This window comes from Paenibacillus sp. FSL R5-0475, from assembly GCF_038004585.1.
Classification (GTDB): domain Bacteria; phylum Bacillota; class Bacilli; order Paenibacillales; family Paenibacillaceae; genus Paenibacillus_AQ.
In genome coordinates this window covers 1,095,760-1,557,132 of the sequence record NZ_JBBORK010000001.1, presented here as the reverse complement: position 1 = coordinate 1,557,132, position 461,373 = coordinate 1,095,760, and the positions used below count along the sequence as shown (strand labels likewise).

Annotated in this window: 457 protein-coding genes, 1 tRNA gene, 3 pseudogenes, 1 riboswitch and 1 other annotated feature (2 of these 463 cut by a window edge); of the genes and pseudogenes, 101 read left to right on the top strand and 360 right to left on the bottom strand. The window is 42.8% G+C overall.

Features of this window, described 5'->3' with window-relative positions:
* The 4 genes from MKX41_RS06905 to MKX41_RS06890 all read right to left on the bottom strand — a co-directional run.
* A protein-coding gene (locus MKX41_RS06905) for a MarR family winged helix-turn-helix transcriptional regulator (protein ID WP_340969248.1) crosses the window boundary here: on the bottom strand, window positions 1-33 show its beginning. 414 nt of this gene lie to the left of the window's left edge; only the first 33 of its 447 coding nucleotides appear in the window; its start codon is at window positions 31-33; its stop codon lies beyond the left edge, outside the window.
* 146 nt (window positions 34-179) lie between these two features.
* Window positions 180-1,373, bottom strand: a complete 1,194-nt coding sequence (locus MKX41_RS06900; RefSeq protein ID WP_340969246.1) for a metallophosphoesterase — start codon at window positions 1,371-1,373, stop codon at window positions 180-182.
* A 189-nt stretch (window positions 1,374-1,562) separates the two neighbouring features.
* Window positions 1,563-1,973, bottom strand: coding sequence for a bacteriohemerythrin (locus MKX41_RS06895; RefSeq protein ID WP_081382799.1), 411 nt, complete (start codon window positions 1,971-1,973; stop codon window positions 1,563-1,565).
* Between the two features lie 139 nt (window positions 1,974-2,112).
* The gene (locus tag MKX41_RS06890) at window positions 2,113-2,982 is read right to left on the bottom strand and encodes a cation diffusion facilitator family transporter (protein ID WP_042187882.1); all 870 of its coding nucleotides are present in this window, start codon (window positions 2,980-2,982) and stop codon (window positions 2,113-2,115) included.
* A gap of 306 nt (window positions 2,983-3,288) precedes the next feature.
* Between MKX41_RS06890 and MKX41_RS06885 the strand changes: the two genes are divergently transcribed.
* The gene (locus MKX41_RS06885) at window positions 3,289-4,647 is read left to right on the top strand and encodes an outer membrane protein assembly factor BamB family protein (RefSeq protein WP_340969244.1); all 1,359 of its coding nucleotides are present in this window, start codon (window positions 3,289-3,291) and stop codon (window positions 4,645-4,647) included.
* A 43-nt stretch (window positions 4,648-4,690) separates the two neighbouring features.
* Here MKX41_RS06885 and MKX41_RS06880 read toward each other — a convergent pair whose 3' ends face one another.
* Entirely contained in the window at window positions 4,691-5,194 is a 504-nt protein-coding gene (locus MKX41_RS06880) for a ferritin (protein ID WP_042127399.1), read from the bottom strand.
* Between the two features lie 96 nt (window positions 5,195-5,290).
* Window positions 5,291-5,500 carry a hypothetical protein gene (locus MKX41_RS06875; RefSeq protein ID WP_231573442.1) on the bottom strand — a complete coding sequence of 70 codons (210 nt, stop codon included), beginning with the start codon at window positions 5,498-5,500 and terminating at the stop codon, window positions 5,291-5,293.
* Window positions 5,501-5,549: 49 nt separating this feature from the next.
* On the opposite strand from MKX41_RS06875, the gene nagZ reads away from it, so the two are divergent.
* A complete protein-coding gene (gene nagZ, locus MKX41_RS06870; protein ID WP_340969243.1) occupies window positions 5,550-6,620 on the top strand; it encodes a beta-N-acetylhexosaminidase in 1,071 nt (356 codons plus the stop codon).
* An 18-nt stretch (window positions 6,621-6,638) separates the two neighbouring features.
* Here nagZ and MKX41_RS06865 read toward each other — a convergent pair whose 3' ends face one another.
* The 11 genes from MKX41_RS06865 to MKX41_RS06815 all read right to left on the bottom strand — a co-directional run bounded on the left by MKX41_RS06865 (window position 6,639) and on the right by MKX41_RS06815 (window position 20,869).
* On the bottom strand, window positions 6,639-7,727 hold the full coding sequence (locus tag MKX41_RS06865) for an efflux RND transporter periplasmic adaptor subunit (protein ID WP_042187874.1): 1,089 nt from the start codon (window positions 7,725-7,727) through the stop codon (window positions 6,639-6,641).
* A gap of 30 nt (window positions 7,728-7,757) precedes the next feature.
* Entirely contained in the window at window positions 7,758-9,137 is a 1,380-nt protein-coding gene (locus MKX41_RS06860) for an ABC transporter permease (RefSeq protein ID WP_340969242.1), read from the bottom strand.
* The gene (locus MKX41_RS06855; protein ID WP_042187870.1) at window positions 9,127-9,846 is read right to left on the bottom strand and encodes an ABC transporter ATP-binding protein; all 720 of its coding nucleotides are present in this window, start codon (window positions 9,844-9,846) and stop codon (window positions 9,127-9,129) included. Before MKX41_RS06855 ends, MKX41_RS06860 begins: the two co-directional genes overlap by 11 nt.
* A gap of 39 nt (window positions 9,847-9,885) precedes the next feature.
* Window positions 9,886-12,471, bottom strand: a complete 2,586-nt coding sequence (locus MKX41_RS06850; RefSeq protein WP_340969241.1) for a hypothetical protein — start codon at window positions 12,469-12,471, stop codon at window positions 9,886-9,888.
* A gap of 136 nt (window positions 12,472-12,607) precedes the next feature.
* Window positions 12,608-13,942 carry an OadG family protein gene (locus MKX41_RS06845; protein ID WP_340969240.1) on the bottom strand — a complete coding sequence of 445 codons (1,335 nt, stop codon included), beginning with the start codon at window positions 13,940-13,942 and terminating at the stop codon, window positions 12,608-12,610.
* Window positions 13,939-15,027 (bottom strand): DUF58 domain-containing protein, encoded by a 1,089-nt coding sequence (locus tag MKX41_RS06840; RefSeq protein WP_340969239.1) that lies wholly within the window; start codon window positions 15,025-15,027, stop codon window positions 13,939-13,941. Before MKX41_RS06840 ends, MKX41_RS06845 begins: the two co-directional genes overlap by 4 nt.
* 3 nt (window positions 15,028-15,030) lie before the next feature.
* A complete protein-coding gene (locus MKX41_RS06835) occupies window positions 15,031-16,008 on the bottom strand; it encodes an AAA family ATPase (RefSeq protein WP_340969238.1) in 978 nt (325 codons plus the stop codon).
* A 139-nt stretch (window positions 16,009-16,147) separates the two neighbouring features.
* Window positions 16,148-17,236 carry a GerAB/ArcD/ProY family transporter gene (locus MKX41_RS06830; RefSeq protein WP_340969237.1) on the bottom strand — a complete coding sequence of 363 codons (1,089 nt, stop codon included), beginning with the start codon at window positions 17,234-17,236 and terminating at the stop codon, window positions 16,148-16,150.
* 20 nt (window positions 17,237-17,256) lie between these two features.
* A complete protein-coding gene (locus MKX41_RS06825) occupies window positions 17,257-18,411 on the bottom strand; it encodes a Ger(x)C family spore germination protein (protein WP_340969236.1) in 1,155 nt (384 codons plus the stop codon).
* Entirely contained in the window at window positions 18,408-19,850 is a 1,443-nt protein-coding gene (locus tag MKX41_RS06820) for a spore germination protein (protein WP_340969234.1), read from the bottom strand. Before MKX41_RS06820 ends, MKX41_RS06825 begins: the two co-directional genes overlap by 4 nt.
* A 158-nt stretch (window positions 19,851-20,008) precedes the next feature.
* Window positions 20,009-20,869 carry a DUF421 domain-containing protein gene (locus MKX41_RS06815; RefSeq protein WP_042187856.1) on the bottom strand — a complete coding sequence of 287 codons (861 nt, stop codon included), beginning with the start codon at window positions 20,867-20,869 and terminating at the stop codon, window positions 20,009-20,011.
* A gap of 208 nt (window positions 20,870-21,077) precedes the next feature.
* Between MKX41_RS06815 and MKX41_RS06810 the strand changes: the two genes are divergently transcribed.
* Window positions 21,078-21,284, top strand: coding sequence for a DUF1657 domain-containing protein (locus tag MKX41_RS06810; protein WP_036678243.1), 207 nt, complete (start codon window positions 21,078-21,080; stop codon window positions 21,282-21,284).
* A gap of 85 nt (window positions 21,285-21,369) precedes the next feature.
* On the opposite strand, the gene MKX41_RS06805 is transcribed toward MKX41_RS06810, so the two are convergent.
* From MKX41_RS06805 to MKX41_RS06765, 9 genes are all read right to left on the bottom strand, one after another.
* Window positions 21,370-23,118: a sensor histidine kinase gene (locus tag MKX41_RS06805; protein ID WP_076286367.1), complete on the bottom strand. Its 1,749-nt coding sequence runs from the start codon at window positions 23,116-23,118 to the stop codon at window positions 21,370-21,372.
* Window positions 23,119-23,134: 16 nt separating this feature from the next.
* A complete protein-coding gene (locus MKX41_RS06800; protein ID WP_340969233.1) occupies window positions 23,135-24,721 on the bottom strand; it encodes a response regulator transcription factor in 1,587 nt (528 codons plus the stop codon).
* A gap of 168 nt (window positions 24,722-24,889) precedes the next feature.
* On the bottom strand, window positions 24,890-26,575 hold the full coding sequence (locus MKX41_RS06795; RefSeq protein ID WP_143759369.1) for an extracellular solute-binding protein: 1,686 nt from the start codon (window positions 26,573-26,575) through the stop codon (window positions 24,890-24,892).
* Between the two features lie 72 nt (window positions 26,576-26,647).
* Window positions 26,648-27,544 (bottom strand): carbohydrate ABC transporter permease, encoded by an 897-nt coding sequence (locus MKX41_RS06790; RefSeq protein ID WP_042127373.1) that lies wholly within the window; start codon window positions 27,542-27,544, stop codon window positions 26,648-26,650.
* A gap of 29 nt (window positions 27,545-27,573) precedes the next feature.
* On the bottom strand, window positions 27,574-28,542 hold the full coding sequence (locus tag MKX41_RS06785) for an ABC transporter permease (RefSeq protein ID WP_042127372.1): 969 nt from the start codon (window positions 28,540-28,542) through the stop codon (window positions 27,574-27,576).
* A gap of 263 nt (window positions 28,543-28,805) precedes the next feature.
* Entirely contained in the window at window positions 28,806-30,026 is a 1,221-nt protein-coding gene (locus tag MKX41_RS06780; protein ID WP_340969232.1) for an FAD-dependent oxidoreductase, read from the bottom strand.
* 82 nt (window positions 30,027-30,108) lie between these two features.
* Window positions 30,109-30,669: a YeeE/YedE thiosulfate transporter family protein gene (locus tag MKX41_RS06775; protein WP_256716256.1), complete on the bottom strand. Its 561-nt coding sequence runs from the start codon at window positions 30,667-30,669 to the stop codon at window positions 30,109-30,111.
* 22 nt (window positions 30,670-30,691) lie between these two features.
* A complete protein-coding gene (locus MKX41_RS06770; RefSeq protein ID WP_036678256.1) occupies window positions 30,692-30,919 on the bottom strand; it encodes a sulfurtransferase TusA family protein in 228 nt (75 codons plus the stop codon).
* A 65-nt stretch (window positions 30,920-30,984) separates the two neighbouring features.
* Window positions 30,985-31,674, bottom strand: a complete 690-nt coding sequence (locus tag MKX41_RS06765) for a YeeE/YedE thiosulfate transporter family protein (RefSeq protein WP_042187846.1) — start codon at window positions 31,672-31,674, stop codon at window positions 30,985-30,987.
* Window positions 31,675-31,848: 174 nt separating this feature from the next.
* Here MKX41_RS06765 and MKX41_RS06760 point away from each other — a divergent pair, with 174 nt between their 5' ends.
* A complete protein-coding gene (locus MKX41_RS06760) occupies window positions 31,849-32,733 on the top strand; it encodes a LysR family transcriptional regulator (protein ID WP_340969229.1) in 885 nt (294 codons plus the stop codon).
* Between the two features lie 2 nt (window positions 32,734-32,735).
* On the opposite strand, the gene MKX41_RS06755 is transcribed toward MKX41_RS06760, so the two are convergent.
* The 12 genes from MKX41_RS06755 to MKX41_RS06700 form a co-directional block, all read right to left on the bottom strand.
* Window positions 32,736-32,951, bottom strand: a complete 216-nt coding sequence (locus tag MKX41_RS06755) for a sulfurtransferase TusA family protein (protein ID WP_042187842.1) — start codon at window positions 32,949-32,951, stop codon at window positions 32,736-32,738.
* Window positions 32,952-32,984: 33 nt separating this feature from the next.
* Window positions 32,985-33,419 carry an NUDIX hydrolase gene (locus MKX41_RS06750; RefSeq protein WP_340969226.1) on the bottom strand — a complete coding sequence of 145 codons (435 nt, stop codon included), beginning with the start codon at window positions 33,417-33,419 and terminating at the stop codon, window positions 32,985-32,987.
* Window positions 33,410-34,303, bottom strand: coding sequence for a PhzF family phenazine biosynthesis isomerase (locus MKX41_RS06745; RefSeq protein ID WP_340969225.1), 894 nt, complete (start codon window positions 34,301-34,303; stop codon window positions 33,410-33,412). The genes MKX41_RS06750 and MKX41_RS06745 overlap by 10 nt, the downstream gene beginning before the upstream one ends.
* A gap of 43 nt (window positions 34,304-34,346) precedes the next feature.
* On the bottom strand, window positions 34,347-35,087 hold the full coding sequence (locus MKX41_RS06740; protein WP_340969224.1) for a DUF5071 domain-containing protein: 741 nt from the start codon (window positions 35,085-35,087) through the stop codon (window positions 34,347-34,349).
* A gap of 157 nt (window positions 35,088-35,244) precedes the next feature.
* Entirely contained in the window at window positions 35,245-35,682 is a 438-nt protein-coding gene (locus MKX41_RS06735; RefSeq protein WP_340969223.1) for an LPXTG cell wall anchor domain-containing protein, read from the bottom strand.
* An 11-nt stretch (window positions 35,683-35,693) separates the two neighbouring features.
* Window positions 35,694-36,410, bottom strand: coding sequence for a hypothetical protein (locus MKX41_RS06730; protein WP_076286373.1), 717 nt, complete (start codon window positions 36,408-36,410; stop codon window positions 35,694-35,696).
* A gap of 22 nt (window positions 36,411-36,432) precedes the next feature.
* Window positions 36,433-36,945, bottom strand: coding sequence for a TlpA family protein disulfide reductase (locus MKX41_RS06725; protein WP_340969221.1), 513 nt, complete (start codon window positions 36,943-36,945; stop codon window positions 36,433-36,435).
* 159 nt (window positions 36,946-37,104) lie between these two features.
* Window positions 37,105-37,632: a ClbS/DfsB family four-helix bundle protein gene (locus MKX41_RS06720; protein WP_076286440.1), complete on the bottom strand. Its 528-nt coding sequence runs from the start codon at window positions 37,630-37,632 to the stop codon at window positions 37,105-37,107.
* A gap of 69 nt (window positions 37,633-37,701) precedes the next feature.
* Entirely contained in the window at window positions 37,702-38,559 is an 858-nt protein-coding gene (locus tag MKX41_RS06715; RefSeq protein WP_340969219.1) for a S66 family peptidase, read from the bottom strand.
* A 20-nt stretch (window positions 38,560-38,579) separates the two neighbouring features.
* Window positions 38,580-39,215 (bottom strand): pyridoxamine 5'-phosphate oxidase family protein, encoded by a 636-nt coding sequence (locus MKX41_RS06710; RefSeq protein WP_076298917.1) that lies wholly within the window; start codon window positions 39,213-39,215, stop codon window positions 38,580-38,582.
* 11 nt (window positions 39,216-39,226) lie between these two features.
* Window positions 39,227-39,988: a class I SAM-dependent methyltransferase gene (locus MKX41_RS06705; RefSeq protein WP_340969216.1), complete on the bottom strand. Its 762-nt coding sequence runs from the start codon at window positions 39,986-39,988 to the stop codon at window positions 39,227-39,229.
* On the bottom strand, window positions 39,985-40,971 hold the full coding sequence (locus MKX41_RS06700; protein WP_340969214.1) for a phosphotransferase enzyme family protein: 987 nt from the start codon (window positions 40,969-40,971) through the stop codon (window positions 39,985-39,987). Before MKX41_RS06700 ends, MKX41_RS06705 begins: the two co-directional genes overlap by 4 nt.
* A 147-nt stretch (window positions 40,972-41,118) precedes the next feature.
* Here MKX41_RS06700 and MKX41_RS06695 point away from each other — a divergent pair, with 147 nt between their 5' ends.
* Together MKX41_RS06695 and MKX41_RS06690 are read left to right on the top strand one after the other, a co-directional pair.
* A complete protein-coding gene (locus MKX41_RS06695) occupies window positions 41,119-41,613 on the top strand; it encodes a hypothetical protein (protein ID WP_339270991.1) in 495 nt (164 codons plus the stop codon).
* A gap of 97 nt (window positions 41,614-41,710) precedes the next feature.
* Window positions 41,711-42,469, top strand: a complete 759-nt coding sequence (locus MKX41_RS06690; RefSeq protein WP_076286378.1) for a hypothetical protein — start codon at window positions 41,711-41,713, stop codon at window positions 42,467-42,469.
* A 70-nt stretch (window positions 42,470-42,539) separates the two neighbouring features.
* Here MKX41_RS06690 and MKX41_RS06685 read toward each other — a convergent pair whose 3' ends face one another.
* The 4 genes from MKX41_RS06685 to MKX41_RS06670 all read right to left on the bottom strand — a co-directional run bounded on the left by MKX41_RS06685 (window position 42,540) and on the right by MKX41_RS06670 (window position 45,764).
* Window positions 42,540-43,013 (bottom strand): GNAT family N-acetyltransferase, encoded by a 474-nt coding sequence (locus MKX41_RS06685; RefSeq protein WP_076286379.1) that lies wholly within the window; start codon window positions 43,011-43,013, stop codon window positions 42,540-42,542.
* A 24-nt stretch (window positions 43,014-43,037) separates the two neighbouring features.
* The gene (locus tag MKX41_RS06680) at window positions 43,038-43,733 is read right to left on the bottom strand and encodes an HAD family hydrolase (RefSeq protein ID WP_076286380.1); all 696 of its coding nucleotides are present in this window, start codon (window positions 43,731-43,733) and stop codon (window positions 43,038-43,040) included.
* 78 nt (window positions 43,734-43,811) lie between these two features.
* A complete protein-coding gene (locus MKX41_RS06675) occupies window positions 43,812-44,858 on the bottom strand; it encodes a Gfo/Idh/MocA family protein (RefSeq protein ID WP_076286381.1) in 1,047 nt (348 codons plus the stop codon).
* Window positions 44,859-44,876: 18 nt separating this feature from the next.
* Window positions 44,877-45,764 carry a sugar phosphate isomerase/epimerase family protein gene (locus tag MKX41_RS06670; RefSeq protein WP_076286382.1) on the bottom strand — a complete coding sequence of 296 codons (888 nt, stop codon included), beginning with the start codon at window positions 45,762-45,764 and terminating at the stop codon, window positions 44,877-44,879.
* Between the two features lie 123 nt (window positions 45,765-45,887).
* Between MKX41_RS06670 and MKX41_RS06665 the strand changes: the two genes are divergently transcribed.
* Window positions 45,888-46,772, top strand: a complete 885-nt coding sequence (locus MKX41_RS06665; RefSeq protein WP_042187825.1) for a helix-turn-helix domain-containing protein — start codon at window positions 45,888-45,890, stop codon at window positions 46,770-46,772.
* 64 nt (window positions 46,773-46,836) lie between these two features.
* Here MKX41_RS06665 and MKX41_RS06660 read toward each other — a convergent pair whose 3' ends face one another.
* The 6 genes from MKX41_RS06660 to MKX41_RS06635 form a co-directional block, all read right to left on the bottom strand.
* Entirely contained in the window at window positions 46,837-47,664 is an 828-nt protein-coding gene (locus MKX41_RS06660; RefSeq protein WP_340969212.1) for a hypothetical protein, read from the bottom strand.
* A gap of 75 nt (window positions 47,665-47,739) precedes the next feature.
* Window positions 47,740-48,843 carry a Gfo/Idh/MocA family protein gene (locus tag MKX41_RS06655; RefSeq protein WP_340969211.1) on the bottom strand — a complete coding sequence of 368 codons (1,104 nt, stop codon included), beginning with the start codon at window positions 48,841-48,843 and terminating at the stop codon, window positions 47,740-47,742.
* A gap of 20 nt (window positions 48,844-48,863) precedes the next feature.
* Window positions 48,864-49,586: a ThuA domain-containing protein gene (locus MKX41_RS06650; protein ID WP_340969210.1), complete on the bottom strand. Its 723-nt coding sequence runs from the start codon at window positions 49,584-49,586 to the stop codon at window positions 48,864-48,866.
* 49 nt (window positions 49,587-49,635) lie between these two features.
* Window positions 49,636-50,796, bottom strand: coding sequence for a Gfo/Idh/MocA family protein (locus MKX41_RS06645; RefSeq protein WP_076298912.1), 1,161 nt, complete (start codon window positions 50,794-50,796; stop codon window positions 49,636-49,638).
* Window position 50,797: 1 nt separating this feature from the next.
* On the bottom strand, window positions 50,798-51,898 hold the full coding sequence (locus MKX41_RS06640) for a LacI family DNA-binding transcriptional regulator (RefSeq protein ID WP_340969208.1): 1,101 nt from the start codon (window positions 51,896-51,898) through the stop codon (window positions 50,798-50,800).
* A gap of 110 nt (window positions 51,899-52,008) precedes the next feature.
* The gene (locus MKX41_RS06635; RefSeq protein ID WP_042187813.1) at window positions 52,009-52,884 is read right to left on the bottom strand and encodes a LysR family transcriptional regulator; all 876 of its coding nucleotides are present in this window, start codon (window positions 52,882-52,884) and stop codon (window positions 52,009-52,011) included.
* 129 nt (window positions 52,885-53,013) lie between these two features.
* Here MKX41_RS06635 and MKX41_RS06630 point away from each other — a divergent pair, with 129 nt between their 5' ends.
* On the top strand, window positions 53,014-53,907 hold the full coding sequence (locus tag MKX41_RS06630) for a DMT family transporter (protein ID WP_042187811.1): 894 nt from the start codon (window positions 53,014-53,016) through the stop codon (window positions 53,905-53,907).
* A gap of 84 nt (window positions 53,908-53,991) precedes the next feature.
* Here MKX41_RS06630 and MKX41_RS06625 read toward each other — a convergent pair whose 3' ends face one another.
* From MKX41_RS06625 to MKX41_RS06610, 4 genes are all read right to left on the bottom strand, one after another.
* Window positions 53,992-55,491: a DHA2 family efflux MFS transporter permease subunit gene (locus tag MKX41_RS06625; protein WP_042187809.1), complete on the bottom strand. Its 1,500-nt coding sequence runs from the start codon at window positions 55,489-55,491 to the stop codon at window positions 53,992-53,994.
* Window positions 55,492-55,735: 244 nt separating this feature from the next.
* Window positions 55,736-56,485, bottom strand: a complete 750-nt coding sequence (locus MKX41_RS06620; protein ID WP_340969204.1) for a stalk domain-containing protein — start codon at window positions 56,483-56,485, stop codon at window positions 55,736-55,738.
* 126 nt (window positions 56,486-56,611) lie between these two features.
* Window positions 56,612-57,376, bottom strand: coding sequence for a M15 family metallopeptidase (locus MKX41_RS06615; protein ID WP_340969201.1), 765 nt, complete (start codon window positions 57,374-57,376; stop codon window positions 56,612-56,614).
* A 45-nt stretch (window positions 57,377-57,421) separates the two neighbouring features.
* Window positions 57,422-58,327 carry a hypothetical protein gene (locus MKX41_RS06610; protein WP_340969199.1) on the bottom strand — a complete coding sequence of 302 codons (906 nt, stop codon included), beginning with the start codon at window positions 58,325-58,327 and terminating at the stop codon, window positions 57,422-57,424.
* Window positions 58,328-58,562: 235 nt separating this feature from the next.
* Between MKX41_RS06610 and MKX41_RS06605 the strand changes: the two genes are divergently transcribed.
* A complete protein-coding gene (locus tag MKX41_RS06605; RefSeq protein WP_340969197.1) occupies window positions 58,563-59,096 on the top strand; it encodes a PadR family transcriptional regulator in 534 nt (177 codons plus the stop codon).
* Window positions 59,097-59,154: 58 nt separating this feature from the next.
* On the top strand, window positions 59,155-59,973 hold the full coding sequence (locus MKX41_RS06600; protein WP_340969195.1) for an SDR family oxidoreductase: 819 nt from the start codon (window positions 59,155-59,157) through the stop codon (window positions 59,971-59,973).
* Between the two features lie 159 nt (window positions 59,974-60,132).
* Here the strand turns inward: MKX41_RS06600 and MKX41_RS06595 are convergent, their stop codons facing one another.
* Both MKX41_RS06595 and MKX41_RS06590 read right to left on the bottom strand, forming a co-directional pair.
* On the bottom strand, window positions 60,133-61,587 hold the full coding sequence (locus MKX41_RS06595; protein WP_042193817.1) for a DHA2 family efflux MFS transporter permease subunit: 1,455 nt from the start codon (window positions 61,585-61,587) through the stop codon (window positions 60,133-60,135).
* Window positions 61,588-61,636: 49 nt separating this feature from the next.
* Window positions 61,637-62,206, bottom strand: coding sequence for a TetR/AcrR family transcriptional regulator (locus MKX41_RS06590; RefSeq protein ID WP_042187803.1), 570 nt, complete (start codon window positions 62,204-62,206; stop codon window positions 61,637-61,639).
* Window positions 62,207-62,368: 162 nt separating this feature from the next.
* Between MKX41_RS06590 and MKX41_RS06585 the strand changes: the two genes are divergently transcribed.
* Complete coding sequence (locus MKX41_RS06585; RefSeq protein ID WP_076298904.1) at window positions 62,369-62,803, top strand: DUF4395 domain-containing protein; 435 nt, start codon at window positions 62,369-62,371, stop codon at window positions 62,801-62,803.
* A gap of 3 nt (window positions 62,804-62,806) precedes the next feature.
* On the opposite strand, the gene MKX41_RS06580 is transcribed toward MKX41_RS06585, so the two are convergent.
* From MKX41_RS06580 to MKX41_RS06490, 19 genes are all read right to left on the bottom strand, one after another.
* Entirely contained in the window at window positions 62,807-63,340 is a 534-nt protein-coding gene (locus tag MKX41_RS06580; RefSeq protein WP_042187799.1) for a hypothetical protein, read from the bottom strand.
* Between the two features lie 103 nt (window positions 63,341-63,443).
* The gene (locus tag MKX41_RS06575; RefSeq protein ID WP_340969192.1) at window positions 63,444-64,319 is read right to left on the bottom strand and encodes a serine/threonine protein kinase; all 876 of its coding nucleotides are present in this window, start codon (window positions 64,317-64,319) and stop codon (window positions 63,444-63,446) included.
* Window positions 64,320-64,341: 22 nt separating this feature from the next.
* Window positions 64,342-64,599, bottom strand: coding sequence for a GNAT family N-acetyltransferase (locus MKX41_RS06570; RefSeq protein WP_081951111.1), 258 nt, complete (start codon window positions 64,597-64,599; stop codon window positions 64,342-64,344).
* Between the two features lie 89 nt (window positions 64,600-64,688).
* The gene (locus MKX41_RS06565; protein ID WP_340969189.1) at window positions 64,689-64,958 is read right to left on the bottom strand and encodes a PQ-loop domain-containing transporter; all 270 of its coding nucleotides are present in this window, start codon (window positions 64,956-64,958) and stop codon (window positions 64,689-64,691) included.
* 87 nt (window positions 64,959-65,045) lie between these two features.
* Window positions 65,046-66,020 carry an ROK family protein gene (locus MKX41_RS06560; protein ID WP_340969187.1) on the bottom strand — a complete coding sequence of 325 codons (975 nt, stop codon included), beginning with the start codon at window positions 66,018-66,020 and terminating at the stop codon, window positions 65,046-65,048.
* A gap of 106 nt (window positions 66,021-66,126) precedes the next feature.
* Window positions 66,127-67,635, bottom strand: coding sequence for a MocR-like pyridoxine biosynthesis transcription factor PdxR (pdxR, locus tag MKX41_RS06555; protein WP_340969185.1), 1,509 nt, complete (start codon window positions 67,633-67,635; stop codon window positions 66,127-66,129).
* Between the two features lie 33 nt (window positions 67,636-67,668).
* Window positions 67,669-67,980: an AzlD domain-containing protein gene (locus MKX41_RS06550; RefSeq protein WP_340969184.1), complete on the bottom strand. Its 312-nt coding sequence runs from the start codon at window positions 67,978-67,980 to the stop codon at window positions 67,669-67,671.
* Entirely contained in the window at window positions 67,977-68,720 is a 744-nt protein-coding gene (locus MKX41_RS06545; RefSeq protein ID WP_149644341.1) for an AzlC family ABC transporter permease, read from the bottom strand. The genes MKX41_RS06550 and MKX41_RS06545 overlap by 4 nt, the downstream gene beginning before the upstream one ends.
* A gap of 147 nt (window positions 68,721-68,867) precedes the next feature.
* Window positions 68,868-69,971: a PRK06851 family protein gene (locus tag MKX41_RS06540; RefSeq protein WP_339803408.1), complete on the bottom strand. Its 1,104-nt coding sequence runs from the start codon at window positions 69,969-69,971 to the stop codon at window positions 68,868-68,870.
* Window positions 69,972-70,062: 91 nt separating this feature from the next.
* The gene (locus MKX41_RS06535) at window positions 70,063-70,518 is read right to left on the bottom strand and encodes an NUDIX hydrolase (protein ID WP_076298900.1); all 456 of its coding nucleotides are present in this window, start codon (window positions 70,516-70,518) and stop codon (window positions 70,063-70,065) included.
* Between the two features lie 150 nt (window positions 70,519-70,668).
* Window positions 70,669-71,289, bottom strand: coding sequence for a thermonuclease family protein (locus tag MKX41_RS06530; RefSeq protein ID WP_339270949.1), 621 nt, complete (start codon window positions 71,287-71,289; stop codon window positions 70,669-70,671).
* A gap of 171 nt (window positions 71,290-71,460) precedes the next feature.
* Window positions 71,461-72,639 (bottom strand): MFS transporter, encoded by a 1,179-nt coding sequence (locus tag MKX41_RS06525; protein WP_340969183.1) that lies wholly within the window; start codon window positions 72,637-72,639, stop codon window positions 71,461-71,463.
* An 83-nt stretch (window positions 72,640-72,722) separates the two neighbouring features.
* On the bottom strand, window positions 72,723-73,034 hold the full coding sequence (locus tag MKX41_RS06520; protein WP_060624147.1) for an ArsR/SmtB family transcription factor: 312 nt from the start codon (window positions 73,032-73,034) through the stop codon (window positions 72,723-72,725).
* A gap of 47 nt (window positions 73,035-73,081) precedes the next feature.
* On the bottom strand, window positions 73,082-74,035 hold the full coding sequence (gene mraY, locus MKX41_RS06515; RefSeq protein WP_340969181.1) for a phospho-N-acetylmuramoyl-pentapeptide-transferase: 954 nt from the start codon (window positions 74,033-74,035) through the stop codon (window positions 73,082-73,084).
* Between the two features lie 321 nt (window positions 74,036-74,356).
* Complete coding sequence (locus MKX41_RS06510; protein WP_340969180.1) at window positions 74,357-74,986, bottom strand: hypothetical protein; 630 nt, start codon at window positions 74,984-74,986, stop codon at window positions 74,357-74,359.
* Window positions 74,987-75,100: 114 nt separating this feature from the next.
* Window positions 75,101-75,844 carry an ABC transporter permease gene (locus tag MKX41_RS06505; protein ID WP_179085851.1) on the bottom strand — a complete coding sequence of 248 codons (744 nt, stop codon included), beginning with the start codon at window positions 75,842-75,844 and terminating at the stop codon, window positions 75,101-75,103.
* A gap of 48 nt (window positions 75,845-75,892) precedes the next feature.
* Window positions 75,893-76,642, bottom strand: coding sequence for an ABC transporter permease (locus MKX41_RS06500; RefSeq protein ID WP_042193809.1), 750 nt, complete (start codon window positions 76,640-76,642; stop codon window positions 75,893-75,895).
* A gap of 127 nt (window positions 76,643-76,769) precedes the next feature.
* Entirely contained in the window at window positions 76,770-77,825 is a 1,056-nt protein-coding gene (locus MKX41_RS06495; protein WP_042187774.1) for an ABC transporter ATP-binding protein, read from the bottom strand.
* 78 nt (window positions 77,826-77,903) lie between these two features.
* Entirely contained in the window at window positions 77,904-78,683 is a 780-nt protein-coding gene (locus MKX41_RS06490) for a GTP cyclohydrolase II (protein ID WP_076298895.1), read from the bottom strand.
* A 193-nt stretch (window positions 78,684-78,876) separates the two neighbouring features.
* Here MKX41_RS06490 and MKX41_RS06485 point away from each other — a divergent pair, with 193 nt between their 5' ends.
* On the top strand, window positions 78,877-79,203 hold the full coding sequence (locus MKX41_RS06485) for a winged helix-turn-helix transcriptional regulator (RefSeq protein ID WP_042127276.1): 327 nt from the start codon (window positions 78,877-78,879) through the stop codon (window positions 79,201-79,203).
* 91 nt (window positions 79,204-79,294) lie between these two features.
* On the opposite strand, the gene MKX41_RS06480 is transcribed toward MKX41_RS06485, so the two are convergent.
* From MKX41_RS06480 to MKX41_RS06395, 18 genes are all read right to left on the bottom strand, one after another.
* Window positions 79,295-80,179, bottom strand: coding sequence for an ABC transporter permease subunit (locus MKX41_RS06480; protein WP_076298894.1), 885 nt, complete (start codon window positions 80,177-80,179; stop codon window positions 79,295-79,297).
* Window positions 80,176-81,138 (bottom strand): ABC transporter ATP-binding protein, encoded by a 963-nt coding sequence (locus tag MKX41_RS06475; protein ID WP_340969179.1) that lies wholly within the window; start codon window positions 81,136-81,138, stop codon window positions 80,176-80,178. Before MKX41_RS06475 ends, MKX41_RS06480 begins: the two co-directional genes overlap by 4 nt.
* Complete coding sequence (locus tag MKX41_RS06470; RefSeq protein ID WP_340969178.1) at window positions 81,135-82,256, bottom strand: hypothetical protein; 1,122 nt, start codon at window positions 82,254-82,256, stop codon at window positions 81,135-81,137. Before MKX41_RS06470 ends, MKX41_RS06475 begins: the two co-directional genes overlap by 4 nt.
* Before the next feature lie 53 nt (window positions 82,257-82,309).
* Window positions 82,310-82,828 carry a sigma-70 family RNA polymerase sigma factor gene (locus MKX41_RS06465; protein ID WP_076286416.1) on the bottom strand — a complete coding sequence of 173 codons (519 nt, stop codon included), beginning with the start codon at window positions 82,826-82,828 and terminating at the stop codon, window positions 82,310-82,312.
* 173 nt (window positions 82,829-83,001) lie between these two features.
* Window positions 83,002-83,319 carry a hypothetical protein gene (locus MKX41_RS06460; protein ID WP_340969176.1) on the bottom strand — a complete coding sequence of 106 codons (318 nt, stop codon included), beginning with the start codon at window positions 83,317-83,319 and terminating at the stop codon, window positions 83,002-83,004.
* Window positions 83,320-83,465: 146 nt separating this feature from the next.
* Window positions 83,466-84,920 (bottom strand): N-acetylglucosamine-specific PTS transporter subunit IIBC, encoded by a 1,455-nt coding sequence (gene nagE / locus MKX41_RS06455; protein ID WP_340969175.1) that lies wholly within the window; start codon window positions 84,918-84,920, stop codon window positions 83,466-83,468.
* Window positions 84,921-84,968: 48 nt separating this feature from the next.
* Window positions 84,969-85,475: a PTS sugar transporter subunit IIA gene (locus MKX41_RS06450; RefSeq protein ID WP_042187759.1), complete on the bottom strand. Its 507-nt coding sequence runs from the start codon at window positions 85,473-85,475 to the stop codon at window positions 84,969-84,971.
* A 22-nt stretch (window positions 85,476-85,497) separates the two neighbouring features.
* Window positions 85,498-86,364 carry a PRD domain-containing protein gene (locus tag MKX41_RS06445; protein WP_371915749.1) on the bottom strand — a complete coding sequence of 289 codons (867 nt, stop codon included), beginning with the start codon at window positions 86,362-86,364 and terminating at the stop codon, window positions 85,498-85,500.
* Between the two features lie 220 nt (window positions 86,365-86,584).
* Window positions 86,585-86,971 (bottom strand): DivIVA domain-containing protein, encoded by a 387-nt coding sequence (locus tag MKX41_RS06440; protein ID WP_042187755.1) that lies wholly within the window; start codon window positions 86,969-86,971, stop codon window positions 86,585-86,587.
* A gap of 93 nt (window positions 86,972-87,064) precedes the next feature.
* Window positions 87,065-87,424, bottom strand: a complete 360-nt coding sequence (locus MKX41_RS06435) for a helix-turn-helix transcriptional regulator (protein WP_042187753.1) — start codon at window positions 87,422-87,424, stop codon at window positions 87,065-87,067.
* A gap of 307 nt (window positions 87,425-87,731) precedes the next feature.
* Entirely contained in the window at window positions 87,732-88,748 is a 1,017-nt protein-coding gene (locus tag MKX41_RS06430; RefSeq protein WP_042187750.1) for an extracellular solute-binding protein, read from the bottom strand.
* 109 nt (window positions 88,749-88,857) lie between these two features.
* The gene (locus MKX41_RS06425) at window positions 88,858-89,940 is read right to left on the bottom strand and encodes an ABC transporter ATP-binding protein (protein ID WP_340969171.1); all 1,083 of its coding nucleotides are present in this window, start codon (window positions 89,938-89,940) and stop codon (window positions 88,858-88,860) included.
* Window positions 89,941-89,963: 23 nt separating this feature from the next.
* On the bottom strand, window positions 89,964-91,619 hold the full coding sequence (locus MKX41_RS06420; RefSeq protein WP_076286420.1) for an ABC transporter permease: 1,656 nt from the start codon (window positions 91,617-91,619) through the stop codon (window positions 89,964-89,966).
* Window positions 91,620-91,710: 91 nt separating this feature from the next.
* On the bottom strand, window positions 91,711-92,748 hold the full coding sequence (locus MKX41_RS06415) for an ABC transporter substrate-binding protein (protein WP_339247730.1): 1,038 nt from the start codon (window positions 92,746-92,748) through the stop codon (window positions 91,711-91,713).
* Window positions 92,749-92,770: 22 nt separating this feature from the next.
* Window positions 92,771-93,559 carry a DUF3919 family protein gene (locus MKX41_RS06410; protein ID WP_339270926.1) on the bottom strand — a complete coding sequence of 263 codons (789 nt, stop codon included), beginning with the start codon at window positions 93,557-93,559 and terminating at the stop codon, window positions 92,771-92,773.
* Window positions 93,560-93,629: 70 nt separating this feature from the next.
* Window positions 93,630-95,036, bottom strand: coding sequence for a sensor histidine kinase (locus tag MKX41_RS06405; RefSeq protein ID WP_149644319.1), 1,407 nt, complete (start codon window positions 95,034-95,036; stop codon window positions 93,630-93,632).
* A 3-nt stretch (window positions 95,037-95,039) separates the two neighbouring features.
* Complete coding sequence (locus tag MKX41_RS06400) at window positions 95,040-95,705, bottom strand: response regulator transcription factor (protein WP_076286423.1); 666 nt, start codon at window positions 95,703-95,705, stop codon at window positions 95,040-95,042.
* Window positions 95,706-95,980: 275 nt separating this feature from the next.
* Window positions 95,981-96,556 carry a GNAT family N-acetyltransferase gene (locus MKX41_RS06395; RefSeq protein WP_340969168.1) on the bottom strand — a complete coding sequence of 192 codons (576 nt, stop codon included), beginning with the start codon at window positions 96,554-96,556 and terminating at the stop codon, window positions 95,981-95,983.
* A gap of 121 nt (window positions 96,557-96,677) precedes the next feature.
* Between MKX41_RS06395 and MKX41_RS06390 the strand changes: the two genes are divergently transcribed.
* Window positions 96,678-97,568: a GNAT family N-acetyltransferase gene (locus MKX41_RS06390; RefSeq protein WP_340969166.1), complete on the top strand. Its 891-nt coding sequence runs from the start codon at window positions 96,678-96,680 to the stop codon at window positions 97,566-97,568.
* A gap of 87 nt (window positions 97,569-97,655) precedes the next feature.
* On the opposite strand, the gene MKX41_RS06385 is transcribed toward MKX41_RS06390, so the two are convergent.
* From MKX41_RS06385 to hrpB, 7 genes are all read right to left on the bottom strand, one after another.
* Window positions 97,656-98,018 (bottom strand): YmaF family protein, encoded by a 363-nt coding sequence (locus MKX41_RS06385; protein ID WP_060624061.1) that lies wholly within the window; start codon window positions 98,016-98,018, stop codon window positions 97,656-97,658.
* A 102-nt stretch (window positions 98,019-98,120) separates the two neighbouring features.
* A complete protein-coding gene (locus MKX41_RS06380; RefSeq protein ID WP_340969164.1) occupies window positions 98,121-99,059 on the bottom strand; it encodes a GNAT family N-acetyltransferase in 939 nt (312 codons plus the stop codon).
* Window positions 99,060-99,246: 187 nt separating this feature from the next.
* Window positions 99,247-99,441 (bottom strand): hypothetical protein, encoded by a 195-nt coding sequence (locus MKX41_RS06375; protein ID WP_340969162.1) that lies wholly within the window; start codon window positions 99,439-99,441, stop codon window positions 99,247-99,249.
* A 24-nt stretch (window positions 99,442-99,465) separates the two neighbouring features.
* Window positions 99,466-99,594, bottom strand: coding sequence for a hypothetical protein (locus tag MKX41_RS06370; protein ID WP_256716254.1), 129 nt, complete (start codon window positions 99,592-99,594; stop codon window positions 99,466-99,468).
* Window positions 99,595-99,620: 26 nt separating this feature from the next.
* Complete coding sequence (locus MKX41_RS06365; protein ID WP_340969161.1) at window positions 99,621-100,487, bottom strand: NAD-dependent epimerase/dehydratase family protein; 867 nt, start codon at window positions 100,485-100,487, stop codon at window positions 99,621-99,623.
* Window positions 100,488-100,673: 186 nt separating this feature from the next.
* Complete coding sequence (locus MKX41_RS06360) at window positions 100,674-101,258, bottom strand: general stress protein (protein ID WP_042187728.1); 585 nt, start codon at window positions 101,256-101,258, stop codon at window positions 100,674-100,676.
* 96 nt (window positions 101,259-101,354) lie between these two features.
* Complete coding sequence (gene hrpB, locus MKX41_RS06355; protein WP_340969160.1) at window positions 101,355-103,847, bottom strand: ATP-dependent helicase HrpB; 2,493 nt, start codon at window positions 103,845-103,847, stop codon at window positions 101,355-101,357.
* 157 nt (window positions 103,848-104,004) lie between these two features.
* On the opposite strand from hrpB, the gene MKX41_RS06350 reads away from it, so the two are divergent.
* Entirely contained in the window at window positions 104,005-104,424 is a 420-nt protein-coding gene (locus MKX41_RS06350) for a GNAT family N-acetyltransferase (protein WP_340969159.1), read from the top strand.
* Between the two features lie 119 nt (window positions 104,425-104,543).
* Here MKX41_RS06350 and MKX41_RS06345 read toward each other — a convergent pair whose 3' ends face one another.
* Window positions 104,544-104,942, bottom strand: a complete 399-nt coding sequence (locus MKX41_RS06345) for a DnaJ family domain-containing protein (RefSeq protein ID WP_076298881.1) — start codon at window positions 104,940-104,942, stop codon at window positions 104,544-104,546.
* Window positions 104,943-106,099: 1,157 nt separating this feature from the next.
* Between MKX41_RS06345 and MKX41_RS06340 the strand changes: the two genes are divergently transcribed.
* Window positions 106,100-106,579 (top strand): SRPBCC family protein, encoded by a 480-nt coding sequence (locus tag MKX41_RS06340; protein WP_340969158.1) that lies wholly within the window; start codon window positions 106,100-106,102, stop codon window positions 106,577-106,579.
* On the opposite strand, the gene MKX41_RS06335 is transcribed toward MKX41_RS06340, so the two are convergent.
* The 4 genes from MKX41_RS06335 to MKX41_RS06320 form a co-directional block, all read right to left on the bottom strand.
* A complete protein-coding gene (locus MKX41_RS06335) occupies window positions 106,568-107,377 on the bottom strand; it encodes an SDR family oxidoreductase (RefSeq protein WP_340969157.1) in 810 nt (269 codons plus the stop codon). The two genes, MKX41_RS06340 and MKX41_RS06335, sit on opposite strands and share 12 nt — an antisense overlap.
* Before the next feature lie 138 nt (window positions 107,378-107,515).
* Window positions 107,516-108,382, bottom strand: a complete 867-nt coding sequence (locus MKX41_RS06330) for a transglutaminase family protein (RefSeq protein WP_042187715.1) — start codon at window positions 108,380-108,382, stop codon at window positions 107,516-107,518.
* Window positions 108,379-109,332, bottom strand: a complete 954-nt coding sequence (locus MKX41_RS06325) for an alpha-E domain-containing protein (RefSeq protein WP_076282772.1) — start codon at window positions 109,330-109,332, stop codon at window positions 108,379-108,381. The genes MKX41_RS06330 and MKX41_RS06325 overlap by 4 nt, the downstream gene beginning before the upstream one ends.
* 72 nt (window positions 109,333-109,404) lie before the next feature.
* Window positions 109,405-110,868, bottom strand: coding sequence for a circularly permuted type 2 ATP-grasp protein (locus tag MKX41_RS06320; RefSeq protein ID WP_340969156.1), 1,464 nt, complete (start codon window positions 110,866-110,868; stop codon window positions 109,405-109,407).
* 352 nt (window positions 110,869-111,220) lie between these two features.
* On the opposite strand from MKX41_RS06320, the gene MKX41_RS06315 reads away from it, so the two are divergent.
* On the top strand, window positions 111,221-112,108 hold the full coding sequence (locus MKX41_RS06315; RefSeq protein ID WP_340969154.1) for a DUF1835 domain-containing protein: 888 nt from the start codon (window positions 111,221-111,223) through the stop codon (window positions 112,106-112,108).
* 127 nt (window positions 112,109-112,235) lie between these two features.
* Here MKX41_RS06315 and ftsY read toward each other — a convergent pair whose 3' ends face one another.
* The 12 genes from ftsY to MKX41_RS06255 form a co-directional block, all read right to left on the bottom strand.
* Complete coding sequence (gene ftsY / locus MKX41_RS06310; protein WP_042187710.1) at window positions 112,236-113,234, bottom strand: signal recognition particle-docking protein FtsY; 999 nt, start codon at window positions 113,232-113,234, stop codon at window positions 112,236-112,238.
* 105 nt (window positions 113,235-113,339) lie between these two features.
* Window positions 113,340-116,909, bottom strand: coding sequence for a chromosome segregation protein SMC (smc, locus tag MKX41_RS06305; protein ID WP_340969153.1), 3,570 nt, complete (start codon window positions 116,907-116,909; stop codon window positions 113,340-113,342).
* 171 nt (window positions 116,910-117,080) lie between these two features.
* Complete coding sequence (gene rnc / locus MKX41_RS06300; RefSeq protein ID WP_042127220.1) at window positions 117,081-117,785, bottom strand: ribonuclease III; 705 nt, start codon at window positions 117,783-117,785, stop codon at window positions 117,081-117,083.
* Window positions 117,786-117,797: 12 nt separating this feature from the next.
* Window positions 117,798-119,036 (bottom strand): beta-ketoacyl-ACP synthase II, encoded by a 1,239-nt coding sequence (gene fabF, locus MKX41_RS06295; RefSeq protein ID WP_340969151.1) that lies wholly within the window; start codon window positions 119,034-119,036, stop codon window positions 117,798-117,800.
* A gap of 218 nt (window positions 119,037-119,254) precedes the next feature.
* Window positions 119,255-119,488: an acyl carrier protein gene (locus MKX41_RS06290; RefSeq protein WP_036686493.1), complete on the bottom strand. Its 234-nt coding sequence runs from the start codon at window positions 119,486-119,488 to the stop codon at window positions 119,255-119,257.
* A gap of 225 nt (window positions 119,489-119,713) precedes the next feature.
* Complete coding sequence (fabG, locus tag MKX41_RS06285; protein ID WP_042187706.1) at window positions 119,714-120,463, bottom strand: 3-oxoacyl-[acyl-carrier-protein] reductase; 750 nt, start codon at window positions 120,461-120,463, stop codon at window positions 119,714-119,716.
* A gap of 52 nt (window positions 120,464-120,515) precedes the next feature.
* Complete coding sequence (gene fabD / locus MKX41_RS06280; RefSeq protein ID WP_042187705.1) at window positions 120,516-121,439, bottom strand: ACP S-malonyltransferase; 924 nt, start codon at window positions 121,437-121,439, stop codon at window positions 120,516-120,518.
* A gap of 37 nt (window positions 121,440-121,476) precedes the next feature.
* A complete protein-coding gene (locus MKX41_RS06275; RefSeq protein ID WP_139328492.1) occupies window positions 121,477-122,466 on the bottom strand; it encodes a beta-ketoacyl-ACP synthase III in 990 nt (329 codons plus the stop codon).
* A gap of 8 nt (window positions 122,467-122,474) precedes the next feature.
* Window positions 122,475-123,464, bottom strand: coding sequence for a phosphate acyltransferase PlsX (plsX, locus tag MKX41_RS06270; RefSeq protein WP_042187701.1), 990 nt, complete (start codon window positions 123,462-123,464; stop codon window positions 122,475-122,477).
* On the bottom strand, window positions 123,448-124,044 hold the full coding sequence (gene fapR, locus MKX41_RS06265; protein WP_042127208.1) for a transcription factor FapR: 597 nt from the start codon (window positions 124,042-124,044) through the stop codon (window positions 123,448-123,450). Before fapR ends, plsX begins: the two co-directional genes overlap by 17 nt.
* 423 nt (window positions 124,045-124,467) lie before the next feature.
* Window positions 124,468-124,641, bottom strand: a complete 174-nt coding sequence (rpmF, locus tag MKX41_RS06260) for a 50S ribosomal protein L32 (RefSeq protein WP_019911234.1) — start codon at window positions 124,639-124,641, stop codon at window positions 124,468-124,470.
* Window positions 124,642-124,710: 69 nt separating this feature from the next.
* Window positions 124,711-125,223, bottom strand: coding sequence for a YceD family protein (locus MKX41_RS06255; RefSeq protein WP_042187699.1), 513 nt, complete (start codon window positions 125,221-125,223; stop codon window positions 124,711-124,713).
* A 310-nt stretch (window positions 125,224-125,533) separates the two neighbouring features.
* Here MKX41_RS06255 and MKX41_RS06250 point away from each other — a divergent pair, with 310 nt between their 5' ends.
* Window positions 125,534-126,772: a nucleotidyltransferase gene (locus MKX41_RS06250; RefSeq protein WP_340969146.1), complete on the top strand. Its 1,239-nt coding sequence runs from the start codon at window positions 125,534-125,536 to the stop codon at window positions 126,770-126,772.
* Here MKX41_RS06250 and MKX41_RS06245 read toward each other — a convergent pair.
* Complete coding sequence (locus tag MKX41_RS06245) at window positions 126,762-127,799, bottom strand: SepM family pheromone-processing serine protease (protein WP_076282779.1); 1,038 nt, start codon at window positions 127,797-127,799, stop codon at window positions 126,762-126,764. The genes MKX41_RS06250 and MKX41_RS06245 overlap by 11 nt on opposite strands.
* Before the next feature lie 152 nt (window positions 127,800-127,951).
* Between MKX41_RS06245 and MKX41_RS06240 the strand changes: the two genes are divergently transcribed.
* On the top strand, window positions 127,952-129,178 hold the full coding sequence (locus tag MKX41_RS06240; protein ID WP_340969143.1) for a nucleoside recognition domain-containing protein: 1,227 nt from the start codon (window positions 127,952-127,954) through the stop codon (window positions 129,176-129,178).
* On the opposite strand, the gene coaD is transcribed toward MKX41_RS06240, so the two are convergent.
* The 8 genes and pseudogenes from coaD to MKX41_RS06200 form a co-directional block, all read right to left on the bottom strand.
* Complete coding sequence (gene coaD, locus MKX41_RS06235) at window positions 129,150-129,668, bottom strand: pantetheine-phosphate adenylyltransferase (protein ID WP_076282781.1); 519 nt, start codon at window positions 129,666-129,668, stop codon at window positions 129,150-129,152. The genes MKX41_RS06240 and coaD overlap by 29 nt on opposite strands.
* Window positions 129,652-130,260: a 16S rRNA (guanine(966)-N(2))-methyltransferase RsmD gene (gene rsmD, locus MKX41_RS06230; protein WP_340969141.1), complete on the bottom strand. Its 609-nt coding sequence runs from the start codon at window positions 130,258-130,260 to the stop codon at window positions 129,652-129,654. Before rsmD ends, coaD begins: the two co-directional genes overlap by 17 nt.
* A 646-nt stretch (window positions 130,261-130,906) precedes the next feature.
* Window positions 130,907-131,347, bottom strand: a pseudogene (locus MKX41_RS06225) (DUF6773 family protein).
* 552 nt (window positions 131,348-131,899) lie between these two features.
* Complete coding sequence (locus MKX41_RS06220; RefSeq protein ID WP_081389784.1) at window positions 131,900-132,004, bottom strand: sporulation protein YjcZ; 105 nt, start codon at window positions 132,002-132,004, stop codon at window positions 131,900-131,902.
* 119 nt (window positions 132,005-132,123) lie between these two features.
* Window positions 132,124-132,546 carry a hypothetical protein gene (locus MKX41_RS06215; protein ID WP_042187685.1) on the bottom strand — a complete coding sequence of 141 codons (423 nt, stop codon included), beginning with the start codon at window positions 132,544-132,546 and terminating at the stop codon, window positions 132,124-132,126.
* 111 nt (window positions 132,547-132,657) lie between these two features.
* Window positions 132,658-132,942, bottom strand: a complete 285-nt coding sequence (locus MKX41_RS06210) for a holin (protein WP_339247685.1) — start codon at window positions 132,940-132,942, stop codon at window positions 132,658-132,660.
* Between the two features lie 20 nt (window positions 132,943-132,962).
* Entirely contained in the window at window positions 132,963-133,772 is an 810-nt protein-coding gene (locus tag MKX41_RS06205; protein WP_340969137.1) for a glycoside hydrolase family 73 protein, read from the bottom strand.
* Window positions 133,773-134,351: 579 nt separating this feature from the next.
* Window positions 134,352-134,960: a pentapeptide repeat-containing protein gene (locus MKX41_RS06200; RefSeq protein ID WP_076298872.1), complete on the bottom strand. Its 609-nt coding sequence runs from the start codon at window positions 134,958-134,960 to the stop codon at window positions 134,352-134,354.
* A 123-nt stretch (window positions 134,961-135,083) separates the two neighbouring features.
* Between MKX41_RS06200 and MKX41_RS06195 the strand changes: the two genes are divergently transcribed.
* Window positions 135,084-135,464, top strand: coding sequence for a PilZ domain-containing protein (locus MKX41_RS06195; RefSeq protein WP_042187677.1), 381 nt, complete (start codon window positions 135,084-135,086; stop codon window positions 135,462-135,464).
* Between the two features lie 114 nt (window positions 135,465-135,578).
* Here the strand turns inward: MKX41_RS06195 and MKX41_RS06190 are convergent, their stop codons facing one another.
* The 5 genes from MKX41_RS06190 to MKX41_RS06170 are packed head-to-tail and all read right to left on the bottom strand — an operon-like array spanning window position 135,579 to window position 139,088.
* On the bottom strand, window positions 135,579-136,307 hold the full coding sequence (locus MKX41_RS06190; RefSeq protein ID WP_042187675.1) for a hypothetical protein: 729 nt from the start codon (window positions 136,305-136,307) through the stop codon (window positions 135,579-135,581).
* The gene (locus MKX41_RS06185; RefSeq protein WP_197071286.1) at window positions 136,301-137,002 is read right to left on the bottom strand and encodes an ABC transporter ATP-binding protein; all 702 of its coding nucleotides are present in this window, start codon (window positions 137,000-137,002) and stop codon (window positions 136,301-136,303) included. The genes MKX41_RS06190 and MKX41_RS06185 overlap by 7 nt, the downstream gene beginning before the upstream one ends.
* Before the next feature lie 13 nt (window positions 137,003-137,015).
* On the bottom strand, window positions 137,016-137,390 hold the full coding sequence (locus tag MKX41_RS06180) for a GntR family transcriptional regulator (protein ID WP_042187671.1): 375 nt from the start codon (window positions 137,388-137,390) through the stop codon (window positions 137,016-137,018).
* 2 nt (window positions 137,391-137,392) lie between these two features.
* Window positions 137,393-138,139, bottom strand: coding sequence for an ABC transporter permease (locus MKX41_RS06175; protein WP_340969130.1), 747 nt, complete (start codon window positions 138,137-138,139; stop codon window positions 137,393-137,395).
* Window positions 138,132-139,088, bottom strand: coding sequence for an ABC transporter ATP-binding protein (locus MKX41_RS06170; RefSeq protein WP_340969128.1), 957 nt, complete (start codon window positions 139,086-139,088; stop codon window positions 138,132-138,134). The genes MKX41_RS06175 and MKX41_RS06170 overlap by 8 nt, the downstream gene beginning before the upstream one ends.
* 213 nt (window positions 139,089-139,301) lie before the next feature.
* Here MKX41_RS06170 and MKX41_RS06165 point away from each other — a divergent pair, with 213 nt between their 5' ends.
* The 3 genes from MKX41_RS06165 to MKX41_RS06155 all read left to right on the top strand — a co-directional run bounded on the left by MKX41_RS06165 (window position 139,302) and on the right by MKX41_RS06155 (window position 141,111).
* Complete coding sequence (locus MKX41_RS06165; protein WP_076282789.1) at window positions 139,302-139,673, top strand: hypothetical protein; 372 nt, start codon at window positions 139,302-139,304, stop codon at window positions 139,671-139,673.
* 130 nt (window positions 139,674-139,803) lie between these two features.
* Window positions 139,804-140,175, top strand: a complete 372-nt coding sequence (locus MKX41_RS06160; protein WP_076282790.1) for a hypothetical protein — start codon at window positions 139,804-139,806, stop codon at window positions 140,173-140,175.
* A 99-nt stretch (window positions 140,176-140,274) separates the two neighbouring features.
* Window positions 140,275-141,111, top strand: a complete 837-nt coding sequence (locus tag MKX41_RS06155) for a sulfurtransferase (protein ID WP_340969125.1) — start codon at window positions 140,275-140,277, stop codon at window positions 141,109-141,111.
* Between the two features lie 620 nt (window positions 141,112-141,731).
* On the opposite strand, the gene MKX41_RS06150 is transcribed toward MKX41_RS06155, so the two are convergent.
* Both MKX41_RS06150 and MKX41_RS06145 read right to left on the bottom strand, forming a co-directional pair.
* Window positions 141,732-141,872 (bottom strand): hypothetical protein, encoded by a 141-nt coding sequence (locus tag MKX41_RS06150; protein WP_340969123.1) that lies wholly within the window; start codon window positions 141,870-141,872, stop codon window positions 141,732-141,734.
* Window positions 141,873-141,948: 76 nt separating this feature from the next.
* A complete protein-coding gene (locus tag MKX41_RS06145; RefSeq protein ID WP_340969121.1) occupies window positions 141,949-142,632 on the bottom strand; it encodes a hypothetical protein in 684 nt (227 codons plus the stop codon).
* Between the two features lie 677 nt (window positions 142,633-143,309).
* On the opposite strand from MKX41_RS06145, the gene MKX41_RS06140 reads away from it, so the two are divergent.
* From MKX41_RS06140 to MKX41_RS06120, 5 genes are all read left to right on the top strand, one after another.
* Window positions 143,310-143,567 (top strand): hypothetical protein, encoded by a 258-nt coding sequence (locus tag MKX41_RS06140; RefSeq protein ID WP_042187657.1) that lies wholly within the window; start codon window positions 143,310-143,312, stop codon window positions 143,565-143,567.
* Window positions 143,568-144,070: 503 nt separating this feature from the next.
* Window positions 144,071-144,730, top strand: coding sequence for a response regulator transcription factor (locus tag MKX41_RS06135; RefSeq protein WP_149644295.1), 660 nt, complete (start codon window positions 144,071-144,073; stop codon window positions 144,728-144,730).
* A gap of 2 nt (window positions 144,731-144,732) precedes the next feature.
* Window positions 144,733-146,136, top strand: a complete 1,404-nt coding sequence (locus MKX41_RS06130; protein ID WP_340969117.1) for a sensor histidine kinase — start codon at window positions 144,733-144,735, stop codon at window positions 146,134-146,136.
* A 61-nt stretch (window positions 146,137-146,197) separates the two neighbouring features.
* Complete coding sequence (locus MKX41_RS06125; RefSeq protein WP_076282796.1) at window positions 146,198-147,280, top strand: hypothetical protein; 1,083 nt, start codon at window positions 146,198-146,200, stop codon at window positions 147,278-147,280.
* Between the two features lie 379 nt (window positions 147,281-147,659).
* Window positions 147,660-149,936 carry a preprotein translocase subunit SecA gene (locus tag MKX41_RS06120; protein WP_340969115.1) on the top strand — a complete coding sequence of 759 codons (2,277 nt, stop codon included), beginning with the start codon at window positions 147,660-147,662 and terminating at the stop codon, window positions 149,934-149,936.
* Between the two features lie 23 nt (window positions 149,937-149,959).
* Here MKX41_RS06120 and MKX41_RS06115 read toward each other — a convergent pair whose 3' ends face one another.
* The 8 genes from MKX41_RS06115 to MKX41_RS06080 all read right to left on the bottom strand — a co-directional run bounded on the left by MKX41_RS06115 (window position 149,960) and on the right by MKX41_RS06080 (window position 156,984).
* Window positions 149,960-150,145 (bottom strand): hypothetical protein, encoded by a 186-nt coding sequence (locus MKX41_RS06115; RefSeq protein WP_042187647.1) that lies wholly within the window; start codon window positions 150,143-150,145, stop codon window positions 149,960-149,962.
* A 115-nt stretch (window positions 150,146-150,260) separates the two neighbouring features.
* Window positions 150,261-151,514, bottom strand: a complete 1,254-nt coding sequence (locus MKX41_RS06110) for an MFS transporter (protein ID WP_340969113.1) — start codon at window positions 151,512-151,514, stop codon at window positions 150,261-150,263.
* Window positions 151,515-151,747: 233 nt separating this feature from the next.
* Entirely contained in the window at window positions 151,748-152,512 is a 765-nt protein-coding gene (locus MKX41_RS06105; RefSeq protein WP_042187644.1) for an ABC transporter permease, read from the bottom strand.
* The gene (locus tag MKX41_RS06100; RefSeq protein ID WP_042187642.1) at window positions 152,509-153,453 is read right to left on the bottom strand and encodes a daunorubicin resistance protein DrrA family ABC transporter ATP-binding protein; all 945 of its coding nucleotides are present in this window, start codon (window positions 153,451-153,453) and stop codon (window positions 152,509-152,511) included. The genes MKX41_RS06105 and MKX41_RS06100 overlap by 4 nt, the downstream gene beginning before the upstream one ends.
* 11 nt (window positions 153,454-153,464) lie before the next feature.
* Complete coding sequence (locus MKX41_RS06095) at window positions 153,465-153,818, bottom strand: DUF1048 domain-containing protein (protein ID WP_052404266.1); 354 nt, start codon at window positions 153,816-153,818, stop codon at window positions 153,465-153,467.
* The gene (locus MKX41_RS06090; protein WP_042187640.1) at window positions 153,811-154,140 is read right to left on the bottom strand and encodes a PadR family transcriptional regulator; all 330 of its coding nucleotides are present in this window, start codon (window positions 154,138-154,140) and stop codon (window positions 153,811-153,813) included. Before MKX41_RS06090 ends, MKX41_RS06095 begins: the two co-directional genes overlap by 8 nt.
* A 229-nt stretch (window positions 154,141-154,369) precedes the next feature.
* On the bottom strand, window positions 154,370-156,601 hold the full coding sequence (locus tag MKX41_RS06085) for a M56 family metallopeptidase (RefSeq protein WP_340969109.1): 2,232 nt from the start codon (window positions 156,599-156,601) through the stop codon (window positions 154,370-154,372).
* A gap of 5 nt (window positions 156,602-156,606) precedes the next feature.
* Window positions 156,607-156,984 carry a BlaI/MecI/CopY family transcriptional regulator gene (locus MKX41_RS06080; protein ID WP_042187637.1) on the bottom strand — a complete coding sequence of 126 codons (378 nt, stop codon included), beginning with the start codon at window positions 156,982-156,984 and terminating at the stop codon, window positions 156,607-156,609.
* A 298-nt stretch (window positions 156,985-157,282) separates the two neighbouring features.
* Here MKX41_RS06080 and MKX41_RS06075 point away from each other — a divergent pair, with 298 nt between their 5' ends.
* Window positions 157,283-158,773 carry a 4-hydroxyphenylacetate 3-hydroxylase family protein gene (locus MKX41_RS06075; RefSeq protein ID WP_042187635.1) on the top strand — a complete coding sequence of 497 codons (1,491 nt, stop codon included), beginning with the start codon at window positions 157,283-157,285 and terminating at the stop codon, window positions 158,771-158,773.
* Between the two features lie 169 nt (window positions 158,774-158,942).
* On the opposite strand, the gene MKX41_RS06070 is transcribed toward MKX41_RS06075, so the two are convergent.
* A complete protein-coding gene (locus MKX41_RS06070; RefSeq protein WP_445671306.1) occupies window positions 158,943-160,202 on the bottom strand; it encodes an MFS transporter in 1,260 nt (419 codons plus the stop codon).
* A 229-nt stretch (window positions 160,203-160,431) separates the two neighbouring features.
* On the opposite strand from MKX41_RS06070, the gene MKX41_RS06065 reads away from it, so the two are divergent.
* Both MKX41_RS06065 and MKX41_RS06060 read left to right on the top strand, forming a co-directional pair.
* Window positions 160,432-161,013 (top strand): TetR/AcrR family transcriptional regulator, encoded by a 582-nt coding sequence (locus MKX41_RS06065; protein WP_340969108.1) that lies wholly within the window; start codon window positions 160,432-160,434, stop codon window positions 161,011-161,013.
* A 119-nt stretch (window positions 161,014-161,132) separates the two neighbouring features.
* Window positions 161,133-161,510 (top strand): PilZ domain-containing protein, encoded by a 378-nt coding sequence (locus tag MKX41_RS06060; RefSeq protein WP_042187629.1) that lies wholly within the window; start codon window positions 161,133-161,135, stop codon window positions 161,508-161,510.
* Window positions 161,511-161,623: 113 nt separating this feature from the next.
* Here MKX41_RS06060 and mnhG read toward each other — a convergent pair whose 3' ends face one another.
* The 7 genes from mnhG to MKX41_RS06025 form a co-directional block, all read right to left on the bottom strand.
* Window positions 161,624-162,028, bottom strand: a complete 405-nt coding sequence (gene mnhG, locus MKX41_RS06055) for a monovalent cation/H(+) antiporter subunit G (RefSeq protein WP_076282804.1) — start codon at window positions 162,026-162,028, stop codon at window positions 161,624-161,626.
* Window positions 162,003-162,296, bottom strand: a complete 294-nt coding sequence (locus MKX41_RS06050) for a Na(+)/H(+) antiporter subunit F1 (RefSeq protein WP_042187626.1) — start codon at window positions 162,294-162,296, stop codon at window positions 162,003-162,005. The genes mnhG and MKX41_RS06050 overlap by 26 nt, the downstream gene beginning before the upstream one ends.
* Entirely contained in the window at window positions 162,296-162,769 is a 474-nt protein-coding gene (locus tag MKX41_RS06045) for a Na+/H+ antiporter subunit E (RefSeq protein WP_042187625.1), read from the bottom strand. The genes MKX41_RS06050 and MKX41_RS06045 overlap by 1 nt, the downstream gene beginning before the upstream one ends.
* Window positions 162,770-162,774: 5 nt before the next feature.
* Window positions 162,775-164,253 (bottom strand): Na+/H+ antiporter subunit D, encoded by a 1,479-nt coding sequence (locus MKX41_RS06040; protein WP_340969105.1) that lies wholly within the window; start codon window positions 164,251-164,253, stop codon window positions 162,775-162,777.
* Entirely contained in the window at window positions 164,250-164,588 is a 339-nt protein-coding gene (locus MKX41_RS06035; RefSeq protein WP_076282807.1) for a Na(+)/H(+) antiporter subunit C, read from the bottom strand. Before MKX41_RS06035 ends, MKX41_RS06040 begins: the two co-directional genes overlap by 4 nt.
* A complete protein-coding gene (locus tag MKX41_RS06030; RefSeq protein ID WP_340974826.1) occupies window positions 164,588-167,452 on the bottom strand; it encodes a Na+/H+ antiporter subunit A in 2,865 nt (954 codons plus the stop codon). The genes MKX41_RS06035 and MKX41_RS06030 overlap by 1 nt, the downstream gene beginning before the upstream one ends.
* Window positions 167,453-167,578: 126 nt before the next feature.
* A complete protein-coding gene (locus MKX41_RS06025; RefSeq protein ID WP_256716289.1) occupies window positions 167,579-168,217 on the bottom strand; it encodes a universal stress protein in 639 nt (212 codons plus the stop codon).
* A gap of 343 nt (window positions 168,218-168,560) precedes the next feature.
* Between MKX41_RS06025 and MKX41_RS06020 the strand changes: the two genes are divergently transcribed.
* Window positions 168,561-168,893: an ArsR/SmtB family transcription factor gene (locus tag MKX41_RS06020; protein WP_340969103.1), complete on the top strand. Its 333-nt coding sequence runs from the start codon at window positions 168,561-168,563 to the stop codon at window positions 168,891-168,893.
* A gap of 18 nt (window positions 168,894-168,911) precedes the next feature.
* Window positions 168,912-169,445 (top strand): SRPBCC domain-containing protein, encoded by a 534-nt coding sequence (locus MKX41_RS06015; protein WP_340969101.1) that lies wholly within the window; start codon window positions 168,912-168,914, stop codon window positions 169,443-169,445.
* Between the two features lie 67 nt (window positions 169,446-169,512).
* Here the strand turns inward: MKX41_RS06015 and MKX41_RS06010 are convergent, their stop codons facing one another.
* Genes MKX41_RS06010 through MKX41_RS05990 form a run of 5 tightly spaced genes read right to left on the bottom strand, consistent with a single transcriptional unit; the run spans window position 169,513 to window position 174,170 of the window.
* Window positions 169,513-170,256, bottom strand: coding sequence for an alpha/beta hydrolase (locus MKX41_RS06010; protein ID WP_339270826.1), 744 nt, complete (start codon window positions 170,254-170,256; stop codon window positions 169,513-169,515).
* 20 nt (window positions 170,257-170,276) lie between these two features.
* On the bottom strand, window positions 170,277-171,077 hold the full coding sequence (locus MKX41_RS06005; protein ID WP_340969100.1) for an alpha/beta hydrolase: 801 nt from the start codon (window positions 171,075-171,077) through the stop codon (window positions 170,277-170,279).
* A 19-nt stretch (window positions 171,078-171,096) separates the two neighbouring features.
* Entirely contained in the window at window positions 171,097-172,134 is a 1,038-nt protein-coding gene (locus tag MKX41_RS06000; RefSeq protein WP_340969099.1) for a FecCD family ABC transporter permease, read from the bottom strand.
* Complete coding sequence (locus MKX41_RS05995) at window positions 172,127-173,134, bottom strand: FecCD family ABC transporter permease (RefSeq protein WP_445671305.1); 1,008 nt, start codon at window positions 173,132-173,134, stop codon at window positions 172,127-172,129. Before MKX41_RS05995 ends, MKX41_RS06000 begins: the two co-directional genes overlap by 8 nt.
* 22 nt (window positions 173,135-173,156) lie before the next feature.
* A complete protein-coding gene (locus tag MKX41_RS05990) occupies window positions 173,157-174,170 on the bottom strand; it encodes an ABC transporter substrate-binding protein (protein WP_340969097.1) in 1,014 nt (337 codons plus the stop codon).
* 209 nt (window positions 174,171-174,379) lie between these two features.
* Between MKX41_RS05990 and MKX41_RS05985 the strand changes: the two genes are divergently transcribed.
* Window positions 174,380-174,514, top strand: a complete 135-nt coding sequence (locus MKX41_RS05985; RefSeq protein ID WP_340969096.1) for a hypothetical protein — start codon at window positions 174,380-174,382, stop codon at window positions 174,512-174,514.
* Window positions 174,515-175,294: 780 nt separating this feature from the next.
* On the opposite strand, the gene MKX41_RS05980 is transcribed toward MKX41_RS05985, so the two are convergent.
* From MKX41_RS05980 to MKX41_RS05965, 4 genes are all read right to left on the bottom strand, one after another.
* Window positions 175,295-177,364: a M56 family metallopeptidase gene (locus tag MKX41_RS05980; RefSeq protein WP_340969095.1), complete on the bottom strand. Its 2,070-nt coding sequence runs from the start codon at window positions 177,362-177,364 to the stop codon at window positions 175,295-175,297.
* 2 nt (window positions 177,365-177,366) lie between these two features.
* Window positions 177,367-177,729: a BlaI/MecI/CopY family transcriptional regulator gene (locus tag MKX41_RS05975; protein ID WP_340969092.1), complete on the bottom strand. Its 363-nt coding sequence runs from the start codon at window positions 177,727-177,729 to the stop codon at window positions 177,367-177,369.
* A gap of 140 nt (window positions 177,730-177,869) precedes the next feature.
* Window positions 177,870-178,265 (bottom strand): hypothetical protein, encoded by a 396-nt coding sequence (locus tag MKX41_RS05970; RefSeq protein ID WP_340969091.1) that lies wholly within the window; start codon window positions 178,263-178,265, stop codon window positions 177,870-177,872.
* 81 nt (window positions 178,266-178,346) lie between these two features.
* Entirely contained in the window at window positions 178,347-178,685 is a 339-nt protein-coding gene (locus MKX41_RS05965; protein ID WP_340969090.1) for a winged helix-turn-helix transcriptional regulator, read from the bottom strand.
* 155 nt (window positions 178,686-178,840) lie between these two features.
* Here MKX41_RS05965 and MKX41_RS05960 point away from each other — a divergent pair, with 155 nt between their 5' ends.
* Window positions 178,841-179,569, top strand: coding sequence for an SDR family oxidoreductase (locus MKX41_RS05960; RefSeq protein WP_340969089.1), 729 nt, complete (start codon window positions 178,841-178,843; stop codon window positions 179,567-179,569).
* Window positions 179,570-179,660: 91 nt separating this feature from the next.
* Here MKX41_RS05960 and MKX41_RS05955 read toward each other — a convergent pair whose 3' ends face one another.
* A complete protein-coding gene (locus MKX41_RS05955) occupies window positions 179,661-180,482 on the bottom strand; it encodes a DUF2785 domain-containing protein (RefSeq protein ID WP_340969088.1) in 822 nt (273 codons plus the stop codon).
* Between the two features lie 214 nt (window positions 180,483-180,696).
* Here MKX41_RS05955 and MKX41_RS05950 point away from each other — a divergent pair, with 214 nt between their 5' ends.
* Window positions 180,697-181,485 carry a tyrosine-protein phosphatase gene (locus MKX41_RS05950; protein ID WP_339247620.1) on the top strand — a complete coding sequence of 263 codons (789 nt, stop codon included), beginning with the start codon at window positions 180,697-180,699 and terminating at the stop codon, window positions 181,483-181,485.
* Window positions 181,486-181,571: 86 nt separating this feature from the next.
* Here the strand turns inward: MKX41_RS05950 and MKX41_RS05945 are convergent, their stop codons facing one another.
* The 6 genes from MKX41_RS05945 to MKX41_RS05920 all read right to left on the bottom strand — a co-directional run bounded on the left by MKX41_RS05945 (window position 181,572) and on the right by MKX41_RS05920 (window position 188,417).
* Window positions 181,572-182,294 (bottom strand): sensor domain-containing protein, encoded by a 723-nt coding sequence (locus tag MKX41_RS05945; protein WP_052404263.1) that lies wholly within the window; start codon window positions 182,292-182,294, stop codon window positions 181,572-181,574.
* A gap of 126 nt (window positions 182,295-182,420) precedes the next feature.
* Entirely contained in the window at window positions 182,421-183,560 is a 1,140-nt protein-coding gene (locus tag MKX41_RS05940) for a toxic anion resistance protein (protein ID WP_076282825.1), read from the bottom strand.
* A 24-nt stretch (window positions 183,561-183,584) separates the two neighbouring features.
* Window positions 183,585-185,273 carry a vWA domain-containing protein gene (locus MKX41_RS05935; protein WP_340969087.1) on the bottom strand — a complete coding sequence of 563 codons (1,689 nt, stop codon included), beginning with the start codon at window positions 185,271-185,273 and terminating at the stop codon, window positions 183,585-183,587.
* Between the two features lie 13 nt (window positions 185,274-185,286).
* The gene (locus MKX41_RS05930) at window positions 185,287-186,033 is read right to left on the bottom strand and encodes a hypothetical protein (protein WP_340969086.1); all 747 of its coding nucleotides are present in this window, start codon (window positions 186,031-186,033) and stop codon (window positions 185,287-185,289) included.
* A 224-nt stretch (window positions 186,034-186,257) separates the two neighbouring features.
* Entirely contained in the window at window positions 186,258-187,493 is a 1,236-nt protein-coding gene (locus MKX41_RS05925) for a molybdopterin-dependent oxidoreductase (protein WP_340969085.1), read from the bottom strand.
* Between the two features lie 45 nt (window positions 187,494-187,538).
* On the bottom strand, window positions 187,539-188,417 hold the full coding sequence (locus tag MKX41_RS05920; protein ID WP_339803163.1) for a LysR family transcriptional regulator: 879 nt from the start codon (window positions 188,415-188,417) through the stop codon (window positions 187,539-187,541).
* Between the two features lie 113 nt (window positions 188,418-188,530).
* Here MKX41_RS05920 and MKX41_RS05915 point away from each other — a divergent pair, with 113 nt between their 5' ends.
* Complete coding sequence (locus MKX41_RS05915; protein WP_340969084.1) at window positions 188,531-189,820, top strand: adenylosuccinate synthase; 1,290 nt, start codon at window positions 188,531-188,533, stop codon at window positions 189,818-189,820.
* Window positions 189,821-189,937: 117 nt separating this feature from the next.
* On the opposite strand, the gene MKX41_RS05910 is transcribed toward MKX41_RS05915, so the two are convergent.
* Window positions 189,938-190,126 (bottom strand): hypothetical protein, encoded by a 189-nt coding sequence (locus MKX41_RS05910; RefSeq protein WP_076121390.1) that lies wholly within the window; start codon window positions 190,124-190,126, stop codon window positions 189,938-189,940.
* Between the two features lie 190 nt (window positions 190,127-190,316).
* Window positions 190,317-191,504 (bottom strand): stalk domain-containing protein, encoded by a 1,188-nt coding sequence (locus tag MKX41_RS05905; protein WP_076282829.1) that lies wholly within the window; start codon window positions 191,502-191,504, stop codon window positions 190,317-190,319.
* A gap of 240 nt (window positions 191,505-191,744) precedes the next feature.
* On the opposite strand from MKX41_RS05905, the gene MKX41_RS05900 reads away from it, so the two are divergent.
* Window positions 191,745-192,275 carry a GNAT family N-acetyltransferase gene (locus MKX41_RS05900; RefSeq protein ID WP_340969083.1) on the top strand — a complete coding sequence of 177 codons (531 nt, stop codon included), beginning with the start codon at window positions 191,745-191,747 and terminating at the stop codon, window positions 192,273-192,275.
* A 329-nt stretch (window positions 192,276-192,604) separates the two neighbouring features.
* Here MKX41_RS05900 and MKX41_RS05895 read toward each other — a convergent pair whose 3' ends face one another.
* From MKX41_RS05895 to MKX41_RS05865, 7 genes are all read right to left on the bottom strand, one after another.
* On the bottom strand, window positions 192,605-194,011 hold the full coding sequence (locus MKX41_RS05895; protein ID WP_340969082.1) for a GNAT family N-acetyltransferase: 1,407 nt from the start codon (window positions 194,009-194,011) through the stop codon (window positions 192,605-192,607).
* A 197-nt stretch (window positions 194,012-194,208) separates the two neighbouring features.
* Window positions 194,209-195,204: an ROK family protein gene (locus MKX41_RS05890; RefSeq protein WP_339803146.1), complete on the bottom strand. Its 996-nt coding sequence runs from the start codon at window positions 195,202-195,204 to the stop codon at window positions 194,209-194,211.
* A 19-nt stretch (window positions 195,205-195,223) separates the two neighbouring features.
* On the bottom strand, window positions 195,224-195,907 hold the full coding sequence (locus MKX41_RS05885; protein WP_339247599.1) for an N-acetylmannosamine-6-phosphate 2-epimerase: 684 nt from the start codon (window positions 195,905-195,907) through the stop codon (window positions 195,224-195,226).
* 5 nt (window positions 195,908-195,912) lie between these two features.
* Window positions 195,913-196,830 carry a dihydrodipicolinate synthase family protein gene (locus tag MKX41_RS05880; RefSeq protein WP_340969081.1) on the bottom strand — a complete coding sequence of 306 codons (918 nt, stop codon included), beginning with the start codon at window positions 196,828-196,830 and terminating at the stop codon, window positions 195,913-195,915.
* Window positions 196,831-196,889: 59 nt separating this feature from the next.
* Window positions 196,890-197,777, bottom strand: coding sequence for a carbohydrate ABC transporter permease (locus tag MKX41_RS05875; RefSeq protein WP_081382857.1), 888 nt, complete (start codon window positions 197,775-197,777; stop codon window positions 196,890-196,892).
* Between the two features lie 12 nt (window positions 197,778-197,789).
* Complete coding sequence (locus MKX41_RS05870) at window positions 197,790-198,686, bottom strand: carbohydrate ABC transporter permease (RefSeq protein ID WP_427468745.1); 897 nt, start codon at window positions 198,684-198,686, stop codon at window positions 197,790-197,792.
* Between the two features lie 120 nt (window positions 198,687-198,806).
* On the bottom strand, window positions 198,807-200,198 hold the full coding sequence (locus MKX41_RS05865) for an ABC transporter substrate-binding protein (protein WP_076121384.1): 1,392 nt from the start codon (window positions 200,196-200,198) through the stop codon (window positions 198,807-198,809).
* Window positions 200,199-200,492: 294 nt separating this feature from the next.
* On the opposite strand from MKX41_RS05865, the gene MKX41_RS05860 reads away from it, so the two are divergent.
* Together MKX41_RS05860 and MKX41_RS05855 are read left to right on the top strand one after the other, a co-directional pair.
* Window positions 200,493-202,121 (top strand): response regulator, encoded by a 1,629-nt coding sequence (locus MKX41_RS05860; protein ID WP_340969080.1) that lies wholly within the window; start codon window positions 200,493-200,495, stop codon window positions 202,119-202,121.
* A gap of 6 nt (window positions 202,122-202,127) precedes the next feature.
* Window positions 202,128-203,933, top strand: coding sequence for a cache domain-containing sensor histidine kinase (locus tag MKX41_RS05855; RefSeq protein WP_340969078.1), 1,806 nt, complete (start codon window positions 202,128-202,130; stop codon window positions 203,931-203,933).
* A 2-nt stretch (window positions 203,934-203,935) separates the two neighbouring features.
* Here MKX41_RS05855 and MKX41_RS05850 read toward each other — a convergent pair whose 3' ends face one another.
* From MKX41_RS05850 to MKX41_RS05840, 3 genes are all read right to left on the bottom strand, one after another.
* Window positions 203,936-205,507 carry an ABC-F family ATP-binding cassette domain-containing protein gene (locus tag MKX41_RS05850; RefSeq protein WP_340969077.1) on the bottom strand — a complete coding sequence of 524 codons (1,572 nt, stop codon included), beginning with the start codon at window positions 205,505-205,507 and terminating at the stop codon, window positions 203,936-203,938.
* A 186-nt stretch (window positions 205,508-205,693) separates the two neighbouring features.
* Window positions 205,694-206,815, bottom strand: a complete 1,122-nt coding sequence (locus MKX41_RS05845; protein WP_340969076.1) for a DUF4179 domain-containing protein — start codon at window positions 206,813-206,815, stop codon at window positions 205,694-205,696.
* Window positions 206,808-207,344 carry a sigma-70 family RNA polymerase sigma factor gene (locus tag MKX41_RS05840; protein WP_042187570.1) on the bottom strand — a complete coding sequence of 179 codons (537 nt, stop codon included), beginning with the start codon at window positions 207,342-207,344 and terminating at the stop codon, window positions 206,808-206,810. Before MKX41_RS05840 ends, MKX41_RS05845 begins: the two co-directional genes overlap by 8 nt.
* Before the next feature lie 224 nt (window positions 207,345-207,568).
* Between MKX41_RS05840 and MKX41_RS05835 the strand changes: the two genes are divergently transcribed.
* Window positions 207,569-207,937: a winged helix-turn-helix transcriptional regulator gene (locus MKX41_RS05835; RefSeq protein WP_042187569.1), complete on the top strand. Its 369-nt coding sequence runs from the start codon at window positions 207,569-207,571 to the stop codon at window positions 207,935-207,937.
* A 56-nt stretch (window positions 207,938-207,993) separates the two neighbouring features.
* Here the strand turns inward: MKX41_RS05835 and MKX41_RS05830 are convergent, their stop codons facing one another.
* Complete coding sequence (locus tag MKX41_RS05830; RefSeq protein ID WP_339247582.1) at window positions 207,994-208,419, bottom strand: hypothetical protein; 426 nt, start codon at window positions 208,417-208,419, stop codon at window positions 207,994-207,996.
* A 201-nt stretch (window positions 208,420-208,620) separates the two neighbouring features.
* Window positions 208,621-208,904, top strand: a binding site (T-box leader).
* A gap of 102 nt (window positions 208,905-209,006) precedes the next feature.
* Here MKX41_RS05830 and trpS point away from each other — a divergent pair.
* Complete coding sequence (gene trpS / locus MKX41_RS05825; protein ID WP_340969075.1) at window positions 209,007-210,002, top strand: tryptophan--tRNA ligase; 996 nt, start codon at window positions 209,007-209,009, stop codon at window positions 210,000-210,002.
* A gap of 237 nt (window positions 210,003-210,239) precedes the next feature.
* On the opposite strand, the gene MKX41_RS05820 is transcribed toward trpS, so the two are convergent.
* Entirely contained in the window at window positions 210,240-211,472 is a 1,233-nt protein-coding gene (locus tag MKX41_RS05820; protein WP_340969074.1) for an aminopeptidase, read from the bottom strand.
* Window positions 211,473-211,638: 166 nt separating this feature from the next.
* A complete protein-coding gene (locus tag MKX41_RS05815; protein ID WP_076282841.1) occupies window positions 211,639-211,986 on the bottom strand; it encodes a hypothetical protein in 348 nt (115 codons plus the stop codon).
* A gap of 149 nt (window positions 211,987-212,135) precedes the next feature.
* Between MKX41_RS05815 and MKX41_RS05810 the strand changes: the two genes are divergently transcribed.
* A complete protein-coding gene (locus MKX41_RS05810; RefSeq protein WP_339247573.1) occupies window positions 212,136-213,272 on the top strand; it encodes a VanZ family protein in 1,137 nt (378 codons plus the stop codon).
* Between the two features lie 86 nt (window positions 213,273-213,358).
* Window positions 213,359-214,801: a serine hydrolase domain-containing protein gene (locus MKX41_RS05805; protein WP_340969073.1), complete on the top strand. Its 1,443-nt coding sequence runs from the start codon at window positions 213,359-213,361 to the stop codon at window positions 214,799-214,801.
* A gap of 66 nt (window positions 214,802-214,867) precedes the next feature.
* On the opposite strand, the gene MKX41_RS05800 is transcribed toward MKX41_RS05805, so the two are convergent.
* Window positions 214,868-215,632, bottom strand: a complete 765-nt coding sequence (locus MKX41_RS05800) for an exodeoxyribonuclease III (protein ID WP_340974825.1) — start codon at window positions 215,630-215,632, stop codon at window positions 214,868-214,870.
* Between the two features lie 158 nt (window positions 215,633-215,790).
* On the bottom strand, window positions 215,791-216,207 hold the full coding sequence (locus tag MKX41_RS05795; RefSeq protein WP_339247570.1) for a hypothetical protein: 417 nt from the start codon (window positions 216,205-216,207) through the stop codon (window positions 215,791-215,793).
* Window positions 216,208-216,393: 186 nt separating this feature from the next.
* On the opposite strand from MKX41_RS05795, the gene MKX41_RS05790 reads away from it, so the two are divergent.
* Window positions 216,394-217,563 (top strand): MFS transporter, encoded by a 1,170-nt coding sequence (locus MKX41_RS05790; protein ID WP_042187555.1) that lies wholly within the window; start codon window positions 216,394-216,396, stop codon window positions 217,561-217,563.
* Between the two features lie 106 nt (window positions 217,564-217,669).
* Here MKX41_RS05790 and MKX41_RS05785 read toward each other — a convergent pair whose 3' ends face one another.
* Window positions 217,670-218,518: a helix-turn-helix transcriptional regulator gene (locus tag MKX41_RS05785; protein WP_339247564.1), complete on the bottom strand. Its 849-nt coding sequence runs from the start codon at window positions 218,516-218,518 to the stop codon at window positions 217,670-217,672.
* Window positions 218,519-218,642: 124 nt separating this feature from the next.
* Between MKX41_RS05785 and fabF (MKX41_RS05780) the strand changes: the two genes are divergently transcribed.
* Window positions 218,643-219,881, top strand: a complete 1,239-nt coding sequence (gene fabF, locus MKX41_RS05780; protein WP_339247561.1) for a beta-ketoacyl-ACP synthase II — start codon at window positions 218,643-218,645, stop codon at window positions 219,879-219,881.
* An 87-nt stretch (window positions 219,882-219,968) separates the two neighbouring features.
* On the opposite strand, the gene MKX41_RS05775 is transcribed toward fabF (MKX41_RS05780), so the two are convergent.
* The 3 genes from MKX41_RS05775 to MKX41_RS05765 form a co-directional block, all read right to left on the bottom strand.
* Window positions 219,969-221,435 (bottom strand): glycoside hydrolase family 43 protein, encoded by a 1,467-nt coding sequence (locus tag MKX41_RS05775; protein ID WP_340969072.1) that lies wholly within the window; start codon window positions 221,433-221,435, stop codon window positions 219,969-219,971.
* A 187-nt stretch (window positions 221,436-221,622) separates the two neighbouring features.
* On the bottom strand, window positions 221,623-222,690 hold the full coding sequence (locus MKX41_RS05770) for an ABC transporter ATP-binding protein (protein ID WP_042187548.1): 1,068 nt from the start codon (window positions 222,688-222,690) through the stop codon (window positions 221,623-221,625).
* Window positions 222,691-223,197: 507 nt separating this feature from the next.
* Window positions 223,198-224,160 (bottom strand): phosphotransferase family protein, encoded by a 963-nt coding sequence (locus tag MKX41_RS05765; RefSeq protein WP_340969070.1) that lies wholly within the window; start codon window positions 224,158-224,160, stop codon window positions 223,198-223,200.
* 129 nt (window positions 224,161-224,289) lie between these two features.
* Between MKX41_RS05765 and fabV the strand changes: the two genes are divergently transcribed.
* On the top strand, window positions 224,290-225,480 hold the full coding sequence (gene fabV, locus MKX41_RS05760; RefSeq protein WP_042187546.1) for an enoyl-ACP reductase FabV: 1,191 nt from the start codon (window positions 224,290-224,292) through the stop codon (window positions 225,478-225,480).
* Between the two features lie 20 nt (window positions 225,481-225,500).
* Here fabV and MKX41_RS05755 read toward each other — a convergent pair whose 3' ends face one another.
* From MKX41_RS05755 to MKX41_RS05735, 5 genes are all read right to left on the bottom strand, one after another.
* Window positions 225,501-225,758 carry a DUF2164 domain-containing protein gene (locus MKX41_RS05755; protein ID WP_042187544.1) on the bottom strand — a complete coding sequence of 86 codons (258 nt, stop codon included), beginning with the start codon at window positions 225,756-225,758 and terminating at the stop codon, window positions 225,501-225,503.
* Between the two features lie 97 nt (window positions 225,759-225,855).
* Entirely contained in the window at window positions 225,856-226,824 is a 969-nt protein-coding gene (locus MKX41_RS05750; RefSeq protein WP_042187542.1) for a sugar phosphate isomerase/epimerase family protein, read from the bottom strand.
* 26 nt (window positions 226,825-226,850) lie between these two features.
* Window positions 226,851-227,927, bottom strand: a complete 1,077-nt coding sequence (locus MKX41_RS05745; protein ID WP_042187540.1) for a Gfo/Idh/MocA family protein — start codon at window positions 227,925-227,927, stop codon at window positions 226,851-226,853.
* Between the two features lie 22 nt (window positions 227,928-227,949).
* Window positions 227,950-229,047 carry a Gfo/Idh/MocA family protein gene (locus MKX41_RS05740; protein ID WP_042187538.1) on the bottom strand — a complete coding sequence of 366 codons (1,098 nt, stop codon included), beginning with the start codon at window positions 229,045-229,047 and terminating at the stop codon, window positions 227,950-227,952.
* Entirely contained in the window at window positions 229,040-229,813 is a 774-nt protein-coding gene (locus MKX41_RS05735; RefSeq protein WP_076282852.1) for a sugar phosphate isomerase/epimerase family protein, read from the bottom strand. The genes MKX41_RS05740 and MKX41_RS05735 overlap by 8 nt, the downstream gene beginning before the upstream one ends.
* A 320-nt stretch (window positions 229,814-230,133) precedes the next feature.
* Here MKX41_RS05735 and MKX41_RS05730 point away from each other — a divergent pair, with 320 nt between their 5' ends.
* Window positions 230,134-230,952 (top strand): AraC family transcriptional regulator, encoded by an 819-nt coding sequence (locus tag MKX41_RS05730; RefSeq protein ID WP_339247550.1) that lies wholly within the window; start codon window positions 230,134-230,136, stop codon window positions 230,950-230,952.
* Between the two features lie 110 nt (window positions 230,953-231,062).
* Here MKX41_RS05730 and MKX41_RS05725 read toward each other — a convergent pair whose 3' ends face one another.
* Window positions 231,063-231,794 carry a class I SAM-dependent methyltransferase gene (locus tag MKX41_RS05725; protein WP_042187532.1) on the bottom strand — a complete coding sequence of 244 codons (732 nt, stop codon included), beginning with the start codon at window positions 231,792-231,794 and terminating at the stop codon, window positions 231,063-231,065.
* A 61-nt stretch (window positions 231,795-231,855) separates the two neighbouring features.
* On the bottom strand, window positions 231,856-232,062 hold the full coding sequence (locus MKX41_RS05720) for a hypothetical protein (protein WP_340969069.1): 207 nt from the start codon (window positions 232,060-232,062) through the stop codon (window positions 231,856-231,858).
* A 145-nt stretch (window positions 232,063-232,207) separates the two neighbouring features.
* On the opposite strand from MKX41_RS05720, the gene MKX41_RS05715 reads away from it, so the two are divergent.
* Window positions 232,208-232,888, top strand: a complete 681-nt coding sequence (locus tag MKX41_RS05715) for a TIGR00266 family protein (RefSeq protein ID WP_042187527.1) — start codon at window positions 232,208-232,210, stop codon at window positions 232,886-232,888.
* 365 nt (window positions 232,889-233,253) lie between these two features.
* On the opposite strand, the gene MKX41_RS05710 is transcribed toward MKX41_RS05715, so the two are convergent.
* Window positions 233,254-233,727: a Fur family transcriptional regulator gene (locus MKX41_RS05710; protein WP_042187525.1), complete on the bottom strand. Its 474-nt coding sequence runs from the start codon at window positions 233,725-233,727 to the stop codon at window positions 233,254-233,256.
* 320 nt (window positions 233,728-234,047) lie between these two features.
* On the opposite strand from MKX41_RS05710, the gene MKX41_RS05705 reads away from it, so the two are divergent.
* A complete protein-coding gene (locus tag MKX41_RS05705) occupies window positions 234,048-234,710 on the top strand; it encodes an S-layer homology domain-containing protein (protein WP_042187523.1) in 663 nt (220 codons plus the stop codon).
* A gap of 93 nt (window positions 234,711-234,803) precedes the next feature.
* Here the strand turns inward: MKX41_RS05705 and MKX41_RS05700 are convergent, their stop codons facing one another.
* From MKX41_RS05700 to MKX41_RS05690, 3 genes are read right to left on the bottom strand one after another with little or no spacing between them, the layout of a single operon-like run.
* Window positions 234,804-235,556: an amino acid ABC transporter ATP-binding protein gene (locus MKX41_RS05700; protein WP_042187521.1), complete on the bottom strand. Its 753-nt coding sequence runs from the start codon at window positions 235,554-235,556 to the stop codon at window positions 234,804-234,806.
* 14 nt (window positions 235,557-235,570) lie between these two features.
* Window positions 235,571-236,239 carry an amino acid ABC transporter permease gene (locus MKX41_RS05695; protein WP_042187519.1) on the bottom strand — a complete coding sequence of 223 codons (669 nt, stop codon included), beginning with the start codon at window positions 236,237-236,239 and terminating at the stop codon, window positions 235,571-235,573.
* A gap of 51 nt (window positions 236,240-236,290) precedes the next feature.
* The gene (locus tag MKX41_RS05690; RefSeq protein WP_076282859.1) at window positions 236,291-237,127 is read right to left on the bottom strand and encodes an amino acid ABC transporter substrate-binding protein; all 837 of its coding nucleotides are present in this window, start codon (window positions 237,125-237,127) and stop codon (window positions 236,291-236,293) included.
* A 223-nt stretch (window positions 237,128-237,350) separates the two neighbouring features.
* Window positions 237,351-237,454: riboswitch (TPP riboswitch) on the top strand.
* 265 nt (window positions 237,455-237,719) lie between these two features.
* Between MKX41_RS05690 and MKX41_RS05685 the strand changes: the two genes are divergently transcribed.
* From MKX41_RS05685 to thiE, 6 genes are read left to right on the top strand one after another with little or no spacing between them, the layout of a single operon-like run.
* Complete coding sequence (locus tag MKX41_RS05685) at window positions 237,720-238,415, top strand: ABC transporter ATP-binding protein (protein WP_340969065.1); 696 nt, start codon at window positions 237,720-237,722, stop codon at window positions 238,413-238,415.
* Complete coding sequence (locus MKX41_RS05680) at window positions 238,396-239,169, top strand: ABC transporter permease (RefSeq protein WP_340969064.1); 774 nt, start codon at window positions 238,396-238,398, stop codon at window positions 239,167-239,169. The genes MKX41_RS05685 and MKX41_RS05680 overlap by 20 nt, the downstream gene beginning before the upstream one ends.
* Entirely contained in the window at window positions 239,166-240,200 is a 1,035-nt protein-coding gene (locus MKX41_RS05675; protein WP_340969062.1) for an ABC transporter substrate-binding protein, read from the top strand. Before MKX41_RS05680 ends, MKX41_RS05675 begins: the two co-directional genes overlap by 4 nt.
* A gap of 40 nt (window positions 240,201-240,240) precedes the next feature.
* The gene (gene thiM, locus MKX41_RS05670) at window positions 240,241-241,035 is read left to right on the top strand and encodes a hydroxyethylthiazole kinase (protein ID WP_149644231.1); all 795 of its coding nucleotides are present in this window, start codon (window positions 240,241-240,243) and stop codon (window positions 241,033-241,035) included.
* Between the two features lie 22 nt (window positions 241,036-241,057).
* Complete coding sequence (gene thiD / locus MKX41_RS05665) at window positions 241,058-241,885, top strand: bifunctional hydroxymethylpyrimidine kinase/phosphomethylpyrimidine kinase (RefSeq protein ID WP_340974824.1); 828 nt, start codon at window positions 241,058-241,060, stop codon at window positions 241,883-241,885.
* Window positions 241,875-242,531: a thiamine phosphate synthase gene (gene thiE / locus MKX41_RS05660; protein ID WP_143764012.1), complete on the top strand. Its 657-nt coding sequence runs from the start codon at window positions 241,875-241,877 to the stop codon at window positions 242,529-242,531. Before thiD ends, thiE begins: the two co-directional genes overlap by 11 nt.
* Here thiE and MKX41_RS05655 read toward each other — a convergent pair.
* The 15 genes from MKX41_RS05655 to MKX41_RS05585 all read right to left on the bottom strand — a co-directional run bounded on the left by MKX41_RS05655 (window position 242,512) and on the right by MKX41_RS05585 (window position 258,266).
* Entirely contained in the window at window positions 242,512-243,204 is a 693-nt protein-coding gene (locus MKX41_RS05655; protein ID WP_339803072.1) for a pseudouridine synthase, read from the bottom strand. The genes thiE and MKX41_RS05655 overlap by 20 nt on opposite strands.
* A 114-nt stretch (window positions 243,205-243,318) precedes the next feature.
* Window positions 243,319-243,501, bottom strand: coding sequence for a DUF3934 family protein (locus MKX41_RS05650; protein WP_042187505.1), 183 nt, complete (start codon window positions 243,499-243,501; stop codon window positions 243,319-243,321).
* A 115-nt stretch (window positions 243,502-243,616) separates the two neighbouring features.
* Entirely contained in the window at window positions 243,617-243,868 is a 252-nt protein-coding gene (locus tag MKX41_RS05645) for a hypothetical protein (RefSeq protein WP_340969057.1), read from the bottom strand.
* A gap of 263 nt (window positions 243,869-244,131) precedes the next feature.
* On the bottom strand, window positions 244,132-245,217 hold the full coding sequence (gene asd / locus MKX41_RS05640) for an aspartate-semialdehyde dehydrogenase (RefSeq protein WP_076282867.1): 1,086 nt from the start codon (window positions 245,215-245,217) through the stop codon (window positions 244,132-244,134).
* A 125-nt stretch (window positions 245,218-245,342) separates the two neighbouring features.
* Complete coding sequence (locus tag MKX41_RS05635) at window positions 245,343-245,945, bottom strand: response regulator transcription factor (protein ID WP_340969055.1); 603 nt, start codon at window positions 245,943-245,945, stop codon at window positions 245,343-245,345.
* Window positions 245,945-247,081 carry a sensor histidine kinase gene (locus MKX41_RS05630; protein ID WP_339248543.1) on the bottom strand — a complete coding sequence of 379 codons (1,137 nt, stop codon included), beginning with the start codon at window positions 247,079-247,081 and terminating at the stop codon, window positions 245,945-245,947. The genes MKX41_RS05635 and MKX41_RS05630 overlap by 1 nt, the downstream gene beginning before the upstream one ends.
* A 161-nt stretch (window positions 247,082-247,242) precedes the next feature.
* The gene (locus MKX41_RS05625; RefSeq protein WP_340969053.1) at window positions 247,243-248,307 is read right to left on the bottom strand and encodes a fatty acid desaturase; all 1,065 of its coding nucleotides are present in this window, start codon (window positions 248,305-248,307) and stop codon (window positions 247,243-247,245) included.
* 169 nt (window positions 248,308-248,476) lie between these two features.
* Entirely contained in the window at window positions 248,477-250,075 is a 1,599-nt protein-coding gene (locus tag MKX41_RS05620; protein ID WP_339270726.1) for a response regulator, read from the bottom strand.
* Between the two features lie 16 nt (window positions 250,076-250,091).
* Entirely contained in the window at window positions 250,092-251,438 is a 1,347-nt protein-coding gene (locus tag MKX41_RS05615; protein ID WP_076282869.1) for an ABC transporter substrate-binding protein, read from the bottom strand.
* Between the two features lie 33 nt (window positions 251,439-251,471).
* A complete protein-coding gene (locus MKX41_RS05610; RefSeq protein WP_042187488.1) occupies window positions 251,472-253,196 on the bottom strand; it encodes a sensor histidine kinase in 1,725 nt (574 codons plus the stop codon).
* A gap of 83 nt (window positions 253,197-253,279) precedes the next feature.
* A complete protein-coding gene (locus tag MKX41_RS05605; RefSeq protein ID WP_094868591.1) occupies window positions 253,280-254,143 on the bottom strand; it encodes a carbohydrate ABC transporter permease in 864 nt (287 codons plus the stop codon).
* Window positions 254,140-255,093 carry a carbohydrate ABC transporter permease gene (locus MKX41_RS05600; RefSeq protein ID WP_042187483.1) on the bottom strand — a complete coding sequence of 318 codons (954 nt, stop codon included), beginning with the start codon at window positions 255,091-255,093 and terminating at the stop codon, window positions 254,140-254,142. The genes MKX41_RS05605 and MKX41_RS05600 overlap by 4 nt, the downstream gene beginning before the upstream one ends.
* A 156-nt stretch (window positions 255,094-255,249) precedes the next feature.
* Window positions 255,250-256,605: an ABC transporter substrate-binding protein gene (locus MKX41_RS05595; protein WP_340969051.1), complete on the bottom strand. Its 1,356-nt coding sequence runs from the start codon at window positions 256,603-256,605 to the stop codon at window positions 255,250-255,252.
* Between the two features lie 136 nt (window positions 256,606-256,741).
* Complete coding sequence (locus MKX41_RS05590) at window positions 256,742-257,422, bottom strand: hypothetical protein (protein ID WP_340969050.1); 681 nt, start codon at window positions 257,420-257,422, stop codon at window positions 256,742-256,744.
* A 250-nt stretch (window positions 257,423-257,672) separates the two neighbouring features.
* Complete coding sequence (locus tag MKX41_RS05585; protein ID WP_340969049.1) at window positions 257,673-258,266, bottom strand: manganese efflux pump MntP; 594 nt, start codon at window positions 258,264-258,266, stop codon at window positions 257,673-257,675.
* A gap of 182 nt (window positions 258,267-258,448) precedes the next feature.
* Between MKX41_RS05585 and MKX41_RS05580 the strand changes: the two genes are divergently transcribed.
* Window positions 258,449-258,661: a hypothetical protein gene (locus MKX41_RS05580; RefSeq protein WP_042187476.1), complete on the top strand. Its 213-nt coding sequence runs from the start codon at window positions 258,449-258,451 to the stop codon at window positions 258,659-258,661.
* 72 nt (window positions 258,662-258,733) lie between these two features.
* Here MKX41_RS05580 and MKX41_RS05575 read toward each other — a convergent pair whose 3' ends face one another.
* The 3 genes from MKX41_RS05575 to MKX41_RS05565 form a co-directional block, all read right to left on the bottom strand.
* The gene (locus tag MKX41_RS05575; RefSeq protein ID WP_179085705.1) at window positions 258,734-258,898 is read right to left on the bottom strand and encodes a hypothetical protein; all 165 of its coding nucleotides are present in this window, start codon (window positions 258,896-258,898) and stop codon (window positions 258,734-258,736) included.
* Window positions 258,899-259,072: 174 nt separating this feature from the next.
* On the bottom strand, window positions 259,073-259,666 hold the full coding sequence (locus MKX41_RS05570) for an LOG family protein (RefSeq protein WP_076282875.1): 594 nt from the start codon (window positions 259,664-259,666) through the stop codon (window positions 259,073-259,075).
* Between the two features lie 88 nt (window positions 259,667-259,754).
* Window positions 259,755-261,311, bottom strand: a complete 1,557-nt coding sequence (locus tag MKX41_RS05565) for a stalk domain-containing protein (protein ID WP_340969046.1) — start codon at window positions 261,309-261,311, stop codon at window positions 259,755-259,757.
* Between the two features lie 192 nt (window positions 261,312-261,503).
* On the opposite strand from MKX41_RS05565, the gene MKX41_RS05560 reads away from it, so the two are divergent.
* A complete protein-coding gene (locus MKX41_RS05560) occupies window positions 261,504-262,175 on the top strand; it encodes a tetratricopeptide repeat protein (protein ID WP_149644218.1) in 672 nt (223 codons plus the stop codon).
* 97 nt (window positions 262,176-262,272) lie between these two features.
* Here the strand turns inward: MKX41_RS05560 and MKX41_RS05555 are convergent, their stop codons facing one another.
* The 8 genes from MKX41_RS05555 to MKX41_RS05520 form a co-directional block, all read right to left on the bottom strand.
* Complete coding sequence (locus MKX41_RS05555) at window positions 262,273-263,676, bottom strand: lytic polysaccharide monooxygenase (RefSeq protein ID WP_340969044.1); 1,404 nt, start codon at window positions 263,674-263,676, stop codon at window positions 262,273-262,275.
* A gap of 283 nt (window positions 263,677-263,959) precedes the next feature.
* Entirely contained in the window at window positions 263,960-267,121 is a 3,162-nt protein-coding gene (locus MKX41_RS05550; RefSeq protein WP_340969042.1) for an MMPL family transporter, read from the bottom strand.
* Window positions 267,118-267,573: a MarR family winged helix-turn-helix transcriptional regulator gene (locus MKX41_RS05545; protein ID WP_076282879.1), complete on the bottom strand. Its 456-nt coding sequence runs from the start codon at window positions 267,571-267,573 to the stop codon at window positions 267,118-267,120. Before MKX41_RS05545 ends, MKX41_RS05550 begins: the two co-directional genes overlap by 4 nt.
* 173 nt (window positions 267,574-267,746) lie before the next feature.
* Window positions 267,747-268,187, bottom strand: a complete 441-nt coding sequence (locus MKX41_RS05540; RefSeq protein WP_076299436.1) for a GNAT family N-acetyltransferase — start codon at window positions 268,185-268,187, stop codon at window positions 267,747-267,749.
* A 3-nt stretch (window positions 268,188-268,190) separates the two neighbouring features.
* Entirely contained in the window at window positions 268,191-268,607 is a 417-nt protein-coding gene (locus tag MKX41_RS05535; RefSeq protein WP_340969040.1) for a VanZ family protein, read from the bottom strand.
* A 59-nt stretch (window positions 268,608-268,666) separates the two neighbouring features.
* Window positions 268,667-269,347, bottom strand: a complete 681-nt coding sequence (gene rpiA / locus MKX41_RS05530; RefSeq protein WP_143764014.1) for a ribose-5-phosphate isomerase RpiA — start codon at window positions 269,345-269,347, stop codon at window positions 268,667-268,669.
* Between the two features lie 38 nt (window positions 269,348-269,385).
* Window positions 269,386-269,868: a GNAT family N-acetyltransferase gene (locus tag MKX41_RS05525; protein WP_076283366.1), complete on the bottom strand. Its 483-nt coding sequence runs from the start codon at window positions 269,866-269,868 to the stop codon at window positions 269,386-269,388.
* A 78-nt stretch (window positions 269,869-269,946) separates the two neighbouring features.
* On the bottom strand, window positions 269,947-270,399 hold the full coding sequence (locus tag MKX41_RS05520; protein ID WP_143759423.1) for a hypothetical protein: 453 nt from the start codon (window positions 270,397-270,399) through the stop codon (window positions 269,947-269,949).
* Between the two features lie 235 nt (window positions 270,400-270,634).
* Between MKX41_RS05520 and fsa the strand changes: the two genes are divergently transcribed.
* Window positions 270,635-271,282, top strand: a complete 648-nt coding sequence (gene fsa / locus MKX41_RS05515; RefSeq protein ID WP_042126959.1) for a fructose-6-phosphate aldolase — start codon at window positions 270,635-270,637, stop codon at window positions 271,280-271,282.
* A gap of 55 nt (window positions 271,283-271,337) precedes the next feature.
* On the opposite strand, the gene MKX41_RS05510 is transcribed toward fsa, so the two are convergent.
* The 3 genes from MKX41_RS05510 to MKX41_RS05500 form a co-directional block, all read right to left on the bottom strand.
* Entirely contained in the window at window positions 271,338-272,651 is a 1,314-nt protein-coding gene (locus tag MKX41_RS05510; protein WP_340969036.1) for an MFS transporter, read from the bottom strand.
* Window positions 272,652-272,785: 134 nt separating this feature from the next.
* Window positions 272,786-275,137, bottom strand: a complete 2,352-nt coding sequence (helD, locus tag MKX41_RS05505; protein WP_340969033.1) for an RNA polymerase recycling motor HelD — start codon at window positions 275,135-275,137, stop codon at window positions 272,786-272,788.
* A 161-nt stretch (window positions 275,138-275,298) separates the two neighbouring features.
* Entirely contained in the window at window positions 275,299-276,345 is a 1,047-nt protein-coding gene (locus MKX41_RS05500) for an FUSC family protein (RefSeq protein ID WP_042187452.1), read from the bottom strand.
* 188 nt (window positions 276,346-276,533) lie between these two features.
* On the opposite strand from MKX41_RS05500, the gene MKX41_RS05495 reads away from it, so the two are divergent.
* A complete protein-coding gene (locus MKX41_RS05495; protein ID WP_076282886.1) occupies window positions 276,534-277,067 on the top strand; it encodes a hypothetical protein in 534 nt (177 codons plus the stop codon).
* Between the two features lie 95 nt (window positions 277,068-277,162).
* Here the strand turns inward: MKX41_RS05495 and MKX41_RS05490 are convergent, their stop codons facing one another.
* Entirely contained in the window at window positions 277,163-277,804 is a 642-nt protein-coding gene (locus MKX41_RS05490; RefSeq protein WP_340969030.1) for a phosphatase PAP2 family protein, read from the bottom strand.
* A gap of 110 nt (window positions 277,805-277,914) precedes the next feature.
* Here MKX41_RS05490 and hfq point away from each other — a divergent pair, with 110 nt between their 5' ends.
* Window positions 277,915-278,136 carry an RNA chaperone Hfq gene (gene hfq / locus MKX41_RS05485; protein WP_042126951.1) on the top strand — a complete coding sequence of 74 codons (222 nt, stop codon included), beginning with the start codon at window positions 277,915-277,917 and terminating at the stop codon, window positions 278,134-278,136.
* A 124-nt stretch (window positions 278,137-278,260) separates the two neighbouring features.
* On the opposite strand, the gene MKX41_RS05480 is transcribed toward hfq, so the two are convergent.
* Window positions 278,261-279,367 (bottom strand): lactonase family protein, encoded by a 1,107-nt coding sequence (locus tag MKX41_RS05480; RefSeq protein ID WP_340969027.1) that lies wholly within the window; start codon window positions 279,365-279,367, stop codon window positions 278,261-278,263.
* Between the two features lie 181 nt (window positions 279,368-279,548).
* On the opposite strand from MKX41_RS05480, the gene MKX41_RS05475 reads away from it, so the two are divergent.
* Both MKX41_RS05475 and MKX41_RS05470 read left to right on the top strand, forming a co-directional pair.
* Window positions 279,549-279,884 (top strand): hypothetical protein, encoded by a 336-nt coding sequence (locus MKX41_RS05475; RefSeq protein WP_042126947.1) that lies wholly within the window; start codon window positions 279,549-279,551, stop codon window positions 279,882-279,884.
* Window positions 279,885-280,069: 185 nt separating this feature from the next.
* Window positions 280,070-281,239 (top strand): peptidylprolyl isomerase, encoded by a 1,170-nt coding sequence (locus tag MKX41_RS05470; protein WP_339803027.1) that lies wholly within the window; start codon window positions 280,070-280,072, stop codon window positions 281,237-281,239.
* Window positions 281,240-281,348: 109 nt separating this feature from the next.
* Here MKX41_RS05470 and MKX41_RS05465 read toward each other — a convergent pair.
* Window positions 281,349-281,510 (bottom strand): annotated as a pseudogene (locus tag MKX41_RS05465) (DUF2188 domain-containing protein); the annotation flags it as partial.
* A gap of 73 nt (window positions 281,511-281,583) precedes the next feature.
* Window positions 281,584-282,183: a nitroreductase family protein gene (locus MKX41_RS05460; RefSeq protein ID WP_042187439.1), complete on the bottom strand. Its 600-nt coding sequence runs from the start codon at window positions 282,181-282,183 to the stop codon at window positions 281,584-281,586.
* Window positions 282,184-282,391: 208 nt separating this feature from the next.
* Between MKX41_RS05460 and MKX41_RS05455 the strand changes: the two genes are divergently transcribed.
* Window positions 282,392-283,807: a metallophosphoesterase gene (locus MKX41_RS05455; RefSeq protein WP_340969023.1), complete on the top strand. Its 1,416-nt coding sequence runs from the start codon at window positions 282,392-282,394 to the stop codon at window positions 283,805-283,807.
* A gap of 102 nt (window positions 283,808-283,909) precedes the next feature.
* Here MKX41_RS05455 and MKX41_RS05450 read toward each other — a convergent pair whose 3' ends face one another.
* Both MKX41_RS05450 and MKX41_RS05445 read right to left on the bottom strand, forming a co-directional pair.
* Complete coding sequence (locus MKX41_RS05450; RefSeq protein WP_339247488.1) at window positions 283,910-285,430, bottom strand: copper amine oxidase N-terminal domain-containing protein; 1,521 nt, start codon at window positions 285,428-285,430, stop codon at window positions 283,910-283,912.
* A 93-nt stretch (window positions 285,431-285,523) separates the two neighbouring features.
* Complete coding sequence (locus MKX41_RS05445; protein WP_340969021.1) at window positions 285,524-286,192, bottom strand: TraX family protein; 669 nt, start codon at window positions 286,190-286,192, stop codon at window positions 285,524-285,526.
* A gap of 473 nt (window positions 286,193-286,665) precedes the next feature.
* Here MKX41_RS05445 and thrS point away from each other — a divergent pair, with 473 nt between their 5' ends.
* Window positions 286,666-288,579 (top strand): threonine--tRNA ligase, encoded by a 1,914-nt coding sequence (gene thrS / locus MKX41_RS05440; RefSeq protein WP_339270678.1) that lies wholly within the window; start codon window positions 286,666-286,668, stop codon window positions 288,577-288,579.
* Between the two features lie 99 nt (window positions 288,580-288,678).
* Here thrS and MKX41_RS05435 read toward each other — a convergent pair whose 3' ends face one another.
* The 12 genes from MKX41_RS05435 to MKX41_RS05380 all read right to left on the bottom strand — a co-directional run bounded on the left by MKX41_RS05435 (window position 288,679) and on the right by MKX41_RS05380 (window position 302,414).
* Window positions 288,679-289,668 carry an aldose 1-epimerase gene (locus MKX41_RS05435; protein ID WP_339270676.1) on the bottom strand — a complete coding sequence of 330 codons (990 nt, stop codon included), beginning with the start codon at window positions 289,666-289,668 and terminating at the stop codon, window positions 288,679-288,681.
* A gap of 85 nt (window positions 289,669-289,753) precedes the next feature.
* Window positions 289,754-290,470 carry an MgtC/SapB family protein gene (locus MKX41_RS05430; RefSeq protein WP_042126933.1) on the bottom strand — a complete coding sequence of 239 codons (717 nt, stop codon included), beginning with the start codon at window positions 290,468-290,470 and terminating at the stop codon, window positions 289,754-289,756.
* Between the two features lie 169 nt (window positions 290,471-290,639).
* Window positions 290,640-291,431 carry an SDR family oxidoreductase gene (locus tag MKX41_RS05425; RefSeq protein WP_042187431.1) on the bottom strand — a complete coding sequence of 264 codons (792 nt, stop codon included), beginning with the start codon at window positions 291,429-291,431 and terminating at the stop codon, window positions 290,640-290,642.
* A gap of 114 nt (window positions 291,432-291,545) precedes the next feature.
* The gene (locus MKX41_RS05420) at window positions 291,546-292,658 is read right to left on the bottom strand and encodes a rhamnogalacturonan acetylesterase (RefSeq protein ID WP_340969019.1); all 1,113 of its coding nucleotides are present in this window, start codon (window positions 292,656-292,658) and stop codon (window positions 291,546-291,548) included.
* Between the two features lie 30 nt (window positions 292,659-292,688).
* On the bottom strand, window positions 292,689-293,528 hold the full coding sequence (locus MKX41_RS05415) for a carbohydrate ABC transporter permease (protein ID WP_042126927.1): 840 nt from the start codon (window positions 293,526-293,528) through the stop codon (window positions 292,689-292,691).
* A gap of 3 nt (window positions 293,529-293,531) precedes the next feature.
* Complete coding sequence (locus tag MKX41_RS05410; RefSeq protein WP_340974822.1) at window positions 293,532-294,452, bottom strand: carbohydrate ABC transporter permease; 921 nt, start codon at window positions 294,450-294,452, stop codon at window positions 293,532-293,534.
* Window positions 294,453-294,594: 142 nt separating this feature from the next.
* Window positions 294,595-295,932 carry an extracellular solute-binding protein gene (locus MKX41_RS05405; RefSeq protein ID WP_149644202.1) on the bottom strand — a complete coding sequence of 446 codons (1,338 nt, stop codon included), beginning with the start codon at window positions 295,930-295,932 and terminating at the stop codon, window positions 294,595-294,597.
* A gap of 120 nt (window positions 295,933-296,052) precedes the next feature.
* A complete protein-coding gene (locus MKX41_RS05400; RefSeq protein ID WP_340969016.1) occupies window positions 296,053-297,621 on the bottom strand; it encodes a response regulator transcription factor in 1,569 nt (522 codons plus the stop codon).
* A complete protein-coding gene (locus MKX41_RS05395) occupies window positions 297,614-299,389 on the bottom strand; it encodes a sensor histidine kinase (protein ID WP_339803013.1) in 1,776 nt (591 codons plus the stop codon). The genes MKX41_RS05400 and MKX41_RS05395 overlap by 8 nt, the downstream gene beginning before the upstream one ends.
* Window positions 299,390-299,571: 182 nt before the next feature.
* Window positions 299,572-300,366: an ABC transporter ATP-binding protein gene (locus MKX41_RS05390; RefSeq protein WP_340969014.1), complete on the bottom strand. Its 795-nt coding sequence runs from the start codon at window positions 300,364-300,366 to the stop codon at window positions 299,572-299,574.
* The gene (locus MKX41_RS05385) at window positions 300,359-301,282 is read right to left on the bottom strand and encodes an ABC transporter permease (RefSeq protein WP_076282900.1); all 924 of its coding nucleotides are present in this window, start codon (window positions 301,280-301,282) and stop codon (window positions 300,359-300,361) included. The genes MKX41_RS05390 and MKX41_RS05385 overlap by 8 nt, the downstream gene beginning before the upstream one ends.
* 61 nt (window positions 301,283-301,343) lie before the next feature.
* Window positions 301,344-302,414 carry an ABC transporter substrate-binding protein gene (locus MKX41_RS05380; protein WP_042187416.1) on the bottom strand — a complete coding sequence of 357 codons (1,071 nt, stop codon included), beginning with the start codon at window positions 302,412-302,414 and terminating at the stop codon, window positions 301,344-301,346.
* Window positions 302,415-302,738: 324 nt separating this feature from the next.
* Here MKX41_RS05380 and MKX41_RS05375 point away from each other — a divergent pair, with 324 nt between their 5' ends.
* A complete protein-coding gene (locus MKX41_RS05375) occupies window positions 302,739-303,674 on the top strand; it encodes a C40 family peptidase (RefSeq protein ID WP_340969012.1) in 936 nt (311 codons plus the stop codon).
* A gap of 95 nt (window positions 303,675-303,769) precedes the next feature.
* Here MKX41_RS05375 and MKX41_RS05370 read toward each other — a convergent pair whose 3' ends face one another.
* Together MKX41_RS05370 and MKX41_RS05365 are read right to left on the bottom strand one after the other, a co-directional pair.
* Entirely contained in the window at window positions 303,770-306,496 is a 2,727-nt protein-coding gene (locus MKX41_RS05370; RefSeq protein ID WP_340969010.1) for a calcium-translocating P-type ATPase, SERCA-type, read from the bottom strand.
* Between the two features lie 97 nt (window positions 306,497-306,593).
* On the bottom strand, window positions 306,594-307,007 hold the full coding sequence (locus tag MKX41_RS05365) for a DUF2500 domain-containing protein (protein ID WP_340969009.1): 414 nt from the start codon (window positions 307,005-307,007) through the stop codon (window positions 306,594-306,596).
* A 184-nt stretch (window positions 307,008-307,191) separates the two neighbouring features.
* On the opposite strand from MKX41_RS05365, the gene MKX41_RS05360 reads away from it, so the two are divergent.
* On the top strand, window positions 307,192-307,587 hold the full coding sequence (locus tag MKX41_RS05360; protein ID WP_149644195.1) for a hypothetical protein: 396 nt from the start codon (window positions 307,192-307,194) through the stop codon (window positions 307,585-307,587).
* Window positions 307,588-307,873: 286 nt separating this feature from the next.
* Entirely contained in the window at window positions 307,874-308,734 is an 861-nt protein-coding gene (locus MKX41_RS05355; RefSeq protein WP_339247458.1) for a YitT family protein, read from the top strand.
* 575 nt (window positions 308,735-309,309) lie between these two features.
* Here MKX41_RS05355 and MKX41_RS05350 read toward each other — a convergent pair.
* The 4 genes from MKX41_RS05350 to MKX41_RS05335 all read right to left on the bottom strand — a co-directional run bounded on the left by MKX41_RS05350 (window position 309,310) and on the right by MKX41_RS05335 (window position 314,457).
* A complete protein-coding gene (locus MKX41_RS05350; protein ID WP_042187408.1) occupies window positions 309,310-309,597 on the bottom strand; it encodes a stage VI sporulation protein F in 288 nt (95 codons plus the stop codon).
* Between the two features lie 66 nt (window positions 309,598-309,663).
* Complete coding sequence (recG, locus tag MKX41_RS05345; RefSeq protein ID WP_076282907.1) at window positions 309,664-311,715, bottom strand: ATP-dependent DNA helicase RecG; 2,052 nt, start codon at window positions 311,713-311,715, stop codon at window positions 309,664-309,666.
* Between the two features lie 9 nt (window positions 311,716-311,724).
* Window positions 311,725-312,588 (bottom strand): DegV family protein, encoded by an 864-nt coding sequence (locus tag MKX41_RS05340; RefSeq protein WP_076282908.1) that lies wholly within the window; start codon window positions 312,586-312,588, stop codon window positions 311,725-311,727.
* A gap of 84 nt (window positions 312,589-312,672) precedes the next feature.
* Window positions 312,673-314,457 (bottom strand): DAK2 domain-containing protein, encoded by a 1,785-nt coding sequence (locus MKX41_RS05335; protein WP_340969006.1) that lies wholly within the window; start codon window positions 314,455-314,457, stop codon window positions 312,673-312,675.
* 191 nt (window positions 314,458-314,648) lie between these two features.
* On the opposite strand from MKX41_RS05335, the gene rpmB reads away from it, so the two are divergent.
* A complete protein-coding gene (gene rpmB, locus MKX41_RS05330) occupies window positions 314,649-314,837 on the top strand; it encodes a 50S ribosomal protein L28 (RefSeq protein WP_036686205.1) in 189 nt (62 codons plus the stop codon).
* A 108-nt stretch (window positions 314,838-314,945) separates the two neighbouring features.
* Here the strand turns inward: rpmB and spoVM are convergent, their stop codons facing one another.
* The 16 genes from spoVM to MKX41_RS05250 form a co-directional block, all read right to left on the bottom strand.
* Entirely contained in the window at window positions 314,946-315,026 is an 81-nt protein-coding gene (gene spoVM / locus MKX41_RS05325; RefSeq protein WP_020431362.1) for a stage V sporulation protein SpoVM, read from the bottom strand.
* A 176-nt stretch (window positions 315,027-315,202) separates the two neighbouring features.
* Window positions 315,203-315,868, bottom strand: a complete 666-nt coding sequence (gene rpe, locus MKX41_RS05320) for a ribulose-phosphate 3-epimerase (protein ID WP_076282910.1) — start codon at window positions 315,866-315,868, stop codon at window positions 315,203-315,205.
* A gap of 3 nt (window positions 315,869-315,871) precedes the next feature.
* Window positions 315,872-316,777, bottom strand: coding sequence for a ribosome small subunit-dependent GTPase A (gene rsgA, locus MKX41_RS05315; protein ID WP_042187397.1), 906 nt, complete (start codon window positions 316,775-316,777; stop codon window positions 315,872-315,874).
* A 100-nt stretch (window positions 316,778-316,877) separates the two neighbouring features.
* The gene (pknB, locus tag MKX41_RS05310) at window positions 316,878-319,145 is read right to left on the bottom strand and encodes a Stk1 family PASTA domain-containing Ser/Thr kinase (RefSeq protein WP_076282911.1); all 2,268 of its coding nucleotides are present in this window, start codon (window positions 319,143-319,145) and stop codon (window positions 316,878-316,880) included.
* On the bottom strand, window positions 319,145-319,918 hold the full coding sequence (locus MKX41_RS05305; protein ID WP_094868546.1) for a Stp1/IreP family PP2C-type Ser/Thr phosphatase: 774 nt from the start codon (window positions 319,916-319,918) through the stop codon (window positions 319,145-319,147). The genes pknB and MKX41_RS05305 overlap by 1 nt, the downstream gene beginning before the upstream one ends.
* A 6-nt stretch (window positions 319,919-319,924) precedes the next feature.
* The gene (gene rlmN / locus MKX41_RS05300; protein ID WP_042187390.1) at window positions 319,925-320,965 is read right to left on the bottom strand and encodes a 23S rRNA (adenine(2503)-C(2))-methyltransferase RlmN; all 1,041 of its coding nucleotides are present in this window, start codon (window positions 320,963-320,965) and stop codon (window positions 319,925-319,927) included.
* A gap of 151 nt (window positions 320,966-321,116) precedes the next feature.
* Window positions 321,117-322,511 (bottom strand): 16S rRNA (cytosine(967)-C(5))-methyltransferase RsmB, encoded by a 1,395-nt coding sequence (rsmB, locus tag MKX41_RS05295; RefSeq protein ID WP_340974821.1) that lies wholly within the window; start codon window positions 322,509-322,511, stop codon window positions 321,117-321,119.
* A gap of 77 nt (window positions 322,512-322,588) precedes the next feature.
* Complete coding sequence (gene fmt / locus MKX41_RS05290; protein ID WP_339802989.1) at window positions 322,589-323,524, bottom strand: methionyl-tRNA formyltransferase; 936 nt, start codon at window positions 323,522-323,524, stop codon at window positions 322,589-322,591.
* A 4-nt stretch (window positions 323,525-323,528) separates the two neighbouring features.
* Complete coding sequence (def, locus tag MKX41_RS05285; RefSeq protein ID WP_042126884.1) at window positions 323,529-324,014, bottom strand: peptide deformylase; 486 nt, start codon at window positions 324,012-324,014, stop codon at window positions 323,529-323,531.
* A gap of 84 nt (window positions 324,015-324,098) precedes the next feature.
* On the bottom strand, window positions 324,099-326,630 hold the full coding sequence (gene priA / locus MKX41_RS05280) for a primosomal protein N' (protein WP_339270642.1): 2,532 nt from the start codon (window positions 326,628-326,630) through the stop codon (window positions 324,099-324,101).
* Window positions 326,630-327,865: a bifunctional phosphopantothenoylcysteine decarboxylase/phosphopantothenate--cysteine ligase CoaBC gene (gene coaBC / locus MKX41_RS05275; RefSeq protein ID WP_339802983.1), complete on the bottom strand. Its 1,236-nt coding sequence runs from the start codon at window positions 327,863-327,865 to the stop codon at window positions 326,630-326,632. Before coaBC ends, priA begins: the two co-directional genes overlap by 1 nt.
* Before the next feature lie 229 nt (window positions 327,866-328,094).
* Window positions 328,095-328,295 carry a DNA-directed RNA polymerase subunit omega gene (gene rpoZ, locus MKX41_RS05270; RefSeq protein ID WP_036686188.1) on the bottom strand — a complete coding sequence of 67 codons (201 nt, stop codon included), beginning with the start codon at window positions 328,293-328,295 and terminating at the stop codon, window positions 328,095-328,097.
* A 52-nt stretch (window positions 328,296-328,347) separates the two neighbouring features.
* Window positions 328,348-328,917, bottom strand: coding sequence for a guanylate kinase (gmk, locus tag MKX41_RS05265; protein ID WP_076282916.1), 570 nt, complete (start codon window positions 328,915-328,917; stop codon window positions 328,348-328,350).
* 19 nt (window positions 328,918-328,936) lie between these two features.
* Window positions 328,937-329,197, bottom strand: coding sequence for an extracellular matrix/biofilm regulator RemA (remA, locus tag MKX41_RS05260; protein WP_006209218.1), 261 nt, complete (start codon window positions 329,195-329,197; stop codon window positions 328,937-328,939).
* A gap of 48 nt (window positions 329,198-329,245) precedes the next feature.
* Window positions 329,246-330,139 carry a YicC/YloC family endoribonuclease gene (locus MKX41_RS05255; RefSeq protein ID WP_042187381.1) on the bottom strand — a complete coding sequence of 298 codons (894 nt, stop codon included), beginning with the start codon at window positions 330,137-330,139 and terminating at the stop codon, window positions 329,246-329,248.
* 38 nt (window positions 330,140-330,177) lie between these two features.
* Complete coding sequence (locus tag MKX41_RS05250; protein ID WP_340968999.1) at window positions 330,178-332,049, bottom strand: bifunctional homocysteine S-methyltransferase/methylenetetrahydrofolate reductase; 1,872 nt, start codon at window positions 332,047-332,049, stop codon at window positions 330,178-330,180.
* Between the two features lie 172 nt (window positions 332,050-332,221).
* Between MKX41_RS05250 and MKX41_RS05245 the strand changes: the two genes are divergently transcribed.
* Window positions 332,222-332,479: a hypothetical protein gene (locus MKX41_RS05245; protein ID WP_339270635.1), complete on the top strand. Its 258-nt coding sequence runs from the start codon at window positions 332,222-332,224 to the stop codon at window positions 332,477-332,479.
* On the opposite strand, the gene MKX41_RS05240 is transcribed toward MKX41_RS05245, so the two are convergent.
* The 5 genes from MKX41_RS05240 to MKX41_RS05220 form a co-directional block, all read right to left on the bottom strand.
* Window positions 332,452-333,552, bottom strand: coding sequence for a GerAB/ArcD/ProY family transporter (locus tag MKX41_RS05240; RefSeq protein ID WP_340968998.1), 1,101 nt, complete (start codon window positions 333,550-333,552; stop codon window positions 332,452-332,454). The two genes, MKX41_RS05245 and MKX41_RS05240, sit on opposite strands and share 28 nt — an antisense overlap.
* A gap of 18 nt (window positions 333,553-333,570) precedes the next feature.
* Window positions 333,571-334,785 (bottom strand): Ger(x)C family spore germination protein, encoded by a 1,215-nt coding sequence (locus MKX41_RS05235; protein ID WP_340968996.1) that lies wholly within the window; start codon window positions 334,783-334,785, stop codon window positions 333,571-333,573.
* Entirely contained in the window at window positions 334,775-336,439 is a 1,665-nt protein-coding gene (locus MKX41_RS05230; RefSeq protein WP_445671304.1) for a spore germination protein, read from the bottom strand. The genes MKX41_RS05235 and MKX41_RS05230 overlap by 11 nt, the downstream gene beginning before the upstream one ends.
* Before the next feature lie 138 nt (window positions 336,440-336,577).
* A complete protein-coding gene (gene dapF, locus MKX41_RS05225) occupies window positions 336,578-337,414 on the bottom strand; it encodes a diaminopimelate epimerase (RefSeq protein ID WP_340968992.1) in 837 nt (278 codons plus the stop codon).
* Between the two features lie 91 nt (window positions 337,415-337,505).
* Complete coding sequence (locus tag MKX41_RS05220; RefSeq protein ID WP_042187372.1) at window positions 337,506-340,325, bottom strand: calcium-translocating P-type ATPase, SERCA-type; 2,820 nt, start codon at window positions 340,323-340,325, stop codon at window positions 337,506-337,508.
* 293 nt (window positions 340,326-340,618) lie between these two features.
* Here MKX41_RS05220 and MKX41_RS05215 point away from each other — a divergent pair, with 293 nt between their 5' ends.
* The gene (locus MKX41_RS05215) at window positions 340,619-342,508 is read left to right on the top strand and encodes an Rqc2 family fibronectin-binding protein (RefSeq protein ID WP_340968990.1); all 1,890 of its coding nucleotides are present in this window, start codon (window positions 340,619-340,621) and stop codon (window positions 342,506-342,508) included.
* A gap of 83 nt (window positions 342,509-342,591) precedes the next feature.
* Here MKX41_RS05215 and MKX41_RS05210 read toward each other — a convergent pair whose 3' ends face one another.
* From MKX41_RS05210 to MKX41_RS05170, 9 genes are all read right to left on the bottom strand, one after another.
* A complete protein-coding gene (locus tag MKX41_RS05210; protein ID WP_340968988.1) occupies window positions 342,592-343,506 on the bottom strand; it encodes a PHP domain-containing protein in 915 nt (304 codons plus the stop codon).
* Window positions 343,507-343,559: 53 nt separating this feature from the next.
* Window positions 343,560-344,459 carry a selenium metabolism-associated LysR family transcriptional regulator gene (locus MKX41_RS05205; protein WP_042187365.1) on the bottom strand — a complete coding sequence of 300 codons (900 nt, stop codon included), beginning with the start codon at window positions 344,457-344,459 and terminating at the stop codon, window positions 343,560-343,562.
* 133 nt (window positions 344,460-344,592) lie between these two features.
* Window positions 344,593-345,030 carry a hypothetical protein gene (locus MKX41_RS05200; RefSeq protein WP_042193736.1) on the bottom strand — a complete coding sequence of 146 codons (438 nt, stop codon included), beginning with the start codon at window positions 345,028-345,030 and terminating at the stop codon, window positions 344,593-344,595.
* A 164-nt stretch (window positions 345,031-345,194) separates the two neighbouring features.
* Window positions 345,195-345,458: a YlbG family protein gene (locus tag MKX41_RS05195; RefSeq protein WP_042126853.1), complete on the bottom strand. Its 264-nt coding sequence runs from the start codon at window positions 345,456-345,458 to the stop codon at window positions 345,195-345,197.
* Between the two features lie 40 nt (window positions 345,459-345,498).
* Complete coding sequence (locus MKX41_RS05190; RefSeq protein ID WP_076282926.1) at window positions 345,499-345,936, bottom strand: YlbF family regulator; 438 nt, start codon at window positions 345,934-345,936, stop codon at window positions 345,499-345,501.
* A gap of 15 nt (window positions 345,937-345,951) precedes the next feature.
* Entirely contained in the window at window positions 345,952-347,883 is a 1,932-nt protein-coding gene (locus tag MKX41_RS05185) for a helicase-associated domain-containing protein (RefSeq protein WP_340968984.1), read from the bottom strand.
* Entirely contained in the window at window positions 347,880-349,592 is a 1,713-nt protein-coding gene (locus tag MKX41_RS05180; RefSeq protein ID WP_340968983.1) for a DNA repair helicase XPB, read from the bottom strand. The genes MKX41_RS05185 and MKX41_RS05180 overlap by 4 nt, the downstream gene beginning before the upstream one ends.
* 217 nt (window positions 349,593-349,809) lie before the next feature.
* Entirely contained in the window at window positions 349,810-350,241 is a 432-nt protein-coding gene (locus MKX41_RS05175) for a CBS domain-containing protein (protein WP_042187355.1), read from the bottom strand.
* Window positions 350,242-350,303: 62 nt separating this feature from the next.
* The gene (locus MKX41_RS05170; RefSeq protein ID WP_042193734.1) at window positions 350,304-351,485 is read right to left on the bottom strand and encodes a M20 family metallopeptidase; all 1,182 of its coding nucleotides are present in this window, start codon (window positions 351,483-351,485) and stop codon (window positions 350,304-350,306) included.
* Window positions 351,486-351,724: 239 nt separating this feature from the next.
* Here MKX41_RS05170 and MKX41_RS05165 point away from each other — a divergent pair, with 239 nt between their 5' ends.
* Window positions 351,725-352,072, top strand: coding sequence for a YugN family protein (locus MKX41_RS05165; RefSeq protein WP_042187352.1), 348 nt, complete (start codon window positions 351,725-351,727; stop codon window positions 352,070-352,072).
* A complete protein-coding gene (gene ftsW / locus MKX41_RS05160) occupies window positions 352,069-353,313 on the top strand; it encodes a putative lipid II flippase FtsW (RefSeq protein ID WP_042187350.1) in 1,245 nt (414 codons plus the stop codon). The genes MKX41_RS05165 and ftsW overlap by 4 nt, the downstream gene beginning before the upstream one ends.
* Before the next feature lie 90 nt (window positions 353,314-353,403).
* Here ftsW and MKX41_RS05155 read toward each other — a convergent pair whose 3' ends face one another.
* A complete protein-coding gene (locus MKX41_RS05155; protein WP_042126837.1) occupies window positions 353,404-353,769 on the bottom strand; it encodes an Asp23/Gls24 family envelope stress response protein in 366 nt (121 codons plus the stop codon).
* Window positions 353,770-353,923: 154 nt separating this feature from the next.
* Here MKX41_RS05155 and cax point away from each other — a divergent pair, with 154 nt between their 5' ends.
* A complete protein-coding gene (cax, locus tag MKX41_RS05150) occupies window positions 353,924-354,994 on the top strand; it encodes a calcium/proton exchanger (RefSeq protein WP_042187348.1) in 1,071 nt (356 codons plus the stop codon).
* A 94-nt stretch (window positions 354,995-355,088) separates the two neighbouring features.
* Here the strand turns inward: cax and MKX41_RS05145 are convergent, their stop codons facing one another.
* The 5 genes from MKX41_RS05145 to MKX41_RS05125 form a co-directional block, all read right to left on the bottom strand.
* Window positions 355,089-355,385, bottom strand: coding sequence for a YlaN family protein (locus MKX41_RS05145; protein WP_042126833.1), 297 nt, complete (start codon window positions 355,383-355,385; stop codon window positions 355,089-355,091).
* 212 nt (window positions 355,386-355,597) lie between these two features.
* On the bottom strand, window positions 355,598-355,843 hold the full coding sequence (locus MKX41_RS05140) for an HPr family phosphocarrier protein (protein WP_042126831.1): 246 nt from the start codon (window positions 355,841-355,843) through the stop codon (window positions 355,598-355,600).
* A gap of 106 nt (window positions 355,844-355,949) precedes the next feature.
* Window positions 355,950-357,065, bottom strand: a complete 1,116-nt coding sequence (locus MKX41_RS05135; protein WP_076282932.1) for an aminopeptidase — start codon at window positions 357,063-357,065, stop codon at window positions 355,950-355,952.
* Between the two features lie 95 nt (window positions 357,066-357,160).
* Window positions 357,161-357,913, bottom strand: coding sequence for a hypothetical protein (locus tag MKX41_RS05130; RefSeq protein ID WP_339247406.1), 753 nt, complete (start codon window positions 357,911-357,913; stop codon window positions 357,161-357,163).
* Window positions 357,914-358,160: 247 nt separating this feature from the next.
* Window positions 358,161-360,155: a sensor domain-containing diguanylate cyclase gene (locus MKX41_RS05125; RefSeq protein WP_042187340.1), complete on the bottom strand. Its 1,995-nt coding sequence runs from the start codon at window positions 360,153-360,155 to the stop codon at window positions 358,161-358,163.
* Between the two features lie 399 nt (window positions 360,156-360,554).
* On the opposite strand from MKX41_RS05125, the gene rpsD reads away from it, so the two are divergent.
* Together rpsD and MKX41_RS05115 are read left to right on the top strand one after the other, a co-directional pair.
* Window positions 360,555-361,154 carry a 30S ribosomal protein S4 gene (gene rpsD / locus MKX41_RS05120; protein WP_042187338.1) on the top strand — a complete coding sequence of 200 codons (600 nt, stop codon included), beginning with the start codon at window positions 360,555-360,557 and terminating at the stop codon, window positions 361,152-361,154.
* A gap of 145 nt (window positions 361,155-361,299) precedes the next feature.
* Window positions 361,300-364,212: a transglycosylase domain-containing protein gene (locus MKX41_RS05115; RefSeq protein WP_340968973.1), complete on the top strand. Its 2,913-nt coding sequence runs from the start codon at window positions 361,300-361,302 to the stop codon at window positions 364,210-364,212.
* Window positions 364,213-364,295: 83 nt separating this feature from the next.
* On the opposite strand, the gene acsA is transcribed toward MKX41_RS05115, so the two are convergent.
* Window positions 364,296-366,020, bottom strand: a complete 1,725-nt coding sequence (acsA, locus tag MKX41_RS05110; protein ID WP_340968972.1) for an acetate--CoA ligase — start codon at window positions 366,018-366,020, stop codon at window positions 364,296-364,298.
* A gap of 160 nt (window positions 366,021-366,180) precedes the next feature.
* Between acsA and MKX41_RS05105 the strand changes: the two genes are divergently transcribed.
* On the top strand, window positions 366,181-366,813 hold the full coding sequence (locus tag MKX41_RS05105; RefSeq protein ID WP_339247397.1) for a GNAT family N-acetyltransferase: 633 nt from the start codon (window positions 366,181-366,183) through the stop codon (window positions 366,811-366,813).
* A gap of 7 nt (window positions 366,814-366,820) precedes the next feature.
* On the opposite strand, the gene MKX41_RS05100 is transcribed toward MKX41_RS05105, so the two are convergent.
* The 3 genes from MKX41_RS05100 to MKX41_RS05090 form a co-directional block, all read right to left on the bottom strand.
* Window positions 366,821-367,516, bottom strand: coding sequence for a 5'-methylthioadenosine/adenosylhomocysteine nucleosidase (locus MKX41_RS05100; protein ID WP_340968971.1), 696 nt, complete (start codon window positions 367,514-367,516; stop codon window positions 366,821-366,823).
* A gap of 89 nt (window positions 367,517-367,605) precedes the next feature.
* The gene (gene ccpA / locus MKX41_RS05095; RefSeq protein WP_042187330.1) at window positions 367,606-368,616 is read right to left on the bottom strand and encodes a catabolite control protein A; all 1,011 of its coding nucleotides are present in this window, start codon (window positions 368,614-368,616) and stop codon (window positions 367,606-367,608) included.
* Window positions 368,617-368,880: 264 nt separating this feature from the next.
* On the bottom strand, window positions 368,881-369,333 hold the full coding sequence (locus MKX41_RS05090) for a hypothetical protein (protein WP_340968969.1): 453 nt from the start codon (window positions 369,331-369,333) through the stop codon (window positions 368,881-368,883).
* A 206-nt stretch (window positions 369,334-369,539) separates the two neighbouring features.
* Between MKX41_RS05090 and MKX41_RS05085 the strand changes: the two genes are divergently transcribed.
* Window positions 369,540-370,064: a type 1 glutamine amidotransferase domain-containing protein gene (locus MKX41_RS05085; RefSeq protein WP_339270601.1), complete on the top strand. Its 525-nt coding sequence runs from the start codon at window positions 369,540-369,542 to the stop codon at window positions 370,062-370,064.
* A gap of 90 nt (window positions 370,065-370,154) precedes the next feature.
* Here MKX41_RS05085 and MKX41_RS05080 read toward each other — a convergent pair whose 3' ends face one another.
* From MKX41_RS05080 to aroA, 7 genes are all read right to left on the bottom strand, one after another.
* Entirely contained in the window at window positions 370,155-371,555 is a 1,401-nt protein-coding gene (locus tag MKX41_RS05080; protein WP_340968967.1) for a DUF4179 domain-containing protein, read from the bottom strand.
* Window positions 371,548-372,078 (bottom strand): sigma-70 family RNA polymerase sigma factor, encoded by a 531-nt coding sequence (locus MKX41_RS05075; protein WP_340968965.1) that lies wholly within the window; start codon window positions 372,076-372,078, stop codon window positions 371,548-371,550. The genes MKX41_RS05080 and MKX41_RS05075 overlap by 8 nt, the downstream gene beginning before the upstream one ends.
* 175 nt (window positions 372,079-372,253) lie before the next feature.
* Window positions 372,254-374,023 (bottom strand): phosphoenolpyruvate--protein phosphotransferase, encoded by a 1,770-nt coding sequence (ptsP, locus tag MKX41_RS05070; protein ID WP_042187321.1) that lies wholly within the window; start codon window positions 374,021-374,023, stop codon window positions 372,254-372,256.
* Window positions 374,020-375,906, bottom strand: a complete 1,887-nt coding sequence (locus tag MKX41_RS05065) for a glucose PTS transporter subunit IIA (protein WP_076282943.1) — start codon at window positions 375,904-375,906, stop codon at window positions 374,020-374,022. Before MKX41_RS05065 ends, ptsP begins: the two co-directional genes overlap by 4 nt.
* Window positions 375,907-376,425: 519 nt before the next feature.
* Entirely contained in the window at window positions 376,426-377,094 is a 669-nt protein-coding gene (locus MKX41_RS05060; protein ID WP_339247382.1) for a hypothetical protein, read from the bottom strand.
* Window positions 377,095-377,507: 413 nt separating this feature from the next.
* Window positions 377,508-377,942: a CoA-binding protein gene (locus tag MKX41_RS05055; RefSeq protein ID WP_076282945.1), complete on the bottom strand. Its 435-nt coding sequence runs from the start codon at window positions 377,940-377,942 to the stop codon at window positions 377,508-377,510.
* 75 nt (window positions 377,943-378,017) lie between these two features.
* Window positions 378,018-379,310, bottom strand: coding sequence for a 3-phosphoshikimate 1-carboxyvinyltransferase (gene aroA, locus MKX41_RS05050; RefSeq protein ID WP_340968963.1), 1,293 nt, complete (start codon window positions 379,308-379,310; stop codon window positions 378,018-378,020).
* Between the two features lie 109 nt (window positions 379,311-379,419).
* Between aroA and MKX41_RS05045 the strand changes: the two genes are divergently transcribed.
* Entirely contained in the window at window positions 379,420-379,725 is a 306-nt protein-coding gene (locus MKX41_RS05045) for a rhodanese-like domain-containing protein (protein WP_042187309.1), read from the top strand.
* 4 nt (window positions 379,726-379,729) lie between these two features.
* Here the strand turns inward: MKX41_RS05045 and MKX41_RS05040 are convergent, their stop codons facing one another.
* The 4 genes from MKX41_RS05040 to MKX41_RS05025 form a co-directional block, all read right to left on the bottom strand.
* Window positions 379,730-380,278, bottom strand: a complete 549-nt coding sequence (locus MKX41_RS05040) for a shikimate kinase (RefSeq protein ID WP_340968962.1) — start codon at window positions 380,276-380,278, stop codon at window positions 379,730-379,732.
* Window positions 380,279-380,548: 270 nt separating this feature from the next.
* Window positions 380,549-381,964, bottom strand: coding sequence for an NADP-dependent phosphogluconate dehydrogenase (gene gndA, locus MKX41_RS05035; RefSeq protein WP_340968961.1), 1,416 nt, complete (start codon window positions 381,962-381,964; stop codon window positions 380,549-380,551).
* Between the two features lie 266 nt (window positions 381,965-382,230).
* The gene (locus MKX41_RS05030; RefSeq protein ID WP_042187304.1) at window positions 382,231-382,827 is read right to left on the bottom strand and encodes a hypothetical protein; all 597 of its coding nucleotides are present in this window, start codon (window positions 382,825-382,827) and stop codon (window positions 382,231-382,233) included.
* A gap of 288 nt (window positions 382,828-383,115) precedes the next feature.
* Window positions 383,116-384,405 (bottom strand): MFS transporter, encoded by a 1,290-nt coding sequence (locus tag MKX41_RS05025; protein WP_076282948.1) that lies wholly within the window; start codon window positions 384,403-384,405, stop codon window positions 383,116-383,118.
* Between the two features lie 96 nt (window positions 384,406-384,501).
* Here MKX41_RS05025 and MKX41_RS05020 point away from each other — a divergent pair, with 96 nt between their 5' ends.
* Window positions 384,502-385,977 (top strand): aminotransferase class I/II-fold pyridoxal phosphate-dependent enzyme, encoded by a 1,476-nt coding sequence (locus MKX41_RS05020; protein ID WP_042126789.1) that lies wholly within the window; start codon window positions 384,502-384,504, stop codon window positions 385,975-385,977.
* 130 nt (window positions 385,978-386,107) lie between these two features.
* Here the strand turns inward: MKX41_RS05020 and MKX41_RS05015 are convergent, their stop codons facing one another.
* Both MKX41_RS05015 and MKX41_RS05010 read right to left on the bottom strand, forming a co-directional pair.
* Window positions 386,108-386,419: a DUF1292 domain-containing protein gene (locus MKX41_RS05015; RefSeq protein WP_042187300.1), complete on the bottom strand. Its 312-nt coding sequence runs from the start codon at window positions 386,417-386,419 to the stop codon at window positions 386,108-386,110.
* A gap of 80 nt (window positions 386,420-386,499) precedes the next feature.
* Window positions 386,500-387,054, bottom strand: coding sequence for a copper amine oxidase (locus tag MKX41_RS05010; RefSeq protein WP_042187298.1), 555 nt, complete (start codon window positions 387,052-387,054; stop codon window positions 386,500-386,502).
* Window positions 387,055-387,218: 164 nt separating this feature from the next.
* On the opposite strand from MKX41_RS05010, the gene MKX41_RS05005 reads away from it, so the two are divergent.
* Window positions 387,219-387,956, top strand: a complete 738-nt coding sequence (locus MKX41_RS05005; RefSeq protein WP_076299472.1) for an MBL fold metallo-hydrolase — start codon at window positions 387,219-387,221, stop codon at window positions 387,954-387,956.
* 64 nt (window positions 387,957-388,020) lie between these two features.
* On the opposite strand, the gene MKX41_RS05000 is transcribed toward MKX41_RS05005, so the two are convergent.
* From MKX41_RS05000 to MKX41_RS04985, 4 genes are all read right to left on the bottom strand, one after another.
* Complete coding sequence (locus MKX41_RS05000) at window positions 388,021-388,260, bottom strand: DUF3892 domain-containing protein (protein ID WP_042187294.1); 240 nt, start codon at window positions 388,258-388,260, stop codon at window positions 388,021-388,023.
* Between the two features lie 85 nt (window positions 388,261-388,345).
* On the bottom strand, window positions 388,346-388,789 hold the full coding sequence (locus MKX41_RS04995; protein WP_042187292.1) for a GNAT family N-acetyltransferase: 444 nt from the start codon (window positions 388,787-388,789) through the stop codon (window positions 388,346-388,348).
* Between the two features lie 107 nt (window positions 388,790-388,896).
* On the bottom strand, window positions 388,897-389,109 hold the full coding sequence (locus MKX41_RS04990; RefSeq protein WP_076282950.1) for a hypothetical protein: 213 nt from the start codon (window positions 389,107-389,109) through the stop codon (window positions 388,897-388,899).
* Window positions 389,110-389,213: 104 nt separating this feature from the next.
* Complete coding sequence (locus tag MKX41_RS04985) at window positions 389,214-390,290, bottom strand: site-2 protease family protein (RefSeq protein WP_076299473.1); 1,077 nt, start codon at window positions 390,288-390,290, stop codon at window positions 389,214-389,216.
* A 324-nt stretch (window positions 390,291-390,614) separates the two neighbouring features.
* On the opposite strand from MKX41_RS04985, the gene MKX41_RS04980 reads away from it, so the two are divergent.
* Together MKX41_RS04980 and MKX41_RS04975 are read left to right on the top strand one after the other, a co-directional pair.
* Window positions 390,615-390,917 carry a hypothetical protein gene (locus MKX41_RS04980; protein WP_042187286.1) on the top strand — a complete coding sequence of 101 codons (303 nt, stop codon included), beginning with the start codon at window positions 390,615-390,617 and terminating at the stop codon, window positions 390,915-390,917.
* A gap of 131 nt (window positions 390,918-391,048) precedes the next feature.
* Window positions 391,049-391,120 (top strand) — tRNA-Val (locus tag MKX41_RS04975).
* Between the two features lie 448 nt (window positions 391,121-391,568).
* Here the strand turns inward: MKX41_RS04975 and MKX41_RS04970 are convergent.
* A complete protein-coding gene (locus tag MKX41_RS04970) occupies window positions 391,569-391,721 on the bottom strand; it encodes a hypothetical protein (protein WP_340968957.1) in 153 nt (50 codons plus the stop codon).
* 362 nt (window positions 391,722-392,083) lie between these two features.
* On the opposite strand from MKX41_RS04970, the gene MKX41_RS04965 reads away from it, so the two are divergent.
* Window positions 392,084-392,224, top strand: a complete 141-nt coding sequence (locus MKX41_RS04965) for a hypothetical protein (protein ID WP_156113100.1) — start codon at window positions 392,084-392,086, stop codon at window positions 392,222-392,224.
* A gap of 93 nt (window positions 392,225-392,317) precedes the next feature.
* Here the strand turns inward: MKX41_RS04965 and MKX41_RS04960 are convergent, their stop codons facing one another.
* Window positions 392,318-392,557, bottom strand: coding sequence for a hypothetical protein (locus MKX41_RS04960; protein WP_076282962.1), 240 nt, complete (start codon window positions 392,555-392,557; stop codon window positions 392,318-392,320).
* Window positions 392,558-392,884: 327 nt separating this feature from the next.
* Here MKX41_RS04960 and MKX41_RS04955 point away from each other — a divergent pair, with 327 nt between their 5' ends.
* Entirely contained in the window at window positions 392,885-393,844 is a 960-nt protein-coding gene (locus tag MKX41_RS04955) for a hypothetical protein (protein ID WP_340968956.1), read from the top strand.
* A 67-nt stretch (window positions 393,845-393,911) separates the two neighbouring features.
* On the opposite strand, the gene MKX41_RS04950 is transcribed toward MKX41_RS04955, so the two are convergent.
* The 4 genes from MKX41_RS04950 to MKX41_RS04935 form a co-directional block, all read right to left on the bottom strand.
* Window positions 393,912-394,178: a hypothetical protein gene (locus MKX41_RS04950; RefSeq protein WP_340968955.1), complete on the bottom strand. Its 267-nt coding sequence runs from the start codon at window positions 394,176-394,178 to the stop codon at window positions 393,912-393,914.
* Between the two features lie 4 nt (window positions 394,179-394,182).
* Entirely contained in the window at window positions 394,183-394,593 is a 411-nt protein-coding gene (locus tag MKX41_RS04945) for a hypothetical protein (protein ID WP_339247343.1), read from the bottom strand.
* 73 nt (window positions 394,594-394,666) lie between these two features.
* Window positions 394,667-394,978: a hypothetical protein gene (locus MKX41_RS04940; RefSeq protein ID WP_340968954.1), complete on the bottom strand. Its 312-nt coding sequence runs from the start codon at window positions 394,976-394,978 to the stop codon at window positions 394,667-394,669.
* Window positions 394,965-395,429 carry an NUDIX domain-containing protein gene (locus MKX41_RS04935; RefSeq protein ID WP_340968953.1) on the bottom strand — a complete coding sequence of 155 codons (465 nt, stop codon included), beginning with the start codon at window positions 395,427-395,429 and terminating at the stop codon, window positions 394,965-394,967. The genes MKX41_RS04940 and MKX41_RS04935 overlap by 14 nt, the downstream gene beginning before the upstream one ends.
* A gap of 291 nt (window positions 395,430-395,720) precedes the next feature.
* Here MKX41_RS04935 and MKX41_RS04930 point away from each other — a divergent pair, with 291 nt between their 5' ends.
* Both MKX41_RS04930 and MKX41_RS04925 read left to right on the top strand, forming a co-directional pair.
* A complete protein-coding gene (locus MKX41_RS04930; RefSeq protein WP_076299475.1) occupies window positions 395,721-395,969 on the top strand; it encodes a hypothetical protein in 249 nt (82 codons plus the stop codon).
* A gap of 79 nt (window positions 395,970-396,048) precedes the next feature.
* Entirely contained in the window at window positions 396,049-396,726 is a 678-nt protein-coding gene (locus MKX41_RS04925; protein ID WP_340968951.1) for a DUF1796 family putative cysteine peptidase, read from the top strand.
* A gap of 37 nt (window positions 396,727-396,763) precedes the next feature.
* Here MKX41_RS04925 and MKX41_RS04920 read toward each other — a convergent pair whose 3' ends face one another.
* Entirely contained in the window at window positions 396,764-397,078 is a 315-nt protein-coding gene (locus MKX41_RS04920) for a hypothetical protein (RefSeq protein WP_340968949.1), read from the bottom strand.
* 267 nt (window positions 397,079-397,345) lie between these two features.
* Window positions 397,346-398,242 (bottom strand): SDR family oxidoreductase, encoded by an 897-nt coding sequence (locus tag MKX41_RS04915; RefSeq protein WP_340968947.1) that lies wholly within the window; start codon window positions 398,240-398,242, stop codon window positions 397,346-397,348.
* 552 nt (window positions 398,243-398,794) lie between these two features.
* Here MKX41_RS04915 and MKX41_RS04910 point away from each other — a divergent pair.
* Complete coding sequence (locus MKX41_RS04910) at window positions 398,795-398,986, top strand: DUF6199 family natural product biosynthesis protein (RefSeq protein ID WP_340968944.1); 192 nt, start codon at window positions 398,795-398,797, stop codon at window positions 398,984-398,986.
* Between the two features lies 1 nt (window position 398,987).
* Here the strand turns inward: MKX41_RS04910 and MKX41_RS04905 are convergent, their stop codons facing one another.
* Window positions 398,988-400,583 carry a helix-turn-helix domain-containing protein gene (locus MKX41_RS04905; protein WP_339247333.1) on the bottom strand — a complete coding sequence of 532 codons (1,596 nt, stop codon included), beginning with the start codon at window positions 400,581-400,583 and terminating at the stop codon, window positions 398,988-398,990.
* A 115-nt stretch (window positions 400,584-400,698) separates the two neighbouring features.
* The gene (locus MKX41_RS04900) at window positions 400,699-401,718 is read right to left on the bottom strand and encodes an ABC transporter substrate-binding protein (RefSeq protein ID WP_256989875.1); all 1,020 of its coding nucleotides are present in this window, start codon (window positions 401,716-401,718) and stop codon (window positions 400,699-400,701) included.
* A gap of 232 nt (window positions 401,719-401,950) precedes the next feature.
* On the opposite strand from MKX41_RS04900, the gene MKX41_RS04895 reads away from it, so the two are divergent.
* Both MKX41_RS04895 and MKX41_RS04890 read left to right on the top strand, forming a co-directional pair.
* Entirely contained in the window at window positions 401,951-403,006 is a 1,056-nt protein-coding gene (locus MKX41_RS04895; protein ID WP_340968941.1) for a LacI family DNA-binding transcriptional regulator, read from the top strand.
* A 183-nt stretch (window positions 403,007-403,189) separates the two neighbouring features.
* Window positions 403,190-405,625: a GH36-type glycosyl hydrolase domain-containing protein gene (locus tag MKX41_RS04890; RefSeq protein ID WP_340968939.1), complete on the top strand. Its 2,436-nt coding sequence runs from the start codon at window positions 403,190-403,192 to the stop codon at window positions 405,623-405,625.
* 87 nt (window positions 405,626-405,712) lie between these two features.
* Here MKX41_RS04890 and MKX41_RS04885 read toward each other — a convergent pair whose 3' ends face one another.
* Together MKX41_RS04885 and MKX41_RS04880 are read right to left on the bottom strand one after the other, a co-directional pair.
* On the bottom strand, window positions 405,713-406,021 hold the full coding sequence (locus MKX41_RS04885; RefSeq protein WP_042187261.1) for a hypothetical protein: 309 nt from the start codon (window positions 406,019-406,021) through the stop codon (window positions 405,713-405,715).
* A 121-nt stretch (window positions 406,022-406,142) separates the two neighbouring features.
* Window positions 406,143-408,107 (bottom strand): glycoside hydrolase family 127 protein, encoded by a 1,965-nt coding sequence (locus tag MKX41_RS04880; protein WP_340968936.1) that lies wholly within the window; start codon window positions 408,105-408,107, stop codon window positions 406,143-406,145.
* A gap of 133 nt (window positions 408,108-408,240) precedes the next feature.
* Between MKX41_RS04880 and MKX41_RS04875 the strand changes: the two genes are divergently transcribed.
* The 5 genes from MKX41_RS04875 to MKX41_RS04855 all read left to right on the top strand — a co-directional run bounded on the left by MKX41_RS04875 (window position 408,241) and on the right by MKX41_RS04855 (window position 412,649).
* Window positions 408,241-409,107 (top strand): helix-turn-helix transcriptional regulator, encoded by an 867-nt coding sequence (locus MKX41_RS04875; protein ID WP_340968935.1) that lies wholly within the window; start codon window positions 408,241-408,243, stop codon window positions 409,105-409,107.
* Window positions 409,108-409,354: 247 nt separating this feature from the next.
* Window positions 409,355-409,945 (top strand): YitT family protein, encoded by a 591-nt coding sequence (locus MKX41_RS04870; RefSeq protein ID WP_042193725.1) that lies wholly within the window; start codon window positions 409,355-409,357, stop codon window positions 409,943-409,945.
* A 96-nt stretch (window positions 409,946-410,041) separates the two neighbouring features.
* Window positions 410,042-411,304: a DNA polymerase IV gene (locus MKX41_RS04865; protein WP_076299479.1), complete on the top strand. Its 1,263-nt coding sequence runs from the start codon at window positions 410,042-410,044 to the stop codon at window positions 411,302-411,304.
* Between the two features lie 127 nt (window positions 411,305-411,431).
* Window positions 411,432-412,196, top strand: coding sequence for a threonine/serine exporter family protein (locus MKX41_RS04860; RefSeq protein ID WP_042187254.1), 765 nt, complete (start codon window positions 411,432-411,434; stop codon window positions 412,194-412,196).
* Between the two features lie 27 nt (window positions 412,197-412,223).
* Complete coding sequence (locus MKX41_RS04855) at window positions 412,224-412,649, top strand: threonine/serine exporter family protein (RefSeq protein WP_042126727.1); 426 nt, start codon at window positions 412,224-412,226, stop codon at window positions 412,647-412,649.
* Between the two features lie 88 nt (window positions 412,650-412,737).
* On the opposite strand, the gene MKX41_RS04850 is transcribed toward MKX41_RS04855, so the two are convergent.
* From MKX41_RS04850 to MKX41_RS04835, 4 genes are all read right to left on the bottom strand, one after another.
* Window positions 412,738-413,640, bottom strand: a complete 903-nt coding sequence (locus MKX41_RS04850) for a DegV family protein (protein ID WP_331281430.1) — start codon at window positions 413,638-413,640, stop codon at window positions 412,738-412,740.
* 330 nt (window positions 413,641-413,970) lie between these two features.
* Window positions 413,971-414,120, bottom strand: coding sequence for a DIP1984 family protein (locus MKX41_RS04845; RefSeq protein ID WP_340968934.1), 150 nt, complete (start codon window positions 414,118-414,120; stop codon window positions 413,971-413,973).
* Window positions 414,121-414,134: 14 nt separating this feature from the next.
* Window positions 414,135-414,338 (bottom strand): DIP1984 family protein, encoded by a 204-nt coding sequence (locus MKX41_RS04840; RefSeq protein ID WP_340974820.1) that lies wholly within the window; start codon window positions 414,336-414,338, stop codon window positions 414,135-414,137.
* A gap of 77 nt (window positions 414,339-414,415) precedes the next feature.
* Entirely contained in the window at window positions 414,416-416,434 is a 2,019-nt protein-coding gene (locus MKX41_RS04835) for a Na+/H+ antiporter (protein ID WP_340968933.1), read from the bottom strand.
* Between the two features lie 250 nt (window positions 416,435-416,684).
* Here MKX41_RS04835 and MKX41_RS04830 point away from each other — a divergent pair, with 250 nt between their 5' ends.
* Complete coding sequence (locus tag MKX41_RS04830; RefSeq protein ID WP_340968932.1) at window positions 416,685-417,440, top strand: MBL fold metallo-hydrolase; 756 nt, start codon at window positions 416,685-416,687, stop codon at window positions 417,438-417,440.
* 74 nt (window positions 417,441-417,514) lie between these two features.
* Here MKX41_RS04830 and MKX41_RS04825 read toward each other — a convergent pair whose 3' ends face one another.
* The 21 genes from MKX41_RS04825 to MKX41_RS04725 form a co-directional block, all read right to left on the bottom strand.
* The gene (locus MKX41_RS04825; RefSeq protein ID WP_340968931.1) at window positions 417,515-418,150 is read right to left on the bottom strand and encodes an NAD(P)-dependent oxidoreductase; all 636 of its coding nucleotides are present in this window, start codon (window positions 418,148-418,150) and stop codon (window positions 417,515-417,517) included.
* Between the two features lie 21 nt (window positions 418,151-418,171).
* The gene (locus tag MKX41_RS04820) at window positions 418,172-419,065 is read right to left on the bottom strand and encodes a beta-1,6-N-acetylglucosaminyltransferase (RefSeq protein WP_340968930.1); all 894 of its coding nucleotides are present in this window, start codon (window positions 419,063-419,065) and stop codon (window positions 418,172-418,174) included.
* 105 nt (window positions 419,066-419,170) lie between these two features.
* Window positions 419,171-420,046, bottom strand: coding sequence for a VOC family protein (locus MKX41_RS04815; protein ID WP_340968928.1), 876 nt, complete (start codon window positions 420,044-420,046; stop codon window positions 419,171-419,173).
* A 148-nt stretch (window positions 420,047-420,194) separates the two neighbouring features.
* Complete coding sequence (locus MKX41_RS04810; RefSeq protein ID WP_179086694.1) at window positions 420,195-420,527, bottom strand: low molecular weight protein tyrosine phosphatase family protein; 333 nt, start codon at window positions 420,525-420,527, stop codon at window positions 420,195-420,197.
* 30 nt (window positions 420,528-420,557) lie between these two features.
* Window positions 420,558-420,932 carry a hypothetical protein gene (locus MKX41_RS04805; RefSeq protein ID WP_076282983.1) on the bottom strand — a complete coding sequence of 125 codons (375 nt, stop codon included), beginning with the start codon at window positions 420,930-420,932 and terminating at the stop codon, window positions 420,558-420,560.
* On the bottom strand, window positions 420,929-421,675 hold the full coding sequence (locus tag MKX41_RS04800) for a Type 1 glutamine amidotransferase-like domain-containing protein (protein ID WP_340968926.1): 747 nt from the start codon (window positions 421,673-421,675) through the stop codon (window positions 420,929-420,931). Before MKX41_RS04800 ends, MKX41_RS04805 begins: the two co-directional genes overlap by 4 nt.
* A 17-nt stretch (window positions 421,676-421,692) precedes the next feature.
* Entirely contained in the window at window positions 421,693-422,277 is a 585-nt protein-coding gene (locus MKX41_RS04795; RefSeq protein ID WP_042187237.1) for a GNAT family N-acetyltransferase, read from the bottom strand.
* Between the two features lie 61 nt (window positions 422,278-422,338).
* Window positions 422,339-423,073, bottom strand: coding sequence for a metallophosphoesterase family protein (locus tag MKX41_RS04790; RefSeq protein WP_149644562.1), 735 nt, complete (start codon window positions 423,071-423,073; stop codon window positions 422,339-422,341).
* Between the two features lie 235 nt (window positions 423,074-423,308).
* Window positions 423,309-423,731, bottom strand: a complete 423-nt coding sequence (locus MKX41_RS04785) for an Rrf2 family transcriptional regulator (RefSeq protein WP_340968924.1) — start codon at window positions 423,729-423,731, stop codon at window positions 423,309-423,311.
* A gap of 122 nt (window positions 423,732-423,853) precedes the next feature.
* Window positions 423,854-424,729 carry a YitT family protein gene (locus MKX41_RS04780; protein WP_179085712.1) on the bottom strand — a complete coding sequence of 292 codons (876 nt, stop codon included), beginning with the start codon at window positions 424,727-424,729 and terminating at the stop codon, window positions 423,854-423,856.
* A 227-nt stretch (window positions 424,730-424,956) separates the two neighbouring features.
* Window positions 424,957-426,039, bottom strand: a complete 1,083-nt coding sequence (locus MKX41_RS04775) for a nucleotidyltransferase domain-containing protein (protein WP_340968923.1) — start codon at window positions 426,037-426,039, stop codon at window positions 424,957-424,959.
* Window positions 426,040-426,244: 205 nt separating this feature from the next.
* The gene (locus MKX41_RS04770) at window positions 426,245-427,549 is read right to left on the bottom strand and encodes an alkaline phosphatase family protein (RefSeq protein WP_340968921.1); all 1,305 of its coding nucleotides are present in this window, start codon (window positions 427,547-427,549) and stop codon (window positions 426,245-426,247) included.
* Entirely contained in the window at window positions 427,546-428,805 is a 1,260-nt protein-coding gene (locus MKX41_RS04765; RefSeq protein ID WP_339247299.1) for an MFS transporter, read from the bottom strand. Before MKX41_RS04765 ends, MKX41_RS04770 begins: the two co-directional genes overlap by 4 nt.
* A gap of 108 nt (window positions 428,806-428,913) precedes the next feature.
* Window positions 428,914-429,738, bottom strand: a complete 825-nt coding sequence (locus tag MKX41_RS04760; RefSeq protein ID WP_340968919.1) for a hypothetical protein — start codon at window positions 429,736-429,738, stop codon at window positions 428,914-428,916.
* Between the two features lie 24 nt (window positions 429,739-429,762).
* The gene (locus MKX41_RS04755) at window positions 429,763-430,344 is read right to left on the bottom strand and encodes a DJ-1/PfpI family protein (protein WP_340968917.1); all 582 of its coding nucleotides are present in this window, start codon (window positions 430,342-430,344) and stop codon (window positions 429,763-429,765) included.
* A gap of 16 nt (window positions 430,345-430,360) precedes the next feature.
* Entirely contained in the window at window positions 430,361-431,107 is a 747-nt protein-coding gene (map, locus tag MKX41_RS04750) for a type I methionyl aminopeptidase (protein WP_076299489.1), read from the bottom strand.
* Between the two features lie 32 nt (window positions 431,108-431,139).
* Window positions 431,140-432,060, bottom strand: a complete 921-nt coding sequence (locus MKX41_RS04745; protein WP_340968914.1) for a hypothetical protein — start codon at window positions 432,058-432,060, stop codon at window positions 431,140-431,142.
* Between the two features lie 365 nt (window positions 432,061-432,425).
* Complete coding sequence (locus MKX41_RS04740; protein ID WP_076282991.1) at window positions 432,426-433,058, bottom strand: SGNH/GDSL hydrolase family protein; 633 nt, start codon at window positions 433,056-433,058, stop codon at window positions 432,426-432,428.
* 160 nt (window positions 433,059-433,218) lie between these two features.
* Complete coding sequence (locus tag MKX41_RS04735) at window positions 433,219-434,397, bottom strand: NAD(P)/FAD-dependent oxidoreductase (RefSeq protein WP_042187216.1); 1,179 nt, start codon at window positions 434,395-434,397, stop codon at window positions 433,219-433,221.
* 39 nt (window positions 434,398-434,436) lie between these two features.
* Window positions 434,437-434,880, bottom strand: coding sequence for a DUF1641 domain-containing protein (locus MKX41_RS04730; protein ID WP_042187214.1), 444 nt, complete (start codon window positions 434,878-434,880; stop codon window positions 434,437-434,439).
* A 205-nt stretch (window positions 434,881-435,085) separates the two neighbouring features.
* Entirely contained in the window at window positions 435,086-435,928 is an 843-nt protein-coding gene (locus MKX41_RS04725; protein ID WP_445671340.1) for a DUF2785 domain-containing protein, read from the bottom strand.
* 262 nt (window positions 435,929-436,190) lie between these two features.
* Here MKX41_RS04725 and MKX41_RS04720 point away from each other — a divergent pair, with 262 nt between their 5' ends.
* Window positions 436,191-436,808 (top strand): nitroreductase family protein, encoded by a 618-nt coding sequence (locus tag MKX41_RS04720; RefSeq protein WP_339247283.1) that lies wholly within the window; start codon window positions 436,191-436,193, stop codon window positions 436,806-436,808.
* A gap of 107 nt (window positions 436,809-436,915) precedes the next feature.
* Here the strand turns inward: MKX41_RS04720 and MKX41_RS04715 are convergent, their stop codons facing one another.
* From MKX41_RS04715 to MKX41_RS04690, 6 genes are all read right to left on the bottom strand, one after another.
* Window positions 436,916-437,536 (bottom strand): hypothetical protein, encoded by a 621-nt coding sequence (locus MKX41_RS04715; protein ID WP_340968910.1) that lies wholly within the window; start codon window positions 437,534-437,536, stop codon window positions 436,916-436,918.
* A gap of 71 nt (window positions 437,537-437,607) precedes the next feature.
* On the bottom strand, window positions 437,608-438,756 hold the full coding sequence (dnaN, locus tag MKX41_RS04710) for a DNA polymerase III subunit beta (RefSeq protein WP_340968908.1): 1,149 nt from the start codon (window positions 438,754-438,756) through the stop codon (window positions 437,608-437,610).
* On the bottom strand, window positions 438,757-439,092 hold the full coding sequence (locus tag MKX41_RS04705; RefSeq protein WP_231573432.1) for a hypothetical protein: 336 nt from the start codon (window positions 439,090-439,092) through the stop codon (window positions 438,757-438,759).
* Window positions 439,093-439,272: 180 nt separating this feature from the next.
* Window positions 439,273-439,758 (bottom strand): DUF3888 domain-containing protein, encoded by a 486-nt coding sequence (locus MKX41_RS04700; RefSeq protein WP_339247274.1) that lies wholly within the window; start codon window positions 439,756-439,758, stop codon window positions 439,273-439,275.
* A gap of 60 nt (window positions 439,759-439,818) precedes the next feature.
* Complete coding sequence (locus MKX41_RS04695) at window positions 439,819-440,781, bottom strand: phosphotransferase enzyme family protein (protein WP_340968906.1); 963 nt, start codon at window positions 440,779-440,781, stop codon at window positions 439,819-439,821.
* Window positions 440,778-441,224: a GyrI-like domain-containing protein gene (locus tag MKX41_RS04690; RefSeq protein ID WP_340968903.1), complete on the bottom strand. Its 447-nt coding sequence runs from the start codon at window positions 441,222-441,224 to the stop codon at window positions 440,778-440,780. Before MKX41_RS04690 ends, MKX41_RS04695 begins: the two co-directional genes overlap by 4 nt.
* A gap of 173 nt (window positions 441,225-441,397) precedes the next feature.
* Here MKX41_RS04690 and MKX41_RS04685 point away from each other — a divergent pair, with 173 nt between their 5' ends.
* Window positions 441,398-442,612, top strand: a complete 1,215-nt coding sequence (locus MKX41_RS04685) for an MFS transporter (protein ID WP_042193708.1) — start codon at window positions 441,398-441,400, stop codon at window positions 442,610-442,612.
* 103 nt (window positions 442,613-442,715) lie between these two features.
* On the opposite strand, the gene MKX41_RS04680 is transcribed toward MKX41_RS04685, so the two are convergent.
* The 3 genes from MKX41_RS04680 to MKX41_RS04670 are packed head-to-tail and all read right to left on the bottom strand — an operon-like array spanning window position 442,716 to window position 444,705.
* On the bottom strand, window positions 442,716-443,420 hold the full coding sequence (locus MKX41_RS04680) for an SAM-dependent methyltransferase (RefSeq protein ID WP_340968901.1): 705 nt from the start codon (window positions 443,418-443,420) through the stop codon (window positions 442,716-442,718).
* A 42-nt stretch (window positions 443,421-443,462) separates the two neighbouring features.
* Window positions 443,463-443,762 (bottom strand): hypothetical protein, encoded by a 300-nt coding sequence (locus tag MKX41_RS04675; protein ID WP_042187201.1) that lies wholly within the window; start codon window positions 443,760-443,762, stop codon window positions 443,463-443,465.
* Between the two features lie 49 nt (window positions 443,763-443,811).
* Window positions 443,812-444,705 (bottom strand): LysR family transcriptional regulator, encoded by an 894-nt coding sequence (locus tag MKX41_RS04670; protein WP_042187199.1) that lies wholly within the window; start codon window positions 444,703-444,705, stop codon window positions 443,812-443,814.
* A gap of 131 nt (window positions 444,706-444,836) precedes the next feature.
* Between MKX41_RS04670 and MKX41_RS04665 the strand changes: the two genes are divergently transcribed.
* Window positions 444,837-445,577, top strand: a complete 741-nt coding sequence (locus MKX41_RS04665; protein ID WP_340968899.1) for an SDR family NAD(P)-dependent oxidoreductase — start codon at window positions 444,837-444,839, stop codon at window positions 445,575-445,577.
* 343 nt (window positions 445,578-445,920) lie between these two features.
* On the opposite strand, the gene MKX41_RS04660 is transcribed toward MKX41_RS04665, so the two are convergent.
* The 3 genes and pseudogenes from MKX41_RS04660 to MKX41_RS04645 all read right to left on the bottom strand — a co-directional run bounded on the left by MKX41_RS04660 (window position 445,921) and on the right by MKX41_RS04645 (window position 451,438).
* Window positions 445,921-446,643: a X2-like carbohydrate binding domain-containing protein gene (locus tag MKX41_RS04660; protein ID WP_340974817.1), complete on the bottom strand. Its 723-nt coding sequence runs from the start codon at window positions 446,641-446,643 to the stop codon at window positions 445,921-445,923.
* Between the two features lie 33 nt (window positions 446,644-446,676).
* Window positions 446,677-449,829: pseudogene (locus MKX41_RS04650) on the bottom strand (X2-like carbohydrate binding domain-containing protein); the annotation flags it as partial.
* A gap of 367 nt (window positions 449,830-450,196) precedes the next feature.
* A complete protein-coding gene (locus MKX41_RS04645) occupies window positions 450,197-451,438 on the bottom strand; it encodes a purple acid phosphatase family protein (protein ID WP_340968898.1) in 1,242 nt (413 codons plus the stop codon).
* 219 nt (window positions 451,439-451,657) lie between these two features.
* On the opposite strand from MKX41_RS04645, the gene MKX41_RS04640 reads away from it, so the two are divergent.
* Genes MKX41_RS04640 through MKX41_RS04630 form a run of 3 tightly spaced genes read left to right on the top strand, consistent with a single transcriptional unit; the run spans window position 451,658 to window position 455,039 of the window.
* Window positions 451,658-452,371, top strand: a complete 714-nt coding sequence (locus MKX41_RS04640) for a polyphosphate polymerase domain-containing protein (protein WP_076298420.1) — start codon at window positions 451,658-451,660, stop codon at window positions 452,369-452,371.
* A 23-nt stretch (window positions 452,372-452,394) separates the two neighbouring features.
* Window positions 452,395-453,102, top strand: a complete 708-nt coding sequence (locus MKX41_RS04635; RefSeq protein ID WP_340974816.1) for a DUF4956 domain-containing protein — start codon at window positions 452,395-452,397, stop codon at window positions 453,100-453,102.
* A gap of 29 nt (window positions 453,103-453,131) precedes the next feature.
* Complete coding sequence (locus MKX41_RS04630) at window positions 453,132-455,039, top strand: CotH kinase family protein (RefSeq protein WP_340968896.1); 1,908 nt, start codon at window positions 453,132-453,134, stop codon at window positions 455,037-455,039.
* Between the two features lie 215 nt (window positions 455,040-455,254).
* Here MKX41_RS04630 and MKX41_RS04625 read toward each other — a convergent pair whose 3' ends face one another.
* The 6 genes from MKX41_RS04625 to MKX41_RS04600 all read right to left on the bottom strand — a co-directional run.
* A complete protein-coding gene (locus MKX41_RS04625; RefSeq protein WP_052404250.1) occupies window positions 455,255-455,902 on the bottom strand; it encodes a DUF1775 domain-containing protein in 648 nt (215 codons plus the stop codon).
* 50 nt (window positions 455,903-455,952) lie between these two features.
* Window positions 455,953-456,618: a response regulator gene (locus MKX41_RS04620; RefSeq protein WP_042187189.1), complete on the bottom strand. Its 666-nt coding sequence runs from the start codon at window positions 456,616-456,618 to the stop codon at window positions 455,953-455,955.
* A complete protein-coding gene (locus MKX41_RS04615) occupies window positions 456,615-457,433 on the bottom strand; it encodes a sensor histidine kinase (protein ID WP_340968893.1) in 819 nt (272 codons plus the stop codon). The genes MKX41_RS04620 and MKX41_RS04615 overlap by 4 nt, the downstream gene beginning before the upstream one ends.
* Window positions 457,434-457,678: 245 nt before the next feature.
* The gene (locus tag MKX41_RS04610; protein WP_340968891.1) at window positions 457,679-458,638 is read right to left on the bottom strand and encodes a hypothetical protein; all 960 of its coding nucleotides are present in this window, start codon (window positions 458,636-458,638) and stop codon (window positions 457,679-457,681) included.
* Between the two features lie 20 nt (window positions 458,639-458,658).
* Window positions 458,659-459,579, bottom strand: a complete 921-nt coding sequence (gene cysK / locus MKX41_RS04605; protein ID WP_339270495.1) for a cysteine synthase A — start codon at window positions 459,577-459,579, stop codon at window positions 458,659-458,661.
* Window positions 459,580-459,733: 154 nt separating this feature from the next.
* Window positions 459,734-461,373, bottom strand: the end of a protein-coding gene (locus tag MKX41_RS04600) for a discoidin domain-containing protein (RefSeq protein ID WP_340968889.1). Its footprint extends 2,221 nt past the window's final position; 1,640 of the gene's 3,861 nt are visible here — the last part of the coding sequence; its start codon lies beyond the right edge, outside the window — the gene reads right to left on this strand; its stop codon occupies window positions 459,734-459,736.

Sequence of the window (461,373 nt, the reverse complement as noted above, 5' to 3'; positions counted from 1 at the left end):
CTGATTCAATACCAACGGTTGTAAATGATCCATCTTAGATTTTTCAACTCCAATTTAGTTAAGTGCTTAACTATTTTAAACCATACTACAAGCTCTACTAATTGTCAAAAAAAGAAGCTGCCTCAGCTCGCAGAAAAATTCTACGGATTCGGGCAGCCTCATATCATTAAAAATTTCTTTTAGATTAACACCGTCTTTGTAGACACGGCTTCTTCACTGTATTGTTTAGTCCCGTCTAACACCACTTCAAGCTTAATAATCTCCGAACGGCTGGCTAAACGGATTGGAGGTCCCCAGGTCCCATAACCAGAGGAAACAACGACATGCAATTTATCCTTGCGGAGGTAGCCCCAGTCCAATTCGAACAACCGCTTGGTGATCCAGTGATTAGGAGCAATCTGTCCACGGTGAGTATGACCTGAGAGTAGAATATCTACGCCTTCTTGGGCAGCGACATCAAATCCGGTAGGCTGATGATCCATCATGATCACAGGACGCGTCAGATCGAGGCCATTCAATAAGGCGTTTACGCTCAATCTACCACCGGCTTCCATCGTCTCGGCAGTCTTATCTTTTCGACCTACAATATACGTTCCCGCCACTTCTTCAACCTCATCCTGTAGGACTTTAATGCCTATGCTACCCATTAAATCGGTATATTCATTAATCGAACCACCGTAATATTCGTGATTGCCCAGTACCGCGTAGACCCCATGGCGTGCTTTTAGCTGCTTTAGCTGTTCACTCATACCATTGCGAATAAAAGGCTCAATACTATCGTCAAGTACATCCCCAGCCAGCAAAATCACATCAGGCTTCATGGCGTTCATTTGAGCAACCATTTTTTTGAGATGCCGATTGCCGACGATATTTCCTAGATGCAGATCGGATGCAACCGCGATGGTAAGTGGCGTACTAGTTCCGATGGATTTATCAATGGGAATAGGATGGGTACGAACTACTGTACTCCAAGCGTTGATCGAACCCCAGACTAGAAAAACAACCAGTAATATTAGCAATGTACCACCCGCTTCTGAGACGTAGTGCGTTCGATCGACACCCATCCAGCCCAGCAGCACATATAACAGATCAGCTAATGGCAACATGATAATAGCGAATTCCATGCAAGCTAGATAATACGACCCAATCACCTTAAAGAATCTGGCTAACGGCTTCACTATTGTAGGCCAAGGTATCATTCCAACGACATACGCAAAGGCAACAAGCAGGAATAATGTCCAGAACAGAACAGAGGAAGCACCTGAGAACCATTCATGGACAAGCAGCCAACCGTGATACCCAATGTAAAAATTAACAAGGCCCAGAATAAGCAGCATAGCAAACCCTGAAGCTAACATTCGTAATGTTCTCATCGTTCCACTCCCCTTTACCATACTAACTCTATACGTCTTATCTCAAATCATAACACAAACCGTTAACCCAGTATAAATTACGATGCTGTCTTCGGAAAATGGATCAAATAACGTACTACAATTCTTTATCACATTCCCCGTCAAAAAAAAAAGAAAATGCCCGTCGGCATCTTCGTTGGAGGTCTTCAATTATACTGCTCTATCACGCGTGGCCATACATTCGCCAATTAGCTTATCGCATTTATTAATGTGATTCAGAAGCCAATCGGTTAACGTACGGTTAAGCTTAATCGTCGAGAGAACGGAGACTCCCTTGGTTTTAATCGTTTCTTCTAATTCAAGAACGGCTTTTACAAAATTAGCGTGCGTCTTACGATGTTCCGCCAATTCAGGAAAATCGATCTCTTCCATCAATTGCTCTTCATTGCTAAAATGCTCGATGGTATATTCCTTCAAGAATTTGAGCGTTTCTTCGATCTTCTCTTTCCCCTGCTGCTTACTGCAAGCATCAAAAAATTCATTCAATTTCGCCAGCAACTGTCTGTGCTGACAGTCTATTTTCTCAACACCGATATCATAAGAATCCTTCCATTCAATCACGAAATCACCATTCCATTTCCTGAAATTAACATATCGATAAATACAACTAATTCTCCACCTTTCCGCACAAAAGATCTATTAACAACATCACAGGGAAAATCCCATATCCATCCAAGCAAAGTCACATTTATATCCTTTTCTACTTCATTACAGGTTCTATGTGGACAAGCACATTTGAAACTTGGTGCCGATCTTTCAATTGTTCTTCAATTTCTTCCGTAATATCATGGCTCTGCACCACACTAAGCTCGGAATCTACTAATACAGTTGTATCTACTAGTACGTTATTTCCGTGGATGCGAGCTTTAATATCTTTAATGGATTGCACACCGTCAATTTCAGCAACGGTTTCTTTCATGAGTTCAAGCTCTTCCGCATCAAAACCATCCGTTAAGTCATGTGTAGCTTTACTAAAGATATCCCATGCCGTCTTGCAGATAATTAGGCCGACAATAATCGCTGTAAGCGGATCAAGCCATGGAATTCCAAATCCAGAAGCCACAATTCCGACAAAAGCACCTATGCTAACTAAAGCATCTGATCGATTATCTAGTGCTACTGCTCGCATAGCGTTACTATTAATAGAGCGGGCCAGTCTAATGTTATACATATATACGCCCATCATTATCACAGCACAAAAAACTGCCGTCCAGGCTGCTATAAGATCTGGACTTTCCAGTTCGGGTTGAATAAATTTGTTCACGCCCTGGTACAGCACTTGAAGCCCTACAACGATCATAATAAATGAAGCAATTAAGGATGCCACGGTCTCTGCTCTGAAATGTCCGTAGCTATGATTGGAATCCGGCGGTCTCCTAGAGATCTTAAGACCGATTAGTATGGCGATAGAAGCGATAATATCAGTACTGTTGTTCAGGCCATCTGCAAGCAGCGCTTGAGATCCCGCGACCGTACCAATAAACAGTTTGATGGCGGACAGGAATATGTAGGCAACTATGCTTAGCCATGCTCCTTTTTCACCTTGTTTGATGTCGTTGTAATTTTCCAAAAAAAAGAACCCCCAAAGAATAGTATTGTTCTATACTACACTCCGAGATTCGGGTGGGTCTAGAGAAACAGTGTTGCTAAGAGGCGTAATAGTTCCCTCCGTCAAATAGAGTTGCTAGGTCATAACTGTTTTGCGGAGCGTAACATAGTTTGCCTTAGTTCAACTTTAAGTATTATATTTCTCGCTTAAACGCTTACCGTCCTTAAAAAAAGCCGTAGGCGTTTATGCTTTTCTACAGAAGTAGTAACTTTTTGCCATTTATAATGTCTAATTATAGTAATCACTATTTTTGAGGAGCGTGAAACGATGATTCAGTCTTTGCACAAGACAATGATTAAAGTTTTAGCTGTTACATGCATTGCATCCCCAATAGCTTACAACGGATCGTTATCCGACATTTCCGCGGAACAAGCAGTTATAAGTACAAGCAATCCCTATTACAATGAAGTCAAAGCACCTATTCTTGTACCTGTATGGTCATCACCGCTTGCCATCTTAAAAGAAGTTAGAATCACTGGGCAGAACGTTACAGCCCTTGCCGAGAATGGGAAAGTCTTTGCCTTGCAGCAGAATGAAAAACTAGTCGCATTGAATGCTACAACAGGTAAAAAAATGTGGGAATTCGGAAGTGCATTAGCCCCGTTGTTCACGTACAGTAATGGATTTATCTATGGTTTGACTAAGAGTGGCTCTCTGTATGCCGTTAATGAAGCAGGTAAAAAAGCGTGGTCAGCTTCATTATCACTACCTAAAGCCACCAGTATACAACGGTTAGGCTCCACCATTTATGTAACACAAGATAGTCAACTGGCCGCTGTCGATGCGGTCAGCGGGAAGATCAAATGGAAGGCTACGGAGGAGAGCAATAACTTTACAGGCTTATCGGAACTTATGGAAACGGATGGGGTTGTTATTCGAAGTTATCTCTCACAGGGAGCATTAACAACTGCCGCACTTGCTGCTTATGACAGTCTGACAGGAAAAAAACTATGGGACCATACCCGTCAATGGTGGCCACTAGCAGTAAAGGACGGCCTCCTCTACTCCATTACCAATACGTTAATGATGGATGATGACGCTGTGAATCGTAATGTTAAAGTTTCTGTATTCAACGTAAAAACGGGTGAACTTAAAGGAGAACGTTTATATAAATGGACAGATACCGAGAATAAAGATGGAGCATTCACATTTGGTGGTGTAAATGGGACCGCATTCTTGGATGGAAATGACTTCTATATTTTTCAGGGCAAAAAGCTTGTTAAATATGATTTTTGGAATTACTCAGCGGAAGGTAAGCCAGTTCAAACCTGGACTTCTATGGCAAAAGAGAAAGATTATCCTCTAAACCAAGTCCATCAGCAAAGAATGTTATATTCCAATTATGATACAGGTACGTTATCCGCACTCAAACTTGGAAATGGTCAGGCGGTAGTCCTCAATAATGGTGAGAATCCTGTAGTTCAGACGGATCTTTTTGGAAATGTGGTTTATAGCGGACAATCAGATGGCCTATTTCACGCTTATGACATGTTGACGTTGAAGCCTATTTTTACTGTGAAGACAGGATCTCGTAACTTTGCCCCTTCTCTTAAAACTGGAGGCATGCTGATCATCCGAACGGATAATAAGCTGCTGGCTATTAAACTGCCTTCATCAATTAAATAAAAAAAGCCTGATTTCTCAGGCTTCTGATCTTAAGTAACTTTACTTACTCAGCAGGAGCTGTAAAAGTACGTGCAGCAAATTCAGCATCCAGCATGTAGAAGGCGTTGCTATCTTTATCAATTCGTTTCAGTTTACTAATGATGTTGCTAAAGAGCGCTTCCTCTTCTACTTGCTCGTCAATAAACCATTTCAAGAAATAGATCGTTGCATGTTCACGCTCATCCAGCGCCAAGTCAGCTAAATGATAGAAGCGTTTCGTGTTTTGTTGCTCATGCGCGAATGCATGTTCAAAAGCATCCAGCATTGAAGAGTATTCGTTCTTTGGCTCTGGTAGAGCTTCAAGTGTCGCCCGATTATCGCGATCATTAAGGAACTTATAGATTTTCATGGCATGGAATCGTTCTTCTTCTGCTTGAATTAAGAAAAAGTTTGCGAATCCATCGAGACTTTCCCCGGAACAATAGGCTGCCATAGCTAGATAAACATGAGCGGAATAAAACTCGAAATTCATCTGTTCATTAAGTGCGTTTACTAATCCATCTTTCATTTGACCGTCACCTCATAATTCAATTTTAATATGTAAAGATTTAAGTTCATCTTATCACCGTGTATCTAAGTCAGCAAGGATTCATCCTTCTGACATCTAAATAAGTAACGAAGGGACGACTATTCTAATGACCAGATTTACACGCAACATCCTTAGACCTACATCCTCTGCTAGCTTTTTAATGGCTTCTGCTATGGTATCTATGCTTCTGTTAACTAGCTGCTCCAATAGCAGTAACAGCTCCCAAGCTGCCGCTACAAATCCGCCGACTGCCGAATCCACATCTTCACCTGTTACCAGTTCCACAGCAGCTCCCTCCTCAGAGAGTGATCCAATTGCTGTTCAGGTTTCCAGTATGAGCCTAGAAGAGAAAATTGGACAAATGCTCCTTGTTGGCATCGACGGAACCGTTCTGGATGATCAAGCAAAAAGGATGATTGCCGAAGACAAAGTCGGTGGAATCATCCTTTATAAGAACAATATTCAAGATCTGAAGAGTATGGTCAGCCTTGTTAATTCCATGAAAGAGAGCAACAGCGGCAACCCTTCCCCTTTATTTATGAGTATCGATCAGGAGGGCGGAAATGTCAGCCGGATGCCTAAGGAGTATGCTTCCTTCCCTTCTAATGGAAAGGTCGGTACCCGTAAGGATGCTAACGCTGCCGAAATGATGGGCAAGCTGCTCGCTAGAGAAGTATTGTCAGCAGGATTTAATATGAACTTCGCTCCCGTCCTTGATATCAATAGCAATCCAGATAATCCTGTAATTGGAGATCGTTCCTTCGGTAGCTCCGCTGAACTAGTCAGTACGCTAGGGATTGCCGAAATGAAAGGTATAGAGAGCGAAGGTGTTGTTCCTGTTGTCAAACATTTCCCTGGTCACGGAGATACTTCCGTCGACTCCCACCTTGAGCTGCCGATTGTGAATAAGAGCGCTGAAGAACTCGCTAAATTAGAATGGCTCCCTTTTCAAGCTGCAATAAAAGAAGGAACCGATGCCGTTATGGTCGCTCATATTTTGTTTCCGAAACTTGATCCTGATAAACCCGCATCTTTATCAAGCAAAATCATTGGTGAGCTACTTCGCGGTGACATGAAATATCAAGGACTCGTAATCACAGATGACCTGACTATGGGTGCTATCATGAAAAATTATGACCTTACCACAGCGGCAGTAGATACTATAAATGCAGGCAGTGATATCTTACTAATCGCTCACGGCTATGATAATGAGAAACGGGTATTAGAATCGCTTCTGGACCATGTAAAAAAAGGTAAGATACAGGAATCACGGATTGATGAGAGCGTCTATCGGATTTTAGCATTGAAAGCTAAATATAATCTATCCGACGAGCAAATTCCGGTTCCTGACCTTACCGAGCTAAATAAAGATATTAAATCTTGGCGACTCACGATTGAGAAATAGGCTTAGGTCTATTTCAATCTATTGAAGCACAACAACATCTCCAACCTTTAACCCTGAGACGGCCTCTGTTTTGTCAGCCGTCTCCATGCCCACTTTGATATCTCTTCGTTCATATTCCCCATTGCCTTTATCCACCATCACGTAGGAGAGATCTCCTTCATGCATTACTGCGATGCTGGATACAACGATGGCATTTTCCTTGCGAACCGTCTCGATTTCTCCGCTCAAGCTTAGTCCACCAATTAAGCGCTCGTTAGGTTGCAGTGAGATTACCACTTCAAATTGTGGAACCGAAGTAGCAGTAGTATTTTGACCCGAAGCAGTCTTAGCAAATTTAGATACTTTAGTCACTTCTCCAGACAGCTTTAAATCTTTTAAAGCTGTCATTTTAACATCGACCTTCATTCCCGTCTTAATACGGAAGACATCTTGTTCACCTACAAGAGCTATGAATTCAAGCTTGTTCATATCTACAATTTTGCCGATGTATTGATTATCTGTTACCGTTTGCGGAATTTCACTCGCACTGTCAAATAGAAAAACACCTGTTGCAGGAGCATGGTAGAGGGCTGTATTTAGCTTAGCCTTCTTTTCTTTTAATTCACGAGCCTGTATTTCAGCATTTACTTGGTTAAGCTCATCCCCTATTCTTGCTGATTCTTGGGCTGTAAGTGCTTTTATACGTTCGGCTTCTGTTGCACCAAGGGCTGCGTTCTCCTGGTCCTGCTGACTAACAAATTCATTTAATTCCGCTTCTAGCTGTGCCTTTCGAATGGTTGCCTCTTGTGTAGCAATTTCATTCTTTAAGGCTTCCTGATCGAGGGTAAACAGTAAATCCCCCTTCTTAACTTGCCCACCATTCTCAACCTTCCACTTGGTTACCTTTGAAGCATATGGTGCATATACAAGCGTTTCCTGCTCATAATGTGAATTCCCTTTGACCTGAACAGAATTGGTGATGGTTTCCTGTGTCACTTCAAAAGTTATCGCCTGTGGTGGTTCAACAGGTTCTAGCTGTGCCTCGGGTTTATACATCTTGTTGTATACAAAATAACCCGCTGCAATAATAATCAATACCAATACAATCCACTTGATTCTCCTCTTCATCACTTCTGCTTCCTTTCAACTTAAAAATAGCTAATCCCGTTTTATCGCCGTGAGCGCATTCGTTCTGGACGCGCTTATCGCAGGATAAATTCCCGATAGTACGCCTGTCATTACCGCAAATGCGATCCCTATTGGAAGGGTCATCAGAGGAATAGTGATTACTAAGGGCTCACCCATCCCCATTCCTCCTGTGGAACCAATCAGCTTATTTATGCCAAACACAATCAAGTATGAAAAGCCTATACCGAGCAACCCACCAAGCATCCCGAGCAATGCCGCCTCTGTAATGAACATATTTCGGATTTGCCCCATATTGGCGCCTAGCACCTTCATAATACCGATCTGGCGACGACGCTGATGGGTGGACATGGTCATCGCAACGATGATCGAGATCGAAGCAATAATTAGAATAAATATACCAATACCAAGCGCTGCTTTCTTGAACATACTGAATGTAGAAGCCATCGCCTCTTTTTGATACAAATTCGTACTAGTATTTAGTGTAAGTTTCTGGATAAGCTTCTCCACTTGTACGATGTTGTCCGTACTGTCAACTTTTACAATGGCTGAGTTGTAAACATCCTTTTGCCCAGCAGTTCCATTCATTAGTTTCAGTTGTTCCACCAGACGCTCACCAGTCTCTAGCGAAACATAAATCTTCTTGTCGTACATCGCCATATCAGGGTTCCCAGTACTATCCAATATCCCAACAATTTGAATGGGTGAGCTGATTAGAAACTGTCCAGTTTGAGAAGCAGGGTCATATGATTGTAATTGAACCTGTTGTTTGAACATATCCGACGGAAGCATGCTTAAACTGTTGTACTGTTCCATTATTTTATTATTGTAAGGATCAGTACTCAGTTGTTCAAAAAGACGTTGCCGAGTCTCGACATCAATCAATCCTACAGTTGCTCCATAGTTTAGTACTGCCATGCCAACCGAATCAGAAGGACCACCCTGCTTAAATTTATGGTCATATTTCGTTAGTAGTCGAAGATCCGTTCCGATTAACTGTACGTCCGTAATTTTATTATCGATAGTAGTCATTTGTATGTAGCCAAGCTCTTGAAAAGGTGCTGCTGCGGTAACATGCCGCAGGCCTTGAACAATTTTCAGCTTCTGGCCCGTTAGCCTGCCGGGGTCGAGCTTTGCATCAGAGGCAGAGGCTTCTTTTCCTTCTCCGCCCCCTTGTGAAGGGATGCCGCTGTTCGGAGTCACCGTAATTTCATCCATTTTGAAATTCCGGTTAATTTCCCGCTCCGTATAGCTTTGCGCGGAATCTCCTATACTTAAAGCAACAATAATAGCAGCACAGCCAATCGATATACCTGCCATACAAAGACCTGTGACAACTTTCCGTCGTTTGACTTGCTCCCAAGCCAAACGTGAAATATCACTAATCCTCAATGAGTTTACCCCCTTCGAGTTCTGTATCCGAAGAAGTTTGTTTCTCAGTAATCATATATCCGTCCTGAAGCGTGAAAATCCGTTGCATTTGTTCTGCTACTTTGAGCTCATGTGTTACAACGATGAAGGTGGTCTTCATCTTCTTGTTCAGGTTAAGCAGGATATTGATAATTTCCTCTTCTGTCTTCGAGTCCAGATTTCCGGTCGGTTCATCTGCGAAAATAACGGACGGTTCTGTGATCAAGGAACGTGCAATACTGACCCGCTGCTGCTGTCCGCCAGACAACTGTGAAGGGAACAGGTCGGCTTTATCCGGAATGCCGACCCCTTCCAGCAAGGCCAGAGCTTTTTGCTTACGTATTGATGGTGAAACGGATTGGAACACAAGCGGCAACTCAACATTTTCACGGACAGTCAAGCTAGTAATCAGTTCATAAGCTTGAAAGATAAACCCGATATGCTTCCTACGAAATTCAGATAGCTTGTTTTCGCTCATCTTCACAATATCTTGGTCAGCAATGTAAATGTGGCCTTCCGTAGGCTTCATCAGACCTGCCATCAGGTTGAGCATGGTTGACTTACCGGAACCCGAGCTCCCCAGTAATGCAACCATCTCCCCCTTTTTCACAGAAAAATCTATTTGATGAAGGACTGCCGTCGTTTCATTACCATTCTTAAAAGAATGCGTTACATTTTCCACTCGCAACATTGGAGCTGCTCCTTCTCGTACATTAATAGATATGAATTCCTACTTCTCAGTTACTGTTCTATCAATCTTTATGCTATATGCCTGGCTGGCCAGCTCGATCCGTTCTCCTTGGAACTCATCATACAGTGTGATTCTGTAGGCGCCACCTGACAAGTTTTTATACATATTATTGGTAAATGTTGCAGTATAGGAGTTGTAATTCCCTTCAAGAAGTTCAGTACCGATGTTCAAGCTTCGTTCCTGTGATAGACCATATGGATCTGTCATTTTGAGCACCAGCTTATGAGTGAAGGTTCCCATGTCATAGGTACTGTCACGAAGTAAGTTGTAATTCATTACGATATCTATAGTGGTACTACCTTGCATCGATCGCCCTTCCGAACTCAGAACAGACATCGTGTACGGATATAGCGCAACCTTCGTCAAGTTATTCTCCGGTGGAGTAGAAACTGGATTTAGACTCAATGAAGCAATGTTAATGAATCCTGTTGGTTCCTGACCAGGTTCAGACAGCTTATTCCCAGTAATTCCTGGACCTAGATACATACTTACGTCTGATGGAATAACGGATTTAGGCAATTTTGCCCAGTACGTTATTAATTGCTTACCACCAGGTGTAGCTGAAGTATCTGGCTGATTCACTGTAGCTTCGAATAGCTGGCCATCTCCTGTTTTAAAGTAACCCTGAAGGCGAGCCATTTTGCTTTGTCTTTTTTCCTCACTGCTAAGCAGTAGCTCTGTATATACGATATTAGAATTGAGACCTTCATAAATAATTGTTTTGTTCTCTTGGACACTAGCGTTCTTGCCTTTACCGGTGATTGCATAACTTCCCCCACGTTCAATAGTCGCTACAGCATTCATCGTACTGTTCGTGCTAAGCGACAGGAACGAGCTCTTCTCTTCTTTTACTGTTGTAAAGAGGTTCACTTTTAATTTATCGAACTCTTGTGTGTAAGGGATTTTGGAAAATACATAGATTTCCGCATTTTTTCCTGGTGCAATCGTCGAGGTTTCCTTGTCCATAAACAGTTCTGTAGAGGAAGACACATCATCATTGTCTACTTGCACAGATCCTTTTAATTCTGGAAGTGTTAATGCCACCGATTGCGAATTCTTAATATTTATTCTAGCAACAACGATGTCATCATCTTTCCAAGGAAAGCGCTGTAAAGACAGCAAGTTATAAGTGAAAGAACCATATTCATTGGATGCACTATACTCCACACCTTTTTGAATCTCAGGTCGTAATGTATAGGAAATTGTGTAGTAAGCAACAGGTACTGTCAGCTTGGCTGTATTGCCCGTACTTACATTATTCCCTTCAGATCCTGTTCCCTCGCCTGTACTGCTCGTATCTGGACTAGCTGGAGCTGAAACAGCCTCTATCATTTGCAATTGCAGCGAACTCTGCTCAACCTCAAGCGGAATTTGTGCGGTAAGTGGAATGATTTTTTCTTCCAAAGGTTTTATGGTTAAGCCGCTCAATCCCTTCGCATTGATCGGAAAGGTTGTCCCTGTTGAAGATTTGACGGCAAGCTCATACGTTGGCAACGTAACGGCCGTCTTCCCAACATTTTTCACTCGAAGCTGGAAGGTCCAAATCCCTTTATTATTCTCAGCGTATACGTTTGCGTTGTTTAACTGAGTTTCTATCGGATTATTATTAATGGTGATTTTCTTGGTCACACCTTTACCTACCACCAAATTAGGTGTTGTAGCTGCCGGTAGCTTGTACGAGGATTTAGCGATCTCAAGCTTCAGTGCTTCATCTTTTTGCGTAAATTGCAGCTTCATATTATCCGTCTTCATATAAGGAGGAATCTCGGCAAGATAATAGATAGTCTTCTTCTCCTGCGGCTGAATCTTGTAACTAATCTGAGAACGATCAAGTGCTAATTCATACGAACTGCCACCTGCAGAAAGTAAATAAGCCGCATAACCAGGATCACTGAGTACCTTACTGCCCTTATTGGTCAGGCTTATACCCACCTTGGCATAAACTTTCCCATTATATTTATAGAGCTCTAAGGACTCACTTTTGGCGATGACAGGAATGTCATTCATTGTGGTGCTAACATTTTTTCCATTTACAGCAGTTGGGGAATAATTAGCTGGCACAGTAAAACTTCCTGCATGCTTTAAGTAACCTTTGGTTTTGGAATCCCATACATACATGGGAATCTTAATCCCTTTTAACGAATTGGTCTTGCCTATGTTGACGTAATATGTAACCCGCAAGCTTTCTTTAGCACCAATCTTCTTCTTAGTCGCGTCAGCGCTCAGTGGGTTACCCGGAATAACAGAACCCCCTGGCGTCGTCACTCTCGAAAAATAATACATTAGGTTTGCGTTTTTACTGCTCCCATTTGAATAATTCAGGGTATAGGTTAAAATATTTCCACCAGGTTGTGACCAAATATTGACATCTTCTAATGTAGCTTTGATATTTGCTCCTAAAGAAACGGAACCCAGATTGCTGGGGGGTGTTACTGTCGCCGCAGCTACAGCTGGATTGGTACGAACAGCATTAGCGGATGCCGCTGAAGCGGTATGGCCAGTCAGTTGACTGATGACAAAGGTACTTAATAGTAAAACAACATATGTACTGCTATGCTTTCTCATTTACTTCCCTCCACGAGTATTTTGCTAGAATTATTATAGTGGTAAGTACAAAACCAATTGTATCCATGTTGTAACACTTTTGAAGCGTTTGTAACCTATTTGTTCCTATTTGCATGAATTTGAAGAATATTCTATTCTATAATTTCAATTCATCTTTCAATGCAGCCACATCTTTAGCAGAAGGATTTTCTTCTCCATATCTAACTTTTTCATATAATTCAATCAATGAATTCGACGTATTAACCGTATGTTCTTCGCCCTTATGTTTAACCTTGTTAAGAGCAGTCCATTTAATAATATCGTCTTCTGTTTCCTTCGGCGTAAGATAACTCTTAACTTCATAACCATGATCGTGCTTCAAATGAAGCCAACGCCGATATAACCAGCGAACACGCTCCGTTTCACTATTCATCTGCTCCCAGCGGTCTTTTCGATGTCTTGGCGTAAGGCGAGTACTCCAGAAATCCTTTAGACCTTGAAGCGTTTGTTCCCATGTAAATACACTTTTTTCCTCATCAAGATAAGTTGTATTGTCCTTTGGCGTATGTTCCCTGCGCAGCATGGATAGCAAGGCATCCATGGCTCTCTTTAATTTCCCACCGGCATTTCTATACAACCACCGAAGTCCATAATAAGCTGCAACGCCCAATAACACAGCTCCAGCAACATATAAAGCAACATCTAATATAGCAGCTAGTAGACCAGGCTCTTCATCTCCAACAAAAGGTAGTTCCGGACTCGCTTGAGGCTGTTCTACTGGCGGGGGTAGCGGCTCACTTGACCCAGAGAATAAATTACTAATCCATCCAAAGAACGAGCGTACCATATTCCATAGCAGTGTCCCTATAGCTTTTCCGACTCCTGCCGCTAATACGGCCGCAACAATTCCTATTCCAATGACATAAATACGGTTATTCCTTTGTAATCCTTTTGGCAAAGCTTTGCCCTCTTGAGAAAGCGAACTATACTGTAAATAGCTACTATTAGAAATAAATAGTGTGAGCAATAGACACAAACTACCGCACCAGGTCAGTAGTGTAACACTTCCCTCCAAATCGGGAATTCTACCAAATGCAATGGTCGCAAGAAAATAGATTACAATACCTATCCAATACTTCTTACTGGACTGATCTCGAGAGTCAGCAGTCATTCCGAGAAAAGCGCATATAAAACCTGCGACACCTAAAGGCAGACTCTCGATAGACAGACTTCCTGCTGACAAAGCCCCAACCACCGTCCCAAGGATTAGAGCAGCCAGCAGTTGCTTCCATCTAACACTACACTGTTTTCGTAACAGAATACCTACTAATGATATTAGTGGTATGGCAGTCAGCCACATAGGTTCAACTTGCTTGGGCAGTACATAAACCTGAAACAGAATCCATACAGGTAAAACTAATAATAGTTCTAAGATAGAGTATATCCAGAGTTTGACCGTATTCCATACGTAACCAGATAACGGAAGTTTCATGCGCTCTCTCCTCCCTGTTCCGGAATATCCAGCCATTCTATACCATTGCCCAACACCAATAGGAGGTCAGCAGCCTCTTGTAATTCTGCTCCTCTATGACAGCTAATGATCAGAAAATCTGTATCACTTATTCCGCTCTCGGCCTGCAGGGCTAGCAATCGACTCATAGGAAGCGTTCTGTCTAGCTCCAGCTTTGCTAACAGCTCTAGCAAGTCTTCCAGCTCAGCCATAGGTTTTGCTTCAACAGGATCTCTTTCGCCCCCGTTATCCAATCTGCCGTTACAGATAAATCCCGTCTCAATTCCATGGCGCATGGCGTATTCGGCGATAGTGGCTGCATATCTTATCCCTTGCTCGATACGTTCCACATCCGTTACCGCTCTCCACATGGAATCACTGTCCTCTATATTCAAACAAATGACGAGCCTAGAATCCGCAGTGTAGTCTTTCTTATGTACCTGCATAGTCCCTGTGCGCGCTGTAGCCTTCCAGTTTATAAGTCCCATAGAATCTCCTGAGCTATACTCGCGAATACCTGCAGTCAAGAAAGGATCTTCTACGATCCATCTTTTCACCGGAAGTTCACCTAGCCAGCTATGTATCGGTAGCGGAAGATCGTCTAGATTCAACAAATTAGGATAGACTAATAACTCTAATTGGAGAGGATACGTTTTATTTTTCCGGATCAATCCAAAGGGATCTCCAGTGGTCATGGTGACTGACTCCAAACGATATATCCCACGCCGTTCGCAAGTTACTTGATGACGCCGTTTAATATGACGGTAAGATTTAAGAAAGAACAAGCTGATATGATTCTGGTAGATTTCACCCGTGCTAATGCCGAGATTATCTTGACTTCCAAATTCCAAGCCTCTGGCAATACTAGATTCCAGTCGAAGCCATGGTAATGGCAGAAGTTTCGCGTTAACGATCTCCTCGATCATCTCAAGTTGATCCCCTTCATAAGCGACCTTCGTTGAAAAATACCGAGTATAACTAAGCGCTTTCAGACCATTCCGTTCATAGATAACGGCAAGAAGGAACAGGAGAGCTACTGTAATAAAAATGAACCAAGGCAAAGCCATAGCTCATTCCACCTTTCCGCCTCTTAAGGACGCAACGAGTTCAGTCGGCACCTCTACCTCACGAAGCACTTGTAACACAATTTCCGCGGCCTGTCCCTCTTTAGAACCCAATCCACGATGAAGAAGTAGACGATGAGCAAGCACCGGAACTGCTACGGCTTTAATATCATCTGGTGTAACGTAAGACCTACCTTGGATTAGAGCATATCCTTGAGATGATCTGAGCAATGCTCCACTCGCACGTGGACTCGCCCCTAGTTTTACTGCCGCAGATTTGCGAGTAGCTTCCGTAATCCGAACGATATAGGCTAGCAAATCATCACTTATACTCACGGAAGCGGCCAAACGCTGCGCAGCTTGTATATCTTGAGCGGCAGCCACAGCAAAAGTCTCTTCAAGTGGATTATTCTCACGGAAACGCTGCAAAATATGAATCCCTTCGTCAAATGAAGGATACCCCGTAGTAATCCGCATTAGAAATCTATCTAATTGTGCTTCGGGCAACGGAAAAGTGCCTTGGTTATCAATCGGATTCTGAGTAGCAATAACGAGAAAAGGTGCTTCTAGGCCATGAGTCACACCATCGATCGTGATTTGCCGCTCCTCCATACATTCCAGCAGACTGGATTGAGTTCTTGGTGTAGCACGGTTAATTTCATCAGCCAACAAAATATTCGCAAATACTGGACCTGGTCTAAACTGAAATTCACCTGACTTTTGATTATAAAAATTAATGCCGCTTAAATCAGAAGGCAGCAAGTCTGGTGTAAATTGAATACGTTTAAATGTACAATCTAAAGACTTTGCAAGGACTTTGGCTAACAAGGTTTTACCTGTACCCGGAACATCCTCCAGTAGAACATGACCATTGGCAAGTAATGCGGTTAATAGCAGGTCTACTCCATCTTCTTTACCTACAATGACTTTAGCTAGATTGGTTCTAATAGATTTGATGAGTTCAGTAACTTCTTGAAGATTCATGTAAATACACCATCCAATCTGAGGAAATTATTGTAATAAGTCCTTTAATCATAACAGAAAGTGTACCCAATATATAATTCACAAGAAAAGGCCCTGCCTATTAAAAAGGCAGAACCTAAATTTCCCCTCATGGTTACATTTACTTCGCAGTTTTATTCCTATATCGAAAGAAAGCCGTGATGGCATAATAGATCGGGATGCTTTCAACGATTAGCCAAATGACAACAATAGCATAACTATTATAGTGTTTATAATAACTGCCTATGTGTCGTGAATATAAAAAAGCTATCGTTATTGAAGCTATTGTTAAGAAGGGAATGTACATTTTTCTAGCTTTTGTATGAAACAAGCCGGATACACATCTCGAGGCTACATAGATAAGGAATGAGCTGTGTATGAACATAGAAGAAGACCATATTCCAATTAAGAGCGGATCCGAATTACCTAGCAGATTATCTTGTTTGGCGCTGCGCACCAATTCAAGGAAAGGATATTGCAGTTCCCGACCCAAATGCGGACCAAAACTCATCATCGTCAGCGACCAACCAATTAAGACAGTGACTAAGACAAATATCGCCGTAATTATTAATCTTTTCAGCATCTTCGCTTCAAGCTTCAGATCGGGCACAACAAACAAGAGGACAATCCATTCTCCAAACCATGACATGACTACAATAGAGTCCTTCAGAGCAATCCCGGGATCATGATAATGAAGGAAGGCTGGCAGCATATTGAAGTCCGCATTTGGGAGAAATAAATTAAATAAAATGATCATCGTGATGAAAAAAATAAGAAAAAGTCCATCCGCCATATACGCTATCGTTGTAAAGCCTAAACTTGCCGTGTACATAATCACTAGCCCAATTACACATTGAATAAACAGAGGTGGAGTTCCTCTCAAATAATTAGAACCAAAGAATAACACAAAGTTCTCAATATCAAAGGATGCATAATAAATACACCAACATAACAGCAAAATAAGCATGAACTTGTGTGGCCATTTACCTATGATATCTTTTCCAAAGCTAACCCACGCTTGATTAGGTCGCAGCATACCGACGTGAAAAGTAAACCACAATAATATTAACCCTAATAAAGATCCCACTATTAAACCAATCCAGCCTTGATAGGATGAACTAGCAATTAGATTCGGAATCAAAAAAATAGTGGTTTGGGAGCTGAAGAAAATAATAAAAAAACGGAACAGCTGCCATTTCGATGTTTGCATAACTTCTCCCTCTAAACGTCTTATTTTGCTGTTCCAAAATCCACAATGCTAAAATCTGTCTTCACTTTAATATCAGCCTCTTGAGCATAATAATTATCCCACCGCTCTCTAAGCTGCTTCCATTGCTTTGGATCGTTCCATTCCAGTAACAATCCGAGTTGCAGAACATCGGCACCTGCTTTTTGGGTATTACGAATAGCTTCGTTAAGATTATCAGAGACTTTCTCTTTAAGCTTCGCAATGATAATTTGGCCGAGTTCCTCTGCATCCCTATTCTTAGGATCCCTTAAATAAATTACACTAGCTTTCCCCTTTAAATTCACTGTGAACACAGGACCCTTATCCGTTTTATTTAACTTCTTTGATGATTTTGTGCTTACAAATACAACACTTGCGGCGCTTTTTCCCTCATCCCAATCGACGGAGTAAACTGCCAGCTTAAGACTGCCTGCCGCCCAAGCTAATGCCCTTCCCTCTTTAAGCTTAAGAACTCCTTTCATCTTATCTTTTTGAAACAGCATTGCCCCTTGGATTCCTGCCCAGAATTCCGGTTTTCCATCTTTCGATATTTCTTCTTTTTTACCAAATGAAAGATTGTTTATAGCAAATCCAACACCGGATGCCTCTGCATACAGGCAATCCTTAATCGTAGTAGAAAACAAATATCTCTCTGATCCAAAGTTCCTTAGTACATCCGAGGGTATTTGCTCGTAAATAGGTGTTAAAGTATTCATCTCCTTTGCACTTCCCGGACTAGCCATAACAAAAGCACCTAGAGGAAGACTTGGTTCTCTTTCAATCCATAATAGTAGTTCGCTGATTCCTTGTTCAGCAAAGGTCTTCCCTAAGACAATTACTTTTAATTGAGCAAGACTAAGCTGACGTGTTAAGTCTTTTTGAATTAACAGCATAGCATCTGCAATCGTTCCTGCAGTCTTAGAAACGGTAGAATAAGTATTACCGTCTCCTCCACCGCCAATTGAAGGTTGTCCAGCTGCGTTAAGACGATTGGGCAAGGGTGAATTAATCGTAATTTCAACAGTCCCTGGTTCTTTGCCTTTATCGATAAACATTCCGTATACAAATGTTAGTTCATCCAGCTCAACCTTCGACGACCAACAACCTGTTATATTTAGGAGCAAGATTATAATCACTCCTATCTTCAGGATTCTCATTTCTCTTTCTGTCTCCTTTTATTCCTATCTGTATAGAGGTTGCTGCGTTTCTTCATAAAGTTTGAGGGGAAGCGCGCTAATGTATCCTTCCAGTCCTGTAACACAAGTGGGGCAACGGGTTGCAAATATGGAGCACCTAACGGTCTTAAGTTTGCTAAATGTCCGTAAATCAAAAAAGCTGTAATATATACCCCGAGCAGCCCCATTGTTCCACCCATAACCAATAACGGGAAACGAAGTAGCCGGAAAGTAAGACCTAGCTCATAATGAGGAATGATATAGGTGGCAATTCCGGTAATAGAAACAACAATAACCATTGGAGCAGATACAATTCCTGCTTGGACCGCAGCCTGACCAATAACGATACCCCCAATTATTGAAACCGTCTGTCCTACAGGCTTTGGAATTCTAGTCCCAGCTTCTCTAAGCGCTTCAAAGGTAAGCTCCATAATTAAAGCCTCGGTAAGCGCTGAGAAAGGAATGTTCTCTCTCGCAGAAGCAATTGTAATTAACAGGTTTGGTGGAATGATTTGAGGATGAAAGGTTGTAATCGCTACATAAAGTGATGGAAGAATCATGGATATGATTGAGAACAGAAATCTAACAATACGAATCCAGCTTGCTGCATAAAAGCTTTGGTAATAATCCTCAGAGGATTGCAGCATGGTGAAAAAAGATGTCGGAGCGAGCATTGCAGTAGGTGTGCCATCTTGTAAGATTCCGATTCGGCCTTCCATTAAAGAAGCTGCCACCGAATCAGGACGTTCTGTATATTGAAATAACGGAAATGGCGTGAGGTTACCGTCCCTTAAATATTCTGATATATAACTAATCCCTAGTATTCCGTCAATATCTATTTCATTTAACTTCTGCTTTATCTCAGCAAGAACTTCTTTTTTGTAAAGTCCTTCAATGTAGACCACATACACATCAGTTTTTGTATATTTACCAATCGAATAATGAATGGTTTTTAGATCCGGATGTTTAATTTTATGTCGAATCAAAGAGAGATTCGTTTCAATATCTTCAATGAAAGCCTCTTGAGGACCAATCACTACAAGTTCGTTTTGTGATTCGGTCACTGATCTTTTTTGATATTGGGTAATTTCAAAATAATAAACATAAGGAAGATCCTCTATACAAAGCACTACTTTCCCAGCAACGATCATATCTACAATCTTGTGTAAGTCAAATGCCTTGAGATATTGGATAGGAAAAACAATTCCTTGATCTAACCGTTCTAAAAAATCCGGCCATTCCAGCTTTGTTTCTGCTTCTGTTTTTAGCGGCAAAGCAATACTTTCATGAAGTGTCTTAGAATCGATGATGGAAGGGATATAGATCAAAAGACAGGTATGCCCATGAACAGAAATGGACTGATACACCGCATCACTGCATCCCTCCAGTTGATCTTTAATGGTTTCTAGAATTCCTGACATAGGCTGTATACCTCCTTGGTTGTGACTTGCCAATCTGGCTTAGTTTGCCAATTGTTTACGAGGTTTATACTTCGTACTCCATTCAGCTGTATACGAAAAAAAGAACCGATGTGAAAAATCGGTTCTTTCTTGCTTTTGGGTATGAGCTTTGTAGCACATCAACTTTGGATTAAAGGCTTTAGTACTTTCAAAGATGCTTGCAATTGCTCTGAGCATTGTTCGTACATTTTTTTAGCTTTTTCATTTTCTGTCGACAAACTGAACATTTCCAGATCCGCTTCACATTTTTTTAGCAACGCATATAATTGTGGTTTATCTTGTGGCTGTGGAACTTTAAAGTTGTCGGCATACAAATCGACTGTCAGCTCTCCATAAGAATCAACTTGAGCGAGAAATACATTCTCGACGGTTAGCCCCATTTTCTCTAGCGCTCCATCAAGCCAGCTGCGAGTCAGATTTAAGGTATCTAACGGTTTATCTAATACTTTTCCATCCATAATGACGGCTTGTGACTCTTTCTGTGGGGCAACCTTCACACCCAGGTCTTTTGCCGATAGAGGGAGATACTCCTTCTTAAGCAGAACATTAATCGCTCCATCAGACTCCATAATCGCAAATTCCACTTCAGATATATTGAATACATCCTTTTTACGTAGCTCTTCCAATAATTCATCTGTTGTTAAACGTTCCTTTTTCATATGATCTTCAAGTATTTTCCCGTCTTTTATAAGAACGGTGGACTTAAAGTCAATGAAGTCTCTTGCTTTTTTACTCTTCATCTGAAGCCATTCAATTCCTAAAGAACAAGCGACCCATACAATCAGTGCAATGAGTCCTAAATGCCAATACTTATCCGTATCCAAAGAAATATAGGCGGCTAAGCTGCCGACGGTTATCCCCGTAATATACTCGAAGAACGAAAGCTGCGATACTTGTCTCTTCCCCAGTAATTTAGTTAAAAAGAAAAGCACAACCACAGCAAAGAGTGTTCGTACTACAACCTCCAACCACTCCGGCATCACAATTTTCCTCCTTTTTTAAATCAACACTTGTTTAGTAACACTCATTATTTGTCAAAAAAGGTCCATTCAATCCTGAATTAGACTACTTATTTATGGAAATCGGTTAACATGTAAAGCTTCTATTTTTTTCCTGCATAACTAAAGTAACGGTTGAGGACAATAGGAAACGTCATGCTAGAAACTTAAAACAGAGGAGAGAAACCTAATGACAGTAGCCTCACAAGTTAAAACATGTTTATCTTCTTTAAAAGGCGCTCAAGCGAGCTTGGAGCAATTTGCACTTGAAACACAAAACGAAAGTGCAAAAACTTTATTCACAAATGCAGCTGAGCAAACGCAACAAATCGTTACACAGGTTGAAAATCGGGTAACCGAATTAGAGTCAGAAGAACCTCAATACAAAGGTTTCTAACTTTCACTTGAATAATCAAAGGGGTCATTAAGCTAGTTATCGCTAGCTTAATGACCCCTTCTCTATATCATCACTGCAATTCCGCTTACTTTCTTTTTTTGGCAGGAATCAGGATCTGAACCGATGTTCCAATTCCCACACGACTAAAAATACTTACGCCATACTCAGGTCCATATTGCAGTTTAATCCGTTGATCCACATTACGGACGCCATAACCTGTATTTGTATGTCCCTTCGAATCGAAAATTTGATCAATACGCTCTTGTCTGATGCCAATACCATCGTCAATAATACGGAAGAGAATATTATCGCCTTCCTTACGTCCTACAATCCGTAAATGAATGTGATCGCCGCACCAAGCATGCTTCAGCACGTTCTCGATAAAGGGTTGTAGAATCAGTTTAATGGTCTCATAAGGCCAGATCTCAGTATCAAAATCAAACATAACCTCCAAGCGGTCACCATATTTAATTTTCTGGATTTCTAAATAGGCGTTTGCTTGCTCAATTTCAGTTGGAACCGGAATCATCGTACGGCCTTCATTAAGCGTTAAACGATAAAACTTCGCTAATTCCAGTACCATCTTCTGCAGCTTCTCATTTTGACCAAACTTTGCTAATTGAATTATAGATGACAAAGTATTGTACAGGAAATGTGGGTTGATTTGCGATTGTAGGATTTCAAGCTCCGCTTCCTTCTTCTGGAGCTGAGTCAAATATACCTCTTTAATCAACATATCAATATTTTCACCCATATCATTCAGCGCGGTTGCTATCTGAGAGAATTCATCCTTCCCTCGATATTTTATACGCTTGTGAAGATCACCTTCCCGATAAGCATTAAGCACATATACAAACTTATTAATCCGAATCGAAAAATAACGGGATATAAATATGCCAACAAAGCTAAAAACCACACAGCATATGAGACACATTAAAATAATAAACAAACGTACCTTCATTGCATCCTTTTCAAGGATTGCAATCGGAACAAGCGCGATTAATTGCCATGCTTGGTTAGCAACCATTATCGTTTCTTTAATCGTTAGGTAATCCTTATTTAGTTCGGCTTCATTAGTATAGTTCTCCGGTAGTTCACCCGATTGATACATCGTTCTTCCAAATTCGTTCTTTATAATTAAATTACTTCCTTTTCCTATCTTCGTATAATTGACACTGTCAAATAGATCTGGAATCCTTACATTAATCCGCAGGAATCCTATCTCTTTAGGCTTAAGAGGCTCGTATGTATCAATTAGTCTACGGAGCAACGAGATGCGATTATTCTCTACATCACTCTCGATCTGCCACCATTTCATAGTTTCAGCGTATTTTTCAGTTGGAAAATCATAATACCAGGACTTACCTTCAATCCGTTTCATGTGGTAGAGATGATAAAAGCTACTATTATCCAAATAGCCCTCAAGTGAATTCGAATAGATCTCAGGGATCGATTCATTTTTTAAGAATAGCGACATCCCTATCTTCACACCTGTAGATTGAATAGCTACGTCAAGCTTCGGCAGCACCTTCTTAGACATCCGATCGTAATTTTCCCAGCCTTCCTCATAACTCCGAAGATTCCGATAAAAATCAAAATCACTGTATAATTGCGTTGATATTCGAGTAACTTCGTCCATTTTATAATCAATATTGTCACGAATCTGCAATAACGTTCCTTTAATATTCGTATTGATATGTTCGCGTAATGAATCATTATACATGGAATGAGAGACGAACCCTATCAAGGATATAGGGATAATAATAAAAAACATATACGTCAGCATTAACTTATACCCAATCGGCACATACTTATGTCTTCTTCGTATTTTCATAGAACATCATCCCCCATCACTTGTCGCGCTTACGATACTCCATAGGTGTCATACCATAAGCCTCTTTGAACTGTCTGCTGAAATAAGGGAGATACCGGTAGCCTACCTTGCTAGCGATTTCATAGATTTTGCAGGTCGGATCTTTTAAAAGCTTGCCTGCTTGATCCATTCGAAGCTGTGTAAGTACTTCACTGAACGTTTTCCCTGTTTCTTCTTTGAATAGATAGCCCAAATAGTTAGGGGAGAAAGAGAACTGCTGCGCAATATCTTTAAGCGTAAAGTTATCGCTCATTCTGTCCTGCATCGTTTGGATGATTTCTCTAATCAATTTATGGTTCACTGAATCTGATTTACTACGCAGGTACTCGGAGATCTCAAACGTTTTGAGTACGAGCCACGAACGAATATCACTGATCGTATCGAATTGGTGTAAAACATCTAAACTATGTATTTCCATACCTAAAATTTCAAATAAATCCTCACTAACATCCTTTAACTGCTGATCCAGCTTCCAAATGATATACATTGCCAGATTATGAATAGTGAATTTGGATCTTAAACTACTTACAGAGCGGAATAACTTGTCGATCTCATCATAAATAAGTACTAACTCATACTCTTTCACCGCTTTAAACAACGTATCCATACGGGTATCTAACATACGAGCATCGATCATCCCTGGTTCACTGCTAACGGTCTCATACATTATAAGATTGCCTTTGCCAATAAACATTTTTCCGTCCACAGCTTCCATAGCTTGTCGATAGGAGATATGAATCTGTTCCATAGAAAATGTTGGTTTGCCTACACCTACAGTCATTGTGACTGGAAACTTCGCACGAATCGAGGCGTAAATATCCTCAGTGAACTTTTCCATTTCCTGTTCGTTAATCAATAATGCAATCCGATAGGACGATACCTTGTAGCAATGTGGCATTCCGTGCTTCTGACCTATTCTATTCACTTCATAAAGGAAGTCCTTAGCCATTTGATGTTTAGATAGATTATCCTGTTCTTGAAGCCAGTTGAAGTAGTCAAGCTCCAAGACGGCTACACGAACAGGCCAATTCAGCTTATCCAAACCGTATGACTTCACAAGCGACAACATTCCGGCCTGGCTACCCTCTTCCCCTTCCCATTCCCCTTCAAATAAGCGAATCAACAAATCATTTTTGGCCATTGGAATCATATGCTGATAGGCTTCTTCAACATCACGGCGTTTACGTTCATCGTCTAAATCCTGCCTTACTTTCTGAAGTGCAGCAATGAGTTCACTATCATCCATTGGCTTAAGGACGTAGCTATACGCCTTTAGTGACAGTGCTTGCTTAACATAGCTAAAATCTTGGTAACCGCTTACAAATATCACGCGTATATCCTTTTTTTTCTCTATAGCAATTCGAGCCAGCTCAAGGCCCGACATATTCGGCATATTCACATCGCTTACGATAATATCAATAACATGCTGATCTAAAATATCGCACGCGGTAAACGCGTTATTTGCTGCCTCTACAACTTCCATACCAAGCTCATTCCAAGGAATAAATTGTCTCATACCTTCTAGATCCAGCATCTCATCGTCTACTAATAATACGTTGTACATCAACAAGTCCCCCTTTGAAATGCATAAATCTATCCCTGTAAATTCTACCATTACTCTTTCCCAGTATACCATTCATAAATGTGTCTAACAGCCTATAAACAATGAGTCATCAGAATACAACGTAAAAACGAAGGCTTGCCTAGTAGCAAACCTTCGTATTACTAATTATTATTTTCCTAAAGCTTTCTTGTTTTCTGTCCATACTTTTGTAACATAATCAAGGAATTTCTCATAACCAACCTTCATGGAGTCATCATGTGCTTTGTCAAGAATGGCTAATGCTTCTGCATCAGTCTTCGCATACATTGATTTCGCTCTAGCAGTTAGCCAGATATCTCTAACGCTTTGTCTGATAATACCTTCTTCACTGTCTGGAGCCGGATCCCAGTTTAGGAACTCCGTAAAGTCGCCTTGTGAAGCCCACGTTACTTCCATCTGCCAACGGTTACTAAAGTCGATCTTATCAGCTGGAAGGGTTTGCAACATCATTTTCTTCGTATTATCCAAGAAAACCGTGTTTCCTACCCAAACCAAGTCACCAGCCTTACCACTGATTTCAGACAATGCTTCTGGCTCATTTAGATATTTATCTTTATTAAATTTAGGAGTAAGTCCATCTGCTTCAAATCCATCCCAGTAAGCGTCTGGTCCTGGAGGGCCCCAGTTCAGAACCATTGAACCTTCTGCACCTGTCATCCAATCAAGCATTGCGAATACAGCTTCTGGATTTTTAGCATTTTTAGTGATTGTAGCCACGTTCCAGCCTAACTGATTGTACGTTCCCGGAGTGATTTTACTTTGATCCAAGCCCGGTTTGTAGATTGGTTTAATAAACATATAACCATCTTCCGGATTTTTCTTCTTCATCTCTTCATCAGCAGTAGCCAGCAACTTCATCGGATCGAATGTCGCAATCACAGCGAACTTGCCATTCATCGCTTTCTCTCTAATTTGGTCTTCTGTTTGGGTATTCGCATCCTGTGTCATAAGCTTCTCACGCATTAATTTAGCACCAAAGACAACGGACTCACGGAACCCTTCATCTTTGTAAATGGAAGCCATTTTGTCGCCATCAGGTACAGCATATATTCTAGTATACGAAAGGTTATTCTCTTTAAAAGAGGAGAATAACTGGTCAATACCGTTACCATCTTTCGCTAAGCCAGTCTCAAACGGAATAACATCTGGGAACTTCGCTTTAACAGCATTTAAGTAAGCATACAAATCATCCGTAGTCTCTAGCTTAGGAGAACCGAGTTCTTTGTAAATTTTCTTATTGATCGCATAACCGGCATTACCGTTTGGCTGTGTTGTATAATAATTCGGCAGCTGATAGATTTTACCATCAGGAGAACGAAGCAATTCCAAATGTCCAGCTGTTAAGTACTTTTTAAAGTTTGGATATTTATCAATGTATTCATCCAAAGGAACTAGCATATCCGCTTGACGAAGACGCTCTACGTCAGCACCTTTCTCAGTCCATACAATATCCGGCAGCTCATTACCAACAATCATCGTTTGCAGCTTCTGAGCATTATTACCGCCAGAGCTAATTCCAGTGACATTGATTTTCAAATTATCTAAAATCCATTTAGAAGCAGCATCTTTGCCCCATTTCGGCATTTGATACCAGCCGTAGTTTCCGTAGAATGATACTTCAAGCGGTTCTTTCCCTAACTCATACAAATCAGCCGCTGGAGCTTCAGTTGCTGTGTTAACCGCTGTTCCTCCTTCTTTCACTGGTTCAGCAGTTGCAGCTGGAGCGCTTGAATTGTTGCCACTACAACCCGCCACCACAGTCGACAATAGCAAGGTAGACAACGTTCCGAGAAGCATCTTTCTCTTAGTCTTCAATGTATTTTCCCCTTTCAATTTGTAATCTATGTTCAAAGCAATACGCTCTAAACCCCATCTCATTCTATCATCCTACTCTTTCAATGATCCGACCAAGACACCTTTAACGAAGAATCTTTGTAGGAATGGGTATACACATACAATCGGAATGGTTGCAACCATGATCGTAGCCATCGTTAATGACTTCGACGTTATTTTCTTGGCTGAGTTAATATGAGCAATGGAACTTGCATCTACATTAGACAGCTGTTCTGAAGCAATATTAGAGAACAATATCTGTCTCAAGATGGTCTGAATCGGCATTAACTCCTCTTTCGTAATGTAAATACTCGCTACGAACCACTCATTCCAGTGATTGACTGCTGTGAACAATGATAATGTTGCGATTACTGGCCCTGACAAGGGAAGTACGATTCGGAGAAAAGTTCCCCAGTATCCGCAGCCATCAATCTTTGCTGACTCCTCTAAACCTTGCGGAAGACCTTGGAAGAAGGTCCGGAATATGATCATATTCCATACGCTGACAAGTGCAGGAATAATAAACACCCAAAATGAGTTGAAGAGGCCTAAACTTCTGATAAGCATGTATGACGGAATGAGTCCCCCGCCGAAATACATTGTAATGATACACATAATCATGTAGTATTTGCGACCCATTAGTTCGCGCTTCGACATCCCATAAGCAAATATCGAAGTGGCCAATATCGCTGTTACTGTACCAATTACCGTCCGCAATGTTGCAATGACGAATCCACCCATTAAACGAGAATCTTCAAATACGATCTTATAATTCTCAAGCGTGAACTCACGGACCCAGAAAGTAATTCCGCCTTTGGAAGTATCCATCCCCTCATTAAAAGAAATCACAAGTGAATTCCAAAATGGATAAAACGCGGAGAATGCCAGTAAGGTCAAGAATACATATATGAATCCAATAAACAATCGGTCTCCTATGTTAGTACGTTTCATAATTCAGTCCCCCTATATTGAGTAATTCATTACCACAAGCTGTTTCCCGCTCTTCTGGCAATGAAATTTGCAAAGGTAAGTAATGTCACACTGATAACGGCCTTGAACAATCCGATAGCAGTCGCATAGGAGTACCTGAAGTTATCTATACCGACACGTACAACATATACATCAACTGAATCTGATACCTCTCGTAGAGCCGGATTGGAAGCAAGGATCAAAATATCTTCAAATCCTGCATTCACCAGATTACCGATCGCCAGAATCATAAAGATAATCACAACTGGCATAATGGAAGGCAACGTAATCAAATATATCTGTTTAAAGCGACTCGCACCATCCATCGAAGCAGCTTCGTATAAGTGCGGATCAATACCAGCAATGGCAGCTAAGTAAACGATCGAGGCAAATCCAATTTCCTTCCATACATTGGTTGTAACTAAAATGCCCCAGAAATATTCGGTCATAGAAAGGAAGTTAATCGGTTCATCGATAAATCTCAATTTCTCAAGCAGCATATTTATACTGCCATTATCAACGGATAGCATCGAGGTAACCATCGAGCCGATAACCACCCAAGATAAGAAGTGAGGCAAGTATGTAACGGTCTGAATAACCCGTTTAAAGAACATCTTACGAACTTCGTTCAGCATTAACGCCAAAATAATCGGTGCGGGAAATCCAAAACAGAACTTCAGTAAGCTGATTATGATTGTATTTTTCATAACCACTTCAAATTCAGGAGCATTAAAGAAGTAAATAAAGTGCTTTAATCCAACCCAATCACTGCTAATAAAGCTATTACCTAACTTGTAATCTTGAAAAGCGATTAGAATACCGTACATGGGGATATAGGCAAAAATAAAAACTAAAACAAGTGCTGGCAATACCATAAGCTGCAGATCTATTTGCTTAAAAAAGCGTCTTATCCCGCTGGTCCGATGCTTGCCGAGATTCGGTCTTGATGTCTTGTCTGGTGCGACGCTTGCGTTCGCCATATGTAAGTCCTCCTAAACCTAGATTCTTATAAATAAAGCATCTTTCATGGCTTTCTCTCTTTTTGCAGCCTTGGTTCTCCTCTACTCTCCCTCCGTTGATTTGCTATCTTATGAATTAATCTTAATATCTAAGCGCTTTCAAAGGTATATGACAAAACAACTATTATTGATACTTTGACACTTTCTTGAAATAGCTCGTCCAATTTAATAAAAGCATAATTTAAAAAAGCCCTATGCAGAGATATCTGCATAGGGCTTTTTCATCAATTCGTTAGAGCATTCAATATGTTATCACTTATCTTGTCTGTAATTACTCTTTGTATCTTTCCATCATCTAGATAAACAATAGAAGGAACTGAATCTATTCCTAGCTTGGCAGCAAGTCCGGGTGACTTATATACATCTACCTTTGTGACCCTGATCTCAGTATGGGATTGTTCAAAAGCCTCAAAGAGTGGTAATAGCTCCCGGCAAGAAGGATCAGTTGCATTCCATAAATAAACAACGGATGGTTTTCCTTGATTTAGAATTTGATGCTCATAGGTCTCACATTCAGAGATATACTTCTCTGCACCATACCCTGCAATGGCACCATCACCGACAGCTGTAGCCACTTGCTTAAGGAACTTATCACATACATCGCCTGCTGCGAACACACCAGGTATATTTGTTTCCATTTTTTCATTGACTAGGATATATCCATTTCGATTCAACTCAACTACACCTGATAAAATTTCTGTGTTCGGGGTATATCCAATAAATAAGAAACATGAATCAACCTTTACGTTTTGCAGTTCATTAGATTTTAAATTTTTCAGGACGACGGAATTCAAACGTTCCTCACCTTCGAAAGAACTTACCACCGTATTCCACATGAATTCCATTTTAGGGTTTTCTAGTGCCTGCGTTTTGGCAATTTCATTACAATCCATTTTCCCATGATCATGCATAACAGAAACGATTACTTTATCTGCAAACTTGGTCAGAAACATTCCTTCTTCAATAGCTGCATCACCACTGCCAACAACCATAACCGTCTTTCCCGTATTTGCTGCAGCGTCACAGGTTGCACAGAAAGAAATTCCTTTATCATATAAGAACATATCTTCATTTGCTGCCCCGGTAATTCTTGGTTTTCCCCCACTGGCTATAATAATGACCTTGCACTCATAACGAACCCGAAAGGTCTCCACTACCTTAATATCTTCCGCTACCGAAACAGATTTTACATCTGTCATTTTAAAATCCACACCAAATTTCTTAGCTTGTTTATGAAATAATCCCATAAGATCTGTACCGGTCGTTCCTTCAGGAAAACCAGGATAATTTTCTATTTCATTAGTATAAGTGGCAAGACCACCTACAAGTGATTTTTCCAAGAGAAGAGTCTTTAATTTTGCACGTCCACAATAGATTCCCGCTGTTAAACCAGCAGCCCCGCCACCGATAATGACGACATCATACTGTTCTGTCTTCTTTTCCATTCCTTTTGTCCCTCCTGTGAGTCTGTGCCTTAATAAAATAGGCTGACTCTCGTCAGCGCTACAAGCTCAGCCTATTTCACTTTTACATAAAGAATTTGGCTAATAATTTACTGCCTATAAATGCGCCAACCAGCAGGAACAATCCAAATATCCATCCTGAAAGCGATAAAGAAGCTATAGCCGTAAACAATGCACCAATATTACATCCATTAGCCAGTCTAGCTCCGTACCCCATGAGTAATCCACCAAGTACCGCTGCTACAACCTGCTTTTTGGACTTAATTTTCTTCAACTTGAATTCGGAAGCAAACAAAGTCGCTGCTAAAGCACCTAATATTATCCCTAGATTTCGAATCGAACCACCATCATTCAAAAATCCGGAAGATAATGTTTTTTGTGCTTTTTCCGAACTAAAATATGCCCATTGATCTACATTTCCGCCTGCTAATCGATACAACCAAGCTCCCCAATCTGCAAAAGCGCTAGTTACTCCCCATCCTTTAGAGAAAACAGCCAGATGTGCTGTAGCGAACACAGCAAGAAGTACAGCTCCAGTTACATAAGTAAACGGTTCTTTGAGCAAGCGCTTGTAAAAGCGGTTAGACGATATCTTCAACCAGAATTCGTTCACCGTTTCATTCACCGTCCTTTCCTACTCAGCGATCCTATTTTACCTTCTCAATAACAACTTCCCACTCGCCATCATCAACCTCTTCGATTTCCACATTATGTCCCTGTTTTCTCGCCCATTCTGGAACGTTCTTCATTGCGCAGCTATGATCAATAGCTACTACTAGTACATCACCTACATTGAGTTCAGTCATTTTCTTTTCTGTTCTCATTAACGGAACCGGACAAGCTTCTCCCATGCAATCAAGTGTAAATTCAGCCATTTTAAAAACCACCTTTATATTTTTTTGGAATAACAATAGTGAAAATATTCACGTAATAATCTAAACTAATCTGCGCTTCCCATCTTTTTCTCTTGCCATTTAACAGCTGCAATGTATAACAGAAGAATAATCAGGAACTGAACAACCAGTGCTCCAAGCCAACCAAAGACGTCTGGTAAAAATACAGTTGGTGCATCCTTTATAACGTTAGCTCTCCACCACCCCATATCATGTGATCCCCAAAGTGAACCAATGACAAAAAACACAAGTGAAAGCATCTGCATCGTGAATCCTTCACCTACACGCATCAATGTACCCGAAGCGCATCCACCCGCGATAACCATGCCAATTCCGAATAATACAGCACCAATGATCAAAGCTAAGCTGATCTGACCCACATTGTCCATCCCAGGAATCGGTTTACCTTCCAGGAACGCTGGATACTTAATGGCTGTAAATCCGATCGTAGCGAGAGAAAATGCAATAAGAACCGCTCTTGTAACTGATGTGCTGCCTGTAATACAGGGATCTCTAAGTGATGCAGTAAAGCAGAAACGTGATCTTTGTAAAATAACGCCAAACGAAATACCGAAAAGCAGGTAGACAACCATTTTATCGTGGGAATGGTCTAGGAAAAAACCAAACCCAATAATGAGAGCAGTGACCAGCAACGCGATGGGCAACTGACTCTTTTTAGGTTTTCTAGGAGCTCTAGTTCGGGTAGATCTCGTTTCGGGACTTACGGTTTGCCCCATAGTCTAACACCTCCATCGTTTTTATGTAATTGACTATGTGAAAATAGTAACATACTTATTTAAGCTGTGGTTATCTGCTTTCTTTATGCTGTATAAGTGTTACTAATGGCACAGATGGAGCGTAATCATATATGCTATAGTGTGCACTAACAGCGGGCAACAGGAGGAATAAGTATGAATATGGAAACGCTTAAATTGTTTTTAGATATAGCTTCGTTAAAAAGTATATCTAAAGCCGCTCAGAAATCTCATATCACCCAATCCGCACTTAGTCAGCAGTTGAAATCATGGGAGAATACCCTAGGTTCTGAACTTTTTGTGAGAAGTAATAAAGGCGCTAGCCTAACCGAAGCAGGGATTATTGCGGAGAAGTACGTGGAGCAAATCTGTAAATTGTATGATGATATGATCACAGAAATCAATCATTTACAGCCAACACAACAAGAGCTGTCTATTTATGCAATTCCGGAGGTCTGTAATTATGCTCTCCCTTGTACCTTGTATGAGGTAAAAAAACATTTTCCCAATTGCCATATCACTTTAAATGAAGGGGCATCGTCCTTAGTAGAAGAACGTTTACTTCTTGAAGAAGGTGATATCGGGTTTATTTCCGGTCCCTCTCCAAAATCCGAATTAAGGTCACATATGGTATTTTCAGATCAAGTTATGTTGGTGGCAAGCAATACGACCGTTTGCCCTGATAAAATCACATTGACTGAGCTCCCGAATTATCCTTTAATCTGGTCCTCACAGCTTCATTGTGTGCAAAGAGCTTTGAATGCCGTGTCAATGGGCGAGCTTAAATTAAATATACTCTTTAATCTAGACTCTCTTGAGGCGGTAAAGCTTGCTGCCATTAGAGGACATGGTCTCGCCTTTCTCCCTTATATGTCCATAAAAAAAGAGTTGTATAGTAAACAACTCAAGATCATTCCTATTGATCAGTTCCAGGTCAATAACGATGTCTACATGATAAAGAAACAAAATCAGCGCTGTGACAACGATACGAAACAATTAGTTCGATATATTGAAAAGACTTTAATAGATACTTTGTGTTGAGCCTAAACCTCAATCGTAATTTCCCATACTCCATTAATCACTTCTTGAATGGAACATTTTAGATTTGAACCACGACAGTAATCCGTGATAGAAACTTTTGCGCAGCTATGATCAGTAACTAGCATTACCTTTTCACCTTTCTGAATGGCTTTTTGATGTTTTTTTAACATCATTACTGGTACTGGGCAGATTTCACCCAAACAATCAATTTCAATCATGAAGCTGCCTCCATTCCTTAGATCATTAAAGTTCTAATAATGACCCAGCATTATTTTCTTCACAAAAGGGGTTAAAGCAAGGTTGTTTAGTTGTTTGATTTCTATCCACTGTGCCCCATCAGAGTCTTGTCCGTCCCCATCGGTCTTAAGCTCAAAGTTCACATCTAACAATGAAACATTATATATGATCCCTATATGGTGTAATTCTTCTAACTGGGTATCACTGTATGGATAAATTAACGTATAGGAAATGGAATCATGAAGCAATCCTTTTAAACTTGTAATTCCGGTCTCTTCCCAAAACTCCCTCTTAAGGGCCTCATACGGCTCCTCTCCAAACTCAATAGAACCCCCTGGAAAGTCCCACTTCCCCGTATGAGGACCTCTTGCTTTCTTAATTAGTAATACTTTATCGTTCTTCACTAAGACTCCATACACTCCAAGATGAGTATATTTTATCATCTCCATAAATCTACCTCCCCCACAAATACCGCAGTTCCAGAAATAAACACATCCATTCTATCAGAATCTAATCGATACACTTCTACATTTACTTTCCCATCTCTACCGATTTCTTGTCCTTGTTCTACATCAAATTGGATTGAGTCCAAATGCGGATCAATATATTTTAAATAATAAGCCCCCATGACTCCCGATGCTGTACCTGTTACTGGATCCTCAACGGTTCCCGAAAAAGGCGATGAGAAATGTCTAGCGTGCATTAATGAGTGTGGATCAAAAGTTTGGAGTGAAAATGGGTGTACAGATGCTTTTGGAAGCTGCGTTAAAATCTCCGGAAACAACGAGTTTATCGGTTTCATTTTATTAAAACTATCGATACTCTTAATTGGGACTAATAGAGTCCATGCGCCAGTACAGCCATAAACAATAGGCAGATCCTCTTCTATCTCATCAAGGGTTAGACCTATGGCGTGCGCAAGCTTCGCTCTATCGCCGTTAAATTCAATAAACTTCGGTTGATCTTGCTTCATTTTTATTAGTAAGTAATTATTGTTGTCCATACTAAATTGAATGGGTAGCACACCCACATTTGTTTCGATCTTTACCGAGCTAGCCTCTCCAAGAATACCCTTTGTTTTTAAAGCAAATAAAGATGCCATTGTTGCATGTCCACAAAGATTGATCTCATGGCCTGGCGTAAAATACTTAAGCCTTAAATCAGCTATTTCTGATGAGACTACAAAAACTGTTTCATTAAAACCGACCTTATGAGCTATCGATTGCATGTCACTTTCGCTTAAATGATCAGCTTCTAACACTACTCCCGCAGGATTCCCTTTGTTCGGATAGGGAGAAAACGCATCATAATGAAGCACTTTGATGTTGTTCACTCGTAAATCTCCTTTAAATTTATTTCAGTAAAGCTTGATAACTTCATGAAGTGAGAAACTCAGCTGTAAAAATTTCTATTTCTCTTAAACCTTCTTGGCGGTTAGATATCGCATTACATATATAAAAACGGTCTTTATTGTGCTCATGAAACTGTTTAATTACATTAGGCTGCTGATTGAAGAATTCTTTATGAAGAGCTTCACAATCAATTTCAGGATGAGTATCATGAAGTTCCTTGAGTTCAAATACAAGGACATCTTTTTTGTGCTGGATTATTTCATAGACCACATCTTTTGTGTATATACCGTGAGTTAATAAGATTCTTAATGCCGAAAGGTCATTGGCTTTTTCCTGTGAAATCTTAATTAATTCTGCTTGTATCTGTAGGACTTGTACCGTATTCCAATGATCAATTAAATCATTAAAAATCCTGTACACCCATTCTTCATCATCACTGTGTTGATTTAGTACGTCTTTAACATATGGAATTATCGGATCCCCTATTTCAAGTAAAAAATTAGCTATTTCCCACGCACCGGGCCAATTTATATCTTGTATCCATTCAAGTAAACCCGACAATATGCTTTTCACACGTGGATATCCTAAACGTATGACTGTTTCAGCCGCTCCATCCCAATAGTCTTTTGATATAGGTTGTACTAATAAATGCAAATCTTCATCCTTTATGTATTGTAGCTTATTAATTACATCTTTCTTTTCTTCTTCGGATAGATTCCATGATAACTTTTCGATTAAACTCGATATGTTTTCTATTACATCCACCTTCTCATCATCATTTTGTCATCATTGCAAGCTTCATGGATAACCTAATCGGTAGTGCAGCATTTCCCATTTGGTTCAAGTCCCCCACCATAAATAAATCTTTAACCGGGTAATAAAAAGCAAAAGACCCTGTCACCCAAAGGCATAACGGATAACTCTATTGCACAGATTTCTTTCGTTTCATTATCCATATTATTAATAACACAATAATTAAAGACCCTAGTATAGAAATCCAGATCGTTTTACTTTCCAATTGACCATTGGCATATTGACCTTTATTAATGGCTTTGACAAATTCAGCTTCGTGGGTCTTAATGGCAATGATTTCTTTTGGATCGATATTCTTTATTGAATAATATGGCGTGCCCTTAGGGTAAATATTTGAAAAGTTCCCGCTATACGTTCCTTCGTGGTCTGAATATCGTGTTACTTGCCCTATCTTCTTGTCAATTTCATTCGATGGGATGAGTTCGTCGTCGGATATTTCATAAATATCACCTGAGTAAACAACAAACGAACCTGCCCAATCCGCGGAGACCGCATGTAATGGCAATAAAGCAATTATGGCTAGAATTACAATAATGAACTTCTTCATTACAACCTCCTCTATCTACGAGATTCTATTGCTTTATACAGTTCATTAAATGCTCCACCTTTATTTAATCCTTCAATAAGTTCTGCTAAGCCAGATTTTCCTACGATCCCAAACCATCTAGTAACTTCTGAATGGGCGATCTCATAATTTTCTTTTACTTGTGAGGGTTCATAAAAAGCATCTCTACTACTTAAGTCATTAATATGATCTAAGCTTAAATTTTCATTTCTTATATATCTATGATCAACTAAGGTTGCTAACCCTTCATCAAACCATACAGGTACCTTGTCCTTATTCTTTAATCTCGTTCTTAATTCACTATGCAGCAGTTCATGAGCTATTACATCTTCATTAAATCCATCAGGACCAATAACGATGTAATGCCCCCAATATGTATAATAAGTCTGTCCCGTTCGATTCTTTTGAGCATACTTCTTCAGGGCTTGAGGAGATTGAACAAATAGCATGGTTGGAGTAGAATGTAATCCGTCAAAGATCTCTGAAATTCTTTCTTTCGATTGTTCGAGATCGTTTATAATCAAATACTCAATATTCTCAGAGATGTCAGGTTCTAGATAAACTTGTTCATCCTGTTCCTCCATACTAGAAAAGTCTACCATCATCGCATGAACGGGTTGAGGATTTAGCATATAGCTAGCTATTAGTAACATTATAAAGATGGATAGGAATGCGGCGATGATGAATGTCTTTTTCCTTTTTTTGATCATACCAGTAGCTCCTTTTAGATTATCAAAAATACTCTATAAGAATATTTAACGAACTCTCAATAACCTCAAGATCAGATGAGCCTATAATTTGATCAAGCACTTCCCCTTCAGAATCTATAAAGTACAATGTAGGAAAACCTGGTTCCCCATAATGTTTATAGAAAGCTCCTGTTTCATCTAGAAGTACGGGATAATCAATTTTGTATTTCTTAACATACTGTTCAACTTCTGAAACATCATCACGATAAATTGGATTAATGCCGTAGATGTTCACTTTATCCTTATATTTTTTATACAAAGAAACAATCTTTGGAGCATCTTCATTACAATACGGACACCAAGAGGTGAAAAATACTAATACCGTTGGTTTTTCCGAAAATTTGATTTGTGTTACATCCGAATTTATTAGCTCCTTTAATTCAATGTTCTCTGGACTATCTGTGGGTTTAGTATTATTGTTTACCACGATATAAATGATAGTGCTTAATGCAATACATAATATAAGTGAACTGATTATTGTGATGCTTTTTCTCAAAAGATCCACCCTTTTCATCTTTTTTCGGGACTAGTATACATTCTCTTCCACTAATCCCATCTCCTCCACATCATGCCAATCTAAATTCCTTCTATGTATATGAAAAAAGCCTCTGCTTCAGAGATTTCTTCTCTTAGACAATGGCTTGGTCTGCGGTTATTAATTTGAGCTAATACAATTAAGCTTTTTCCATTTACGAATCTTCGAACGAAAAGTCTTGAACGGTGCAACGGAATTGATATGAATCCATTTGATCATAGGCCATCTCGGATTGTTTCCTGTCCATTTCCGCACGCCTTGCGTAAAAAGTTCTTCATCACTTAAAGAATCAATCCAGCTCTGCCACTGATGTTCTGTCTCTTGAAATAAAGATCTTAACTCGTCTAATGAGTAGGCAGCATATGTATGATAAAACGATTGATATAATCCGCCAAGTTGATTCCATTTATAGTCCGGTGAAGGCATAATGACAGTTAATCCTGCTTTTTCATCCCTATCCCATTTCATCACAAGGTTCAACCAGCCCAATTGATAGGCAAGGATTTCTGCTGGAGTACGATCGACGCCTTCCATACGAGTGTCTTTTTGAGCATTCTCAATGCCCTCAAATTCAAGATCGAGAGATAGATAGGCAGTATGTATAGCATTTTTCAATACTTCTTTAGATGGGTAGTCGTGTGTAGACATCATAATTCTCTCTGACTCCTCTCTTATCAACATAAATCACCTTGAAAACCAATCATCCACCTTTAGCTCTTATAAAGTTATATTCTCACCCACAACAATACACTTACTGTCACTACCATGCCCGATCTCGTTCGTCTTCACGATAGGAAACCCGCTGATTTCCTTCAAGTACGCTTCTACGATTGAAAATTCATTATAGCTCTCAAGCTCAGTAAACGACCCAAGAATCACTCCAGCACATTTATCAAAAGTTCTAACTTGCTGAAGCTGAGCAAACAAGGAGACGATTTTGTTAGCTCTGCCACTTAAACTCTCTAAGAATAAAATCTTGTTCGAAGGGTCTGGAAAATAACTTGTTCCTGCCAGCTTCATAAAACATCGAATATTGCCGCCAATTACAATCCCACTCATCTGGTTCCCACGGACCCAATGAAAGTCGAAATCGTAAAGATCGTTATGTCCTTCGAAAAATGTTCGATAAAAAGCAGCTTGCTGCTCCGCCCCATCAGAAGATACGAGATTCATCAACTGATAGTGATAGGATTTCGAATTACTTTGTGTATGTAAAGCGTTCAAAATAACGGACAAGTCACTCATTCCGAAAAAAGGCTTCGGATGCAATCGAATATTATCGTAGTCGATATATTCCAAGATCTGGTTCGCGGAATCCCCACCTGAAATATCAAAAATCGCAAAAATTTCATCATTATTAAATAGACGATTCAACTCCGTTGCTCTTTCCTTAGGAGTGCCACTGAAATAACCATCTCTTCTAAACAAGGTGTTAGCCATCACTACCTCTAGACCAACCGAGTTCAGAATTCTAATTAATTCTTCTACTTTAGGCAGGTTCTCCACTCTCACACCATCAGAACAAGCGATAAGTCCTACTTTATTCCCTTGAGTGAGTTTTAAAGCTTTGCTCATCTTAGTTAATCCTTTCATTTCTAATATAACCGATTCTCATAGCTATCCTTTAATCCCTTTGATACATCCTCTTGAGAAATCCCAAGCTCTTTTGCATGTTCTGCTATGATAACCGAAGGTTTAGGCAGCTCTGCTTTCAATGGCCAATACGTATCATCCCATAGATGTGATCTTTTAAAAGCTTTAGCACAATGCATATAACACTCTTCCACTTCAACGGCAATGCCCAATTTCGGTAGTTTACCTTGAGCCTCCATATGAACCATTATTTCTTGATCTTTGATAATCCTTGCATGTCCATTTATTCTTAAGGTTTCTTCAAGACCGGGAATAATAAATATCAAACCCACTTTTGAATTTAAAAGGATGTTGCGCAAAGAATCAAACCGTCGATTACCAGGTCGCTCAGGAATCACTAAATGTTTGTCGTCTAACACATATACAAAACCTGCAGCATCCCCACGCGGAGATACATCACAATTGCCTGATGAATCACTTGTTGCTATAAAGAGTAACGGTGATTTGGATATATAATCTCGGCAATGATGATCGATGAAGGTTATACTCTTGTTGTTAACCAATTCACTGGGATACCCATACATTGACCTTAACTCTTCTTCAGAGTCTATAACTTCTTTGAAAATATTATGGTTCATCTTTCTCCCCCCTACTTACGCAGTTTAAAAACCAAAAAATCGCTGCAGCGAAAATCCTCCTCAAAAGACGGATACTTCTCAAGCATTTCAGCAGATGGCTTCGGCTCGATCATTTCTTCAATTTGAAAGCCAGCCCGTACAATCGTATTTACATAACTGGATAACGTCCTATGAAAAATCAGAAACTTTTCCTCTTGATCTATAGGGAAGATCTGATTATAAGTGCCCTCGTAAAAATAATTATCTACTTTCCAATAAAGCTTCTCACCAGTATCCGACTTCACCCATCCGCTACCAGGGGTTACAAAGCAAGGATGTGGAATTGAGAATATAAACGTCCCTCCATCAACTAACAACCGATACATTTCATGAATCGCCATCTCATAATCAGATAAGTCATGAATCACCATGTTAGAAACGATGAGATCATAACTCTCATTCTGAAGAAAGCTGAGATCTTCACAATTGCCATGATGGAAGTTTATCTTTAATTCCTCTGGTGATTTACTCTTGGCTATCGTTATCATGTTCTGCGAGTAATCAACGCCAGTGACTGAGGCACCTGCCTTAGCTAACATTCTGCTTAAATATCCTTCACCACAGCCTGCATCTAGCACCTTCTTATTTTCAACAGAACCCATAAGACTGAATAAAGCTGGATTCAAAAAAATTTCTCGATGGATATCCCCGTTTTTGCTGTACGAAGTTGAGATTAGTTTTGCGTATTTATCCCATCTTTTTATGGCTTCTTTACTGCCCAATTCATCATTCATTTGATCACCTCTAAATTTCTGAAATAATCCATTTTACTGTCGATAAATCCATTGTCAAAGTCAGCTGCACCAATAAGCTCACCTTCACTGAAACATAAAGCAAATAACCAAAGCTGTCTAAGCGCAACGAACATAGGTACAGCACTAATATCATTGTCACTGAGATCTCTTAAACTTTTATATCCATTTAAAAATGATGCCCATAACCGTTCTACTTCATCTTTATCATGGCCGCTATGAATCTCTCTTGCCAATCTAAACTCAGCGATATCATAGGCTCTCCATCCGTAACCACAAATATCGAAATCATAATGAGTTAATTTCCCTTCGTCCGTGAAAGTCACATTCGTATTCCCATGCAAATCGCCATGGCAGATGCCCCAGTCGAGCCCCGCTTCCAGATATACTTCAATCTGCGCTTTTAATTGTATGGCAAGGTCATACAGGAATTGATAATCCTCTTGTCGATGGCTCATATGCAGTTTGATCGTATGAAGCGGTTCCTCAATTAAATGTTCAAAATCAAGCTTACCTCTTACATGTTCACTCTTAAAGTTGTCCGTAGCTGTGTGGATTTGTGCAACTGACTGACCAAATAAATAGCTGTCTTCTACCGCATGAATAGGCTTTTCATTTCCTACAGCAAAACTAAACATAACGCCATACTTCACACCCTCAGGCACCAAAAATTCATTAAATATGATCCCATCTTTTCGAGGAATAGGAATGGAGACGTTTACACCTTTTTCGTACAAATCGTTCAACAATTCTAATTCAAAATCAATCTCCGATCTACTCCGTCTATCCGCACGATAAACACGAAAGATGTATTTTTCCAATGCCGTTTCTAAGATGTATGTATCGTTCATGCCTCTAAGAAAATACTGCAACTGTACTGGTTCTGGAATCTCATAATGCTCTTTAATATGTAATAATAATGCGTCTGTTGCCAACAGTGAGTATGTAATAGGAAAAAAACTCAAGTGTATCCCATCCCTTTAGGTTATTGATAGTAATACTTACACCATACCATATTTAGGGAATTGAATCATTTCCTTCTTGAAGCTGTGAAACTAATGTATGGTAATATAAGTATAATAATACAGAATCAATTACATGGAGGTGTTCGAATGCGTAAATCACCGTTGATATTGAGTATGATTTTATTATCCCTAACGTTAATTATGGGCTGTAGTTCAGAAGTGGATGATGCCACTAAAGCCGCTGAGAAGTACAAAAATGTTGAATATACCATTAAGGTTTCTGATGATTTATTTTCTGAGGAATCCATTCTAGCCCGAAATGAAGAAATGAAACCGTACTTTACTGAATACTATACCGAAAAAGCTATAGGAAGCCGAATCACAACTATCCCTTTTCAAATCGCTAATAAACAAGAGCTTTCTTTAAAACCAGATAATCTAAAGTTCACCCTTTCCGAACAAAAGAAAAATATTGTTGAGTTAAAATATACTTGTGATCTTGTTTTGTTGGATAAGAATGACAAAGAAAGTAAACGTGTCCCTTTGGAGGGAATACTGACTATGTTTGATGTGGATGGTCAATGGTTAGTGCAAGGAGATCGTTTTGACTCGGAGGCTTTAATGAAATTGATTTATGACTAAACACCCTTCATATACCATATTATTACTGGAACATATAATCTAACAATAGTAATATTAATTTCCAGTACATAGTAATATGATAAGGAGCTAATGAGTCATGAAGCGAACTGCATGGATCATAGTAACATTACTTTTATTATTGGGGAGTATTCCAATTACTGCGTCAGCAAAAGCACCAACTGTAAAATCATGGAAGACACTTTACTCTGAGTATATCAAGAAAACGTTAATGGATGCTACTAGAGACAGGTCTTATGACGGTGACTTCAATTATTTCACTTTAGTAGATTTGAACTTTGATGGTACTCCTGAACTTATACAGGGGTATTCTTTACGATTCATTCAGCCCATCAACATTGCTCTAACCGTCCAAAATGGAAAAGTCATTCCATTCAATTATCAAGGAAAACTGAAGGATATTTCAGAGGGTATATTTAATGTAGGTATGGGTGGATTTCTACCGCGCGATGAAAATCGTGGCCTGCATCTCTATAAGAACAAAAAAGATGGAACATTACGTTATATCGCTTTTGTAGATGGCAGTGGTTCGTACAATTCTAATTTGCAGGTTTTCGAGATTAGTTTCCAAGGAACCAAATTTAATGACAAAGAGATATTCTTGGTCGACATTCCAGATCAAGAAAAAACGGATGATTTGCCAAGCTATTATGTAAATCAAAAAGAAGTGAATAAATCCGCCTATGATAAGGCGTATAAGCAATATTTTTCAAACTTGACGTTAGTACCAAGTAAAGTTATCACTGCAAACTATACAGACCTGTTTAATAATGAAGTTAACAAATTCGTTCCAAATGGAATCGCTAATTTTATAAATCGTTATTCTTCATCCAAATAAAGCTTGTTGATTGATCCTCCTTCAATAGATAAAAAAGCAGACTGCTCACCATAGCAATCTGCTTTTTTGATTAAATTAGCTTTTTACTCATCCGATAATTAACTAACAGTACTCCTTTTCGTTCTACACTTTGTTTCATCATAAGCTGGTATCCCTGTCGTTCAAAAAAGGGTCTAGCTGTAATACTTGCTTCGGTATCCATTTCATGAAGACCAAGCTCTCTCGCCTTCATTTCAAGCTTGTTCACGAGAGCAGAGGCTACGCCTTGGCCTTGGAAATCTTTGTGGACATAAAGACAATCCAAATGTCCTTCCAACGTCATATCCGAAAAGCCAACTATGTACCCGTTAATTTCGGCTACATAAGTAATATTTTGACGTAAAGAAGTGCTCCAAGCATCAAGTTTGAGGGTCTTTTCCTCTTTAGGTGCCCAAGCATCAAGCTGTTCTTGTGAATAATGTTGTTTGTTTACGAAATGAACTGTCTCATAGAACAATGAGATAAGCTGACTAATATCCGATTCTTGATAAGCTCTAATTTCCATTGCTTGTTCTCCTTGCTGGCATTGCTACAACCCCACTACATCTTTAAGCTCCAGAAGAGAACTAATCATATAGTTAGGCTTGAGGTCTTTAGGAACCTCTATATTCTGGCGATTGTAATAGCAGAAGTCAATGTCAGAATTCACAGCACCATGGTAATCATCTTGTAAAGAATCCCCAACGAACAGCACTTCATGATTGCTTAGCTGTAGATCTATTAAAGACATTTCAAAAATCCTTTTATCAGGTTTTCGGATGCCTACCTCATCAGAGATCATTATGGATTTGAATATTTCATAGATCTTACCGGCTTGCAGTCTTTTTCTTTGTGCCTCACTGATCCCATTGGTGATAATCCCCAGAGCATACTTATCTTTAAATGAAGTTAAGATCTGTTCCGCTCCTTCTTCAAAATAACAGGAATTGCAAAAATAATCCCAATAAGTATCTGACAGTTTGCTATGAAAAAGCTGATCCTGTTTAAGGGTGTCTCTAAAAGAATACCTCAATACCTCTCCTATAGTCTTCACCTCACCACCACCCACAAAGTTCATCCAATGGCGAAAATTATGACCTGAAAACTCTCCATAAAATAAAGACCACGCCTCAATATCTTCTACGAAGAGATTATGATCGTTACAGGTTCTTTTCATCGCTTCGATTTCACAAGCACTATAATTTATTAATGTATTATCTAGATCAAATATAATGGCTTTGTACATAATATCCTCCCCGAATAATGTTCTTATCTATCATAACATGAACATTAAAGTTTGGATAAAATTAACAAAAGGTTTTCATCACTCTGAGGTACTCATGAACTCTACTAGATCAATTTTCTGACCTGTTTTAGCACTTTCCAGCGCTCCAAATACCATTGCCATACTATACCGATTATCTCTACAATTTGTCTCTGCTGGACGCTCTTCTGCTAGTGAAAGGAACATTTCCTCCAAACATCCTTGATGGAAGGTTTTGTCCATATTAACAGCTTCTCCATTTACACGCTCTACATCACGAATAAATTTATCACTCTGATCTCCTGATACGACTACCTCTGCATATGGCATCTCATGACCATCCCAAATCGCAGTTCCTTTTTCCCCATTCAGACGCCAAGCTGCTTCCCAAGAGGTAGAGGCACCTTCTGCACACCAAGACCCCTGATAAGTAAATACAGATCCGTCCGACATCTCAAAGATACACACTGCCGACGCATTCCCCTTATACCATGATCCGGGAGGATTAAACTCCTGACAGTAAACGGAAATCGGATTGGCTCCACTAATAAATCGGGCCTGATCAAAGGTATGAATCGCCATATCCAGCAGCAGAGGACTTTCCATGACATCACGGAACCCTCCGAAATGAGCGCCGAGGAAAAAGCTAGAACTGATGTATCCTACTCTACCAATGGTGTCAGACTCGATTAAGTTGCGCAAAGAACGAATACGAGGGTCATAACGTCGGTTCTGCATCACAGCATGGGCATTTCCGGTTCTTTCAGAGATCTCAACAATCTTAGTGCACTCTTCCATAGTCTCGGCCAGTGGCTTCTCACTAAACACATTACATCCGAGTTCTAATGCAGTGCTAGAAATGCTGTAATGGCTTCCTGGAACTGTAACGTCAAACACAAGATTAGCTTCAGTCGCCTGAATTGCTTCTTTAATGTCAGTAAACGTCAGACAAGAAATCTCATGCTTTGCCGCCATCGCTTGTGCTGACTCCAATCGTATATCTATAAGTGCAACAATCTGAGTATCTGAACGTGATAAAGCGTATTCAATCCAGGCGTTAGCCATTCCTCCGCAACCTGCAACCGCTACACGGTACTGTGCTGTCATCATTCTCCCCCTCTACGGTTACAGCGGATTAGGTACAAAGCTACCGCCCCGGCATTGTTTTAAATAATTTAAAGCATGTACTTGTCCCATCATTTCCAGCTCATCCCGATAAACAGGATCATGCCAGCCTTCAATATCAATCGTACCTTTATAACCTGCCTGACGCAAAATAGAAATAACATCAGTCCAGTTCGTATCTCCAAAGCCGGGAGTACGGTGCCATACATAAGGATTGGGGCCATGAATTCCATATTCTTTTACGATATCCCAAGCGATGGTGGCATCCTTACCATGTACATGGAAGATCTTATCTGTCCATTTACGAAGCTGCGGAATCGGATCAATTAATTGGACCATCTGATGACATGGCTCCCATTCGAGTCCTATATTATCAGCAGGCACAGCATTGAACATCTTCTCCCAAGCTAATGGATTGTGAGCAATATTCCAGTCACCTGATCCCCAGTCTCCACCCATGGAACAGTTCTCGAAGGCAATTCGCAAACCGCGATCCGCTGCTCTTTTGGACAACTCTCCAAACACCTCGGTGAACTTCGGAATAGATTCATCAATGGATACCCCTGGTAACCTTCCTGTAAAACCTGATACCATATCCGTTCCGAACAAATGAGCATGATCAATCAGTCGCTCCCAGCTCGCGATTGCATCGGAATTATCACCAGTATTCGTCAATGGATTGCCGAAGATCCCAACAGATGAGATCACGAAGTCATGTTCTGCTGCAAGCTCTTGCACACGCTTTCCAGTTTCCACGAGATCTGTTTTCCCTGTAGTTTGCCAGAAGGTTAAGCTAAAAGATTCAAATCCATGTCCTACTATTTGTGGAATCACTCTTACAGCGTCGCCGCCGCCTACTAATGTTCCAATTCGCATTGTATCCTTCATCTTGTGACCACTCCAATATTGGTTTATAGTATGTGCTATAACCCGAGTATATACTGCTTCTGAGCTTAAAACTCTTATTATCTTGTGTTTATATAGTCGTATCTTGTGGGAGTTGAGTGATTTATGAGTTACCCTAATGATCTTAAAGAATATCCTCAATTAGAAGAAAAAACGTATCCATTCCGATTATTTTTTAATGAATGCAAGAACGCAAAGATCGGTCAGAATATCCTGTATTTACACTGGCACGAGCATTTCGAAATCATCATTATGCAAGAAGGCAGCGCCATTTTTCACATAGACAGCAAGCCCTATGAACTGCATGCCGGAGAGGTATTGTTTGTTCCCTCTGGAGGATTGCATGTTGGGTACAGTCTGCGGGATGATCATGTTCGTTTTATCTCTGTCGTATTCCATAGTTCTTTGTTTAAGGATTGGAAGCAGGATCCTCAGCATGAGCAGTTTGTAATCCCTTATTTAGAGAATCGTTATCAGCTGCCGGTCAAACCTGCAGAGCTTGTTCCGACCTGCTCCACATATTTTTCTCTTCTGGATACCATCGTTGATGAAGTACTGCAGAAGGGACCTGCTTTTCAACTGGTCATCAAGAATCAACTGCATTTACTCTTTGTGCTGCTCTCTCGCACCTTTCTACCTGAACAAGTATCCGGTAGAACGAATGAGCGGCACTCCTTTAATCGCGAACGTTTTAAGCCACTTCTAGAGTACATGGAGAATCATTTCGATGACAAAATGACCGTAGAAAGCGCCGCAAGATCCGTAAATCTAAATCCATATCATTTCTGCAAAACCTTTAAGAAGCTAACAGGTCGAACCTTCATCGATTATGTTAATCTTTGCCGAGTAAATGAAGCAGAGCGATTGCTGCTCGAGACCAATTTTACAGTGACTGAGATTGCAGGTAGAGTCGGCTGCGACAATCCCAATTATTTTACCAAGCTGTACAAGCAGTACAAAGGGATCACCCCTTCAGGGGTTCGAAAATAGGCGATTCTCTCTATTCACGAAAAATAGCACCGTTTGCCTCTCCTAAACGGTGCTGGCTATTGGATTATTCCGTAGCATTAAGCTGTAACCTCCGCACACTTGCAAGCGCGGGAAAAGATTCATCCACCATACCGGTACTCCATAGCTCAACCTGCTGGCCAACCTTCAAATCCTTAAAGCTAATCGATTCTCCAGCTTCATTAAACAATGTTGACTTCTGATTGAATGAGAACCAGTAAGAGGGATCTTCCATGCCAGGTTCAAGGATGAGAATCCGCTTCGCCTGTTTGGTATCGATATCTACGATTTGACCTATTACATGTGGTTCGCCTAGCTCTGAAATGTCGTAGGTCAACATATCCGGAGCGATCCATTTTTCTATCTCAAGTATGGCCGTGTCAGCATAATCAGATGGAATTGTGATCGTTACTTTATTACCAATCGTGTCCACACCGGAACCGTATAGATTAAGCTTCTGGTAGAGTTCTTGCTTATGCAAAAGTTCTTGTGAAGCTAATAACTCTTGCATCGAATATTTAACATCATGGAGCTCATAAGTACCTGCCGCGAAAGTCTGAGCAAACCGCTGCTCAATCTGCGAGTTCAAACCCACTATATTGATATGAACCTTATTATCCTGTAGATAGATATCTCCGTTAGGAATCTTCTGAGCGGATAGGAAAGCTTTAATCGCTTCAGGATCACTGGAGTAAAGTACTTTTTCAGCTTTAGGATCTTCTATTCCAGCGCTCGCAGTAGGCAAGATATCTGGAGTTGCAGTAATTGCAGCAGCTGGAGCCGGCTCCTTATTCGATTGTTGATCTTCTGAACAACCAATTATGAAAAGAATAACAACTGAAATCCATATCCAGCCACCAAGCCTCTTACGCATCCTTGTCACTCCCTCACTCTTTATCTTCTCAAACTGAGATTGGAAGTGATAGGTTGCAGATTCAGAATGAATTCTCTAATCTAATGTGTAAGGAGCGAGTCCAATCGGAAGAGCTTCAGGACGGGTGCAGGTACTCTTCATTTCGTAGAATGAATGAGCATCTGAAGAATCATGGAATGCCCACATCACTTCTAGTACATGATAAGCCAATTCTCCACTGGCACGGTGCTTTCTTCCCGTCCGAATGGCATAAGCCATATCCGCTGGACCAATTCCGCGCGTATTTTGATCATATCCAGATAACAGCGTTTGCTCTGTCCATTCATTCTCACCCATGAGCCGGAATTTCACCGGACCGCCAAAGTTATTAGGATCCGGCACTTGAATCGTTCCAAGTGTTCCGTAGATTTCTATATGTGGCAGGTTACTGCCGCCAAAGATATCAAAGCTTGTAATCAGCGTTGCAATGGCTCCATTCTCAAATCTTAATGTTCCGGCAACGTGAGTTGGAATTTGAACAGGAATTTTATTACCCGATTTCTTCTCACTTGTAATCGTGCGTTCGACTAGCGCTTTACCAGTCATCCCGCTAACCGTACGAATTGGACCCAATAACTGCACCAATGCTGTCAAATAGTATGGTCCCATATCGAACATTGGACCTCCACCAGCGGCATAATAGAATTCTGGATCTGGATGCCAATGCTCATGTCCACGACCCATCATAAACGAGGTGGCTGCAACGGGCTGACCAATTACACCCTCATCGATCAATTTGAGCGCCGTCTGAATGCCGGTTCCAAGGAATGTTTCCGGTGCGCTACCCACAAGCACGCCTTTTTCTCGTGCCGCAGACAGAACTTGGCGTCCTTCTTCTCTTGTCACTGCTAGTGGCTTCTCAACGTACACATGTTTACCCGCTTCGATAGCTTTCAAGCATACATCCGCATGAACAGCTGGAATCGTCAGGTTGATAACGATCTCTATCTCCGGATCATTCAGTAATTGCTCTGTGGTGTAAACGCTTGGAATATTGTATTTATCGGCTTGTTCCTTCGCTCTCTCCAAGTCCAAGTCCGCACATGCAACTAGATCAAGAATCTCGAACTTCTGACAGTTCTCCATATATATGCTACTGATTTTACCGCATCCGATAATTCCTACTTTGACTTTATCCATTCGTTGATCGCTCCCAGAGATTATTGACTGTCTGCCATTCCGCTATAGCTAATACTAACCGCTGAAATTTGGGATTGTGCGCGAACTTTACCTTCGGCAGCCCATAGCAGTCCTCTGCGCATCATTTCCTTTACCTGTGGCATAGCTACAATATCGGCATGATGTCCGAGTGAATTATAATACACTCTGCCATGACCCCACCGCTTGGTCCAGGCTACTGGCATATCCACGGCTTTGTTGAAAGAATGTGGGCCTTCAACAACTGGAAAACGAGTCGTTGCAAGTACTTCTACAGCTGGATCTACATGCAGATAATATTGCTCTGAACAAACGGTGAAGTCTTCTAATCCTTCTACGAGAGGACTTGAGCTTTGGCAAATCTCTACGGTGTAGTTCACACCATCATTGCCGGGATGAGCTACCCATTGCCCCCCGGTCATAAACTGCCAATCCACATTATTTCGGAAAGAATCACACATCCCGCCATGGCAACCCGCAAGTCCCGTTCCATTCTGAACAGCTGCCGAGACATTATTCACAAGATTCTGTTCGATTGTACCCATCGTCCATACCGGAACGATCAAATCTAGTTCAAGAAGCTTCTCCGCATCGGCAAAAGCCTCAAGTGTATTCGATACCTCAACTTCAAATTGTTCCTCTTGCAGTACCTTAGCGAATATATCAGCTACCTGTTCAGGCTCATGACCATCCCAACCGCCCCATACTATCAATGCTTTTCTCATCTTTCGCACTCCTTCTAATAGAGATTGTTCAAACACGCATTTTTGTTGATTACATCTCAGAGATATCGACCCACCGGCGCTGTTCAATAGAGCGTTCTACCGCTTCTAACACAGCTTGGCATTTCACTCCATCATGGAAATTAGGTACAGGCTGACGTCCTTCTTCAATCGCGTTAGAAAGCTCCAACATTTCGTGAATAAACGTATGTTCAAAACCAATTGTATGACCCGGCGGCCACCAAGCCTCCGCATATTCATGAGCTGGGTCCGTTGCTAGCACACGCCGAAAGCCCTGAACATCCTCTGTATCTGAGGTTAAATAAACCTCGAGTTCATTCATTCGCTCGAAATCAAATTTCACACTTCCAAGGCTTCCGTTGATCTCAAAAGAATTGGTAGAGCGATGACCTGCTGCGAATCTTGTAGCTTCAAAACTACCTAAGGCACCGTTATCAAAACGGGCTAAAAACAATGTGGCATCATCTACAGTTACCTTGCCCTTAGGAGCATCCTTATCCCCTTTGGCACTTAATCCGGTCATTTCAGCAGCAAGTGGACGTTCTTTAATGAAGGTCTCACTCATACCGATTACTTCCTTCACATCACCTACTAAGAAATGTGCCAGATCAATGAGATGCGCACCCAAGTCACCATGTGAGCCTGAACCCGCAATCTCCTTCTGCAATCTCCACACTAACGGGAACTCCGGATCAATAATCCAGTCTTGTAGAAACCAAGCCCGAAAATGATAGATCTTCCCAAGCCGCCCGCTCTCTACTAGCTTCTTAGCAAGTCTAACCGCCGGTGAAAAGCGATAATTAAAACCAACCATATGTGTAACCCCTGCATCTTCAGCGGCTTGCAGCATTTCACGGGAATCCGCCAAGGTCAGTGCGAGTGGTTTTTCACAAAAAATATGTTTACCAGCTTTGGCTGCTGCTAGAGCAATCTCCTTATGTGCATTACTAGGGGCATTTATATCAATAAGATCGATATCCTCACGAGCGATTAGATCTTTCCAATCCGTAACACAATCCGACCATCCTAATTGAGTGCCAGCCTCTGCAAGCGCTTCAGCATTCCGTCCACAAATCACAGACATCTCAGGTTTAAGCGCTTTCGGGAAAAACATTGGCAAACTGCGATAAGCATTACTGTGCGCCTTACCCATAAATTTATAACCGATCATTCCAATGCGAAGCTGTTTCATCTTATTCCTCCTCAGATTTCTTAGATTTAGATGAAGCTCGTATTACTAGTTCAGTCGGTAATTTAATCTGGATGATTTGGGAGGGGGGTGATATTTCTGAGCGACTATTCCCGTGCAATTCTAATACCTTAGATACAGCAATTTCTCCTAGCTCATAAAAGGGAACACGCACACTGCTTAAGGCTGGTGTAGTAAGCTCAGCAGCATCTGAATCATCATAACCCACCATGGCTGGGATGCGATCTCTTGGGATGCCTAGTTCCTGTAGGCCTTGCTGCAATCCAATGGCCATTCGATCATTGGCCGCTACAATGGCATCAATCTCATTCAGCAGAGGCAACATCTTCTTGGCAGCAATAGCACCGCTTTTACGACTGAAGTTACCTTCGAATAGAAGTGATTCATCTAAAGGAAGGTTAGAATCCTCCAAAGCGCGCAAATAACCAGTTAAACGATCTCGGCTGTTCGAATAAGATGCTGGCCCGTTTAGAAAGGCAATCCTCGTAAAGCCCTGATCCAGTAAGTGCCTGACCGCTTGCCAGCTTCCTTCGACATGATCAGCATCCACCTCGTGAAAAGCCTCTCCTTCAAAATGCTGATTAATCAGGCAAAACGGATGACCTTCCTCCTTCAAACGTCGAAGTGAGGCTAGCTCACCTGGATCCTCTTTGGCACCGAGTACAATACAAGCATCAATCTTCCGCATCTTAAACAATTCGTTATAGTCCACTCTCTCTTCGGCATTTCGAAACAGCATTAACAGATCATAACCCTCTTCTCGCGCCTTACTCCCAATTCCACTTAATATTTCTGAAAAATAATAAGTGGAGAACAAGCGTGCATTTGGCAAATAAGGCATTACTACACCAAGGTGCCCACTTCTTCTACGAGCAAAGCTCTGCGCGAGTGAACTAGGGGTATATCCCAGCTTGAGCGCAGCTGCCAACACACGTTCCTTCGTTTCTTCCTTGAGCGGGCCTACGTTGTTTAACACGCGGGAGACTGTGGCTTCTGAGACTCCGGCAAGCTCGGCAACCTCTTTACGGCTGGCGATAAAAACCCCTCCTACGAAAGCGCATTCAATAAATGTACGCGCGTACATTCTCTCATGAACAAAGTCCCTCGTCAACCCTTATTTTGGATATTCATTCATAATAAAACCCCTGAATTAATCAGGGGTTTTGCTCATTCTAAACGGTGTATTCTTAGGGTTCAGGGATGCCCCATCAACCACGCTTGTACATGCTTTAGGAACTTTTTAGTGGCGGGAGATGCGTATTTCATAGAATGTACAGCGATTCCAAGTGATCTGAAACTACGTTCTTCCAATTCAAGCATCGTTACATTATAATTCTGACGGGTTAATACAAGCTCTGGCAAAATACTAATTCCGAGTCCCTTCTCCACCATGGCCATAATGGCATAATCATCACCTGCTGAGAACTTAATATTCGGTTTGATGCCCGCCTTATCCAGTACACGCCTAACATCATAATCTGAACCTGCCTTCGGGATGATGAAATCCTCTTTAGCAATTTGGGATAAGGAGAGAAAAGGTTCTGCACTAAGCGGATTTTCTTTGGATACGATTCCTAACATCCGGTCCTTTTTTAAGGGAATCACTTCGAACTTCTCACGCGTAGGCAGAGAAATAAAACCACAGTCAACGACTCCAGCCTCGATCCATTGTTCAACCTCTAAATAACCACCTTCCATCAACCTGATTTCGATATAGGGGTATTCACTGCGAAATTGCTTAATCATTCCTGGCAGCCAATGCACGGATACACTGGTGAATGTACCGATGGTAATGGTCCCGACCTCTAGCCCATGTATATCTGCTACTTCCTGCTTCAATTTTTCATTCCACTTCAGAATTTCACGGATAGGCTGTAGTACTTGCTCCCCGTTTACCGTCAATTTAACGCCAGATCTATTTCTAATTAATAACGTGAAACCAAACTCCATCTCCAAGCTACTAATCGTGTGGCTAATTCCAGATTGCGTAAAGCCCAGTACATCTGCTGCTTTTGTTAAGCTACCTAGCTCTACAACTTTTAGAAAAATCTCATACTTATTGATGCTCAACCTCTATCCCTCACCTTTTTAATTTACATAAGTTTTACTCATGTATCCTATGATAAACATTCAGTTACCTTATGTATAGAGCCGTATTATACTAAATTGAGTTGAAAATGAAGAAGGATGGATGACGAGATGAAACCGCTCAAAGCTGAGCTGATGCTGTTAGTTGTAACATTATTTTGGGGTTCCTCCTACATATTTATGAAAATGGGGTTAGGCACGTTAGGCGAATTCAATCTGATTGCACTCCGCTTCGGACTTGCTTTTATATTAGCCACAGTGATCTTCCACAAACGTTTACGAAAAGTTGACATCAAAACATTGAAATATGGTGCTCTACTCGGATTCTTACTCCTCGGCGTGTTCACATGTATAACGTTCGGACTGAAGACTACGACAACCTCCAACGCTGGATTTTTAGTAGCCTTGACGGTCATATTTGTACCGATAATAGATCGTATACTTTTCAAAAAAAGAGTTGCACCTCCGCAAGTCTTTGGCTCCGTACTCGCTATAGCTGGCATTGGACTTCTTACATTAAATGCTACCTTAAAAATTGGACCAGGTGACTTCCTCTGTATTCTTTCGGCGGTGTTCTATGCGGTACAGATCTTATTTACAGGCAAGGCTGTAAAAGAGTGTGATTCACTGAATATTGGAATCTTACAGTTGGGTTTTGCCGGAGGGTTTGCTCTAGTGTTATCTGCGCTATTCGAGACACCTTCGCTTCCTTCGACCTTACCAGCATGGATTGCGATCCTCGCACTTGGGATTCTCTGTAGTGCCTGTGGCTTCATCCTACAACCCATTGCTCAAAAATATACTTCACCTACACGCACCGGACTGATCTTCTCCCTTGAGCCGGTATTCGCCGCGTTGTTTGGCTATTGGTTCGCCGCTGAAAAGCTATCGATACAAGGATATGCTGGTGCAGCTCTTGTTCTACTAGGCATTGTAGCATCGGAGCTACTCGGTAAAGTTACATTCAGCCCTAGGTGGGCTCAGAAGAAACCAGAACATCTATAGGATGATTTTCTCATACAAAAAAGGCGTCGTTAGCTATACAAGCTGAACGACGCCTTTTTTTATTATCTAAGATTATCGTATAAATTAATGTCCCATCATCATTGCTGCATCTGCTTTCTGACTCTCTTCGGAGGAGGAATCATTCGAGGAAAGCTTTGGTTTGCGCAGGATAATACTCATAAGTACACCGACTACAGCTATACAACCAGATAGAAAAAATACATCATCAAAACCTAGAACTGCTGCCGATAAAGGATTACTTCCTGCTTTCAATGCTCCCATATGCACAGTGATTTGACTTGTCAGATAACCCGTCAAGCCTGCTACGGCAAAGGCCACAACCACCTGCTGTGCCGCTGCTGTAAGCGATGTGACCCGGCTCACCAATTCACGCGGTGCGGCATTTAGAACATGTGTATTGAGTGGCATCATCGCTATACCCATCCCAAATCCTAATAAAGCAAGATACATCATAATGGTGTTTAGACTTGTAGTCATCGAAATCCCAGACAGTAGGAATAGGGTAACTGTAATGATGCTCAGACCCACAAAAGCCAGCGGTCGTGCCCCTATCTTATCAAACAATTTACCACCAAGCGGCATGCCGATTACACAAGCTAAAGCTTGCGGAAGCAGAATCAGCCCCGTCTCTAGTGGTGTATAAGCCCGAATCTGCTGTAAGTATAGCGGCACGAACAGCATGGAACCAAACAGTGCGGCTTGCATGACCCATGTTAAAATAATGCCGCGGGTGAAATCTGAGGAGCGAAAGACGCGCAGATCCAGCAAAGGCTGTTTATGCCGCAGCTCAACGATTATAAATAGAATCAGTGCAACGCCCCCAACAGATAATCCAAGGATTGCTGGAGTCGATGACCAACTATTCGACCCGCCTTCATTTACTCCATAAGCTAGCATGGAAAACGCAATCGGTGCCAGTATAATGCCAAGTATGTCGAGGTTGCCTTTACCGATCTTCTCCGTCTTGGGCAAATACTTAACACCAAGAATAATACCAACAATCCCAATCGGCACGTTAATCAGGAAGATCCAATGCCAGCTAACATATTCAACAAGCCATCCGGACAATATCGGGCCAAGTGCAGGTGCAAGCAGCATGGGAATCCCAAGCATGCCCATAATCGATCCTCTTCGTTCTGCTGGAGCTAACTTAAACACCATAGCCATCCCAATAGGAGCTACCATCCCCCCACCAAGTCCTTGGATCACACGAAAAATAACAAGCTGCGAAGAAGTTTGAGCCACAGAACATAACATGGAGCCGAGAATGAACAACGTGAGCGTCACCAGAAACACTTGTTTAGAACCGAAGCGATCTGTCATCCAGCCTGCGAGCGGTATTACAGCAGCTAAAGCTAACGTGTAGCCTGTAATCGCCCACTGAATCGTTTTTAAATCTGAAGAAAAATAGTCCACCAGTTTGGGTATAGCCACATTCACGACGGTTCCATCCAGAATAACCATAATCATTCCGACGATAATAGCAAGAAGCGGGGGAAGGATCGCTCTTAGCGAGAAGGGCCGTTCTTCTGTCGGGCTACTCTGAGTAATTGATTTTGTCATCCAGTACTCCACTCTTTTCTCTAATTTAGTTAAATGCTTTAACAATTATTTCAAATTTTAATTTACCTTCGATGAATGTGAAAGTCAACAAATAAAACCCTTTTTTACAATAAAAATACATTGCAATCTCAGTATGTTTATTGAAACACAAAAAAGGCTATGCATGGCTCCAAGAAGAAATCTCTTCTTAAGGGACGCACACATAGCCTGTTGTTCTAAACCTAAATCTTTATTATTCTCAAGATTAAATGGAAGGAAGGTTTCCTTTTAATTCAACAATCTTACCAGACTTATTGAGAACAAACTCAAGGGACGCATCCGTTACAGCAAAGCCAAGTACACATTGTATTGACATTTGATCTTCTTTTTGAATACTTTCAGTAGACTTTATCCCATGGTAAGTACCAGCTCGTGCAGTAAAATCAGCCCAATATTTCTGTAAACCCGTAGTGGAAAGCGAACGCTTCATTTCATCACTAAAGAATCGATTCTCTAACTCTTGAAATTGCCCAGTGCTCAGCAGTCCCGCTATCACACTTGCTGTAACCTCGGGCGCATAAACTTCCACTAGATTAGCTTCAGCATTATAAGAGGTTACCAGTCCTACACTAGTGAAAAAAGAGAGCGGAACATATAAGTGTTCCTTCCTAAACACAACATTATCCTTAAAGTCTCTTTTCTCTTTATCATTAATGGTAATATAGTCGTTTCCTACTTTATATTCAATCTTTTGTTTGACTCCGTTTAATGTAATGGTGTCCGTACTTTTTTGATAAGTGGTTTGATATTTCAAGACGCTAGATGCCTCTCTAAGAGGTAGCATGACCGTAGAACCGTTAGGATACGCTGAATATTGATCTGATTTCAGAACCTGACCATTCAAAACCACCTTTACTTCACTAGCATCTGCCCAAGCCGTATAAGAGGTAGTTCCTCCAAATCCATTTACCAATAACAGTACACTTAACACTACAACAACCGCGATTTTGTTCATCCGTTCGAAACCTCCCTTTTTTTGACTATTAGTATTATGTGCGTTTCCAGCATCTGCTAATCCTAATGGTAGTAAAGCTCAACAAAAAAAGTGAATCGCTTCTTACATGGACATTCAAGTTCTAGGTTATTCCACCTTGAAGTCAAAATATTGTTTAGGATAAGGTTCCTTGATCAACGTAAAATGCCACCATTCTTTGCTGTAAGGTTTAAATCCCTGTTTTACCATCGCCTCTTTGAGGATCGCCCGATTTGCTTTCTGAGTCTTGTTGATTAAGGGCGTATCGTAATAGGAGATGTCTCCGAAAAAATCAAAAGGGCTTCCCATATCTACTTCAGCTCCCGTTTCTTTATTTACGATCGTTAAATCGACGGTGCTACCTCTGGAATGGCCTGATTTTTTAGCTATAAAACCAAGTTTAAATAGATTACGTTTATCCAGTCGCGGATAATATTGCTGTTTCATTTTAGTATCTACGGCATTCTGTGACCATCTTACAAAATGATTCACCGCCGTCTGCGGACGATAAGCATCATAAATTTTAAGAATATACCCTTTATTCGCTAAATCCTCACTTACAGCCTTCAAAGCTGTTGCCGCTGTCCGCGAGAATATCGCTAAAGGCGCCTTGTAGCCATCAATCCGCTTCCCCACAAAATTATTATCTCCGTAATATCGAATCTCATATTGTGCCGTTGGAATCACTTCTTCCAGATAGACAAAACCTTGCGGTAAATGGTTCTTCTTCTCCATTTGCATTTGCTGCAGCACAGAGTCTGTTGAAGAGCCGACATAAGCAGCTTCAGCGCTACCCATAAACAAACTATTTGTCCACAACAACAGCACAACTGCGAAAACAGCGATTCTTATTCCTTTTGATCCTATTCTCAATTAATCCAGCCTCTTCTCAGATGTTGTCTTTACATACTCTAATAATTACGAGTTTACGGTTTCAACTAGAAATTTTTCTATTACAGGAGTGAATTTATTATTCGTAGAATTAAGTAATTGTAGTAGCTTTTCTAAAATCGAAAGAATTCTAGTATCAACTTTGCTGTTTTTCAGTGCATTCTCATACGCCTTTTTTACTTCTGGTTTGATAACTTGCTCATCATAGTCATATGCAGGTGTATTACTTGTTCCATACAATAAGCGGGACGTTGCAATGAGAAGTTCTTTTTGAAGAGCGGTTGAACGGTTAGAAGCAGGATATTTCGTCACAAAATCCTCTATTGCAAGCGCTCTATTCGTTAACTCGGTCCAACTGATTACAATCGCTGCATCAGATACACTCGGTTGATTAGATTCGGTGGCCATGATGTCAATATAAGCTGCGATGTCCTTCGTAATATACGGCTTAAAGATCTTAAATCCCTCATAATGCATTACCGGATAGTACATGCCCTCACTGGTCTCCAGCTTATATCCCTTATCCCGGCCTTCAATTAACACATTGCGTACGTTGGCATCTTTGAACGTATTAAGGAGTGAGGTATAGGTTAGATTTTTGCTTTTGGAAAAAGCACTATTTATCTCTTTCTGCATCTTGTCCGGAAAAACCTTTTCTGAGTATACAGATAAATGTGCCTTCTGTGCATTCTCGAGCTGAAGTGTCATCTGAGTCGCTGTCCAGGTATCCACTTCTTTGATATGGTTAATTAAATAATTACGTGCGTTAGCAAGAGATGTCGGCTTCTGTACATACTGCTGGAATTGATTATAAACGCCTGCAGATTCCGTTGCCGTTGCGGCAGATACTGGCTCTATACCCAAAGTACTGAATCCTGTCACTGAACCAAGGGCTATAGCAATACTTAACAAGCCGGATTTTTTCCAGTTCAATAGATGACCTCCCTTTTGCCATATATGTAATTGTACTTAATATTTAGACATACGGGAATAACCTAAAACTAATTGGTTCATAGTACCCATTCCAAACAATCCTCAAGGAACAAGTGATTTATGATTTCGATAAAGTCACCTGTATCAAAATAATATATATTGACACAATATATATCTAACCGATATATTATAAGCGTGATATACAAATATTTCTAAACAACAAGGAGGTTCTATTTTGAACAGTCAGGATGTTATTTTAGGCATGCTTATGAAAGAATCGAAGACTGGTTACGAAATAAAACAGTTATTGGAGGATGTATTCTCTAATTTCTATAGTTCTAGTTATGGAACGATTTATCCCACACTTGCTCGTATGGAAAAGGAGGGTTTGATAACTAAGGAAAATGTGCAGCAGGAAGGTAAGCCTAATAAGAATCTTTTAAACATCACGGATAAAGGAAGAGATAGTTTTAACGCCTATTTACTAGCTCCACTAGAGGCTGACAGTATTAAGAAATCTGATTTTATGATGAGACTATATTTTGGTGAATTTGTTGGGTATGACAAGGTGATTCTTTGGTTGAAGCAGGTACAGGAGGAATCACAACATAAGTTAGATCAGTTACTTGAGCAGTATTCACTTTATAAAGATGAAATGCATCCAGCGCAGATCATCTGTATCCAAATTGGCATTGAAGAATATAAAGCAAAACTCAAAATCATTGCCGAAGGGTTGTCAAACATGGAGCAGTTAGTGCTTACGAAGTAAGTTTTGTACGTACCAAGTGAAGATGTAATGCTAAGAAAACTTTTAGGAGGAATTGTTAATGAAAACAATTTTTATAACGGGTGCTTCGTCTGGCATTGGGAGAACTACAGCAAAACATTTTGCTGAAAGAGGATGGAACGTCGTAGCCACGATGCGTTCACCTGAACAAGAAAGTGAACTTATTACACTTGATAATGTATTGGTTTTACAGCTTGATGTTGAGAAATTAGACACAATTCAACCTGCGTTAGCGGAAGCGATTAAGCGGTTCGGTAAAATTGACGTTCTTCTCAATAATGCTGGTTATGGAACAATGGGTCTTATTGAAGTAGCTACGGATGAGCAGATCAGAAGACAGTTTGAAGTGAACGTGTTTGGTCTTATCAGTATGACTAAAGCCATATTGCCACATTTTAGGTCTAATCAAGATGGTTTACTGATCAATATCTCTTCTATGGGAGGGAAAGTAACCTTTCCTACGATGTCTCTGTATCATTCAACGAAATTTGCGGTAGAAGGTTTTTCTGAATCCGTATCTTATGAATTAGCATCACAAAACATCAAAGTAAAGTTAATTGAACCTGGTGCCATTCAGACGGACTTTGGTGGAAGATCGATGGAGTTCTTTTTTAATGAAGAATTAACGGACTATAAACCCTTTACAACTGCATTTTTGGGTAAATTGGGTGAGATGGAAAAACAACCTACCTATGCTTCGCCTCCAGAAATTGTTGCGGAAACAATATATCAAGCCGCCACTGATGGGACAAGTCAGTTCCGGTACATTGTTGGAGAAGATGCAAAAATGCTCATTCATATGAAAGAAAATACAGATGAAGCAGAGTATCTGACTAATATAGCCCAGCATTTTTCTTAAAAAGAAGTTAGGTAGCGGACGCTTCTCGGTATTCTACCGGGGAGAGGTCCCTCTTTCTTGTTATGATTAAAAAAATCCCCTCCGATTATCAGTGGTATGTTCATATGTACATGAACCTTCTCCACTATCTACCGTAAGGGGATTTTACAAGCTTAATGATTAATGCATTGGTGTATTCATTTTATGATTAACGACTACTCTTTTCACGAAGAACGCAAGAATTAGACCTACAATCGCCATACTCATTCCGAAAATAAATGCATTTTGTACACCTTGCGTGAATGCAGGCAACATATTAGCTGGATCGGCAGGATCGGCCACAGTCTTCAAATAACTCTTAGAACCTGCGGACATAATGCTGACAGCTAATGCAGTACCGATCGCACCAGCAACCTGCTGCAAAGTATTCATGATCGCTGTACCATCTGGATATAATTCTAACGGCAGCTGGTTAATTCCGTTGGTTTGTGCAGGCATAAATACCATCGACACACCAATCATAAGCGTACTGTGAAGTACGATTACGAATACAACCGTAGAAGCAACAGTAATACTAGAGAAGAACCACAAAGCAGTAGCTGCAATAATTAGACCCGGAATAACGAGCCATTTGGGACCGTATTTGTCGAACAGACGACCCATGATTGGGGACATCAATCCGTTAATAATCCCCCCTGGAAGTAGCAGCAAGCCTGCCTTGAAAGCTGTATACCCTTGACCCTGTTGAAGATACATTGGAAGAATCAACATGGATGACAGGATAACCATCATACAAATAAATACCATAGCCACACCAATAGAGAACATTGGATATTTAAAAGCTCGCAGATTAATCATAGGCTGCTTCATCTTCATTTGGCGCAAACCAAACAATAAGAGTGATACCACACCTACTACGATAGCAATGATTACTTTTGGACTTCCCCAACCAGCTTCTTCACCGGCGCTACTGAAACCAAACACGATTCCACCAAACCCGATTGATGATAACACTATGGAGAGGATGTCGATCTTCGGCTTCGTAACCTTCGTTACATTCTGCATGAAGAGGATCCCGAATATCAATGCGATCACCAGGAATGGCAGTGACAGCCAGAAGATCCAGTGCCAGCTAAGGCTTTCAATTAGAAGACCGGCAATAGTAGGACCGATCGCTGGTGCTACCATGATAACCAACCCTATCATCCCCATCGCGGCACCCCGTTTTTCAGGAGCAATGATAATAAGGATCGTATTGAACATAAGTGGTAAAAGAAGCGCTGTACCCATTGCTTGTACCACACGCGCTGTTAATAGGAACTCAAAACTAGGTGATACTGCAGCTAAAAACGTTCCAAGTATTGAAAAACATAAAGCAGCAACAAACAACTGTCTAGTCGAGAACCACTGAAGCAGCATACCCGAAATCGGTACTAGAATTCCCAGTGTAAGCAGATAAGCCGTCGTCAACCATTGTGCTGTTGCTGGAGTAATTTGAAGGACATTCATAAGATCACTTAAAGCTACATTCAGTGCGGTTTCACTGAACATTCCGATAAATCCTGCAAGTAGTAAAGAGACTAGAATCGGAATGGTTTTAAACTTCTTTACTTCCTTTTGTTGCTTTCCTTGCATAGTTGCTTCCACTCTTAATCCCCCTGATGTTCTTATCTATTGTCTATCTCTAACCAAGTATTGCTGGGATAATCTTCGCCGCCGCGAGAAGCGGCTGTTCATCCCGTAAAGTCAGCGTCTGAAGAAGCGCTCCTTCAAATAATGAGACTATTACTGAAGCCTTATCGGCTGCAGTGTTGCTCTCCACACCTTCTTCCAGAAGGCGTTTCTTGATCACATCCTGCAAGTCCATAAACACAGATTTACATGCAGTCCGCAGCTCCTCACTAATACAAGAGGTCTCCGCCGCTAACCAAAAACTAAATGGAACAATCCCCTCAAATGAAGATTCCACTGCATCCATAGCCATGCCTAGAATAAAATCCTCCATTGCTTCAGCTGCACTATTGCTGCTCTCCATATGACAGTTCAGTTTCTGAGCGACTGTTAGACTAGTCCGGTTAATGCATGTTAAAGCCAGCTCTTCTTTACCGTGGGGGAAGTAATAATAAAGAGATCCCTTCGGTGAATCGCTGTCTTTAATAATCTGATTTAGTCCTGTTGCATGATATCCCTGAGAAAAAAATAATTTCGAAGCGGTGTCCAGAATCGCCTCACGCGTATTCGGCTTGTTCGACAAGCTGACACTTCCTTTGCATTATAACAATTGGTCTACATAATAAAACCATATTTTTAAGAGATATGTCAACATATAAATTACTTAAATTCAAAGTAATCTACTTCCCATTCCCTCAACCTCAGCGTATACTATAATTATTCCAATAAGAAAGGTGTGAATAAAATGCAAGACGTGCCAAAAGGAATTCCACGACCATTAGTAAAGACTAATCAGGCGTTTATCGTCATTTCTGTAATATTGACATGGCTAACAGGACAGCACTGGATTCTTGCGCTGCCCTTGTTTGCCGGATTGCTCGGACTCTTGTTCGGTTATAATCCCATCATTAAACTGGCTGCTAAGTTTCTGACAAAAGAACGTTCGCACTATGTACTCGAAGACTGGTCACAGCAACAGTTTAACCAAACGATTGCTGTCTTCTGCCTCACAGGTGGTCTGATCAGCTTCATCGCGGGGTGGACGATTGCTGCCTATATTTTCACAGCGCTAGTTGCAGTGGCAGCCACTGTTGCGATACTTGGTTTTTGTATCGGATGTTTTATCCATTATCAGTGGAGAATGTACAATTACAGACGTAAACAGAGCAGCACACATTAAATCTTAATCTTTCTCTTCTCCAACAACATCCCAGCGATGGCGAAATTTTAGTAGCCTTGGATGAAGTGATGAAGGTGCAGATGGTAACAATAAGCGGATCTTTACAATCCATTCTTCAAAAGAGGAGTAAGATGCAAACTGATTCGCCACCTCAGGTGTTAAATACAAAAAAATCGGCGAAGGATAGATTTCTGCAAGATGTCGAAGCGCAGAATCAAGCGGAGTATATTTCTTTCGCTTTCCTTCCAAACTCTCTACCGTGATGAAGCTAAGTCCTTGCTCCCTCTTCCATTCATGCAGCCGGTCCTCACGCTTATAATAAGCGCTCACCGGCTCTTTGGTCATCCGTCTCACCGTTTCTTCATGAAGCGGATATAGCACTAGCTTAGTGAAACGCCGATCGGTGGCCGTTTTTGCCGCGATTACAAGTTCCTGATCTGTTATATGTTCAAAAGAATCGTAAAACACTAACGTCCCTTTACGTTGTTCAACCGGTGGCTCATAGCCGTAGGGAACATGCTGAATGTCTCTTTTCATTGAAATCCCTCCTGCTTGTTCTATTTATAAATCATATCATGTGACAATAGCAGGGCTATCATTCTTATCTTACAGCTTAAGCAGTTCTCATTTCCCACCTACCTCAAACAATTCCTGCTCTATCCCAAGCTAATTTAAATTCCGCTACACTCTGATACCGCTGCTCACGCTCCAGGCTAACCGCCCGTAAAGCAACCTCGTAGTGAGCTTCGCTCGCCTCCCATTTTGCAAACGACCGGTCGGAGGCTCCTCCTAAAAGAACAAATGAAGTTGCGCCCATATTGAATACATTGGTAACTTCATCAATCGGTGCACCCAAGATAAACTCTTCCGGTGACTTGAATCTGGATGAGCCCCAGAAGTTCTCTCCCAGATCATTTACAGTTGGCTTAGGTCTATAAAAATCAATATCACAAATCCTTGTTTCATCGTTCGCGAAATTATAAAGAATACTTCCATCATAAAAATCGACGGCGACATAACCCTGCAACTCAACATGTTCATGAAACGCAAAGATTACGTCTAAGGACGCTAAACGTTTTTCAATAGATAGTTGCTTATAGCGGTAAAAAGGCGATTCCGGATGGTTCAACTTAGCTTCTCCCGCAAACAGCCAATGCGAATGCAAACATTCACCTTCAAACCATTCAAACACCGCTACATATCCCACTCCAACTTCAAAATGTGACACCAGATAGATCAGCACTTCAGATTCAAGCTCTTTATATAACGGAATAGCTTTCATCAAATTATCAACAGCATCCGAGGGGTTTCCATCGTAAGTCAAAGGCTTTGCACCAGCAAATTTCACAAAATACCTCTGACCTTCCTTCTCCACACCAAAAGAAAGATTTCCCGAGTCCTGCTGATCGAACACTTTGAACACCCTGCCAAGTTTAGATAACCAAGCAAAATCACAAGGCTCTTGCAATTGAAAAGTTACTGCATCGATTTCGTATGTAAAATATTTTTCGCTCAAATGTACCTCCACATTTACTAACCTAAGTTAACTCTATTTTCATAAAGATTCCGGCGATGATTGTTTCATGAGGACCTGTTCTTTTGACAATTTCATACGGCTTAAACCCTAACCTGGAGTATAATAACATCCCTTTAGTATTCACATTATGACAAACTAGATGTAACTCTTGAAGCTGTAAGTCCTCTTTAGCAGCAGCAAGCATGGTACGAATCAAATACTCCGCGGCTCCCTTACCTCTATAATCGGTTGAAACAATAACATTTCCTAGCCAGTACAAATCTTGTTCTTGTCATATTGCGGCATAGTCCGTAGATGCGGCTTTTCGATAACTGTACGTCATTCCGTTTCCTACCTTCTTAACTTCAATCATGAACTTGCTCGATATTTAAGCACTAGAATAATAACCAGCAACACAACACATAAGGACATCGTATTCGTAATCAAAAAAGCTAAACCTACTCCCGTAACCGCCAAACTTATCGCGTATGCTTCCATTAGACTAATCCCGAGCAGCATAAGTAAATACGACTTCAAATTTAAATCGGCTACGGATTTTGATTTGAGGATTTGAATAATTTGAGGAATCCATCCCAAAGACAGGATCACCCCACCTATTAATTGCATGATTGCAAACATATGAGCACCTCCACGGATTTTATTACTGTTGTATTCCGGGCGGCTCCATCTGGTTCCAGTTCATACTAAATTAACAATTATTTTTAGCTACTCTGCTTCTTTAAGCTTACTATATGCATAAGAGGCCGCACCAATAGTTCCAGCCCGACTCCCTAGCGAAGCTTGAACAATTTCACACTTACTGCCAGATAGCTTCAACGCATGCTGATTTACAGTTTCTCTTACAGGTTGGAGCAACTTATCACCCGCTGCTGCCATCCCCCCACCTACAATAATAAGATCAGGGTTGAGCATATTCACTACATTCGCTAATCCAAAGCCAAGTATAGTCCCCGTCTCCTGCATGACCTCCATAGAGATAGCGTCTCCGAGTTCGTAGGCTTCAGATATCATTAGCGCGGTAATTTGCTCTTCTTGATCATTAGTCCAGGTCTGAATCATGCTGGTTCGGCCTTCCTTCAGCTTCTCTTTAAAAGTGTTCACCATGCCAAGCGCGGAGACATATCGTCCCAAGCAGCCCGAGCTCCCACATTTACAAGGTCGTCCGTTCCTGTACATATTCATGTGCCCAATTTCACCAGCGCTATAAGACGTGCCGTAGATTACTTTCCCGTTGTTCACAATACCCGATCCTAAACCCGTTCCCAAAGTAATCAGAACTAGATTGTTATAACCTCTGCCTGCACCTTGCTGCCATTCTCCATACAGATTAACCCTTACATCGTTATCAATGAAAATAGGGAAATCATAAAACTTCTTCATCTCGTCAACAACATGTACTTGCTCCCACCCCGGAAAATTAGGCGAGAAAAAAGAAATGCCCGCTACCGGATCAAGTAATCCGGGCACTCCGATTCCCATACCTTCTACTAAATCTAACGAAATATCCGCTTCAACCGTAATCAAACGTACAGCTTCTCTAATCCGTTCCAGCACATGTAACGGGCCTTTGGCTGCCTCTGTAGGTGTAGATATTTCTTTTACAGCTATAAAATCGAAATCGTAAATTCCTGCTTTGATATTCGTTCCACCGAGATCAATTCCTATAATGTAGCGTTTCATAAGAACCTCCAGAATTAGAAATAACTTCACCTTTCATTATGAATGTCTGAAGGCTGAAACTATAGAGGGAACATACAAGTTATATGATAAAGTTCCAACATTTCTATTACAAATGACTACTACTAACTGTCGCTTCTACTTCGGCTAACATCAATCTGTTCACACCCATCTTAATCTGATTCTCAGTAAGATTAGAATAGCCTAGTAGAAACACAGGTCCCTTAGGTTTACTCTCCAGAAAATAAGAGGATGCAGGATATACACGAACTCCGTAACGGAGCGCCACTTCAGCTATACGATTCTCTTCGGCATCCGACTCCAGCTCAATCAGTAAGTGCAGCCCCGCTTCCTCGCCATAATATCGCACTCGACTCCCAAATTCAGTATTCAAGCTATTTACGAGACAGGCTCTACGAGAGGCATACAGCTTACCCATCTGTGTAACATGCCTTGCATAGTGACCATTCTGAATAAATTCAGCTAACGCTTCCTGATCCAAAGCAGAAGACATGCGATCTGTAATCCATTTAACGGCCAAAAAAGGTTGAAGCAAAGCCGGAGGCAGCACAACATAACCTATCCGCAGAGAAGGAAATAATACTTTACTAAAGCTGCCTACATAAATGACTCGACCCTCAACATCTAGACCAGCAAGCGCGGATAATTTCGGACCCTCGTATCTATATTCACTGTCATAATCGTCTTCAATAATAAAAGCATGATTAGCGTTCGCCCAATCCAACAGCTGAACTCTTCGTTTCAAGGACAGTGTCGTCCCAAAAGGAAACTGGTGAGAAGGCGTAACATAGACTAGCTTTGGCGATTTTTTAAGATTACCTTCTTTATCGTTATCACTGTTTGTCTGGATCTCTTCCACACAGATGCCATCTTGATCTACTTTAACAGGTATGACCTCTACCCCAGCAAAAGAAAATATTTCACGCACAACACTATGTGAAGGATCTTCAACAATGACTTGATCACCTTTAAATAAGAAAATCCTCGATAAAATATCAAGAGCTTGGGTAGCTCCAGAAGTAATCACGATTTGTTCTGGAACAACGGGCATAGACCGCGTGGAACGTAATAAACGAGCAATTTCTCGGCGTAGTCCCAGTGAACCCTCCGCAGGGCCATAGCCTAAAGTATCCGGTGAAGCGCGGCGGCAAGCATTCATTAGAGCTTTTTGCCATTGATCCATAGGAAACGCATCCCAAGCAGGTACACCATGTCGAAAATCGCAAAATACCGGGTTCAAATGATCAACTTCTCTAGTAGAAGGAGGATTAAGCGTAAGGATATCAGGTCCCTTCGTTATAAAATTGTAAGGGCTCTCATAATCTTTTGTAACTTTCTCCTCCAGCGTCAACTCCGCAATAAACGTTCCCGCCCCTTTTCTCATCTCCAGATACCCTTCTGCCTGTAGTAGCTCATAGGATTGAAGGACCACGCTTCTGGATACTCCAAGCTGATTGGCCAAAGTTCTAGACGGAGGCAGGGGGTCCCCTCCGCTTAAAGCTCCTGAATGGATAGCATTTCGAACTTGCTCGTAAATTTGACGGCTAAATGGTATCTGTCGTTCTTTATCGAGTGTGATCAGCAAATCATGCTTCATAAGAGGTCCTCCCCTTCTGTTCCGACTTTTGATTTAAAAATATAGGGTTAGCATTTTTACGAGTATTGCTGCGGAAACAGAGCCTATAATCACGAAGAGCAGCGGAATTTTTCTAATTAATACCAGTATAACAGCGACAGTCCCTGATGCGATACCCACAAGATTAACATCTGGGTCTACCTGAATGATTCCAGGTACCGTTAACGCACTAAGAACCGCTATAGGCAAATACTCCAGTAGCGCTTGGACTTTGGAAGAACCATTTGTATGGTTCGTAAGCAGTAAAGGCACAAAACGAAATAAAAATGTAATAACAGCCATACCTATGATGATTAATATAGTCATACGGATACCCCCTTCTCCGCTTTCACTTGCCCTTTAATTAAGGAACCCACTGCCATGCCGATCAACATAGCTATAAGAATCGAAGAGTTTCCCAGCAAAGGGTTCAGTAGCCAAGATGATCCTGCAGCTGATATACATATAGCCATATTCCGTAAGCTGCCTTTCAATTGAGGTACAACAAGTGCAATTAGTAAGGCATATAATGACGTGTTTAGCGCCGGTAAATATAAAGCTGGGATATAGGAGGCAAGGGTGATCCCCGAAGCTGTTGCTATCAGGTTAGCGACATAGGGAGGGATTTGTAGGCCTAGCAGATAAGGAAGTCCTAATGGTTGGTTCATTTTTTCATTCTCCGTTTTACGATTTACGCCTTCTCGAGGGATCATACTAACGGCATATACCTCTTCTGTTAAACTGAAGCCAATCCAAGTTCTCGCTAGTACACTGATGTTACGATTTAACTGCCCTCCAAAGGATAAGCTGATAAACAAATATCTTAAGTTAATGATCAGAGTAAGCAGTAAAATCACTGGAGCGGCTGCTCCTGCGGCAAGCATTTTTACACCGATAAATTGACTAGCCCCCGCAAATACGAGCGCTGACAATAAGAATACTTCCAGACTTCCTAGACCTAACCCCTTACCGACCAATCCAAACGTAAAGCAAGCTGGGATAAATCCTGCAACAATTGCGATAGAATCTTTTAGCCCTGTTCTAAACATTACTTTTTGATCATTCATAAGTTTCTCTCCCTTATCATTGTTACTAGAGAGAGCATACTTGGATACAGTTCCAGTGGAAATAACCACATTGGTGCGTATGTACCATACCAATTTCTTTTCTCACAAAAAAAGACCACCCTCTAGAGAGCGATCTTAAATGTAGGTTTAAACCTCCAGTGGACTTTCAACAATCTCGTTGATTTCCTCTAAAATCTGCGATTTAATCTGGTCTACTCGATCAAAATTCAGGGTAGAAGTATAGATTTGCTTTAATGCAACTAGGAATACTTTTGCGTCTGTAAGATGTTGTGTGGATTGTTTCATGGTACTCGAATATCGCTCTTTAATGCCGGCTATAGCTTCGGAATATTCTTCATCTGTACCAGGCAGTATACAGCGGGAATACATATCGACGATCTCGTCGGTTGCCCGATCAGGGTAGTACTCATGTGGAGCCGTACTATCAAAAATAGCAAATCCAAGCTCACGCACGATAATCATATCAAGGCTATTTGGATCGAAGCCACAGTGGTAAATTTCAACATCGAAACCACGTTTGATGCCTTCAGCCGCTATTTTCTTCAAAAGTGTAGATTTTCCGGAGCCCGCACGTCCTTTAACCAAATATCTTTTTAGTCCTGAGGTTAGATTAGGAACAAAATCCACGGCCCCCTTAGGCGTCGCCGCACCTAAAAAACGATGATCTACCCGGCTGGATTTTTCAGATTTCTGATCACCATACAGAAGCTTAATATACTCCTGTGTCAGTTCGTCGGCTGCTTGAAAATCCATTTTCGCGATATAAATTGCTTCCCATTCGTCATGAATGCGAAGAGCTTTAGCAAAGCCAGCATAAGCCAATTCATGTTCTTGTTTAATGGCTCCGACTAAATTATCGATTTCCAACTTCTGCTGGCACAACTGGAACTGATCAGCGGCCTGCTCCAAATCTACAAATACGATGGACTCTTCAGGCAGTTCAGGGTTTATTACTCGCGGAGCTGTTCCATCCACAATTCCTATATTTAATTTGGGAATAATCACACCGTCGAATGAATCGTTATCTGATGCAGTGTGGATGAACCAGATCTCATAACCTTGTTGATTCAACTGCTCTCCAATTTCTCTAATCAGTTTGGTCTGCCCCGTACCTGGGCCTCCTTTTAAAACATATAGACGCGTTAAACTTTGCAATGACGACTCATAGAGGCTGTAAAAACCGTGAGCCGTATTCCCGCCAGCAAAGAAATTGAGGATTGTTCCGTTCATAATCGCACACCTTTCCGGGCTAATGTCATGGTTCATATTTCATCGTATTATGGTTCCCTGGGAAAGGTGACACTTTAAGTGAGATGTGGTCTTACTTCATAAAATGATCCATAAATCTCTTAATGACTGGAACATCAGGAGGTGATAACTCGCTAGGCAATTCTCCATAATTAAAAAAACGGACTTCTTGCACTTCAATTCCATCTTCTTTAAGCGCACCGTCAAATTCTGTACATAGATAAGCGGCTACAACATTATATACTTCATCACCGTTTGGATATTTGTAATAAAGCTCTTGTCCAGAAAACATGTCGAACAATTCAAGTCCTCTGGCTTGTAAACCTGTCTCCTCAAAAAGTTCCCTTTTAGCAACCTCTTCCAAAGTCTCCCCAAGCTCCATCGAGCCACCTGGCAACCCCCAGCAACCGTTGTCCATTCTACGTTGTAATAGTAATTGCTGCTCGCTACACAACAAAACACAGGCTCCTGCCATAATAAGCGGCCTGGTACCTACTAGTTTTCTTAGCTCCATAATATAATTGCTCATTACACAGCATCCTTTTCCTTAATGGCTTGTTTTTTTGTTCATCCCCAAATATAATCACAGGAATCATACCACAATATTACATTTATAACATTCGAAAGCAAATAAAAAAGCTACCTCATGGTAGCTCTATAAATCCTGATTACTAGATAATCATTTCGTTTTTGGAACATGAAAACCATTGTTTTGCGCGTAATTTTCAATACTCCAGATGCCGATTCCCTGCTCTCTTGCTTTATCCTGTATAGCTCTAAATTGATCTACGTATTTCGTATTAGGTGCAAATACATATGCCACACGTGCATAACCCTGCTCTAGCAGAAGCTCATTAAACATTTTGCCATCGATATAGAGATAACAGAGTAGACGACCATATTTATCTCGTTCTGATACATCTAGTTCAATTTGCACATCTTTATTAGTAAGCATCTTTTTGGCATAATCAGAGGCTTCTATCGAAAATGGCTGTGGCTCAGGAATGTTCGGATTAACGGATTCAGGGGTATCGACTAGTAGCAAGCGTACTGTTTCTTTTTTACCGTCGATAGTCAGCTTCATGGTGTCACCATCAACTACCCGTGTTACCTTAGCATCTAATAAACGTCTGTTATCCTCTTGTGTATTCTTTGCCGTAGCATCAGATTTAGGACTAGGACTTGTTGTTATAGATGGAGCTTGATCTGAAGTAGACTGCTCGGCGAAAGTGCAAGCGGTAGCTGTTCCGAGTATGAGGGTGATGGCTAAGCAGATTTTTAATAGATACGTTTTACTCATGGTTAAACCTCTTTCTTATACATATGTAATAGCTTCATGGGGTCTAATTAAAATAAATCAAAATAGTAAAAAACACAAGTTTGTAATATTTAATATAGAAAACAACGACAGCTATGTACCAGAAAAATAAGATACATGGCTGTCACCGTTTTAATAAATTCATAATCTCCGTTAATCACCCAGCTTAGCTTCTGCTACGTTTAAGTTGGAAATTTTTATTTTGATTATGATCGATAAGAAAGCAAGCAGGGAAAACATAATTCCGATCCAGATGAGCTGATGTATTCCTGCATGAGAAATAAACCAACCACCGATAGCAGTCCCTATCGTAATTCCAAGATTGGAGAATGAAATAAACAAGCTGTTACCGAATTCGGGAGCTTCTTTTGCCTCGGTCGTTAACCATGCTTGACTGACAATGAGTCCGCCGGAATGCACTGCCCCCCAAATGATTATGATAATAACCATCGGAATGAAATAAGATCCTAGATAATAAACGAAGAGGTAAGTTACCGCATATAGCAGAGGAAACATGATGACGGTCTTTGAAATGCTTTTATGCAAAAGGCCCCCAAATAAAAAATTCCCAAAAATCATGACTATACCAAAGGCCATCAACATGATACTAATCCATGATCCATTCATCTGTGTTACTTGTCCAAGATACTCAGCGAAGTAACTATATACAGAAAACATAGCTGCAAAGATAAAAATAACAGTCACAATATTTAACCATAATAGAGGTTTGCGTAGTATACCAAGCTGCTTGCCATAAGACATTTTTTCTTTAACAGGCATGGAAGGAAGCCAAGCGAGTATCCCTAAAAAGGCAATTATACTTACAACAGCACCAAACAGGAAAGCAACTTCTAATGATATTTTGTCTGCAAGATAAGAAGTCAAAGGCACACCAAAAGCAAACCCGACTGTGATTCCGGCGAAAACCTTTGTAACTGCTTTAGTACTCTTTTCTGGTGGGACAAGTTGAGCAGCGGTCACAAGAGCAACTGAAAAAAAGACAGGATGAAAAATAGCAGGGATAATACGAAAAATCAACATTACTTCAAACATAGTTGTATAAGCGTACACAACATTTGAAATTGCAAAAATAAGTACAGCCGTTAATAGAATAACTTTACGATTGATACCAGAAGCCAGTAATGTTAGAAATGGACCAGAAATGGCAACGACTAAAGCAAATATACTTACAAGCCATCCAGTCTGTGAAGTCGATATATTAAATTTTTGAGTTATCTGCGGTAGAACACCTATAATCCCCATTTCCGTAGTGATAATACCAAATACACCTAAAGCCAGAATAATGATAAGCAACGGGTTAATCTTTTTCATTTTTAAAATAATCCTCCATTTTATATTTACATATATAGATTTGTAGATATGTATTATCAAAAAAAAGTCTTCCCTCCTCTCATTTATAGTTTCTGTTTAATATACTCGGAAAATTCCTGAATTGTCTTCTCGTTCCGACGATAGTACGTCCACTTCCCAATTCGCTCTGATTCCAACAAACCAGCTTTTTGCATTGTCAACAAATAACTCGAGATAACAGACTGTGCAAGTCCCGCTTTAGCTTGAATATCTCCCACGCATATTCCAGTTCGAAAACTTAGGCCTTGTTGTAAATAAGGCTTCTCATCAAAGAATTCCTCCGGAGTTTTTAACCACATCATAATTTGACTACGTGTCTCGTTAGACAAAGCTTTAAATATCACTAAAGGTTCCATGCATTTCATTATATCTACTTTTATAGATTTGTAAATGTAAAATTTATTTAGTGCATGAGATATTTCCAAATTAACCAGCAAATCAGTACGGATACCCACGAAATGAAACCGAAAATCATCACGATTTTGTTTTCGCTCCATCCATATTTTAAGCTGAAATGGTAATGGATCGGAGCCATCCGGAACAGCCGCAGCTTATTCCGTTTATAGTACCAAACTTGTAACATGACCGATAACTGCTCCGCAAAATAGACGAAAAACAAAATCGGAATCAAAAGCTCGACCTTCTCAATGACAGCTAAAATGGAAAGGGAGCCACCGATCGCCAGTGATCCTGTATCGCCCATAAAAGCTCTTGCCGGATAAATATTATAAAGGAAAAGCCCAAGCAGACAGCCGATCATGACAAGGGAAAATGTCTGCACTTCAGGTTTGTCCGAAATCATAAAAAAGAAAAAATACGTTGGAATGGCTACATTGATCAGTAGCCCATCAAGACCGTCCGTAAAATTGATGGCATTTGCGGAGCCCACTACAAACAGCAAAATGATTCCGACATAAAGGTACAAAGGCAGTTGCAGATAGTGTCCTTGAAATAACACAATATCGCTCGTCAGACCGAACGATTGGAACAACACATACAAAATGATTCCAGTAAAAATAAATTGAAGCACTAGCTTTGAGCGACCGGTGATGCCGGACGGATTTTGCCAAAAAGCCTTTTTGAAATCATCCAGAAATCCGACCGAGCTGAACAACAAAAACGTGACGCATAAGAGTAACATTAGAGGTCCGGGATGAAACTGTAACGAGATCGCTATCCCGATAAGCAGGACCAACCCTGCCATAAGCGGTGTACCACGTTTGGCCTGATGATCCGCTGGTAACTCGGAGCGAATTGGCTGCGTTAGCCTCAGCCTGTGCAGTGTCCAGATCAACAACGGCGTAAATAACGCCACTAGAAGAAAAGACAGGCCGGAAATAGCCATAATTCCAAACATATAACAAACTGCCCCCCCTTTGAAAAACAATATTTTAATACTTCCACTCCAAATACTCTACTCTGGAACCTAACTCACACTCACGAAATTGATTTGAGAGTTATTAAGATCGCTTGAATTATGTAAAGTTTTATCCCTCTCACTTGTATCTTTAGTAAAATGATATATGTAAATAAAACTTTGATAAAGAGAAAGTATTCTGTTTTTATTTCCTATTTTCGCTCCTCATTAAGAAATACTTCCGATCAATAAATAAAGGACTGCCTATCGGCAGCCCTTCATTTATTTCGCATCCCTCTCTGTTTTCAAATCGATAATTACCTAAGAGTCTAGCTCTGCTAATTCCTGAAGGATTTTCTCAATATCACCATCAGGATTTAACGCTTTAATCATCTCTTTCGTAATAGCTGCACCCTCATAAACTTGTGCAACAACCTCTAAGGGGAGTATGAGTTCAAAATAACCTTCGGCAAATTCCACAAAATCCTCAGCAGTGCGGAAAATAGTCCCTAGCAAAAAGTCCGAACCATCTTCTGTCCCCGCTGGAATCTCTACCTTCCCCTTTTTCCACGTCAAGTCATTATTTTCACGCCAAAAACAAAAAGTAACATCATCCTTAGCTATCGCCTCTTCTTCAAGAATAGACAATAGTGAGGTGGGGACTTCTTCATAGATTCCTGGCCAAACTTCATGTTCGTCGCGCGCATATGGACTTACTTCGGATTCATGATCAAAACCTTTAATTATCGTTCCTTGAGGTGCAAAAATAATAAACAAATGATCACCTGAGCCATTATCGATCGATGCTAGAGAAACATTCTTATCAAATTTAGAATCAAAACTATGATAGCGAAGCCATTCCTCTGAACATAGGACAATATTTAGAGAAGCAAGTATTTTCATGAGTTTTTTTAAGTTTTCGGGTGCTGGTAAAATATCTAACACATTCATCTATGATTCCTCCCCATTCTAGTTATTAATGATTTTAGCATATTGATGAATTAGGAGTGAAAAAAAAGACTACCCGAAGGTAGCCTTTCCAACTTAACAAGACAATAGCTTAGCTTAAGATCCCGCGCCCTTATATCTTCTAACCCCATAACTCCAAGCTAACAGACCAATCCCAAGGAATATCGCACCTACAACAGGTGTCATCAGCGCCAGGCTCGTCATTTCTTCACGCTGCAGGAAGAGCGCTGCTGGATATACCCCGACGAATGCAAACGGGATAATCCAAGTTAGAAGTACCTGAATAGCACGATTGTAAATCGTTACCGGATAACGGCCATAAGTCTGAATGTTGTACATTAACGGAAGAATACCCGTAGGAGCATCCGAATAGAAAGACAATGAAGTCAATGTTGTATAAATCCCAGTATAGATGGCGACGGCACTTAACGTGAGAATGATCAGAGCCGGTATCGTCCACCATTCAAAGGGAAGACCCAGATTACTACCACTGATGGCCATAATAATAATACCTATGAATGAGCCCATTAGTGCTGGTGGATCAACATTTTCCAAAAAGATCTGGAACAGATTATGCGCCGGACGTGTCAAAATACGGTCCATCTCACCTTTGACGATATAACGCTCACTAAATCCCCATAGATTCACAAAACAACTAAACACCCCAAAAGGCACCATAAAGAACCCATAGACGAACACTACTTCGTTCTGATTCCAGCCGCCAAGGCTATCCGTATGCATAAAAATTACTAGTATAAAGATAAAGTTTGTAGCCTGAAAGAGCAAATCTGATATGACCTCTACCCAAAAATCGGCGCGATAGGTGAGCCGGGACTTCATATAGTTCTTAATGTATTCAATTAATAATCCAAGGTAATACACGTTTCCTCAACCTCCCTGCACGAAGAGACGCTGCCGCGCCGCATGATATAACCAGACAATTGGAATCAGTAAGGCCAGGAACCAAACGATCTGTATCCCCAGTACATTCCAAATCCCAACCCCTTGCACCCGTCCTGTAAATACAGAACCCGGCAAGTAAGTAATCGCCTGAAACGGCAGCACCTTAAGTATAGAAGATAGCCAGTCAGGAAACAGACTGATCGGCACGATCAGACCAGAGAACAGATCAACAATTACCCGCTTCATACGCATCATGCCCTCATTATTCTCAACAAAGAAAGCTGAGAGCCCAGTAATAATATTGATCTGTGAATTAATCAAAAAGCTGAAAAAGAGCATTACAAGAAACCCCGCCCAAGCAGATGGTGCTGTCGGTAATTGAACCGGGAACAACAACATCGCTATAGCCATACCCGGAATCATAAACAAGAGAAAGCGGAACATTCCCTCTCCGAGTCCTTGCATCATTTTGACTAAGACATAGTTATAAGGCCTTATAAACTGGATAGCGATACTTCCGTCTCGTATATCCGTAGAGATCTCACGATCTAGATTATTAAAATAAAACGCACGAGCCATCCAAGAAACAGCGACATAAGACGTCATTTGCGTTGCGGTAAAGCCACCAAGTGAATCCCCATTACCATAGATGGCCATCCACGTGAAATAGTTAACCCCAATATTCAGTGAATAGATAAGAATACCTGAGTAGTAGTTGATCCGATAAGCAAGCATGGTAAGGAACCGGATCCGTATAAAATCTAAGTACGCCCCAAATAGTAATCTACGACTATTCTCTGGAGGACCACCTGAAGGTGAACCTCCTGAGGACGAGGACATAGCTGTTGAAGCATTAAGCTTATCAGACATGTAAAGCCTCTCTTTCATCCTTCAGAGCGGCAGCTTGTTTCTCTGGTTTATCCGCAGACCCGGATTGATAAATACTGCGAACAATATCGTCCGTATTCGTCTCAATGATTTTGATATCAGTAATGTCGGCTTTCCCTACTACCCGTCCCAAAACATCGGATACATTAATATCCAGCGGTATCCAAACCGATGCTCCAAGATCGTTGTCTGCAGACCAAGTAACCGGCATCCCTTCAGTCCAAAGCTCAAGCAATTGCCGTTTCGTTGCATTTCCGAATTGAAATTGAACTTCACGTCCGGTTCCCCAGCGCTGTTTCAGATCTTCTAGGCCGCCGTCATAAATAATTCGACCATCGTCAAGCATGATCACCCGCGAGCAAAGGGCTTCAATATCTTGCAGATCATGTGTAGTCAACAGTATGGTTGTTCCATGCTCACGGTTCATATCTTTAAGGAATTCACGGATCTCTGACTTCACCACAATATCTAAACCAATGGTTGGCTCGTCCAGAAATACAATCGAAGGGTTATGAAGTAATGCTGCGACTAATTCACAACGCATCCGCTGACCGAGACTGAGCTTACGAACAGGACGATTCAGTAGTTCTTGCAACTGCAATCGTTCGACTAATTCATCCAGCCGTTTCTTGAAGTCTTGTTCAGATACCCGGTATACCTTGCGCAGCAGCTGGAAGGATTCAATGACCCCAATGTCCCACCATAGCTGGCTGCGTTGCCCAAACACCACACCGATATTCTTCACGAATTTCTCGCGCTCCAAATAAGGAACATAACCACCCACCGTAAGATTTCCTGAAGTGGGTACGAGAATGCCCGTGAGCATTTTGATCGTGGTTGATTTCCCGGCACCGTTCTCGCCGATATAACCACAAATCTCACCTTCGGGAATGGAGAAGGAAATATCCTTCACAGCAGTTACTTCCGTATACTCCCTTTTAAACAAATCAGCGAAGGCCCCTTTGAGACCTTCGCGGTTTTTTTGTACTTTGAATGTTTTGCGTAAGTCTTGTACTTGAATAGCAGTCATATTGTACCTCACTAAGCTTAAAGTTGGGTTCCAGTAACCCATTATAATTGAAGAAGTGCAAAAGCACTACCTCAATTTTTACTTAGCCAGTCTTCCTACAATTGGATTCGCTTCTTTCACTGCCTCTAAATGTCCTGAACGAGCCACTTTGGTGCGTAAGTATTTCTCGTTAAAAGAAGATACATCTCCCCACAGCGCTACTCTTTTCACAGCATTCATACCTGCAGTCTTGAGAGCTTCCAGTTTCTTCGGATTGTTCGTAATTAACGTGACTGGTTTTTGACGTAGCTGTTGTAGAACGCTGATCGCTTCTTCATAATTTCTTGAATCATCAGAAAAACCCAGTTCTAAATTAGCCTCAACTGTATCGTATCCTTCTTCTTGTAAAAGATACGCTAAAGATTTGCTAAACAGTCCAATGCCTCTACCCTCATGGTTAGCAAGATAGAATAACGCACCTGAACCGTGTTCGACGATCATTTTCATGGACTGATGCAGTTGGAAGCCACAATCACAACGTTTGCTGCCAAAAATATCGCCGGTATGACAAATGCTGTGCATCCGAATCAATGCTTCATCTGAGCCTTCGAAATCACCATATACTAAAACACTGGATTGCTGACCATCTGCGAGGCTCATGGATGGTAACTTTGAAATCAAAGCGGCTGTTGCTTCACTATTATCACCAAGAAGCTCTGCATCCGTAGTGTTCAGCCAGTTGTACCATTTAAAAGTAACAGTCTCTCCGTCTAAATTCACGGGTAAAGTAATCGGTCCAACCAATATATTTGTACTGTTTTCTAAAGGAATCCGAGTAATTTTATTTTGTAGGATAGAAATAATATCTGGTTTTGTCATGTGTAACACCTTCCTCAATTTCATCTGGTATAGCTATAGCTATACATAAGGATCGAATATTAGTTAAAATATAAGTAACTATTTGTAAGTAAGTTTATCATTGTAATATAACTTCGTCAAGTTATAATATATCTTTAAATATTTATAATTACTTTATGTAAGTTTATGATATAATGAATGTCGAGGTGATATTATGAATGATTTCAACATGTGTCCTCGCTTTGAGAAAGCGGTAGACTTGCTAAGTAAACGTTGGGTCGCGCTGATCGTTTTCGTGCTTATGCCAGGTCCACGTCGTTTTGGCGAAATAGAAAGCTGTCTGTCCAATCTAAGTGGTAAAGTGTTATCTGACCGATTAAAAGAAATGGAAATCGAAGGAATTATTGAGCGGACTGTATATCCAGAAATGCCAGTACGCATTGAGTACTCCCTTACTCCAAAAGGAACCGCGTTGGCTCCTATACTTGGTGAAATTGGAAATTGGTCTACGGACTGGATTGAGCTTGGTGTTACAAATTAATCCGACTTATACTAACTTGAAGAGCCCTTTTTGTTCCGTAAATCCGGCAACAAAAAGGGCATTTTAAGTTATTCGATATATTGTTAAACTGCTATAGATCTTTCCGTTGAAAACGATACAATCCGATTAAGAACGCGATTAGTGTATAGAAGATCGCATAGACGATAAATGTATTAGATGGGACTGAGGTGAAGTTATCTAACCCAAATAGACTATTGGAAGCGTTAAACATCCCGTTCATTTCGTTAATACTAAACAGTTCAGCAGTCATTCTGCGCTGTAACCCATCTACAGGCATAAGTAAGGACATTATACCCGTCATATTATTTAGAGTGCTAAGTGCTTCGGGCTTAGATAATAAAGAACTACTTACCTTGTCAATCATTCCTCCTAGCCATCCTGCTCCATAAAGCATCGTCATAAAGACTCCATTTCCAAGAGCTGAGAAGAATCCTGAACCCAGCATAGAAACAGTTATTAGCAACGGTACGATGGAAGAAAAGAGCAAAAATGATTTGAATAACGCTAATCCATCTCTTGGAATTGCGGTATGGGCTTGCGTAATTAGCAATATAGAAACAAATAAAATAAGTGCATAACCTATTCCTAGTGTTACATAACCAAGCCAGCGACCTGCGTACCATTTCCAGCGTGGAATTGGTCTTGGAAGCAAGGCTTGCATCACTCCCTGCTCTGCTTCACCTGAAATGGCGGAAAACGAACTAAAAATAGCTAAAAAAGCAATTACAAATGCTCCGAAGAAAAATCCAAACGATAAAATAAATAAACCATTTGTAAAACGAATCAGGAGTTCTTCTCCGCTAGGAAAACTCGATCCGTGAGACATAGAACTTTGCCCGATCGTACCCGCAATAAACCAAAACCCAATAAGAAAGACCACGGTCATAATTAATGTCAGCACCATTACTCTTTTGCGCATCAGTTCTTTCCAGGTCATACCCATTATAATTCTCATTCGTGTTCACCTCTGTGGCTTAGTCCTGATACAGCATTCATAAACCACTCTTCTAAACGTTCTTGCTGATGTGAAACTTCATATAAGGTCATCCCTTGTTCTATAATCAGTGTATTCAGCCAACCCACCTGCTCTTCACTTTCCAGCTCCGCTTCCAACCAAACCCAACTACTGTCTGTGGATTCTTCGGTATGGGAAGACACCCGGATCTGCAAGCCTGTCTGATCTTTTAGCCACGACAATAAAATAGGCGCAAAGCCGCCTACTTTAAATCGCCAGCTCATACGCTTGTTTAACACCTCGGACACTTTACCATGCCGGAGAATAACTCCGTTATTAAGTAGCGCCATTCGGTCGCAAAGTACTTCAACATCCTCTAACAGATGAGAGTTTAGAAATATCGTAACCCCTTTTTCTTTTAGATTCTGTAATATACGCCGGACTTCCTGACGTCCGATTGGATCTAGTGCCGATGAGGGCTCATCCAAAAAAACGATAGCCGGCTCATTAACAAGTGCACAAGCTAAACCCAGTCTTTGCTGCATTCCCTTAGAGTAATGCTTCACTCGGTCACGTCCACGCTTACCAATTCCAACCTCATCAAGAAGTTGTGGAATTCTCTTATCTGCTACAGACCGTTGCATTCCGCATAGTCTTGCATGCAGCCTCACAACCTCCTCACCCGTTAGCCATTCCTGATAACGATACAATTCGGGTAAATAACCGATTAGTGATTTAGCTTCTAGCGAACCAATCTTATGCCCGAACAGAGTTCCACTGCCACTTGATGGATGAATAAGACCTACAAGCATTTTTACAAAGGTGCTTTTACCTGCACCGTTAGGGCCGAGGAAGCCAAAGGCTTCCCCTTTCCCTACAGTAATACTTACATTTCGACAACCGCGTCCGTTATCATATTCTTTAGTTAGGGACTTGGCTTCAATTGCTGCAGTACTCATGATTCAATCAGCTCCTGAACCTTGGTCATAAGCTTCTCTTTACTCGAATAGAGCTCACCTGACAAATTGAATAGCTGTCCATCCTGAATCCACGTAGCTTGATATACAGGACCGCGGCTGTATTCATAATTGTCAACTATAACTAAAGTGTCACCCACAGTTATTTGCTCCGTATTTTCACCAGCGATTAACGGCATTGGGATTTCTCCGGATAAGACCCTGCTTTGCATTAAGCTAGTCTTCAAGTAATCTGGGAGCAGTGGGAAATTCATTACAGCTTCCAAAGCCTCTTCCACTTTAATAGAAGGATCAACGTTAAGTACAGGTGCATTCATCTGCGACAGACTTGCCCAGTGCGTTTCGTCAGATGAGAGATTGTAATTCACAAATTCCGGGATATGAAGTGTAATTGGTTTACCGTCAATCGATTCGGGCAGCAGATGTTCTGCTCCAATTTTTTTCAGGGCTTTGTTCACTTCGTCCACTTTCAGATTAAGCGTGATATCTTGTGAAGCACCCACCGTAACTGAATTATGCCCTTCCACTAAAGCAGCGGTTTTCGCTGGATAGCCTAGGGTAGCCTTCAGTTGATCCGCAGGCAACTCACCAATGTAAGCTCCGCTAGCGTTTGTAAACTCACCGAATTGATTAATTGATCGATTAAGTTCACCGTCTTCAGCCACCTGTGTAAAAATATTACGCAGATCACTCTCATGAACAACCGTAACCTGTTCCATCCGGAACTGATTCAGAATGGATGCCATTGCTGTGTTTCCAATTGGGGTCGCGAGAATGACTGCAAAAACAGCTACACTCGCAGCTACAACTCCTAGCTTCCGACGACGGTTCATACGCAGTCGACGCGGACGTTGTACTTTCTTATCATGGGTAGTTACAAGTATGTCCTGTACTACCGTTGGAGTTGACTCTGATTCAAGGTTCTCTAGATTTTTTGGCTGATTTAAGTTAACAGAATCCTCAACTTGGGCTTCCGTATTTTGACTCCATTTTGCCCATTGAGGATTATAAGGCTCATTCTCTAACTTACTCTGTAGCTTGGCCCAGGCTTCGTCTGTACTTTGCTTATCTTTATCTTGCTTTCCTGAATAGTTATTCATTATTGTACCTCCTGATTTTAAAGATTACTTCTTAACTTCTCCTCAAAAGAAGTCTACTTCGTCTGGGGTATCGCCTTCGTTGCATTTTGTCTTAGTTTCTCTGTCGCTCGGTGAAGCAGGGTCCCTACTACTGGAGGCCTTACTCCAAGCTCTCCCGCGATTTCCACATAACTGTACCCCGAGTAGCGAAGAAGAAGCGCTTGTCTGTCTCTTTCAGGCAATTCATTCAGCCAGATGTGTACATCTTCCTGATCTAGCTTACTAATTATGACTTCTTCACCTGAAGGGGGAGATTCACTAGCATCATAAAGCTGCTCTTGTTTATTCTGCAGTCGCCGTTCCCTTGCTTTTTTGTCCAAATAATCATATCCAATACGAGTTAGGACTCTATGAAGCCAGGCACCCAGCGCTGCTGGATCATCTGGTGGATTACGGTACAATCTCAGAAAAACTTCTTGAGCTAAATCATCAGCCGCCGATTCATCACGTACCAAAGCGGCAAGCTTACGGCGGACAACAGGGTAATGTTCATAAAATATTGTTTTAAAAATTTCAGATTCCGGAATTTCCATCGTGTAAATCCTCCTTATCAGCTGCAGCTATAAGTAAGACGACTGTCAGTACATTTTTGTATCAGAATTCTTCATAATTATCATAATGCATTATAAAACATACAAAAAGACAGCCCCCAATTAATAAGGTAACTGTCTTCATTATTGGTCTTACCTATCTGTTTTGATTCCAATTATCGAATTCGAATATATCGGTTAAGAATCTTCTTGGACAAAATACTTCGCTCCAGCTTAAGCTCCAGCAGTTGTTCTTTCCAATGTAACACTTCATCTGATTCTTCATTCTTACGCAGCTTCTCAAACAACTTCATGATCAATATGTTAACGGAATCAAACCGTGACCATAATTCTATCACACTTTCTTCTTGAACCTGAGGGTCTTCCGATACTGCGTTAAGATTCTTTAAGCTCTCTATGATGTCAGCCTGCCACTGTCCATCGTTAATTGCTTTGGCATAATTTAAAAGGTCCAGATAATCGTCGACTGACATATGTACCGACTCCTTTGTATGGTTATACCAAGTATTATACTAGGTATTGTGTATATTGCAACACTTTATACCTGTAAGTATACAAAAAAGCAAGGGCTAGTATGCGGACTAGCCCTTGCTAATAAATTTAAACGGAGTACGTTAAGTTATAGTAACTTCTCGATTTCCTCTTTGTATTGCTCCGATTTCGGACCAAATACGATTTGTACAGCACCTTGACCAAGTCTCATCACACCAGAAGCACCGAGTTGTTTCAGTGCGGAATCTTTAACGGCTTTTTCGTCTTTAACGATCAGACGAAGGCGTGTAATACAAGCATCGATATTCTCGATGTTTGAAGGTCCTCCGATGTGCTCAAGAATTTGAGCAGCTTTGGAAGAAACAGCTGAACCTGTTCCATTACCTCCAGTTGGTGCTACAAGCGCATCATCATCATCTTCGCGACCAGGGGTCTTAAGCTTGAACTTCGTGATGATAAAGCGGAACAACACATAGTACAGAACGAAGAAGCACAGACCTACAGGGATAAGAATCCATGCATTAGTGGATAGCTTCATGTTCACCAAATAGTCAATCAAACCAGCGGAGAAGCCGAAACCAAGCTTAACATCTAGAATGTACATTAACGCCATAGAGAAACCAGTAAGTAAAGCATGCACTAAGTACAATACTGGTGCCAAGAACATAAAGGAGAACTCAAGGGGTTCTGTGATCCCTGTTAAGAAGGAAGCGATAGCAGAACCGATAAAGATGGAAGCAACCATTTTACGTTTTTCGGGTTTAGCTGTATGAATAAATGCAAGAGCTGCACCTGGAAGCGCAAACATCATGATTGGGAAGAAGCCTGTCATAAACATCCCAGCTGTTTTGTCTCCAGCAAAGAAGCGATACAAGTCACCGTGTACCAATTCACCCGCTGCATTCGTAAAGTCACCAATTTGGAACCAAGCAATCGTATTAAGTACGTGGTGAAGTCCAATCGGAATCAACAAGCGGTTAGCTGTACCAAAGATGAAAGCTCCAACTGCACCCAGGGATACAACCCAGTTTCCGAAATCACTAATTACGTCTTGAATCGGACTCCAAATCATCCCAATTAATACGGCAAGAACCATCGTGGACGCTGCGGTAATAATTGGAACAAAACGTTTACCAGCAAAGAACCCGAGCCAATCTGGCATCTTTATACTGTGATATCTCTTATATAGGAATGCTGCCCAAGCACCGGCAAATATACCTCCAAGCACACCCATATTCAACACTACATCATCATTGATGAAGGAGAATTGAAGTGGTACGACAGCTAGTATCTTAGTCAGTACCATATATGCAATTACTGCTGACAAGGCTGCTACTGCGTCCTTGGCAAATCCAATGGCAACCCCAACAGCGAAGATCAAGGCAAGGTTTCCGAAGATAGCACCCGCACCGGCGTTTAGAAATGGAGCAAAATATTGGTTCAGGAACCCTCCGACTGCGGATCCTAGATGCAAATCTTTTTCATAGTCAAGCAATCCAAACCCTTGAAGAATAGCTGCCGCTGGCATAGTAGCAACGGGAAGCATAAGCGACTTACCTAATTTTTGTAGAAAAGCCAACATAACAATATCATCCTTTCGATTCAATAGTAGTAATGCTGTATTAGCTTATTACTTTGAAGCCACGGTAAGAATCAGATCCTGTCCTGCTGTAACCTGACCATAATGTCCGTTCACTTGAGGTGGTGTTTCCTCCGTACTAGTCACGATTACAGGTGAAATTGTGTCACAGCCTGCTGCGCGAATAACGTCCAGATCAAATTCGATTAAGGTTTGACCTGCCTTCACTTGATCTCCAGAGGCAATATGACTAACAAATCCGTTGCCCTTAAGACTGACAGTATCGATTCCGATATGTAACAGCAATTGCACACCGGAGGAATGTTCCAGAATAACTGCATGACTCGATTTCACGATATGAGCAACCGTGCCATCAAAAGGAGCTTTTAGGATCCCCTCAGAAGGTCTGATTGCAACTCCGCTACCCATATGACCACCAGCAAAGGTTTCATCCGGAACCTCTGTTAATGAAACTGCCTCTCCACTGATTGGTGCCATGATTTCGATTGTATGTCCAGTATGTTTCTCTTCTTTTTTTGATTTCCATTTGGAAAACATATGCTCCACTCCTCTAAAGATGTTAGTTTTGTTTCACTAAAGTCTGAAATAATCGGTGTAAGTGCATCGCCAGGAAACACAACTCTTCTTCCGGGATATCTACACCAAGAGATTTTTGCATCACTTTACCGAGCTTTTGAGATAACTTGTATTCCTCTTTGTATTCCTTCTTAATATGTTTCACAAAAGGATTATCTATTAGTGATCCTTTCAAAATACGTTCCAGCGAAAACCGTAAGTGGATCATTAATCGAATATGATTCATACTGCCATGCTCAAAAGTTATATTCCGTTCTTGCTGAATCATGTCTAGAAGTTCACTCACGATATTAGATGCTTTTACTAACTGACCCACCGATACATTGTTAACTGCGGAGTACACATGATAAGTTAGAAATCCAACCTCGTCTTCGGGAATTTGCACCTGAAATTCAGCATTGATCTTCTCTGATGCCTTGTAAGCGATATCAAATTCCTTCGGAAAAGACATCTTAGTTTCTTGTAAAAAAGGATTAATAATATCCATCCCGTTGCGCAGACGGTAAATGGTGAACTGAATGTGGCTCGGGAGTGCCAAATAAATCTTGTCGTTTAATTTGTCAGGAAATTGACTTTGGATATCAGCAATTATTTCATCAGTTATTTTCATCACTTTGGGATCTATGTCTTCCAGCAATATTTGATACTGACTCCAGGATTCGCGGTCTTCTAGACGAAACAATTTCTCAATACGAGGATCGTTTCCTTCAATCACACCTGAACCTTTCACAGCAAAACCAATGCCTTTACCGATAATGACATATTCCTTGCCGTTCTTGCTTCCCTGAACCATTACAACGTTGTTCCCAATCACACGCTGTACTTGAAATTGCTCGATCTCCCGCGACAAGCTCATCACTCCTTTCCCATATTATCGTCAATTAGGAACAAAAAAAGCCAAGAAATGTCTCATCGAGATGAAGACAATCCTTGGCTCATGCCCTTAACGGTAACACGCCACTAAAATATAAATGATCATTTATGAACATATCATAAATCATGAACTGCTAACTCGTCAATGGTAAATTTATAAATGTCAAGCGCAGCTCCTGAACTCAAAAATTCACAAGTTATAAATAGCTTTCAATTTGGGGAAGCTTTTCTTTAAGCTGACGGACATTGGTCTCCAGTTTTAGAATGACCTCTTCTAATTCCTTTGGGTCGATGCCTCTAAGTACTGGGACCTGAATAACCTCTGTGGCTTTGGTTTCTGATTTTAATTCTCGCATCTCCAGCTGCTGTTCTTGCCATTTATCCATCAGATCAGCAATTGTCGCATAAAAACGCTCATAATCCTTGATTACGCTATCTAAAAATGTATCCACTTCCTCCGCATCGTAACCACGAAGCTTCATACTGAATTCTTTTTCATGTATGGTTAGAGCATCTAGTGTGATGCCAAGTTGGCTGAATAGCTTACGTTGTTTGTCCAATCGACGTTTCATATGTTCATCCATCATTTGTTACCTCCAAGTATATACTGCAATTATCCGGCAGTAACCATTATAACAGGGTGAGAGCATCCTGAAAATATAACTATAGTTCCAGTTCTAGAAGTTATCCGCAACCGCCTTGTTCAAAATACCTAAGCAGCGATCAAGATCCGTCTTCACCTGCTTCTTATATAGCTTCGCTTTCTCTTCTCCATCAGTTGTGAAATGGTATAAGACGATTTCTTGAAAATCCACCTTCGGGTCATTCCCTTTTAGCTGTTTAGTACGATATAAAATCCCTTGCTGTACCAGCTCATGCAGCGCGCGATAAATTTCGCTCTGTGGAGGGGAATATCCATGTGCCTTGAAATCTCGACGTAAATCCTCAAGCATTTGGTATCCATACCCGCGATGTTGTTCTACCATTGTTATAAGATACACCTTGATAAAAGCCCGTTGAGCAATCATAAACGCCATATAAACCCTCCTCATGTTGTGTTTTTTTGGTTAATCTTACCTTCTATAACTCTAGTATAAGCACTATTTTCCAACTTTCACAACCTGAAATGTGGTAGTGGGTTCACTTTTTCCGATTTGTATAGAAGTTTAATAGGGATAGATGATGAATTTATTGAAAGTAACTAGATAGAGTTGTTTATTTTGTGATTTTCTATTGTGAATTTTTCATATGATGAAAGTTGGTTTTCTCGAGTAATAAATAACGGTCATTGAGAACTTAACCATAAAGTTCTCGATGGCCGTTGAATAATGAGTGAACAATCCCTTAGCGTTTATTGGCCTCATGCCATTTAGCGAGTAATTCCTCTCGGTTCGCAGCAGCGATATCGAATCGATACGTAATCATTAATTTTTCCAGCTTAACAGAAGACAATAGCGGATGGATCTTAATATTCGGCATCACAGGTAAGGAAAATGCGGAATTCATATAATCTGTCTGAGCATCTGTTGACAGTACAAAATCTACCAGCTGCTTAGCAGCAGTCACGTTGTTCCCACCTTTCAAGATCGACACTGCACCTATCTCCCATCCAGCTTGTGGAGGAATAGAAGATTGTATAGCATATCCCGAATTCTTAAATCGAAGCTGGTCGCCCATAAAGCTGATAACAGCAGCAACTTCACCTACTGCAAGCCGCTGGGCAGAACTAATTCCTGAGAATGTAGTTGATGAACTCTGCTTCTTAAGAGCACTCACCAATGCTAGAGCTTGCTCCTCCCCACGTTCTTGTGCAAGAGAGGCTAGCAATGTGTATCCTGTACCTGAGGTTTCTGGGTCCGGAATTTCAATTTTCCCCTTGAGCTCGGGACGTAATAAGTCTTCGTAGCGTTCCGGAAGAGGTAAAGCTACAAGCTGAGGATCTTGATTCCAGACCTGCTCATTTACACCAATAGCCAATGCACCCATGTATATACCTGTCCAATAGCCCATTTTATCTTTATAGATGTCGGGGATCTCATCAGCAACATGTGATGAATAGCGAATTAATTTCCCTTTGTTCTTGAGCTGCTCATGAAGATCAGCAGGCCCACCGAGAACAACATCAATGCCTGTCTTATTGATCGACATCAAATGGTAGCTTGCCTCACCGCCAGACATGCGAATAAGCTCATAAGACTGTCCCGTCTTCTTCTTATATTTCTCCAACAGAATACGCGCTTCATCCTCTTGAAAAATTACATATACTTTGAGAGGCTGATTGCTTTTCTGTCCAGGATAGAAATAAATTAGAAGAAGTATTGTTACCGCAACCAATGACAGGATAATTACCTTTGTTCTCAATTAGAACGTCTCCTCCCGCTAAACTAGCCTATAGCCGCCGTTCTATAAAAAAATTATACGCCAAAAAAGGAAAACGACTGTTTTCCTTTTTTGGAACATCTACTTCAGTTTACGGACTAACCTTTTTAATAATATGAATTTTGTCTATTGCCGCACTCATCCGAACTTGACCATCGAAAGTCTTTTGACCAATATCATAAGCATCGACAATCCATTCTTTGCCCCATTGATCTGCAAGGAAATATCTTTCCTTTTCTCCTAGAAACATCGAGGATTTGACTACTCCCATGATGTTAAATCCACTAAAGTCCGGATGATTTAGTCGCAATGATTCGGGGCGGACACTCAGAAGAACTTCCTCACCCTCTGTCAGCTTTTCATCTGTAGTAATAGTAACATTATCCCCTCCAAAGCCGTAGCTAACTGTTGCCGTACCCTCTTTACTTTGCATGACTACTGCCTCAATAAAATTGGTAGAACCAATAAAATCAGCTACATATTGTGTACGAGGTTTATAATATATTTCATGCGGCGTACCGTACTGATCAATAGCTCCTTTATTAAAAACAACGATCTGATCTGACATCGACAAAGCTTCCAATTGATCATGCGTTACATATATTACGGTTAGTCCAAGTTCCTGTTGAATTGTTCGCAGTTCAACGCGTACCTCTTCACGTAATTTAGCATCTAGATTACTTAGTGGCTCATCCAGGAGAATAATCGGCGAATTCATCACTAAGGCACGAGCCATAGCTACACGTTGCTGTTGTCCACCAGACATTTCATGGGGATATCGCTCTTCAAGTCCGGATAATTTGACCTGGGCCATAACAGCCATTACCCGTTCCTGCACTTCTGCTTCAGGTCTTTTCTTAATATCTAGTCCATAAGCAATATTATCAAATACCGTCATATGCGGGAACAAGGCATATTCCTGGAACACCATTGGAGTGCCCCTTTTATATGGAGGTAATTCATTAACCAAATTCCCGTCAATCCACACCTCACCATCATCGATGGTATAGAAACCCGCGATGGAACGTAATAAAGTCGTCTTCCCACAACCACTCGGACCAAGGAAGGTGATGAACTTCCCCCGTTCAATCTTTAAGTTGATATTTTTCAAGACATGGTTATTGCCGAACACTTTATTCACATTTTTCAAATCTAGTAGTATGTTGGATTCCATCGTGCCCACTCCCTTCAAAATCATTAGAAATCAAATATTTTCACTTTGGAACGGAAGATCAACTTGATCACTCCCAGTGTTCCAAGCGTTGCACCCATCAAACCCACTGCCACAGCGGCTGCCCAATAATAGGTTCCCGTTTCGGCATAGTTAAAGATCGATACTGCTGCAACAACCCATTTAGGGGTAATTAGGAAGATTATCGTACTCAAAGTATTCATATTTTTCATAAACGCATAGACAAAGTTCGCTACGACGGTTTTTTGCAACATTGGAAATACAATCGTTGTTAGCGTCTTACGGCTACTCGCACCCAGATTGGTGGCTGCTTCTTCGATCGATTTATCCACTTGTTTAAAAGACGCAGTCAAGCCCCGATAACCTACAGGCATCTGTTTAAGTAACATCGCAATGACAATCAATGCTGCAGATCCCTGCAAAACAATCGGACCTTTACTAAACGCAACAATCAGTGCAAGACCAACGAATGTTCCTGGAAGCGCAATTGGAAGAACCGCGCTGAAATCTAGTAATTTTTTACCTGGAAAAGGTTTGCGAACTACTATATAGGCGAGCACTAATGCAAGAGCCACCGCCAGCAACGCACTAATTAGCGATAACACTAAGCTGTTCAAAACGGCTGGACTAGATGAACTAAAGACAACTTTCATAATATGATCCAGTGTGAACGTATTATCTCGACCAAAGTTTTTCGTAAAGGCGAAAAGAATGGTGATCGCAAACATCGAAATAATGAACAATGAGATTAAACTGTTAAAAGAGAAAAGTAATGCATCTGTCCTCTTAGATGTAGTGATCCGTTTCAAACCAGATACCGGCTTACCAGTTATCGTTGAGTAGGAGCCTTTAGATAAAATCTTATTCTGAACCCAAAATACAATCAGTGCAGGAATTACTAAGATAATCCCCATGACCGAAGCTAGTCCTGCCTCGTTATTAATGATTTCTCCGTAAATTTCAACTGCTAAAAGTGAATAGTTACCACCAATTAGCTTTGGATTTCCGAAGTCAGCGAAGCAGTTAATCGCTACAAGCAAGAATGCGTTAATAACACCTGGAAGTGCAAGTTTCAGCGTAATCGTCCTGAATAATTTAAACCCTCTAGCCCCAAGATTCTGTGCTGCTATCTCCAGATTCGGTGATATAGCGCGGAGCACACCCGTTATAGTCATGTAGGCAAGTGGAAAATAGGATATCGTCTGAACAATCCACAGCCCCGGTAATCCATACAAATCAAGCTCAAAATTAAAGTTGGTATTTAACCATTGTGAGATCATTCCTCCACGTCCAAAAAGCAATAGGAATGCTAAACCACTCATAACCGAAGGAGCTAATAATGGAATAAAGGCTATAAATCGAAAGAACTTCTTTCCTCTGATGTTACTGTAGTGAATCGCATACGCGTATATAAATCCAAACACTGTTGCTGTAAAAGCCGATAATGATGAGCTAACTACAGTATTTAATAGCGCTTTTCCATAACGGGGTTTACTAAAAAACGTTGCCCAATTATCAAATCCAGATGTAAACACAACGACTACCAGCGGATAAATAACAAATAGAATGAGAAATGCAAAGCTAGTCAGTACAAGTACGAGTGACGATGGATCTTTAAAGAGCCTGTTGATCGACTCCCCAATGCCTTTTTTTTCTTTCATAGGGGGCGACTCCCACCTTTCTGCCATCCAATTTGAGGGGCATTACAGTAACCATATATGGTACAGCCATGCAATACCCCTATTGGCTCTTTTATTTCAAATCTTTTAATGCATTTTGCAACTCTTTACGCTGCGATGCTGCTTTTAACAAATCATAAGCATCGTTGTATTTCGTTGTTTTAATATCAATGCCACCTTTAGGAATCGGTACTGATGCTTTAACGGATACTGCGTATGCAGATTGCGTATACAACTCACCCGGTTCATTGGTAAGCATATAGTCCATAAGCTTCTTCGCAGCCTCTGTATTAGGTCCACCCTTAACAATGGATAAGGCTCCAACTTCATAACCTGCTGCTTCTGGAACAACACTAACAATTGGGTTGCCTTGGTATTTAATCTTCAATTGATCGCCCAGGAAAGTCACACCAATTGTATACTCCCCTTTAGCAGCTTTCTGAATGGGCTCAATGCCAGACTTAGGTCTTTCCTTAAGGTTAGGCAGCAACTGTTTGATATAGTTCAACATCTCATCATCACCCCATACTTGGGCTAAAGAAGCTACTGCTGTATATGCTGTACCCGATGTTGCTGGATCCGACATACCAATTTCACCTTTGAATTTAGGATCAAGCAAATCCTTAAAAGTTTCAGGGTATGGATCACTACCATATTTCTCTTTCCAGCGTTCTTCATTAATACCTATAGCGATTGGATTTAGATAAAACCCTGTCCAGAAGCCATCTTTGTCTTTCATATTGTCAGCGATGTCAGAAGCATTCGGAGAAGCATAAGCTTCCAATGAACCTGCCTCTTTCAGTACTTGGTGCGAATCCGCTGGCCCTCCCATCAGAAAGTCGGCTTGTGGATTCGACATTTCATTCTGTACACGGGATACCGCTTCTCCACTTGGCAAACGTAGGATGTCATAGTCAATTCCGGTTTCAGCTTTGAATTTATCCAGAATTTTACGAGCCTCTTCCTCTTGAAAAATGGAATATACGGTGATTTTTTTCATTTCTTTACCGCCAAATACTCCTGATTTATACATGAAGAACCCCGCTACCAACACAACTACTATGACTGACAATAAAATGACTGACTTACTGTTTTTTTTCTTTCTCGCCATAGACTAAACCATCCCTTCAAGATCAGTATGAGGCATTATTTAGTTTGAAATAGACTCTTTGATTGGTCTCATCCAGAAGGTCATAGACCACGAAGTAAGCGCCGTTATAACGATCCACATGGATCCAGTGCTTTTTCACTCGATAATCATTCGTGAGCTGAATGACAAAGTGAGCATCGGGTGTACGTTGTAAGTCATCAAAATGGCTGAAATCGATAATACGCTCTGCTGCACGAATCTGCGATATCAACGCCTTCCTCTCAACCTGAGTGAGAGCTGTAAGTACTCCCTGCTGTAGTGTGAACACATCATTAATCTTGTTTTCCACAGCAGATCCAATACTCGACGTTGTTAACATCTTATCGATGAGTGTACTTTGCAGCTTGCGGATAGTTGCACTTACATTAAGCGAATTAACTGACTCTGCACCAAAGTGAAACGCATTCGTTTCCACTTGAAAAGGAATATCTTCTTGATCCAGATAGGCCATCGTTCCCGTCAACAGAAGTCTCGGAACCAACTGTTGTGGACGCTGTATTCCTGATGATAACAACCCGGAAAAAGTAGATCTCAATTTCAGCAATTCCTTCGGATCCTCAATGGAAATCGTCCCTAGGCCTGGATATGTAATATCCACGCGCATCGGAACGCCTGCAATCCGGTCAAGCTGATCCTCCTGTCGAGGTACAACATGTACTTCATCAAGAGGTATTCGAAAAGTGTAAGCGCACATGCCGATTAGCAGACTGCCTATGATGACTTGTAACAAGATGAGGCGAAACCATGAAAGCCCTTTCTTATCCTCTGGCACTTACTTTAACCTCCTCATATATCAGAAAAATTTTAAATTTGTATCAGTTTTGTAACAGCGCTTACATTTGTTATGTTAAGGGGAATCTCAGCTGAATCTCTGTCCCCTTCTTCTCCGAGCTAGTAATGACGATACTCCCTCCTTGAAGTTCCATAAACTGTTTACATAGAGGTAATCCTAACCCATGTGATTCGTTTGAAATAATACGATCCTGTTTCTCTGCCGAGGGTAGAAATAATATACTTTGTAATTGTTGCGATATCCCTCTCCCGTTATCTATGATACGAACCAGCCCAAAGCCCTCATGCTCCGTTAACTCGATATAGAGATTTGTGCATTCGCTATGCTTAATAGCGTTATCAATCACGTTAAATAGAACTTGCTGAGTTCTCTTGGGATCTAAATTCACTTCACAAGATGAGATCTTTAGCGTGGTAACAATCGCGGATTTTTGAAGGGTCGGCTCTAAGATTCGTAGACTATCCATAATGACAGCCCCTAAATCAGTACACTCCAGCTTGATACGCCAAGCCTCATCACCAATCAGTGAGGTCTGTAACAAATCCTCAACCATATTTAACAACCGAGTACTCTCTTTACGGATATAGGTATTACACTCCTGTATATCATCCTTCTTATTCATTCTTTCAATTAAATCCGAAAACCCGATAATCGAAGTTAATGGTGTTTTTAATTCATGAGTTATGTTGTCGTAGAAAGCTTTCTGCTTTCCCTGTTCATACTTTAACATTTTGATATGATGTTGCAGCGCATCCGACATATGATTGAAATCCTTGGCTAATTCTCCTACCTCATCCTGACTACTCGCCTGTATCTTTCTGCTAAAATCGCCAATGGATACAAGCTTAAGCGCCTGCTGCAAGGCATGTAGAGGCCTCACCAACAAAGATGAGAATGAATAGCTGACCATAAGCGAAAAAATTAAACATCCTACAGCTGCAGCGATGAACCATGTGCGCATCTGGTTTAATGTCTGCAAATTCTCATGGAGGTCCAATAAATATCGAAATCCACCCACAATTTCTCCTTCATACCAGAAGGGAACTGAGTAGATTAGATATTGTGTACCTTCACCTGCAGTTATGACTGTGGCAGCATTACCAGTAAGCGCTTTCTTAATATCGTTACGTTTAAGTAAGTTTTCTTTATCGCTGCTGCTCCCAACAATCGTCTCATCTAGTGCGAATAGTTGTACTTGAAAATTGCTGTTTGACGCCAAATGCGACGCAATAAAGGGGGCGTACTTACCTGAAAATAATTGTTCTATATTAATTTTCTGATCACTGACAATCTTCAATGCCTCAATACGATGCAAGCCAAAATACTGACTTAACGTCTGAGTATCCCGTTTAATCATACTTTGGTTAAGCGTATAATTAACGATAAAAAACATCGCTGTGAGCAGCATAACAATCGTAACGGCATGCTGAATAAACATTTTATTTCGCAGCCCCATCTTCTATACCTCCAGCTTATAGCCTGTCCCATGTATAGTGGCGATCAGATGCTCGTTGGGTTTCATTTTCTCCCGAAGACGGTTTACCACCATGTCCACGGATCTTGTATGCCCATAATAATCATAACCCCAGACCTGATCAAGCAAGTCTTCGCGAGTGAAAACTTTCTTAGGATGAGCACATAAGAGCCACATGAAGTCAAACTCTTTACTAGTTGTCTTAAGCCATTGTTCCCCTATCTTACAAGTACGTCCATTCTTATCAATTTCAATAGGTCCAATCTTGATCACTTCAGGAGGCGCCACCATCTTCATTCGTCTCATAACTGCCTTAATGCGCTCGATAAGTTCCCTTGTCTCAAAAGGTTTCGTTAGATAATCGTCTGCTCCCAACTGAAAGCCAAGGATTTTATCATTCATTTCATTCTTAGCGGTGAGCACGATTACCGGGACTGACTTATACTGTTGTTGAAGCATTTGAAGAAGCTCGAACCCGGAACGGTCAGGTAACATAAGATCTAACAGTATTAAATCGGCAGACCATGTTCCAAGTTCATCCCACGCCTTAGTCACCGTTCCTACAGCTTTCGTCTGATACCCTTCCACCTCTAAGCTCAATTTTAGCAGCATTTGAATGCTGGGATCGTCTTCAATAATTAAAATATTCATATGTAGCCCTCTTTTCCTTAGATGCTATTTTACACTGAACTTTCATATTTTTAGTTACCCTCTTATAATAGCGGATATCATTCAATACGAAAACGCTTTCCAAATATCTACAATTAAAAATACAAATCAAATAATTGACTATAAACTTACAATTTATGTCTCTGTATAGTAAGTAAAATCCACAAAAAAACTCCCACATAATGGGAGTTTTACGGATTCAGTATTTTGTAGAACGGACTATACCACTCTAAAATCCCTTAATCGAACGATTGCGCTCATGATTGCTCATCTCCGTTTTGTTCCATAAATTCTTCCTTCGTCAATCCAAACAATATCAAATCATAATATCGTCCGTTCGTGTAAATGACTTTCCGCCGCACGCCCTCTTGCACGCAGCCGACTTTCTTTAACATCCCTATAGAACCTTCATTACCTTCAAGCGCACATTCATTGAATTTATTTAGCCGTCGCTCGAAAAAAGCATATTTTAAGAGGATGGTTATAGCTCTCGTTCCATACCCTTTACCTCGATGATCTTTATCCACCTGCACACCTATGCTGAACGTACCATTTTTCTCGTCAATGCTGTTCAGATTTACGCCTCCAACATTTTCACCATGCAAATCTTCGATCGTAAACATTAGTCTATCCGATGAGAACTCAGCGTAAGTCTCCGCAAATTTTTTTGCTTCGGCAATGGTGGGTGGTAGTTCAACTGCACATTGTAAGAGTCGCCGTGCTGGGGTATCAAAACGATTCGTATAATAGCCTTCCCAATCCCCTTCTTGTATTGATCGTAATCTGATTTTCTCGTCTTTCCAGTAATAATTACTATAATCTATCTCTCTCATTTTCTAGCCTCCAAATAATTTCGGGATTGTTTTTTTATAATAAACATTACTTTAGAACGGTGTAGTAAGATATAACCATTAAACGTGACTATGAAAAACACTTTGGAAAAGAGGCATACTTATGAGCGATTACCAATTGGTCAGTGATTATAAGCATATCGAAAAATATAAAGAAAGCTTTAATGCCTTAGCTAAATCGATCTTTGGGATTGATTTCTCGCCATGGTATGAACAAGGAGGCTGGAGTGACAAGTATATTTGTTATTCCTACATCGATAGGGACCATGTGATCGCAAATGCGTCCATAAACAAAATGACGATTCTCATAAATCAAAAAGAGTATAACGCCATTCAAATTGGCACTGTAATGACACATCCTGATTATCGCATGCAAGGATTATCCAGGAAATTAATAGATCATATTATCGCGAAATACGAACATGAATATGACTTCATTTACTTATTTGCAAACGACAGTGCTTTGGACTTTTATCCTAAATTCGGATTTGAACGTATGCAAGAAAGCAACTTTTCGATTAACGCTTCTAATCTTAGAAATCAAACGTCTAAAATCTTCTCTGTGCGTCCCTTATCTATGAATAACTCCGTTGATTTCACCATGATAAAAAAATTCGCTGAAGAAAAAGTTCCGGTGTCCTCTATACTCAGCGTTGTAAACAATGAACATCAGCTGCTGTTTTATTTTATCCTTCCTTTCCATGATTCTTTTTACTATATTGAAGAAGCTGACGTCGTAGTGGTCTTTAGACATGAGGAGCATCAGCTTCATATTTTTGATATTATCAGTACTAAAAGTATAGATATTAACGCGATATTGAATAGCATTATTTCTCCTGAAACGGAGGTTATACATTTTTATTTCACACCAGATTATGCCATAGATCACATAGAGTCAGCATTAATTCCCCAGAGTGAGGATACGTTATTTGTACGTCCATTTTTAAAAGAACTACCTAAACATTTCATGTTTCCCATAACCTCACATGCCTAGATAGAATGAAAAAGGCTGCCATCCGGCAGCCTTTTTTTATTTGCTCTTTCATTCCTTGAGAGCTTCATTTCATACCAGATTTATTCATTAAACAAGTGGAGCTTGAATCAATGTTGCGAAATTGAATCGATGGACATGACCATCATTTAATGTAGTTTGGCCAGATACAAAATGTACGTGCTTGCCATTTCCTACTGAAATAGCCGGGCCTGTTCTTATCTTTTTAAGATTATGAAAATGGTTAACGAAATCAGTTCTACTAAGATCAATTTCATGAATATGGCTATTACCTACTCTAATCGCCTGCCCAGTAACACCTGCAAAGCGATGGTTATGTCGATCTGCACCTTCTTCAGCCAATTTCGTACTACCTTCAAATTCATGTACATGTCTCTGCGCATATTGAGAATATAATGTTTTCTTCTTAAGAGTAGCTTTTTTCTTTACCATCTGTTGTGAACCTCCCTATAAACATGGACTTCACAACATTCTATTAAGAAATCACATTTTAAGTTCTAGGCAAGTGTCTAAGTAACCATTATGTTTTGTTCGCTAATCCATTACAGGAATATACATGCTCTGTATCTCTTGTACTCCTGGAACAAATCCTAGATTGGTATAAACAGACTCCGCATCATTACCTTCCATGACATATAATCTAAGGAAAGGATACTTATCTTTAAGAAGACTTAGTCCTCTTTTCAACATCAGTGTCGCTATCCCTTTGCCTCTATAACCGGGCATTACACCAATACTATAAACTGCTGCGTAATCTCCTTGTAAGCCCAAGAGACAATTCGCAATTAACTGTCCCGATTTCCTATCATACACAAGCGTTGACGCGGTAAGTAATGCTTCATTCGTATAATTCGGTTCTTCACTTGGAATAAAATGTTCATAGGAAAATTGCTTTCTTCTAGTCGCTTCGAGACTTCCGGCAAAGCTAGCGTAGCTACATTCGGCGATCTGATCTTCAAGAATAAAGCGTTTAGCTCCTTTTCCATCCTCTTCGATCTGTGGATTTTCAATTCTAAATTCTTCGTTCCATTCCACCTCAAAATGATCTGTAGGACGCTGCATCCAGCGACATCTGAACTCATCAGGCCAAAATCCTGCCCGCGCAAATAAATGAACTTGATCCGGTAGAACCTCAAAGGTTTTTATAGGCTCCGTTCGGTCAGACCAATAGATCAAAAGCTTTTTTAGAAGTTTAAGCACCACAAATGTATCGTTAAAAGGTGGAATAACAAATAAATGATAGATCCGATTAGGTGACATCCTTACTCCACCTATTTTCGTCTCCCCTTTATAGATCCAAAAAGCATTCTTTTGGGCAGAATTGAACCCATCTTCTCTAAAAAAGCCAATATATTGAAAATTATAATAAATGGAGCAATACACTCCCCACTCTTTCGAATCAGCCTTACGAATTGAATAATCATTACTTAACTCATACGATATTTCATCCTCAGACCATCCCATTAATTGCATGTACAATTCCTCCTCGCTGCTACTTCACCTTCTATTTTCTATAGTATCACTTCTTAAAGTAAATGATTGGTAATAAACACTTATAATGATTATTTACTAAACTACAGCAAGTGTAATTGCATCTGGAAGTCCAATATATAAGGAGAAACCTTATAATTAAAAAAACTGCCTATTGGCAGTCTTCTTTTTAATAAATTCTAGAGCATAGCCAAATGGCGGTTCCCACAGCGATAATACCTGCTAACGTTACAAATAGGACATACTCTCTTTTTGTTCTAGTAACCGTGTGATTATCATAAAATTCAGGTTTTCGTACGATTCCAAACCATAGATCCGCGATTAAATTCACGACCACTAGAGAGAAATTTTTTATTACCCCCACGTCATCACTCCTTTTCAACTTTAGCTAGCCAAGTTTATTATTAATTTCACTTAGTGACTCATTCATTTCGTCCATTTTCTTGATCATCGCATATTGATTGCTAATCATCATGATTAAACCAATAAAGAACAAAATCACAAGAAGTAAACTCATACTGCACTTCCTTTCAGTAGCTGAATTCATTCACTCTGGACATTCAAGCTCCGAGCAAATCCTGACCTCCATGACGGGTACAGTGGACTCCATTCGTAATCCATTCGAGCTTTCGTATTGGAGGCTCCGCGTTCCCATCCTGCTCTGCCTTCTTGAACATTAGGAGCAGGAGCACCTATGGTATCTGAATAAGCTGATAACCAATCCAATCCATTAGCAGGCTCGTCGTCTACGATATTCACAGGGCCTGAAGGCCAGTTCAGAGCAAGCACCGCTGCGTTAGCTGCATCCTCCACATGTAGGAATGATACAACTGCATCTGTCGCTGACATTCGTTCTTGACGAATTTCCTCTGCCATATAGCCATTAGTGTCAAACCATGTTCCTTGGCCGTACAACATTCCATACCGCAAGATCACATGATTGGGGATCTCGGCAACTGCTTTCTCCAATGAGCATATACCTTCAATCGTTCTTATCCGAGGCTCTAAAGCCTTCAGATCTAAAGGAGTTTCCTCCGTAGCTGGCACATCTCCAGCTTCATAAGCCCATGAAATACTTTGTGCAATGATTTGTTCCACGCCAGCTGCAAGGGATGCATCCACAATATTTCGTGTTCCTTCTATTCTTATCCTGGAATTATCTGAGAAATTCCGCTGACTTAGTGAAGTTAGCTGATGGATAACCACTTCTGGCTGTGCTTTGTGAATGGACGCAAATATGGCCTCTCGATCGAAGACATCCGCGATTACCGCCTGTGCTCCACACTTCTCAATAAATGCTCTATTTTCTTCCTTATGGGTCATTCCGACAACCTCATGCCCCGCTTCTAATAACTTAGGTAGCAATAGCCGTCCAATCACGCCCGCTGCACCGGCTACAAATATCTTCATCTAAGCCCTCCTTAAGAACAGCCTCTAAGTATAAAGATTGCTAGTTACTTCTCAAAATCCCAATTATAATTTGGATTATTATCCATATCATACCACATGTATAATAAAGACTGCACCTCACAGCTTATCGCTAGGAGGTGCAGTCTTTAATGGATTGTTTATAGTAAAAGTAGGTCGATTAACATTTTAAATTTTATCTCGGTTGTAAACTTCAGCCGTTCGGTCTGCTCTGTTAGCCATCGAATTACCTAGTCGAGTGTCTTCGTTATAGACGCCTTCGTAACGCTGCGCATTTAGTGAGCGATTGTCTCGGAACACATCATGCGCTTGATACCCTCGTCCATTATCCTCAACTAGCACAAGGATCTTGCCACTTTCAACGTATCCTTCGTACTCTTTTGCCTCATCCTCAGGAATGCCAAGACCGATCAAGCCACCAACTAAGCCACCTGCACCTGCACCCACGGCTACACCTGTTAACGTTGCCACAATAGGTCCCGCTGCCAGAATAGGACCAATCCCCGGAATTGCGAGCGCTCCGATACCTGCTAGCAGTCCGGTAACACCACCCAATACGCCGCCTGTAGCTGCACCTGTTGCAACACCCTCGGGAGCTTTTGTGCCTGTATCATCCGAAATATGTCTTAGCTCATCGCGATCACGTGTGATTACTGATATTTCATCATTACTAAACCCTTGATTGTGAAGTCCTTCAATTGCTCTGGTTGCTTCTTGTTCTGTATCAAAGATACCTACGATTTTTTTAGTCACTTGAAGCCCTCCTTAGTAATTGTCTTCGCTAGTTAATTACCCTGTAAGCTGAAGACAAAACATCTAATTAAAATTTCAAGTGCACGAAGGAGCCTATTATTTCTTGGGACGTGTTCGATTGGTCGGAATTGCTTGTAAGGGGTCGTCTGGCCAATAGTGCTTCGGATAACGTCCTTTTAGATCCTTTTTAACCTCAAAATAAGTACCACGCCAAAAGCTTGCAAGATCAGAAGTCACCTGCATCGCTCTTCTTGCCGGTGACAAAAGATGAAGCAAGACAGGTACCTTTCCCCCACCAATTCTAGGGGTGTCTATCTGTCCAAACATCTCTTGTAATCGTACCGCCAGTACGGGAGTAGCTGGATTAGCATAGTCCACGGGCACACGCGAACCACTAGGAACTGTTATATGTGTCGGCGCTTCCTGTTCAAGAAGCTGTCGCTGATTCCAGTCCAGCAACCCCTCAAGCGCACGGGATAACGGGATTCGCTGAAGGTCGCGCAAGTTACGCATACCGTGAATGTAAGGTAATAGCCATTCATCAAGCGTCTCAATCAATGCTTCATCAGAGACATCCGGCCAATCTGAACGTAAGGCGTGCATAAACATTAGCCGCTCACGAAGCTGCAGAGGTCCCTTTTCCCACGGTAAGATATCAATCCCATCCTCTGCGATTACACTTAGCAGTACTTTCGCTGTTTCTTCTGCGGAGGGTCTTTCATGTGACGTTTCTTTTAAGACAAGAGCGCCAAGCATCGTTCGGCGGCGTTTCTTCACACTTCCACTTTCTTTATCCCAATGCACGTCAGAATCCTCTGTGATGTGATCTATATGATATTTAAGCAGTTGTCCTTCTTCAAGCTCAGCTGCCAGCAAGATTGCACCTTGTGTGGCTCGATCGTCAACAGACGCAGCCACAATATAAGCGGATCGGGCCAGCGGTTGCCCTTCCCGCATGGCCACGCCACGACCGGCGGAGAGCAGAAACGCGCCATCACCGCGTTTCTGCCCGATCCGGTCGGGATAGGCGAACGACAGAAGCAGCCCGCAGAGGCTGATGTCGTTCACGGTCCCGCCCGGCGCTGCTTGCAGCTGCGCCAGGAAATTGCGGCTCTCGCGCACCACCGCGCGCAGAGCCGCAGGGTCCGCTCCGCCCGTATCGGCGGAGCGTTCGAACCGGAGCAGCGCCTCTACGCGGAGCGTGAGGTCGCAATCTAGTGCCGCGGGACCCTTGAACAGGTCCCGCTCTTGCAGCAGCGCCGCCAGCCGGCAGGCGAGCGGTGCTGCCCCAAGCTCTGCCGCGCGCAGCAGCATATGCGCGGCTCGTGGGTGCGCGCCAAGCGCGGCCATGCTGCGGCCGTGCGGCGTGATGGCGCCGCCGGCGTCCAGCGCGCCGAGCTGGCACAGCAGCGCGGTGCCCTGCGCATAAGGCGCAGCGGGCGGCGTGTCAAGCCAAGCTAGCGCGGCAGGATCGCGCACGCCCCACAGCGCCAGCTCCAAAGCGAGCTGCGCAAGATCCGTCTCCATAATCTCCGGCACATTGTCATCCGGAAGGCGATTATGCTCCTCCTGACTCCACAGCCTGTAGCATACGCCCGGAGCTGTCCGCCCGGCCCGTCCTCGCCGCTGATCGGCAGAGGCTTTCGATACCGGAACCGTCGTAAGACTTGGCATTCCCGTACGCGGAGAGAAAATCTGCGTACGACGCAGCCCTGTATCAATTACCGTTCGCACACCTTCGATCGTCAAGCTTGTCTCCGCAATGGAGGTCGCTAGTACGACTTTACGTTCGCCGTTTATGGATGGAGCCACTGCAGCATCCTGCATAGCCTGTGGTAATTGTCCGTATAAAGGACGAAGCACTATCCCGTCAGGCAGTTTTCCATGTTCCAACTCATTTTGGGTTCTGCGAATCTCCCGTTCACCCGGCAAGAATACAAGTACATCTCCCGGCTGTTCAGCAAGCGCATGTCTCACTGCGGCTGTGGCCGATTTTTCAATCGGAAGATTCCCTGTAGTTGGGGTATAAATAGTTTCCACCGGATAGGTTCGTCCCGGACAATCAACTACTGGCGCATCGCCCAGCATAACCGAGACCCGTTCACTATCCAGTGTTGCTGACATAATTAGAATCCGAAGATCATCACGCAGCACTGCCTGCGCTTCCAGCGCCAGAGCAAGTCCCAGATCCGCATGTAGACTACGCTCATGGAACTCATCAAAAATAATCAGACCCACATCCCCTAGCGATGGATCACTCTGAAGCATCCTCGTTAAGACACCTTCAGTCACTACAACAATTCGTGTATTCTTGCCTACCTTAGTGTCGTTCCGCATCCGATAACCTACCGTCTGTCCAACACTTTCTCCAAGATTGGACGCCATGTAAGTTGCAGCTGATCTAGCGGCAAGTCTTCTAGGCTCAAGCATAAGAATGCTTTTACCAGCCATCCATGGCTCGTCCAGAAATGCCGGAGGCGTTCCAGTTGTTTTTCCCGCACCGGGTTCTGCGATCAGAACAGCCGCCCTTGTTGAGCGAAGTATGTGTTTCAGGTCTGGAAGCACCTGTATAATTGGAAGCTGTTTCATTATATCTCTCCATCGTTTGTAATAATATGTTATGATTTCCTTTGATGTGGTCTAAACCCTATTCATCATGTGCGAAAAAACTTCAAAGATCAAGAAAATCTGTACTTACCATTTCAAGTATAACTTTCTTATATTATAAAAAAGGAGATTTTCTAAAATGCTCGTAACTAAAGCCACTATTTCAGATTTATCTATACTCAGCAAGATCGATAGCATGGTCATTGGCAGCGAAATTCGCAAACCTAAAATTGAACAATATATTCTAAATGAGCAATGTGTTGTAGCATCGATTAACAGTGAGCCTGTCGGTTTTGCTTGTTACGATACCACTTTTTTCGAATGCTGTTTTATTCAGCTCGTAATTGTGAATCCCAATTTCAGACGTCTTGGCATTGCCGGTGCACTTATTCGTTACATTGAAGAACACTCTCCAACCCCCAAGCTGTTTACTTCCACCAATGAATCCAATACGATCATGCAGCAAGTGTGTCTTTCTCTAGGATTTGCAAGAAGCGGAATCATTGAGAATTTAGACGATGGTGATCCAGAATGGGTATATTTCAAGCAAGTAAAATGAAATACACTTGTGAAGCGAAGCACGCAAAAAGGCAGCTCTTTCGTCTCTTTATGGACTAAGAGCTGCCTTTATTTCACACTATTTATCCTCATGTCCATACAACATGACCCTAATAAGCGTTATTCTTCTTCCCTAATTATCTGTTCATGTATTTGAACACTGTATTGCATAAAAGCAGGATTACTATCTAAGCCTCGTTCACGCAGAAGCTCTTGCAGACGCAGCCTTTTCAAAGACAATTTTGCCCGGATTGCCTTGCCTTCACTAGTTTCAGTGCCTCCGCTATTGTGGCAGGCAGCAAGCAGCCCTTCGAGGGTAACGCATTCTGCACGCAAAGATACTTCTTCGGGCACCAGCCCGGAATTCTTCATAATTTTGAAAGACATGCGTAATTCTTCTGGCACGCCCGATAAATCCTCAAGCTCCAGTGGCTTGCCATGCCCAGGTAAATCTCCAAATTCCCCATTACGCATAGATTCCTGAATCCGCTGCTCAACCAGCCAGGACATCATCCCCATATACGCAGCCTCCTTCACCAATACCACTACTATGATCTATCCCGCCTAAGCAAAAGTATGGTAAGCAGAATTGCGTCTATTTTAGCATAAAAAACTGTAGATTTACATCAAACTGCCGCAATGCATTCTTATAAAAGACGATCCTTCTCCGTTCTATGAATCTTCCTCGTCATCGCAGATCGTTCGGACTAAGGAGCCCTTATTTCGCAATTTCAGGCTATTTTGCTACACTATCGGACTCAGTTGCACCTATTCACGCAAATACACCCTATTTTTAATAGAAATTGTGGAAATAAGAGCTATGCAGTCCGAAAAGTCTGCGCATCCTCATATTCGCCTCCGCAGATCGCTCAGGACTCAAGAGTCCCCATTCCGCAAATTCAATTCATTCTGCTACACCATCATTCTCTGCTCCCTGTCCACAACATATTACAGACGCCTAACCAAACGTACAATAGTTTTTTTTCATGCGAACAATTGTTATACTCGTTCTAATAAGCCTCAACTCAACAAGAAAAACGCCTGACGTCGTCCTTGGAGGTAGAGTTACAAGCTGAGTACATCCATAATTCCATACTCGTATCCATATACACCTTCGTAATGAGGTTCCGCTTACGGACCGAATGGCTTTATTTTGATGAAATGAGCACATATATTAGGGACGGACCGTATTGCACTTATTCCCTAATAACAAGCCCCTTCCGGGTGATCTGGGGCGAATAACAGCGCTGGCTCGTTTACGTTACCGGCAGCACATTGTATTCGATTTTTCGCATACATTTGACTCGTTTATGTTACCGGCGGCACATTGTATTCGATTTTTCGCATACATTTGGCTCGTTTATGTTACCGGCGGCACATTGTATTCGATTTTTCGCATACATTTGGCTCATTTACGTTACTGGCGGCACATTTGTATTCGGTTTTTCGCATACATTTGTCCGTAGGCTCGACTAAAACATGCATTTCGGAGGATATAAGGTCCGCTCGGTTTTTAGAATCTGACGGATGACTCCTCGTTTATTTCATGTCTCCTGCTTCTTCACGTTCACCCCTCCTTCCTCTTTCTTCGGAGTTATCCACATTTTTTTTGTATTGTATAATTTCCTAAACAATAAAAAAAGGACTACAACAGTAGTCCAAAGGAGAAATATAACATGATAGCTAACCTCAAAAAAGCGGATAATCATTATGTCGCTCATTTCGAACGTCAACTAAAGCATACCGCATCAGAAATTTGGTCCTTTTTGACAGAGAATGAGAAGCTAGCTTTATGGTTCACTGAATTACGTGTTGAAGACCTGTGTGAAGGTGGATTAATCAAGTTTGATATGCAAGACGGAACCTTTGAGGAAATGACGATTACCGCCTTGCAACATGAATCTGTTCTTGAATTTACGTGGGCTGAAGATTCCGTTCGCTTTGAGCTATATCCTAATTCAGAAGGCTGCCTTCTCGTCTTAAATGAAACGATCCGAACGCTCACGCCACACACACCCCGAGATTTAGCTGGCTGGCATGTATGTCTGGACGTGATCCAGCATCTTCTGGATGGTACGACGCTGGAGTCACGAAAAGCTGAATGGAACGTTTGGTATGAACGATACCGAAAAGCGATCTCTAAATTAGGACAATAAGGATTCTGCTCCATCAATCACAATTTGCGCACCTGTAATATGAATAGATTCATCGGAAGCCAAAAAAGAAACTAGATCGGCAACATTATCCGATTTACCCGGCCCATCCGCCAGCGGCTGCGCACCATCGGGAAATTCAATCGGAATGACGATCGCTTCTACTTCTTCGTTCATTTCAGTGGTTTCATCTATATTGGTAGCAATCGCCCCAGGGCAGATCACATTCACTCGAATTTTAAACTTAGCCAGCTCAAGTGCAGCCATTTTGGCAAAAGCTACCTGTCCAGCTTTGGTAGTACTATACGTAGACCACCCAAAGCTGGAAAATCTAGTATTCCCATTGATGGAGCTAGTGATGATAATGCTACCTTTCCCTTTATCCTTCAGATGAGGGATCGTATATTTCAAGGTCAAAAAGGTCCCCGTCAAGTTCACCGACATCGTGCGCTCCCAATCACTCAGGCTCAGTTCCTCTATAGGTCCCACCGCACCATTGATTCCCGCGTTAGCGAATACTACATCTAAGCCGCCGAATTGTTCGACTGTCCTGCGCACGGCTTCCTCCATCCCTTTTTCATCCGAAGTGTCTACCTCTATGGCCAATGCACAATCTTTGCGAAACTTGTTCAGCTTATCCGCCAAAGATGAGGTACGTTCATGATTCAAATCAAAAAGCGCTACATTAGCACCTTCCCTCGCCAGCTTAATAGCGGTAGCCCGACCAATTCCTGAGCCCGCTCCTGTAATAATTGCTGTTTTTCCAATGAATCTTTGTTTCTTAGCTATGTTTGGACTCATATGTAATCTCTCCCTTAAGATCTCTTAGTGATGTACTATGGATCAAGATTACCCAAATACATGCACACTGGAATCATCTTCACAAAAAAACTCCCCGTTCAAAAACTTGAACTGAGAGTTTCATCTAGATCTATACATCTAATTGTCCAGCTTCCGCACATCCACTTTCACGGTCAGAGTGCCCGCTCCACCACGATATACACCTTTTACAGGTACAATATCTTTGTAGTCCCGTCCGTGACCTAACTTAATGTAGCGCCAATTGACCTCAACATTATTTGTCGGATCGAAACCAAGCCAACCTGTACCCGGAATGTGAGTCTCCACCCAAGCATGTGAAGCTTGCTCAAAATTAGCATTGCTCCCTTGCAAATCACCGACAAAATGATATCCACTCACATATCTGGACGGCAGACCGACACTACGGCAGACAGCAATCATTAGATGAGCATAATCCTGACATACACCGCGTTTAAGCTTCAGTGCTTTTTTTACCGTAGTATTTACACTTGTAGCCTCAGGGTCATAGGTGAACTGTTCATAAATCGTCGCCGATAATTTAAGAATCCATTCATACATATCCTCTGCTTCATTAAAAGGGTACTGTGAGGCAAACTCCACTAATTCAGGCGTCACCTCGGTATAACGAGTCGGCAATATAAACTCAATATAACGGTTCTGAAATCCCTCGTCATTTAACAATCTAATTTGTTCTTCAAGAGATGTTCTCGGGAGATCTGTCCCCTGAGCTTTATCCAGTGTAACTACAGTAGCTTTAGTGTGGATGACCATCTCCGTATGCGGTTTATTAACCGAATAGGCATGGACCCGATTCCCGAAGAAATCCTCATAGGTTAATAGATTGGCTGGCGGGTAAATATCCACTTCATGGTGATAACAGGATTGGCGATAATTCGTGCGTGGCGTGAGTCTGATCTCATTGACACTGTCCGTAACCGGCTCTGGATAGCTGTATGTGGTGGTATGATTGATTTGAATCTTCATACAGACACTCCTTCTCGCCGAAAAAAGGCGCCCTCCATTGTTTTACCAAGTTTTTGACAGGATATCACCAGCGATTTAAGCACATCTTCCACTAGCTCGCCGGACATTTCTTCCTTTTCCATATAATCCAGCTCTGCTTTTAGCTTACCCGCTTGCCGGATAACCTTCTCATGACCTGAACCTTTCTCTGAGGGATCTAGTTCAAGCTTTGCTAAATGCTCTTCCAGCTGATGAAAAGAAAAACGAATGGAACGCGGAAATTTGGGATTCGCAATCAAGAAATCTAAAATGCTCTCCGGGGACATAGCATCTGCATAATAACGGCGAAACGCCTGGTACCCACTAACGGATTTAAGCACCGCCTGCAACTGAGTATAAACCGCGTCAAGCTCCTTAAATCGGCATGAGGCAATGACCGCCTGCAAGATACGAGTTGTATTCTCTGCCCGCTCTAGAAACCGTCCGCTCTCAATGAAATGCCACTCATTCCCTCTAAGCATTACCGACTGCTCTGCTCCGAGAAACATGGCTGTACGCTCCTTAACCTGCTGATAGAACTGATGTGGGCCGCTCATAATATCTGCAACAGACCGCTCACCAAGCCATAGGTTGAAGCTGTTGACAACATCCCATAATTCACTTGGAAGCTGCTGACGGAGTGTTCGCAGATTATTTCTGGCATGATGTACACAAGAGAATAATGAATTAGAATTGCCTAAATCAAGTGTGATGAAAGATAGGACATCCTGCTCGGAAAAGGTTTCGAACTGCTGCATATATTCACCTCGAACGCCTAGCGCATCGATTAACCTTGACCATTTATGTCCTTCTTCATGAAAATCCTCTTCCTGCTGGATATGATAATGAACATTGATTAGCCGCGCATGATTCTCTGCCCTTTCAATATATCTGCCGATCCAGAACAAAGCTTCAGCATTTCGATTCAGCATCTCCAGCCACTCCCTTATTTAACAAATTGATGCTGCATTTTATTAATCATCAACAAGCCTCACTAGGTTGTATCAAGCCATGACCCAAGTATCTTTTACGCCACCACCTTGCGAGGAGTTTACGACCAAAGACCCTTCTTTCATAGCCACCCGTGTCAATCCCCCAGGGATAACATGTGGCTTACGGTCAGCACCCATTAATACAAAAGCTCGAAGGTCGATATGTCTCGGTGCCATTGTTCCACCTGACAATACCGGTGCTCTAGATAGAGACATGATCGGCTGCGCAATATAACGTTCCGGGTCGGCGATAATCTTCATTCGAAATTCAGCGAGTTCTTCTCTCGTAGCTTCGCTTCCGATCAACATTCCATATCCCCCGGATAAAGAGGTTTCCTTAACAACCATTTCAGATAGGTTCTCAAGGACATATAAACGTTCATCAGGCCTGCCTAGCAGATAGGTCGGGACATTTCCAAGAATCGGTTCTTCATTCAGATAATAACGAATCATATCCGGTACATATACATACATCGCTTTATCATCCGCAACACCAGTCCCCGGGGCATTAGCAATCGCTACATTCCCTGCCCGATACGCATTCATCAGACCCGCCACCCCTAGAAGTGAATCCGGCTGAAAAGCTAACGGATCGATGAAATCATCATCCAAACGGCGATATAGTACATCTACGCGGCGAAGCCCGTTCATTTCTTTCAAATATATTTTGTGATCCTTTGCAACCAAATCTCGTCCTTCAACCAAATGTATACCCATCTGTTGTGCTAGAAAAGCATGCTCATAATAAGCAGAATTGTATTCCCCAGGTGTAAGAAGTGCTATAACCGGATCTGACTTTCGTGAAGGGGATAAACTACGTAGAACGGATAAGAAGCGATTCAAGCTATGATCAACATCTCGGATGGAGCTGGCAAAGGACAATTCAGGAAACAACTGATTCATAAGGGTTCTGCCTTTAAAAAGATATGAAAAACCTGAAGGCGTTCGTAGATTATCTTCAAGCACATAATATTGCCCATCATGATGGCGGATCAGATCGATTCCCGAGGTAGTGATGTAGGCTCCACCAGGCACCCTTAGACCAGCCATTTCTGGCCGGAAATAACAGTTGGAGATGATCATACGCCTTGGGACTATTCCATCCTTTACGATGTACTGCTCATGGTAGATATCATGAATGAACAGATTCAAAGCCGTGATACGCTGAATAATTCCAGCCTCTAGCCTCTCCCATTCATTCTTAGGAATAATGCGTGGAATCATATCGAAGGGAATCGTACGCTCCATGGGATGATCCTGAGCCGGATTGTATAGCGTAAAAGTAATTCCTTCCTCCATCATCCTGCGCTGCATCAAATTCTGCTTACCCTGCAGCTCTTCGGAGCTCATTCCGGAAAACATGCGATTCACATGTCTATAATGCGGCCGGACATTTCTCTTATCTGCATACATTTCATCGAAAAAATGTTGCAGCGGATACGGAGACAGACCTGGCAGAGGATCTAATTTGGACATGAGCCCGACTCCTTTCGATAATGTTATCTTTACTAACAACCTATACTTTAATTTCTGAAAATATCCTTGAAAATATTGTTTTGTATTCCCATAATACGTAAATTCTATTGCCGATGTCAATATATATAACAGAGAAATGTGATCTCTGAATATTTCCGTGTTTTGGAATCGCTTCCTTTCTCTCTTATATAGGTTGCAGGTGCTGAAATCTAGTTTCTTCATTGAATTGTATGCAGGAGTAGTGACAAGCATTACTATTATGAATTTTTCATATGTTGTATTTTTTATATAGTTGTCTGGGAAGGTGATTTCAGTTATATGGTATAATTTGGAGCGTTAGGAGAGTGAACAAATGGATCACAAATATACTATGACCATGGAGCAGGAAGAGGCTAGGCGGGATCATATTTTTCTTTTATTTGGCTTGTCAGAAGCTGGTTCGATGAAGGTAGCACTTAGTCGTGTAGGCAGTCGTCATTTAATAAGAGTACTTTCATTTAATGAGATGTTCTCTGCTGGACCGCTGTGCAAATTACCTAATGATGAAGGGTGTCAAGCCCGTGAGTTATGGTTTCAGGAACGATTTCCGGATCAGGGTTATCATCTCAATCCCCAGCATAAACTGGGAGCCATGATTCAGACCTTAAAAGAAATTCCCGAGGACAAAAAAATCACTATTTGGTGCGGAAACAACTCCCATGATCAGACAGGTTTACGATTTGCACTTTCTGTTCTTAGTGAGAGGAAGAAACCTATTTATGTTATAAATCCAATCGAAGCTTATGAGGAGCTTCCCGGGATTACTGAACAATATAGCATGGACTTATCTCCCCAGTCCCTGGGTCAGCTCCCAAACGAAGCTGTGCAAATTATTATCAAAAACACCGAAAATACGCAACCCCTTACCTCCGCGCAGAGAAAACAGTATGAGCTGGAGTGGCAAGAAATCAGCAACACTGAGGATATGCTTCGAGTCTGGTCCAAAGGTCAGCTAACGAATGTACCCGAAACATACTATGACGAAGACATTCTATCCTTAATTCTGCAACTGCAAAAGAATGAACAGGGAGATCATTTCGTAAATGCAGGACTTATTGTAGGTGCAATTATAGGGCAGTGGAATTTATTTATCAGTACCTCATTTATAGAATATCGCTTCTGGAGGCTTATTAGTGAGGGAAAGCTGTTATTTAAAGGGATACCCTACGCGATGCATTTGTACTTTTTAAGAATTCCTTAGAGGTCACTACATTAACAACTAACAAATATTTTATAAAAAAGGAATGCCCTCATAAACTAAATATAGCTTCGAGGACATTCCTTGTAAATATGACTTCTTTATGATCATGTGTAGGGATGGATTACACTTACTCTTCCGATTCTTCTGACTCTTCCTCAGCAATTAATCCGGCAAAAAGAGCATGCACGAACTGCTGAGAATCAAATGGCTGCAAGTCTTCCATCTTTTCTCCGAGCCCTACGAGCTTCACTGGTAAGTTCATTTCCTGACGAATGGCTACTACAATTCCGCCTTTAGCTGTACCATCCAGCTTCGTCAAGACGAGCCCTGTCACCCCACTCTTTTCACCAAATAGCTTGGCTTGAGTAAGCGCATTTTGACCTGTGGTCGCATCTAGCACCATCAGTACTTCATGCGGAGCACTAGGAATTTCTCTTTGAATAACGCGGAAAATCTTGTTGAGCTCTTCCATCAGATTGCTCTTATTCTGAAGTCTGCCTGCCGTATCGCAAATCAAGATATCTACATTCCGCTGCTTAGCCGCTTGAACAGCATCGAACATAACAGCGGCTGGGTCAGAGCCAGCTTGTTGCTTAATTACGTCTACGCCAGCACGTTGACCCCAAACTTCGAGCTGTTCAATAGCTCCGGCACGGAACGTATCCCCTGCGGCCAAAAGAACTTTTTTACCCTCTTGTTTGTAACGATGTGCTAGTTTACCGATCGTAGTCGTCTTGCCTACTCCATTTACCCCAACGAACAAGATAACTGTAATGCCATCCGGATTTTCCTTCAGGCTGTTATCGTCATCGCCGCGCAGCAATTCCATGAGCTTACGGGACAAAATGGGTTGCAGCTCAGCTGCATCTTCAATTCGTTTTTGCTTCACTTCGGCGCGCAGATCCTCGACAAGTGTCATTACTGTATTAACCCCTACGTCCGCACCAATCAAGATTTCTTCCAGCTCTTCGTAGAACTCTTCATCTATTTTTTTACGGCGGATAATCAGGTCTGCTACCTTCTCGACAAAGCCTTTACGGGTTTTCTCTAATCCGTCGCGGAATTGTTTGGTTACACTTTCCGTTTTGCCGGAAATGCTTTCTTTTAACTTCCTGAAAAAGCTCATTTGTTTCCTCCTAAAAGTTTTGTGAGCGACACTTCATTGATTTAACTTCGTACAAAACTCGCTTCGAAAGCAGATACTTAAAAAAATCACCATTTCGACAAGCCGTTAAGCGATCTCTGCTTCCTCATCCTCTAAACGTACAGAGACAAGCTTGGATACTCCGCCTTCTTCCATCGTTACTCCGTAGAGCACATCCGCCTCTTCCATCGTTCCTTTGCGGTGTGTAACGACGATAAATTGCGTTTGTTCTGAGAACTCACGCAAATACTGTGCAAAACGCACGACATTCGCCTCATCTAGCGCAGCCTCTACCTCATCCAGTACGCAGAACGGAACCGGCTTCACTTGCAGGATGGCAAACAAGAGGGCCATCGCAGTTAAGGCGCGTTCCCCACCAGAGAGGAGCTGCAGGTTTTGAAGCTTTTTACCCGGTGGTTGGGCTACGATATCTATACCTGTTTCAAGCATATGTTCTGGATCCAGCAGCATGAGATCAGCTCGACCGCCTCCGAACAGCTTCGAGAATACCGTGCCGAATTGTTTACGGATCGCATCAAAGGTCTGTTTGAAGCGTTTTGACATTTCATCTTCCATCTCATGGATAACTTGATACAGGGTAGTCTTGGCTTCGACCAGGTCATCTTTTTGTCCACTAAGGAAGGTATAACGCTCATGAACACGCTGATATTCTTCAATCGCACCTAAGTTCACTTCGCCCAATGCAGAAATACTACGTTTCAGACGCTGTACATCCGCTTGTGCGGCAGGCACATCTTCGGGCACAGGATAACGTTGCTTCGCTAGTTCATAGCTTAGCTCGTAATCATCACTCAGCTTACGAAGAATATTATCAAGTTCAACATCGAGACGACCCACAGAAACTTCAGTAGAACGCAGCTTGTCCTCCACGACTCTAAGTGCCTGACGCTGATCCTTGGTCTTGCCCTCCTCTAGCTCAAGCTTACGGGTTAACGCTGAACGTTCCGCCCGAGCTAGATCCAAAGTACCGGCTGTCTCTTCCTTCTTCAGACGATAACTATTCAAATCTTCTTTCTGTTTCACGGTTTCCAAAGCATTGCTAGCCAAATCCTGTTCGATCGTATGTAGCAGGTTTCGATTTTGGCGTAGCTCTTTATCCTGTGAACCCGCATCTTGTCTTAGACGGCGTAATTGTTCCTCCAAGGAAAAGATCTCCTGATCGAGCTTGCCTTCTGATACTTTCATGCTGGTCAGCTTGCCTTGAAGCTCTTCCTTAGCCGATTCATTCGCTTTACGCGCCGATTCGGCATTACGGATACCCTCATGAGCTTCCTTCTCTTCCTTCTCGAGACGTTCAAGCTCAGCAGAGGCTTGTTTCCGAGTCTCCTCAAGCGTGCGGACCTCACTTTCAAAGCCACTACGTTCCGCGCCTGTGCTTTCCACTTGTTCCTGCACATGCCGAAGCTCCTGTTCAAGCTGCTTCAAATCGCCAGAAACACGTTGCTCTTCCAGTCTCTTCTCATCACCATCACGGCGCAGGTCCTCTAGCTTCACGCTAGCGTTCTCCTGCTCTTCACGAAGTCTGGCTATGCCTTGTTTCAGCTTAACAATTTGACGCTCGCTCTCTTCGATCTCACTGCTCAGCTGATCCAGCTGGCGTTTACGACTAAGTAAGCTATTGTTCTTCTTATGTTGGCTACCACCAGTCATGGAGCCCCCGGCATTGACTACATCACCCTCTAGCGTAACCACACGATAACGATACTGGCATCTAGCGGCGATGCGGTTAGCCTGCTCCAGGCTCTCAGCAATAACTACATTGCCAAGCAAACTGCCAACAATACTTGCATACTTATCATCGTATCCAACGAGTTCGGAACCAATTCCAACAAAACCTTCAGCATCTTCCACCATTCCTCGGTCGCTACCGGAAATTTGGCGTGGCCGGATAACATCGAGTGGTAGAAAAGTAGCTCGTCCCAATTGACGTTGCTTCAGGAAAGATATCGCTTGACGAGACACGCTCTCATTATCCATAACCACGTGTTGCAGCGATGCACCCAGCGCAGTCTCAACAGCCATTTCCAGCTTCTCAGGAACGGAGATGAGTTCAGCAACCGCACCATGCACACCGTTAAGCTGTCCTTTACGAGCTCCTTTGAGAACTTCTTTAACCCCAAGCATAAAGCCATCGAAATCATCCTGCATTTCTTTCATGGTCTCGTGACGGGAGACTTGTGCTTCCCGCTTCTGTTCCCACTTTCTCAGACCTGATTGCGTCTCTTCAATCAGCTTCTGACGTTTACTAAGTTGTTCACTTTCAGTAATATAAGCACCACGAAGATTGCTTAGTTCTTTTCCAAGCTGGGCAATCTTGTCTTTTAGCCCTTTCTGGTTAGCAGACAGCTCATCATGCCGTGCAGTCCATTTGCCGCTTTCTTCTTCACTGCGGCTCATACGACGCTCCAGGTTCTCCTTCTGTTGATCCGCGTAACGAATTTCGTTACGTGCATTCGCCATAAGGTTCATTAACTCCAGGAGAGCACTTTTCAGCTTCTCCTCCTGGCTCTGACTAATACCGTCAGCGACACCTTCGAGTCTTGCCTCTTCCGCTTCGATCTGTTTCCGAAGCTCAACAAGCTTAAGCCGGGACGCTTCGAGCTTAGCTTCTAAATCCCCAAGCTCACGCTGTCGGTCCGCAGAACGCTCACCTACAGAACCTAATGTGAGCATTAACTGTTCACGGTTGCTCTCAAGATTACGCTTGCGTTCCTTCAACACTTCCCCGTAACCTTCGCTCTTCTCATAAGCTTCACTATAACGGAGCAATTGCTCTTGCTGCTTCTCGATCTGTTCTTCTAACGCGCGCAGTTCAGCACGTCCGCTTTCCAGCTTGGCATCATGGGCTGAGACAACTGTAGATAACTCCAGTTGCTCATCCTTTAAAGTTTCGAGCTTAGCGTTACCTTCCTGCCAAGCTGTATGAATGCCTTCAATCTGATGCACATAGACTGAAATTTCCTGATGCTTCAGTTGTTCCCGAAGCTCTTTAAAGCGAATGGCCTTCTCCGATTGATCCTTAAGGGGACCAATCTGATCCTCAAGCTCACTAATCAAATCGTGAATACGAAGCAAGTTTTGCTCCGTGTCGTCAAGCTTTCGACTTGCATCTTTTTTGCGCGATTTATATTTTACAATACCCGATGCCTCTTCGAATATGCCTCGCCGATCCTCGGAACGAGTACTCAGAATCTCTTCAATCCGACCCTGTCCGATAATCGAATAAGCCTCACGCCCGATACCGGTATCCATGAACAGCTCTGTGATATCCTTCAGTCTGCAGGATTGCTTATTAATTAAATATTCACTCTCACCACTACGGTGAACACGCCGAGTCACTGTAACTTCGCTGAAATCCAGTGGAAGCGTGTGATCCTCATTATCGAGCGTAAGTGATACTTCACCATAATTCACAGCTTTACGCGCGTCACTACCGGCAAAAATAATATCTTCCATCTTGCCACCACGCAGTGATTTAGCACTCTGTTCGCCGAGCACCCAGCGTATGCCGTCAGAAATATTGCTCTTGCCGCTTCCGTTCGGACCCACTACGGCCGTTATTCCGCGCACAAATTCCATTTCTGTTTTGTCGGCAAATGATTTAAAACCAGCTAATTCTATCCGTTTCAAAAACATACTTGCCTATCACCTCTGACCCATTATACCATAGCGTTTATTCGCCTAAAATAGCTTCAAAATGAAGCTTGGCTATTCTTTCGAAAAAGAGCAGCAACGGTCTGAGCTCCGCCTAAACGCCGGTATTCAGACCTTTGCTGCTCTCCTCCGCTTGTCCACATGATGCAAAATTCAGGCACCATCTTCTTTCAGATGCAACAGTGCAGCTGCTGCAGCCTGCTGCTCTGCTTCCTTCTTCGAGCGGCCGCTCCCTTTACCAAGAGAACGGTTAGTCATTAACACTTCAGAGACGAATTCACGCTCATGCGCGGGTCCCCGTTCTTCAATGATCCGATATTCCAACGTACCCATATTGTGCTGCTGAATTAGCTCTTGCAGTTCCGTCTTATAATCGGTCATCTGCATTTGCAGTTTCCCATCCGTCTCCACAAGTGGAAATACGTGATTATCAAGAAAAGACCGTACAGTTTCCAGCCCTTGGTCAAGATAAAGCGCTCCCACGAAGGATTCGAACACATCAGCCAGCAGGGCCGGGCGAGTACGTCCGCCCGTAAGTTCTTCCCCTTTTCCCAGCAGTACATAACGGCCAAAACCTAAACTCTCAGCGAACTTAACCAGCGAAGGCTCGCATACGATAGCGGCACGTAGCTTGGTCAGTTCCCCTTCAGGTCGATCTGGCAACAGATTGTACAAATATTCAGAAACCGTCAGCTCCAGTACAGCATCCCCTAGAAATTCGAGACGCTCATTGTCCTGATGCTGATTGAAACGGTGTTCATTCACATAGGATGCATGGGTAAAGGCCTGCTTCAGAAGCACAGAATCGTGAAATTGGATTTGAAGTTGCTGTTGTAACTGCTTCAGTTCTCCTTTCACCGCGCTGTCCCCTTACTGATTATATTTTTTTAGAATAACTGTTGCGTTATGTCCCCCGAATCCAAACGAATTCGACATTACAATATCAAGATCCACTTTACGTGGAACATTTGGTACATAATCCAAATCACATTCCGGGTCCTGGTTGTCCAAATTGATCGTTGGAGCAATCATGCCCTTTTGCAAAGAGAGTCCGCAGATAATAGCTTCTACTCCACCAGCAGCGCCTAGAAGATGACCTGTCATGGATTTCGTTGAGCTAATAGCTACTTTATAGGCATGTTCGCCTAATGCTTTCTTAACAGCAGCCGTTTCTGATCGATCTCCTACAGGCGTTGAAGTACCATGTGCGTTGATGTAATCAATATCTTCAGGAGAGATACCAGCATCACGGATTGCCATCTTCATGCAGCGAGCTGCACCATCTGGATCCGGTTCAGTCATATGGTGAGCATCAGCGCTTAGACCATAGCCAATTACCTCAGCATAAATCTTCGCTCCACGTTTCTCAGCATGTTCAAGGGATTCCAGAATCAAGATCCCAGCGCCCTCTCCCATAACGAAACCATCGCGATCTACATCAAATGGCCGACTAGCCTTCTCCGGCTCATCATTATGAGTGGACATCGCTCTCATTGCACAGAATCCTGCCATTCCTGTTGGACGAATGGTCGCTTCCGAACCACCGCAGATCATAGCATCCGCGTCTCCACGTTGAATCAGACGGAATGATTCCCCAATGGAATGACTTCCTGTAGCACAGGCCGTCACAGTAGTCGTATTCGGTCCCTTTGCACCGAGGTTAATGGACAGCTGCCCAGAACCCATGTTAGCGATCATCATCGGGATAAAGAACGGGCTAACCCGTTTCGGCCCTTTTTCAAGCAACAGATTATGATTATCTTCCCAAGTACCAAGACCACCGATACCCGAACCAACAGATACACCGATCCGTTCAGCATCGATATCTTCACCGATCTTAAGTCCACTGTCTCTCAATGCATCTTCACCAGCAGCCACTGCAAATTGTACAAAACGGTCCATTTTGCGGGCTTCCTTGCGGCCAAAAAGCGCCTCAGGATCAAAGTCTTTAACTGATGAAGCAATTTGCGTAGTGTATTCACTGACATCAAACGCTTCAACCATCGATACACCTGATTTACCGCTCATCAGATTATCCCAGAACGTCTCCAAGTCTTTCCCCAGTGACGTAATTACGCCCATCCCGGTTACAACCACTCTATGACTCAAACACAATCACCCCATCTATAGGCTGTATACATTATATTCAGTACTTATATACTGCAAATTATTACTATATGAACAGCGATCACCGCATCTTTAAAGCTTCCGCGGTTCTGTTATAATCCCTATGAAGCTGCACATGGCAACCTGTAATACATCTTTAATGCTGTATAAATGAGGAGAAGCCCCGCCCAAGTTGGAACGGGACTCTCAATCATATGACTCTAGGTATGAGATTGTATGTACTTCACAACTTCACCCACGGTCGTAATCGTCTCTGCATCTTCATCAGAGATTTCCATGTCGAATTCATCTTCCAATTCCATAACCAATTCTACTACATCTAGAGAATCAGCACCTAAATCATCTTTGAAAGACGCTTCTAATGTTACCTCAGCTTCATCGGCACCTAAGCGGTCGATGACAATGCGTTTTACACGCTCTAATACATCGGACATCCGGTTCACCTCCTCTTTTGGTATTATACGAGATATGAGGTCAAAATACCATAGACCGCAAAAAACGCTTTCCTGATCCCTCACATTTCATCTTTAAAACAGCGTAATTTCTCCCAAGCATAAACCCCTTCGGCGTCCTTATAAGGACGGTAAGTGTTTAAGCGAGAAATATAAGGATAAAAGTATAGTGTGAAACTTATACTTTCTTATATTTTCAAAGGAGAATTACATATACATCCCGCCATCCACGTGTAGTGTCTGGCCGGTCATATAAGCGGCGCCTTCAGAAGCTAAGAAAACAACTGTCATAGCTACTTCTTCAGGACGACCAAGGCGAGCTAGTGGAATGCCCTTCTCTAGCTCACTGCGAACTTCTTCAGAGAGCTCACGTGTCATATCTGTATCAATAAACCCAGGAGCAATACAGTTGACGGTGATGCCCCGCGAAGAAAGCTCACGAGCCGATGCCTTCGTTAAACCGATGACACCAGCCTTAGCTGCAGAGTAATTAGCCTGACCAGGGTTACCTGTCACGCCCACAACCGAGGAAATATTAATGATTCGGCCATAGCGCTGTTTCATCATCGGACGTGTTGCTGCCTTAAGGCAATTAAACACACCTTTCAGATTCGTCTCAATCACTTGATCGAACTCTTCCTCTTTCATGCGCATAATCAGGTTGTCCCTAGTAATGCCGGCATTATTGACAACAATGTCAATACGTCCCCAGGTATTAAGAACCTCTTTCACAAGGCTCTCGGCCTGTTCACTATTGCCGACATCTCCACGGAGTGCAATACCCTCCGAGCCAAGCTCGACAATACGGGCTACAGTCTCCTGTGCCGCCGCTTCACTTCCTGCATAGTTCACGGCCACCTTTACACCGTGTTCTGCAAGAGCAAGCGCGATACTACGACCAATGCCACGTGAGCCGCCAGTTACAAGGGCCGTTTGGCCCCGCAATGCTGAGAACATAGTCTAATCCCCTTTCAATCATGATGCTGTTGTCAAAATGTTAAACCATTTCTTACAAAACAGTTTGGACACTTTCAAGTGTATTAATGTTGATTACTTTGACTGTTTTATCTATTTTGCGGATCAGACCTGCCAGAACACTGCCAGAACCAATCTCAACAAAAGTGTCAACACCATCCGCAATCAACCATTCAATACTGTCTTGCCAAAGCACAGGAGAATACACCTGACGAACAAGCAGTTCGCGAATTTCTTCGGGATCTGTTACCGGTGATGCAGTGACGTTAACGATGACAGGTACATTTGGAGTGTTGAAGGTTACTTTCTTCAACTCTTCTGCCAAACGATCTGCAGCAGCTCTCATCATAGAAGAGTGAAAAGGTCCACTTACTTCTAGCGGAATTGCCCGCTTGCCACCAGCTTCTTTAACACGCTGCACAACACCATTAACGCCTTCCTGAGATCCGGAAACAACGATCTGACCTGGACAGTTAACGTTAGCCAGTTCTACAACACCATTCTCTTCAGAGATAGTTTGGCATAATGCTGCCAGCGCTTCACGTTCTGCGCCAAGCACTGCAGCCATTGCACCTTGTCCTCCTGGAACAGCTTCTTCCATGAAACGGCCTCTCAAGCGTACAAGTGTTACAGCATCTTCATATGACAACACACCCGCAGCTACTAGTGCACTGTATTCACCAAGGCTATGACCAGCAACATAATCCGGCTTCAAACCTTGTTCACGTAGAGCTTCAAGATAGGCTACGCTTGCTGTAAGAAGCGCTGGTTGCGTGTTTACCGTTTGCTTCAACTCACTGTCCGGTCCTTCAAAAATCAGCTTACTTAGTGGAAATCCGAGAACTTCATCCCCTTTCTCGAACACTGCACGGCTGTTTGGAAGAGCATCATAAACATCCTTGCCCATTCCAACTGCTTGTGCTCCCTGACCGGGAAAGACGAATGCAATTTTACTCATAAGTATGAACTCCTTCCCGTATAACGGTCTTAGCTTATTACCAGATCAACACAGATGCGCCCCAAGTCAAGCCCCCGCCGAATCCAACCATCAGGACGGTGTCGCCTTCTTTCATACGTCCTTCTTCCGCCGCTTCAACAAGCGCAAGTGGAATGGAGGCAGCCGAAGTATTGGCATATTTATCAACATTGATTACACATTTCTCTGGTGGCAAATCAAGACGCTGCATAGCGGATTGAATGATACGAATATTCGCTTGGTGAGGTACGAACAAATCGATATCTTCCTTACCCAGACCAGCTTTAGTAAGCACACGTTCTGTAGCTGAGCCCATTACACGAACAGCAAATTTAAAGACTTCACGGCCATTCATATAAATGAAATGCTTCTTATCTTCAACGGTTTGCTGAGAGGCAGGCAAGCGTGAACCGCCGGCTTCTAGCTTAAGCAAGTTCCCTCCAGAGCCTTCAGCACCCAGATCAAAGGATTGGAAACCACGACCTTCCGGAACCTCACCAATGATAACTGCACCTGCTCCATCACCAAACAAGACACAAGTATTGCGATCTGTATAATCTGTGATGCGGGATAAAGTATCCGCACCTATAATAAGTGCATTGTTGTACATTCCGTTCTGAATAAAGCCAACCGCAGTAGCTAAGCTGTATACAAAACCAGAGCAGGCTGCTGACAAGTCAAAAGCCGCAGCACCTTTAGCACCCAGCTTATCCTGTAAAATACAGGCTGTAGAAGGGAAAGCACTATCAGGTGTTACTGTTGCAATAATAATAAGATCCAAATCTTCGGCTTTCATTCCAGCGGAATCAAGTGCCTTGAGTGCTGCTTCATACGCTAGATCAGAAGTTGCCTCGTGAGGCGCAGCAATATGTCTCTCGCGGATGCCTGTCCGACTGACGATCCACTCATCGTTAGTCTCCACTATTTTTTCCAGATCGCTATTTGTCAATATTTTCTCAGGTACATATTTCCCAGTTCCTATAATTCCAACCGGTCGCAACTGTCTCATGTCGTCACTCACTTCCCGCTAATTTCCTTGGATATACTTGGCACAAGATCGGCTTGTAGAGCAATCCGCGCTTGTCTTACCGCATTCTTAACTGCATTTCCGTCAGAAGATCCGTGGCCCTTAACTACCAATCCGCTAAGACCGAGTAGTGGTGCACCACCGTGCTCTTTGTAATCCATTTTACCCTTTAAAGCTCTAAGCTCCGGCATCAGCATAGCCGCGCCAAGCTTAGTCTTCAGGGAACGACTAAATTGCTCCTTGAGCAAAGAGAACAAAGCACCCGCCGTACCCTCAAGAGACTTTAGCAAAATATTACCGGCAAATCCATCGCAGACAAGCACATCGCAATTCCCTGTCAGTACGTCACGTGCCTCAACATTACCGATAAAATGAATGCCTGGCAAGTTCTCAAGCAGCGGATAAGCTTCTTTCGTCAGTTCGTTACCCTTTCCAGGCTCCGTCCCTACATTCAGAAGTCCCACACGCGGCTTAGCAATACCATGAACCTTGCTCCGATAAATGCTGCCCATCAGCGCATATTGTACCAGATGTTCAGGCTTCGCATCCATGTTAGCACCAAGATCAAGAGCCAGTACGCCAACATCGTCAAGCGTTGGAATCATAGGCGCCAGTGCAGGACGTTCAATTCCCTGCATCCGACCAACTACGAGGAGTCCTGTGGTCATTAGCGCACCCGTGTTACCCGACGAAATCATAGCATCTGCTTCACCTTCACGCACCATTCGTCCAGCTACAACCATGGATGAGTCTTTTTTACGACGAACTGCCTTAACCGGCTCTTCATCAGAACCAATGACGTCTCCTGCATGACGTATTGTCAGATTAGATGGCTTGTCTTTGAGTAGTGGCTCTAATCTGGCTTCGTCACCAACGAGCACAATCTGCGTATCTTTCCATTCCGCGGCCGCGGACAACGCCCCCTCGACATTACATTCAGGAGCGTTGTCCCCGCCCATGGCATCAATGGCGATCAGCACTATGGTTACCCCCTTCACTGTGTTCATCATTTGCGGACCGATACACTATAAAATGGCCCTGAAACACTAGTTCTTCTCCGACATAGGTGAATACGTCCACCTCTGCTTTGCCACCCCTACCGGCGAGTGACCGCACCTGTGCTTTGGCAATACACTTCTCACCTAGCTGAACTGTGCGTACAAAACGTATATCGGCTGAAGCGGTCAGAGCAATTTCATCGTTGATAACGGCAACCGCAAGCGAGTTCGCTTGAGCAAACACATAGTGACCACGAGCGATCCCATTTCTAGAGAACACATGGTCTTCGCGAATCTCAAATATCGAAATCCCACTCTTGTCCAATTGTAAATCCACAATATCTCCGATGACTTCATCCGCAGGCAAAGAGCGCACCTGATCATAGGAGTGCTCTGCCATTTGCTTCATTCGTTCACGCAGTTCCGGTATCCCCAGCTCCATTCGGTCTAACCGAATCGTCTGAATGCTAACTTTTAGCTGACGAGTCAACTCCCGATCCGTTACAAAAGGATTACCTGCGATTATATGTAGCAGCTGTTGCTGACGTTCTTTCTTGGACATCCGCTCGATTGCGGCTCACCTCCTGGCACGTGCCAAGCATAAACGCCTTCGGTGTCCTTATGGACGATAAGCGTTTAAGCGAGAAATATAAGACATCAAGTATAGGTGCATAACTTATACTTTCTTATATTTTAAAGAAAGCATTCGGCCGCTTGAATGGCCGCTGTTATATTAGGTCAAATAACCTTAAACATTATTTAGAACCAGGTACTAATATGTAGTATAAAGCATGCCGCACCAAAAATAAAGCATTGACTTCTGGGCGGCTTATGTTTGGATAAGCATAAACGCCTCAGCGTCCCTAATAGACGGTAAGCGTTTGTGCAAAAAATATAAGGATAATGTATAGCGTAAAACTTATATATTCTTATATTTCAAAAAAAATAGTACTTCACCGATAGTGAAGTACTATTTATTCCGAAACTATTGTTTGATGATTTCTCTTGCTTTGTAAGTTCCGCAAACTTTACATACGTGGTGAGCCAATTTCAACTCTCCGCATTGTTCGCATTTCACCATGCCCGGCACAACCAACTTAAAGTGGGTGCGACGTTTGTCACGGCGTGTTTTAGACGTTCTACGTTGTGGTACTGCCATGTGTTCCACCTCCTTGTGATATTTCTGTCAGCCTGCTCCTCAGAGCAGAATGTGTTTTGTTGTAATGTTTCATTTGAAAAAGTCTTTCAACCCAGCGAGTCGAGGATCGATCACTGTGTTGTCGCAACTGCAGGTGCCTTCGTTCAAGTTCTGTCCGCATTTCTGACAAAGACCAAGACAGTCTGCCTTGCACAATACCGAATCCGGTAAGTGCAGTACGAAATTTTCTTCCACATAAGGAATAAGATCCACAACCTCATCCTTGACGTAAATGAGTTCCTCATCTTCGTCATCATCTGGAAGAACTGGCTGCTTAAGCCACTTGAAAGTCTCAGCAAAAGGAATGTTCAAATCACTTTTGACCTCCGTGAGACAACGTGAACATAACATGTCCACATCTCCACTCAGTTTTCCCACCACGTTCACACAATCGGTTCCCGCGGGCAGCGCTTTAAGGTCCACTGAGAGCGGAGCAACAGCTAGAATATCCTTGCGCCCTTTGACTACCTCGCTGACATCCACAACATCGTGAATATGTAACGGTTCGTCGGCATTCGCTAATTTGCGAAAGTGAATCTGCATAACTTATCACTCCCAAACAAACAAAATTTATTATACCTAGTATTATATACCTTTGTCAACCATTTTCCCTTTATATTGTTTCAGGAATTGGAGAGAATTATGATATAACTATTAGTGTAAATCAAAATGACAGCATATGCGAACTGAGTTTCTAAATATTAATCCTACTAATCTCTACAAGCATAAAAGACTACAGCATCTTCATAAGGACGATAAGCGTTAAAGCGTGAAATATAAGACATAAAGGATAGGTGCATATCTTATACCTTCTTATATTTTAAATAATGGTTACATACGGAGGGAAGCAGCAGTGACAACAGTTGGAATAATAGCAGAATACAATCCATTACATAACGGACATGTCCATCACTTCACCGAAGCCAAAAGACTATCTGGCGCTGAGCGCGCCATTGTCGTCATGAGCGGTCCCTTTACTCAGCGCGGCGAGCCGGCGGCGGTAAGCAAGCAAGCCCGGACAGAGATGGCGCTACGAATGGGCGCCGACCTCGTCATTGAGCTGCCGGTGGCCTATGCTGTACAGCCGGCAGAATGGTTCGCCTTCGGAGCAGTTGCACTGCTTGAAGCGACCGGAGTCGTGGACAGCTTGTGCTTCGGCTCCGAAGCCGGCACTTTGGGTTCGCTGCTTCCTCTGGCCAGGTATCTGGCAGAGGAAAGCAGCGAACTTCAGAGCGAGATCCGCCGCCGCATGGCGCTCGGAGCGAGCTTCCCCGCCGCGTACAGCGCAGCGGCGGCGGTGGCCTTTGAAGGGACTCTCCATGAAGAGGAGAGTCCCGGCGATGCTGGCGAGCTGCTGCGCCAGCCGAATAACAGCCTTGGCTTGCATTATCTCATCGCCTTGCAGCGGCTAAATAGCAAGATCGAGCCGCTAACCGTTCCGCGAACGGCAGCCGGATTCCATGATCCTTTGCAAGTTGACTCATCGATCGCAAGCGCCACTGCTATTCGCAAGCTGCTGCAAGAAGGCGGCTCTCCAGCAGCATACATGCCGGAATATAGCGTGTCCATATTAGAAAGAGAGCATGCAGCAGGTAGAGGTCCTCTGGAATTGGAGCATTTCCGAGGTCCCCTCCGTCACCTGCTCTCTACACGTACCGCTGCCGAGCTACGAACCATCCAAGACATGAATGAAGGCTTGGAGAATAGAATTCTTCGTCTTATGCCCGATCTTGAGCAATTCTCTATCTCGGGTTTGCTTCAAGCCCTTAAGAGCAAGCGTTATACGCATACACGACTGCAACGTCTCCTGCTACACATTTTGCTGAATCATACAAAGGAAGAAATGACCCCTTCTGTACTAGCGGAGGGGCCCGGGTATATTCGAATCCTTGGTTTTAGAGAAAGTGGACGAGCTCTCCTTAAAGAGATGAAACAAAAAGCAACCTTACCCATCGTCATGCGGCCGTCACTGTGCTCCCATCCACAACTTGAGCGAGACCTTCAAGCCGCGTCTGCTTTCGCAGGAGCTTTTCGAGAACCGCACAGAACCGATATGTATCGCGATTATTTGGAACCTCCGGTCATGGTTTGACCGGCAGTTCCTCCATATACTTCAGTGCTTCATCCAGTGTCGATACGGGTACCAACTTCATAGATGTGCCGATTTTATCAGCTTTCGTTTTGGCTTCGTCGTAATTCTTAACAGGAACGAAAAAAATCTCCGCCCCTTCTCGATCTGCAGCAACAATCTTATGCTTCACTCCACCGATAGCACCTACCACACCCTCAGCGTCGATCGTGCCCGTTCCTGCAACCCTATGACCTTTGGTTAAATCACCAGGCGTAAGTCGGTTGTAAATCTCCATAGTGAACATCAGACCTGCAGAAGGACCGCCAACATTCGTATCCACAAAGCTGACCGCTTTGCCTTGTTCTTTAGGTTTTACCTTTTGAACTGCGGCTATAGTGACTCCAAAACCAGGTCGAACTGCAGTAACATCTTTATCTTTGATCTCGACAAGTGTCACCTGTTCCTTTACTTCCTTACCGTTTCTTTGTAAAACAACAGCGACCTGATCACCGATTTTTTTTGTTGAAAGTAAAGCAGAAAGTGCTTCTGGATCGGGTACCTTCTGGCCTTCTACACTTATGATTCTGTCACCCGGTTGGAATTGTCCTTTATTACTGGCAACCGGAACTGAAAAAACATACAAATAATCCACAACATCCTCATACGGGATTCCTGCAGCATGATAGGCCGCCTGAACGGAGTAAGATTGCGAGCTGTTCATATAAAAAACCTGCTCCGCAGCATACTCATCTTCAGACTTATCTCCTAACCGTGTTTCTTTCCGCACAACCTCTGAATTGGAGTTAAAAACAGAGGCGACCAGCAACGCCACATTAGCGTAACTAGCAGATACTGTAGTCATCATGAAGGTTCCTTCTTCAGCTGGATCAGCATTTTCCACTTTAATCATAGGGGCAACTTCAGAGGCACTACCCGGTTGATATACAATGTACGGGGTGTTCATAAAAACAAATACATACACGATAACTACAAACGTAAAGAGGTAAGCTGTGGCACGGAATCCCGGCCGATGCTTCAACTGCTTCACTACTCTTCCCTTCTTTCCCACGGCACATTTAGGAGTTGAATGTTTGAACTTCATTACCGCTTCGACTAGTGGTTTGGCATGATGGTTGTCTACTCTGCATAAATTGATAACACATCCGCTATGCCTTAAGTTATGAAGAGGTGATTCTAGAAATGAACAATATTAAAATACGCCGGCTAGCTAGTCGCTCCACACCTTTTTTATCTGGGGTGATCGCAATCCTGTTAGCCATTGCCATCATCATCTCACCAGAAAGCTCTTTCGAGGCTTCTCTCCAAGGGTTAAAGCTCTGGTGGACACTCGTATTCCCTGCACTTCTACCCTTCTTGATGCTGTCTGAGATGCTAACCGCTTCGGGCTTCGTACATGGTTTCGGAGTGCTCCTGGAACCATTGATGAAAAAGGTCTTTCGATTGCCTGGCGCGAGTGGTTGGACTTTGGCGCTTGGAATCACCGCTGGATTCCCCGGCGGGGCCGGAGGTGTAATGCAGCTTCATAAGCAGGGCAGCATTTCGGACAAGGAAGCCGCTCGTCTTGCTTCACTTACGCATTTCGCCAGTCCAGTAACCCTGCTCATTGTGATTGGTGTAGCTTTCCTACATAGTCCTACAGCAGGTTACTTTCTACTTGCTATCCACTGGGTTTCAGGACTTTTGGCCAGTTATACAGACGCTCTTTTAAATGGCCGGCTAGACAATCCGCAGCCTTCTGTAAAAGAACGCACGAAAACCAAACGACCTTCTTTATATATTCGTGTCCAACTTGCAGCCACTGAAGCCAGATCAAGAGATGGCCGAAGCTTCGGTAGACTTCTTGGGGAGTCAGTAGCTACAGCGGTACAAAATTTGATGGTTGTGGGCGGTTACATGATTATGTTCGCCGTGGTCATCAATATCATTACTACGGTACTTCCTGCATTGCCAGCCGCTCTGCCAGCGAGCTTGCTCGAGATTCATTTAGGAGCCGACGCTATAAGCAAAGGGCTCTCGAGCATCGGGGCCGGAGCATCAGGTGTACTAGGCTTGGCCATGCTCTCTGCTGCACTAGGCTGGAGCGGGCTCTGCGCACAGCTACAGGTACTGACGTTGCTTAAACAAGCAAATGTCCGATTCCTCCCCTATGCTGTCGTTCGCCTGATGCATGGCGTTTATGCTTTTTTATTAACACTGCTACTATTGAAACCACTTTTAGTAATAAGTGAGGCTGCTTTGCCTGCGCTCGCTGATTCACAATCCATACCAAACAGAACCATTAATGTAACTGCCATATGGAGCTCTTTTCCACAGTTGCTTAGTTTGCAATCGCTTCTGCTAATCATCCTCCTGGCATTATCCGCAACGATATATCTCGTTAGCGCTTTTCGCCATCGGCTCGATTAAATTTAAGCTTCATCGCCTGTTCCACCTCAGGCGTCACGAAGTCAGACACATTCCCACCAAAATGGGCAATTTCTTTTACAACGCTGGAGCTTAAATAGGAATATTTCGGATTAGTCATCATAAAAATCGTTTCCGCATCCGGATCCAGACTATGGTTGATGGATGCGTTTTGCAGTTCATATTCAAAGTCAGTTACGGTACGAATACCACGTACAATGACTTGAGCATCTTTTTGACGAACATAATTGACTAATAGATCCCTAAAGCTGTCGATTTCCACATTGGGAATATCAGCTGTTGCCTGTCTTAAAAGCTCTGTCCGCTCTTCTACAGTAAACAGCGGGTTCTTACTCAAATTATTAAGCACCGTTACGATTAAACGGTCGAATTGCTTGGATGCGCGCCGAATAATATCCATATGTCCCATAGTCACGGGATCAAAGGTGCCTGGATAGATGGCAACACGTTCTTTTCTAATTTGCTGACTCATTCTCTACCTCCTCACCAGTCTCGCTATCCACAGAAGGATTAGCTTCATACTGATAAATAGAAATTGTCGTTTCTCCGTATACGGCCTGACGCAGCCTATAAAATCCTGGGATATCCTCAGAATAGGCATAACTTGATTCATGCTCCAGAACAATGATTGCGTCCTCTTGCAGCATTCCTTTTTCTACCATAGATAGCATCAGCTCATCTCCGTGCTTCAATCGGTAGGGAGGATCTAGAAAGACTAAATCAAAAACACGTCCCCGCTTCTCCAATGCACTGAGTGCTCTTCCTGCTTCATTTCGGTACACTTGCGCACTCGCTTCAAGATTAGTCGCTTTCAAATTGGCACGAATGGTGTCAATGCTCTTGGGATCCATATCTACAAATACGGCGCTTTCCATCCCTCTGCTTAAAGCTTCGATACCCAAACCACCTGTACCTGCGAACAAGTCCAGTACCGCTCCACCTTCAAAATATGGACCGATCATACTGAATACAGCTTCCTTCACCTTATCGGTTGTAGGTCTTGTTCCACTTCCCGGCACACTTTTTAGTGGTCTTCCTTTTGCACTTCCCGATACCACTCTCACCGTCAATCACCCGCTCTATGTCTCTGTTTGTTATACCCAAAAGGGCATAAGTCCACGCCTATCGTAACACATTTGCGCGATGAAATAAAAAATTTGTCTAGATATGAAAAATGGAAAGATCAAGACTATTCCGATAAATAAGTCTTCCTTATGTATAAGACTGGGCTTCCAGGGACATCATGTAATTATCGACACCACAAATGTCGTAGACAACCGCGGAGCAGGCTTACGTTTCCCCATAAGCTCTTCGTCCGGTTTCTCCTCTCCCATGAAAGGGGCCCTAGAGATAGGGCCCCGAATTTATGTTTAAAGACATTAAAAGTTATTATTATATATGGAATAATCAATACAAAATTACTAGTTTCGGACAATGAGAAAGAAGGACGCACACAGTTGCTTGCGAATGCTGCCGCCTTAGGAATACCCCAAATTTCTGCAATTGCCTCTTGGCTCAAAGATCACGGTCATAGGGAAATATAGGCTCTCGTGCTTATCCTTTCGGAGATCTGCGACGTGCCTTATTTTCAGCTGCGCATTCAACTCCCTCTGATAAAATTAAAGCTCATTCATATTGAATTGGATATGGAAAACGACCTACGGTTATATGAGTGTGGCAAGATAGATGAGGATGAAAAGTCCGCGCATTTCATTCAACTGTATCATCACTACCTAATTCATCATCGATTTGCTGTTGTCTTTTTTTGTTTATATTCCGTAACACTAGGTGTGTAAGAAAATAAACAATTATAAAAGATACAAAGATTAAAATAATGCTCCATACATTTCTTTCTCCCGCCAAAACTATAAGCAACGAAACACAAATTCCGCCTGAAATAATGCTGTTTATGAGCAGCTTTTTATTTGTGTTTCTTCGGGAATCCCAAATATCAACACCAACAGACAAGTGCCGTATCGTTATATATATTCCACTACCAATTAATCAGAAAAACTCGACTGCAAATTGCTCAAACGGAGCATTCATTATGAATTGTTGAATCAGTACTGAAATCAGCAAACAATATACTAATATTTGATAAGCATCACTTTGAATCTTTCTTCTTTGAGATACAACTCGTTCATCATTCATTTTACTTTTTTTCATTATTATCCCTCCCTATAACCAGAATTATAATATATTTATTACATAATGCAATTTATATATTGCATTTAAATGTGAATAAAAAGCAAACTCACACAATAAATTCGCTAAGGAGTATATACATCACAAAAGGACCACCTTTCGGCAGCCCTTTGTTAGTCAGTCAGGGTCGGGGTTACAGATTTCTTCACCTGTTCTAAGGCTGAGGCTTCATTAAAAGAATAACCTGCACGAATTTTAGTTAGCATACTAGACGGTGATAAGTCTTCCCCACTCGTTATCATGACTGTAGGTCTGGACTCTCGTTCAAAAAATCCTTTGAGGTACGTGAAAAGCGACATGATAGAAATAAAAGCTTCCTACCGTTACGACAATGATTAATAGTACAATAATGGAAGAAATCCCGATCAGCATTTTTTATGTACTTCAATACGAGAGTAGAATCCTAACGACTTTTGCTTTGCATGGCATAAATCGAAATAGTACCATAAAGAAAGTCTGCTTCCAGCACGAATGCCAGAAGCAGACTTTTTTATATCTTTAGAATATGCATGCGCTCGTAATAATTACCAATAAGATGAACAATACCAAAATCGCGCCTGTGGAAGTAAAAGCACCACCAACATGACCAAATTCTGCACCCATGAGAAGACCTCCTCCGTATTTTAGAATACATCACAGGATATGTATTAACCCCCCAAGAAGATTGGGCGAACGGTTAAAAATAAAACCCCGCCAACTGCGCGAGGTTAGTGTAAAAATGTTTAATCAGAAACTAAAATACCGTCAAAGCTTTCTGGACCCACACGAACTGTGCCGAGAAGATTAGAAGAAACAAATGCTGTATAAGTGAGTTGAGGAGTGATTGCAGGTAAGAAATCGTCTGCTGAAAAGGTTATGACTTGCGGAGCCAAAATACTTAGACCAAAAGTTGAAGTAGCAGAATATATAAGCGGATCGGTCGGCAAGGTTCCCCTTACAATCGTAATTGTGATACCCACTAAAGCTAAAGGAAGCGTTACAGAGATCGTTCCTTTAAGCAGCACACGCGGATTTGTAGTCACTCCTGCAGTCAACAACCCAATCTGTCCAAACAGCTGTGGAGTATTTAGAACTGTTATAGGAATGGCTATAGAGTTGGCGAGGCTGGCATTTTGCGACGTTCTTGCATCAAGATAAGTTCCCATTGTTGCACCCCCTTTATAATTGACATAAGATAATATATTAGGGTTCTCGATAGATTGCATAGTCACAATACCTGTATAAAACGATTGTTTTATATAACTGATAGGCCGAGTCTATTTATCATCTGTTTTGGTTCCATCCCTTTTGTTAAAAGCAAGCTCAAATAACCCCGTCGCCGAAAGTCCTGCTAGCCCTCCAGCCCATAGCCGCAGGATCAGATTCATATCAGTGAACGGATAGGCCACTGCTCCAACCAGCAAGCCAATAGCTAATCCAACAACCGGTACAATATTCCGCGGAAGCCGCACGCTATTCTTCACAAGTTGTACAAGTGCCATTACGAAAACAGCCAGCACGGAAGCAAAGGCAAGCACACTGTTGAGAGCATCATTATACATGGTGTTTAATCCTCCTTATTTCATTTTCCACTACCAGAAGCAAGTAAGCCTGCACGGTTCAGCACTGTTATTATGCGATAGAAGTCATAACTGCCACCTGACGGTGTATCTAGCAGCCCTGCAGCACTGGCTGCCTTTACTGCCGCTTCAGCCCATGGGGGTACATTCATCACTGCTCGGTCTTCAATTAAAGTCACACGATCTGAAAGCTTAGTAATCGACTGACCTTGTTCCTGCATACCTGTTTTTAGCGTATCCTTGCTATCCGTAAGGCTCACAATAAGAGCACGCAATTCTTTTATTTCCGTTTCCAGACTAGCCAGCCTTTGTTTATCCTCTGCCGACATTTCGTCATCACCTTCCTTGGCTTCATCATCATACTTATACAGATTGTAGGTATTCATGATTTGGATTAGCTTTGCTGCATAGTTTGGGTCGGTAGCATAACCAGCGGCAGCAATCTCTTGTGCGGCTACCTTGCCACTAGCACCAAGCACTTTGCTGTAAAGATTACGATTCCAAGAAACACCATTCACAATCAACGCGGAATGATCCGCAACAGATTCTCCCCAGTTGTTATAGGCCCGAAAAAGAGCTTCTACTTTAACAGCTTTACCATTAACATATTCAGTAGTTTGCACAGTAATACTACCGGCTGGTCCGCTACCTTTAATCCCAAACAAATTGTTGGCCTTAACAGTCAATCCGCTGCTGCCAAAGCCCGATTCCAGCGCCGCTTGAGCTATCGTTAGCGATGCTGGAACCTTGCTGATCTGCATGTCCTTCACAGCAAAATTTGCGATCTTCGCAATAAACTCGGTCTCCGTCATTTCATCACTTCCTCTCCTTTTATTAAATGCTGAGCATAATGAAATGCTTGTGCATATCCCTACTAATAGAGCGTCATTGCTAGATTCCATTCAAAATAAACGTCAAAACACGCGCCCAAAGAGCGCGTGTTAGTATTTGATAATTCGAATGTGACATAAGTAGCTGAAAAGAATTAAATGAAGCATGCAACTAACATAGGGCTATTGGTCCTGCTCACATGAGCAATTTACTTCTCGTAGATTCATAATATGTAATTATAAGTAAAATTGTCTTGAAGTTTCATTAAAACTAGCGTAACATATAGTATTAATTGACTATATAGGAGGGTCTAATAGACTATGCCTTCATATTACTTTAGAGAACTATGGACACCCTTACGCTGGGTAGGCATTAAATTTTTCCGTGATGACGAAGGTTTTCTTTGGATTAAATGGTGGGCCAAACCCAGAAAAAGACTGCGTTAACCGTTAAGCAAGCAAATATACATAAGAAGTTTCATACAATGTGCATATGTATTTCTTGATAACAATCTAAAGGGGCATCAACCGCTACAACATTAGCAGCTGATGCCCCTATTCCTAGTTCCCTACCTTAGCCCCAAAAGAGCGTGCTAACAGTACAGCCTGATCTATATCCATACGAACACCTTGCAGATCCAAACTTTTCAAATCAATTCCTTCAACAATAGCATCCCGTAGGTCAGCCCCCTTAAGCTTGCATTGAGACAGCTGTACACGGCTCAGATCAGCCCCTCGAAGATCACTTTTTTGCAAATTACAACCCATTAGATCGGCCTCAGTAAATCGAATCCCGCGCAGATCCTGTCTGCTAAGATTGGTATGTCTCAGGTTCGTGTAGGACCAGTCCCCGCCGATAAGTGTGATCCCGTCCAAATAAGCATTTGAGAAATCAGAGCCTACCATTTTACAATCTTCAAATTTCGATACGAACAGATTCGCACCCGTGAACTTACAGTTAGTAAAAGCCGAGCCTTTATGGTGTGATGCATTGAGCATGGCTCCAGTAAAATCGCAATCTATAAATCGGCAGCCGATGGAAGTCATCTCTTCCATAGAGCTTCCCTTGAAGGAACACTGCTCAAATGTACAGTTATTTAGTTCCCCGTCCTGTAGACTTCCTTGGTCAAAATTGTGTTTTTGGAACGTTTCATTAAGGTATTGGTACATGTTAAGTCTCATCACCTTCATTAGGATTAAATAAATTTATTCTTATTAAAAATAGCACTTTAGTAGATTGTTCTCAACAATCTCTTTCGATATAATTGCAAATAAACGATATGGAGGGAAATTATGGATGTGTCCAGCAGGAAAGAACCATTTCGCTATGTAATGAACCAGCCGCTTGAATGCTGGATTGAAGTTCCAATAAGTAGTAGCGGTCCGGGTGCCGGAAAGCTAACAGAAGCTGTGTTGCTCGATCTTAGCCGATCTGGCTGCAAAGTGCGCACCCCCCTGAATCTTCGATTCACGGCGGGCGATACAAAGCTAGTAATTCATCTTCAATTAAACGAAGAAAAGCTTCAACTCGTGGGCAGCGTCCGTTGGGGCTGGATGTTCGGACTCGGCCAATACCAATATGGAGTTAAACTTAAATTGAACGAGGACGAAGAAGAACAGCTACATAGAGAACTCGATATATGGACAGCCTCTCTAAATGTAGAGGGCCTGTAGAATTCTACATAACAGATGCCCTTCTCATGGAAGGGCGTCTTTTTTTTTGCATAAAAACGAAGACAAAGCTAATCGCTCTGCCTCCGTTCTAAAAAGCGTTATTTCACCGTGTACCTAGGACTCCACTCTTTTTTTAACGAGCTTAACAATAGCAAATACTAGAATCGTAATAATCACAGCTTCGAACAGGGTAGGAAGTAAGCCAAGAACATACTGAGAGATCTCAATATCATTTAATTTAGCGGCCTCATCCGTCACTTCAAATCGAAAAGCTCTTTCCAAAGTGATATTTTTATGATCGAACATCGATGACTCTAATAAAGAAATTATATACTGTATTACAAAAAAAACGGCTATCCCAATCCATACTCTTCCTTTCACTCTCACACTCATTGCAACGGTCATGGAGAACATCACGAGCAACATAGAGTAGGCGGAAGCCCAAAAGACAATTAGCACTGTATATGCGGAAATCAGCCAAAATTTTTCCGGTAAAAACGAAGTTGAAAACATCATAATATCTACTGCTAAATGAATATAAGCGACTAGAAATAAACCGAGTAACGACCCTAAAAACAGCATTACTGGTGAGAGAACGGTATACAGGACTGGTACTGGCACAAGCCTCCGATTGAATAATCTCAGGTTCTGACCGAAGGTGCGCAGACTAAAAAAGAGAAGCACTACACCTGCTACTGCATAGGAAGTGATGTTCATCATGAACATATCTTGATCTGATTGAACAGTAAATCCTATCACAAACTGCACAAGAATGGTGATTACAAAAACAGCAAGAAACTTATCCCTATCTCGTCTAAAATCATACTTCACTAGCTTTAGCATTCTGCGTACACCTCTCTGAACAGTTCGTCTATGCTTTTACCTTGGCGCAGCCGGATATCTTCTACCGCCGTATGCATCACAATTTCTCCCTCTTTTATAAAAATCACATCATCAAAGATCCGCTCGATATCCGATACTAAATGAGTAGAAAGGAGAATGGTGCTGTCCTCTTCATAAAACTCTACTAACGCGTTAAGAATTTTAGTTCTAGCTACTGGATCAACACCACCGATTGGCTCATCCAGTAAATACAGGCTAGCTCGACGTGATAAAGCAAGTGTAAGCTGTAGACGTTCATTCATCCCTTTGGACAAATCCTTCACCTTATCTTGAGCTCTTAGCTTCATAAACTCCAACATTCGAGAAGCCTTAGTCTGATCAAAATCCGGATAGAAATCACTTTGGAACTTTAGAGCATCCTTAACATTCATCCAGGATTCTGTAAGCGGCTTATCGGGCATAAATGACACTACTGCTTTACTATCTAAGCCTACAGCCCCTCCAATAATGGATACACGACCGGAAGTAGGCTGTGTCAGCCCGGCGATGATTTTCATTAGTGTACTTTTACCGCTGCCGTTACTGCCCAGCAGTCCCGTGATTTTACCCGCACTCAGATTAAAGGATACTCCGCGGAGGGCATGCTTGGATCTATATTTTTTTGTAACGTCATGAATCTCAAGTATATTTTCCAACTTGCTTCCCCCCCTATTCTCCATCCTTGTTTCGGATACTCTCTGCTACTGCCGCTAAAATATCTTCACCTTGAAAACCAAGGTCCTGCATGCCACGAATGAAACGATCTAGTACATCTTTTGCCATTTCTTTTTTGATGGTTAAAATAGTACCTTCATTACTAGTGACGTATCTTCCCATTCCACGCCGGGTCTCCACGATTTCTTCACGCTCCAGTTCCTGAAAGGTTCTTTGTACTGTATTCGGATTAATCTGCAGTTCATTGGCAAGCTCTCGTACCGAGAGAATTTTATCTCCTGGTTTTAACTTACCTGTGACGATTTCTCCTTTGATGTAATTCATGATCTGAATATAAATCGGCAGGTTGTTATCGAATTCGATTGTCATGATTAAGCAACATCCCTTCGTCTAAAGACGGAGAAGCCTATGAGTAGAAAGACAGCTGTGTATAAAACTAGCATTACTATGGAAAAGGTCAGCGTCATTCCAGGCATAGGTGCTCCTCCACCTTCATAAGCAGCTAAATTTAGGTTGGGGAATAATACATATTTATAAAATTCACGAAAAATAACCAATTTATCTATCATCAGCATAAACATTGTAGCACCAATTGTAACACCCGTAGATGTTGTCAAAATCCCGATCATAAAAGCAAGTGTTGTATATACAACTGTACTAACTGAGTTATACATTATACTGGTTAACATCTCACGAATACCAGCCTCACCACCACTCAAACCAAACCATAAAGCTCCTGATGAAAAAACCGCCACCATGCCGACAACTGCCACTGAGAACGCGTAAATCAACACAACAGCATATTTGGACGCAAGTATTGCTGTACGACTTCTCGCACGGATTAGAAGGAATTTGATGGTGCCCTGACTATACTCTTTTGAGACAATACCCGCTGTTCCGATGATTGCGAGAATGGTAATCACTTGCCCAATCCCTTGTGAAAGCATCATCATTGCTGAAAAGTCATAAGCTGATCCAAACATATCAGGTGAGGCAGAATGAACAATATAACCTAATAGCATGGATATTAGAATTAATATCAGGTAAGGTACAAAAAACGTACGTTTCTTCGAGAGCTTGAGCCATTCATTAACAACCAAATTATTAAAGCTACGCAATTCGGTTTCCTCCTGTCCATTTCAAGAAATCTTCCTCTAAGCTTTGTTTATTCTCTGCAATCCGGTAAATACCTACCCCTTTATTACTGAAAGTCGACACTAGTTCCGGCACTTTACTGTCATGCAGATTTATTGTCACCTCAGAACGAGCACTATCCATAGACAATAGCTCTGCGTATTCTAGACCTTCCAAGATGTTAATTGCTGATTCTACTGAGCCTACACGAATGGTTAGTTTCACATCTGCAGCTGTCTCCTGCTCCCCACCAATCGCTGTAACGGTCACTAATTTGCCGTTCTGAATCACGATGGCCCGGTGACAAATTTGTTCAATTTCAGTCAGTAAGTGGCTGGATATTAGAATAGAAATCCCTTCAACCTCAGCAATCCTACGCATATAATCACGCATTTCTCGTATGCCTGCTGGGTCAAGACCGTTCGTAGGTTCATCTAGAATCAATAACTTTGGTCGGTTCAGTAACGCCTGAGCAATCCCAAGACGTTGACGCATACCAAGCGAATAGGCCTTCACTTTCTTATTCATCGCTTCCTGAAGTCCTACCAATTCCACAACCTCATCAATTCTTCCAGCCTCAATATTATCTGTCATTCTCTGGTATTGCTTTAGATTATCAAGCCCTGTCATATACGGATAGAACTCTGGATTTTCAATAATCGCTCCAATATGTCCAATAGCTTTATTAAAATCACTCTTAACACTGTGACCTTGAACGATCACATCGCCTTCACTCATCCGTATAAGACCCGTCATCATCCGGATCGTTGTTGTCTTCCCTGCACCATTGGGTCCCAATAGCCCAACAATTTCTCCCTTACGGATATCAAATGTCAACTTATCCACAATGGATTTCCCTTTAATGATCTTGCTTACCCCATTCATTTGCAGCACGATTGAATCCTGCATGCGTTCATCACTTCCCTGCTTCATGGTAATCCTCCCTGCCATCTTTTGTATTATTGATGAGTTTGTTTTAATGTGTCGGTGTTATAGTTGAATAGTACACTAATATATTATTAATGTAAAGCCCGAAATTATGGATTACGCAAAATAAGGGCTTTCTATTAGACTATCTGCCAAACCAAAAATTGAAATGAACATAGATTAGATTACAAAGGAGGAATGACAAAGGAGGAATGACAAATGAAAAAAGAAGTTCATGTATCCCAGACTTATCCACGCTTAACTGTTTACGATGAAGAAAACTTTAGGGGTAACAGTAGAATCTATACTGGCAACCTAGGCATTCGTAATACGGACAACATCCTCGATGGTATTGAGAGTCTTCGTTTCTTCTCTACCAGCAGCAACGCAACACTGGTACTGTTCACAAGAACTAGGTTTAGAGGGAACTTCCGCGTACTCCGTGGAAACCGCAGCATCCGTGATTTGGACGATTTCATTTCCGGTAATGATGTGGAATCGATTATTTCAACTAATCAAAGATTAACTCTCGAACAGATTCGCAATATCCGCAGCAGCGGCACTTTGCCTGCGGGATATCGCCTGATCTAACATTTCCATTCAACAAGAAAGGAGCAATCTGGTGCTAGAGCCCAGGTTACTCCTTTTTCCCAAGTGATCTTCTGAGGTCAAATAGTTATTAGATTTACCTGCTAAGTCAATCCACAAGGAGAGATGAAATATGGTAACCATAAAAGCAGCGTCCGTAATCTATCCCAGATTAAGAGTATATAGTGAGGAGAACTTTCGTGGGCTCCGCAGAACCTATCGCGGCAACCTAGGCATTGCAGATATTGATGCAGTCCTTACTGGAATAGAAAGCTTACGCTTTTTCTCCACGAATCCGAACGCTACGCTTGTGTTGTTCGATCGTTCTCGCTTCCGTGACAATTTCGTAATTCTGCGTGGTAACCGCAGCATTCGCGAACTAGATGACTTTCTCCGTAGAGGAGATGTCGAATCGCTCATTTCAAGCAATCAGCGGCTGACTCCGGCACAGGTTCGCGCCATACAGCGCACTGGTAGCTTGCCTTCAGGATATCGTTTGATCTAATTACTTGAGGACGCAGTTTAAGCTATAAGCTTAAGGTGCGTCCTCATTTATTTTCCGCTATAATGACTCCATACATATTAATAGAAAGAAGGTATCCTTATGGAACCAATCGTTTCTACCCGATGGCTGCTTGCTCGGTTATACGAACCTGAACTTGTTATAGTCGATTGCCGTTTTTTACTTACGGATCCGGAAGCTGGGCGTAAAGCCTATACGGAAGATCATATTCCCGGCGCAATCTATTTTCATCTAGAAGAACAACTCTCCGCTCCAGTAAGCGCACACGGTGGACGCCACCCACTGCCTGAGATCTCGAAGCTAACCACCGTTCTTAGCAAGGTTGGCATTAACAGAGATAGTATTGTCGTTGCTTATGATGATCAAGGTGGTGCCTACGCTTCCCGTCTGTGGTGGATGCTTAAATATTTGGGACATGAACGTGTGTTTGTAATGGATGAAGGCTACTCTGCTTGGAAAAAAGCATCCTTCCCCGTCAGTGATCATCAAGCGGTTAGGATTCCTAGCCAGTATGAAGCAGATGTTCAGAAGAAGATGCTTGTTAGCATGGAAGATGTGCAAAATGTAGTTAACGACGGTGGCGCACTATTGATTGATTCCCGCGAGTCCCGTCGCTATGAAGGGCTGGAAGAATCGATTGATCCGAAGGCAGGTCATATTCCTGGGGCAATCAATAAGTTCTGGAAAGAAGTGCTGGATGAGCAAGGACGCTGGAAATCAACTGAGGTGCTGAAAGAGCATTATGAGGAAATTGATCCTGAGCAAGAGATTATCGTGTACTGTGGTTCAGGTGTAAGTGCTTGCCCGAATGTGCTCGCGCTCGGAAAAGCTGGGTATAGGAATGTGAAATTGTATGCGGGTAGTTGGAGTGATTGGATTTCTTATGAGGAGAATCCGGTGGCGATAGGAGAAGAATAGAATAAAGAACCTGCGGCGCGGATTCTTGTGATTCCCTGGAAATCAGAGGCCCGATTTACCAGACTGGAAAAATATCGTGTTCGATTTTTCGCATACATTTGGCTCGTTTATGGTACCGGTGGCACATGTATGCGATTTTTCGCATACATTTGGCTTGTTTACCTACCGTCGGCACAATGTGTTCGGTTTTTCGCATACATTTGCCTCGTTCAGCTTGCCCGTGGCACATTGTGTTCGGTTTTTCGCATACATTTGGCTCGTTTACCTACCGTAGACACATTGTAATCGATTTTTCGCATACATTTGCCTCGTTTAGCTTGCCCGTGGCACATTGTATTCGATTTTTCGAATACATTTGGCTCGTTTACCTACCGTTGGCACATTATGTTCGGTTTTTCGCATACATTTGCCTCGTTTACCTACCGTTGGCACATTGTATTCGATTTTTCGCATACATTTGGCTCGTTTATGGTACCGTTGGCACATGTATGCGGTTTTTCGCATACATTTGGCTCGTTCAACTTGGCAGTGGCACATTGTATTCGGTTTTCCGCATACATTTTCTTCGTTTACCTACCGTCGGCACATTGTGTTCGATTTTTCGCATACATTTAACTCATTCAGCTTGCCGGTGGCACATTGTAATCGATTTTTCGCATACATTTGCCTCGTTTACCTACCGTCGGCACATTGTGTTCGGTTTTTCGCATACATTTGGCTCGTTTACCTACCGTCGGCACATTGTATTCGATTTTTCGCATACATTTGGCTCGTTCAGCCTACCGACGGCACATTGTATTCGATTTTTCATTCACATTCTCACGACGGACTTCATCTTCAAACCAAATCTGGACTTTGTAGCGTACCAATATATTCATAGTAAATGATCCGCTGAGATGAACCTCTTGCTACCGGGCGAAATTTACCTTTATCCACCAGCTGACGGCAGTATTTAATGATCGTCATCGTGTGCAATTCCAGTTCTCTCGCGGCATCAGCCGGGCGAAGGACTCGATGGTGCCGGATGGCTGCCCGCATCAGATCGCGCTCGATTCTGGAATAGGCTCTCTCAGCGGTTGTCTTCGCAGACTTTTCTGCTAACAAATAAGAAAAGAGAATGTTCCGCAGCGCGGAGAGAATGAAGGATGGATTTTCTTTTAACTCATCCAGTGAGATATAGAGCACCGTGCAGTCTTGAGACTGTAGAAAAAGCCCGCGGTTCAAGTCCATCCGGTATTTGCTACGATCCGTTCCATGTGAGCCATAGTCCATGATCTCAAATGCAATACGCGAGGCTCCGATCTCCCACAAAATATCCACAAAATAGGATCTGCCGCGCCAGTCCTTAACTTCATATTCTGGGTGTAATCCGTGAAAATGTCCGGCTAGAGGCCACCACACCCGCTCGACAAACAAGCGGTTTCCGTAACCATGACCGCGTTTAAGTGCATCGAGCCGCTCTCCCTTCCTTTGTTTAAGATGATTACATAACCATTCATTATGCTCCCTCTCGAAACCCATTACCTATCCCCTCGCTCTGCAACGAAATATGTTTTTAATCATACAAAACCCCGCCTCTATTCCAAAAGGAAAGGAGACGGGGCATTCTTTGCCTCGTTTGGTTTTATCTATACATAGTGTGCCACATTATCATTAGAATGCACAATAGGAAATTGGCAGGATCATTCAAAATAAACTCCTCTTTTCTTTTAATATTTTCACTATTAATATATTTTCACATGGCATATTTTTTCTTTTCTATTTTTGGGTTTACTTTCCATTTCAATCAACTGCCCGCCCGGGGTAATATCGCTGGAGAAGGCCGGATATACGAATATACAACGGTATGTAGTAAGTTAGAGTGATTGGGTTTTGTATGGGGATTACGATCGTTCTTGAGGAAGATTAAAGTTAAAAGCGCGTGCTTGATATCTGGTTAAACGATTATATGAAAGAGAAGCAACTGTCAGCATACCGGAGTATCCGGCCGCACTTCTGCGAAACGGTCCGCTGAGGACTCCCGTTCCATTCTAAGTAGTGCTCACCCTATCTGAGGACGGTTGGTCCGCGTTGGGTTCGACCAGGATTTTCTGTATAATGGTAAACGTTACGTCGGATGTGATGTTAAACGCACGAAATGACAAGTAAAGAAAGTCCATCCGGCGTTTGAAACCATGAACCGGAAAGGATGAAGTAAATTGAGTTATACGGAACTGCTGGAACGGAAGAGCGAAATCTTGAAGAAAACGGTCGAGAACTGGGTTTTGAAAGAAAATCGCGACGGACTGAACCTTCAAGAGGCTCATATTTACCAGAATATACTCAAGGAATTTCATCAGAACGAACATGAACTGAATGGGGTACGAGACGAGGAAGCAGTTAAGCGTCAGGACAACGGGTCCACGGAAAAAGAAGACACTGTAACAGCTCGCAAACATGAGGCGCAAACGGCTTGATCTCAGAAGACGTACGCGTAAGAATATGAGAGGCTGCCCAGGAAGTTTGGGCAGCTTTTTACGTACAATCAATTCGCTGCCGGCCTCCGAAGCAAACGCTCTAAAATCCAGACGTTCGTATAATCCAGCAACCGGAGGATATCGCTATATGACGTTAACCTTTTCTGTGCCAAGTATAAATTAGAGTACAGAGCTAACTCCTGTGCGTCACGACTGCCAGTATGTGCTGGCGGTGCTGGAGGTGGCCCGTATACCTCACTCTGGAGTTTCTCAGATGTATTCGATATCAACAATTTATATTTGTAAATATTTTCATGATAGATGGAAGACCAATACAAAAGTTTGTACTGTTAAGGTAACAGTTCAGCACATAATTTTCTATTCTATTAGGTATTATCGCCTGATGAAACTATCAACCTTCTGGACAATCCTTCCTCTAGTTGTATATAGTGTATAACGAAAGTGGCACTTAGTGAGCAAGGTACCAGGAGGAGAAATACGAAATGGCAAATATATTGGTAGTAGAAGATGAACGAGCGATTAATGATTTAATTACAATGAATCTCAAGCTGGTTGGACATACATATAGCAAGGCTTACCGTGGACCGGAGGTTTTCGAAATTCTGGAGCGTGAAAAGACTGATTTGATTCTGCTGGATGTTATGCTTCCGGAATTGGATGGTTTTGAGGTGATGCAGCGGATTGCACATTTGCAGGTTCCAGTGATTTTGATCACCGCCAAGAATTCTTTGGCTGACCGCATTAAAGGCTTCGAGCTGGGCGCGGATGATTATATCATTAAACCCTTTGAAATTCTTGAATTACTGGCAAGAATCAATGTAGTCCTGCGCAGGGGTGAAAAAGGCACTTCCAGCTTCATTTGCGATAATGTTGAGGTGCGTTACCTGGAACGGCAAGTTTTAGTAGATCAGACACCGGTTGATTTGACCGTTAGAGAATTCGAGCTGCTTGAGGTGTTAATTCGTAACCGGAATATTGCATTGTCGAGGGAAAAGCTGCTGGAATTGGCGTGGGGCTATGATTTTGAGGGCGACACCCGCACCGTGGATGTTCACATCCGGCAGCTACGTAAAAAGCTGGGCTGGGAAGAACGGATCAAAACCATTTTCAAGCTAGGCTACCGCCTGGAAGTTCAGAGCTAATCATGAGATTCTGGCATAAGATTCTGCTGTCGGTACTTGCTCTCTTTATTGCTGCTCTGGATGTAAGTGTCATTATGGTGATGAAAAAAAGCTGGCAGCTAAACATGGACAGTGAAATGCAGAGAGCATCCAGTGAGCAATTGTTAATCGCCAACAATATTTATGAGAACCTTAATTCTATTCAAGCACGGGGAACGGCATTGACCCCTATTCTACTGGCCAGCGTCTCTGAGTCCTATGGAGATTACTACCGTAAGCAGGGAATCTATTTACAGCTATGGGAGAACGACCGAATGATTTACCCTCCCCAAAAAGGACAATTCGGGAAATCTAATTTAGGAAAAGGCGATCAGCCTGTATCCTCAGACGAACGCTCTATTCAGCTCTCCACTCAGCTTCCTGCTCCTTACCAGCATTTGCTGCTTGTCTATCAGCGTGATATCAGTGAGCTCTTCAACAAGCAACAGGAACTGAACCGCTTTTTTGTAATGATTAACTGGATCGTGGGACCCGTTCTGCTGTTACTTCTTTATCTTCTAATCCGGCATCTAAGCAAGCCGCTAAAGCTCCTGTCAGAGACCAGCAAAACGATCGCCGAAGGCGACTATACGAAACGGGTGCAGCTGCGCAGCAAAGATGAATTTGGCGAACTGGCCTTGAACTTCAACCGGATGGCGGAGGCCGTGGAACAGAGGGTTACCGAACTCTCGGACATGGCTGAAGAGAAACAAAGGATGGTGGATAATTTGGCCCACGAGTTGCGCACGCCTTTGACCAGCATGCAGGGGTTCGCCGAGTTTCTGACCACGGCCAATATTGGACAGGAAGAACAGCAAACTGCAGGCGGCTATATTCTTAGTGAAACCCTTCGTCTCAAGAATCTGGCCTTCAAGCTGCTGGATTTGTCTGTCCTCCGGCATCAGCCGTTGGCACTTCAGCAGGTGGATATTTCGGAACTATTTCAAGCTGTCCAACAGACGGAGCACCCAAAATTGACGGATGCTGGCATAAGATTTCATGTCCAACATACGATTTCAAATGTCTGGGGAGATCCCGATTTACTAGCTTCATTATTGGTAAATCTGGTTGAGAATGCGATTCATGCCTCCAAGCAAGGCAGCGAAATCCACATGCTGGCCTATGAGCTGGATGGAGAAGCCGTGCTAGAAATCCGTGATACGGGAACCGGAATCACCGCAGAGATGGCTAAACGTGTGTTTGAACCTTTCTATCGGGGAGACCAGGCTCGTTCACGTGAATATGGCGGCGCTGGCCTAGGATTATCCTTATGTCGGCAAATTGCTGAAGCGCATAAGGCCAGACTGTCCTTAAACTCTGTCCTCGGCGAGGGAACTAGCATCAGACTCTTTTTACAACTCTATAACAACTGCCCTCCTACTCTATAACATCTTTGGATTAAGGTTAGGAAGATTCATCATCATCCGATCCCAATGGAGGTTAAGTTAAATGAAGAACAACAAGATTTCCGCTACACTCGCTGTACTCTTGTTCTCTGGAAGCGTGCTGGCGGTGAGCGCAATGATTGTCCCAGGATTTGTGAACACCACCGCCGCCAAGAGCATTTCTGCAGTACAAGACTCGGGCAATCTAACCTTGAACAGCAGCAAGGCACCCGTACTAAAAGTAGAAGCAGAAGCTCCGGTATCTACTGTGAACAGAGATCTAGAGCAGCTGATGACCCAAGAAGAAATGCAGCAAATTTATGATTTTGCGGACAAGCCCAATAACGAAATTATCACCATCGGAAGGGAGATGACCGAGGATGAAATAAACCGGAGGCTGATATTGGAAGACCAGTATGTGTATGACGGCCTTCGTCCCAAGCAGCTGTTCCCGTTAAAATCGGGACAAGCGGAGTTTTATTTTGACTTGGAGAAAAACACGCTCAAGTATCCGAATCGGACATTGACTGACGAGGAACTGTTACAATATATTGACTGGTTCTACCGGGAGGCCTATGCCTTGTCCAAGCGGAATATTGTAACCCCTCCAGAAACAGGGAATTTGAGCCAGACCGACGCCGTTGCCATGGCCGCTTCAAGTGTGCGAAAAATATTCGGAGCTGACGTCTCCAAGCTTGAAGTAAAAGCAAGCCAAGGAGAATCCATGCTATCAAAGAAAAAGACCTGGATGGTAATATTCACCCCTTATAAAACCAACACCTTAAGAGGACAAGGTAAGGAATTTTGGCAATATACCGTAATTATTGATCCCTCCACCCGCACGGTAGTAGATACGACCGCAGCTAATTTTTCACTCACAAGAACCCCAATCAATGCTGAAGCTGCCATCGCTATCCAAAAGGATGCAACCTGGATTAACGAGGCTACAAAAATAGTTACAGACAGACAAGGAGAAACCCGGAGAATCGCCACGGCTTCCCTTACAGACACTGACGTAAATAATAAGCGCGGTATGGTAGCGGTCAAAATGTTGCTCGAAGACGGCAGCAGTTATACTGCAGAGTTACGCTACCCAGATCAGACTCTTCGGTGCCTCATCTATGAAGAAGCAGAAGCTGCTAAATAGGGATACTAAGGATGAACAAAGGGGAAATTGTATTTCAAATCGGTATAACCAGTTCTTGAAAAAGTTAAGGAGGCTACTGAATAAGAGTAAGAATTGCGAGGCATTTGGATAAGTGGTTTGTGGACTGAACTAGGTGATGAGTAAGATCCCTGTTCAGTCCTTTTTGGGTTCTTTTGCAAACAATCTGCAAACAAGAAGTCGAAGATGATAGTTGTAGTGTACCTAGAAGCATCTACGCTTTAATAGTCTCTATCCTTTGTCCAAATTGCATTTAATAGAATATTTTGGTAGATTGAATCCAGGAACTTGTTAACCGACTGATCAGCGCAAATATTGTTCAAAACTAAGCGTATTTCTACCGAGGGGAGATCAGATTTCTATGAATATAGCTGTCAAATTGATGCAAAAATTCAAAGACCGCGATACCCAGAATAAGCTGAAAGTTTATCAGGACAAAGTGCAGCTCATCAGAAAACGGAATTTGGAAGCATGGGACGATGGGAAGCTTCTAGCGGAATCCCTCCGGCTACAAAAAGAAGCAAAATCAGGTACACCTTTGGATGAGCTGCTTATCGCTGCTTATGCGTTAGTATGCGAGGCAGCGAAGAGAAAGCTTGGATTAAATCCTTACGATGTCCAGATCATGGCTGCCATCGCTCTGCACGAGAGATTCTTGATCGAGCAGCATACCGGTGAAGGAAAAACACTTTCTGCTGTTATGCCTGCATATCTAAATGCACTGACTGGCAAAGGCATTCATGTGCTGACTTTTAACGATTATTTAGCCAAACGGGATGCGGAATGGATGGGCCCGATCTATCGTTTTCTCGGATTAACGGTAAACTCGGTTCAAGCGGGCATGAGCCTGTCCGAGAAACAGGAAGCATACGCCAAGGATATAACCTATGTTACGGCCAAAGAAGCGGGATTCGATTACTTGCGCGACACAATTGCACTCAACGAAGCCGATACCGTGCATCGTCCTTTCCACTACGTCATCGTCGACGAAGCGGATTCGCTGCTTCTCGACGAAGCTCGGGTGCCGCTAGTCATCAGCGGTGATTCTCCCTCTTCCAGGAGCGACGGCTTTCGTTTCGCAGAAGTAGCTCGGCAGCTCAAGCGAGATGAGCATTACGACTTCGACGAGTTCCAGCGGAACGTTTACTTAAATGAAACAGGCGCTGCGCAAGCGGAATCGCTGCTGGGATGCGGCAATTTGTACGATAGCCATAACAGTCACTTGCTGACATCATTAAATTGCGCGTTGCATGCAGAATCGTTATTAAAGAAAGACGTCGATTACATCGTCCGGGACGGAAAAATCGAGCTGATCGAAGAATATACCGGCCGAGTGGCGGAGAACCGGTATTTGCCGGACGGGCTTCAAGCCGCGCTTACGGCAAAAGAAGGGCTGTACTCCATAGCCGGCGGGAAAATTCTCGGGACGATCACCATTCAACACTTCATCAGCCTGTATCCGCAGATTTGCGGAATGACGGCTACCGCTCATGCATCCGCAATGGACTTCGAAGATATTTATGCGCTGCAGGTGCTGCAAATTCCGCCGAACCGGCCAAACATCCGGATCGACCATCTGCACCGGATTTATACCCATAAAGAAGCCAAACTTATGGCACTCGTACAAGAAATCTCATCCGTCCATAGGACGGGACGTCCAATTCTCATTGGTACGTCAAGCGTCGAAGAGTCTGCCATACTGGCAGAGGCACTAGCGGTTGCTGGCGTACCTTGCCATGTTCTAAATGCGAAAAACGATGCGGAAGAGGCAAACATCATCGCCAAAGCGGGAGAAACCGGTGCAGTGACGGTGTCTACAAATATGGCGGGACGCGGGGTCGACATCCGGCTCGGCGGCGTCGACCCCGCGCAAGCGGAGGTAATCGCCAAGCTAGGCGGGTTGTACGTAATTGCCACCCATGTGAACGAAAGCGTGCGGATCGACGATCAGTTGCGCGGGCGTTCCGGACGCCAAGGCGACCCGGGAGCTTCCGTTTTTCATGTAAGCTTGGAGGACGAGTTACTGCTTCGCTTCGGCATCCATAAAGCTGTTCGCGCTCCCAGGCAGGATGAGGCTCTTGAAGAGTCGGGGCTCAGCAGCAAGATCACAAGTATTCAGCGGATTGTTATGGGCCAAAACTTCGATATCCACAAGGAACTGAACTGTTATTCGGATATGGTGGAGGATCAGAGGCGAATTCTATACGCGGAGCGGCTGCGAATTTTGAAAGGCGAGCAGCCGCTGAGCCCAGCGGAGCAGCGGGTACGGCTTTTTTATATCGACGAATTCTGGGCTGACCATCTTGCATACGTTTCTTACCTTCGTGAAGGCATTCACTTAGAGAGCCTTGCCAGCCGCAATCCAATCGATGAATTTCATGCGCAAATCACTGAAGCCTACGAGCAAATTCCTTCTAAAATAAATGTCGCGTTACAAAATATGCTTGAAAAGCTCGGAGGTTCAAATGATCCGGCAGAGTGGGAAAAGTTCGGTCTGAAAAGCCCTGCTTCCACCCGGACTTATATTATCAACGATCAATACCTACAGAGTAAGCGAACCTCATGGACCGGAACGACCGTATTTGCTTATTGGCTTCGCACGGTTGCGAGGCCGATATTCAAACTGTCAAAATATTGATGCAACGATGGGGCGGTTAGCCCCTACTCCTCTAGCTCATCCAGCTTCGCTTCCAATTCAGCCAGCTTGCGATTCGCTTGATCCAATATCTCCTGTTGTTCTGCGGTTTTTGCTCGTTTTATTTCTTTTTTGATGGCCATAATCTGCTGTTCCAAATAGAGAATTTCAGCTTCATTTCCTGCGTTGTTCCACATCTGTGAATAAGTCATTGTCGGTCTCCTTTTTTCTAATTAAGAAAAGCTTTCCATAAAGTTCAATCGAACTTTAGGAGAGCTTCTTTTTTTATCTACACAAGGGTTTCAAGTTCTCACTTCTAGTAAAATTCTACTCTTGTGATGCTTCCTGTATTAAAGGCATCCCAGCTTCAACTAAACGTTTGTTTCGAATGAAGAAAACGGACAGTATTACAGTTAACACCCCTGTTCCAACAAGGAGCCATTCAATCTCAATTACATCCGCGAGCGGACCGAATATCAGCATTCCGATTGGCATCATGGAAGTCGATATCATACCGAAGACTCCGAATATGCGTCCCAAGTAATCCGGATCTACCTTCTCTTGTAGCATTACGGTTGTCGGTGTATTAAAGACGGGCATAGCTACGCCGAAAATAGCCATCATAACCAAGTAGATCCAAAAAACAGGTACAATACCCAAAGCGAACGTACATACACCCATAATTAAGCTAGCAAAAGTCATCGTATATACTTTGTTTCGAAAGCCGCCCCATGAAGCAATAATTGCTCCGCCAGCCATCATACCGATAGAAAAAGCAATTTCAATGGCTGTTAATCGCCAATAATCATCTCCGAAGCTGCGTGTCACTTGTAGCGGTGTTAAAAATGCAGCCGGTGCCATCAATACGAAGAAAAAGGCGAAAAAAACGAAAAAAGTTTTGAGAAAGCTGTGGGTTTTAATATAGCTTAAACCCTGTTTAAAATCGTCCAAATAGCTTGTCGTTTGTTTATCAGTCGCTTTTTTATGCAACGGTATTTTCAAAAAGAAAGATAATGTAAAGATCGCTATCGCCGCTGTGATAACATCGATAAAGAAAATGACCTCAATTGTTGCCAATGAAAGCAATGACGCGCTAACGATAGGTGCAACAAACATCATTAGTGCTTGAAGACTTCCGTTAATCCCATTTACTTTCGTCAGCTTATCCTCTGGTACAATTTGAGGTAATATTGCCCCAACCGCAGGTGATTGAACCCCAGCTCCGAGCGCACGAACTGCAGCAATGGCGAACAACAACCATATCTCATCATAACCAAGCAAAAATGTAATGGCTAAAATCAGTGTAACAAAGGCAATCATGGCATCTGCTATCATAATAAGATATTTCCGGTTGAAACGGTCCGCCCATACACCTGCAAACGGTGATAATAAAAAGGTAGGAATGAATCCACAAATAATAAATAATGTCATCATCATACCTGATTTTGTTGTAAGCGTAACGTACCACATAATAGCATATTGAACTAAAGCAGAACCGAATAACGAAAATGTTTGACTACTTAGAAAGATAATTATATCCCGTTTCCAATGTTTTTTGTTTTGTGCTTCGTTTGGTATCACTATAACTTACTCCCCCATTTTTAAAAAGTATCATTCATTCCCCATTCGCCTATTAAAATTAATTACCAAATCCGGTACTTCTAATTCTATGTACAAAAATTTTATATAAATCACATTTCTAGAATAGCACAGAAATATTCACCCCACCATTCAGCCAGCATCTTAAAATTAGCCTGTGCACACAAAGAGCCGGTATCCCCCTCTTTCGAGAAGCCACCGGCTCTTTTTTACGTCTATTTCATTCTCCGTTTATACACTCGCATTGCGGAAGCCCAGAAAAACGCAAGTATTGCTAAACTCCATAATACCGCCACAAGCGTAGTTTTATCTGCCGTTCCTCCGAGTAAAAGAGAACGAATACTCTCGATAAGCGGTGTCATGGGCTGATATTCTGCGAATACGCGTATAGCCGAAGGCATGCTGTCGGTCGGCGCAAAGGCAGAACTAACGAATAAAAGTAACATCAAAATGTAAGAAAATACTCCTGCTCCTTCAAATGATTTAGCAAGCAAGCCGAAGGTGACGGCAATCCAAGTAAACGCAAGTACGCTAAGCAACAAAATTCCAATGGCTAATACCCAGCCGAGCACATCTGCTTTCGGCCGAAATCCCATTCCGAAGGCAACAAGGAAAATGGCAAGCAAGGAAATGACGTTAAAAACTAATGAAGCAACCACATGACCGCCTAGAATAGAGGCTTTTGCGATCGGCATGGAGTGGAAACGCTCGAATATGCCTTTCGTGAGATCGTTATTGATACGAAGAGAAGAATAAGCCACGCCACTAGCAATGCAAAAGAGCAATATTCCGGGCACAATATAATTGATATAGCTTACATCACCGGTGTTCATCGCTCCACCAAAGATGTAAACAAAGAGCAGCATGATCATGATCGGCATGGCGATGACGGTAATAATCGTGTCGATGCTACGTGTGGAATGGCGAATGACACGCCCACTCATGACGGCGGTATCGCCTAGAAAATGAATGAATTTCATCGGGAGTCCTCCTTTTTGCTAGTGACGATCGCGAGAAAAACATCCTCAAGCGAGGGCAGTTTCTGCGCAAACTCGGCAATTTCTATGTCAGCTTCCGCTGCTTTCGTTAGCAGTCGCATCATCTGTCTCGTACTTCCGTCTGTAATGACTGAGAGCGTGAGATTGTTCGAATCTGCAGTCGCGTTAAATTCCTTCAACAGATCTTGTGCTTGATTTAGCGTTGTTTCATTGTCGAATCGAAGCTCGATATGACCCTTAGGCAATCTATTTTTTAGCTCCGCGGGACTGCCGCTTGCCACGATATGACCTTCATGTAAGATCGCGATTTGATCGGCTAGATGGTCAGCTTCCTCTAAATACTGCGTAGTTAAAAAAACAGTGACACCTGATCTCGCTAAATCCTTGATCATATCCCACATAGCAAGACGCGCTTGCGGGTCAAGTCCGGTGGTCGGCTCATCGAGAAAAATGACCGAAGGGTTACCCAATAAGCTCATGGCCAAATCCAAGCGCCGACACATCCCTCCGGAGTACGTGGAGATTCGGCGATCGGCGGCATCGAGCAAGTCAAAACGACGTAATAACTCCTCGGCTTGTTTGTCAGGATCGGGCAAATGGCGGAGTTTGGCCATCATTCGCAGATTCTCGCGTCCGGTCAGGATATAGTCAGCGGTGACGCTTTGTCCTGTCAGGCTGATCTCCTTACGTACTTGCTCTGGTTGCTTAGTTACGTCGGCTCCATTAATCTTTGCGCTTCCGTTGTCGGGCTGGAGCAGGGTGGCAAGAATTTTGATCATAGTGGTTTTACCCGCACCGTTGGACCCTAGAAGAGCAAAAGTTGAACCCTTCTGAACAGTGAAGTCCACCCCCCGCAACACTTCCACGTTCTTATATGATTTTTTGAGGCCTATTACTTCAATCGCCCAATTGTTCGATGTCATCCTAATCCCCCCTATCTTCCAAGTTTTTTGTGAATGGACTCGTTCATTTTGGCTCGCATTTTCCCTGTCCAAGTCTGAGCGGAAACGTCCTCGAGCAGCCCGTCACAGAACGCCATTACGTCATTCCCTACGATCTCCAGAACATCTCGACCTTCAGCAGCTCCCATCTCAAACATGTCAAGCATTTCGGGAAACAGGTTGATGACGCTAGAATCGTTAGTTGAGAAATTCAGCATGTAGCGCGATGCGATATTGTAAACTTCTCGGTAATCGTTCGGGAGCGCTTTTGAACGTTTTACGCACTCTTTATAAGCCTTTTTTTGTTCACGTAAATCTTTAAATTTAGCGAGCATGTTCTTATACACGGCTATCCTCCTTCAGTTGGGTAAGTCTTGACGAAACATATCCCCATTTCTCCCAAAACATGGACAGTTCCCGCCATCCCTCTTCATTTAAACTATAAAATTTCCTTGGTGGTCCTATTTCGGACGGTTTTTTCTCTATATCGACGAGTTTATTTTTTTCTAACCGTATCAAGATGGTGTAGACCGTACCTTCAACAACATCTTCGAAACCGAGCGCATTTAGCGTTTTTACGATTTCATACCCATAGGTTTCTTTCCGGCTGATGATTTCAAGTACACAGCCTTCCAAAACTCCTTTCAGCATTTCTGTTAGGTTATCCATTTAAATCCTCCAATGCTACTCTGTATTGCTTAGTACCACTATATAGTAACACCGAGTAGTGGAATTGTAAATAGGAGGAAAAGCGGATTGCTGAAAATAAATACGACAGCAGTAGGGACTGGATTTGGTATGAGTGGAAAGCATTTGCTTTAAGTCAGTAACAATAAAGAAAGCCCGCGCTGGGCACGGGCTTTCTTTATTGTTACGAGGTTCTTCGACATCGACAAAACTATTTATACGGGTCAGCAATTTCTTCCCATTGACCAGTGAAGACATCCACTTTTATCGTGAACTCCCTGCCGCCTTGCCTAACATTACTGAACAAATAACCATCTCCAATAAAGCCGGAAATCCAATCCTCATCTATTGGCTCGAAGCCTTCTGTATCAAAGATTGGCTGAAGTAACTTATACAGCTCCTTCTTGTATTCCGTACCGTTAGATATGTTCCACAGATCTATCGCTTCTCGATTCACAAGGCTTCTCACTGGACTGCCAGAAGTTGTATCATGAACCGTTCCGGTAAGAGGATTAATTTTATAGCTAAGGCCTTCCCCTACGCCATTCGGTGGATCCATAAAATTAATCGTGTATTGATCGCCTTTTTTACCAAAAGTCCAGCCGCTAGCTGGAAGCTTTTTTTCCAGCAAGGACTTAATATCCTGTTCACTGAGCGGAGGAGAAATAAACGACCCATAGTACATCTGTACACTCTCAATGGTCAATTCCTTGCCGTAAACGACAATAACTTCAAGCGGAAACTCAGAGATGGATGCTGCACCTGCCAAACGAGCTACAATACGGTCCCCATCAAGCTCATACGAAACTACGGCGCCAAATCCAATCTTCTCGCCCCAAGCCCCCTCAGTGTAATCATACACTTTAGTCAAATGCTTTCCGTCTAGTTCAGCGGATACGTAAGTGTGGTTATTCCGGTGTGTAATGGAGGATTTCACCCTCCGATTTAGCGTCTTGACCGGGTCCTCTACCACAAGCTCTTCCAGAGTGACAGGCTGGAGCACATGAATCTCACTCATTGAGAGCCCTGTTCCAGTGCCGGTAGTAATACGAATAAAGATTTCTTTAGTACCATCCCCGTTAAGATCAGCTTCTTCAATGGAAGGAGGCCGCGTTTCATCTTCACCGGCATTCCACAAAAACGTTCTGTTAACCTCACCGCGCACATCTACCGTGACTTCATGCAAAAGTGCATGCTCAGCCGTGGGCTTTGCAGTTACAGTAATTCCGTTCTTCTCCGCTAATAGGGTTCCTTTGGGATCGATTGCAGTTGAATCTTTAGTCTGAGAAGCTGACGGGATAACAACACTCTTCTCCGGGGCTGACGTAGAACTCAGCTTTGCCCCAGTCAAGGTACAGCCACTTAAGACCATAATTACTGTTAACCCCAACACCGTGTTTTGTGCTGTGATTTTTTTATGCCTGGTGATCATGGTTATCCTTCTTTTCATTTCCTTCTTGCTGCTTGAAATGCCGGCTGCACCAGCCACTCGGATTGGATCGGTCAATGTTTCTAATAGTTTAAGAAGAGTCCGTGCGTAGTCTTTGTGGTGCCCCGATGCAAGATGCTTTAAAGCCAGCGCATCACAGGCGACCTCTTGATCCCGTTTCATTTGGCTAACGGCATACCAAAGCAACGGATTGAGCCAATGCAGGGCCAGCAGCAGTCCTGTCAGCAGATTCAGCGAAATATCACGACGTTTCACATGCGCCAGCTCATGCAGAAATATATGACGCAGTTCGTTTGCCTCCAGCGTGTGCAACATGGATGTCGGCAGCAGCAGCTTGGGGCGCATAACACCAAGCAGTGTGGGCACGGCAATCTGCTTCGTCTCTACCAGCTTCACTGGGCGCCTTACCTTCATCTCTCGTTGACACGTTTCGAACAACCACAGGATATCTGCGGAACGGATCTCCGGTTCCCGTCGAACCCGTGCCGTGAATCGCAGCTGCTCACGAACCGACAGACTTATCATTACCACTGCTCCGCTTAGCCAGATCAGAACCAGCAAATGCATCGGCGTCCAGCCTGTATTGGATGTCTCAAATGGATCGTAGATTTCCGGAGTCACCGGTGTCATACTATCTGGTCTCTCGGCTTGCTTTGAAGTTCCTGTTCCTGTTATTTCAGCGACCTTGGTCGAGTCCACCTCTTGAATGTTCATCCCGGACACAGGACCTACATCCGGCTGCGCAGAAGGAATATAGAAAGTCTGAGCTGATTCTGTTTCCAGCGGAAACAAATTAAAAATGCTGAACGCACTTTCCGGTGTCCAAGGGACGGCTAACCTTACGATCAGCGGTATCCACAGAAGATACGTCCAGGTCGGTTTCAATCGATTCTTGAACAAGAAACGGGTTGCCAGGATCAGCAAAGCCAGCACGCTCGCCATAGCGGATAGTGACAATATCTTAACGAACAGATTGTATGCAGCTTCCAGCAAGCGACTCAGTCCTTTCGCTCATCCAAAATTCTCTTCAATTCTTCAATATCTTCTCGGGACAGCTTCTCATTCTGTAAAAAGTTGACTAACATCGGGCGCAGCGTTCCACCGTAGATCCGCTTCAGAAAAGATTGTGTCTCCGATTGGACGCATTCCTCTTCCCGCACCAGTGGGTAATATGAATACACTCTTCCTGTCTGGTTGTAACCGATAGCCCCTTTCTCCGTCAGACGCTTAATCAGCGTCCGCACCGTTTTTGGGTTCCAGTCCCGGCTGCCCTCCAGAGCTTCAACAATCTCTCCTGCCGTGCGCGGGGCTCCAGTCCACAGCACCTTCATTACTTCCCACTCGGCATCCGAGATTTTTGGAATTTCCGTAGACATAATCCTATCCGCCTTTCTTTCTACTGAATGACTACACTTGTAATCCAATGTAAAAAATATACAAGTAAGTCTCGTTTATGTCAACCATAAGTAACAATATGAATCACTATTAACAATGAATGCAGATGTGGGGTTAGTGCAGAACACTATATTTGGGGAGATAATTGTGAATATCCTCTTTTTATAGTTTAAATTAAGGTTGGCCCCTTCACTGACCCGGTGTATGGACAATGTACAAGAAGAATTATGATTACGTACATTAAAAATATTAATACAACTCTCCAAAGAGGTGGAATGTGTGCCTATTAAAAATGGTAATCAATACATCGAACGAATCGATCAGCAAAATATCAATATTTGGTACAAAGGGACGCGTATCGAAGGACCATTATCCAAACATCCTGCATTTCAAGGCCTCATACAAACACAAGCCGAATTGTACAACATGCAGTGTGACGAACGTTATTTAGCGCAGATGACCTACCCTTCGCCTGATACTGGAGAGCTTGTTGGTCTATCTTTTCTCCCACCCAAAAGTGTTGATGATTTAGAACGTCGAAGAAAAATGATTGAACTCTGGTCAAACAGACATCACGGTTTTTTAGGACGCTCCCCAGATTATATGAATACGGCAATCATGTCCCTGTTTACTGCTGCCGATATCCTTGAGGACCTTCATCCGAAATATGCTGAGAACCTCAGGAAATACTATGCCTACTGCCGAGATCATGACATAACTTTATCCCATGCATTCATCCAGCCTCAAGCAAGTAAAATATCCGGTCAAGTTGATGCCACAGAGGATTCTATCGCTGCTAAAGTCGTAGAAATCAAGGACAAAGGGATGGTTGTGACCGGTGCTTTTATGATGGCAACACAAGGGGCTACATGCGATGAAATGCTAGTATTCCCTACGCCTTCACCATCCCTTGTAGATGATGATAATCCCTTCGCATTTGCCTTTGCAGTACCTAATGATCTGCCTGGGATGACTTTTTTTTGCCGTGAAAGTTACTCAGCCACATCTACTTACGACCATCCCTTAAGTTCTAGATATGAAGAAATGGATACGCTTGTTATATTTGACCGCGTACTCATCCCACATGATCGAATATTTTATTACGGAGATGAGATCTACTGTGCCCGATTGTTCGGTGAGAGTCACTTTCATACCCATATGGGTCACCAAATCATCACCCGCTATATTGCTAAGACTGAGTTCTTTCTCGGTGTGCTAGAATCTTTGGCAGAAGAACAAAATGCTGAGCTCGAGTCCTTCACCATTCTGCCGATTTCAAGAATACTGACGTTTCTAGAAACATTCAAAGCGTTAAGACTCGCTTCTGAAGTAGGAGCATCCCACGATAAATTTGGATTTCTTGTTCCTGATAAAGGCCCCCTTCTAGCTTCAACCATTCACTTTTCAGAGTTTTATCCGAAGATGGTTGAAATGGTTCAAAATCTCAGTTCAAGCGGGCTTATCATGATCATCTCTGAATCGGACTTCAGTTCAAGTGCCGGTTCATACCTCCATCAGTATTTGAAGGGTAATGTCTCGGATGCTTGGTACCGAAATGCCTTATTCCGGGTCGCATGGGAACTGGGAGCGGGTGCATTCGGTGGCCGCCAAACCCAATTTGAGCGGTTATTTTTTGGGAATTCAGAAACAATGGCCTGGCGTATGTACAATAGCTACGATAATCATGAATACTTCCGTCAAATCATTCACGAATTTATTTCACCAGAAGACCCCCTCCCTAATTCAACAACAGATGTAGTTTCTAATTGAGCTTTCTTTTTGTATATTTTTCATGTTGAATTGAACTTTTCGAATTGCTCCCACGGCCAGGTGACATGAAATACTATAGCCCTGGCTGGAGCGTTAAGACTTAGAAATCGCACCTAATTATACGAGATCAGTGTTACAATTTTTTCAGCACGAATATTCATCCCTTCAGTTACTCCTTTGTTAATAACCAAAAAAGAAGAGCCAGAGCACTCACAATTGCACCTAACAAACTCACTCCGTTCCAGCCAAAGTAAACATAGATACTCGTAGATGCGATCGACCCAGTGGCGCTGCCAATGGAATAAAAAATCATGTAACCGGCAGTAAGCCTACTGCGTGCCTCAGGTCGCAAAGTAAGGATCATGCTCTGATTGGTGACATGTACGGCTTGTACTGCAAGATCAAGAAGGATAATACCAACGATTAATGCAATAAGAGAATGTTGAACATAACTTATTGGCAACCATGATATGAGCAAAAGAATCAAGGCTACACCTGTGGTCTTCTGCCCTAAACCCCGATCGGCGAGGCGACCTGCTCGCGCTGCTGCTAACGCGCCTGCAACACCTGCGAGACCAAACGCTCCAATTGCAGTATGTGAAAGAGAAAACGGTGGGGCGCTGAGAGGTAATACTAGAGATGTCCATAATATACTGAAAACAGTAAAAATCATCATGGCTAGTGCAGCACGGATTCTAAGAGTTCGTTCCTGAGCAAACAACGTGAACATTGAACGAATCAGCTGTAGGTAAGATAATGATTCTCTTTTATGCTCATAATGTGGCAACACCCGAAACAATACACATGCCATGATTAGTGTTAATACCGCGGAAACAAGGTAGACAGAACGCCAACCTGCTAAATCCATTAATACGCCAGCGAAAGTTCGCGCCAGTAGAATACCAATTACGATTCCACTTGTCACAACACCAACGACACGCCCACGTTCGGCTGGAGCAGCCAAAGTTGCCGCGAATGCAACGAGCGTCTGTGTCACTACGGCTAGAAACCCAACCGCTGCTATACCTATGAACAACACTATACTGCTGGTGGCAGTACCAACGACAATTAAAGCCAATACGGATAGAAGCATCTGTCCAGCGATCAGCCAACGCCGATTTAATAGATCACCCAGAGGCACTAGTAATAACAGTCCAAGTGCATAAAAAATTTGAGTGATTGTAATAACAAGTCCAACGAATGAATGAGAAATACCAAACTCGTTCGAAATAGCGTCCAGTAAAGGTTGCGCATAATAAATGTTAGCAACAACTATTCCGCAGGCGATGGAAAATAAAAGTGCCACATTACGAGATATTATTGATACAGGCACTGGTTCCGACGCTCTAAGCCCTCCTCGTACTTTTTCAGTTTTTTTGACTGTTTGATCCGCTATAATAGCTTTCGATTCCTCAACAGATTCCCCCAAAAATAACGCCTCCTGATTAACTTTTATCAAATTCATACATTACATACCAATCAGTACGTAAATACGTTTGACAAATATAACTCTAAAAAAAGATAACTGTCAAGAGATTAGCTTATAGAACAACCGAAAATTAGAATTCGACTATTTATACGTTCATTTCTTATTGACATAATAATTTTCAAACCATAAAATAATATCATACCGTTCGATATGAAAAGAGGGAGTTAGTATGGCTCGACCACGTGAATTTGATGAGGAAAAAGCATTGGATGCAGCTATGCAAGTATTTTGGGAAAAAGGGTTCGAGGCTACCTCTTTAAGCGACCTGACATCAAGAATGGGTATTCAGCGGCCTAGCATCTACTCTACCTTCGGAGATAAAAAAGGACTATTTGAAGCTGCGTTGCGGAAATATACGAGTTCTCATGCTGCCTATGTTCGTAACAAGCTTCAAAATACTTCTTCTGTTAAAGAGGCATTCCGTGACTTTTTCGAAAATATAGTGACAAAAGAATATGGACAACATCCGAACTGGGGATGCTTTTGCATTAATTCGATGGTTGAACTTTCACCCCACGATGAGAAATTTGAGCTCCTGACAAGAGAACACCAGATGTATCTCTCGGTAATATTTCAAGAAACGATTGATCGAGGTTTGCGCTCAGGTGAGCTTGATTCAACTATTAACGCAAAAAGTTTAGCGCAGACACTAGTCATATCATTAATTGGACTTACTGTGATCATGAAATCCCGTCCTGAAAGATCATTTGTAGATAATTCTGTAAAAGAAATACTTACATTGTTACGATAAAATCAAAAATTAGATATGCAGCTTTTGTAACTTTGAAACTTTAATATGTTTAATAACTCTTCACTAATCCTGTTTTCCTGTCGATAATTTATAGTAGATGGAAAAGTATGGAGGAGCATATGAACACTAATCGCAGAACTGAACCTTTTCGATATACCCTTAAAGAACCTGTAACCCTTGATCTTCATATTCTTAGTATTAACGGAATCCAGGTTCCTTCTAAGCCTGTAAGAGCTGTACTGTTCAACATCAGTCGAACAGGCTGCCACTTATCGTTACCCCTCAACATTAATCCAGAAAATAACCTGGTACGGATTGGTATGGAAATGAATCTTACGGATGAATCTATTTACTTAGAAGGAATTCTAAAATGGAATAGAGAACAGCAGGACTGTTTCCATTACGGTATTCAATTAGACATACCTGAAGCAGACATTGAGTGTCTTCCGAGGGTGCTACGCAGGCTCGCTGGAGAAGGTAAAATATTGGTTCGTTGAGATGTTAACAAAAGAATAGTACTCCATTAATAAAAAAACAAACCCGCGTGTAGACGCGGGTTTGTTACAGTTTTTGCTGCTGTTATTCAAAATCAAGATAATTCCTAACACTTCTACCTTTGTTCTTGAGGTATATCTCGTTCAGGGGTTACTGGTATAACTTGCTCTTTCTCCAGCACCTCTTTTAAATCATCCTGAATTCTTCGATCCCAATGAGGAACACCGGAGCGATATGCCGCTCTGCCTGTTAGGTGGGCGGATAAAGGTGCAGTTATAAATACAAAGACAATTCCTAGTAATAGCTTTGCACTAATATGATTCTGAAAAAATGCAAAATATAGAAATGCCCCAACTAAGACACATAAAACACCGAGAGTGGCACTCTTCGCGGCAGCATGTGATCTTAGATAAACATCAGGTAGCCGTATCAAACCAATAGCACTAACGGCGCTAAGCAATGCCCCTATAAGAATTAACAAGGCAAACAGCAACTCACCTGTAGTCTTGATCATTTCCATTTTCTAGCACCACTCCCTTTTCGATATATCTGGCAAAAGCTGTCGTTCCAATAAAGGAAAGAATTCCAATCAACAAAATAATTTCTATAAAAGCCTGCGTTTGGAGAAAGACAGATAACACGGCCACCATTGCTAGCAGATTAATTCCAATCGTATCTAGTGCAGCGACTCGGTCAGGTAAAGAAGGTCCTTTCACCAAACGCCAAGCACATACGCCTATAGCTAAAGCCATGATTGTAATGGATAGCATAAGAATAAAATGAATCATTAGCGGGTCACCTCCAGTATCGCTCGCTCAAAGGTATCACGGATATTTGCTCTGAACTGTGCAGGGTCATCAACATCCATAGCGTGAATATACAATGTCCGATTATCATCCGACACTTCAAGCACCACCGATCCAGGAGTGAGGCAGAGCATCGTGATTAACGTTGCCACTTCCCAATCCGATTTCAGCTCTGTAGTATATTTGAGGATAGCTGGACGTATATTAAGCTCCGGTCTTAGAACGGCTTTTACCACTACATAACTAGAAACGACCAGCTCCCGCAGCAGCAACAGGATAAGTTTAATGATCGCCCACACTTTTCCAAGATATAACCTGGGCCAAAAGCGTCGCATTCCGAGCAGAATGAGTATACCGAGCAGGAAACCAATGACGAAACGTGGACCAGTCCAATCATTGTGCAGAAACATCCACAGGAATGCTATCATGAAATTCAATAATAGTTGAAAAGCCATAGTATCTACTCCTTCATGACAGCGTTAATGTATAATGCTGGATCGGCCAGTACGGCTCCGGCTTGGCTGACATATCCGTTTACCGTCTCAGCACCTACACCCATCAGAATTACAATCGCGAACAGAACAGCTGCCGGTGCCATCATAGCTTTATAATGAAGCGGTTTGACTTGTTCTTCCCTTTTCTCGCCACCCCAGAATACCTGCTGGAATACCTTGATCAAGGAATATAACACTATGAAGCTTGATGCAAGTGCAATTAGTGCCAGAGCCACATGATTCTGTCCAAATCCGCTACGTACCATCATCACTTTTCCAGCGAAACCACTAAGTGGTGGAACACCAACCAACGCCAAAGTCAGTACGAAGAACATCCAGCCGGTCCACGGATAGCGTCGGATTAAACCACCCATTTCTTTTAAGCGGTCGGTGCCCGATGCTGAGATAATCATCCCGCCCAGGAAAAATAATAATGCTTTGGCAACCATGTCATGCATTAAATAAAACACTACACCATTTAACGAATCCTGAGTCGCGACAGAAATCCCAAAAGCAATAAATCCAACACTGATGATGATATTATAATTAAAAATCCGCCCCAGATCGTTGTAAGCCAGTGCACCGATTGCACCAAGGATCATCGTCGCTCCCGCCATCCAGGCAATCAGTGAATGGGTGAGTCCCGGTTCTTGAATAAAAATCAATGTAAAGGTACGTGTAATGGCATACAATCCCACTTTTGTTAACAATGCTCCAAACAGTGCTCTAACAGCCACAGGTGGTGCACTATAAGAATCCGGAAGCCAGAAAAAGAGCAACAAACCTGCCTTTATCGAAAATACGATCAGCAGCAGGACCGCAATGACGTTCATTACACCGCCTTGTCCCGCCTCTGCTACACGCATAGATAGATGTGCCATATTCAGTGTTCCTGTCGCGGCATATAAATAAGCAAGCGTTGCTACAAACAAGGAAGAGGAAATCACGTTAACTAATACATATTTTAACGTCTCTCTCAGTTGACCTTTGGAGCCACCAAGTACAATTAAAGCGTACGAGGCAACTAACAGGACCTCAAAGCAGACGAACAAATTAAACAAATCTCCGGTGAGAAAGGAGCCAAATACCCCAGTTAATAGAAAATGGAAGAACGGATAGTAATAAAACCTTTCTCTTTCTTTCCCAATGCTGGCGAAGGAAAAAAACAGACATGCCGCACCAACAATAGCACCGACTAGCACAAGTAAGGCCGCAAACATATCGGCAACAAACACAATGCCATAAGGTGGAAGCCATCCACCCATATATAGGGTCTGGATGCCCTTTGTACTTACCTGGTACACAATGATGCCAGAAACCAATATATTTAAAAACACACTGACGGCACTGATAATACGTTGCAGATCCACTCGGTCTTTTAGAAAAATCAGTATAACTGCCGTAAAGGCCGGAATCAGCAGAGGCAGCACTAGCAAGTTGTTCATTGTTGTCTCTCCTCCTTGGTTCCTTCCACATCATCCGTGCCCGTCGAACGGTAAGTCCGGTATGCCAAAACAATGAAGAATGCTGTTACTCCAAAACTAATTACAATAGAGGTCAAAATGAGCGCCTGCGGTAACGGATCTACATACGCCTCCGCTTTTTCACCTAGCAAAGGTGGAGCACCTGTCTTGAGACCCGACATTGTCAGTAGCAGTAAATGAACACCATGGGTAATTAAATTAGTACCCAGCAGGATGCGTAGCAAGCTTTTGGAAAGGACTAGATAAACACCTACGGTAAACAATACGCCGATCGCCAAGGCAACAACAAGCTCCATTAGCTATCCCTCCCGATCGTAAGTATGATATTCATAGTGACACCAATAACAGCTAGATAAACACCAAGATCAAAGAACATTGCAGTGGTTAATTCTGTTTTGCCCATAAGCGGCAATTGGAAATACCCAAAATTTTGGCTCAGGAAGGGTACGTCGAATATAAATGAGCCAACCCCGGTAAGAAAAGCAATCGAAATCCCGATCGCAATTAACTTACGATAATTAATAGGCAGCACTTTCTCAACCATATCCATCCCAAAAGTAATAGCAAGTAGCACCAAACCTGCAGAAGCCATCAAAGCCCCAATAAATCCGCCTCCCGGATTATTATGACCGGCAAAAAACAAAAACAACGAAAATATCAGAATGATAACGAATGCTACTTTAGCTACCGCTTGCAGTAACACATCATCACTTCGGGAATAACGAGGCTTATTATAGGGAACAACCCTCTTCAGTTGGTCTGCTGTACCCTCTCCATCCAACTGCAGCTTGATCATGGAATAAATAGCAAGTGAGGCAAGGCCTAGTACTGTTATTTCAAACATGGTATCAAAGCCGCGGAAATCAACGAGCAGAACATTGACAATATTTTTACCGCCACCCAAAGTATAGCTATTCTCCACATAATATTTCGAGATGGATTCGAACGGACTACTGCCTAGAGCAGCAAGTGCAACCAATGTCATCGTTACGCCCATCCCGATGGAAATAATTAGTTTCAGGAAATGCGCACGAGGTTTGAGCTTCTCTTTTTCCAGCCTAGGCAAATGCCTGAAACATAATAGGAACAATGTAACAGATACCACTTCAACAATCATTTGCGTAAGCGCCAGATCAGGAGCTCTGAACAGAACAAAGAGCAAAGTAACCATATAACCAACCATTCCTGTTAACAAAATGGCTGTTATTCTGGAACGCACAAACGGAATAGCTAAAGCACCTAGAAGCAAAACCATTACAGCAATAACCTCAAACAAAGAAAAAGGAGTATACTCAGTCGTACCAAGTGTAATTGCATCTGAATACCAGACGACACCGCAAATCGTTACGATCAAGAAGGAAAAAATATACATTAAATAATGTCTCATGGAACCAGTCATATAAGAACTAGTCACCCATCTAGACAATTTCTCAACCAGCCGGATTACTCCGTCATAGACTTGATTTAAAGTGTAGCCACTGCCCCATTCTTTATCGACCAGACTTAAGCGGCCATAGATTCGGTATACAGTAATACCAAGAATCACAACACCAAGTGTCATCCATACTTCTGGTGTAAAGCCGTGCCAGAAATGGATATTCACAACAAAAGGTTCCCCGGTCTGCAAGATAGGGTGAATAGCATTCATTGCAGGGATAATAAGTGTATTAGATAATATATTCGGGAAAAAACCGATAAATATAGACAGCACTGCTAGCAGGCACGGGGCAAGCAGAAGTCCAAATGGGGCTTCATGCGGTTTTTTGTCCAGCTTCTCAGGCTGATATTTTCCGAAAAAGGTGTGGAATACCAAAATCATACTGTATGCAAAAGTAAACACGCTGGCAATCCAGGCCAAAACCGGGAAGAGCGTAAACAACGAGGGAATAGAGAATATATCCAAGTTTCGGATATTCAGGACAGCTGTAAAAAACATCTCTTTACTTAAAAATCCTGAAAATGGCGGCAAACCAGCCATGGAGAAACTGCCGATCATCGCTACCGTAAAGGTAACCGGCATAATGGAAATCAGTCCGCCCAGCTTTCGCAGATCGCGGGTACCCGTCTCATGGTCAACTATACCGACCATCATAAACAAAGAGCCTTTAAAGATGGCATGGTTAATAAGGTGAAAGATAGCCGCTGTTGTTGCAGCAGTGTAAAAGACTGAATCTTCCCCTGCATAAAATGCCGCTGCCGATCCCATTCCTAGCAATCCCATAATCAGTCCAAGTTGACTAATCGTTGAATAGGCTAATAGAGCCTTCAGGTCCGTCTGCTTCATCGCCTGGATAGAGCCATAAATCAAGGTGATCAAACCGACGCCTGACACAACCCAGAACCACTCATATTGCCCCGCAAAAATAGGGCTGAAACGGGCGACAAGATACAATCCAGCTTTAACCATCGTTGCTGAGTGAAGATATGCGCTGACGGGTGTCGGTGCCTCCATGGCATCCGGCAGCCAGATATGGAACGGGAACTGCGCTGATTTGGTGAATGCACCTAATAGAATTAATAGCATCGCTGGAATAAACAACGCATGCCCACTAATATCGCCAACCTCGCTCCAAATTTCCCGAATACTAAAGGTGCCTGTCATCACATACAGCATTAAAAAGCCGGCAAACATCGCTAAACCACCAAATACGGTAATCAACATAGATTTAAGAGCACCATACCGCGATTTTTGCCGCCGATGCCAGAAAGCAATCAGCAGAAATGACGAGACACTTGTTAATTCCCAAAAACCGTATAACACCATCAAGTTATCCGAGAGCACAACGCCAAGCATCGCTCCCATAAACAACATTAAATAAATATAAAAAGGGGTCAACGCTTCTTTTCGCTTGTCTAGATAATAAATCGAATAGATAATTACAAGACTACCCATTCCAGTGATTAACAAAGCGAACAGTAAACTTAATCCATCCAGATGGAAAACCAAATCAATGCCTAGGGAAGGAATCCATGAAACGGTTTCATATCCCAAATCCCCTCCTTTAATAACAGGAATCCGGGTTAAAAAATATACAAACAAAGCGAGTGAACCGGGGAAAACAAGCCATCCTCTATGAAGGTTGGATGCTCTCTTGGTCAAAAGTGCGATTACTAAGGCCATTAGAAACGGAACAAGTATGATTACATGCAGCAAAGGCAGTCCTCCTTTTCCACTTGAGCTTATCAAGTTGTGAACTTTAGTACTTACTTTTTTACCAAAAGCCAAAGATCATATGATTGGAAGGGCCCTTAATAATAGGCCCTCATGAAGATAAGGGCACGCCGATTATAAAGAATCGGTCAATGTGCCATCACAAATATGCAAATATCTAGTCTTTCCATCCTCTTGCTCAATTCTGAATAAACCGTTCTCAAATTCTGTGTGTAATTCGTGAAAGAACTTTCCTTTAAGCGAATACTCTCCCTTAGGTTCATCACTGAGCTGATACTCATCCCCGATTTTGACCAGGTAGGCGATTACGCCTTCCTCATGGGTTTCTTCCAGCCCGGCGCGCATCCGTTGAACGGCGACTACATGCAGATCCATCATTTTCATTTTACCAATGAGTTCATTGATGAAATTGCGTTTGGTAAGCTCCTGCCATCGAGTCTGAGCAGATTGTCCAATGACGATCTGTGTAACCTCATTCTTTTCAGCTACTTCTACAATAATATCAGTTGTTTTTCGGCCTTCACGTTTCCGAATGATAAATTCTGCGCCAGCTTCATCGGCAAGACGTTTCCAAACCGTCATATACATTTCTTTGCTCTGATTATATTCATCATTGTCCGAACTATCGACATTTAATACAAACAATGGGGCCCCTATTATTTCAGATAGTTGCACACCACGCCGGATTAAACGCTCCCCATGCGGACCATAATGAACACAAACCATAATCTTTTCATTGTGTATGACCTTCACCCTCCTGTAACATGGCCAAGAAATACAAAAGGAGCCTACTGGCGTTAGGCCCCTTGCGTAAATCTAAAACCGATAAGTTATACTTAATTATATCTATTCCTATGTTTTTTGTAAAGTTTAATGGTTATCATGGAACATATTTCTACGTAATGCTTGTACTATGACCATCTTTTGAAGTTATCATACAATGAAAATTTTAAATATCCCTTTACAGGAATATTCACTTAATGGTATATTTTAAAAGCAAACAGGAAATACAAGGAAGTAGGCCTGTTGAGTCGCTCCATCATGGCCCGTCATATGAAATCCGAATCAAATCAATGAATCGAAGTGATGATTGTTTATGAATACTAACGTAATGAGTGCTTTAGCAGAGCCTAATCGTATGCAGATCGTTGAACTATTACGCGAGAACCCCCTAACCGTTGGAGAGATCGCAGAAAGTCTTCAGCTGCGGCAGCCTCAAGCGTCCAAGCATTTGCGTGTTCTCAGTGAAGCAGGCCTTATTGAAGTTCAAGCTGTTGCTAATCGGCGCATTTGCAAACTCCGCCCTGACCCTTTTAAGGAATTAGACACTTGGTTAGAATCCTACCGTCATATGTGGGAGGAACGCTACGATCGACTGGATGATTATTTGCAGAAGCTACAAAGCAAGGAATTAGATAATGAAAAGTAAACGAGGAGGATTTATCCAATGACAAATTCTAACCAAACCAACCAACTAGTATCCAAAGTTGAAGGCAGCACTCTAATATTAGAGCGTATTTTTAAAGCTCCACGTGAGCTAGTTTTTAAAGCTTTTTCTGAGGCTGAGCATTTGAAGCATTGGTGGGGGCCAAAAGGTTGGACACTTCCCGTATGCCATGTCGATTTCCGTCCAGGAGGTACTTGGCATTATTGCATGAAGTGCGAGGATAAGAGTCAGGGAGATTTCTACGGTATGGAGTCTTGGGGTAAGGCGATTTATGGGGAAATTTCGATTCCAGAGCAAATTATTTACACGGACGGGTTCTCAGATGCCGAAGGTAATATTTCAAAAGATCTGCCCGAGACACTAGTCCAACTAGATTTTATCGAGCTGGATGGTCAAACGAAGCTGGTTAACACCGGTAAATACGCTTCTCCAGAAGCGTTACAACAAGTGATTGATATGGGGATGCTACCGGGTATTTCACAAACCTTTGATAATTTGGACGTACATCTTGAGAATATACAGAAGCATAGCTAAGAGAAGATAAGATAAGATAAGATAAATAGGACGATGCAAGGATACTCTATCCTGCTCGTCCTTTTATTCATTTTGCGGGAAATAAGAACCTGATGCTACTCGGAAAATATTGCAGAAAAAACGTGTCATTATGCGTGCCTAATGGATCTGTCTCAAACATCACCCGCTGATCAGCTCCATCTATCTTCTCTTTTAAAATATCAAAAGCACGTTTACTATTAGGCACCATGTCCTTCTGTGCATTAGTCTTCTGGATACCTTCCTGTTCACCTACATACATATAGACTTTGCATTCTCTATCTAACTTTGAAGTCTCCATATAATGTATAAAATCTTTAAACCACACAGACGCGGATATGAATATAAAATTATCAAAAACAGACTCTGTCTTGTACATCGCGTACATACTTATTAACCCACCTAGTGATACACCGCCTAATGCCAATTTGCCCGGCTCATGAGAGATGCGAAAAGAACGAATTATATGCGGGACCAGTTCCTTATATACGTAATCCAAATAATCATCCCCCTTGCCCCCAAAGGACCAATCCTTAAAAAGTGCAGGCATTTCCCAAGGTGTATATTCATCATTACGAAGCTGAGAATCAATCCCGATAAAAATAACCGGCTCTGTAATCCCCTCCTCCACATCCCTTTCTATATCAGCAATCGACTCTTTGAACAAGAAATCGCCATCCTGTAAGAAAACCGCCGGGAAGCTTCGCTCAGTAAACAAATGATATGCTTTAGGGAGATACGCGATAATTTGTCGCCCCATATGTTCAAAAGTAGTAAGTTCTCCTAACATCATCCTGCATCATAGCCCCTTCCTTAACAATTCAACATACGGAACGCTCTGCTCATGATGGTCGGCACTACTGACGCGTGGTTTTCATCTGGCGCTATGTAATGTTCAACCTGCAAATCAGGCAAAGAATACTCACACAATTTCGAAAATAATCCTTTAGCATCATCGACCATAAATGCCTCTTCACTGCCCACTGTGATCAATAGCTTTCGTTTCTCGGATCTTATCGTTTGCCCCTTCTTATAAAACGCCTCCGCATACGCCAAGATTTCATGATCATTCCACCAAATCGAGGGGCTAGAGGCCAAATAATACTGGAATAGCTCGGCACGAGTAAACAGCGTCCAAAGAACAAACAATCCGCTTAATGAGTGACCAAACAAAACTTGCTTATGCTGATCGATACTATATTTTTCAGAGATCAGGGGCATTAATTCCAATTCTAAAAAAGATAGTAACTTTTCAGCACCTCCATGTGGTCCTATGTCAGCATTTTTCAATCGATCCGGATATACATACTGCTTCGCAGGAGGCGTGAAATCATAAAATCTTCTTTTGGAGACCTCATCATCCGAACCATAATGCCCAATGCCAATCACGATGGCTGGTGCAATCAAAGTTTTCGGCGCATTTCTTGACTGCAATTTCACGACATCCCGGCCCAATTGAAAATATGAATTACCATCGAGCATGTAATAGACGGGAAATCCATTCTCAGGGGCCTCTTCTCTCGGAATTGAGACCTTTATATCATACGTGTAGCCCATATACTGAGATTCTAGCTTCCATGATTCTGTGCGTTCGAGTTCAACTTGTGTTGACATATGTGCTGCTCACTCTCCCCTACACTCTTGACTTGGCTAATAAATATAAGAAATAGGGAATGCCAATAATGGAAACGACTATTCCCACAGGCAACTCTGCTGGCTGAAATAATGTTTTGGCAAAATAATCCGAGATCACAAGCAAGAACATCCCAACCACTGCACTGGATAACATAATATAGCGGTGATTAATCCCTACTAATCTTCTCGCGATGTGAGGAGCCATCAATCCTATAAAACCTATAGAACCGGATACAGATACACAGACACTTACAATCCCCACACTGCATAACAGAAAGATTAGCTTTTCTTTTTCTACGGAGATCCCCAAGCTTTTTGTGCTGGAATCCTCCAATTGAAAATAATTGAGCAAATAGCTTTTTCGATACATCACAAATCCTAAAATCAGTACCCAAGGTGTGATCATTATGATATAAGTCCAATTCGCGCTGTAAATACTTCCGACACTCCATACCGCAGCCATTTCATAATCACTTGCATTCATTTTTAGAGAAAGATACAACGACAACGCCCCAAAACCACTGCTTATCGCGATCCCTGTCAATATCAAACGTTGCATATCAAGTGCACCATTCCGCCAAGAGAAAATAAAGATAACCACAACTGCGGCAAGCCCCCCCACAAAACCAAAGAGAGGCATGGCTAGTATCGAAAACCAGCTTTCTTTAAAAAAAGTAACCCCTGACATCTGAAAGAAAAACATAAATGCAACAATGGCAGCTCCGGCACCGGCATTAATCCCAAGGATACCTGGATCAGCCAGCCCGTTTCGGGTAATGCCTTGAATGACCGTTCCAGCCATCCCCAGACCTATGCCTACTAATGACGCAATAATGATCCGTGGTAGTCGAAATTGAAAAATAACCAGGTCAAATTTAGGATTGGGATCTATTCGCAGCAGCGTTTTTATCACATCCATGACAGACATATCAAAAGCGCCATTCGTTAGATGAAAATACCCCGCCACAAGTGTTAGCAGGATAAAAGCTAGTAGCGTCAAAATATAGCGACTAAACTGTATTCTGCCTCTAACCACGTTGCTCTCCCCCTTTAACCCGAATTAAATAAAGGAAGAACGGGATTCCAATAAAGGCTGTCACAACGCCAATTGGCGTCTCAAACGGAAAGTTTATATACCGGCTTAAGACATCACAAAATGCTAAAAAAACAGCCCCAATGACTGCTGAGCAAGGAATGATGAAACGATAGTCGATACCAACGATAAAACGTGTAATATGAGGAATGATTAGACCTACAAAGGCAATCTTACCTACTAAGGCCACTGCTGTCCCGGTCAAACATATAACAGATAAAATAATGATAATCTTCACCCATTTTGTCCGTTGACCCAAGCTAATCGCCGTTTCATCCCCTAGGGAGGCAACCATTACAGATTTAGAAATACTAACCGCCAAGAGCAGACCAACGATTATAAAAGGAATGGACAATATTAGCATATCTGGATTTACGGTATGTATTTTTGAGCTATACCAAACGCTAACATTTTGTGAGACTTGAAAAAACATCGCTACTGCTGAGGCAATACTACTTAAAAATGTACCAATTACAGTACCAATAATGGCTAGTCTGACTGGAGATAAGCCGTTTTTGACCAATGAGCCAAATCCGAAAACCAAACCCGCTCCGATAGCAGAACCCACCATGGATAAAAGAATCATATGAACATTCGATAATCCAGGATAAAACACCATAGCCAACGTAATAACAAATGCCGATCCGTCATTTACTCCCATAATTGATGGTGATGCAAGATAATTCCGTGTAACGCCTTGCATTAACGCCCCTGAAACAGCTAGGGCCGCTCCAACTAATAAAGCGGCGATTACACGCGGTAATCTAGATGTCATAATAATGTTGTGGTCCACATTATTTGCATCGAAGTGTGTAATCGCCTGCCAGATTGTTACTATTCCAATATCCTTAACACCATATAAGACGGATACAACCATTGCTAATACGATGAATAATGGAGAAGTTGATAGGATCAATATAACTTTCCAATTTTTTGTATTCATCTTATTCATCGCACCTTCGGTTTTACTTCAAGAGATTTTCAATTGCAGCATCCAGGAATCTTACTTTAGACCAAGCTGTACCACCTTGCGCCAACGGATCAATTGCATTTACAAAGACATGATTGTTTTTGACTGCATTTACGCTTTTGAAGATCGGATTCTTAAGTAAATCATCAAGTGCCGTTGCATTATCCGTATTCTCGCTGGTCTCAAACTGCAAGAAAATATAGTCCGGATTAATTTCCGCTAAAGCTTCTAGTGAAAGCTCAGCTTGAGCTTTAGTAGTTGTTATTACTTCGGGAATGGTAGCACCTAAATCTTCGTAAATAACCGGATTCAGGTAAACACCCGCTGGATACACACACATACTACCCTCACGAATACGAATAACTAGAATTGATTTATCTTTCAACTTTTCTCCAACGTCAGCCTTTGCACTAGCAGCTTTTGATTCATAATCGCTAATAATCTTTTCTGCTTCTGAGGTCTTTCCGGATAATTGACCTAGTAAAAGCAGATTATCTTTCCAATTCGTTGATATATGTGAATAAGGAATCATCGTTTGAATTTTATTAAGCGCACCCGACACATCTTCACCAAACTTGGAAGACCCTAAAATAACATCTGGATCAAGCTGCAGGATCGCCTCATTGCTTGGAGCAAATTTATCCCCCACTAAAGATGCACCAGCTAATTCCGTTGACAGATAACCTGGAATGGCATTTGCTATAGCAAGTACGCCTACAGGCTTCACTCCTAGGATTGCAGCATCTTCCATAGATTCAAGACTTGCAGCTACGATATTGTGAATCTCTGCAGGTACTACATAATCCTTGCCTAGATATGTAATGGTTTGTTCAGTGGCTACCGCCTCCTGAGCCGTATTTCCTTTGTTGTTTGCATTTCCCTCTACTGCTACGGCGGAATTATTTGCACTTTTTGAACCTGCGTTATCCTTTTCATTGTTACCACAAGCCGCCAAACTCAAAGCTAAAACCGCTGATACCCCTGCTAACAAAACTTTTTTCTGATTCATTTTCTATCTCCCCATCTCTATTTTTTTATCATTCCTTAAAATAAAGTAATGATAATGAGAATCATTTTCATAATAAATCATATGAGAATAATTATCAATAGATTTCTTTAAATATATGAAATTTTGTAAATTGTCAGATCATTATAAAGGGAGAAATTTCCGCAGATGACGTAATTGTTAAAAAAGGAAATGGAGCTGGCGGTGCATCCGTGTCACATGTACTGCATCTAATGCAGGTTGGTCTTCAAGAGGCGTACGCTCTGGCAAAGTTTGTCGTGCTAGATGCACTCTCTGTCGTAGTTCGGAATAAGTTTCGTAAACAGTTGGGTCTGCTAATGGCCTAGACTCTACCGTCCTATTAAGAACACCGAAGGCGTTTATGCTTGCTATAATAGAATTTTTAAAATTTCTAGATTGCGGAGAAATGTGAAATGAACTCAAGGGATGGGCCTATATTCAACTGTTGGCCATGGGGAGCCCTGTTTTTAATTAAGCACACGCCTCTTTGGGATGACGGACCGAGCGAACCTTAAATCCTTAAAATACATGTTTTAGTCGAGCTTACGGACAAATGTATGCGAAAAACCGAATACAATGTGCCGACGCTAACTTAAATAAGACAAATGTATGCGAAAAACCGAATATAATGTGCCGAAGGTAACGTAATAAGCCAAATGTATGCGAAAAACCGAATACAATGTGCCGACGCTAACGTAATAAGCCAAATGTATGCGAAAAACCGAATACATTGTGCCGACGCTAACGTAATAAGCCAAATGTATGCGAAAAACCGAATACATTGTGCCGACAGTAACGTAAACGAGCCAAATGTATGCGAAAAACCGAATACAATGTGCCGACGCTAACGTAAACGAGCCAAATGTATGCGAAAAACCGAATACAATGTGTCGAAGGTAACGTAAATAAGTCAAATGTATGTGAAAAACCGAATACAATGTGCCGAAGGTAACGTAAACGAGCCAAATGTATGCGAAAAACCAAATACAATGTGCCGGCAGTAACGTAAAGGAGCCAGCGCCGATACACATGCTGAAGAACCCGCACTAAATGCGGGTTCTTCAGCGCTTTAAATATAAGTTCATCTTTTTTCATCAGCGGATATTTCACGGCATATATTTCTCAGCAATGCTGGTGACATATCCGTCTTTTTTAGTAATCACACACGGGGGCACAAAATCAGTATATTGCTTGAAATATTCAATAAACTCCTGCTTGCTTACTTCTTTTAGAGCACCCGTATTAGCATCAACTATAGAATATCTCGTATCCTCTGTAACCTCTAATGGATCGGTATACGTATATTTGTTAAGGATATAAAATCCATTGGGCATATCCTCATCTGGATTAATATTCAACCCTTTAAAGCGAGCGGAATCCTCCATTGTTAGCCTTTCAATGTTATCAAAATCAAAGGAATGATTCTCCAGGCTAAGATTAAAAACATAGCCTATTAATATACTCTCGGGCGTGTTCGCAAAATCATCAGCTGTAGCCTCATTGTCCACCACAAGCTGATCCAGCTTAACATGCTGACCCATTCCAATATCATTGCTTATATAATTCATGGCGACCTGCAAAGGATCAAGTAATGCCGGCTCCTCCCCCTGATCCGCTAATGTCTGCAGACGGGCATAATATTCAGCTATCGTAACATCAGTTTGAGGTGTATTGTAATATTCATTTCCATTCGAATCCTTCCAGCGTTCTACGCTCCAAATTCCTGAATCTCCTTGAATAACAGGTTGGGATAACAACAGTTGGCTTGTTTCGCCTGTCGTTAAGGGGAATTTCACTAGAATATGCTTCCCACTATAAGTTTCATGCGGAAGGTGATGGTTTGCTTCAAGAAACACACGCACTGCCATTTCCTGACCGGCTGGTGTGGATATGTCATTCTCTCCACTCCTGATTACGCCCAAATATTGTGGTGTTGAATTCATAATGGAAAAAATAAGTATCGGTTTTCCCATGCTTCCTTCTTCGGTGATAAATCCATCAACCACATTTTCCGTCATCGTCAGCTTAGTTGGATCATCCGGTTTCAAGCGATATTCTAAACTCCAAATTTCCAAGGGTGTTGCAAACAGATCGTCGAATGACGCTATTTTTTCAAGCTTAGTAATTTTACTGTCAACCATCTTAACATTTGTACTATTCTCATAGCTCGTAATGTTCTGCTCCATAAATTGCTCGGCATAATCCTTTACGGTTAATGGATCATTTTTCGGATTACTAATGAGTCCGACACACAGCGCTGCCACAACAATGATTACGACTAGAACAACCCAGAAGGCTGGTTTTTTGTAATTCAGAATATTTTTTATCCGCCCTCTCGTGTTGCTTTCTCCAAAGGCAAGCGGTGAACCGCCCATAAATCGTCTTCCAGTAGATAAGGACAAGAGTGAGGTCGAATATTCCTTTTTGATTCCACTGCCCATCTGTCTTATGACGCTTTCGTCACAGGACTGCTCCATATCATCACTCATCAGATAAAAAGCAAGCCAAACCACTGGATTAAACCAATGTATACACAGAACAGCGAACGCGAGAGGTTTTATGATGTGGTCGCATCTATGTATGTGCACTTGCTCGTGTTTGATGATATAAGCTTTTTCATGATCGGACAGACAGTTTGGAAGGTATATTCTAGGTTTAAGGAAGCCGAATACAAAAGGTGTGGAGATACCGTTATGTTCATATACATTTTCGAAAAGAGGGGTTGCGGCTCTTAAGTCTCGTGAAAGTCGAACAGTGGCAGCAATGCTGTAGATGAGCAGCAGCCCAATCCCGATCAACCATATATATTGGCCTATGTTAATCCACGCGTCTGAAGGATTTGAAGGGATTATACCACTTGGTGTAGCAGGTGAAGAGGGGATAGGTACGGGTGATATATTATTTACGGTTTGCTCGGATGTGTTGATTACATTTTGGATTTGAGGCGTTTGTGTGTATAGCTTATTTAAAGGTGAGTTCTGTACTTCAGATGGGATAAAACTAAATATACTCTCAATCGAGAACGGACACAGGAGTCGGAGCAAAACCACAGACCATAAGGTATAGGAGAATATTTTGGGAACTTTTCTTAAGAACAGCCGTGCCACGATGATAAACACAATCACATAACTTCCCGTAATGCTCATGTTTAAAAGTTGTTCAAACAGCTGTTCCACCGTTACTCCTCCTTATGCTCATGGATTAGTCTTAGAACATCATCAATTTCGCTGTCGCTTAATTTCCGGCTCTTTGTAAAGGCAGCCAAAAATTTGGGTAACGAACCGCCGAAGGTTTCCTTCACAAACACCTTGCTCTGCTCCGCATAAAAGTCATCCTTTTTGATAAGAGAACCTACCACACCATTATCATTTTTAAAAATCTCTTTAGCTTCAAGTCTTTTTAACATCGTATACGTCGTAGATTTCTTCCAGTTGAGCTCAGATTCACATAACTTCACCAGATTTCCTGACGGAATCGGTTCATGATCCCATATTAATTCCGCAAATTTCCCTTCCATTTCGGTCAGTCTGAGATCCTTCAACCTTGCGCCTCCCGTTGGTCTATAATTCCTAGACCTTCTATTTGAATTAGAGTTTACAACTTGTAGACCATTTTGTCTACAAAAATTTCCAGTACAAAAAAAGAGACTATGTCTTTGCAAACATCGCCTCATTGTTATCTTTATAAGGGATAAAACACAGATAAGTCACGGAACAATAGTCCGTTCTCTTCTAGTCTGTTAAGCTCCTCTTCTACATCCGTTACAATATGGCTTTCTCGCTCATGAGCTGTATTGATTAACCACGGTTGCCCCTGACTTAAAAAACAAAGATCATCGGGCACCCTAGTCTGCATCCATGAGTACAAGCTCGTAGAATAGGATAGTAAAATATCGACCGCATCCGGTGAACATCTAAAATAATAAACATCTGCATAATGTCCCATAAGCCGAGTTCCCGGCCAATAATCATCTTTGACGATCTCTTTGAGAAAAGGCTGTAACCGTTCCAATAGTTCATATCCTTCTGACTCTAACTCCATCTGATCCCGTTTGACCAAAATAAATTCATCACACACTTCCATAGCTACCTGTATCAGCGTCTTATAGGCCTGACCCGTTGGGTCCTGCAAAATAGTATTTATAATAATGTCCGCCCCTTACTTATTTGTATTATTTAAATACTCTTGATGCAACCTTCCCCAGCCACACATGCTATCCAAAACAGTAATTAGTGATTTGCCATGTTCTGAAATACTATATTCCACCCTCAATGGAAGCTCATGAAAAATCACACGATCGATAAGTTGATCCTCTTCAAGCTCCCGTAGTTGCTTCGTTAACGTCCCTTGAGAGACATCTGGAATGATCCGTCGCAGTTCGCCAAATCGTTTGGTACCATCTATCAATAAAATAAATAAAATGAGCGGCTTCCACTTTCCACCGATCTTATCAAGCGTTGTAAGCACTCCGGCCAATCTCGGCTCCAGTAAATCCATGTGATCATCTCTTTCGATAGTTAATCTATTTCACACCTAGTACGAACAATCGTACCTAGTACGAAAAAAGTGCGTACTGTGCAGAATTTCTTTTATACCTAATAATAAAAAACAGAACTTAAAAGTCCATTTAACTATGAACGGAGTAGATAAAAATGTCCAGTATTTCATTAAAAAACCAGCGAATCGTCATTATCGGAGGAAGCTCCGGAATAGGGCTCGCGACTGCCAAACAAGCGGTTGAACAAGGCGCATATGTCATAATCGCTGGGCGTTCACAAGATAAATTACAAAAAGCTCAACAAATTCTAGGGTCCGAATCTACCGAAACTCATTCGCTAGATAATCAAAATGAAGAAGACTTAAAGTCCTTTTTTGAAAAAATCGGCAGCTTCGATCATTTATTCACTCCCGGCGCCTCCTATGTTAGAGGACCGATTACTTCAAGCTTAGAGATTGCTCATAGCTGCTTTAATGCAAAGTTCTGGCCGCAATATAATGCTGTGAAATTCGCGATCCCATATATAAACCCAACAGGCTCTATTGTTCTGATGTCTGGTGCATTCGGCCAACGACCACTTGCAGACGGTGCCTCCTACGCGGCTTGTAACGGTGCAATTGAGAGTCTGGGAAAAGCATTGGCTGTAGAATTAGCTCCGATTCGAGTAAATGTCATCTCCCCAGGCACCATTCATACCAACTTTAATTGGGTAGGAGCAGAACAAGAAATTAGAGACAAGTCTTATGATGAATATACGAATATGAATATCCTTGGCAGGGTAGGACATGCCGACGAAGCAGCACATACAACCATTTATTTGATGACTAATAACTATACTACGGGAAGCACCCTATTTCCTGATGGGGGTTATATTTTGCGATAAGAAACAAAAAAAGCCCATATATCTTTTGGGCTTTTTTTAATAAACATAATCCTATGTAAGCGCCTGAATCCGTACCTAACTTTTTTCTTAATTAGGAATAGTATACTTTTTCCACTTTATATAATGTATGCTCGATAGTTGGGCAGAGATCGGCATCTACTTTATAAAATTTAACTCGAAAGTATAAACTTTTCAGAAAGTTCTTTATATTATTTTTTTGCCTAAAGGCAGGAAGAAACTCTGAATTTTTCTCTACATCACCAAAACCTTGAATCCATTGCTCCACATAAGTCTGACTAAGAATTTTTCTATTTAAAACACTAATTATGGGTCTTACCATTCTCTCATCTTCCCCATCGGAGTAAATTCGATCTGTTATGATCATCTTTTCATAAACCAAATGGAGAATCGTTATGAGGTCATTGTTATCCAGTTCGGAACATTGAGCTAAATCGTCTAAAGCATCTGCTGCATGGGCTATGGCATGAGCCCAGCCCTTTTCTTCATCATACCCGCGGTAATCTCGCTCTTCTTGTACATTGTAAAATACTTTCTCTTTTATCTGATGAATTTGCGCTCTTGAGAGAAATGGTGATTCTCTATTTCTTACTAAGACGAGTGGTATGACTAGCATTGAGAAAGATCGAGTAAAGACAGCATCTGTATTTGTTTCACCAAGCTTAAAATGCAAATGGTTATGATCCAAAATAACTGGAAGAAGTTGTTCTAGTTCATTAGCAGTTAGAGAATTACCAGGAATCCAGTGTGATAAGATTGTATAAATCAGGTCATCACGCAGCTCGGCATCCACAGAACCGATGTTATGTATCATTTCTTGTATCAACTGGAATGTATCGGGAGGTGCTTGGTAGCCATTTTCTTTTATTACTATCAACTTTTCTTTTAAATTCATTTTACACACTCCTACTAGAATTTTTCCGTATACAGCGTAATAACGCGACAATTAACAGAGATATTAGTTTATAAAATGTCACACTATCCTTTCGGGTTGTTGGCATTTATCATGGTACTATATATAGTATTAAGGGCAAACTTTTATTGTTCCGCGACACCCTTTCTACATTTTAGAATAGCCTATTCAATAACCAACCAAAGGTGGTACGAAAATGAACCAGAAACTAGAAACAACAGATTCTAAGCGTCGTGTTCTCCCCTTTAAAGGCGTCCTCAATTTCCGAGATATGGGCGGATACACCACCTCAGATGGCCGTAGAGTCAAATACGGTTTGTTTTTTCGATCAGCCGAATTAACAGGAATGACCGATCAAGATATAAAGCTCTTTAAATCACTTGGAATTAAGACCATATTTGATTATCGGGGAATAGAAGAAATTCGTTTAAAACCAGATCCAGTCATTCCAGGAGTTAATAACATTTGTGTACCTGCGCTAAAGCAAGAGGTGCCTGGAGACATGAGAGATGTGGTTCGTTCTGGATTCCTTGAACATTTTACGACAGACTTCTTGGTTAATATGTATTTGGATATGGCCTTTAATAACCCTTCCTTTAAGCGACTTATGGCAACCATTATGCTTCCAGATGAATTCAGTATCCTGCATCATTGTGCCGGCGGAAGAGACCGCACTGGCGTAGGATCAGCATTCATCTTCCTAGCACTTGGGGTTCCAAGAGAGACGATTATAGAAGACTATTTGCTCTCCAATCAGACACTGGGTCCTTTGAATGAGCAAATAAAAAAGCAAGCCTCACAACATCTGTCACCGAAGGAAGTCGATACTGTTATGGCTGCGCTTATATTACGCAGAGAATTCATGGAAGCCATTTTCTCTGCCATTGACGCGCGTTATAAAAGTGTAGAGATTTTCCTCGAACAGGAATTCGGCATGACTGCTGATAAGCGCAAGCAGCTACAAGCCTACTGTTTAGAAGCTTAATAACTTATTGATCTATGGACTAATTCATTAAGATAGCGATAAAAGTATAAGAAGCGTAGCTCTTTAAGAGCTACGCTTCTTTCCATTTAATACTGACGTTCTTCCTCGTAGGATACAAACAACATTCTACGCTGTACATCCATCAACGATTTAATCACCCAAGTTGCGATCACAGAAACGACGAGTCCCGCTACAACATAGGAAATGTATTGCTGAGATAATGTCCAGTCGATATTAAATAAGGCAAACACACTATTCTCCAAAATATTCAAATCCATCGTTTGCAAGAAAATCTGATGTAGCACAGGTAGTGTGATCAGACCTAGCGCTGCCGCTACCACAGTTATCGTTAGTGAGAAGAAGATAATGCTGGATACGAATCGTCCCATAATCAGCATGATGTTACGTGCAAACTTTGCACCATCAAAACCTAACTTCATGCGTTGCAGGAAGCCCGCTCCCTCTTGCTTCATATCCGTTCTGCGCTCTTCACTCGGTCTAGGAATATCCAGTAGTGATCTTACTAGCTCTTGCTCAAATTTCACAATGTAATCTAACCCTTTAGCTACTGCGAAAAACAAGGGTATACCGATGAAAATTGGTGTTAAAGCAATCGATAATGCTAATCCTGTCACCATAAACACGAAATATACAATCGTAATCGGCAAAGAGATTATAAAATACAACATACTCCGATAGGTCTTGGGACTTGATCGACGTTTGCCTGGTTTAGATTGTGATTTCGATTCTACGGGAATCTGCATGGAATCTACCGCTCCGATCGGCATTGTATACAACTTATCGTTCATTTCTTATGTCCTTCCTCTCACGTTATCAATTAATCTCATTATACGTGAGAAAGAGAAGGCTCAAAACAGTCTTAGGACCGGAGTCTTACCAGACTAAAGGCTAGGATGGGTTTAGACTGGAAATAGCTACAAGCCCAGCTTATTCCCCTTCTCGAGCCGCACGATCTGCTGTTCTCCGCTATCTGCCAGCTCTCTAAACTGGTTAATGGTTTCACGCATTTTAGGAAGAGCTTCCTGCTTATACGTACTTATCGAATCTAAAGCGGATAGCACATCTGTAAATGCCTGTTTTAATGTATCGACTGAAATGCTAGATTCTAGGGATTGCTTATGGATCGCCGCCCCCTGATCTTTCAACATTTTTGAGGTGCCGCTTATTAGCGTGTTGGTTGTTTGATTTAGGAGTTCAATCTTTTTCAAAACAATTCGTTGATTATAGAGTGCACTGGCCACCGTAACGGAGATTTTCAGGGCAGAAACCGTAACATTTCTAGCTCTGTCCACCCCTCTAATTAGCTCTTTATTATTTCGTATAACCACTTCAATCGCCATAATTCCCTGCTGATTTACTACCAGCATCTGTTGCAGATCCATCACACGCTGCCGCAGAGGAAACAACACCTCCTCCGTTATGAACTTTACTCTTTCTTCAGACTCATTACGTAGCTTGGCTGCATCTAGCTGAGCCTCAATCTCCTGATCCATCAGCATTCCTAGCTGAATTTCTTTCTGCAGTTTTTTAGTGAGCTCTCTAAGCGATTGCTGCTCAAACTCTAATGTAGTGTTATCATTTTTCAATACGGTTTTGCCTTTATCTAAAGAAATGATAATATCTGAGATTACAGCATCTGCTTTTTGATACTTCGCAAAATAACTCCGCAATGGGTTAAAGAACTTCCCTAGAAGACCACTTTTGGCAAAATCCACTGCGCTTGGGTCTAAATCTTTCAACTGGAGGTTTAGTTCCGTTAATCCTTTAGCTACTTGCCCGCCTTCATCCCCTGTTTTCGATAAATTCCCTACAGAAACTTGCAAAAGAGAGTTCTTGTCTGAAGATGATCTCATGGTGCTCATCCCGAAGCTGTCTATGGATTGCAGCACTTCTTTTCGTTTATCCAAAGATTCTAAATCCAGCTCCAAAATCGTCGAGACATTGGTTATCGCCATTTCCTTCAGTTGCGTTACTTCCTGTGGCTCAGGTTTAACCTGTTCTTCAATCGCTGATTTCAATTTCTCCGGACTTACCACTTCCATCGTAAAAGACATAGAACCCCTCCTAAAAGTTGTAACTTACATTTGAACATTAAGCAGGTTTCCGATTTTATAGACTACGTCGTCTGTATCCGCGTTGATGTTAGCCGCTTCATTAATACTTGAAATGCTCTCCAGTGCTTTAATATTTGCGTTGTAGCCAATGGTGTAAATCGGAATTTTGTAGGTTTCAATTAAGCCCCTGATATCATTCAGTGAATGTCCTTCATTCGTCTCTCCATCACTTAATACAAAGATTAAAGGTTTGATTTCCGGGTTTATCTTCATTTCGTCTTGAAGCATTTTGAGTGCCACCACAATTCCATCAAAAGTCGCTGTCCCCCCATTCGCCTGAAGACTATCTATTGCCCCAACAAACATCGACTGCTGATTCGTGTCATATTTGCCAATTGGAAGATTTATCGTAACGTTATCGGAGTAGGAAACAAAACCAATACTATTATCTTTGCCTAAGTATTTCTGTCCTGTTAATAATGATTGCTTTAAACGATTTAAAGGCTCACCGTTCATGCTACCTGAGACATCAGCTACAAATACTGCCGCAATGGGTTTATTGCCGTTTTTCTTCTCCTTCCACAGCTTTTGAGCCGAGGATAAAAGACTGCCATCCACTGGATTAACCTCCGAATGATAGTCATTCAGTCCATTAAAACCTTTTTCCTCACCCAAACGCTGATACTTATCCTGTTCAACAAACTCCGCGAATTTCTTAATAATGTCCAGCTTCTCTTGTGGAAGATCACCTAATGCGTAAAGAGGGCTGTCATGCTTTACACCAAAAGGAGTAAATACATAACTACCCTTTAGTTCGGGGGCATTTGCGTATATTTGGTACTCTAATACAAAAGCATCCAGCTTCCCCGTTTTAGCCGCATCACGCATTTGTAAAGTAGTCGATGCGATAAAAGGTACATTCGCTTGGAATTTCTCAAAGCCCTGAACCGCTTGCTCTCCAAGCAAATCAGAGCTGTCAAACGTCCCAAGTGCAGTCACAAGAAAATTCAAACCTGTTGAGCTGGCAAAAGGATCTGTGTAACCCATAGATAATTCATTATTCGCTATCGCATCAGTAATCGTCTTAACGTTTAAAGAACCATACTTTTCTACTAACTCATCATATTTCGTTTTATTCGTGACAATACCAGCTACATTACCAATAAGACGATTGGTTATAAGCTGCGTATTCATTCCGTTCGCTTTTACCATCTCACCCCATAACTCATTGGATGGTGTAAACGCATCTGGTATATATTTACCAGACCTTATGTAATCCGTCGCTGTTCCTGAAGCAATATTGCGAATTTTTACTGAAACAGGTAATCCGTTCACTTCTATATTGGAACTATTAAAGTCTGTCGCCACTTCATTAAGCCATCCATCATTACCCGTTCCTGATTTCTCTGTGGATGAAAAGATTTCGACAAAGCTATCCGTTGTATTGGTTACTGATATAGGAAATTTAGAAATATCCGGCAAGGAATCACCAATCGCTACAGGATCAAGGTCGATTTGTCCTTTAACTTGCTCCGCGATATTTACGTTAATTTTTTTATAAAGTTTTTCCAGCCGCTTTCCTGCATCTTCTGACGAAACCTCAGTAGTGGTTTTACCTAAATTAGATGTTAAGGTGATCCCAAAATACACAAGAGCAAAAACTACCACTGTTATAATCCCGAGGACTAAAAATGTTCTCCCTTTCCTAGCCATTCGCATCTTCCTTTCATTGCTTATAGAATTTCGTCTGTTTGATCAATTCATCGATCTCCTTCATACAAGGCATATCTTCAACATCTTTATAATTCGTACTGTCTAATAGCGATATTTCGAGAAGTAATTGATCTAACTTCAGCAAAATCTCTTCGTTTGCACCGAGATAACCTGTTACATAAGCCAAATATTCATTGTATAGCGCTGTTTTTTTCTGCACCAATTTATCCGAGAACTGCGCAGATCTCTGCTGACTGGCAAAAAGGGAGAATTCCGAAGCGTCAAAAACACTTAACTTATTAAGTATCCCTCGAATATTCAGATAGAAAAGCTTCTCTACTTCATAACTGACCGCACCAAACTTCTTGAAGCTTAGCTCCGACTGCTCAAATCTCTGACCAAGGATAACCATTAACGTATTTTTCTTCTTTTCCATTCGAATGACCTGATCCAAAGCCAGTGTAATGTCCTTCTTCAGCACCTTTACATTTTTGTATTGCGTGAGCGCTGCTATATAATCCTCATACGTCTTTATCTCTTTTACAGGTGGAACCACCGAAGCTTTAAACAGCAAATTATAACTTCCATAAAGGACAACAAGAAGACTGATCACTACTAATGTCACGCCAAAGGAAGTCTCTAGAACGCTTACTCCCCCAATTTCGACCCCTAATAACCCTGGTGACAAAACGATAATATTCAGTAACACCACGCCAACTATAAGTCCTAATAGCTTTACGGATCTCGCACCGTTCAACATAAACACCTCCCTAACCGATCCGGTAACTTTTTCCATCATTTGCTTTATTTTATCAGAAACTAACTCACCATACTCCTTTTATTTACAAAAAAACTAATTTTCCGCAGATGATCTCTGCCCCTCGTTGATTCACTTCTATATATATGGAAATATTTCTGTGATTACATCCCTAATCACAAAAAAACCTTAACAGGCCCAAGCCCATTAAGGTTAAGTAAACTCATTTATACCCAAGCGTCATTCGAATAGCCTCGTTGCTCCCAGTATCCTGTATGCTCTCCCTCGATCAGTTCAATCCGGTTCAGCCACTTCACTGACTTGTAAGCGAACATTTTGGGGACAATTAGCCGAACCGGTCCACCGAGATCGCTCGGAATCGGTTTCCCATCATGCATCACTGCGACCATAACATCGTCCATATCCGCCTGCTCCAGCGTAAGGGTATCTGTATATACTCCATCCCCTGAGTAGAACTTCACTGTCTTTGCAGTGGACTTCACACCAGCCAGTTGTAGTAGATCCTTCAGCTTGATGCCCTCCCAGGTATTCTTATAGACGGACCAACCTGTCACGCAGTGAAAATCACTCACTTGAACCGTCCGTTGCAATTGAACGAATTGCTCCCAATTCCATGTAAAGCTCTGATCAACAAGACCATCCAACTTAAAGGACCAATTATCGTTCGTGAACTCAGGAATAGGGGTTACAGTATAAACACGGAATTGACCCTGCGACCCACCTCCAAGAGGCGGTGACGATGCCGCCAGTGGCTGCGGTGCTGGCAACAGCTGATTGCGGTCATTCTCGATTAATTTATCGATCGTTTCGCTGCCACCGATGTTTCCAATCGAGCTGCCTAACCATTTTACAAATGAGGGTCCGATTGTAAGGGCAAGCCCTACACCGATCGTCCCTCGAATGAAAGCTCTACGTGTATAGACTGGCTGCGGAGTATTCTGAGATGTTGTAATAGCACTCCCCTCGCTCTTGATGGTCCGACGATTCGGCTCCTTCAACCACTTCACACGAGTCAATGAGTGATAGATAATGTAAGGCAGTCCAATCCAAGTCAGGACATCATGAACGACCAATGCAAGATTAGATACTTGCGGTCCTACCGTACGAAACTGCCATAACAATACACCAGAAACGAACCACCCAAGCAACAGGAAGAGCACAACAAGTACATTGAACCGCTGCCAAGGTTTTTCCTTTAGCTGTTTCCAATGTTTACTGGCCAGCAGAAGATAATAGATCACTGGAAGGATAGATGCAATTCCTACCACAATATGCAAGCCTTTAATCCATACCCTGCCTTCACCGAGGAAACCTCGCCAGAAACCGCCTACTAGCACAAGCCCAGTCAAGGCCAATATCACGACGATCCAGCCGTTCCAGGTGTGAAGTGCACGCAGCTTTTTCCCGTATCCCTTACGTAGCCGACCAAGCAAATCACTCATAGCTTAGCCTCCTCCTCATATGTATGATCCCGCATGCGATATAATTTAGTCCAATAAGGTTAGAAAGGACTTTGATGCAGCAGAGAGTGGAACCCCTCGAAGAGTCGCTATCCCGATGTTACGCTCTGGAAATGGCGGATCTAAAGGGATTTCTACAAGCTCCCCACTTTTTAATTCTTCCCTTACATAATCACGAATAACAAAAGCTAGACCAAAGCCACGCAAAGCGAACTGAACAAGAAGATCTACACTGCCTAGTTCAAACTCTGGTTTTATCGTCACATGATTGGAGGCAAGAAACCCATCTATATATTTTCTAGTGCTGCCTCCTGGCTCCAGAAACAACAATGGGTACTGCTTGATGTTTGAAAGCGGCATCGTATTATCCGCTAAATGACGGAAGCCCTTGCCTCCTACAAGACAATCTTGGAGCCGTGTACTCTTACGAAATTCAATCTGCTTGTCAGATGCCGGTAAGCTTACGATGCCGAAATCAATTTTGCCTTCTTTTAAAAGCGTGAGCGTTTCCGGTGTTGTTCGATTCGTAATATGAATACGTACGTTAGGATATTGTTCATGATATTGCTCGAGATAAGATAACAAGTAATATTTGCAGAGGGTATCACTTGCACCGATATGAATCTCCCCACTATTTAAATTGTTCATTTCAGCAATCGCTCGCTCACCCATCTCCACATTCTGAAAGGCTTGCTCAATGAATCGCAGCAGTACTTTTCCTTCTGTTGTTAGATCCACCCCTCTAGAGGTACGGAAAAATAAGGGGCCGCCCATCTTTTCTTCCAATTGCTTAATCGTGTGACTCACCGCGGGTTGTGTGATATTCAGCCGTTCTGCTGCCGCAGTTAAGCTGCCTGTTTGTGCTACCCAATAAAAAGAGCGATACCATTCCAAGTTGATGTCCATTCCCAAGTCATTACCTCACCTTATAATAGATATTACATATATCAATTTTTCTAATGTTATATCTAGCATTATACTTAGAGCTGTAGCCAATCACAAGCTTGGGAGGTAATCACGTGACCGTAATCGCAATTGTAGGAGCTAACTGGGGAGATGAAGGCAAAGGAAAAATGACAGATGTACTAGCCGCTCAATCATCCTATGTAGTTCGTTTTCAAGGTGGAAGTAATGCTGGGCATACTATCATTAACCAGTATGGAAAATTTTCGCTTCATATGCTGCCTTCTGGTGTATTTTACCCTTCAGTTACAAACATTATTGGACCAGGAACAGCTCTTGATACAGAAGTATTAGTAAAGGAATTACAAGCATTAGCAGATAGAGGGGTTCCACAGCCGAAGTTGTACGTGTCTGAGCGTGCTCAAATCGTACTTTCGATCCATCGTTTGTTTGATGAGCTGGAAGAGGAACGACTTGGGTCACAAGGGTTCGGTTCAACCAAACGAGGAATAGCGCCATTCTACGCGGATAAATATGCGAAGCTCGGGATACAAGTTGCAGATTTGTTTGATCCCGCCCGACTTGAGAAACGTCTCGAACAATTACTTGCTTCAAAAAATGTATTGCTGGAGCATTTATATAAGAAAGCCCCTATCCAAGTCTCGGAATTAATGACTCAGTTACAAAAGGAAGCTGCGCAATTGGCACCATATGTTGCCAATACAACAGAAATACTACAAGAAGCTTATGCAAAGGGAGAAACGATTCTACTTGAAGGGCAATTAGGCGCTCTGCGCGATCCTGATCACGGTATATATCCTTACTCTACCTCTTCATCGACACTTGCCGGATACGCACCTGTCGGCGCGGGTCTACCTGCGGCTGCCATCACGAATGTTATCGCTGTAACGAAGGCATATTCCAGTTGTGTTGGTGCCGGACCTTTTGTATCTGAATTAGAAGGCCCTGTAGCGGATGAACTTCGCACACGAGGTGGCGATGCTGGGGAATTTGGAGCAACAACGGGTCGTCCTAGACGTATGGGTTGGTTTGATGCAGTAGCTACACGCTATGGTTGCCTGATGCAAGGTGCAACGGAGGTTGTGCTGACCAATCTGGATGTTCTTGGTTATTTAAATGAGATTCCGGTTTGCGTTGCCTATGAACTTGAAAATGGGGAAATCACCGACAAGTTTCCAGCAACAAATAAGTTAAACACAGCAAAACCGATAATAACGTATTTATCTGGCTGGAACTGCGATATTTCCCATATCACAAACTTCGACGAGCTGCCAGAGCAAGCTAAAAGTTACGTAGACTTTATTGAAACGTCTATTGGAATACGTATTTCTACTGTTTCTGTGGGACCTAGACGTGATCAGGTCATTCATCGTACGCTGAAATAATTTCATATCAAGCATAGTGTGAAATTTATACTTTCTTATATTTCAAAATAAGGATGCCTAGTTGTACCTACATGCAAAATGCATATAGCTGCAACTAGGCATCCTTGCGTTACTCTTTTACACCAACACTGCATCCACTTTCGTCTGAGGCGCCTTGTCACAACGCTTACAAACCTTAACGACTGATCCGTCCGTTTTTCTTTTTGGATAAAGCAGTTTGATCCGTGTGCTCTGACAGACCGGACAAGTACCCCGACCCCTGGATGGTAAACTCCACAGTGCATGTCCACGTTTTGACTTTGCCATGAATAAACCCCTCATTTCGGTCAATAAATAGTCAACATTTCATTCTGAAAGTGCTTCTTTCAAAAGATATGCTTCAGAGACAGGCTCTATGACTAAATCAATGATGAGGCGTTCGAATATATGAAAAGGACGCCCGGTGATGAACCTGAAGGCGTCCTTTGATTTAAAATGAAGTTATAGTTCCCTTACATTAATTTGTGTAAATCATAGAGACAACACCATTTGTAAAGGTTACGTAATTATAATTTCTATATTGCCAAGTCTCAACTGTAATTCCACTGCCGGATAGACTTGATTTATCAATTGGAGTGCCCCAGCTTAATTCTACTTGCTGCTTCGTCATCCCTGTCGAAATTGTACCCGCCTTGATTTTGGCCCAAATCGCATTAGACCATTTATAGATTTTGGTAGGATCAGACGTAAAGAAATACTCTTTGTTTGCCAGATCGCGAGTGACCTGATCGTATTCCATATCATAAGAATTCACAATTTTACCTGATGCCAATTGAAAAGAAATCGAAAACTCATTATCGTCGTTCACAAGAATATCAACAATCGTTGCTTTTTGGAATTTATAGTCGGAATCATACTGGTTGAACCAATAAGTCTTTCCGATTAGCTTGGCGAGGTCACCTTGAGATTCTCTTTTGGCTATTTTTAACGTATTTTTTGTGTACGCAAATAACTCAGCTTTACCGAAATTGATGTTCAAAGACTCATAATGAGCACCAAAGTCCAATACTGCTCCCAATGCTGTTTTTAAGAGGGTAGCAGGGAATACTGCTCCTCCATCCACGGTTTGCACTTTACCACTCATTTTCACCTTATTCCCATTCACCATAGCAATATCGCTGCCCAGTTGAAGCTGAATAGGCAAATCCCCTACACGAATACTAAAAGTCTTAGTGGCTGTATTCGTCTGAATAGTTGCACCTAAACTCTTAAAGGTAGTTTGTACAGGCAAATACATCGTGCCATTGATTAATACACCTGTTTCGATGTCCTTATCAGCACTGATAGATAACTTTAACGTTTTGGAATTAGCTCCTGAACGTACGGTTACATTTGTTTCGCCAACGGCTAATGCTTTTATTGAACCATCAGGCAGCTTTTGCAATAAGTAAGGCTTCTCAATAACCATATCTGCTTGAGACAGTGGAACACGTTCGGATGAGCCATCTGGACCTTTTGCAAAAATCTGCACTGGAACCTTGTCACCAACGGTCATCTCCGTATAGTCCATCTTAAAGATTAGATCATCGTTGTTTTGAGTCGTAGTCTCTGCTTGTACACTTGTATCTGCTGCCTTCGCTGTATGAATTGGACCAAACATAGATACTGCCAGCGCTGCAGTGATGCCCCATTTAATCATTTTCATTTCCAAAATCCCCCTCTAGTAAATAAACCAATATTACTTTATCACAATTCCACTATTTTTGTAGATAAAAATGGAAGGTTGTTAAGCTTATATTTTTATAATGTGTAAATATTATGAAAAATAAAGGAAATTACATGGATCTACAAGAAGTTACAGTGTACGTATAACAGAGTCTTTGTAATCGTATTAGGCGGTAGCAACTGAAGAACAATTAAAACTTAAACTAGGAGTGCTATATTCATGGAAATAGTATCGAACCGATTAATTTTAAGAGATTATACAAGCAGTGATTCTTCTTTTTATGAAGAACTAGAACAAAATCCCCTATCCTACAAATATGAGAACACTGCACCTGATGCAAAACAAATTAAAGATGACTTCCTTTCGATCTTGTCTCAAGCAACAAGTGATCCACGGCAATATTATGATCTTGCAATATGTACAAAGCTGGATATGAAGCCCATCGGTAATGTCAGCATAAAGTTAAACTGGGAAGAAATCAGAGAATGGGAAATCGGTTGGGTCCTACTCCCGGACTATTGGAAAATGGGATATGCAACTGAAGCCGTGAAGTCTCTGATAGGTTATGCCTTTAGCTCTCTTAATGCACATAGGGTTGTTGCTTATGCCAACGCCGAGAATGTGCAATCTGAGAAAGTAATGATTAGAGCAGGAATGTTAAAAGATGGGGTTCTTAGGGAGACTAGATTCTGTAATCAGCAATGGTGCAACGAGATTATTTATTCTTCTTTGGAACAAGAGTGGACCTAATATTTAATGGTTGAAAACAAATTAGGGAAAAACACCCTATTAATAGTCGATATTCGCTAATAATGAATGAAATTAGGGAATTCCTCCCTATAAATCAGGATAATTCCTTTGATTCTCATCAAATCAGACGAATTTAGGGGAGGTTTTCCCTAATTATAAGTCTGGCAACCAATAATCTCAGAATTAGAGGGAGAAATTCCCTAATTGTTCTATTGAAACTTCACTTGGAACTTCACTTGGATCATCATTTGGAACGTCATTTACAGGATAACAAGAAGAGCCGCTCCCAAGTAGTACAAAAACTACTTTTGGAACGGCCTCTTTTCTTTTTACACTATCAACTCACGTATGACTTCAACCTCATCCCTGCTCACTTCAACGAATCCAAAGGATGTATATAAGTTCGAAGCACGTTCGTTCTCTATTCGATGTCCAATAACGATTTTGTCGCAGTGATGTTCCGCTTTTATAGTTCGAATCAAGGCATCCATTCCGGTTCTACCGAATCCTCTATTCTGATATTTCTGATCAATCATAAAAGCCATAATCCAATAACTTCCGTCCTCAGGATCTACGGCATATACTGAGAATCCTACCAATTCTTCATCTGCGTATAAAGCCAGCGGAGTCATTCCGCAATAAGCCGATTCTGCTAACCAATAGACTACTGGTACAGGAAAAACCGTTTTTTGCTCATTGGACACCTCTAATTGCGTACAGGCATACCAGTTATTCTCAGTGATTGTCTTCAGCGCAATATGTGGATGAAAGCCATCCCGAATACGATCACAGATTGCATCTAATTTAGCTTTAAGCTGTAGTGCCCATTCCGGACAAATAGAAACGTCCAAATTCTCTAAACTTCGAAGCAACCTAGCGAATCCATATAAGTCAGAGAACCTTTGGAATTCTGGCAATAACTTGATATATTCATCGTCCAGCCGCTTTACAGATCTATATCCACTAATAAAAAGATCGATGTTCTTCTTGCTCTCATCATCATTCTGCTTGGATAGATCTCTTAACGCTGATGTGATATCCATCGCAAACCAGTGATACATAGAGTCATCAAAGTCGATCGAACTATATCGAGACGTCTCTTTCATATAAAAGATATTGTCTGTCTCAAAATCAAAATGGATCAGCCCCGTATGTCCTACGCCAAAAGAGAGCTCACTTAACCACGCCTCAATTCGTTCATATTCCTTAAGCGCTTTATGCTCCTCGGGATGTCTTCTTAATACGGATAAAATAAATTGAAGCGAATCGACCCAGCTTTTACGCGCGGGTGTGCTCGGAGCATAAGTCTCAGATAAATTATGCAATCTCGCGAGCGTTTGACCCCAATGTTGGAACTGCAGCTCCGACATCTCTTCAAGCGGAACGTACTCCCCTTGGGCTTGTTCAAAAACAACCCCGTGATATCTACCATTTCCAGTTAAAAGGGTCTCAATCCACTTCCCTTGCATGGAGCGTACTGGCGCCACGGTCTCATAGCCCTGTTCCAATAAGTACATCATAAAATCTAGTTCAGCCTGAATATTCTCTGCGCTATTATCCTCTTCGTGAGTAAACCTTAAATAATAGTGCTTACTATTCCATTGAAACGTATAAATAAAATTGCTACTTGCTCTCACAAGCTTCAAAGTTCCAGGCTCATGATTCCAATACTTGATCATCTCTTTGGCAGGTAGATCGTTCTCTGTTCCCCTCACCATGTTCATTAAAGTCATCATTTCCGATAGTGCCTCCCGTAGTCATTGAGAGGTGTTCTTCCCTTACGAATACTGACCTCTCTCGGACTTCATTGTGGTGTTGTTCGTACTCAAACATCATCACTCCTTATAAACGGATTAGGGACCCCAGAAAGATTTGACCTTTACTCTCATCCCCTTTAACATTATCGGTAAATTATTCTATTTAATCAAGAGATTTAGATAAAGCCTTCATTACTAGATGAAAGGGATGGGACTCCGTACTCCCAGATCTGTAATGCCGCACCGATCATTCCACAGGAATTGCCACGATAGGCTGCTTCAATGCGGACGCCTTCCAGCATCGATGGCATCGTTCTCGTAGCCACTTCTCTTCTTATTCCTTCGAATAATAGCTCACCTGCTTCAGCCACTCCACCACCAATAACAATAACCTTTGGGTTAAAAATATGAATAAACGAAGCGATAGCTGAACCAAGCGCAGCAATTGTTTCTTCCATTACTTCTGTAGCTAGACGGTCTCCTTCTCTCCATCTCGCGATCACGTCTCGTGATTCTAAGTTATCAAGTGGCTCATTGTTTAAAGTTAGTTTTTCCCGCATTCGACGAGCAATGCTTGTGCCTGACGCATAATGTTCTAAGCAGCCTCTTCCTCCACAAACACAAGCAGGTCCTTTGAAATCTACAGACAGATGCCCCAACTCTCCAGCGCCACCCCAAGAACCATGGACAAGACGACCCTCTATAACAATGGCTCCACCTACACCCGTACCAAGTGCAAGACAGATAAAATCGCTCACACCTATACAAGAACCTAGATATTTCTCTGTTAATGCTAGTACATTCACGTCGTTATCTACGATTACTGGAAGCTGGAATTGAGTCTGAAGCAACGCTTTCAAGGCTGTCCCAGCATATCCAGGAATAAGCTCTGATGACGAGCGAATACTCCCTGCCTCCCAATCGATTTGTCCTGCCGTTCCTACACCAATCCCTTTAATCTGAACGCCTGCATGCATGGCTGTAGCTTCTTCTATTAACCTTTGAATAGCCTGAAAAGCTCGGTCCACGGTCTTCGTGAACCCAGCCTTTGTGCTCAGACTTACAGTATGTACTACGTCCCCCTGTGGTGTAACCAGTCCAGCATTAATTTTCGTTCCCCCGATATCCACTCCGACAGCATATTCCATTAGAGGATCATATCCTTCTAACACAGACTCGCCTCCTTAAGTCTCAGCAATCGCTCACGGCTTTGACATAGCGTGATGTGATTAATTGTGGCCTTGTAATCGCACTTCCTACCACGACATAAGATGCTCCAGCATTCTTAGCTCTCGCCGCATCTTCCGGAGTCCATATACGTCCCTCCGCAACTACGGGAATATTCACGAACTCGCATAATTGCTGCAGCAAGACAAGATCTGGTCCTTCTTGTTGTGTGCTGTAAGGTGTATAGCCCGAAAGTGTTGTGCCAATGAAATCTACACCTAATTCTTCCGCTGCCAGTCCTTCCTCCAAAGTCGATATATCTGCCATTACAAGCACACCCATTTGATGAGCATATGCGATTAAAGGCTTAACCGACGCTAAGCGACCTTCCCGATTCGTAACATCTAATGCAACAATATCCGCTTTAGCGGACACGATTGCTTTCACCTCATCCAGAGTTGGCGTAATAAATATGGCTGATCCGGGAATATCCCGTTTAATAAGTCCAATAACCGGTACATTTACTTCTTCTTTAATCGCTAGAATATCTGGAACCCCATTCGTCCGAATTCCAATTGCCCCTGATTGAACCGCCGCTCTTGCCATTTTTGCCATTGTATCTCCACCATGAAGCGGCTCATGCTCAAGTGCCTGACATGACACGATCAGACCTTTCATCGGAAAGATATCGCTCATTCGAGTCATCATAAACCCTATCCCTTCGCTTCAAGAATATACTCTAATATTCTATTGTTGAGAGCTTCCACCCCATCCTGATCCGAAGCCTTGATGGGTAGAAGTGGCATTCTCGGTTGGCCCGTTTCAAATCCACGCAAACTCAGAATTGCTTTGCATGCACCATATAATGATGGAAAGGATAATAACTCTACAATGAGATCATTGATAATGAACTGCCATTTCTGCGCCTCAGCCATATCGCCTTGCCCATAACATTGTTCTACTTTTAAAAATAGCTCGGGCATAACCCCGTAGGTTCCACCAATCCCACCATCTGCCCCAATGCTGCGGCCAGCTAAGTACTGCTCATCTGGTCCATTCAATACAAGAAAATCATTTCCACCTGCTGCCTTAAACTGCTGAAGCTCAAATGTACTTTCTGCTGAAATCTTCACGCCAATCACTTTATCCTGCGCGGCCATCTTCACTAACAAGCTTTTAGATAATTGAAAGCCTGTCGTTTGCGGGATGTGGTAGATAATAAATGGAAGTGAAGTACTATCAATGATCGCCTGCCAATGACTCTCTACACTGTCTGGAGACAAACGATAATAGATAGCCGGAACAGCCGATACCGCATGTGCGCCAACTAATTCAGCATGTACTGCTAGCTCAACACTGTCTCTTGTAGATGGAGCACCTACATGAGCAATGATCGTAAGCTCATCTCCTACTTCCGCTATAACTGCTTCGAGCATTTGTTTACGCTCTTCTACAGATTGCAGCATGCCTTCGCCTGAGCTGCCGCCAACATAAAGCCCTTTCACACCTGTAGAAGCATAATGACGAGCTAATTTGCGTGCCGCTTCTTTATCTATATTCCCCTCGGTATCATAACTGGAGTACAAAGCGATAATAATGCCTTTAAAAACTTCAAGATCAGTTGATTTCATAAATAACAGCCTCCGTCGTTTAAGTCACAGCTCATTAATTTACGTTGTTATAAGAGTATTTAACCCTTAACAGCACCCATCGTAATCCCTTGTGTGAATGCCTTTTGAAACATTAGGAAAATCGCAATCATAGGAATTGAAGCTAACGCAGCTCCTGCCATAAGCAGTCCATAGTTCGTTGTGAATTCGCCTCGAAGTGTCGCAACCCCAAGTGGCAAGGTCATCATCGAAGTAGATCGCGTCATGATTAGCTGGCTGAAATAATCGTTCCATGAAGTAATAAAGGTGAATATAGCCAGTGCACCAACTGCTGGTTTCAATAACGGTAAAATGATCGTTCCGAACAATCGAATTTCCGAGCTGCCGTCAATTTTTGCCGCTTCAATCAACTCTCCCGGAATCGTCTGCGCGAACTGTTTCATCAAAAAGACTCCAAATGGCCAGCCAATCGCCGGTAAAATAAGCCCTTTATACGTATTGACCCAACCAAAGTCTGCTAACATCGTAAACAGCGGAACGAGAATAACTTGCTTAGGCAATGCCATAGCGGCAACAAACATCGTGAAGATAATTCCTCGTCCGGGAAACGATTTCTTTGCGAGAACATATCCGGCGCAGGAGGAGACAATACAGATCGCAGCCATTTCTGCAAAAGCAATAATAAAGCTATTAAACATCCAGCGTTCTACGGGATTCTTAAATAATTCTGTCCAGTTCTGTAACGTCGGCTTTAACGGAAACCATTCCGGTGGGATGGTCGTTGCCACAGTTTGAAGTTTAAAGGCCCCCGACACTACCCAGTAAAAGGGAAAGATAAAAAATAATGTAGCCAAAATCAATAGGATTGTAGCGATTATTTTTGGAATCGTTAATTCTTTTTTCCATGCGCTTACTTTCTTAGACTGGATAATAGGTGCTTTCAGTTCTAATGGATTCGTAGAATTCATGATGTCCCCTCCTTAATACTCAACATCGCTGCCAAAGTATTTGAATTGAATGATTGAAATGATCCCAATTACAATTGCGAGTATGACGCCCATTGCAGAGGCATATCCGAAATGACCTAGCATAAAGGCTTGTTCATATACACCATACATAACAGTTGAAGTGCTATATACAGGTCCACCTGAGGTAAGGAGTTGAATCAGTGCAAAACACTGAAAGGTATTAATCGTGGTAATCACGATAATATATAAGTTCGTTGGCATCAGCATCGGCCATAATATTTTCCGGAAAATTTGCCAAGGGGTTGCTCGATCTATCTCTGCGGCTTCAATATAAGAGGTAGGAATGTTACCAATGGAGGCCACATACAAAATGATCGGTTGCCCTACAGAAGTCGTTATTAAGACCACGATAATTGCAAGTAATGCGGTTCTTGTATCCCCAAGCCATGAAACAGGCTCCATTCCAAATAAACCCGTCAAATAATTCAGAATTCCGTAGTTGGGATGGTAAATCCAGCCCCAAACGACTGTAATACTTACGACCGAAGATACGGCTGGCAAGTAGAACACCCCGCGGAAAAACGATCTAGCAAACTCTTTTTTCTTATAAATATTCATGGAGACAAACAGTGAAAAGATAATCACGATCGGTACGGTGATCACTACGAGTAATAAAGTATTTCCCATGGACTTCATGAAATTATCATCTTTAAATAATGAAATATAATTATCGAGACCAATAAAACTAAAATCTCTCAGCGAGTAATCAAAGAAACTAATATAAACCCCTTTTATCATTGGGTAGGCTACAAACAGAAGAAAAAATCCAAACGCTGGTAATAAGAAGAGATAACTCATCATCCAGTCACGTATCACATAACCTTTAATTTTGCGTACCGTTGTCCCCACAACCTTCTCCCCATTTCTCTGATGAAAAATAATGATATTTATAGGTAGCTTGAAAATTTTCATTTTTTCAAAAGAATAGAGTGCTTCCCGCACTCTATTCTTTTGAACACCATTCACTATTTATTTCATAGCTGCTTTTGCTTTAGTAATAGCTTCGTTAGCCTTTGTAGCAAAACTATCCAAAGCTTCCTTGCCGGTTGCGCCTCCAGTTAAAGCACGTTGTAATTCAGGGAACCAGAACGTACGAATATCTGCATATCCATCAGCAATCGTTGGTGCATCTGTCGTAAATTTACGTGCATATTCAGCGTATTTATACTCTGGATCGTCATAAAGACCAGTAATCGAATTACGAACCGAGAGACCACCTGTTTGAATCAAGTTTTTCTTACCCCATACAGGATCATTAGCAATAAAATCAATCAGCTTTTTGGAAGCTGCAATCTTAGCTTCATCCCCATTGTTAAATACAGCCATACCGCCCAGATATGGTTCAAGCTTTGGTTCTGAACCATCTAGTGTAGGGAATGGAAGGAGAATATCTTCGAACTGTACCATTTTTTTAGATACGTTCTGTGCTTTTAGTACAGCGGAATAGTTAAGTGTAAAGGCCAATTTACCTTGCAGGAACAAATCGTTCACGTCAGCAGCCGCAAGTGAAGCTGCACCAGAGACACTGAGTTTATCTTTCGTAGCTTGGACAATCCAATCTAACGCTTTAGCAGCATTATCAGTATTGATAGCGACTGCTGAGTTATCTTCATTTAAGAATCGGGATACACCTAAGTTAGCAAGATAAGCGCGAGTGCCTTGGTCTCCAGCTTGGCTCTTCGCGAAGAATCCTGTAGGAATAACGTCCGGTGCCTTTTCTTTTACAGCTTCCAACGCCTTTTTATATTCTTCAAACGTCCAAGTTCTATCTTCCTTATCCAAAGGTAGTAAATCTAGAGCGCCAATCTTTTCAAAAATAGATTTATTAACAGCCATCATAAAAGGCGCTGTGTTGATCGGGTACATAAAGATGTTGTCGCCTACACTTGACTGCTTCCAAAAAGCTTCTGAAATATCATTCTTCACTTCATCAGTCACCATGTCGTTAAGCGGTGCAAGCAAATCCTTTTTACCCCAATCGATAATCCGTCCAGGTGCATCATAGATCACATCAGGTGCGGTATTCGAAGCAATTGCGACATTCAGTTTTTCAGGGCCGCCTTCAAAGGTGATCATCTCAAGGTTTACTTTAATTTCAGGATTCTTCTCATTAAAAGCTGCAATGATTTCCTTCTCATACTTGCCTACTTCGCCATCTAAAGCTTGAAAGCTCGGAAAATTCCACCAAGTAATTTCTACTGGTTTAGCAGCAACCTCAGTTGCTGCGGGCTCTGTCTTGTCAGCATTATTACTTGGTGTAACCGCTGAATTCGCTGTGTTCGTATTTCCACATGCAACTAACTGTGTACCTAAAAGTGCGACACCAACAATACTCATTAGCCCTTTTTTCATTGCTTTCATGTGCTACCCCCAATTATTTTTTGTGGAATAAAGTACTGCTCTCATTCCTTGCGCTAATCATAAATCAATTGTAAATTCAGGAGAATCCCACTCCTTTTACTTTTAGGGTTCATTTCTGACATATCCCTTCAATCTACCCCACTTCAATGTTATAATACATTACATATTCCACCTATTAACAATTGAATTTATATTTTTTCACTTTTTCGCCTTAATGTAACCCTTTTAATCTTACATCTAATGGTATTCTCTTACGAGTGATCCACTATAATTCTAGTCTTCCGGAGGGATTTCATGTATAAATTGATGATTGTAGAGGATGAGCCATTAATACGGACGGGCTTAAAATATTACTTTGCTTGGGAGGAGCTTGGGGTCCACAGCATTATTGAAGCAGAGAATGGCAGAGAAGGAATGACCACCGCGCTACGCGAGAAGCCCGATTTGGTGATCACCGATATCCGGATGCCCGAAATGGATGGGCTTCAAATGATTGAACAGATTCGCAATCTGCTTCCTGATACATTATTTATCATTTTGACAGGATTCAACGATTTCGAATACGCTCAGAAGGCTATACAAGTAGGGAATGTACATGCTTTTTTGCTTAAGCCTTTGGAATATGAAGAAAGCCTTCTAGTAATACAAAACTGTATGAACAAGCTTCATCTAAAGCGGCAAGACCGATTAAAACGTTCTAATCTGGAAGGGGCAGAGCTTGTAAAGCTGTTGCTAGAGGAAGAACATTCAGTAATAGATGATGCTATTATCCATGAACTATGTAATTTCAACAGTAACTACTATCTTTATCTCCCCTTTGTTTTGACTGGCATTCCTATGAGAGAAACGCGCACGCAATCCACCCTATGGATGAGAGAATATGCGGAAAAGTTCATTCATTACGCAGTGGATGAGTATCTCCATGCCTCTACACCGCACTCTATTTTTACATATTCATCTAAAACAAAGCTCTATGGTCTTATTGTATTGGGATCTCCGTCTTCTACTGACAACTTCCCTCTTCAAACTCAAGTACAGATACGAATCGATCAATATCTGAAGGCGCTTACGCTAGAACATCATCTAGGCCTCTATTTAGTTATAGGTAAGACGACGGAGAACCCTGCACAAATACATACTTTGCTGCACGATTCCGATCGAATGTTATATCAACGCTTTTACATGAGAGATTGCAGGTTATTCTATGTGCCACAATGGACAGAAAACTCAAATTCTCAGAAACCATCCTTAATTCAACTAGATGAGAATGATAAGAAACGGATGATCTCCTGTATCGAAAGTTCTAACGAAATAGAGACGCTCCAGCTGATGCACCGCCTGGCTCAAGATATTTTGAGTAAAACCGATGTCTCTTCTCCTGATTACTGGCTCGCATTTCTTCAGGAAATCATAAGTGTTATAATCCGCTTCGCCAATAAAAACCACATCCATATCGAAGGTGTGTACAGCGAAAAGCTCCTGAACCTTACCTTTGTGGATGATTTTGATTCGCTTGAGACGCTTTTTGACTGGCTTGGCAGGTGGATGATTCATTTGGGGATTGTTTATACCGAAGGACTGACACACAACCACCAACAGGATGTGATCATATTCGAGCATATTAAATCCTTCATTAAAGAAAATATTGATCAAGACGTGACTCTGCAGATGGTAGCAGATCGATTCTTCTATAATCCGTCTTATTTAAGTCGCCTCTTCAAGCGGAAACTCGATAAGAACTATATGCGATTTGTAACCGAAATTCGGATGGAATATGCGCAGGAATGCTTAAAAAAACCAGAGATTCTAGTGACCGATGTCTGTACGATGTGTGGTTACAAAAGCTATAAGCATTTCGTGAAAACATTCCGAAGTATCACCAACATGACCCCATCAGACTATAGAAAACAATCAGGCTGGTGACCTAAAATGATGCAGATTGAGCAACCAAAGAGACGCTACCGGATGCGACATGTCAATCGTCAAATTTTCATGCTGATGATCCTGACCATTACCATTCCACTCCTGATCATATCCGCAATCATCTATATCTTTTCAAACCAAGCCGTCAAAAATGAATACCAGAGCAGCTCAAATCTGATCCTTAATAACCTCTCGTTCAACATTGACCAATATCTTCAAAGTATTGATAAAGGTACACTGAACGCACAGGTAGATAGCCAGCTCCAAACCGCACTTGAGCATTGGACGATCCATAAAGACGACGTCGGAAATGACCTGAATATTCAGTATGGAAACACGATTGAGCATTTCATCAGCGGGATTGAGATGACGATTAAAAATGTTGATAGTGTGCAGATTTTTTCGGGATCACGTGTGTTCTACTCTGCCAATTTCAATCGTGCGGATTATGATGTGAAGGATTATACCCAGGAGGATTGGTATTTACAGACCCAGCAGAAAAAAGGCGGAGTGATTCTATTTGGCAGCCATGTCCCCTTCTATCGCACCAATTCCAAACAATCCGTCATTTCTATTGCCCGAGTCATTAATAAAAAAGGAAGCAAGCAGCCCATTGGCGTCATGTTAATCGATATCCGATTGGATTCATTACGTGAAATCTTAAAGCTCTCGGAGAATAGCAAACGAAAATTCATTATTTTAGACGATAAGGGCGGTAGTGTTTACAGCTCTGACATCTTGGAGACCTCACCCTTACAACCTATCCCTATAGAACCTCAGGCGCTTAATACTTTCATGAACAATGATACGGGAAGCTTTTATGGTACTTTTGATGATAAAGACTCGTACATTAACTTTGTTACGTCTCCCTATTCCAACTGGAAGGTCATACAGTATATAGATGAAAAAGAGATGACTAAGCAAGCCACTTTTCTCGGAAAAATCATTTTAACATTAGCGCTCTTGTCGCTTGTCACTGCGATCTTATTCATGTATATCCTATCGGAGCGTGTCACTAAGCCTATTATTCTTTTAAGCCGAAAGGTTAAGCTGGTGGGGATGGGGAACTTTGATGTGGATTTGTATAGTAATCGTCAAGATGAGTTTGGTGTTCTATACAATGGAATCCGAAAAATGGTGAAAGACCTGCAAAATTATATCGAGCGATCTTCTATGGCCAAAGCACAGCAAAAAGTAGCTCAATACGGCGCCCTTAAAAGCCAAATCAATCCACATTTCCTTGCGAATGTACTTGAATCTATTCAAATGAAAGCTATCATTAATGGGCAAAGAGAGATTGGCGAAATGGTGGGGATTGTAGGTAGATTGTTTCGGATTCATATCCAGACCGGAAAGATAACCGTAACCCTGCGAGAAGAACTTGAACACGTCCGGCTGTATGTAAAAATCCAACAATTACGTTTCGGGGACAAAATTCAATATATTGAACAGCTAGAACCTAATACCGAAATAATTAAAGTCATGCACTTTTCCCTTCAACCCATCGTTGAGAATGCTATCGTCCATGGACTGGAGTGTCGAAATGAACCGGGTCTCCTTGAAGTCTCCTCGATGATTTCGGGGGATAACATGCTAATTATCGTTAAAGATAACGGAATTGGTATCGATGAAGAGAAACTTAAACAGTTACGTCTTCGTCTCTCTCAACCATCAGACACCCTAGATGAAGATCATATTGGTATAAAAAATGTTCATGATCGTATTCAATTTCATTTTGGTGAAGCCTATGGGATTGAAATCACCATTCAAGTAGGTGAAGGGACGACCGTGATCATCCGACTGCCAGCATAATCCTAAACATTCTGCTCAGTGATTCCTGCTTCAGGATCGAAGGTAAGCATTTTCGTTGCAATTTTATCGATGAAGAAGCGGTCATGACTGACGGTAACTACGGCTCCAGGGAAATGAATGAGTGCTTGCTCCATCACCTGAATACTCGTCAAATCTAAATGATTCGTTGGCTCATCCAAAATAATAACAGCCGCGCCAGAGAGAAGGCATTTCGCTAACGCTACTCTGGCCTGCTGTCCACCTGACAGACTGCCGATCGTTTTGCTCAGATCCATTTCCGAGAATTGTAGCATCGATAGAAATTTATTCACTTTTTTCCGCGGAGCATCGAGTCCCAGCCCGTACACATTTACGGCATGACTGACTGTATCCTTAACATCGAGTTCGTCCCACATCTGATTGAAGTACGCGTAACTGATCCCACGTTCCCAAGTCACACCACCCGTTTCAGGCTCTTCTTGCCCAGTCAATACCTTTATGAGCGTCGACTTCCCACTTCCGTTAGGCCCCACAATAGCTATCCGATCTTCCTTTTGAATATCGAAGCTAATGTTCTGGAATATCGTCCGACCATCATAGCTTTGTCCAATTCCCTTCACTTCACCAAGCTTGTCCGGAAACCGTAAATTGCTGTAGATATCGGTGATCAGTACGTTCACTGGATGAGGCTCCACACGCTTTTTCATATCTGTCAGTTTACGTGATAGACGATCCTTCGAGGACTTTTTGTTCCCGCGGGTTTCAATGGCTTCCGACTCCATAAGTAGAAGCTCTTCTTCCCACTCGAATTGACGATCAAGCACCTTTTTGCGCATCTTCTTTTTACGAACATAGTCGGTGTAATTGCCTTCATATTCCTGAAAATGATAATTCTCGATTTCTATTGTCCGCGTGACTACTCTGTCAATAAATTGCCGGTCATGGGAGACGAGAATCATCGCCCCATTAAAACGGTGCAGCCACTGCTCCAACCATACGATCCCTTCGATATCCAAAAAGTTAGTAGGCTCATCGAGCAATACGACGTCGGGCATTTCAATTAAGACTTTGGCCAGTGCCGCACGGTTCCTCCAGCCTCCTGATAACTCATCAACAGGTTGATGCCGTGATCTTTCATTGAAGCCCAACTTCGTCAGAACAGTGTTGATTTCTACAGATACATTCCAGCCATCTAAATGATCCATTTGTTCAAAAAGCGCTGCTTGCCGCTCTAAAAGTGTATTCATCTGGTCATCATCCGTCACTTGTCCAAGCTGTTCCCCGATTTGGTTAAGCTCCTGTTCGATAAGCGCTACCTGCTCAAAGCACAATTCTAACTCTTGCTGTACAGACAAGGAGCCGGAAAGCTCCGAGAATTGAGAGAAATAACTGATCTTCACATTGGGATCTAACTCTACTTTCCCTATTGTTGGCTCCTCTTTTCCCATCATCAGTTTAAAAACAGTAGACTTCCCCGCACCATTTCGTCCGATTAACCCAATCCGCTCACCCTTGCTAACTCGAAAATATATATCTCGAAAAATCAAAGTATTCTCATATTTCTTAGTTACGTTCTCCATACGGATTACGCTCAAATCTATCACCCCTAGTTCATATAGATCAAAATACAGCTCAGAACACTCAAAGAGCTATTATAGCACTATTTTAAAAAGGACTTTATAATCATATTTAATCTTCTAGAAAACAAAAAAAGGTCGCTGTCAGCGGACCTTTTTCTGCATTACGAATCCCATCACATTCTCACTCTCATCACTTGCTGCTTATTTTTTCAAGATATCAATATACTCCTCTTTCTCGCGATCAGGCCCCGCATCAAGTTTCAAACGAATGAATTTGGGTTGATCCAATACGTTGCTGCTAAAGTTACTTATAAATCCATCCTCACTGCCACTTCCGCCAATCGAATTATTTTTCAATTCGCGCTTCCCAACCCGCGATGTCAACTCACTGGGGGTCTTTCCAAATAACTCATTCCTGATCTCCCAATCGGTTTTTAATGCCTCACTTAACGTAAATTTAACTACTATACTTAAAGGAGATAGCTCCACCTGCGCAAGATTCACTTCATGTCCGTCAATCATAAAAGGCTGATTTATAACTACTGTCTCGGTCTTCTGTTCCCAGAATTTTGGATCAATAGCGAAGCTCACCTTTAAACGATCAGAATAGCGCATGTCAGCTAGATCCGTTCCCGTTTTTGGTTTTGCTAACATTCCTGGATCCACTGAAGTGATCTGAAAATTCGCCACCACCTCTTTTGGAAATGCTTTATCCTTATCTAGTGGATAGATAGTTTTTCCGAGCCATGTATAAATACTATCCACAGCATGTAAACCCATCCCACCTCTACCCCCATTTTTATCCACTACACTTTGTCCCGTCACAGCATCTGTCAGCCATACACTATTCACATTGTAAATTTCCTGACCATCACTTGTAGTCCCTGTATATAGCAGTATAATTTTATTTTCATCAGCGATTACAGCATTTAGAGTGATCTTATATCCGTTTTTCTCAGCGCTCTTATTCACGATTTGCACATAATCGTTTCGAATTGCAGATTCTAACGTAAGGGCATCAACATCAGATTCAGCCAGCTTCTTAAAAGGTTCCAACACACCCCAATCACTTGATTCAATACTGGTAGAGGCTTGCTGTGGCATCAATTGGGTTGGATTGAAGAAGAGTAAACCTGCAATCAAAACAGATGCAGTCAGTACAGCCATAGCGCTTCTAGCAAACATTAGCTTTTTTCCGCGCTTTTTACCTAGTTCGAGTCCTGCTTGAATGGCATAGATTTGTGCGGCCGCACTCTCCATTTTTTGCTCCTGTGGGATCCGTTCAGCATCGATTAACATGGCAAGCTCCTCCTGACTACTCATGGTTCCAATCACCCCGATTCTTAATGATCGTTCTTAACTGCTTGAGTCCTTTATGCTGCCATGTCTTGACCGTTCCTTCAGGTTTATCCAGTATTTTAGCAATCTCATTTAAGGTCATATCGTTGTAGTATTTAAGCAGCAGCACATGGCGATACTTGGGTTTAACCTGTTCAAGTGCCCACAGCATTTCCATCCGATGATGGCCAATGTGCGTAATCTGCTCTCCTATTCTCTCGTCAACAAGCGGCATGGAACGCTTTCTACGTCTTTGTTCATCTATACAGACATAAATCAGGATCCGAATGATCCATGATTTAAACGCTTTTGGATCCTTTAACGTTTTTCTTTTGATCCAGGCCCGGCAAGTCATTTCCTGCATCGCTTCAAGCGCATCATTCCGGTTACGCAAGTAGCTGTAGGCAATACTGTATAGCTGTTCTCTATGTACCAATATAGAATCGTAGAAATCCGTCTCGCTCCGAGAATCAAGAATCGTTACCTTCTTCATTTCTGCATTAGTCATCGTCATATCCTTCCTTAGCCCCCTCTCCTAAACCTCTCATAGATTAAGACGGGGAGGGTATAGAAACGGTTTTTATTTGTATTAACTTTTTTGGGACTGAGCACTTAAAATTATAACATTCTATAAAAAAAGAACGATAAATGTTATGATAAGTAAAATTGGACATAATCAACAGTACGCACTTAAAAGTACCATAGGTACTAAAAAGTACCCATACATTGGAGGATATCATGACAACTATCAAGAAAAAATACAATATTTCTGTTGAGGCCACACTCGAAGTAATTGGAGGGAAATGGAAATGTGTAATTTTGTGTCATTTAACTCATGGCAAAAAGCGAACATCGGAACTAAAACAGTTAATGCCCGGAATTACTCAAAAAATGTTAACCCAGCAACTACGCGAACTTGAGGCCGATGGAATTATCAACCGGATCGTATACAATCAGGTTCCACCCAAAGTGGAATATGAGCTTAGTGAGTATGGTGATAGTTTAAGCGACATTTTAACTTCTCTATGTAATTGGGGAGAACAACATATCATTAAGCAGTATGGCGATAAATATGCTGTTTTAGAGGACAACATTTTAAATAAATAAATTTTACCCCATGAAAAAAAGGACAGTTAAATCAGAATGATTTAACTGTCCATAACTTAAATTACTCCGTCTCCTCCAATAGCAGTTGCTGTGAATGATATGGGTCCAAATAGATTTATAGGCAAGTTGCTGTCATTCTGAATTACCAATTCATAGTTGTGGATTCCAATATAAGGACCATCAACCCACTGAACATTTAATTGAATATCAGTAGTTGTAGTAAAACGAAAAAAGGAGCTATAAATATCGACTCCAGCACGTCGGATTAAAACAAGAAATTGACTATCAGCAAGTGCAGTAAGACTAAAACTACCATTTAACTCGACTCTACTAGAGAAAGAAGCTGGGTTAGCTGGGCTAATATTTACTTGCGCTGTGGCAAGACCCGCTCCAGCTCCAGGAATTCCTGCAACCGTTGTAACAGCATTAAACGGGTCTAAAGGGATTTTTGCCTGTGAACCATAACTTATATTTGTCGCCATTTATCATCACTCCATTCCAATTACAAGGTTATACATTATTATATTGTGAATCAACAATGATAGATTGGACTTAATTGCTGATGATAATATACATTTAAGTGATACTTTGCTAGATCATATAAACCTAGATGCTCTGTATCATCATCTAATTTCCAACCATTGACAAACTCACTCATCAGAATTACAATTTCCAAAATATCATGAACAACGCAGACAAAGGGTAAGTAGACAATCGAACATGGACTTCAGAGAGCCGGTGGCTGCTGCGAACCGGTGTCCAGCGCTTGATCGAATGGCCTTTAGAGTTGCTCTTCCGAACCATCTTAGCTGATGTTGTAGGGAAAGCCGGGTTTCCCGCCGTTATCAAGGGACCTGTATCGAGATTGTCTCAGACCTTCTCCGTACCGGTAAGAGAAGATCGTAATACTAACGAAACCTGGTTGCGCGATCATTTAAGGTGGTACCACGACAACTTCGTCCTTATTGGATGAGGTTTTTTTGTCATTTAAAGGAGGTGATGGCCATGGATGATGGCTGGTGGTGGCGACTCAATATTAATCAGAAGCGACAAAACAGGAGGAATTCAAATGATAAAAGAACGTGTATTAACTGGAGATCGAGTGACCGGAAAGCTGCACCTTGGCCATTACGTGGGCAGTTTACAGAACCGAGTGACTCTACAGGAGCAATATGATACTTTTGTGTTTCTAGCAGATATTCAAGCCCTAACGACTCACTTTGATCGGCCTCAATACCTTGGTCAAAACTTGAATGAAATCACACTGGACTATTTATCGGCGGGTATAAATCCAGATAAATCCACCCTATTTATTCAATCTATGGTTCCAGAGATCGCTGAGCTGACCGTCCTATTCTCCATGTTTGTTACTGTGAATTCTTTACGGCATAATCCCACGATTAAAGCCGAATCGAAAAATTCCAGCTTAGATGAATTGTATTATGGTTTTCTAGGTTATCCAGTTAGCCAGGCTGCGGATATAACCTTTTGTAAAGCGACGATTATTCCTGTAGGAGAAGACCAGCTTCCCCATCTGGAGTTGACCCGCAAAATCGTACGTAGATTCAACGAACTGTACAGCCCCATCCTTGTGGAGCCCAGAGCGCTCATCAGCGAGACGCCAAGACTAGTAGGAACAGACGGCAATGCTAAAATGAGTAAAAGCCTCGGCAATGCTATCGAGCTGGACTCTACGAAAGAAGAGATCACCTTCAAGATCCGTAAAGCCACAACTGATCCAGCCCGTGTTCATAAAAATGATCCTGGGCATCCAGATATTTGTCCCATTTATGCTTATCATCGTGCTGTTCGTTGGCATGGCGCCCCAGAAATTCACGATAGCTGCGAAAGTGGCAGTATAAGCTGTTCAGCCTGTAAGCAGCTTATCACGACAGCTCTAGACCAGCTAATTGAACCAATGCGTGAGCGTCGCTCCTATTATGCTGCCAGACCCAAGGTTGTTGAGGATATCTTATTATCCGGAACTAAGCGTGCCCGCGATATTGCTCAAGAAACGATGTCCGAAGTACGCGAGGCTATGGGCCTTAATTATTTTTCAAAATAAAACTGATCTCTAAGGGCAATAAAAAAACGCCGGACTCTCTATTGAAGAGAGCGCCGGCTGTTTTTGCTTCGCTTGCAGCTACAAGCGTCGATCCCTCCTTGAAGCTATACTCTGGACCAGGGGTTAGGACTTTATACTTGTCCGCTTCTATATAAAAATACTTTCTATAACGTAAATCCTTTCTTCAAAAAAAGGCCGTAACCCCCTAAAGCGAGATTACGACCTTAATTTTATACCTTACAGCACCCAATTCCCTTTACGAAATACCGGCTCAATCGTACCATCCGCCAATTCTCCGTCAATATCCAGCTCAGCTGAACCAATCATAAAATCGACATGCGTTAAGCTGACATTAGCACCTCGTGCGACAAGCTCTTCATTCGTAAGCTTTGTGCCGCCTTCAATATTGACAGGATAGGCACTTCCCAACGCGAAATGGCAGGAGGCATTCTCATCAATCCCTGTATTGTAGAAAATTCGGTTCAATCGAGAGATTGGAGAATCATGCTGGACTAAAGCTACTTCTCCTAAATAGGATGCACCTTCATCGGTTGCCAGCAGCGAAGTCAGATGCTCACGTCCGGACTCAGCTTCATATGCTACTACTTTTCCATCTTTAAAAGTGAAGGAAAGGCCTTCTACCAAACGTCCGTTCAGATTCAAAGGAAGTGTGCTTCTAACTGTACCATTCACACCTGTACGATGTGGCATAGAATAGATCTCTTCCGTTGGCATATTAGCCACGAAATACACACCTTTATCATTCTCTCCGCCGCCTCCACGCCATAGATGTCCTTCTGGAAGCTCCACATGCAGATCCGTTCCCGGAGCGCGGTAATGCAGGCTTTTATAACGCTTAGCGTTCATTCTATCCTGACTTTCTTTCAATTGACCGATATGCTCTCTCCATGCGGCAACTGGATCCTCGCTACCTACACGATTCATCTGGAACACCGCTTCCCACATAGCCTCTACTCGCTCTTCCTCTGGAAGATCAGCAAACACCTTGTTCGCCCAAGCACGCGTTGGAGCCTTAACGAGAGACCAGCTAATTTTGCTATTACGAGTATATTTGGAGTAGTTTTTGCGAGCAACAGCTGCCGCTTTAACTGCTCTTGACACTTTGTAAGAATCAATACCATTGAACAATTCCGGATCTGGTACTTTAATATGTAAGATGGCGCCGTTCTCTTCCGCAAACTTCTCCATCATTTCTGCTTGCCACTGTGGATAGTAATCGAAGGAATCTTCTGGGGCTTTTTCGTAACGAATACGTGTAGTCGCTTCATCGTCCCAATCAACGATTACATATTTAGCACCTGCTTCATAGGCTTTACCTACAATCAAGCGAGTAAGCTCTGCCGTTTCAATAGGTGCATGCACCATCAAAACTTGTCCAGGCTGTACATTTACCCCTACTTTTACAACCAGGTTCGCATATTTCTCTAACATGACATCAAAATCTTTCATGAATTCTCTTCCTCCATCTCTATGGTTGCTTTACTGTCGCACCAAAGCACCGGAGCTCCTTAACAGCAGACGGTCAGCTTCACTTCTTATTTTAACGCAAAATGCTAAGAGTTGCGATTCGATATAATAAAGCGGCCCCCATGAAAGGAACCGCTCACGTAAATCTTTATTTTTTATCTACTTGCAGTAACGTTACCGTCTTTAAAGAATAGGTATGCATTATCTTGTCCTCAGAGATTACGTTAAGCTTGGTCAAACTTGCTATCTTCGCGGGATCTGATTTGGAAAGCATTCGCCACACTTCAGGGTCTGATAAGGTTTCATATAACTTGAGATCATCATATTCTTTGCGATTTTGCATCACTAGCTTCACTTTGTAGCTTCCAATCTCAGTCTCGGTGGCCCCCTGCTCACTACAATAGCTAAGAATATCCTGCCGAAGCTCTGCCAATTCTTTTTCAATTTCCTTTTGCTTTTGCTTCAGTCGATAATACTGCTGCACCTTTTTCTCCATCACTTCACGCTCCTCTATAGACATATGTATGCCGGAAGCGCTAAATAAATAAGTTGAGTTCCCTATCATAAAATTTTATAATGAGCCGGGAACGCTAGTTTGCAGCAAACTACATTATTCCACAAAAACATTGATTCGGCAGGTGACTTATGTTTCATTCTTATTTTTTCCCAATTTCTTATGCCTTTATGATGTTTCCTATAGCGGCATTGATCTTCACACTCCCTTTTCTAATCGTTCAATACCGTAGACACGGCTACATCCATAAGCTTAGAGCTTTGATCCTATACTTATTGCTGCTCTATCTGATGAACGCTTATTTTCTCGTTTTGCTTCCGATGCCTTCCTCAAGACATAATATGGCACCTTCGGGAAGTATGATGCAGCTCGTCCCTCTTCAATTCATACAAGATATTATAGATGGTTCTAAGATCATACCTGATCAGATTTCAACGTATTGGTCATTACTGCGCGAGCCTGCTTTTTTACAGGTGATATTTAACATCGCTTTGACCGTGCCGTTTGGATTGTTTCTGGGCTACTATTTCCGAACGCGCTGGGGAATGTGTATTCTCTTGTCTTTCATACTTTCGTTATCTTTTGAGGTCACTCAGGTTACAGGCATCTACGGCTTTTTTGATCATCCCTACCGTCTATTTGATGTCGATGATCTTATAACCAACACGCTGGGAGGGATCTTTGGATTCCGAATTTCTATCTGGATAAACGGGTTACTGCCACGCATAGAACAACTGGATACGAATATCGACCGTTCTGCAAAAAGAGTCTCCTATACCCGCAGAGGGATTGCTTTTTTCATCGATAGTATGGTGTGGATCATTGGGTTTGGTGTACTTTATGGATTCGATATAAAAAGTGCTTTCTGGATTGTAACAGGGATTTACTTCATCCTGATTCCAGCTTTTACTGGTGGGCGGACCTTAGGCAAATGGATTGTACGTATTCGGGTAACGAACAGAGGTAATCGAGCTTCTTTCTGGGCGCTTATGATCCGATATGGTCTGCTATATTGGATATTACTTGGACTTCACGCGCTTGTTATCGATTCTGATGTGACAGGGCTTCTATCTTCACCATTGAGAACGGTCGCTTACCTCATTGTTCTACTGGTCGATTTAGTTTTCTTTATTCATTTAATCATTAAGGTATTCAAAAAAGATGACCAGCTAATCTATGAGAAATTAAGCCGAACCTCGCATGTTATTTCATGGCCTGAGAAAAGATTGCATAACGATGCCTCCAACAGCAGCTCTTTAGAGGATTAAAAATCTTCATTTTATATAGTATTTATACAATGGAATTTATTATAAAATAGGAAGGCAAGGATTCTCAAAATTTAGGAGATGAATGAATGGAAACTACAAGTTGCTTGCAGTTGTCTAGAAGTCTTCCAGAAGAGCAGGGCATATCATCAGCCGCAATATCCAGCTTTATTGATGCAGTAGAGAAGCAAAGCTTAGGTCTGCATAGCTTCATGCTCCTTAGGCATGGGTATGTGGTCTCTGAAGGCTGGTGGTCTCCTTATAAGTCCGATCTTCCACATATGCTATTTTCCCTTAGCAAAAGCTTCACCTCAACGGCAATCGGGATTGCGGTCACAGAAAAGCTAATCACACTCGACAATTCAGTCATCTCCTTCTTCCCTGAAGAGGCTCCTGCGACTATCACTGACAATCTATCCAACATGACAATCAGACATCTATTGATGATGGGTACCGGGCATGTCGTGGATACTATGGACACACTTCATAAAAGTGCAGACGGGAATTGGGTTAAAGCTTTCTTCTCAGTCCCAGTGGAGAAACAACCAGGTACACATTTCCTATATAATACCGGCGCCACTTACATGCTGTCCGCGATCCTTCAACGAGTTACTGGCCAAACACTGCTAGAATATCTAGAACCGCGTCTGTTCGCTCCGCTCGGTATTCACGGAGCAACTTGGCAGTCTTGTCCACGTGGAATTAACACGGGGGGATTTGGCTTAAGCATTACCACAGAGGATATCGCTAAATTCGGCCAGCTTTACTTACAAAAAGGGATCTGGAATAATCAACGAATCCTGCCTGAACAGTGGATTAATGAGGCAACTTCCAAACACATTTCCAATGGCGAAGGCGATCATGACTGGGCGCTCGGATATGGTTATCAATTCTGGAGATGCCAACACGGAGCCTACCGCGCCGATGGCGCATTCGGACAACTCTGCGTTGTTCTTCCCGATCAGGATGCGGTAATTGCTATTACTGCCGCTTCAAATAGTATTCAAGGTATTTTGAATGCAGTGTGGGAGCATTTATTACCCAATATGAAAGATGTCCCTCTTGTGGAAGAACAAGCATTAGCAGCCAAATTGGCAGACCAATTAAAAAACTTATCGATAGACCCTCCACAATTGCAGCGGTCATCTTTTCAAGAAGATCAATTGAATGGTATAACCTATACACTCGATGACAACCAATTTTCACTAGCTACTATCTCTATCTCTTTCAACAATGATGAAGCTGAAGTTACTTTAATAACTAAACTTGGTGAAAAGAATGTCATTCGATTAGGCCGAGGACAATGGCTCGAAAGCTTTGCACTCATCCTGGAGCCTTTCATGAACCGGATCATGTCCAGCTTTACTTGGACTGCAGAAGATCAACTTAAATTGTCCTTGCTATTTGTTGAAATGCCTTTCTTAATTACACTTGATATTAATATTCTAGAGAACATGCTTATCCTTAAGCAGCGGATTAATGTGAATATGGGACCGCTTGAATTCGATGATATAATCGGAAGAATACAATAGGTATAGTTAATAAAAGAAAGGCCGCTTCGTCCTATGCAGGAACTTAGCGGCCTTATATCCCTTTTTTTATTCCGAAAAATCAGCTAGCTTCAACATGACTGGGCAATGATCACTACCCATGATCTGACAATCAATTTGGGCATCAATTACATTAGGTGCAAGTCTAGAAGAAGCTAAGAAATAATCAATTCGCCAGCCCACATTCCGCTCTCTCACCTTCGGCATATAAGACCACCATGAATACACTCCCTCAAGCTCCGGGTGAAGATATCTGAACGTATCTAAGAAGCCCGACTCAAGCAGTGTACTCATTTTCCCTCTCTCTTCATCCGTAAAACCGGAGTTCCCACGGTTAGCCTTTGCATTCTTGATATCAATATCTTCATGGGCAACATTTAGGTCTCCACAGACAACAACTGGTTTACGCTTATCCAGTTCTAAGAGATAATTACGGAAACGGTCCTCCCATTCCATTCTATATGCCAATCGAGACAGATCTCGTTTGGCATTAGGCGTATAGACGTTGACCAGATAAAAATGTTCGAACTCTAATGTAATGATCCGGCCTTCTGCTTCTTCATCTTCTTCCATCCCATATCTCGCAGAGATCGGCTTGATTTTAGAGAATATTGCCGTACCGGAATAGCCCTTCTTCACTGCGTAATTCCAATATTGATCGTATTCTTCGCCATGCTCCAGTGTAATTTGCCCTTCCTGAAGCTTTGTTTCTTGAACACAGAAGATATCCGCATCTACTTCTTTGAAATAGTCATTAAACCCTTTTTTGACACAGGCCCGAAGGCCATTAACATTCCATGATACTAGCTTTATCATCGGCTTTTCTCCTTGCATTTTGCTTTAGTTATACTATTACTGCGGTTATTATATCACTATAGTGAGCTGACGGGATATGTATAGCAGCAAAAGCCGCACCTCTCTCCATTGCGGAGAATTGGTGCAGCTTTTGGTTAATTCATACGCTAGCTAACTTATAGACCAATGGCTGTAGCTGTGAATGTAATTGGGCCTTTTATTTGAATTAAACTTCCAGCATTATTACTATTAGCAAATAGAACACCCAGTGTATAAATTTGGGTTCCCGGCAGTCCACCATCCACAGCAAGCACGTTTACAATCTGAAGGTTGTTACCAGGTTCGAAGAATCGATTGAGCGGGCTACTGTATACTTTTGTAGCACCTCTGTAAATATCTACTCGAATATCATCTGTAAATGAAAAACTATCAACACCGAAACTCGCTTTTAGCTCAACTCTCGAACGATAAGTTGCAGGATTAGCCGGATCAAGAAATACAGAGGTAGTAGTTATTCCTTGACCAACACCAACCGCCAATACTGGACCATCAACAGTTAAAAACGTAGAACCATAATCAATAATTGACGCCATTCTTAACACTTCCTTTCAAGGTTATACAACATTCTATGAAAATGAACTGAACCTTGAATGGATATATCATATGGGAGAATAGTATATTTTTATCATAGATTTATATCCTAATCATTCAACATCCGTGATACAATAACCAAATTGACACTATACAAATATTATTAAATACGTGAGGTAAAGAGACTTATGAATGCACCAACACTATTACGAGGGTTTAACTTTTTGTATTTTGCGTTGCTGGCTATGTTTATTCCTTTTCTGCCAGTCTATTTAGGGGAGCAGGGTCTTAACCCGGCGCAAATTGGATTCATTATTGGTACTGGAGGGTTTGTTACCATTATTGCTCAACCCTTATGGGGGATGATCAGTGACAAAACAAGAACGATCCGCAAAGTGCTGTTAATTCTGTTGTTATGCTCTGCGGTAACGGGATACTTTTTATTCGATTCTAGCAGCTACGTGCGACTTATTCTTTTTGCGATGCTGCTCTATTTCTTCTTAATGCCTATCGATCCGCTAGCTGAAAGCCTGAATTTCCGGATCTCTGAGGCAGCTGGAATTAGTTATGGTTCGATACGTACATACGGTGCGTTAGGGTACGGTGTTATGGCCCTACTCACAGGTTATGTGATGAGTTATTTCGGTTCACAAGGGATGGCCTTGCTGTTCGTCGCGATTAGTCTTACAAGCTTCGTAGTCAGCTGGTTCATGCCAGATGCTCCTGTGACCGGTAAACCGGTCACACTTGACAGCCTGAAGCATTTTCTTAGCAACAAAGAAACACTGCTATTTCTAGTGCTCATCTTTATTAGCTCCGTTCCCGCACGAATGAACGATACCTTCCTTGGAGTTTATATTCGCGAGCTTGGTGGCAGTCCTGAATTAGTTGGTCAATCGTTCTTTATCGCCGCAATGAGTGAAATTATTGTGTTCGCCTTAAGCTTTTGGTGGCTGCGCAAAGGAAAAGAGCTAATCATTATTTCGATTTCTGGAGCCTTTTATTTTCTTCGATTCTTTATTTCGGCCTGGATTTTGGATCCGCATTTATTAGCTTATCTACAGATTCTACAAATCCTTACCTTCCCGGTATTCTACTCTGCAGCTATTCAGTATCTATATAGTATTGTGCCTGTGGAATGGCGTGCTACGGGTCAAACTGTGTTGGCGTTACTGTTCTTCGGTGTATCAGGAATTCTCGCCTCTTATGCAGGTGGAGCATTATATGAAGCCTTTGGAGGTAAGGTCCTTTATTTAACAATTTCCGTGATGTCATTTATCGGTATGCTGTTCGGATTGATATTGTACAGAATCTATGGAAGTAAACACGCTAATAAAAAGAATATAGCCACTCATTAATCTTCCAGCATTCAATAGTCTTACACTTCAAATTCATGCACTGTTGTTCGCAGCACTCTAGTTGATAATTCAGCTAGAGATGCTTTTTTATGAACTTCTACCTAAGTCATTCTTTATGCTGCTCCATAAGCTGTTTCAGTTTGATTTCAGTATTTGAATCTGCGGCAGGTGTATAAATACTACAACGTAAATCTGTGCTGCCTTGAACCTGTAGTGAGGTTAAATGAAATAACATTTTCCCTGCTTTGGCATGTCTGAATTCCAATAGCACATCTGGAGCAGAACTTACACGACTTTTTTCCCACATTTCATTAAACGCTGGATGCAGTCCCTTTAATTCCTCTATGAATTCATCGTACCAACGATCCTCTACATATTGTCCGTAATACGCTCTGAAGATGGATAGATAACCACTTACGAATTGTTCCCAATTTACAGCTAAACGTCTGAACTCCTTACGAACAAATAACAAACGAATCATGTTTCTCTCCTCGATGGGCAGCTTAGAGAAATCTAGAAACACATGTGCTGCAGCCTCATTCCAACCTACAATCCCGCAACGTCGGTCTGAAATAATCGTAGGACAAGTCTTAAGCTCCTGTAAGATTTTCTGTAGAGAAGGACTAATTACTGAGGATTCCTCTTGCTGAAATAGAACGTTCCCTGTTCCAGTCTCTAGTGCTAGTGCAAAAAGATATTTCCGCTCATCATTAGTTAGCTTTAGGGCAGTCGCAATACAGTCCAGAACAGACGAAGATACTTTAATATCCCTGCCCTGTTCTAGCCACGTATACCAGGTACTGCTTACCCCCGCTAACTGTGCAACTTCTTCCCTGCGAAGTCCAGGCGTTCTCCTGCGTGTGCCTTCTGGCAGTCCAACAGAGCTGGGTGAGATCGCAGCACGGCGTGCTTTTAAGAAATCTGATAATGCCTGCAACCTCGTCTGATTAGCCATACGCTTCCTCTCCTCTCTGTTACATTCTTTAGTATAGTACAAATTATACTATGATAAACGATAACTTGTAATAGGATAAAATAAGTGGAAAAATACCTATATACACTTCTTGAGGAGGTTCATTATGGAACGCGTAGTTATTACAGGTATGGGCTTAATCTCGCCCCTTGGAAATACAATAGAACAATTCTGGGATCGTCTAGTTTCTGGTGAGTCGGGTATTTCCCCAATCACTTCATTTGATACCTCTAACTTTAAGACAAAGATCGCGGGAGTCGTGCATGATTTCGATGCGGAGGCCAGATTTGGCCGTAAAGAAGCACGCAGAATGGATAGATTTAGTCAGTTCGCTCTGGCAGCCGCTGAAGATGCCTGGACACATTCCGGTCTACAGCTTGATAAGATTGACAAGGAACGTCTCGGGGTTTATGTAGGATCAGGCGTTGGTGGAATTCAAACCTTGATGGAACAAGGGAATGTGCTAAAGGGCCGCGGACCAGATCGGGTCAGCCCCACTTTAATTCCCATGATGATCTCTAATATGGCTGCGGCGATGATCAGCATTAAATTAGGAGCTTTAGGTCCTACAATGTCTCCAGTAACTGCCTGCTCTATTGGAAATACGGCAATCGGTGAAGCCTTCCGGTTGATCCGTTATGGAGGTGCCGACATCGTAATTGCTGGTGGATCAGAAGCAGCCATTACTGAAATCTCTTTAGCCAGTTTCGGCAATGCCACCTCCTTATCCACTCGAAATGAGGAGCCGATTAAGGCGAGTCGGCCTTTTGACGGGGAACGTGACGGATTTGTTATCGGTGAAGGTGGCGGAATAGTTATTTTGGAGTCACTTTCTCATGCGCAGCGTAGAAACGCCAAGATTCACGGAGAGGTTATCGGTTATGGTGCCAGCTCTGATGCCTATCATATGGTCGCCACCCATCCAGAAGGAATTGGTGCTTATCAAGCGATGAAGCTGGCCATGAATGAAGCTAATCTCCAGCCCGAAGAGGTGGATGTAATTAGTGCTCATGCCACGAGTACAGTAGTAGGTGACCGCTCTGAGACCCTTGCGATAAAGAAGTTATTCGGTGATCAAGCCTACCAGATTCCCGTAACCGCTAATAAGTCCATGACTGGACACGCCTTAGGGGCGGCTGGTGGCCTAGAAGCCATTGCCCTTATTAAGAGCATTCAAGAAGGAATCATCCCACCTACCATTAATCAGGAGGTCAAAGATTCCATCTGTGATTTAGATTATGTCCCGAACATTGCGCGAAAATCTGATCTTACTATAGGTATGTCTAACTCCTTTGGTTTCGGTGGGCATAATGCTGTCATTGTGATTCGAAAGTTTGAAGATTGACCAATCATCCATAAAACGGGGTTCCGACTTAGTCATTCTTAGGACTAATTGGAACCCCGTTTCTACTGCCAATTTCAAAAAAATCTGTTATTCCATCGTTGATACGTGGCTCCCCCAGATAGAGATACCTTCCTTGGAAACCGCAGTAAACGTCATAACGTTACTAGTTGTTGCTTCATTCCACTCTTTCAGGAACACCCCATTATAAGTAGAACCGTCAATGGTAAGCTCAGCAGTATGATCATCAATAAGCTTCCATTTCCCTTTTACTGCTCCTTTAATCTTACCGCCCTTAGTGAATTCAATCAGCTCCGACTGCACGATATCAGCCGTAATGTCTTTGTTATGGTTTACATATTTATATTCGCCTGAAATTTGCTCTTTTGTGTATTTCTCTATGCTCTCTCCGCCATAGCGGTGCGGGGCTACAACCGGCCAGCCCTCACTGTTCATAAACATCTGATGAACTCTTACCTCATGCTTTTCTCCACGATTCGGGAACCGTGTATGGAAGATCAGATAATACTTGCCATTCTCTTCATCATAAAACGCTGAGTTATGACCTGGTGATACATATCCTTCTCCACTCACTGGCAGCTCGTCATCTGTATTCAAGAATTCGAAATTCCCCATTAGCTTCACTCCATAAGGAGCATATGCTGGATCATCGAACAATACGGATGGCGATCCTTGTGCATTAATCATATCTTGACCCTCAGAATCTTCGAAAGGTCCATCAGGCGCCTTTGAACGAGCTACACGGATGTTATATCCACCGTCTGCAGCCAGACCACCGTAGGATAGGAACAGATAGTAGTAATCCGTTTCCGGACTGTACAGCATATATGGAGCTTCTATCCGAGCATGGTTCGCACCCAAAAGCTTTTTGCCATAACCTTGATCTGGCAGCGGGAAGCCTGTATTCGCATCTAGTTCCATAATAAAAATACCACCGGAGTAAGAGCCATAGACCATCCACAGCTTCCCTTCTTTATCAAAGAACACATCCGGATCTACTACATTCGGCTTTTGAGTGGCATCATATATTTCTCCATCATCACCCTTGCCCATCATACCTGACTTCAGAATGATTCCTTTATTCTTATAAGGTCCCTCAATATTGTCCGACACAGCTATGCCGAGTGCAGACAACGGGGAATCCCCTTTACAAGCATTGTAATACATATAGTATTTGCCATCCGCCAATTGGATAACATCGGGTGCCCATAAGGTATCCGTCTGTGCCCATTTTAATGCTTCAGCAAACTCCTCTTTGACATTAGGAATGAGAACGTTTCCTTCTACCACCCCAGAGGACAGCTGAGTCCAAGACATCAGATCATTTGATTTAGCAGATGCTAAATGAGAGCCGAACACATAGTATTTGTTATCTGTCATAATGATCGACGGATCATGTACAGATACATTTTTGAAGACAGGCTGCGCAGAGTCAGCTACGTTATTTGTGTTGCTGGAACTAGCTGAATTGTCATTGCACGCGGTTACTGCTAATAATGAAACGCTGATCATTGTAGTCATAATTGCTTTTCTCATCGTTATACCTCCTATGTATGCCTTTTCATTTTGAAACGAAAACAAACAATAGTCAATCCTTTTATTCAACTAAGTTCGTATTAATTCATATTTATTTAAATAATAGTGAACATTCATACACATAAAAAAACGCCAAGCCATCGAAATGGCCTGACGTTTCTTTTATATTTTACGTAAAATAATCTGTTTAATTAGCGCCTTCTTGTACCAAAACTGGCTCTGGATAAGCATTCTTAAGCACACGTTGTCTGTTCTTAACAACTGCCGGCGGTTCCACCTTAGGAGCCATCGGATGCATTAGCCAAGACTTCACCATATGGGTATCCGAAACCTTATACATTGGAGGCTCTTTCTCCATATCGATTTGCATAGCGTAAGTGGAACGTAGTGCGAAAGCATCGCCCTTAGGCGGTTTGATCAAATCTGGAGGAGTACCAGGAATTGCTGTTAGCAAAGATCCTTTGCTCTCTAGACTTGGCATGGAAGCTAGCAAGCCCCAAGTGTATGGGTGTCTTGGATCGTAGAAGATCTCTTCCGCTGTTCCCATTTCAACAATTTGTCCAGCATACATTACAGCTACACGATCTGCCATTCTTGCTACAACCCCGAGATCATGGGTGATAAAAATAATAGCCGTATCAATCTTCTTCTGCAATTCCTTCATCAAATCAAGGATTTGTGCTTGGATGGTTACGTCGAGCGCAGTAGTCGGCTCATCCGCAATCAGAAGCTTAGGGTTCGCAGCAAGTGCCATTGCAATAACAACACGTTGACGCATACCACCACTGAATTCATGTGGATATTGATTGAAACGACGTTCTGGAGAAGGAATACCTACAAGATTGAGAAGCTCAATCCCACGTTTATTCGCATCAGCCTTGGAGATGTTCTCATGTTTAAGCAGCACTTCAGTAATTTGTCTGCCGACCTTCATCATTGGGTTCAGAGAGGTCATCGGATCTTGGAAGATCATACCGATCTCTTTACCGCGGATCTTCTGCATCTGCTTCTCTGTCTTGCCAATCAAATCTTGTCCATCGAATAGAATCTGTCCGCGTTTATATTCTCCTGGTGGTGTAGGAACTAGCTTCATAACCGCTTGTGAGGTTACACTTTTACCCGAACCTGACTCCCCAACAATCGCTAGAGTTTCACCTTTATCTACATGGAAGCTAACACCACGGATCGCTTGTACCTCTCCGCCGTGTGTTTTGAATGATATCGCTAAGTCTTTTACCTCTAAAAGGCGCTCCATCTTGTCACCCTCTCATTTCCTCGTCAATTATGATAATGATTCTCAGCATGTTGTAAGCAATAAGTATTATTTTATCTAGTTTTAAGGGTTCTAGTCAAGATTTTTCTGAAAAAAATACGGCTAACCTCACACTTTAGTACTAGATCTAATTATTGCGTGCTCAATAGTTGCGATAGCTCCTCTTTAAAATACGCAAATAGAGAATAAGGAAGAACTACTAGGTACTGCTAAATACAATAAATGGTATGGAAGGAATACTGCCATGATTCTAAAGCCCACTATCAAAATATACACGAATAATACAACCAAAGCAAAAGTTACATGGTCATGTACTTCAGTAAGCAATGCTATTTGTGCATAAATGATCATGAAACAAACGTAGTATTGACAGCGGCTACAGCAAACTTACGGTATCAATATGTACACTCAGCCGTTCAAATATAAGAATTCTCCCCTACTGTTGCTCAGTCTCCCTATCTGTCATGTTGTAGTTGTGTCAAAAATGTGTTAATTCATGAACCGCTTCCAGCCCTCAAGCAGATTATCATGCGCCCACTCAAGGTGACCTTGGCTATCGTACTTACGCGAATAACACTCGATGAAGTAAATTAAGTCGATATATAAGTCGTAGAGTTTTTTACGGGCATGTTCGTTTGGGCTGTCGAAGCTATTCCCGTAACCTCTGCAGAAATGCTCTGAATTCTCAATATAGCGAAAATAATATTCCATAAGTGGATCGCCCCAAAGTGCCCGTTCCCAATCAATCAATGCAACAATGCGGCCCTCTCGCACAAACACATTGCCATCCCATAAATCCCAATGTATTAGACGAGGCTCAACGACTACGTCCATAACATGTAAGTGACTTTTGATCTCTGCCTCAACAGTTTCTAACGGAATGGGCATTTCTACCTTTAAACGACGTGCATCTTCAAGCAGATTCATTATCAAATGCTTAAAAGTTTCCCGCCATGAAGTTCCTTTTACTGGTGTGGACGCACTAAATAATCCGAAACGCTCACCAGGAATTTCATTAATTAAACGGGAATAACGACCTAACTCTTCCTCAATACTTATTCTCTGCTGCGAGCTTAGCGCTTCCTTAATTTCATTATAGGGCTGGCCAACTATTTTCTCCATGAAAAAAAACTCACTTGAAATCATTTCTTTACTGTTATCATAAGCGTATACCTCAGGCACAGGTACTGTCCCTTTTGACTTCATCAGTCGCATCGCCGCAACCTCTACAGACATAATATCATGTTCGTAACTAAGGGTATCTGCTTCAGCTGACGGTGCTATCTTAAGAATCATGTCTCTTCCATCTGATAATAAAAGGTCATATGCTGCGTTAAAATAGCCACCTGTCAGTTCAGTACTTCGCTGAATGCTCACATGGCTTCCAAAAGTAACACCTACCAAATCATTCTGTTGCTCTGTCGTTAATTTTGTTTTAGTAAAGCTCTCCAAGATCTCACCACCATAATGAAATAAGTATCAAAGGATAAACAATCCTTCTCCATTTGAATGAAAATTGTTAAAATTAGAACAAACGAGTCTCATTAGCCTGCTTTTCATGAAAGAGAGGAAACGATTAACATGATTATTAAACCTAGAACACGCGGCTTTATCTGTACTACCGCACACCCGCAAGGTTGCGCTCGTCAAGTAGAGCGGCAAATCGAATATATCCAGACACAACCCGAGATCAAAGGACCACGCAAGGTGCTTGTCATTGGCGCCTCTACAGGATATGGCCTCGCCTCACGGATTACAGCCGCCTTTGGGGCTGGAGCCAGCACAGTAGGCGTCTACCGCCAGAGCAGCAGCAATGGAGCCCGTACAGCCTCTGCTGGATGGTACAATTCAGCAGCCTTTGAGGAACTTGCAGAGAAAGCTGGACTTCAATCCTACAGCGTAACCGGTGATGCCTTCTCCAAAGAAACTAAGGATAGAACCATACAGCTGATTCGCAGTGAATTGGGACAAGTTGATCTAGTCATCTACAGCGTTGCTTCTGCCCGTCGAACAGATCCTGTGACGGGTGAAGTTTATAACTCCGTAATTAAACCTATAGGAGATACCTACACGAATAAAACCGTAAACTTTCATACGGGTGAAGTCAGTCAAATTTCTATTGAGCCTGCTACAGACAAAGAAATCGATGATACCATTCGAGTGATGGGTGGTGACGATTGGCAGCTTTGGATTGAAGCTCTTCATCAAGCCGGAGCTTTGGCCGATCATGCCACCACCATCGCATTCTCATATATCGGGCCGGAGATTACCCAGTCTGTATATCGGAAGGGAACGATTGGACGCGCAAAAGATCATCTAGAATTAACAGCACACACTCTTAACGATGAACTATCTAGTATAGACGGTCGAGCCTATGTAGCAGTTACGAAAGGACTGGTCACACAGTCTAGCTCAGCAATTCCTGTCGTCCCCCTGTACACTTCTGCGCTATACAAAGTCATGAAAGAGAAAGGACTTCATGAGGGTTGTATTGAGCAAACCTATCGGTTGTTTGCAGAACGTCTTTATGCGATCGAAGGGACTTCTGTGGACGAAGAAGGGCGTATCCGAATCGATGACTGGGAGATGTCCCCGGATGTACAGGATCAAGTGACTCAAATCTGGGATAAACTCACGACAGACAATATCTATGAATTGACAGATCTAGAAAGCTACAAACAGGAGTTTTTCCAGTTATTCGGATTTGAGACTGAGGGTGTAGATTATGAAGCTGAGACTGATCCAGACGTAACGGTTACCAATCAGCGGTAAACAATACATTATGTTGCGGACTATCTTCTAGCAGATGTTAGTGGTTGCTCAAGTGCATACAATTCTTCTTCAATGGAAATCATCTTTTGCTCAATCACTTTACGGGCATCTGCCAGTGCCTGATTATAAATATAAGGTGAGAGTTCTTTGAGCATAAAATCAAGAAGATTCTCACTTGCTAATTGGCCAATTTCGCTAGACAGCTCCGTTTCAAAATAATCCTGAATGCTGGATGTAATTTGTAGTTTGTGTTCTCTCTGTATTTTTATCGGCTGCATGATCGTCCTCCAATTTGTATGGTTTAAAATTCAGATTATTAATACAGGAAAAATGACGTGCTTGCGCACGTCATTTCTTATATCTATTCCCTTTAATCTAAACCCACCACATTTCTGCTAGTGGCTCCTCAATCAATACTTGTTGAAGGTTACTTACAGCTTTGGAGAAGCCTTCTTCCACAGACATCAATCCATCTTCATGCTCAATACTGACCACATAATCATATCCTACCAAACGAAGAGCACTCATAATATCAGCCCAAGTCTTAAGATCATGTCCAAAGCCAACCGAACGGAACTGCCATGCACGGTCAAGCATTTTGGTATAGGATTGCATATCTGTTAAGCCATGCATATTGACATTGACTGGATCAATAACTGTATCTTTAGCGTGGAAATGATGAATTGCGCCTTGGCGGCCTAAAATATGAATTGCCTGCACTGGATCAATTCCTTGCCACCACATATGACTCGGATCAAGGTTAGCTCCGATTACTTCACCTGCAGCTTCTCTCAACCGCAGTAGAGTAGCAGGTGTGTGAACGGAGAATCCGCCGTGCAGCTCAAGACCAACCTTCACATCATGCTCTGCGGCAAAGGCTCCCCATTCAGTCCAGTAAGGAATCACTTTATTTTCCCATTGCCAATCCAGAATTTCTTGATAATCATTTGGCCATGGAGCTACCGGCCAGTTCGGATACTTGGCACCCTCATGATCACCTGGACAGCCAGAGAACGTATTAACGACTGGAACTCCTAGCTTCTGCGCCAATTTGACCGAGTTCACAAAGTCCTCATGATCCTTCTGGGCAAGCTCTTTTTGTGGGTGTAGGGGATTTCCGTGACAGCTCAATGCACTGATCGTCAATCCACGGGATTCCACAGCATGTTTGAATTCTTTCAATGCTGTCTCATTCTCGAGAAGCATCTTAGGATCACAATGGCTGTTACCAGGATTCCCTCCTGTACCAATCTCTACCGCCTTTAGACCTTTGGACGCTACATAATCAAGAGCATCCTCCAGCTTGCGACCCCCAAACAAGACCATAAATACTCCAAGTTTCATTGTAAGTCACCTCTTTTGCAAATAGTTTACTTACCTTCACCATACATATCGAAGTCTTTTACTACTTGGTTCTTCTCAGCAGATTCAAAAATAGCTTCAATCAAATTCTGAACACGCATTACTTCGGCATTCTTAACGATTGGCTCTGCTGTTCCCTCAATAACGGCTGCGAAATTGTCATAGAAGCTAGAGCCTAGCTCCGCAGGTTGAGGTAAAGCTTCTGTAATCGTAGCCCCTTCTGAAGGAGGCGCCATAGTTTTGGTTAATCCAACACCAGCACGTATAGGCTTAGGTTCGATCTTTTCACCTTCATTGTTTCTGGTTACTAAACGTCCAGTTAAAGACCAATCTTCGATAATACCCGTTCCTTCAATACCCTTCACATACCATCTAGGCAGCGTAATAAAGTTAGTTGTCCCAACCTCAACGATAGCTTTAATTCCATTCTCAAATTGCAGGATGGCTTCAAAGCCATCATCTACATCATTGCCTAGAATAAAGCTCAGACTGCTGCTCACACTGATGACTTTGCTATCGATCATAAATAAGAGCTGATCTAATAAATGAACGCCCCAATCTAGCAGCATTCCTCCACCTTGTGCCTTGACATGGCGCCAGTCTCCTGGAATACCATTCGCTCCATGTACGCGAGATTCAAGCTGGAACAAAGAACCGATGGTCTCTTGATCATACATTTTTTTGATGGTTAAGAAATCCTCATCCCAACGTCTGTTCTGATGTACCATGAACACACGTCCTGCTGCATCCGCAGCATCCAGCATATCTTGAAGCTCTTCCTTGGACATAGCGACTGGCTTCTCACAAATAACATGTTTGCCAGCTTGTAGCGCACGTATAGCGATTTCTTTGTGTACATCGTTTGGTGTCGCAATAAGAACAATCTCAACTGCAGGATCTGCTAATACTTCTTCATAACTTTCATATACCTTGTAACCAGCATTGATGGAGTCCGCACGACGTGCTTCAAGCAAGTCGTATGTCCCTACCACTTCTAGGGAGTTAGTCTCCTTAATTAATTTCGCGTGATAACTTCCCATTCCACCAAAGCCAACGATGACTACGGAATGTATCTTTGAGCTCATGACTTCCACTCCTACTTCCCTATTAATTATCCGATGTGCCGTCAAAATACACAGCGCGACCTGTACGTGAAGATTCATAAATAGCTTCCAAGATTTGAGTAACAACGAGGGCCTGCTCAGGTTTAACTACAGGTTCCTTGTCTTCTCTAACCGCCTCAAGCCACAAGCGAGCTTCACGATCAGATTCATTTTCCTGTCCACCATCAAAGAACGCTACTCCACCAGCAGACAAGTCTACTTTGGTCTCATACAGACGTCCACCACGGTCACCGTTTAGGCGCAGACCATCCTTCATATCTGCACCACCTTCTGTACCTGCAAGAAGCGTCTGAGCTTCTCGATACTCAGATACATTTAGTGCCCAGCTAGATTCAAGTACAATTGTAGCACCATTTTCCATGGTAATAAATCCAAAAGCTGAATCTTCTACCTTAAATTGCTCAGGATCCCAAGGACCAAAGGCATTTCCAGCGTTCTTTCGGTTACTCAGCTTATGGAAAGACGAGCCCATAACACTGCGTGGTTTATAATTATCCATCATCCATAAAGTAAGATCAAGTGCATGCGTACCGATATCGATCAGTGGGCCGCCGCCTTGCTTTTCTTCATCCAGGAACACGCCCCAAGTAGGAACCGCACGACGACGAAGGGCAATTGCTTTTGCATAATAGATATCACCTAGTTCGCCGTTTTCGCAGAGTGCTTTAAGGTATTCACTATCCGAACGATAACGGTTCTGGTAAGCGACAGACAACTTCATCCCCGTACGCTTCGCAGCATCCAACATTTCTTGTGCTTGGGCAGTGGTTTTAGCCATTGGTTTCTCGCACATTACATGGTTACCTGCTTCCAATGCAGCAATAGTAATCACGGAGTGACTGTCATTTGGTGTGCATACATGAACAATATCAAATCCGCCAGCTTTCAAAAGCTCAGTGTAATCTGTATAAACAGCAGCGCCTTCAGCGCCATAAGTCTGAGCGGCTTTCTGTGCACGCTCTTCTATGATATCGCAGAAAGCTACCATTTCAGCATCCTTCTGACGTGACAAACTTGGCATATGTTTCCCATTTGCGATACCACCGCAACCTACAATAGCAATTCTCAACTTATTAGACATTAACTTTTCCTCCTTGATTTGCGTATGCTTTTACCCATTTCAAACTATCTTCTACACTTTCTAATGGTGAACGACTGCAGAAATCCTGTTCTACTACCGCCCACTCCACATTTGCCTGTACAGCTGCATTTAAAATTGCAGTAAGGTTCACTTCACCTTCACCTAGTACAACAGTTTCCGGAGAGCCGTCTTCTTTTTTCTTCAAATCCTTCAGATGGATGATCGGCAGTCGACCTGCGTATTTATTGATATATTCAACTGGATCATAGCCTGCATGATGTACCCAGCAAGTATCCATTTCCACTTGCAACAGGTCAGCCGGCACCTCTTCAAACAATCCATCAAAAGCAGTACGGTCACTATCACCATATTTATCTGTTAACTCGAAATCATGATTGTGATACAGAAGAACTGCTCCACCCGCTTTGCACTTTTCTCCAATAACCTTCAGATTCGCGGCAACCTCTTCATAGTTACGTTGTTCTTCTGACAAATAAGGAACAATCAAATTTGGGTTTCCAATCTCAAGATTGTAAGAGATCTCTGCTTCTGTATCATTCAACAATGCGTCATATGGACGATGTGCGCCGAGCGCAACCAGTCCAAGCTCATTTAGCAATTGTTTGACTTCTGCTGCGGTGCGGCCGAAATAGTGGAAAAACTCTACGCCTTTATATCCAAGGGCTGCTACCTTACGCAGTGTTCCTTCAAAATCCTGTTCCAATTCTTCTCTAAGCGTGTACAATTGCAGACCTATCTTCAGCATTTTCTAATCACTCCAATGGGTTTAGGGTTAGCTTACTAATTCATTTAAACTTCTTTCTGCTGCTCGTCCCCAAAGAGATCAACAGCAGCAATCACTTGAACAATAATGCTGTTGCAGAATTGACTAATCTGATTCCCATTAGTTTCCTTCAACTACCATTCTTGTTTGCATAGCTAATATCGACTCCGTATAGCGTGGATGGTCGATTTCTTTCTTTATTGCTTAGGTACATAGTAATATGAAAGCGTATATAATAAAATGAATAATATGATTAAAACATGAACAATCTGATTATCATTTCTAGACATCAAGGAGGACACATGAATCAATCAACTACCTGTCACGTTTTATCTGCTGGATTTTCCTTTCACCGCAAACCTTTTCATATGTCACATAGCCATGGAAATCAGAACTATTTAATTCGTCTGCAAACAGAGGGCCGAAGCCGAGCAATGATCGACGGTGTGATGACTCTAGTAGAGAGCGGCGATATCATGCTGTTTGCTCCTAATGATCCTTACTATTTAATCATTGATAAGGAAGAGTATCCTGTGGGTAAGCCGCGGATTGAAAGCGGAGATTATCATATTTTTTGTGAAGGAACTTGGATTGTTGAATGGTGGGAACGTGCTCAGAGACCCTCACTCTTAAGTGTGCCACTTAGTGAGAATTTCCTTGGCTTATTTCGTCAGCTGATTCTTGAGCACAGACGTCTTTCCGATTTCTCACCAGCGATATCTGCCTGTTATCTGCAAATCCTGTGTATGGAAATCGACAGACTCATTACAGATCAGCCAGCGATTACGCCTAAAGGCTATCTAGCTTACCGAATGAAGCAATATGTTGAGGAGCATGCAACCTTACCTTTTCTGTTGGAGGATGTTGCCGCACATGTAGATATTTCCGTCTCCCGTGCCGTTCATTTATTTAAGGAGGCCTTCGGGACCAGTATTATCAAATATGTAAATGATGTCCGGCTAGAGATGGCAAGAGAACGAATAACCTTCAGCCCGATGCCGCTGGAGCAAGTAGCAGAAACCTGCGGTTTCGCGAACTATACTTATTTTCACCGTGTATTCCGAAGTCGTTTCGGCATGTCCCCTAGACAGTACCGTGTACACAGCAGAACTCAAGTATAATATAGAGGTGAATTGCATCAACAAAAATAGGGCTATCCCTATAGTAGATAAACTACTACGAGGATAACCCTTGCTTCTATATTCAAACAATACTCATGTTAATGAGATGATTATTCTTTTTCAGCTGAAATGATCAGGAACATCGGCCTGCGATCCTCGTCCTTCATCCACGGATCATTGCTCATTTCATCAGAAGGCTTAGGCTCCTTAACTGCTTTGATAGCAAACCCGGCTCCAATCAAGTCATTGAAGTAGGTTGAGATTGTGCGATGATATTTAATCACATTTTCTGTTAAGAAGGTCGTTTCACGCAACCCCTCAGACTGATAATGATCTACAGGCCAATGAAGACGATTGCCTTGGTCATCCACATACCAATCCTGTTCATTTCGAGAAGTAAAGATGGGATGCTCCACTGAAAATATAAAGCTACCGCCTGGCTTAAGGTAAGTATGAACCTTGCGACAGATAGCTTCAAAGGACTCTACATAATGCAGGGCCAATGAACTGATGACCACATCAAATTGTTCGCTCGCAAATTCAATATCTTCAATCGGCATCTGGATATATGAAATAGCTGGATCGTCTGTTTTTTCACGCGCTTCTTGAAGCATTTTTTCAGAGATATCTACGCCAACGACTGAGCTTGCCTGCTGCTCGCGTGCATATAGACAATGCCAGCCAAATCCGCAGCCTAAATCAAGAACACTTTTATTATGTAAGTCTGGGATCAGAGGTTGTAATACATGCCATTCTCCAGCTGCTTCAAGCCCACCAATGGAACGAGGCATTTGTTTATAGGCTGAGAAGAAATTCGTATCGTCGTATTTATTTTGTTTCATCAGTTATATATCTCCTATCCATAATGTCTTCCATCAGTATATTCTTAGTGACGCATTATTTTCAAATCGCCAAATAAAAAGGAGCATCATCTTGGAAGATCCGCTCCTTGTGTTTGTTCTTATTCAATTGCTGTTGTTTGCTCGGCGTTAACCGTACATGCTGTGAAATGGCGCTATAATCCCCATTGGATCTGCGACTTAGAGCTGCGCACCAGGTTCCTGAACGCTCTGCCTTTAGCAAGGCTTTTTGAGTCTTGGTTCGTGCCATGTGGCACCACTCTCCTATTCATTGATGAACTATCAGACAACTACAGTTTAACATAATACAGACTATGAGCGCAGCCAGAATTCCGTTACAATGAGATCACTGCTAGTTTTCTAACTTATCTAAATAGATTCGGAGGTTTTTAGTGATGAAATACGATGTTTTGTACGAGGGTGCTTTTGCAATGTTAAAGGTATATTTGGACCCCGGCGAAAGTGTTAAAGCTGAGATGGGCGCAATGGTTGCCATGTCTCCTAACGTAGAATTAAAAGGAACGGCTGATGGAGGCGTAATGCGGGGTCTGGGAAGAATGCTGAGCGGTGAAAAGTTCTTCTTCCAGGAACTCAGAGCTATCCGTGGTCAAAGTGAGGTACTATTGTCTCCAGGATCATTAGGTGATATCCAAGCTATCGAATTAGATGGATCCTATAAGCTGTTAGTTCAAAAGGACGGATTCTTAGCCGGAACGGAAGGCATTCAAGTAAATACCAAAATGCAAAATTTAACACGCGGACTTTTCTCTGGTGAAGGCTTCTTCATTGTAGAAATCAGCGGCAGAGGAACAGTATTCCTGTCCTCCTTCGGAGCGATCCACGCCATTAATTTAGCACCTGGTGAAGAGATGATTATCGACAATGGACATCTCGTCGCTTGGCCAGATTATATGGACTATAAGGTAGAAAAAGCAGCCTCGGGTTGGTTGAACAGTTTAACCAGTGGTGAAGCGCTTGTCTGCCGATTCCGCGGAGAAGGTGTAATCCTCGTTCAGAGCCGTAACCCTGGGAGCTTCGGAACGTGGATTAAATCCTTCGTACCCACTCGAAGCTAAGAAAAATGACATAGGATTTCCCGTAAGTAGGATTTCCTTTAACTGTTTAAAAGGCAAGATAGCGCTGCTCCGGTTTTCAAGAAGCGCTGCTGTGCGTGCAAATTAAGGAATATCTCCCTATAATTCAGAGATGTCTGCGCATTTGACTACTAATTAGGGAAATCCTCCCTATAATTCAACTGATTTGTTGTGAAATATAGATATTTGTCCGATTTATAGGGAGGATTTCCCCATTTCCATTCGTATCGGGCAATTATCAGTTATTTAGAGGGAGTTTTTCCCTAATTCTTTTCCGAAAAAGAAGCTGCCCCCTAAGTAGTACTTACTACTTCTGAGACAGCTTCTTCTTTTAGGTAGAAAGCGGCTTAAGAAACCGCTTTGTTTGCTTTTTCTTTTTTGCAGCCTGTTCGTTTACATGTGTCATAAGTGCCCTTGAAATCAAGGCGGTGATCCGTGACGTTAAAGCCATATTCACGTTCCACTCTTTTCTCCAGCTCCACCAGCCAGTCATCCTTAATTTCCTCCAACCTGCCGCACACGCTGCATATCAAATGATGATGCATGTGAGAATGATCATTCCCGCGCAGATCGTAACGAGCGACTCCATCTCCGAAGTTCATCTTTTCTACAATGTGAAGCTCGCATAAGAGCTCAAGTGTACGGTATACCGTTGCCAGCCCTAAATGCGGATAACTGTTCTTGACAAGCATATATACTTCTTCTACGCTGAGATGATCTTTCTCATTGTCGAGCAATATGTTCACTATGGCCTCACGCTGGGGCGTTAATTTATATTTTTGCGCCGCAAAAAGCTGACTGATATTTGAAATTTGATCCATTTGATCTCCTACCTTCCCGGAATGATTTAACATCCGTATCCACTGAGACGCACCCATTTATGCATCAAATATTAAACGTAAATAGTAATCTTTACGATATAATCATATCAAAAATAATCACGAATGAATAGAGCCTGACATCATTATAACATTTCAGCTCTCTTATCCAAAGTTCTTTCATCCATTCCTGCCTATTTTTCTGCCAAAATCTACTTTTTCGTGAAATATTATAGGTTTGACCGCAACCTTTCCATATTTTTCTGCGTTTAAGTTTGTGATAGCGGCCACGAGGCCTATCCATACAACGAGGTGAAATAACCATGAATATGAAAAAAAGAACGTTAGCCGCGATTACAACCGTTACGATTCTCTCCTTCTCTTTGGGTGGCCAAATATTTGCAGCCGGAAATACCTTTAAGGATATTGATAATATAAACGGCAAAGAAAAAATTATTTCTTTAAAAAATCAAGGCTTGATCAAAGGGGTTAGTGAATCCCAATTCTTGCCCAGCTCCAAAGTAACAACAGCACAAGGGATCCAGTTCATTTCGGGTGGACTCCAGCTTAGTCTCGCGGCTATTGATTTCAACAAAGCTCCCGTTGCCAGTGGCTTGTTCACGAAAGTCAAGGATAAAGCTTGGTACGCTGAAGCCTTTATCAATGCGTATTACAATCATGTCGAGCTTCCTAAGGATATTGATCCAACCAAAACAATGACCAAAGAAGAGTTCACCAATTATCTAGTGCAAGGGGTCGAAGGCATTGGGAATCTGCCGATGATCAATATAGTGCCCGTAGATATCGCTGACGATGCTGCGCTGAATCCTTCTTATCAAGGCAGCATTCAACGTTCTCTTAAATACAAGATTAATAGTTTAGACGCCAATGGGAAGTTTAATCCAAAAAGTGAAATCACTCGCGCCGAAGCTGCGATTATGCTCTATAATGCTTTGGAATTTCTGAAGACCGGTATTAAATCCTAACCTAGAAGCGACACACCAATAACATTGAATGGTAAACAAGAAAAAGCAGCCCAGGTATAGTCCTGGACTGCTTTTTTGCGTCTTGATCGTCTTCTATACTTCTTCTCCACTAATTCTGTTCAGAAATTGTAGAGCACGAGGATGCTGCGGATGCTCAAGAACTTCTTGCGGAGTCCCTTGCTCTAGAATATGGCCTCCATCCATCAGAATGATCCGGTCAGCCACATCCGCAGCAAATTTCATCTCATGGGTCACTATCACCATAGTCATTCCCTCTGCCGCTAACTGTTTAATAACCTTAAGTACTTCCCCCACCAACTCTGGATCAAGCGCAGAGGTAGGCTCATCGAACAACAGCACCTCTGGATCTACTGCCATGGCACGAGCGATAGCTACCCGTTGCTGCTGGCCACCAGACAGTTGGTGCGGATAAGCATCCGCTTTGTCCGCCAAGCCAACTTTAGTTAACAACTGAAGGGCACGTTCGCGTGCTTCGTCCTTGGATCGTTTCTGGACCGTCACCTGCCCTTCCATCACGTTGCCTAGTGCAGTCATATGCGGAAAAAGATTATAGGACTGAAAAACCATCCCTGTTTTTTGGCGTAATGCCAAAATGGACTTCTGGGGGATTTTCTTGTTATCCGTGAAATTAATTTTAATATCACTGAGCGATAAGCTTCCTTGATCAGGGACTTCAAGCAGATTAAAGCAGCGTAAAAGCGTTGTTTTGCCTGAACCCGATGGGCCAATAATGACCAGTACCTTGCCATGTTCCATTTCGAGATCAATGCCCTTTAATACCTGCAGCTCACCGAAGGATTTATGCAAATTAAGTATTTCAATCATAATTGTCTCCCCCTTTAGCTCGCAGAGTAACGACTCAGTCGTTTCTCCAAGTAATTTTGCAGTGCTGATAACACTGAGCAGAATAGTAAATAGAACAATCCTGCCTCGCAATAGATCAGCAGTGGCTCATAGGAGGTGGAAGCAACCTGCTGTGCTGTTCTGAACATCTCCGTATAGGTAATGGTCGCTGCCAGTGAAGTGTCTTTGACCAAGCTAATAAAGGAATTCGATAACGGCGGTACAGAAACACGGGCAGCTTGTGGCAGTATAACGCGGCGCAGTGCCTGGGTACGAGTCATCCCAACGGAGAAGGCCGCTTCCCACTGACCTTTATGTATAGACAGGATAGCAGCACGTATAATTTCTGATGAATAAGCCCCTACACTAAGCGTAAATCCAATGGTTGCGGCTATGAAAGGGTCTAGCACGATTCCAACTGCCGGCAAACCATAGAAAATAATAAACAGTTGCACCAACAAAGGGGTTCCACGAATGACCCATACATAAAAGCGAGCGATCAGCTTCGGAAGTACCCACGGGGAGAGACGAGCTAATGCAGTCAATATCGCTAAGATCAGTCCCAGTGCAAATGATATCAATGCCAAAGGAATGGTAAAAGCCACCCCAGCTTTTAGCAGGGGTAGCAGTGAATCTAAGAAAATTTGTATTTTGCGGTCATCCATTTTTAGACATCCTTTTTTGGCTCCAAGCTGGTTAGCTTCTGAAACCTTGTATTATTTTGAAACGTCAGCACCAAAGTATTTCTCAGAAATCTTTAAGTATGTGCCATCGCTCTTCATTTCAACAATTGCATCACTAACTGCTTTTACCAACTCATCGTTGCCTTTTAAGAAAACAGCTGCGCTTTGCGAACCGTCAGGAATCTCATCTACCACTTTAATTTTCACATCAGGCTTTTGCTTTTTCAGGTCCAGATAAGACAAACCATCATTTACAGTCGCATCAATACGGCCTGAGGTCAATAGGTCCATCGCTTGATTGAACCCGTCTGTAGCAACGATTTCAGCACCGTTCTCACGGGCGATATCGGACAGGTTACTGGTTAGAGATTGTCCAGCTTTTTTACCCTTAAGATCTGCAAATGTTTTAATATCCTCATTGTTTTCACTCACTATCAATACCGCTTTAGATACGATATACGGTTCAGAGAAATCATATTTCACTTTACGATCTTCATTAATGGATACTTCGTTAAAAATAACATCAAAACGCTTGGCATCCATCCCAGCAAAAATACCGTCCCACTGTGTCTCAAAAAATTCTGGTTCAACACCGAGGCGCTTCGCTACTTCCTCAGCAATTTCTACGTCAAAGCCGGTCAGTTTCCCCGAAGCGTCATGATAAGTAAAGGGTGCATACGTGCCTTCTGTTCCTATACGCAATTTGCCGCTAGCTTTAACAGCTTCCAGACTGTTTTGCGCAGTGGCTGTATTTCCACCATTCGTTCCAGCTGAAGAATTTTTAGAAGTATCGGTATTCGAATTATTGCCGCAGGCCGCTACAAACACCACGGTTAACGCCAATAGAATAGTTAAACTTAGTTTTTTCATTATTAATTCCCCTCTCTTTACCCGGAATTCATCCGGTAAATTGTATACTACACTGGCTGATGTTTACCGTCAATGGTTTTTTCCGATTATATTCATCGGAATTGTAATATTAGGTAAATCTCTACCCTTATATTACCCATTCTTAGAATAATCCTTCACAACATCCTCTCTTTACATCTCAGAAAGATATGGTATATTTATAAACAAATTAAATATGGACCTGTTATTTCACTAGGGGAGTCGGCCGACTGAGACGGAGCTTCAAGCTCCGGACCCTTGGAACCTGATCTGGATCATACCAGCGGAGGGAAGTGGAGCAGAATTTTCATCCCATGCATTTTTAGTGTTCCTATGCTGAATGAACTTTTTGACCCATTTATTTCCCACCGGAAATGAATGGGTCTTTATTTGTTTACAATCAATCACAAAACTTAAGCGTAGGCTTTCGAAGCAAGTTTTGTACGATGCTTTCCAAGAAGCCAACGCTCACAAATTTTTAGGAGGTTCGATCATCACGACAATCCTATCCATTCAAGGCTTAACCTACTCTTTTACGGAATCAGAACAACTCCCTGTATTCGCAGATCTATCCATGGATATCAGGCAAGGTGAGTTTGTTTCTGTCATTGGGGCTAGCGGATGCGGAAAAAGTACGCTTTTCAAAACTATAGCAGGCTTGCTCGAACCCACTCATGGGAAAATAATAATTCATTTGAACTCGTCATCTTCTACTCGCTTAGGTCAGATCTCATACATGCCTCAGCAGGATTTGCTGCTGCCTTGGAGAACCGTGCTCGACAACTGTCTTTTGCCCTGGGAGATTAAACCAAGGTTTAGTAAACAACAGACGATCTCTCACATTCGGGAAATGCTGTCACGCTTCGGTTTGGCCGATGTAGAGAGGGCTTATCCCCATGAGCTATCGGGTGGCATGAAACAGCGAGTCGCATTTCTACGAACGCTTGTAGCTGGCGGCGGGGCCGGTCTTATGCTGCTAGATGAGCCATTTGGAGCGCTCGACGCTATGAGCAAACGTGAGATACACCGTTGGCTGTTGGAGCTTTGGGATGAGCTGGATCAAACAGTGATGCTCATCACCCATGATCTAGAGGAAGCGCTGTTACTAAGCGATCGGATTTATTTATTGTCTGGAGGCGTGCATAGCGAATTACAGGAGATCATCGTTGATTTACCGAGGCCAAGACATTACAAGATGAACTATGAACCCCGGTTTATAGCGTTACGGGAAGAGTTGGAGCGGAGACTGTATGCATCCCATACCTTTTAAAAAATATTTAAACAATTACGGCCCCTTCATTCTACTGCTATTGTTCATTCTTGTGATCTGGGAATCAGCTGTTCGTCTTCACTTGATTCCAGCCTTTATCCTACCTGCACCTTCTTCAATAGGTATCGCATTGATCGAACACAGGCAATTACTCAGACCGCATTTAATGGCGACACTGCAGGAAATATTGGTAGGTTTTGTTCTCTCGGTTATCTGTGGTTCACTGCTGGGCACCGGAATGTTCTTGTTTCGCCCCCTTGAAAAAGCCATCTATCCGTTCCTTATTATCAGTCAGACGATCCCGTTAATCGCGCTATCCCCCATTTTTATTATGTGGTTCGGGTATACGCTGTGGAGCAAAGTGGCTGTTGTGTTTCTAACTGCTTTTTTTCCAGTCGTTGTGAGTACATATGACGGACTTCGTACAAGTGGTCAAGCCTACAAAGACTTATTGTTAACATTTGGCGCAAACCGCTGGCAACTGCTTGCTAAAACCCAAATTCCGCTGGCGCTGCCCTCTTTTTTCTCAGGACTAAAGCTATCCATTGTGTACTGCGTGATTGGAGCAACCATCGGCGAATGGCTTGGAGGCAGCAAAGGACTCGGTTACTTTAGCCGAAGGATGGCCGGAAATATGCAAAGTGCCGAAATGTTCGCCGCTGTATTTCTGTTGTCCGCGCTCGGTGTAGTGTTGTTTCTGATGATAGCTCTGCTCGAACCATTATTTTTAAAGAAAAGAGGATCTAAGCAATGAATGATTTGAATTTCCAAAGAAAATGGCTTATTCCCGTATTTCTCATATGTTCACTCCTAATCTTCACCAGCTGCGGAAAAGCATCCAATGTAAGTAGTCCTCCTGCTAATTCATCTAATAACGAAATTATACAAACGCACAAGCTGAAGATTATGCTCGATTGGTATCCCAATGCCGTTCACTCTTTTTTATATGCTGCTGAGCAGAATGGTTATTTCCAAGAGGAAGGTCTGGACGTAGAGATCCAAATGCCCGCAGACAGCAATGACGCACTGAAGCTTGTAGCAGCGAATCAAATCGATTTAGCGCTTAGCTATCAACCTCAGGTGCTCATGGCACGCAGTGAGAACATTCCAGTACGTTCTATTGCAGCGATTATGAGACATCCGCTTAATCATTTAATGGTACCTCAGGATGGTGACATTCATAGTCCAAAAGACCTCACAGGTAAACAGATTGGGTATTCTTCCATTCCTCTTTATGAAGCCATGATTCGTACGATGATCCAGAACGATGGGGGTGACCCTAAGGCCAGCAAATTAATCGACGTAGGCTTTGACCTTATTCCGGCGATTGCGACGGGGCAAGTGGATGCCATAATGGGAGGGTTCATTAACCACGAACAATTAATCTTGAAAAAAGAAGGTCATCCCGTGAACTCGTTCAATCCCACGGATTACGGAGTCCCCGATTATTATGAGCTAGTCCTTGTCGCCAGCGATCAAGGACTACAAAATTCTGAATCCTATTTCAAAAAGTTTGTAAATGCAATTACAAAAGGACAACAATTTGTGCAGGACAATCCGGAAAAAGCGTTAAATTTGCTGCTTGCACACGAAGATGAGACCTCTCCACTCGATAAGCAAATTGAAGAGAAGAGCCTGGCGATTCTACTACCGCTAATGAATGCGGGTGATCAAGATTTTGGATATCAAGCGCCAGCGTCTTGGGAGAAGGTAAGACAGTGGCTATCGGACAATGATTTACTGTCTACTGACATCAAAGCTGAGGATGCTTTTATTAATCTTTAAACATTAGCTATTCGTTCATAAAACTTGAGGAGGAATAATCATGAGTTATCTTTCCAAAGTACGGGAATCCAATCCACTGGTTCACAATATCACCAACATCGTCGTAGCCAATTTCTCAGCCAACGGTCTTTTGGCGCTCGGTGCCTCCCCCTTTATGGCGGATGCTCACGAGGAAGTGGTCGATATCGCCGCATTTTCATCTGCCGTAGTTCTAAATATCGGCACACTGAATGACTACGCCATTCAATCCATGGTGCTCGCGGGACAATCTGCGAATAAGCACGGCGTCCCCTTAGTTCTTGATCCAGTGGGTGCGGGAGCCACTTCTTATCGAACAGCGGTCACGCAAAAGCTAGTGAATGAGATGCAGATTACCGCTCTACGTGGCAATGTTGCTGAAGTTGCCAATGTCATTGGTGAAAGCTGGTCTATTAAAGGGGTAGATGCAGGCGAAGGGGATGGCGACGTAGTCGTCTTGGCTGAGACTGCCGCGCGGAAGTTAGGCTGTGTAGTTATCATCACCGGAAAAGACGATGTCATCACAAATGGAGATAACACCTACATTGCCAGCAACGGTCACCCAATTCTAACGAAAGTAACGGGAACCGGTTGTCTGCTAAGTGCAGTAGTCGGTGCATTTCTAGCGGTAAGTGAAGGAGCATCTCTTGAAGCCGCAGTCGAAGCTCTCTCCTTCTATGGAGTGGCTGCCGAAATCGCCGCTGAACTAACGACTGGACAAGGTCCGGGGAGCTTTCAAATCGAGTTTCTAAATCAATTGAGCTTGGTCACAGCTGAAACTTACCAAGATAAATCAATAATCAAGCAACTCAGATAACAACCCTAAGGAGTGAACAATGATGATATATAAAGCTTTAACTATAGCCGGATCGGATAGCGGTGGTGGCGCTGGCATCCAAGCAGATCTAAAAACCTTTCAGGAGCTTTCTGTATATGGAATGAGTGCTCTTACGGCTGTGACAGCCCAGAACACCCTCGGAGTTCAAGGCGTTTATCCGTTGACACTGGAAGCTACTACTCAGCAGCTTGATTCCATTGGACTTGATCTGAAGCCGGATGCTGTGAAGACCGGGATGCTTTTTAACAGTGACATCATACGTATCGTAGCAGAGAAGATCCAGCAATTCAGCTGGCGTAATCTTGTAGTTGATCCTGTAATGGTTGCTAAAGGGGGTTCCACGCTGCTACAGCAAGAAGCTGTTCAGTCCTTAATCAATCATCTCCTCCCGCTAGCCTTAGTGACGACACCCAATATTCCAGAGGCTGAAATGATTACCAACATAAGCATCACTACTATAGACGATCGTAAAGAAGCGGCTAAACTCATTCATGCCATGGGCTCTAACTATGTAGTGCTAAAAGGTGGGCATGATACCTCAACTACGGCTGTTGTGGATCTCTTATATGATGGTCACGAATTCATCTTTATGGAGAGTCAACGAGTTCAGACTAGACACACGCACGGCACAGGCTGCACCTATTCAGCAGCAGTCACTGCCGAGCTTGCTAAGGGCAAAACCGTTCCCGAAGCAACACACATAGCTAAAGCTTTTATACAAGCGGCGATTGAAGACGAGCTGGGCATAGGGGCTGGACATGGACCTACGAATCATTTTGCATATCAGAATAGATTGCGAGGGATGAACCTTGAAGCAAATAGACAGTGATCAACTGCGGGATTTATTAAAAGTCTATTTCATTATGGGCAGTGTGAATTGTCGGATAGCCCCAGCCAAGGTATTAAAAGAAGCGGTCGCGGGAGGCATAACGATGTTCCAATTTCGTGAAAAAGGTACGGGGGCATTAACTGCCCAAGTTAAATTTAATTTAGGAAGACGGCTCCAAAAGATATGTCGTGCTAACGGAGTCCCTTTTATCGTTAATGACGATATTGATTTAGCCATCGCCCTTGATGCGGACGGCATTCATGTAGGACAAGATGATACCCCTGCGCTGGCGATTAGGCAGCTGCTTGGCGAGGATAAGATCGTTGGTGTGTCCGCTCATTCGCTCGCCGAAGCTCGGCAGGCGATAGCGGATGGAGCCGATTATCTGGGCATTGGTCCTGTTTATCCTACCTCTTCCAAGGAGGATGCCCAAGCTGTTCGAGGCACATCAGTTATTGAAGAAATACGAAACAGCGGCATTACGATTCCTTTGGTTGGCATAGGCGGGATCACGGTGCACAATGCAGCACCAGTACTAGCTGCGGGTGCGGACGGTATCTCCGTTATCTCAGCTATTGCGGGCGCTGAAGACATCACCTTGGCAGCCAGAGGATTTGTTCACGAAGTTAATTTAAGCGGGTCATAAGCTCACTCAGCTCTTCTCCGCTCAAATGCCGCCATTGTCCTCGCTCCAAACTATCAAGTGTAATATTCATGATTCTTATACGCTCTAGCTTTAGTACTCTATATCCTAACTCCTTGCACATTCTGCGTATTTGCAGATTAAGGCCTTGAGTTAGGATAATTCTAAACTGACATTCCGCGATCCGAGAGACCTCACAAGGTTTTGTTGTGACGCCAAGAATATCCACACCACTAGACATGGCATGTATGAATTCTGACGTTATTGGCTTGTCTACATGAACTACATATTCTTTTTCATGCCCATTCTCGGAACGCATCATTTTGTTTACGATATCTCCATCGTTGGTTAACAAAATGAGGCCTTCCGAGTGTTTATCTAATCTGCCGATCGCAAAGATCCGTGAGGGATAACCTACAAAATCTATAATATTCCCAGCTACATTTGGCGCAGCTGTACAGGTGATGCCTATCGGTTTATTCAGCGCGAGGTATACCGGCTCCCCTTTACTGCTTGTTATGGGCTCTCCATCAATCCATACGATATCCTCTGGCTCTAAAAGAATATTCGCATCACAGACGATGCCGTTAACAGCGATCCGCCCTGCGGCAATGAGTCGTTTCGTTTCCCTTCTGGAACAGAAGCCTGTTTCGCTTATATATTTATCGATTCTCACTGATAATCCTACTTTCCTTCTGATACTGATACTTGCATCTATCCATAAAAAAACACCTGATTTTAACGATCAAAATCAGATGTTAACCTTCAGGAATAATTGATTTCAAGGGAGCTATTTCGAGCTTCCGCTTTTTTTCACGTTATTGCCCTTGCTTCCACTTGCATCTTTAGCGCCTGGACCCGTGGTTGGAGCACCTTTTGCAGGTTTAACTGGCTTTGCTGTTTTGTTCCAGCGTGTCCAGCCCTTACTCCCCGTACCTCTGCCCGTGCCGCCACCTTTACTTTTTGCACCCATCTTATCACTCCGTCAGTCATTCAGAATTCGTATAGTTTATACACTTCATCTATTTTACCACACTCTCAAACTTTCTGTTTAAGTAATAGCTCAGCTTCGTCTAACGATACTCTGATTAGTATTTAGCATCTTTATTCATTTCATGAATATCAAAGGTATCTTCATGTATTTCAATCGCGATGACAGTACCCTCTTTTTCGAAAAATTGCACATGCCCTAACCGCTTATTCTCCAACTCCACCCAGCCAGTATCCTCTAATTTATTAAAGTAGTGGTCAGGTCGATAGAGACCTTGTTCTCCCCCTATATTATCCAATTCGTATTTTACGCCTATTTTTATATTGGGGTTACTTGAAGTTGTTGTCACTTCGATTTCCTTTGCTTTCTTAGGAATAGGAATTTCAACATTTATAGAAGATATTCCGTACTCTTGCTCCTCTTGAGTTGATGATGTACATCCGCTTGTGAATAGTATTAAAGGTAACCATAAAAAAGCTAATAAATATTTATACAGGTATATCAGCTCCTTCCCTAACTTATTTTACCAAATCAACCCATTAAAAAACACCCCATCAAAGACTAAGCTTTGATAGGGTGTCTATTTCGAATCAGCTTTACAGCTTATCCATTTTATTTAGGCTGAATATAACCTTCTGCTTTCAGAAGCTCAGCGATCAATACAGCACCGCCAGCTGCTCCGCGCAGGGTGTTATGGGAGAGACCTACGAATTTGTAATCATAGATGGCATCTTCGCGAAGTCTGCCCGTCGATACGCCCATACCATTCTCAATATCACGATCCAGTTTGGTCTGTGGACGGTTCTCCTCTTCGAAATAAGTAATGAACTGTTTAGGGGCGCTAGGCAGTTCAAGCTCTTGAGGACGTCCTTTGAAGCTATTCCAGAGTTTCAGAATCTCTTCTTTGGATGGCTTTTTCTCAAAAGAAACAAATACAGCAGCCATATGTCCATCCGCTACAGGCACACGGATACACTGCGAAGTAATCGTCGGCGCTTCACTTTTTACGATGCCTTCCTCTTGTACGCTTCCCCAGATGCGCAATGGCTCTTGCTCGCTCTTCTCTTCTTCGCCACCAATGTAAGGAATCACGTTGTCTAGCATTTCAGGCCAGTCAGCAAAAGTCTTGCCCGCACCCGAAATTGCTTGGTAAGTGGTGACTACAACTTTAGAAGGGTTGAATTCTTTAAGTGCATGAAGCGCAGGCACATAACTTTGAATGGAGCAGTTAGGTTTAACCGCAATGAAACCAGTCTCAGTTCCCAGACGTTTTCTTTGCTGCGCAATAACCTCAAGATGCTCTGGGTTAATCTCAGGAATAACCATAGGCACGTCCGGTGTCCAACGATGCGCTGAGTTATTGGAGATAACTGGAGTACCCGTACGAGCATAAGCTTCTTCGAGCGCTTTAATCTCTTCTTTTTTCATGTCTACTGCGCAAAAGATCAGATCTACGTCCGCAGCTACTTCTTCTACCTTAGAAGCATCTTGAACCATAATATTCTTCACGTTCTCAGGCATTGGAGTGGATAGCTTCCATCTGCCCTTGGCCGATTCTTCATACGTTTTCCCAGCAGATTTCGCACTGGCAGCAATCGCAGTTACTTCAAACCAAGGATGATTCTCTAGAAGGGCAATAAAACGTTGTCCTACCATACCTGTGCCGCCAACTATGCCGGCTCTTAGCTTTCTTGACATCAGAAAATACACTTCCTTTTGATTAACTGTCCTATTGTGAATAATAGGCCGATAATTAATGATATACGGGTCGAGAACATTTGGCGAGTGTTAACATCAAAATAACATTAAAAAATTTAATATTTTCATTTAAACCAGCCTTTTTCCTTAAATCGAGTGATCGCTTCAATCCGATTTCCCACATCCAGCTTATCGAGGATAACAGAAATGTAGTTCCGTACCGTACCAGTGGTAATGTACAGCTCGCTGGCAATTTCTTTCGTATTTTTGCCATCGGCGATCAGGCCGAGTACTTCCTTCTCCCGCTGAGTCAATGGATTCACTTCACCGCTGTAGGCTTCATCCATCAGCTCCGGTGCATACATGCGTCTGCCTGCCATAACATTCCGGATAGAGAGTGCCAGCTCTTCACTAGGACTGTCCTTCAGTAAATAAGCATGAACACCCGCTTTGAGCGCACGTTCGAAATATCCCGCCCGGGCAAAGGTCGTTAATATCATCGTTTTGCAGCCGCTAGTCTTCAGGGCTTCTGCAGCGTCGAGACCACTCATTGCCGGCATCTCAATATCCATAATACAGATATCCGGTTTAAGCTGCTGAACCATTACAACAGCTTCTTCCCCATTACTTGCTCGGCCTACGACCTTCATATCCTCTTCTAAATCAAGCAAAGAAGCCAACGCCCCGAGGAGCATTCGTTGATCCTCAGCGATTACAATTTTAATCATTATAGGATGACCTCCTGTTCCTGATGTTTGAATGCATTGGGTACTTTAATTACAATTGTAGTCCCGCTATCTCTCACGATGTCCATACAGCCATTTACGAATTCAAGACGCTCTCTCATGCCTTGCAGGCCATGGCCTTTAAAATAAAGATCATTCCCAGGTATACCGGTCCCATCATCTTTTACTTTAATGACTAGATCCGTCCGTGAAGGTTCAATCAGAATAGAGCAAGACTTTGCCCCGCTGTGCTTCACAACATTAGTGACAGCTTCCTTTATACACATGCTGAGGACATTCTCCGTAATCAATGAGGTATTTGTTAGCTTCGGGTTCCCCTCCAGCATATAATCAATCTCCGCAGCCGCAAGGAACTGCTGAATATGAATCAGTTCATCTTCAAGCCGAATGCCACGCATTCGTGTAACCATCTCACGAACCTCTTTCAGCGCACTTCTCGCCGTTTGTCGAACATCATTGATCTCTGCTTTTGCTTGGGTAGGATTAGAGTCGATTAGCTTTCCTGCCAAATCACTCTTCAGACCAATTAATGAAAGCTTCTGACCTAATGTATCATGAAGATCACGCGAAATTCGTTGTCGTTCTTCAAGCTTAACGAGTTCGGATATCCGTTTATTGGCATCTTCCAATTGGTCTTGCAGCTTCTCTTGATTGTTACGGTTGTAGGTAGTGATGGGTAGAAGAATCACTGCAATCATGCTAACAAGGACGAACGGAAGCTGGCTAATAAACACTGAATTACGCGAGAGCAGCTCATAATTGATTGTAATGATCGTAGTTAGCAGATGAATAGAGTACAGTGTGAAGAACCCTACTCGATTCTGTATATTCCCAATAAAAAAGGCTAGAAAAAGTGCAAAATACATATATCCGAACAAAAGCGTCATTGTTATAGAAACTATAATTTGGACACTCGTCCAGAAATAAACCAGCCACCCCTTAGAAACAAAGGAAAGCACATAACAAACAAAAAATACAGCAATCATCAAGATTCCCCAAACTACTTGGTAGGTAGAGGAGGAGCGAAATATAAAATAAAACGGTAGAATGTAAAAAACGACCCACACATAAGGGCTGAGACCTGTGCTTTTATGAAAAATATGATGCCACTTTTGCATGACCGCTCTCCTTTTTACCATACATTACTCTCCTTATTCTAGCACAAATTCAGTGAAAATCTGTTGAACCACTACGATAAATAGAAAAAGATTAGAGCCACGAATGATTTCTCCGGCTCTAACCTTTCTTTATACTCCTATTTTGTTCGAACCTATAGTTATTATTCTCCTTGGAGTCTAGTCTTATGAACTTGCAGGACTTCTCCCGCTACCTTAGGTTTGCTTAGTCTCGACTTTACCTCTTTAAAGCTGATGAAGCACTTATTCTCCTCATCCCAAAGACGGAAGTGTAGAGCCTTCAAGCTAGTGCTAAGCGTTATGGTCGTCGCCTTTTGCAATGGTGGCGTTGCATTATGTGCTTTTTCTAAATTATAGTTGGGTACCTTTGGACTTAAATGATGGACATGGTGGAACCCGATGTTCCCTGTGATCCATTGCAATAGCTTAGGTAGCTTGTAGTATGAGCTTCCCTCTACTGCAGCCATAACATAACTCCACTCCGATTCATTCTCGAAGTAGGAATCCTCGAACTGATGCTGAACATAGAACAACCATATTCCGAGAAAACCGGATACAAAGGCTATTGGCAATTGCACCATGATAAAGGCTTGCCAGCCGATCGCCCAAATAAGCAATCCGTAGAGAGCTGCGATAGATACATTTGTTATATAGGTATTCATCCGTTCTTTACGTCTAGCGCCTTTAGCATTAAACCGATATTGAATCATAAAAACAGCAATAGGTCCTAAACCGAACATCACGAGTGGATTACGATAAATCCGGTAATACAGACGTTTCCAGGATGAAGCTGCTTCATATTCATCGACAGTCATAATCCATATGTCACCAATCCCTCTTTTATCGAGGTTACTGGAGCTGGCGTGATGAATGGAATGACTATGCTTCCACTGCCGATAAGGAACAAGTGTCAGTACACCTGTAATCGTTCCGATAATGTCATTCGCTCTACGATTCTTAAAGAACGATCCATGTGTACAATCATGGAAAATAATAAAAGTTCGGATTACAAATCCTGCTGCAGGAATGGCCAACAAAAGGGTGAGCCAGTAGGAAACGGATAAAGAAAAATAAGCTCCTCCCCATAACAGCACAAGTGGTCCTAAAGTATTAATCAGCTGTCTTATGCTCGCGTTGCGGTCGTTTTTTTCATATGGGGCTACACTTTTTTTAAGACTGGAGAGCTGTGATGTCTGTTTTGTAGTCATCTTTATCGTTTCCTCCTTGATGTGTCTGGCTAAGGATCTTTTTATCTATCCTAAGTATAGGAGATAAAGTGTCATCCTATAAGTCATAAACATCAAGTAAAGGGTATGATAAATGTCATACTTATGCCCTATTTTCCCCCTTTTGCTATGCAATCCGTGTACTTCTTCGTTAATTAACCTGCCTCGTATGCTCTTCACGATATTCCGTAGGCGTCTGACCGCTAGCTTTTTTAAAGACTTGAGTAAAATATCGTGGATCCTGATAACCAACTAATGGAGCGATCTGATATACCTTCACATTACTACTTTGCAATATATCCTTCGCCTTCTCCATTCGACAGTGAGTCACATACTCCAAGAAGGTATAGCCTGTTATTTGTTTAAATAAAGTACAAAAATGACTGACACTAAGATCGGCAAGCTCCGATACTTCTTCAATACTTAAGTCTTTATAGTAATTACTCTCGATATAACGTTTCGTCTTCTCGATGGAACTGCGTGTGTCTTCCCGATTCACAGGTTTACTACCTTGATCCAATCGCTCCCCAAATTCTTCCTTCAACGCAGACATCATTTCACTCAAGGTAACCAAATGGTGCAGCTTACTTAGTAATCCATGTAGAGACCAATCCGAATTTAGATTCAAATGTTCAAAATGTCTGTATAACACAACAACCATTTCCACAAGAAGACGTTCTGCTATCTCTTTAGGAATAGCTTGAGCCTCAATATATAATGCCAACTCATCAAACAATGATGACATTTGGTTTCTATTCAAGGTACGAATACTCTCTATCAACGAGGTCTCCAGCTCTTTTGGATATTTCACTTCTGTATTGTCTGCGAAGGTTGTTTCTTCATCTATATACACCCCGGCAAGACCATAATAGAAACGTTGATACAAAGCCTTCGCAGCCAATGGATACACCGTACTTAATTGATCAATCCCTTGTGTACAGCGGCTGATTCCTACAGAGCAGCTTAGCTTGGAGTATCTTTTGATCCCTGTAATTAAATGTTCACCTAGTTCTCTTCTGCTCGCGCTTAAAGATCCAGGAAAGAGCAATATCCACTCCCCGTTATGAAAAGGAAAGACTGTAAGTACTCCATGTTCCAGCGACCACTCTTCAACAATATTACGGATCGCAAACAGCCACAGCCGCTTTTCTTCCACACTCCACTGCCCAGTAAGCACAGAATAATCATCCAATTGGACAACAGCCATGAAATATCCACTCTCAAGTTCACTGTTCTCCAGCCATTTCAGGTGCTCAAGCGGCCTTGCATTTCCCAAAGTAATTTCAGCAAACATCCGTTCACGAGCTAGCATCGACAGCATCTGAACGGAATGCATCATCTGATCGTTCTCTTTTTGCTCATCCAGCCTCGTTTTCGCTCGGTATAGCATTTCAACCAGTTCGTCATGGTCGATGGGCTTCAGCAAATAATCAAAGGCTCCCTGACGCAAAGCTTCTCTCGCATATTCGAACTCCCCATAACCACTTATAAAGATAAATACCAGCTTAGAATTCTTTGGTAATACTTCCTTCATCAAAGTGATTCCGTCAATCACAGGCATACGGATATCGCTGATTATAATATGCGGTGTAGTTTCTTCTATTAAGCGGAGGGCTAGTTCTCCATTTCGAGCCTCTCCCACAATTTCCATCTGGAGATCATCCCATGGAATAGCTACTTTTAGACTACGAAGAATTATCGGCTCATCATCTACGAGCAGTACTTTATATTTCTCTTCTATTTCATCCATTCCAGCACCTCCATGCTTATTGAACACTTGAGTTTTGGATCAGATTCCAGTATTCCATCGATGATGCCTGCACTAGCTTTAAAGCGTGATCTGCAGACATTTCTTCGTTAATCATTTTTTCGATGACACTTAGGAACATTTTCTTAACTTCAGGTGATAATACGTTATCGTAAGGCACAAAGCTCTTGCGGTTCACTTCCATCATTTCCATCACTTGCGCGAATACCGGACCGGTCTTCTCCGGATCAAAAGCAATACGAATGGATGGAATTCTCAGTCCTTCATATACAATTCGGGTCTGAACTTCCTGCGTGTAAAAAGCCTTCATAAGATCCAAAGCGGCTTCCCGTTTAGCTCCATTAAGTTCGGAGGAAAGACCGATGCCGATGGTATATCCCCCCGCAATCGAAGGCTCCTCTCCTTGCTTCAAGGCAGGAAATGGAATAACGCCTACCTCATTCTGAAAATCAGCTGGAGCCGCACTACCAGAAAATAAATTGATATCCCAGTTCCCGTTTAAATACATCGCAGCCTTGCCGCTTGTAAACAAACCGACTGCATTTTCAGTTGAGAGATCATTAGACTGGGGACTAAAGGCACCTTCTTTTATCCATTGATCCAAATGCTCAAAAGCCTTTAAATAGGACTCATTCTGAAAGCTCGCTTGATCTTCACCTGTGATTAGCTTTTGGAACACTTCGGAGCCAGCATAACGATCCATTAAATAATGTGCAAAGATCCCGGCAGGCCAGCGATCCTCGTTCCCGAGTGCAAACGGAATGTATCCTCCAGCCTTGAGCCTCAGTATGACATCATCGAGTTCTTGAAGCGTTGTAGGCGCCCCTAGACCAAGCTTGTTGAAAATAGTCTTATTGAAATACAGTGGTTCAGCGTTTCCTTCGATGGGCAATCCATAAATATGGTTGTCAAAGGTCCATAGATGCAGATCCTTGAATTGATTGGTTAGACCGTTCTCTCGGACAAAATCAGTCAGATCAACCAGCCGATTGGAGCGCACGTACGGCTCTATTTCAGCTCCACCAAATAAAACAAACATATCTGGTGGCGTGCCAGTAACCATCTCGCTTTTCAGCTTTTGTTCACGGTGTATCGTCTGGTCTAGTCCTTCAAAATTGACTTTCACATTCGGATGCGCAATTTGGTATTTATCCACGATCTCTTCAAAGATAGCCAGCAGTGGCCGATCATGCTCTTTGATCCAGAAGTGACGGAAAGTCAGCGTTATTTTTTCTGGTGAATTATCTTCAATCGGTTCGTGATCTCCTAACGTAATAAATAGAACAGCGCCAGATATCAGCACTAGATATATCCACATCCAGCCCCACTTCAATAACCACTTCATGTCAATCTCCCCCTGTTTCCTCTGTATGATCGATTATGGCAGTATTTTTGGTATTCGGATTCGAATCGTTGAACCAAATCCAGGGGATGAACACACAAGTAAGCCATATGGACTGCCGAATCTGATATTCAGGCGCTCATGAACATTCTTAAGCCCTACACCACTGTCACTATATTTCTTCTGGCCGCCTCCCTCGTTATCCCATAGATTCATCATCTTGGCTAAGTCGAAGCCCGGACCGTTATCTTTTACGATAATGATCATATCCGTACCCATTTCATAGGCTGTGATTTCGATGATTCCAGGGTCCTCCATCGGTTCAATCGCATGGTACAATGCATTCTCTACAATGGGCTGAACAATCAGCTTTTGAGTCATAAACGTTCTAAGACCCTCAGGAAGATTTATAATATACGAAAATTTATCCTCGAAACGGAACTTCTGAATATCCAGATAATGACGAACATGTTCAAACTCCATTTGCAGCGGTATCAGCTCTTGATTCTGACTAATACTGATTCGCAGCAGCTTGCCGAGTGAAATGACCATTTTACTAATATCTTTATTACCTTGCAGCACGGCCATCGAATTAATCGATTCTAGTGAATTGTAAATAAAATGAGGATTAATCTGCGCCATTAATGCCTTCATTTCCGCTTCCTTTTTGCGACCCTGCTCCGTCTGCACTTGCACAATCAATTCGTTGATCTGTGTGCTCATCCGGTTAAAGCCATCAATCAGAAAATCACTTTCATCATCCGCACGATATCGTGTAGTGATAGGTGTAAAAATCCCCTGCTTCACCCGTTTCATCCCGTTGACCGCGCTGTTAATGCTATAAACGAGCCTTCTAACAAAATATCGGTCAAACAAAATGGCGGATAACAATGAAACCGTACTCAAAATAATCGCAATATTACGAATAGATATAGATTCCGAAGAAATTAGATTCATCGGTGTAATCGCTGCCAAATACCAGTCTTTATTATGTGAAGGAAGGAAGGTTATGAGTGATTTTTCCCCCTGATAGTTGTCGATGTAATAGTTTTGTTCCTTGGCATAATCATTTTCTAAAAAAGGGAACTGCGTGCGCTGCCCAATATGTTCACCGGATTTGTTAAAAACGATATTCCCCAGCTTGTTCACCAGCAGAATATCACCCTTCTTAAGAGTTGCTGCCTCCCAGAAAATCTGATCCAGTAAATCAGGTTTAACATTAACGACCAAATAGCCTATATCTTCAAGAGAATAATAATCTTTGATTACTCTGGCTTGCACAAGTACCGGATGGCCCGATAACGCCGAACCGTTCTCACCAGGTCCTGACCATACAGGGCGACCCTCAGCACTTTCCATAGTATGAAACCAGCTCTGCTTCTTCATCTCCTCAAAGGACATCGGCGCATTGTATTGATAAAGCAACCGATCTTTACTATATAAACTAAATGAAGTAATCATCGGGTGATTAATGAGTAAATTGTTGAGTTCCTGCTTGCGATCATAGGTGAGCACAAAGTTAGTCTGCTTTAGCGATTGTTGAATAACCGGTTGTGTGATCGCAGAATTTGAGATCGAGGAGATCTCACTAAGGGCGAATTTGAGCTTTCGATCCGTTTCGAGTAGTGAAACCCAGTAGAAGTTACTTGATTTTTTCTCCATAGCGTTAGAGAAGTTAACGTAAGTAACAATCCCCATCAGAATCACTGGAATAAAGACGAGAAGAATAATAGCGAACAAGATTTTACGGCGGAGCTTCATGGTATTCCCCTTCCCCCTGCTGTCTCTGTCCTCTAGTATTCTTCACGAAACCGCCCATTCCCTTGTAAATGTTAAAAGTAAAATCAGCTCTTAATAGCTCCTGAGGTTAGTCCTGCAATTACCCAACGACTAAATAACAGGAAGACGATCAGCAGTGGCAAGGTCGCCGTAAACGTAGCTGACATGATCATTCCATAATCCAGACCGTCGCGATTGGAGAATAACTGCTGGAGCGCGATTTGTATTGTAAAATGCTCTTGGTTCTTTAACACAACCAAAGGCCAGAAGAAGTCATTCCATACGGTCATAAAATTCAGTATGCCTAATGTTGCCATAGCTGGAGTGATAACTGGAATGGCGATGTTCCAGAAGATCCGGAAATGTCCTCCGCCATCAATCCGTCCAGCTTCGATCAGTTCCGTATGTACAGCTGTAGAGATATACTGCCGCATCCAAAAGATCCCAAAGGCATTAACCATAGCCGGAACAATCAGCGCCTTGAAAGAGTCGATCCAGTGGAGCTTGGCCATAATTACATAAGTAGGTAACACACCAAGCTGCTGGGGTACAAATAGAGTGGCAATAACAAAGTAAAACAGAATATTTTTAAACGGGAATTCATATTTAGCAAAAGCATAACCAGCCAGTGTACAGAAAAATACGACCGATATGGTTACCATAGACGAGACGAATAATGAGTTTCCAAGGGCTTGGAAGAAATCCGTTTTATCCAGAACCCGCTGGAAATTATCAAAAAACTGGTTCCCAACCGTAAGCAAAGGGGGGACATGGAATACTGCGCCCCTATCATTTGTGCCAACTACAAACATCCAGTAAAAAGGAAAGATGGACACGAGTGCACCAAGAATCAGAATGAGATAAAATCCTACTTTGCCGAAAATCCCAAGATCATCCGGATCTTTTTTTAATAGACGCACAGTACTCACGCTTTACCCCCTCCTGTATCTCCACCCATGCGGCTTGAAACCAGCATATTAAGGACAGAAAATATAATCGTGACCACAAACAGCAGGACTGCCGTAGCCGCCGCCGTACCGAAGAATCCATTGCGGAATGCCTCGCTGTACAAATAGGTAACCATAGTGATGCCTTCCTGACGTGTAGATCCCGTTCCTGATTGTCCTAAGAATACATAAGGCTCAGTGAACAGCTGCAGGGCGCCTATAGTCGATAGCAAAGTGACAAATACGATGAACGGTTTCAGTAATGGCAATGTAATGAAGGTTAATTGTTGCCTTCTGTTCGCTCCATCAATACGGGCTGCTTCATACAAATCCGTCGGAATACTTTGAAGTCCTGATAGAAAAATAATGGCATTATACCCTGTCCAGCGCCACATCACCATGGTTGAGATCGCGATTTTGACCCCCCACCAGCCAGAGTTGAAGGCCACACTATCTAGCCCTAAACCACTGAGCATCCAGTTGATCATCCCGTTGTTCCCAAACAGCGTACTAAACACCAGGGTAACCGCAACGATAGACGTAATATTGGGCATGAAAAAGAGAACACGGAACGTTTTCTTGAAACGAGTCATCCCCGAATTCAACAATACGGCAATCAAAAGCGCCAATAGGATCTGTGGAACAGTTCCGAGCAGTCCCATAATTAAGGTGTTGCTAAAAGAAATCCAAAAGGTAGGGTCGCTTGTGACCAATTCATAATTTTTCATTCCTACGAATTTCATAGGATTCAAGGCATCCCATTTAAAGAATGAGAGGTAGATCGTAAAGAAGATCGGATATAGTCCAAATATCGAGAACAGAATAAAAAAAGGAGAAATGAAAGTATAAGCGGTGATGCGGCTCCTTCTTTGTTCAGTTAAAAACGGGCGCTTGCTCTCGGCATGCGGACTCGAAATAACAGGCTCAGCCATGTCACACCTCCAGGTAATCTAACGTATTAAGCAAAAACGTCTTCCGCGTCTCTATAAGGACGCTAAGCGTTTATGCGAGATAAATCCGAATTCATAGAGAATACCGTTCTCCATGAATCCGGACCTTCTAGAAATAGAGTGCTTTTATTAGAAGTCTTAACTGCGTTCAGCCAGTGTTTTCGCTTGTTTTACAGCTTCATCCCACTCTTTAGCCGGATCAGCCTTTTTCTCCAGCACATTTTTCAGTGCATTTTTGAAGAAGGTATCGGTTTGGTCATGAAGAGGACCGTAGTATACAGGTTTTACACGATTAGCAGCTTTACCAAATTCAATAGCTGTTTGTTGTCCACCGAAGAATTCATCTTTGAAATCTACGAATGCCGGATCTTCGTACAGTGCTGGAATGGAAGGCATCAAACCTTTTGTTTTGAATGATTCCAGTTGATTATCCTTGTTATCCATCCATGCGATAAAGTCATAAGCTTCTTTGGAATGCTTACCTTCTTTAGGGAGTGTCAGGAACGAACCACCCCAGTTACCAGCACCTTCTGGAAGCTGCGCGATTTTCCATTTGCCAGTGGAGTCTGGAGCATTACTCTTAACATTCCCTGCCATCCAAGCAGGTCCCATAACCACTGCAAATGATCCGTCGTTCATGCCTTGGCCCCATTCGGGAGACCAGAGCATCACATTGCTGATCCAGCCTTCTTGGATACCTTTAACTGTGAAATCATAAGCTTTGCGAACTTGCGGATTGGTGTCTCCGATAAAGCTGCCATCCGCTTTGCTGAAATAGATTTCATCCGCAGATTGGTCACGTAATGCGTTAAATGTAAGATCAGTAAGGTCTACAAAAGGTTTGCCTGTCTTTTCCTTGAAAGCTTTGGCTACAGCTGCGAACTTGTCCCAAGTATCAATCGCTGCGCCGAATCCCTCGGAGTCACTTGGCAATCCCGCTTCTTCAGCCAAATCTGTTCTGTAATACACAACCGTTGGACCGATATCTGTAGGAAGACCCAGCTGGAAGCTTCCATCTACGGAAGAGGCTTGTTTCCATTTCCAATCCAGATAGTTCGCTTGAATATCTTTGGCTCCGAGATCATTCAGGTTATAGAATTTATCCTGTGCATTGATAAAACGCTCCATGAAACCGATTTCAAGTTGGAAAATATCTGGTGCGCCCGACCCCGCCGATAAAGCAGTGGTCAAATTATTATGGTGAGCCGTTTGGTCACCGGTATTTTGAACCTTGATCGTAACGTTTGGATGTTCCTTCGTGTACTCTTTCGCTAGATCCTCGTAGTTCACGTTACCGAGTGTCCAGAAAGAAAGTTCGATTTTCTCAGCAGGCTCAGTACCCTCGTCTTTTGCAGGTTCACTTGTGCTTGCTGCGTTGTTACCTGTATTTTTACTCGATGCATTATTCTCGGCGTTGTTGCCTCCGCATGCTGCCAGTGAACCTACAAGCATGATAGCGACTAACGAAAGCGCCAAGTGTTTTACTTTATTCATTCCCCTGTACCCCTTTCAAAGGTTTCTCTTACAAGATTTAGTGTACAGGGTTTATATTCTTTTTTTGAGGAGGCAAACTTCCGATTTATGGTGGAAATACTTCTGATTCAATTAAAAAAAGCCCTCATAAGAGGACTCAAAGTTCATTACCATAAAATTTGTTTTCCCCACCAGCGTTTTTATAGGCTCTGAGAACGTTTAGCATGGCCTGTTTCTGACGTTTACTCAGTACTATGTCTTCCTGGTATAAACCCAATCCTGTCAATCGCACAATTGTTTTCTCGGCATTAGCCATCGCCTTTATCATCTTTAAATCTTTAAGATAAACAGTATCTTCATAAACTTCACGTACAGTACTATAAGAAAATGATTTCTTTATTAGAATTCCCGCATTATTAGTAACTTCAAAAACTTCATCATCTGCTCTAATCTCAATCCACTTTGTGTCAATCTGACGATTACCTATATAATCAACCACATAATGAAGATTTGAGACAATACCTTCTTCGTTTTTTATGAAATAAACGTAAAAATCATTCTTGTCTATGTTATCAATGGTTGTTTGTGCATAATAGACTGAGAATTCTCCAAACTCATCCCTCTCCTCAATCAGACCAGATAATGCTTTATTGACTTCTTCGGGTGATTTCGTGGGTTCCGGTGGTGTATTCTGCACATTTGAAGAACATGCTGATAAAGATATGACTAGGAGCATCAAATAAAGTGTTTTTCTATTCATGCCTCTTCTCCAGCTCTGTAGCTTGCGCGCTGTCATGGTAGCATTATGCCCTAAAGTTTCGATAATCTTCTTTTTCAATGTCTGACCTCCAATATATTAATATACCAAGTATATCCAAAAACCGGGTGATAGGGTAGGACATTGTTAAGAGACTACGAATGTACCGCTGCAGCTAACTACATCTACAATGCCGTCGATATGAGTTCCACGATTAACGGTTTGTGATTGTTTTCGTTAGATTTTCCAGCAAGCGTTCAAAAATCGTTGCTAACAAACCACATTCAATTGAATGTGGTCTTAAACATTTACTTCGTATCTTTGACCTTCCTTAAATCAATATTTCATACAGACCTATGCCTACTAATAACAATCCACCGATAAGATCAGAATGTTTGCCTAGCCAGGTTTTGGACATTCGATTCCCGATTTTCATTCCGGCAGCAACAGTGATAAACGAAAAGGCACCCACTGAGATCGCTGTGAATGTTGCGTTCACGCCGCTGATCCCTGCTCCAAAGCCTGTAGCAATGCAGTTTATAGCCAACGCCACACCAAGCCAAATCGATTCTTGCCATTTTAAAACATGACGATAGCTAGTATCTGTAGAAGATGTGCTGAGGACGTTGCTCTCTATATCCATGCTTACATTTGAAGTTGGTTTTTTATGCACAGCTCTAATACTCCAGATTCCCATAAACAGAATCAAGCACCCTCCAATGGCATTTCCATTCGCTTCAGAAAAATATTCTGACACATACTCACCTGAAGTTATTGAGATATATGTAGCCAGCATCGACAGAACAGCAATAATCAGATTAGAAAATGTTGTAATCCTTGTGGACCTAGCGCCAAAGGAAACGCCTATTCCTAAGTTATCCAAATTTGAAGCCAACCCAATAATGATGATGGAAAGCCAATGCATATCTAGACCCCCTTAATACATTCATAACTATGTTATGTCTGAGATGGGCGTATAGAATTTTGTCCAAATGTGCTGCTCATAGAATGTTCGTCAGCTTCATTTATATTGGATTTCTCATGCTTCCACAGGTATACTATTTTTATTTCTAACTTCATTAAATGATCAAAAGGAGTTAAATACTTATGCCAATTAACCGCCCGCTGCTAACAGACAGCGATTTCCAAGAAGCCGTTGACCGCAAACTACCTGTTCGTGTATTTCAGGACGATCATTTGGTGAATTCAGGGGCCACTGTTGTCCGCTTCACCGATTCTGATGTAGTTATTCAGTCGAGGGTTAGCGATCTGACTTATTACGCTCGTAAGAGTTGCCAATTTTATGAGGTTAGACCCTAAAAAAAGCCGGAACACACTGACCCTTGGGATCAATGCGTTCCGGCTTTTTTCAGCAGACATATGTAGTAGCTCTTACTTAATATTTTTGTATGTGCCATACACTTTCATTTTTTCATTCAAGACTTCCTGAAAACTCTGCTTCTTCTTATTAGCTCTCTCTTGTTTAGGATTGACCACGGGCTGAGGTCTAAAAAACTGATGATTGTAAGCCATAAGATTATGTACCATCACATTCATTGAATTCTAACCTCCTTAGGTAATCATTTCCTGAAATACGGCGAGCAACCACTACTACTTAAAAGTTACTTACCCAGCAACATATAGACCGAAACAAGTTTATCACATGTTCATATGAAAACAACCTCCAAGCTGTAAAAACAGCTGGAGGTTGTTTAATTTCTGCTCATTTTCTCAACGCTGTGATGGAAATCTAGCGTTCCCAAAACCTTTATTACTATGATCAACTTGACCTCTCATCAGTTCAAGCAAATATTCGGGATCAGAGTTCATATCTAACATTTTCAACGCATTTTTTGGAGCAAACCCTTCACTTACACTGTGAGTGATCATGGCTAACAGTGGATTAAAATAACCTCTTATATTCAGCAGCCCTATAGGCTTCTGATGAATCCCAATCTGCATCCAGCATAGAATTTCAAATAACTCATCAAAGGTTCCGAGACCACCCGGCAGGGCAATAAACGCATCAGCCATACCGCTCATAACGGCCTTTCGTTCATGCATACTAGAGACCTCAATCAGATTCGTTAGCCCAGAATGCCTGATTTCATCTTTAAAAAGATCCACTGGCATGATACCGACGACTTCACCACCATTTGCCAACACTCCGTCTGCCACCTGTCCCATCAGGCCATTTCTTGAACCTCCATAAACCAGCCTACAACCTTGTGCAGCTATATGATAACCCAACTCTCTAGCCATTTCTGTATATTCTGAATTAAGACCTGGATTCGAACCGGCGAACACACATATTGTAAAAGCCATACCTATCACTCCAGACTGGTTATTATGGTTCAATTGAGATAATTCACTTATTGTACATCAGAATATTAAAATAAGTGTTAAATGAAAGTCATCTTTTTGTTTGTATCGTTAATTGGTACAGTTTACTATTCCACTCTGCAGTAACACCTAGTGCCTTAACCAAAGCTGCCGCTGGAACAAGTGATGCATAACTTACTTTAATGGCTCCCTCTTTAAAGATGATTTTCTTGCCTTCTTTCGAGAGCGTCATATCTCCGTCCCATGAGAGGGTGTAGCCCAGATTTTCCGCCACTTCCCTGATCGGTACTCTTACACTTCCATCCAAGAATATAGCAGACTGTGCGGAGTCGATCTTCTTCCCATCCACGATTACAGTAACAGGCTTCAAGATAGGAGATACAGTAAAAGGACGTGAATCAAGCGCGCTGATTCCAAGTTGACCAAACATATTCGTCCCCCAAGCTACTGCTGTTCCATCCTTCAAAACTGCATATTTACTATTTTCCCCCGTGGCAAAAGAAACCGGATTACTCAAGCCTTTGATTTGTTTAGGCTTAGTAAAGACCCATTTACTGTCGCTTGATGATTGGGTATTCCAAGTCCACGCGGTGCCATCTTTTTTAACAGCTACAAAGCCACCTAAATCCAGCGTAAGTTTGGAGATCGGCTTTATGACTGTGATCTTTTGCAGACCTTGCAATAAAGTGCCAGCTTTCCATACCCAGTATTCTCCTTTTTTATTGGCAACAAGATTGAACCCATTTTTCGTCTGAACAGATACAATATCCGTAAGACCTGGCATCTTCTTTATCATGATTTCGTTATAATTATTGCTGTCAACCGTTGCCCAGACACTTCCAGTCTCAGTTAACGCCAGTATACTCCTCCAGTTCATAGAAACGGACTTCACATGGTATAAATCCTTGACTGGGGTCGGCTTCTTCACCGCTTTTGTATTCTCTATTTGCGGGTTAGCGCTCCAAATCCAAAGAGTACCGTTGGTGCGAATTGCGGCCTGATAGTCACTGTTACCGACCCACATTACCTCACTTAAACCCTGAACCTTGGTAGCAGCAGGCAACACTGTAAAACCTACATCAGTGATTTCTGGAGGATTCCACTGGAGTACGCTTCCATCCTTTCTCAAAGCTAAGGTATTGTGCATGCCTGAAGCTATACTGACTACATCGGTCATCCCAGAGATAACCTGAGGAAGCAGCACCTTGTGCTGTTTAGCGCTTACCCCATTGCCTGCTTCTATAGCATTCTTATCCCGGTAATCTCCCCAAGCTTTAACCGTCCCGTCTTCGTTCAGCGCAACATAATAAATTCCACCGATCTCTAACTGCTTCGTACGATCAAGCGCTGCTATGCTATGGGGAGTAATCGTCCACCCTTCAGGACCTGCAGTTCCATTTGCAAATTGTCCAAAAACATTGCTCCCCCAAGACCATACGGTTCCGTCAGTCCCCAGTGCGAAGGAGCTCCCTCCCCAAAATCCAGAAGTGGCAACAATCTCCTTAATTCCACTCAGCTTCGCGGATGAGGGATCCGCGCTTATCACTTGTGGGACTGACGTAACAGCCATAAAAGTAGAACAAACAGCCAAACTAAACAGCTGTAGCTTCCTTGCTAATAAGTTCATCTTGTTTTTCCCTTCTTATGATATTATTGTAATTATTATTCATCTTACACTAAGACGCTATTAAGCTGCTCAAAGTTGTATAATTTTTAAATCCCGGGATTCAGATTGCTTTGAATTATGTTATAATTACGCTGCCTTGGATCTACTCTTTTCAATCGCAATACCGGAACCAAATGATTATGGAGGGAAGTTATGCTTAAATTTATAGGTGTTTTACTGCTCTTCAGATTAGTGGGCAACCCTTTTCTGGCTATATTCATCCTGCTTCTTATCTTGTATTTCTTGGATCGGCGATATGTGGGCATCTTCCCCAGCATTACAAAGCCCTTCAAAAGAATGCGTCAAATTTCCAAGTTACGTACAACCATTTCTTTAAATCCTAATGATGTTTCATCCAAATTTGATTTAGCGCGGAGTTTGGCAGAACGTAAAAAATACAGGGAAGCGAAGGATCTCCTACTGCAAATCGAGGACCGTTATGAACAATCTGCTGAATATTGGGTAGAACTCGGACATGTGAATCTTAAGCTAGGCGCTTTGGAGGAAGGCGAAGCACAAATGCTTCGTGGTCTGGAGATCAACCGTAAGGCTCGATATGGACAGCCATATCTTTGGTTAGCGGAAACTTTCCGCCATACGAATCATGATAAAGCATTACATTACGTTACTCAGTATCAAGAAATCCAGTCTTCTTCTTCTGAGGCGTATTATCTGGCTGGCTCCATGTATAAAGCGCTTGGCAGATCAGAGGATGCGAAACGAGCTTTCGAAGAATCCACCGCTGTTTATCGTTCACTTCCTAAATATAAAAAACGGCAGGAGCGAGGTTGGGCGTTGCGCAGCTTTTTCGCCAAGATGAAATAAACTTGACGACTCCTTAACCCAAAAAACGGAGATCACTTCTGATTATCAGAAATGATCTCCGTTTTTTTATAATAAATTGGGGGGGGAAACGATGTTATTAGTTCGTCACTAATTTCCAAAGCGATAATGCCGACTCCGGATTCCAGTTGGTATCACCGAAACTTCTAAATGTCACTCGAGCTTCATAAACGTTACCCTTGTATTCAACTTTTGTTCCAACAATGTACAACCCGGTTGCATTCCAAGCTGCTACATCTGGTAATACGGGTTTCACAAGGGTTGTGACTGTATACAAAGAGCTCTTGTCTGAAATATTACCAGCAGCGTCTACAGCTCTCACATGATAATTGTACGTAGTGGAAGCTTGCACCGATAAATCCGTAAAGGAAGTTCCCTTAGTTTGGGTCAATTCAACACCCTCTCGATACACAACATAATGATCAACACCTACATTATCTTGGGCGGCGTTCCACATCAGATTAACACTATTGTGCTTCACTGACATGGTATGCAGCCCCTCAACCATCGAAGGCTTTACAGTATCTGGTGTTTCCACTGGAGGTATAACCACTTCCGGGTTTGGTGTGCTAACAACAATAATATTACTTGAGCCTGACGTGTTTCCTGCACGATCCACTGCAACAATATAATATGTATAAATTTCACCTGCTTCTACAGTAATGTCTTTAAAGCTCGTTGTTGAGGATGTTCCGATTTGTTTCGCTATACCGACGCTATCCCCGCGATAAATCATGTAATGATCTACGCCTACGTTATCTGTTGCGGCATTCCACATAAGATCTACACTGCTCGATTCTACACTCATCGTGTGTAACCCCGTTACTGTTGACGGCTTCTCCGTGTCTGGTTGTACCCCAGGTCCTGATTCACCGTTCTTTAGATTCACATCAATGACTTGGTAGAAGGCATTCGCTGTATCATCAATATCCCACACCGCCAAAATAACATGGTATCCACTGCGGTCAGTTGGGACATTTACTTTGTGCGTCACAGAACGCTCAGGCTGTTTACCGCCATTTTCAAAAGTTCCAATAAGCTCTAAATCGGAACGTTTAATTGGCGTATTAGGATTCCAACCTTTTTTCGTAATATAGTAATGCCATTTTGTTGTTCTATGTTGTGCTGTATGATACCAAGTGATGTCATTGACTCCGCCAACCATATCGTGCTTAATCCAGCGATCACTTGATTGTTGATCCAGAATTCCTCCGAACATGCCACCCGCAGATGCAATCTTCCCGTCCGCAGGACCCGCCAATGGGAAACCCTTTGGTGCCTCTAGACTCTGTGGCTCATATTGAACAGAACCCACATTATTCGCTGCACCAAGCTTCGCACGACTTGCTGGTTCGGATACATAACCGTGTCCTAGCGCTTTATCGGTATCGATAAGTCCTACTCCGGCAATAACCCCCGCTGTAATAACAAATGGAGCAACCTTCTTTGCGATACTGCTGTTCTTCATGCTTACTTTCATCATTCATCATCTCGCTTTCTAGTTGTAATTTGGAGACTTTGAAAACGAATCCAGTGTTATTATAATTTTCTAAAAACATAATAACAATAACCTAAAGAACCAGACGTCAATGGATAAAAGACCCATGACAATTGAACGGATTAGTAGTTCTCCCCGCTAATAATGCCCCATCGAAACGATTCATTCTACTCAAATAAAAAGCCAGCCACCGATAAATATATCGGTGGCTGGCTGCAAAAAAACAACTTGTTATGACTTCTGATTCATAAATGGGGTATAGTCCCATTTACATATTTAAATCCTGCTTGTTAGCTTCTCCGCTCTGTTTAACCGAAAATGGCCACCAATTTCCTCGGCCGAAGATCCGTACCATTACAGGGACAAAGAACGGCAGGAAGATTAAAGCATACAAGGCCAATCCTACGAGCACCACTGTAGCAATCTGCATCATCGACAATACCCCAGAAGGATACATCGAAGCGAAGGTACCACCCAGAATAACTACAGCTGAAAGGATAACTGTACCCATATTGCGCATAGCGTGTAGAATCGCTTCTTTTACGTCCCATGTGTTATTTTCGTTAAACCGGGCCATTAAGAAAATGCTATAATCCACACCTAGTGCAATCAGCATAACAAAACTAAAGAATGGCGTCGTCCAGGTAATCCCTTCATAGTGCAGAAGATTAACGAAAATAGCCTCTGTAACGCCCAACGCTGAAAAGTAAGTGATCAAAAGTGAAATGATAAGGTAAATCGGCATTACGATTGAGCGAAGCAGCAACACTAATATGATGAAAATACCGCTCAGCATCAAGATTACTGTACGCGTATAGTCTTCATTGGAAATATTCCGCAAATCGCTTTGACTACTTGTAACCCCGCTAATAGCTGTTTCAGCATTTTCAAGCTTCGTACCTTTAACTGCACGATCTACTGCTGCTTGAATATCACCCACACTATCTATAGCCTCTGAGCTGTAAGGATTCTCGGTGAATACCACGTCCAATGTCATCACCTTACGGTCATCAGATAAGTACGTGTCAAATACCTGCTTTATACCTTCAGCTTTAAGTGCCTCAGCCGGTACGAAGAATCCGCTCAGCTCTTCATCCTTAGCCGCTTGAATCTGATTCAAGTATTCTTGTGCCGAGCCCAGACCGCTTGTAATTTGCTTCAATCCATCAGCACTATCGCTTAGTCCAGTGGTTAAGGCTCCAATCTGACCTGTCAATTCACCAAAACCATCTGCAAGCTGCTTCTGTCCGCCTTGCAATTGATCAAGACCACTTGTGATAGATGGAATCTTTTCTACGATCTGTCCTTGACCTGCTGCCGCCTGATCGAGTCCAGATTGCAGTTGACCGATTCCAGCTACAAGCTTAGCTAAACCTTGCGCGAGCGCGGTTTGCCCAGCCGCAGCTTTGGCATAACCGGCATTCGCTTCATTTAAGCCAGTAGCTGCACCTTTAAGCTGTTCTGAAACCTGACCAAGACCGGCTGCTAGCTGCGCTGCACCCGTACCACTTTGTGCTACTGTACCTTTGATCGTCAAATAATTTACATCCTGAACAATTTCCGGATAACTGCTCTCTAGGCCAGCGAAGGAACCGTCCAGTCCTTTTAATGCCTCTGCAACACCTTGTAGCTGCTTCGGAAGCTGTCCGAGTCCTTCATCCAGCTGGGTTAAGCCTCCACCGATTTTTTTATAGCCCTCAAGTAACTTCGCATTTGCATCTGCTAACTGTTTAGCACTTGTTGCTGCCTGCTGAAGACCGGATTTGATATCTCCTGCACCCGCTGAGCCACTCTTAATCCCGCTCTCAATCTGGGTGAGCCCAGCGCCTAAAGCAACAATTCCGTCTTTGAGATCCGCTGTGCCCTCTGTCAGCTTAGCACTCCCTGCAACAGCTTCTGTAAGTTTAGGAGCATTATCGCTAAGCTGTTTACTAGCTTCAGACAAGCCGGTCTGAATCTTGGTCAGACCTTCGTTACTCTGGTCCAGTCCATCAGAAAGTGTACCGACCTGATTCGGAATCAAGAAATCACTAATCAGCTCACCTGTTGGACGTGACATGCTCCGAACAGATTTTACACTATCCACTTTTTCCAGCTCGCGGCTAATTTTCTCCGCAAGTCCCAGATATTCTGAATTGTCCATACGATCATCATTCTTGATAACGACCTTGCCAGGCATCGATTCACCTGGTCCGAAGCTCTCCGAAATAATATTAAAACCTTTTACCGAAGCATATTCCGAGCCAATTTCCTCCAAGCTGTTAAAGGACAGCTTACCGCTATAGGTAACTAGAAATGGGGATACGATTACTGCAACGATTAGAAGTGCGGCCCACGGTCTTTTTAAAGAAAAAGAACCTGCCCATCCCCAAATACGGCTCTCACTATGCTCCAGCTTGCCACGGGAGGGCCAGAATAGCTTTTTGCCTAGAACAGCCATAAAGAATGGAACAATCGTCACAAGTGCCAATAGCATAACTGCAATACCAACTGCAACAGCTACTGCTGAACGATAAAGGATAAATTTCGATAACCCAATCGCTACAAAACCTACAAATACCGCTAAGCCCGAATAGAACACCGTTCCTCCAGCTTTTCGATAAGTTGCAATGATTGCACTTTTAGTATCTTCTGCGGTCATCAATTCTTCTTTAAAGCGACTGATCAGCAGAATACAATAATCCGTACCGATCCCGAACATGACCGCAACCATAAAGATTTGAGTAAACGTTGATAAAGGAAAATCATAACGATCCACCAAAAAAGCCACGACAGATTGGGATACAATATAGCTGATACCCACGGTCAGCAGCGGTACAAAAGGCGCTACGAACGAACGAAACACAACGAATAGAATAAGTAGGATAAAGACAACTGTAATATACTCCGACTTCTTTAGCCCTGCTTCTGAGCTTGCAATCATATCCTCTGTAATCAGACCTTCACTGGTCAAATAATGATCTGCTTTAACACCTGAGAGCATCTCATCCACTTTATCTGGCAGCGCAGTAACAGCCTCTCCTTCACCTTTTACGGACAACGCCACCATAATAGTCTTCCCATCTTTGGCAATCAGTGTATCTTTAAGCTCACTTTGTGAAAAAGGATCGGTGATGGAATCTAACTGCAGAGCTTCCTTATTCGCAGCCAGCTTCTCAACGCCTTGTTGAATACTTGCTGTTTCTTCCGCTCCGATTCCCTTCGGGTTATTGAACACAAGGGCTACTTGATGGAGTGATTCGCCTCCCTTGTCACTTGACGCTTCCTTCATGATTTCTGCTGCTCTAGATGAAGGGTATCCCTCTGGAACCGTAACCTGCCCCTTCTCACGGACAAGATCAGAGAAAGACGGGGCCGTCATCACTAGCACCACCGCTACAGCGAGCCAGATTGCGATAACCGCCCATCTTGCTTTTAGAATCGTCTTCATTGGCTCTTCCCTCCATTATCATTCTGAATTAGACTTGCCAGTTTCTCAAACATCATGATGAACGTCTCAATATCCTTCTTTTCAAAATGAAACAAATACGGGGCCACTACTTCATGTACTTGCGACTCAGCTGCTTCAAATACTCTTTTACCATGCTCTGACATCGATAAATACACCTGACGACGATCATTCTCGTCACGAGTTCGCTCAATAATGCCTGCTTGCACCAGTCTGTTGATTATTGCTGTAATGGAGCTTTTACCCACGCAAAAAGTTTCTGCTAGATATGTAGACGTACATTGTTCCTGAGCATTAATCAGACGCAGAATTTGATACTGATCATTCGTTGTATCTGCAGCAATGCTATCTTTAATTCTTGCGGCTACTTGTCTAGTCACCATCATATAAGCATCCATATAACGGTTAATCCAATGCTGAACTTCATCTTCCAAAGCTTCCTACCTCCAAATATAGTTCAACTGTAGAACAGTTTCATTGTCAAACTATAATCCCATTTATTTCAAAAGTCAACTTTACAATTCTAAGGAACAATTTAAGGTGACCCAACAAAAAAACAGGCCGAGATTTCATCTCGACCTGCCATTGTATGTCTTCTAAAAATTGTTTATTCCTCATCCTCGATCTCTTCTACTTCATAAACACATCTCAGCGTTTCAATGCCTGCTGCATTTTCGCCTAGGCTGTACACCATGAACCCAAGACTACGGTAGAAATCTGCAGCAATCTCATCCTCTGTTTCAGCTACCAGATAACGCGGCTGACGCGTAGTAAGCAGCTCCAGAATCATCCCTCGTGCATAACCTTTTCCTCTGTTCTCTGGCAATACAGCAATATGCCGAATATCCAAGGAACCATCTTCTGTTTCTTCAAAGCCTACAAGACCAAGCAGTAATTCTTCCTCTTCCCAGCCATATAACTTTAGCCCGGCTTGTTCGCTATACTCAGACGAAGTCTGCTTTAGAGCATTCGGATCATCTATGACCGCATAGGTCAGCAGCTCATTCACCTCAGATGTACCAATGAGGGGTTTAAGATCAATCAACATTCTTCACATTTCTCCTTCTTTGTTCCTTTTACAGCTAATCACTCGAAACAATCCGTAGCCTGTCCACACACCTAGCATGTTTAATAGTAAATCATCAATATCGAAGCTTCCCACATGCAGCAGCATTTGCAAGCACTCCAAAAGCAGAATACAAGGGACAGCATATAGCGAGATTCTAAGCCAAGAAACAGGACGTATCTTTACTAATGGCGAAAGAAAACCAAATGGAATAAAAACTACAACATTTCCTAGCAGATTTACTAGCCGATTGATAAGTGATAAACCGTTATCCAAGTTGAAATAAAGTGACACCGTGCGAAATGGAACCAGATTATACTGAAGAGGACCTCCGGTATGTACCTCACGTCCAAATCCGATAAACATCCAATAGATAACAGTAGCACTATACAGAGTTAGCACTACCCGTGTCAATCCTTTTAGCGGCCATGAACGGTAAGTTTCTTTATGTCTGCGGTTAATCAATTCTTAGGTTGAGCTTCAATAATTTCGATAGTTCCATCAAGTTTACCTACGATCGCCATCGCTGCAATTCCAATAAATAGGCCGTGATCTACAACACCCGGGATGTTTTGGATGGTCAGTGCAAGCTTCGGTGCAGCTTCTATCGCTTCAAATCGGCAGTCCGCAATGTAATTGCCATTATCCGTCTTGTACAACTCTTCTCCGCTGCGACGCAATTCAGGTTGGCAACCCAGTTTGGCAAGCTCTGCCACAGTCCATTCCCAGGCGAAAGGAACGATTTCCACCGGCAACGGAAATTTGCCTAGCGTGTTTACAACTTTACCTTCATCGGCAATCACAATCATTCGGGTACTATTACTAGCTACAATCTTCTCACGAAGCAAAGCGCCGCCGCCGCCTTTAATAAGTTGCAGACTGCTGTCTAGCTCGTCCGCTCCGTCAATGGTTAAGTCCAGACTATCAATATCACCAAAAGCTACCAGTGGAATTCCCAGCTCTCGTGCTTGCTCTTCGGAAGCGCGTGAAGTAGCTACTGCGGTAATTTTCAAGCCTTCACTGACGCGTTCACCGAGCTTGCGGATTGCCCAGTAGGCAGTTGATCCCGTACCCAGACCTACCTTCATTCCATCTTCTACATATTCCACTGCTTTTTCAGCTGCTAGTTGTTTAACGTTGATACTCATTTTAATACCCCCATGTTATCCATTATAAAGTTTTATAGTATTTTGCCGTAACAGAGACTATCCGGATCACCTATGTAGGGTCCAAATAAATCAATCGGTTGGTAGCCATGCTTGACGTAAAGCGCAATCGCTTCTGGCTGCTTAATTCCGGTCTCCAATCGGATCTCCTTAAACCCCGCCGCTAAAGCTTGTTCTTCAAGGAATAACAGCATATTTGTAGCTATGCCCATTTTACGATAACTAGAATCTACATAAAAGCGCTTCAACTCCATCGTTGCGATCTCTATTCCGATATAATCCAGTGGACGAAGCCCACCACAGCCCACTGGTTTTCCGTTTAAGTAGGCTACTACGAAAGTCATTTCTTTTACTTTGGGATCCTCGAAATCAACAACATAGATCGTCTCATGCGGATAACGCATCTTCAGTTCCTCATCCAGAAACGTAATAAGTTCTCTTAAATCAGCGTTCTCTGGATCAACTACTTCAAAATTCACTTCTGTTACGGGCGACACTCTATTTCCCTCTTTTCTTGTATCCAAATTCGTATTATCCTTCTTGCAGCCAAAAAAATCAATATTCTTCATTCTGTCTTATGTATATTGTAATTTCACTACATCCTCTAAGTTTAGGATCATCTCTTTTTCAGCGTGGTTAGCAGCCCTATGTAAGTAAGCTTTATGCTCAATGAAAGCATCTGAGGGGGCTGCCAATTTAATGTGCTCCAGCACACTACGTTCGACATCAGCGAGAACTAGATTTCCTCTACCCGCACTTACTCTACAAAGATTAATGATTGCTAAAGGCTTATTCACAACTGCCTGCCCGCTGGACTCCACAAAAACTGTGTATTGAACTAAAGGTATTACGTCTGGATCTTCCACACTAGCAGCGCAAGATTGGTCAAAGATAGAATACATTAGTGAAGGATTGCGTGATAAAGTCCCTAATTTTTTCTGATTAGATACCAATTTGCTGTTCTGGTAGGCCAAGAATCCGGCAACTGACAACACGAGCACAAGCAAAATAACTAATATCGAGTACATTTCATCACGTCCCACCCAATACTCCATAATAACAATACCGATTATATATTATCATGGATAACTGCATAGACCAATCCTATATTATCAACACTATAACAAGTGTAAGCGATATTCAATCTATAAAGTTATTTTGAAATATTCAAAATAACAGTTGAAACTTCGTTTGACATGTCTCATAATGAAAATATGAATATTGTTTGTCAATCCATATGGAAATCAAGGGAGGAAACTTAAAATGAAGTTTTTCTTGGACACCGGAAATATTGAAGAGATCAAACGTATTACTCGCCTCGGATTAGTGGATGGCGTAACGACTAACCCGTCGCTCATCGCTAAAGAAGGAAGATTGTTTAAAGATGTTATCAAAGAAATCGTAGCAATCGTTCCAGGTCCAGTAAGTGCAGAAGTAATCGGACTTACAGCAGAAGAAATGCTTAAAGAAGCATACGAAATTGCTGAGTGGGCTCCAAACGTTGTCATTAAACTCCCTATGACTGAAGATGGCTTGGAAGCTTGTTATGAGCTTACAAAAAAAGGTATCAAAACTAACGTAACGCTTGTCTTCTCAGCGGCTCAAGGCTTAATGGCTGCAAAAGCAGGCGCAACTTATATTTCTCCTTTCGTAGGACGTCTGGATGATATCGGTGTTGACGGAATGAAGCTGATCAAGGATCTGAAGACCATCCTAACTAACTACGGTATGACTTCCGAAATTATTGCAGCATCCATCCGTAACATTGCGCATGTTGAGCAAGCAGCTCTTGCTGGTGCTCACATTGCTACCATACCAGGTTCGCTCCTGCCTACCCTCTGGAAGCATCCGCTGACAGATAACGGTATCGAACGCTTCCTGAAGGATTGGGAATCCGTGCCACAAGCATAAGATTGTCTTTCATTCTTTTATTAAAGGGCTATCCCGCAAGCTACGGCAACGTAGCTTAAGGATAGCTCTTTTTTCCATCTAAAGTCCTTGCAGAAGTCTGACGAACACGCTTTGACAAGAGTCGCGCATCTACCTGCTCCGTTTCTTTCACGTCAGATTCTCCCTTGCTCCCCTTGCTTGGCGTTACTGCAAATAAGGTCAGCAATCCACCAATTGCGCCGACTGTAGCCATCAAAGCGAATAATACCCAATGACCACTGCTTAACAGCAGCGATACCACTGGCGGTCCTGCGGCTACCCCTATAAACCTCATACTGCTATAGAGAGCGGTTATCGTGCCGCTATTTTCTTTCTCAATTCCCTCCGTGATCAAAGCATCCATACAAGGAAGCACAATCCCGATTCCAACACAACCTAAGCCCATAAACCCGACTAAGAAATAAATACCTTTATTGAACCCCGCAAAGATCATTGCTGCAGTAAGTAACACCATACCTCCAAAGCCCAGCCATTTCATTAGCGTTTTGTTCTGACCAATGATCTTTCCAGTTCCATATGAAGACAGACATAACAAGGCTAATGGTATTGCCAGCACAAATCCCTTCATTGCCCCATGCATTTTAAATTTAGATTCCAGCATTTCCGATAAATAGAATTGAACGCCAAAGGTTACAAACATACAGATACCGCCTATGGCAAAAATAGCATACAACCATCGTCCCTTTTCTCGCAAAATGCTCACAATTCCGGATAAAAATTCTCTTATACCCTGTTTCTCAGGTTGTTCCTTCGCTTCCGGCTTTCGAACCAGAAAAAGAACTAAAGCAAATGAAATTAGACATAGAACAGGAATAGCGATAAAAGGTGCAAACCAGAGCCATATTCCAAGATAAGCACCAAGAATCGGACTGAGTACTTTACCAAAGGTATTTGAGGTTTCAATAATTCCCAGACTTTTGCTTACATCCTCTTCTTCCTTGAATAAATCACCAACGAAGGGCAGCACAATAGGAAAAGCACCAGCCGCACCTATCCCTTGTAACAAACGTCCGGCCAGAATGACCCAATAGGCGGTAACGCCCTTCATAAACCAAGCCGCCACCACGCAGACGACTCCACCAATAGCAGCAATGATCAGACTCGGAAGAATCACCTTTTTTCGTCCATAAGCGTCAGACAGGTACCCTGCAATAGGAATCATCACGATAGCCATCAATCCATAAACAGTAATCAGCATACTCACCTGAAAAGAGCTAATGCCTAGTTCTTTAGAAATCTGCGGCAAAATAGGGAGCAGCATGGAGTTACCGAGGGTCATAATTAGTGGAATGGATGCCAGTGCAAGCAGATCCCATTTTCTTTCCTTCATGAACTGACCACCTTTGTCATTGTTTGCGACGACTCTCTATATTGTGGTTTGTTCATCCCTCTTTATTCATACATATAAAAAGACCGTCCCCCCGCCAATGCGAAAGGACGATCTTATGATCAGAAGATGGGGCTTTACAGCGAATTTGTAATCATGGTCTTCTCTTTTACAGAAGGAAGAAACCGGTTTGGTTCTCCTAGGCTAAAAATATGCAGCAAGTGCATCGCTCGAGTGCAAGCTGTATAAAACAATTTACGCTCACTTTCTCTGCCATATCGTTCAGCTGAACCATCGTAGATGATGACAGCATCAAACTCCACGCCTTTAGCTAAGTAAGCAGGTAACACCAATGTTCCCTTCTGGAAATTCGGCGTTTCTTTCGTAACGAGCCTTACTGGCAGCCTACTATGTAGTTCATCATGAACTCTTGCGCTTTCTTCTGCTGTTTTACAAATGACAGCCACATAATGATACCCCTTGGATTGCAAATTCCGGATATCCATTTCAACTGCATTCAGAAGCTCATCCTCGCTAGACACCACACTTAGCTGAGGTTCTTCTCCTCGTCGATTAAACGGCACAATTCTTTCCCCTCCAGGAATCATTGAACGCGTAAATTCTACAATTTCAAAAGTGGAGCGATAGCTTCGGGTTAACGAGATCACTTCTGTATTCTCTTCCCCATAAATGCTTACCAAACTAGACAAATCACCGAGCACCTCACCTTGTGCATAGATCGCCTGATTCAAATCACCCAATACGGTCATTTTCGCCCTTGGAAACAAACGACGCATGAACTCTAATTGGAAAGGTGAGTAGTCTTGTACTTCATCCACAATCACATGACGAATCAGCGTATTGGTACGGAAGCCTTGGCTTAACTCCTTCAAATAAAGGAATGGTGTAGCATCTTCGTAGGCAAGCTCGTTCACTGCGATAGATTTTAGTGTTTGTTCACAGATCTCATCCCAGATTTCCGGCAGAGAATTAACACCATTTAGGCGTTCCATAAGCTCACGATCAGTAAACAGCGTACTGTACAACCCCTTAACATCCACAAAACGACCTCGTTTAGTCCATCCGCGCAGTGGTTTTAAGCGTTGGCTGACTACATACCGGGATAACACTTCTTTTTCAGTATCAAAATCATCAAAACTATCCTGTGTAGCTTTCTTCTTACGTCGTAACATCTGATATGCACGATGGTAATCACTGGAGTCCAATAGCTCAATTTGATCTTCAACCCATGAAGCATTTCTTTCCTCATGGCTAAAATCAGCGATCTTCTTCAGTAACCAGCGTGTCATTAAGTCTACACGGTTCGCAAGCTTAATGGCGGGATCATAGGCATAGAAATGACGTTCCATTTCTTCTTTACTGACTACCGCTCTACCTTGAAACATTAAAGGCTTGAACAGCATGCCCTCATGTTCCAGCATCGTAGCATACCGACGAATCACATCGAGAAAAGGTACGGATGATTTATAAGCGATGCCTTCTCTGCGTATACCCACTTCAGGGCCATCAGGGGCATTCAATAGGTTTTCCGTCTGACTAAAGACATCTTCCAGCTGGAATTCATGTCCTAAACGATGCTCAAGATACATTTGAAAAGTGGTTTGTTGCATATTTTCTTCACCTAGCTCTGGGAGCACAGTTGAAACATAGCTATTAAACAGCGGGTTCGGTGAGAACAACAACATCTGGTCTGCTTGCAGAACTTCACGGTATTTATACAAAAGATAAGCTACCCGCTGCAATGCTGCAGAGGTTTTCCCGCTTCCTGCGGCACCCTGAACGACCAGCATTCGGCTTTTGTCGTTGCGGATAATCGCATTTTGCTCTTTCTGGATGGTAGCTACAATACTCTTCATTCGATCATCGGCACTATGGCTAAGCACTTGCTGCAAAAGCTCGTCGCCGATCGTTACCCCAGTATCAAACATAACTTCAATAACACCATCAGAAATCACAAACTGACGTTTAAGATTCATTGTACCGGAAACAAGTCCACCAGGTGTCTCATAAGCTGCTGGGCCAGGAGCTCCGTCATAATATAAGCTCGATATAGGCGCCCGCCAGTCATAGATCAAGAAGGTGCCATCATCCTCCATTAAGGATCCAATCCCCAGATAAATCTTTTCCGTTTCTCCATTTGGTGCTTCTGTAAAGTCAATACGCCCAAAGTAAGGAGAGACGAGTAGCTTTTTGTATTTTTTTAGAGCCTTGCTCGACTGTAAATGATGGCGTTCACGTTCATTCAAGATTTGGGATTGTTGGCGCAGACTTGTTGAAGTTTCCCCTAAATCATCTGGACTACTGAAGTTTACTGTTACCTCTTCCCAGAAGTCTTTCCGCATATCCACCACATCACTGCGATGGAGTCCGAGCTCCTCAGATAATCGCCGGATATGGGCAGACAAAAGCTTTGTCAATCCGTCAACCCGCTGCTGTTCCTCTTTCCATTCAATTTCATGATTCTCCACTACATTTCATCCCCTTTGGAAGGTTGATATTTCAAGTGAGGATACTCTTAATAGATGAATCCGGCCCCTCAGGGACCGGACTTGTTAACAAAATAAGAAGTATAAGTTTCACCCTGAACATAATCCTTAAGCTTATATGTTGCACATCACAAGGTTATGTTTTAAGCTTCGCGATCCGTTTCTTTTTCCTCAGTCGCTATACGGTTCATCTGATCTGCCACTTTATCAAGCCGTTCTAATTGATATCCGTAATCGTAAATAGCTGCGGCTACAACATACAATCGTAGTTGACCTATTTTCTCCGCATTATACCCCAGGATCGTTGAATTCAAAAATCCATCATTCTCGTCTCCCAAGGGTTCCGATTCATTAGTGTTTGGTTTTAGTTTATCTTCAAATTTCAGCAAGATCAGTTGATGATATTTGATTAACTGCTCCAAATGACTGTCAAACAATGCATCTGTCTCTTCACTTCGATCCGCTTGAAAATAATGCCGATCCACAGCCTCAAGAACATCGAAGCCCTTTTGCAAAGAAGATAACAGGTTCTTATAGACAACCATTTGTCTAGTCTGACTGTACTTCGCCCTCTTTAGCTGTTTCTGCTCTTCCTCAAACAAAGCGTACTTATCCGCTAAAGATTTAATAGATGATTCCAGTGCAAGTTTTTCATCACGAAACACACTTTCCTTCATCTCATGAGATACAGCCGTTCTTAGCAGCAAGGAAAGACTGGCAAAGACGTTCTCAATTTGCTTGATGTACTGTTTCCGTGGTTTCGGAGGAACTACTATAATATTGATTAGAAATGCAGAAACAATCCCTGTCAATGTTAATAAGAACCGATTCAGCGCGAACTGCCATTCACCAGAAGCCTCCATCACTGTTATAACGGTGACCAGTGTCAGGCTAATAGTATCCGCCCGGTTAATTTTCATACTGATCATAATGACAAGAATGCAGACCAACCCAACCGCAATTGGACTATTGGATAACAGCATTCCTCCCAGAAGAGCGAGTACCGCGCCCATTGTAGTCGTTGTCAGCTGATCAAGAAAATAACGCCAAGAGCGATAAATAGATGGCTGCATAGCGAAAATTGCTGCAATCGCAGCGCCCACAGAAGATGGAAAATGTAGCAGTTCGGCTAAATACAAGGCAAGCGTGACTGCCATTCCTGTTTTAAATATGCGAGCTCCAAAAGCCAAAAATATCCCCCCTAAAAATTGGCCCACTCTGCAATATGGACATCTACGAATCCCTCATTCCTCTAATTACCCAAGCCTAGAGTTGATGAATTTTATGATCATTTAAGCTCTCACTTATGATTCTTTCAGCTTTCAGGGAATACTAATTCAAGTAAGTACCTATCACATATAACATACGAGGTGAGTGAATGAATAACAACATCAAAAAATTAGTGACCATCACAGCTGTTCTTTTCCTCAGTCTGTCTCCAGCACTTGCTCCTACTCGGAGCGTGTCAGCTGAGAATGTAACCTCCACTGCACCTGATTCTGGGCCTTCGGAAAAAGGTCATAGACCCCCACCAGGGAAAGACGGGAAATTCAGAGCCGGCGGACATTTCATTATTTTCGAAACAGCCAAGCTGCTTGAGATGGATCGTACGGAGCTAATCAATAGCCTTAAAACAGGCAAAACCCTCCCCGAGCTTGCCCTTGAAAAGAAAGGCTGGACAGAAGATCAATATATTCAAAAGCTCAGCGAATCCGCAAGTAAGCGGCTGGATCAAGCCATCAGCGAGGGACGTCTAACAAAAGACGAAGCTCAAAAGCTAAAGGCTGGACTTCCTTCTATGCTGAAGAAAAAAATAAGTAAAATGGGTCATTTCCAAGATCATAAATCTTCGGAACATCATGTGATGAACCCTCAAGCAAAAACGCCTTCGGTGTCCTATTTAGGACGGTAAGCGTTTATGCGAGAAATATAAGGATAATGTATAGCGTGAAACATATATATTCTTATATTTTAAAATATCCCCACAAAAACGGATATCTTCATTTCTTATGAGGATATCCGTTTTTTATAGGCTTCAAATAGACTGATGGATAACATCAGCCACGCGCCACTTGCAGCATAACCACCAATTACGTCGCTAGGATAATGAACTCCCAGGTAAATACGACTCCAGCCAATGCCCACAGTCATGAATACCCCAAATATTATTAACAGGATTCTTTCACTTCTTCGCGGCAAATGACGCCACAGTAAATAGGCAATTACCCCATACAGGGAGAAGGCTGCCATGGAATGTCCACTTGGGAAACTATAACCGAGCTCTTGGACAATACGATTGAAATTTGGACGCTCCCTTTGAAACCATAACTTCATAAGTGTATTCAATAGCTGTGAGCCTAGTCCAACCCATAGGAACAGAATTAGCTCAAGCCGATGTTTCAGCAGAAAATACAGCAGTGCCATCGTGACGATAGATATACCAATCGCTACCTTGGAGGAACCAATCAGAGATAGTCCTTTGGCGAATGTGGTCAGTCCAGGTGATTCAGCGGATTGAACAAAATGAATCATATAATTATCAAATGATGATACCTTATTCATATGAACTAGAATCGCAATAACGACGAAACAAGCAGCAAACCCTATAAAATAACGAAAACCTCTAGACCAGTTCTGATAATAAAGCATAAATACCTCCGTGTCTAATTTTGTGCCTGTCGATCACATTTCCTGAGAAGCTATAACCCGTGCTATAATTATAGAGAAATAAATATACAAAAAGATGGAGTGCTGCCAAAGTGGAGAGTCTAAAATTACAGGAACGTTTGTTGAATCAGTTTATTTCCACAAAGGTGCCCGTGACGATTTTTACAACAAATGGTGTAAAAATGCAAGGCGTCGTAACCTCGTATGATGCATTCACAATCACTTTACAGGGTCAAGGTGATGGCAGACAGAATGTGCTCTTCAAATCTGCAGTATCCACTATTGTACCTCTTAAGCCCGTCTCACTCAAATAGTTCACACATTCATTAAACTTCTTCATCCTATTTTCAATAATAAAGGGAACACCGGACTACATCTCCGGTGTTCCCTTTATTATTTTCTTAAATTGTCTTATTCACTCTTCAAAACGAGTTTCTTTTATACTGGGAAAATCACAGGCTTCACACACACCGGCTTGGATACCTCGGCAGTATTTCCAGTAAAGACGAGACGACCACTGGTCTCTTCAATAGAGAACACAACCAGGTTATTAGCGTCACGATTTGCAACAATAAGATAAGCCCCATCCGGAGTTAATGAGAAGTGTCGTGGATGCCCTCCACGAGTAGATACATATTCAATTAGTGTAAGCTTGGCAGTAGCGTTATCCACTGCAAACACTGCGATGTTATCGGCTCCACGGTTAGAAGCGTAAAGATATCTTCCATCTACTGAAGTAGCAATTTCAGCGCAAGTATTCTCTTCCTTAAAATCTTCAGGCAAAGTTGAAATTGTATCTACCGTGTGAAGAGTCCCTGTAGCACTGTCATATGTAAACGATGTTATCGTGGAATCCACCTCGTTTATAACATAAGCAGACTTTCCATCTGGATGAAAAGTAAAATGACGAGGTCCGGCCCCTGGATGAAGCGCTGTATCTCCGTGAACTTCTAGTTTGTTCAAGTCTCTATTGATTCTATAGGACCGAATAATATCAAGCCCAAGATCAGAAACAAACAGATACTGTCCGTCCGGACTAAAAATAGCCGAATGGGGATGCGGGCGATCCTGACGTTCAGGATGGTGACCATGACCGGAATGAATCGCGACATCCGCCAGTTGATTAGCAACTTTTTCTTCATCTAATGTGATCAAGCCTACACTGCCACCATGATAACTACATACAACAATGTATTCATCGCTTAGATCTCTAGAAATATGGCATGTGGTCGTTTGACCATTACCTGAAGCAGGCATTGAGGCTATACGGTTCAATTCGCTCAATTTCCCACGCTTAGCATCGATAGCAAAGGTAACGACTTCTCCCTCTTTTCCACCTTCACCATTTGGCTTTTCTCCTATGGCATATAAACGCAGGGCTGAAGCATCTACATTAACAAAGGTGGGGTTAGTTATACCCTGAACCGAGTCGATTAATTTTAACGTACCTCCTGCTTCGCCATCGAATTCAAATACCTGCACACCGCTATCCGTGGCACTTGCATAGGAACCCGTAAACAGCAATAACTTAGTCTGCTTTTCCATCTTTACATCCTCCTTCAAAGTATTGCTATTATATAATTTACAATTTTTAAACGTTAAAGACAAACTATAAAGTAAAAAGTGTGACAAATAGTTCAAAAATAAGGCTTTCCAATGATTAGGGATTGTGCTATAATGAAAGCGCTAACATTAGTCTTTTATTAAGTATAAAGGGGGAACATGAATGAGTAGCATCCTGCTGGAAGCCAGAAATGTATACGAGGACTTCGAGGTGGAAACAGACATTCTGTTCTTTAAGGTCGGGGACCATGATTTGGTCATTTTTCACGGCAGAAACTACAACATAAAAAAGAGAATGACTGCCGAGCAATTAAAACGATTGTTATCCAATTCTACTTACTATCATGTGTACGGTGGCTGTTATGTCAATCTAAACAAGATCAGTTCTATCGAAGACGACTGCATTTATTTCGGAGAAAAGGGCCTATTCGCTAAAAACGTACGGGTCCCAAGACGGAAACAAGAAAGTATTCGTCATCTATTGAAAGGACTGAAGTAAACATCTTATTCCCATAAGCCGGAAGGGCATGTTACCGATGCCATTTCCGGCTTTTTGCTTTTTATTAATAGAAACTTAAAAAGATCCTATCTTTTTTTATACTTTCTTAAGGTTTAGGATCTGGATTTCTGTTAAAGTTGTAAATAGACAAGCAACACCTATATTGAAGGGAGTCATTACTAATAATGGACAAAAAAGATCTGAATGGAAATGAGAACTTAGAAAACAACGGTACTCCGGAAGAAGAATTGAACACTACCGAGAATACCAATGAAGTAAATGAAGTGGAGATCGTAGCTGCTGAAGAACCTGTGAATACAACAAAAGAGGAAAGTGTTCCAGTAATGAACAAAGTCGGCAGCAACAATAATACGACGCCACCTGCTCCACCAGTTTCTCCTAAAGGTAACAAGGGCTGGATGATTGCCTCTGTGGTTCTGGCTGCGGCACTCATCATTGTATTGATTAAGCCTCCATTCCAAAAGGACGACAGCAGCACAGCTGTTGCTAGCGTTAACGGAACTAACATTACTAAAGAACAACTTTATGATAAATTGATCGAAGCAGGCGGAGAAAGCACACTGCAAGCTATGATTACTACTGAACTCGTTGATCAAGAAGCTAAAAAAGCTAACGTAACTGTTACTGATGAAGACATTAATGCTGAATTAGAAGACCTAAAAGCACAATTCGGCGGAGAAGCTGCATTTAATGCTGCATTGCAACAAAGCTCAATGACCGTTGATGACTTGAAGAAGCAAATGCCGCTGCAAGTAAAACTGCGTAAGATTCTTGAGCCGCAAGTGACTATAACGGATCAAGAAATCAAAGACTACTATGAAGCAAATAAAGCTACTTTCAATGAAGAAGAACAAGTTCGCGCTTCCCACATTCTCGTTGAGACTAAAGAAGAAGCGGATGCAATTCTGAAGCAATTGAAAGATGGAGCAGATTTCGCTGAACTTGCTAAAGAAAAATCTTCAGACACTGGTTCCAAAGCTAATGGCGGAGATCTAGACTTCTTCAAACGTGGAGATATGGTAGCTGAATTCTCCGATGTAGCCTTTAAACTTAAAGTTGGGGAAACAAGCGGTGCTGTGAAATCCGATTACGGTTATCACATCATTAAAGTAACCGACCACAAAGACGCTAAAAACTACACCTTGGAAGAAAAGAAAGATGAAATCAAAAAGACGCTTGTGTCTCAAAAGGTTTCCACTCTTTCCACTACTTGGTTGTCAGATACAACTGCAAAAGCAAAAATCACAAATTCACTTACGGATGCCAAAAAAGAAGCAACAGCTTCTCCTGAGCCATCTGCAAGCGCAGAAGCAGGAACTGAATCTGCTAAATAATATGACTGCAAAAAGCAGGACAAGCGTTAAGAGACGCTGTCCTGCTTTTTTTGTACCTCTATTTTCGAACTTTTAATTAATGTCCTTTTTTACGGACCTGCTTATCACGATTCTCTCCCCACTCTTTCGCTTGTGCGGTAGCAATAGAAATCGCCCTTCCCTCTTCATATCCATCTTCTAGCAGTGCATTAGCAATATCAATCGCCTTATTACGAATAGGTGCAGTGAAGTTCTTGAGTGAATCTGGATAATCTTCTTTGTTCCACGGCATATAAAAAAACCTCCTTAACCTGACTATATAATTAATTAGCCTGGTCTAGGAGGTTTTAAACACTCTCTTAAGCTTATTTAAAGACTTTAACGCGATCTTCCACCGGTTGGAATTGTTTCTCACCTGCTGGAGTTACTGTCTTACCAAATGGCAATTGAGCAATCAGTTTCCAGTCTTGCGGGATGCCCCAAGCTTCTTTCACTTCGTCATCAATCAGTGGGTTATAGTGCTGCAGGGATGCACCTAAACCTGCTTCAGAAAGTGCAGTCCATACTACGAATTGCAGAATGCCTGAAGATTGGTTAGACCAAACTGGGAAGTTCTCGGCATACAATGCGAAGTTTTCTTGAAGGTTCTTCACTACCGCTTGATCTTCAAAGAACAATACGGAACCGTAACCTGCTTTGAAAGATGCTAATTTTTGCGCTGTTCCTTCAAATTGTTCAGCTGGAACGATTTTGCGCAAAGTTTCTGTCGTGATATCCCATAATTTATCATGCTGTTCACCTAAAAGAACAACCGCTCTAGAGCTTTGGGAGTTGAATGAGGTTGGGCTATGCAAAACCGCTTGCTCAACGATTTCAATAATTTGAGCATCGGCTACAGTGGATTCTTTACTGATGGCATAGATGGAACGTCTTCCTTTAACTGCTTCAAGAAAATTGTTAGACATAAAATAACTACCTCCATTTATTTAAGTAACTTACTTTTGTACATCTTATCACCTTTTTTCTGAAAACACAACATCTATTCACAACTTATTTTGTCGGATATACAATTAGCCTCGGTTAGTAACATCTCCCCTTCACTTTTCCGATATACATTTCGGCTAAAAATAAGCTACAATAGTGCAGCAAAAGTGCAGAAGGAAGGTTATATAAATGAATTTTTCAACAGATAAAGTTCTTATTCTACATAAAAAAACGGTCATATTCTCTTGTGTAGTGCTCTTTTTACTTAGCTTGGCACTAACTGGCTGTAAAGACACAAAATCGTCTAATTTAAACGCTGTGGAACTTGATCAAGCTGAGCTAAAACCTGTCTCTTTCTGGGTCGCCACAGACACTCACTTTTTGGATAAAGATCTTCAGGATGGTGGGCAGGCTTTTCAGACCTATGTCACTGGAGGCGATGGAAAAATGCTGCCCTACAGTGATGAAATGGCTGAAGCTTTGGTCTATGACGCTGAACAGAAAAAACCTGCGTTTATCATCCTCAGTGGCGATTTAACTAATAATGGAGAACGCAGCAGCCATCAAAAGTTAACCGAAAATTTAAAACGAATCGAACAACAAGGAACCTCTGTTTATGTCATTCCAGGCAATCACGACTTATTTAATCCTTGGGCTAGATCCTTCAGTGGCGATAAACAGCTCCTTACGGATTCAATTACAGATAAGGATTTCGTCAAAATGTATGCGGATTTCGGCTACAAAGAAGCTGCATCACGTGATAAGGAATCACTAAGCTATATCGTCAAGGCTGCCCCCAACTTATGGATTCTCATGATAGACAGTAGCCAATACCTTAATAATAAAAAATACGGTTTCCCTCAGACCGATGGACGTATTGCTTCCTCTACGCTTTCATGGATCGATGAATCCGTTAAGCTTGCAGCCAAAGAGCACGCTTCAGTGATCACGGTGATGCATCATAATTTATTAAGTCACACTTCTATGTCTGTTTCAGGCTTCAAGCTTAATAACAGCCAGGAAGCTATAAAATCCTTACGGAAGAATGGACTTAATCTAGTTCTCTCAGGACATATTCATATGCAGGACATTCAAGTAGATCCAGCAGACGCGAATCAAGATACAGCATCCTCTGAACCAAAGCCAATCTATGATATCGCTACGAGTGCTATGGCCGTCAATCCGCATCAATATGGAGCCATGACCTTTGATCCCGTCTCGCGAACCATAAACTATAAAACAACGTCTTTGAACGTAGAAGGTTGGGCTGAAGCTAATCAGATTACAGATCACAATCTCTTAAACTTCAAGGCTTATGCCGAAGAAGCCTTTGCTACTAACTCCTATGACAAAGCTATGGATAGTCTTAAGGAAAGTCCTTTAACGGAGTCTGAAAAAGAATCCATGGCGAAGGTAATGTCCAAGCTGAATGTACGATACTTCTCAGGAACTGCAGGTACCTTTGCTAAGGATATAAAAGCGTTGCCGGGCTACAAGCTTTGGGAGGAACAGCAGGACGGTTTCTTAGGAGGGTATGTCCAAAGTATGGCTGAAGAAAAAGCGCTAAGTAATGTCGACCTAGAAGTGGTTTTAACGAAGCAATGAAAAGATGCCATATTTCATATAAAAAACCCAGCTTCACCCGCATTTCTGCGAAGTTAGAAGCTGGGTTTGTTTGTGTTATTTAGCCAATGAGGATCGAACTAACTATTTACGTGTAATAGTAATCCAACCATCTTCATCTACATACACAGTAGCATGAAGTGCTTCAGCAAGCAGACGCAGCGATACATAGGCATCACCATATTCGTCAACAAATACAGGCTCTGCAAGCTTCACTTTTTCACCGTTAATTACTGCTTCGGAAGAACCGATTTTGAAAACCAGCTTATCACCGTACACACCATCAGTTACGATAATAGCACGATTGACTGTATCCCATTCCACAATAGCATCTAAATCTTCTGCAAAATACCGAAGAGGAATGTACGTCGTATTATTGTCAACGATCGGATAATAATATTCGTCGTCTGGTTCGATGACAATCGTTCTCTTGGTGATACCAAGATCGTCTTTCAATATACGATAAACGTTAGAATTTGGATCAAAATTGTTCAAAGTCTCTCCAGGAGTCAGGTCACCAGAAGAAACATCAAGTGCTCCTTCAGTACTGATTGGATCTGCCGTTACAGCACCACCAATGTTCCAAATCTGACTGGAAGCCTTAAGAGAGAAGCTCTTTAATGGCATATCTTCAGTACCTGGAAGCGCCACTTTCAGATCAACATTCTGTTTACGAACATGTAGTCCACTGTCTACAAAAATGTCGACAGCAAGCTTCGTATCCTTACTCAGAACCGTCTTAAGCTCAGGGGTAGCTTTGTAAAGACTGTCTAGTTGATTGTCATAAACCAGCAGTAACGCATCCACAGCCAATTTTGCTGCATCATGCAGTACAGTTACAACAGCTTCTTTATCACCCAGAGGAATTACTCCAATACCTGGAATTTCATAATCACCGGAGGCTTTTTCGTCCATAGCTTTAATCACAGGATATAGATAGTCATATAGACCACCAACCAATTCTGTAAAGCCTTCCGTATCTTTAGAGATCGATTTCAGGAATCCTTTTAACAATGCCGGAAGCTCATCACCCGTCACTTCGGTATGTAACTTCGTCATATTCACCTGCTGGCCATACACAGCCTCACTAACGGGTGTTACGCTAATTGCGCTTGGATTAGGAAGATTCTTCACCACAAACTTCGTTAGCAGCTTACTAAGATCTTCAGCTTTAGTCAGATCCAATCCAACTTCAGCAAAGACCTCATCATAACCTTGAACCGGGAAGTAAAACGGTTGTTTTGCTCCTTCAACCGTAAAGACTAAAGTTTTTTTGTCCATAAACAATGAGAATGGAATATTCAATTGTTTATAGCCGATCGTTCCATTGGCAGATACATTACCATTCTCTTGTAACTTTGCATTGCTAATACTCAGGGAAAAAGAATTTATGAGATCGACCATTTCCTTATCTTCTGCGCTAATTCCTTCTGAAGGTTCAGCGTTCATAGAAAACGTCATGCTGGATTCTGATGATTTAACATCGACATCCCCGATCAATGCCTTATTAACATCGAAACCTCCAACCGATTGACAACCGGCCAGAACAAGCAGCAGTGCAACAAAAGGAATAAACCATTTTGCCCTAGCTTTCATTCTCCTCATAGCAAGTCTCCTTTTTTAAGATTTTTTGAAATCAATCCATTATCTCAGCAAAGGCAACATTTGTAAATCAAAGTATTACTTATTGTAAAAATACTATAGATTCAACAAAGTTCGCCATTCGATAGAAACCCATTCATTGTATATTACGCCTTTAAATAACGCTAAAATCAGTAAATGCGCAGGATAAAAAGACCACCACACCCAGCGTGGTACCCGGTGACGCTCTAAATATCCCCAAAGTGCAGGCGCCAAAGCAATCAACATCGTTGGTAAAATACTAAGCATTTGCACAACCCAATAATTATAAAACATGTAGAACAGATTAAGTGCCAAATGTGCTACAACAAGCCAATATGACTTCGTATAACGGAATATCAATACTAGCAGCAGGCCGTACGCATTATAATCTATCGGGAAATAATCCATTAACGCGATAGCTGCAATGACGACTGGTATTCCAAGCCATGGAGTAGGCAGTTTATCTAAAATAACCAATACGGTTGCGGATAACAAAAGCGTAAACACCACGTTCCATCCACCAGGATTAATCGCTAAATTGTATGGGATCTGAGCAATAATAGCGATAATGAGCAGTCGGAACAAGTATTTCGGTCTGGATGATGTATGGATATGCCCCTGCACAAGCCCGTAACAGTAGATTGGAAAGGCTATTCTTCCTACATATCTCCAAGCAATATCCTCTGGAAAAAAGATATAGCCAATATGGTCGATTAGCATCGTCAGCATGGCGAGAATCTGCATATCAAACCTCCTTAAAATAAGTTGATATCATACATTCGCCAATGAGTACTTCATCTCCTTCGCCTGTACACAAATGATGACTGCAATAAAAGAGAACTGAATTTCTGGTTTCTTGCCTCTTGACTTTATGGGGTGCAATTGAGTACTATGAACGAGCAACATCATATGGCAATGATCAAAGACATGATTTCCTATACGAACTGTCCAGAGAGAGAGGTCTAGGCTGAAAGCTTCTCCAGTACACGATTGTGAAGTTACCCCTTTGTAGCCGTGGCGCTGAATCCGCAGATCTAAATTTTGTGGTAGTATGTGGCACCGACTTATCCACGTTAAAGGATACCAATGAGGTCCTATCCTTGTGATAGGTCGAATTAGGGTGGAACCACGAGCTGAACGCACTCGTCCCTTTCTGGGAGAGATGCGTTTTTTTGCGTTCACCACTAACAATTTTTGAGAAATGGAGGCTAACAATCATGGAGATCAAGGTAACACTGCAAAACGGAACAATTAGAGAGGTACTGCAAGGAACGACGATTAAAGAAGCAGCAGGTGCCATAAGTACCAGTCTGAAAAAAAATGCTGTAGCTGGAATTATCGATGGAAGATCCGTTGATCTAAACCAAACGATCGAACATGATTGCCAGCTCGAAATTGTTACGTTGGATAGCAAAGAAGGCCTGGAAATTTATAGACACAGTACAGCACATATCATGGCGCAGGCCATAAAACGTATATATGGAGATAAGGGTGTCCAGCTCGGCATAGGTCCAGTAATCGAAGATGGCTTCTATTACGACATTGATATTGAGACACCTCTATCCACGGCTGATCTTGTAGCAATCGAACAAGAGATGGCGAGAATTATTCAAGAGAATCACCCGATTGTCCGCCGTGTCGTTCCCCGCGCTGAAGCAATCAAGCTTTTTGAAGCGATGAATGAGCCCTTAAAGCTGGAGCTTATCCGTGATCTACCGGAAGACACAGTATTATCTATTTATGATCAAGGTGAATTCTCGGATCTCTGTCGAGGCCCACATCTTCCCTCAACTGGCTTGGTCAAGGCTTTTAAGCTGTTGAATGTAGCAGGTGCCTACTGGCGTGGAGATTCGAATAATAAAATGCTGCAACGTATTTACGGAACTGCTTTTCCTAAGAAAGCTCAACTTGAAGAGCACTTACTCTTTCTTGAAGAAGCTAAAAAACGTGATCACCGTAAGCTCGGCAAGGAACTGGAATTGTTTATGTTCTCTGAAGAAGCTCCAGGTATGCCCTTCTATCTTCCCAAGGGGATGACTATCCGCACAGAGCTTGAGAATTTCGCACGTGAATTACAAAGACAGAGAGATTACGATGAAGTTCGTACACCACTGATGATGAACAATCGGCTTTGGGAGCAATCCGGACACTGGGATCACTACAAAGACAATATGTATTTCACCAATGTAGACGAAACAAAATTCGCACTCAAACCGATGAACTGCCCAGGTCATATGATGATCTACAAAAATAATCTACATTCTTACCGAGAGTTGCCTATCCGAATTGCCGAATTTGGTCAAGTACATCGCCATGAGTTCTCTGGGGCACTTAACGGGATGATGCGTGTTCGTACTTTTTGTCAGGATGATGCCCATCTCTTCGTATTACCAGAGCAGATTGAGGATGAAATAAGCCGGGTAATCTCACTGATTGACCATATTTATCAAGTGTTTGGCTTTGAGTACAAGATTGAATTATCTACTCGCCCGGCAGATTATATGGGATCAGAAGAACTATGGGATCTAGCTGAACAATCATTACAAAGTGTATTAGACAATCTCGGGATCGAGTATCGTGTGAATGAAGGTGATGGCGCATTCTACGGACCAAAGATTGATTTCCATATTTTAGATGCGCTAAAACGAAGCTGGCAATGTGGAACCATCCAACTAGATTGGCAAATGCCAGAGAAATTCGATCTTACTTATATCGGGGAAGATAACCTTAAGCACCGCCCGGTCGTAATCCATCGCGCTGTTTATGGGTCGATTGATCGTTTTATGGGGATTATTACGGAGCATTATGCCGGCGCATTCCCGCTATGGTTAGCACCCGTCCAAGCGAAGTTATTGCCCGTCTCTGAGAACTACGTTGCTTATGCGTTTCAGGTGAAACAATCCTTAGAACAAGCTGGCATTCGTGTAGAGGTTGATATCCGAAATGAGAAGCTAGGTTACAAAATTCGTGAAGCCCAACTTGAAAAATCACCCTATATGCTCGTTCTCGGTGAGAATGAGAAAAACTCTGGCAGTGTTTCTGTAAGAAAACGTGGTGAGGGTGATCTTGGTTCAAAGAGTATCCAAGAGATTATTGAGCAGATTAGTGAAGAAATAGTTAGTAAAAAATAAAGTTCTGCGTCAAATTAAACGTAAAAGGGCTGTCTATTCGTAGAAATCTACGAACAAGACAGCCCCTTTTTTGATCACATATTAATATTCACAGGAACACTATTTCACGTACAGACGACTACTTTCATCCCAATACTCGCCTGGTTTGAGACTGAATAAGCCGATCTCATCCGCTGGCAGATCTACCATTGGTGCATTAACCAAGTTGATTTGCGGCTCTGGGCAGAAGAACTGCTCAGAAGCACCATTATTCCAGATCATCCACTGCTTGTATGAAGTCCCAACGTCATAAACTAAAGTGACTCCAGCTTTGCTGTCAGTAAGCTCCATCCGGTTACGTCCATTCTGAGCTACAGCTGTGTAATGGTTGTCCATCGAAGCGAAATAAGGATTCACACCTTCATCACGAAGCTGAGCTTCACCTGGCTCCAGCTCTTGAAATTTACCAGTCGGCAGCATACGGTCGTTCAATTCCCAGCGATTACCGATGGTCGCTTTTACAAGGTAATCTTGTGGTGTGCTACCTGGTGCAAATGGAGCATTAATCGCGGTATGGAATGCCAACAAGCAAGGCATCTCTTCATCACCATCATTATGCACTTGTACCTGTTGAGATAAGCCACCTTCACCAAGGGTATAACGTAGTTTCATTGTGTATTTAAACGGCAAGTATTGATAAGAAGGATGGCTCTCATCCACTTTGATGAATACGGTTACGAAGCTTTCGGTCTTCCCGCTACCGAACTCTTCCACTTCCCAAGCTGCCGTATGTAAAAATCCATGTAAATGGTTGCCTGTTGCGACTTCATTTACCGGGAGTTGATAAGTTTGACCATTCCAAGGAAATTTGCCATCTTCATAACGATTCGGAGGAAATAATACAGGAATACCATGGATGCCTGGACTTGCTTTGAAAGCTTCCATTTCCTCAGCTCCCGGTTCATGCAAGAAACGGTAACCGTTTTCGGTATCACGGAAACAGATCAAGTTGCCACCGATGCCTGGTAAGATAGCTGCCTCATAACGACCAGCTTTCAACCAGATGGCTGCTTCTCCTTCATATTGTCCTTCATAGGCTGTGATAGACATAATAATGTGTTCTCCCTTCCAGTGTCTGATAATTGTCTCTACTTGATAGATTACCACATCTAGTCATGACGTGACATGCCCTTTTTTAGAGCTGTTCCACTTCAACGCTCATGACATGATCAATTTTCTTCACATCATAATAAATCTCTGTAGCGTAATCTTTATCCGGCGCTGAGATCACCATATCGATCATTTGTCTTCCATCTTCCAAATCCTTAATTTTCATTCTGCGGATCGCCCGGGATGGACTTCTAGTACTTCGTTGGGTACTAACCTGAGGTCTCTCAATTTTTTGGATCACTTCAGTAAGGACAAAATTAGCTTCCATGATGATTCTCACCGAAACTTCATGCTTGTTAAGCACTTCAGGACCAATCGAACGAATTAAATGAGGAACTAAATTCACCGCAAACATTAGAAGAATAACCGCATATGCTGCTTCAATATAAAATCCTGCTCCCACAGCTATACCAATCCCCGAAGCTGTCCAGATGAGTGCTGCCGAGGTCAAACCTGATATCGCATCACCGCCTCTACGCAGGATAACACCAGCCCCCAAGAACCCTATCCCACTGACAATTTGAGCAGCGAGGCGCATCGGATCCATATTTGGATGCTCAGGACCTGCAAACTTATCAAAGGCATGAATAGACACTACAGTTACAAGACAAGAGGCAATACTAATGACCATACTGGTCCGAATCCCCAGCGGTTTCTGCTTGATCTGTCGGTCAATCCCGATGAACAGCCCGAACAGCATGGCCACTAGCAGCTTAATTAATGATTCAATATGAAAATCCATAGTTCATTCTCCTTTCTCCACAGATACTCCATTATAACGGAAAACGGAGATTATGATTAGCTTTATTTTACAGCAAAAAAACGGCACTCCTATCCTCCATGTATATGCGCAGACAGCTTATATAATCCGCATAACGAAGAGGATAGAATCCGTTTTGGTGAAAGATTATTTAACCATGGAGCAACGATTCTGCACCGTCACAATAAATCTCAGTTCCTGTAATATGATCGGAATCCTCGGAGGCCAGAAAAAGTGCCAGCTTTGCAACTTGATCAGGACGCCCAGGACCTTCCTCTAGCGGTTGATCCCCTTCCGGAAATTCGACAGGGATCTTTACCTCTTTGAGATCCTCGGATGGAAAAGTGTTGTCATCTATATTGGTCTTAATAGCCCCAGGACAGATTGCATTTACGCGAATTTGAAATTGAGCCAGTTCTAATGCTGCCATTTTCATAAAAGCAACCTGACCTGCCTTTGTCGTACTGTAAGCAGAAAAACCGATGTTAGAAAATACACGATTTCCGTTAATGGAGCTGTTAATCAGGATGCTGCCACCGCTTTCTTTTAGATGCGGTATCGCATATTTAACCGTCGCGAAGGTTCCACGAAGGTTGATGTGAATCGTCTGGTCCCAAGACTCAATATCCATCGTTTCAATGGGCGTCATGGCTCCATTAATCCCTGCGTTTGCAAAAACAACATCAAGACGACCCCATTTCGCGGCCGCCTTGTTTATGGCAGCTTCCACTTGCGGGGGTTCAGCAACATCGCATTCAATTACGAGAGCTTCTCCGCCTTCTTTCTCCACTTGTTTTCTAACCTTTTCTGCGTTCTCAACAGTTCTATCCAGCAACACAACTTTGGCTCCGTTACGAGCGAACTCAAGCACAGTTGCTCTTCCAATGCCGGAACCACCTCCTGTTACAATCGCTACCTTACCTTCCAGCTTCTTATCTGCCATGTTTAAGTATCCTCCTTCTTGTCATGCAAGCCTTCCAGTTAAGTTCTTTCCTTAACCTTAACCTCGCATACAGAAGTTGAATCGATAGATCTTTAATACCCCAAAGGATTATTTTTATTCACCCTGCCGAAGATGGATAATGAGATCATTTAAACCGGCTTCACGGATGCCCTCTACAATAAGATCAGCAAGCAGACGTGCTCCTAAAATCTGAAAATGTGTATTGTCTTGTACGCCAACTGGATGCAAGATATATTCTCCCGGATAGGACCACATGAACAGATCCTTCGTTCCTTCCACACCATATGTTTCAAAAAGCTTACGACTCTTCTCCGCCAAATCGATTAGGGGGATCTGCTCAGTCTCAGCCAACTCTTTCATTGCCGTTAAATACTCTCCATGACTGTCTACTATAGCTTCTGCAGGATCAAATCTCCGCCTATGTACAGCGGTCACCAGTACCGGGTAGGCTCCTGCTTTCCTAGCAACTGTAATCATCCGCAGCAAATATTCTTTATATGTAGTAAAAGGTTCGGTGTGTCTATGTTCATCTCCTTTTGAATCGTTATGACCAAACTGTATGAACATATAATCTCTGGGACGAAGCACAGTAGAAATATTGTCCAAATGCCCTTCCTCAATAAAGCTCTTGGAGCTACGTCCTGAAATGGCTCGATTATCCACTACAAGACCTACTTTGAAGCAGCGAGGCAGCAACTGGCCCCAGCCAGCATAGGGATAACCAGCTTCTCCTTGATCGGTCACCGTAGAATCACCAGCCAAATATAAGACGAGCGCTTCGTTGTCAGGCTCAATGTCGAGAGCATTTATTCGAGGCGCAATACCTGAGAAGGAGAGCTTTAGCTGACCACCCATGATTCGCATCGCAAATGATTCTCGTATATACTGACCTGCCGGGACGTTCAATGTATCTAATACGTACTTACCATCACCTGCTCGAATTATTGTACTCGTATCTGCTAAGGAGTCACCAAGTAACAAAGAAATCCGGTAAATCCCATCAGGAATATCTAACAGGAAGACTGCCTTCTGCGGAATGCAGAAATCACTTCTTAATGTATCTGCTCCTCCCCTGGAACGCCCGAATACTGTCGAGTCTGAAGTAAAACCAAATTGCGCATCCGGAGAGTATCGTGAGTCCGGCCGAATTTTGGTGTAGCCGGACGCTGTATCTTTAATCCCAAAGTCAAAATGATAGCTATCCAAATTCAGCCGCACCTTTCTTCATTAGATATTTTATCCTTTCAAACCACTGGTGCTGATTCCTTCCACAATCTGCTTTTGAAAGATAAAGAAAATAATCATGACGGGTGCCAAGCTAAGAACGGACATGGCAAACATGGGTCCCCAGTTGGACACGGACTCACTGTCGAGGAACATTTTCAGCCCCATAGAAACTGTATATTTAGATGGAGAGTTCAGGTACAACACTGGCCCAAGCAGGTCTTCCCAGCGCCAATAGAAGGAAAAGATCGCTGCAGTAGCCATAGATGGACGGATGAGTGGGAGAATGATTCTGAAGTACAGACCAAATTTCCCGCACCCATCAATCGTAGCCGCTTCGTCAAGTTCAACAGGTATTGTCCGAATAAACTGCAGCATTAGGAAAATAAAGAACGGAACACCGAAGAACTGTGGAACCACGATCGGCTTGATACTATCGAGCCATTCCAATTTCGCATAGATGATATATTGCGGGACTAGCACTACATCTGAAGGAAGCATAAGCGTCATCATCATGATACCGAACCATAAGCCATGCCCTACAAACTTATTACGTGCAAATCCGAAGGCTACCAGTGAAGAAGAAACCACCGCTCCTAGAGTGGCTACAACGACAATAATTAATGAATTCTTTATAAAGACACCAAAGGAGTATCCGGCAATCCCTTCCCAGCCTTTAGCATAATTCCCCCATACCCATGGATCGGGAAGAAGCTGCTGAGCGGTAACAAATACAAGCCGGCTCTCTTTAAAAGAGCTCATGATCATCCACAAAATCGGATACAGCATAATGATAGCGAGGCCACCGATAAGAATATGATACAGCGGCCATTTCAGTTTCATTTTCGCCATGGATTATTTTCCTCCTTCCGATTCGTAGAAGACCCACGATTTGGATGTCTTGAACAAAATTCCGGTCATGATGCCGACTAGCAACAACATCACCCACGCCATAGCTGAAGCGTAACCCATGTTATTAAACATAAAGGCCTGACGGAATAGATATAGAGAATACAACATCGTACCGTCCATTGGTCCGCCTTCACCTTTAGAGATAATATAAGCTGGAACAAAGGTCATAAATGCACTGATCGTCTGCATGACTAGATTGAAGAGAATAACTGAGCTTAGGAGGGGCATTGTAATCTTAAAGAACTTTCTGAAAAAGCCTGCTCCATCTACACTAGCTGCCTCGTACATTTCACCAGGAATGTTCTTTAGACCCGCCAGAAAGATCAACATGGATGAACCAAACTGCCACACGGATAAGGTGATCAACATAATAAGCGCAGCGCTCGGATTACCAAACCAACTTACTGGACCAAGGCCGAAAAAACCGAGCATGCCATTAATAATTCCAGTATCACTAAAAATATTACGCCACATGATGGATACCGCCACACTGCCACCTATAATAGAAGGTAAATAATAAGTTGTACGATAGGCTCCGATCATGCGCGATTTAGTATTTAGAATCATAGCCACAAATAATGCAAAGGTGAGACGTAAAGGCACACCAATAAATACGTAAAGCAGCGTCACCTTTAGTGAATGCAAATATTTCGGGTCATTCGAGAACATTTTGATGTAATTATCAAATCCGATCCATTTAGGTGGAGCGAACAAATTGTATTTGGTAAATGAAAGATAAAGAGAAATGATCATCGGGATCAATGTGAAGCAAAGGAAGCCAATGACGAATGGACTGATAAAGGCATATCCTGTAAGGTTGCTTCGTAAACTCCGGTCTGTTAGCTTCTTTTTCTTAAAAGCCAGCGGATTCGAAGGAAGGGGATTCGTGGATGCCAAGGGTCTCCAACTCCTTTTTATGTGAATAATAAGGGAAACGGACTGCCGCCTAACCAAATGGCATGCCGTTTCCCATGTTAGACGCAGTATAGTTATCTATTACCTTCTATTACCGGCTGGAGAGAATAGCGTTCGCTTCTTTTCGGAACTGTGCGGCGGCTGCGGCTGGGTCAATTTTGCCGAAGTTCATTTGTTCAGCAAGGTCTGTAAGGAGTGCTACTACCTCTGGCGATCCAACTGGCGGACTCATTGGAGAAGTAGTAGGCTCCATGTCAGCTACGAATTTAAATACTTGCTTACCGGAATCCGTTAATTGTGAAGCTACAGATTCTTTGATTTTGCTTGAAATTGGCACACCACGTTCGCCTTTGATTAAATTGTTGGCTTCGGGATCATTAATCCAGAAATCAACGAACTTCGCTGCTTCTTCCTTCACTTTTGAGTTAGAAGTAACCGACCAATACATACTTGGCTGCATGTAGAGTCCTTTTTCCATATCCGGACCAGGCATTTGTGCCAGTGCCATAGGACGATTTACAGCGATTTGCAAAGCAACATATTGGTTAGACCATTGCCATACGCCGATACCTGTTCCTTTTACAATATCCGACTCCTCGATAACGCCTTTGTTTTGGCTCAGTTTGTCTTGGGATGGAACCGCTCCATCTTTAATTAAACCAGACAACATTCCGAAAAAGTCAGTGAACAACGCATCATCCTCATATCCAAGCGCTGAACCATCATTGTTATAAAGTGCCAGCCCTTTTGTACGCAGATAATAGTTGAAGAATACGTCAGCTGCCATAGAACCGTCGATATACAGTCCAGCTGATTTAGCTTTCGCAGCAATTTCTTTGTATTGATCCCAAGTCCAGTTCTCCGGAATGGAATCCACCCCTGCCTTCTTTAGCAATTCTGGGTCATATTGAAAACCAAGTACGTTAACGCCTAATGGAATTCCGAATTGCTTCTCATTGATTACCCCAGTACTAAGGACGTTCTCATTCACATCGCCGACTTGGATCTGAGAGTTCAAATAAGGCTTCAAATCTTCGAGCTGTCCGTTAGACCCATATTGATTAATATAAGAAATATCCATTTGAACGATATCAGGAAGTCGATTCGCTGCTGCTTGAGGGGCAAGCTTCTTCCAATAATCATCGAATGAAGCATATTCAGGTTCAATCGTTACATTCGGGTATTTGGCTTCATACATATCAATCACTTGTTGAGTATAAGAATGCCGTGTATCTCCACCCCACCAAGCTATACGCAGAGTTACGGGTTCTGCTGAAGTTGTAGCTGCGGGTTTCGTTTCTGAAGGCGTGTTTGTAGCGGAATCCGTAGCGGCAGCACTATTATTGTTATTACCTCCACCACAACCAGCTAACATCGATGACAACAACAATGGTACGGCTAGTAAAGCGAATCTCTTTTTCAAATTCATGTCCCCTTTTCCTATAATAGTATAAAGGCTCTGATCCCTTTAGGTAGCGCTTTCATGTATAAATCTTCTCAAATATTCAGTGATTGTTGAATACAAAAAACCGTCTTGTTTGTTCAATAATCAGTTCCCTTGAGAGGGTTTCATAAATTCTGTGGGTGTCTGCCCAGTTACTTTTTTGAACACTTGACTAAAATACTGTGCATTCCCACCGAAACCGAACATTTCAGCGAGCTCAAATACTCTTACATCACCACTATGCATAATGTGTTCTGATGCTTTAGTAATCCGGTAATTGGTAACGTAATTAGAGAATTTCTCCCCCGTGATTTTCTTAAATATTTTCCCGAGATAATCAGGATTCATATATAACATCTCAGCAGCGACTGAATTAAGTGACAGTTCCGCATTCTTATAATCATCCGCAATAATTTTGAACATTTTATCTACGATTAAGGATTGGCGACAGCGAAAATGACGATCATACATCGCTGTCAAACGAGCAGCAGCATCTTTTACATAGGCTTTAAGACCACTTAAAGTCCTGATCTCAGCCAGTTCCACCATACTTGAAGTAAAGGTATTTCTTTCATCAGGGACGGCTAAACGTATCATCGCAGAATACAATTGCAAAACATAAGATCGCGTTACATTAATATCCACACGCTGCTCAGCTAGCAGATTAAATAACCGCTCTAATTCAAACTCTACTGCACTTTGTTCGCCCGCCTTAATCAGCAGACAGATTTGCTCTTCATCTAGTTCAATGTCATTTCTTCCGCTTAGTTCATCACTAGGAATATCACTTCCTGTGATCAAACCTCCCTCTTCCATATAAAAACAGTGGTTAAGGCATTGCAGAGTCTGACGATACAATCTCCGTGAATGTATCATGAAGTCCGCGTCACTAATCGCAATGGTTACATCCACTTTATAAAATTTGTAGAACATTTTTCGTACATCAGAAATTCGTTCAAGCAGTGTACTATTCAGCGTAGTCTCTCCTTCGACTTCCATTAGTGTCAGAATAAATCCGCCTATCCTTGTACTAAGCAGCGTTTCTTGCAGCATATCCTGTGCAATATTTTGCAAAGCAAATAGTTGCTCATATTCATAAGAACCTTCCAGTCTGAACAAGATCAAACGCACCACTTTGTCATTTAATTCGATGCCTAGCAGCTCCTGATAATACTCTAAATCTTGACTCCCGTACGTTTTGTTAGAGATCCATTCCTTCAGAAATTGTTCCTTTACATGCGGTAGTACTTTAGTAAAACGTTGCTTCATGTCATTTACAAATTCCGTCCGGCCCTTAAGTTCATCGAGCTCTGCTACCAGTTCAATTAGTGCATCATGAATTTGATTTTCGTTGCAAGGCTTTAGCAAGTAATGTTTCACGCCGTGCTGCATAGCGATACAGGCGTAGTCAAAATCCTTATACCCAGTCAACATAACGAACTTCAACTCAGGAAATCGTTCACTACATTTCTGTACCAAGCCTAGTCCATCCAAACCGGGCATAGAAATATCAGTGATCACTATGTCAGGACGAAGCTCCTCTATTTTCTCCAAGGCTTCTATCCCGTTTCGCGCAGTACCCACAAGTTCCGTTCCTGCCTGTGCCCAGTCCACTACCTGAGATATGCCTTCTAGTATCAACCGTTCATCATCAACCAGCAGTAACTTATACATTCTCTTGCACTCCTTTTAAATAAGGTATACGTACATGTATTGTCGTTCCTTGACCTGGCTCACTTTCAATCACTGTACCCCATTCTGGGCCAAATACGATTTGAATACGCTCTGCGATGTTCGCTAACCCAATGCCTTCGCCACGTGTCTTAACTCTTCCCTGCTGTAAATCTTTGATGAACTCGGCACTCATCCCCGGCCCATTATCACTAACACGAATATCAAGGCCCTGTTCTTCCTCACTCACGGTTATAGAAATCGTGCAAGGCTCGATATTAGGCTCCAATGCATATCGGATCGCATTCTCGATCAACGGCTGAAGCGTCAGCTTCGGGATTAAAGCATCATGCAAATGTTCTGGAAAATCCATGCGGAAATCAAGTCTCTCGTCAAAACGCGTCTTTTGGATAATGACATAATTGCGCACAATGGTGAGCTCTTTTTCAATCGTAATCAACGGGTCTTTAAGACCAATCGAACTGCGAAACAAATAGCCGAGCGCTTCTACCATTTCTGAGATTTTAGCTTGCTTGTTCATCTTCGCTAACCAATTGATCGATTCAAGTGTATTGTACAAAAAATGCGGATTGATCTGTGCCTGCAATGCTTTAAGCTCGGTCTCTCTAATGATGAGCTGCTTCGCATAATTCTCATCGATAAGTTCTCTGATTCTGCGGATCATCATTTTAAAGGTTCTGTTAAGCTGGCTTACCTCGTCCTGCGCAGTTTGCGAAACGACACCTAGCGACTGTTCCTCCAGATTATCCAGATCTCCCTTTTCGATTTGTTTCATTTTTTTGGTCAGCTTTGAAATCGGGCGTACAATACTTCGGGCTAATCGATAGCCTAAGAGCAATCCAATTAGTAATATGAGCGCGAATATGATGACGACCAATTTTTTTACAAAAGTAATATGTTTGAACATCTCATTGAAGGGGGTCGCATTGATATACATCCATTCCATATAAGATGATTTAGTCTTCGTTATAAAATATGTTCCTTCTTCATACTTAGCCGTACGATAAAGCTCGGAACGTTCCGTTTCCGCTTTAAGCTCATTTGGCAGCAACATCGGAGTTTGGGGATAAACCGCTAGCCCTGAAGTCGCATCTGCAACAATTAACTGATCGCCATCCGAAGTGTTACTAGTGCTATCTGCAATAATACGATCAATCCGAATTCGAATGACCAGCGTCCCTAAATCGTCCAGCGTAAAGGTTGATCCGGTGTAAGATTTAATCTGCCGAACAGCCAGGAGTGAATTCTTATTCCCTTGGGGATACCACACAATACTACCGCTAGCTTCCTTAGCCAGAGGCTTTAATTGATCCTGGAGATCCTGTGATACACCTTCCCGATTACCCGCAGTCATAGCGCCGCCATTCGTATCCAACAACATCATGGAATAAACGTATTTCTCTGCTCCTGCAAAGGCAACTAACCTGTTAATGATTTTATTATGTAGGACCTGCCGCTCATATGGTTGAGGATCATCCTGTAACTGGCGAAGACATTCCTGAATTTGCTCATCAGAGACCACTGTAAAAGAAAGTTGTTCCAGCTCTCTCAAAGTACTCTCTATACTGATAGATGACATTCCCAGCACTTCAGATGCCTTTTCATAGATTTGCTTGTCATAAATTCGATAAACATACTGCAGGACGGTTAAAGAGAACAGAAAGGACAGCAGCAGCAAAAATGAAATGATCAATATCATTTTATTAAAAATTCCTGAACTCCTGTAAGCGCTAACATTCTTCCAAAACATAAGCATCCTCCAATTCACTCCAAACCCTTATTATGGGAAGTAATATTTATCATCACTATATCCTATCATAAATGATATTGAAGCATTTGGGAAAATTTACAACAAAAAGGACTTAAAGCGAAATCCAGAGTCAGAATTCACTTTAAGCCCCTATCCTGAGCCTAAGACACTCCTATAAAAGACTAACCAAGCATCATTCGATCATCCGCCAGTTTATGACCACTGATGGTCTCAAATTCTCCCAGCAGGCGTTCTACCGTAAGATCCTTTTTCCTTGTTTCATCAATATCAAGGATAATACGGCCTTTATCCATCATGATAAGACGATTGCCAAGACGTATAGCCTGCTCCATGTTATGGGTAACCATAAGCGTAGTCAGCTTCATCTCACGGACGATAGACTCTGTCAGTTTAGTAATCAGCTCCGCTCGTGAAGGATCAAGTGCCGCTGTATGTTCGTCTAATAACAAGATTTGCGGCTGGGTAAAGGTTGCCATTAGCAAACTCAGTGCTTGTCTCTCCCCACCAGATAATAACCCTACCTTTGCTCGCAGACGATTCTCCAATCCAATCCCGAGACGACTTAACTCCTCACGAAACATCGTCCGTCTCGCTGCATTTACACCAAACGATAGTCCTCTACTCTTCCCTCTTTTGTAAGCCATCGCTAAATTTTCTTCAATCGTCATCCGTGGAGCCGTACCTGCCATCGGGTCCTGAAAAACCCGTCCGATCCAGCGACTGCGGTGATATTCTGCTAAATGGCTGATCGAATTCCCTTCAATACTTGCTGAACCAAGATCCGGCTTCATCACACCAGAAATAATGTTCATTAGCGTCGATTTACCAGCACCGTTGCTTCCAATAATGGTAACAAAGTCACCGGGAAGAAGCTCCAAATCAATGCCAAGTAGCGCGATCTTCTCATCCGGTGTTCCAGGATTAAACAGCTTAGATACGTTATCCAGTTTAAGCATCGATGGTGCCTCCTCTCTTGCTGCTAAACGCTTGTTCAGCTAATTCAAGCGAACGTTTACGCGCCATATTCTTCTGCTTCAAGAAACGCTGAATCGATGGGAATACAAGTGCGAAAATAACGATAATCGCCGTAATCAGCTTAAGATCCGAAGGTCTCAACCATGGTACATACAAGGCTAGTGCAACTACGATTCGGTAAACAATAGATCCCAGAACAACTGCCAACGTCGCACGGAATACATTTCCAGCACCGAAAATGGCTTCACCAATGATTACCGAAGCTAATCCGATAACAATCATCCCTATTCCCATTGAGGAATCTGCAAAAGTGGAATACTGAGTGATCAATGCACCTGAAAGTGCCACCATTCCGTTGGATAAACTGACGCCGAGAATTGTCGTATTATCTGTGTTTACACCCAGACTACGGATCATTCTTGCATTATCTCCGGTAGCCCTTAAAGCAAGCCCAAGATCAGTACGCAAGAATAAATCCATTAGAATTTTCACGAATAAAACAATAAAAGGAAGAACAAGAAGTGGATTGATGGACGAGAACAACGTGGTATCACCCATTAGTGACCAGTTAGGCTTACCGCCAAAAATTCTCAGATTGATGGAATAAAGTGCGATCATCATTAGAATCCCGGATAATAATCCATTAATCTTACCCTTCGTATGTAGTAGACCGGTACACATTCCTGCCAGCATCCCACCTGCAATAGCAGCAAGCGTGGCTAACCAGGGTGCATAACCATTGGTAATCATAACGGCCGCAATAGCACCGCCAGTAGTAAAGCTTCCATCTACAGTCAAATCAGGAAAATCCAAAATGCGAAAAGTAATATACACCCCTAAAGCCATAAATGCATAGAGCAAACCCATTTCCACAGCCCCGAGCATTGAATCATACATAGAAGTCTTCTCCTTTCAAGCATCAAGGGGCGCCCTCATGGAATCGCCCCTATAGAATGTCTTATTGAATAATATTGTTAGCTTGATCGGCAACTTCTTTTTTCATCGCATCCGTCACTTCTATGCCTTGTGCGGCAGCGGCTTTAAGGTTAAGGATAAGATCGAGCTTTTCTTGCATCGTTACTTTCATATCTGCTGGCTTTTTACCATTCTTCAGAATGTCCACTGCCATTTGTCCAACTTGGTAACCATGATCGAAATATTTGAAGCCAACGGTTGCAAATGCGCCTTTTTCAACGGTATCCCGGTCACTGGAGAAGAACGGAATTTTCTTATCATTAGCCGTTTGAATGATCGTATCAACAGCACTCACTACTGTGTTATCCAAAGTAATGTAGAATGCATCTACACGACCAGCAAGTGATTCAGCAGCTTGCTTCACTTCAGAAGTATTCGTGATGGCTGCTTTCACAAGCTCAATGCCATGTTTATCCAGCTCTTTCTTAGCAATATCCGCCATAATCACAGCGTTCGGTTCACCTTCATTGATAACAATGCCCAGCTTCTTCACATTAGGAAATTGAGTAGCAATGAATTGCATTAATCTATTAATAGCTTCAGGATTCGTATCTGATACACCAGAAACATTTCCACCTGGGTGCTCCAGATCAGTTACGATCTTTGCATCGAGTGGATCAGTCACTGCTGCGAACAGTATCGGAGTGTCCTTACTTGATTTGCTAAGCGCTTGAACAACCGATTGAGCAGAAGGTGTTGCAATAGCCAATACCAAATCATTAGTGTCAGCTGCAATCTTCTGAGCAATGGTCAAGTTATTCGCAGGGTCAGCTTGAGCATTCTCAAGGTCAACCTTCAGGTTCTCTCCTTCAACAAGCCCGGCATCCTTCAAAGCAGCAAGAATACCTTCGCGTGTAGCATCAAGTGATGGATGTTCTACGTATTGCGAAATTGCGATTTTGTACGTTTTGGAATCAGCGGTTCCAGCATTCGTTGGCGCATTTCCAGTGCTTGTTGCGTTTCCTGAGTTTACAGCGGCATTATTGTTGCCACAGCCAGCAGCTACAAGCATGAAGCATAAGCTTAAACCTGCAAAAATGTTTCTCTTTTTCATTAAAGTACCCCATTTCATTAGATTATTAACGCGTGCATCAAAGTGAGCGACTCAGCATTATCACTTTTATCGATAAAAGCATTAAAGCATAAGCTTACACATACCTCACAAAAATGATGGAAATCTATTAAACCTATATTATATGGAGGTTGTTTATCCGTCAATCACTTATCCCACTTCCAGAGATCACAAATTTTATAGCGCATAACTCACCAATATAGGAAGGACTTGGTTATGTCTTACAGTGATTGCCTTGGTCCTCATTACATAAAAAAAAGCCCCCTGCACAAACTTAAACTACAGTTTGAACATGGAGCGTGTCATATGCCTAATAACCACAAAAAATTACTATCCACTGCTACTGTATTGCTCGCTGCCGTTTTATCAAGTACCGCATGCGGTTACTCTTCACAATCACAAAAACCCAAGGTAAACGCCGTAACTCCTGATGGCATGCAAGCCTCAAGTTATTATGAAAAGTCTTCCATCACCGATGCTCAAGGAAAGTACTGGATTCCACTCAAACCTGCGATTACTTCACTTGGCTATCGAATGAAAGATGATACTACTCATGGTGGATACACCAAAATTGGCTACAGTGATGTTATGTACATGCTGCGCCCTGGCTCTACTCAAGTCTTCTCCCTCGGTGAGAAAATCACATTACCGCAGGCACCTAGACGACAAGAAGGTCAAATCTATATCACACCGCTAGCTCTATCCAAATTTCTTCAAACGGAGGTGGGTTGGAATCCTCAGTCTGGTGAAATCAATATAGCCACACCGACCGACCATGAGGCTATTATAAAAACACCATCTGCTAAATCACTGGATGGATCAAAACCATTTCACATCCAAAGCATTTCTGAAGCAGACAAGAAGGAATTAGTTACTTATGCCAAAAAATTCTTAGGTGTACCTTATGAATTTGGTACCGGGCCTTATGAAGAGACTAAGAAATTTGATTGCTCTTCTTTTACAAGGCATGTATTCAAACAATTCGGTGTAAACTTACCGCGTCTAGCCAAGGATCAAGATAATATAGGTTCTCGCGTGCAACGCAGTGCACTAGATGTCGGCGATCTTATATTCTTCACTGTCCCAGGTCGGTTTGAAAGTGATGCTATACCCGGACATGTCGGTATCTACATTGGGGATGGAAAGTTCATTCATACCTGGGGTGATCCCGGGGTTCAGATCAGTGAGCTCGACTCAGGGTATTGGAGCAACGTAATCCTGCATATGCAGCGCATTCTGTAACCTACATTCACTGACTAAAGGCACCTATAAAGAAAGCCTGAATCCTCCGCTATGGAAGGGTTCAGGCTTCTTTGTTGCAGCATAAAGCGGTATTCTTAATCCCAATTCTTGCCCTTGCCACTTAAACGTACAAACAGCTTTACAAACTCTACAATCACTATAATTGCCAGTGCTGCAGCAATTACAATTCCCCACTGTAACCCGCTTAAATGTGAGACACCAAACCAGTCATTCAGTCCTGGGATGATAATCACCAGCACCAGCATAAGTGTAGAGATCAGTGATGCCCACAGCATATACCGATTGCTGAACCAGCCAATCTGGAACAACGATTTCGTATTGGATCTGACGTTAAATGCATGAGAAATTTGCAGCAATCCTAATGTGGCGAATGCCATCGTAACCGCAATTCCCTCATTGTAATGGGTATGTGCCCACTGGTATACAAACAGCGTAAGCGCCGCCTCTAATATACCCTGGTAGATGATCCCGATTCCCACGCCACCAGCAAAGATACTGCTGCTGGCTTTGCGTGGTTTCTTCGACATCAAATCATCCCCCGCCTTCTCAAGCCCAAGAGCTAATGCCGGTAGGGTATCGGTAACAAGATTAATCCACAGAATATGAATGGGCTCGAGTATCCGCCAGCCGATCATGGTTGCAATGAATAGCGTAAGCACTTCCCCAAGATTGGCTGAGAGTAGGAACTGGATGGCCTTACGGATATTGCTGTAAACCTTCCGTCCTTCTTCAACAGCAACAACTATGGTCGTAAAGTTATCATCAGCTAGCACCATATCTGAGACGCCCTTAGCTACATCCGTTCCTGTGATGCCCATCCCGACGCCGATATCTGATGATTTAAGCGCAGGAGCATCATTCACACCGTCACCCGTCATGGCAACAATCTTCCCTTTTTTCCTCCACGCCTTAACGATCCGAACTTTATGTTCAGGAGATACACGTGCATAAACCGAATAATTAGTGACTTTCTCAGCAAATTCCTCTTCACTGAATTTATCCAGCTCACTGCCGGTCAATACGCCTGTCTCATCTTCGATAATACCTAATCTTTTAGCAATGGCCGCTGCAGTATCTCGATGATCTCCTGTAATCATTACAGGTCTAATCCCCGCTTTACGACAGATAGCTACCGCATCCCGTACTTCCTCTCGTGGAGGATCAATCATACCGACTAAACCGATAAATACAAGTTCTTTCTCCGTAGCTTCCGGGGAGAGGTTAGTCGGTAGCTGCTGTTCATCTCTGAAAGCAAATGCCAGCACCCGCAGTGCATCATTCGCAAGCATTGTATTACTTTCCATGATATGTCGTGAATGTTCATCATTAAAAGGAACGATCTCTCCATCCACATAGATATGGCTGCATTTGGACAAAAGCACATCTGGTGCACCTTTCGTTAACACACGATAACGTCCGTTCTCAACTTCATGAATCGTCGTCATCAGCTTGCGATCGGAGTCAAATGGCAGTTCATTTTTACGTGGGAATTTCTTTTCTAAATCCCTTTTATCAGTACCTATACTGAGCGCGTAGTCCACTAACGCTGTTTCCGTTGGATCCCCGATAATCGCTTTACCACTCTTAGTTTGTGGGTCCTTAGCTCCTTTATTCCCTCCAGGTTCTTCAGAAGAATTTCCTTCGTCAATGCTGGAATCATTACAAAGCGTCATAGCCTGAAGCAATAGTTCACCACCCGGTGTCCCTTCAAGGCCTTCAGCAGCTTCTTTCGTAGTTCCATTGACATGCACTTTTTCGACAGTCATCTTGTTTAGAGTCAAAGTACCTGTCTTGTCAGAGCAAATAATTTCGGTGCTTCCGAGCGTTTCTACAGCAGGGAGTTTGCGAATGATCGCTTTACGTTTAGCCATCCGCTGCACTCCGAGTGCCAAGATAATCGTCACAATTGCTGGCAGCCCTTCAGGAATCGCTGCTACTGCAAGTGAGATCGAGGTGAGAAGCATATCCAGCAGCTCTCTACCCTCAAATATACCGACGGCAAAAATGACTACACAGACACCAAGAATAATAAAGGTGAAATATTTTCCTAGTTCATCCAGTTTCTTTTGCAGCGGTGTTACATCATTCTCTTCCTCCGAGATAAATCCAGCAATCCTGCCGACTTCAGTCTGCATTCCTGTAGCTGTGACGACACCAACCGCTCTACCGTAAGTTACATTGCTGCTCATATAAGCCATATTGGTGCGATCCCCAATAACAATATCGCTTCCTTCAAGCACACCTATCTTCTTTTCTGAAGGTAATGATTCTCCGGTCAATGCGGCTTCCTCTGTTTTCAAAGAAGCAGCTTCTAACAGTCTAATATCCGCCGGAACTACATTTCCAGCTTCCAGCAATACGATATCCCCAGGTACGAGATCTTCACTTTTAATCTCTGAGACCTGTCCTCCACGTCGCACTCTGGCATGCGGAGAGGACATACTTTTCAGGGCATCTAGCGCCTGCTCTGCCTTATTTTCCTGAATAACGCCAAGTACCGCATTCAGGATGACTACCAACAAAATAATGACTGTATCTGTCCATTCTCCCAAAACCCCAGACAATACTGCCGCCACTAGCAAAATAAAGATCATTACATTTTTAAATTGTTCAATAAATTTTCCTAGCAGAGATTTGGTTTTTGCTTCTTGAAGTACGTTCTTCCCATACTGCTCCAGAAGTTTAGCGGCTTCACCGGAAGACAAACCATCTTTCCTAGTTTCCAGCCTTTTGAGCACTTCTTCCTCACTTAGTGTATGAAAAGGTACCTGCCCCTGCGATTTTGGATCATTTGAGTTCAAGACAATAGCCTCCTTCCGGGATTGAGATTCTGGTAAAACCTCTCATATGAGTCTTACCCAAAAAAGGCACGGTGATTCTAGAACGTTATGTACAATTTTAGAAATTAAGCTGTTCCGTCTGCTTGACTCGATCATAGCTCTTGAATCTAGTCCCTTGATAAAGGAGTTCTCCTCGATCCCCTTCTACAATCAGACCAAAATCCTGATCTCTAACCTGCAATTCCAAGCGTCCACCATCTTCAAACTCAAACGTCACATAATAACTAGTATGTGCGCTCGATTCACCCGATCCACCCCATACCTCAGTCCGTTTCGTTACAGCTTTAGAGCTAGCTTTTATCAAGGGACTTGCGTTGTTGGCTATCCAGCTTCTCACTGATTTATAAATTATAAAGACGAAAACACCTAGAATAAACAAAGCAAATAATTTAAAAAATAGGGGCATCTCATGAATGAAACTTCCGAAAAAGCTTCGTTTATCAAAACCGTTAAAATCCTGCCATTCGCTCAAATTCATTCCTCCTGACTGATAGAAGATAATAAAAGTCTTCTTTTCTACGAAATACGTCATTTTTCCCGTTCGGTTTCTTGTTTTCATCGTTTTCAAATGAATTTTTTTCACAAAACAATTTGGAATCAAATGATAAGGTATGGTATGCTTTTTATACTACATACAGTTGGGAGGTGTTATTTCGGTGCAATATATAGCGCGCTTGTCACTACTTTGGTTTCTTCGTATAGTCCTAATTCTGGGAATGATGTTTTCTTTTCCACCGGTTTGGTCTGGAGGATTATTCACTACGGAGCAAGAATCAACGACAACCGAAATTGAACGCTTCGAGCGAAAGTTTATAGCTCCCGTAAGGACGGTACCCCAAATAACTCCTCAAATAGGAGCCATCAAAATAACTGAACAGTGGGGAACTAAATCTATTGCGGTAGCCGCGATACTCCCTGTGCTTTCTTTTGTATTCCGTCCTGTGATCTATAAATTCTTGCTTCGACTGCGACTGTACCTGTTAAAATTCACTTCTCACTTTCTAATATCACGCAATGCGAATTTCATCTCTATCTTAAATGATTGTTACTGAGGGTCATTTAGAACTTCCATTGATAAAAATTCGAAGAAAGCGAAATAATTATAAGACACCTAAATGTAGGCTAGACTTTCATGGATTATAGAGAATCGGATTTAACGGGAATCGGTAAAAATTTGTTATGCAAACTTACTTCTAGCATAGGAATCAAAATGGATCTATAAATTATTGGATACAGTATATAAATTAAAGAAGTGACATGCTGTTAAAATTATCCCAAAAAGCTGTCGCTACCTACGAAATGAATAAAGTTGTTTCCCCTGCTAAAGGAGGAAAAACATTGCAGACTAAGACAACACAACATAAACAATTACGTAAAAATTCAGTATTCCGAGTTCTTACCGTTATTGCAGGAGCACTACTTGCCGCAGTAGGATTAGAGTTATTTCTCATACCACATGGGCTTGTAGTTGGTGGAATCACAGGTTTATCGGCATTATTCGCTCATACCACTGAGATGCGGCTGGGATTGTTTCTTTTTCTATTCAATCTACCTTTTATATTCATGTCTCGAAAGCAAGTGAATCTTCGCTTTGCTCTGTATACCGTTCTAGGATTAGCTTGCTTGACCATCGCTTCTCTTGCTCTACACCGTTTTCCTGCAGTGATTAGTGATCCTTTACCTGCTGCTATGGCAGGTGGCATATGTTTAGGACTCGGTATCGGTATATCTGTCCGATTTGGTGGTGTGAACAAACATGCAAGTGATCAAGGATATTCACTTCTGAGTGGTGGACCGCCAAAGTCAACCGAAGTCGTCATCATGATTCTGAACTGTGCTATTTTGCTTATAGCAGGCACACTATTTGGCTGGGAGCAAGCCATGTACTCCATTATTGCTTACTTATTGGCCTTCGAAGGTGTGAGATTCTCACTCCGAGGGTTATCCGATTCACGCGCTGCATGGATTACCAGCAATAGTTGCATGGATATCCAGGAAGCTCTCGAAAACTCATTAAATCGAGAAGTTGGGCTTGCTGAAGGCTCCGGGCAAAATGGAGAGCTGAGCACATTGTTTTGTCTCATCAACAAAATGGAAGAACATCAATTGCGGACCATTGTTCTTAATTGTGATCCTGACAGCCAAATAGTGCTCAAATCAGCTGCCAGTGATCAAAGATTGAGTAATCTGCCATCCTAACTATTAGGGCAGTACGATGAGTAGGATGATTACGTCTTCTTTGTTTGAAGGTAACCTTTATGATTCCACGTAATAGAAATAGCGTTTCTCCCGTGTATGGGGGGAGCGCTACTTTTGCGATATCAACCGAGGTTCTTTCGCTGGAATTGCGATATCCTGCAAAAGTACATCTTTTGGCTCAGATATCCGCTCCATTAAGCCCAAATCCTGCAAATGTACAGGAATATCCTCATTTATGGCTCGAAAGCTTCTTCTGATGCAAGAATTCCTGCAGATTTGCAGGAATCAATACTTTAACCCTCCTCGTATCATCTAAAGATGTACTATTGCAGGATTTTCACCGGAAAATTATTGGTTAGTCTACGTTCGTTAATCAGTATTCGTCAGTCGGCGTTCATTAATCAACGTTAATGAGCCAGTGTTTGTTTGTCTGCTTTTCCCTAGAATTCATCCTTGATTCACACAAAAAAAAGCTGTCTCAAAAGCAGCATTCACTACTTTTGAGACAGCCTCTACTCCTTTAGCTAGCTGAGAATTAGAGCTAAGATCTAGCCTATACTCGCTAGCAAACTTTCCTAACGGAACATTCCCCACAAACGGATCAAGTGGAAGGTGTTGTTTGGATCAATTTTCTGAGCGATAATAAATTTCACAATTTGGTCTTCCTGCGTCGAGGTCAGTTTCTCGTTCAGTACACCTGACGCATTCCGTACCAACCTGCGAACAACTGCCGTGTCCTGTAGCTCTTGTTTCGAGACGCCGTTAATCATATTTTTAATACGATCTTTGACAGTCGCGTTTTTCATCTTCAGCTTGATGCGTTCCACGAGCTGAGGGCTAATTCCGAATTGTTGATAACCCAAGTGTAGCACCTCCCGTCATATCCAATCTTTCACAGTATATGAGGCTTAGGAGCTAGATGTGCCTACTTAGTCAATTAATTCCCCTTGGAAAATTTGCTCGCCTTGTAAATAATGCCGAAGAGGTGCATATTCAGGAGATGTCCAGAACTTCTCATCCTTAAGCAGCTCTGCCACATCATCACGCGCCTGCTCCAGCACTTCAAAGTCAGCCGTCATATCCGCCAAGCGAAACTCCGGTAATCCACTCTGCTTGGTTCCAAAAAAATCACCTGGACCACGCAGCTCCAAATCTCTCCGCGAAATCTCAAATCCATCATCGGTGTCCGTCATAGCAGTCATTCGTTCACGCCCGATTTCAGATTTCGGATCAGCCACTAGTACACAATAAGAGGCATGCTGACCTCTACCAACCCGTCCACGAAGCTGGTGCAGCTGTGATAATCCGAACCGGTCTGCATCCATAATAATCATCAACGTGGCATTAGGAACGTCTACACCCACTTCTACAACCGTTGTGGATACTAAGAGTTGCAGTTCATTGTTGTAAAATGCTCGCATCACTTCATCTTTTTCAGCTGGAGACATCTTTCCATGCAAAAGCCCAACTTTATAGTTAGGAAAAGCTTGGCTCATCTGAATATGTAAATCTATAGCATTCTGTACATCCAGTTTCTCCGATTCTTCAATGAGCGGACAGATCAGATAAGCCTGACGTCCCAGCTCTATTTCACGCTTAATCAGATTTAGGACACGATCCATGAGATCATGCTTGACCCAATAACTAGTTATTGGCACTCGGCCTTTCGGTCTTTCCGACAGCGTGGATACATCCATATCTCCAAAAACAGAGATCGCAAGTGTACGTGGAATAGGTGTTGCAGTCATCGTAAGTACATCCGGATTATATCCTTTACGCCGCAATACACCTCGCTGGTTTACACCAAACCGATGCTGCTCGTCCGTAACTACAAGACCCAGATCACGGAAAAATACATCCTCCTGAATCAATGCATGCGTTCCTACAACAATATCGAGCATCCCCATTTGTAGTGAAGCTAACAATTCTTTACGTTTCCGTCCAGTTACGCTCCCTGTTAACAGACCAACCGTAATTCCAAACGGCTCAAACATCTTCGTAAGTGAACGCATATGCTGCTCTGCTAAAATCTCAGTGGGCACCATAAGCGCACCCTGAAAACCAGATCGCACGGTGGCAAAAAGCGCGACGGCAGCTAGTACCGTTTTGCCGGAACCCACATCACCTTGAAGCAGTCGATTCATGCAATATGGTGATCGCAGATCATGTAAGATCTCCAGCTCTACTCGTTTCTGAGCATCTGTAAGCTCAAAAGGTAAGCTGCGAACAAACTGGCGCACGGTTGCGTTATCTACAGTATGAACTACACCATCCATCCTACCGCGATTGAGTACCCGGAATGCCTGCATCTTCAACTGGAACAGAAACAACTCCTCATACACCATCCTGCGGCGTCCCTGCTGCCCTTCACGCGTATCCTCTGGCCTATGAATGGTAGCAATCGCCCGTTTACGGGGCATAAAATCATATTGCCGCATAATAGAATGTGGTAGTATCTCGGGAATTAAATCTCCATACTGTTGAAGCGCCTGATTAATACTTTTCCTGATCCACGACTGCGTGATCTTTCCACCGACGGAATAGACCGGCTGTAGAGTCCCTGTCTTCCCTTCCCCACGATCGGGGAATTCAAAATCCGTCACTGTAATTTGATTTCGCTTCTGATCCCATTTACCTGTGAGTACAATTTCTCTCCCCACAGTAAGTTGCTCACGCACGTAATGACGATTAAACCATGTAGCTGTGAACATCCAAGGCTCAGCAACCATTTTACAACTAAGTCGTGACTTGCCTCCAAAACGTTGCAGTACAGGGATACCGATCACTTTAGCCTCTGTAGTCACTTTATCCCCATGTTTGGTTTCACTCAGCGAGCGCGGGCGATAATCCTCATAACGGAACGGATAATACTCTAACAAATCCTTTACTGTAAAGACGCCAAAGGCGTGAAGCTCGCTTTGCTTTTGAGCACTCACGCCAGTTATGTTTTTTACTTCAATTTGATTTAATGACAGTGTCATATTCATCCCTCATTTTGCAGGCCAAATGAATACAGCTAACGTACCGTTTCCGACATGGCTGCCCACGACAGGGCCGACGTTCGTCAGCACTTTCTCTTCTAGTGTAAAATGTCCTGACAGCTCTTTCAGGAACTCTTCACCGGAAGCCGGTTCAGCCGTATGACCCACGGCCACATTGATTTTGTCTACACCTTGAATATCCTTCTTAAATAATTCAATCATACGGGCAATAGCCTTCTTACGGCCTCTAACTTTCTCCACCGCATATATTATTCCTTCTGCATCAATAGACAGGATCGGCTTAATATTAAGAAGCGTTCCCAGAATGGCCGAGGCCTTTCCGATTCTCCCGCCTTTTTGTAAATATTCAAGTGTATCTACCAAGAAGTAAAGCTTACGAGATTGGCGAAGACTTTCTACAGCTTCAAGAATCGCTTCGGGACTCTTATCTTCAGCAGCCAATCTGGCGGCTTCCACCACCATAAATCCAAAACCGTAAGAAGCGGAGAGAGAATCTACTACAGTGATCCCTTCTCCCTCTTCCTCCAACATCGATTTAGCCAATAGTGCTGATTGGTACGTACCGCTTAGTCCAGAAGAAATATGAAACGAAAGGATAGGACTTCCCGGGTAACGTTCCAAAATATCTCGATACACATTCATGTATTCAACCGGTGAGGGTTGAGAAGTAGTCGGCAACTGTGACGAGCGGGGAAGTCGCTCATAGAACTGCTCCGGCGTCATATCCAGATTGTCCCGGAAAGCCTCTTCGCCGAACATCAAGGTCAACGGGACGACCTCAATGCCATACGCTTCCGCCATTGCTGGCGGGATATCAGATGTGCTGTCGGTGACGATAATGGTACGATTCATGGATTATCTCCCCCATACTATAATTTTGCCAACTACGTAATTAGCAAGTTGCTCCTGAATTGTTATAGAACCCTCAGCATCTACCTATGGCTCTACGGAGAAAAGATAATAATAAAGGGGTTGGCCACCCTCATGAATCTCTACTTCCACATTCGGGTAAGTCTCTTCCAGCCACTCGCTTAAGGAATCTGTGACCTCAGAATCAGTTTCTGCTCCAATAAGGATCGTAACGATTTCATCGCCATTCTCAAGCATGTTGGACAGCAACGCCTGACTTGCAGCTAACAGATCATCTGCGGCAGCGACAATTTTGGAGTTCGAAATTCCGATAAATTGCCCGGATTTAATCTCCAGATCATCAAAGCTTGTATCACGGACAGCATTTGTTACTTGTCCCGACTTGACCTGTGAGATTGCTTCTAGCATGTTCCCAGAATTAGTCTCCACAGAATCCTCTTCTTGGAACGCAAAGGCTGCAGCGATTCCTTGAGGAATGCTTTTACTTGGAATAACCGTAATCTCACGTTCGCCCTCCAAGAGATCTTTAGCTTGCTGAGCGGCAAGAACAATATTGGAGTTATTCGGCAGAATGTATACATGCTTCGCAGATATAGAAGAAATCGCGTTCACGAAATCCTCTGTGCTAGGGTTCATAGTCTGACCTCCAGCTAGGACAACATCCACACCGAGGCTTTTGAAAATATCTGCAATCCCAGCGCCTGATGATACTGCGATGAATCCGTAAGGTGCCAAATCATCTGCTGGTGGTTCGGCTGGAGCTGATTGTACCCGGCTCTGTTCATCCGGCATATCGGCGAAAACATCTGGCATAGGTGCAATATCCATCCCTGCAGTTAACAAGTCACGGTGTTGCTCACGCATATTGAGAATATGAATCTGCGTAATTTCCCCATAGAGAAGTGCCAGATTCAAAACTTCACCTGGAGCCTTGGAATGCACATGCACTTTAATGGTTTCATCATCCGAAATTACAATAATGGAATCACCATTTACTGACAACGCTTTCCTAAAGGTTTCCTCATCAAAATCCGTTCTCACGTTACCACCTAACTGGCGATTAATGAAGAACTCCATATCATATAGAAATTCTATGTCCTCTGTAGAAAGCTGTGATTGTGCAGAAGACTGTACAGAAGACAGTTCGCTTTCAGGTTTCTTTAACACCGGTACCGTTGTTGGCACGACTGGTGCCTGAGGTTGTCCTTTTACAGGTTCAGACACACCGGAGCTTCCGCTCGTCAGATGCTGGTGAAACCCTTCATAAATATAGACCAGTCCTTGACCGCCAGAGTCTACGACACCGACTTGCTTCAAGACAGGCAATTGTTCCGGTGTATAGGCTAAAGCTTCCTTTGCTTTGGCCAATACCTCTGTCATGAGCTCTGTAACATCTGTAGTTCGGCGAGCATAGTAGACAGCATGTCTTGCAGCCTCTTTAGCCACTGTAAGAATAGTTCCTTCTACAGGCTTTACAACTGCTTTATAGGCTGCGTCCACTCCGCTTTGCAATGCAGCAGCAAATTGCTGTGTGTTTAGCTCATCATGTTGAGCTGCAGATCTGCTAAAGCCTCTGAACAATTGAGATAAAATAACTCCGGAGTTCCCCCGTGCGCCCATTAACAAGCCCTTAGAGAGTACACCTGCACATTGACCGACAGACGTTGTATTATTTTTCTTCAATTCATTCGAACCTGCGGTCATCGTCAAATTCATGTTAGTTCCGGTATCTCCGTCTGGAACCGGAAAAACATTTAGGGAATTGACGTGTTCTGCATGCTGTTGCAGCTTATCCGCTCCAGCCAATACCATAGCGGTAAAATCTGTTCCGTTTATAGAACGCTTACTCAATTGAGAATTCCCCTTCCTAACTTCATGCCTAATCATTCTATGATTAACAGGACATAATGCACTAATTTACATTGTACTATAAGTATTAAAAGAAATAAATGTTTTTGAATCGGTTGACGTAGCAAAATTTGCTGTGATATTATAGATAAGTATTGTTTTATGCAGGTGTTAGGAATAAGGAGGTGTAATCTATGTCCCGCAAATGTGCAGTAACAGGCAAGAAACCGAGCAGCGGCAACCACGTGTCTCACGCCAATAACCGCAACCGTCGTTCTTGGGGAGTTAACGTTCAGAAGGTCCGTATCCTCGTGAACGGTAAACCAAAACGCGTGTACGTCAGCACCCGTGCTTTGAAAGCCGGTAAAGTTGAACGCGTTTAGTCTTTTGCAATTTTAAAGACCGAGCGATCACTCATATGAAGCAAAAAGCACCCTTTACATTTGTAAGGTGCTTTTTTTCATGTTTTCTTTTCTGTTCCAAGCCCAAGATCAACTCTTCTGAAATGTGTTCAAAATCGCTTTAACAAAACCTCCCAAAAACCTTGGCAGCTTAAACGTGTAAAATTTCATGGTTTACCCTCCCATCAATTCATGCCGTACGCAGGAGACTTTCTTCTTGTTCTAACGGTAACGTACTGCAGTCCTCCCTGCCAAAACAAAAAAGGCTACATGAGATTTCTGCTCATGTAACCATATTTATGCGTCGAGGACTTGGCCTATACCTTTAGTCGTAATAGCCTATTTTTTTAACGAAGCGCCGCTTCGGCTGCTTCTCGAATCTCAAGGATCGCTGCAGCACGATCACTCCGGCCAAAAACTGCATTTCCTGCAACTAAAACATCCGCCCCTGCACTGACAACCAATGGCGCTGTAGCTTCCGAAACACCACCATCGACTTCAATAAGTAGATCTGGATTGACTTCATTCGCCCATTCTCTAATTTGAGTAATTTTGCGCAAAGTGTTAGGAATGAATGCTTGACCTCCAAAGCCAGGATTGACGGTCATCACGAGAATCATATCCACATCCTCAAGCACCTCACGCACCGCTGATGCCGGAGTGCCAGGATTAATAGCTACTCCTGCCTTAAGACCCAATTCCTTGATCTGATGCACCACACGGTGTAAATGAACGCAAGCCTCAGCGTGAACAGTAATCACACTAGCGCCTGCGGCAGCAAAATCAGAAATGTAACGTTCTGGAGACTCAATCATTAAGTGAACGTCTAGTGGAAGCTTGGTATGTAACGAGACCGCTTTTACAATTGGTGGACCAAGCGTTATATTCGGCACAAAATGCCCGTCCATTACATCCACATGGATCCAATCCCCGCCACTGACCTCAGCTTCTGCAACCTCTGAACCTAAACTTGCGAAATCGGCAGACAATATAGATGGTGCAATTCGTATCATGACTTAGTACCTCCGCTTTTTATCTTTCATTTCATTAAAAAATAATTTGTAATGTTCATACCGGCTATCAGCGATATTCCCAGCTTTCCATGCCTCGATAACTCGGCAGCCTGGTTCATGCTGATGACTACAACCACGGAATTTACAATCCCCAGCATAGTTAGCAAATTCACGGAAACAAGTAGAGAGCTCTTCAACCCCAAGCTCAAGAAAATCAAGCTGACTAAAACCAGGGGTATCCGCTACAAAGCCGCCCCCGCCAATATCCATTAATTCAACATGGCGGGTAGTATGACGACCACGGCCCAGACGTAAGCTGATCTCACCTGTCTCCAGTTTAAGTCCTGGCACAATACGATTCAATAAGGTCGACTTTCCTACCCCAGATTGTCCGGCAAATACACTAATACCACCAGTAAGCCGCTCTCTTAGTTCATCACTGCCAGCTCCTGTAATTGAGCTTGTAACCATCACTTCATAACCAATATCCTCATAGAGCTCTTTAACATACTTAGTGGCTTCACCATTATCATTAGCCAAATCCTGTTTGGTCAGAACGATTAAGGGTTCCAGTCCCGAGTGCTCAATATGAACTAGGAACTTGTCCAATAGATTCAGGTTCATATCAGGCTCCCGCACAGAAAATAATAGAACGGCAAGGCTTACATTCGCTACAGGTGGACGAATTAACTCAGATTCTCTAGGGAGAAGCTCATCCACCATCCCTTCACCATGCTCAGTCAGCATATAGATCACGCGGTCACCTACAAGAGGAGCGATCCCCTTTTTCTTAAGTATGCCTCGGCCTCTGCATTGAACTGAAACTTCCTCTGTTGCAATTAATCCTTCACGAAGCGGTTTTACGTAATAATATCCGCTTAACGCCTTTACTATTATTCCTTCAGGCATACATAGTGAGCCTTCCTCTCCTGATTTTGCGAAAATGACCCAAGTTTGAACATCCCCGGGTCACTTCGCTGCCACAACTATTCAAGCACTTCTGCCCTGATTAGTTATCGCTTTTATCTTTAGATTTGTCTTTGTTTTTATTATTATGCTTGTCATCATTTTTATTACTGTTCTTGTTGTTACCACTATTGGTCGATTCATTATTCACCGAATTGTTAGTAAGGAATCCCGTCTGATTGACTGATCCAGTATTAGTAGACCCTTCGTTGTCTGAACTTGGAGGCAGGATCTCAGGCTCAATGGTCGGTTCAGCAGTAGGTGTAGGATCTATCGGTGTCTGAGTCGGCTGCGGAGTCGGAACCGTCGGTGGTTCAGGTTCTTGCACCGTGCCATTCTTCGCATCAATATATGGAATCACATAAGTGTCTAAAAGCACACCATCTCGGGTAACAATAACAGAGCCATCTTTATTCGGAGCAAGCACTAGATTAACGGACAACACTTGGCTCTTTCCAATGGTACGCGTTCCCCAATCTTGTTTTTCACCATTATTGCGCGCATCAACGAATTCAATTCGAATCTTGCTCTTCTTTCCATCCTGTGCAGGAGCTACTGGTACATTAAAGGTATAATTCAGGGCTTCAGGTGGATAACCTGTACTTAAGTAAATCGTAATCGCTGTTCCAGGTGGAACAGAGGTACCTTTCTCATAAGCCCAAGTCTTCGTTACCTTACCTTCATCAACTGTGAAGCTGGATTCTTCCTTTACATCTCCGAGGACCAGTTTGGATTCTTCCAAAAGCGCCTTAGCTTCACTCTCCGTCTTACCGATGAGGTCTGGCATCGTGACACTTTCTTCTCCTTTGCTAACGTAGAGGGTGATTGAAACCGTCTCTGGATCAAACTCGCTGTCAATGGCTGGGTCTGATTTTACAACCTTACCCACCTCCATATTTTCATCGAAGAGAGGTTCATTCTTAATTTGATTCTGGGGTACACCCTTTGCTATTAGCGCTTTAACCGCTTCGTCAAAGCTTAAATTTGTAACATCTGGCATCTTAGTTAATGGTTTCGCCGTATTCACAGTTAGTATTAGGGAGGCTCCCTTTTTCACTTTGGCGTCCTTTTCCCTACTTTGCTTCATGACCACATTCTCTTCGAAATTCGGACTGTAGTCATACAGTATAGGATCAGCAACCTCAAGCCCCAAATCCTCAAGTTCAGTCTTCGCTTGTTCCAGCTGTTTACCGACCACGTATGGAACCGATACCTCAGGAACAACTAATTGGGATTTAACGTACCACACGAGACTGGCCATAGCCAGCAGTAACACTAAAGTTAAACCAATCCATAATGCAGGTTTAGTCCATTGTTTTTTACCTTTTTTCACAGGTACCGGATCGTCATCATCATCTTCATCATTATCCATCCGGTCGTGGCGATGATTACGATTTCCATTGCTTCTTTGGATCGGTTTAATCGCTGGTATTACCCGCGTTCGATCCTCGTCTTCCTCATCGTTAAAAAGAACTTTTGCTTCACTACGGCGCTCCGGCAACAAGCAGGTTTCTAAATCCTGCAGCATTTGCTTTGCAGACTGATAACGCTCTTCCGGATTTTTACGCATCGATCTTAAAATTACATTCTCAACGCTTTGCGGAATAAGTGGATTTATGAGCCTTGGCTCTTCAAACTCTTCTTGCAGATGCTTTAGAGCTACGCTAATCGGACTCTCCCCTAAGAATGGAAGACTTCCGGTAAGCATTTGATAGAGTACAATCCCTAATGAATACAGATCGGATTTCTCTCCTGTTGAGACACCTTTAGCATGCTCTGGTGAGAAATAATGAACGGAACCTACTACAGAGCCTGTCTGAGTAATGGTAGTAGATGTTACCGCACGAGCAATACCGAAATCCGTTACCTTCACCCGGCCATTGCGCCCGATCAATATATTATGTGGTTTAATATCCCGATGAATAATTTGATTCTGATGAGCGTGATCAAGTGCATCACAGATTTGTGAAGCGATCCTTACGGACTCGTCAACCTGTAATGGTGCTCGTTCTTTTATAATTTCATTAAGATTCTTGCCCTCAATATATTCCATGACAATATAATGAATTTCGTCTTCTTGTCCTACATCGTAAATACTAACCACATTCGGATGAGACAAAGATGCAGCTGATTGCGCCTCACGCCTAAAACGGCGGATAAATTCCTCGTCATGAACAAATTGATTACGCAATACTTTGATGGCGACGTTTCGGTTTAAAAGAATGTCATGTGCTCTATAGACGAGCGCCATTCCACCTCCGCCGATCCGTTCGATGACTTGGTAACGGCCGCCCAGTTCGTGACCGATCATCAATCCCACTCCTTTGTTTCGGGCACAGCGGCCTCTCCATGATGTTCTAACAAAGCGACGCTAATATTATCGCCGCCGCCAGCAAGCAGTGCCAACTGAAGTAAGCGGTCCGCTCTTTCCTCTAACGGTATCTCATGTATTCCCGCTACCTTGCCCAAATGCTCATTGTTAACAAAATTACTTAAACCATCACTGCAGAGAAGCAAAAGTTCCCCAGGTAGCAGGGTAACAGGGGCTAAATCAACCAGCACCTCAGCATCTGTTCCAAGTGCTCTCGTCAGCACATTCCGTCTCGGATGATTATCTAATTCCTCCACACTGATCTGACCGTTCTTGAACAGCTCATTGACTAGCGTGTGATCTTCGGTTAATTGAACTGCTGCACTGTCCTTTATTAAATAGGCTCTGCTGTCTCCGATGTGGCCAATATATCCGTTTGAACCATTCATCAGGGCAGCAACGACAGTAGTACCCATATTGTGGTACTTATCGTCGCTGGAAGCCTCCTTGAAGACAGTGCTGTTAGCTTCCAAAATAGCAGCTGATAACGCATCACGCAGTGCTTCGTCCTGAAGCTCAGGCAGGAGCCCGTCTAGGGTATTCCTCATCGTCTCCAAAGCAAGCCTGCTCGCGGTTTCACCAGCCTGATGTCCACCCATCCCATCGGCAATTATGCCGAGTGTATAACCGTGGCGCGTCGCGCCGATCCAGACCGAATCCTCATTGACAGAGCGCACTCGGCCAATATCGCTGGCATGAACTGTTCTGATCAAATATCCTCACCCCAACTCCATATGTTTGGCACGCAGCTGTCCGCATGCGGCCGCGATATCATGGCCTTGCTCACGGCGAATGGTAACATTCACGCCGTTGTCAGCCAAAATACGTTGAAACTCAAAGATATCATTACGTGAAGTACGTACATATTTCCGCTCTGGCACGTGGTTTACTGGAATCAAATTGACGTGGCACAGCATGTTCTTAAGCACACCTGCTAATTCCTCAGCATGCTCCGGCTGATCATTCACCCCGCCGATCAATGCATACTCAAAGCTGACCCGTCGCCCCGTCTTAGCTTGATAATAACGTAAAGATTCAATCACATCATCAAACGGAAAGCGGCGGTTAACTGGCATTAGCTTCGAACGCAGTTTGTCGTTAGGTGCATGAATCGAAATCGCCAAATTTATTTGTGTATCTTCTTCTGCAAATTTATAAATGCTCGGCACAATCCCGCTAGTGGAAACAGTAATATGCCGTTGTCCGATATTTAGACCTTTCTCATGAATCATAAGACGCAAGAATCTCATTGTTGCATCATAGTTCTCAAACGGCTCACCAGTACCCATGATAACAATACTGCTGACACGTTCACCCCGCTCATCCAAGATCTGTTGAGAGCGTACAACCTGAGCTACAATTTCACCCGCTGTCAAATCACGTTTCAATCCACCAAGCGTAGAGGCGCAGAAAGTACAGCCGATTCGGCAGCCTACTTGAGTTGTTACACAAACGCTATTTCCATAATTATGTTTCATGATAACTGTCTCGATCGCATGATCATCATGCAATCCAAACAGGAATTTTACTGTTCCATCTTTCGATTCCATTTTAGTAATCTCAGTGAGCGCTGCAATGGAGAATTGCTCGTTCAGCTTCTGACGAAGTCCTTTAGACAAATTGCTCATGGATTCGAAGTCACTTACACGTTTTACATACAACCAATCAAAAATCTGTCCACCACGAAAAGCAGGCTCACCGTTATCTTTCGCCCACTGCTGTAACTCTTCTAAAGAAAAATCATATATTAAAGGTTTCATTATTATTAGCACCTGTTCTTTCATAAGGATATGCGTATTATTTCTCATTCTTCCTATTTTAACACAAATTTCAGAGACGGTAAAAGAAATAGCCCGCCGTACGTTAGCCCGGCGGGCGGAAGATACAACGATTGTCAGTAAATTTGCTATATTACAAGACTCTTTGAAGCTTGGAGATATAGAACCCATCACTGCCATAATGATGTGGCAATAACTGAATCCCCTCACCAACAGCCAGCGCAGTACCTTCCAATCTCCCCCACAGCGGGGAAGCAAATGTTATAGAAGTGAAATCAGGATTTTGCTCCAAAAAGGCAGCTACAACCTCACTATTTTCCGTTTGTTCAGTCGTACAGGTACTATAAACCAGAACACCACCCGGTTTCAACAGTTTAGAAACCGACTGCAGCAGCTGACCCTGCAGTGATGCTACACTTACAACATCCTCAGGCTGCTTACGCCATTTGAGATCTGGCTTACGGCGGATTACACCAAGCCCAGAGCAAGGCGCGTCCAAAAGAATTCTATCGAAGGAATGATGCTCTAAGGTAAGCTCCAGCTCCAGTGCATCTGCACTGCCTGTTACTACGCTTTCGAGACCTAATCGTGCAGCTTGATCCGAGATAAGCTTAGCTTTATGTGGATGCAGATCGTTAGCGAAAATAGATCCTTCATCTTTCATCAGCTCGCCCATATGGGCCGTTTTGCCCCCAGGCGCGGCGCAGCAATCAAGCACTCTCATTCCAGGCTCAGGTGCAACAGCTTCAGCTACAAGCATGGAGCTTTCATCCTGAACAGATAGATATCCATCCCGGTACCAGGATGAAAGAGCCAGATTACCGCCGCTTTTTACAACAATACCATAAGGACTTACTTCAGAAGCAGAAGCTTGCAGACCTTGTTCAATCATCTGACTCAATAGGGCTTCACGGCTAATCATCGTAGTATTTACGCGTATACTGACAGCGGGTGGCTCATTGTTAGCAGCGCAAATAGCTTCCGCAGTGTCAACACCATACTCCGTAATCCAGCGTTTCACTAACCATATAGGATGGGAATACTGAATAGATATCCGTTTCGCAGGACCCAATCCATCAGGTATTACCGGCAGATTTCCAGCGCGCAGCACACTACGAAGCACGCCATTAACCATACCCGAAATTCCTTGATGGCCCTTTTTCTTAGCTATATTAACAGCCTCATTTACAGCTGCATGAGATGGTATGCGATCCAGGTACATAATTTGATATAAGCTTAGACGCAGTAAATTACGCACCCAGGGCTGCAATTTAGCGATCCCTTTGCTAACAATTTCCTCGAGCACATAATCAAGTGTATTCATCCGAGAGATGGTACCATAGACAAGCTCTGTAACTAGTCCAGCATCTTCTCTGCTGAGTGCAGACTTCTGCAGACTGCTGTTCAGCAATAAGTTGCTGTAAGCCCCTTGTTGTTCGACTTTAACCAGGATATCAAGAGTGATATCGCGGGCAGAAGCTGTAGCAGCTTTACCTTTATTTCCGCTACCGCCCTTTTTACCACTCACAGCTTTATGATCTTTACTATTTTTATTGCCAGAGTTATGGCTTACTCCTGATCGGCCCGCACCGTTACCGCCCGCGCTCAACCTAGCACCGTCCCTGGTTTCATAACACCGCCACGGCTAAAATCCGCAGCACTCATCGCTTTCTTACCAGCAGGTTGAACCGTAGTTAGCAGCAGACTTCCGTCTCCTGTCTTAACCTCGACACCATGTTCAGTGACCGAAAGTACCGTTCCTGGCGCACTATCAGTTGATTTCTGCTCAGCAGGAATTTTTGAAGCCCATACTTTGAAGGTCTCTCCATTCCAAAGCGTAAACGCACCGGAAAAAGGTACTAATCCACGAATTCGATTATAGTTATCACGTGAGCCAGCGTTCCAATCCAAACGCTCATCCTCACGATTTAGGTTAGGAGCAAAGGTCGCTTGACTGTCGTCTTGCGGAGAAGCTTGAACAAGGCCGTTTACTAATCGCGGCATTTCAGACTTCAAAAGATCACGTCCAGCAAGGCTAAGCTTCTCGAACATCGTGCCGGAAGTATCCTCATCCTCGATAGCCACCTCGACGCGCGAGATCATATCTCCAGTGTCAAGTCCTTCAGCCATATACATCAAGGTAACGCCGGTAACCTTCTCACCGTTAATGATACTACGTTGAATCGGTGCGCCACCCCGGTATTTAGGAAGTAGTGAACCATGAACATTCACACAACCATTACGCGGCAAATCCAATACAGCTTTAGGCAAAATTTGACCATAAGCAGCTGTAACAATCAGGTCAGGCTCATATGCAGCTAGCTCTGCGACAGCCTCAGGCTTGCGCATCCGTTCAGGCTGGAGCACAGGTAAACCGAGAGATAAAGCGGCTTCTTTAACTGGTGAAGGAGCCAAGATTTTTTTACGTCCTTGCGGTCGATCTGGTTGGGTGACGACTGCTACAACTTCATAGCCTTCATCCATCAGCATTTGCAAGCTTGGTACCGCAAAGGCTGGGGTTCCCATGAATACAATCTTCATATCCTCACTCCTCAGTCTCATTGCGTTCAGCTGTCATCTCGTATACTTTCTCAGCGATATCGGTAAACAGTACTCCGTTCAGATGGTCAATCTCATGTTGAAAAGCCCGTGCAAGTAAACCACTGCCGGTAATGGTAATTTCTTTTCCTTCACGGTTAAGACCACGCACGGTTACTGTCTCTGCACGGCGTACATCACCATTCAATCCGGGAATACTAAGACATCCTTCAGGTCCTAGCTGCTCCCCTTCTGTACCGATGATTTCCGGATTAATCATTTTGATAAGCCCGTGCTCTTCATCTGCATCCACCACAATTAGGCGCTTCAAAATACCAACTTGTGGAGCTGCCAGCCCTACACCTTCAGCGTCATACATCGTATCAGCCATATCATCTAACAATTTTTTAACATTAGGTGTAACTACAGTTACTTCTTTTGCTATTTTGTGCAACACTTCATCCGGTTCCTTAACGATCATACGTATCGCCATTAAAAACACCTTCCCGTTCTGTACATCTCTATATTTAGAGTTTATTGATCTAGCTCTTTTTTTACATTGTAACATGATAACGATTTACATCAACATTTGCGGATCAACATCAATGCTGATCTGAAGCCCTGTATCCCGTACAGAATCCTCCAACTCCTCAGCCACTTGTCGAACAAGCCCTATCACATCGATGGCGCCGCGCCATTTTATCATACATTGGAATCTATATCTACCCTTTAAGCGAGGGATTGGAGAAGCTACGGGACCTAACAGATCTAATACATCCGTGGTTAGCTTATCTAGACTCCCATACCATCTTAGATTTCTGGCCTTCCCCTGCAGATTCATAGCGTAATTCTCTGCCATCCGGAGTAGTAGCGGTAACTGCTCATGGGATAATGTAACGAGTATCAGTCTGCAATAAGGTGGATAATGTAGCCCTCTGCGATGCTTCAGCTCTTCCCTTACAAAAGAGAGATAGTCATGCCCGCTAGCATGAATAATAGAATAATGCTCTGGTGTATAGGACTGAACAACGACCTCACCCGGAAGCTGATGCCGACCTGCTCTTCCAGCAACTTGTGTAAGCAATTGGAAGGTCTTCTCCGCTGCACGAAAATCGGGCAAGTTCAACGCTGAATCTGCTGTAATTACGCCAACAAGAGTTACGTCAGGAAAATCCAAACCTTTTGCTACCATCTGAGTGCCTAGCAGAACATCCGCTTTTTTGTCTCTGAATTGATTCAGCAGCTTCTCATGCGAACCTTTTTCTGTCGTTGTATCCACGTCCATACGAATCACCCGTATCCCAGGGAACAACTTACCAAGCTCTTCTTCCACCCGCTGCGTCCCCGTTCCGAAGAACCGGATATGCTCACTTCCACACTCTGGACAAAGTTTAGGTGCTGGTTCAGCATGACCACAATAATGACAACGCAAATTGTCACTACGACTATGATACGTTAATGAAATATCACACTCGGGGCAGCCTGCTACATATCCGCAACTCCGGCACATAACAAACGTCGAGAAACCTCTACGGTTAAGCAATAACACGGTCTGTTCTCCACGTTCCAGTCTTTCAGCCAATGCAGCATGAAGCTTTCGACTGAACATTGAGCGATTACCTTCTTTAAGCTCTTCCCGCATATCCACGATATTTACCTTCGGTAGTTCGTTACCAAGCGCGCGGGTAGGCATCTCTAGAAGGACTGGTGAAAAATGAATATCACTCTGCGCTCTAGCAGCATGATAGCTTTCTAACGAAGGCGTGGCGGAGCCTAAAATCACGGCTGCCCCACACTGTTCGGCTCTGCGAATCGCTGCATCACGGGCATGATATTTCGGATTTTCCTCCTGCTTATATGAGGTTTCATGCTCTTCATCCATAATAATCAAACCTAGGTTAGAGAACGGAGCAAACACCGCTGAACGGGCGCCAACGGCAACCGTAGCCTTTCCTTCACGGATTTTGCGCCACTCATCATAACGTTCGCCAACAGATAATCGGCTATGCATTACCGCAACACCACTTCCGAAGCGCCCCTTAAAGCGCTCCACCATCTGCGGCGTTAATGCGATTTCTGGGACGAGCACTACGGCCTGTCTACCCTGATCCAAACAACGTTTGATACATTGCAAATAGATTTCTGTCTTACCACTCCCCGTAACGCCATGTAACAGAAAAACTTCATGGAGCTGTTCTTCTAGCGTTCGTGAAATACGTGTGTATACAATCTCTTGTTCTGCTGTAAGTGGCAGAGGCGTAGTAGGCTTAAAATCACGTCCTTGATAAGGGTCGCGATAGACTTCGATTTCACTGATTTCGATAAAGCCTTTTTCCTCTAAACCCTTCACGGTGCTTGCCGTCACTTGAAGTGCAGACAAGACTTCCTTAAGCGCCATTGGGAGTGTAGATTCCCTTTCAATCAGATAGCTAAGCACTTCCTTCTGTCGCGCGGACTTTTTGGGGAATTTATTCAACGCCTCACGAGCAGCCGTGATCCCTATCGCAAGATCTACTGCTTTCAGCTTCTTCTTGCCCATTTTATCTTTAATCGATTGGCTCTCTACAAGAACTCCACGTCTTAGCATGAACTTCACCGTCTCCGCAGCCTCCGGAAATGCACGGGTGAGCTGCTTCATGGAAACTTCGCCATTACGTCCGATAAACTCAGTAATTAGTCGTTCCTCATTCCCTGTATCTGCAAACATAGGGAATAATTCATCATCAGAAAATGCTGCTTCTTCTTCCACATTTCCTAGCGAAATCAGTCGTTCTGCCTTCCCTTTTAGAGCAGTGGGCAGCATCGCTTGCAGGGCTGAAATTCGTCTGCATGCATATCTTTTACTCATCCAGTCCGCTAGCTCAACTAATTCAGGAGATAAAGGTGGAAGCAAATCCAGCACCTCTTGAATAGCCTTAAGACCAGGATTCACTACTGTTTCACCTGACTCCAGAGAAACGACAAAGCCTTGCACTGTGCGGTGTCCAAACGGGACCGCTACTCGGCTGCCCACTTCAATCCATAACTTTAGTGATTCTGGAATACTATAATCAAATGGCCGGTCAGTGCTGCGTACAGGCACATCCACAATGACCTTGGCAATATCCATTATAATGAAGCTCCAGTAATTCGCTCTGCCACGAGCGTCAGCAAGCGGCGAGCGACCTCATCCTTAGACAATTGTGGCAATTCGAGCACCAATCCATCTACATCATAAATCGATACAATATTCGTATCCGATCCGAATCCGGCTCCTGCAGCCGCTACATTGTTTGCAACAATGAGATCGCAGTTTTTGCGGACCAGCTTGTCCTTTGCATAAAATTCTGTGTTTCCCGTCTCCGCAGCAAAGCCGATCAAGAACTGCTTGTCTTTGTTCTTACCTAGCGTTTCCAGAATATCCGTTGTTTTTATAAGCTCAAGTGTCAGTGTATCTCCACTTTTTTTAATTTTGGATGGCTCACTTTGCTTAGGCCGGTAATCCGAAACAGCAGCAGCCTTGATCATGATATCGCAGCTATCCCACTGCGCAGTAACCGCATCGTACATTTCTTGTGCAGATTGAACACGAATGACATTCATATCCGGGTCCTGCGGAGGCGCTTCATCTGTTCGCGCAGCAATCAAGGTAACCTCAGCACCCATTGCACGTGCAGCACGTGCCAATGCAAAACCCATCTTACCGGAGGAATCATTGGAGATATAGCGTACCGGATCAATCCGTTCTACTGTACCACCAGCTGTGATGACGATCTTTTTACCCTTGAGGGGACTAGACTTCACACTTTCTTGCAACGCAAAAAAATCCTCAACATAACTTACAATAGTCTCCGGTTCCTCTAAACGTCCTTTACCCACGTAACCACATGCCAGCAGACCTTCTCCAGGCTCAATAAACTGAATACCTCGTTTAGCGAGGGTATCCAAATTGCTAAGTACAGCGGGATGCTGATACATATGAACATTCATAGCCGGTGCCACCATTATAGGTGCAGTAGTAGCGAGTAACGTTGTGGATAACATATCATCCGCAATTCCGTGCGCCATTTTAGCAATAATATTTGCAGTTGCTGGTGCTACTATCACAAGGTCCGCCGAATCAGCCAAATCAATATGCGAGATGGAGGATGGATCCCGTTCCTGGAATGTATCGCTATATACTCGTTGCTTCGACAGTGACTGTAGAGTTAATTCTGTAATGAACTGCTTTGCCGAAGCTGTCATAATGACATGAACCTCGGCTCCTTTTTGGACAAGCTTACTGGTCAGGGCTGCTGCTTTGTAAGCGGCAATTCCCCCTGTAATCCCAAGTAAAATAGTCTTCCCCTTCAAGCTCTTCAACATGATCTCCCCCCTGTTCCCTTCTCTTACAACGAATGATCTAATTCTTAAACTTCTTATATTTTGAGAAAAAAATAACAACCTTCCGGTTGTCAGAAACAGCCCGGTCTTGGGCTATCAGCATTCATTAAAGACCCATAATTGCTCCATAACCCAAGAAGAAACGGCATCGCCTAATAACAAATAGGCGGTATCCGTTTCTACAAAAGGTCATATCTAAATAGACTTGAGACTACTCTTCACCACGGGTAAGCGTAATGCGATCTTCGTAAATTTCTTCAAGAGCAACACCGACGAATTTATGCGATCTAGGGTTCTTCACATCTGTCTTGCCACCCTCACGCAATTGTCTAGCACGACGTGCTGCGGCTACAACGAGCGAATACTTACTGTCAACCTTGGTCATCATTTCATCAATTGATGGATATAGCACAGGGACACCTCTTCATAGTTTACTGGTAATACCTTCAGCCTTGCAGCATTCATTATCTAACTTTACAATGTTCGGCGATAATAATGCTTTCTATTCTCTTACAGGCCAGATCAATCTCATCATTTACAACAGCATAATCATAATGCTGCATTAGATTAATCTCATCCTCCGCTACAGTCATGCGGTGATCGATCACATCTGGATGTTCCGTACCCCGTCCGCGTATGCGGTCCTTCAGCTCATCCATAGAAGGTGGAAGAAGGAACACAAAAATACCTTCAGGAAATTTTTCTTTAACTTTGAGAGCTCCCTGAACCTCAATTTCGAGAATAATATCTTTGCCGCTATTGAGAGTTCTCTCTACAAAATCACGTGGAGTACCGTAAAAATTACCTACGTACTCCGCATATTCAAGCAGTTGATCGGCTTCTATCATAGCCGAAAACTCCTCTTTGCTTTTGAAAAAATAATTCACGCCGTCTTCCTCACCCGCACGCGGACTGCGAGTAGTAGCAGAAACTGAGTAGACAAGTTCGGGCATCTTCGGTCGTAGCGCAGTACATACAGTACCTTTACCCACGCCGGAAGGTCCGGATAATATGATGAGCAATCCTTTTGACATAATACACTCCATTTAGTTGTTATTCGTCGTTGTCGTCATCTTTACTGGATAAGCGATGCGCTACAGTCTCCGGCTGTACAGCCGACAGAATGACATGATCACTATCTGTAATGATTACGGCACGAGTCCGTCGGCCATAGGTGGCGTCGATCAACATATGTCGATCTCGAGCCTCCTGGATAATACGTTTGATCGGTGCAGATTCCGGACTGACGATGGAAATAATGCGATTGGCGGACACAATATTCCCAAAGCCAATGTTGATAAGTTTGATTGCCATGTTCCGGTAGTTCCCCCCATAAAGTTCTATGCTATTGCCTGTTCCCGGTTACTCTATGTTTGCCGCTTGTTCGCGAATCTTCTCCAGCTCAGCTTTCATGTCTAGCACAAGACCCACGAGTGTTAAATGATTACATTTCGATCCGATTGTATTCGTCTCCCGGTTCATCTCCTGAATGAGAAAATCCAGCTTGCGTCCTACCGGTCCTTTCCCCTTCAGGAGGGTTCTGCATTGTTCGAAATGACTATACAACCGGGTCAACTCTTCATCAATATTACAGCGATCTGCAAAAATAGCGATTTCCATCCCGAATTTATGCTCATCAAAAGCGAACGTCCCATCATTTAACTCATTTAATCGATGACGAAGCTTGTCACGATATTCAATGATTACAACAGGTGCAAGTTCGACCATTTCAGCATGCATGGATTCTAGATGATTGAGACGCTGTTCAATATCAGCGGCTAGAAAACTGCCTTCACGGGCGCGCATCTCTAGCAGAGATTGCAAACTCTGCTCAAGTCCCGTCTCCAACATTTCAGAGTAGTCTTCTAAGGCCGCGGACACGGCACCCGCAGCCTCATCTTTGCTTTCCATAATACCGGGTATAGAAAGTATATCACGTAGAGTCAACTCACCGGACAAACCATACTCGTTCTTAAGCTGATCTGCTGCCTTAAGATAAGTCATGACAGTAGAGCGATTCAGAACCGGTCCGGAAGATGACTCATCGTGCTCTCTATTGATGGTAACATCTATCCTTCCCCGTTTGACGTGCTGCTGAACCTTTCTTCTCAGCACATCCTCATAACCCGTCCAATCCCGGGGCATCCGCAGTACAACTTCGCAGTACCGGTGATTCACCGATTTCACTTCGAACATAATCTTGTAGCCGCCGAATTGCAGGGACGATTGACCGTATCCGGTCATGCTAAATGACAACGGAATCACATCCATTACACTATTGTAATTGATTATTACTAGCGAAACAAGGGGGACAATTTACGTCCTGATTTCTCCCATACATACTCGATCAGCTGTGCGCTCATATCATAGAACATAAACGGTGTCATCAAATAGATCCCATTGAAATGGGCAGTTGCAACATCTAACAACTCTTTAGCGATGGCGACCCCTTCAGCTCTTCCTGCTTCTCCTTCAAGTCCCTTCATGCGATTCCGAACATCATCCGTAAGCTGGATTCCCGGAACCTCGTTATGCAGGAACTCTGCATTACGCCCACTAGCCAATGGCATCACACCAATAAACACGGGAATATCCAGATGTGCAGTTGCCTCAGCGATCTTTACGAAAAGCTCCTGATCATAGACAGGCTGAGTCATAATATAATCTGCACCAGAGGCAATTTTCTTCTCCAGTCGCTGTACGGCCTTATCTAAATGTTTCACATTCGGGTTAAAGGCAGCACCGATAACAAAATTCGCTTTCTGCTTCAAAGGTTTACCTGAGAAGGAAATACCATCATTCAACTGCTTAATCATACGAATAATTTCAAAAGAGGTTAAGTCGTAAACCGAACTTGAGCCGGGAAGATCTCCGAATTTCGCTGGATCTCCAGTCACCGCTAACACATGATCAATTCCTAGCGCATCAAAACCCATCAAATGCGATTGGGTACCAATCAGATTGCGATCGCGACAAGCAATATGCACTAGTGGACGGAGTCCAGTTTTAGCATGCACCAAATGGCCCAAAGCCATATTGCTCATCCGTGTAACAGCCAGTGAGTTATCGGCGAGTGTCAGCGCATCCGCACCTGCTCTTCTCAACGCTTCTGCACCCTTCATGAACTTGCCGATATCCAAATCACGAGGTGGATCAAGCTCAACGATAACCGTATGACGTTCCTTGACTAGATCAACCAGGTTCGGCTCACGACCATCTCTTCCCTCATCTTCGCCAAAATGCTCCTGCAAAGATACACGCTCCACAGTCGGAAGCGTCGGTTCTGGAAGTGGCTGAGGTACGTAATCTTTCAATGCGGAAGAAATTTCAGCAATATGCTGCGGAGTAGTACCACAGCAGCCCCCAATAATTCTGCAACCCATTTCTGCAAAAGTAACTGCCATTTGTCCGAAATATTCCGGTGAAGCCCCATACCGATATTCTCCGTCAACATAATCCGCAACACCCGCATTCGGATAGACTGAAGTAGGCAGAATTAGATTACCCTGTACTGCTTTTAGTGCTCTCTTAATTCCATTCGGGCCAGTATTACAGTTAAAACCGATAATATCCGCTCCATCACCTTCTAAGATCCGGAAAGCCTCTGGTAACGTCAATCCATCTAATGTACGTGCCGATTCATCCACAGCAAATTGGCAAATGACTGGGAGAGTACTATGTTTACGTACTGTTCTTAGCGCAAGATGCAGTTCCTCGACATCGTAAAAGGTTTCTAGCATAACGCCGTCTACTTCTTCTTCTAACAAAGCTGTAATCTGCTGTGTAAAATACCTCTTCAACTCTGTCGATGAGAGATTTGCACGCTTACCGGCGCGAATAGAGCCTACAGCACCTAATACATAGCCTGTATCTCCAGCAGCTTTACGAGCGATTCTTACTCCGGCGCGATTAATTTCTTCAACCTTGGACTCCAAACCATATTTGGACAGCCTGTCAAAATTCGCTGAGAAGGTGTTGCTTTCTAGCAGCACTGCTCCTGCATCGATATAGCTGCGATGGACATCTTCGATAACCCCCGGAGAGGTCAAATTTAATTCTTCGTAGGAAATGCCGACAGGGAAACCCTTCTGATATAAATAGGTACCCATCGCTCCGTCTCCGACCAATACTTTGTTTCCCCATGCGGAACGTAAATCCGGCTTCACTGCAAGATCCTCCCCTGTCACATTAGGTTCTACTTTAGTTTCATACTAATGTAACATAAATCGCTATGGATGATAAGCTTTCATAAGAAAAGCAATCAACCCCCCAGTGGTATGAATGATCAAGTATTAAAAGCCTCATACTAACGTTAAAAACAATAAAAGGGGTATTTAAGTGAAGAAAAAAACAAGAAAGCTTCTGATCCGAAAATACACGGTAATTCTACTCTTATGCATTCTCTGCTTATTATTTCTGTATTTGGGAGATTGGATGTACGGATATGGTCTGGGCAATATCGGTTATATTCTAAATTACTTGCTATATACCCCCTCTGAGAAAGTCGCTGCTTGTATTTTATTGCTATGCCTGATTATTCCCGATATCCTAGCCTGGAAGACAGGGCATCAACCAGAACGAGGAGGGGAACTGTGACTTTTTATCGCTGTAATAATAATTAGGAGCAATGGAATCAACACCATAAAGAAGGGAAAGACCGTGTATAGCAGTTTCCCTCCCTCTTCAATATGTTCTGTGAAGCTTCGGGCATTCAGCATCGAACTGAACAGGATTATTAGAGCTACCGGATACACCATTCTTCGGTAAGGAATCTTGAACAATTCTGAAATCCCAATAAGTGCTGCTGCAAAAAAAACAGACAATTTGAAAAAAACACCGATTATTAGCACCATGACAATTAGAATATCCACACGTTGAATAAAATCGGAGATAGAGATCTTACTGATCGTAGGCATTAAGGGGAACGGAGAACGCCTGACAATATCTGTACCAAGCACCGATATATTTAAGGCCATGGTCATACTTAACAGTATACCTGATACAAATATGCCCGCTGCGATTACCCAAGGACCTTTTTTAACGTTATTCAGATAGGGCATAAGCATAGTAAAACAGATCATTTCACCAAAAGGGAAAATGTAGTTTTGATGTAAAACAGAAGAAACAATTGGCTTAATTCCATTCTCAAAAACAGGGAGCAAACGGTTCAAATTAATGGAGCCCGAGAACATTAACATGCTCGAACAAAATAAACCGATTAATATCACAATCACCGCAAACACCAACGAAGTTCGGGACAGCACTTCTACTCCTTTATGCAATACATAAGCACTAGATAATACCATTAACATCGCTACAATGAATAACGGCGTCCTGTGCATAGTAGCCATAACTAGCATAGAGCTACCATCTCGCAGATCACGACCAGCCAAATTAAGAAATATCACGATATAAGCTATGGATATCAACGAACCCACATATTTGCCAAATAGTTGCCGGATATATGCCGTAAGGGGCAGATTCGGAAACTTTCTATAAAGATAGGCATATCCTGCAAAAACAATTAATCCTATCAAATTCCCCAGCAATATGGAAATCCAAGCATCCTTATCAGACTCCATTCCAAGATTCACTACCAGCGCCGTCCCTAGTTCAAACAACACTGTCAGGGTGAAAAATTGAAGTAGTCCTATTTTTATATTTCCCATAGCTGCCCTCCTAAATTATCATTTCTTTTTGGACTGAAAGGAATCACTCCGCATGTCGGTATGCCGAATAACTATATCCACATTAAACTTGATCTCACAGGTTGCAAATATGCTATCCCAATGATCTTTTACTTGCTTCCACCCCCGCGGATTCTCTCGTTCTACAACTTCACCAAATCCAAGGTAATCGCTTTTTAACAAACGAGCTGCTGAGACAGCTGCATGTAACTTATCATTGATACTCTGTTCTAGAAGTTCCGAAAGATTATTTAAGACCTTGGGATCTGTCAAATCCAAAGCATTAGGCGATTCTTTTAAACCTGCCTGCTCAGTGATATTTATTGTGATTACCGGATGCTCGACGTCCTTCGCATCAGCATGAATATGTACCTGAGATAAATACACGATGAACGCTACATATTCATCCTCACCAATCGAAACCACTACTGGAATTTGTGTAATTTTATTCTTTAGCAGGGCAGTGCCTATAGCTTCATCACCTCGTAGCCAGCCTATCAGCTTGTCCTCTTTAAATGCAGCGAAGTCTGTAACTCTAAGAATGGCCTCAGGATCTATATTTTTCAAACTGTCGTTATTATCTTTTTTGTCCAATTCCCCTGTTACCATTACCCCATTGACGATAGGCCCACCACCAGGAATTTGAATACCACGAATTATATCGTCTACTTCCATCCGGTAATTATATCCATACTGTTTAGAGGTCGTCTGCAGCTTCTCCACTAGATCATTTGCGGGTATTTTGCCAAACGTAGTCATGGTCGTCATACTATCTACCGCCGGCTGTCCCTTTGATATAAAAATAAAACTGGTTAGCCTAGTTTCACTCTCTCTTTCTAGGACATCCATCATATCTTTGATACCTTCGCGAGCAAACTTCTCCGAAATAACGATCACTCGGATATGACCTAAGGACAAGAAGCGCGCAGTCTGACGCGAGGCATTAGCCAACGCTTCAAACATTGTACGTCCACTGCCTTTATATACTACGACTGGCGAAGTACCTCTGGCGTTCTCGCCAGAGATTTCGTCAGCAATTATAATCTGAAAAGATAATACATATTTTTCCTCATCTGTAGGACCTCTATCAATAGCCACTCCAGAAACGATTGCCCTTCTATTTAGCTCCACACTGTCCCAGCAGCCTGTAAGACTGAGAAATATCAATAAACAAAGCAGGACAACCCCAATAAAAATAGTGCGATTACTCTTCATCCTGCACTCCTTTTTTTGGATGCTCTGCCCCAGTAGATTTTTCAAGGATTTTAGGAGAAATATTCTGTTCATGTCCTGTTGAGATCTTCTTTCCTTCCGAAATGCCTTCTTGCCTCTTTGTTGTAGAAACTTGCTCCGTTCTCAAAGCCCATAAGGGCAGTCTTAAGAACGCATCTTTTTGACCATGTGAGGATATAGGCACAATAGGGGATAGATAAGGGACACCGAATGAACGCAGACTATTCATATGTGCAAGCAAAACAATTAAGCCTAAAGTAATCCCATAAAAACCAAACATACCGGCCAGCACTAAAAATCCGAAACGGATAATTCTACCTGCTATCGCCATGTTATAAGCAGGTATAGCAAAGCTCGCAATCCCTGTCAGCGCTACTACAATAACCATAACCGGTGTGATGATTCCTGCTTCTACTACTGCCTGTCCCAAAATAAGAGCACCAACAACGGATACTGTCTGTCCTACTGCACGCGGCATTCTTACTCCAGCCTCTCTAATGATCTCGAACGCTCCTTCCATCAGGATTGCCTCCACAAAAGCAGGAAAAGGTACATTTTCACGTTGTGATAATAGATTGATTAACAGGGTTGTAGGAATCATCTCATAATGGTAAGTGGTTAACGCTATATAAACGGAAGGTCCAAGAATTAGTACAATAAAACTGATATATCGAACAAGACGCATGAGAATTGCAATATCGAACCTTTGAGCATAATCCGAGGCAGACTGAAAAAACAGTGTAAATACCGCAGGCAAAATCAATACAAACGGGGTACCATCTATAATGATCACAACCCTACCCTCTAATAGGTTCGTCGCTGCAACATCAGGCCGTTCACTATTATTAATGGTTGGAAAAGGTGTGAAGGTTTTATCCTGAATTAGTTCTTCAATATAACCGGATTCCATGATGGCATCGACATTAATCTGTTGTAGCCGATTTCTCACCTCTTCTACCAACTTCTCGTCTGCATTGTCTTTAATGTACATGAGGGCCACATCTGTGTGAGTTACCTTTCCGATCTTTAAATGTTCTAGTCTTAGCTTAGAAGACTTAATTCGTCTCCGAATCAAGGAAATGTTCGTAGCTACAGATTCAACAAAACTATCCTTTGGGCCTCGCACGACTAGCTGGGTGGATGGTTCGCTGACGGAGCGAGCTTCTCCTCCCTCGGTCTCACACACAATTGCACTGTCATAACCTTCAATCAGAATGACCGTTTTGCCAGAAAGGATCGCCAGTAGAACCTCATTCCACTCCTCTTGCAGCTGTGCTTGACCTATTTCCAAAGCACGGTTCAATACGAATTCCTTAAGATCATTTGTTGCAGAGATGTTCTCTTTGAGCATTTCGTCTGTAATTCCGAGTAACGAACCGATTACGAATTCATCGACCGTTTCCTTGTTGACAAGACCATTAAGATGAATCACTGCTGCTTGAACGGGACTCTCACCTCCGATCTTTACCTGACGAATTTTGAGATCAGGACTATGACCCAACTCATTATCTATTTGGTCGAGCGTTTGGTCCAAATCATCGGTAAGCCTCGGAATTCGAGTATCTTCATGAACTGAGGCTCCTTGTTGTTCCTTAGCGGATTTGTTTCTTCTGTTTATCCCGTTTATGTTCAACAAGGTCCCCCCTTTTTTCAATCTTAGGGGTATTATTCTCGGTTATCCCTTCCATTATTCGGCTACATAAAGTCGCAAGGATGTGGAAACACAAAAAGGCAGCCCAAGAGATTCTCTTGGGCTGCCTTCTTAAGTATTTTTCTAAATGGCTACACTACCTGTGAATGCAACCTCAGCAGGACCTGTCATATACACATGGTTATCCTCTTCATTCCATTCAATGTACAGATCGCCACCCTTTAGACTAATCCAAGCTGCTCGGTCCGTCAGACCATTTAGCACAGAAGATACTAAAGTTGCGCAAGCTCCAGTCCCACAAGCAAGTGTTGGTCCAGCTCCACGTTCCCATACCCGCATATCTACTCTGCCTCGATCCAGAACCGTCGCGAACTCAACGTTTACCTTTCTCGGAAACAATGGATGTACCTCTAGCTTAGGTCCCCATGTCGCTAGATCGAAAGATACGGCATCTTCTACATAAATAACGCAATGAGGATTACCCATAGATACTGCAGTAAACTTAAATTCGGTTCCATCCGATTCAATCCGCTCTGAGAGCACGGGTTCTGCATCAATAGCTACCGGAATTTGAAGACCGGACAATACAGGTTCACCCATATCAACCGTTACAGATTCCACTACACCGTCTTTTACATTCAAGGTAACCTTTTGTTCTCCGGCACCAATCGTTTCAATAACAATCTGCTCGGAGTTTACCAGGCCATGATCGTAGACATATTTGGATACACAGCGAATGGCATTTCCGCACTGCTCTGCTTCCGAGCCATCAGAGTTCATAATGCGCATCATGTAATCGCCGCGTTCAGACGGAAGGATGTATACAAGTCCGTCCGCTCCAATTCCGAAGAATCGATTGCATAACGTTACAGCAAGATCTGCTGCATTGCTTGGTAGCTCTTGCTCGCCGAAAACTACGATGAAGTCATTGCCTAGGCCGTGCATTTTTGTGAATTCCATTGAAAGTCCACTCCTAAAGGTTATGTTAAGTTAGATACGAGCTATTAACTGCAACAAGTATACCTTTAGGAATGGAGCGTTACTATTAACTTTATGCCGAAATTTTTGTACTTTTTATCATCGAATTACTGCCGCTACGACCACGATTACGTTTACCGCCCCAAACACTGCCAGCCCCCATCAAGAAGGTCGGAATCCCCGCAGTTACAAATACTAGACACCATTCACGGAAATTAAGCGGCACTGTTTTGAAGACGGGCTGGAGAAATGGAATATACATAACAGCCAGCATCAAAATCACGGATGACAAAACAGCAAGAACTAGGTACTTATTCTGGAACGGATTTCGATGGAACACCGAACGAGAACTGCGGCAATCGAAGACATGAATCAACTGGGCCATAACGAGTGTCGCAAAAGCTACGGACTGTGCTCGAATCAGCTGCGCTGGATTTTCTGGTGCTACACGTAAGGTTAGCCAAAATGCTCCTAACGTACATAAACCGATTAAAAATCCACGGCTTATGATCTTCCACCCTAAACGACGGGCAAAAATATTTTCCTTTGCACCACGCGGCTTATGCTCCATTAAGTCCTTCTCAGGCTGGTCAACACCAAGCGCCATCGCTGGCAGTCCGTCTGTCACCAAGTTGACCCATAAAATTTGAATAGGCACTAATGGCAGAGGCAGACCGAGCATCATGGCAAAGAACATGGTCAAGATTTCCCCTACATTTGATGCGAGCAGGTATCGAATGAATTTACGAATGTTCTCATAGATGTTTCTACCCTCTTCAATGGCAGCTACAATGGTTGAGAAGTTGTCATCCCCTAGCACTAATGAAGATGCTTCCTTGGTCACATCTGTTCCGGTGATCCCCATAGATATTCCTATATCTGCCGCTTTGATGGCTGGAGCATCATTGACTCCGTCTCCGGTCATAGCCACAACATGACCACGGCGCTGCAAAGACTTCACGATACGAAGCTTATGCTCTGGAGATACGCGGGCGAATACGTACACATTATCCGATACTTTATCCAGCTCATCATCATCCATCCGAGTCAGTTGAGCTCCTGTTAATACTGTGCCCCCACGTTGCAGAATTCCTAATTGGTGAGCAATGGCCTCTGCAGTCGTTCCATGGTCCCCAGTAATCATCACAGTCTTAATTCCTGCTCGGCGTGTGACGCTAATGGCATCGCGAACTTCACGCCGTGGCGGATCAATCATTCCAGCCAATCCGATAAAGACAAGTTGGCACTCCGCATCCTTTTCACTATCCACATTTTCACTTGGACGCATATCACGATAAGCCATACCTAGGACACGAAGTGCACCTGAAGCCATTTGCTCATTGGCATCAAGTACTTTCTGCCGCAATGTTGGCGTTAAAGGCACGACACCGCCCTCCCAGAGCATATACGAACAGCGATTAAGCAGCACATCAGGCGCGCCTTTCGTACATACCATCCGTCCTCCGGGATGACCAATAATAACTGACATTAACTTTCGCTCGGAATCAAAAGGAAATTCCTTCTCACGGGAGTAGGTTACGGCTAGCGTCTGGGCAGTCAAACCCATCTTCCCTGAAAGCGCTACTAGAGCTCCTTCCGTTGGATCTCCTTTGAGTTCCCAGATCGATGAGCTGTCAGAAGATTTATCAACTACAATGTCCTTATCCTTCCCTTTACGCTTACCTCGCACTTCGGTCGGAAAGGTCTCAATAATCTCTGCATTACTGCACAAAGCACCCACTTGTAGCATCCGTCTTAAACTTTGATCATTTTTGAGATCTACCGGTTTACCTTTCTCCAGAACCTGTCCGTTCGGAGCATAACCTTCACCTGTTACTTCAAGGCCACGTCCGCCCGTCCATAATCGGGTCACCGTCATTTTATTCTGAGTCAATGTACCCGTCTTGTCCGAACAGATGACGGATGCGCAGCCCAAGGTTTCCACTGAAGGTAATTTACGAACGATGGCCTTTCGTTTGATCATCCTCTGCACGCCCAGCGCAAGTGCGATGGTTACAATGGCCGGAAGCCCTTCCGGAATCGCAGCGACCGCCAAGCTTACCCCGGCCAAGAACATTGCTGTGGCAGGCTGTCCATGTAAAATACCGGCAGCTACAACTACAATAGTTAAACCTAGTGATACATAGATCAAAATTTTTCCTAACTGCTCGAGACGATGCTGAAGGGGAGTCTCCTGAGATTCTGTATTCTGGATCAGGTCTGCAATCTTACCCATCTCTGTGTCCATACCCGTACGAATTACGATAGCTTTACCAGTACCCCTGGTTACCATTGTGCCCATGAACCCAAGATTCTTCTGATCGCCGAGCGGAATCTCCTCCGCGCGGATCACATCCGAATGCTTCGAGACAGGCAGCGATTCCCCAGTTAGCGCGGATTCCTCCACATATAGAGAACTGCAATCCAGCCATCGGATATCCGCGGGTATTCGATCACCACTCTCCAGCAAGACAATATCACCTGGTACTAACATCTTTGCTGGAATAACCTCGCTGTTCCCCCCACGCAGTACTTTGGCAGAAGGCGCGGAGAGCTGTTTTAAAGCTCTTAGCGAACGTTCGGCGCGGAACTCTTGAACAAACCCAAGGGCTCCGTTTAAAAGGATAATCGCGATGATCGTGATGGCATCCAAATATTCGCCAAGCAAACCGGATACGAGCGTCGCACCCATAAGCACAAGCACCATGAAATCCTTAAACTGGTTCAACAGCAGGGTAAACGGGGATACGGTCTTTCCTTCGGACAGCTCGTTATACCCATTTTGCTTCCGTCGCTCCGCGGCATCCTCTCCACTGAGGCCCGTCCTCGGATGGACATTGAACATTTTCTGCAGCTCTTCTGCACCGAGCCGGTGCCAACTGTTTTGTTCCATGACTTTTCTTTCCCTCCCGGTCGTTTCTTGACTTCCGGCGGCGCACAGCTTTTCCACCTGTTCATGACCAAGTGTATTCAAGGTCGTCCAATAATATCACCGCCTAACCAATTCCCCTTTTGCGCGAATGTCCCAAAGTATGGCATCATAGAGAGGTAAGCTTAAACGTCTTCGGTGTTCTTATAAGGGCGGTAAGCGTTTAAACAAGAAATATAAGATATAAAGTATGATGTGAAACTTATACTTTCTTATATTTTCAGAAATTCATTTCACGTCGACAGGAGAGCTTTATCATGGCATTAGACGGCATTGTTACCCGAGCTATCGTGCACGAACTGCAATCATTCATCGGTGCGCGTATAGGCAAAATATATCAACCGAGCAATCACGATCTTATCTTCAACCTGCGGGGTGCCGGTGGCGGCGGCAAGCTATTGCTCTCTGCTAATCCGACATATCCGCGTCTGCATCTTACAGAAAGAAGCAGCATAAACCCATCAGAAGCACCTATGTTCTGCATGCTCATGCGTAAGCATTGTGAAGGTGGGGCTATTGAGAGTATCACTCAGGTAGGCATGGAACGAATTATTCACATAAATGTTAAGACTAGAGATGAGCTTGGAGACGTCTCTGCCAAAAAGATCATCATAGAGCTCATGGGACGGCACAGTAATATCATCCTTACTGAGCTCAGCACAGGAACGATCATAGACGGCATTCATCATGTTACTCCATCAATCAGCAGCTACCGGATCGTAATGCCCGGTGTCGCTTACACAGAGCCTCCTCAGCAACACAAGCTGAACCCTCTGGAGATCGATAAAGAACAATTTCTCAATTTGATCTCAGCTGCTGAAGAATCCGCTCTACTGGAAGAAGATGAGAAGGAGGCCGAACCGGAAGAAATCATTGAAGGTGAGCTCGCCAACCTGATTACAAAAGAAGAGGTTGAACAGAAACCTGACGGCTCAGGCGGTCCTTCCCCATCAGCTGACCCGGTAGGCTGGATGGTACATGCCTTCAGCGGAATGAGTCCACTTGTTGCCGGAGAGATTGCTCTTCGTCTCAGAAATGACCTTGCGGTAGGCGATACACAGGGATCTGCACCAGAATTTCCAACAAAGTTATGGGACGCCTTCCAGTCTGTAATGGGACCTGTCCATAATTGCGAATTCTCTCCTGTTTCAGGTGCGAATGCGAAAGGGAAAATGATTTTTTCCGCGATTCCGTTATCTCTATTGGGTGAGAATGCGAAGCAATATAACACGATTAGTGAGTGCATGGAGGATTATTACGGGGATAAAGCTGAACGTGATACGGTGAAGCAACGGGTAAGTGATTTGATCCGTTTCCTGAGCAACGAACGTAGCAAAAACGTTAAGAAGCTTGCCAATCTACAGAAAGATCTAGACGAAGCGCAAGACGCAGATCGCTATCGTATTTGGGGTGAATTGCTATTCGCGTCCTTACATGCCGTGTCCAAAGGAGATAAAGAAGCCTCTTTGGTCAATTATTATGACGAAAATCAGGCAGAAATGGTCATCCCACTCGACCCTTTATTAAGCCCATCGGATAATGCACAACGTTATTTTAAAAAGTACAACAAATATAAAAACAGCCTCCTTGTCATTAATGAGCAGCTGATTAAGACCCATGAGGAAATATCCTACATGGAAAGTTTACTTCAACAGCTTGCCCATGCCTCATTGAATGACATTGAAGAGATCCGCGACGAGCTTGTAAGTCAAGGATATCTTCGCGACCGAAGCAAAAAAGGCAAGAAAAAGAAAAAAGCAACCAGACCTACATTGCAGGTCTTCACCTCGTCTGAAGGCATCGACATTTATGTCGGAAAAAATAATTTACAGAACGAATACGTCACTAATCGACTGGCTTCACCTAATGACACTTGGCTGCATACCAAGGATATTCCTGGTTCTCACGTTGTCATCCGTAGTGAGGAATTTGGAGATGCCACACTGGAAGAAGCCGCCCAGCTTGCCGCTTATTTCAGTCAGGCGAAGCAGTCAAGCAGTGTGCCTGTAGACTGTACACTAATCCGCCATGTCCGCAAACCGAGTGGCTCGAAACCCGGATTTGTGATCTATGATCATCAGAAAACATTGTTTGTCACTCCAGATGAAAATCGCATTAAGAGTCTTCCAAATACGCTGAGAAGCTAAATAATAAAAAGAACCGGCTGTCGTCCATTTGTGGATGACAGCCGGTTTTCGTTTTTCAGTATATTATGTGCAACTGATTAAACTTAGTTTTGACGTAACATGCCAGCAACCTTCTTCAACTGTTCAAGCGCTTCAACAGAAACCGTAACACTACCGATATCTCCATGGAATACAACACCTTGGCGGGCACCATGAAAATCCGAGCCACCGGTTATAATTAAGCTGTATTCTTCAGCCATGGTTAGGTAACGCTCTGAATCAGCGGGTTCGTGATCCGAATGATAAACTTCAATCCCTTTAAAAGCCCCCCGCTCCATAATCCCTCGTACTAACTGGTCGTCACCATATAGGCCTGGATGCGCCAATACTGGAGACCCACCCGCCTCGATAATCCAATCACAGGCTTCCTCGGGCGTGATTCGTGGGGGTGACACGTAAGCCGCTGCACCTTCGGCTAAATACTTATTGAACGCATCTCTCATATCCGTAGCTGCTCCAAGACGAACCAGCTCATCAGCAATATGTGGTCGACCAATACTCTCATCAGGCTTAAGTTCCCGTCCAATTCCCGCGACAACTGCCTCAAGCGTAATTTCAATCCCAAGCCCACGTAATTTTGAGAGGATCGCCTCATTCCTTAGTGCCCGGGTTTCTCTTAGCCCTTCCAAACGGGAAAGAAACAACTCATTTGCTGGATCTACGTAGTATCCAAGGACGTGAATATCTTTTCCTCCAGCACGAGTGCTGATCTCTACACCCGGTACAACAGTGATTCCGTATTTCTCTCCTGCTTTGAGAGCTTCCTTCACACCAGCCACAGTATCATGATCCGTTATGGCAACTGCGATTAGTCCCTTCTCTTTAGCGAGACGTACATTTTCCTCCGGTGGCTGCATGCCATCAGAGGCTTGAGTATGCGTGTGAAGATCGCATCGTGAGGCGTCAATATTCTCCGGTCTGTCGCCCTTCAGTTCATCCAGTCTAGTTTCATTCTCCATTTCTATCACCTCTATCGCTAGTTTCTAAGTTTCCTGCCTCTGGTCATATTGCTTTAGTTATCATTCGAATGCTCGCGCAAAAAAGTCAAGAACGTCACTGCAGAAATTGGCAGCAGTGTCGATTTTAGATGAATGGCGTAGAATTGTCTTTTAAATGAGGCATCCGAGATATTCACGATTTTCAGTAGTCCAAGCGCAACCTCATGTTTAACAGAAGAAGTCGAGATAATAGTAACCCCAAGACCTGCCTCCACTGCCGACTTCACAGCACCCGTACTACCAAGCTCCATCACTATTTTCATCGATCCCGGATCAAGCCCCTTCGAGAAGAGCTGCTCTTCCATCACACGCCGCGTTCCTGAGCCCTGCTCACGCAGGACAAAAGGGTGCTGAAGCACCTCCTCCAAAGTGACCTCTTGCTGCTCTGCAAGCGGATGATCATGGGGCACAATCAACTTCAATTCATCCCCCATCACCGGCTCAATCACCATATCAGGATGTGTTACCGACGCTTCAATTAAACCAAAATTCAACTGATGTTTTAGGATTTCCTCCATAATTTGCGAGGTATTCATGACCTTCATCATGATTGAAATGTTCGGATACTGCTTTCCAAAAGGACCTAAGAGCCGTGGCAGCACATACTCCCCAATGGTAAGGCTTGCCCCAAGCTGCAAGCGCCCTTCCAACATATGCGTAAACGCCGACATCGCTTGATCCGTCTCCCGCATCAATTGGATACTGCGCAGCGCGTATGGCATTAACGTATGACCTGCTTCGGTGAGCATGATTTTTTTGGTAGAACGATTGAAGAGCTTGGTTCCAAAATAATCCTCTAGCGCCTGTACTTGCATGGTCACTGCTGGTTGAGTCATATGTAATGTCTGTGCCGCTGCCGAGAAGCTTCCTCGCTCTAAGACAGTATAAAAAATATGTAATTGATGAAAGTTCATGCTCTGCAACTCCTTGTGCTATCTATAAAAGAAACTTAAGTAAGGGATTATGTACGATATGAAGCTTATATATTCTTATTTTCAAAAAGGACATGCAGCCACCGCCGCATGCCTCCTGTTCGTTCTTTATACACTATTTACGTTTACGCTTCTTCTTCGTTAGCTTAGTGCGGCGGGAATTGCGCAGCAGCGAAAAGTAAGTTTTTAAATCTCTCAACTGTGGAGTCGCAGAGATTCTTCCAAGAAACGAAACGATGATCATAGAATATAATGGCTGACCTGAAATATCTTTTTCACCTATCAATTCCGTGAACTCAGCGATTACTACAGAGTCATCGTCAATTAAATACGCGTTAAAATCACTGTCTGAAAAGGGCTTGAGCCGATTCTGCATCAGGCACTGCCACATCCATGCGGCGACCTCTTCGTCATCGCTTACACCTTTACTGATCCGGTCCAAATAACGACTCTTCGCATGATTTGTTATAACGATGTCAGCGACCCTGTAGTCGTTCAGCATGATGTGGAAGGGCTCGTAAGAACTGGGCCAATCCGTCCCTTTGTTGCGCATCATCATCACACTCCACCATAAGGGTCTTTGTATGTACTTAATGTTGTCATCTTACCTCATTGCTGAAAGTTGTACAAGTTCCAGAGCACGGAAGAAACCGCGGTTACCCGAGATCTGCGCATAAAAAAACAGGTGCTACTTAAGCACCTGTTCATCTCCAAGAATTACATACCGTAGTTACGGGACTTGTCCGGCCCATTACTGGTATACTCTGTCTTAATTTCGTTACGATAGGATCTTTCGATCTTACGAACGTAGGAGAGTCTGCGGACATTCTTCATAACTTCCTCGGCACGTTCTGCATTTACATACATCACTGCATAATGCATTTTCCGAGAAACATAATGTAATGTTCCGTATTTCTCAAGGTTACGTGCCGCTTTAACGTCACTTACCCAAATGATGTATCCTGTCCGTTCCGCAAACATAAGCTAAACCGCCTTTCTCTCTCTAAATCCTAAGGGAAGCTTATCCGCAGGAGCATTTTCCCCCGCTACCGCATCCACCTTTAGGGGAAGGATCATTGCTTGGTACTTTAATGCTATCCGATACTGAAAAAGCAATCGCTTCCGACATGGAATGCAGAATGTCATCAAGAGTCTTCTCCGCCTGCTTAAAACGAGCGACCTCTTCAAACTTCTCCAATTCCGCTTCTACTGCCGAAACCTCATCCTTCGCTGAATGATAGTTCGGATGAAAATGTCCGAATCGCTGTGTTTCTTCAAACAACTCCTTCTTGGCTTGAAGCTGTTTGACCATGGCCTGAATTTCTGGGTTCGAATCAACCCGTCCTTTCCAGTATAAGTAATCCGACACTTCGGCGGATTGATTAATCATATCGCCTAATTCATAGGCGTATGTCAGCACTTCAGCCATATCGACCGTATTTAATTCCGCTACGCTCATGAACTCAGCTCTTTTCTACGTTAATGTTCTACCGAATTCAGTAGACTTTTCTATCATACCATAATCACTCGCTTCAGCAGAAGAGGAATTTCTTCGCCTTTTGGGAATTACTAACTTCATTTCCTTCCAGTCTTCAGGGGCCAGCTCTATTTCCTCAACCGTTTCACCATCGTTATACAGCAGATGGCCTTCCACTTTCCAAGGATTACCTTTTATTCTGGAGGGGATGAAATCTAACATTTGGTCCTTTAAGGAAAACCGCACCTTAATTCCCCATTTCAGCCCTTGTTCCATTACTTTCTGAGCGGTTGAGCTATGATAATGGCGCCATTCCTTGCTCCAGATCTGTGGCACATTTTCTCCACCTAATAAGATATCCTCCTCCTGCTCAGGAGAAATAACTGGTAGGTTTAAAAAGGGATTCCCTCTGTCGAGTAGCCTTAGTTCAGGATTTAGTACTGGAAGTGAATACAACGCTTGCTCGGTTTCGGCTTCTTGATGAAATGAAGTCCATTCAGCATCCACCTCTTCCTCACGTCCTCCAATCATCCTAGAAGGGGCCAATTCTGCTAAGGACAGCTCCTTACGCATCTGCTCCACAGACTCCGGAGATACAAGAAAATGAAGCGGTCCGATACGTTTAAGGCTCTCTTGCAGTCGCGGATGGGCTGCAATAGCCCCTCCGTCCTCCTCCGTCTGACAAGTCAACAGAATCACTTCAGAGAGTGATGTTCGGCCAATGCTCTTTCCCCATTGCTCTAAAGATAGCTCCACCACAGATGGCAGACCACCCAGTGCATGATCTTTAATCCAAGCTATCGCTTCTTCTGGAGGCATCCCTCGCTCTGATGCATGCACTAGCATCTCACGAGTCAGTCGGAAGCTCCACATCGTATCTGTTTGCAGTAGTTCAGCGCATTCAGCTAAAACCCAGCGCACAGTATAGAGAACATCCGGTGGAATCAGGACTTCAAAATCGGGCTGCACAATAAACTGGTCATTCGAATGCTCTGCCACAGAATCAGGGAAGGACTCACTACTGTACATCAGCTTCGGTTTTGCAGCAGTCCAGCGAAAACACTGGATACCCTCAGGCGTGCTCCCCAGTTCACACCATCCAAAGCCTGTTAGACAACGAAGCCAGTTTAAGCTTGATTGTTCCAGCTCTTTCCGGGAAACTGTTCCAGTTAAATTCATATCTGCCATCCAGTCCAGAAGCTCAGGCAACACTGTCCATTTCTCTGATACAAAAGCATTGCTGGATATTAAATAGCGAAAATGCTGATCGGCAGGCCCAATGCTTCCAAAACGATGAATAACAATCCCATACAGGATGTCAGTCATTCTTGTCTCAGGAAGTTGCAACCAACTTCCCAGCATATCCTTGTCCAGTCTATAGCCCGTTTTCAGTCTGGTAATAAGCCCAAGACACAACATGATATCTACTACAAGAGCCGCTGACAGAGCATCCATTTCATTCGAAGGAGTGCCCATAGAGAGCCCCAGTAAATGTTCTTCCTGAAAAGAAAGTTGGGCCGCTAAACGATTTAAATTCTTTTTATGAATAATTCCCTTAGCGGTCAAAGGCAAGCCTTCACGAGCCATGAACAGCAAGGCCCGAAACAGATCTACTGCCAGTCCAGCACCCGCCTCCATGGATAGATTCACTGAATAACCTTCAATAAACTTAGGCTGGTATGGGAAGAATTCTTGTTCTAGCACTAATAATTGTTCAACAGGAATCTGATACAGCTTCTCCCCCAATATTTTATGCCTCGCAGTTAACAACCCCGCGCGCCGCAGTTCACTCATTGCAAGCTTTTGCTCTGCCCGGCAGAGCGTCGTAGGACGCCACCGCTCTTCTTTCCCCTCGTCAAAGGGTTGGGCCGCGTAAGCAGCACATAATCGCTTTAAGACCTCTAGGGCTTCCGCTGATAGCTGGTTCAATGGATCGTCCGCTCCTTTCCGTTCGGCACCATTTTAACGACATATTCATACCCCTGTTCTGTTAAAAACATCCGTCGGCGCATAGCGAATTCCTGCTCCCGGCTATCTTCAGATACCAGCGTATAGAAGTACGCTTTGTTCTCACCCGCCTTCGGACGCAAGATTCGACCCAAGCGCTGGGCCTCCTCCTGCCTGGATCCAAAAGCTCCTGAAACCTCAATAGCAATCGTCGCATCTGGCAAATTCACCGCAAAATTCGCTACTTTAGAGACAACAAGCACCTGTATTATTCCCTCGTTAAAAGCTGCATACAACTCATCTCTTTCTCGCTGCTTCGTTTTACCCGTAATCAGAGGTGCACCGATCTTATCCGCCAGTTCAATTAATTGGTCGAGATACTGTCCAATAACCAGAACCGATGATCCCTGATGGGCTTTTAGAAGCTCGACTATAACCTCAGCTTTTGCAGGATTGCATGAGGCCATACGAAATTTTTCTTTCGCTTCCGCATACAAATACTCCTGTCTCAGCTCAGAGCTCATCGGTACGATCATCTCGACACATTCTACCTCTGCAATCCAGCCCTGCTGCTCCAGCTCCTTCCAAGGCATGTCGTAACGCTTAGGCCCGATCAATGAGAATACGTCCCCTTCCTTCCCGTCTTCTCTAACCAGAGTTGCAGTGAGACCTAGTCTTCTAGTAGCCTGAATATCTGCTGTAGCCCGGAATACTGGAGCTGGAAGCAGATGAACCTCATCATAAATAATCAAACCCCAGTTGCGTTCATTGAACAGCTTCATATGGAGAAAAGGACCGCCTTTGGATTGACGGTGCGTTAATATCTGATAGGTAGCTATAGTAACAGGCCGCACTTCTCTTTTTTCACCGGAGTATTCGCCAATAGACTCATCAGCCAAATCGGTTCGCTCAAGCAGCTCATCTACCCATTGTCTTACCGAAGTTGTATTTGAAGTTAAGATCAGTGTTTCGCATTGTAGACTTTCAAGAACGGCCAGTCCCACTACCGTCTTACCCGCTCCACAAGGCAACACAACTACCCCGCTGCCTCCCTGCCCTTCTATGCCTTGAAACATCTGGACAGCCTCCTGCTGATATTCACGCAGTCCAAAAGCTTCACCTTTCGCTCCATCCTTTGCGTGATTGTGAGACTCCTTCCAGGTCAAACTTAGAGCTTGTCCGACATGATAACCAGCATAATCCAGTACAGGGTAGCCTAGTCTCATCAGCTCTTGCTTTAAAAGCCCTCTGTTCTCCGCACGGCATGAGCTTTCTAGTGGATTTATTCTCTGCAAACCTAACTCCTTTAGACCTGATTCATTAACTAGTCCATTCAGAATCTCAGCTGTCTCAGCCCTAAGCGTAATGAGCTCATTCGAAGTCTCCTGACCGTGAAGGGTGAGCTTTCCATACCTAGAGAGAAGAGTTGCGATCTCATCCTCCAGCCCGGCAGGAACACCCCAGCGCGCGAGTTGATGCAGACTTGAAATAATCGTTTCAGCTGTATAATTAAGCGCTGCAGCATTCCATAATGATAATGGAGTGATTCTATAGGTGTGATAAGCCGGAGGACTCTTTACGAGCTCTGCAAAGGCTCCTAGTTCTTTCCTAGCCTTCTCAAAACCAGGATGTGCACATTCCAGTAGAATCGTCCGATCCCTTCGCACAATGCATGCCCCTGTTTCATTCATAACGTTCCCTCCCCAGTCATTAATTTGATTCAAGCCTGCGCTATGTAATCTGCTTACATTCTTACAAGTAAAAACGCCTTCGGCGTCCCAAAAGGACGGTAAGCGTTTATGCGAGAAATATAAGGATAGTGTATAGTGTGAAATCTATATTTTCTTAGATTTGAACAGGAAAAAGCTCATCCCCGCATAACGGTCATGAGCTTCCCTATCAAACTATTTAATGTAAATGTTGCTGCGAAATATCATGAAGTGCTTCGCCAGCCTCGTCCGCAAAAATGTTGCGCACAGCCAAGTCACCAATGGACACTACACCCATCAGCTTCTGGCCACTAGTCACAGCCAATCTGCGAATTTGCCAGCTCGACATCAGTTCTGCAGCCTCATCTACAGATGTATTCTCTGAGACGGTCTGAATTTCTCTACTCATTACCTTTTCCACAGCTGTTGATCCAGGGTGTTTAGCCGCGTAACCTCTAATCACTAGATCACGATCTGTAATTACACCGAGTAATGTCTTATTGTCTTCATTATCAATGACTGGTATAAATCCAGTGTCATGCTCTCTCATTTTAACAGCGACTTCATACACATTATCCAGTAGTGTAACTGTTACTGGATCCTTCGTCATAACCTCTTTCACTGTCTTCAAGAACGAACCCTCCTAAACGTAATCTCCATGTTATGGAATAGGTTCTCCTCTATGAAACGAAATTATACGATTGTTTTCTCTTGCAAACAGGAATTCGCCATAGCGATCAATAATTTCATCCCATGCAACATAGCATCCTCGTCAAAATCAAATTTGCTATGATGATGCGGGTAAGCTGCATCTTTATCTGGATTCCCAGCCCCTACGAACATAAAGCAGCCAGGAATTTCTTTTACATAGTAGGCAAAATCCTCAGCTGGCATAAGCTTTTCCATCCGAATCACTTGAACAGCTTCTCCTAGTGCTCCAGGTGCCACCTCGGAAAAACGCTGGTATTCGCCCTCGTGATTTACGAGTGGCGGATATCCCATCACATAGTCTATCTTAGCTTCCGCACCGTATGCGCCAGCTATTGAAACTGTCATTTCTTCGATTCTGCTGCGGATCAGATAACGGGTCTCCTCGTCGAACGCCCGTACGGTTCCTGTAATGCGACAATGCTCAGCAATGACATTCTGGGCGAATCCCCCTTGAATGGTTCCTACACTAAGAACAGCGGGCTCCAGCGGGTTCACAGAGCGGCTTACGATGCTCTGAAGCTGAGTCACAAGCGCCGCCCCGGCCACAATACTGTCTATCGTGCGATTCGGCATACCGCCATGTCCACCCCGGCCGATGATATCAATGAAAAATTCATCAGCAGATGCCATAAGAGGTCCTGGCGCACTGCCCACGGTCCCCATTGGAAGCGGAGTCCACAAATGCAAACCATACACCGCATCCGCGCCTTCCAGCATGCCTTCGGCAATCATCCCCTGTGCACCACCCGGGCATACCTCCTCCGCTGGCTGAAAAAGAAAACGCAGCTCCCCTTCTAACTCTTCAAGGCGGCTGCTATAGTAAGAGGCTACACCCAGCAGTATTGAAGTGTGTCCATCATGCCCACAGGCATGCATAACTCCTTCATTTTGCGAAACGTAGTCATTCTTATTCTCTTCTTTAATAGGTAGTGCATCCATATCCGCGCGAAGGACTACCGTTTTCCCTGGCCGATGTCCTCGCAATATACCCGTTACACCATACCCAGACGTGCTTCTCCTAACTTCAATTCCGAATTCTGCTAACTTGTCTGCTATAAATGCTGACGTTTCCTTTTCATGAAAAGACAACTCCGGATGACGGTGTAAATGGCGTCTCCATTCCACGATCTCCGGCATGAGAGAATCAACCGCTAAGCTCTTCATACGTTCTCCATCCCCTTCTTCATAAACCCGCATCAATAGCATGCGACAGCAGTCCTGTACACTTTGTTCCAGCCGTATACGGCTATAATTCTTTTATTGTAGCAGAAACGCAAAAAACTGGGTATCGTTAGGAGGTGCCTACTCTTGCACAACGTTTAGAAACATACTATCATGAGGTAGAACATCAGCAAACGGATCATGAATTCATCATTATACTTCATAAGGGGGATATGCGTGCTATGATTTTTGAGAACACGGGCCTCGTAGGATTGAAGAGTGATCTTCTCTATCTGGACGAGAGTGCGACAAAGGCTGGCTTCATTCGCTGGCAATGGGAATACTATCGTGCCACTTACGACTGCAAAATTGAAGACCCACAGGATGGTGGCGAATACTTTCTACGCATCAACACTCGCGCTGTCGAGGGGAAGCTGGAGAAAGCTGATGCCGTACTTGCAATTGAAGCCGTATACTTAGGGAAAGCAACATTCCCCCATGGCCTGGAGTATGACTCCCCGGTGCCTAAACCAGTATTGGACACTGCTGCTACTCGGATTCTCGAATTAAAGCAGCTGTTGGAGGCTTGAGTAACAGAAAGGGAAAGACGAAACAAAATGTCAGCCTGCCCAAAAGAGGAACACCCGATTTCCAACTACTCATCTTAACACTACTACTTGTGGGTTTCGGTCTAGTCATGGTCTTCAGTGCTAGCTCCAGTTTGACCTTAGCAAGCTCGAAGTTCGGTAATGACCCTCTATATTTCATGAAACGCCAAATGATTTGGATCGTACTTGGAATCGTTGTTATGTTTATAGCCATGAATATTCACTACAGTAAATTCAAAAAGTGGTATGTCCCTATCTTCATCATCACCGTTATTCTCCTGCTAATTGTAGCCTTCTCCGAAAGAATCAATGGCGCCAAGAGCTGGTTAAGTATCGGGAAGCTAGGGATTCAACCTACCGAGCTGGCCAAAATATCAATTATCCTGTATCTCTCTGCACTGATTACCAAAAAAGGTGAACGGTTTAGAGATTTCCGTACAGGATATATCCCTGTAATGGTCATTGTGGGTATAGTTGCCGGACTTATTATGATGCAGCCAGATTTGGGCTCATGCCTTATTCTCGTGGCTACCAGTGGACTTGTCATTTATGCAGGCGGTGCCAGCATGAAGCATATCCTTGGCTCTATTGCACTCTTGGTGCTAGGTGTAGGAATTGTTATGGGGGCTAAAGCAGCGATTGATTCTCTTTCCCCCGCAACCGACAAAGTAGCTGCCAATCAGGACTATAGAAAAGGCCGTATTCAAGCTTTCATAGATCCCTATCAGGATGCTGAAGGCGAAGGATATAATATTATTCAGTCTTTGACCGCTCTCGGACAAGGTGGAGTCAGTGGCTCTGGCTTTGGCAAAAGCATTCAAAAGCTGGATTATCTTAAATACCCGTATACGGACTTTATTTTCCCCGTCATTGGTGAAGAATTCGGCTTTGTAGGAACGGCATTATTTCTGATGTTATATCTGTATTTTATCTGGCGAGGTATTTTAATCGCATTAAGGTGTAAAGATCCCTTTGGCACACTAGTGGGCATTGGTATTATGGGCCTCATTGCCATTCAGGCCTTTGTCAATATTGGTGGCGTAACGAAGACGATTCCGCTTACTGGTGTAACTTTGCCATTTATCAGCTACGGCGGTTCTTCACTTCTTGTGAGTATGCTGTCCATGGGAATTATGCTGAGCATTTCAAGAGAAACTAATCTTCCAGCTAAAGAGGAAGTCACGAAATCTGTAACTACGGTTAGACAAGTTCGTTCCCGGTAAGATTCATAAATCCGGATGTAATGGAATATATAAAAAAGCAGTCCAAGTTAAATATCTTGGACTGCTTTTTTGTGTACAAGCACTTTTGCATTAAGCAATTTCATCGTTCTTAAAGGCTACGCCTTCAACTTTGACATTCACTTCAACAATATGAAGTCCAGTCATGCTCTCCACAGCTTCGCGTACGTTCTGTTGAAGCATCCGGCACACTTCATGTATCGGAGTTTCATAGAGAACTATTATACGCAGGTCTACTGCTGCTTCTAGCTGTCCCACTTCAACGGTAACGCCCTTTTGGACGTTCTTGCCACTAAGACGCTTTGCCCAGCCCTCTGATAGGCCACCTGACATGGCTGCAATACCTGGAGTCTCCAAGGCAGCCAATCCGGCAATTTTCGAGACGACGTCATTTGAAATTCGTATATTTCCCATTTCCAATTGAAGTTGTTCTGCCATGCCATATCCCCCCTTAACTCATTATCAATTATTGTAATTCCTAAACAGGCTAAAAAGCAAATCAGTTTCTCGCTTTCTCGTTTACACTTAGGAATAATTTGGGTATATTGATTATGAATTGATCCTGAATACATAGATTGGAGTGTACTTTACATTGAAAAAATGGATTTCACCAGCTTTGCTGGCAATCACCTTTATCCTTAGTGCCATAGGACATTATGCAGATTGGGACCACACGCTTCAGTTCGTTCTCTCTGCAGTAGCCGTTGTATTTGTGGCTGGCTTTCTGGGCCGCGCCACAGAAAGTGTAGCACATTATGCTGGACAGCGGTTAGGCGGCTTCCTAAACGCTACCTTCGGTAATGCCGCAGAGCTAATCATTGCCTTTTTCCTAGTGAAGGAAGGACTGTTCGACATGGTGAAAGCCAGTCTTACCGGTTCCATTATTGGCAATCTGCTGCTTGTCCTAGGTTTAAGTATTTTCGCTGGTGGAATGAAGTTCAAAGTACAGAACTTTAACGTAACCCTTGCCGGTATGAATGGTTCCCTTATGATCGTAGCGGTGATCGCTTTATTTGTACCGGCTATGTTCTTCAATACCCATTCCATAACTGAAAAAGATACAGACGTGCTGAGTTTAATCGTTGCTGGGCTGCTCATCGCTTCTTACATGGCCTGGCTGGTCTTCTCCATGATTACGCACAAGAAACATCTAGAGGACGTTACAGAAGCCGGTAAGGAAGAAATGGCTCATGAGCATGCGCCTAAGTGGTCCAGAAACAGATCCATCCTTTATCTACTTCTTGCTACCGTAATGGTAGCCTTTGTGAGTGAGTGGCTGGTAGGGACGCTTGAGACACTAACTGAGCGCTTTGGATTTAGTGAACTATTTGTAGGCGCCTTCCTCGTGGCAATCATCGGTAATGCCGCAGAACATAGTGCAGCCATTATGCTAGCCATGAAGAACAAAATCGGTGCGGCAGTAGAAATCGCTGTCGGGAGCAGTCTTCAAATTGCACTATTTGTAGCGCCTGTACTTATCTTCGCCAGTTATTTCATGGGTGATACTATGGACATTGTGTTTACAACGATCGAAATTGTCGCCATTGGTGTCGCGGTCTTTATTGCCAAATCAATCACTCAGGATGGTTCGACCAACTGGTATGAGGGTCTCTTGCTATTAACGGTTTATCTAATTCTCGGAGTCTCCTTTTATCTAGTATAAATACTTCCCTATTCATTCTATAATTCTCAAAAAAAACGCACATGAGTGACGATCTGTCCTCATGTGCGTTTCTATGAATACTATAAATCAAAACTTATTCTTCTTTTGCTTTGTTATTCAATGCCTCATAGAGTACTGCTAAATTCCGCTCCAGCTTACTCAGCACCATTTTACCGGTAATCTCTGGCACCAAACCTGCTCTAACCGCAAAATCGACCTCTCTTGAGAAACCGTACATTTGGGTATCGAGCACTTCCTCATAGAGAGGGCAGTAGCGTGTTGCCAGATTTTCCATCTGCACTTCAATAAGTTGCTGAATTTTATCGGCATCTTCTTGTAGAAGATTGATCGCTTTAAGATTAAACTGTTCCTGTAATTCCGACGAAGTCATGCCTCTTCCCCCCCATGTCCAAAAGTTAAGCTGCTTTTACTATTTTACTTAATATTAGTCGAAATCGGATATCAATACAACAATTCTGTTTATACTAACCATTTATTTGAAAGAAGCAGCTATGTTGTTTATAAGGGATGGCATTAATTCCTCATCTATTTCTAGAAAAAACGCCCCACCGTAAATCGGTAGGACGTCTTTACATACAACTATTACTCAGCTACAACTGTAAAGTTCAAACCGTGTTTAGCAAAAACTTCACTCATTGCCTTCTTAGCTTCTTCTGCATCTGTTCCGTGAACATGAAGCTCGTAGCTTTGGCTTGATACCAAAGTCGTGAACAAACCAAGGATACTCTTAACATCAATGTACTTGTTGTCCGCTTGAAGAACGATTGAAGAGTTGAACTGACCTGCCGTTTGAGCAATATCAACGATTGCCGCATTGTTACTGGACATAGAAATCCCTCCGCAACTTGATTATGAAACATAAGTCATTTGTAATCATTTCTTATGATACCTTGAATCCGCTTACTTGTGCAAGGTGTTTTCTTACTTTTACAGCTTATTTCAAGTTTTCAGGATTCAGACCTTCCAGTTCTGGTAACACGAAGATTCCATCCTTACGGATTAATACATCGTCAAAATAAATCTCCCCGCCGCCATAGTCTGGACGTTGGATTAATACAAGATCCCAGTGAATAGAGGACCGGTTTCCGTTATCTGTAACATCATATGCTTGTCCTGGTGTAAAGTGCAGGCTGCCTGCAATTTTCTCATCGAACAGAATATCATTCATTGGGTGCAAAATGTAAGGGTTAAAGCCTATGGCAAATTCTCCAATGTGACGTGCACCGTCATCTGAATTCAGGATTTCATTCAAGCGAGCGGAGTCATTGCTTGTTGCTTCAACAATTTTACCATTCTCGAATTTGAATTTGATATTTTCAAAAGTTACTCCGTTATAAACGGATGGAGCATTATAGCTGATCGTTCCATTTACAGAATCACGAACAGGAGCGCTGTAAACCTCGCCATCCGGAATATTCTTTTGTCCAGAGCATTTCTCTGCACCGATTCCTTTGATGGAGAATTTAAGATCTGTTCCAGGACCTGAAATATGTACCTTATCTGTTCTGCGCATGAGATCAGCCAATGCATCCTGAGCCTTGTCCATTTTGGCGTAATCCAAATTACACACTTCGAAATAAAAGTCCTCAAATGCTTCTGTACTAATATTTGCAAGCTGAGCCATACTCGCATTGGGATAACGTAATACTACCCACTTCGTATGCTTCACGCGTTGTTCGCTATGCACTGGATGGGAATACAAAGAATTATACAATTTCATATTTTCTTCTGGAACATCGGACAGGTCATTTACATTCTCACCTGCACGGATGCCGATATAACAATCCATTTGCTTCATCCGGTTCAAGTCAATTTCAGCCCATGTCTGAAGACTCTCACGTGTTGCATATTTAAGCATGCTGCGTAGGACTGTACGATCTGTCAACTGAACAAAAGCATGACCGCCAGCTTTACCGATTTCCTCAACAACAGCTTTGATTAAATCTCTTTCATTGCCAATCATTTCTACAAGCACGTTCTCGCCTGGCTGAACATCTACGGAATAACCTACAAGATTTGCCGCCAGCTTTTGAATTCTGGGATCTTTCATTGTGTACTCTTCCTTCCTCTGTCTGAAAAATAAGCATGCTGTTCTATTGTAGCACGCCCTTTATGGAGCGCAAGACCTGCATAACCATGTAAAGATTAACGGTAACCTGTGAAATCCACCTTAGATACATAAGTTTCATTTTCAGATTTATTCATCATTTCACCGGAATAGCTTACTTTTCGATTCAAGGTAAGCCTTCTGGGAAGATTATGCTTCTTATCAACCGTTAGGTGGTAGACCGTTTCAACATTAGCCTGTTTCAGCTTTTGCTGTAGCTCATTATTTTTCTTCTGCCACAGCTTCTCCAAAGCTTTCGTCACTGCCTGAACAGCCTCTGTGTTGTTCTCAGCGGATTCGGGGACTTTAGGACGAAGGTTCTGCATTTCTTTCTCCAATTCAGCAGACAGCTGCTTCCTAGCCTCTGAAGGCGTCAATTCGATTCGCAGCACACTTGTCCCTCTGCCTGCTCCAGCCTCTTCGGTTACACTCGTCTCCATGGACTCAAGCTCCTCGAGTTGCTTTAGCGGATTTAGCGCAGGTAATGGATTTCCCTCCTCCGAGGAATTTTCAGTAGTCTGAAGTTCCCATCTGCCCTCTTTTTTCTCTAACTGACTGTAATAAGGTTTCAGAGCATATGCGCTACTCTTTAAGTCTTTAACGCCATCAGCTGCTGCTTTTTTGGTCATAGATTTATCTGGAAGAAGCGTGTACAGCTTGACCTTTTTATGATCCTTCACTGTGCCTCCGTAGAACAATAAGGATTCAGGAACCGTTGTTCCCCCGCGTTTCAGCATATTCGCCCCTTCAAAAACAACCTCATCACTTCCAGCCATCCCTGCCAACGCCAAACTTAAATCCTCCTTCGCAGGTTTGTCTCTTATGACGCTACATCCGCTACATAACAGGCAATAAAGTGTCAGAACTAGAGGGACTCCTCCCTTAAGTAATAATAGCTTTCTCACGGACCTCAGGCCTTTCTCGGAGTATTTTGCTTAAGTACAACCCACGTATAGGGTTCTCCCTTCCTGCAAGCCTTATACCGCAATTAGAGCCAGAATAACTGTGCATATAAAAAAAGAACCCATGAGGCTTACCTCACGGATTCTTAATATTGCTATCATTTTCTTTCGTATCAAAAACAACTTGGTTCCGGCCGTTATTCTTAGCTTTATACAGCGCCATATCCGCTCGATAAAATAATGACTCAACACTTACTCGATCGTCCATCCAGCTCCATTCCGCTATTCCGCAGGATACCGTTACACTAGGTTCAGTTTCTTCCATAACGCGTTTGCGTATACGCTCAGCTACATAACCCGCCTGCTGCATTCCCATTAACGGTAAATAAACGGAGAGCTCCTCCCCACCCCACCTCGCAGCAATGTCGCCTTGACGGATGGAAGATTTCACAATTTCACTAACCTCTTTTAGAATCTTATCGCCTTTTTGATGACCATAGGTATCATTCACAATTTTGAACTGATCAATATCCACAACAATTAAACAACCGCAGAAGTCCGTAGACTGTCTTTCTTTTATCTCTTCGTCCAAATAATGACGAGCATAGAGACCTGTTAGGCTATCTCTATTCGCTAGACGTCTAACTTCAGCATGTAGCCTGGCGTTACCTACTGCTAGACCAATATGTCCCGCCATCGCCTGCAATAGCCTGTAGTTGTCATAGGAAAAATAATGAGAATCTCGATGTGCCAGCATAATCGCACCTCGCACTTCTCCACCTACACTAAGAGGTGTGGCAATCAACGACTGTGAACCGGTAGCATTCATTAGTCGGGAAGTTGTCTTAGGATTATCTATGTAGTCAGACATGATCAGTGACTCACCTGTGGAATACACCTTTCCACCTAAACCTGCTCCTACTTCTAATACTTCATTCTGCAATGAAGGATGGTTGCAGGCAATAACTTCTAGGCCACCCTTTTCCTCATTCATATGTAAGATACAGCAGTAATCTGCACCAAACATTTCAAGTAGCTCTTCAAACGCAAATTGAAAAATATCGCCTAAACGCAAGCTTTGATTCAAACGCTGGGTAAGCTCATTACTCATACGAAGCTCACGGATTAGCTGATTGGAGCGCTCATAAAGCTTGGCGTTCTCAAAAGCAGTCCCTGCCGTATCGGCTACCATTGTGAGAAACCGTAAATCAACGTCAGGGAAGATTGGATTATCCATCACCATATGGAATACCCCATAGACCCCCTGCTTACCACCTAACGGAAGCCCTATTTCTACATTTCGGTGATTTTCATCACTAGTGTGCAGCGCAACACGTCCATCCTTGAACGCCCTGGCACAGACATCATCACTGGACATGTGGAAAGGTAACGGTTTGACCTGCGGATTAGTGCTGCGATGATCTTGTGACATATACAGGTCGAGTCTGGCTCCAGGATACATCGCAGAGATGCTATCAATGACTTCCGAAAGTACAGCATCTACATCAATATTGTCATGCATCCGCTGAACAATCTGAAATAACAATGAACGACGATTGCTTTCACGTTCTGCATGAATATGGGTACTTGCAAGATCAGCTACAAATATATGTTCAAACTTATGATAAAAACAGGTGCGGTAATGCAGCGACATAGCTTCTGCAGTATCTCGTCCACCCATTTCATATTGTTGCGTAGGCATAGAACAGCCCAAAAACGCAAAAATTTTATTGTCGACGCGAGTGAATAGCGGTATGGTAAAAAAACTCAGATCCTTACCTTCTACGGTTAACGTAACGGCAGAGATTGTTTCTGAAATCAAGCTAGAAGCCGCCGCCTGTTCCCACTGCTGCCTCCATAGTTCTTGTTGATCCAAACTATTGTTTATATATTTACCTTCAAAATTCAGCACACACCATTCCCATGATCTAGAGAATGGAAGGACATTGAGCCCACCAAACCATTCATTGAAACTGTCTGCAATCAAATTTGCTAGATAAGGGAAGTCATGCGTTACTATTTCCGTTTCCCTAAGCCAGGCGGTGGGATCTTCGGAATCTCTACTAGCGTGTAAGTTGTCCTGTAACAGCATACGGCTGTCTTTATGGACGTATGCTTTCTGCTCTGACATAACGAAGATCCCCTTTGCATCTTGATTAAGAAAACTATCTTCCCTAGTAACAACTAATTAACTATATTTTACTCCCTTTCTTTGTGCATTGCATTATATTTTCATCATTTCCGGGACTTTTTTTTAGGACCAAAGAACTATCGACAAAGATTGACAAAAACTCTTTTAATAAGCGCTTGACTTTATATACTGTATTCATATAATATTTATTGTTGAACAAGACTGTAACAAGTCTTACTTGGGCGTAACGTTGTGTCACCCTCACGCATTTCGTTACTGCCAGGGCAGCGGCTGAACTTCCCTGGCAGTGTGGAAGCCATTAATGCTAATCACGGATACGAAATGCGGCGCAAATAGGCCCTACCCTGAAATTTCAATTATAAAGGAGTCTACTATAACATGGCACGTTACACCGGACCTAAATTCAAACTCAGCCGCCGTCTGGGAATTTCCCTTAGCGGTACAGGAAAAGACTTGAAACGCCCTTTTCCACCAGGACAACACGGAGCTAACCAACGCAGAAAAGTAAGTAACTACGGAATGCAGCTTTTGGAAAAACAAAAACTGCGTCACATGTATGGTTTGGGAGAGAAACAATTCAAAACTCTCTTCACTAAAGCACAAAAGCTTCCAGGTCTTGCGGGCGAAAACTTCATGTTCTTGCTTGAAAGCCGCTTGGACAACCTAGTTTACCGTCTTGGATTTGCTAACTCCCGTGCTGGTGCACGTCAGTTGGTATCCCACGGACACGTAACTGTTAACGGCAAAAAAGTCGACATCGCTTCTTACCGTGTAAGCTTGGGCGACGTTATCGGTCTTCGCGAAAGAAGCCAAAGCATGGCTTCCATCAAAGAAGCTCTTGCTAACCGTTCCCACCTTCCAGCTTACCTGGAATCCGCTGAAGGATCTTTCGAAGGTAAATACATTCGTTTGCCAGAACGTTCCGAGCTTTCCCAGGATATCGATGAGAAACAAATCGTCGAGTTCTACAACCGTTAATATCTCGCTTATAGCGAGTATGACCAAAGCCTCCGGATTTATCCGGAGGCTTTTTGTTATTCTAATAGGTAATGAACACTCCGACTGCATTCAAAATCGCCAATTTGTGCTATAATAATTCCGTTAAAAGGAGGAATTATCGTCGATGGTTCAAGAGAACAAGAAAAAAAACGTAAAGAAGCCTTCACCCCGCAGATCTGGGCTTAGCAGGTTCGGTTCTGTAGTTAAGTGGATGTTTATTCTTGGCATAATAGGCATTCTGTTCGTCGGTGGTGCAGCAGCAGGATATGTCACTTCCATGGTGAAAGATGAACCTGTTCGCTCTGAGGAAATGATTCAACAGCAAGTCGGACAAAATGCGATCACCGGATTCGCATACTTCCGTGATGGCGCACCGATCGGCCAGCTTCGTACAGAAGAAGATCGAAGGCTCATTCAATACAACGACATCCCCCAGATTATTATTGATGCAGTTCTCGCTATAGAGGACAATAATTTCAATGAGCATAATGGCGTGGATTTCAAAGGCACCTTACGTGCCGTCAAACAAAAGATATTAAATGAATCTGTTCAGACCGGAGGCAGTACACTTACTCAACAGCTCGCAAGACGTGTATTCCTCAATCTGGATCGAACAGAAGATCGTAAAGCAAAAGAAATTCTACTTTCACTTAGACTAGAGCGCTTCTTGACCAAGCAAGAGATTTTAACAGCTTATCTGAACAAGGTTCCGTTCGGAAATGGCTCGAATGGCTATAACGTATTTGGGATTAAAGCTGCATCCAAAGGTATATTCGGTCTGGACGATCTAGACAAGTTGAATATTGCCCAAGCGGCGTATTTGGCCGGTCTTCCACAGCTCCCATCCGCTTATTCAGCATTCAATGGCGTTGGAGAATTCAACGCAAAGGCGTTCAATAGAGCTATGGATCGTCAACAGCTTGTACTTCGTCGTATGCTAGAGGAGAACAAGATCACTACCTCCCAATATGATGAAGCACTCAAGTTTGATATTAAAAGCTCTCTCGCTCCTCACACTAAGAAAGCCTATGCTACATATCCATACCTAATGATGGAGACGGAGCGTAAAGCATCTGAGATTCTTTTGTCACTAAATGAAAAGAATAACAGTACAGCTGATACCAATAGCTCTAGTGATAATACCGTACTTCTTGAGGAAGCAAGACAACAGTTAATGACCGGCGGTTACCGAGTCTATACCACGATTGATAAGAAAGTATACAGTGCAATGCACAGTATTTCCGAAGATAGTAGTAATTTCACCAAGGACAGCAAAACAAAAGGTGTTGAACAGACGGCGGGCATTTTGATCAACAACAAGACCGGAGCCATTCTCGGTATGATTGAGGGCCGCGATTTTAATATCGAGCAAATGAACTACGCAACCCAAATGGTCCGGCAACCCGGCTCAACGATGAAGCCGATTTCAGCATACTTACCTGCCTTAGATGCAGGACTGATTCAACCTGCTGGAATCTTAGATGATGCTCCAATCATTTTGAAGGATGGCGGGAAAGGCTTCCATATCCCTAAAAATGCTAACAATCGCTATCAGGGTTTAGTTACGGCTCGCTATGCACTTAATAAATCCCTCAACCTACCGGCGCTTAAACTTTTTAACGAGAAGGTCGGAATAGAGGATGCTTGGGCCTTTACTAAAAAGCTAGGGATCACTACACTCACCGAAGATGATTACAGAGCGCAGACTGGGGTTATAGGTGGTCTTCGATACGGTACATCCGTTGAGGAATTAACCAATGCCTATTCCGCCATTGGCAATAAGGGAGCATTTAATGATGCTTATATGATTGAGAAGATTGTGGATTCGGAAGGCAAGATCGTTTATCAGCACAAGGTTAACCCTGAACAAGTATTCTCTGAGCAAACTGCTTATCTAATGACCGATATGCTGCGTACAGTAATCACAGAAGGTACTGCAAGCACAGTAAGAAGAGATTATAAACACTTTAAAGACGTTCCGATTGTAGGTAAGACTGGCTCCACTCAGAACTATGGCGATGTCTGGTTCATGGGCTACACCCCTGATGTCACACTTGGCATGTGGGTTGGTTATAAGGAACAAATTAATACCCTTACAGGAGATACACAAAAACGACAAGCACAGACCTTATGGGCTAAAGTCATGAATGCTGTTATTGATAAGCAGCCAGACTTGTTCGTTACAGACAAATTCACACAACCTAAAGGAATTACCAAAAAGACAGTTTCCGCGTACAGCGGTAAGCTGCCAACGGCTCTAACTGATAAATTTACAACGGATCTTTTCAATACGAAATATGTACCTAAAGAGAGCGACGATGGGATTTCCAAAGCCAAGTATATTACTTACAATGGCGTCAACTATATCCCACTCGAAGGTACACCGGAGGATTTCCTGAAAGAAAAAATCGTCGTTAAACGTGAAAAGCCGATCCAGGAATTAGTTAAGGAGCTCTTGGCAGCCTTCCCTAAGATGAAGGAGCATAAATCGCTGGAGTATTATATGCCAGCCGATGCTAAGACAGATTTCCCTACTGAAGTCGATCCACGTGTGGACGATGGTGCTTCCCCTTCTGCTCCTGGGAATGTTAGTGTCTCATATAGCACTGGAAAAGCTGTGATCAGCTTCTCCCCAAGCGGCTCTCCAGATGTAGTAGGGTACCGCTTATACCGTTCTTTAAACGGCGGGTCTTTCCAGAAGCAAGCTGTAATTATGGCTGACGAGAGCAAGGTATTCTCGCCAGGAACGCCTGCGAGTGCCAATGCAACATTCTATGTCAGTGCTGTTGATGTCGCAGGTAATGAGACAGCTTCTGGCAGCGTTGCTGGAGGCACTACACCAACTCCGGAAGCAACACCAACTCCAGATCAGCAACCGGAGACAACGCCTCCTACAGGCTCTGAGAGTACACCAGGAGAGGATATCGAGATTCCTGGAACCATTCTACCTACGCCTACTTCAACGCCATCTGGCGAAGGTAGCAGTAACGGAAACAGTAATAGTGGTACAGCCGGCAATACGACTGGAAACCATTAACCGGTAGTCCGAAGAATAACTTCACACAACAAAACACCGTTCCCTTGAATTCATTAGGGAACGGTGTTTTTTTATGATCCATTCTAATCTTCTATCGTTGATAAATCGCCAGTTGGGAGTTGAAGCTCCCAAGCCTTTAATACACGCCGCATGATTTTACCTGATCGTGTCTTAGGAAGTTTATCCTTAAATTCGATCTCTCTCGGCGCAGCATGCGCAGACAGTCCGGCTTTAACAAATGCCGCGATCTCCTCTTTGAGAGCAGCTGTAGGAGTATAGCCTTCTCTCAGCGAAATGAAAGCCTTGATAATTTCCCCACGCACCAGGTCTGGTTTACCAATTACACCCGCTTCTGCCACAGCAGGATGCTCTACCAATTTACTCTCTACTTCAAAAGGTCCTATACGCTCACCAGAAGAGTTGATAACGTCGTCAATCCGTCCTTGAAACCAGAAATATCCATCATCATCCTTATAAGCAGAATCACCAGAAATGTACCAACCAGGAATGCGGAAATACTCCTCATACTTCGCCTTATTGTTCCAGATCGAATTCATCATGGATGGCCAAGGCGTCCGTATTGCAAGATTCCCCATTGAGAATGGTGGGAGAACATTGCCTCGATCATCTAGAATCGCTGCTTCAATGCCTGGCAACGGACGGCCCATAGAACCTGGTTTGATATCCATTCCAGGATAATTACAGATCAGTTGCGCTCCCGTCTCTGTCATCCACCAGGTATCATGAATGCGCTGGTTGTAGAACTTATCTCCCCATCGCACGACTTCAGGATTTAACGGTTCTCCAACAGACAGGACATGGCGCAGGCTGCTCAAATCAATTCCCTGAATTGAACTCTCTCCTGCCCCCATCAACATACGAAATGCTGTAGGTGCACTGTACCAAATACTAACCTTATTTCGTTCAATCGTCTTATACCAATCCTGAGGACTAAAGCGTCCCCCTCTCACGACATTCGTTACCCCATTTAACCAGGGAGAAAATATTCCGTAAGATGTTCCTGTCACCCAGCCTGGATCAGCAGTACACCAGTAAATATCATCTGGACGTAGATCCAGCACCACTCTACCTGTATAATAATGTTGAATCATTGCTCTTTGCACATGATAAACGCCCTTAGGTTTTCCTGTAGAACCAGATGTATAATGCATGATAAGGCCATCGTCCAGGTCAAGCCATTCCAATTCGAGCTCAGAAGACGCGTTATCCATCTCCTCAGTGAAACCTAAGTTACCTTGCTCGATATCAGTGGTACCGCCTACTAGAAAAATATGACGCAAATTCGGAAGCTCATCACGCTTCACACGATGAAGTAGCTCAGGTGTAGTAACCAAAGCAACCGCACCACTATCTTCCAGCCGGTCCTTAACTGCTGTTTCCATAAAGGCTTCGAACAGAGGGCCCGCTATTGCCCCAATCTTCAGAATACCTAGTAAACTAAAATATAGTTCCGGTTGACGAGGCATAAAAATAAATACCCGATCTCCCTTACCGATACCATATTTACGCAATACATTTCCGAACCGATTCGACCGTTCCTGCAGATCGGCAAATGTATAGGATTCATCCCGCACCGCATCACTGTAGAGCAGGGCCGTTGCCGCTCCCCGTCCTTCTTGAACGTGGCGATCCACTGCTTCATGTGCCATATTAACCTTTCCAGTGTCATACCATGAGAAGTTACGTTCAACATCCTCCCACTTAAAATTGGCTACTGCCTGGGTGTAATCAGACATATTGGAGCTCTGCACACGGCCAGGCAAAATTTCGCTATGGACTTGACCCATCACTCTTGCCTCCCTCACTCGTTTGATTTAAGCTTTAAGGGTAAGACTCTTCTCTTAGATAATGATGTCAATGCAATGAATGTGAATTTTTTATGTCTGAATTAGTATAACATAGCAAACGTTTACATTCCATATTTTATCATCCGAAAGGAGCACGGCTATGGAGCATCGTAAAATCCCTGTTACCCATACGCTTTCATATAAAGGTAGAACAATAACAATAAGTGGCCCCCGATCTCCAGAGGACCTTAAAGCCCTTCACATGCATCATGATCTTGATGCCTTCCGCAAGCCGATTGAACAGCAAGAAGCTCTCATAGAGATTGCTAGCCTGCCAGAAGGACGTATAATTACAGCTGTAGAGGATGGCACTATAATAGGCTATGTAACCTTTCATTATCCGGATGAAATGGAGCTTTGGTCACAGGGTGGAATGATGGATCTAATTGAGCTTGGAGCTATTGAGGTGAGTAATGATTATAGGGGAGCCGGACTAGGCCGGCTGCTGATTTCCACTGCTTTTGAGCAAGAGCAATTGGAGAATTGTATCGTCTTTACAACAGAGTATTATTGGCACTGGGATTTAAAAGGGAGTGGGCTTGATGTGTGGGCTTATCGTCAAATGATGGAGCGGCTAATGAAAACTGTAAATATGGTTTGGTATGCTACGGATGATCCTGAAATCTGTTCACATCCAGCAAACTGCCTAATGGTTCGTATTGGACAAGAGGTACCTATGTCCTCACAGGAGACTTTCGACAGGGTACGCTTTAGACAGCGCTTCATGTACTAAACGAGTATTAAAGGTGCTGCAGCATATATTCTAATATAGAATGTGAGCGCCCTGAGGCTTCCACCGTGAACTCCTTAAAACTCACATTTGCTGACCCGTCAGACTTATCAGACATCGAACGAATAATAACAAAGGGAGTGGCGTTCATCACACACACTTGTGCAACCGCCGCCCCTTCCATCTCCACGCACGCTCCGTCCAATTCCTCTCTTAATTTAGCTACAATCTCCGCATTAGAAATGAATTGATCACCTGAAAGTACTTTGCCGACCAAGTACTTTTGGCCTAACTCGTTACACGCCCTCTCAGCAAGGAGTACCAATGAAGGGTCTGCCTGAAAGACAGAATTATCCTGATAAGGTATTTCACCTTTTGAAAAGCCAAGTGCTGTAGCATCCATATCATGCTGAACACAAGTAGATGATATAACAATATCTCCAATATTCAATTCAGGGTGCACAGCCCCAGCAACCCCAGTAAACAACACACGAGACACACCAAAGGATTCAATTAGAATTTGTGTCGTAACTGCTGCATTTACTTTACCTACCCCAGATTTACAGAGCACTACAGACTTTCCTAATATATTTCCTATGTAATAATGAATTCCTGCCTTGACCTTCGTCTCCTTATTCTCCATCCTTTCTAGTAATAGCTTAATCTCTTCATCCATCGCACCAATTAATCCGATTATTTCAGGCAAAGATAACGCCTCCTCCGATGATTTACTCTGTAAAAAACATAAAAAGCTCCAAAAGGAGCTTTTTACGGAAATACTGTTTAGTTCTTAAATTACTTATTCAGATGATTAACAGACAAGCGGAGAATCGTTTCATGAGGCAAGATAACCCGCGGATTCTCAACCGTCTCTTTCTTCATGAGTTTCGTCAAAAGTCTCATTGCTACCGCACCTAGGTCATACATAGGCTGGGCTACAGTTGTCAACAATGGACGAACCATCGAAGCCATACGGATGTTATCCACACTAATAATGGAGAAGTCATCCGGTACCTTCAGGCCTTCATCCTGAATACTGTGAATTGCACCAATAGCCATCTCGTCGGTTGCGGCAAAAATAGCGGTTGGCTTCTTCTTGAGTCCAAGGAAATACTTCATAGCTTCGACACCAGATTCATAGCGGTAGTTACCGATACGTACCAAGTCTTCTTGATACTCGATTCCAGCCTGTTCAAGTGCCTTCTTATAACCATGGAAACGTGCATATCCATTCGCAGGATCCTGGAGTGTACCACTGATCATTGCGATTTCTCGGTGACCGTGACGAATCAAAGTATTCACTGCATCAAAAGCAGCGGTTTCATGATCGATGTCAACGGAAGGATAAGTTCCCTTCTCATCCCGTGTAGCACATAGGACAATCGGAACTGCAGAAGTCTGGAAAGCTTGAATATGTTCTTCGGTTACCGTACCACCCATGAAGAGCAGACCATCGACCTGTTTCTCCAAAAGGGTATTGATGACACGGATTTCCTTTTCTTTACGCTTATCCGCGTTACACAATATGATATTGTAATGATACATGTTCGCGATATCTTCAATCCCGCGTGCAATTTCTGCAAAAATCGAGTTTGAAATATCTGGGATGACAACCCCAACGGTTGTCGTTTTCTTACTGGCAAGTCCTCTCGCCACGGCATTGGGACGATATCCCAAACGCTCAATCGCTTCAAAAACTTTCTTCCGGGTCTGCGGTTTCACGTTAGGGTTATTGTTCACAACCCGTGATACCGTAGCCATAGATACGCCTGCTTCTCGAGCTACATCGTAAATGGTTACCGTCAAATTACTCTCTCCATTGCGATAAATTTTATCGTTCGACTAATTAAAAATATGATACGACACTTTGTACAATTGTGCAATGATAACGCTTCATTTTCCTTTCAAAATTTCTTTCAAGGCTGAAGACGTAACCCCTAATTACAATTTTTGACTAGTGTAGGTTTCCCTATTCACGAGCACAATAATGTAACTTCTATCTATCGTAACAAAAAGTGAGTGAAAAATCCAACATTCCGTGAAAGTTTTTCATTATTTTCACAGAATGTTTTAATAATTTGCGTTTTTAGTCGTTTGGAACGTTAATTGAGACAGTCTTCGACTAGTTTCTTCCATCCAATTCTGGTCTTTAAGCCCCTCAGCTAGTCGGTATAGATCAAGTAACATATCCACTCTAGCCTGAATTGTCTCTCGGATAGCCAACTCTAATTCTTGAAATCCTCCGACAATAACCTCTGTCAAAGCTTCTTTTAGGACACTAGCTAATTCATTTCTTTGAGTAAACGAAAAATCTTGTTTTGGCACATCCGCGTTCAATTCTTTCACTAACTTTCCTAAATCTGCTTTAATAAACGACAAGGGCTCATAACTAGTACATTTCGGACAAGTATAGACAGGGACATGTGTAATCTTCACCCTCGTATTAAAAATCAATGAATGCATATGTAAGTTCATGAGGCCACCACAGCTACACAACTTCTCCATTAAGTTATCTGTATACATCTTCTACACCTCTTGCAAGAAATGAATTAAGTACAAAGTATGACTTTTCAATTTCTATATTCGACCTCCCTCGATTAAAACCCTCTTTAATTGCATATAATGATTAAATTGGCAATTCGTCTATAATTTACAACCCTTTAGATGACTTCGTATTTTAAATTTGATAGAATATGAAGGATCATGTGATACGAAAGGAGCTTAACAAAATGAGACTAGATGGAAAAAAGGTCATAGCACTCGTAGACGATGAATTTGAAGATTTGGAGCTCTGGTATCCCGTGTACCGAGTAAGAGAAGAAGGCGCTGAGGTTCACTTGGCAGGTTTGGAAAAAGATAAAACATACATCGGCAAATATGGTGTGCCTGCAAAAGCAGAGTACTCCTGGGACGATCTTAATGCCGCAGATTATGACGGGATTTTAGTTCCTGGTGGCTGGGCCCCTGATAAAATCCGTAGATACAGTGCCGTACTAAAGCTAGTACAGGATTTCAATGCAGCTAAGAAACCTATTGGGCAGATCTGCCACGCAGGCTGGGTATTAATTTCCGCTAAAATTCTGGAAGGTGTAACCGTCACCTCCACACCCGGCATCCGTGATGACATGGAGAATGCCGGAGCGATATGGAAAGATGAAGCGGTGGTTACGGATGGACATATTATTTCTGCTCGTCGCCCGCCAGATCTGCCGCCCTATGGCAAAGCTTTTTGTGATGCGTTAGCTGGGGAATAAACAGTAGAAATAAAGTTTAAAATCAAACAAGCCCTGTCTCTCCATTTGAGGAACAGGGCTTTTGATTTGCTTCGCTCGACTTTGGAGCTATTACTTAATTCTAATGGACGCTTTCTCCTTGATTTTGTTTGGATAAGAATTAAACCAGAAAGTCAACGGTTGGGGTAGCTTTTCCTTACCTACATTGAAGAGATAGGTTACTGTAGTTCCCTTACTACTTTCATTAAACTCTCTATATCCTGAGTAATTATTTTTGATAGTTTCCATCATATGCCCGCTTCCAGAGCTATCTTCAAAATAATCGCTCAATGCAAAACCTCTATCATTAAGCGAGTCCTTCTCTTCTTTAGGAATAAAGTAATCTAACACCAGAATTCCCTGCTCTTCGTTCTCCATTCGTTTGGAAATCGTCAGATTGCTATCCGGTACCTTCAGAATCTGCTGTGTTTCGGTATTAATCACAAGCTCCAGCTTAGATTGATCTAGAGCAGAAATCCCTTCAATTTCAAACTTAATCGGATCATCAGGTCTCATATTATCATTATGATAAATATTCGATCCACTTACCCACATTAATTCCTCTTGTTGCTCTCCTTTTCCGATGACAAGCTTAGGTGAAAGCATATTAAATATCCTCATTGTATTCTTTTGGTCATATCTTTCCCGCATATAAATACCCGTAGGTCCAATATAGATATTCTCCATATTAATTTGCTGTCCGTCGATGGACAGACTATCCTTTAGATCAACTCTTTTTCCTTGAATATAAACCTTGTTGGTATCCATTGGAATCTGAATGTTTAAAGATTTAAGCTCACCGCTTGATAAAGCTAGATCATCAGGTGCTGGAAGCAACCTTAGAGAAATATTCAATGGGTCTTCCAACTCATCCTGATATTCATCCCATACGATTTGCTCGTACATACGAGTTGTCCCAGGAGATCCAACCTCTTGTGCGTTAATAGTGCTAAACCCGCTGTATCCTGTGCGATAAATATTACTTTCAGGAGTCTTTTTCAAGGATAGTCCAAACAGCTGCATTTTCCGATCTGTATTGTTTTCAATTGTATACAGAACCGCAATTCCTCTTCGATCGGCCATAATTCCATTAACCGTCCACTTTATTCCATCCACCTCAGCTGAAGAAATATTTACTTCCTTCATCATCCCTGCGTCAAGTGCCGATGTGATGGTCAGATTATTAGCGATAGTCGGGCGGAATACTTCAAGCGATCCCCAGCTTTTTGGTAGTAACTGCGCACGAACAGGATTGGCCATCTGATGTGCCCAAGGTACAATAATTATTAAAGCGATGGCTAGGACCGCCAACGCAACAACAGCGTATCTTTTTCTAAAAGAGAATCTTTTGTGGCTACCTTGCTGCATCCCCTTGCGAATCGCGGCATCCAGCTTAACATCCGGGATCTCCTCAGCCTCGACATCAATTCTCTGAAAATAATCGTTAAGCAGCTTTTCTTCAGACTCAGCCATAAAATAGATCCCCCTTCCGTTTCATTCTGTCACGCAGCTGTTTCAGACCTTTATTGAGCCATGTCTTCACGGTGCCCTCCGGTTTATCCAGTACCTCTGCAATTTCTGCAAGGGTCATATCCTTGTAATATTTGAGTACAAGCACCTGGCGATACTTCGGCTTTACCCCTTCCAACGCCTGTTCCATGTCTAATCTGCGGTCGCTTTTCATTTCCATGATCCCTACATCACTTCGAGCAGCTTCTGTGACAGCGTTCCTCTTTCTGCGCTTCAACTCATCGTTACAGCAATTGATCAGAATACGTGTTAGCCATGGAGCAAATCTCTCGAAGTCTTTTAAGCTTTTACGTTTAATCCATGCACGGCAGGTTGCCTCCTGTAGAACTTCCAACGAATCCGCTTCGTTTCGTAAATAGCTATAAGCAATGCTGTATAGCTTTCTTTTCTGTTCAGCTACCAGCTCATAAAATATGTTTTCATCCGTAGCGACTATTTCCATTTCGTCATTAATAATGTGTTCCATGCTTGTTTTGTCCTCCCCCCCTTGCTTTCACGCATAAATCATTCCTGTGCAACTCGCTCTATGTATAGACTGCGCCGAAGCGCAAACGGTTTTGTTTTTTTATAAAATACAAAAGAAAAAGGCCCGGCAAGAATGCCGAACCTTGATGTGGACTTGATGATGTAGCGCTTGATAACTATGAAGAAGCTTTCTCCTTTGTTTCCACGCTCGTTCCAAGCGTAATTCCGCTTTTCTGAGCATAAGCACTTAGGATTTCTTCCGTTTCCGAGCTTGTACGATGATGGAAGCAAGCCTTGGCAACCCTTGTAGCGTCTATAGCCAGTGTATTCAGGGTACGGTGTTTAACCTTCAACAGTGCCTGCGGCGACATGCTTAGATCACTAATCCCTAACTCCAGCCAAAGTGGCAAAGAACGCTCATCTGCCGCCATTTCACCACATACACTAATATCTATTTTTGCATTACGCGCTGCTTCTACAGTCATACGGATCATTCGCAGAACCGCTGGATGATATGGATGATACATATGCGCAATTTGTTCATTCATTCGGTCTACGGCTAGTACATATTGCACCAAATCGTTCGTACCGATACTGAAAAAATCAACTTCCTCCGCCAGTAAATCCGCAATCATAACCGCAGCTGGAACTTCAATCATAATACCGACTGGAATATTCCGATTAAACGGTATGCCCCGTAGCTCCAGTTCAGCCTTCACTTCTTCCAATACAGCTTTTGCTGCTTGTACTTCTTCTACGGAAGATATCATAGGGAACATTAGCTTTACATTCCCATACGCACTCGCCCGCAAAATGGCAGTTAGCTGAGTTTTGAACATATCCTGTCGATTCAAGCTGATTCGAATGGCACGATAGCCAAGGAACGGATTCTGCTCTTCTGGCAGCTGGAAGTAATCCAGATGCTTGTCCCCGCCTATATCCAGCGAACGGATCACAACCATATTGCTGCCTACCTTCTCGACAACCTGTTTGTACACTTCAAATTGTTCATCCTCCGTCGGAAAAGAACTGCGATCCATATAAAGAAACTCTGTACGGAATAGACCTACACCCTCGGCTCCATACTTGAGCGCTAAATTCAGTTCTTTGACGGAGCTGATATTACCAGCCAATCGCAGGTTAACGCCATCTTTAGTGACGGCATCGACTGTAGCAAGCAATTCCAGTTGTTCTTTCTTTTTATGCTGCTTATTCCGAAGAGAAACATATTCGTTGATCGTTACCTCATCAGGATGAATTTGCACAGATCCCGTGTCTCCATCTATCACGAGCATGTCTCCGGTCTGAATAGGGTTAGACAAATTATTCTCCAAACCTGCAACGAGCGGAATGCCCAGCGCACGAGCCATAATGGAGGAATGTGAGGTTTTACCGCCCATCATAGTAACAATACCTAGAACATAAGTTGGGTTCAAGTGAGCTAACTGGGAAGGAGACAACTCCTTCGCTACGAGAATATATGGCTGTGTATCCGATGGCAGCGTGACCTCAGGAGCACCTAAAAGATGCTTTAACAGACGGTTACCGACATCCTTGATATCAACCGCCCGCTCCTTCATGTATTCATCATCTAGCAGATCAAACATCGCTACAAAATGATCAATCGCTTCCTTAACAGCCACTTCCGCCGCCTTATATTGGCGTTCAATAATCCCCCGGATTTCGCTCATAAACACCGGATCATCCAAAATCGCCAGATGAGCATCAAAAATGCTGGATTCCTCCGGACCGACTACTTCTCTGAATTCTTTTTTGATGAATTCAATCTCGTCCTTAGAGGTACGGATACCTTCGTATAAACGCTCAAACTCCTTAGCTAGATCCACTGGGTTCACTTGTGTGTCTGGTAAACTCCACTCCCAGTTCGGTAAGACAAAGGCCTTCCCGATAGCTACACCTGCTGCTGCGCCTATGCCTTGTATCATCCTTCTATCCCTCCAACGTTACTTTCATGTAAGACTACGGACATTACTGAAGATTGCCCCTTTTTAACATTTTTAAATGGAGCATAGCTCCATGATTTTACTCGATCAGGATTCGTAATCACCATTGGTGTAGCCAGTGAAGCTGCATGCTCACGCAAATAAGCGAGGTCGAATTTAACAAGCAATTGACCTGGTTCCACACTGTCGCCTTCTTTTACAACCGCCTCAAATGGCCCTTTAAGCTGTGAAGTGTCGATCCCTATATGCATAAGTACCTCCAGCCCTTCCGGCGTTGCAATACCAACGGCATGCATTGTAGGATAGACGTGCATAACCTTCCCGAATACAGGCGAAGTAAGCTCCCCTTTTTCCGGCAAAAATGCAACTCCATCACCCACTAGCTTCGCTGCAAAGATGTGATCCGGCACTTCCTCAATGGGCATCATTCTACCCTGCATCGGAGAACTGAACAATACCTGAGGCAAATCACGAAGCATTAGCTTATTAATCTCCTCGCGGATCAACTCTGAATACGTACCAAATACTACCTGGACATTCCCGCCACCGAGCTTGATAATTCCAGCAGAACCAAGACCTTTAAGCGCCCCTGTATCTATAAATCGATCATTATGGACGGTTAGCCTCAAACGAGTGATACAGGATTGTACTTGTACAATATTCTCCTTGCCACCAAGCGCCTCCAAAATCAATGGTGCCTGATAAGGGATATTTCCTGCCCAATCACCAAGTTCAGAACCTTCTTCACGCCCTGGTGTCGGGATCTGAAAACGGCGAATCGCCCAGCGGAACAAATTGTAATACACAATCCCATAGCCAATACCGATCGGAATCAGAAGCCAAGCTCTCTGTGACAGATGCAAATTCAAAAAGAAGTCAATTGCTCCTGCCGAATAAGAGAACCCGTGATGAATTCCCAGCATATAGGTCAGTACCATAGCGAGGCCAGACATTACAGTATGTATCGCGAATAAATACGGAGAAGCAAACAAAAACGCGAATTCAATCTGCTCCGAAACCCCGGTCAGAAAACAGACCAAAGCCGCTCGCATAAAAGTCTTTTTAATCTTAGGCTTCAAGTCCTCGCGCGCTTCCTGAATAATAGCAAAAGCAATGGCTGGCAGTGCGAACATCATAATTGGAAACAAACCCGCCATAAAAATGCCCGCCGTAGGATCGCCTGCAAAAAAACGTGGCAAATCCCCCTGAACGACAGTACTACCATCAGGAGTTGTAAAGTTTCCAAACTGAAACCAAAACACATTGTTGAGAATATGGTGAAGACCGAAGGCTGTTAGTACTCTATATAGCACTCCATAAATAAAAACGCCAAAGCCGCCTGTCTGCAATATCCCTTGAAAAAGATCATCCAGTCCTCTTTGCAGCAGTGGAGAGATCCCTAACATCACCCATGCAAAGCCAGCCGAAAACAATCCCATGAACAGCAAAACAAAACGCGAACCTCCAAAAAACTGTATCGCCTCTGGAAGCTTGATATTTTTGAACCGGTTTTGAGCGATACCGGCAACTATACCCAGCAAAATTCCGATAAGTGTTGCAGGTTGTACAAGCCCGTCTCCCATATGGGTAACAATCCGGTCGTAAGTGAACATTCCAGCCAGTGCTGCAAGACCCGCCGTTCCAGCTTGATTGGATAATCCCCATGCTACACCCACAGCGAACAAATAAGGCATAAAATAAAAGATTCCCTGCCCAGCGTATGTAGCCACTTCGGATACCGAAGAAAGTCCCCATGCAGACCAAGGTAAGCTGCCCAAACTAAGCAAAATGGCTGCCGCCGGCAGTACCATGGTAGGAAGCATTATGGCTCTGCCCAATTGCTGCAATGATCCGAGCCAATTCAAGGCTACCCTCTCCTTTCTTTCTATATTGAATGGTAAGCGCTGCGGGGGTTTTTGTCAAAATAAACTGAAGGAAAAGATCAGGATATATTTAAAACAAATACACACTCACTCCACAATAAAATCACCTAGAAACACCATTCTATGGGCTCAGGATTCCAAAGCACTAAAGCAAACAATGCAAAAGTTGGTTAAAACCGATAAAAGTTACTCTGAATGAATGTGCGTCTCTAATAATGCTTCAAGTGTATGAGTTATATTTATTGAATGAAGTTTTGTCTGCTGACTGAGTCTCTTTCTTTTGCTGCCGATGATAAAAGAAGATGTTAATTGTACTTTGTACAACTATTTATATCCTATAAAAACTGAAATCCATATAAGTGTACTTTGTGCAATTATTTTTAATAATTTCACCCTTTTCCTAACCTTTGGTGTGTAATAAGTGTACAAAGTACAACTAAACCACAATAGAATAGAGATATTTCCGATATAGTTGTATATAGTGCAATTATTCTCCCACTCCTACCATATTTGATCTGGTCGCATAGCTTTCACTTCGTATTGTCGAACCCGCTCTCCCGTAATTACAGGCTTTATTAGTCCCTTCTCACTCAACGAGTGCAACAATCTGCGCGCCGTTCGAAAGTTAATGCTGAAATGAGTGGTCACATCCTTTGGACGGATCGCCCTACCCAGTCGCCAAGCCAACCGCAGAACCTCCTTCTCCTCAGACAAAATATCCACGCCTGCAGATTTGCGCGCCAAATGAGGTGCCAGCACCAATTGCAAAAGCATACGGCACACCTCGGGGCGGTGCTGAAGATCATCAACAGAAAAATGAATCATTTTCCACCCCATTCCGGTCAGAAAAGTGTCCCGATTAACTGCGTAGTTGAATCTCTCGCGGTCCATGTCCTTCACATGACTTTGAAACCCGTCGCACTCAATCCCGAGACTGCCGCCGCTCTGCGGAAGAAAAGCGAAGTCCAGAAACTGAGATTTACGGTTCCAGTCGTACACTTCGTATTCTGGATGCAAATCATCAAGGCTCTCAAACAATGGCCACCATACATTCTGTAAGAACAACTTCTCCGCATAATTATGCCCTCTAACCAGCCTCCCCCTTCTTTCTCCTGATCTTTCAGTCAAGTGCTTGTTAATGAACATACCATGTGCTTCTTCAAATTCCATTATGGTATCCTCCCCTATAAAAATAAAAAAACGCCCTTCACCGCAAATTATGCGGATAAAGGACGTTCTTCGTCTAACTTCAGTATAACAAGCTCAGTTAGTGATTTGCATTAGAAATTGCACAGTCTGTGCAGCCAATCGTAATCAAACAATGCTTTTGATCTTGGCTGTTCTTTAACATTAAATTTGCAACTACTTTTCAGCGTCAAAAAATTTAGTTCGCTGGTTTGTTAGTTTGTTCTTTTGTCTGTCGGCTCGCCGGTTCATTGTTCTCTCGGTTGGTTCGTTTGTCGGCTCGTAAGCTCGTCAGTTCATCGTTTGCCCGTTCGTCGGTTCGTTCGTTCGAAATCCCTTGATACACGCTCTGATCATCATTTTTTCAATAGTCAGATAAAGTGTTGAACTACCGAACCTTATGCCCGAGTACGCCCATGCATCGTGATCGCTTCTTCGACCTTGATACAACGGTCCATAATCGCCGTCATACCGTTCTCAGCGGCGATTTCAGCGGCTTCCTGGCTGATTATACCCTGCTGAAGCCAGAGCACACGTGCGCCGATTTCAGCGGCCTCCTGTGCGACCTTTGCGCAGTATTCGCTTCGACGGAACACATTAACAATGTCCACCGGCTCTGGAATTTCCGCTAACGTATGATAGCACTTTTCTCCCAGTATTTCACCATCAACCAATGGGTTTACAGGAATGATCCGATATCCCCGACTTTGCATAGCACCCGCGACCATATAGGAGGTACGGTCTGTTTTGTCAGACAGGCCAACAACTGCAATATTACCAGCAGAAGCAAGGATATCTCCGATCTGTTCCCGACTTGGATTCTCAAAGCTCATACATAGTGCCCCTTTCCATAGTTACACTTTATGATCCTTATTTAACTGAAGCTAAATTCGCTAGCTCCCTTACTTCTATTGTACCCACTCCACATTCGCACCAAGCGCACGCAGGTGATCAAAGTATTGCGGATACGACTTAGCGACATGGTGAGCATCCTTGATCAATAGTGGTTTACGCGCTCGTAAACCTACTACTGACAGCGCCATAATTACACGGTGGTCGTAATGCGCGTTAATCGTCACACCACCTTCGACGCCTTCAGGCATGCCGTGAACGATAATTTCATCGCGGCGTTCCTCAACATTGGCTCCTGCACGAGTCAACTCTGCCAAGTAATCAGTTATACGATCACATTCCTTATACCGAAGGTTCTCAACGTTATAGAATCGTGAAGTGCCTTCAGCAAATACGGCAGCAGCTACCATAGCCAGCACCGCATCGGTTGCAGCATCTCCGTCGAATTCAACAGCTTTTAGAACGCCGTTCCCTTGTACGTGAACTGTTCCCTCTTTATGAGTAAGCGGTACTTCCATCATACGCAACACATCAACAATGGCTCTTTCTCCCTGCTTACTCTGTTCCACAAGTCGATGTACCTTAACATCTGACTTTGTAACCGCAGCTGCTGCTAGAATAGCCGCAGAGCCAGGATAGTCACCTTGAACGGTATACGTCTTAGCCGCGTAGGCTTGACGACCTGGCACTTTAAAGGACATATAATCATCTGCCGCATGAACCACAATTCCAGCCTGCTCCAATACTTCTAGCGTCTGACCTACGACAACCTTTGATTTCAAATCATCAAGGACAATAATTTCACTATCTTCTTCAAGCAATGGTGTCAAGAATAATAGAGCACTTAGGAACTGGGAGCTGACAGCACCTGAAACTGTAATTCTACCCCCAACAGGTTTGCCACCGCGGATCGTGATCGGCAACTTACCTTCATTATGCTCTACCTTCACACCAAGCTGTTCTAGAGACACGATCAGGTCGTCATGTGGACGTTTACCCAATGAGTCAGGATACATATTTACGAATGTGACCTCAGGGCTTAAAGCAGCTACAGCCATTAGAAAACGTAATACTGCTCCAGCATTCCCCACATTAAGCTCCTTAACATCCTTAGGTTTGCGTCCAAAGCCTTGAATCACAATCTTCTCATCATCTTCTGTGAGTACAGCTCCCAAATCTGCAATACAACGACGGATGGCATCGCTATCTTCACTATGTGCCGGATGATAAATCGTACTTACGCCTTCTGACAATGCGGCAACCAGCAAATAACGAGTGGTATAGTTTTTGGAAGAGAGGGCCCCAAATTCTCCTTGCAGGGATGGCGTTGGCCTAACAATAACGTCCATAATATAAACTCTCCTTAGTAGATATAGTTGTATGTAGTGCTCGTTTGACAGGGTATTCCATGCTTGTGTTATCATTAAACCATTCTTCTGATGAAAAGAGGTCACAACCATGCATAATGTTCCACAAATTACACCGCAAGAATTGCGGCAGTGTCTAGAGACAGGAGAAGACCTTGTACTCATCGACGTTCGTGAAGACGAAGAGGTTGCCTTCGGGATGATTCCCGGTGCACAGCATATCCCCATGGGAGAAATTCCACACCGCACTGAGGATATTCCAAGCGATGCCAAAGTGATCTTTATTTGCCGTTCCGGCGCTCGAAGCCAGCGTGTCTGCGAATATCTACAACAGTTTGGCTATCATGCTACAAATTTAAGCGGCGGTATGATTGAATGGAATGAAACACTCTCTTAAAAGCTCAGCCGCGGTAATGCATTAAAATATATTGCGACACTTCTGCCGCTGTCAGTCCCGTTGTATCGACCGTGTAATGCGCGAACAGGTAAGCTTCTCGACGGTCTTCCATGATACGTCTAACCCGTTCTTCTGCATTGCCGGCGAGCAGCGGACGATTCTGATCTCCACTAACGCGGGCAATAATCTCTTCTTCTGTTGCCGTTAGCGCAACCACATGCCCTTTACTCAGCATTAAATCTGTATTCCCCGGCGCCAATACCGCGCCACCACCAGTAGATATTAATTTATTCTCAGACTCTAGCATACGCTTTAGTACTGCTGTTTCCACGCTTCGAAAGTAATGCTCTCCATCTGCCGCGAAAATTTCTGCAATACTTCGGCCTTCAGTTTCAACAATGACATGATCCAGATCAACCAGCTCGTAACCCAGTTTCTCGGCCAAAATAGCGCCTACAGTTGACTTCCCCGTTGCCATCATCCCTACTAAAATAATGTTCTTATTTCTTTGCTCTTCGTTCAACTTTTTAAATTCTTCTGTATCCCCAGCCATGTCTATCCTCCAACCGCGATATTTGTCATATCATAACACAGGGTCAAAACATTAGACAATCTGCTTCACTTAGTAAATACACATCAAAACTTCAACAAAAAAGGCCCGAAAGCCTCCCCATTTCTGGTGAAGCAATTCGGGCCACTTTTTTAAAATATAAGAAAGTACAAGTTTCATGTTATACATTAACCTTATATTTCTCGCATAAACGCTTCTACCGTCCTTTAGGGACGCCGAAGGCGTTATTGCTTATAACCGTAATAAACTAGATTATTCTGCAGAAATCCAGTTGTGGTGGAAAACGCCTTCTTTGTCTACACGTTTGAACGTATGTGCGCCGAAGTAATCGCGTTGAGCCTGAAGCAGGTTCGCAGGCAGTCTTTCTGTACGATAGCTATCATAGTAAGCCAATGCGCTGGAGAATCCAGGTACTGGAACACCCATCGTTACAGCTGAAGCGATTACTTTACGCCATGCGGATTGGTAATTGTCCATAACATCCTTGAAGAAAGGATCAAGCAATAGGTTCTTAAGATCTGCATTGTTCTCGTAAGCATCCGTGATGTTTTGTAGGAAACGGGAACGGATAATGCAGCCACCGCGCCAAATTTTAGCCAACTCGCCATATTTCAGATCCCAACCGTATTCGTCGGAAGCTACGCGAAGTTGAGCGAAACCTTGAGCATAGGATACAATTTTACTTGCAAACAATGCTTTACGCACGTTCTCGATGAATTCAGCTTTGTCACCATCAAATGGTGTAGCTTCTGGTCCGTTAAGCACTTTGCTTGCTTCTACGCGCTCATCCTTCATTGCAGAGAGGAAGCGTGAGAATACGGATTCGGTAATCATGGACAAAGGTACACCAAGATCCAATGAGCTTTGGCTTGTCCATTTACCAGTTCCCTTTTGGCCAGCGGAATCAAGGATCACGTCAACCATTGGTTTACCAGTTTCTTCATCATACTGAGCAAAAATATCTGTAGTAATCTCGATCAGGTAGCTGTCGAGCTCACCGCTATTCCACTCTTTGAAAATGTTGTGAAGTTCTTTTGCATCCAGACCTAGAACGTCTTTGAGCAGCTGGTAAGCTTCACAGATCAATTGCATATCACCATATTCGATACCGTTATGCACCATTTTAACATAGTGTCCCGCACCGTCTGGTCCGATATATGTACAGCAAGGCTCACCGTTAACTTTAGCTGAGATTGCAGTTAGGATTGGTTCAACTAGCTTATACGCGCTTTCTTGACCGCCAGGCATAATAGAAGGACCTTTAAGAGCTCCTTCTTCACCGCCAGAAACCCCAGTTCCGACAAAGCGGAAACCTTTTTCTTCCAGATATTTACTGCGACGAACCGTATCAGGGAAATAAGCATTTCCTCCGTCGATAATAATGTCGCCTTGATCAAGATGCGGCAACAGTTGCTCGATGGTAGCATCAGTAGCTTTACCAGCTTGAACCATGATCAGAATTTTGCGCGGTGTTTCCAGCGAAGCTACAAATTCCTCAACGGAAAATGTGCCTACGAGGTTTTTACCTTCCGCCTCAGCAAGAAGATCATGTGTCTTCTCCGGTGAGCGATTAAACACGGATACGGAAAAACCTTTGCTTTCGATATTTAGAGCCAAATTCTTGCCCATTACCGCCAAGCCAATAACGCCGATTTGTTGTTTTGCCATCTGGTCCTCCACCCTTTGCACCCTATATTTTTGGGAAATCCATTTCTCGCAGTATAAGAATACCACCCTTTATCAGAGACAGCAAAGCCTGCCCTGCGAATAAAGATCAAATTCATCGACAAATCCATTGCCAATATGAAAATGATCACAATGACTATTTTAACGTTTTTAGCACCAGAAGTGAACCCCTGTCTGCAAGTTCTCAAACAAATCTAAGACACCCCGAAATTCGGGGTGCCCCTAAGCAACTTATTTCGGCACCTTGTTTACCATTCTAACATATACAATTCCTTCGTCAAAAAGGTAAGCTGCGCTCGGCATTTCTCCGCGCGAATCATATCCTCAGCCTTAAGTGCATCATTTAATCGATCCAGCTGCTCATCCACTTCAATCCTGCGCTGGCGAATTCGTTCCTCTCCTTCAACAGAATAATAGAGCTTGGTCAGCTCCTCATCGGTGAGCATAGGACCCTTCTGGTATAAGACTCGCTGCTGATAACCCGAGATTTCGACAAGACGAATCACTTCGCCGAACAAAATATTTTCAATAATAATCTGACGGTCCCGGAAGCGCTTTACAATGGCATGCCCTCGCATGTCCCCAATTAACTTCTCCATCCATTCTGACAAGCGAGCATCACGAATCATATAGTCACCCACGAGCTTATAGCCATCTTTGATCCTTTGAAAACGTAATTTCACCAGTTTACGACCCGTACGGACCGAAATTACAAAGACCTGTTCGTTCTCGCTCCAATATAGGGAATAACCTTTTTGAATCAAATCCTTGATCAGGTCCTGGATATGCTGTCTGTCGAAACGCAGCTCCAGGTTACAATACTCCACCTCGTCGTTTTTGTTCACGGCACTCCCCCCTAACTACTTCACATCTGCAAAGCCAACACAATTGTTCAATTTCCGATTATTTATGGCTGCCGGACCTCTTCAAGTAGTAGTTACTTTTGCGTTCGTCTTAGTCTTATTTTATACTTCAGTTTATGTAGCGGTAACTTGGTTTATTGACTATTTTTACCCGCAACAGACTTTCTCCAAACGCTGATTGAATTTTTTATTTCTTTTAGTCCTTTTAATTCCTAAAAAAAGCCGCTGACAACTAATTCTCAGGTTGTCAGCGGCTTTTCACATCTAAGGTCAACTAGTTTTAAATTTCAACTTCGTTCTGTGTACAATTAGTAAATGCAGCCCAAAGAGTATCAACATAACAATTGCACTCATCAGAAACGGAACACCGTGACCTACATGGTCCCATAGTCTCCCTGATATCACTGGTCCTGCCACCATCCCTGAGCCTTGCAAGGTCAAGAAAAGCCCCCAGACAGTCCCTCGTTCCCCCTTAGGCACTTGCTTAGCCAGAAAGGCATTCCATGCCGGGAGAATAAGCGCGTAGCTTATACCGACCAATGCCACCGCGATAAAAGCAAGCGGGAGCCAGCGTACCTGTGAGAACAGGGCAAGGGAAAAGGCGGCGAGCAAAAAGCCAATGTTCAGAAACACAGTTGTTCCTATTCGGTCTACCAGCTTGCCTGCTGGAATTAGAGCGAGCACCGTAATCCCACCACCGGCAATCAGAAGTAGGCTAAACTGATTTGGACTAACATGCAACTCCGTACGTGCAAACAAGGTAACTACAGGCGTCATCAAGCCAATGGCAAAAGCCTGAAGAAATAAGGCCGGATATAGTAGGCGACTGACTTTAAGCGTCGTTCTGACCTGATGTAGTGTTCTTTTTATACTTTCTAACGGACTAATTTTTTTACGTTCAACGACTCCACCAAGCCCCTCCATGTCCCTTACAACTGCATGAGTGCCACTTGACGAGATTCTTTTAGGTAGAAAAAGCGCAACTACAACTACTACAGCAGCACACCCTAGCAGGACCAAAAAGGCTACACGATAGCTTTGTCCACCCTGATCCATCAAAAAATTCACTACAATCGGACCGATTCCCGTTCCTGCGAGCGATGCCATCTCTACAGCACCCATAGCTGCTCCACTGCTGCCGCTTTTAGTAGATCCCGCCAATTCCGTTATTCCGGTCATCACACAAGGCCAAAGCGGGGATGTCCCGATCCCAAGAATAAGACAGGCAATCGAGAGCGTAACTGCTGTTTTGGCATATATTATCATTCCAACAGCTACTAGGATCAACAGCAAGGCACTTGTCATGGTCCAGCGAAATCCTATGCGCTCCATAACCCAGCCAGAAGGACTGCGGAATAGATTATCCCCCAAATACTGGAGTGCAAAGGCAAAGCCTACTACCGTAACAGATAGACCCAAAATATTCTCCATATATACGGGTAACAAAGCGACAAGTAGCGACCCTTTAACAAACTCAACTAAAAAAATAATTACCCACATCTCCATGATAAATGGGGACGTCAAACTGATATGTGTACGTTGTGCAGCTTTTGTGGACATTCTATCACATCCAAATCCTAGTATTCTGTAGATTGTTTTGTTATACTGATGCTTGCCTTAAATTTTAATATTCGCGAAAGGTTGTGACAGCATTAAATGAATCAACACCGTACTCCCCTCTTCACAGCTTTAAAAAAGCATGCCGCCGGCAATCCCGTTCAATTTCATATCCCGGGGCATAAGAAGGGGCTAGGAACCGATGCCGAATTCCGTGAGTTTATCGGCGATAACGCTCTATCCATCGATCTAATCAACATCGCACCGCTTGATGATTTACATCAGCCAACTGGAGTAATCCAGGAAGCTCAGAAGCTGGCTGCGAAGGCTTTCGGCGCCGACTATACGTATTTTAGCGTACAGGGCACGAGCAATGCCATCATGACGATGATCCTCTCTGTCTGCTCACCGGGTGATAAAATAATTGTGCCGCGCAACATTCATAAATCTGTGATGTCGGCCATTATCTTCTCCGGAGCCAAGCCTGTGTTTGTCTCGCCTGTTCAGGATGAGAATCTCGGGATAGATCACGGCATAACGACCAGTTCGCTGGAACGAGCGTTAAGGCGTCATCCAGACGCCAAAGGAGTTCTAGTAATCAATCCCACGTACTTCGGTGTATGCGCCGACCTGCGTTCGATTGTCGACCTGGCTCACCGTTACGGTGTACCCGTATTGGTGGACGAGGCACATGGAGTACTGATTCATTTTCATGAGGATCTGCCGGTATCGGCCATGCAGGCCGGAGCGGACATCGCTGCCACTAGTGTGCATAAACTTGGCGGCTCCATGACGCAAAGCTCGGTACTGAATCTTAATGCTAAGACGGGTCTGATTAACCCGCAACGGGTACAGACCATTATGAGCATGCTGACTACAACATCTACCTCATATATTTTATTAGCGTCTTTGGATACATCAAGACGTAATCTCGCGCTGAACGGTCATGAAATGGCGGAAAGAACCATCAGACTGTCCAACTACGCACGCGAAACGATCAATACAATCGAAGGCCTGTACAGCTTTGGAAAAGAGATCCTTGGGACAGAAGCAACATTTGATCATGACCCAACTAAGCTCAACATTCATGTGCGCCATTTAGGGATCACAGGATACGAAACCGAAAACTGGCTGCGCGAAAAGTACAACATCGAAGTAGAACTAAGTGACATGTATAATATTCTTTGCCTTATTACCCCAGGAGATACCCAAGAATCAGTAGATAAATTATTAGCTGCACTTCGGGTGTTGTCCGCCATTCATTACAGCAAGGGTGAAATCTACGAACTTAAGGTTCAGGTTCCAGAAATTCCACAGCTTGCTCTGATTCCAAGGGACGCTTTTTATGCGGATACGCAGTTAGTTCCATTCCGTGAATCTGCTGGCTACATTATTGCAGAGTTTATATATGTATATCCGCCTGGAATTCCTATTCTTCTCCCTGGCGAAGTTATCACTCAGGATAACATCGATTATATTATTGACCATGTGGAGATCGGACTTCCGGTTAAAGGTCCTGAAGATCGCAGCATCACGAACATAAAAGTGATTGTAGAAGCCGATCCTATTTCCTAAGACCCATCATTTTCCTAAAAAACTTCATTCATTTATACAAAAACCCGATACCATAATAAGTATCGGGTTTCTGTATATAAACATCAACTGTCATATACACAATAGAACAGCTTAATTTAGTCGCTAAAATCTATTCTTGCTGAGCAAGCAGATTGTTGTAAGCTTCTTCAACAGCTTTCCATTCTTCTTCATCTTCGATATTGTACAATACCATTTCTTCGTCTTCTTCTTCCATACGCAGAATAATGCCATCCGCTTCAGGATTTTCCTTTTCTAACAGCAGCGCGTATAGTTTCTCACCGATGTCGAAAGTTTCAACCAATACCATTTCAACATCTTCGCCCTGCTCGTTCGTCAAGGTCAGCACAAACTCCTCGTGCTCATGGTCGTGATCATGCCCGCAACCGCATGCTTCACCATGCTCATGTTTGTGATCGCTCATTGTAATACCTCACTTTGAATTGTATTATCCTACATCTGGTATACTACCACGTTAGATTAGTTCAGGTCAATTTAGAACCCTTAATTAAGAGCTGTAATTACCTTTTCTGACACAAGAACGTAATCCGCATTTTTGGAAGCTTTCATATAGAAGCCTACCCGATATTTGCCGGTTTCTTTAAAATCATAAGTAAACTCCGAGGTCGGAAACCAGAAATTATCCTTCTGCGAGCCTTCAAGCTCCTGCGACTGAATATCCTTAACATTACCAGAGGGGTCCGTTATGGCTACTTTTACAGCTGAAACCTCTTCTGTTAAGCTATCTACCTGGGTTAATATTTTAATCTTAAGCTTGCCTACGTTTACGTTACCAAAGACCGTATTATCCTTAAAAAGAACAATATGAACATTAGGCTTAAGAATCGTCACTTTACCAGATCCATCCCAATTCACTACCCCGCCCGCTTCTCTAGCGGGAATATATGTTTTTCCATCAATCAAATAACCGCCGTCTACAATTTCCGTCCCGTTGTTCCATACCCTGATTTTCTTACTCACAGAATCGGCGAACAATAAGGAGCCACCCATCAAGGAAAAAGCAAACACACATAAAGTGACTTTTTTCCATCTATTCATTTGAAACCCTCCAAATAATTCATGCTATTAATGTATACTTACTTTGTCTCAGCAAGTTGCGCTAATTGTAGGTAAATATTTCATTCATCTTCCGAAAAATGATATTATGTACTTGTTCAAAGTTGATATATTAGCTAACAGCGATTTCAGGAGGGTACTTTCTTATGAGTCTGAGCCTACAAATGCTAGGAACTGGCAATGCTTTTGCAAAAAACTATTTTAACAATAATGGCTTGCTACTAGCTGATGATTATACCCTACTGATTGATTGCGGGATTACAGCTCCACTTGCCATGCATACCATCGGGAAATCCTTCCGTGACGTAAACGCTACTCTAATTACGCATATTCATGCGGACCATGTTGGAGGTCTGGAAGAGCTAGCACTTACACTAAAGCACGTATACGGGAAAACTATGAGATTACATTTACCTGAGACGCTTGTTGAGCCACTTTGGAACAACACCTTAAAGGGTGGATTATATCAAAAAGATGCAGTAGCCTCCCTGACCGATATCTTCGAGGTTAAACCTATGAAACCCGGAATTACGTACAAGCTCGCTCCTTCTCTTACGCTCGAGATCATACATACGCCGCATATTCCTGGCAAAGATAGCTATTCCCTTCTAATAAATAATGAGATTTTCTACAGCGCGGACATGACTTTTCAGCCGGATCTACTTATACGCCTTGTCCGTGAGCACGGCATCCGTATGATTCTGCATGACTGTCAGCTTGGTGGATCAGGTGTTGTTCACACCACACTGGAGGAGTTAATGTCATTACCTGAAGATGTTCGACGTATCATCAAGCTCATGCATTATAGCGATGAACAACCTCAATTCGTCGGGCTTACTGGAGAGATGGAGTTTATTGATCAGCATGTAATTTATAAACTCTGATTATGATTAAAAAAAGACCGTACATTGACGTCCGATGACGTATGTACGGTCTTTGCCTTTAGAACTATGAGAAACTCGGAAGATTATCCAAATTGTTGGTTGGATCCCCATCCGCGTCGCCGCGAATATAAGTTCCTCCGTCTTTACCTTTAAAAGCATTCACTCCGGCAATATTTCCGGCCTGTACTTCTTGAAGCGCTTGATCATACGCCAGGACACGTCCTGTAGAGGTCTGGAAACTGGTTAAATCTCCGTCTCCATTTTTCTGTACAGCTACGAAACTTTCGCGTTCGTTATTTGGCACTTCAGCTCGCCCCTTGCGCTTGGATTTGCCATCATATGGCACATCCTAGCTTGCTTCATGGAACGGTAAATTATGTGCACTATTTTTAAAGAGTTTTCTGCATCCGTACATGTAGAATACCTGCGTCATAAAAAGGTTCCGTAGAAATCACTTCATATCCTAGCTTCTTGTAGAAATTCTCAGCTTGGCACTGTGCATCAAGAATCGAAGCTTCCAGTCCAAGCTCCCGAGCAAGCTCTTCCATAGCTAGCAACAGAACACGTCCGTATCCTTTGACTCGATAATCTTTCAGTACGGCGATACGCTGCATTTTGGCTGTACCTGCTTTGTAATAAATCAATCTTCCCGTAGCCACAGGTACACCTTCATCTATAATTAGAATATGGTGCGCATTCGGACCGATAACATCGTATTCATCAATTTCTTCCTCAGCCGGTACCATTTGTTCCTCTACAAATACTTTGGTACGAATATCCAGCCCCATTTGAAGCTGTTCCTCTGTAGTTACCCGTAAGATTTCTGCCGCCATGTTAGTCCCAAACTCCTCTCTCTATGTATCCAACGATAGTTGTCTATTATATAAAAATTCGACTAGAAAGAAAAGCCTGAGCATGAGAAATCGTCTTCTACGCTGCTCTAATCTGCAGAATATACTTCTTCAGGAATCGAACGATTGTATGTGTCTTGCATCACTGGTGACAATGGAGGGTACTGACCTTTTGGCTTTCCATCTAGGTTGGTCATTTCTTTGATTTCCATGACTTTTGTTGGCTTCGCCTCGGAACATCCTCCCAAAACCATCAGTAACAGCAAACAAACGCCGACTTCCCATTTCAAAAATTTAGGCATGGTTTTACTCCTTTCACCGTTCAACTGCGGTTATTCTCATTACAGCTTTGACGGTTCATGAGTTTTATAAACCATTGGATCACTTCATTGCCCGATTCTAACCCTTATAGATTCACATTTCCAACGACATGGACCATGTACATCATTCCTGCCAGAAAGCCAGCTAATACAAAATAAGCGATACCGTATTTCCAGCGTGAGCTAACCGGCACATCGTAATACTTATCGTTCTCGTAGACCGAATAGCTGATATCACAATTCATCTTAAGATGAAGCCCATTCTCTAAGGTCACAGGCTCTAGCTGCGAGATACGTACCTTTTCAATGATGCATTGTTGCGGAAGCGTAGCTCTACCAATATAGTTCAGTTGATCCCATCTCACCCCTACATACTGCTGTCTTTCCAAATCACTATAAGTAGTAAAAGGTAAATCTCTTCTATGCTCTGGTCCTGGAATCATGTAGCCTGCATCTCTAAGTGGCTCTACTGGAATTAAGAAACTCTTCGTTACAGAATAAAGGCGATTGTTAGTGCGTCTCTTCACATATTTGTTATACAGATCGTAAGCAAATAACGCCCAAATAATAAAGAACAAGATCGAACGCATATAGATGATGATGGCTAAACCACCCACTAGCCCCACAAGCCACAGCCAACGCGTCACCGCGGTTGCAATACGGCCACCGTCAAGCGGGTGAATCGGCAGCAGATTGATCAGATTAAGTAAAAAACCTATATAAGCCAAGGAATAGAGAAGTGGACTATCCATGTAATAAGCCGCTCCAAAAACGGCTGTAGCCCCAATAGTTCCTAAGATCGGACCTCCAAAAGCAATATAAGCTTCCGTCTGGGCATCCAGCGGCTGTTTTTTCATTGTAATTAAAGCTCCCAAAAACGGTATAAACAGTGGAGCGCTGACTGGAAGCCCGATCCGTTTCGCTGCTATTACATGTCCTAATTCATGGACTAGCAAGAGCAGGACAAAGCCCACGGCAAACCCCCACGGGTAAATCAAAGCATAAGCCCATATTGAAATCATCATTGATATTAACGGCCCGGCAATTTTACCTATTTTCAGAAGAGACAAAATCGCCTTTCCTTTAAACAGGAGCATCGCCGCCCCGCCCCCCAACCATTTCCATGGCGTGGAAGAATTCTTTTTCTGCTCATTTTGCGGCAAGATCTCAAGCTCCTTTTTCTTTCAATTTTTATCTAACTGCTGTACATTACCCTCCATTTTATCATAAGCGCTTAAGGAGTATTTCCATAAAAAAGCACTCGGCTAAGTATACGACGCAACTTTTAGAATCGTTTCAACATCAAACAAACAGATAATGGATAATTTTCACTATTATTCAAGGAAAGACAGTAATTCCGCTTCAATCCCCCCCACCTCACACAAAATAACCCGAATTTTATGGTTACCCTATAGGCTAACGCCGTGAACGTTATAGGCTACGAACCATAGACTGTTATCAGGGTTATTCAATTGAGGAGGTTATTTATGGATACAAATGCAAATTTACATCAACAGGTCAGTTGGAATTGTATGAACAAATACGTTGGTATTACAACGACTGACGGTCAGTCCTTTGATGGCTTTATTGCCCATGTAGATCAAAACTATGTTACTCTTGCGGTTCCTAGCAACGAAATGGTAGAACGTTTAAACGGAATGCCTACACACGAATCGGCGTATAGACAATTTGGTTTCCGGCCTGGCTTTTTCCCAAGACGTCGCTTCTTTCCACGACGCATTCCTTTTTTCGGTATAAGCGATATATTTCTACTTCCGTTCTTTATCTGACGTAGCTCATGGGGATGGAGCGGCATCCCCTTTTCTTATTATTTTAAAGACTATGTAAACTATCATCCCTATAGATTGTAAAAAAAGAATTGCCATCCTACTCTATCGTATGGTATTATGAAATTCGTCGCAGGACGGTAGCTCAGCGGGAGAGCACTATCTTGACAGGGTAGGGGTCATGGGTTCGAACCCCATCCGTCCTATATCGAAAAGCCTTGAATTTCAAGGCTTTTTTTGTTTTCAATTCACTTATCATTCTATTAAAAACCCCTGTGATACGAATTTGATACGAATCGCGATTACTTTTCGTATCAGTTCATCTGATCCTCTGGGAAATATCATCGCTTCTACCCTTCAACCAATTCCTAAATACCGCTTTACTGGTATATAATTCCCTTCCCACTTTTGCAACATGAAATACGTGGAAGCCTGTTTACAATCCTTTCAATTCTATCGCTGTCCATGCCATCTTCAGGCTCATGGAATCAGAGCCAAAAGAGAAAGAAGCCGCTACTGAAAGCAGCAGCAATATTCCTAGGAGTAAAAACAGACCGAAATACGATTTCCCTCTTAAATTAGGGATAACAGCTGTTTTATCATCTAGCTTTCTATTTTTTTCATACGTTGACACTAGCTTCTCAACTACAAAATCTAGCTGCTTATCAAGAGATTAGATATCGGAATAATATGAAAAATCAATATATAGCCTTGCAGCTTGTCCCCAGGCTCCATCACAGCATGTCGAATATCCAGCACTTTAACGGCTGCATAATTCCATGCGGCAATATGATCTTCCAACTTCATCTTGCATTTCACTCCGATCCGTTACACAATCTATTTAAGTTAATTACATCTTAAACATTGATAATGATTATCAATTAGTATTAGGCAGCTCTTCTATTTTGTCAATCGCAGTTTAGTATCGTGCTTGCTGATAGCGTCGCATGAACTTCGAAAAGTCAAAAATAACATCGCCATGGATCTAAACGTTACTTGAACTAAACAGGAACAATCTCTCAACATTGCATCTCCTATAATTTAGCATTAATATAAAATAATGAGACTTACTGAAATCGTCAATGAGTATCGTTTTGAGGATTATTGCATTTTCGCAAACTCACTAAGGAGTAGGAGTGTTTTTTATATGTTATAGGGGAAAACGAATATTGGGACCAATGACTGAAGCTGATGCTCTACGTGAATGGTTTACTCTTTCCGGTACAGTGAAGGACATTTATATTATTGAGGTTGATGAGAACAATAAAGTAAGGCGCCAGATCGGACCCACAAAGAAGAAAAAGAAATAAGCATTACCTGCAGCAACCTACTATAACTTGATTGAAAAAGCGATAAAACGTAAAAAATCCCCACCGACCTTTATAGGTTGATGGGGTATTTTATTAAAATGGAAATTTAGTAAGCGAGAATATTAAGAGTACCATCCCAACAATCGAAGACAGAGCCGCCATTTTATCTTTAGTTTTAAAATAGGTAGCTCCTCCATTAAAAATCAGAGCTCCACACATCCCCATCATTGTCCAAGACATGATCACTTGATCCTGACCGCGGAAAAATAGTATTGCCAGAATGATTGTTGCTGCACTAAATAGAATACCGAACAGCCTTAGTGCTTTCAGCAAAAAATCCCCTCCCGAAATATAATGGGCTAATGAATTTGCAGCTTACTCGATATTACAAGAAAAAATGTAGCCAATGGGCCACAAAGCAAAGAAATTAAAAACCAGTTTAATCCACTCCTATTTTTACCTTGTGCTAAGCCAGCATTTATTAATGCTAATGTACCCCATCCAACAAAATACCCATTATCCATCACGCACACGACCTTTCAACATCATTTTATAGGAATACGAATATCCAATATAATGGTTTCATCATTACATAGATTACTATTCCTATATCTGGTAGAATTAATTAGTATTTACTATCAGATTTAGGGGGATATGAGATTGAAAATAAAGGCTTTTTTATGTATCGTTGCAACTATTGTGCTTCTTACAGGATGTGGTAGTTCCAAAACAAATTCAGAGGAAAAGAATACAACATCTACAGAAGTTACTCAGTCTGAAGCAACAGCTGACTCTTCAAAAACAGCTGCTGCAACACCAGTGCCAGAGAAGAAACTTTCAGAATCCGAGAAATTAGCTCTCGATTATGTGGAAATTTTCCTGAATGGTTCAGATATCGAAGCGAAAAAGAAGTTCGTATCCGAAAATATACTTCCTGATGTACAACCAATTTTTCAAATGGCTGAATCTACCGAGACACCTGAGAATAACAAACTTAAGAACGCTTCAGTAATAGAATCAGCTGATTATACTGACAAAGATGGTGGAAAAGACAAAATCGTCCTAATTCAAGGTGAAAAGTCGTCCTCCAATAGTGAACTTATAATTTTTATTAAGGATGATAAAATTGGTTGGGGATATTCGTCTAATGATAAGAATAAAGAACCCTTTAACGAAATGAGAAAATTCTTCAAAGAGCCTGTAAATAACACATCTGATTCAGGTACAACTGAACAGTCTCCTGAAGCGACACTTAAAGAAATTAGTAATTTTGTCATTTCAGATATTTGGAATGTTGGATTTGTTGATATCAGTTGGTATGCAAGTTCAGGTACTAGCTCTACAGGTGAAGCCATAGATATAGATTTTACAATTGAACAATTAGGAAAAGCGATGAGTAAAAAATTAGAATACGATAATTACATCAACAACCTGGATGCAAAATACGATTCAATTAAAAACATCTGGTCTAAGCTCTCTGGTGAGATTGATCGTATGTACAAGCAAATCCAAGATACTCCTCCTATAGCAAATGATGCTACCACTAAATTAGATACAGGAATATTCAATCAGTACCAGGATGCTTTTAGTGATGAGGTAGATAAATTATCCAATTCTTAGATTAAAATAAATCCCTGCCAACCCCTCAGGTTGCAGGGATTTGTTATACATGCTGAGATTTCAACAACTACTTTATTCTTGTGGCAATAAGCTGGATCGTTTCATCAGAGTCTTTTACAAGACATTTCAAAGTAATGCCCAGGGCAAGTGAAAATAAAGAGATCATAAAACTAATGACTGTAATCATTGCTCCTCTTAAGTCATTTGTGAAATTATAAAACAAGATTTCTGAGAAGCTGCTAGTAGAAAAGAAAATTATAGTCAAAATAAAAAACAATCCAAAAACACAAAATAAAATGTTTGATATTTTATTAACTCTTTCAAAATAGCTCATATATTCAACTCCTCTGATCAAGATAATAATCCACCAAGACATAAATGGAACCGGCAATACCAAAAAGGATAATGGCTATACTACTATTCAAATGATATTCCTGTATAAAGCGTTCATCGTATGCCTTGTAAAAGAAAACATATCCCCCGATACCACTCAGAAGCAATATCATTATGCGGCTAATCAAAGGATTTGCAATCATTCGAACAACCCAAGAGAAAGGAAAAATTATAATTGGGTAAAGAACGGCTGAAAAAAGAAATGCTAAGAAAATAAAAACAAACCCTATATTTTGAAACCCATAGTATTCAGTCGTGCTTATTTTATTTCCTTCCCATAGCTCTAATCCAAAAGTGGCCAAGGTGAATAAAATCGTCGAAACAAACCATAACATGATATGCTTAACTACACGCAAAGTAATCCCACCAATTTTATGCTATATATATCCGCCATTTCATAATTTCTATTGTTAAATCTGCTTCCAATAATCATTTAGCACTTGGTTCTATTGAAGTTAAAAAAGGTTTTTGCCCTATTCTACTATTATAGGAAACAAAGTACTCCTCATTTATATTAATCAACTTAAATATTCCTTTTGGGATTGTGACTGTAGTTTGATCACCGCTCATATTTTGTACTACTATTTCTCTTTTATTTACTGACACTACATTAACAACAGCTGCAGTACTTGCCATCAAAAGGTACCATATTATAAATAAAAAAATGATCAAAGGAAGAAATGAGAAGATTTTACGATTATTCATATCTATCACCTCAGAGTAAGGATCATCTAATGCCATTGCCGAACAATTCTTGTATGTATTTTCCCGACATATATTCTCTAAATTCTTTATCTAATAAGTATATTTCATCTTGTTTTATCCACTGGTAGTTAAAAACAGTTCCACAGTCCTCTCCTTCACCCTCTCCAGTGAATCTCCACTTTTCAGGTAATCTTGTTTCTGGAATCAGAAGGTAGTCATGTCTTTCAACATTTGCATCTATATAATCCTTATAATAATATTGTGTTCCTATTTTCTTTACTAATTTAAATTGTTTAAGTCCACTTTCTTCTTGAATTTCCCTGAATAAGGCTTCTTCTTCTGTTTCCCCGGCATCGACATTACCACCTACTAATCTAAAGGGTACTTCTGGTACATTAAGATAAACTAATAAGGTCTTTTCTCCAACTTCATTGTCTTGCAAAATAAATCCGTATACCTTCTTTCTAATCGGTTTCCCTATCTTCATCGTGTCCCCCTATTTAGCTTCTTATAAACGAAAATAAAAAAGTATTTGATCATTGATCAAATACTTGCTCAGTCGTAAGGTGTTATGAATATATGCTCCCTTGTGGTCATCTACGTTTACGCTATTCGAACATCCATAAATTTACTTTATTGTATTCTGAAAACCTAAATTAAACAAGTGTAACTCTTTAATTCCCACCGCTGATCAAAATAGCACTCCGCTTCTGTTTAGCACATTACAATCTATTGTGCATTTTATATAGAGAAGCTTAATAGAAAGGGGTGGATCAGAATGGCAACTCGTCAACCTGATTTGGTATTGATCACTTGGAGCAGAAATCCTTTGGTTCGTGGCTCTGCACGTAGGATTATTTCTGTCCGCATCATTGGAAATGCTGAGCCTTGTCGACCTAGCTTAAGACCCAACGGGCTACTTGACACCGCCTTAGCTTGTTTATTAGATAATGACATAGGTTTTAAAGTGGTGTTTCGTAAAAAAACTTCAAGGATTAGCGGCTATTTGCTGTTACAACGCCATTAATATTTTCAGAGGGCAGCTAAGTTGCTGCTCTTTTTTAACGTTGAATAGAACCTGAATCTGATCGAAATTAGGTGAGTCCATGAACTTACAAGATGTAAAGAAGAGCTATGATTTAATCGTAAGCTTAGGTATGTCTTGTGCTCCTGCTATAAATATGCAAAGAAATAACTTGAGAACATTCTCCATGCCTCTTGACTGGATGATTTCTTATTCATTAACTGATGTAAACAGACTTTATAAGAATAGATTTCAGAATTTCATGGAGTTAACAAATCTGAAAATGCTCGAAGAGACACATTTTTTTCTAGAGGATGGAGTGCCCGCTTATCCTAATGGAAACAAGAATGAGTTAGTGAAATCGTATTTTATTCAGGATACCTTTTATAACATTATCTCGGTACATGATTTTCCTATCACCTTAGGTAAACATTGGTCTACGACCTATCCATCTTATAAAGCAAAGCTGGATTTACGAATTAAGAGATTTTGGGACAAATTACTAAGCAGTAAAAAAATTCTATTCATTAGATGGTTCGCCACATACGAACAGGCTGTAGAGCTACAAGCGACTTTGTCTGATATATTAAAGCCGAACGAATTCACTGTCCTTATCCTTTATCCCGTTCGTGAATTAACATCAGTACGAGAAATCCATTGGAATATTAATCATATTTGTGTGTTAGAATTTCCTGATGATATGAACGATTATGATAGCTGGGATTATATTTTGAAAGATATACAAGTAACGAGCGATTAATTTATCTCTTATTAAAAAATGACCCTCTCATGGGTCATTAATGTTGACGGCTTCGGTCAATCAAATGATTAATCATTTCTTGCGCAGCAAAAACATATGGATTCAGATATAACCTACTGATACCTACAAATATAGCAATAGGGTTACTGACTCCAAAATCGCTTTGGCTCCAAAGTGATTTTGGATTTGTAAGTTCAGGCTGTACAAGATCATACTTTTCCATCAGCCTTTCCTTTGTTCCACTATCCATTACAGCTCCGTTTCCTTTATCCGCGAAGACTGCTCCTGATGAAAAACACGCCATGATCAGAACAAAGGAAAAAATGAGTATTGCTAGTTTCTTTTTACACATAATACAGCTCCTAATTCTTTCTATGGTCTACACTAAACTCTAAACCTTGTACCAACTCAAATATTTCTCGGGTAATCGCAGGAAATCTATGTATTCGACAATCTTGATCAGTTCTAGATCATATTCTATAAAAATAATGGGATAAAAAGTATTAAGTTCTATAATACACCTTTCTCTATATAAAAACAAAAGCACCCCACAGCTATAATTAGTAGGGTACTTTTGAATAATTTCCGTATTTACAATAGCAACATCCCACTAAATATTCTATGGGGTTGGAGTTCCGCCATTGGCATTTAGCGTTTCGCCACTTATATAGCTCGATTCCTGGCTAGCAAGAAATACATATGCCGGAGCCATCTCTGCAGGCTGTCCCGGACGGCCTAGTGGTGTGCTCGCGCCGAACTCCTTCAGCACTTCCTCTGGTTGCCCACCCACCACCTGAAGAGGTGTCCATACGGGACCTGGTGCCACTACATTAACTCGAATGCCCTTATCAGCGACTTGCTGAGCGAGAGATTTACTGAATGTATTGATCGCAGCCTTGGTCGTCGCGTAGTCCAACAGGATGGGCGAAGGGTTATAGGCTTGAATGGAAGAAGTGTTGATGATGGTGCTACCCGGTTGCATATGTTTCACTGCCGCTTTACACAGCCAGAACATAGCATATACGTTCGTTTTAAAGGTATCGTCAAAATGCTTCGTAGTAAGATCAGCAATATCGGGGACGAATTGCTGTTTGCCCGCTACATTGGCTAAAATATCAATCCCACCCAGCTGCTTGACCGCAGTATCGACGAGCTGTTCACAGTACTCCTCGGCCTTAAGATCACCTGGGATGGCGATTGCGGTTCGTCCTGCTTCCTGCACCAGCTTGAGAACCTGCTTTGCATCCTCTTCTTCCTCCGGCATATAGGATAAGACAACATCTGCGCCTTCACGAGCAAAAGCAATCGCAACAGCTCGGCCTATCCCGCTGTCTGCCCCTGTAACAATCGCTTTTCGTCCAGTCAGACGTCCGGTGCCTTGATAGGTATCTTCACCTGTATCAGGCACGGGATTCATCTTCTTCTGAAGCCCCGGCTCTTGTTGCTGCTGTTGAAATTCAGGTCCTGCCTTGGTGTACTGAGTGGTAGGATCTTGCATCGTATATTGGTTAGACATCGATCAATTCCTCCTTTATTTTTAGAAAACCATTTTTTATTTAACGAACTCTTTTTTTATGTAAACACAACAGTACACCGCTAAACATATCTCATCGATAGCATAGTCCTGAATATTTCCACAAAAAATACCCCAACTACCTGTTAAGGTAGCTAGGGTATCTGATACTTTAAGTATCATTAATCATTTAATGGCCTTAAATTTCCTCTGACCTGTCTGGAACCGACTCATAACGAGTACGTATTTCACGATTTTTAGCGTAGATGTATAAATCTAAAGCCACTATTCCTCTACGTGCCAATTTTACTAGCAGAACGAAGAAGTAGATTCCCAAGCCAATTGATATCAACCAAATTAAAAAGAACAAAACACCTACTCCCCCTCCGAAAAAAAGACCTGTGTGTTCCATACGATTTATCCGCTCCTTAAGCAATTTTCATTTTTTATCAGTCTATATTGCATAAGCTTAAATAAATATATGGAAACTCACACATGAATCGGGACACCCTCCATACAGTTTCGCGTATACATTACATAAAGGAGTGATAAATCATGGGCTTTTTTATTTTCCTCTTTGTTCTGTTAGCGCTACTTAACATCTTTTTCCCACGATTCGGATGGTACATGAGATACGGATGGATGGTCAAAGGTAACGTTGAGCCAAGTGAGGCTTATTTATTAATGACCCGCGTCAGCAGTATAGTGGCACTTATTGTCCTCTTTTTTATCTGGTCTAGTTTCTGACTTATCCTAACGCTCTTAATACATCCTCAATCTTACGCTGATGCGACAATACACCGTAATTCATCCAGGCCATGAAATCCACCTCATATACGCTGCCGTTACGTACAGCAGGCAAGTTGCGCCAGAGTTGTGTATCCAGCAGTTCCCGTCCTCCCCCTTCAAGCTGATCAAAGGTAATGAACAAATGATCCGCAGTCAGATTGGCAAGCTCTTCTTTTGTCAGGTTTACCCGATTCTTTCCACGGGTCAACTTCCGAACCAAACTATGGGGTTGCAAGCCCAAATCATGATGAAGCACGCTTCCTGTATACCCCAAATGCTCACATCCATAGAGAGTGATTCCGTAGACTGAGATTCTTAAACAAGCTATGGTCTGACTATGGACGGAACGGGTAAGCAGCTGCTTGGCTTGCTGTGCCTGAAGCTCATAATTGTCGATCACTTCCTGGACACGCTCCGTTCTGCCAAAGACTGCTGCTGCGGAATACAATGTGGCACGCCAATCCTCTTGATGAACAGGCAGCTTGAACAACGGAGCGATCCGGCTGCACTCCTCCAGGTGCCAACGATGAAAGCCATTATCCAGCAAGATCAATTCGGGCGTATACCGGGAGAGCTCCTGCCAATTACGAGTCGAAATATCTACCTCAGGCACATTGTGGAGAGCCAAGTACTCTTGTTTCCCCCACTCGGCGTGACAATATTGCGCCACAGGCGTAATATCCAGAGCCAATAGATAATCTTCCAAAAAAGGAGCAAACACCCTCAACCCATCCTGATGGAAGCTTCTGTATTGGCCTGGAGTAACACCCACCGATCTTTTAAAACGCCGATTAAAATAATACTCATTACTATATCCGACGGATACCGCGATATCATGCATACGGTCATTCGTCAGCAGTAGCTGCTGCTGCGCTCTTTCGATACGAAGCCCGTTCAAATGCTCCAAGGGAACCCTCCCTGTCACCTCTTTAAATGTTTGTGTGTAACGCGCACGTGTAATACCTGCAACTTCAGCCAACTGATCAACGGTTACGGCTTGGTTATAATGCTCCTCCATATAGTGAATGGAACGCTGTATTGCCTCATGATCACCCGTGACCTGAACGAAAGAGGAATTTGCACGCATGATTAGCAGAAGCAGCTCCTGAAAGCGCGTATGGCCTGCGAACCATTCGATCTCATCTGTGCTTCTACGGCTATGGTAGATAGCCTCTAGCAGTAATTTACATTGTGAAAAGGGTCTACAGCTTAACAAACCAGATCGAAGGATGTCCTCTTTAGTCCTTCCTTCTATTTCACTCTGCCTGTTTTCCCCGGTTTCGATGATTTCAAAAGTAAGCCGATAAAAGCTAAGCCCCCGCTCCTCGGCATTGATTTTGCTTAATAACCCTGGTTCGAACAAGAACCCAGTACCTTTTTCCAGTGGAAACTGCCTCAACTCAGCCTCAACATACCCCTGTCCTTCCGATACAATGAGTAGTGTATGATCCTGAAACACCTCACTCTGTCCGCTTCCTGACAGGGATTGGGTTTCTATATTTATCAAGCTATAGAATAGCTTCCTTCTATGGCTGTCTTGCAAATCTTTTGCCATTCTCCCGCCCCCAATTGAGAACCATTTTCATTCACTTCAGTGTAAAACAAAAAATAAGGTCTATCAAGGGTGCTGATAGACCTTATTTTTGCTATTCCTTCAAGGCGGCTGCCATTTATTTCACCATAGCTTCCAGCAGGTCATCAAGCTTCATCGAATTGGCCGTGATGGCACCAGTCTGCCAGTGGGAACGTTCCATTCTATAAACATTCCCGTTCTTCACTGCGGGCAGGCTCTTCCACAGCGGCCCATCAAGAATTTGGATCGCTTCCTGATTACCTTCAGTATCCCAGCCCCCGTTGTCAGGGAATACGATGATATGATCCGCTTCAAGCTGAGGAATAAGTTCTTCGGAAATAATAGATTGATATTCGGTCATTTCTGCAGCCATAGGCACGGGTGTCAGGCCAAATTGAGAATAAATCACACCGATAAAACGGTTTTTAACACCGAACAAAGCAAAGGTCTTATCCGCTACGTTGAGCCGGATCACTGCTACTTTTTCTTGCCCCAGAGCCTGTTGCAGTTTAGCTTTTCCATCTGCCACTTTCTGATCATACTCGGCGAGCACAGCCTCAGCCTTCTCCGGAATACCGAGCGCATCTGCAATCGCTGTAAGCACTTGTCTTGAGTCCTGCAGCGCCGCCTCAGGGAGACGATACGTTGGTGCTATCTTGGAATATTGTTCATACCTCGCCGCATCCGCGCCTCCGTCCGCAATAATCAAGTCAGGGTCTTTCTCCAACAACGCTTCCAAGCTTCCGGTGATATCAAATTCTGGCACATCGAGATTTAAGTAATCCTGTTTGCCCCAGCTTGGATGATACCACTGAACCACCGGGGTAATCCCCAATGCCTTCAAATAATCTTCAAGGTAAATCCCGGCCACCCGTTTAGGGTTGACTGGAATCTCAACATCTCCGAATTCCCCTGTAATCGTCCGAGTTGCAACCTCTTCCGAAGCATTTCCACTTCCTTCGCTCGGTGTGCTGCTAGCTGAGGTTGATTCCTCTGCATTCTCTGTTTTAGCAACATTATCTTTCGTAGTATTGCTATTCGTTCCGCATGCCGCCAGCGCGGTCAATGCCATAATAAGTACTGCTGACCATAAAAACTTCCGACCCCATCTTACCATTATCCCTTCACTCCAATGCTATATTTTCATTGATTATCATTCTCAATAATCATTATCACAATAGTAGCATGACTTTTATAGCTTTCAATGCACTTTCTCTGCAAAAATCTTATACAAACTATTAACTAGTTTCTTCCCTTCTTCACAAATTTCTTATTATTTACGATTGATTTATACAATGCTTTCGCTTACAATAAACTCATAAACGCGCGTTTATGAAAAGAGGGGAAACATGCGCAGCGAAGATATAGCTAAGTTGGCCGGGGTTTCCCGAAGTACGGTATCCCGCGTGATCAACAATTATTCCAACGTCCCTGAAGAGACCCGGGCCAAAGTGCTGCGGGTGATTGAGCAACATCAGTACGAACCGAACAGCTTTGCAAGGGCTTTAGCCGGTAAGAAGACCGATACGATCGGACTCTTCGCCATCAGTATGAACGAGAAGGAGAATACTACCCGAATTTATCAGAACAATTACTTTGCTCCATTCGTTGATGCCGTAGTCGACACCTCGAATGCCCGCGGATGTTATGTACTGATTCATACAGTTTACTCTCCCGACGATTTCATCAAGGTAAAGCAAGCTTTTCTTCAAAAACGGATTGACGGCGGTATCATTGTCGGCACTCAGAAGGATATTAATATCGTCCGAGAAATGGTAGGGCTCGACTCTCCTCTCGTATTAATTGATTATGATATTTCTGAGATTATGTCGGAGCATCTTGACCGCAATCATCTGGCCATTGTGAACTCCAAAGATTACGAGGGCACCACTGAAGCGATTGAATATTTGATCGCTCTGGGTCATCAAGAGATTGGCATCATCTGTGGGCAAATGAATACGTACTCTGGACGAGAGCGTTATACGGCTTATGAAGATACGTTGAAGAAACATGGCCTGCCTGTAAATGAGAGATTTATTCTGAAAGGTGATTTTCTGAAAGAGACTGCTTACGAAGAGGTTAAGAAGCTTCTCGCTTCTGGAGAACCTTTGCCAACGGCCTTCTTCTCCTCCAACGATGATATGGCTATATCATCGATGGAAGCGTTCTCCGAGCACGGAATCATTGTCCCTGAAGATCTCTCCATGGTTGGATTTGATGACATTCAGCTAGCATCCCGTATTCAGCCTAAGCTGACCTCTGTACGCTTGCCGATCTATGAAATGTCTAAGGCTGCAGTTGAAAAAGTAATCGAGCTGTGTGATTCACAGCAGCCGACGTTTAGCACGATCAGCTTTCCAGCTCGTTTAGTGGAGAGAGATTCCTGTCAACCGCCGAAGAAATAGCTTAAGATCAATCCTTCGCTGAAGAAATCTACATATTTTTCCGTGAAGCTGCTATTTGATTCGGTATCGAAACTACTGCTTTAATTGTCTTGCTTAAAAGCATTGAAAAAACTCCCTTCCCTCGAGGGAATTTTTTCTGAAACTTATAAACGCGCGTTCACAATCGAAAGGAGACTTTCTCACATGAAATTCGGAACCTTTGACGACACTCGAAAAGAGTATGTAATTAACACACCTAAAACCCCTTACCCTTGGATTAACTATCTTGGTAATGAGCAATTTTTCGGACTTATTTCCAATACAGCTGGTGGCTACACCTTCTATAGGGACGCTCGTCTCAGAAGATTGACCCGTTACCGTTATAACAATATCCCACTGGATACCGGCGGCCGCTACTACTATCTTTATGACGATGGTGATTTCTGGACCCCAGGCTGGATGCCAGTAAAACGTGATCTCGACTTCTATGAATGCCGTCACGGTCTTGGCTACACTTCCATTACTGGCGAACGGAACGGAATTTCTGTGAACCAGCTTGCTTTTGTCCCTATGGGTCATAATGCTGAAGTACATCGTCTTGTAGTGAAGAACACGAGCTCTGCTAAAAAATCCGTGAAACTGTTCTCTTTTGCAGAGTTCTGTCTCTGGAATGCACAAGATGATATGACTAACTTCCAACGCAATCTCAGCACCGGTGAGGTTGAAGTGAAGGATTCCGTTATCTATCACAAAACTGAATATCGTGAGCGCAGAAATCACTATGCTTTCTACTCCGTAAATAAAGAAATCGCTGGTTTCGATACTGATCGTGAAGCTTTCGTAGGGATGTACAACGGTCTGGAAAGCCCACAAGCTGTAGTTGCAGGCGAACCTACTAACTCCGTAGCTAGCGGCTGGTCCCCTATCGGATCACACGCACTTAACATTACGCTTGAACCAGGTGAAGAACAAAGCTTCATCTTTGTACTCGGCTACATCGAGAACCCTGAAGAAGATAAATGGGAATCCCTGAATGTAATCAACAAAAAACCAGCAGAAGCTATGATCGCGCAATTTGCTACAGATGCACAAGTAGACGCTGCGCTCGCTGCACTTGCTGCTCACTGGGATAACCTGCTGTCTAAATATCAAATCCAAAGCGGCGACGAGAAACTGGATCGCATGGTTAACATCTGGAATCCATATCAATGTATGGTTACCTTCAACATGTCCCGTTCTGCTTCCTACTTTGAATCCGGTATTGGCCGTGGTATGGGCTTCCGTGATTCTAACCAAGACTTGCTCGGATTTGTTCATCAAATTCCTGAACGTGCTAAAGAACGTATTCTCGATATCGCGGCTACACAATTTGAAGATGGCAGTGCCTATCACCAATACCAACCACTCACTAAAAAAGGTAACAACGAAGTCGGCACCGGCTTTAACGATGATCCGCTTTGGTTGATCCTAGGAACGGCTGCTTACATTAAAGAAACTGGCGATACCTCGATTCTTGATGAGCAGGTTCCTTTTGACAGCGATCCGAATAACACCGCTACGCTGTTCGAGCACTTGAAACGTTCCTTTGAGCATGTGACTAACAATCTCGGACCTCACGGCTTGCCACTGATCGGGCGCGCAGACTGGAATGACTGCTTGAACCTCAACTGCTTCTCTACTGAGCCGGGTGAATCTTTCCAAACCACTGCCAACATCGAAGGTCGCGTTGCGGAATCTGTATTTATCGCGGGTCTGTTCGTCTTCGTTGGACCTGACTATGCTGAAATCTGCCGGATGCGCGGACTTAACGATGTAGCTGTGGATGCAGAAGCTAAGATTGACAACATGAAAGAAATCACATTGACGCACGGCTTCGATGGCGATTGGTTCCTGCGTGCTTATGATCACTATGGCGACAAGATCGGTTCCAAAGAAAATGAAGAAGGTAAAATCTTCATCGAACCACAAGGGATCTGCGTAATGGCCGGTATCGGTGTGGAAAATGGTCAAGCTGAAAAAGCTCTATCATCCGTACAAGAGCATTTGGATACTAAATACGGTATCGTATTGCAACAGCCACCGTATTCCAAGTACTATCTGAACCTGGGTGAAATTTCTACGTACCCTCCGGGCTACAAAGAAAATGCCGGTATTTTCTGCCATAATAACCCTTGGATCATGATCGCTGAAACTGTACTTGGACATGGCGACAGAGCGTTTGAAATTTACGCAAAAATTGCTCCTGCTTACCTGGAGGATATCAGCGAAATTCACCGCACAGAGCCTTATGTCTACTCCCAAATGATCGCAGGTAAAGATGCCGTTCGTCACGGGGAAGCTAAAAACTCCTGGTTGACTGGTACTGCTGCATGGAACTATGTAGCCATCACTCAATCGATCCTTGGCATCCAAGCGGATTTCAATGGTCTGAAGATTGATCCTTGTATTCCTACTGAATGGGATAGCTTTGAAATCACACGTGTCTTCCGTGGAGATACTTATGTGATTCAAATCAAAAACCCGAACCATGTATCCAAAGGTGTAGTTAGTCTTACCCTGGATGGCACAGCTGTAGAAGGTAACATCATTGCTCCAGTTGGAGACGGTGCAGTACACCAAGTAGTTGTAGAACTGGGTTAAAAAAATCCGCTCAACCGTTCACTTGAACGATTGGGCGGATCTATAATTAACGCTGGATGACTCCTGAACTCTTCAGGGGTCTTTTTTTTACCCTTCCACAACATCTGCTCTTAAATCACTCGCAACCTCAAGCATTCTCGGGATCACAGCTTCATTATTTCCAGAAACGTAAATATCCCCTTGATAATGCCTAAATGGGATTGTAGTATCACCAAAGCTCCACATAAAGAAATCTCCCTCAATGGACATCGTAGTGGCGCCTGCTACTGTATAAACTGATGTATAGGTGAAATCAGGTTTGGATGCGAAATACTGCTTGCACTCTTCTAAAGATATGGTTTGTGTTGAACCTCCATCATTTTGCATAGCTCGTGTAATTCGATAACGTTTGCTCATTGTGATGCCTCCAATATTTTCTGTAAAATGATCAGCTACCTTGTCCCGATCAAATATAGCATACAATAAAGCGTAAATCCCTGCTATCCTAAACCTTAAATTACTTTGCCTGTCCCATAACTCACATACTACCTTCCGGAATCCATACCTTCATTTCACCACTGCCACGATTGCCCCACAAGTAATAGGGAACAGCTTTGACCTTAACGGCTTGAAGAGGTGCTTTCTCTCTGCTGTAAAGTCCACCACTCCAGCTCTCTTGATCAACACGCAGTCCATCTGCCTCGACAACAACAGCGCCACCAAGCAAAGTCTCATCAAAACTCGCCGTGAGTTCACTGTCTTCTTTTAAAGAAATAGAGCTTAAAGGCTCACCATTATCGATACTTTCAAGGCAATACACAAGCGGTCCGCGTTGAATCGTTACTTTTTGAGCATCTGCTCGCAAATTGGGATGAGCGTAAATGCGATGTGCCTCCATTGGGTCATTCACTTCGATTATGTCTCCTGCTCTCCACATTCTCCGAATAACAAGGTATCCCTGCTCGATGTTCTCAGCAGTGTTCAGCGCTTCACCATTGACTCTGATCTCCATTCCTAGACTCCACGATGGAATCCGTAAAGCAATTCCGAACTCCGCTTCGTCTGCCGGATTGATCTTCATCGAGACTGTACCTTTCCATGGATAGTTGCACTCTTGCTGAATCGTAACATCCGTTCCACTCAGCTTAGTGTTCAGATTACTTCCAATATACAAATTCGTATAGAGTGTATCGCCATGAACCGTGTAAATATATTGATTGAGCGAAGTTAGTAGACGCGCAACATTCGGAGGGCAGCAGGCGCAGCCAAACCAGCCTTGACGTTCAGACTTCACATGATGTTTCTCCGGGTTGCAACTGCATGCCTGAGGCCATACTTCCAGTGGGTTCACATAAAAATAGTGCTTGCCATCCTGTGCCATCGAGCCCAGTACATTGTTGTAAAGCGCCCGCTCCATGACATCGGCATAACGTGCATCCGGTGATATTCTCAGCATACGCTGTGCAAAAAAGATCAACCCAATAGAGGCACAAGTCTCTGCGTACACCGAATCGTTAGGCAGATCATAATCGAAGGTGAACGCCTCCCCTCTATGTGTAGAGCCGATCCCGCCTGTAATGTACATTTGCTTGTTCGTAATGTTATTCCACAGTCTCTCGCATGCTTCACGAAGTGATTCATCTCCAGTAATAGCGGCAAGATCAGCCATAGCAGTATACATATAAACCGCACGTACAGCATGGCCTACAGCCACCTTCTGCTCTCTTACTGGAAGATGACTCTGGTAATATTTTAAATCAAGATCCCCCTTCCGACCTGTGAAAAAATTGATCTTCCCCAGATTATCCCATTGTTCCTTTAAGAAATTCGGCTGTTGACCTCGCTCATTAATAAAAAAGCTGCTGAGCTTCAAATATCGTTCCTCACCTGTCAATCGATACAGCTTAACGAGCGCGAGTTCAATCTCCTGATGCCCATCATAGCCCTGCATTTTACCTTCTTCCGGTCCAAACATAGAATCAATATGATCAACCATTCGGCACATGATGTCGAGCAGTTTTCTTTTGCCAGTAGCTTCATAATAAGAAACGGCAGCCTCAATGAAATGTCCAGCACAGTACAGCTCATGACAATCGTTCAAATTGGTCCAGCGTTTACCCGGTTCTTTTATCGTAAAATAAGTATTTAAGTATCCATCTTCCTGCTGCGCCTCGCCAACGAGGTCAATCACTTCATCCGCTTGACGCTCTAGCTCAGGATCACGTGTGATGCTTAAGGAATAACCAACAGCCTCCAGCCACTTAGCCACATCACTATCTTGAAATACCCAGCCGTAAAACTCGCCAGTCTTCCGGCCCGCAGCAATCTCAAAATTAGCAATGGCATGACTGGGTTCAGCTCCCAGTGCTCTATCGTGCAATGCCTCATATTGATAGGGGATAACAACGTTCTGGACCAGCCTAATGTATCCGCCCCAGAAATCATCTTGAATGGTAACAGTTTGATCTTTTACAACTTCTTGATCCTGTATAATTTTGTTCATCTTCATCTTCCCCTCAGCCTTATTTCATACTCGCTAATAATAATTATAGGGGGTAGAATAGATTAAAAATACGATCAGAAGCAACCCCTTTTTTGTACTATTTCACACTTTAGAAAGGAGGGATAATTACAAAATGGGCCTTTCATTTATACATTTCGCTGCGCCGCCATTTCCTTATTTTCTAGAATGCAATCGCACGGTTTATCAACCCGGGGATCAGCATCCAAATAGAAGCCATATTGGGGTGTTTGATCTACTTATTGTAGAACAAGGCTGTCTATTTATCGGGGAGGACCATAATCAATGGGAGGTTTCGGCGGGACATACACTGCTATTGCTGCCCGATCGCTATCATTACTCCGTTAAGCCATGTGATGAGACCACTTCATTTATATGGATTCATTTTCATACCCTTGCAGATTGGTCTAGCTCTGAGGGTGGACCCGTGTATATCAACCGTGAAACACATTTTCGGCAGTTTCTTACTAATCCGTATACCATTCGAGTGCCACAGTTCGGTCCCCTCCCTGACCCTTTTGAACGGAGTGGACAAGCCGAGATGCTATTACAGCTGTCTACGGGCCGGCGTTCCAGCGCAGTTTGGCAGCAGCAACGGATATTTGAAGAAATACTGCGGATGATGGATCTGGCACAGCATGATACTTCAGAAAGTCACGCGGTGGAAATCGCAGAGCAGACGGAGACTTATATCCGTAATCATTATGCGGAGCCTCTCTCCAATGCCTCACTAGCGGACGCACTGCATTTTCACTATAACTACCTTACTCGCTGCATGAAACGAGTATATGGGCTGACTCCGATGGAGTATTTGACGGATTACCGTTTGGAACAGGCTAAGCTATTGCTGCTTAAGACTGAGCTTTCTATAGCCGGAATCGCAGAACGTACCGGCTTCGAGAGTGCCGCCTACTTCTCGCGTCGATTTGCTCAGCAGATCGGAATCTCTCCGCTTCGCTTTCGTAAGCGTTACTTCCGTTAAAAACACAAGCAGCACGTCTCCGATTATTGGACACGTGCTAATTCCTCCATACAGTAACATTCATACTTTCATTTCTGAATTGTTTACGCTTAGTTACTTGGTGTCTTTTGAGCGTTAGGAACCGGCTATCCCTCACACACTATGTAATATAAGACTTTTTAACCCTGATTCATAATCAGGTTTTTTTGTTCAACTGCAATTTTTTGGAAGTGACAAGCATATTTATAGACATGCCTTTAATGTGGAGATGTTAAATATGCGGCCATTAAGATACCTTATCATACTTTTAGGAAGCTTACTCGTTGCTGCGGGAACTAATTTTTTTCTCGTACCATATAAAATCTTGGATGGGGGAATAATAGGGATAGCCCTCATTATTAATTATTTATCCGGCGCTAAAATTGGCGTAGCTATAATTCTCTGCAGCTTTCCTATCTTTCTGCTCGCTTGGTTAAAGGAACGCGATATCTTTTACAACAGTGTACTCGGCCTATTGATCTCATCATTTCTGATCGAGCTTCTCGGTCCTTTCCAATATCACTTTCTATATTATTTTGAGTTTGGTTCCATTTCTAGCGCCATTATTGGCGGTTTTTTGATGGGAACGGGACTTGGGATTATGCTGCGGTTTAAAGCAAGTACGGGGGGCACCGATCTGCTCGCTCAATTTATAAAAAGGTATGTCCCGCTGAACCTTGGATTCATCATTTTTTTGACCGACTTTATGATTATCGGCGCGGGAGGACTCCTGATTTCCAAGGAAACCTTCTTCCACTCCATCCTCACGATTATCTCTGGGGGCGTGGCTACGGGTCTATGCACACTTGAGACGAAATAAATGGAAATAAATAAGAATACACACGATCATACGTTCGTATTATAATAAGGAGAAAAAATATAAGGTATCTCTACCTCACCTGGAGCGTGTGAACCTATGAATAAAGAGCGTGTCATTATGCTATCTGATTGCCAAAGCTTCTATGCCTCTGTGGAAAAAGCCTCTAATCCGCAGTACAGCAATAAGCCGCTGATCGTTGCTGGAGACCCAGCTAGACGGAGCGGTATTGTGCTGGCTGCCTGCCCTATAGCCAAATCCTATGGCATTACTACCGCTGAGACGTTGAAGGAAGCGCTGGCAAAATGCCCCGAAGTCATCGTGGTCAGACCACATATGCAGCAATATATCGATGTCTCCTCTCAAATCACAGATATTTTACGTAAGTTTAGCGACCAGGTAGAGCCCTATTCTATCGATGAACAGTTTATTGATGTCAGCGGTAGCCTCAGCTTATTTGGCAGTCCAAGGGAGATCGCTACCGCCATTCAGGATCTAATTCGTAGAAACACAGGTGTGCGTGCGCGCATCGGCATTGGATATTCCAAGGTTACCGCCAAAATGGCTTGCGACCTGTGGGCCAAGAAGAACGCGGATGGTATATTCACCCTCGCTAACGAGGAGCTTCCGAATGTGCTCTGGCCTCTCCCCATTAGCGAGCTGTTCATGGTAGGTCGCCGCATGTCCGCCCATTTCCAAAGCATGGGTATTACGACAATTGGACATTTGGCACAGATGCCGCTAAGCGAGCTGAAATGGCGCATGCGGGAGAAATTTCACAAAAAATGTGATATCGACGCCGAGCTATATTGGCGGATAGCCAATGGCATCGATGACAGCCCCGTGAGCCCAAGCACCTATGAAGTCGCACCCAAGAGTGTCGGGCACCAAATGACGCTGCCAAGGGATTACTATAAGCTGCAAGATATTAAGACCATCATTCTTGAGCTATCTGAGCTTGTATGTAGACGTTGCCGCAAATTGAAAGTACATGGTGCAGTCGTGTCTATCGGCTGCCAAGGTGCCAGCTTTGATGACCCCACAGGCTTCTCAAGACAAACTACAATGAGCGATCCTACGAATGCCACCTTGCTGGTATATGAGGCAGCTCTTTCTCTCTTCAAGCTCCACTGGGACGGTCAGCCTGTGCGTAGAATCCATTTAAGCCTGTCCAATCTATCTGACGAAAGCCAGTACCAGCTAACCCTATTTGAGTCTCGCCCTCGCTATCGTGAACTCGAACGTGCGACCGATGCCCTCAAGAATAAATATGGGGAGACGATCATTGGGCGAGCAGCTTCTTTTACAGATGCCGGGCAGCTTAAGGACAGATCTGGAAAAATCGGCGGACACTATAAATAAAAACTATATTAAAATACACACCATATCGTTTATAATGCTATATTGGGATTGTTATTTTCACGTAGATGAAGCGACAATCGAAATATGTAAACATAGATAATCACATTCCAGAGGAGGACCGGAGAAGTTGGATAGCACGAGCAACACTAACACTACGTATTATGAAATCGTTGATCTCTGTCTTCTTGCTGGCAAGATCATGCTGCAGAATGGTGCAGAAACATCCAGAGTTGAAGATACGATGACACGAATGGCAGGATCCCTCGGGTTCCCAGGAGCACATAGCTATGTGACGCCAACCGTTATTATGTTCACCACAAATAGAATAGAACCTGTTAAGTTATACAGAATTGCGGAGCGAACAACAGATCTGCAGAAGGTATCGGAGGTCAATGACATTTCTCGGCGTCTAAGCGAACGTCAGATTACAGCTGAGGAAGCTCGTGCAAAATTAGGAGAAGTCGATGAAGCCTCACCTGTCTATCCCGTATGGCTGCAGATCTTAGCAGCCGCCCTTACTGGTGCTTGCTTCACCGTTATGTTTAAAGGCAGTTTGTGGGATGCTCTCCCCGCCTTGCCGATTTCCGGACTGGGCTTCGCTGCGGTCATTTATCTGCATCGTTTAGTGCAGACTAAATTCTTCGCAGAGTTTTCTGCTTCCTTCCTGATCGGACTTCTAGCCTTCTGTTCTGTAAAGCTGGGGATTGGTCAAGAGATGGACAAAATCATTATCGGCTCCGTTATGCCTCTAGTACCCGGACTACTCATTACTAATGCCGTTCGTGATCTGATGGCCGGTCATCTGGTCTCAGGCATATCCAAGGGAGCCGATGCCTTTCTAACTGCATTTGCGATCGGTACAGGTATCGGGCTTGTACTATCACTATTTTAATATCCATGTGAAAGAGGTTAGCCCTTCATGATTTTGCAACTTATAACCAGTTTTATCGCCGCGGCAACCTTCTGTATTCTATTTAATGCGCCTAAGCGCTCACTACTACAGTGTGGTTTTGCCGGAATGGTGGGCTGGATGGTGTATGTGCTTCTTAATGTAGAGTTCGGGCCTGTGGTAGCTACGTTTGCAGCTAGTGTAATAGTGGGCATCGTCAGCCAATTTTTTGCGCGATCCTTCAAAATGCCGGTTATTATTTTTAGTGTAGGTGGTATTATCCCGCTTGTTCCGGGTGGTCTCGCTTACGATGCTATGCGTAAATTTGTGGAAGAGGACTATACTCTGGCTGTTGAAATCGCTGTTCGGGCATTAATGCTCTCTGGCGCCATTGCAGCTGGACTTGTGCTAAGTGATGTAATTGGACAAATGTTCCGTCGTCGTGCAATCAAATAACAGCATACTTCTTCAAAAAAAGAAATCGCCTGTTGGTACAATGGTGGTCACCCATCCATCTCCCAAGGAGCGATTTCTTTGTTCATCTCTATGCAAATAACGCTTCAGGGAAGACTAAAGGCGCAGCACCCGGATGAATACTATTGATGCTAGTGTTCTTGATCCAGGACAGCCCTACAGTACCCTCACCCGCATGAACAGCCACAGCAGGAATATAGGTCATAATCTCAGTTCGTATGTCAGGCGCCATTGCTTTGATGTCCTCTTCTAGCTTGAGTGCCATCTCTAAATTATTCGAATGCATGATACATACATCACTAACAAGCCCTACATCCTGTTTAAATATCTCCAAAAGCGCTTGTTGCGTCTTCTTCATTGTACGGATTTTCTCCACAACAACGACCTTCCCTTCGTCAAAACGAAGCAGCAAGTTTATACGCAGCAATTGGCTAAGTACAAATTGTGATCCAGAAACACGTCCACTGCGATGAAGCTGTGTCAAGCTTGCAGGAATTAAGTAAAAGGACATATTCTCAATAATATTTTCAATCTTCGCTTTAATTTCTAGTCCAGAAAGACCCTTCTTCTGCCAATGTATACCGCGCATGATCATTTCTCGGATTGGATAAGCGCCAACCTTGGCATCAATTCCAATTACATTGGCCTCCGCTATTTCGGCGCCTTGCATCGAAGCATTGTAAGTGCCACTGAGCTCTGAAGAAAGATGTACAGCAATAATTTCATCGTATTCTTCCTTCAACCGTTCGTATAGCTCAATAAACTCACCGATTGGAGGCTGTGAGCTGCCTACCTTTTCATGCTGGCGCATTTTCTCATAGAAGTCATCGATCGTAATATCTATATTCTCTTTATAACATTCGTTGTTAATAATAATCCGTAACGGAATAATATATACATGATTATTCTTAGCGAACTCCGGATCTATGATACTTGTACTGTCGGTTACCCAGGCAATTGATTTCATGGTCATTTGTCACTTCTCTCTCTCATAAAAAGGAATAGTAGAATGAATGAGGAGACAAGGGCCAAGAATTCCAGACCAGTGAATCACACGCTCATCCTGAATAATCAACTTAAGAATTGAACAGCGGTTAAGTAATCCGCGTATTCGTAAATTATACAGGATAACAAGCGTTAATATAGGCAAAACAGGTCTTTCATGCAAATTTCAATCCATTTAATTCAACATTATTCGACATTTTTTCACATTATATATGACGAATATACCTATCCTAATAGAGCCACTTCATGTTATGAAAAAGCTAAACCACAGCAAAAACATCCCCGTTCCCGGCATCTGTCAGTTTTCCAACTTCAACTCATCCATCTGCTTCTGAATCTGAGCGACATCTACCGTTCTTTGAAAACGAACCTCCGAGCGACTGTAACGATCCTGAGTAATGGAAGTCTGTTCAAGCAAATCGCTAAACAGCTTGCGTAGCTGTAGCATTTTGTCCCGTTCCGCTAGCGCATCGGCGATCGATTGATCACTCGGATCAAAATCGTCTGCTCATTCACAGCTCTTTCTAACTCCTGCAAAAGAGCTTCAGGTTGTTCAGCCGGATCCTCACCCTCTTGAACTTTAACGACTCGCTCCAGCCGCTGCTTTAGCTGCACGATTTTACGGGTTAGATCACTTCGATTCACTAACGCTTCCGCAAGTTTCAGATCTGGACTCCCCCTATAATTTTCTGATAGCTAGCGAATAAGGCTCGTGTGAAAAGATGCCGTGGTGTTCAGCACAGCTAATCCTCCCAAATCGATGTCTCTAAATGATCTACGAACTTGCGTAATTTACCGGCTAGCTTGCGGTTAATGGTTCCATCCTGATACATTTGCTGCACCTTATCCCGCTGCTCTTGAATGGCTTTCAGCTTCATTTCAAGCTTTTGATCATCAACAAGCCCATCCTTTGTCCAGCCTTTCCCTTGCTCCAAACGAGAAATTAACTGTTCATAACTGCATGCAACCTTCTCGGCCGCACTTCGGTTGTTCTCATTCTTACAGACATTAATAGCAGCTATAGCAGCATGGGCCATGGCAATTTTCGCTTCTCTAGCACACTCAGCCTGTTGCAGCATTTGTTGGCTAGCTTCCCCTTCATTCTGTCCTGAGAACATTCCCGCAAACAGCCGTCTAATCTCGGTAATCGATATTCTGATTTGTGAATTTAGACTTCTGGCTAAAAAGACCTCACTATGATCCAAGAATTCTCCCAGCTTCTGAGCCACTGAGGCGGGAATCTCATTGCTCTCTAGCAATCGGTTCAGTTCTTTACGTTCAGCTTGCAGACCCACAATCCTCGCTTCAACACCCAGTCGGCGGAAGTTCTCGAGTGCTGGATCATTCGATTGGTCCTCACGGTTAAGACTATAAACCTTTTCTCTAAATTCACTCAAAGCCGGTTGTGCGGATTCCTTACTTTCTTCTGTCATCATACTTTGCAGCATGGTTAAACCGGCAGCAATAACTTTAGACTTGGCCGCCTGCTCGGCTCCTGTCTCACCTGATTCGGCAACTGGCTCTTCTTTACCTGCTAGAATTGGCAAAAAGATACTAGCGATCAGCAGCGACATTAGAATAACACCTGCGGCGATAAAGATGATTAAATCACGCTCAGGAAATGGTGACCCATCCCCAAGAAAAAAGGGAATCGAGAACGCACCGGCTAAGGTAACCGCTCCACGCACTCCTGAAATCGTGAGGATTAACAGTGATTTAACAGATGACTTCTCCATTTTTCGCAGACGAGATCCTACTAAAGAGAACACATACACCCATACAAACCGTAGTACAAACAGCAGCAAAGTAATGGCTAATACATAACCTACAACTATAAGATTATCCACGGCCGTATCACGGTAGATCACTTCAATAACATCTGGAATAGATAAGCCAAGAATAAGAAAGACCAGGCCATTCAATATATAGAGCAGAACAGACCATGTACTAGCGGATACCAGTTGTAGCTTATACTGCGGAGATACGGCACGGTCCTTCTCAACCGCATGAATAATTCCCCCTGCAACCACTGCCAAAATGCCAGATACCCCTATCTCTTCACTGATCAAATAAATAATAAAAGGAGTTAGGATTTGCAGTAGCACATGCACTGTGATATCCTCCATCCCCAGTCTGCGAATAATTACGCTTAGCCGAATCAGAAGAAAAGCCAATAATGCCCCAACGATCAACCCACCTGCAGCTATAATTACAAAGCTAATGGAGGCTTTCGGTAAAGAAAACATACCCGTAACTGCTGCAGCAATGGCAAAGTTAAAGGCAACAAGCCCGGAAGCATCATTCATTAATGATTCGCCCTCTAGAATGCGGTGAATACTCTTAGGAAGATGCACTCTTCCAGCGATTGCGCTGACCGCGACTGCATCTGTAGGTGACAAGATCGCTGCCAGAGCAAATGCAGCTGCTAACGGGATCGTTGGAATCATCCAGTTGATCGAATATCCAGCAATAAGCACCGTAGCAAAAACCAATCCCAGCGCCAGCATTAATATCGGACCCCGTAAGTTCCATAATTCATTTCTTGGCGTCCGTTTCCCATCATTGAACAAAAGCGGTGCAATAAACAATACGAAAAACAGCTCTGGTTCCAATGTCATATGTATTCCCAAAGGCATTAACACAACCATTACACCCAGACCAATTTGAATTAACGGTATTGGCACAAAGGGAATAAATCGGTTTATGATGTTGGAAATTGCGATAAGGCCCAGTAGGACGAGTACAACTAGAAAAGTCTCCAAACCACATCAACTCCCTTTTTTATTTGGTTATTATATCGTAAAGCTTCGGGTAAGGGAAAAATATAGAAATAGAAGTTCTCAACAATAATGTCCCCTAGAAATTACACAAAAAATACATCAGATATATATTGACAAAAATATTTATTTATGTTATAATAATAAATTACGCTATTGAAATTACATTTTATTTTAAGTATTATATGCATTAGCCTAACGGCATCGCTCTTATCATCAATCATGGAGGGATCTTATGCATATTGCTAGTGGAATAGAAATGTTAGAGATTACAACACAGGTTATGGGCGGGAGTGACACGATTTACCCCACGCTGCTCTGGGATCAAAATTCTGCTGTACTCGTAGACACTGGATTTCCGGGCCTGCTCCCAAAATTCAAAGAAGCTCTAAAAGAAACCCACGTGCCTTGGGAACAACTGCGCACCGTAATCATCACACATCAAGATCTAGATCACATCGGGAGCTTACCTGATTTACTGTCAGAAGAATGTCTAGAACTGACAGTTCTGGCTCATGAAATCGAGCAGCCTTATATTGAAGGAGAGCGAATGCTCCTTAAACACACCCCTGAAGCTTTAGCTGCGGCAGAAGCCATGATCCCCCCTCATGTACCAGAGGAATGGCGCCGCGCTTTCCTATCCGTGTTATCTCATCCCCCTAAAGGAAGAGTAGATCGAACCATAGTGGATGGGGATATACTGCCTCTTGCCGGTGGAATTACGATTATCCATACACCAGGACATAGCCCTGGACATCTGAGTCTATACCATCATGATAGCCGTACGCTAATTGCCGCGGATGCTCTTACCGTTCAAGGCGATGAGCTGCACGGCCCCACTCCTTCGGCAACGCCTGACATGAAGCAAGCTTTAATCTCTCTGACAAAGTTCGCCGAGTATGAGATTGAAACGGTCATTTGCTATCATGGCGGAATTTATCGCGGAAACGCAAACAAACGGATTGCTGAAATTGCGGAAGCAAGAGAATAGACTGATGCAAGAAAGCAGAGCCCTTATCTGGCTCTGCTTTCTTTTTATATATAGTCCTTACTCGTTATACTCACTTATGATTCCGAAACAACTGTAAACCGTTCACGAATATGCTGCGGCTGTTCAATTTCATCTACAATAGCAATCGCATAATCTTCATAGCTGACATAGCTCTCACCTTTGGAATTCACAAGCAGATGATCTTTGCCTTTCACATAAGAACCCGTTCTTGTCCCAATTGCAAAATTAGCGGATGGACTAACGAAGGTCCAAGACAGCGAGTCTGTACCTTGCAGGATCTCCAGGTTCTTCCCTTGATTCGTAGCCGTTGGCTTGATAAAGTCAGGGAAATCAGGGGTATCTACCACTTTAAGCGTCTTAGCTTCATCTACATATAAACTTCCCGCACCTCCAACTACAATCAATCTTGTATTAGGGGCATCCTTTAATGCTTCAATAAGCACATTTCCGGCATCCACATGCAGATACTCTTGTCCAAATGGTGCTCCAAAAGCATTCACAACAACATCAAAACCCTTCAAATCTTCAGCGGTAAGTGCAAATATATCCTTTTCGATGACCTTTGCCTTACGATTTGCAACTTTCGATGCATCCCGTACAATGGCTGTAACTTCATGGCCTCTATCTAGCGCTTCCTGAGTGATTCGGCTTCCGGCTTTTCCACTTGCTCCTACAACTGCGATTTTCATATTATTTCCTCCTGTATATGTTTACGATGTTTTTACTTTAGTATTTATATCAAGGAGATCCTGAACGATGGTTCTGTCGATATCGAGATCAAACTTTCTTCCCCAAAAGCATTCTGTACCCGTACGAGTGATCCGGTCATAATCTTCTATCGTTAGTGTTCTTGGATAATCCGGTCCTGTTTCCCAGTCTGTATACCTCTTAATTTCACTCCGTACATTGTTCTTAAACCCACTATTCAAAATAATCGTATGGAAGAAGATTTCATCTCCACATAATGTGTTCTTAAAAAATCTAACATACTCTGGAGAAGTAGAAGTAAACTCCATGATGTATTCCATACATTCACCTGTAATAGACATCCAGTTAGAGCCTTTATACAGCGATTTTGGCAGAACACCCAACCTTCTTTGCAAGAATGGAACGTTCATTACTGCTTTAATATACCTCATCCTAATGGCAGCCATACGCCTGGTTCTTGAGATCAGGAATCTAGGATAATAAACCGACACCCTCTCATAACATCCCCACGTTTCAGAAGTATTCGGTAATTGCTGATACTTTACAAATTCGTCCCCCTGATTCTTCTTAAAGAAATCAAGAATAACTTCGTTGGAAGCTAAGGGCAGATCCTGACCACTTATGATGTGGATATAATTGAATTTCCCATGTTCTTTGATCAGCGCAAAACACTTCAAAACACATTCAATCTGACTGTAATGCCCCCACCTTACATCAATAGGCTCTTTCACAAAATGAATATCGTTACGATGAGTAATATCACCTTCAATACCACTCTTCTGATCGACATGTAGGAAAAACTCGACGGAGTCATTAGTTAAACTATCGATTAGCATATTGATCTGCTCAGGATTTTTGTGACAAAGGATCACATACGCCATTTTGAATGATTCCAACAACCTTCACCCTTCCGCCCATCTTTTTCCAAATATTATAAAATAAATGGACAAAAATGGATAGTTCTTTCTATCCAGAAAAAGGTGAATTCGATTGGTGATTAGTTATTTCGTATGACTTTTCACTATAAGTCTGATTCCAATGTTCCATGGATCTTTGAATGTAGGGGCTCCATTCTCTTCAACAACGGTGTAACCCGCCTGCTTAACACGCTCCACTACAGACGTACGCTCCTCTTCATTCGGAAGAAGTAAGGTGAAATAATCAATTCCTACTGCATCAGCAGGTGCCACAGGTGCGCCTTGCCCTGCCCATATATTCAATCCAATGTGGTGATGATACCCACCTGCTGAGATAAACATTGCCGCACTGCCATAATTAGCTACTAGATCAAAACCAAGCAAACCAACGTAGAACTCCTTCGCCTTAGTTAAATTACCCACATGAAAGTGTACATGTCCGATCACCGTTCCAGCTGGCAGCCCGTTCCATTGTAAGCCTTCAGAAGCCGCCAACAAACCATCTACATCCACTGGGTCCGTTGTCATCATTACATGCCCTTCCGCATCATACTTCCATGTATTCCTAGGACGATCTCTATAAATTTCGATTCCGTTGTTATCCGGGTCCTGAATATACAGTGCTTCACTCACCAAATGATCTCCCTGACCCACTTCAATTCCCAACGCGATCAAATTGCGTACAACGAGTCCCAAGCTAGGACGATCCGGAACAAGGATAGCAAAATGATACAATCCAGCCACTGAGTTCGGACGAAGAACCTTTGCATTCTCAATCTCCCGCAGAATCAATAACACATTATGACCGTCAGCAGTCATTTCCACCTCACGGCCAGATTGCCGCAAGACACTTAACCCCACCACGTTCTGATAAAAGGTGAGCGAACGCTCTAAATTACTTACTCTAATTTGTACCAGACCAATCTCTACGTCCGGATGAAGTGTTGTTTTAGTTGTCATTATATTTCCTCCCACTATTCCTGTAACTTGATCAGTTACAAATTAACTATCTTTAGTATAGTTACCTTCTATATGTTTGTCAATTACCAACAAAAAAATCATGCTGACTGATTCACAGCCAAACATGATTCATAAGAACACCTCATCCTTAGGAGTGCCATTCCTGTAAATATTCAGATACACTGGATTCAAGAAGTCCAATTAAGTCTTCATCCATATACTTATAATCATCTGATATATTCAAACAAATTATTCTTTTGCCGATTACACCGTCTCTGAATTTATCTTGAATTCTTCGAACATGCTTCTTCTCCATCACAAAAATAACATCCGCCCAGCCCACATGTCCTTCAGAAAGTTTGATTCTGGCATGATCCTCTGTTCCAGCAGATCTCACTTCATGACCATCAATTCCTTGAAATATCTTCTCCGCAGTTAAACTCCGCCAGCGATTCTGGCTGCAGACAAACAGTAGTTTAATAGAGAGCACCTTCCTTATCCGATTAATACCTTATTTCGTTTGTCGGTTTAGATAAACCCTCCTATTTAAGGAGGCATCCGAAACCCATGTTGTCAATAAGTCTTTGTTAAAAAGATATTCATTACCAACTCTGATATAAGGGAACATAGTCCCTTCAAAAATGCCCGATCTACTTAAATTCTCATGCTCCGTTTTAATAATATTCATCACTTGATCTTCAGTCAGATTTAAGTATAAGGCCGTCTCTTTAATATCCATCAAAAGCTTATCTGCCGTTACTATGGATGGAGTCTGGTCTTGATCAACTTCCAACTCTTTATCGCCATTAGTTATTGAACATCCAATAATAAATGAAATCCCTAGAATAAGACTCGCCACGATAATTGAGATTTGATTAGACTTCATTGATCACCTCCACCGTACACTTCATGAAGAGGTCTGTAGCTTGGGTGTTCTTCGATTTGCGTAACGACAACACCTTGCTCTGAGTCCATCACACGGTAGGCTTTAGATTCTTCTCTTGTCGACATCACCTTATATTCATTATCCTTGTAGATGATGGCACAGTTATTATCCACTGCGATTCCGAGCAAACCTCCGTCTTTTACCATACGCGAAAAATCCTCAACCCGAATATCCTCATTATAATGCGGACAATGAATACCTGGCAGAATCCCCATCGCTTCAAGCTTAATATACTGCCAGTTCCCTTGGTCGTCGAACGCTTCAGAGTCACTATGCCCATATTCAAACCAGCAAATGGAACCTGCACTCAGCCCTGCCAAAATAGTCCCCGAGTTGTACGCTTCTTTTAGAAGAGCATCTACGCCGGTATTTTTCCAAATCTCCAGCATCTTTCGGGTATTACCACCACCAACATAAATCAGATCCGCGGATATAATTAACTCTGCGATTTCTTCATGGGTATAGGTTTGGCTCACAAGCAATAAATGACTTGTTTCACATCCTAGAATCTCGCCGTACACTTTGTTGAACGTATCACAATAACCTGGTGCATCACTACTAGCTGTTGGAATAAATAACGCTTTCGGATTAGCTTTCTGGGTTAACTTCACAACTTCACGATCCATTTCAAGTGTTTCTAAATCGATTAGCTCTCCCCCACCGATTACCACGATAGTCCCCATAATCTCCCCTACTTTCACTAGGATCTGTTTTCTCCCTTTCCGTATTCCTCTGCAAGAATGCTGTAAATCTCCAAATCAATGAGCCCTTTACCTGACCATACATGGGCTTGTCTTAACGTCCCCTCTTTCATAAAGCCACTTTTCAAAAGGACCCGCTTGGACCGCTCATTAAAAGGCATGACTTCAGCTTGGATTCGATTGACCTCTGCCGTCTCAAATAAATATTTTTTCACCATTTCAACGGCCTGAGTTGCAATCCCTTTTCCCCAATAAGACTCCGCCAAAAAATAACCAATCGTGACCATATCCACTTTTTGATTAAAATCCATAGCTTCGATGATACCTAGCAGTATGTACGGATTATTTTTACGGAAAATTCCCCACTTCACTCTTAACCCTTTATTAAAATCACGTTCGAAATGTCCGATCATATTCTTTACTGTATCTTTATTATGTTTCGGAATAATTCCGCAGTACTCAAACACTTGATCATTGCTATAAATTCCAAATACCTCTTCAAGGTTACTAACTTCAATTTTTTTCAGTGTTAGTTGTTCGGTTTCTAAAGTAGGGAATTGCTCAAATACATGACTAAGCTTCAATTCGTTCCCTCCGTTACTTTTTGATGTTGTGAATCAAGGTTACCGCTCGAAAGCTCATCTTCTATCCCCGCGCATTCCCTCTATACTGCGCAGTTCTAAGCTCTCGAATATAGGGCTCTGTAGCTGGCATAACCGCATCTATGGCTTGTTGAATGGCTAACTCAATATCATAAGGAACTCTTACAAATTGTATATTCAAAGATGCTGTTGTCAGGCCTCCATACTCCCCCTCCAAAATCACATAAGATGCCTGAGTGACATCTAGAGGATTCCCCACACTGCCAACATTAAATAAAGTCTTCCCTTCTAAATGTTGTATAAAAGCATTGTGAATGTCCCCATAACCTACGATATCCGCTTGTCGCTTCTCCTGGCAGAGATCAGAACAACCAAACATAGACAGCCGCTTCTCATAATCGTCCCAAGGCTGAATCCGTTCATAGTAGCTTCGCGGTGAAGCATGAAATAATCGGATAAACTTACCACTCATCATAAACTCAATCGAGAACGGTAATGTACCTAAATAAGCGAGGCGGTCTTTACCTAACAAATTCCGACTCCACCGGGCCATTTCAAAATCAACATCCTGATTCATTAAATCATCCCAGTTTCCCATAACACTGATTTCACAATTGTTCTTAATGATATCAACGGCTAGATCTGAATTTGGTCCTTTACCAACAATATCACCTAGGCAAAATATCCTGCTAATTCCACGCTGCTTAATATCCTCTAATACGGCTGTCAAAGCCGGGATATTTCCATGAATATCTGAGATTAATGCGATTTGTTCCACTGTAAATCCTCCGTTCATTTTCCACTTCAGCATATTAGAGTTTCCCTATATGAAGTATTATCTGTTTTATGCCTTCTAAATACAGATTCTATGATTACGCCCTACTTCCCTTCTTTAAGTCACTACTCTCCTGACCCGAGCCATTCGGAGCCTCTTAATATGTTTCCAATAAAAAAAGACCACAATCACGTTAGCACATGTTGTGGTCTTCATTCTACGTTGCGATATGGAGTGGTTATATTTCAGGCATTTCATTCACAATCTGCTCCAAAGTAACCTCCTGAAGGACATTCTCCATCGCCTTTTGCGCGAGCGAGAATACCGGCACAATGGCGCTGGCTATATTTTTGCCGACTGGACAATCCGGGTTAGGGTGCTCATGAACCGAGAACAACGAATCCTCCTCCACCGCGTTTACTGCCTTGTAAATCTCAAGTAGTGTAATCTCAGCGCTACTACGTGAAAGTGAGGCTCCTGCGACTCCGGGGCGGGCCGTTACCAGTCCTGCTTTTTGCAACATACTAGTTAGCCGGCGGATAACTACAGGGTTGGTGTTCACACTACCAGCTATCCACTCCGAGGTACTTTTACCCTCTTTATTACTGTCGATTAACGTTAATATATGAATGGCTACCGCAAATCGGGTGCTGATGTTCACTATAAATCTCTCCTTTTGCCATACTACCCGGCTAGCAACAAGTGCATTAATCAGATGCAACAATAATAGTTACATTTTATGCATTTGTCAAACACTGAAGGAGATGCAATTCAGGATCGTAATTAGTGAATATTATGCTTTTTGAAATTACCACCCTTAACTTCTGCTACATCATATACTACGACAAAAGCGTTAGGGTCAATTTCATGAATGATTTCCTTGATTTTGCTTTCTTCCAGACGGTTAATTACACAGGTAATTTCTTTGAATTGTTCATTGGAGTAACCACCGTATGCATCAGTATAGGTTGCCCCACGTCCCAATCGGTCACGAATCGTTTCCACCATAATTTCCGGTTGAACGGTGATGATTTTGAAAGTTTTAGATCCGCTCAAACCTTCCTCAACGATATGAATCACTTTAGAAGCAATAAAATAAGCAAGTGCGGATAGAATCGCCCCTTGTAGACCAAATGCAGTTGAAACAACAATAAAGACAAACATGTTTAGGAATAAGATTAGATCACTTGTCCCAAAAGGTATTTTTCGTGAAAGCAATACAGCCAACATGTCGATCCCATCTAACGCTCCACCATTACGTAACGCTAAACCCATACCAAAACCGATAATAATCCCGCCTACAACAGTAATTAATAATGTATCTCCTTCAATAATCGTTGGCACATGGTGCATTAGGCTTGTACCAATGGCTAGTGAGGCAATACCGATAATGGAATAAATAGCAAAGCTTTTACCAATTTGCTTATATCCTAACCAAACAAATGGGATGTTAATTATAACAATTAGCAGCCCTAACGGTAATCCAAACAGCTGTGAGCCAACGATACTTAGGCCTGTAACACCACCATCTGAAACATTGTTAGGTATTAATACGGATTCCAGGCCATATGAAGTTATAAGTGCGCCTATAATAATTAATATGACTTTTGAAAATATCTTCAGCTTATTTGATTTTTGATGCTGTCTTATTCCATGCATTCCATTTCCCCACTTCAAATTAGTTTTTTATATCACTGCAAGTGAAAAACATCCACTGGACAAAAGCCGACAAAAAACAGTCTATAATAAATGTCACCACTTTGGCAAATCAGACGCCGCTAGTATGATATCTATTATTTTACCCATATGACTTAAAATAATCTTATCGTTCCATAAAAAATGAAAAAACCAGACTACGAAAATTCGTAATCTGGTAATCTTCTCTATCACACCTTCATGTATTCGTTATATAATTCCTCAAAAGTATCGTATCGTTCAACTTTCCTTCCCACCTTATTATATTCTTCAAGATATTCATCCATAACCTGCAGGAACTGCTCTTTAAATAAATGCAGATGATCTGAATCAAAATACTGCATAATATCAAACTTTTTTGTTCCCCTTGATTCTGTCATTTCATCAAGAAAATTTTGTATGCCCATGGCTGCATAATAAGCATAAGATTTATCATTTAATTCCACACTTGCTATAACCTTATTGCGGCAGTTACACCATAATTCCTCAAAGGTGCCACCAAGATTATCATAGGTTGGGACAGGCTGAATCACAAAATCCTTATACATTTTATTATATAAATCATTGACGCTTTCTAAAAATCTATATGATGCACTTCTGATTTCAACGATAGTCTTCGCATCGATCACAGCCATATATATATTTTCAAAATCATCAGGAACATAACGATACGTAGCTATTTCCTCCAGATATCTCTTAAGTCCCCTTTTAAAATAGGTATTGTTCAAATGTGTTAGAGCATTTACCGAATTGTATACAACTTCGCATGAAGCATACCTCACTGCTCCGATATCTTCAGAAAGTAATGTATTCGTATATTCTTGTTTTGCTATGTCTATATTCTTTTTCGCTCTACTAATACATTCACTCCCTATAGGCTTAGCCAAAGCATCGAGAGCTCTTTGTTTATATAAGTTTAGCTTTTCCAGATATTCGGGTTTCGCACAATATAACAGCTCTAAATCTATCAGACACGAAATCATTGGGCTCTCAAGATTCGCTTGATCTTCTATCCTTGTTTCCCATGGCGTACAATAGATGTCGTATCCAACATCCTCCAGAATAAAACACGAAGATATTCCCCATCCTTGGGCCGTGTTATTAATTATAATTAGATCAAGATCGCTTTTTTCATGAAAATCTCCGGTACTGAAAGAACCTGTAAGCCCAATGATTGCAATGTCATCAGGAAAATCTCTCTTAGCACGTTCAATAACCATACTAATTAGTCTGTCATTTTTATTTAGAATTTTTTGTCTAATATCAGCATCCATATCCAATTCTCCTCTTACTCCATTTTAATTCCATTGTATATGGATATCGCTCAAGTAAATATTCCGACTTTATCTATATTCAATCTATACCAACTACAAGCCCTCCTCCTTCTTCTGGGTAAACAAATAACGCGCTGGCGAGAGTACGGCTCTTCTCTACCAACGCGTTATCTAGTAATTATGAATGCTTTTCTCACTGCTTACTTTAGTAAATGAAAATTTCATCTAAAGGTCTTCCGTCACAAGGATTAAAATCAATCCCTAAAATCTTTGCCATCGTAGGAGCTATATCTACCATTTTGAGATCCCCTATAGGAAAATCACTTTTCACCTTATTCCCTGAGATCACCAAGTTGCATCTATAATCCTCTTTATCGGGAGAGTAGCCATGCGTAGCATATTTAATCCCTTGTTTGTCCAAATCAACAATCGTAGGTTCATCCATGCTCTCATCGAAACAATAGCCTCTCCTAGCTTCAAGCATATATTTAGTAGATGGGCCCACATGAAGTTGATTCAGCCGCTCTCTAGTATACACTTCCTCTATACCTGAAGCGTCATCATCCAGATATTCCTGAATAACAGCTAACGCTAATTGTTCAGCTTCTTCATCACCTTCTTTAATATGCAGATAAGCGGATCCGCCCCCACACTGAAAGTAAGCTCTCCACTTCATTTCGCCGTTCTCTTTATAGATCAACCCTTTTTCCTGCAAAAGGTTGTTCAAATGCACTTTGTACCGAACATTGAACTGGCCATGGTCACCCAAAACTAAAAAAACCGTGTCATCCTTTATCCCGGCTTCATCCACTGCTTGCATAATATCACCTAATCTCTTATCCATACGTGTGATTACCCGCTTCACTTCATCGCTGTCAGTACCGTAGACATGCTTGGCGTCATCCAGATCAATCAAATGCATCATAAGAAGATTAGGCTTTTTACGCTTAATCGTTTCCATCGCACACTTTGTCGTGAAGTCATCCAGATAAGGCTGTTCAATTCCTTTTCGAAGCCGTCCATATTTCAGCTCCATTTCAATGCAATATAACGGGCTCCCGCTTTTTAACACCTTCAGTGCCTGATTTTCGTTGTTGATGGCTCTGATTTCAGGGATATTATATTGGATTGAGGATTTCCCTGATACCGGCCAGAGGATTCCTGCGGTACTCATGTTATGCTCGCGCGCAGCATCATAAATCGTGGGCACCTTTATCGCATTTCTGAACCAGAACCAGCTTTGCTCCTTTTCCTTCACAAACGGCTGAAATGGATTGTTATGGTGGATACCATGCTTATCTGGATATACACCGGTTGCTATCGTAGTGTGTACCACATAAGTGAGCGTGGGATATACACTTTTTAATTGATTACTATGCGCTCCGTTCTTAATCAATTTCGATAGGTTTGGAAAACGGCTGGCCATTTCCCATTGGTCTTCTGAAAAGGCATCGTAAGAGATGACAATCAGATGTTTGGCCATTGCCGTTTGTTCTTTGCTTGACTTCATAGGATAAGTCCCTTCGGTTCATCTTGTTCAAGCTTCTCTTTTGGTAAAGTTATAAATACGAAGAATCCAATAATGAATAGTGGGATAATCGCTAAAATACTAAATTTAGCGTTGCCTGTTAGGGTAGTTGTTAATGACATTACAGCAGGACCCACAATCGCCGCAAACTTGCCAAAGATATTGTAAAAGCCAAAGAATTCATTGGATTTTTCCTTAGGAATAATCTTCGCATAATAAGATCTGCTAAGCGCTTGAATCCCTCCCTGGGCAGATCCAATTAGCGCTCCCAGAATAAATATATGCCACACTGAAGTAATAAAGTAAGCAGCGATACAAGATATGATATATGTAAAAATCCCCACGATGATCATCGTTCTAGCTGAGTATTTTTTGGCAAGATTACCGTACAGGATAGCACACGGAAATGCGATGATCTGGATAACTAATAAGATCCCCAGTAAAGTAAAGGTATCAAAAGCATCCGCACCCAGTACCGATGTGGCATATGGCACTACCATTTTAATAATCGTATCTACCCCATCAATATAGAGAAAGTAGGCGATCAAGAATACAAATACTACTTTATGCTGTCTGACATTTTTAAACGTGTCTCCCAGTCTTATAAAGCTATTAATGACCGGTTTGGGTTCAGGTTCTATGTAATATCTTTGCTGCACATCCTTGATCATAGGCATGGTCAGCAGTCCCCACCAAAGGGCAGTGATTATAAATCCAATCTGATAGCCGATTGATTTATCCATCCCCATAAACAGAATCAGCAGTAGGCTGATACCGAATGGAATAACGCTGGCGATATATCCAAAAGCAAACCCTTTTGAGGATACCTTATCCATCCTTTCATCCGTGGTTACATCCACCAGAAAAGAATCATAAAAAATATTGGCCCCGGCAAATCCTATGACCGACAAAATATAAAATACAATCAATAACTGCCACTGCCCACTCGCAGGTGCAACGAAAGCCAGCGAAGCAGTAGCTATCACGCCGATCAATGAGAAAAATATGAAGAAGCGTTTTTTCTTATCCTTATAATCTGCCATCGTTCCTAAAATCGGGCTAAGGATGGCCACCAGAATACTCGCTATGGAATTAAAATACCCCAAATCCATGCTGTTGTTAACATTCGAAAACATCCCAAATACAATAGGCAGTAAAGCCGTTGTAACCGCCATCGAATAAGCCGAATTTCCACAGTCATATAAAATCCATGATTTTTCCTCTTTACTTAGTTTCATCTAACAGCCACCTTTTCACCTAGTTCCTTCTGTTATATCACTTAAGCATATGTGGCATGTTAAATGCATGTAAAACTACACTTCATAATTCCACTGGAGAGCTGATCCTCATGTCCTCTCCTGTATTGTCAAACTTTTAAGGACCTCAGCAACCTGTAGAGCATACTTTTTACTCAAACGTGACTTACCAAGATTACTCTTCACAATCTTAATCATTCGGGTATCTCGGCTCTTAGCGAATTTCTCCAGCATGGCAAAGCCCGCTTCAGGTTCACTCGCCACAAATACACTTAAGCTGTATTCAAGCCCCTTAGATAATACACGAAAATGCTCAGCGTCCTCATATTGCACTTCCCCACTACCCATATTTTCCATGATTCGAGTAGCCAACTGAAGACAATAAAGCGTATTCTCTTTCTTTTTTAAAAGAGGAGGATGCGCTAACGCTGCTACAAAGGCTCTTTGTTCAAGCCCGTTCGCACCCTCCTCCCACATGTCGATCAACTGCCTGATAAGGGCAAAACCATCCTCCCCTATACTTTGCAGCGCCATAGCAGACGCTTCACGCATCCTCCATCTGGAGTCGTTCATGGCTGTCTTAATGATGCTCTGAATCATAATTCGCTGCTCTTCTTCAGCGTAGCTGTAATAAGCGCCCAGCGCTCTAACCGCACAAAACGGCAGAAACTCACGGGGATCATTCACCCCAGCTTCTGCCTCTGTAAGATTAGCCCAGGAATTAAGAAACTCCCAGTCTGTCTCTGTTAGTTTAGGATGGGCAAAATGTTTGGCAAAATTGCCTGATAGCTCCAAATTCACTCGTGGTCCGGGAAGATTGCTCTCCTTCATCAGCAAATCTCTAAGCTGTCCCCACTGCTCCTTATCGCTTACCCATTGCTGAAACAGCATATCAATCATTTTTTGTCCAGCCATCTCTGGTCCCTCCGGTATTTACCTTTAGATTTGAACAATCCCCTGCATCTCGTATGGATAATCAATCTGCTTTTTTACCGAATCCATCGCTGCTTCTCCAGCCAAGCGTGAAATCAGATATAACCCCAGATCAATGGAAGTGGACACTCCACCACCTGTAATCACATTACCATCATGCACAATACGGGTCTCCACAACTTCTTCACAGTAAGGTTTTAGTAATTCATAGGCAGATGGATGGGTAGTAGCTTTCTTCCCTCCTAGCAGCCCCGCAGCCCCAAGCAGCAGTGAGCCTGTGCAGACAGATACCTTATAAGGAACATTGTGAGCACCAGCAAGCCACGAGACAAAACCTTCATCATAACGAAGTTTCCGTGTCCCCATCCCTCCAGGTACAAATACCATGTCATACTCCGAAAGCTCTGGCAGCACTTTTCCAGCTTTAACTGTGAAACCTAACTCATCCGTCACTTCCTCCGACGCTGCACATATATCCCAAGACAAATTTTTGCCGATTTCAAATTGCCCCAATCGATAAATAACATCATAGAACCCCGCAAAATCTAAGAACGTAATCCCGTCAAAAAGTATAAAGGCGATTTTCAATTTCGCACTCTCCTCTTTATGGCTTGGTTAGGATAATAGGCTCACCTTTAGTCACAATAATCGTATGTTCAAACTGTGCTACCCGACCATTGTCTACGACACTCAGTGTCCATCCATCCGACTGCTGCTCCACGTAATCTGCTCCAGTAGAAAGGAAAGGTTCAACCGTAATCACCTGTCCCTCTTTTAACACTGTAGTCACTCTTGGATTGTAGAAAGGTAAGATTTCAAAAGGCTTCTCATGGAGTGATTTGCCAATCCCGTGGCTGCACAGATTACGTACCACTCTATAGCCGCGTTTCCGAGCTTCGAGTTCCATCATTCTGCCAATCTCATTGACCTTCATCCCTGCTCTCAGATGATTGATCACGCTCATCATAGTTTCCTCTGCACTCTGGCATAGTCGAAGAATGTCATCATTATAAGGTGGTAGTTGAAACGAAACTCCGGCGTCCCCATAATAACCATTCAGTTCAGCAGATACATCAATATTGATCAAATCACCAGCATTAATCACTCTAGGACCAGGAATCCCATGAGCAACCTCTTCATTCACACTGATGCAGGTGCTGCCTGGAAAATTATACGTTATCATTGGGGCTGAAGATGCTCCGAATTCCGCTAGAATTTCAGCTCCAATCTTATCAAGCTCCGCTGTTGTCATACCTGGAGTTACTTTCTTTTTCATCTCGGCGATGGTATGTCCTACTACTTTCCCTATGGCTTTTAGCCCTTCTAAATCTTGTATGGTATCACTCGTCATCTATCACACATTCCTCTCACTTCTGGTATGAATCACTTGTCTAACTTCTGAAATGCACTTCCATTCCACTGAAAAATATCTTCCATCTGTTTACCGGCTACACTATCGTAATAACTTCTCTTGAAGCTATGATCATCCACTTTATCAAGCTTTATCGAATACCCCTTAGGACTGCTGATAAATAAATCAGAGTCGGGTTTGATCCCTAATTCCTCTATAACGTTATTTTTTCTAAGCGTAAATAGCTTGTAGAAGTAACCATTACTGGATCCGTACTGACCAATCGTAAAATCCGGATCGCCGTCGCCATTATAGTCCTCAAACTGAATTTGAAAAAAATCATTAAATATTATGGGATCCTCAAAATGTTCACTGAGTGGAAAGCTATTCAAAGTTCTCCCTTGATTATCGATAAGAACAAGCCCAAATCTGCCACTCCAATTCCTTCCCATCAACGGACCTGGTATTGTCCAATCCTCACTGTAGGTTCCATCTAAAAGCTGCAGATTCAAGAATCCAGTTCTATTAGTTAAGGGATAGAGATCATTATGTGATATCGTTACTGGACCTGTAACCTTAACAGAAGACTCCAGCGACTCCGTCTGTTCTATGTTCGCCTGATCTGCTGTTCCATAGATGAGTTGTCTTATTTGATCTGCGTTTTTCACCGGAATAGAGTAGCCCTGACCACCATTCTCAGCTGTAGTAAATAAACCTTTATAGCCAAGTTCATTACCTATTGCTATGTAATAATCCTCCGAGTAGCCATCACCATACACAAGCTCCATATCGAAATCAGGAGCCCAATCTAGCTCACCTGATAATTTTTCACTCTTGTTCATAGCCTCCGAAAGCGCCTTAATCAGAGCGGAGTCCTTCAGTATTAGGGTCTCAAAATGTTCGGGTCGATCAACTTGGTTCTGATCACTAGTTGTTACAGGAGTTAAAGACACTCCGGCGATCCACCTTGCATTGATGAAGCCCACATCATTCTTACACCCGCTTAAAAGAGCAACCAAGAACAAGGGTACAACCCATAGTAATTTCCTAATGCGAACCACCTCCAAGAAAAGAAACATAACCTAATTATAACAGCGTCCATAAATATAAAGAAATCGACTTTCCGAACCATTACAAGCATAAACGCCTTCGGCTTCCCTATAAGGACGGCAAGTGTTTAAGCGAGAAATATAAGGATAATTTATAGCATGGAGCATATAAATTCTTATATTTTTAAAAAAAGACTATAACCTGCTCCTTTAATGAGTGGTTCTAGTCTTATAAAATCAAGTAAATATGTAGTGATATGATCAGACGATTAAGCTTGAATTGCGCTAACCGTCTTAAGCCAAGCCTCTGCAATAAGTGCATGGCCCGCAGGTGATGGATGTACTCCATCCGGAGCCCAATAAGCAGGCTCTGCTTTCACGGATGCCGCAGCAAACAGGCCATCCAACGGAACAAGTAATGCACCATATTCACGTGCCAATTCACGAACAATGTGAATTTTAGGGTCCAAATCCTGGCGCCAAGTTCTACGATCTTCTGGGACAGGCAACACAAATGGCTCGATTAAGACTAAATTAGCAGCCAGCGAATGCTGCGTGCGTTCGATCAGATCACGATATGCAGCTTCAAATTGTTCAGGCGTTGTTTCCTGACCAGAATCAAAGCGGCGCCAAGTGTCATTTATCCCAATATATATGGACACCCAAGTCGGCTTCAGATTCAGGCAATCCTTCTCCCAGCGTTCCTGCAAATCTACTGCACGGTTGCCGCTAATTCCACGATTATAGAACGTAAGATTCTTCTCAGGATATAAATGCCCCAGACGAGCGGCGACCATCAATGCATAACCTACACCAAGCGATGAAGCATCATCATAATTACGACCCCAATCCGTTATACTGTCGCCTTGAAACAGAATGACATCGTTTTGTCGGAATAACATCACGTAATCCTCCCCTATTTTCCCCTGTTAATATTAGCCAATATAGTATATCAAAAATGAATACTACGTACTAGGACAATCATTAACAATTCATGGTAGAAACCACTAGAGATCAACAAAAAAACCTGCTCAAATTAGAGCAGGTTTTCCAATAATACAATTAATAAGCTAAGCTAAACAATCCTTTAATGTGGGACAAGTAACGAATATTACTTGCTTCCTTCATCAAGGTTGCAGGTAATCCTTTTAGCGGAGTTGAGCTAGCACCAACGATGGCTACACCGTCTTTACGACCTAAGCTCGCAAGCGTACCTGAGTTGATCGGACTAAAGGATTCAAATGATTTATCCTTCAAGTATGCATAAAGATTGTACCCGATCAATTCGCCCATTTGCCAAGCGATTTGTGCAGTTGGCGGATATGGACGACCATCTTCGGCAAAGACAACGGCGCTGTCACCAGCAACGAATACGTCTTTGTGTGATGTGGATTGCAAGAATTCATTTACCGTTGCACGACCACGGTTCACTTCAAGACCGGACTCACCAATCAGTGGATTTCCTTGTACGCCGCCAGTCCATACGAAGGTGTTAGCAATAATTTTTTGACCATCTTTCAAGTCAATGACATTATCCGCTACATTCGTAACAGGTAGTCCTGTCAAGAATTGAACACCACGTTTTTCTAAGCTTGCCACTGCGCGTTCGATCAATGCATCTGGCAATACTGGTAAAATCTTAGGGCCTGCTTCAACCAGCATCAGTTTAATTTCTTTAGGATCCACGCCATATTTCTTAGTGAGTGTTGGCAACACATCAGCGATTTCACCAACAAGTTCAACACCTGTTAAGCCACCGCCACCGATTAGGATGCTTGCATCCGCTGGATTTTTAGACTTCGCATATTCACGGATACGCTCATCAATATGACGATGAATTCTGTTAGCATCTGCTGCCGATTTCAAAACCATACTGTATTGCTCAAGACCTGGAATGCCAAAATAAGCCGTAGTGCTTCCAAGACCCACAACTAAAGCATCGTAGGACAATGTCACACCATCAGATAGTGTAATTTGTTTGTTTTCAACAGAAAAAGAATTCACCTTTGCAATTTTCAGGTCGATATCTTTACCTGCAAAAAGCTTAGCTAATGGCATAGCAACAGCACCTTCTGCAACACTACCCGCTGCAAGACGATGCAATTCTGTAATAATTTGATGTGTAGGATATTGATTAACGACTGTAATTTTAGCTTCGTCCTTCTTCAGGTACTTGCGTACAGTTAAGGCGCTTAGTAGACCACCATAACCTGCTCCTAGAATGACAATATGTTTAGACATGATGTTTCCTCCGTCCTTACGAATGAGATATAAAAAATATTATTTCTGTTGACTGCGTTCGCCGGCAACTTGAAGATAAGCATTTACGAAACGGAAAAGCTTCTGTGCTTGTGGATCTTTCATCATCTTCATAAGACCAAATACACCGATCACATCGCTATTTTCATTCGCACGATCTTGCGCTTCGATCACTGTAGCTGCCATATTCTTCGCCGAATGCACCACTGGTTCAGCAAGTTCTTTAATTGCACTTACCGTATCACTTTTCAAGACTTCATCCGCAGCAACAGTTTGAACAAAGTCATATGACTTTGTGAGCACGCCAACAAGCTCTGTTAATTTTGGCAACTGTTCCACTAAGACAGTTAACGACTCCTGAACTTCAGGCTTCAATAGCTGCTCTAGAACATTCATTTGTTCTTGAGTGACAGCTAATTTTGGTGATTCTTGCTCAGGTTGTGTTTGAGTGATTGTTTCTGACATATCCGAATCTCCTCTGCAAATAAGCTTTGCTGCTTAATAGTAATAAAAAATAAAAACTTATAACGCCATATTTCTATTATAGCACTTATCAAGTTATAAATGTCACAAAGTTTTTGATTTTTTCTAAAGTTTTGTGATTTTTATTACATTAAAATAAATTAGTCATAATTTTCGATATTATTTATATGCATAGATGATTAAATGCTTATTGTGTAAATTCATTCAAATTCATCTCCGCTTTCAATAAAACCTCGACCATTGCCGGATTGTTCTTTAATGGTAGCAATCTAAAATACAGAGAACGAACGAAATTTTTGGTGTTCACACGAGCAACGTACTGGCCGCGGCTTCTCGGCCACCCCCCACATTGCTCCAAGTTGCGAATCCAGTCGACAATAGATTGTTGTGGAAGTAAATGATGATCTATCATTGTAGCTACAATCGTAGCGATCCGTTCATCTTCTTCATCGCTAAATATGTACTGATCGTTGTAAAGCATCCTTTGGATGACTGCCAAAACCTCTTCCCTTATTGCAGCATCACTCTCCGAGCAGAGTACCAGTCCATCCAAGGCATCTGCGCCATGGGCTGCAGCATGTGCCCAGCCTTCTTCTGGCATAAATCCTCGTAAATCCTGTTCTTCCTCATAATATCTAATCAGCGCTTCCTTCACATTTGTAAACTCTGCGCTATCTAAAAAAGCCTGTTCCCTATGCCGCTGAAGAATCAGCGCAACGATCAGTACCGAAAACGTTCTTGTGAACACAGCCTGATCTTCTTTGCTGCCAATGTGATAGAACAAATGCTGCTCGTCAAGGAGAATCAAAAGTAGTTCACGAAGCTCCGCATCACTAAACCATTGTTTCTCGTTAATCCATTTGTAGAAGGTGGAATAGATCAAATCATCTCGTAGCTTCGGCTGTGGATCTCCTATGTACTCAAGCATCAATTTCACACAATCCCTTAATTGCTCCCCACTTCTAAGCTCGTAATCGTTCTCTTCAATTCTTTGCAGGTCAATTATCAACTGCTCTCTAGTATCGTTCAACATTCCCACCCTTTCATCAATAAAAGAAATTAAATTTTTCGTATCCTAATATCCTAATTTACATCCCAATATTTTACAACACACTATTTATTCTTCGACACTCCAAGCTACTTAGAGAGCTGAATGTAAATGAAGTGAATTTAATCATTGACGAATATAATTAACTGTGCTATTTTGAGTTAGTAACTAATAGTTAGTTCATTTATAAATATCACTTATTTATAATTAACAAGCAAATACATAACATATGGAGGAATAACTCATGAGCGCTTTTACAGATTTGATTGAATCCCGCAGGTCTGCTATGAATTTTGTTGAAGGGGTGAAGATCCCACAGAATGAACTAGAGGAAATGTTCTCTTACGCCAGATTGGCTCCATCTGCATATAATCTTCAACATGCCAATTATAAAGTGGTTGCTAATGAGAATTTAAAAGAAGAGATTCGTAAAGCGGCTTACGGTCAATATAAAATCCACTCCGCCTCAGCGGTAATAGTGGTACTCGGGGATAAGAATGCTTATCTGAAAGCCCCAGAAATCTTCGGAGGACTTAAAGCTTTAGGGGCTATGAGTCAAGAGGATTATGATGCAGAGATAGAAACGATTAACAATGCATACAAAGGAAATGATGCTTTCCAAAGAGATGAGGCTATTCGGAATGCTTCTCTGTCTGCCATGCACTTCATGCTGATTGCCAAAGATAAAGGCTGGGATACCTGCCCGATGATCGGCTTTGATCCGGAAGCGATTCAATCCACTTTAAATCTACCCGATCATATGGTACCTGTTATGCTGATCACTATCGGCAAAGACAAGAAACATAAAATCAGACCACGTGGCTATCGTAAACCGGTCAATGAATTCGTTGAATTTATCTGAGGGTCATTGGAAGATATCGATAGATATAACAAAAGCGTTTCATCCGATATTTGAAGTTCGGATGGAACGCTTTTTTACTAAGGATGTGGAGCATAAATCTTTCTTCACTACTTAGCATACTGAAGAATTGCAATCGCTGCTCGTTCCCGTCGTTCGGCGTTCTCACTAACAAGAGCTTCCTTCAAAATATCGAGCGCCATTGATAATGTCTCTTCATCCACATGCATTCGATTACTCACCGCTTGCTCTGAATCAGAAGAACCTGTAATCCACAGATCCACACGAGCACTAGGCATCGGCCCCTTATACTGTTTGACCACTCCACTATCGCTAAGAAACTCTTTTATCCCTGCGTTTAGATCGGTTATAGGAAGACTTTTCAGCCAAGTTACACCACGTCGATGGCATGTACCGATGTCTGGCGCGTCAAATAATTCATTGTAAAAATAATCGCCAAGATCTCCTAGATGTACCCAATCGCCATCACACACCAACACATAATCGCCATCCTGCATCGTATGTACAAAGAGTTGAATGGCTTGTATATGTTCTGTAAGCTCCAACTCACTGTATTGGTATGTATGAATCATCCGATCACGGAGGTCCACTTTACTGATGTTCTCCAAATCCCCTATTCCGGGATATCCGATACTCACATAATTATCCTCTAAAAATGCTGTGATTCGTTCGGTCCCAAGCGGTTTTGATCCCATCTGAAACAGATTCATAGATCATTCCTCCAAGTAATTAATATAATATTTTTTCAGCAAAGAGAACTCTTCTTAGCAAGCTCATATGCCTATCCTCCATCCTGCGTCCTCATTGGTGTAATTAAAAAAAGTGTGGACGAAGTCATGTCTACAGGCTGTATCACCAGTGGTCTTTCTTTTCCAGCAAACCTTATTCTAAGCGTCTCACTATCGATCGCCCGAAGGATGTCTCTGAAATATTTTCCGTTAAAAGCTACTCGAAAATATTCACCTTCTAGATACTCCAATGGAATCTCCTCTTTTGCCTCACCTACGTCGGCGGTCCTGGATATTAAATGAAGTATACCGGAGGGATATACACCGAGCGTTACACTTTCACCAGCCAATATAGCAATACGTTCAACCACACGCAACAAACGCTCTGTCTTAACGATCACTTCGGATATATATACTTGTGGAATTAAATTATCGACATAGGGATAAGTACCCTCAAGTAGCGAGGACTGAACCCTCAAGCCATCAGAAATAAATCTGATTTGTTTTTGACCTATCTCGATTTGGATGCTGCTGCCCTCATCATCGTTTATTATTTTTAAAAGATCCTCAAGGGTGCTGCCCGGTATAATAACATTTAAAGGACTTGCTCCGTAATCTTCTACGTTTTCAACAACATGCTGAGCGAGGCGGATGCCATCAGTGGCGACTACGCGAATATTTTGATTATCTATTTGAAGTGAAACACCTGTGAGCACAGGTCTTGTTTCCAACGAAGAGACCGCAAAAACCACATGTTTAAATATTTGCTTCAAAAGTGTGTTCTTCATGCGTATCTTTTGGGTGTTTGGATGATCCACGTAATGGATTCTCGGAAATTCTGCAGTGTCCATCCCGCATAAACGAAACTGAGTATTGCCCGATTGGATATTTAGAATCAATGTCTCTGCGATTTCCAGCCTAATTAATCCAGGGTCAAGCTTGCGGATGATCTCATAAAAATAACGTGCGGGCACTACGATCTCACCTGGTTTGTGTACAATCATCGAATCCATCTTCACAGGAAGCTTATATTCAATGGTCATTCTTATATTGCTGGCTGTTAAAGTCAGACCCTCCGCTTGCGCCTGAATATGTATTCCGGAAAGAACACGGGAGGAACTATTCGCGGATATAGCTTTTAAGACTGCTTGTAGTGCTGTGCTAAGAGAATCTTTTGACACATGGATTAGCAAAGACCTCACCTAACTCTCCTTAGATTCCTTTGCAAAATGTGCCTCAATAATGTTCCGAAATACCTGGGAGCGAGATACGTTCTGTTCCTCACAGGCCTGCTCTATCTCCTGCCAGATGTTTTCTGGTAACGTCAAAGATACCTTTTTAGTTATACCGGTGCTTTTTCTGCCAGCCCCTTCCCGAAGACCTCCCCTCGTAAAAAGAAACCCTAACTGCCCGTCTTTAGTAGCTACGCCTACCTTAACTTTATCCTTAGAGCTGCTTGTGATATCGCTTGTGATTTTAGAATTGAATTCACTTAAAATTTCATCTCTGTGTTCGTCTTCGAATTTATGATCACTCAATCCTCACACCTCATAATTTGAATTTAGTAACTAAAATCAATAAATCCACTATTTTCATAATACCATACATGCCAATAATCCACCACCATTCTAGACACAAAAAAAAACACCCCATAGATCGGAGTGTGTGGTTAGCTGGGTAAGCGTTCGAAAGTGTGATTGTAAGAGTTAATTACCGCACTATCTCAAGATATTCTGGTAATTTGGTGTAAGGTCAGACTTTCGTGGGTCTCTCAAATGCTTGAATGATTCTAACTTCACCTTAGGACCAGGAGTGATTCTAAAAGTCATAGTATCCTCTCCAACGGAAAGATGTGGACCCACTGTAGGGTGTATATTGAGTGTAATTAAGAAATCAAACCGACGAAATCCATTCACTCGCTTTATATCTGTAACATCTACTAAATAAGGATACACTGTAGGAGTTATCGTCAGAAGTGGCGCATAAATCTCAGCCATTTTTTTCTCAATATGGGGTAAAAGAAAGAGCATTAGTGTGTCTTTGTACATGAGCTCGCGGGAATCCTGATCTGGAAGTTTCGGTTCCGAATCAGATCTGGACGGAGCCTCGGCTTGCGGTTGAACTAACCCATTAGCGGAGCAAGGTTGTTGCCCCAGCAAGAACATAACTGCGATAAGAAGAGGAGCAATCCAGCTTTTTTTCATCAAAATAGCCTCCTTAGGGAACTTTTTATAAATTCCCCAATGAGGCCCTATTTTTATACGCTAAATCTCAATTGTGTTAAAAAGAAAGGGATCTCCCCTAAGATAATTCCTTAGAATCGCTTGCGCATAAGGCTGTTCTGCTTTCAGTCCCGCGGTTTCTCTAGGGTCGGGTGCGTGATGGCAATAATTTTCGATCATAACCATGACCGTAAAATTCTCTAAAGTCTGAAACCACTCCCCATCAAGCTTTGCCCCACTTTCGTAACCCTTAATGACCAGTTCTCTTTGTAAAGGACACAACCCTAGAATGGTATGTGCCACATCATAAAGATAATATCCCCAGCCACATCTTCCGAAATCAATCGGTCGAGGTTCACCCTCTTTAAATATGATGTTCCCTTGATGTAAATCACCATGGATAACCCCATAAGTCCTTCTGTTCTTATTTTTATGCTGCTTGCTTAACCAGCCGTATAATTTCTCAGCCGCAGACTGATACAGCACGAACTCATCATCCGAAAGAAAACTATGGTAGTGCAGCTTTAATCGGAGCATTGCTTTTCTAAAGCTATGTTCATCCCACACAGGACGATTAAAGCCTGGAGGTAACTCAAGCTCCTGTGCCGCTTTATGTAGCTTGGCTAATAGAACGCCTTCTTTGTAAATTTGTTCTTCGGTAAGTCTTTCGTTCGCATGTTCGCCTTCAACCCAGCGCATTAACGATGCATATATACCATCCTCATTACCTTGCTCCACTTTGAACGTAAATGAACCCGTTCGATCATGAACGCCTTTCGGCAGGGGGACATCGATTTTGCTCTTCAAAAGCTCCAGCCAAGCGATTTCGGAGTTAATTTCTTCTTTAGATCTCCCCGAGTGAAGACGCAGCAAAAAAGTCCCCTCTTTATTAGTCTCTATTACAAAAGTGCAGGTGTCCGATCGTTGGTTGAAACGAATCTGTGTCCAATCGAGGTCAAAGTGCTGGAGCGCCATTAAAGCGGCTTGCTTATAATTATTTCTCATCGCAATGGAATGTACACATCAACCTCATCAGGCCACGTAGGATTAGCAAACTGATAAACTTCAATAGCCAGTGCATGATCATTACTCTGCAAACCATTTTCTCTCACATAAGTATGAAGAATCTCATAAGGATCGCCTTTGGATTTCACCTGGACATACCGATGAGCCGGGATCGTAAAACCAAGCATCCCTTCAGGAACATTCGTGAGTTCCTCCACTTCCATACAGATCATATAGGTAAATAAATTCTCCGAAGTAAAATGTGGACTAAGGTATCGTTCAGGGTGAATAATATTGCTAATTTCATCTTTTCTACTATTAAATTCTCGCTTCATCGCCTCTACTCTTTCCGTCTCGTGCCCTACAAAGGAAGAAGTAATACTCAAGCCTATTAGCTTCATCTCCGGTAATTCGAGCACTTGGACTACACCTTCATCCATCATGAATAATTCATCCCTTCTATGATTATTTAAAATGAAAATATCTGAAATAAATATTTCTCTTGAAAATAATTTCAGAAAACTAAATAATATAAAGCAGTACTACTTGTCGGATCTATCATCTTAATAAGGGTGGAGCTTCATTACAGACAGAAGAAAGGTTGAACATCGGCACCATGAACGCAATTCCAAACCTCAACAAGGAACCAGCCCGTGTGGAAAAAACACGCAAAGAACCTTTCCCCATCTCTATTCTTTCACTTACGGTAGGCGCTTTTGCCATTGGAATGACTGAATTTGTCATCATGGGTATTTTACCAAATGTCGCCAAAGATTTACAGGTTAGTATTTCTACTGCAGGTCAGCTCATCACGATGTATGCCCTTGGAGTAGCCGTCGGTGCTCCTATTCTAACCATCCTTACACAACGAATTCCGCAAAAGAAACTGTTATGCCTGCTCATGGTATTATTTATTCTAGGCAACGGAATCTCTGTATTTGCTCCAAACTATACCGTTCTTATGGTTGCTCGTATCATCACAGCTTTAACACACGGGACTTTCTTTGGCGTTGGTGCAGTGATCGCTTCTAATCTGGTCAAGCCCAATAGGCGGGCCGGAGCCGTATCTATTATGATGGCTGGTCTAACGATTGCTAATATCATCGGTGTTCCTCTAGGAACATTTATTGGGCAAAACATGGGCTGGCGCGCCTCATTTGCTGCGATAGCAGTCATGGGAGTCGCTGCACTAATCGGCATTCTTATTTTCATTCCAAAGATTAAACAAGACAAACCTGCTAGTGTAATCCAGCAAATTTCTGCGCTAGCTAATCCTAAACTGCTTCTATTCTTACTGATCGGTGCGCTTGGTAACGCCAGCTTGTTCACAGTGTTCACTTATATAGCGCCACTGCTAATGGAAGTTACCGGCTTTGCCGAGCATAGTGTGACATGGATACTAGTTCTCTTCGGCTGTGGTGTAACCATCGGGAATATCGTTGGCGGGAAGCTTGCAGATTGGAAGCTGATGCCTTCTATCGTGGGACTTTATTTCGCGGTTAGTGTCATTCTTACGATCTTTTCCTTTACAATGCATAGTCCAGTAGCTGCGGTCATCACAATATTCTTCTGGGGTTTGGTATCCTTTGCGGTCATGCCAGGATTACAAATACGGATTATGAGTCTAGCTCAGGCCGCTCCTGCCCTCGCTTCTACAACCAGTCATTCCGCAGGTAATCTCGGAAACGCAACAGGTGCCTTCATCGGCGGATGGGTCATTTCTCATCTTGCGATTACTTCGCTGCCATGGGTCGGTGCCGTTCTGGTAGGACTCGGTCTGGTACTGGGGATTGCTTGTTATGTAGCAGAACGTAAAGAGAAAGTGGCGTAATTTTTATAGGCTTATATTAAAAAACGAGGGTGTCTCCAAAGCGATGAAAACGGCTTAGGGACGCCCTCGTGTTTCATTTTACAAACTATAGCTATCTACTATCTTATGGCTTCATTCTTCTAATGCTCAGCATCTGATTTGCCCCTTTTTGAAATTCATAAGGAACCTCCATCTCCTCCACAGCGAAACCTTGTTGAACCATCTCATCTATAAGGCGATTTAAATGCTCATATCTTTTGCAAGACAGATCAACTAAAGGGAAAATACGAAGCTCTCCGCTAGTCACCCGCATAAGTTCATTAATAGTCCTTAGATGAAAATCATAATCCAGCCGATCACTATACATAAATAGGAAATGCGCAGACAAAGTCAGATCAAAATCCTCATCATTGAACGGCAGATTAGGTAAAATCACAGGAACATATCGCGCCGGGGTTTGTCTCTGATCCCTGATGTTATCGTTTAAAGCCCTACTCCTCGCTTGTGTCAAATCCTCTATAGACTTAAAGTAGTCCCATACAAAATTGCCCTGTACCTTAACCAGTTCAGACATAGCATGCTCAATATCTTGAACACCTTTATCTTCAAGCTCATCCGCAGAGTAATAATAAGCGATATCCGCAGCAGTCACTTCACTCCCTAACTGATTCGATATCGCTGTAAAAGAGCAGGCACCTGCAGGACAATCCAAAATCCGCCTGCCTATAAGATCCGCTTCTTTCAATTTGAACATCTGTAAATATTCCTCAAAGGTCCTTCCTATAAAAACAATCCTCTCCAACTCAAGCTTTCCCTCTACTCCGCTCATCTCATCTCACCTTTCCTCATCTCGGCTAATACTGCTCGCTTTTTACTTCTGTTTAAATATATGTATAAGATAATCTATAAGAAGTCCTAGAATCAGGAACGACCCAAAATGAATTACATACGTGGGAAATCTGACGCTGATTAATATACTGCTTGCAGCCCATTCAGTATTATTAACATCAACCATCCAGTTTGCAAAGGGCTTCATGAAAATCAGCGTATCTATAATTGGATTAAGTCGTACAAGAATGATGTTTGCGATCTCAATCCCCAAATAATCACCCAGACAGATGATGATACTAATAATCGAAAACCAGAAACTGAATTTTCTCCTTAAAAACATCAAGCACCGCCCTCTCTTTTTTTCCTAATACATACAATTCGTTTAAAATTCAAAATATCCTTGTCGCGGATAGCTCCTGCTTTAAAAAATGATACAATCTGGAGCTCGCCAGCTTCAAGGGATAATCCGAAAGTTTACATAGGATACCGCAGGTCATATCGATAACCTTTCCCTCCAGTTTTCGCACTACCGTTCCTGCAGGGGCCGGATTCAAGACTATCTCAGGGACAAGAGCGACGCCTAAGCCACTTTCCACAAAATATTTTAGAGCCGACATGCTTCCAATCTCCATAGTATCGAACGGTGCACCACCTGATTCCTGTAGCACACTTTCTAATTTTTTGCGATAAGGACAGTTTGCTGCCGTAATAAGTAACCTATGATCCTGTAAATCCTCTGGCGTGATATTCTCCTTGTAAGCTAGCGGATGCTCTTCTGGCATAAGTAACACAAATTCCTCCGTAAATAAGGGTTCAAAATAAAGCTCCTTACCCAGCTCTGGCGCTGAACATACAGCCATATCAATTTCGCCTCGCAAAAGCAGTTCACTGAGTGCAACGGTTCCCGCGATCTCCACGGAGACTTTCACTTTCGGAAACTGCGTCATAAAGCTGCTTAACAGCTGCGGCAAACGATAGCTCGCCGTCGGATCCGTTACCCCTATGCGGAGGTTGCCCGCCTCACCTATCTTCAAATCGACCAAACGGCTCTGCAACCGCTCCATATCCTTAACAATATGTAAGCTCTCTTCATAAAACAATCTGCCAGCTTCACTTAAGCTGATTTGTTTTCCCCGCTCAAGCAGTTGACAGCCTAAGTCGGATTCAAGCCTCTGCATTTGCATCGTGACCGTGGATTGGGCATAATTCAATTCCTCTGCTGCACGGTTAAAGCTTCCTGAACTCACAATGGTTTGAAAGGTTTTTATTGTTTTTAGATCCATTCCTGAGCCCTCCACTACTTAATTCAAATAAATTGAACCAAACCTTCAATTAATTCAATTATACGAAATCCAATAATCACTATAGAATACTCTATATCAACAACATACGCCAACCAAAGGAGTGAATAAGGATGGATCTTAACAATAAAGTAGCCTTAGTAACTGGTGGAGGTACTGGAATTGGCAAAGCTGTAAGTCTGGAATTAGCCCGACGCGGAGCCCTTGTTGCAGTGAACTATTCTAGATCCGAGGCAGAAGCTAATGAAACCGTGAATACGATTATGAATCAAGGTGGGCAAGCGATAGCAGTAAAAGCCGATGTTTCTAAGGATCAGGAAGTGCGAAGTATGGTCCATTCGATTATTCAGCATTTTGGGACGGTAGATCTGCTGGTGAATAACGCCAGTATTACTAAACATATTGCGCTGGGTGATCTGGAAAAAGCAACAGAGGAAGTCTGGGATGAACTCTATGATGTGAATGTGAAAGGAATGTTTTTCTGCGCCAGAGCAGTTGCACCATATATGAACATGAGCGGTTCAGGCACCATCGTCAATCTCGGCAGCATCGCCGGACAAACTGGCTTAGGCTCTTCCCTTCCTTATGCGGTCTCCAAAGCTGCTGTTCATGGCCTCACGAAATCTCTAGCCCATGCGCTAGCTCCAACTATTAGAGTGAACTGTGTCGCACCGGGAGCTGTTGCTACCAGATGGTGGTCTGGTCGAGAAGAACAGATGCATAAATTAGCACCTAATCTGCTGCTCCAGCGTATATCATCCACTGAGGATATCGCTCAATTCGTCTGCGCAACACTCGAACAGGAAGCAATGACCGGACAGATCATTACGGTAGATAGTGGACAAACGTTGTAACAACTAAACAAATGGCATATCAATTGAAGCGCCGATAGAATAATTAGGGAATTTCTCCCTATAATTCTGATATATCTACTCATCCAAATAGTAATTACGGAAAACCTCCCTATAATTTAGCTGATTTGCTGGAAAATAAAGAAATTCCCCTGATTTTTAGGGAGGAATTCCCTGTTTTCGTTCATTTAAGGATAAAATCGGCTATTTTCAGGGAGTTATCCCCTAATTCCTCTCTAGCTCACACGATCGTCGTTTGGTCTATTTTATAAAGATAGAAGCTGCCCCAAAAGTAGAATTCTCTACTTCTAGGACAGCCTCTATTGCATAAATATTGGTGATGTCTTTAGTTAGGTTCACTACCCCAAATCAAATTTCCTGACACGTATGCTGGTGTTTTGCTCCAGTCCACATAATTAGTATCCACCGCATTAAAAGAAAAATCTCCGGTTTGAGTGTAATTCGTCCAATCCTCTTTAGACACACGCACCTGAATGTCGATACTCGCACCCGCCGCAAGTGAACCTGCTGCACTTGAGAAACCAACCTCCAGATAATAATCCGCATTTGCTTTAGCTGTTGGCAATTTTACAAATGTTCCTGTTACATTCGCGCTTCCCACCTGTGACCAGTCACAGAAGAAGCTTTGTGCCTTCTCACCATCAATAGTGTAATAGTATCTCACTTTCACATCAGAGAGTGTCACAGCACTTGTGCTCGTATTCACCAGCTTAAACTTTGGATTCAACGTATTTCCGGAAGCAGACAATGAACTATTATACATCTGTACTTTCAATGCTGCAGTAGGAGCTACTGTCGTATCCGCAATCGTGACAACCAAGGATTGTGTGGTTCCTGCACTAAACTCAAAGGTCAGCGTAGTGCTTCCCAACGCTTGGGTCGCTAGATACTCTTTCTTGATCGTTACTGTAGAACCACTCACTGTATAATCTGTGCTTGCTACGAGGGTGGCTGTTCCGTTTTTGATCGTGCTGAGCGTATTTCCGTTCAACGTCATAGTTACTGCTACGTCTGCTTGATTCGCAGTTTTCTTATCAAAGCCTGCCATTGTTGGGGTTATCGTGGAGTTAGTTACTGGTGTTGTCGTATCCGTTACCGCAACCGCTAAGGATTGCGTCGCTCCTACGCTAAAGCTGAACGTCAGCGTGGTCGTTCCTACCGCTTGCGTCGCTAGATACGCCTTTTTAAGGGTTACTGTTGAACCGCTGACAGTATAGTCCGTTCCAGCTGCAAGGCTTGCCGTTCCGTTCTTGATTGTGCTGAGCGTGTTTCCATTCAGCGTCATGGTTACTGCGACGTCGGCCTGATTCGCTGTTTTCTTATCAAAGCTTGCGGTTGTTGGTGTTATCGTGGAGTTACTTACTGGTGTTGTCGTATCCGTCACCGCAACCGCTAAGGATTGCGTCGCACCTGCGCTAAAGCTGAACGTCAGCGTGGTCGTTCCTACCGCTTGCGTCGCTAGATACGCCTTCTTAAGGGTGACGGTAGATCCACTGACCGTGTAATCTGTACCACTAACCAATGTCGCCGTTCCGTTCTTGATTGTGCTGAGCGTGTTTCCATTCAGCGTCATGGTTACTGCGACGTCGGCCTGATTCGCTGTTTTCTTATCAAAGCTTGCGGTTGTTGGTGTTATCGTGGAGTTACTTACTGGTGTTGTCGTATCCGTCACCGCAACCGCCAATGATTGATTAGCCCCTGCGCTAAAGCTAAACGTCAGCGTGGTCGTTCCTACCGCTTGCGTCGCTAGATACGTTTTTTTAATGGTCACAGTAGATCCACTGACCGTATAATCTGTACCAGTAACCAATGTCGCCGTTCCGTTCTTGATCGTGCTGAGCGTATTTCCATTCAGTGTCAGCGTTACTGCGACGTCGGCCTGATTCGCTGTTTTCTTATCAAAGCTTGCAGTTGTTGGAGTAATGGTTGAGCCTGTAGCTGGTAGATTGACAGGATCAGCATACAATGTGCCTCGGCCATTCGTTCCGAGATATACACGTCCGTAAATTCTTGGGTCACCAGTAATCGCCATATTAATCTTGGCATATTGGTGGGCATCGTCATTAATACGAACCCAAGTTGCGCCAACATCATCGGAACGGAAGACACCCCGCACGCCATCAATCTTCGCTACCGTGTACAGTGCCATGTAAGTTTGACCCGGCGCAGCCTTTCCATAACCAATGAGATCAGCTTCTTGTACGTTGGTTAACTTCGTGAAGCTCGCACCAGAGTTCGTGGAGTGCCACAAACCATACTTATTCTCAGTCGTATTTCCTCCTGCAAACCAGATGTCACCTTCAATACCTGGTACTGCTTTCATGCTGATCTGAGCTTCATTCGGCTGTAATCCAGCTACATTATTGGTTGGGAAACCTGAAGCTGAAGTGGCAGTAAATGTAGCTCCGCCATCCACACTAACATAGAAGACCCCAGCAAAAAATCCATAAAATTTGTTAGCATTCACTCGGTCAGATGCTACTTTTGCTCCTGCAGGTAATCCGGCGCTTGCTGTCCAAGAGTTACCTGTTGTTTTGGAGTAGTACACACCAATATCCGAGGTGCTCCACAAAATAGAGTTCCCACTTGCAGACACAGCTACTTGTCCATGCCCCACTGTTGTTTTGGTGCCATTTGACGGTTCGGAATTTGGCATGTACCAGTTCACTCCACCATCGTTAGAGATACCAATGGATTTCATACTTGGTGTCTTCTCTTTATCTGCACTGCCTACCCGTACCATATATGATGGACTCAACTCTGCATAATCAATACTCATTGTTGTTGCCCATGAAGGACTAGTCTGGAATTTAGTTGGAGCTACCGACAAATCCTCATGACGGAAACCAGAAACGTCACCAAGTGCAGTGATCAAATGGGAGGTTCCCGTTGGCGGGCTTATCAACCCTAATACTGCAGTTTCCTCCACACCTTTTGCCATAACAGAGATATTCACCTTGCCTCCGGTATCCCATGAGGTCAAATTGTTTGAGCCATAAATGGTAGCCCCCGTCCCATACATCATCCGGTTAGAGTTGAAAGGATCAATTTCCAGATCGCCCATCATCCAGCCCAGTTTTGGTGAAGGATCAAGAGAGGTCGAAGTCGTTCCGTGATCGAGCCAAGGTGCTGCTGTGATATCCATACTGAACTTATAAGTTCGTTCTGGATAATTGCCCCAGTCCCAAATTCGGCTCCATGTTGCACCACCGTTAGTACTGCGGAAAATCACTTCATCAGGCCACCAAGCGTTTAAACTGGATACCATAACTGTGTTAGGATTCTGTGCATCCACAGCTAAACCACCGAAGCCATACCAATTATCCGTTCCGGTTGAAGGACTGATGTTCGTCCATGCACCGCTTGTTTTATTGTATTTCCAAACCTCACCTTTACTTCCGTCATAAGGACCTACACCATTGCTATAAGTAATATACAGATCGCCTGTAGATGAAAGCACGCCATGATGTGGCAAGTAGCCTGAAGGTTGTCCTGCCAGAGCTGTCCAAGTTACGCCTCCATCTGTACTTCGATATACGCTGCTTGCTGTATCGGCAACCCCTACATATATCGTTTGAGTCGCATTGCCAAGTGTTCCTGTGCTCTTATCGAACGTAATCCAGGATAAGCCAACGAGATCATTTCCATAATCCAGTGTCGGATTCTGAATATATGTTCCTACATTCGTAAAGGAGGTTACCTTCGACCAAGTAACACCGGAGTCCGTACTTTTCCAGAGCCCATTGCCACTTCTGGCTCCGAAGAATAAAATATTATTCTTATTCGGGTCAATGACGAGGCGTTCACCCGCAGAGCGGCCCGGCATATTGCCACCTACCTTAAAAGGCAGCGGAGTGGTTTGCCAGGTGTTTCCCCGGTCACTAGAGCGCATGATCTGACCGTTATTATCCCAGGAGTTAGTATAAGTACCTGTTGCCATATAGACTTTATTCGGATCAATAGGATCTGTAGCAAGGGCATCTACACCATTCTTATTCCAATCGACCCAGCCTACGGAGTCACTAATCGAAGTCCAACTAGAGGTAGCCTGATTCCATCGATACGCACCCCCGATATCTGTTCTGGCATAAATTAAATTGGGTTCGGACTGATTGAAAATAATTCCGGGTACAAAACCACCGCCGGCTCCCGTTACAACACTCTTCCAATTGTAAGGTTCACTTGCGGCCGCATGAGTAGTAGCTGGGAATGCAGAGAATAAAGAGCCTATCATCGCGCCAAGCAGGATTAACAATCCAGTTTTTCGGATACGATTACGAATCACGTTTTACGCCTCCTACAATTTTATTGGTTTGCTTTTGCTTTCCTCCTACTCTGTATCCCTGCTTCTTCCCTCCCCCCTAAATTCGACTATTTAAATTTTTCTGATAACGCTTTCATTATAATGGTAATGTTTTTCATAATCGATAGAAAATGGTTGTATTTTCATGAAGTTTGTCTCTAAAAATCGTACCATTTTCACACCTTAGATTACATTTCACAAGCATAAATGCCCCCCCTAAGAGGAGTGTCAAATCAAAAATCCAGAAGAATCCAAAAAAAGCCCTCTCCACCCTAACGGTGAAGAAAGCTACTACTGGTTAATGCGTAAGCACAAATTCATCCAGCATCTTACCATCCACATCATAAGCCTGATAAGTCAAACTATCCTTGGTAACACTAATCCCTGCGAACATTTGCTTGTAGTTTTGAAAATGCACCGCATGATAGAACTGATCCTCTTTTTTCTCGTTAAATTTCCCTCCGGAAGCATTGGTCACCACATATACCGTACCTTTTTTAGCACCTACCGGATTCTCACCTTCAGGAACGATTTTTCCAGCCCGCAAAGGGTAGGATCTGGAGTACTCATGATTATGACCCTGCAGCACCAGATCGACCTCATATGCATCAAAAATATTCGTCCAATCTTCTACCTTCTTATATGAATTGCCCCCGTATGCCGGACGGTGCATCGCAACAATCTTCCATTCCTTATCCGTGCTCTTCAAATCTTGCTTCAGCCACTCAGCTTGCTTTTTCAAATTGCTCTCCGTATTCAATACAGACACATGTACAGGACCGTAATCGAAGGAATACGAGGTGCCCGCAATAGAACCTTTTGCCCCGTTATCTGGCAGGTTGAAATGAGAAGTAAAGTCCGTCGCATCGTCATCAACCTGATCATGATTTCCCGTAACAGGCATTAATGGTGTCCCCGAAAGCAAGCCTTGCACGTTACCAAAAAATTGATCCCAGCCCGCCGAATCCTCCGGGTCCTCCGTTAAGTCACCATTATGCACAATAAACTTGGCCTCTGGAAAGGTCTGAAAGGCCTCGCTCAATGTCTTCCCCCACAGTTTAAAATCATCCGCCCTCTCCCCTTGAGAATCCGCGACGTTGATAAACGTAACACTATCTAGTCCAACCTCTTCCGTGGTAAATTCCGCAACTGAACTCCATCCTCCCTCAAGCCCGCTGCCCACTCTGTAAGAATATAACGTCCCAGGTTGAAGTCCTGTAACCTCCGCTTTGTGAACACCTCTGGGACCATGGTCCGTTTTGATGGCGCTACTATTTGCTTCTACCCTTAGTACATCCGATTCTACAAAGGAGGACATCTGTCCCTTTACTAACTCCAGAACTCCTGCGGCATTGGAATCGCTAGTATACCAAGTAAACGCACGACTCGTTCCCGCATCTCCCTTAAAGGTGGTAACAAGATCATACGGGGCTGATGATTTCTTGGAGCTCCCGGATTTGGACCACTCCATCCCAACAGCCACCAAGATCAGAACAATCACTACTATCCCTAGGATGATGGCGAATTTATAGTCTTTCATCACGGCTCCTCCTTCATTTTTCTCTCTAGTCTTCTAACTAAGATAGCCTTCCAGAAAGTCAGAAGTCAAATCTATAGATCTATACTTTTGTTAACGCAGTGTAAAACATTCAGCTAACATTCAGTCTATTTTAAGTTAAGCATAAGGTCTGTCTCCTAGAATTAGTTGTGCAAGAAGGTTAGCCAACGACAGAGATAGAGATAGAAACGAGGTGGGAAAATGAGTAACAAGCTTCAATTCCGACATGAACTAAAATTCTTCATTAACTATCATCAATACCTTGTATTACGCCAACGATTACAGAGTTTGATTGATACAGACCAGCATGCCAATGAGAGTGGCGAATATCATATCCGCAGTTTGTATTTTGACGACATCAACAACTCGGCGCTTGCCGACAAACTCGGAGGTCTCAGAGAACGCGCCAAATATCGTATTCGTATCTACAACATTCAAGACAACATCATTCACTTTGAGAAAAAAATCAAAATGGACGATTATATCGCCAAAATTAAAGAGCCGCTGACCCGTCAAATGTACGACGAGATCATGGCAGGTAACTATGAGGTCCTGAATGTCCCGGACAGTCCACTGTTCATGGAATTATACAATCAGATGCGCCATAACCTTCTTCGGCCGAAGGTCATCGTGGATTATGTTCGCGAGCCCTATGTTTGCCACAACGGCAACGTGCGGATCACGTTCGATAAAGAATTACGTACCGGTCTGCATTCGACGGATATTTTTGATAAGGATTTGCATCCGATTCGGGCGATTGATGAGAACTTTATTATTTTTGAAGTGAAATTTGATGAGTACATTCCGGAATACATTAAGATTGCGCTGCAGTTAGAGGGGCTGAACAGACAGTCCGCTTCAAAATATGTGATCTGCCGCAAATTCTTAAAAACCAACACTTGGGAGGATTATTGATTATGAATGCATCACTAGCAACAATGGCAGCAACCGCAACAACAGATACAACCACAAATACTTTTTCAGATATCATTAAAAACTCGGTGATAGACAACTTTGTCTCCGATATAAGCATCTCGAAAATGCTAATCACGTTAGGTGTGGCTTTTCTAATTGGCTACTTTATTTATCTGCTCTATAAACGTGTATTTAGCGGAGTGTTATACTCCAAAAGCTTCAACGTCTCGCTAATGGGCATGACCATGATTACAGCCACTGTCATTATCGCCATCAACTCTAATCTTGTGCTGTCCCTCGGTATGGTCGGCGCATTGTCCATCGTTCGTTTCAGAACGCCGATCAAAGATCCAACAGATCTGATCTTCTTATTCTGGGCAGCAGTAGCAGGGATTGTAACTGGCGCAGGCTTCTTCACTTTGGCTATTGTGGGTTCAATCATCATAGGTCTAATTCTGTTCCTCTTCATAAAACATTCTTCTATCGAAACACCATACTTGCTAGTCATTAACTGTGATAGCGACGAGAGTGAACGTGAAGTCCACAGCCATATCACCAAATCCGTGAAACGCTACAACGTGAAGCAAAAAACAGTATCTGCAAACAATATCGAATTAACACTAGAGCTTCGTCTGGATGATAAAGTAGGTGGCTTTGTCAACACAGTTTCCGACCTTAAAGGTGTAAAAAATGCACTTCTGATTAGCTATAGCGGCGACTATGTATCCTAAACACAATAAGATGAAAGGCGGTGCCCCAGATGAAAGCAAGAGGTAAATCTATCCTGCTGAGTCTTTGTTGCCTGCTGCTGGTCATCGCCGTAGCTGGGTGCCAGAACGCAAGTCCATCGGCAACAAACGAAACTGCAACAGATTCTAAGGATAAGGTAGTCTCGAGCGACGAGAAAAATCTAGACGAGCAGGTCTTTCCAAAAGATAAGGTCGTCGATGTCAAAATCACTTTGGACCCGGATGATTTTCAGGATATGCTGGATAATGCCAGCGCGGAAGAATATAAAACCGCATCGGTTGAGTACAACGGCGTTAAATTCGATAACGTTGCCGTGCGGACCAAAGGAAATCTTAGTCTCAGAAGTGTAGTACAGATGACAGACTCTGATCGGTACAGCTTCAAAATTTCTTTTGATGAGTACGTAAACCAGAATTTATTCGGCATCACTAAGATCAACCTGAATAACAATTACAGCGATGCTTCTTATATGCGTGAATTTCTGACCTATGAGCTCGCTGAGAGTGTCGGACTCCCGACGCCGAAATATTCCTTCGTTAATGTATACGTCAACGATGAACTGAAGGGCTTCTACCTCGCGGTGGAACAGATCGGCGACGCATATTTGGAACGCAATTTCGGGAACTCTTACGGCGCACTTTATAAAGGGGAAATGACCGGTCAGGGCAGTGACTTGACTTGGCTTGGTGACGACCCTTCCCTCTATACCGGATTAGTAATGAAGTCGGATAAATCTAACGATGATATTCTGATCGATATGCTGAATGAGCTTAATAACGGCACCGATTATGAAAAATACATCGACGTAGAGGAATCGCTGAAGTATATCGCTCTAAATGCGGTCACGGCAAATATGGACAGTTATTTAGGTGGTAATAAACAAAATTATTACTTATATGAAGACGAAGGCGTCTTCTCGATCCTGCCGTGGGATTATAATATGGCTTTTGGCGGCATGGGCAGCGCAGACGTACTGATTGACGAGCCTACACAAGGCACGCTGGCTGAACGTCCTCTGATTGCGAAGCTACTTGCTAACGACGAATACAAAGCGAAATATCACGAGATCGTCAGCGAAATGATTAATGGCTATCTAGCGGATGATACGTTTCAAACTAGAATGGATCAGCTGGACATGATGATTTCCAGCTATGTCAAAGCAGATCCTTCTGCTTTCTACACCTTCGAGCAATATGAAGAAGGGATTAAGTCTGTTAAGACCTTCATGTCGAACATGGCTAAAAATATCCAGCAGCAGCTCGACGGAACCATCCCTTCCTCCGGTGACGGATCGGGAAGCGGTATGGGTGGTGGCATGGGCGGCGGCGGCTTTGGAGGTGGTGCTAGGAATGGCGCTGGTGCTGGAGAAGGCGCGAACGGCGCGGGTAACGGGCAGACTGGCGCGGGGGCGGATCAGAGCGCGGGTGGCGCTGCACCGAACGCCGAAAGCGGACAAGCTGCCACGGATGGGCAGGCTCCTCAGGGCGGTGCAGGCGGTGAGCCCGGTGCCATGGGCAGACCGGCTATCCCTGATGCCGGCGCGGGTCCCGGCAGTAACACGCAAGCAACAGCTGGCGGGCAAGCTGCTCAAGGTGGTCAAACCAACACCGACGGGCAAGCCGCTCAGGGTGCGCAGACCAATACCGATGGGCAAGCCGCTCAAGGTGGATTCACTGGAGGGCCTGGCGGTGCACCGGGTGCCATGGGTGGACCAGCTATCACTGAAGGTGGAAATGGCCCTGGCGGTGGCGGAATGGGTGGCGGTATGCCTGGTGGCATGGGTGGTAACTTTGGCGGCAGTGCTGGCGCTATGCAGCAAAAAGGCAGCACGAGTGAAGCCATCACTACTGGGGTCGCGATACTTCTCTTACTGCTGACTGCAGTCTTTGTGACCTTCTATAAGCGGAAACGGCTGTAGCCAAGTAAAAGTAATTCACAACAAAAAAACATAAAAGAAGCTCCCGTCGTTTATCGGCTGGGGCTTCTTTCATGTCCTAAAGATCATATTGCCAAATTTCCACAAAAAAACCGTGAACAGTCTCAAACTTCACTCGAGACTGTTCACAGTTATAAATTCAAACTTTTCTCTTATCAAAGTATCCAACTCAGATCACGGAATCCAACGATCTCCGCTTACTCTTTCCGCCCGCGCAATATACTTATAGCCGCTATTAAAAAGGCAAGTAAAGATATCCCGACTGCGATGTAGACCATTGGATTGACACTGTTTGATTTTTCCTCATCTTTCATAATAGCATTATGCTCTTCCATGCTCATGGAATCGCTCTTCACATTGGAACCGTGAGAATGTTCATCCCCACCGGAAGCTTGTACAATTGTAGTAATGGAATGCGGATTCTCTGTTCCAGCCTCACCGGACCATTGCACCAAGCTTCCATCGGCATAGTGCTGATAAGCATCCCATGCAATGTCGCCAGCGGCATCAGGGTTCTTGGCCGTAAAGTAGAAGCGTTGGAATTGCCCCTTCTGAATGCCCTCACCATTAGCTATCCAGCTAACCTTATTCCCCTCAATGGTAACATCCCATCCGGGTGTAGCCTCATATTGTTTAAACTCGGCACCTGCTGGAACTCGTAGATCAACTTGTACAGTTGCCACGTCTTTTTCCGAAGGAACCTTTAATGTATAAGTCTCCCATGCCCCCGTGCTAGATTGTGCTGGTGCCACGGTTACGTGCGCGCTAGCCACTGCTGCGAACAATAACAGTGTTGCTGCAGCTGGTGCGAATAACGTCATTATTTTGCGAGATAATCTGTTCATAGTTAGCCTCTTCTCATCAATAATTATATATCTTCGTCCTTAATTCCCTGCTATACATCTTTCGAAAAATCTCGTTTACGCGAAGCAAGCCCTTGCTCCAAGGCATAACGCGTCAGCTGCGTTCGGTTTTGGAGTTGCAGCTTTTGGAGGATGTTCTTCAAATGGTTTTTTACGGTATGCTCCGAAATCCCCAAGCTCACTGCAATCTCCTTGTTTTTTGATCCAGAAGATACACAGCTTAAAATTTCTTTCTCTCTAGCCGTCAACGACTCCCCTTCATCCGTTACAGAGGGTACGGTGAACTCCTTCAAGATTTGAAAAGCCAGCTCCCGACTAAGCGGTGCTTCTTCATTAACAATGGCCTGCAAATATTGAATCCAGGTGGAAGGTGCCAGATTCTTTAGCAAATACCCCTGTGCTCCTTGCTTTAGCGCTTCGAGGAGGTGGGAAATTTCGTCCGATACGGTAACGATAACGATTTTGACATAAGGATATTCCTGCTTGATCCGGCGAGTCGTCTCCAGCCCGTCCATTTCCGGCATCTGAATATCGATTAGGATGAGATCAGGCATCCACTGGGCTGTGAAAGCGATCGCTTCAGCACCACTCTCCACTACTCCAATGACCTCAAAACTATCATCCATGGACAAAATCTCGCACATCGCCTCACGTGCATGCGCATGGTCATCTACAACTAAAACCCGGTATCGGCTCATGGACTGACTTCCCCTTTCGTAATTTCAACCTGGGTGCCTGTGTCACCAGAAGTCAGCCTAAGCTTCCAGCCCATCCCCTCGACACGTTCCTTCATGATCTGAAGTCCGTAGCTGCCACTCACTTCAAATGGATCATACTGAAATCCTTCTCCATTGTCTGTAACAACTACCCTCCAGTTCTTCTCATCGCCAGCGCCAGTAATTGAAACCAGTCCAGCTCGTGTATGCTTACGAACATTAATGATCGCTTCGCGAATACTGGATAACAATTCTGATTTTTCCGAAGGGGAGAGCGCATCATCTTGCAGGCTCCATTCGAGAGAGGCTTCAATCATAATCTCGTTCGCCATCTGGGTTAGCTGATCTTTTACCGACTGTTCCAATGAAAAAGAACTCTGCTCTGAGACCGGAATCTTCAGATTGGCAATGGCCTGCCGCACATAACGGTTCACCTCATGGACCGTCTTTTTGATCTGATCCACATTTTCCTCACTGACCTCACCATTCTTGCGGCTTGCTTCTAGCCGGTCGATTTTGACAGATAAGAGAAATAAAGATTGCGCCATTCCATCATGCAGTTCTTTGGCAAGTCCTTCCCGAGCCTTCATTGCATCTTTAAGCGCACGTTCCTGCTCCAGCTCCCGCTGATTCCGTTCCATAAGAGAGAACAAAGGGACGAGCAACACAAGACTGACTAAAAACACCAGGACTGGCGTCAAATAGTTCCCCAAATCCATAGAAATATAAGGCATTAGAAACTGGTGACGCACAATCTCCCAGATCCCCACCATTAGCGTTGGCAATAACAGGATCATATACTTTATTTGTTTATACGTTGCCGTCCCCTCCTGCACATCTTATGCTTAACAATATCACCGTCTCATCTAAGCGACATGACTCGATCGGGCTATATAGACCCATTAATGTTACAAATTTAAGTATTTTAAAAGGTGATTGCTGACATTCATAATATCATAAGCAGGCTTTCTTATATTGTAGCAAAAAAAAGATACATCTCACGATGCACCCAATCATTTCTACTTTTACTGCGAAATCCTACCTAAAGTGGTGAAGTATAACGTCCATATTGGATATCCATTTCTTTAAACGAATCTCCCTCTCCTTTCAGAAAAAACGTATTTACTCCCTCTGAGCCCCACCAATTCAGGCCGAGTAATGGGCCCTCTGAGGTATCAGCAGCAAAAAGGATGGAGAACATTTCAGGCATAACCTCTCCGCCATCATCCACCCGCCAGACCGAATATTCATCTCCTTGAATCACCGCTGGATAGTCCATGAAGGTAAATTCATCTTTTTCTTTCCAAACGAGACTAAATAACATATTCTGATCCAGCCTTACGAATTGAACGAGATACAGCTGCCGATCTGTGGATAAGTCTGCCAGCTTCCATATTTTCTGAATTTCACGTTTTTTCGTATCTACAATACGCTGTCGAACACTTTCCTCCACAGTAGATAAAGCTTCTTGACCCTCTAGAGATTCAATAGGCAAAAGCGCATCAACCTTAAAGTCTGTTTGATCCGTCAAATAGTAGGTTTCATCCGGGGTCGCACTTGCTTCTTCCACCGTAAAAAGATAACCCGCCAGATTTACAAAATTATGTGCCATCTCCCGGCCATTGCTGTTCTCTGTTCCATCCTGCCATTTAATAAATTTAACCTTTAACACATTCCCCTGATCACCAATAGCCTCATTTAATTGTGCCATCTCCTGATCCAGCCCTTTTTCATGCCCGGTAACTAGAATATTCCGCCCCTCTGCATCCGCAAAGCCAAAATTCGTCTTCAGCTTCTCAGTATCTAGATAAGCTTCAGTCTTCTGCTTGCTTGGAGTTGGTAATGGCTCTGCGCTTGGAGGAAGCGTTGGTGAAGGCAGTACAGTTTCAGCACTTTGTTCCGGTGTAGACTCAACATGATCGCCATCACTGGTCATAGAGTTGTTGCTGGAACAACCCACCAACATAAGAGCAATAAAGAAACTTACCATAAGCTTATTCATTCTTTTTCCTCCAAACGAAGTTAGAATATTCCCATGCTCAGGTAACGTTCCCCCGCATCAGGTGCAATACATAGCACTCGCTTGCCGGCCCCGAGGCGCCGTGCTTCCTGCAATGCTGTCCATACTGCGGCTCCACCTGATGGTCCAAGCAGAATTCCTTCCTGTGCTGCCAGCATTCTCACGGTATTCAGTGCATCTTCATCCGAAACTTGAACAATTTCATCGTAGACCTTTGTATTCAGAATGGCGGGTATAAAGCCCGGACTGGTTCCAACCAGCTTATGCGGTCCAGGCTTTCCACCGGATAATACTGGTGAGCCCTGCGGCTCAACAACTAGAATACGAATATCTGGAAGCTGCTCACGCAACACTTCCCCAGTTCCAGTTATCGTACCACCTGTTCCCGAAGAAGCAACGAACACGTCCAGCTTCCCTTCCATTTGCTCCATAATTTCAAGAGCTGTCGTAGTGCGGTGAATGTCAGGGTTCGCTTTGTTCTCAAATTGCTGTGGAATAAAGCTGTTTGCCACTTCTTTCCCCAGCTCGATTGCTTTTGTTATAGCTCCCGGCATCCGCTCCGCTGCAGGAGTCAGAACAACTTCAGCGCCATAAGCCTTTAGAATGTTGATTCGTTCCTTCGTCATATTGTCAGGCATGACAAGAATCGCTTTATAGCCTTTTGCAGCGGCATTCATAGCCAATCCAATGCCTGTATTTCCGCTTGTCGGCTCTATAATGGTCCCTCCGGGCTTCAGCAGCCCGGCTAGTTCTGCTTGCAGGATCAGATTATAAGCTGCTCTATCCTTTACACTGCCACTGGGATTGAAGCGTTCCAGCTTTACATATAGTTCTGCATCTTGGGGGGTGGTCAACCGATTTAGTCGCACAACCGGTGTATTCCCAATCAGCTCAGTTATATTGTTAACAACTAGTGGTGTCATATATAGCGCCTCCTTCATTACTTTACATACCCTTCATTGTAACTTGAGTGGCACCTCCTGTCGATTCTGGAGCTTGCAAGCTCCCTAAGTTAAAAAGCCGCCTCCCAAATTTATGGGTAGGCGGCTTCATTATAACTGACTACTGATCTACAATTTACGGATTCACGTTAATGGTAAAAGTAGAAGTATTATTCTTAATATTTGTTACCGTGTTCGTAATCTTCAGATTGTTGAAGGTTGCTGAGCCTCTGGCTGGACCTTGACCAGCCTCAGCAGCTTCATTCACCCAGATACCCACTCCGGATTTACTATCAAAAGCATCGCCGCTCTTCTGCGCACCGGTAATTGTAACATTATTAAAGATGGTATCTGTTACAGGGAATTGTGGAGTGGAACCTACATAGTTGGTCTGGAACATGATGCCATGATAGGTCGGATCAATGATATCCACATCATTGACTCGGATACCTTGGAAGACCTTGGAGGCCGAGAATACCCAGATCGCCGGGAAAGTCTGCGCGCCCCAGAAATGCCCACCTGCACGAACAATAGAAATATTCTCAAAATTCGTAGTCGGTGAAGCTCCGAAGCCATTCATCGGATATCCAAAGTCTAAAGAGCTGATTGTAATCCCGGAGTAGCAAAGTGTATCCGCAATATAAATATTACGGAAGGTATTTGCGTATCCACCATAGACAGCTACACCAGCAGCACGCCAAGTCAAGATTGAAGTGAGGTTCTCATAGATGTTATCCTTCATATCTGCACCACCAGAATCAATCGCCGAGAACAATGCAAAGCTATCATCACCTGTTGCCCGTGCTTCAATATTAGACACCAGGTTATTCGTGCTTCCATTAGTCATATTGATGCCGTCAGCGAAGGTGTTACGTATACGGGAGTTTTTAATCACCATGTTATCGGTATTGGCTCCCCAGTACATACAGACCTGATGTTCAGTCCAGATGTTGTCGATCGTAATGTTCGCCACATTGGAGAAATCAAATACTTTACCAGGACCGTCGATACGAGAAGTATAGTTTCCGAAATAAGCGAAATTCGCAAAGGTAGATCCATTCGCAGTATCACTGGCTCGGAATCCGACATCGGTATTCTCTTGGTTAGTTGGAGCAATGAACCTTGTATACCAAGGACCCGCACCGATAACCTTCACTGCCTTGCCGTAGACCTGAAACTTGTTAGAGGTCTGATAGTTTCCTGGTGGCAAATATACACCTACGAGATTTCCTGTGGTGTCCATACGCACTTTATCAAGCGCATTTTGAACATCCTGATGCGTAAAGCCTGCAGGAACAGTGTATTTAGTCGGATCTGGATTAGCAATCGGTGAAACCTGCTCAAGACTGATGAAGTCGATGGCGTATTGGGAAGTGTTAGTGGAATCCTTTTGTAAACGGATCGTACTTCCTGCCGGAATGGTACTATCAAACATAATGTTAGCTTCATCATAAATATGCCGTGGAGAACCTGCGCTTGGCGAATTTCCAGGACTTGTCTCAGAACCGTACAACCATGCATATTTAGAGGTTAAGTTAATAGCTTTGCTAAAGACACCATTAACATAGATGTTAAGCGTAGCATTTGTGCCGTCACCACTCGCTGAATCTGGAATCGAGAAACGAGTAACCAGAGTGTTCGTGCTGGCTTTTGTCGTGAATTCAACATAGCTACCTGTGGTGTTCAGAGTGACTGCTCTTCTGCCTGAAGCCTCACCTGCAGGATCGCCGATGGTCCGGTTGGCTGAAAGCTTCACGGCCCCACCGCCAATAACTC

What these genes read in the sequence shown, in the direction of transcription:
- MKX41_RS06425 (WP_340969171.1), bottom strand. Translation starts at nt 89,940, where the DNA reads ATGGAATCCAACATACTACTAGATTTGAAAAATGTGAATAAAGTGTTC.
- MKX41_RS06580 (WP_042187799.1), bottom strand. Translation starts at nt 63,340, where the DNA reads ATGAAAAGAGACATTCAGCATGTTCCCTACGGCTATGAGCCACCGGTT.
- MKX41_RS06450 (WP_042187759.1), bottom strand. Translation starts at nt 85,475, where the DNA reads ATGTTTTCCAAATGGAAATCAAAAAAAGAAGAGAAACATACTGGACAT.
- MKX41_RS05055 (WP_076282945.1), bottom strand. Translation starts at nt 377,942, where the DNA reads ATGAGCTTTGAGAATCCAAGTCGGGAACAGATCGGAGATATCCTTGCT.
- MKX41_RS04830 (WP_340968932.1), top strand. Translation starts at nt 416,685, where the DNA reads ATGCATATTGCTAGTGGAATAGAAATGTTAGAGATTACAACACAGGTT.
- MKX41_RS05995 (WP_445671305.1), bottom strand. Translation starts at nt 173,134, where the DNA reads ATGAATACAAAAAATTGGAAAGTTATATTGATCCTATCAACTTCTCCA.
- MKX41_RS06685 (WP_076286379.1), bottom strand. Translation starts at nt 43,013, where the DNA reads ATGGAAATTAGAGCTTATCAAGAATCGGATATTAGTCAGCTTATCTCA.
- MKX41_RS06780 (WP_340969232.1), bottom strand. Translation starts at nt 30,026, where the DNA reads ATGGAAAAGAAGACAGAACAGTATGATGTCGTCATTATCGGTGGCGGG.
- MKX41_RS06485 (WP_042127276.1), top strand. Translation starts at nt 78,877, where the DNA reads ATGAATGATTTCAACATGTGTCCTCGCTTTGAGAAAGCGGTAGACTTG.
- MKX41_RS04870 (WP_042193725.1), top strand. Translation starts at nt 409,355, where the DNA reads ATGTTAAATATGCGGCCATTAAGATACCTTATCATACTTTTAGGAAGC.
- MKX41_RS04665 (WP_340968899.1), top strand. Translation starts at nt 444,837, where the DNA reads ATGGATCTTAACAATAAAGTAGCCTTAGTAACTGGTGGAGGTACTGGA.
- MKX41_RS06195 (WP_042187677.1), top strand. Translation starts at nt 135,084, where the DNA reads ATGGATGTGTCCAGCAGGAAAGAACCATTTCGCTATGTAATGAACCAG.
- MKX41_RS05595 (WP_340969051.1), bottom strand. Translation starts at nt 256,605, where the DNA reads ATGAATAAAGTAAAACACTTGGCGCTTTCGTTAGTCGCTATCATGCTT.
- MKX41_RS06865 (WP_042187874.1), bottom strand. Translation starts at nt 7,727, where the DNA reads ATGAAGAGGAGAATCAAGTGGATTGTATTGGTATTGATTATTATTGCA.
- MKX41_RS05830 (WP_339247582.1), bottom strand. Translation starts at nt 208,419, where the DNA reads ATGGCGACAAATATAAGTTATGGTTCACAGGCAAAAATCCCTTTAGAC.
- MKX41_RS06880 (WP_042127399.1), bottom strand. Translation starts at nt 5,194, where the DNA reads ATGAAAGATGGATTAGTAAACGCACTTAATGAACAGATGAATTTCGAG.
- MKX41_RS06350 (WP_340969159.1), top strand. Translation starts at nt 104,005, where the DNA reads ATGCTCGTAACTAAAGCCACTATTTCAGATTTATCTATACTCAGCAAG.
- pdxR (WP_340969185.1), bottom strand. Translation starts at nt 67,635, where the DNA reads ATGAAGCATGATTTGCTGATCACACTCGATAAAGAACGACAGATACCA.
- MKX41_RS04715 (WP_340968910.1), bottom strand. Translation starts at nt 437,536, where the DNA reads ATGAATCTGTTTCAGATGGGATCAAAACCGCTTGGGACCGAACGAATC.
- MKX41_RS06850 (WP_340969241.1), bottom strand. Translation starts at nt 12,471, where the DNA reads ATGAGAAAGCATAGCAGTACATATGTTGTTTTACTATTAAGTACCTTT.
- MKX41_RS05895 (WP_340969082.1), bottom strand. Translation starts at nt 194,011, where the DNA reads ATGATGACTTTAATGAACATGGTGAGGGGAACAGAGAACGATCTACCT.
- MKX41_RS04900 (WP_256989875.1), bottom strand. Translation starts at nt 401,718, where the DNA reads ATGGTAAGATGGGGTCGGAAGTTTTTATGGTCAGCAGTACTTATTATG.
- MKX41_RS05705 (WP_042187523.1), top strand. Translation starts at nt 234,048, where the DNA reads ATGAATATGAAAAAAAGAACGTTAGCCGCGATTACAACCGTTACGATT.
- MKX41_RS05495 (WP_076282886.1), top strand. Translation starts at nt 276,534, where the DNA reads ATGAATAACAACATCAAAAAATTAGTGACCATCACAGCTGTTCTTTTC.
- MKX41_RS05710 (WP_042187525.1), bottom strand. Translation starts at nt 233,727, where the DNA reads ATGGATCAAATTTCAAATATCAGTCAGCTTTTTGCGGCGCAAAAATAT.
- MKX41_RS04735 (WP_042187216.1), bottom strand. Translation starts at nt 434,397, where the DNA reads ATGTCTAAACATATTGTCATTCTAGGAGCAGGTTATGGTGGTCTACTA.
- MKX41_RS06125 (WP_076282796.1), top strand. Translation starts at nt 146,198, where the DNA reads ATGAAGAACAACAAGATTTCCGCTACACTCGCTGTACTCTTGTTCTCT.
- MKX41_RS06490 (WP_076298895.1), bottom strand. Translation starts at nt 78,683, where the DNA reads ATGACAAAACCAGATATTATTTCTATCCTACAAAATAAAATTACTCGG.
- ftsY (WP_042187710.1), bottom strand. Translation starts at nt 113,234, where the DNA reads ATGAGCTTTTTCAGGAAGTTAAAAGAAAGCATTTCCGGCAAAACGGAA.
- MKX41_RS05425 (WP_042187431.1), bottom strand. Translation starts at nt 291,431, where the DNA reads ATGGCAGATAAGAAGCTGGAAGGTAAGGTAGCGATTGTAACAGGAGGT.
- MKX41_RS04865 (WP_076299479.1), top strand. Translation starts at nt 410,042, where the DNA reads ATGAATAAAGAGCGTGTCATTATGCTATCTGATTGCCAAAGCTTCTAT.
- priA (WP_339270642.1), bottom strand. Translation starts at nt 326,630, where the DNA reads ATGGATATTGCCAAGGTCATTGTGGATGTGCCTGTACGCAGCACTGAC.
- MKX41_RS05435 (WP_339270676.1), bottom strand. Translation starts at nt 289,668, where the DNA reads ATGTCTATCACAGCCTATGAAGGACAATATGAAGGAGAAGCAGCCATC.
- MKX41_RS05720 (WP_340969069.1), bottom strand. Translation starts at nt 232,062, where the DNA reads ATGGCACGAACCAAGACTCAAAAAGCCTTGCTAAAGGCAGAGCGTTCA.
- MKX41_RS06190 (WP_042187675.1), bottom strand. Translation starts at nt 136,307, where the DNA reads ATGCTAAAGCTAGTGAAGTATGATTTTAGACGAGATAGGGATAAGTTT.
- recG (WP_076282907.1), bottom strand. Translation starts at nt 311,715, where the DNA reads ATGACACTGTCATTAAATCAAATTGAAGTAAAAAACATAACTGGCGTG.
- MKX41_RS06240 (WP_340969143.1), top strand. Translation starts at nt 127,952, where the DNA reads ATGAACAATATTAAAATACGCCGGCTAGCTAGTCGCTCCACACCTTTT.
- acsA (WP_340968972.1), bottom strand. Translation starts at nt 366,020, where the DNA reads ATGGGTCAAGTCCATAGCGAAATTTTGCCTGGCCGTGTGCAGAGCTCC.
- MKX41_RS05090 (WP_340968969.1), bottom strand. Translation starts at nt 369,333, where the DNA reads ATGTATACAGATAACTTAATGGAGAAGTTGTGTAGCTGTGGTGGCCTC.
- MKX41_RS06650 (WP_340969210.1), bottom strand. Translation starts at nt 49,586, where the DNA reads ATGAGAAAAGCATTGATAGTATGGGGCGGTTGGGATGGTCATGAGCCT.
- MKX41_RS06330 (WP_042187715.1), bottom strand. Translation starts at nt 108,382, where the DNA reads ATGAAGATTCAAATCAATCATACCACCACATACAGCTATCCAGAGCCG.
- MKX41_RS05685 (WP_340969065.1), top strand. Translation starts at nt 237,720, where the DNA reads ATGGATATCAGGCAAGGTGAGTTTGTTTCTGTCATTGGGGCTAGCGGA.
- MKX41_RS06320 (WP_340969156.1), bottom strand. Translation starts at nt 110,868, where the DNA reads ATGTCCAAATTAGATCCTCTGCCAGGTCTGTCTCCGTATCCGCTGCAA.
- MKX41_RS06470 (WP_340969178.1), bottom strand. Translation starts at nt 82,256, where the DNA reads ATGAATAACTATTCAGGAAAGCAAGATAAAGATAAGCAAAGTACAGAC.
- MKX41_RS06150 (WP_340969123.1), bottom strand. Translation starts at nt 141,872, where the DNA reads ATGCGAAAAATCGAATACAATGTGCCGACGGTAGGTAAACGAGCCAAA.
- MKX41_RS05875 (WP_081382857.1), bottom strand. Translation starts at nt 197,777, where the DNA reads ATGAATTCTACGAATCCATTAGAACTGAAAGCACCTATTATCCAGTCT.
- MKX41_RS06820 (WP_340969234.1), bottom strand. Translation starts at nt 19,850, where the DNA reads ATGTCAGGAATTCTAGAAACCATTAAAGATCAACTGGAGGGATGCAGT.
- MKX41_RS05770 (WP_042187548.1), bottom strand. Translation starts at nt 222,690, where the DNA reads ATGGAGCGCCTTTTAGAGGTAAAAGACTTAGCGATATCATTCAAAACA.
- fabF (WP_339247561.1), top strand. Translation starts at nt 218,643, where the DNA reads ATGGAACGCGTAGTTATTACAGGTATGGGCTTAATCTCGCCCCTTGGA.
- MKX41_RS05775 (WP_340969072.1), bottom strand. Translation starts at nt 221,435, where the DNA reads ATGAGAAAAGCAATTATGACTACAATGATCAGCGTTTCATTATTAGCA.
- MKX41_RS05415 (WP_042126927.1), bottom strand. Translation starts at nt 293,528, where the DNA reads ATGGCGAAAATGAAACTGAAATGGCCGCTGTATCATATTCTTATCGGT.
- MKX41_RS06800 (WP_340969233.1), bottom strand. Translation starts at nt 24,721, where the DNA reads ATGTACAACGTATTATTAGTAGACGATGAGATGCTGGATCTAGAAGGT.
- MKX41_RS04760 (WP_340968919.1), bottom strand. Translation starts at nt 429,738, where the DNA reads ATGGCTGGACAAAAAATGATTGATATGCTGTTTCAGCAATGGGTAAGC.
- MKX41_RS05725 (WP_042187532.1), bottom strand. Translation starts at nt 231,794, where the DNA reads ATGAAACAAAATAAATACGACGATACGAATTTCTTCTCAGCCTATAAA.
- rlmN (WP_042187390.1), bottom strand. Translation starts at nt 320,965, where the DNA reads ATGAAACCTTTAATATATGATTTTTCTTTAGAAGAGTTACAGCAGTGG.
- fabG (WP_042187706.1), bottom strand. Translation starts at nt 120,463, where the DNA reads ATGTTCTCAGCATTGCGGGGCCAAACGGCCCTTGTAACTGGCGGCTCA.
- MKX41_RS05610 (WP_042187488.1), bottom strand. Translation starts at nt 253,196, where the DNA reads ATGAAGCTCCGCCGTAAAATCTTGTTCGCTATTATTCTTCTCGTCTTT.
- MKX41_RS04910 (WP_340968944.1), top strand. Translation starts at nt 398,795, where the DNA reads ATGGGCTTTTTTATTTTCCTCTTTGTTCTGTTAGCGCTACTTAACATC.
- MKX41_RS05475 (WP_042126947.1), top strand. Translation starts at nt 279,549, where the DNA reads ATGAGTAGCATCCTGCTGGAAGCCAGAAATGTATACGAGGACTTCGAG.
- MKX41_RS05835 (WP_042187569.1), top strand. Translation starts at nt 207,569, where the DNA reads ATGACAACTATCAAGAAAAAATACAATATTTCTGTTGAGGCCACACTC.
- fapR (WP_042127208.1), bottom strand. Translation starts at nt 124,044, where the DNA reads ATGTCCAAGAAAGAACGTCAGCAACAGCTGCTACATATAATCGCAGGT.
- MKX41_RS06900 (WP_340969246.1), bottom strand. Translation starts at nt 1,373, where the DNA reads ATGAGAACATTACGAATGTTAGCTTCAGGGTTTGCTATGCTGCTTATT.
- MKX41_RS04880 (WP_340968936.1), bottom strand. Translation starts at nt 408,107, where the DNA reads ATGAACAAAATTATACAGGATCAAGAAGTTGTAAAAGATCAAACTGTT.
- MKX41_RS04990 (WP_076282950.1), bottom strand. Translation starts at nt 389,109, where the DNA reads ATGCCTAAATTTTTGAAATGGGAAGTCGGCGTTTGTTTGCTGTTACTG.
- MKX41_RS06435 (WP_042187753.1), bottom strand. Translation starts at nt 87,424, where the DNA reads ATGGCGTTTATGATTGCTCAACGGGCTTTTATCAAGGTGTATCTTATA.
- MKX41_RS06675 (WP_076286381.1), bottom strand. Translation starts at nt 44,858, where the DNA reads ATGACAGCACAGTACCGTGTAGCGGTTGCAGGTTGCGGAGGAATGGCT.
- MKX41_RS06735 (WP_340969223.1), bottom strand. Translation starts at nt 35,682, where the DNA reads ATGAAGAAGTTCATTATTGTAATTCTAGCCATAATTGCTTTATTGCCA.
- MKX41_RS05990 (WP_340969097.1), bottom strand. Translation starts at nt 174,170, where the DNA reads ATGAATCAGAAAAAAGTTTTGTTAGCAGGGGTATCAGCGGTTTTAGCT.
- MKX41_RS04700 (WP_339247274.1), bottom strand. Translation starts at nt 439,758, where the DNA reads ATGAAAAAAAGCTGGATTGCTCCTCTTCTTATCGCAGTTATGTTCTTG.
- MKX41_RS04850 (WP_331281430.1), bottom strand. Translation starts at nt 413,640, where the DNA reads ATGACCATGAAATCAATTGCCTGGGTAACCGACAGTACAAGTATCATA.
- MKX41_RS05580 (WP_042187476.1), top strand. Translation starts at nt 258,449, where the DNA reads ATGCCAATTAACCGCCCGCTGCTAACAGACAGCGATTTCCAAGAAGCC.
- MKX41_RS05635 (WP_340969055.1), bottom strand. Translation starts at nt 245,945, where the DNA reads ATGATTAAAATTGTAATCGCTGAGGATCAACGAATGCTCCTCGGGGCG.
- MKX41_RS05020 (WP_042126789.1), top strand. Translation starts at nt 384,502, where the DNA reads ATGAATCAACACCGTACTCCCCTCTTCACAGCTTTAAAAAAGCATGCC.
- MKX41_RS05180 (WP_340968983.1), bottom strand. Translation starts at nt 349,592, where the DNA reads ATGAATGAAACAGGGGCATGCATTGTGCGAAGGGATCGGACGATTCTA.
- MKX41_RS05865 (WP_076121384.1), bottom strand. Translation starts at nt 200,198, where the DNA reads ATGAAAGCAATGAAAAAAGGGCTAATGAGTATTGTTGGTGTCGCACTT.
- MKX41_RS05805 (WP_340969073.1), top strand. Translation starts at nt 213,359, where the DNA reads ATGGAAACTACAAGTTGCTTGCAGTTGTCTAGAAGTCTTCCAGAAGAG.
- MKX41_RS05625 (WP_340969053.1), bottom strand. Translation starts at nt 248,307, where the DNA reads ATGACTACAAAACAGACATCACAGCTCTCCAGTCTTAAAAAAAGTGTA.
- MKX41_RS06020 (WP_340969103.1), top strand. Translation starts at nt 168,561, where the DNA reads ATGAATACTAACGTAATGAGTGCTTTAGCAGAGCCTAATCGTATGCAG.
- MKX41_RS05200 (WP_042193736.1), bottom strand. Translation starts at nt 345,030, where the DNA reads ATGCGCAACAAAGGGACGGATTGGCCCAGTTCTTACGAGCCCTTCCAC.
- MKX41_RS05210 (WP_340968988.1), bottom strand. Translation starts at nt 343,506, where the DNA reads ATGGAGAATGAAACTAGACTGGATGAACTGAAGGGCGACAGACCGGAG.
- thrS (WP_339270678.1), top strand. Translation starts at nt 286,666, where the DNA reads ATGGAGATCAAGGTAACACTGCAAAACGGAACAATTAGAGAGGTACTG.
- MKX41_RS06760 (WP_340969229.1), top strand. Translation starts at nt 31,849, where the DNA reads ATGAATATGGAAACGCTTAAATTGTTTTTAGATATAGCTTCGTTAAAA.
- MKX41_RS05480 (WP_340969027.1), bottom strand. Translation starts at nt 279,367, where the DNA reads ATGGAAAAGCAGACTAAGTTATTGCTGTTTACGGGTTCCTATGCAAGT.
- MKX41_RS06845 (WP_340969240.1), bottom strand. Translation starts at nt 13,942, where the DNA reads ATGAAACTTCCGTTATCTGGTTACGTATGGAATACGGTCAAACTCTGG.
- MKX41_RS05075 (WP_340968965.1), bottom strand. Translation starts at nt 372,078, where the DNA reads ATGGAACACATTATTAATGACGAAATGGAAATAGTCGCTACGGATGAA.
- MKX41_RS06440 (WP_042187755.1), bottom strand. Translation starts at nt 86,971, where the DNA reads ATGGATGAACATATGAAACGTCGATTGGACAAACAACGTAAGCTATTC.
- MKX41_RS05060 (WP_339247382.1), bottom strand. Translation starts at nt 377,094, where the DNA reads ATGGAATTTGAAGAAGCACATGGTATGTTCATTAACAAGCACTTGACT.
- MKX41_RS06705 (WP_340969216.1), bottom strand. Translation starts at nt 39,988, where the DNA reads ATGAATGATGAATTGGGCAGTAAAGAAGCCATAAAAAGATGGGATAAA.
- MKX41_RS05700 (WP_042187521.1), bottom strand. Translation starts at nt 235,556, where the DNA reads ATGATTGAAATACTTAATTTGCATAAATCCTTCGGTGAGCTGCAGGTA.
- MKX41_RS06595 (WP_042193817.1), bottom strand. Translation starts at nt 61,587, where the DNA reads ATGCAAGGAAAGCAACAAAAGGAAGTAAAGAAGTTTAAAACCATTCCG.
- MKX41_RS06015 (WP_340969101.1), top strand. Translation starts at nt 168,912, where the DNA reads ATGACAAATTCTAACCAAACCAACCAACTAGTATCCAAAGTTGAAGGC.
- nagE (WP_340969175.1), bottom strand. Translation starts at nt 84,920, where the DNA reads ATGTTGGCTTTTCTACAAAAATTAGGTAAGTCGCTTATGCTTCCCGTT.
- MKX41_RS05785 (WP_339247564.1), bottom strand. Translation starts at nt 218,518, where the DNA reads ATGGCTAATCAGACGAGGTTGCAGGCATTATCAGATTTCTTAAAAGCA.
- MKX41_RS06275 (WP_139328492.1), bottom strand. Translation starts at nt 122,466, where the DNA reads ATGAGACAGTTGCGACCGGTTGGAATTATAGGAACTGGGAAATATGTA.
- MKX41_RS05080 (WP_340968967.1), bottom strand. Translation starts at nt 371,555, where the DNA reads ATGGCTGAGTCTGAAGAAAAGCTGCTTAACGATTATTTTCAGAGAATT.
- MKX41_RS05790 (WP_042187555.1), top strand. Translation starts at nt 216,394, where the DNA reads ATGAATGCACCAACACTATTACGAGGGTTTAACTTTTTGTATTTTGCG.
- MKX41_RS06400 (WP_076286423.1), bottom strand. Translation starts at nt 95,705, where the DNA reads ATGAATATTTTAATTATTGAAGACGATCCCAGCATTCAAATGCTGCTA.
- MKX41_RS06815 (WP_042187856.1), bottom strand. Translation starts at nt 20,869, where the DNA reads ATGCCGGAGTGGTTGGAGGTTGTAGTACGAACACTCTTTGCTGTGGTT.
- MKX41_RS05880 (WP_340969081.1), bottom strand. Translation starts at nt 196,830, where the DNA reads ATGAAATCAACTGATCTTGAAGTTTTTAAAGGCATTATTATCGCTTTG.
- MKX41_RS06480 (WP_076298894.1), bottom strand. Translation starts at nt 80,179, where the DNA reads ATGAGAATTATAATGGGTATGACCTGGAAAGAACTGATGCGCAAAAGA.
- MKX41_RS04925 (WP_340968951.1), top strand. Translation starts at nt 396,049, where the DNA reads ATGAACTTACAAGATGTAAAGAAGAGCTATGATTTAATCGTAAGCTTA.
- MKX41_RS06640 (WP_340969208.1), bottom strand. Translation starts at nt 51,898, where the DNA reads ATGTACGCGCGTACATTTATTGAATGCGCTTTCGTAGGAGGGGTTTTT.
- MKX41_RS05380 (WP_042187416.1), bottom strand. Translation starts at nt 302,414, where the DNA reads ATGAAAAAGAGAAACATTTTTGCAGGTTTAAGCTTATGCTTCATGCTT.
- MKX41_RS06420 (WP_076286420.1), bottom strand. Translation starts at nt 91,619, where the DNA reads ATGAAAGAAAAAAAAGGCATTGGGGAGTCGATCAACAGGCTCTTTAAA.
- MKX41_RS05940 (WP_076282825.1), bottom strand. Translation starts at nt 183,560, where the DNA reads ATGTCTTTTACGATGGAAGTGGTAAGTCCGGAGAAATTGAAATCAGCG.
- MKX41_RS06585 (WP_076298904.1), top strand. Translation starts at nt 62,369, where the DNA reads ATGCAAGACGTGCCAAAAGGAATTCCACGACCATTAGTAAAGACTAAT.
- MKX41_RS04845 (WP_340968934.1), bottom strand. Translation starts at nt 414,120, where the DNA reads ATGCTACAGCTACGCAAGCTGTTTAGCGATTTGCTTGAACAGACTTCC.
- rpmF (WP_019911234.1), bottom strand. Translation starts at nt 124,641, where the DNA reads ATGGCAGTACCACAACGTAGAACGTCTAAAACACGCCGTGACAAACGT.
- MKX41_RS04940 (WP_340968954.1), bottom strand. Translation starts at nt 394,978, where the DNA reads ATGGCATTAGATGATCCTTACTCTGAGGTGATAGATATGAATAATCGT.
- MKX41_RS06720 (WP_076286440.1), bottom strand. Translation starts at nt 37,632, where the DNA reads ATGTCTACACACGACTACCCATCTAAAGAAGTATTGAAAAATGCTATA.
- MKX41_RS05750 (WP_042187542.1), bottom strand. Translation starts at nt 226,824, where the DNA reads ATGAAACTTGGAGTATTTATGGTCTTGTTTGGGGGTCGCAAGCTGGAG.
- MKX41_RS06395 (WP_340969168.1), bottom strand. Translation starts at nt 96,556, where the DNA reads ATGAGAGAGATAGATTATAGTAATTATTACTGGAAAGACGAGAAAATC.
- MKX41_RS04775 (WP_340968923.1), bottom strand. Translation starts at nt 426,039, where the DNA reads ATGGATGCTGATATTAGACAAAAAATTCTAAATAAAAATGACAGACTA.
- MKX41_RS06040 (WP_340969105.1), bottom strand. Translation starts at nt 164,253, where the DNA reads ATGAACAACTTGCTAGTGCTGCCTCTGCTGATTCCGGCCTTTACGGCA.
- MKX41_RS06115 (WP_042187647.1), bottom strand. Translation starts at nt 150,145, where the DNA reads ATGACTTATTCACAGATGTGGAACAACGCAGGAAATGAAGCTGAAATT.
- MKX41_RS04875 (WP_340968935.1), top strand. Translation starts at nt 408,241, where the DNA reads ATGGGCCTTTCATTTATACATTTCGCTGCGCCGCCATTTCCTTATTTT.
- MKX41_RS06120 (WP_340969115.1), top strand. Translation starts at nt 147,660, where the DNA reads ATGAATATAGCTGTCAAATTGATGCAAAAATTCAAAGACCGCGATACC.
- MKX41_RS05680 (WP_340969064.1), top strand. Translation starts at nt 238,396, where the DNA reads ATGCATCCCATACCTTTTAAAAAATATTTAAACAATTACGGCCCCTTC.
- MKX41_RS05220 (WP_042187372.1), bottom strand. Translation starts at nt 340,325, where the DNA reads ATGGAACAAAACAGTTGGCACCGGCTCGGTGCAGAAGAGCTGCAGAAA.
- MKX41_RS04855 (WP_042126727.1), top strand. Translation starts at nt 412,224, where the DNA reads ATGATTTTGCAACTTATAACCAGTTTTATCGCCGCGGCAACCTTCTGT.
- MKX41_RS05930 (WP_340969086.1), bottom strand. Translation starts at nt 186,033, where the DNA reads ATGTTGAACGGTGCGAGATCCGTAAAGCTATTAGGACTTATAGTTGGC.
- MKX41_RS05885 (WP_339247599.1), bottom strand. Translation starts at nt 195,907, where the DNA reads ATGATGACTCGAATGAGCGATATCTTTCCGATGAAAGGTCTGATCGTG.
- MKX41_RS06365 (WP_340969161.1), bottom strand. Translation starts at nt 100,487, where the DNA reads ATGAAGATATTTGTAGCCGGTGCAGCGGGCGTGATTGGACGGCTATTG.
- MKX41_RS05960 (WP_340969089.1), top strand. Translation starts at nt 178,841, where the DNA reads ATGTCCAGTATTTCATTAAAAAACCAGCGAATCGTCATTATCGGAGGA.
- MKX41_RS05745 (WP_042187540.1), bottom strand. Translation starts at nt 227,927, where the DNA reads ATGAGCTCAAAGATACATTCCGTAGTCATCGTTGGCTTTGGTGGAATG.
- MKX41_RS06005 (WP_340969100.1), bottom strand. Translation starts at nt 171,077, where the DNA reads ATGTCAACACAAGTTGAACTCGAACGCACAGAATCATGGAAGCTAGAA.
- map (WP_076299489.1), bottom strand. Translation starts at nt 431,107, where the DNA reads ATGACGAGTGATACCATACAAGATTTAGAAGGGCTAAAAGCCATAGGG.
- MKX41_RS05855 (WP_340969078.1), top strand. Translation starts at nt 202,128, where the DNA reads ATGATGCAGATTGAGCAACCAAAGAGACGCTACCGGATGCGACATGTC.
- MKX41_RS05170 (WP_042193734.1), bottom strand. Translation starts at nt 351,485, where the DNA reads ATGAAGAGCTTAGCGGTTGATTCTCTCATGCCGGAGATCGTGGAATGG.
- MKX41_RS05395 (WP_339803013.1), bottom strand. Translation starts at nt 299,389, where the DNA reads ATGTTTTGGAAGAATGTTAGCGCTTACAGGAGTTCAGGAATTTTTAAT.
- MKX41_RS05840 (WP_042187570.1), bottom strand. Translation starts at nt 207,344, where the DNA reads ATGACGATGACTAATGCAGAAATGAAGAAGGTAACGATTCTTGATTCT.
- MKX41_RS05105 (WP_339247397.1), top strand. Translation starts at nt 366,181, where the DNA reads ATGGAGCATCGTAAAATCCCTGTTACCCATACGCTTTCATATAAAGGT.
- MKX41_RS04630 (WP_340968896.1), top strand. Translation starts at nt 453,132, where the DNA reads ATGAAAGCAAGAGGTAAATCTATCCTGCTGAGTCTTTGTTGCCTGCTG.
- MKX41_RS06600 (WP_340969195.1), top strand. Translation starts at nt 59,155, where the DNA reads ATGAAAACAATTTTTATAACGGGTGCTTCGTCTGGCATTGGGAGAACT.
- thiM (WP_149644231.1), top strand. Translation starts at nt 240,241, where the DNA reads ATGAGTTATCTTTCCAAAGTACGGGAATCCAATCCACTGGTTCACAAT.
- MKX41_RS05695 (WP_042187519.1), bottom strand. Translation starts at nt 236,239, where the DNA reads ATGGATGACCGCAAAATACAAATTTTCTTAGATTCACTGCTACCCCTG.
- MKX41_RS06010 (WP_339270826.1), bottom strand. Translation starts at nt 170,256, where the DNA reads ATGATGTTAGGAGAACTTACTACTTTTGAACATATGGGGCGACAAATT.
- MKX41_RS06345 (WP_076298881.1), bottom strand. Translation starts at nt 104,942, where the DNA reads ATGGGGATGATGTCCTGGCTGGTTGAGCAGCGGATTCAGGAATCTATG.
- MKX41_RS05900 (WP_340969083.1), top strand. Translation starts at nt 191,745, where the DNA reads ATGGAAATAGTATCGAACCGATTAATTTTAAGAGATTATACAAGCAGT.
- MKX41_RS05920 (WP_339803163.1), bottom strand. Translation starts at nt 188,417, where the DNA reads ATGGACATCAACTTGGAATGGTATCGCTCTTTTTATTGGGTAGCACAA.
- MKX41_RS04670 (WP_042187199.1), bottom strand. Translation starts at nt 444,705, where the DNA reads ATGGATCTAAAAACAATAAAAACCTTTCAAACCATTGTGAGTTCAGGA.
- MKX41_RS05520 (WP_143759423.1), bottom strand. Translation starts at nt 270,399, where the DNA reads ATGTACTCGATATTAGTTATTTTGCTTGTGCTCGTGTTGTCAGTTGCC.
- MKX41_RS05925 (WP_340969085.1), bottom strand. Translation starts at nt 187,493, where the DNA reads ATGAGTGATTTGCTTGGTCGGCTACGTAAGGGATACGGGAAAAAGCTG.
- MKX41_RS06315 (WP_340969154.1), top strand. Translation starts at nt 111,221, where the DNA reads ATGGATCACAAATATACTATGACCATGGAGCAGGAAGAGGCTAGGCGG.
- MKX41_RS05675 (WP_340969062.1), top strand. Translation starts at nt 239,166, where the DNA reads ATGAATGATTTGAATTTCCAAAGAAAATGGCTTATTCCCGTATTTCTC.
- MKX41_RS06200 (WP_076298872.1), bottom strand. Translation starts at nt 134,960, where the DNA reads ATGTACCAATACCTTAATGAAACGTTCCAAAAACACAATTTTGACCAA.
- MKX41_RS05550 (WP_340969042.1), bottom strand. Translation starts at nt 267,121, where the DNA reads ATGAAGACGATTCTAAAAGCAAGATGGGCGGTTATCGCAATCTGGCTC.
- MKX41_RS06210 (WP_339247685.1), bottom strand. Translation starts at nt 132,942, where the DNA reads ATGTATAATGATGCTCTCAACAGTGTGCTTGCCTTTGCTTCCGTGCTG.
- MKX41_RS06505 (WP_179085851.1), bottom strand. Translation starts at nt 75,844, where the DNA reads ATGAAGTCCCGGCTCACCTATCGCGCCGATTTTTGGGTAGAGGTCATA.
- MKX41_RS04720 (WP_339247283.1), top strand. Translation starts at nt 436,191, where the DNA reads ATGAGCGCTTTTACAGATTTGATTGAATCCCGCAGGTCTGCTATGAAT.
- MKX41_RS05630 (WP_339248543.1), bottom strand. Translation starts at nt 247,081, where the DNA reads ATGCAAAAGTGGCATCATATTTTTCATAAAAGCACAGGTCTCAGCCCT.
- MKX41_RS06500 (WP_042193809.1), bottom strand. Translation starts at nt 76,642, where the DNA reads ATGCTTGCTTATCGGATCAACTACTACTCAGGTATTCTTATCTATTCA.
- MKX41_RS06100 (WP_042187642.1), bottom strand. Translation starts at nt 153,453, where the DNA reads ATGACATCGAACAATTGGGCGATTGAAGTAATAGGCCTCAAAAAATCA.
- MKX41_RS05455 (WP_340969023.1), top strand. Translation starts at nt 282,392, where the DNA reads ATGAATTTTTCAACAGATAAAGTTCTTATTCTACATAAAAAAACGGTC.
- coaBC (WP_339802983.1), bottom strand. Translation starts at nt 327,865, where the DNA reads ATGTTGAAGAGCTTGAAGGGGAAGACTATTTTACTTGGGATTACAGGG.
- MKX41_RS06690 (WP_076286378.1), top strand. Translation starts at nt 41,711, where the DNA reads ATGAAGCGAACTGCATGGATCATAGTAACATTACTTTTATTATTGGGG.
- MKX41_RS05010 (WP_042187298.1), bottom strand. Translation starts at nt 387,054, where the DNA reads ATGAATAGATGGAAAAAAGTCACTTTATGTGTGTTTGCTTTTTCCTTG.
- hrpB (WP_340969160.1), bottom strand. Translation starts at nt 103,847, where the DNA reads ATGAAACAGCTTCCAATTATACAGGTGCTTCCAGACCTGAAACACATA.
- MKX41_RS06205 (WP_340969137.1), bottom strand. Translation starts at nt 133,772, where the DNA reads ATGACGGAGACCGAGTTTATTGCGAAGATCGCAAATTTTGCTGTGAAG.
- MKX41_RS05400 (WP_340969016.1), bottom strand. Translation starts at nt 297,621, where the DNA reads ATGTATAAGTTACTGCTGGTTGATGATGAACGGTTGATACTAGAAGGC.
- MKX41_RS05735 (WP_076282852.1), bottom strand. Translation starts at nt 229,813, where the DNA reads ATGCTGAAGATAGGTCTGCAATTGTACACGCTTAGAGAAGAATTGGAA.
- MKX41_RS06050 (WP_042187626.1), bottom strand. Translation starts at nt 162,296, where the DNA reads ATGATTCATTTTATTCTTATGCTATCCATTACAATCATGGCTTTAGCT.
- MKX41_RS05460 (WP_042187439.1), bottom strand. Translation starts at nt 282,183, where the DNA reads ATGTCTAACAATTTTCTTGAAGCAGTTAAAGGAAGACGTTCCATCTAT.
- MKX41_RS06790 (WP_042127373.1), bottom strand. Translation starts at nt 27,544, where the DNA reads ATGAAACGTACTAACATAGGAGACCGATTGTTTATTGGATTCATATAT.
- MKX41_RS05755 (WP_042187544.1), bottom strand. Translation starts at nt 225,758, where the DNA reads ATGCAGCCGATAAAAATACAGAGAGAACACAAACTACAAATTACATCC.
- MKX41_RS06560 (WP_340969187.1), bottom strand. Translation starts at nt 66,020, where the DNA reads ATGAAACGCTACATTATAGGAATTGATCTCGGTGGAACGAATATCAAA.
- MKX41_RS05405 (WP_149644202.1), bottom strand. Translation starts at nt 295,932, where the DNA reads ATGAATTTGAAAAAGAGATTCGCTTTACTAGCCGTACCATTGTTGTTG.
- MKX41_RS05430 (WP_042126933.1), bottom strand. Translation starts at nt 290,470, where the DNA reads ATGGATTTTCATATTGAATCATTAATTAAGCTGCTAGTGGCCATGCTG.
- cysK (WP_339270495.1), bottom strand. Translation starts at nt 459,579, where the DNA reads ATGACACCACTAGTTGTTAACAATATAACTGAGCTGATTGGGAATACA.
- MKX41_RS06535 (WP_076298900.1), bottom strand. Translation starts at nt 70,518, where the DNA reads ATGAGCAATTATATTATGGAGCTAAGAAAACTAGTAGGTACCAGGCCG.
- def (WP_042126884.1), bottom strand. Translation starts at nt 324,014, where the DNA reads ATGGCGATACGTATGATCGTTAAGGAACCGGATGAAGTGTTGCACAAA.
- MKX41_RS04780 (WP_179085712.1), bottom strand. Translation starts at nt 424,729, where the DNA reads ATGCATGGAATAAGACAGCATCAAAAATCAAATAAGCTGAAGATATTT.
- MKX41_RS05935 (WP_340969087.1), bottom strand. Translation starts at nt 185,273, where the DNA reads ATGGCTAGGAAAGGGAGAACATTTTTAGTCCTCGGGATTATAACAGTG.
- MKX41_RS05860 (WP_340969080.1), top strand. Translation starts at nt 200,493, where the DNA reads ATGTATAAATTGATGATTGTAGAGGATGAGCCATTAATACGGACGGGC.
- MKX41_RS05165 (WP_042187352.1), top strand. Translation starts at nt 351,725, where the DNA reads ATGATTTTTGAGAACACGGGCCTCGTAGGATTGAAGAGTGATCTTCTC.
- MKX41_RS04905 (WP_339247333.1), bottom strand. Translation starts at nt 400,583, where the DNA reads ATGGCAAAAGATTTGCAAGACAGCCATAGAAGGAAGCTATTCTATAGC.
- MKX41_RS06670 (WP_076286382.1), bottom strand. Translation starts at nt 45,764, where the DNA reads ATGAAGGATACAATGCGAATTGGAACATTAGTAGGCGGCGGCGACGCT.
- rpe (WP_076282910.1), bottom strand. Translation starts at nt 315,868, where the DNA reads ATGATACGAATTGCACCATCTATATTGTCTGCCGATTTCGCAAGTTTA.
- MKX41_RS04770 (WP_340968921.1), bottom strand. Translation starts at nt 427,549, where the DNA reads ATGAAGTCAAGCAAAGAACAAACGGCAATGGCCAAACATCTGATTGTC.
- MKX41_RS06750 (WP_340969226.1), bottom strand. Translation starts at nt 33,419, where the DNA reads ATGGAGATGATAAAATATACTCATCTTGGAGTGTATGGAGTCTTAGTG.
- MKX41_RS05910 (WP_076121390.1), bottom strand. Translation starts at nt 190,126, where the DNA reads ATGGCAAAGTCAAAACGTGGACATGCACTGTGGAGTTTACCATCCAGG.
- MKX41_RS05140 (WP_042126831.1), bottom strand. Translation starts at nt 355,843, where the DNA reads ATGTCCAGTAACAATGCGGCAATCGTTGATATTGCTCAAACGGCAGGT.
- MKX41_RS05510 (WP_340969036.1), bottom strand. Translation starts at nt 272,651, where the DNA reads ATGAAGGAAAGAAAATGGGATCTGCTTGCACTGGCATCCATTCCACTA.
- MKX41_RS04815 (WP_340968928.1), bottom strand. Translation starts at nt 420,046, where the DNA reads ATGACAACTAAAACAACACTTCATCCGGACGTAGAGATTGGTCTGGTA.
- MKX41_RS05730 (WP_339247550.1), top strand. Translation starts at nt 230,134, where the DNA reads ATGAATCAATCAACTACCTGTCACGTTTTATCTGCTGGATTTTCCTTT.
- MKX41_RS05540 (WP_076299436.1), bottom strand. Translation starts at nt 268,187, where the DNA reads ATGTTGATTGATCTTAAACCCCTCATTGGTACATCTGAGGTGAATGAG.
- MKX41_RS06510 (WP_340969180.1), bottom strand. Translation starts at nt 74,986, where the DNA reads ATGAATGTGTTAGATATTTTACCAGCACCCGAAAACTTAAAAAAACTC.
- MKX41_RS04915 (WP_340968947.1), bottom strand. Translation starts at nt 398,242, where the DNA reads ATGTCTAACCAATATACGATGCAAGATCCTACCACTCAGTACACCAAG.
- MKX41_RS06215 (WP_042187685.1), bottom strand. Translation starts at nt 132,546, where the DNA reads ATGGGAACTTATCTTGATGCAAGAACGTCGCAAAATGCCAGCCTCGCC.
- MKX41_RS05470 (WP_339803027.1), top strand. Translation starts at nt 280,070, where the DNA reads ATGGACAAAAAAGATCTGAATGGAAATGAGAACTTAGAAAACAACGGT.
- MKX41_RS05945 (WP_052404263.1), bottom strand. Translation starts at nt 182,294, where the DNA reads ATGAACGATAAGTTGTATACAATGCCGATCGGAGCGGTAGATTCCATG.
- MKX41_RS05905 (WP_076282829.1), bottom strand. Translation starts at nt 191,504, where the DNA reads ATGAAAATGATTAAATGGGGCATCACTGCAGCGCTGGCAGTATCTATG.
- MKX41_RS06835 (WP_340969238.1), bottom strand. Translation starts at nt 16,008, where the DNA reads ATGAATCTTCAAGAAGTTACTGAACTCATCAAATCTATTAGAACCAAT.
- MKX41_RS04680 (WP_340968901.1), bottom strand. Translation starts at nt 443,420, where the DNA reads ATGAGCGGAGTAGAGGGAAAGCTTGAGTTGGAGAGGATTGTTTTTATA.
- MKX41_RS05600 (WP_042187483.1), bottom strand. Translation starts at nt 255,093, where the DNA reads ATGGCTGAGCCTGTTATTTCGAGTCCGCATGCCGAGAGCAAGCGCCCG.
- MKX41_RS06165 (WP_076282789.1), top strand. Translation starts at nt 139,302, where the DNA reads ATGAAAAAAGAAGTTCATGTATCCCAGACTTATCCACGCTTAACTGTT.
- MKX41_RS05950 (WP_339247620.1), top strand. Translation starts at nt 180,697, where the DNA reads ATGAACCAGAAACTAGAAACAACAGATTCTAAGCGTCGTGTTCTCCCC.
- MKX41_RS05955 (WP_340969088.1), bottom strand. Translation starts at nt 180,482, where the DNA reads ATGAATTTAAAAGAAAAGTTGATAGTAATAAAAGAAAATGGCTACCAA.
- MKX41_RS06220 (WP_081389784.1), bottom strand. Translation starts at nt 132,004, where the DNA reads ATGGGTGCAGAATTTGGTCATGTTGGTGGTGCTTTTACTTCCACAGGC.
- MKX41_RS05715 (WP_042187527.1), top strand. Translation starts at nt 232,208, where the DNA reads ATGAAATACGATGTTTTGTACGAGGGTGCTTTTGCAATGTTAAAGGTA.
- MKX41_RS05025 (WP_076282948.1), bottom strand. Translation starts at nt 384,405, where the DNA reads ATGTCCACAAAAGCTGCACAACGTACACATATCAGTTTGACGTCCCCA.
- spoVM (WP_020431362.1), bottom strand. Translation starts at nt 315,026, where the DNA reads ATGAAATTTTACACGTTTAAGCTGCCAAGGTTTTTGGGAGGTTTTGTT.
- MKX41_RS05565 (WP_340969046.1), bottom strand. Translation starts at nt 261,311, where the DNA reads ATGAACTTATTAGCAAGGAAGCTACAGCTGTTTAGTTTGGCTGTTTGT.
- MKX41_RS04640 (WP_076298420.1), top strand. Translation starts at nt 451,658, where the DNA reads ATGAGTAACAAGCTTCAATTCCGACATGAACTAAAATTCTTCATTAAC.
- MKX41_RS06060 (WP_042187629.1), top strand. Translation starts at nt 161,133, where the DNA reads ATGAACACTAATCGCAGAACTGAACCTTTTCGATATACCCTTAAAGAA.
- fmt (WP_339802989.1), bottom strand. Translation starts at nt 323,524, where the DNA reads ATGAAGATTGTATTCATGGGAACCCCAGCCTTTGCGGTACCAAGCTTG.
- MKX41_RS06765 (WP_042187846.1), bottom strand. Translation starts at nt 31,674, where the DNA reads ATGGGGCAAACCGTAAGTCCCGAAACGAGATCTACCCGAACTAGAGCT.
- MKX41_RS06770 (WP_036678256.1), bottom strand. Translation starts at nt 30,919, where the DNA reads ATGGCTGAATTTACACTTGATTGCATGGGAGAAGCTTGTCCGGTTCCG.
- MKX41_RS04645 (WP_340968898.1), bottom strand. Translation starts at nt 451,438, where the DNA reads ATGAAAGACTATAAATTCGCCATCATCCTAGGGATAGTAGTGATTGTT.
- MKX41_RS06680 (WP_076286380.1), bottom strand. Translation starts at nt 43,733, where the DNA reads ATGTACAAAGCCATTATATTTGATCTAGATAATACATTAATAAATTAT.
- MKX41_RS05620 (WP_339270726.1), bottom strand. Translation starts at nt 250,075, where the DNA reads ATGGATGAAATAGAAGAGAAATATAAAGTACTGCTCGTAGATGATGAG.
- MKX41_RS06525 (WP_340969183.1), bottom strand. Translation starts at nt 72,639, where the DNA reads ATGAAAAAGATTAACCCGTTGCTTATCATTATTCTGGCTTTAGGTGTA.
- MKX41_RS05125 (WP_042187340.1), bottom strand. Translation starts at nt 360,155, where the DNA reads ATGTCAGAGCAGAAAGCATACGTCCATAAAGACAGCCGTATGCTGTTA.
- MKX41_RS05085 (WP_339270601.1), top strand. Translation starts at nt 369,540, where the DNA reads ATGAGACTAGATGGAAAAAAGGTCATAGCACTCGTAGACGATGAATTT.
- MKX41_RS06385 (WP_060624061.1), bottom strand. Translation starts at nt 98,018, where the DNA reads ATGGTAAAGAAAAAAGCTACTCTTAAGAAGAAAACATTATATTCTCAA.
- trpS (WP_340969075.1), top strand. Translation starts at nt 209,007, where the DNA reads ATGATAAAAGAACGTGTATTAACTGGAGATCGAGTGACCGGAAAGCTG.
- MKX41_RS04970 (WP_340968957.1), bottom strand. Translation starts at nt 391,721, where the DNA reads ATGAAGTTGGAAGATCATATTGCCGCATGGAATTATGCAGCCGTTAAA.
- mraY (WP_340969181.1), bottom strand. Translation starts at nt 74,035, where the DNA reads ATGTTTGGAATTATGGCTATTTCCGGCCTGTCTTTTCTTCTAGTGGCG.
- MKX41_RS04885 (WP_042187261.1), bottom strand. Translation starts at nt 406,021, where the DNA reads ATGAGCAAACGTTATCGAATTACACGAGCTATGCAAAATGATGGAGGT.
- MKX41_RS06755 (WP_042187842.1), bottom strand. Translation starts at nt 32,951, where the DNA reads ATGATTGAAATTGATTGTTTGGGTGAAATCTGCCCAGTACCAGTAATG.
- MKX41_RS06530 (WP_339270949.1), bottom strand. Translation starts at nt 71,289, where the DNA reads ATGAGTAAAACGTATCTATTAAAAATCTGCTTAGCCATCACCCTCATA.
- MKX41_RS06065 (WP_340969108.1), top strand. Translation starts at nt 160,432, where the DNA reads ATGGCTCGACCACGTGAATTTGATGAGGAAAAAGCATTGGATGCAGCT.
- MKX41_RS05845 (WP_340969076.1), bottom strand. Translation starts at nt 206,815, where the DNA reads ATGAGTAGTCAGGAGGAGCTTGCCATGTTAATCGATGCTGAACGGATC.
- MKX41_RS04920 (WP_340968949.1), bottom strand. Translation starts at nt 397,078, where the DNA reads ATGTGTAAAAAGAAACTAGCAATACTCATTTTTTCCTTTGTTCTGATC.
- remA (WP_006209218.1), bottom strand. Translation starts at nt 329,197, where the DNA reads ATGGCAATCAAACTTATCAACATTGGCTTTGGGAATATTGTGTCCGCC.
- MKX41_RS06255 (WP_042187699.1), bottom strand. Translation starts at nt 125,223, where the DNA reads ATGCAGATTCACTTTCGCAAATTAGCGAATGCCGACGAACCGTTACAT.
- MKX41_RS06495 (WP_042187774.1), bottom strand. Translation starts at nt 77,825, where the DNA reads ATGACTGCTATTCAAGTACAAGACTTACGCAAAACATTCAAAGTACAA.
- rpsD (WP_042187338.1), top strand. Translation starts at nt 360,555, where the DNA reads ATGGCACGTTACACCGGACCTAAATTCAAACTCAGCCGCCGTCTGGGA.
- rpmB (WP_036686205.1), top strand. Translation starts at nt 314,649, where the DNA reads ATGTCCCGCAAATGTGCAGTAACAGGCAAGAAACCGAGCAGCGGCAAC.
- MKX41_RS06170 (WP_340969128.1), bottom strand. Translation starts at nt 139,088, where the DNA reads ATGAAGCAGGGAAGTGATGAACGCATGCAGGATTCAATCGTGCTGCAA.
- MKX41_RS04625 (WP_052404250.1), bottom strand. Translation starts at nt 455,902, where the DNA reads ATGAACAGATTATCTCGCAAAATAATGACGTTATTCGCACCAGCTGCA.
- MKX41_RS06520 (WP_060624147.1), bottom strand. Translation starts at nt 73,034, where the DNA reads ATGGAACCTTTAGTGATATTTAAAGCTTTGTCTAACGAGACACGTAGT.
- MKX41_RS06370 (WP_256716254.1), bottom strand. Translation starts at nt 99,594, where the DNA reads ATGAGTTTACTTCTTGTGATTTTGTTCTTTATTGGTTTAATCATGATG.
- MKX41_RS04890 (WP_340968939.1), top strand. Translation starts at nt 403,190, where the DNA reads ATGAAATTCGGAACCTTTGACGACACTCGAAAAGAGTATGTAATTAAC.
- MKX41_RS05690 (WP_076282859.1), bottom strand. Translation starts at nt 237,127, where the DNA reads ATGAAAAAACTAAGTTTAACTATTCTATTGGCGTTAACCGTGGTGTTT.
- MKX41_RS06620 (WP_340969204.1), bottom strand. Translation starts at nt 56,485, where the DNA reads ATGAACAAAATCGCGGTTGTTGTAGTGTTAAGTGTACTGTTATTGGTA.
- MKX41_RS06475 (WP_340969179.1), bottom strand. Translation starts at nt 81,138, where the DNA reads ATGAGTACTGCAGCAATTGAAGCCAAGTCCCTAACTAAAGAATATGAT.
- MKX41_RS06785 (WP_042127372.1), bottom strand. Translation starts at nt 28,542, where the DNA reads ATGGCGAACGCAAGCGTCGCACCAGACAAGACATCAAGACCGAATCTC.
- MKX41_RS06415 (WP_339247730.1), bottom strand. Translation starts at nt 92,748, where the DNA reads ATGGCGAGAAAGAAAAAAAACAGTAAGTCAGTCATTTTATTGTCAGTC.
- MKX41_RS05135 (WP_076282932.1), bottom strand. Translation starts at nt 357,065, where the DNA reads ATGAAAGATCCCAGAATTCAAAAGCTGGCGGCAAATCTTGTAGGTTAT.
- smc (WP_340969153.1), bottom strand. Translation starts at nt 116,909, where the DNA reads ATGTTTTTGAAACGGATAGAATTAGCTGGTTTTAAATCATTTGCCGAC.
- MKX41_RS05145 (WP_042126833.1), bottom strand. Translation starts at nt 355,385, where the DNA reads ATGACTTCGTCGGAATTACAGGAACAGTTTAATCTTAAAGCGATCAAT.
- MKX41_RS06645 (WP_076298912.1), bottom strand. Translation starts at nt 50,796, where the DNA reads ATGAAACAGCTTCGCATTGGAATGATCGGTTATAAATTTATGGGTAAG.
- MKX41_RS05575 (WP_179085705.1), bottom strand. Translation starts at nt 258,898, where the DNA reads ATGAATGTGATGGTACATAATCTTATGGCTTACAATCATCAGTTTTTT.
- MKX41_RS06325 (WP_076282772.1), bottom strand. Translation starts at nt 109,332, where the DNA reads ATGCTGAATCGAAATGCTGAAGCTTTGTTCTGGATCGGCAGATATATT.
- MKX41_RS06465 (WP_076286416.1), bottom strand. Translation starts at nt 82,828, where the DNA reads ATGGAAATTCCGGAATCTGAAATTTTTAAAACAATATTTTATGAACAT.
- MKX41_RS06340 (WP_340969158.1), top strand. Translation starts at nt 106,100, where the DNA reads ATGATAGCTAACCTCAAAAAAGCGGATAATCATTATGTCGCTCATTTC.
- MKX41_RS06080 (WP_042187637.1), bottom strand. Translation starts at nt 156,984, where the DNA reads ATGTCTACGGAAATTCCAAAAATCTCGGATGCCGAGTGGGAAGTAATG.
- MKX41_RS05490 (WP_340969030.1), bottom strand. Translation starts at nt 277,804, where the DNA reads ATGCTTTATTATCAGAACTGGTCTAGAGGTTTTCGTTATTTTATAGGG.
- MKX41_RS06335 (WP_340969157.1), bottom strand. Translation starts at nt 107,377, where the DNA reads ATGAGTCCAAACATAGCTAAGAAACAAAGATTCATTGGAAAAACAGCA.
- MKX41_RS04950 (WP_340968955.1), bottom strand. Translation starts at nt 394,178, where the DNA reads ATGAGCTATTTTGAAAGAGTTAATAAAATATCAAACATTTTATTTTGT.
- MKX41_RS06855 (WP_042187870.1), bottom strand. Translation starts at nt 9,846, where the DNA reads ATGTTGCGAGTGGAAAATGTAACGCATTCTTTTAAGAATGGTAATGAA.
- ptsP (WP_042187321.1), bottom strand. Translation starts at nt 374,023, where the DNA reads ATGATACAAGGCATAGGCGCAGCAGCAGGTGTAGCTATCGGGAAGGCC.
- MKX41_RS05965 (WP_340969090.1), bottom strand. Translation starts at nt 178,685, where the DNA reads ATGGATTTACTGGAGCCGAGATTGGCCGGAGTGCTTACAACGCTTGAT.
- MKX41_RS04685 (WP_042193708.1), top strand. Translation starts at nt 441,398, where the DNA reads ATGAACGCAATTCCAAACCTCAACAAGGAACCAGCCCGTGTGGAAAAA.
- nagZ (WP_340969243.1), top strand. Translation starts at nt 5,550, where the DNA reads ATGAGCCTAGAAGAGAAAATTGGACAAATGCTCCTTGTTGGCATCGAC.
- MKX41_RS05585 (WP_340969049.1), bottom strand. Translation starts at nt 258,266, where the DNA reads ATGCATTGGCTTTCCATCATCATTATTGGGTTGGCTTCAAATTTGGAT.
- MKX41_RS06130 (WP_340969117.1), top strand. Translation starts at nt 144,733, where the DNA reads ATGAGATTCTGGCATAAGATTCTGCTGTCGGTACTTGCTCTCTTTATT.
- MKX41_RS05375 (WP_340969012.1), top strand. Translation starts at nt 302,739, where the DNA reads ATGCCTAATAACCACAAAAAATTACTATCCACTGCTACTGTATTGCTC.
- MKX41_RS06035 (WP_076282807.1), bottom strand. Translation starts at nt 164,588, where the DNA reads ATGGAGCTTGTTGTTGCCTTGGCGATCGGCGTATTGTTTACCGTAGGT.
- MKX41_RS06810 (WP_036678243.1), top strand. Translation starts at nt 21,078, where the DNA reads ATGACAGTAGCCTCACAAGTTAAAACATGTTTATCTTCTTTAAAAGGC.
- MKX41_RS06825 (WP_340969236.1), bottom strand. Translation starts at nt 18,411, where the DNA reads ATGAGAATCCTGAAGATAGGAGTGATTATAATCTTGCTCCTAAATATA.
- MKX41_RS05740 (WP_042187538.1), bottom strand. Translation starts at nt 229,047, where the DNA reads ATGTCTAATAAGTTGAGAATTGCTATTGTAGGTTGCGGTGGTATCGCA.
- pknB (WP_076282911.1), bottom strand. Translation starts at nt 319,145, where the DNA reads ATGATCGGTCACGAACTGGGCGGCCGTTACCAAGTCATCGAACGGATC.
- MKX41_RS06710 (WP_076298917.1), bottom strand. Translation starts at nt 39,215, where the DNA reads ATGAACCATAATATTTTCAAAGAAGTTATAGACTCTGAAGAAGAGTTA.
- MKX41_RS05385 (WP_076282900.1), bottom strand. Translation starts at nt 301,282, where the DNA reads ATGTATGATTCAATGCTCGGGGCTGTGGAAATGGGTTTGCTCTATGCA.
- MKX41_RS06805 (WP_076286367.1), bottom strand. Translation starts at nt 23,118, where the DNA reads ATGAAAATACGAAGAAGACATAAGTATGTGCCGATTGGGTATAAGTTA.
- MKX41_RS06105 (WP_042187644.1), bottom strand. Translation starts at nt 152,512, where the DNA reads ATGAAATTCATTCATTTTCTAGGCGATACCGCCGTCATGAGTGGGCGT.
- MKX41_RS06830 (WP_340969237.1), bottom strand. Translation starts at nt 17,236, where the DNA reads ATGCAAACATCGAAATGGCAGCTGTTCCGTTTTTTTATTATTTTCTTC.
- gndA (WP_340968961.1), bottom strand. Translation starts at nt 381,964, where the DNA reads ATGGCAAAACAACAAATCGGCGTTATTGGCTTGGCGGTAATGGGCAAG.
- MKX41_RS05240 (WP_340968998.1), bottom strand. Translation starts at nt 333,552, where the DNA reads ATGGGAAATATAAAAATAGGACTACTTCAATTTTTCACCCTGACAGTG.
- MKX41_RS06135 (WP_149644295.1), top strand. Translation starts at nt 144,071, where the DNA reads ATGGCAAATATATTGGTAGTAGAAGATGAACGAGCGATTAATGATTTA.
- MKX41_RS06625 (WP_042187809.1), bottom strand. Translation starts at nt 55,491, where the DNA reads ATGACAAAATCAATTACTCAGAGTAGCCCGACAGAAGAACGGCCCTTC.
- MKX41_RS06695 (WP_339270991.1), top strand. Translation starts at nt 41,119, where the DNA reads ATGCGTAAATCACCGTTGATATTGAGTATGATTTTATTATCCCTAACG.
- MKX41_RS06180 (WP_042187671.1), bottom strand. Translation starts at nt 137,390, where the DNA reads ATGACAATCGAATTCGATAACAACCTGCCGATTTATATTCAGATCATG.
- MKX41_RS06840 (WP_340969239.1), bottom strand. Translation starts at nt 15,027, where the DNA reads ATGGCTTTGCCTTGGTTCATTTTTATTACAGTAGCTCTCCTGTTCCTT.
- MKX41_RS04825 (WP_340968931.1), bottom strand. Translation starts at nt 418,150, where the DNA reads ATGAAAATCGCAGTTGTAGGAGCAAGTGGAAAAGCCGGAAGCCGAATC.
- MKX41_RS06550 (WP_340969184.1), bottom strand. Translation starts at nt 67,980, where the DNA reads ATGACTATATTAATCATCATAGGTATGGCTGTTATTACATTTTTATTT.
- aroA (WP_340968963.1), bottom strand. Translation starts at nt 379,310, where the DNA reads ATGGACGTTATTGTTAGGCCAACGCCATCCCTGCAAGGAGAATTTGGG.
- MKX41_RS06630 (WP_042187811.1), top strand. Translation starts at nt 53,014, where the DNA reads ATGAAACCGCTCAAAGCTGAGCTGATGCTGTTAGTTGTAACATTATTT.
- MKX41_RS06460 (WP_340969176.1), bottom strand. Translation starts at nt 83,319, where the DNA reads ATGTCAGTCGACGATTATCTGGACCTTTTAAATTATGCCAAAGCAATT.
- MKX41_RS05115 (WP_340968973.1), top strand. Translation starts at nt 361,300, where the DNA reads ATGGTTCAAGAGAACAAGAAAAAAAACGTAAAGAAGCCTTCACCCCGC.
- MKX41_RS06390 (WP_340969166.1), top strand. Translation starts at nt 96,678, where the DNA reads ATGAGCGATTACCAATTGGTCAGTGATTATAAGCATATCGAAAAATAT.
- MKX41_RS05795 (WP_339247570.1), bottom strand. Translation starts at nt 216,207, where the DNA reads ATGGCGTCAATTATTGATTATGGTTCTACGTTTTTAACTGTTGATGGT.
- MKX41_RS06885 (WP_340969244.1), top strand. Translation starts at nt 3,289, where the DNA reads ATGATTCAGTCTTTGCACAAGACAATGATTAAAGTTTTAGCTGTTACA.
- MKX41_RS06155 (WP_340969125.1), top strand. Translation starts at nt 140,275, where the DNA reads ATGGAACCAATCGTTTCTACCCGATGGCTGCTTGCTCGGTTATACGAA.
- MKX41_RS05390 (WP_340969014.1), bottom strand. Translation starts at nt 300,366, where the DNA reads ATGCTTAAACTGGATAACGTATCTAAGCTGTTTAATCCTGGAACACCG.
- MKX41_RS04615 (WP_340968893.1), bottom strand. Translation starts at nt 457,433, where the DNA reads ATGATCCTGTTATTGCCAACGCTAATGGTGGGGATCTGGGAGATTGTG.
- MKX41_RS04980 (WP_042187286.1), top strand. Translation starts at nt 390,615, where the DNA reads ATGGATACAAATGCAAATTTACATCAACAGGTCAGTTGGAATTGTATG.
- MKX41_RS05450 (WP_339247488.1), bottom strand. Translation starts at nt 285,430, where the DNA reads ATGAGGAGAATGAAAGCTAGGGCAAAATGGTTTATTCCTTTTGTTGCA.
- MKX41_RS04740 (WP_076282991.1), bottom strand. Translation starts at nt 433,058, where the DNA reads ATGTTATTCCGACAAAACGATGTCATTCTGTTTCAAGGCGACAGTATA.
- MKX41_RS05560 (WP_149644218.1), top strand. Translation starts at nt 261,504, where the DNA reads ATGCTTAAATTTATAGGTGTTTTACTGCTCTTCAGATTAGTGGGCAAC.
- MKX41_RS05340 (WP_076282908.1), bottom strand. Translation starts at nt 312,588, where the DNA reads ATGAATCGTACCATTATCGTCACCGACAGCACATCTGATATCCCGCCA.
- MKX41_RS06145 (WP_340969121.1), bottom strand. Translation starts at nt 142,632, where the DNA reads ATGGGTTTCGAGAGGGAGCATAATGAATGGTTATGTAATCATCTTAAA.
- MKX41_RS05215 (WP_340968990.1), top strand. Translation starts at nt 340,619, where the DNA reads ATGGCATTAGACGGCATTGTTACCCGAGCTATCGTGCACGAACTGCAA.
- MKX41_RS05820 (WP_340969074.1), bottom strand. Translation starts at nt 211,472, where the DNA reads ATGAAAGATTTTGATGTCATGTTAGAGAAATATGCGAACCTGGTTGTA.
- MKX41_RS04995 (WP_042187292.1), bottom strand. Translation starts at nt 388,789, where the DNA reads ATGGCGGCAGAAATCTTACGGGTAACTACAGAGGAACAGCTTCAAATG.
- MKX41_RS05195 (WP_042126853.1), bottom strand. Translation starts at nt 345,458, where the DNA reads ATGTTTGCGGAACGGACAGGATACATCATTTGGGTAAGTGACGTTAAA.
- MKX41_RS05040 (WP_340968962.1), bottom strand. Translation starts at nt 380,278, where the DNA reads ATGGCTGGGGATACAGAAGAATTTAAAAAGTTGAACGAAGAGCAAAGA.
- MKX41_RS06545 (WP_149644341.1), bottom strand. Translation starts at nt 68,720, where the DNA reads ATGAATGATCAAAAAGTAATGTTTAGAACAGGGCTAAAAGATTCTATC.
- MKX41_RS05810 (WP_339247573.1), top strand. Translation starts at nt 212,136, where the DNA reads ATGTTTCATTCTTATTTTTTCCCAATTTCTTATGCCTTTATGATGTTT.
- MKX41_RS04660 (WP_340974817.1), bottom strand. Translation starts at nt 446,643, where the DNA reads ATGGCAGGCTTTGATAAGAAAACTGCGAATCAAGCAGACGTAGCAGTA.
- MKX41_RS06665 (WP_042187825.1), top strand. Translation starts at nt 45,888, where the DNA reads ATGAGTTACCCTAATGATCTTAAAGAATATCCTCAATTAGAAGAAAAA.
- dapF (WP_340968992.1), bottom strand. Translation starts at nt 337,414, where the DNA reads ATGGAATTCACAAAAATGCACGGCCTAGGCAATGACTTCATCGTAGTT.
- MKX41_RS06405 (WP_149644319.1), bottom strand. Translation starts at nt 95,036, where the DNA reads ATGGGGCTGCGAAATAAAATGTTTATTCAGCATGCCGTTACGATTGTT.
- MKX41_RS04895 (WP_340968941.1), top strand. Translation starts at nt 401,951, where the DNA reads ATGCGCAGCGAAGATATAGCTAAGTTGGCCGGGGTTTCCCGAAGTACG.
- MKX41_RS04935 (WP_340968953.1), bottom strand. Translation starts at nt 395,429, where the DNA reads ATGAAGATAGGGAAACCGATTAGAAAGAAGGTATACGGATTTATTTTG.
- MKX41_RS06660 (WP_340969212.1), bottom strand. Translation starts at nt 47,664, where the DNA reads ATGCGTAAGAGGCTTGGTGGCTGGATATGGATTTCAGTTGTTATTCTT.
- MKX41_RS06565 (WP_340969189.1), bottom strand. Translation starts at nt 64,958, where the DNA reads ATGTTTGCAATCATGCAATTAATAGGTGGGGTGATCCTGTCTTTGGGA.
- MKX41_RS05445 (WP_340969021.1), bottom strand. Translation starts at nt 286,192, where the DNA reads ATGCAGATTCTCGCCATGCTGACGATGCTAATCGACCATATTGGCTAT.
- MKX41_RS04930 (WP_076299475.1), top strand. Translation starts at nt 395,721, where the DNA reads ATGGCAACTCGTCAACCTGATTTGGTATTGATCACTTGGAGCAGAAAT.
- MKX41_RS05190 (WP_076282926.1), bottom strand. Translation starts at nt 345,936, where the DNA reads ATGAGCGTAGCGGAATTAAATACGGTCGATATGGCTGAAGTGCTGACA.
- MKX41_RS06655 (WP_340969211.1), bottom strand. Translation starts at nt 48,843, where the DNA reads ATGGATAAAGTCAAAGTAGGAATTATCGGATGCGGTAAAATCAGTAGC.
- MKX41_RS05815 (WP_076282841.1), bottom strand. Translation starts at nt 211,986, where the DNA reads ATGGAGAAAAAGGTGCAGCAGTATTATCGACTGAAGCAAAAGCAAAAG.
- gmk (WP_076282916.1), bottom strand. Translation starts at nt 328,917, where the DNA reads ATGTCAAAAGGATTGCTCATCATATTATCCGGACCTTCCGGCGTGGGT.
- MKX41_RS06160 (WP_076282790.1), top strand. Translation starts at nt 139,804, where the DNA reads ATGGTAACCATAAAAGCAGCGTCCGTAATCTATCCCAGATTAAGAGTA.
- coaD (WP_076282781.1), bottom strand. Translation starts at nt 129,668, where the DNA reads ATGAGTCAGCAAATTAGAAAAGAACGTGTTGCCATCTATCCAGGCACC.
- MKX41_RS05555 (WP_340969044.1), bottom strand. Translation starts at nt 263,676, where the DNA reads ATGATGAAAGTAAGCATGAAGAACAGCAGTATCGCAAAGAAGGTTGCT.
- MKX41_RS04675 (WP_042187201.1), bottom strand. Translation starts at nt 443,762, where the DNA reads ATGTTTTTAAGGAGAAAATTCAGTTTCTGGTTTTCGATTATTAGTATC.
- MKX41_RS06715 (WP_340969219.1), bottom strand. Translation starts at nt 38,559, where the DNA reads ATGAGCAAAGCTTTAAAACTCACTCAAGGGAATAAAGTAGGACTTATC.
- MKX41_RS04800 (WP_340968926.1), bottom strand. Translation starts at nt 421,675, where the DNA reads ATGGGGACTATCGTGGTAATCGGTGGGGGAGAGCTAATCGATTTAGAA.
- thiD (WP_340974824.1), top strand. Translation starts at nt 241,058, where the DNA reads ATGATATATAAAGCTTTAACTATAGCCGGATCGGATAGCGGTGGTGGC.
- MKX41_RS05205 (WP_042187365.1), bottom strand. Translation starts at nt 344,459, where the DNA reads ATGAACTTTCATCAATTACATATTTTTTATACTGTCTTAGAGCGAGGA.
- MKX41_RS05015 (WP_042187300.1), bottom strand. Translation starts at nt 386,419, where the DNA reads ATGAGCGATCACAAACATGAGCATGGTGAAGCATGCGGTTGCGGGCAT.
- MKX41_RS05235 (WP_340968996.1), bottom strand. Translation starts at nt 334,785, where the DNA reads ATGAAGAGTAATCGCACTATTTTTATTGGGGTTGTCCTGCTTTGTTTA.
- MKX41_RS06090 (WP_042187640.1), bottom strand. Translation starts at nt 154,140, where the DNA reads ATGGATAACCTAACAGAAATGCTGAAAGGAGTTTTGGAAGGCTGTGTA.
- MKX41_RS04620 (WP_042187189.1), bottom strand. Translation starts at nt 456,618, where the DNA reads ATGAGCCGATACCGGGTTTTAGTTGTAGATGACCATGCGCATGCACGT.
- MKX41_RS04805 (WP_076282983.1), bottom strand. Translation starts at nt 420,932, where the DNA reads ATGAAGTCTAATCAAATCTCAATTATCGTGGCGAGTCTTATTCTAGGG.
- MKX41_RS05570 (WP_076282875.1), bottom strand. Translation starts at nt 259,666, where the DNA reads ATGGCTTTTACAATATGTGTGTTCGCCGGTTCGAATCCAGGTCTTAAT.
- MKX41_RS05155 (WP_042126837.1), bottom strand. Translation starts at nt 353,769, where the DNA reads ATGGCAGAACAACTTCAATTGGAAATGGGAAATATACGAATTTCAAAT.
- MKX41_RS06045 (WP_042187625.1), bottom strand. Translation starts at nt 162,769, where the DNA reads ATGGCTTTTCAACTATTATTGAATTTCATGATAGCATTCCTGTGGATG.
- asd (WP_076282867.1), bottom strand. Translation starts at nt 245,217, where the DNA reads ATGTCAAGAAAGCTAAGAGCCGGCATAGTTGGCGGCACAGGTATGGTA.
- MKX41_RS06730 (WP_076286373.1), bottom strand. Translation starts at nt 36,410, where the DNA reads ATGATCAAAAAAAGGAAAAAGACATTCATCATCGCCGCATTCCTATCC.
- MKX41_RS04635 (WP_340974816.1), top strand. Translation starts at nt 452,395, where the DNA reads ATGGCAGCAACCGCAACAACAGATACAACCACAAATACTTTTTCAGAT.
- MKX41_RS06290 (WP_036686493.1), bottom strand. Translation starts at nt 119,488, where the DNA reads ATGTCCGATGTATTAGAGCGTGTAAAACGCATTGTCATCGACCGCTTA.
- MKX41_RS06380 (WP_340969164.1), bottom strand. Translation starts at nt 99,059, where the DNA reads ATGCAATTAATGGGATGGTCTGAGGATGAAATATCGTATGAGTTAAGT.
- fsa (WP_042126959.1), top strand. Translation starts at nt 270,635, where the DNA reads ATGAAGTTTTTCTTGGACACCGGAAATATTGAAGAGATCAAACGTATT.
- mnhG (WP_076282804.1), bottom strand. Translation starts at nt 162,028, where the DNA reads ATGGAAATGATCAAGACTACAGGTGAGTTGCTGTTTGCCTTGTTAATT.
- MKX41_RS04765 (WP_339247299.1), bottom strand. Translation starts at nt 428,805, where the DNA reads ATGAAACTAAGTAAAGAGGAAAAATCATGGATTTTATATGACTGTGGA.
- MKX41_RS04730 (WP_042187214.1), bottom strand. Translation starts at nt 434,880, where the DNA reads ATGTCAGAAACAATCACTCAAACACAACCTGAGCAAGAATCACCAAAA.
- MKX41_RS06540 (WP_339803408.1), bottom strand. Translation starts at nt 69,971, where the DNA reads ATGAACGGAACAATCCTCAATTTCTTTGCTGGCGGGAATACGGCTCAC.
- MKX41_RS04610 (WP_340968891.1), bottom strand. Translation starts at nt 458,638, where the DNA reads ATGAATAAGCTTATGGTAAGTTTCTTTATTGCTCTTATGTTGGTGGGT.
- MKX41_RS05650 (WP_042187505.1), bottom strand. Translation starts at nt 243,501, where the DNA reads ATGGGTGCAAAAAGTAAAGGTGGCGGCACGGGCAGAGGTACGGGGAGT.
- fabV (WP_042187546.1), top strand. Translation starts at nt 224,290, where the DNA reads ATGATTATTAAACCTAGAACACGCGGCTTTATCTGTACTACCGCACAC.
- MKX41_RS05045 (WP_042187309.1), top strand. Translation starts at nt 379,420, where the DNA reads ATGCATAATGTTCCACAAATTACACCGCAAGAATTGCGGCAGTGTCTA.
- MKX41_RS05005 (WP_076299472.1), top strand. Translation starts at nt 387,219, where the DNA reads ATGAGTCTGAGCCTACAAATGCTAGGAACTGGCAATGCTTTTGCAAAA.
- MKX41_RS04695 (WP_340968906.1), bottom strand. Translation starts at nt 440,781, where the DNA reads ATGAGAAATAATTATAAGCAAGCCGCTTTAATGGCGCTCCAGCACTTT.
- MKX41_RS04690 (WP_340968903.1), bottom strand. Translation starts at nt 441,224, where the DNA reads ATGATGGATGAAGGTGTAGTCCAAGTGCTCGAATTACCGGAGATGAAG.
- rsgA (WP_042187397.1), bottom strand. Translation starts at nt 316,777, where the DNA reads ATGCCTGAAGGAATAATAGTAAAGGCGTTAAGCGGATATTATTACGTA.
- MKX41_RS05615 (WP_076282869.1), bottom strand. Translation starts at nt 251,438, where the DNA reads ATGAAGTGGTTATTGAAGTGGGGCTGGATGTGGATATATCTAGTGCTG.
- fabD (WP_042187705.1), bottom strand. Translation starts at nt 121,439, where the DNA reads ATGAGTAAAATTGCATTCGTCTTTCCCGGTCAGGGAGCACAAGCAGTT.